382 protein-coding genes, 1 other RNA gene, 8 pseudogenes and 2 riboswitches (2 of these 393 only partly in view) are annotated in these 461,373 nt (G+C 43.2%); of the genes and pseudogenes, 193 read left to right on the forward strand and 198 right to left on the reverse strand.

What is annotated here, in order from left to right:
- Positions 1 to 13, forward strand: partial view of a TonB-dependent receptor plug domain-containing protein gene (locus HWQ47_RS03980; protein ID WP_269969896.1) — the 3' end only. 2,840 nt of this gene lie to the left of the window's left edge; the window shows 13 of its 2,853 coding nt (coding positions 2,841–2,853); its start codon lies beyond the left edge, outside the window; its stop codon occupies positions 11 to 13.
- Positions 14 to 106: 93 nt separating this feature from the next.
- Here HWQ47_RS03980 and HWQ47_RS03985 read toward each other — a convergent pair whose 3' ends face one another.
- Positions 107 to 1,579 carry a DEAD/DEAH box helicase gene (locus tag HWQ47_RS03985; protein WP_269969897.1) on the reverse strand — a complete coding sequence of 491 codons (1,473 nt, stop codon included), beginning with the start codon at positions 1,577 to 1,579 and terminating at the stop codon, positions 107 to 109.
- Positions 1,580 to 1,885: 306 nt separating this feature from the next.
- Here HWQ47_RS03985 and HWQ47_RS03990 point away from each other — a divergent pair, with 306 nt between their 5' ends.
- Together HWQ47_RS03990 and HWQ47_RS03995 are read left to right on the forward strand one after the other, a co-directional pair.
- Complete coding sequence (locus HWQ47_RS03990) at positions 1,886 to 2,089, forward strand: DUF3565 domain-containing protein (RefSeq protein WP_269969898.1); 204 nt, start codon at positions 1,886 to 1,888, stop codon at positions 2,087 to 2,089.
- 148 nt (positions 2,090 to 2,237) lie between these two features.
- Complete coding sequence (locus tag HWQ47_RS03995; RefSeq protein WP_269969899.1) at positions 2,238 to 2,585, forward strand: DUF3622 domain-containing protein; 348 nt, start codon at positions 2,238 to 2,240, stop codon at positions 2,583 to 2,585.
- 179 nt (positions 2,586 to 2,764) lie between these two features.
- Here the strand turns inward: HWQ47_RS03995 and HWQ47_RS04000 are convergent, their stop codons facing one another.
- The 3 genes from HWQ47_RS04000 to HWQ47_RS04010 form a co-directional block, all read right to left on the reverse strand.
- Positions 2,765 to 2,902: a hypothetical protein gene (locus HWQ47_RS04000; protein ID WP_269969900.1), complete on the reverse strand. Its 138-nt coding sequence runs from the start codon at positions 2,900 to 2,902 to the stop codon at positions 2,765 to 2,767.
- Between the two features lie 563 nt (positions 2,903 to 3,465).
- Positions 3,466 to 4,482, reverse strand: coding sequence for an IS110 family transposase (locus HWQ47_RS04005; protein WP_269967860.1), 1,017 nt, complete (start codon positions 4,480 to 4,482; stop codon positions 3,466 to 3,468).
- A 1,605-nt stretch (positions 4,483 to 6,087) separates the two neighbouring features.
- The gene (locus tag HWQ47_RS04010) at positions 6,088 to 7,839 is read right to left on the reverse strand and encodes a lipoxygenase family protein (protein ID WP_269969901.1); all 1,752 of its coding nucleotides are present in this window, start codon (positions 7,837 to 7,839) and stop codon (positions 6,088 to 6,090) included.
- An 830-nt stretch (positions 7,840 to 8,669) separates the two neighbouring features.
- Between HWQ47_RS04010 and HWQ47_RS04015 the strand changes: the two genes are divergently transcribed.
- The 3 genes from HWQ47_RS04015 (at position 8,670) to cydC (ending at position 14,530) form a co-directional block, all read left to right on the forward strand.
- Positions 8,670 to 10,604, forward strand: coding sequence for a radical SAM protein (locus HWQ47_RS04015; RefSeq protein ID WP_269969902.1), 1,935 nt, complete (start codon positions 8,670 to 8,672; stop codon positions 10,602 to 10,604).
- A 339-nt stretch (positions 10,605 to 10,943) separates the two neighbouring features.
- Entirely contained in the window at positions 10,944 to 12,758 is a 1,815-nt protein-coding gene (gene cydD / locus HWQ47_RS04020; protein WP_269969903.1) for a heme ABC transporter permease/ATP-binding protein CydD, read from the forward strand.
- Positions 12,755 to 14,530, forward strand: a complete 1,776-nt coding sequence (gene cydC, locus HWQ47_RS04025) for a heme ABC transporter ATP-binding protein/permease CydC (protein ID WP_269969904.1) — start codon at positions 12,755 to 12,757, stop codon at positions 14,528 to 14,530. The genes cydD and cydC overlap by 4 nt, the downstream gene beginning before the upstream one ends.
- A 118-nt stretch (positions 14,531 to 14,648) precedes the next feature.
- On the opposite strand, the gene HWQ47_RS04030 is transcribed toward cydC, so the two are convergent.
- The 5 genes from HWQ47_RS04030 to HWQ47_RS04050 form a co-directional block, all read right to left on the reverse strand.
- Positions 14,649 to 14,825: a helix-turn-helix domain-containing protein gene (locus tag HWQ47_RS04030; protein WP_269969905.1), complete on the reverse strand. Its 177-nt coding sequence runs from the start codon at positions 14,823 to 14,825 to the stop codon at positions 14,649 to 14,651.
- 149 nt (positions 14,826 to 14,974) lie between these two features.
- The gene (gene putA, locus HWQ47_RS04035) at positions 14,975 to 18,169 is read right to left on the reverse strand and encodes a bifunctional proline dehydrogenase/L-glutamate gamma-semialdehyde dehydrogenase PutA (protein WP_269971657.1); all 3,195 of its coding nucleotides are present in this window, start codon (positions 18,167 to 18,169) and stop codon (positions 14,975 to 14,977) included.
- Positions 18,170 to 18,477: 308 nt separating this feature from the next.
- Positions 18,478 to 19,053 carry a TIGR04211 family SH3 domain-containing protein gene (locus tag HWQ47_RS04040; RefSeq protein WP_269969906.1) on the reverse strand — a complete coding sequence of 192 codons (576 nt, stop codon included), beginning with the start codon at positions 19,051 to 19,053 and terminating at the stop codon, positions 18,478 to 18,480.
- Positions 19,054 to 19,311: 258 nt separating this feature from the next.
- A complete protein-coding gene (locus HWQ47_RS04045) occupies positions 19,312 to 20,580 on the reverse strand; it encodes an inorganic phosphate transporter (RefSeq protein WP_269969907.1) in 1,269 nt (422 codons plus the stop codon).
- Between the two features lie 24 nt (positions 20,581 to 20,604).
- On the reverse strand, positions 20,605 to 21,285 hold the full coding sequence (locus HWQ47_RS04050; protein WP_269969908.1) for a TIGR00153 family protein: 681 nt from the start codon (positions 21,283 to 21,285) through the stop codon (positions 20,605 to 20,607).
- A gap of 288 nt (positions 21,286 to 21,573) precedes the next feature.
- Here HWQ47_RS04050 and HWQ47_RS04055 point away from each other — a divergent pair, with 288 nt between their 5' ends.
- Positions 21,574 to 23,076 carry a CYTH domain-containing protein gene (locus tag HWQ47_RS04055; protein WP_269969909.1) on the forward strand — a complete coding sequence of 501 codons (1,503 nt, stop codon included), beginning with the start codon at positions 21,574 to 21,576 and terminating at the stop codon, positions 23,074 to 23,076.
- A 30-nt stretch (positions 23,077 to 23,106) separates the two neighbouring features.
- On the opposite strand, the gene HWQ47_RS04060 is transcribed toward HWQ47_RS04055, so the two are convergent.
- From HWQ47_RS04060 to HWQ47_RS04095, 8 genes are all read right to left on the reverse strand, one after another.
- Positions 23,107 to 23,910, reverse strand: a complete 804-nt coding sequence (locus HWQ47_RS04060; RefSeq protein WP_269969910.1) for an ion transporter — start codon at positions 23,908 to 23,910, stop codon at positions 23,107 to 23,109.
- 55 nt (positions 23,911 to 23,965) lie between these two features.
- Positions 23,966 to 24,298 (reverse strand): hypothetical protein, encoded by a 333-nt coding sequence (locus HWQ47_RS04065; RefSeq protein ID WP_269969911.1) that lies wholly within the window; start codon positions 24,296 to 24,298, stop codon positions 23,966 to 23,968.
- 79 nt (positions 24,299 to 24,377) lie between these two features.
- Positions 24,378 to 25,031, reverse strand: a complete 654-nt coding sequence (locus HWQ47_RS04070; RefSeq protein ID WP_269971658.1) for a hypothetical protein — start codon at positions 25,029 to 25,031, stop codon at positions 24,378 to 24,380.
- A gap of 128 nt (positions 25,032 to 25,159) precedes the next feature.
- A complete protein-coding gene (locus HWQ47_RS04075) occupies positions 25,160 to 25,846 on the reverse strand; it encodes a PspA/IM30 family protein (protein ID WP_269969912.1) in 687 nt (228 codons plus the stop codon).
- Positions 25,847 to 25,921: 75 nt separating this feature from the next.
- Positions 25,922 to 26,335: a YjfI family protein gene (locus HWQ47_RS04080; RefSeq protein ID WP_269969913.1), complete on the reverse strand. Its 414-nt coding sequence runs from the start codon at positions 26,333 to 26,335 to the stop codon at positions 25,922 to 25,924.
- Between the two features lie 121 nt (positions 26,336 to 26,456).
- Entirely contained in the window at positions 26,457 to 28,187 is a 1,731-nt protein-coding gene (locus HWQ47_RS04085) for a polyamine aminopropyltransferase (protein WP_269969914.1), read from the reverse strand.
- Positions 28,188 to 28,266: 79 nt separating this feature from the next.
- Entirely contained in the window at positions 28,267 to 29,166 is a 900-nt protein-coding gene (locus tag HWQ47_RS04090; RefSeq protein ID WP_269969915.1) for a DUF350 domain-containing protein, read from the reverse strand.
- 13 nt (positions 29,167 to 29,179) lie between these two features.
- Complete coding sequence (locus HWQ47_RS04095; RefSeq protein WP_269969916.1) at positions 29,180 to 30,139, reverse strand: hypothetical protein; 960 nt, start codon at positions 30,137 to 30,139, stop codon at positions 29,180 to 29,182.
- A gap of 237 nt (positions 30,140 to 30,376) precedes the next feature.
- Here HWQ47_RS04095 and glnE point away from each other — a divergent pair, with 237 nt between their 5' ends.
- The 3 genes from glnE to HWQ47_RS04110 all read left to right on the forward strand — a co-directional run bounded on the left by glnE (position 30,377) and on the right by HWQ47_RS04110 (position 34,670).
- Entirely contained in the window at positions 30,377 to 33,247 is a 2,871-nt protein-coding gene (gene glnE / locus HWQ47_RS04100) for a bifunctional [glutamate--ammonia ligase]-adenylyl-L-tyrosine phosphorylase/[glutamate--ammonia-ligase] adenylyltransferase (RefSeq protein ID WP_269971659.1), read from the forward strand.
- A gap of 189 nt (positions 33,248 to 33,436) precedes the next feature.
- Positions 33,437 to 34,180, forward strand: coding sequence for an outer membrane beta-barrel protein (locus HWQ47_RS04105; protein WP_269969917.1), 744 nt, complete (start codon positions 33,437 to 33,439; stop codon positions 34,178 to 34,180).
- 124 nt (positions 34,181 to 34,304) lie between these two features.
- Complete coding sequence (locus HWQ47_RS04110) at positions 34,305 to 34,670, forward strand: hypothetical protein (RefSeq protein ID WP_269969918.1); 366 nt, start codon at positions 34,305 to 34,307, stop codon at positions 34,668 to 34,670.
- Positions 34,671 to 34,743: 73 nt separating this feature from the next.
- Here the strand turns inward: HWQ47_RS04110 and HWQ47_RS04115 are convergent, their stop codons facing one another.
- The 3 genes from HWQ47_RS04115 to zapE all read right to left on the reverse strand — a co-directional run bounded on the left by HWQ47_RS04115 (position 34,744) and on the right by zapE (position 39,503).
- Complete coding sequence (locus HWQ47_RS04115) at positions 34,744 to 35,535, reverse strand: ABC transporter permease (RefSeq protein ID WP_269971660.1); 792 nt, start codon at positions 35,533 to 35,535, stop codon at positions 34,744 to 34,746.
- 380 nt (positions 35,536 to 35,915) lie between these two features.
- Complete coding sequence (locus tag HWQ47_RS04120; RefSeq protein WP_269969919.1) at positions 35,916 to 38,159, reverse strand: DUF6351 family protein; 2,244 nt, start codon at positions 38,157 to 38,159, stop codon at positions 35,916 to 35,918.
- A 201-nt stretch (positions 38,160 to 38,360) separates the two neighbouring features.
- Entirely contained in the window at positions 38,361 to 39,503 is a 1,143-nt protein-coding gene (zapE, locus tag HWQ47_RS04125; protein WP_269969920.1) for a cell division protein ZapE, read from the reverse strand.
- 153 nt (positions 39,504 to 39,656) lie between these two features.
- Here zapE and HWQ47_RS04130 point away from each other — a divergent pair, with 153 nt between their 5' ends.
- Positions 39,657 to 40,694, forward strand: coding sequence for a hypothetical protein (locus HWQ47_RS04130; RefSeq protein ID WP_269969921.1), 1,038 nt, complete (start codon positions 39,657 to 39,659; stop codon positions 40,692 to 40,694).
- A gap of 52 nt (positions 40,695 to 40,746) precedes the next feature.
- On the opposite strand, the gene HWQ47_RS04135 is transcribed toward HWQ47_RS04130, so the two are convergent.
- The 25 genes and pseudogenes from HWQ47_RS04135 to HWQ47_RS04255 form a co-directional block, all read right to left on the reverse strand.
- A complete protein-coding gene (locus tag HWQ47_RS04135) occupies positions 40,747 to 42,186 on the reverse strand; it encodes an OmpA family protein (protein WP_269969922.1) in 1,440 nt (479 codons plus the stop codon).
- A 62-nt stretch (positions 42,187 to 42,248) separates the two neighbouring features.
- Entirely contained in the window at positions 42,249 to 44,090 is a 1,842-nt protein-coding gene (locus HWQ47_RS04140; protein ID WP_269969923.1) for a hypothetical protein, read from the reverse strand.
- 141 nt (positions 44,091 to 44,231) lie between these two features.
- A complete protein-coding gene (locus tag HWQ47_RS04145) occupies positions 44,232 to 45,704 on the reverse strand; it encodes a hypothetical protein (RefSeq protein ID WP_269969924.1) in 1,473 nt (490 codons plus the stop codon).
- Between the two features lie 133 nt (positions 45,705 to 45,837).
- On the reverse strand, positions 45,838 to 46,299 hold the full coding sequence (locus HWQ47_RS04150; protein WP_269969925.1) for a hypothetical protein: 462 nt from the start codon (positions 46,297 to 46,299) through the stop codon (positions 45,838 to 45,840).
- 2 nt (positions 46,300 to 46,301) lie between these two features.
- Positions 46,302 to 46,997: a hypothetical protein gene (locus HWQ47_RS04155; RefSeq protein ID WP_269969926.1), complete on the reverse strand. Its 696-nt coding sequence runs from the start codon at positions 46,995 to 46,997 to the stop codon at positions 46,302 to 46,304.
- A 358-nt stretch (positions 46,998 to 47,355) separates the two neighbouring features.
- Positions 47,356 to 47,775, reverse strand: coding sequence for a hypothetical protein (locus tag HWQ47_RS04160; RefSeq protein WP_269969927.1), 420 nt, complete (start codon positions 47,773 to 47,775; stop codon positions 47,356 to 47,358).
- A 55-nt stretch (positions 47,776 to 47,830) separates the two neighbouring features.
- Positions 47,831 to 51,886 carry a hypothetical protein gene (locus HWQ47_RS04165; protein ID WP_269969928.1) on the reverse strand — a complete coding sequence of 1,352 codons (4,056 nt, stop codon included), beginning with the start codon at positions 51,884 to 51,886 and terminating at the stop codon, positions 47,831 to 47,833.
- Between the two features lie 80 nt (positions 51,887 to 51,966).
- A complete protein-coding gene (locus HWQ47_RS04170; protein WP_269969929.1) occupies positions 51,967 to 52,614 on the reverse strand; it encodes a pilus assembly protein in 648 nt (215 codons plus the stop codon).
- 38 nt (positions 52,615 to 52,652) lie between these two features.
- The gene (locus tag HWQ47_RS04175; protein ID WP_269969930.1) at positions 52,653 to 53,147 is read right to left on the reverse strand and encodes a tetratricopeptide repeat protein; all 495 of its coding nucleotides are present in this window, start codon (positions 53,145 to 53,147) and stop codon (positions 52,653 to 52,655) included.
- Positions 53,135 to 53,479, reverse strand: coding sequence for a DUF192 domain-containing protein (locus HWQ47_RS04180; protein ID WP_269969931.1), 345 nt, complete (start codon positions 53,477 to 53,479; stop codon positions 53,135 to 53,137). Before HWQ47_RS04180 ends, HWQ47_RS04175 begins: the two co-directional genes overlap by 13 nt.
- 1 nt (position 53,480) lies before the next feature.
- Positions 53,481 to 54,344, reverse strand: a complete 864-nt coding sequence (locus HWQ47_RS04185) for a type II secretion system F family protein (protein ID WP_269969932.1) — start codon at positions 54,342 to 54,344, stop codon at positions 53,481 to 53,483.
- Positions 54,345 to 54,353: 9 nt separating this feature from the next.
- Entirely contained in the window at positions 54,354 to 55,205 is an 852-nt protein-coding gene (locus tag HWQ47_RS04190) for a type II secretion system F family protein (RefSeq protein ID WP_269969933.1), read from the reverse strand.
- Entirely contained in the window at positions 55,198 to 56,937 is a 1,740-nt protein-coding gene (locus HWQ47_RS04195) for an ATPase, T2SS/T4P/T4SS family (protein WP_269969934.1), read from the reverse strand. Before HWQ47_RS04195 ends, HWQ47_RS04190 begins: the two co-directional genes overlap by 8 nt.
- Positions 56,938 to 56,946: 9 nt before the next feature.
- Entirely contained in the window at positions 56,947 to 58,257 is a 1,311-nt protein-coding gene (locus tag HWQ47_RS04200) for a type II and III secretion system protein family protein (protein ID WP_269969935.1), read from the reverse strand.
- Complete coding sequence (gene cpaB / locus HWQ47_RS04205) at positions 58,254 to 59,150, reverse strand: Flp pilus assembly protein CpaB (protein ID WP_269969936.1); 897 nt, start codon at positions 59,148 to 59,150, stop codon at positions 58,254 to 58,256. The genes HWQ47_RS04200 and cpaB overlap by 4 nt, the downstream gene beginning before the upstream one ends.
- Positions 59,151 to 59,363: 213 nt before the next feature.
- Complete coding sequence (locus tag HWQ47_RS04210; RefSeq protein WP_269969937.1) at positions 59,364 to 60,038, reverse strand: hypothetical protein; 675 nt, start codon at positions 60,036 to 60,038, stop codon at positions 59,364 to 59,366.
- A 3-nt stretch (positions 60,039 to 60,041) separates the two neighbouring features.
- Positions 60,042 to 60,914, reverse strand: a complete 873-nt coding sequence (locus HWQ47_RS04215; protein WP_269969938.1) for a hypothetical protein — start codon at positions 60,912 to 60,914, stop codon at positions 60,042 to 60,044.
- Positions 60,914 to 62,341, reverse strand: coding sequence for a Tad domain-containing protein (locus HWQ47_RS04220; protein ID WP_269969939.1), 1,428 nt, complete (start codon positions 62,339 to 62,341; stop codon positions 60,914 to 60,916). The genes HWQ47_RS04215 and HWQ47_RS04220 overlap by 1 nt, the downstream gene beginning before the upstream one ends.
- A gap of 105 nt (positions 62,342 to 62,446) precedes the next feature.
- On the reverse strand, positions 62,447 to 62,740 hold the full coding sequence (locus HWQ47_RS04225) for a Flp family type IVb pilin (RefSeq protein ID WP_269969940.1): 294 nt from the start codon (positions 62,738 to 62,740) through the stop codon (positions 62,447 to 62,449).
- 64 nt (positions 62,741 to 62,804) lie between these two features.
- On the reverse strand, positions 62,805 to 63,077 hold the full coding sequence (locus tag HWQ47_RS04230) for a Flp family type IVb pilin (RefSeq protein WP_269969941.1): 273 nt from the start codon (positions 63,075 to 63,077) through the stop codon (positions 62,805 to 62,807).
- 116 nt (positions 63,078 to 63,193) lie between these two features.
- The gene (locus tag HWQ47_RS04235) at positions 63,194 to 63,826 is read right to left on the reverse strand and encodes a response regulator transcription factor (protein ID WP_269969942.1); all 633 of its coding nucleotides are present in this window, start codon (positions 63,824 to 63,826) and stop codon (positions 63,194 to 63,196) included.
- Positions 63,827 to 64,152: 326 nt separating this feature from the next.
- Positions 64,153 to 65,661 (reverse strand): insulinase family protein, encoded by a 1,509-nt coding sequence (locus HWQ47_RS04240; protein ID WP_269969943.1) that lies wholly within the window; start codon positions 65,659 to 65,661, stop codon positions 64,153 to 64,155.
- Positions 65,658 to 67,082 carry a M16 family metallopeptidase gene (locus HWQ47_RS04245; RefSeq protein ID WP_442802095.1) on the reverse strand — a complete coding sequence of 475 codons (1,425 nt, stop codon included), beginning with the start codon at positions 67,080 to 67,082 and terminating at the stop codon, positions 65,658 to 65,660. Before HWQ47_RS04245 ends, HWQ47_RS04240 begins: the two co-directional genes overlap by 4 nt.
- Positions 67,083 to 67,186: 104 nt before the next feature.
- Positions 67,187 to 68,743 (reverse strand): nitric oxide reductase transcriptional regulator NorR, encoded by a 1,557-nt coding sequence (gene norR, locus HWQ47_RS04250; protein ID WP_269971661.1) that lies wholly within the window; start codon positions 68,741 to 68,743, stop codon positions 67,187 to 67,189.
- A gap of 152 nt (positions 68,744 to 68,895) precedes the next feature.
- Positions 68,896 to 69,453, reverse strand: a pseudogene (locus HWQ47_RS04255) (nitric-oxide reductase large subunit); the annotation flags it as partial.
- 506 nt (positions 69,454 to 69,959) lie between these two features.
- Between HWQ47_RS04255 and HWQ47_RS04260 the strand changes: the two are divergent.
- Positions 69,960 to 71,690 (forward strand): potassium/proton antiporter, encoded by a 1,731-nt coding sequence (locus tag HWQ47_RS04260; RefSeq protein WP_269969945.1) that lies wholly within the window; start codon positions 69,960 to 69,962, stop codon positions 71,688 to 71,690.
- Between the two features lie 174 nt (positions 71,691 to 71,864).
- Entirely contained in the window at positions 71,865 to 73,046 is a 1,182-nt protein-coding gene (gene fliB / locus HWQ47_RS04265) for a flagellin lysine-N-methylase (RefSeq protein WP_269969946.1), read from the forward strand.
- Positions 73,047 to 73,868: 822 nt separating this feature from the next.
- On the opposite strand, the gene HWQ47_RS04270 is transcribed toward fliB, so the two are convergent.
- The 4 genes from HWQ47_RS04270 to HWQ47_RS04285 form a co-directional block, all read right to left on the reverse strand.
- The gene (locus HWQ47_RS04270) at positions 73,869 to 74,474 is read right to left on the reverse strand and encodes a DUF5677 domain-containing protein (protein ID WP_269969947.1); all 606 of its coding nucleotides are present in this window, start codon (positions 74,472 to 74,474) and stop codon (positions 73,869 to 73,871) included.
- 38 nt (positions 74,475 to 74,512) lie between these two features.
- Complete coding sequence (locus HWQ47_RS04275; RefSeq protein ID WP_269969948.1) at positions 74,513 to 75,400, reverse strand: hypothetical protein; 888 nt, start codon at positions 75,398 to 75,400, stop codon at positions 74,513 to 74,515.
- A 933-nt stretch (positions 75,401 to 76,333) separates the two neighbouring features.
- Positions 76,334 to 77,506 (reverse strand): MerR family transcriptional regulator, encoded by a 1,173-nt coding sequence (locus tag HWQ47_RS04280; protein WP_269969949.1) that lies wholly within the window; start codon positions 77,504 to 77,506, stop codon positions 76,334 to 76,336.
- A gap of 234 nt (positions 77,507 to 77,740) precedes the next feature.
- Entirely contained in the window at positions 77,741 to 80,377 is a 2,637-nt protein-coding gene (locus HWQ47_RS04285) for a molybdopterin-dependent oxidoreductase (RefSeq protein WP_269969950.1), read from the reverse strand.
- A 301-nt stretch (positions 80,378 to 80,678) separates the two neighbouring features.
- Between HWQ47_RS04285 and HWQ47_RS04290 the strand changes: the two genes are divergently transcribed.
- Positions 80,679 to 81,854 (forward strand): NapC/NirT family cytochrome c, encoded by a 1,176-nt coding sequence (locus tag HWQ47_RS04290; protein ID WP_269969951.1) that lies wholly within the window; start codon positions 80,679 to 80,681, stop codon positions 81,852 to 81,854.
- An 833-nt stretch (positions 81,855 to 82,687) separates the two neighbouring features.
- Here HWQ47_RS04290 and HWQ47_RS04295 read toward each other — a convergent pair.
- Complete coding sequence (locus tag HWQ47_RS04295; RefSeq protein WP_269969952.1) at positions 82,688 to 83,611, reverse strand: LpxL/LpxP family Kdo(2)-lipid IV(A) lauroyl/palmitoleoyl acyltransferase; 924 nt, start codon at positions 83,609 to 83,611, stop codon at positions 82,688 to 82,690.
- A gap of 157 nt (positions 83,612 to 83,768) precedes the next feature.
- Here HWQ47_RS04295 and hldE point away from each other — a divergent pair, with 157 nt between their 5' ends.
- From hldE to HWQ47_RS04310, 3 genes are all read left to right on the forward strand, one after another.
- The gene (hldE, locus tag HWQ47_RS04300; RefSeq protein ID WP_269969953.1) at positions 83,769 to 85,199 is read left to right on the forward strand and encodes a bifunctional D-glycero-beta-D-manno-heptose-7-phosphate kinase/D-glycero-beta-D-manno-heptose 1-phosphate adenylyltransferase HldE; all 1,431 of its coding nucleotides are present in this window, start codon (positions 83,769 to 83,771) and stop codon (positions 85,197 to 85,199) included.
- Complete coding sequence (locus tag HWQ47_RS04305; RefSeq protein ID WP_269969954.1) at positions 85,196 to 86,050, forward strand: hypothetical protein; 855 nt, start codon at positions 85,196 to 85,198, stop codon at positions 86,048 to 86,050. Before hldE ends, HWQ47_RS04305 begins: the two co-directional genes overlap by 4 nt.
- A gap of 104 nt (positions 86,051 to 86,154) precedes the next feature.
- Positions 86,155 to 86,616: a TetR family transcriptional regulator gene (locus tag HWQ47_RS04310; protein ID WP_269969955.1), complete on the forward strand. Its 462-nt coding sequence runs from the start codon at positions 86,155 to 86,157 to the stop codon at positions 86,614 to 86,616.
- 45 nt (positions 86,617 to 86,661) lie between these two features.
- On the opposite strand, the gene HWQ47_RS04315 is transcribed toward HWQ47_RS04310, so the two are convergent.
- Both HWQ47_RS04315 and HWQ47_RS04320 read right to left on the reverse strand, forming a co-directional pair.
- Entirely contained in the window at positions 86,662 to 86,928 is a 267-nt protein-coding gene (locus tag HWQ47_RS04315) for a hypothetical protein (RefSeq protein ID WP_269969956.1), read from the reverse strand.
- Positions 86,929 to 87,117: 189 nt separating this feature from the next.
- Positions 87,118 to 88,527 (reverse strand): MipA/OmpV family protein, encoded by a 1,410-nt coding sequence (locus tag HWQ47_RS04320; protein WP_269969957.1) that lies wholly within the window; start codon positions 88,525 to 88,527, stop codon positions 87,118 to 87,120.
- A 365-nt stretch (positions 88,528 to 88,892) separates the two neighbouring features.
- Between HWQ47_RS04320 and HWQ47_RS04325 the strand changes: the two genes are divergently transcribed.
- From HWQ47_RS04325 to HWQ47_RS04350, 6 genes are all read left to right on the forward strand, one after another.
- Positions 88,893 to 90,680: an assimilatory sulfite reductase (NADPH) flavoprotein subunit gene (locus HWQ47_RS04325; protein ID WP_269969958.1), complete on the forward strand. Its 1,788-nt coding sequence runs from the start codon at positions 88,893 to 88,895 to the stop codon at positions 90,678 to 90,680.
- Between the two features lie 81 nt (positions 90,681 to 90,761).
- Entirely contained in the window at positions 90,762 to 92,495 is a 1,734-nt protein-coding gene (gene cysI / locus HWQ47_RS04330) for an assimilatory sulfite reductase (NADPH) hemoprotein subunit (RefSeq protein ID WP_269969959.1), read from the forward strand.
- The gene (locus tag HWQ47_RS04335) at positions 92,473 to 93,255 is read left to right on the forward strand and encodes a phosphoadenylyl-sulfate reductase (RefSeq protein ID WP_269969960.1); all 783 of its coding nucleotides are present in this window, start codon (positions 92,473 to 92,475) and stop codon (positions 93,253 to 93,255) included. Before cysI ends, HWQ47_RS04335 begins: the two co-directional genes overlap by 23 nt.
- Before the next feature lie 869 nt (positions 93,256 to 94,124).
- Positions 94,125 to 95,852: a hypothetical protein gene (locus HWQ47_RS04340; RefSeq protein WP_269969961.1), complete on the forward strand. Its 1,728-nt coding sequence runs from the start codon at positions 94,125 to 94,127 to the stop codon at positions 95,850 to 95,852.
- A gap of 63 nt (positions 95,853 to 95,915) precedes the next feature.
- On the forward strand, positions 95,916 to 96,329 hold the full coding sequence (locus HWQ47_RS04345) for a DUF3010 family protein (RefSeq protein WP_269969962.1): 414 nt from the start codon (positions 95,916 to 95,918) through the stop codon (positions 96,327 to 96,329).
- A 124-nt stretch (positions 96,330 to 96,453) separates the two neighbouring features.
- The gene (locus HWQ47_RS04350) at positions 96,454 to 97,308 is read left to right on the forward strand and encodes a PA4780 family RIO1-like protein kinase (protein ID WP_269969963.1); all 855 of its coding nucleotides are present in this window, start codon (positions 96,454 to 96,456) and stop codon (positions 97,306 to 97,308) included.
- 53 nt (positions 97,309 to 97,361) lie between these two features.
- Here HWQ47_RS04350 and HWQ47_RS04355 read toward each other — a convergent pair whose 3' ends face one another.
- The 5 genes from HWQ47_RS04355 to HWQ47_RS04375 all read right to left on the reverse strand — a co-directional run bounded on the left by HWQ47_RS04355 (position 97,362) and on the right by HWQ47_RS04375 (position 101,491).
- Positions 97,362 to 97,889, reverse strand: a complete 528-nt coding sequence (locus HWQ47_RS04355) for a peroxiredoxin family protein (RefSeq protein WP_269969964.1) — start codon at positions 97,887 to 97,889, stop codon at positions 97,362 to 97,364.
- A 64-nt stretch (positions 97,890 to 97,953) separates the two neighbouring features.
- On the reverse strand, positions 97,954 to 98,328 hold the full coding sequence (locus tag HWQ47_RS04360) for a hypothetical protein (RefSeq protein WP_269969965.1): 375 nt from the start codon (positions 98,326 to 98,328) through the stop codon (positions 97,954 to 97,956).
- Positions 98,329 to 98,405: 77 nt separating this feature from the next.
- A complete protein-coding gene (locus HWQ47_RS04365) occupies positions 98,406 to 98,753 on the reverse strand; it encodes a hypothetical protein (protein ID WP_269969966.1) in 348 nt (115 codons plus the stop codon).
- A gap of 45 nt (positions 98,754 to 98,798) precedes the next feature.
- Positions 98,799 to 100,274 (reverse strand): S41 family peptidase, encoded by a 1,476-nt coding sequence (locus HWQ47_RS04370; protein WP_269969967.1) that lies wholly within the window; start codon positions 100,272 to 100,274, stop codon positions 98,799 to 98,801.
- 209 nt (positions 100,275 to 100,483) lie between these two features.
- The gene (locus tag HWQ47_RS04375) at positions 100,484 to 101,491 is read right to left on the reverse strand and encodes a phospholipase A (protein WP_442802086.1); all 1,008 of its coding nucleotides are present in this window, start codon (positions 101,489 to 101,491) and stop codon (positions 100,484 to 100,486) included.
- A 301-nt stretch (positions 101,492 to 101,792) separates the two neighbouring features.
- Here HWQ47_RS04375 and cobA point away from each other — a divergent pair, with 301 nt between their 5' ends.
- Positions 101,793 to 102,614 carry a uroporphyrinogen-III C-methyltransferase gene (gene cobA, locus HWQ47_RS04380; RefSeq protein ID WP_269969968.1) on the forward strand — a complete coding sequence of 274 codons (822 nt, stop codon included), beginning with the start codon at positions 101,793 to 101,795 and terminating at the stop codon, positions 102,612 to 102,614.
- A 17-nt stretch (positions 102,615 to 102,631) separates the two neighbouring features.
- Here the strand turns inward: cobA and HWQ47_RS04385 are convergent, their stop codons facing one another.
- Both HWQ47_RS04385 and HWQ47_RS04390 read right to left on the reverse strand, forming a co-directional pair.
- The gene (locus tag HWQ47_RS04385) at positions 102,632 to 103,465 is read right to left on the reverse strand and encodes a TIGR03899 family protein (RefSeq protein WP_269969969.1); all 834 of its coding nucleotides are present in this window, start codon (positions 103,463 to 103,465) and stop codon (positions 102,632 to 102,634) included.
- A 42-nt stretch (positions 103,466 to 103,507) separates the two neighbouring features.
- On the reverse strand, positions 103,508 to 104,707 hold the full coding sequence (locus tag HWQ47_RS04390; RefSeq protein WP_269969970.1) for an MFS transporter: 1,200 nt from the start codon (positions 104,705 to 104,707) through the stop codon (positions 103,508 to 103,510).
- Positions 104,708 to 104,914: 207 nt separating this feature from the next.
- Here HWQ47_RS04390 and HWQ47_RS04395 point away from each other — a divergent pair, with 207 nt between their 5' ends.
- From HWQ47_RS04395 to HWQ47_RS04420, 6 genes are all read left to right on the forward strand, one after another.
- The gene (locus HWQ47_RS04395; RefSeq protein WP_269969971.1) at positions 104,915 to 106,300 is read left to right on the forward strand and encodes a hypothetical protein; all 1,386 of its coding nucleotides are present in this window, start codon (positions 104,915 to 104,917) and stop codon (positions 106,298 to 106,300) included.
- Between the two features lie 51 nt (positions 106,301 to 106,351).
- Complete coding sequence (locus HWQ47_RS04400) at positions 106,352 to 107,503, forward strand: imelysin family protein (protein ID WP_269969972.1); 1,152 nt, start codon at positions 106,352 to 106,354, stop codon at positions 107,501 to 107,503.
- A gap of 129 nt (positions 107,504 to 107,632) precedes the next feature.
- Entirely contained in the window at positions 107,633 to 109,252 is a 1,620-nt protein-coding gene (locus tag HWQ47_RS04405) for a di-heme oxidoredictase family protein (protein WP_269969973.1), read from the forward strand.
- A 187-nt stretch (positions 109,253 to 109,439) separates the two neighbouring features.
- Positions 109,440 to 109,961 (forward strand): menaquinone-dependent protoporphyrinogen IX dehydrogenase, encoded by a 522-nt coding sequence (hemG, locus tag HWQ47_RS04410; protein ID WP_269969974.1) that lies wholly within the window; start codon positions 109,440 to 109,442, stop codon positions 109,959 to 109,961.
- A gap of 24 nt (positions 109,962 to 109,985) precedes the next feature.
- A complete protein-coding gene (locus HWQ47_RS04415; protein WP_269969975.1) occupies positions 109,986 to 110,522 on the forward strand; it encodes a cytochrome b/b6 domain-containing protein in 537 nt (178 codons plus the stop codon).
- A 43-nt stretch (positions 110,523 to 110,565) separates the two neighbouring features.
- Entirely contained in the window at positions 110,566 to 111,648 is a 1,083-nt protein-coding gene (locus HWQ47_RS04420) for a glycosyltransferase (protein WP_269969976.1), read from the forward strand.
- A 40-nt stretch (positions 111,649 to 111,688) separates the two neighbouring features.
- Here HWQ47_RS04420 and HWQ47_RS04425 read toward each other — a convergent pair whose 3' ends face one another.
- Positions 111,689 to 112,351 carry a thiol:disulfide interchange protein DsbA/DsbL gene (locus HWQ47_RS04425; protein ID WP_269969977.1) on the reverse strand — a complete coding sequence of 221 codons (663 nt, stop codon included), beginning with the start codon at positions 112,349 to 112,351 and terminating at the stop codon, positions 111,689 to 111,691.
- Positions 112,352 to 112,545: 194 nt separating this feature from the next.
- The gene (locus HWQ47_RS04430) at positions 112,546 to 113,205 is read right to left on the reverse strand and encodes a DNA-J related domain-containing protein (protein WP_269969978.1); all 660 of its coding nucleotides are present in this window, start codon (positions 113,203 to 113,205) and stop codon (positions 112,546 to 112,548) included.
- 330 nt (positions 113,206 to 113,535) lie between these two features.
- Here HWQ47_RS04430 and HWQ47_RS04435 point away from each other — a divergent pair, with 330 nt between their 5' ends.
- The 3 genes from HWQ47_RS04435 to HWQ47_RS04445 all read left to right on the forward strand — a co-directional run bounded on the left by HWQ47_RS04435 (position 113,536) and on the right by HWQ47_RS04445 (position 117,816).
- Entirely contained in the window at positions 113,536 to 115,188 is a 1,653-nt protein-coding gene (locus tag HWQ47_RS04435; RefSeq protein WP_269969979.1) for a CHASE domain-containing protein, read from the forward strand.
- A gap of 134 nt (positions 115,189 to 115,322) precedes the next feature.
- Complete coding sequence (locus tag HWQ47_RS04440) at positions 115,323 to 116,153, forward strand: hypothetical protein (protein WP_269969980.1); 831 nt, start codon at positions 115,323 to 115,325, stop codon at positions 116,151 to 116,153.
- 52 nt (positions 116,154 to 116,205) lie between these two features.
- Positions 116,206 to 117,816 carry a diguanylate cyclase domain-containing protein gene (locus tag HWQ47_RS04445; protein ID WP_269969981.1) on the forward strand — a complete coding sequence of 537 codons (1,611 nt, stop codon included), beginning with the start codon at positions 116,206 to 116,208 and terminating at the stop codon, positions 117,814 to 117,816.
- Position 117,817: 1 nt separating this feature from the next.
- Here the strand turns inward: HWQ47_RS04445 and HWQ47_RS04450 are convergent, their stop codons facing one another.
- Positions 117,818 to 119,095, reverse strand: a complete 1,278-nt coding sequence (locus tag HWQ47_RS04450) for a lipopolysaccharide biosynthesis protein (protein WP_269969982.1) — start codon at positions 119,093 to 119,095, stop codon at positions 117,818 to 117,820.
- Between the two features lie 270 nt (positions 119,096 to 119,365).
- On the opposite strand from HWQ47_RS04450, the gene HWQ47_RS04455 reads away from it, so the two are divergent.
- The 5 genes from HWQ47_RS04455 (at position 119,366) to HWQ47_RS04475 (ending at position 125,876) form a co-directional block, all read left to right on the forward strand.
- On the forward strand, positions 119,366 to 120,433 hold the full coding sequence (locus HWQ47_RS04455; RefSeq protein ID WP_269969983.1) for an endonuclease/exonuclease/phosphatase family protein: 1,068 nt from the start codon (positions 119,366 to 119,368) through the stop codon (positions 120,431 to 120,433).
- A gap of 31 nt (positions 120,434 to 120,464) precedes the next feature.
- Entirely contained in the window at positions 120,465 to 121,346 is an 882-nt protein-coding gene (locus tag HWQ47_RS04460) for a hypothetical protein (protein ID WP_269969984.1), read from the forward strand.
- A gap of 288 nt (positions 121,347 to 121,634) precedes the next feature.
- Positions 121,635 to 122,648, forward strand: a complete 1,014-nt coding sequence (locus HWQ47_RS04465) for an ABC transporter substrate-binding protein (protein ID WP_269969985.1) — start codon at positions 121,635 to 121,637, stop codon at positions 122,646 to 122,648.
- A gap of 7 nt (positions 122,649 to 122,655) precedes the next feature.
- Positions 122,656 to 123,984, forward strand: a complete 1,329-nt coding sequence (locus HWQ47_RS04470; RefSeq protein WP_269969986.1) for a diguanylate cyclase domain-containing protein — start codon at positions 122,656 to 122,658, stop codon at positions 123,982 to 123,984.
- Positions 123,985 to 124,250: 266 nt separating this feature from the next.
- Positions 124,251 to 125,876 (forward strand): methyl-accepting chemotaxis protein, encoded by a 1,626-nt coding sequence (locus HWQ47_RS04475; RefSeq protein ID WP_269969987.1) that lies wholly within the window; start codon positions 124,251 to 124,253, stop codon positions 125,874 to 125,876.
- Between the two features lie 181 nt (positions 125,877 to 126,057).
- Here HWQ47_RS04475 and HWQ47_RS04480 read toward each other — a convergent pair whose 3' ends face one another.
- Positions 126,058 to 126,933, reverse strand: coding sequence for an SDR family NAD(P)-dependent oxidoreductase (locus HWQ47_RS04480; protein WP_269969988.1), 876 nt, complete (start codon positions 126,931 to 126,933; stop codon positions 126,058 to 126,060).
- 267 nt (positions 126,934 to 127,200) lie between these two features.
- On the opposite strand from HWQ47_RS04480, the gene HWQ47_RS04485 reads away from it, so the two are divergent.
- Complete coding sequence (locus HWQ47_RS04485; RefSeq protein WP_269969989.1) at positions 127,201 to 128,085, forward strand: glutathione S-transferase C-terminal domain-containing protein; 885 nt, start codon at positions 127,201 to 127,203, stop codon at positions 128,083 to 128,085.
- Here the strand turns inward: HWQ47_RS04485 and HWQ47_RS04490 are convergent.
- Positions 128,080 to 128,970, reverse strand: coding sequence for a LysR family transcriptional regulator (locus HWQ47_RS04490; protein WP_269969990.1), 891 nt, complete (start codon positions 128,968 to 128,970; stop codon positions 128,080 to 128,082). The genes HWQ47_RS04485 and HWQ47_RS04490 overlap by 6 nt on opposite strands.
- A 159-nt stretch (positions 128,971 to 129,129) precedes the next feature.
- Here HWQ47_RS04490 and HWQ47_RS04495 point away from each other — a divergent pair, with 159 nt between their 5' ends.
- The 7 genes from HWQ47_RS04495 to HWQ47_RS04525 all read left to right on the forward strand — a co-directional run bounded on the left by HWQ47_RS04495 (position 129,130) and on the right by HWQ47_RS04525 (position 137,540).
- Positions 129,130 to 129,519, forward strand: a complete 390-nt coding sequence (locus HWQ47_RS04495) for a RidA family protein (RefSeq protein WP_269969991.1) — start codon at positions 129,130 to 129,132, stop codon at positions 129,517 to 129,519.
- A 39-nt stretch (positions 129,520 to 129,558) separates the two neighbouring features.
- Positions 129,559 to 131,007 (forward strand): aldehyde dehydrogenase family protein, encoded by a 1,449-nt coding sequence (locus HWQ47_RS04500; RefSeq protein ID WP_269969992.1) that lies wholly within the window; start codon positions 129,559 to 129,561, stop codon positions 131,005 to 131,007.
- Between the two features lie 9 nt (positions 131,008 to 131,016).
- Positions 131,017 to 132,000 (forward strand): membrane dipeptidase, encoded by a 984-nt coding sequence (locus HWQ47_RS04505; RefSeq protein WP_269969993.1) that lies wholly within the window; start codon positions 131,017 to 131,019, stop codon positions 131,998 to 132,000.
- A 132-nt stretch (positions 132,001 to 132,132) separates the two neighbouring features.
- Positions 132,133 to 133,689: a BCCT family transporter gene (locus HWQ47_RS04510; protein WP_442802087.1), complete on the forward strand. Its 1,557-nt coding sequence runs from the start codon at positions 132,133 to 132,135 to the stop codon at positions 133,687 to 133,689.
- Between the two features lie 57 nt (positions 133,690 to 133,746).
- Positions 133,747 to 135,486, forward strand: coding sequence for a hypothetical protein (locus HWQ47_RS04515; RefSeq protein ID WP_269969994.1), 1,740 nt, complete (start codon positions 133,747 to 133,749; stop codon positions 135,484 to 135,486).
- Positions 135,483 to 136,196, forward strand: a complete 714-nt coding sequence (locus HWQ47_RS04520; RefSeq protein WP_269969995.1) for a DUF3726 domain-containing protein — start codon at positions 135,483 to 135,485, stop codon at positions 136,194 to 136,196. Before HWQ47_RS04515 ends, HWQ47_RS04520 begins: the two co-directional genes overlap by 4 nt.
- Positions 136,197 to 136,469: 273 nt before the next feature.
- Positions 136,470 to 137,540 carry a porin gene (locus tag HWQ47_RS04525; RefSeq protein WP_269969996.1) on the forward strand — a complete coding sequence of 357 codons (1,071 nt, stop codon included), beginning with the start codon at positions 136,470 to 136,472 and terminating at the stop codon, positions 137,538 to 137,540.
- Positions 137,541 to 137,699: 159 nt separating this feature from the next.
- On the opposite strand, the gene HWQ47_RS04530 is transcribed toward HWQ47_RS04525, so the two are convergent.
- Positions 137,700 to 138,914, reverse strand: coding sequence for an MFS transporter (locus tag HWQ47_RS04530; protein ID WP_269969997.1), 1,215 nt, complete (start codon positions 138,912 to 138,914; stop codon positions 137,700 to 137,702).
- Between the two features lie 106 nt (positions 138,915 to 139,020).
- On the opposite strand from HWQ47_RS04530, the gene HWQ47_RS04535 reads away from it, so the two are divergent.
- Entirely contained in the window at positions 139,021 to 139,806 is a 786-nt protein-coding gene (locus HWQ47_RS04535; protein WP_269969998.1) for an AraC family transcriptional regulator, read from the forward strand.
- 53 nt (positions 139,807 to 139,859) lie between these two features.
- Here HWQ47_RS04535 and HWQ47_RS04540 read toward each other — a convergent pair whose 3' ends face one another.
- Entirely contained in the window at positions 139,860 to 141,395 is a 1,536-nt protein-coding gene (locus tag HWQ47_RS04540) for an EAL domain-containing protein (RefSeq protein WP_269969999.1), read from the reverse strand.
- 409 nt (positions 141,396 to 141,804) lie between these two features.
- On the opposite strand from HWQ47_RS04540, the gene msrA reads away from it, so the two are divergent.
- From msrA to HWQ47_RS04580, 8 genes are all read left to right on the forward strand, one after another.
- Entirely contained in the window at positions 141,805 to 142,305 is a 501-nt protein-coding gene (gene msrA, locus HWQ47_RS04545) for a peptide-methionine (S)-S-oxide reductase MsrA (RefSeq protein ID WP_269970000.1), read from the forward strand.
- Positions 142,306 to 142,437: 132 nt separating this feature from the next.
- Positions 142,438 to 143,919, forward strand: coding sequence for a protein adenylyltransferase SelO (locus HWQ47_RS04550; RefSeq protein ID WP_269970001.1), 1,482 nt, complete (start codon positions 142,438 to 142,440; stop codon positions 143,917 to 143,919).
- Positions 143,920 to 144,366: 447 nt separating this feature from the next.
- Positions 144,367 to 144,714 carry a YciI family protein gene (locus tag HWQ47_RS04555; RefSeq protein WP_269970002.1) on the forward strand — a complete coding sequence of 116 codons (348 nt, stop codon included), beginning with the start codon at positions 144,367 to 144,369 and terminating at the stop codon, positions 144,712 to 144,714.
- A gap of 29 nt (positions 144,715 to 144,743) precedes the next feature.
- Positions 144,744 to 146,000 carry an RNA polymerase sigma factor gene (locus HWQ47_RS04560; protein ID WP_269970003.1) on the forward strand — a complete coding sequence of 419 codons (1,257 nt, stop codon included), beginning with the start codon at positions 144,744 to 144,746 and terminating at the stop codon, positions 145,998 to 146,000.
- Positions 146,001 to 146,039: 39 nt separating this feature from the next.
- The gene (locus HWQ47_RS04565) at positions 146,040 to 146,549 is read left to right on the forward strand and encodes a peptide-methionine (S)-S-oxide reductase (RefSeq protein ID WP_269970004.1); all 510 of its coding nucleotides are present in this window, start codon (positions 146,040 to 146,042) and stop codon (positions 146,547 to 146,549) included.
- Positions 146,550 to 146,699: 150 nt separating this feature from the next.
- Positions 146,700 to 147,194 carry a hypothetical protein gene (locus HWQ47_RS04570; RefSeq protein ID WP_269970005.1) on the forward strand — a complete coding sequence of 165 codons (495 nt, stop codon included), beginning with the start codon at positions 146,700 to 146,702 and terminating at the stop codon, positions 147,192 to 147,194.
- A gap of 15 nt (positions 147,195 to 147,209) precedes the next feature.
- Positions 147,210 to 147,881 (forward strand): hypothetical protein, encoded by a 672-nt coding sequence (locus tag HWQ47_RS04575; protein ID WP_269970006.1) that lies wholly within the window; start codon positions 147,210 to 147,212, stop codon positions 147,879 to 147,881.
- A gap of 84 nt (positions 147,882 to 147,965) precedes the next feature.
- Positions 147,966 to 148,493: a hypothetical protein gene (locus HWQ47_RS04580; RefSeq protein ID WP_326515466.1), complete on the forward strand. Its 528-nt coding sequence runs from the start codon at positions 147,966 to 147,968 to the stop codon at positions 148,491 to 148,493.
- Here HWQ47_RS04580 and HWQ47_RS04590 read toward each other — a convergent pair.
- From HWQ47_RS04590 to HWQ47_RS04610, 5 genes and pseudogenes are all read right to left on the reverse strand, one after another.
- Positions 148,490 to 149,517, reverse strand: a pseudogene (locus HWQ47_RS04590) (GGDEF domain-containing response regulator). The gene HWQ47_RS04580 and the pseudogene HWQ47_RS04590 overlap by 4 nt on opposite strands.
- A gap of 204 nt (positions 149,518 to 149,721) precedes the next feature.
- On the reverse strand, positions 149,722 to 151,194 hold the full coding sequence (locus tag HWQ47_RS04595; protein ID WP_326515470.1) for a response regulator: 1,473 nt from the start codon (positions 151,192 to 151,194) through the stop codon (positions 149,722 to 149,724).
- Positions 151,189 to 152,524, reverse strand: a pseudogene (locus tag HWQ47_RS27940) (histidine kinase dimerization/phospho-acceptor domain-containing protein); the annotation flags it as partial. The gene HWQ47_RS04595 and the pseudogene HWQ47_RS27940, both read right to left, overlap by 6 nt.
- A gap of 122 nt (positions 152,525 to 152,646) precedes the next feature.
- Positions 152,647 to 153,228 (reverse strand): hypothetical protein, encoded by a 582-nt coding sequence (locus HWQ47_RS04605; RefSeq protein WP_269970009.1) that lies wholly within the window; start codon positions 153,226 to 153,228, stop codon positions 152,647 to 152,649.
- 324 nt (positions 153,229 to 153,552) lie between these two features.
- Positions 153,553 to 153,939, reverse strand: a complete 387-nt coding sequence (locus HWQ47_RS04610; protein ID WP_269970010.1) for a DUF2541 family protein — start codon at positions 153,937 to 153,939, stop codon at positions 153,553 to 153,555.
- Positions 153,940 to 154,177: 238 nt separating this feature from the next.
- Here HWQ47_RS04610 and HWQ47_RS04615 point away from each other — a divergent pair, with 238 nt between their 5' ends.
- Entirely contained in the window at positions 154,178 to 154,552 is a 375-nt protein-coding gene (locus tag HWQ47_RS04615; protein WP_269970011.1) for a response regulator, read from the forward strand.
- Positions 154,553 to 154,812: 260 nt separating this feature from the next.
- Here HWQ47_RS04615 and HWQ47_RS04620 read toward each other — a convergent pair whose 3' ends face one another.
- A complete protein-coding gene (locus HWQ47_RS04620; protein ID WP_269970012.1) occupies positions 154,813 to 155,676 on the reverse strand; it encodes a delta-class carbonic anhydrase in 864 nt (287 codons plus the stop codon).
- 582 nt (positions 155,677 to 156,258) lie between these two features.
- Here HWQ47_RS04620 and HWQ47_RS04625 point away from each other — a divergent pair.
- Positions 156,259 to 158,721, forward strand: a complete 2,463-nt coding sequence (locus HWQ47_RS04625; RefSeq protein ID WP_269970013.1) for an Ig-like domain-containing protein — start codon at positions 156,259 to 156,261, stop codon at positions 158,719 to 158,721.
- 100 nt (positions 158,722 to 158,821) lie between these two features.
- Here the strand turns inward: HWQ47_RS04625 and kch are convergent, their stop codons facing one another.
- A complete protein-coding gene (kch, locus tag HWQ47_RS04630) occupies positions 158,822 to 160,033 on the reverse strand; it encodes a voltage-gated potassium channel protein (protein WP_269970014.1) in 1,212 nt (403 codons plus the stop codon).
- Between the two features lie 208 nt (positions 160,034 to 160,241).
- Positions 160,242 to 161,408, reverse strand: coding sequence for a membrane dipeptidase (locus tag HWQ47_RS04635; RefSeq protein WP_269970015.1), 1,167 nt, complete (start codon positions 161,406 to 161,408; stop codon positions 160,242 to 160,244).
- Positions 161,409 to 161,943: 535 nt separating this feature from the next.
- Here HWQ47_RS04635 and trxC point away from each other — a divergent pair.
- Complete coding sequence (gene trxC, locus HWQ47_RS04640; protein ID WP_269971666.1) at positions 161,944 to 162,366, forward strand: thioredoxin TrxC; 423 nt, start codon at positions 161,944 to 161,946, stop codon at positions 162,364 to 162,366.
- A gap of 217 nt (positions 162,367 to 162,583) precedes the next feature.
- Positions 162,584 to 164,827 (forward strand): peptidase U32 family protein, encoded by a 2,244-nt coding sequence (locus tag HWQ47_RS04645; RefSeq protein ID WP_269970016.1) that lies wholly within the window; start codon positions 162,584 to 162,586, stop codon positions 164,825 to 164,827.
- 230 nt (positions 164,828 to 165,057) lie between these two features.
- Here the strand turns inward: HWQ47_RS04645 and HWQ47_RS04650 are convergent, their stop codons facing one another.
- From HWQ47_RS04650 to HWQ47_RS04665, 4 genes are all read right to left on the reverse strand, one after another.
- Positions 165,058 to 165,453 carry a hypothetical protein gene (locus tag HWQ47_RS04650; RefSeq protein WP_269970017.1) on the reverse strand — a complete coding sequence of 132 codons (396 nt, stop codon included), beginning with the start codon at positions 165,451 to 165,453 and terminating at the stop codon, positions 165,058 to 165,060.
- Positions 165,454 to 165,532: 79 nt separating this feature from the next.
- Complete coding sequence (locus HWQ47_RS04655; RefSeq protein ID WP_269970018.1) at positions 165,533 to 166,684, reverse strand: iron-containing alcohol dehydrogenase; 1,152 nt, start codon at positions 166,682 to 166,684, stop codon at positions 165,533 to 165,535.
- 362 nt (positions 166,685 to 167,046) lie between these two features.
- The gene (locus HWQ47_RS04660; protein ID WP_269970019.1) at positions 167,047 to 167,223 is read right to left on the reverse strand and encodes a DUF6765 family protein; all 177 of its coding nucleotides are present in this window, start codon (positions 167,221 to 167,223) and stop codon (positions 167,047 to 167,049) included.
- 56 nt (positions 167,224 to 167,279) lie between these two features.
- A complete protein-coding gene (locus HWQ47_RS04665) occupies positions 167,280 to 167,780 on the reverse strand; it encodes an HPP family protein (RefSeq protein WP_269970020.1) in 501 nt (166 codons plus the stop codon).
- Between the two features lie 233 nt (positions 167,781 to 168,013).
- Between HWQ47_RS04665 and HWQ47_RS04670 the strand changes: the two genes are divergently transcribed.
- A complete protein-coding gene (locus HWQ47_RS04670) occupies positions 168,014 to 168,295 on the forward strand; it encodes a SemiSWEET transporter (protein ID WP_269970021.1) in 282 nt (93 codons plus the stop codon).
- 131 nt (positions 168,296 to 168,426) lie between these two features.
- Here the strand turns inward: HWQ47_RS04670 and HWQ47_RS27945 are convergent, their stop codons facing one another.
- A complete protein-coding gene (locus HWQ47_RS27945; protein WP_326515468.1) occupies positions 168,427 to 168,864 on the reverse strand; it encodes a hypothetical protein in 438 nt (145 codons plus the stop codon).
- 99 nt (positions 168,865 to 168,963) lie between these two features.
- Positions 168,964 to 169,227 (reverse strand): S41 family peptidase, encoded by a 264-nt coding sequence (locus HWQ47_RS27950; RefSeq protein WP_326515469.1) that lies wholly within the window; start codon positions 169,225 to 169,227, stop codon positions 168,964 to 168,966.
- A gap of 695 nt (positions 169,228 to 169,922) precedes the next feature.
- Between HWQ47_RS27950 and HWQ47_RS04680 the strand changes: the two genes are divergently transcribed.
- The 7 genes from HWQ47_RS04680 (at position 169,923) to HWQ47_RS04710 (ending at position 178,593) form a co-directional block, all read left to right on the forward strand.
- The gene (locus HWQ47_RS04680) at positions 169,923 to 172,292 is read left to right on the forward strand and encodes a hypothetical protein (RefSeq protein WP_269970022.1); all 2,370 of its coding nucleotides are present in this window, start codon (positions 169,923 to 169,925) and stop codon (positions 172,290 to 172,292) included.
- A gap of 373 nt (positions 172,293 to 172,665) precedes the next feature.
- A complete protein-coding gene (rbsD, locus tag HWQ47_RS04685) occupies positions 172,666 to 173,088 on the forward strand; it encodes a D-ribose pyranase (RefSeq protein WP_269970023.1) in 423 nt (140 codons plus the stop codon).
- On the forward strand, positions 173,085 to 174,569 hold the full coding sequence (gene rbsA, locus HWQ47_RS04690; RefSeq protein ID WP_269970024.1) for a ribose ABC transporter ATP-binding protein RbsA: 1,485 nt from the start codon (positions 173,085 to 173,087) through the stop codon (positions 174,567 to 174,569). Before rbsD ends, rbsA begins: the two co-directional genes overlap by 4 nt.
- A gap of 16 nt (positions 174,570 to 174,585) precedes the next feature.
- Positions 174,586 to 175,557, forward strand: a complete 972-nt coding sequence (gene rbsC, locus HWQ47_RS04695) for a ribose ABC transporter permease (RefSeq protein WP_269970025.1) — start codon at positions 174,586 to 174,588, stop codon at positions 175,555 to 175,557.
- A gap of 48 nt (positions 175,558 to 175,605) precedes the next feature.
- Positions 175,606 to 176,484: a ribose ABC transporter substrate-binding protein RbsB gene (rbsB, locus tag HWQ47_RS04700; RefSeq protein WP_269970026.1), complete on the forward strand. Its 879-nt coding sequence runs from the start codon at positions 175,606 to 175,608 to the stop codon at positions 176,482 to 176,484.
- Between the two features lie 142 nt (positions 176,485 to 176,626).
- A complete protein-coding gene (rbsK, locus tag HWQ47_RS04705) occupies positions 176,627 to 177,541 on the forward strand; it encodes a ribokinase (protein WP_269970027.1) in 915 nt (304 codons plus the stop codon).
- Between the two features lie 59 nt (positions 177,542 to 177,600).
- A complete protein-coding gene (locus tag HWQ47_RS04710; protein ID WP_269970028.1) occupies positions 177,601 to 178,593 on the forward strand; it encodes a LacI family DNA-binding transcriptional regulator in 993 nt (330 codons plus the stop codon).
- Positions 178,594 to 178,839: 246 nt separating this feature from the next.
- On the opposite strand, the gene HWQ47_RS04715 is transcribed toward HWQ47_RS04710, so the two are convergent.
- Positions 178,840 to 179,490 (reverse strand): ArsR/SmtB family transcription factor, encoded by a 651-nt coding sequence (locus HWQ47_RS04715; protein WP_269970029.1) that lies wholly within the window; start codon positions 179,488 to 179,490, stop codon positions 178,840 to 178,842.
- A 136-nt stretch (positions 179,491 to 179,626) separates the two neighbouring features.
- Positions 179,627 to 180,358, reverse strand: coding sequence for an MBL fold metallo-hydrolase (locus HWQ47_RS04720; protein ID WP_269970030.1), 732 nt, complete (start codon positions 180,356 to 180,358; stop codon positions 179,627 to 179,629).
- Between the two features lie 95 nt (positions 180,359 to 180,453).
- On the opposite strand from HWQ47_RS04720, the gene HWQ47_RS04725 reads away from it, so the two are divergent.
- A complete protein-coding gene (locus HWQ47_RS04725; RefSeq protein WP_269970031.1) occupies positions 180,454 to 181,743 on the forward strand; it encodes an MFS transporter in 1,290 nt (429 codons plus the stop codon).
- Positions 181,744 to 181,991: 248 nt separating this feature from the next.
- On the opposite strand, the gene HWQ47_RS04730 is transcribed toward HWQ47_RS04725, so the two are convergent.
- On the reverse strand, positions 181,992 to 183,635 hold the full coding sequence (locus HWQ47_RS04730) for a PepSY-associated TM helix domain-containing protein (RefSeq protein ID WP_269970032.1): 1,644 nt from the start codon (positions 183,633 to 183,635) through the stop codon (positions 181,992 to 181,994).
- 4 nt (positions 183,636 to 183,639) lie between these two features.
- On the reverse strand, positions 183,640 to 183,894 hold the full coding sequence (locus HWQ47_RS04735; protein ID WP_269970033.1) for a hypothetical protein: 255 nt from the start codon (positions 183,892 to 183,894) through the stop codon (positions 183,640 to 183,642).
- Between the two features lie 757 nt (positions 183,895 to 184,651).
- Between HWQ47_RS04735 and gfa the strand changes: the two genes are divergently transcribed.
- Positions 184,652 to 185,251: an S-(hydroxymethyl)glutathione synthase gene (gene gfa, locus HWQ47_RS04740; protein WP_269970034.1), complete on the forward strand. Its 600-nt coding sequence runs from the start codon at positions 184,652 to 184,654 to the stop codon at positions 185,249 to 185,251.
- A 112-nt stretch (positions 185,252 to 185,363) separates the two neighbouring features.
- Here gfa and HWQ47_RS04745 read toward each other — a convergent pair whose 3' ends face one another.
- Both HWQ47_RS04745 and HWQ47_RS04750 read right to left on the reverse strand, forming a co-directional pair.
- Complete coding sequence (locus tag HWQ47_RS04745; protein WP_269970035.1) at positions 185,364 to 185,648, reverse strand: hypothetical protein; 285 nt, start codon at positions 185,646 to 185,648, stop codon at positions 185,364 to 185,366.
- 637 nt (positions 185,649 to 186,285) lie between these two features.
- On the reverse strand, positions 186,286 to 187,170 hold the full coding sequence (locus HWQ47_RS04750; RefSeq protein ID WP_269970036.1) for a LysR family transcriptional regulator: 885 nt from the start codon (positions 187,168 to 187,170) through the stop codon (positions 186,286 to 186,288).
- Positions 187,171 to 187,270: 100 nt separating this feature from the next.
- Between HWQ47_RS04750 and HWQ47_RS04755 the strand changes: the two genes are divergently transcribed.
- The 3 genes from HWQ47_RS04755 (at position 187,271) to HWQ47_RS04765 (ending at position 191,217) form a co-directional block, all read left to right on the forward strand.
- The gene (locus tag HWQ47_RS04755) at positions 187,271 to 188,338 is read left to right on the forward strand and encodes an HlyD family secretion protein (RefSeq protein ID WP_269970037.1); all 1,068 of its coding nucleotides are present in this window, start codon (positions 187,271 to 187,273) and stop codon (positions 188,336 to 188,338) included.
- Positions 188,339 to 188,379: 41 nt separating this feature from the next.
- Positions 188,380 to 189,438, forward strand: a complete 1,059-nt coding sequence (locus HWQ47_RS04760; protein ID WP_269970038.1) for a DUF2955 domain-containing protein — start codon at positions 188,380 to 188,382, stop codon at positions 189,436 to 189,438.
- 723 nt (positions 189,439 to 190,161) lie between these two features.
- A complete protein-coding gene (locus HWQ47_RS04765; RefSeq protein WP_269970039.1) occupies positions 190,162 to 191,217 on the forward strand; it encodes a transposase in 1,056 nt (351 codons plus the stop codon).
- Between the two features lie 330 nt (positions 191,218 to 191,547).
- Here HWQ47_RS04765 and metH read toward each other — a convergent pair whose 3' ends face one another.
- Positions 191,548 to 195,315 carry a methionine synthase gene (gene metH, locus HWQ47_RS04770; protein WP_269970040.1) on the reverse strand — a complete coding sequence of 1,256 codons (3,768 nt, stop codon included), beginning with the start codon at positions 195,313 to 195,315 and terminating at the stop codon, positions 191,548 to 191,550.
- A 495-nt stretch (positions 195,316 to 195,810) separates the two neighbouring features.
- On the opposite strand from metH, the gene HWQ47_RS04775 reads away from it, so the two are divergent.
- The 11 genes from HWQ47_RS04775 to HWQ47_RS04825 all read left to right on the forward strand — a co-directional run bounded on the left by HWQ47_RS04775 (position 195,811) and on the right by HWQ47_RS04825 (position 206,419).
- Complete coding sequence (locus HWQ47_RS04775; protein ID WP_269970041.1) at positions 195,811 to 196,506, forward strand: histidine phosphatase family protein; 696 nt, start codon at positions 195,811 to 195,813, stop codon at positions 196,504 to 196,506.
- A gap of 186 nt (positions 196,507 to 196,692) precedes the next feature.
- Positions 196,693 to 196,901: riboswitch (cobalamin riboswitch) on the forward strand.
- A 33-nt stretch (positions 196,902 to 196,934) separates the two neighbouring features.
- A complete protein-coding gene (locus tag HWQ47_RS04780; protein WP_269970042.1) occupies positions 196,935 to 197,084 on the forward strand; it encodes a hypothetical protein in 150 nt (49 codons plus the stop codon).
- Positions 197,077 to 197,913, forward strand: a complete 837-nt coding sequence (locus tag HWQ47_RS04785; RefSeq protein WP_269970043.1) for an ABC transporter ATP-binding protein — start codon at positions 197,077 to 197,079, stop codon at positions 197,911 to 197,913. Before HWQ47_RS04780 ends, HWQ47_RS04785 begins: the two co-directional genes overlap by 8 nt.
- The gene (locus HWQ47_RS04790; protein ID WP_269970044.1) at positions 197,903 to 198,964 is read left to right on the forward strand and encodes a FecCD family ABC transporter permease; all 1,062 of its coding nucleotides are present in this window, start codon (positions 197,903 to 197,905) and stop codon (positions 198,962 to 198,964) included. The genes HWQ47_RS04785 and HWQ47_RS04790 overlap by 11 nt, the downstream gene beginning before the upstream one ends.
- A 446-nt stretch (positions 198,965 to 199,410) precedes the next feature.
- Positions 199,411 to 200,451, forward strand: a complete 1,041-nt coding sequence (gene cobT, locus HWQ47_RS04795; protein WP_269970045.1) for a nicotinate-nucleotide--dimethylbenzimidazole phosphoribosyltransferase — start codon at positions 199,411 to 199,413, stop codon at positions 200,449 to 200,451.
- A 365-nt stretch (positions 200,452 to 200,816) separates the two neighbouring features.
- Positions 200,817 to 201,590 carry an adenosylcobinamide-GDP ribazoletransferase gene (locus HWQ47_RS04800; protein ID WP_269970046.1) on the forward strand — a complete coding sequence of 258 codons (774 nt, stop codon included), beginning with the start codon at positions 200,817 to 200,819 and terminating at the stop codon, positions 201,588 to 201,590.
- Positions 201,587 to 202,129, forward strand: coding sequence for a bifunctional adenosylcobinamide kinase/adenosylcobinamide-phosphate guanylyltransferase (gene cobU, locus HWQ47_RS04805; RefSeq protein ID WP_269970047.1), 543 nt, complete (start codon positions 201,587 to 201,589; stop codon positions 202,127 to 202,129). The genes HWQ47_RS04800 and cobU overlap by 4 nt, the downstream gene beginning before the upstream one ends.
- Before the next feature lie 23 nt (positions 202,130 to 202,152).
- A complete protein-coding gene (locus HWQ47_RS04810; RefSeq protein ID WP_269970048.1) occupies positions 202,153 to 203,736 on the forward strand; it encodes a cobyric acid synthase in 1,584 nt (527 codons plus the stop codon).
- A gap of 169 nt (positions 203,737 to 203,905) precedes the next feature.
- The gene (cobO, locus tag HWQ47_RS04815; protein ID WP_442802049.1) at positions 203,906 to 204,556 is read left to right on the forward strand and encodes a cob(I)yrinic acid a,c-diamide adenosyltransferase; all 651 of its coding nucleotides are present in this window, start codon (positions 203,906 to 203,908) and stop codon (positions 204,554 to 204,556) included.
- Positions 204,557 to 205,098: 542 nt separating this feature from the next.
- Positions 205,099 to 205,872, forward strand: coding sequence for a cobalamin-binding protein (locus HWQ47_RS04820; protein ID WP_326515423.1), 774 nt, complete (start codon positions 205,099 to 205,101; stop codon positions 205,870 to 205,872).
- 163 nt (positions 205,873 to 206,035) lie between these two features.
- A complete protein-coding gene (locus HWQ47_RS04825) occupies positions 206,036 to 206,419 on the forward strand; it encodes an MAPEG family protein (protein ID WP_269970050.1) in 384 nt (127 codons plus the stop codon).
- Between the two features lie 195 nt (positions 206,420 to 206,614).
- On the opposite strand, the gene HWQ47_RS04830 is transcribed toward HWQ47_RS04825, so the two are convergent.
- The 4 genes from HWQ47_RS04830 to HWQ47_RS04845 all read right to left on the reverse strand — a co-directional run bounded on the left by HWQ47_RS04830 (position 206,615) and on the right by HWQ47_RS04845 (position 211,696).
- Positions 206,615 to 206,962 (reverse strand): rhodanese-like domain-containing protein, encoded by a 348-nt coding sequence (locus tag HWQ47_RS04830; protein ID WP_269970051.1) that lies wholly within the window; start codon positions 206,960 to 206,962, stop codon positions 206,615 to 206,617.
- Positions 206,963 to 207,006: 44 nt separating this feature from the next.
- On the reverse strand, positions 207,007 to 207,180 hold the full coding sequence (locus tag HWQ47_RS04835; protein WP_269970052.1) for a YgaP family membrane protein: 174 nt from the start codon (positions 207,178 to 207,180) through the stop codon (positions 207,007 to 207,009).
- A gap of 182 nt (positions 207,181 to 207,362) precedes the next feature.
- On the reverse strand, positions 207,363 to 210,623 hold the full coding sequence (locus HWQ47_RS04840) for an efflux RND transporter permease subunit (protein WP_269970053.1): 3,261 nt from the start codon (positions 210,621 to 210,623) through the stop codon (positions 207,363 to 207,365).
- A gap of 11 nt (positions 210,624 to 210,634) precedes the next feature.
- The gene (locus tag HWQ47_RS04845) at positions 210,635 to 211,696 is read right to left on the reverse strand and encodes an efflux RND transporter periplasmic adaptor subunit (RefSeq protein WP_269970054.1); all 1,062 of its coding nucleotides are present in this window, start codon (positions 211,694 to 211,696) and stop codon (positions 210,635 to 210,637) included.
- Positions 211,697 to 212,101: 405 nt separating this feature from the next.
- On the opposite strand from HWQ47_RS04845, the gene HWQ47_RS04850 reads away from it, so the two are divergent.
- The 12 genes from HWQ47_RS04850 (at position 212,102) to HWQ47_RS04905 (ending at position 223,195) form a co-directional block, all read left to right on the forward strand.
- A complete protein-coding gene (locus tag HWQ47_RS04850; RefSeq protein WP_269970055.1) occupies positions 212,102 to 213,364 on the forward strand; it encodes an efflux RND transporter periplasmic adaptor subunit in 1,263 nt (420 codons plus the stop codon).
- Between the two features lie 7 nt (positions 213,365 to 213,371).
- Positions 213,372 to 213,689, forward strand: coding sequence for a hypothetical protein (locus HWQ47_RS04855; protein WP_269970056.1), 318 nt, complete (start codon positions 213,372 to 213,374; stop codon positions 213,687 to 213,689).
- Positions 213,690 to 213,792: 103 nt separating this feature from the next.
- Positions 213,793 to 214,563 carry an ABC transporter ATP-binding protein gene (locus HWQ47_RS04860; protein ID WP_269970057.1) on the forward strand — a complete coding sequence of 257 codons (771 nt, stop codon included), beginning with the start codon at positions 213,793 to 213,795 and terminating at the stop codon, positions 214,561 to 214,563.
- Between the two features lie 11 nt (positions 214,564 to 214,574).
- A complete protein-coding gene (locus tag HWQ47_RS04865) occupies positions 214,575 to 215,876 on the forward strand; it encodes an ABC transporter permease (RefSeq protein WP_269970058.1) in 1,302 nt (433 codons plus the stop codon).
- A gap of 12 nt (positions 215,877 to 215,888) precedes the next feature.
- On the forward strand, positions 215,889 to 217,100 hold the full coding sequence (locus tag HWQ47_RS04870; protein ID WP_269970059.1) for an ABC transporter permease: 1,212 nt from the start codon (positions 215,889 to 215,891) through the stop codon (positions 217,098 to 217,100).
- Positions 217,101 to 217,234: 134 nt separating this feature from the next.
- A complete protein-coding gene (locus HWQ47_RS04875) occupies positions 217,235 to 218,683 on the forward strand; it encodes a sigma-54-dependent transcriptional regulator (RefSeq protein WP_269970060.1) in 1,449 nt (482 codons plus the stop codon).
- Positions 218,680 to 220,104 (forward strand): sensor histidine kinase, encoded by a 1,425-nt coding sequence (locus HWQ47_RS04880; protein ID WP_269970061.1) that lies wholly within the window; start codon positions 218,680 to 218,682, stop codon positions 220,102 to 220,104. The genes HWQ47_RS04875 and HWQ47_RS04880 overlap by 4 nt, the downstream gene beginning before the upstream one ends.
- Before the next feature lie 43 nt (positions 220,105 to 220,147).
- A complete protein-coding gene (locus HWQ47_RS04885) occupies positions 220,148 to 220,636 on the forward strand; it encodes a gamma-glutamylcyclotransferase family protein (protein ID WP_269970062.1) in 489 nt (162 codons plus the stop codon).
- A 50-nt stretch (positions 220,637 to 220,686) separates the two neighbouring features.
- On the forward strand, positions 220,687 to 221,094 hold the full coding sequence (locus HWQ47_RS04890; RefSeq protein WP_269970063.1) for a GFA family protein: 408 nt from the start codon (positions 220,687 to 220,689) through the stop codon (positions 221,092 to 221,094).
- A 48-nt stretch (positions 221,095 to 221,142) separates the two neighbouring features.
- Positions 221,143 to 221,574: a VOC family protein gene (locus HWQ47_RS04895; protein ID WP_269970064.1), complete on the forward strand. Its 432-nt coding sequence runs from the start codon at positions 221,143 to 221,145 to the stop codon at positions 221,572 to 221,574.
- A gap of 585 nt (positions 221,575 to 222,159) precedes the next feature.
- Positions 222,160 to 222,384: a helix-turn-helix domain-containing protein gene (locus tag HWQ47_RS04900; RefSeq protein ID WP_269970065.1), complete on the forward strand. Its 225-nt coding sequence runs from the start codon at positions 222,160 to 222,162 to the stop codon at positions 222,382 to 222,384.
- A 331-nt stretch (positions 222,385 to 222,715) separates the two neighbouring features.
- The gene (locus tag HWQ47_RS04905) at positions 222,716 to 223,195 is read left to right on the forward strand and encodes an AraC family transcriptional regulator (RefSeq protein WP_269970066.1); all 480 of its coding nucleotides are present in this window, start codon (positions 222,716 to 222,718) and stop codon (positions 223,193 to 223,195) included.
- 35 nt (positions 223,196 to 223,230) lie between these two features.
- Here the strand turns inward: HWQ47_RS04905 and HWQ47_RS04910 are convergent, their stop codons facing one another.
- Positions 223,231 to 223,683 carry a MarR family winged helix-turn-helix transcriptional regulator gene (locus tag HWQ47_RS04910; RefSeq protein WP_269970067.1) on the reverse strand — a complete coding sequence of 151 codons (453 nt, stop codon included), beginning with the start codon at positions 223,681 to 223,683 and terminating at the stop codon, positions 223,231 to 223,233.
- A gap of 192 nt (positions 223,684 to 223,875) precedes the next feature.
- Here HWQ47_RS04910 and HWQ47_RS04915 point away from each other — a divergent pair, with 192 nt between their 5' ends.
- Entirely contained in the window at positions 223,876 to 224,949 is a 1,074-nt protein-coding gene (locus HWQ47_RS04915; RefSeq protein WP_269970068.1) for a substrate-binding domain-containing protein, read from the forward strand.
- A gap of 109 nt (positions 224,950 to 225,058) precedes the next feature.
- Here HWQ47_RS04915 and HWQ47_RS04920 read toward each other — a convergent pair whose 3' ends face one another.
- Both HWQ47_RS04920 and HWQ47_RS04925 read right to left on the reverse strand, forming a co-directional pair.
- Positions 225,059 to 227,335 (reverse strand): TonB-dependent receptor, encoded by a 2,277-nt coding sequence (locus HWQ47_RS04920; protein ID WP_269970069.1) that lies wholly within the window; start codon positions 227,333 to 227,335, stop codon positions 225,059 to 225,061.
- A 78-nt stretch (positions 227,336 to 227,413) separates the two neighbouring features.
- Positions 227,414 to 228,928 (reverse strand): amidase, encoded by a 1,515-nt coding sequence (locus HWQ47_RS04925; protein WP_269970070.1) that lies wholly within the window; start codon positions 228,926 to 228,928, stop codon positions 227,414 to 227,416.
- A 167-nt stretch (positions 228,929 to 229,095) separates the two neighbouring features.
- Here HWQ47_RS04925 and HWQ47_RS04930 point away from each other — a divergent pair, with 167 nt between their 5' ends.
- On the forward strand, positions 229,096 to 230,772 hold the full coding sequence (locus tag HWQ47_RS04930; protein WP_269970071.1) for an AMP-binding protein: 1,677 nt from the start codon (positions 229,096 to 229,098) through the stop codon (positions 230,770 to 230,772).
- Between the two features lie 192 nt (positions 230,773 to 230,964).
- On the opposite strand, the gene HWQ47_RS04935 is transcribed toward HWQ47_RS04930, so the two are convergent.
- A complete protein-coding gene (locus tag HWQ47_RS04935) occupies positions 230,965 to 234,426 on the reverse strand; it encodes an Lcl domain-containing protein (RefSeq protein WP_269970072.1) in 3,462 nt (1,153 codons plus the stop codon).
- Between the two features lie 390 nt (positions 234,427 to 234,816).
- On the opposite strand from HWQ47_RS04935, the gene HWQ47_RS04940 reads away from it, so the two are divergent.
- The 4 genes from HWQ47_RS04940 (at position 234,817) to HWQ47_RS04955 (ending at position 237,003) form a co-directional block, all read left to right on the forward strand.
- The gene (locus tag HWQ47_RS04940) at positions 234,817 to 234,963 is read left to right on the forward strand and encodes a hypothetical protein (protein WP_269970073.1); all 147 of its coding nucleotides are present in this window, start codon (positions 234,817 to 234,819) and stop codon (positions 234,961 to 234,963) included.
- 241 nt (positions 234,964 to 235,204) lie between these two features.
- Positions 235,205 to 235,381, forward strand: coding sequence for a hypothetical protein (locus tag HWQ47_RS04945; protein ID WP_269970074.1), 177 nt, complete (start codon positions 235,205 to 235,207; stop codon positions 235,379 to 235,381).
- Positions 235,368 to 235,691, forward strand: coding sequence for a hypothetical protein (locus HWQ47_RS04950; RefSeq protein WP_269970075.1), 324 nt, complete (start codon positions 235,368 to 235,370; stop codon positions 235,689 to 235,691). Before HWQ47_RS04945 ends, HWQ47_RS04950 begins: the two co-directional genes overlap by 14 nt.
- Entirely contained in the window at positions 235,678 to 237,003 is a 1,326-nt protein-coding gene (locus tag HWQ47_RS04955; protein ID WP_269970076.1) for a diguanylate cyclase domain-containing protein, read from the forward strand. The genes HWQ47_RS04950 and HWQ47_RS04955 overlap by 14 nt, the downstream gene beginning before the upstream one ends.
- Before the next feature lie 233 nt (positions 237,004 to 237,236).
- On the opposite strand, the gene HWQ47_RS04960 is transcribed toward HWQ47_RS04955, so the two are convergent.
- The 4 genes from HWQ47_RS04960 to HWQ47_RS04975 form a co-directional block, all read right to left on the reverse strand.
- A complete protein-coding gene (locus HWQ47_RS04960) occupies positions 237,237 to 237,776 on the reverse strand; it encodes a DUF924 family protein (RefSeq protein WP_269971668.1) in 540 nt (179 codons plus the stop codon).
- A gap of 118 nt (positions 237,777 to 237,894) precedes the next feature.
- Positions 237,895 to 239,436 (reverse strand): PH domain-containing protein, encoded by a 1,542-nt coding sequence (locus HWQ47_RS04965; RefSeq protein WP_269970077.1) that lies wholly within the window; start codon positions 239,434 to 239,436, stop codon positions 237,895 to 237,897.
- The gene (locus tag HWQ47_RS04970; RefSeq protein WP_269970078.1) at positions 239,423 to 240,061 is read right to left on the reverse strand and encodes a PH domain-containing protein; all 639 of its coding nucleotides are present in this window, start codon (positions 240,059 to 240,061) and stop codon (positions 239,423 to 239,425) included. Before HWQ47_RS04970 ends, HWQ47_RS04965 begins: the two co-directional genes overlap by 14 nt.
- Positions 240,062 to 240,160: 99 nt before the next feature.
- Positions 240,161 to 242,851, reverse strand: coding sequence for a LuxR C-terminal-related transcriptional regulator (locus HWQ47_RS04975; RefSeq protein ID WP_269970079.1), 2,691 nt, complete (start codon positions 242,849 to 242,851; stop codon positions 240,161 to 240,163).
- Between the two features lie 208 nt (positions 242,852 to 243,059).
- Here HWQ47_RS04975 and HWQ47_RS04980 point away from each other — a divergent pair, with 208 nt between their 5' ends.
- From HWQ47_RS04980 to HWQ47_RS05010, 7 genes are all read left to right on the forward strand, one after another.
- Positions 243,060 to 245,303, forward strand: a complete 2,244-nt coding sequence (locus HWQ47_RS04980; RefSeq protein WP_269970080.1) for a TonB-dependent receptor — start codon at positions 243,060 to 243,062, stop codon at positions 245,301 to 245,303.
- A gap of 2 nt (positions 245,304 to 245,305) precedes the next feature.
- On the forward strand, positions 245,306 to 245,800 hold the full coding sequence (locus HWQ47_RS04985) for a hypothetical protein (protein WP_269970081.1): 495 nt from the start codon (positions 245,306 to 245,308) through the stop codon (positions 245,798 to 245,800).
- Positions 245,797 to 247,902, forward strand: a complete 2,106-nt coding sequence (locus HWQ47_RS04990; RefSeq protein ID WP_269970082.1) for a hydantoinase/oxoprolinase family protein — start codon at positions 245,797 to 245,799, stop codon at positions 247,900 to 247,902. Before HWQ47_RS04985 ends, HWQ47_RS04990 begins: the two co-directional genes overlap by 4 nt.
- Positions 247,895 to 249,571, forward strand: coding sequence for a hydantoinase B/oxoprolinase family protein (locus HWQ47_RS04995; protein WP_269970083.1), 1,677 nt, complete (start codon positions 247,895 to 247,897; stop codon positions 249,569 to 249,571). Before HWQ47_RS04990 ends, HWQ47_RS04995 begins: the two co-directional genes overlap by 8 nt.
- Entirely contained in the window at positions 249,564 to 250,367 is an 804-nt protein-coding gene (locus HWQ47_RS05000; protein WP_269970084.1) for an aspartate/glutamate racemase family protein, read from the forward strand. The genes HWQ47_RS04995 and HWQ47_RS05000 overlap by 8 nt, the downstream gene beginning before the upstream one ends.
- A gap of 175 nt (positions 250,368 to 250,542) precedes the next feature.
- Positions 250,543 to 250,836, forward strand: coding sequence for a winged helix-turn-helix domain-containing protein (locus tag HWQ47_RS05005; RefSeq protein WP_269970085.1), 294 nt, complete (start codon positions 250,543 to 250,545; stop codon positions 250,834 to 250,836).
- Between the two features lie 301 nt (positions 250,837 to 251,137).
- Positions 251,138 to 251,998, forward strand: a complete 861-nt coding sequence (locus HWQ47_RS05010; protein WP_269970086.1) for an ion transporter — start codon at positions 251,138 to 251,140, stop codon at positions 251,996 to 251,998.
- A 115-nt stretch (positions 251,999 to 252,113) separates the two neighbouring features.
- Here the strand turns inward: HWQ47_RS05010 and HWQ47_RS05015 are convergent, their stop codons facing one another.
- From HWQ47_RS05015 to HWQ47_RS05050, 8 genes are all read right to left on the reverse strand, one after another.
- Positions 252,114 to 252,446 (reverse strand): DUF2956 domain-containing protein, encoded by a 333-nt coding sequence (locus HWQ47_RS05015; RefSeq protein WP_269970087.1) that lies wholly within the window; start codon positions 252,444 to 252,446, stop codon positions 252,114 to 252,116.
- A gap of 64 nt (positions 252,447 to 252,510) precedes the next feature.
- Positions 252,511 to 253,917 (reverse strand): heme anaerobic degradation radical SAM methyltransferase ChuW/HutW, encoded by a 1,407-nt coding sequence (gene hutW / locus HWQ47_RS05020; protein ID WP_269970088.1) that lies wholly within the window; start codon positions 253,915 to 253,917, stop codon positions 252,511 to 252,513.
- A 190-nt stretch (positions 253,918 to 254,107) separates the two neighbouring features.
- On the reverse strand, positions 254,108 to 254,872 hold the full coding sequence (locus HWQ47_RS05025) for a heme ABC transporter ATP-binding protein (protein WP_269970089.1): 765 nt from the start codon (positions 254,870 to 254,872) through the stop codon (positions 254,108 to 254,110).
- 12 nt (positions 254,873 to 254,884) lie between these two features.
- On the reverse strand, positions 254,885 to 255,901 hold the full coding sequence (locus HWQ47_RS05030) for a FecCD family ABC transporter permease (protein WP_269970090.1): 1,017 nt from the start codon (positions 255,899 to 255,901) through the stop codon (positions 254,885 to 254,887).
- A 36-nt stretch (positions 255,902 to 255,937) separates the two neighbouring features.
- Positions 255,938 to 256,858, reverse strand: a complete 921-nt coding sequence (locus tag HWQ47_RS05035) for a heme/hemin ABC transporter substrate-binding protein (protein ID WP_269970091.1) — start codon at positions 256,856 to 256,858, stop codon at positions 255,938 to 255,940.
- 47 nt (positions 256,859 to 256,905) lie between these two features.
- Positions 256,906 to 257,319, reverse strand: coding sequence for an ExbD/TolR family protein (locus HWQ47_RS05040; RefSeq protein ID WP_269970092.1), 414 nt, complete (start codon positions 257,317 to 257,319; stop codon positions 256,906 to 256,908).
- Positions 257,316 to 258,050 (reverse strand): MotA/TolQ/ExbB proton channel family protein, encoded by a 735-nt coding sequence (locus HWQ47_RS05045; protein ID WP_269970093.1) that lies wholly within the window; start codon positions 258,048 to 258,050, stop codon positions 257,316 to 257,318. The genes HWQ47_RS05040 and HWQ47_RS05045 overlap by 4 nt, the downstream gene beginning before the upstream one ends.
- A 38-nt stretch (positions 258,051 to 258,088) precedes the next feature.
- A complete protein-coding gene (locus tag HWQ47_RS05050; protein ID WP_269970094.1) occupies positions 258,089 to 258,820 on the reverse strand; it encodes an energy transducer TonB in 732 nt (243 codons plus the stop codon).
- A 299-nt stretch (positions 258,821 to 259,119) separates the two neighbouring features.
- Here HWQ47_RS05050 and HWQ47_RS05055 point away from each other — a divergent pair, with 299 nt between their 5' ends.
- The 4 genes from HWQ47_RS05055 to HWQ47_RS05070 all read left to right on the forward strand — a co-directional run bounded on the left by HWQ47_RS05055 (position 259,120) and on the right by HWQ47_RS05070 (position 264,592).
- The gene (locus tag HWQ47_RS05055; protein WP_269970095.1) at positions 259,120 to 261,156 is read left to right on the forward strand and encodes a TonB-dependent hemoglobin/transferrin/lactoferrin family receptor; all 2,037 of its coding nucleotides are present in this window, start codon (positions 259,120 to 259,122) and stop codon (positions 261,154 to 261,156) included.
- Between the two features lie 32 nt (positions 261,157 to 261,188).
- A complete protein-coding gene (gene hutX / locus HWQ47_RS05060) occupies positions 261,189 to 261,695 on the forward strand; it encodes a heme utilization cystosolic carrier protein HutX (protein WP_269970096.1) in 507 nt (168 codons plus the stop codon).
- Positions 261,696 to 261,757: 62 nt separating this feature from the next.
- The gene (gene hutZ, locus HWQ47_RS05065; RefSeq protein WP_269970097.1) at positions 261,758 to 262,372 is read left to right on the forward strand and encodes a heme utilization protein HutZ; all 615 of its coding nucleotides are present in this window, start codon (positions 261,758 to 261,760) and stop codon (positions 262,370 to 262,372) included.
- A 402-nt stretch (positions 262,373 to 262,774) separates the two neighbouring features.
- Positions 262,775 to 264,592, forward strand: coding sequence for an ABC transporter transmembrane domain-containing protein (locus HWQ47_RS05070; RefSeq protein ID WP_269971669.1), 1,818 nt, complete (start codon positions 262,775 to 262,777; stop codon positions 264,590 to 264,592).
- A 429-nt stretch (positions 264,593 to 265,021) separates the two neighbouring features.
- Here HWQ47_RS05070 and HWQ47_RS05075 read toward each other — a convergent pair whose 3' ends face one another.
- The 6 genes from HWQ47_RS05075 to HWQ47_RS05100 form a co-directional block, all read right to left on the reverse strand.
- A complete protein-coding gene (locus tag HWQ47_RS05075) occupies positions 265,022 to 265,822 on the reverse strand; it encodes a hypothetical protein (RefSeq protein WP_269970098.1) in 801 nt (266 codons plus the stop codon).
- Between the two features lie 344 nt (positions 265,823 to 266,166).
- On the reverse strand, positions 266,167 to 266,940 hold the full coding sequence (locus tag HWQ47_RS05080; RefSeq protein WP_269970099.1) for a nuclease-related domain-containing protein: 774 nt from the start codon (positions 266,938 to 266,940) through the stop codon (positions 266,167 to 266,169).
- A 955-nt stretch (positions 266,941 to 267,895) separates the two neighbouring features.
- A complete protein-coding gene (locus HWQ47_RS05085) occupies positions 267,896 to 268,693 on the reverse strand; it encodes a phosphorylase (RefSeq protein WP_269970100.1) in 798 nt (265 codons plus the stop codon).
- 309 nt (positions 268,694 to 269,002) lie between these two features.
- Complete coding sequence (locus HWQ47_RS05090) at positions 269,003 to 269,347, reverse strand: DUF3703 domain-containing protein (RefSeq protein WP_269970101.1); 345 nt, start codon at positions 269,345 to 269,347, stop codon at positions 269,003 to 269,005.
- A 153-nt stretch (positions 269,348 to 269,500) separates the two neighbouring features.
- Positions 269,501 to 271,015 carry a DUF3360 family protein gene (locus HWQ47_RS05095; RefSeq protein ID WP_269970102.1) on the reverse strand — a complete coding sequence of 505 codons (1,515 nt, stop codon included), beginning with the start codon at positions 271,013 to 271,015 and terminating at the stop codon, positions 269,501 to 269,503.
- Between the two features lie 463 nt (positions 271,016 to 271,478).
- Positions 271,479 to 271,748 carry a hypothetical protein gene (locus HWQ47_RS05100; protein ID WP_269970103.1) on the reverse strand — a complete coding sequence of 90 codons (270 nt, stop codon included), beginning with the start codon at positions 271,746 to 271,748 and terminating at the stop codon, positions 271,479 to 271,481.
- Between the two features lie 149 nt (positions 271,749 to 271,897).
- Between HWQ47_RS05100 and HWQ47_RS05105 the strand changes: the two genes are divergently transcribed.
- Positions 271,898 to 272,944: an alpha/beta hydrolase gene (locus HWQ47_RS05105; RefSeq protein WP_269970104.1), complete on the forward strand. Its 1,047-nt coding sequence runs from the start codon at positions 271,898 to 271,900 to the stop codon at positions 272,942 to 272,944.
- 158 nt (positions 272,945 to 273,102) lie between these two features.
- Here HWQ47_RS05105 and HWQ47_RS05110 read toward each other — a convergent pair whose 3' ends face one another.
- From HWQ47_RS05110 to HWQ47_RS05120, 3 genes and pseudogenes are all read right to left on the reverse strand, one after another.
- Positions 273,103 to 274,716, reverse strand: coding sequence for an AMP-binding protein (locus HWQ47_RS05110; protein ID WP_269970105.1), 1,614 nt, complete (start codon positions 274,714 to 274,716; stop codon positions 273,103 to 273,105).
- A 271-nt stretch (positions 274,717 to 274,987) separates the two neighbouring features.
- A complete protein-coding gene (ccoG, locus tag HWQ47_RS05115; RefSeq protein ID WP_269970106.1) occupies positions 274,988 to 276,472 on the reverse strand; it encodes a cytochrome c oxidase accessory protein CcoG in 1,485 nt (494 codons plus the stop codon).
- 202 nt (positions 276,473 to 276,674) lie between these two features.
- Positions 276,675 to 277,574 (reverse strand): annotated as a pseudogene (locus HWQ47_RS05120) (sigma 54-interacting transcriptional regulator); the annotation flags it as partial.
- Positions 277,575 to 278,025: 451 nt separating this feature from the next.
- Between HWQ47_RS05120 and HWQ47_RS05125 the strand changes: the two are divergent.
- Positions 278,026 to 280,716 (forward strand): TonB-dependent receptor plug domain-containing protein, encoded by a 2,691-nt coding sequence (locus tag HWQ47_RS05125; RefSeq protein WP_269971670.1) that lies wholly within the window; start codon positions 278,026 to 278,028, stop codon positions 280,714 to 280,716.
- Between the two features lie 230 nt (positions 280,717 to 280,946).
- Positions 280,947 to 281,561, forward strand: a complete 615-nt coding sequence (locus tag HWQ47_RS05130; RefSeq protein WP_269970107.1) for a LysE family translocator — start codon at positions 280,947 to 280,949, stop codon at positions 281,559 to 281,561.
- A 150-nt stretch (positions 281,562 to 281,711) separates the two neighbouring features.
- On the opposite strand, the gene HWQ47_RS05135 is transcribed toward HWQ47_RS05130, so the two are convergent.
- The gene (locus HWQ47_RS05135; RefSeq protein WP_269970108.1) at positions 281,712 to 282,041 is read right to left on the reverse strand and encodes a DUF3144 domain-containing protein; all 330 of its coding nucleotides are present in this window, start codon (positions 282,039 to 282,041) and stop codon (positions 281,712 to 281,714) included.
- 72 nt (positions 282,042 to 282,113) lie between these two features.
- Complete coding sequence (locus tag HWQ47_RS05140; protein WP_269970109.1) at positions 282,114 to 282,665, reverse strand: type II secretion system protein; 552 nt, start codon at positions 282,663 to 282,665, stop codon at positions 282,114 to 282,116.
- A gap of 152 nt (positions 282,666 to 282,817) precedes the next feature.
- On the opposite strand from HWQ47_RS05140, the gene ung reads away from it, so the two are divergent.
- Entirely contained in the window at positions 282,818 to 283,486 is a 669-nt protein-coding gene (gene ung, locus HWQ47_RS05145) for a uracil-DNA glycosylase (protein WP_269970110.1), read from the forward strand.
- A gap of 72 nt (positions 283,487 to 283,558) precedes the next feature.
- On the opposite strand, the gene HWQ47_RS05150 is transcribed toward ung, so the two are convergent.
- A complete protein-coding gene (locus HWQ47_RS05150; RefSeq protein ID WP_269970111.1) occupies positions 283,559 to 284,047 on the reverse strand; it encodes a copper resistance protein NlpE in 489 nt (162 codons plus the stop codon).
- A 142-nt stretch (positions 284,048 to 284,189) separates the two neighbouring features.
- Here HWQ47_RS05150 and HWQ47_RS05155 point away from each other — a divergent pair, with 142 nt between their 5' ends.
- Complete coding sequence (locus HWQ47_RS05155; protein ID WP_269970112.1) at positions 284,190 to 284,984, forward strand: substrate-binding periplasmic protein; 795 nt, start codon at positions 284,190 to 284,192, stop codon at positions 284,982 to 284,984.
- On the opposite strand, the gene HWQ47_RS05160 is transcribed toward HWQ47_RS05155, so the two are convergent.
- Positions 284,981 to 285,610 carry a 5-formyltetrahydrofolate cyclo-ligase gene (locus tag HWQ47_RS05160; RefSeq protein ID WP_269970113.1) on the reverse strand — a complete coding sequence of 210 codons (630 nt, stop codon included), beginning with the start codon at positions 285,608 to 285,610 and terminating at the stop codon, positions 284,981 to 284,983. The two genes, HWQ47_RS05155 and HWQ47_RS05160, sit on opposite strands and share 4 nt — an antisense overlap.
- Before the next feature lie 177 nt (positions 285,611 to 285,787).
- Between HWQ47_RS05160 and HWQ47_RS05165 the strand changes: the two genes are divergently transcribed.
- The 3 genes from HWQ47_RS05165 to HWQ47_RS05175 all read left to right on the forward strand — a co-directional run bounded on the left by HWQ47_RS05165 (position 285,788) and on the right by HWQ47_RS05175 (position 287,692).
- Positions 285,788 to 286,384, forward strand: coding sequence for a YceI family protein (locus HWQ47_RS05165; protein WP_269970114.1), 597 nt, complete (start codon positions 285,788 to 285,790; stop codon positions 286,382 to 286,384).
- A 76-nt stretch (positions 286,385 to 286,460) separates the two neighbouring features.
- A complete protein-coding gene (locus tag HWQ47_RS05170) occupies positions 286,461 to 286,997 on the forward strand; it encodes an RNA polymerase sigma factor (protein ID WP_269970115.1) in 537 nt (178 codons plus the stop codon).
- On the forward strand, positions 286,982 to 287,692 hold the full coding sequence (locus HWQ47_RS05175) for a hypothetical protein (RefSeq protein WP_269970116.1): 711 nt from the start codon (positions 286,982 to 286,984) through the stop codon (positions 287,690 to 287,692). Before HWQ47_RS05170 ends, HWQ47_RS05175 begins: the two co-directional genes overlap by 16 nt.
- 203 nt (positions 287,693 to 287,895) lie before the next feature.
- Here the strand turns inward: HWQ47_RS05175 and HWQ47_RS05180 are convergent, their stop codons facing one another.
- The 7 genes from HWQ47_RS05180 to zapA form a co-directional block, all read right to left on the reverse strand.
- On the reverse strand, positions 287,896 to 289,506 hold the full coding sequence (locus HWQ47_RS05180; RefSeq protein ID WP_269970117.1) for a hypothetical protein: 1,611 nt from the start codon (positions 289,504 to 289,506) through the stop codon (positions 287,896 to 287,898).
- Positions 289,493 to 290,329 carry a tetratricopeptide repeat protein gene (locus tag HWQ47_RS05185; RefSeq protein WP_269970118.1) on the reverse strand — a complete coding sequence of 279 codons (837 nt, stop codon included), beginning with the start codon at positions 290,327 to 290,329 and terminating at the stop codon, positions 289,493 to 289,495. Before HWQ47_RS05185 ends, HWQ47_RS05180 begins: the two co-directional genes overlap by 14 nt.
- Positions 290,330 to 290,529: 200 nt before the next feature.
- Entirely contained in the window at positions 290,530 to 292,068 is a 1,539-nt protein-coding gene (locus HWQ47_RS05190) for a hypothetical protein (RefSeq protein WP_269970119.1), read from the reverse strand.
- A gap of 2 nt (positions 292,069 to 292,070) precedes the next feature.
- Positions 292,071 to 293,087, reverse strand: a complete 1,017-nt coding sequence (locus HWQ47_RS05195) for a penicillin-binding protein activator LpoB (protein WP_269970120.1) — start codon at positions 293,085 to 293,087, stop codon at positions 292,071 to 292,073.
- Positions 293,088 to 293,137: 50 nt separating this feature from the next.
- Complete coding sequence (locus HWQ47_RS05200; RefSeq protein ID WP_269970121.1) at positions 293,138 to 293,746, reverse strand: hypothetical protein; 609 nt, start codon at positions 293,744 to 293,746, stop codon at positions 293,138 to 293,140.
- 464 nt (positions 293,747 to 294,210) lie between these two features.
- Positions 294,211 to 294,391, reverse strand: a non-coding RNA gene (gene ssrS / locus HWQ47_RS05205) — 6S RNA.
- 106 nt (positions 294,392 to 294,497) lie between these two features.
- Positions 294,498 to 294,806 carry a cell division protein ZapA gene (gene zapA / locus HWQ47_RS05210; RefSeq protein WP_269970122.1) on the reverse strand — a complete coding sequence of 103 codons (309 nt, stop codon included), beginning with the start codon at positions 294,804 to 294,806 and terminating at the stop codon, positions 294,498 to 294,500.
- A gap of 389 nt (positions 294,807 to 295,195) precedes the next feature.
- Here zapA and HWQ47_RS05215 point away from each other — a divergent pair, with 389 nt between their 5' ends.
- From HWQ47_RS05215 to HWQ47_RS05255, 9 genes are all read left to right on the forward strand, one after another.
- Positions 295,196 to 295,762, forward strand: a complete 567-nt coding sequence (locus tag HWQ47_RS05215; protein ID WP_269970123.1) for a UPF0149 family protein — start codon at positions 295,196 to 295,198, stop codon at positions 295,760 to 295,762.
- Positions 295,763 to 295,852: 90 nt separating this feature from the next.
- Positions 295,853 to 297,118 carry a 2-octaprenyl-6-methoxyphenyl hydroxylase gene (ubiH, locus tag HWQ47_RS05220; protein ID WP_269970124.1) on the forward strand — a complete coding sequence of 422 codons (1,266 nt, stop codon included), beginning with the start codon at positions 295,853 to 295,855 and terminating at the stop codon, positions 297,116 to 297,118.
- A gap of 26 nt (positions 297,119 to 297,144) precedes the next feature.
- The gene (locus HWQ47_RS05225) at positions 297,145 to 298,359 is read left to right on the forward strand and encodes an FAD-dependent oxidoreductase (protein ID WP_269970125.1); all 1,215 of its coding nucleotides are present in this window, start codon (positions 297,145 to 297,147) and stop codon (positions 298,357 to 298,359) included.
- Positions 298,360 to 298,677: 318 nt separating this feature from the next.
- Complete coding sequence (gcvT, locus tag HWQ47_RS05230) at positions 298,678 to 299,772, forward strand: glycine cleavage system aminomethyltransferase GcvT (protein WP_269970126.1); 1,095 nt, start codon at positions 298,678 to 298,680, stop codon at positions 299,770 to 299,772.
- A gap of 224 nt (positions 299,773 to 299,996) precedes the next feature.
- Positions 299,997 to 300,386: a glycine cleavage system protein GcvH gene (gene gcvH, locus HWQ47_RS05235; protein WP_269970127.1), complete on the forward strand. Its 390-nt coding sequence runs from the start codon at positions 299,997 to 299,999 to the stop codon at positions 300,384 to 300,386.
- 522 nt (positions 300,387 to 300,908) lie between these two features.
- Entirely contained in the window at positions 300,909 to 303,809 is a 2,901-nt protein-coding gene (gcvP, locus tag HWQ47_RS05240) for an aminomethyl-transferring glycine dehydrogenase (RefSeq protein ID WP_269970128.1), read from the forward strand.
- 934 nt (positions 303,810 to 304,743) lie between these two features.
- A complete protein-coding gene (locus tag HWQ47_RS05245; protein WP_269970129.1) occupies positions 304,744 to 305,631 on the forward strand; it encodes a DnaJ C-terminal domain-containing protein in 888 nt (295 codons plus the stop codon).
- Positions 305,632 to 305,931: 300 nt separating this feature from the next.
- Positions 305,932 to 306,348, forward strand: a complete 417-nt coding sequence (locus HWQ47_RS05250; RefSeq protein ID WP_269970130.1) for a hypothetical protein — start codon at positions 305,932 to 305,934, stop codon at positions 306,346 to 306,348.
- Between the two features lie 142 nt (positions 306,349 to 306,490).
- Entirely contained in the window at positions 306,491 to 306,883 is a 393-nt protein-coding gene (locus HWQ47_RS05255) for a DoxX family protein (protein WP_269970131.1), read from the forward strand.
- 198 nt (positions 306,884 to 307,081) lie between these two features.
- Here HWQ47_RS05255 and HWQ47_RS05260 read toward each other — a convergent pair whose 3' ends face one another.
- The 12 genes from HWQ47_RS05260 to HWQ47_RS05315 form a co-directional block, all read right to left on the reverse strand.
- A complete protein-coding gene (locus tag HWQ47_RS05260) occupies positions 307,082 to 308,536 on the reverse strand; it encodes a methyl-accepting chemotaxis protein (protein WP_269970132.1) in 1,455 nt (484 codons plus the stop codon).
- A 386-nt stretch (positions 308,537 to 308,922) separates the two neighbouring features.
- The gene (locus HWQ47_RS05265; RefSeq protein ID WP_269970133.1) at positions 308,923 to 310,623 is read right to left on the reverse strand and encodes a Na(+)/H(+) antiporter subunit D; all 1,701 of its coding nucleotides are present in this window, start codon (positions 310,621 to 310,623) and stop codon (positions 308,923 to 308,925) included.
- The gene (locus HWQ47_RS05270) at positions 310,610 to 311,032 is read right to left on the reverse strand and encodes a hypothetical protein (RefSeq protein WP_269970134.1); all 423 of its coding nucleotides are present in this window, start codon (positions 311,030 to 311,032) and stop codon (positions 310,610 to 310,612) included. Before HWQ47_RS05270 ends, HWQ47_RS05265 begins: the two co-directional genes overlap by 14 nt.
- On the reverse strand, positions 311,022 to 312,512 hold the full coding sequence (locus HWQ47_RS05275) for a monovalent cation/H+ antiporter subunit D family protein (protein ID WP_269970135.1): 1,491 nt from the start codon (positions 312,510 to 312,512) through the stop codon (positions 311,022 to 311,024). Before HWQ47_RS05275 ends, HWQ47_RS05270 begins: the two co-directional genes overlap by 11 nt.
- Entirely contained in the window at positions 312,509 to 313,987 is a 1,479-nt protein-coding gene (locus HWQ47_RS05280; protein WP_269970136.1) for a monovalent cation/H+ antiporter subunit D family protein, read from the reverse strand. Before HWQ47_RS05280 ends, HWQ47_RS05275 begins: the two co-directional genes overlap by 4 nt.
- Positions 313,981 to 314,349, reverse strand: coding sequence for a cation:proton antiporter subunit C (locus HWQ47_RS05285; protein WP_269970137.1), 369 nt, complete (start codon positions 314,347 to 314,349; stop codon positions 313,981 to 313,983). Before HWQ47_RS05285 ends, HWQ47_RS05280 begins: the two co-directional genes overlap by 7 nt.
- Entirely contained in the window at positions 314,330 to 315,370 is a 1,041-nt protein-coding gene (locus tag HWQ47_RS05290) for a Na(+)/H(+) antiporter subunit B (RefSeq protein ID WP_269970138.1), read from the reverse strand. Before HWQ47_RS05290 ends, HWQ47_RS05285 begins: the two co-directional genes overlap by 20 nt.
- An 8-nt stretch (positions 315,371 to 315,378) precedes the next feature.
- A complete protein-coding gene (mnhG, locus tag HWQ47_RS05295; protein ID WP_269970139.1) occupies positions 315,379 to 315,720 on the reverse strand; it encodes a monovalent cation/H(+) antiporter subunit G in 342 nt (113 codons plus the stop codon).
- Positions 315,717 to 316,013 (reverse strand): monovalent cation/H+ antiporter complex subunit F, encoded by a 297-nt coding sequence (locus tag HWQ47_RS05300; protein ID WP_269970140.1) that lies wholly within the window; start codon positions 316,011 to 316,013, stop codon positions 315,717 to 315,719. The genes mnhG and HWQ47_RS05300 overlap by 4 nt, the downstream gene beginning before the upstream one ends.
- Complete coding sequence (locus HWQ47_RS05305) at positions 316,007 to 316,540, reverse strand: Na+/H+ antiporter subunit E (RefSeq protein WP_269970141.1); 534 nt, start codon at positions 316,538 to 316,540, stop codon at positions 316,007 to 316,009. Before HWQ47_RS05305 ends, HWQ47_RS05300 begins: the two co-directional genes overlap by 7 nt.
- Positions 316,541 to 316,632: 92 nt before the next feature.
- A complete protein-coding gene (locus HWQ47_RS05310) occupies positions 316,633 to 317,070 on the reverse strand; it encodes a hypothetical protein (RefSeq protein ID WP_269970142.1) in 438 nt (145 codons plus the stop codon).
- A gap of 723 nt (positions 317,071 to 317,793) precedes the next feature.
- Entirely contained in the window at positions 317,794 to 318,228 is a 435-nt protein-coding gene (locus HWQ47_RS05315) for a dCMP deaminase family protein (RefSeq protein ID WP_269970143.1), read from the reverse strand.
- A gap of 301 nt (positions 318,229 to 318,529) precedes the next feature.
- Between HWQ47_RS05315 and HWQ47_RS05320 the strand changes: the two genes are divergently transcribed.
- Together HWQ47_RS05320 and HWQ47_RS05325 are read left to right on the forward strand one after the other, a co-directional pair.
- On the forward strand, positions 318,530 to 319,549 hold the full coding sequence (locus HWQ47_RS05320) for a dihydroorotate oxidase (protein WP_269970144.1): 1,020 nt from the start codon (positions 318,530 to 318,532) through the stop codon (positions 319,547 to 319,549).
- A 119-nt stretch (positions 319,550 to 319,668) separates the two neighbouring features.
- Positions 319,669 to 319,917 carry a DUF3297 family protein gene (locus HWQ47_RS05325; RefSeq protein ID WP_269970145.1) on the forward strand — a complete coding sequence of 83 codons (249 nt, stop codon included), beginning with the start codon at positions 319,669 to 319,671 and terminating at the stop codon, positions 319,915 to 319,917.
- A gap of 136 nt (positions 319,918 to 320,053) precedes the next feature.
- Here the strand turns inward: HWQ47_RS05325 and HWQ47_RS05330 are convergent, their stop codons facing one another.
- A complete protein-coding gene (locus tag HWQ47_RS05330; RefSeq protein ID WP_269970146.1) occupies positions 320,054 to 321,454 on the reverse strand; it encodes an NCS2 family permease in 1,401 nt (466 codons plus the stop codon).
- Between the two features lie 463 nt (positions 321,455 to 321,917).
- Here HWQ47_RS05330 and HWQ47_RS05335 point away from each other — a divergent pair, with 463 nt between their 5' ends.
- The 7 genes and pseudogenes from HWQ47_RS05335 to HWQ47_RS05365 all read left to right on the forward strand — a co-directional run bounded on the left by HWQ47_RS05335 (position 321,918) and on the right by HWQ47_RS05365 (position 329,758).
- Positions 321,918 to 323,003: a DUF3083 family protein gene (locus tag HWQ47_RS05335; protein ID WP_269970147.1), complete on the forward strand. Its 1,086-nt coding sequence runs from the start codon at positions 321,918 to 321,920 to the stop codon at positions 323,001 to 323,003.
- 272 nt (positions 323,004 to 323,275) lie between these two features.
- Positions 323,276 to 325,882: a [protein-PII] uridylyltransferase gene (glnD, locus tag HWQ47_RS05340; protein ID WP_269970148.1), complete on the forward strand. Its 2,607-nt coding sequence runs from the start codon at positions 323,276 to 323,278 to the stop codon at positions 325,880 to 325,882.
- A 510-nt stretch (positions 325,883 to 326,392) separates the two neighbouring features.
- On the forward strand, positions 326,393 to 327,484 hold the full coding sequence (locus tag HWQ47_RS05345) for an anaerobic sulfatase maturase (protein WP_269970149.1): 1,092 nt from the start codon (positions 326,393 to 326,395) through the stop codon (positions 327,482 to 327,484).
- Between the two features lie 18 nt (positions 327,485 to 327,502).
- A complete protein-coding gene (locus HWQ47_RS05350) occupies positions 327,503 to 327,649 on the forward strand; it encodes a hypothetical protein (RefSeq protein ID WP_269970150.1) in 147 nt (48 codons plus the stop codon).
- A gap of 5 nt (positions 327,650 to 327,654) precedes the next feature.
- Entirely contained in the window at positions 327,655 to 327,915 is a 261-nt protein-coding gene (locus HWQ47_RS05355) for a hypothetical protein (RefSeq protein ID WP_269970151.1), read from the forward strand.
- Between the two features lie 21 nt (positions 327,916 to 327,936).
- Positions 327,937 to 328,272, forward strand: a pseudogene (locus HWQ47_RS05360) (outer membrane protein OmpK); the annotation flags it as partial.
- A 10-nt stretch (positions 328,273 to 328,282) separates the two neighbouring features.
- Positions 328,283 to 329,758 carry a sulfatase family protein gene (locus HWQ47_RS05365; protein WP_269970152.1) on the forward strand — a complete coding sequence of 492 codons (1,476 nt, stop codon included), beginning with the start codon at positions 328,283 to 328,285 and terminating at the stop codon, positions 329,756 to 329,758.
- A 186-nt stretch (positions 329,759 to 329,944) separates the two neighbouring features.
- Here the strand turns inward: HWQ47_RS05365 and HWQ47_RS05370 are convergent, their stop codons facing one another.
- From HWQ47_RS05370 to HWQ47_RS05400, 7 genes are all read right to left on the reverse strand, one after another.
- Entirely contained in the window at positions 329,945 to 331,750 is a 1,806-nt protein-coding gene (locus tag HWQ47_RS05370; RefSeq protein WP_269970153.1) for an aryl-sulfate sulfotransferase, read from the reverse strand.
- A gap of 236 nt (positions 331,751 to 331,986) precedes the next feature.
- Complete coding sequence (locus tag HWQ47_RS05375) at positions 331,987 to 332,193, reverse strand: hypothetical protein (RefSeq protein WP_269970154.1); 207 nt, start codon at positions 332,191 to 332,193, stop codon at positions 331,987 to 331,989.
- A gap of 239 nt (positions 332,194 to 332,432) precedes the next feature.
- Entirely contained in the window at positions 332,433 to 332,645 is a 213-nt protein-coding gene (cspE, locus tag HWQ47_RS05380) for a transcription antiterminator/RNA stability regulator CspE (RefSeq protein WP_269970155.1), read from the reverse strand.
- Positions 332,646 to 332,986: 341 nt separating this feature from the next.
- The gene (locus tag HWQ47_RS05385) at positions 332,987 to 333,664 is read right to left on the reverse strand and encodes a GNA1162 family protein (protein WP_269970156.1); all 678 of its coding nucleotides are present in this window, start codon (positions 333,662 to 333,664) and stop codon (positions 332,987 to 332,989) included.
- An 8-nt stretch (positions 333,665 to 333,672) separates the two neighbouring features.
- Positions 333,673 to 334,026, reverse strand: a complete 354-nt coding sequence (locus HWQ47_RS05390) for a DUF4810 domain-containing protein (protein WP_269970157.1) — start codon at positions 334,024 to 334,026, stop codon at positions 333,673 to 333,675.
- 15 nt (positions 334,027 to 334,041) lie between these two features.
- Positions 334,042 to 334,401, reverse strand: coding sequence for a hypothetical protein (locus HWQ47_RS05395; RefSeq protein ID WP_269970158.1), 360 nt, complete (start codon positions 334,399 to 334,401; stop codon positions 334,042 to 334,044).
- A gap of 12 nt (positions 334,402 to 334,413) precedes the next feature.
- The gene (locus HWQ47_RS05400; RefSeq protein WP_269970159.1) at positions 334,414 to 335,346 is read right to left on the reverse strand and encodes a CsgG/HfaB family protein; all 933 of its coding nucleotides are present in this window, start codon (positions 335,344 to 335,346) and stop codon (positions 334,414 to 334,416) included.
- 354 nt (positions 335,347 to 335,700) lie between these two features.
- Here HWQ47_RS05400 and HWQ47_RS05405 point away from each other — a divergent pair, with 354 nt between their 5' ends.
- Positions 335,701 to 336,090: a ribosome recycling factor family protein gene (locus HWQ47_RS05405; protein ID WP_269970160.1), complete on the forward strand. Its 390-nt coding sequence runs from the start codon at positions 335,701 to 335,703 to the stop codon at positions 336,088 to 336,090.
- Between the two features lie 19 nt (positions 336,091 to 336,109).
- Here HWQ47_RS05405 and HWQ47_RS05410 read toward each other — a convergent pair whose 3' ends face one another.
- The gene (locus tag HWQ47_RS05410; RefSeq protein ID WP_326515420.1) at positions 336,110 to 337,030 is read right to left on the reverse strand and encodes a LysR family transcriptional regulator; all 921 of its coding nucleotides are present in this window, start codon (positions 337,028 to 337,030) and stop codon (positions 336,110 to 336,112) included.
- 185 nt (positions 337,031 to 337,215) lie between these two features.
- Between HWQ47_RS05410 and HWQ47_RS05415 the strand changes: the two genes are divergently transcribed.
- From HWQ47_RS05415 to HWQ47_RS05425, 3 genes are all read left to right on the forward strand, one after another.
- Positions 337,216 to 337,665, forward strand: a complete 450-nt coding sequence (locus tag HWQ47_RS05415; RefSeq protein ID WP_269970161.1) for a carboxymuconolactone decarboxylase family protein — start codon at positions 337,216 to 337,218, stop codon at positions 337,663 to 337,665.
- 114 nt (positions 337,666 to 337,779) lie between these two features.
- On the forward strand, positions 337,780 to 338,280 hold the full coding sequence (locus HWQ47_RS05420; protein WP_269970162.1) for a NifB/NifX family molybdenum-iron cluster-binding protein: 501 nt from the start codon (positions 337,780 to 337,782) through the stop codon (positions 338,278 to 338,280).
- Between the two features lie 132 nt (positions 338,281 to 338,412).
- A complete protein-coding gene (locus HWQ47_RS05425; RefSeq protein WP_269970163.1) occupies positions 338,413 to 338,934 on the forward strand; it encodes a hypothetical protein in 522 nt (173 codons plus the stop codon).
- 63 nt (positions 338,935 to 338,997) lie between these two features.
- Here the strand turns inward: HWQ47_RS05425 and HWQ47_RS05430 are convergent, their stop codons facing one another.
- The 6 genes from HWQ47_RS05430 to bufA2 form a co-directional block, all read right to left on the reverse strand.
- On the reverse strand, positions 338,998 to 339,798 hold the full coding sequence (locus HWQ47_RS05430; RefSeq protein WP_269970164.1) for an SDR family NAD(P)-dependent oxidoreductase: 801 nt from the start codon (positions 339,796 to 339,798) through the stop codon (positions 338,998 to 339,000).
- Between the two features lie 68 nt (positions 339,799 to 339,866).
- On the reverse strand, positions 339,867 to 340,442 hold the full coding sequence (locus HWQ47_RS05435) for a TetR/AcrR family transcriptional regulator (RefSeq protein WP_269971672.1): 576 nt from the start codon (positions 340,440 to 340,442) through the stop codon (positions 339,867 to 339,869).
- Between the two features lie 213 nt (positions 340,443 to 340,655).
- Complete coding sequence (locus tag HWQ47_RS05440; protein WP_269970165.1) at positions 340,656 to 342,095, reverse strand: coniferyl aldehyde dehydrogenase; 1,440 nt, start codon at positions 342,093 to 342,095, stop codon at positions 340,656 to 340,658.
- Between the two features lie 186 nt (positions 342,096 to 342,281).
- Entirely contained in the window at positions 342,282 to 343,088 is an 807-nt protein-coding gene (locus HWQ47_RS05445) for an HvfC/BufC N-terminal domain-containing protein (protein ID WP_269970166.1), read from the reverse strand.
- Positions 343,075 to 343,980, reverse strand: a complete 906-nt coding sequence (gene bufB, locus HWQ47_RS05450) for an MNIO family bufferin maturase (protein ID WP_269970167.1) — start codon at positions 343,978 to 343,980, stop codon at positions 343,075 to 343,077. The genes HWQ47_RS05445 and bufB overlap by 14 nt, the downstream gene beginning before the upstream one ends.
- Positions 343,981 to 344,059: 79 nt before the next feature.
- A complete protein-coding gene (gene bufA2 / locus HWQ47_RS05455; RefSeq protein WP_269970168.1) occupies positions 344,060 to 344,527 on the reverse strand; it encodes a BufA2 family periplasmic bufferin-type metallophore in 468 nt (155 codons plus the stop codon).
- A gap of 550 nt (positions 344,528 to 345,077) precedes the next feature.
- Between bufA2 and HWQ47_RS05460 the strand changes: the two genes are divergently transcribed.
- Both HWQ47_RS05460 and HWQ47_RS05465 read left to right on the forward strand, forming a co-directional pair.
- Positions 345,078 to 345,509 (forward strand): universal stress protein, encoded by a 432-nt coding sequence (locus tag HWQ47_RS05460; RefSeq protein ID WP_269970169.1) that lies wholly within the window; start codon positions 345,078 to 345,080, stop codon positions 345,507 to 345,509.
- A 75-nt stretch (positions 345,510 to 345,584) separates the two neighbouring features.
- Positions 345,585 to 346,028 (forward strand): universal stress protein, encoded by a 444-nt coding sequence (locus HWQ47_RS05465; protein WP_269970170.1) that lies wholly within the window; start codon positions 345,585 to 345,587, stop codon positions 346,026 to 346,028.
- Between the two features lie 46 nt (positions 346,029 to 346,074).
- Here HWQ47_RS05465 and HWQ47_RS05470 read toward each other — a convergent pair whose 3' ends face one another.
- Both HWQ47_RS05470 and HWQ47_RS05475 read right to left on the reverse strand, forming a co-directional pair.
- Positions 346,075 to 346,911 carry a LysR family transcriptional regulator gene (locus tag HWQ47_RS05470; RefSeq protein ID WP_269970171.1) on the reverse strand — a complete coding sequence of 279 codons (837 nt, stop codon included), beginning with the start codon at positions 346,909 to 346,911 and terminating at the stop codon, positions 346,075 to 346,077.
- 155 nt (positions 346,912 to 347,066) lie between these two features.
- Complete coding sequence (locus HWQ47_RS05475; RefSeq protein ID WP_269971673.1) at positions 347,067 to 347,357, reverse strand: YkgJ family cysteine cluster protein; 291 nt, start codon at positions 347,355 to 347,357, stop codon at positions 347,067 to 347,069.
- Between the two features lie 178 nt (positions 347,358 to 347,535).
- On the opposite strand from HWQ47_RS05475, the gene HWQ47_RS05480 reads away from it, so the two are divergent.
- Entirely contained in the window at positions 347,536 to 348,261 is a 726-nt protein-coding gene (locus HWQ47_RS05480; protein WP_269970172.1) for a phosphatase PAP2 family protein, read from the forward strand.
- Positions 348,262 to 348,278: 17 nt separating this feature from the next.
- On the opposite strand, the gene HWQ47_RS05485 is transcribed toward HWQ47_RS05480, so the two are convergent.
- On the reverse strand, positions 348,279 to 348,860 hold the full coding sequence (locus HWQ47_RS05485; RefSeq protein WP_269971674.1) for a TetR/AcrR family transcriptional regulator: 582 nt from the start codon (positions 348,858 to 348,860) through the stop codon (positions 348,279 to 348,281).
- Positions 348,861 to 348,987: 127 nt separating this feature from the next.
- Between HWQ47_RS05485 and HWQ47_RS05490 the strand changes: the two genes are divergently transcribed.
- The 4 genes from HWQ47_RS05490 to HWQ47_RS05505 all read left to right on the forward strand — a co-directional run bounded on the left by HWQ47_RS05490 (position 348,988) and on the right by HWQ47_RS05505 (position 351,793).
- A complete protein-coding gene (locus HWQ47_RS05490) occupies positions 348,988 to 350,040 on the forward strand; it encodes an alkene reductase (RefSeq protein ID WP_269970173.1) in 1,053 nt (350 codons plus the stop codon).
- Positions 350,041 to 350,437: 397 nt separating this feature from the next.
- Entirely contained in the window at positions 350,438 to 350,752 is a 315-nt protein-coding gene (locus tag HWQ47_RS05495) for a Fis family transcriptional regulator (protein WP_269970174.1), read from the forward strand.
- A gap of 269 nt (positions 350,753 to 351,021) precedes the next feature.
- Positions 351,022 to 351,270 carry a hypothetical protein gene (locus HWQ47_RS05500; RefSeq protein ID WP_269970175.1) on the forward strand — a complete coding sequence of 83 codons (249 nt, stop codon included), beginning with the start codon at positions 351,022 to 351,024 and terminating at the stop codon, positions 351,268 to 351,270.
- A 34-nt stretch (positions 351,271 to 351,304) separates the two neighbouring features.
- Positions 351,305 to 351,793 (forward strand): cupin domain-containing protein, encoded by a 489-nt coding sequence (locus HWQ47_RS05505; protein ID WP_269971675.1) that lies wholly within the window; start codon positions 351,305 to 351,307, stop codon positions 351,791 to 351,793.
- 123 nt (positions 351,794 to 351,916) lie between these two features.
- Here the strand turns inward: HWQ47_RS05505 and HWQ47_RS05510 are convergent, their stop codons facing one another.
- The 5 genes from HWQ47_RS05510 to HWQ47_RS05535 form a co-directional block, all read right to left on the reverse strand.
- The gene (locus tag HWQ47_RS05510) at positions 351,917 to 353,917 is read right to left on the reverse strand and encodes a PKD domain-containing protein (RefSeq protein WP_269970176.1); all 2,001 of its coding nucleotides are present in this window, start codon (positions 353,915 to 353,917) and stop codon (positions 351,917 to 351,919) included.
- Between the two features lie 496 nt (positions 353,918 to 354,413).
- The gene (locus tag HWQ47_RS05520; RefSeq protein WP_269970177.1) at positions 354,414 to 356,564 is read right to left on the reverse strand and encodes a PKD domain-containing protein; all 2,151 of its coding nucleotides are present in this window, start codon (positions 356,562 to 356,564) and stop codon (positions 354,414 to 354,416) included.
- 390 nt (positions 356,565 to 356,954) lie between these two features.
- Positions 356,955 to 359,024, reverse strand: coding sequence for a M13 family metallopeptidase (locus HWQ47_RS05525; RefSeq protein WP_269970178.1), 2,070 nt, complete (start codon positions 359,022 to 359,024; stop codon positions 356,955 to 356,957).
- Between the two features lie 599 nt (positions 359,025 to 359,623).
- The gene (locus HWQ47_RS05530) at positions 359,624 to 359,899 is read right to left on the reverse strand and encodes a hypothetical protein (protein ID WP_269970179.1); all 276 of its coding nucleotides are present in this window, start codon (positions 359,897 to 359,899) and stop codon (positions 359,624 to 359,626) included.
- Positions 359,900 to 360,035: 136 nt separating this feature from the next.
- On the reverse strand, positions 360,036 to 360,308 hold the full coding sequence (locus tag HWQ47_RS05535; RefSeq protein ID WP_269970180.1) for a hypothetical protein: 273 nt from the start codon (positions 360,306 to 360,308) through the stop codon (positions 360,036 to 360,038).
- A 630-nt stretch (positions 360,309 to 360,938) separates the two neighbouring features.
- On the opposite strand from HWQ47_RS05535, the gene HWQ47_RS05540 reads away from it, so the two are divergent.
- Positions 360,939 to 362,279, forward strand: a complete 1,341-nt coding sequence (locus HWQ47_RS05540) for a tetratricopeptide repeat protein (RefSeq protein ID WP_269970181.1) — start codon at positions 360,939 to 360,941, stop codon at positions 362,277 to 362,279.
- Positions 362,280 to 362,569: 290 nt separating this feature from the next.
- On the opposite strand, the gene HWQ47_RS05545 is transcribed toward HWQ47_RS05540, so the two are convergent.
- The gene (locus HWQ47_RS05545) at positions 362,570 to 365,893 is read right to left on the reverse strand and encodes an Ig-like domain-containing protein (protein ID WP_269970182.1); all 3,324 of its coding nucleotides are present in this window, start codon (positions 365,891 to 365,893) and stop codon (positions 362,570 to 362,572) included.
- A gap of 995 nt (positions 365,894 to 366,888) precedes the next feature.
- Complete coding sequence (locus HWQ47_RS05550; RefSeq protein ID WP_269970183.1) at positions 366,889 to 367,542, reverse strand: GntR family transcriptional regulator; 654 nt, start codon at positions 367,540 to 367,542, stop codon at positions 366,889 to 366,891.
- 309 nt (positions 367,543 to 367,851) lie between these two features.
- On the opposite strand from HWQ47_RS05550, the gene HWQ47_RS05555 reads away from it, so the two are divergent.
- From HWQ47_RS05555 to HWQ47_RS05580, 6 genes are all read left to right on the forward strand, one after another.
- Positions 367,852 to 369,381, forward strand: a complete 1,530-nt coding sequence (locus HWQ47_RS05555; protein WP_269970184.1) for a BCCT family transporter — start codon at positions 367,852 to 367,854, stop codon at positions 369,379 to 369,381.
- A 4-nt stretch (positions 369,382 to 369,385) separates the two neighbouring features.
- Positions 369,386 to 370,585 (forward strand): mandelate racemase/muconate lactonizing enzyme family protein, encoded by a 1,200-nt coding sequence (locus HWQ47_RS05560; protein ID WP_269970185.1) that lies wholly within the window; start codon positions 369,386 to 369,388, stop codon positions 370,583 to 370,585.
- A gap of 530 nt (positions 370,586 to 371,115) precedes the next feature.
- Positions 371,116 to 372,471, forward strand: a complete 1,356-nt coding sequence (locus HWQ47_RS05565) for an FAD-dependent oxidoreductase (protein ID WP_269970186.1) — start codon at positions 371,116 to 371,118, stop codon at positions 372,469 to 372,471.
- A gap of 7 nt (positions 372,472 to 372,478) precedes the next feature.
- Positions 372,479 to 373,606: a mandelate racemase/muconate lactonizing enzyme family protein gene (locus tag HWQ47_RS05570; protein WP_269970187.1), complete on the forward strand. Its 1,128-nt coding sequence runs from the start codon at positions 372,479 to 372,481 to the stop codon at positions 373,604 to 373,606.
- Positions 373,607 to 373,824: 218 nt separating this feature from the next.
- Entirely contained in the window at positions 373,825 to 375,414 is a 1,590-nt protein-coding gene (locus tag HWQ47_RS05575; RefSeq protein ID WP_269970188.1) for a BCCT family transporter, read from the forward strand.
- A 156-nt stretch (positions 375,415 to 375,570) separates the two neighbouring features.
- Positions 375,571 to 376,317, forward strand: a complete 747-nt coding sequence (locus HWQ47_RS05580) for an arginine N-succinyltransferase (protein ID WP_269970189.1) — start codon at positions 375,571 to 375,573, stop codon at positions 376,315 to 376,317.
- 121 nt (positions 376,318 to 376,438) lie between these two features.
- On the opposite strand, the gene HWQ47_RS05585 is transcribed toward HWQ47_RS05580, so the two are convergent.
- From HWQ47_RS05585 to HWQ47_RS05600, 4 genes are all read right to left on the reverse strand, one after another.
- Positions 376,439 to 376,684 (reverse strand): YdcH family protein, encoded by a 246-nt coding sequence (locus HWQ47_RS05585; RefSeq protein WP_269970190.1) that lies wholly within the window; start codon positions 376,682 to 376,684, stop codon positions 376,439 to 376,441.
- Between the two features lie 213 nt (positions 376,685 to 376,897).
- Positions 376,898 to 377,236 (reverse strand): DUF4156 domain-containing protein, encoded by a 339-nt coding sequence (locus tag HWQ47_RS05590; protein WP_269970191.1) that lies wholly within the window; start codon positions 377,234 to 377,236, stop codon positions 376,898 to 376,900.
- A 205-nt stretch (positions 377,237 to 377,441) separates the two neighbouring features.
- Positions 377,442 to 377,843 (reverse strand): acyloxyacyl hydrolase, encoded by a 402-nt coding sequence (locus tag HWQ47_RS05595; RefSeq protein ID WP_269970192.1) that lies wholly within the window; start codon positions 377,841 to 377,843, stop codon positions 377,442 to 377,444.
- The gene (locus tag HWQ47_RS05600; RefSeq protein ID WP_269970193.1) at positions 377,840 to 378,535 is read right to left on the reverse strand and encodes a hypothetical protein; all 696 of its coding nucleotides are present in this window, start codon (positions 378,533 to 378,535) and stop codon (positions 377,840 to 377,842) included. The genes HWQ47_RS05595 and HWQ47_RS05600 overlap by 4 nt, the downstream gene beginning before the upstream one ends.
- Before the next feature lie 137 nt (positions 378,536 to 378,672).
- On the opposite strand from HWQ47_RS05600, the gene HWQ47_RS05605 reads away from it, so the two are divergent.
- Positions 378,673 to 379,587 carry a LysR family transcriptional regulator gene (locus HWQ47_RS05605; protein ID WP_269970194.1) on the forward strand — a complete coding sequence of 305 codons (915 nt, stop codon included), beginning with the start codon at positions 378,673 to 378,675 and terminating at the stop codon, positions 379,585 to 379,587.
- 207 nt (positions 379,588 to 379,794) lie between these two features.
- Here the strand turns inward: HWQ47_RS05605 and HWQ47_RS05610 are convergent, their stop codons facing one another.
- The gene (locus tag HWQ47_RS05610) at positions 379,795 to 381,732 is read right to left on the reverse strand and encodes a S9 family peptidase (protein WP_269970195.1); all 1,938 of its coding nucleotides are present in this window, start codon (positions 381,730 to 381,732) and stop codon (positions 379,795 to 379,797) included.
- A 190-nt stretch (positions 381,733 to 381,922) separates the two neighbouring features.
- The gene (locus tag HWQ47_RS05615; RefSeq protein ID WP_269970196.1) at positions 381,923 to 382,825 is read right to left on the reverse strand and encodes a LysR family transcriptional regulator; all 903 of its coding nucleotides are present in this window, start codon (positions 382,823 to 382,825) and stop codon (positions 381,923 to 381,925) included.
- Positions 382,826 to 383,023: 198 nt separating this feature from the next.
- On the opposite strand from HWQ47_RS05615, the gene HWQ47_RS05620 reads away from it, so the two are divergent.
- Genes HWQ47_RS05620 through HWQ47_RS05630 form a run of 3 tightly spaced genes read left to right on the forward strand, consistent with a single transcriptional unit; the run spans position 383,024 to position 385,939 of the window.
- Entirely contained in the window at positions 383,024 to 383,776 is a 753-nt protein-coding gene (locus HWQ47_RS05620; RefSeq protein ID WP_269970197.1) for a (Fe-S)-binding protein, read from the forward strand.
- 1 nt (position 383,777) lies between these two features.
- The gene (locus HWQ47_RS05625) at positions 383,778 to 385,220 is read left to right on the forward strand and encodes a LutB/LldF family L-lactate oxidation iron-sulfur protein (RefSeq protein WP_269970198.1); all 1,443 of its coding nucleotides are present in this window, start codon (positions 383,778 to 383,780) and stop codon (positions 385,218 to 385,220) included.
- The gene (locus HWQ47_RS05630; protein ID WP_269970199.1) at positions 385,220 to 385,939 is read left to right on the forward strand and encodes a LutC/YkgG family protein; all 720 of its coding nucleotides are present in this window, start codon (positions 385,220 to 385,222) and stop codon (positions 385,937 to 385,939) included. Before HWQ47_RS05625 ends, HWQ47_RS05630 begins: the two co-directional genes overlap by 1 nt.
- Positions 385,940 to 386,095: 156 nt before the next feature.
- Here HWQ47_RS05630 and HWQ47_RS05635 read toward each other — a convergent pair whose 3' ends face one another.
- On the reverse strand, positions 386,096 to 387,778 hold the full coding sequence (locus HWQ47_RS05635) for an RluA family pseudouridine synthase (RefSeq protein WP_269970200.1): 1,683 nt from the start codon (positions 387,776 to 387,778) through the stop codon (positions 386,096 to 386,098).
- Here HWQ47_RS05635 and HWQ47_RS05640 point away from each other — a divergent pair.
- The 3 genes from HWQ47_RS05640 to HWQ47_RS05650 all read left to right on the forward strand — a co-directional run bounded on the left by HWQ47_RS05640 (position 387,777) and on the right by HWQ47_RS05650 (position 391,272).
- Positions 387,777 to 387,935: a hypothetical protein gene (locus HWQ47_RS05640; RefSeq protein WP_269970201.1), complete on the forward strand. Its 159-nt coding sequence runs from the start codon at positions 387,777 to 387,779 to the stop codon at positions 387,933 to 387,935. The genes HWQ47_RS05635 and HWQ47_RS05640 overlap by 2 nt on opposite strands.
- Before the next feature lie 321 nt (positions 387,936 to 388,256).
- Entirely contained in the window at positions 388,257 to 389,294 is a 1,038-nt protein-coding gene (gene gshB, locus HWQ47_RS05645) for a glutathione synthase (RefSeq protein ID WP_269970202.1), read from the forward strand.
- Positions 389,278 to 391,272 carry a flavohemoglobin expression-modulating QEGLA motif protein gene (locus HWQ47_RS05650; RefSeq protein ID WP_269970203.1) on the forward strand — a complete coding sequence of 665 codons (1,995 nt, stop codon included), beginning with the start codon at positions 389,278 to 389,280 and terminating at the stop codon, positions 391,270 to 391,272. Before gshB ends, HWQ47_RS05650 begins: the two co-directional genes overlap by 17 nt.
- 91 nt (positions 391,273 to 391,363) lie before the next feature.
- Here the strand turns inward: HWQ47_RS05650 and HWQ47_RS05655 are convergent, their stop codons facing one another.
- Both HWQ47_RS05655 and pyrC read right to left on the reverse strand, forming a co-directional pair.
- Positions 391,364 to 392,236, reverse strand: coding sequence for a class II glutamine amidotransferase (locus HWQ47_RS05655; protein ID WP_269970204.1), 873 nt, complete (start codon positions 392,234 to 392,236; stop codon positions 391,364 to 391,366).
- A gap of 148 nt (positions 392,237 to 392,384) precedes the next feature.
- Complete coding sequence (gene pyrC / locus HWQ47_RS05660) at positions 392,385 to 393,422, reverse strand: dihydroorotase (RefSeq protein WP_269970205.1); 1,038 nt, start codon at positions 393,420 to 393,422, stop codon at positions 392,385 to 392,387.
- Between the two features lie 159 nt (positions 393,423 to 393,581).
- Here pyrC and HWQ47_RS05665 point away from each other — a divergent pair, with 159 nt between their 5' ends.
- The 3 genes from HWQ47_RS05665 (at position 393,582) to HWQ47_RS05675 (ending at position 395,420) form a co-directional block, all read left to right on the forward strand.
- Positions 393,582 to 394,127 (forward strand): dihydrofolate reductase family protein, encoded by a 546-nt coding sequence (locus tag HWQ47_RS05665; RefSeq protein WP_269970206.1) that lies wholly within the window; start codon positions 393,582 to 393,584, stop codon positions 394,125 to 394,127.
- Positions 394,128 to 394,166: 39 nt separating this feature from the next.
- On the forward strand, positions 394,167 to 394,949 hold the full coding sequence (locus HWQ47_RS05670; protein ID WP_269970207.1) for a CLCA_X family protein: 783 nt from the start codon (positions 394,167 to 394,169) through the stop codon (positions 394,947 to 394,949).
- 243 nt (positions 394,950 to 395,192) lie between these two features.
- On the forward strand, positions 395,193 to 395,420 hold the full coding sequence (locus HWQ47_RS05675; protein ID WP_269970208.1) for a cytochrome c3 family protein: 228 nt from the start codon (positions 395,193 to 395,195) through the stop codon (positions 395,418 to 395,420).
- Between the two features lie 153 nt (positions 395,421 to 395,573).
- Here the strand turns inward: HWQ47_RS05675 and HWQ47_RS05680 are convergent.
- Positions 395,574 to 396,476 (reverse strand): annotated as a pseudogene (locus HWQ47_RS05680) (LysR family transcriptional regulator).
- Positions 396,477 to 396,630: 154 nt separating this feature from the next.
- Here HWQ47_RS05680 and HWQ47_RS05685 point away from each other — a divergent pair.
- Positions 396,631 to 397,854 (forward strand): Bcr/CflA family efflux MFS transporter, encoded by a 1,224-nt coding sequence (locus tag HWQ47_RS05685; RefSeq protein ID WP_269970209.1) that lies wholly within the window; start codon positions 396,631 to 396,633, stop codon positions 397,852 to 397,854.
- Between the two features lie 190 nt (positions 397,855 to 398,044).
- Positions 398,045 to 398,566 (forward strand): NADPH-dependent FMN reductase, encoded by a 522-nt coding sequence (locus HWQ47_RS05690; protein WP_269970210.1) that lies wholly within the window; start codon positions 398,045 to 398,047, stop codon positions 398,564 to 398,566.
- A gap of 105 nt (positions 398,567 to 398,671) precedes the next feature.
- On the opposite strand, the gene HWQ47_RS05695 is transcribed toward HWQ47_RS05690, so the two are convergent.
- The 4 genes from HWQ47_RS05695 to HWQ47_RS05710 form a co-directional block, all read right to left on the reverse strand.
- Entirely contained in the window at positions 398,672 to 399,706 is a 1,035-nt protein-coding gene (locus HWQ47_RS05695; RefSeq protein WP_269970211.1) for a DcaP family trimeric outer membrane transporter, read from the reverse strand.
- Between the two features lie 35 nt (positions 399,707 to 399,741).
- A complete protein-coding gene (locus tag HWQ47_RS05700) occupies positions 399,742 to 401,037 on the reverse strand; it encodes a TRAP transporter large permease (RefSeq protein ID WP_269970212.1) in 1,296 nt (431 codons plus the stop codon).
- Positions 401,037 to 401,549, reverse strand: coding sequence for a TRAP transporter small permease subunit (locus HWQ47_RS05705; protein ID WP_269970213.1), 513 nt, complete (start codon positions 401,547 to 401,549; stop codon positions 401,037 to 401,039). The genes HWQ47_RS05700 and HWQ47_RS05705 overlap by 1 nt, the downstream gene beginning before the upstream one ends.
- Before the next feature lie 107 nt (positions 401,550 to 401,656).
- Complete coding sequence (locus HWQ47_RS05710) at positions 401,657 to 402,724, reverse strand: TRAP transporter substrate-binding protein (protein WP_269970214.1); 1,068 nt, start codon at positions 402,722 to 402,724, stop codon at positions 401,657 to 401,659.
- A 366-nt stretch (positions 402,725 to 403,090) separates the two neighbouring features.
- Between HWQ47_RS05710 and HWQ47_RS05715 the strand changes: the two genes are divergently transcribed.
- Positions 403,091 to 404,473: a cache domain-containing protein gene (locus tag HWQ47_RS05715; protein WP_269970215.1), complete on the forward strand. Its 1,383-nt coding sequence runs from the start codon at positions 403,091 to 403,093 to the stop codon at positions 404,471 to 404,473.
- Positions 404,474 to 405,097: a response regulator gene (locus HWQ47_RS05720; protein WP_269970216.1), complete on the forward strand. Its 624-nt coding sequence runs from the start codon at positions 404,474 to 404,476 to the stop codon at positions 405,095 to 405,097.
- Between the two features lie 7 nt (positions 405,098 to 405,104).
- Here the strand turns inward: HWQ47_RS05720 and HWQ47_RS05725 are convergent, their stop codons facing one another.
- The 3 genes from HWQ47_RS05725 to HWQ47_RS05735 form a co-directional block, all read right to left on the reverse strand.
- Positions 405,105 to 405,479 (reverse strand): cupin domain-containing protein, encoded by a 375-nt coding sequence (locus tag HWQ47_RS05725; protein WP_269970217.1) that lies wholly within the window; start codon positions 405,477 to 405,479, stop codon positions 405,105 to 405,107.
- Between the two features lie 90 nt (positions 405,480 to 405,569).
- Positions 405,570 to 407,147, reverse strand: coding sequence for an autoinducer-2 kinase (lsrK, locus tag HWQ47_RS05730; RefSeq protein WP_269970218.1), 1,578 nt, complete (start codon positions 407,145 to 407,147; stop codon positions 405,570 to 405,572).
- Positions 407,148 to 407,217: 70 nt separating this feature from the next.
- Positions 407,218 to 408,933: a bifunctional aldolase/short-chain dehydrogenase gene (locus HWQ47_RS05735; RefSeq protein ID WP_269970219.1), complete on the reverse strand. Its 1,716-nt coding sequence runs from the start codon at positions 408,931 to 408,933 to the stop codon at positions 407,218 to 407,220.
- Positions 408,934 to 409,315: 382 nt separating this feature from the next.
- Here HWQ47_RS05735 and HWQ47_RS05740 point away from each other — a divergent pair, with 382 nt between their 5' ends.
- The 3 genes from HWQ47_RS05740 (at position 409,316) to HWQ47_RS05750 (ending at position 413,715) form a co-directional block, all read left to right on the forward strand.
- Positions 409,316 to 410,746: a sulfatase-like hydrolase/transferase gene (locus tag HWQ47_RS05740; protein WP_269970220.1), complete on the forward strand. Its 1,431-nt coding sequence runs from the start codon at positions 409,316 to 409,318 to the stop codon at positions 410,744 to 410,746.
- Between the two features lie 193 nt (positions 410,747 to 410,939).
- Positions 410,940 to 412,232 (forward strand): sigma-54-dependent transcriptional regulator, encoded by a 1,293-nt coding sequence (locus tag HWQ47_RS05745; protein ID WP_269970221.1) that lies wholly within the window; start codon positions 410,940 to 410,942, stop codon positions 412,230 to 412,232.
- Between the two features lie 217 nt (positions 412,233 to 412,449).
- The gene (locus HWQ47_RS05750) at positions 412,450 to 413,715 is read left to right on the forward strand and encodes an amidohydrolase family protein (protein WP_442802050.1); all 1,266 of its coding nucleotides are present in this window, start codon (positions 412,450 to 412,452) and stop codon (positions 413,713 to 413,715) included.
- Positions 413,716 to 413,780: 65 nt separating this feature from the next.
- Here HWQ47_RS05750 and azu read toward each other — a convergent pair whose 3' ends face one another.
- Entirely contained in the window at positions 413,781 to 414,239 is a 459-nt protein-coding gene (gene azu / locus HWQ47_RS05755) for an azurin (RefSeq protein WP_269971676.1), read from the reverse strand.
- Positions 414,240 to 414,497: 258 nt separating this feature from the next.
- Here azu and HWQ47_RS05760 point away from each other — a divergent pair, with 258 nt between their 5' ends.
- The gene (locus HWQ47_RS05760; RefSeq protein WP_269970223.1) at positions 414,498 to 415,034 is read left to right on the forward strand and encodes a DUF2059 domain-containing protein; all 537 of its coding nucleotides are present in this window, start codon (positions 414,498 to 414,500) and stop codon (positions 415,032 to 415,034) included.
- Positions 415,035 to 415,196: 162 nt separating this feature from the next.
- Entirely contained in the window at positions 415,197 to 415,544 is a 348-nt protein-coding gene (locus HWQ47_RS05765) for a DUF805 domain-containing protein (RefSeq protein ID WP_269970224.1), read from the forward strand.
- A 155-nt stretch (positions 415,545 to 415,699) separates the two neighbouring features.
- Here the strand turns inward: HWQ47_RS05765 and HWQ47_RS05770 are convergent, their stop codons facing one another.
- Entirely contained in the window at positions 415,700 to 416,875 is a 1,176-nt protein-coding gene (locus HWQ47_RS05770; protein ID WP_269970225.1) for a M56 family metallopeptidase, read from the reverse strand.
- Positions 416,875 to 417,249: a BlaI/MecI/CopY family transcriptional regulator gene (locus HWQ47_RS05775; protein WP_269970226.1), complete on the reverse strand. Its 375-nt coding sequence runs from the start codon at positions 417,247 to 417,249 to the stop codon at positions 416,875 to 416,877. The genes HWQ47_RS05770 and HWQ47_RS05775 overlap by 1 nt, the downstream gene beginning before the upstream one ends.
- Positions 417,250 to 417,750: 501 nt before the next feature.
- Positions 417,751 to 417,961: riboswitch (cobalamin riboswitch) on the forward strand.
- A 110-nt stretch (positions 417,962 to 418,071) separates the two neighbouring features.
- Here HWQ47_RS05775 and HWQ47_RS05780 point away from each other — a divergent pair.
- The 3 genes from HWQ47_RS05780 to HWQ47_RS05790 all read left to right on the forward strand — a co-directional run bounded on the left by HWQ47_RS05780 (position 418,072) and on the right by HWQ47_RS05790 (position 421,845).
- Positions 418,072 to 420,084, forward strand: a complete 2,013-nt coding sequence (locus HWQ47_RS05780; protein ID WP_269970227.1) for a TonB-dependent receptor — start codon at positions 418,072 to 418,074, stop codon at positions 420,082 to 420,084.
- A gap of 172 nt (positions 420,085 to 420,256) precedes the next feature.
- Positions 420,257 to 420,862 carry a GDSL-type esterase/lipase family protein gene (locus HWQ47_RS05785; RefSeq protein ID WP_269970228.1) on the forward strand — a complete coding sequence of 202 codons (606 nt, stop codon included), beginning with the start codon at positions 420,257 to 420,259 and terminating at the stop codon, positions 420,860 to 420,862.
- Between the two features lie 254 nt (positions 420,863 to 421,116).
- On the forward strand, positions 421,117 to 421,845 hold the full coding sequence (locus HWQ47_RS05790; protein ID WP_269970229.1) for an HDOD domain-containing protein: 729 nt from the start codon (positions 421,117 to 421,119) through the stop codon (positions 421,843 to 421,845).
- A 359-nt stretch (positions 421,846 to 422,204) separates the two neighbouring features.
- Here HWQ47_RS05790 and HWQ47_RS05795 read toward each other — a convergent pair whose 3' ends face one another.
- Positions 422,205 to 423,110 carry a LysR family transcriptional regulator gene (locus tag HWQ47_RS05795; protein ID WP_269970230.1) on the reverse strand — a complete coding sequence of 302 codons (906 nt, stop codon included), beginning with the start codon at positions 423,108 to 423,110 and terminating at the stop codon, positions 422,205 to 422,207.
- 222 nt (positions 423,111 to 423,332) lie between these two features.
- Between HWQ47_RS05795 and metE the strand changes: the two genes are divergently transcribed.
- Entirely contained in the window at positions 423,333 to 425,618 is a 2,286-nt protein-coding gene (metE, locus tag HWQ47_RS05800) for a 5-methyltetrahydropteroyltriglutamate--homocysteine S-methyltransferase (protein ID WP_269971677.1), read from the forward strand.
- Between the two features lie 139 nt (positions 425,619 to 425,757).
- Here the strand turns inward: metE and HWQ47_RS05805 are convergent, their stop codons facing one another.
- Both HWQ47_RS05805 and HWQ47_RS05810 read right to left on the reverse strand, forming a co-directional pair.
- Positions 425,758 to 426,087 (reverse strand): DMT family transporter, encoded by a 330-nt coding sequence (locus HWQ47_RS05805; RefSeq protein ID WP_269970231.1) that lies wholly within the window; start codon positions 426,085 to 426,087, stop codon positions 425,758 to 425,760.
- A gap of 257 nt (positions 426,088 to 426,344) precedes the next feature.
- The gene (locus HWQ47_RS05810; RefSeq protein WP_269970232.1) at positions 426,345 to 427,892 is read right to left on the reverse strand and encodes a glutamate synthase-related protein; all 1,548 of its coding nucleotides are present in this window, start codon (positions 427,890 to 427,892) and stop codon (positions 426,345 to 426,347) included.
- Between the two features lie 315 nt (positions 427,893 to 428,207).
- On the opposite strand from HWQ47_RS05810, the gene HWQ47_RS05815 reads away from it, so the two are divergent.
- The 9 genes from HWQ47_RS05815 (at position 428,208) to HWQ47_RS05855 (ending at position 440,086) form a co-directional block, all read left to right on the forward strand.
- Positions 428,208 to 428,660, forward strand: coding sequence for a hypothetical protein (locus tag HWQ47_RS05815; protein ID WP_269970233.1), 453 nt, complete (start codon positions 428,208 to 428,210; stop codon positions 428,658 to 428,660).
- A gap of 315 nt (positions 428,661 to 428,975) precedes the next feature.
- Positions 428,976 to 430,133: an efflux RND transporter periplasmic adaptor subunit gene (locus HWQ47_RS05820; protein WP_269970234.1), complete on the forward strand. Its 1,158-nt coding sequence runs from the start codon at positions 428,976 to 428,978 to the stop codon at positions 430,131 to 430,133.
- On the forward strand, positions 430,130 to 433,258 hold the full coding sequence (locus tag HWQ47_RS05825) for an efflux RND transporter permease subunit (RefSeq protein ID WP_269970235.1): 3,129 nt from the start codon (positions 430,130 to 430,132) through the stop codon (positions 433,256 to 433,258). The genes HWQ47_RS05820 and HWQ47_RS05825 overlap by 4 nt, the downstream gene beginning before the upstream one ends.
- Positions 433,259 to 433,391: 133 nt before the next feature.
- Positions 433,392 to 435,461, forward strand: coding sequence for a protein-disulfide reductase DsbD family protein (locus HWQ47_RS05830; RefSeq protein WP_269971678.1), 2,070 nt, complete (start codon positions 433,392 to 433,394; stop codon positions 435,459 to 435,461).
- 144 nt (positions 435,462 to 435,605) lie between these two features.
- A complete protein-coding gene (locus HWQ47_RS05835; protein ID WP_269970236.1) occupies positions 435,606 to 436,460 on the forward strand; it encodes a DsbA family protein in 855 nt (284 codons plus the stop codon).
- Entirely contained in the window at positions 436,460 to 437,011 is a 552-nt protein-coding gene (locus HWQ47_RS05840) for a protein disulfide oxidoreductase (protein ID WP_269970237.1), read from the forward strand. Before HWQ47_RS05835 ends, HWQ47_RS05840 begins: the two co-directional genes overlap by 1 nt.
- Positions 437,012 to 437,202: 191 nt before the next feature.
- Positions 437,203 to 437,763, forward strand: coding sequence for a peroxiredoxin family protein (locus HWQ47_RS05845; RefSeq protein WP_269970238.1), 561 nt, complete (start codon positions 437,203 to 437,205; stop codon positions 437,761 to 437,763).
- Positions 437,757 to 438,404, forward strand: a complete 648-nt coding sequence (locus tag HWQ47_RS05850; protein ID WP_269970239.1) for a gluconate 2-dehydrogenase subunit 3 family protein — start codon at positions 437,757 to 437,759, stop codon at positions 438,402 to 438,404. Before HWQ47_RS05845 ends, HWQ47_RS05850 begins: the two co-directional genes overlap by 7 nt.
- On the forward strand, positions 438,404 to 440,086 hold the full coding sequence (locus HWQ47_RS05855) for a GMC family oxidoreductase (RefSeq protein ID WP_269970240.1): 1,683 nt from the start codon (positions 438,404 to 438,406) through the stop codon (positions 440,084 to 440,086). Before HWQ47_RS05850 ends, HWQ47_RS05855 begins: the two co-directional genes overlap by 1 nt.
- A gap of 84 nt (positions 440,087 to 440,170) precedes the next feature.
- On the opposite strand, the gene HWQ47_RS05860 is transcribed toward HWQ47_RS05855, so the two are convergent.
- Together HWQ47_RS05860 and HWQ47_RS05865 are read right to left on the reverse strand one after the other, a co-directional pair.
- On the reverse strand, positions 440,171 to 440,827 hold the full coding sequence (locus HWQ47_RS05860) for a 3-oxoacid CoA-transferase subunit B (RefSeq protein ID WP_269970241.1): 657 nt from the start codon (positions 440,825 to 440,827) through the stop codon (positions 440,171 to 440,173).
- A gap of 20 nt (positions 440,828 to 440,847) precedes the next feature.
- Positions 440,848 to 441,564: a CoA transferase subunit A gene (locus HWQ47_RS05865; RefSeq protein WP_269970242.1), complete on the reverse strand. Its 717-nt coding sequence runs from the start codon at positions 441,562 to 441,564 to the stop codon at positions 440,848 to 440,850.
- A 186-nt stretch (positions 441,565 to 441,750) separates the two neighbouring features.
- Between HWQ47_RS05865 and HWQ47_RS05870 the strand changes: the two genes are divergently transcribed.
- Positions 441,751 to 442,533 carry a 3-hydroxybutyrate dehydrogenase gene (locus HWQ47_RS05870; RefSeq protein WP_269970243.1) on the forward strand — a complete coding sequence of 261 codons (783 nt, stop codon included), beginning with the start codon at positions 441,751 to 441,753 and terminating at the stop codon, positions 442,531 to 442,533.
- Between the two features lie 104 nt (positions 442,534 to 442,637).
- Here the strand turns inward: HWQ47_RS05870 and HWQ47_RS05875 are convergent, their stop codons facing one another.
- Positions 442,638 to 444,185 carry a leucyl aminopeptidase gene (locus tag HWQ47_RS05875; RefSeq protein ID WP_269970244.1) on the reverse strand — a complete coding sequence of 516 codons (1,548 nt, stop codon included), beginning with the start codon at positions 444,183 to 444,185 and terminating at the stop codon, positions 442,638 to 442,640.
- Between the two features lie 304 nt (positions 444,186 to 444,489).
- On the opposite strand from HWQ47_RS05875, the gene HWQ47_RS05880 reads away from it, so the two are divergent.
- Together HWQ47_RS05880 and HWQ47_RS28045 are read left to right on the forward strand one after the other, a co-directional pair.
- The gene (locus tag HWQ47_RS05880; protein WP_269970245.1) at positions 444,490 to 446,547 is read left to right on the forward strand and encodes an extracellular catalytic domain type 1 short-chain-length polyhydroxyalkanoate depolymerase; all 2,058 of its coding nucleotides are present in this window, start codon (positions 444,490 to 444,492) and stop codon (positions 446,545 to 446,547) included.
- A 189-nt stretch (positions 446,548 to 446,736) separates the two neighbouring features.
- Positions 446,737 to 447,721 (forward strand): annotated as a pseudogene (locus tag HWQ47_RS28045) (transposase).
- A 271-nt stretch (positions 447,722 to 447,992) separates the two neighbouring features.
- Here HWQ47_RS28045 and HWQ47_RS05890 read toward each other — a convergent pair.
- Positions 447,993 to 448,997, reverse strand: coding sequence for an alpha/beta hydrolase (locus tag HWQ47_RS05890; RefSeq protein ID WP_269970246.1), 1,005 nt, complete (start codon positions 448,995 to 448,997; stop codon positions 447,993 to 447,995).
- Positions 448,985 to 450,169, reverse strand: a complete 1,185-nt coding sequence (locus tag HWQ47_RS05895) for an MFS transporter (protein ID WP_269970247.1) — start codon at positions 450,167 to 450,169, stop codon at positions 448,985 to 448,987. The genes HWQ47_RS05890 and HWQ47_RS05895 overlap by 13 nt, the downstream gene beginning before the upstream one ends.
- Positions 450,170 to 450,415: 246 nt before the next feature.
- On the opposite strand from HWQ47_RS05895, the gene HWQ47_RS05900 reads away from it, so the two are divergent.
- Positions 450,416 to 453,961, forward strand: coding sequence for a hybrid sensor histidine kinase/response regulator (locus tag HWQ47_RS05900; RefSeq protein WP_269970248.1), 3,546 nt, complete (start codon positions 450,416 to 450,418; stop codon positions 453,959 to 453,961).
- Positions 453,962 to 454,403: 442 nt separating this feature from the next.
- On the opposite strand, the gene HWQ47_RS05905 is transcribed toward HWQ47_RS05900, so the two are convergent.
- The 5 genes from HWQ47_RS05905 to HWQ47_RS05925 form a co-directional block, all read right to left on the reverse strand.
- Entirely contained in the window at positions 454,404 to 454,931 is a 528-nt protein-coding gene (locus HWQ47_RS05905) for a hypothetical protein (RefSeq protein ID WP_269970249.1), read from the reverse strand.
- On the reverse strand, positions 454,918 to 455,244 hold the full coding sequence (locus tag HWQ47_RS05910; protein WP_269970250.1) for a hypothetical protein: 327 nt from the start codon (positions 455,242 to 455,244) through the stop codon (positions 454,918 to 454,920). The genes HWQ47_RS05905 and HWQ47_RS05910 overlap by 14 nt, the downstream gene beginning before the upstream one ends.
- A 672-nt stretch (positions 455,245 to 455,916) precedes the next feature.
- Positions 455,917 to 456,408, reverse strand: coding sequence for a redoxin family protein (locus HWQ47_RS05915; protein ID WP_269970251.1), 492 nt, complete (start codon positions 456,406 to 456,408; stop codon positions 455,917 to 455,919).
- Positions 456,405 to 457,649 carry a sialidase family protein gene (locus HWQ47_RS05920; RefSeq protein WP_269970252.1) on the reverse strand — a complete coding sequence of 415 codons (1,245 nt, stop codon included), beginning with the start codon at positions 457,647 to 457,649 and terminating at the stop codon, positions 456,405 to 456,407. The genes HWQ47_RS05915 and HWQ47_RS05920 overlap by 4 nt, the downstream gene beginning before the upstream one ends.
- Positions 457,650 to 457,658: 9 nt before the next feature.
- Complete coding sequence (locus HWQ47_RS05925) at positions 457,659 to 459,788, reverse strand: TonB-dependent receptor (protein ID WP_269970253.1); 2,130 nt, start codon at positions 459,786 to 459,788, stop codon at positions 457,659 to 457,661.
- A gap of 727 nt (positions 459,789 to 460,515) precedes the next feature.
- Here HWQ47_RS05925 and HWQ47_RS28050 point away from each other — a divergent pair.
- Positions 460,516 to 460,698: pseudogene (locus HWQ47_RS28050) on the forward strand (GNAT family N-acetyltransferase); the annotation flags it as partial.
- A gap of 17 nt (positions 460,699 to 460,715) precedes the next feature.
- Here the strand turns inward: HWQ47_RS28050 and HWQ47_RS05935 are convergent.
- A protein-coding gene (locus HWQ47_RS05935) for a response regulator transcription factor (RefSeq protein ID WP_269970254.1) crosses the window boundary here: on the reverse strand, positions 460,716 to 461,373 show its 3' portion. The gene runs 14 nt beyond the window's last position; only the last 658 of its 672 coding nucleotides appear in the window; its start codon lies off the right edge, out of view; its stop codon occupies positions 460,716 to 460,718.

Here is a 461,373-nt window from a genome sequence, read left to right on the forward strand (position 1 = left end):
GTACAGTTTCTAGTCTAGTAATGTTGGTTTAATTATTTAGTACATCCAATAAAAAACCTAGCAATCGCTAGGTTTTTTTAATGGCTAAAACTAATACCAAGTGCGTTTACTTGCCCCAAATACTGCTATTTGATGTTGGTTTTGACGCCGGTGAGCTTGATGAGGCCTGGCTTGAAGGCCTGCGTGAGCGGCTATGACTAGAATTACTGTCATTAGGCTGATGACCTCGAGCGGTATCACCACTACGTTGACCATCTTTATGCTCTGTCTTGGTTTCAGTGTTTCTGCGTGGACGTCTGTCAGAGTTGCTGCCAGAGTCATTACGTGCACCACTATTGCCACGAGGCTGACTATTACCATTACGGCCATTGCCTCTGCCATTAGCATTTCGTGGACCACGGTTTTGACCATGTCTACTGCTATCGAGATCATTTTCAGGCAAGACTTTAGTTGGCACAAAACCCTCAATCTCTTTACGAGGAATATTTTGCTTAATTAAACGCTCGATATCTCTAAGCAGTTTAGTTTCATCACCGCTGACCAGAGAAACTGCCTGACCGTTAGCACCAGCACGACCGGTACGACCGATGCGATGAACATAATCCTCAGGCACGTTCGGTAGATCGAAGTTGACTACGTTTGGCAGTTGATCAATATCAATACCGCGAGCTGCGATATCAGTTGCAACTAACACGCGAACTTCACCACTTTTGAAGTTAGCGAGTGCTTTAGTACGCGCTCCTTGGCTCTTGTTACCGTGAATGGCTGCAGCGGTGAGTCCACTCGCTTCTAAGTTTTTAGCGATACGGTTGGCGCCATGTTTGGTACGGCTAAAGACTAATACTTGCTTCCACTCATTTTGCTTGATCAAGTGTATCAGTGCTGCGGTCTTCTGATTCTGATCAACCGGGTAGATATACTGCTCAACAGTTTTCGCTGTGGCATTACGCGGTGTAACCGATATCTCAACTGGGTTGTTGACTAAGCCTTTAGCTAACTTACGGATATCATCAGAGAAGGTTGCTGAGAACATTAAGTTCTGACGCTTAGCGGGTAATACCTTAAGAATTTTTTTAATGTCATGAATAAAGCCCATATCTAACATACGGTCGGCTTCATCGAGAATAAGGACTTCAAGTTGGCTGAAGTTGACGGCGCGTTGGTTATACAGGTCGAGTAAACGCCCTGGTGTTGCGACCAATATGTCGACACCTTTACCTAACTTGGATATTTGTGGACCGATACCTACACCGCCGAAGATCACAGCCGAGTTAAGGGGTAAAAACTTACCATAAGTTTCTACGCTCTCAGCAACTTGGGCTGCTAACTCACGAGTCGGTGTTAATACCAGAGCTCGAACTTGCTTAGCCTGTGCTCGTTGCCCTTTACTTAAAAGCTCTAAAAGAGGCAGGGTAAAGCCTGCTGTTTTACCTGTACCAGTTTGAGCTGCGGCCATCACATCCTTGCCTTCGAGCACGGCCGGAATAGCCTGAGCTTGAATTGGCGAAGGTGTATCGTAACCTTTTAAGGCAACAGCTTTTAATATTGGGGCAGATAACCCCAGGGAGGTAAAACTCATAGATTGGTCTCTCGGTGCATAAAACAGCAGAATTCAGGGTGCCAGTGACTCTGGCGGGCGTGTATCTTACAGGATGCTGGCAAAAAGAGCTAATTATTAAGCAAATGTAGGCTGCTTTACTTTGTAGGCGAGCTTTCATTTACTAAGGTCTTTATGCTTAGCTCTGCTTGAGTTGAGCATAATCACTAGTAGCTGAAATGACGTTAAATCATTTTGTTTAAACTCTGTACGTGTTACTCTCCCGCTTTGGCGTTCAGGATCTGGTTATCAACGCGGCGATATTTTCGTCATCGGTCTTTAAATGTTATGAAACAAGCCATTGCAAGCTACCTTAAAGATGATGGTTATCAATGGGTTGCTAAACTCACATGCGGGCATAACCAGCATGTTAGGCATACGCCTCCTTGGGTCGTCAGGCCATGGGTGATAACAGAAAAAGGCAGAGCGTCTATGCTTGGATATCTCCTTGATTGCAAAAAATGTGATCTTGGTGAGCCGAAAGACACTTAGTTATATCTGGTAATACGCCAAGCCAACATTATTTACTTTTATCCCTTAGAACGATTAAACGTTAGGGGATAAAGATAGCAACAACTGTTTACTTAACGCTTACCGATATAGGTTAGCGATGAGACTTTATCTGTAGGAAATATGTAACATGACACAAACTAAGAAATTCGACTTTCGCATCGTTCAGGACAAGGACGTATGGGCCGCTGAAATTACCCGTCGTATGACAGCGAGAAAGACGATCGTTTCGAAAAGAAAAACGGGCTTTGCAACAGAAGCTGAAGCTACTACTTGGGGCGAGAAAGAGCTTAAATCTTTCCTCGACAAGTTGGTAGAGCGCAATGAGCGTAAAGCTAAGCAACGTGAAGTTCGTACTGAAGCTACAGCAGCTAAAGATCTAGCAGCTGATGTATGGCGTGAAGCTCGCGATATCGCCGATGGCGATAGCAAAGATTACTCTAATGATGATGATTACGAGTCTGATGAAGCTAAGTAATTAGCCATTCTGTAACCTAGTTTATCGTTTAACATTAGTATAATAGAAGGCCGGTTGAGCAAACGCTTACCGGCCTTTTTTGTGTTTGGGAAACACAAAATCGTTATAAACTTGCCTGATAGCAAGTTTCAAATATCTTTTGTGTTGGTTTCATTGGGCTGTTTGTTGTTTGATTGATTTTAGGTAAGCATGGCTTTCTTGATATCTATAGTCTGCGGCTCGCTTAATGTGTAAACACTTCTGCGACACGCCGCAAGCACAATCCCTGTGGGCTCTGCCGTGACATCCATGTCACGGAAGGTCACAGCCGCATTCACACCTAATTGTTTATCTCTTCGATGTAAGGTTTGTGGTTGTAGAACGTTTCAGGACAAAAGCTTGCTGACTTGCTTGATAGCAAGTTTCAAATATCTTTGTGGTTGGTTTCATTGGGCGAGATTGGTATTTAGTTAGCTGACAGCAAGCCATTACTTTAATCCAGTTAATTGCTTGCAGCAGGCCGATGTGCAGATACTTCAGTGAGACGACGCAAGTACAATCCCTGTAGTCTCTACGATGACATCCATGTCATCGCATCTACACCTGAGTGTTTATCTCTTCGAATTAGGCTTTGTCGTTATTACTCATTTCTGGACAGAATGTATGGTACGCCCCGTTATTGCAAATAATAAAGCAAGATAACAGGAGTTGGTTTGCGCTAATGTATTCAGAGTCTATTGAGACCTTCATTAGTCCCAGCTCTACGATGAGATCCGCGCCAGATTGTCCTCAAAAACGAGAAAGCATATTAATTGCTGTTCTGTCCATCAGGTCTTCAATCTGGTGGTCTAACCGTTTTGTCATCTATTTTTATCATCTGCAAACTCGGTAGTAACTCGATTTAAACTCTTAACTCAAACGCTTTCTGGCTTGTCATTACTGACCAAGCTATACGCGCTAATTTATTTGCTAATGCGACAACCGCAACATTGAACGGTTTCCTCATTCTTAACTCTGTTAACCAATGACCAAAATACCGTTCAGATGTCTCAGGCCTTGACACAATGACTCGTGCGGCATCAACAAACAATTCTCGCAGTTCTTTATTACCCCGTTTAGAAATGCCAAGCATTCTTGTCTTTCCCCCTGTGGAGTATTGAAACGGAACCAGACCAATCCAAGCAGCAAAATTTCGGCCATTCTTAAAATCTGATGCGTTCCCTACATTTGATAAGCAACAAGCAGCTGTCATTGGCCCTACACCAGGTATTGACTGTAGTAACTGCATTAATGGGTTTTCATTAAGTAACAACTGCAATTTCTTATCTTGTTTTTTTATTAATTCGTTCAGATGTTTGTAGTATTCATGTAACTCCTGCAACTCGACCATCAATGTTAAAGGGATCGGTTCACCTTTATCTGCTAGCCATTGGAACAGCTTTTTCATATGGGCATGGCCTCTAGGAAAGCTCATACCAAACTCAAGCAACATAGAGCCAATTCTATTCATGCTGGCAGTTCTTTCTTTGATGTAGCCCGAACGTATACGACGAATGACAGTGGCGACTTGTGCGGTTTCACTTTTTGGTGATGTGAATCTCATGCTGGGCCTCATTGCCGCTTCAGCAATGGCATCTGCATCAATGAAGTCATTTTTGTGAGTTTTAACGTAAGGTTTTACATATTGAGCGGGGATCAATTTAACTTGATGACCATATGACTCACATTTTCTAGCAAGCCAATGGCAGCCACCACAGGCTTCCATTGCAATGATGGTTGGCTCTTGAATGGATAAAAATTGAATCAGCCTCGGTCTGGTTAATTTCTTACGAAGCACTTCCCTCCCGGCATAGTCATGAGCAATAAGATGAAATGTGCTTTTACCTAAATCAATCCCTATAACGCGAAAGTTAGACATGATGATCACCTCTTATTTGTTAACCAGACAAACTGGAGTTTAACACTAGGTTGGGGCGTACCATCTTATTAACGAGTCAGTAACTTAAATCTTAGGTCACTGACAAAGCCAAATCGAAGAGGCTTATGAACAGGTGTAAGTGAGCTCGAGAACTTCGATTTCAAGGATGAAATCGTAGAGCGCCCATGGATGGGTTTACAGCGTACCGAGAGATTACTTGCACGTAAGCACGCTGCAAGCGATAGATCACAATGAAGGGCAGACCTTCAAAAACTCACCCAATACCAAAAATTCAAATGAACCAAACCAGAAAATGTAATCAGTATTCATTCGAAGGCTAGCAAGTTTTGGGGCAAAAATCAGTTTCGAATCCTAACAAGTAAAGCCAAATCGAAGAGACTTATAAACAGGTGTAGATACGGCTGCGAGTTTCGGTTTCAGGGATGAAACCGTAAAGCGGCCAGGGATGGCTTCACAGCGTCTCGCAGAAGTGTCTGCACATACCTCGCTGGAGGCGATAATCAGCAATGTAGATACAAGATTCAACAACACACCCAACACCAAATTAAGCTAGAAGCTAAACAAGAGAATGTAACCACCTTCATTCGAAGACTAACAAGCTGGATCCTGAAACTAGTTCAGGATGACGGCAAAAAAGATTAACTCCAATACTAACTCAGTCAAAAGCTAAATCAAAAAATGTAACTCTGTTCAACGTAGATTTACCTCCATCTTTACCTCTGTGTACTCCGTGAAGCGCAGCACAATAACCTCCCTGTTTAACAGCCAGTTCTACAGTCCCTGTATCTCGTTCATAAGCTTATGGCTTCGCCATATTCACCGTGGTGAGAACAAGCTTTTGTCTTTTAGCTAAACAATCCAAACAAAGACTATTCACCACGGAGGACACAGATCTCACGGAGAAGTGCAAAACAAAGTACAACATCACAACCGAATATCAAATGAGCCAAAACAGAAAATGTAATCAGTCTTCATTTGAAGGCTAGCAAGTTTTGGGGCAGAAACGTTTTACAAAATGCTACCAAGTAAAACCAAATCGAAGAGATAGATAAACAGGTGTAGATGCAGCTGCGAGCTTCCAAAACAAGGATGTTTTGGTAGAGCCCACACGGATGTGCTTGCGGCGTTTCGCAGAAGTACCTACACGTAAGCCTGCGGCAGGCAATATATGATAATGAAGGTACAACCTTCAACAAGCTAGTCAATACCAAAAACTCAAATGAACCAAACCAGAAAATGTAATCAGTATTCATTCGAAGGCTAGCAAGTTTTGGGGTATTTCCGTGTTAGTGCTGCACGAAGTAATTGGGTCAGAGTAACATTTAGCGATGTTTATAATTCTTTGTTATTTCTAAACAATATTAATAGAAGAAACGACATACGGCTTAACCTTTAGGCGAAGGTTATTTATCAATAATGCGATGAGCTATATATCGTGATTAACAATGGCTGGCTCGATTCATTTCTAGTAATTATTCTGGCGGAAGGGTCTTTCTCAAGCTGCAAAGAAAGACAAGCTTAGCCGTCATGCTAACCTTGTCTTTATTCTACAGTCTTCTGCTATAACTCGCTTCTAGATCCCTGCTAAATACTGGCGCTATTTAAAATCTCACTAGGCAGTAGATACTTATATGGTACGACTCGCTGCCTGTTTCTTACTTCGATTTTTTGTTCAATCGCTGTGAGTACTTGAGTGAAGCGATATAGCGCATGTTTGGCTAAGGGATCCGTGAATTCATTAGTATAATCTCCTAGTGAATCAAAGTGATATGCAGAAAGTGCATTGGTAATATCGATCTGTCCAGAGGCTAGGCCTTTAGGTGGCAGGAAGTCCATCATAAACTTGTGCTGCTCTTGTGGTGTCGTCCCCTCTTTAGCCAAAAATTTACGATGATTACTGTAACCAGCAAGAGGCATATTGGGGCTAAAACCAATATAAGGATATTGAGGGAAGTTAATCGCACTATGCCCTGCGCTGTTTTGAAAAATAATGACAGAAAGTATCTGTGCTAATTGTGAAGTGCTGCTGATCTGTGTCGGCATATCTTTGATATGACCGCCATCAGGGCTTGTATCTGCCAATGTGGCTGCCCATGCCTGTAATTCATAATCATCTTGTACGTCCTGCTCTGATAAATAATATATCTTGATGTACTCATCGACATAATTAGCAATCGCATCCCAGATCAAGTTACCGTCATCTCGATATGGGTAATGAGGGAGGTACTTTTTGGAGTCGACCCGTCTGGCTTTAAGGGATTGAGGGAACGTCTGCATGACTGACCAAGCCTGCGCAGCTGTTTTACTTATCGATAATGATCCTTCAAGCGTTGCGGCTAAGAGCAAGTCTACCGGCCCTCCCTCGTTCACGAGCAAATCGACGCCCGCTTGATTGTTAACCGCCAGAAATCTCAAATGAGGTTTTAATAGCAAGTATATGGGATGTTGACTGGATAACTGTGCAGGTGTTATCGCACCAAACGCTTCCTGAGCGAAATGGGAACGGCCTAAGTGAGTCGACATTTCATGGACGTTGGCATCGGCAATGGAAAAGCAGATTTTAGCAATTGTCCATAATAGATCGGGACTCTGCGGCGTGAATATTTTTACCTGACTGTCATCAAGGTCTACTTGAATCGCCAGTGGTAACAGACGGCCAGATTTTCCCATGGAATTTTTTAATTTAGCCCCATCTTTCTCCCAGTAGAATAAGCCGATAGTTTTGGGAAGATATTTAGCAACACCTGGCAGAGGGGCTTTGGTGGGGACTTTTCCTTCTGCTATACCATCGAGGTAAGTCGTTAAGTCGACGACATATAATCTCTCGTCACTAATGAGTTTATCGAGATCTATGTGGCTATCCAACACCAGAGTCAGTTGGTCCAAATCTAGGTTGTTGGGAAGATCCTGCTTGCTTTCGACACTGGCAATGATCCCTGGGTTAACCCCTGACAGGCGTTGCTCGCCAAAGCTCTCATCTGTTAACCAATTCTTAGTGACTTCGGGTAGAGGTAGATCAATATACATACTTTTATAATCAGCTAAGCCTGCAAAATGCACGAAGGTTTCTAGTAGTGGGGGTTTAACTTTGGCACTATTTTTTATCATAGGAAGCGTCGCTACCGCCCGCATGACCTTGTATAAATCGCTGAAATGCTCCTCTTCGGGGAGAGGCGTTTTCAATAGTGGCAGCCCTAGGGAGTTGATATTGCTGGTAAGGTAACGCTCTTTAACCTCGCCGAGTTCGGCACGACGTTCGGCTTGCTCTTCTACGGTATCCTTTTGCGGCAATGAAGGAAGTGTGACGCTTTTAGGGATCTTAAATGATGTAAGCATGATGATATTGTCCTTAATAACAAACGATGAAATATCGACCTCAGCTGACTGCCGCTGATTAATCTGAAGTCGTGATGATGCTTTCGATTTAGCAACAAATACACTAGGACATAGAGTCTGATCCTGTTATTACCGCTTATTACACCTGACCCATAGATACGCACAATCTAAGCAAGTGTTGATGTGACCAAAGGTAAGTGTTAGCGCTATAGGAGGAGGTGTGGATATGCGGTTTCATTGGTGGTCAAGCATGGGAGATGAGTGGTAGAACATTTGATACCGAGCTTGAAAAAATACTTGTGTAGGAAGATCTCGTAATTCATTTAGACGTATTCAGATATGGAGAGCAAATCAAACCACAGCTCTCCTGTGACAGTGAATTGTGACTTGCTAGTACTTAGCACATTGCAAATGAGCGATTGGATTCACTGTCGCTGGAAGCAAAGTCTGACATTGGCAGCTTCAAGCTTTCAATGATTCAGCTGAAAATATGACCATATTTGCTTGCCTCGTATCTCCTGCTTAATAGTAACTCGTGAACTGAACAGCGTGATCTCTGCTATATATCACAAAAGCTCAATAATACTTTATAAACACTGGTTTCTGCTATTTCCAACTGATGAGATAAAGTTCGACCTCAATACACGTGATTTCAGTGTGCTCATCAGCACTTTGAAGTAGTACGGCTATCGTTCATTTGTTAGAATCCCATCTTATTTTATGGCAACAATCCCGAGGTAGGGGCTTGCTGCCACACTTTGTTTATATTGACTGTTTCGTACAGAGTATTTCTTACAAAGCACCTAGGTTTTACTATTTAAAGGCAGGCTATGACCGTTCTTCTAATGACTCCACCTATGACCCAGCTGAATACGCCGTATCCAGCAACAGCGTATTTAACGGGTTTTTTACGCTCTCGAGGCGTAGATGCGGTTCAGCGAGATCCTGCTATTGAGCTTTTCTTAGAGATGATGACAGCGCCTGCGCTGGAGATTATTCGTCAGCATGTGGAAGCAAATTTCGAGCACTTTGAAGACGATGAACTGCCTGATGTGATCTTTAATTTTCTGGCTGAGTTTGACCGTTACCACCTAACCGTTGAGAGCGCTATTCGCTTTTTGCAGGGCAAAGATCCAAGCCTTGCATTGCGTATTAATTCCCGTCGTTTTTTACCAGAAGGCCCAGCGTTTGATGCTATTGCTCAGATGGAAGCGGTATCCGGCGATGTGTTGCAAGCAGCCTTTGGTAATCTCGGTGTACAAGATAAAGCCAAATATCTAGCAACCCTGTTTATTAATGATCTGTCGAATGTCATTACTCAGGGGGTTGATCCTTACTTTGAAGTGAGCCGTTATGGCGAGAAATTAGCGGCCGCCAATCCAAGTTTTGACAATCTCTACGACACCTTGATGGGCGAACCCAGTTTCAGCTCAGAAATTTTAGAACAATTGGTCGAGCAGTATCTGGAAGAAACTCAGCCTAGCGTCGTCGCGTTAACCGTGCCTTTCCCTGGTAACATGCTCGGCGCCCTGCGTATTGCGCAAACCTGCAAAGCCATCAATCCTGAGATCCCCATCGTGATCGGTGGTGGTTTTATCAATACCGAGCTGCGTGCGTTGAAAGATCCACGAGTGTTCGAGTTTATTGATTTTATCTGTCTGGATGACGGTGAACGACCTTTTATAACACTGCTGGAATATTTTGAAGGGAAGCGTGAAATAGGCGAGCTGGTGCGAACCTATTTCCTCGCAGAGGATGAAAATGGCCAACCCTATGTACACTTCAATGAAAATACAGCGCTTCACGATATCCCGCAAGCCGATGTCGGCGCACCGGTATACGATGGTCTGCCATTAGGCGACTATCTGTCTTTGTGTGAAATGCTCAATCCAATGCATCGTATTTGGAGTGATGGCCGCTGGAATAAACTGACCATAGCTCATGGCTGTTATTGGCGTAAATGCAGCTTTTGCGATGTCAGTCTGGACTATATCGACCGCTTTGACGCCGCTGGCGCCGATGTTCTGGTGGATAGGATCGAGCAACTTATCGAAGAAACTGGAGAAACAGGTTTCCATTTCGTCGATGAGGCCCTGCCACCAAAGCTTTTGTTTACGCTAGCAAAACGACTCATTGAACGCGGCGTTGTGATCAGCTGGTGGGGCAATATTCGTTTTGAGAGGACGTTTAGCCAAGCGCGTTGCCAGTTGCTAGCCGATTCTGGCTGTATCGCTGTTAGCGGCGGTCTTGAGGTGGCGTCAGATCGTCTACTGAAACTGATGAAAAAAGGCGTGAGTGTTGAGCGAGTCGCTCTGGTCACTAAAGCCTTCAGTGAAGCCGGTATATTGGTTCATGCCTATTTGATGTATGGTTTTCCAACACAAACAGAACAAGAAACTATCGACTCTCTGGAGATGGTGCGTCAGATGATGGAGCAAGCTTGTTTCCAGTCCGCCTACTGGCACCGTTTTGTGGCCACAATTCACAGCCCGATTGGCTTGAACCCTGAGAAGTTTGGCATTACGCTTGCTGAACGGCCTGAGATCTTATTCGCTGAAAACGATGTGGACTTCACCGATCCAACTGGCACGGATCATGAAATGCTTGGGGTTGGGCTTCGTAAGGCGATCTACAACTATATGCACGGTATTGGCTTCGATCAGCCGATGAGCTTCTGGTTTGAACAGCCTGTTGTACGTACAGGAATGAAAAAGGATCTGATATCAAAAGCGATTAACAATTTCATCGCCAGTAATGAAGAATGATAAGAGTCAGAGTAAAATTTAGTTGTGAAAATAAGCCTGTGTCACTTTCGAAAACAGAAATAACATCTGAACCAAGCTTTGGCTCAAGCTTTTCATCGATAATATGATTGTATGTTTTGACTCCAGTGAATATAGCGAAGCTATGATTATAAAAATCATCCGAGGTTTACCTCGGGGATTTTTATTGATCTAGCTCAATTTTTGTGAATCTCTTAACATTTACAAGCATGCAAGTTTATTCCTGAAGCTATGCCTGCGATACTTGCTTTATTCACATTGTTTTAGAGCTGCTTCATCACTTATTGTGGAGAAATATCTCTTTATTCTTGCAGGAACTGCATGGAAAAATCCCTAGAGAAAGTACAGACGTCTTGGCTAAAGCAGCAGAAGGGCGCTTGTGGCTTCTACCTTAATTTGACCGTATTGTTTGGCCTATTGACGGGTCTAGCACTGGTTGTTCAAGCCTACTTTATCGCGACTATTTTAAATGGTGTGATTATGCTCGAGCTTCCAAGGTCGCAGTTTACCCAAGAGTTTTTTGCTCTTTTAGGTTTGATTGCTGTGCGCGCCTTACTCGCTTTTGCTAGAGAACGAGCTAGCTTCGAAGCGGGTAAGCGTCTGAGGTGCCATATTCGGTCGCTCGTGCTTGATAAGCTCAACGAGCTAGGACCTGCTTTTGTTAAAGGTAAGCCAGTTGGTAGCTGGGCGAGTATCGTTTTAGAGCAGGTGGAAGATCTGCATGACTTCTATGCTCGCTATCTGCCTCAGGTTTTACTGGCGGGCTTTATTCCGTTAACCATTTTAGTGGTGGTGTTTCCGATTAACTGGGCGGCAGGGGTCATCTTGCTTGCTACTGCACCTCTTATCCCTATGTTTATGGTACTGGTTGGCATGGGCGCTGCCGATGCCAATCGCAAAAATTTCAGTGCCTTGGCTAAACTCAGTGGTCACTTTATGGATAGGCTAAAAGGTCTAAGTACCCTGAAACTATTTAACCGAGGAAACGCTGAAGCTAAAGAGATCGAGTCGGCTTCAGAAGAGTTCAGAGAGCGAACCATGTCGGTGTTGCGGATGGCTTTTTTAAGTTCAGCCGTGCTTGAATTTTTCGCTGCTGTTTCGATTGCAGTATTGGCGGTCTATTTTGGTTTTAGTTATTTGGACCATCTGAATTTTGGCCACTATGGCGCAGAGTTGACTCTGTTTATCGGTTTGTTTGTGTTGATTTTGGCCCCTGAGTTTTATCAGCCTTTGCGTGATATGGGGACACATTATCATGCGAAAGCTCAAGCAATCGGTGCGGCTGAAGAGTTAATGGCATTACTCAATTATAAGCTCGATAACGGTGATATAACGCAAGAAGGAGCCAAGTTTGGTGAAGCAGCCCTTGGGGATGTGTCTTTAGGCTTGGCCATTGAGGCGAAAGAACTGAGTGTCACTAGCTTAGATGGTGTGTCATTACTCGGTCCGATAAGTTTTACCCTTAAAGCGGGAGAACACTTAGCGATTGTTGGCCCAAGTGGTGCGGGTAAAACCAGTTTACTTAATGCCTTGCTAGGCTTTTTACCCTATAAAGGTTCGTTGAAAGTTAACGGTATAGAGCTGGGTCAATTAGACAAGGTCATTTGGCGCAGACATTTAGCCTGGTTGGGTCAGGAACCTCAACTGTTTCATGGCACCATTCGTGACAATGTGGCGATGGCGGATCCATTGATGAGTGATGAGCTGGTGAGACAATATCTGGCACAGGCCAAAGTGCTGGATTTTGTTGAACAACAGCGCAAAGGATTAGATTATAAAGTGGGTGAGCAAGCCTCAACTCTTTCTGTCGGGCAGGCTCAGCGTATTGCTTTGGCACGTGCATTAGGTCAAAACGCTCAACTGTTTTTGCTCGATGAACCCACTGCGAGTCTAGATAGTCACAGTGAACAAGCTGTGCAGCAAGCGCTCAAAGAGGCGATGGCAAAGGCAAGCTGCTTGATGGTCACTCACAGGCTAGATCAGCTGCATCAAATGGATAATATCTTGGTGCTCGATAACGGTACTATTGCGGAACAAGGCAGTTTTGAGCAGTTAAATTGTGGGCAAGGCTTGTTTAAACAAATGCAGCAAGAGGCGGTTGATTATGTTACCTGTCTGGATGAGGTGATATCATGAAGGTGCTATTACCCTTTATAAGACTGTTTAAACACCAATGGCTGATGATGTTTACTGGCTTGCTGCTAAGCGTGGTGACCTTGATGGCTGGCATAGGCTTACTATCGCTCTCCGGTTGGTTTCTTTCTGCGGCGGCAGTAGCAGGATTATCTGTAACGACGGCACAGATGTTTAACTATTTCACTCCGGCTGGAGGGGTTCGCTTTCTCTCTATTGCCCGCACGGCTAGCCGATATGGTGAACGCTTAGCAACCCATGAGGCGACATTTAAGTTATTGACTCAACTTAGAACGTGGGCTTGGCGAAAGCTATTGCCATTGAGCGCCAAAAACTTACAAGGCTTAAGACAAGGTGATCTGCTAAACAGATTGGTTGCCGATATCGACACCTTAGATCACCTCTATCTTAGATTACTGACGCCGATGACAGCGTCGCTAATTATGCTTGGTGCTCTGTATTTCTTTGTGGCTTGGTTTGATGCAGACCTCGCGTTGTTACTCTGTGGTAGTTTGCTTGCTGTTTGGCTGTTATTGCCGCTGGTTTTCTATTATATGGGCAAAAGACCAGGTGTCGGGATACTCGAAAACAAGCGCCAACTACGGGTGCAGTTACTTGAGTTTGTACAAGGACAAGCCGAGATCAGTCTGTTCGGAGCAACGGCTAGGTTTAGAGCTCAACTGAAGACGACTGAGCAGGCTCTGTTTGCGAGTCAATCAACCATGGCCAATGTCACTGCCTTGAGTCAGGCAATGTTGGTCTTGTGTCATGGCGGCGCTGTGATACTGGTGTTTTACGTGGCGGCATCAGGAGTCGGTGAGCATGTTCCGCCAGGGCCTATACTCGCCACTATGGTGTTTATGACCATGGCTTGCATTGAGATGTTGATGCCGATTGCTGGGGCATTTCAGCACCTTTCGTCCTGTGTGATGGCAGCGACTCGAGTCAATGAACTCGTGGATCAGCAGCCGAGCATCGTCTTCACCGCAGACAGCACATTTAAGATTAATCACGGTGATCTTAGGGTCGATAACCTCTCTTTTAGTTATGACGGCGAGCACTCGGTATTGAACCGCTTGAATCTGTCCATAAAAGCGGGCGCAAAGGTGGCGTTACTTGGACAGACGGGGTGTGGTAAGTCGAGTTTGCTCTCTTTACTGACCCGTGAATGGGAGCCGCAAGTCGGTGAGATCTTTATCGATGGCAACCAATTAAATACCTATAACGAAACATCACTTAGGCAAGGGATCACTTTAGTGAGCCAACGTATTTATCTGTTTAGTGGCACTTTACGTAGCAATTTAATATTGGCACAACCCGAAATAGAGCCACAATCCACAAAAGCCTTGAGGCGAGAGGCACAAGCGGTGAATGACACGATCTTAATTGATGTGCTCAATAAGGTTGGTCTAACAACGTTAACTCAGGGAGAGGCCCCGTTGGATGTCTGGATTGGCGAGGGTGGAAGGCAGTTATCCGGTGGTGAGCAACGTCGAATTGGTGTGGCAAGGGCCTTGCTCCGTGATGCTCCAATCTTGTTACTTGATGAACCGACTGAAGGACTTGATAAGCGTACCGAGCGCGAAATTTTAACTCTGTTATTTGAGTTTGCAAAAAACAAAACGGTGTTAATGATTAGTCACAGATTAACGGCGATGGAACAGATGGACTGCATCCATCTTATGGAAGAGGGAAGCATTGTTGCGTCCGGTGATCACGCAAGTTTAATCAAGAGTAATCAATATTATGCAAGCTTATATAGGCAGCTGGTTTAATCGCTCGGGCTAATAGCTTAAAAGTGTTATCGATGAGAGTTGGATTGGATAGTTCTAGATATCGGTCGTGAGTTTAAGGGGGGAAGAGCTTTCCTCCCTCATAACAATTTCATCATGATCAACCAAGTCGTTTCGCGAAATCAAGATAGCGCATAACTTCCTCTTTATTAAAGCGAAAATTATTCTCATCACCTATGTTGGTCAACAGGCTTTCTCTTGCATAGCGTTTGATGGTGGCTTCAGGCTTACCCAAGATCTCACAAACCTCGTCTAGCCCCAAAATATCATCACTCATTTTTCTCTCCTTTAAAACTCACAGATTAGTCGCAGAACTTAAAGATAGTTCAAGTATAGTCATTGTGAGTTTTATGAAGACAAATAAAAACTAGGCGCAGAGGCCTAGTTTTTGATTCTGAATTGATCACTTATTTAATTGAATTGGTATTAGTCATCGCTGTCACCCAGTGAAAGAAGGGTCGCATTGCCACCGATAGCTGTGATGTTGTTAGTACGTGTCTTCTCTGTCACAAAGCGAGTCAGATAGTGTGGGCCACCGGCTTTAGGTCCAGTGCCTGATAAGCCTTGTCCGCCAAATGGTTGTACGCCAACCACTGCACCAATTTGGTTACGATTGATGTAGACATTGCCAACATTGACCTTGCTAGCAATTTGCAGAGCGTGACCTTCATTACGACTGTGTATGCCTAAGGTTAGGCCGAATCCTGTTGAGTTGATCTCATCGATCACCTTGTTTAGATTGGCTGCCTTATAACGAATAATGTGTAAGATTGGACCAAAATGCTCTTTCTCAAGTACCTTGATTGAATCAATCTCTATCGCTGTCGGTGCAACGAAGTAACCATTTTCAGTACCTGCAGGAAGCGAGAGCTGCTTAAGGAGTGTACCGACTTGCTTGATATGATCTATATGGGCATTAAGGTTAGCTTGAGCAGCTGCATCAATGACAGGTCCTACGTCTGTTTTGATAAAGCTAGGATCACCGATAATGAGTTCTTCCATTGCTCCTTGCAGTACATCGAGAACGCGCTCGGCAATATCTTCTTGAAGGAAAAGAACCCGTAGGGCCGAACAACGCTGACCTGCACTCGTGAAGGATGAGGAGATCACATCATTAACCACTTGCTCAGGTTGCGAAGTCGAATCTACCACCATGGCATTTTGACCACCAGTCTCGGCGATAAGTGGAATAATGGCGCCTTCACGATTTGCCAGTGTGCGGTTGATGAGCTTAGCTGTGCCAGTCGAACCGGTGAAACAGACGCCGCTGATACGTTCATCTGAGGTAATGGCTGCGCCAACCGTAGCACCTGTCCCCGGTAGGAATTGCAGCACCTCTTTGGGAATCCCTGCTTCGTGAGCAAGCTGAACTGCGCGGAAACCGACTATTGAGGTTTGCTCGGCAGGTTTTGCAACCACAGTATTACCTGCTGCTAGGGCTGCCGCGACTTGACCGATAAAGATAGCGAGTGGGAAGTTCCATGGACTGATACAGACAAAGATGCCGCGGCCTTGCAGAAACAGCTCGTTCAGCTCACCCGTCGGACCTGGAAGTAGTTCAGGCTGTGCCATCATCTTCTTAGCTTGAACAGCATAGTAGCGGCAGAAATCCACGGCTTCACGGACTTCATCAATCCCATCTTGAATGCTCTTACCCGCTTCGCGTGTACACAGTACGATAAGTTCTTCACAGTTCTCTTCAAGGAGATCGGCTAATTTCTGCAGTGCATTGGCACGGATTTCAACAGGTGTATTACACCAGCTGTTAAATGCGGACTGTGCGCTTGAAATTGCCTGCTCTATGGCTTGATTGTTAGCGAAAGCCAGCTGACCCACAACTTTGGTGGTGTCGAATGGACTAACGACCTCATTGGTTTCGCCACTTAACAGTTCGCCATTAACCAGTGGGCCTGCATTCCAAGTGGTGTCTTTAAACTTTTCTAGTGCGGCAAAAAATGGCGTAGATTCAGAGATGATATTCATGTTGAGGCCTTTGGAGTTTTTACGTTCGTCACCGAATATATCGACAGGCAGTACGATTTTACTGTTAGCCAGGCTCTTGTATTTCTTTATGGTCACCAGTGGATGGATCACAAGTGATTCAATTGGTGTCTTAGGATCCACGAGCTTATGAACAAATGAGGTGTTTGCCCCGTTCTCAAGTAGGCGACGTACCAAATAAGGCAGTAGATCTTTATGGGGACCAACAGGGGCATAGATACGCACGGTGTTAACGCCACCTTCAGCAAGTAAGGTGTCATATAACTCTTCTCCCATGCCATGTAAACGTTGAAACTCGTAGTTTCTATCGCCAGCTATATCAGTAATGAATGCAACGGTCTGTGCATTGTGACTAGCAAATTGCGGATAGATAGCACCGCGAGTCGCATCGCTTAGCAAGTAGTGAGCGCAGGCTAGGTATGAGATATCGGTACTTGCTTTACGGGTAAATAACGGATAACCGCCTTCACCGTTTTCTTGTGCCCATTTAAGTTCGCTATCCCAATAGGCTCCTTTAACCAGACGTACCGGGATCTCATCGCCCTGATCTTTCGCCAGACGAGTCAACCAACATAGAACTGGCAGAGCGCGTTTAGAGTATGCCTGAACGACAATACCCAGTAGGCCCCAACCTTTGGCTGCATCTGAGTTAAACAATGTCTGGAACAGTTTAAGTGATAGCTCAAGTCTGTCCATCTCTTCGGCGTCGATTGAAATCCCCACTTTAACGCTACGAGCCAGCTTAATAAGCTTGATAAGAGTATCGTGCAGCTCGGTGAGAATTCTGCCCTCGTTAGCCATTTCGTAACGTGGATGAAGTGCAGATAACTTAATAGAGATGGTTGGTCGGGGTGCCTGAGTCTCATCATAGGCCTGGTCGCCTAGAGCGGCGATAGCGCTGGAATAATCTTCGAAATATTTTTGTGCATCTTTCTTGGTCAGGGCTGCTTCACCTAGCATATCGTAGCTATGGGTGTAACCCAACTTGCGCTTATCGATACTGTTTTTCAGGGCTTCTTTAACTGTGCGTCCGAGTACGAACTGCTTACCCATAATCCTCATGGCAGCGAGCATAGCCTGACGAATAACAGGCTCGCCTGCGCGGTTGATCAGTTGATTGAGTAAACTGCTTGGCGTGCCATCGATATTTTTATCGAGTTTGACGATTTTACCTGTGAGCATTAAGCCCCAAGTCGACGCGTTAACTAAGAGTGAGTTACTTTTACTGATATGAGTGTCCCAATGGGCACCTGATAACTTATCTTCAATGAGGGCATCGGCGGTGGCCGCATCAGGAATTCGTAGCAGTGCTTCAGCAAGACACATAAGGATGATCCCCTCTTGTGTCTCTAAACTGTATTGTTGCAAGAAGGCATCAATACCGACCATTAGGCCCTTTTTATCGTATTGACGCACCTTATTAACCATGTCGTGAGCGCGGTTAGTCACGCGCTCAATCGACTCATCACTGACAGGAACAAGTTTGATGAGCTCAGACAGATATTGCTCTTCATCGACAATATAGTTATTGGTGATGGCTTTAAACAGCTCATCGAGGTTGGCTGAGTCATAGTGACCTGCCAGAACTTCACTCGCTTTGAACATAGTAATCACTTCCATCTGGCCGGTTAAAGGACAGTTTGCTTGAATAATTATATTAATCATCGCTCTTTTCAAAAAGAGTCATTTAATTAAGAGTAATAGAATGCTTGCTGTTTTTGTATACAATATTACATCCTTGAGCGGGATTATACGATCAAAATGTGATGAGCGACACTGTTGCGAGTGATAATGTGACTCTTGTTTGATTTGGCTTGAGTGGGATATGCGCAAGCTCGCGGTTTATCTAGGTTTTTTTGTTTGTAAATAAAAAGCCAGCATTTGAAATGCTGGCTTTTATCTCTGGAAAACTGAGGAGAACTTGCTGTTTACCAGCGGTTGTTTTGCTTACGTCTCGGTCTTGGCAGGTAAACTAAAATAACACCTATCAATAACCCAATAGCAGCGATGATACCGCCCTCTTGCCACATTTGGAAACGTTCATTCTTTTCAATGTTAGCGAGCTTGTGAGTGGCTCTGTCACGCTCTTGACTGGCTTGTGCAAGTGACTTTTCTGCCTGAGCTAATAGTGATTTAACCTGTTGGAGATCTTGTACATTAGTGTCACTTGATGTAACTACTTGCTCCAACTCTGCCTTGATTTTTGTTAATTCGGCTTGCACTTCTGGTAATAGCTTACGGAAGCTTTTCTGAGCGCTGATCATCTTAGTCTCAATCCAGCCTTCGCGACCCTTGTGATCAATTACTTTAGTATAATCGCCTTGAGTTTCACCTAATGCAGAGATCTCTTGGCCGGCTTCAATACTACCTAGAATACGAAATTGTGTACCAGGACCGCCATGAAGAAAGAGAAAAACGTCATCTGAGATATAACGGGTTTGGCCTGCAGCCAAAAGGCTTGGGGACAGCAATATCAGTCCCACTAGAGCAAGGATTCTTATCACTATAAATACTCATCAAAATAATATAGCCACATGCTAGGGATTTGCAGCGCTTTTTGCAAGACTTAGTAGCAAGAGTCGTAGCAATAGTTAGTCGCAAGAGTTCTGTTCGTTGATGGATGAAGCTTAAATCATGTTGAAAATTGTAAGTAGGGTTATGACACTGGGCATTTAGTTGCAGAAATATTGATGTGATTTAGGCATTAAAAAGGGAAGCCAATTGGCTTCCCTTTTTTCATTACACTTCATCTAAGGCTAAATTTAGCTAAAAATGCCTTTAATCATAAAGAAGAAGATAATTGAAAGTGCAGCTCCTGCAGGTAAAGTGACAACCCAAGACACAACAATATTCCTGACCACTCCCATGTTAATTGCTGCAATACCACGAGCCATTCCTACGCCTAATACAGCACCTACTAGTGTCTGTGTTGTGGAGATAGGTAACCCGGTTCCCGATGCAATAACAACAGTAGAAGCTGCTGCAAGTTCAGCGGCAAAACCACGACTTGGTGTCAAATGAGTAATATTCTTACCTATGGTTTGCATAACACGCTTACCAAAGAGAGCAAGACCCATCACGATACCAACGGCGCCGAGAGGTAGAATCCACCAAACTAATGGAGACTGACTCGCAATATTACCACCACTCTCAACCACGGATACTACCGCTGCTAGAGGGCCAATTGCGTTAGCTACATCGTTAGAACCATGAGCAAATGCCATACAACATGCAGTCAGTATCATTAAGATCGCAAAGACTTTCTCTACATTATCAAATTGATTTTGACGGCCAGCACCAGGATTCATCTTAAGACGCTTAATCGCGATCATACCGACAAAGCCAACAGCAATAGCAATTAATGCAGCTAAGCCATAGGCTTCAGCTGTGCTGAAGTGTATGCCCACATGCTTAAGACCTTTGGTTATGGTCACTAGTGACATCATAAAGCCTGCTAGCGCCATATAGAAAGGCACATAGCGCTTGGCGTTTGCCAGTGGATTATCGGTGTTGAATATGAGTTTTTGTACGCTCTGGAATATCAAAAAGGCGATAAAGCCAGATATTGCAGGTGTGACGACCCAAGAACCAACGATACCAGCAACCTTGCTCCATTCAACAGCTTCAGTACCCACACCTACCGCAGCGAAGCCAACAATGGCACCGATAATGGAGTGAGTGGTCGATACTGGCCAGCCGAGTGCTGATGCCACAATAAGCCAAATACCTGCTGCAAGTAGTGCAGATATCATGCCGTATACAAGTAGTTCTGGCGAATCAACAAAATATGCAGAATCTATGATGCCATTACGGATCGTACTGGTGACTTCCCCACCGGCTAAATAAGCGCCAGCAAATTCAAAAATCATCGCGATGATGATCGCTTGTTTAATCGTAATAGCGTTAGAACCGACTGAAGTTCCCATTGCATTGGCTACATCGTTTGCGCCAATACCCCATGCCATTAAAAAACCAAATGCGGCCGCAATTGCAATAAGCATTGGGCCGTTGGTGACTAATACATCAACCATGTTGTTACCTTGATAACTTTGTTGTTAGACGCGAGCTAGCATCAGCTCTAAGCGGGAACCTACACGTTCAGCAAGATCTGCTAAATCGCCAACCCACTCAATTATCTTATAGAGGAACATCACGTCTATAGGGTTCATATCGTTTTCGATAGCGAACAACTGGCGACGGATCTTGATTTGAAGAACATCCGTATCTTCCTCGATTTTATCGAGTTCAGCAATCATTTTAGCAACCAGGTCAACTTCACGACCGCGGAAACCAGTTTCTAAAAGATCATCGAGTTCATTAATAGCCTGTTTTGCAAGTGAAACTGCATCTAGGCAGCGTAGCAGGTAGGCGTTGAAAGGTTGTTGAATTGCTTCAGGGATCAGAAGCTGGCGACCGATGATACGGCCAGATATGTCTTTTGCCTTGTTAGCGATCTTATCTTGCTGGGTAAGAAGTTCCAGCAAGTCCGTTCGTTCGACAGGCATAAATAGACCGCCCGGAAGAGTGAGACGTATTTCACGTTTTAGTGAGTCAGCTTCTCTTTCCGTTGTACTTATTTGCTGTCGGAGCTCAATGGCACTGTCCCAGTTACCTGAGGTGGTAGCATTAAAAAATGGCACTAGAATCGATGCGCATTGGTGTACTTTATCTATATGCTCTTGTAGAGGCTTGATTGGCGATTTTGCAAACACGCCCAAAATAGAGTTTACTGGCATTGCCGTGTACCTATTTAGATTATTCCACTGTTGGAAAAAGCGGGCGCATATTAACTCAAGCGACCGCGTATTGAAACTGTGTTTTTGAAATAAAAACTAACTGTTTTTATTCTAAAGAGTTATATCTGAACTGCAAGTCGCAATCCTACGGTGAGTTTGTGACAGTAATATTACACTAAATTGATTCAATGAAGTTTTAATTAATTTTTAGTGAATCTTTAATGACGTCGCCCAAGTTCAACTCTGGTATTGTGTTTGATATCAGAAAATATAGTGAGCATTTGTCCGATGGACGCAGAGATAGAACTTAAGTTATTTATTCAACTAGAACAACAAGAAACCTTGATTCACTTACTCGATAATCTTCCCTTCTCTGAGCCGCAGTGGTGTCAGGATCTCTCTAATGCTTATTATGATACCGCTGACCTTCAACTCAGACGTTGGGAAATGGGATTAAGGGTTCGAGGTTGTAACGGGAAGTTAGAACAGACCATAAAAACAGCAGGTACCGTCGTTGGTGGCATACATTCTCGCCCAGAATTCAATGTGGATATAGATCAAACTATTCCAATTCTTTCGCTTTTTCCTGAAAAAATATGGCCAGAGCAGGCTGAAATTTCATCAGTGCAATCTGAATTAACCTGTTTATTTAATACCGACTTCTCTAGACGTACCTGGCATATTTATGTGGATAAAAGCCTGATCGAGGTTGCATTAGATATAGGTCAGGTAGCGGTAGAAATAGCCGGAGAGTTGCGAACTGAGCCTATTTGTGAGTTGGAGTTTGAATTAATAGCTGGTGAAGCTTTATCGCTGATTAAGTTGGGCATGCAAGTGGCAGAATCTTTGCCTGTTAGACTCGGTAAGGCGAGCAAAGCCCAGCGAGGTTACCGCTTAGCCGCACAAGCAAGCCCGCTCAGCTTAGAGGTTTTGGAGTTTATCTCCCTTAAGCCTGAGCAGGATTTGAAGCAAACCTTAATATCGCTGCTCAGTGTTGGCCTTGAGCGTTGGCAATTGTTGGAAGCGATGATCTTAGAGTCTGGCGCTGCACTCGATGTACAGACGCCCACTCTTTGTTATCGTTTAAGGGCCTGTATCCGCTTATTGCGATGTACCTTGGCTGAGTTTGATCTTCTTAATGCATCATTAGTGACAAAGTTCGATGGTATCGAAGCTCATCTTGATTTTGTTGAAGCCAGTTTAAGTTGTGTGGAGATACTTCAGGAAAATAGTATTTTGATCGCAAAACTTCCTCAACATACACAATTAAGTGAGTTAGTCGCAACTCAGTTAACCTTGCTAAACATCCCATTACGTATGGATAATATGCTGCAAGACCTTTGTTATGGCAGCTTACAATTGGCCTTGGTTGAGCTATTGTTTGAATTCAAATCAGGAAAGCAAACCATTATTAAAGACACTGTTTTGCAAGATTTTGCGGATAAGATGCAGGAGGTGTCCTGGTTAAGAATTGTTAACTTAATGCCGTTAACTATGGATCTAAGCAGCGCTGATTATCAAGCTTTTGCTCGTGCACTCGATGAGAGCGTGTTTGTTGGCGTGGCTTATGGTGAGCTTTATCCAGCTAAATCAAGAGATCAGTTTAGGTTGCCTTGGCAAGATTTGATACTCGGAATTAGAACGTTAGCCGCCTATCGGCAGTTGGGTGAATTAAGTCAGGAAAATGCTATCGATATCTCACAATGGCTGACCAATAAAGAAGATAGTTTGCTGTTTGCCATGGAACATTCGAGGCGCATTGCGCTAAAAAAGGAGCCCTATTGGCGTTAAGAATATTTTGGGAGGATTAATTTTCGGATTTTAACGGGAACGGTTTCGCTCCTGATTAAGATCATCTTTTAGTTCATCTATCTGTTTTAATAACATGCCTTGATTGGCTTCCATTCTCGTTAACGCTTCATGTAATTCACTGCGTATCTCTTTACTTTGGCTCTCAAATTTTTCTGCTTCATCGGGGGCGATAAAAATGGAAGCCATATAACCTGAGATGACGCCGAAGAAACTCACGCCACAAATTATCACTACACCACCGATAACATGACCTGAAGTTGTCACTGGATAATAATCACCATAACCAACCGTTGAAATAGTGACCAGAGCCCACCAGATTGCATTTTCTGCCGTTTGAATATTTGCATTGGGCTCCCCACTCTCTACGATTAAAATCAATACAGATGAGAAGGTTAATATGGTTACCATGGCGACCAATAAACTGGCTAACGTGGCCTGTTTTCGTTGCTTAACCATTGGAACAATAAAGGATTGTGCCGTTCTAATTAGACGTACTACGCGCAAAATCTGAAATAATCGAGCGAATCTTAAGGGCTCGATGGCCGGGATACTGGCGACAAAATCTATCCAATTATGCTTGATGTAATGGATTTTGTTATCGGATCTGAATAAGCCGATGAAGAAGTGGCTGAGAAATATGATGCAGATACCGAAGTCGACCGCAATGAGTAAGCGTTCTGTTTCGGGGGCGAGTGTTGAGAAGCTAAGTATTAACACCACAATGACAGAAAGGAGTGACAGGACCATCATAGCTAGCTGAAAAGGAGTCAATTCCTCTTCTGCATGGGGGAACCATTTTTTTCTTTCTGCCATGTTAACATCCGATTGTTTTATTCAGCTTATCGAGTCATATATCGTTAGATAGAGTCTACTCGTTTTTATCTCCGAAGTGGATTAAATCATCTAAAACATACTTCTTAATTTCGAGTTGATTTTCAGGAGATAAATTATATTTTTCGGCTAGTTGCAGATAATCATCAAGACTAAGTGAGACGGTAAGTCTGGGACGTTTAGGTCGCTTTGTGACAGAAAGCCCTAAAATAGTGCGGATCTGATCCGATGGGCTAAAGCCTGAATCTAGAGCAGCTTTACGGATAGAATACTGGAATTTTTCATCGAGATCGAAAGCCACTTGGGTTGCTTTTGCCGCCTTCTGATTCTGTAACCATTGTTCTGGTAGTGGGTGTTTCGGTTTAGTCATTCCGTTTACCTTTTAATTATTCTAATCTTGAAACTGAGGTTCCTAGGACCTAGGACCTAGGCCCTAGGAACTGAACTCGTTATTTCCCTGGCCAATAATCTCTAATATCGGATAAGGGGCGATATAAGGTTAACATGACATCGGTTTCCCCTCCGTCATAGACTTCAACATTAACGGCAAATTTTTCTTCATCATCAAGTAAAAGATATGATTCAAATGCGTCACCTCTGGCACCGTTTTCATCTTGAGGTGGTTTCTTATTTCGGTAGTCCTCTCGATGGAAATAGCCAAACTGAGCAAAATTAATTTGATGGTATTCTTTACCTAACCATTGCTCAAATTGTGTGGCTAGCTCATCGGGTAGGCTTTGAGTGGTAAGCGAGGCTTGCTCATCTTCTTCGAAAATAGCGCTAAACTGTTCGAGATCGAATATCTGTTCAACTTGACCACGATTGACCTTAATGGAGAATTCAAGATAGGTTTCATCATCTTCATCAAGTGAAAGAAAAATGGTGTCATTACCATGACCTTTAAGTACCCATTCAGCCTTTTGGTTGCGTTCATACTCATAAGTGTTGACGGATTCGACTCTTAGCTGTTGGCCTCGAAGTTGAGGCGGTAGAGCAAAGCTGTCATCGAGAGAGATCATATCGCCCTTCATGAGATGCGAAGGGTGATCGAGTTGACGTTTTGGCGCCTCTTTTTTACCGAAAAGGCCCTTTAAAAATCCCATCATCGGCTCCTGTTATTTTGAACTTCTAATACAAAAAGAGCGCTTTTCTTAAAAAAGAAAAGCGCTACTTATTAGCTACTGAATCTATTCGAGCGATTAACGCTGAATGTCTTCATTTGGCTCTATGGTTACTTACGCGCTTTAAGGCGGTCAAGTACAGCGTTGGCATTAGACTTTTGCTCGCCAATGCCTGCTTCTGCGAGTTTAGCGTGCAGCGACTTATCACTGTTTTCATCAGCAAGCTGCTCAGAGGCGATTAAACGGTCATCAAACTGCTGCTGACGAGCCTTGATACGCTCTAGTGAATCTTTAGCATTTAATAGCTTAGAGTTACTACCTGCGAAAGAGTCAGTGATGCTAGCCGTTGCCTTTTGAACACTTTCAGTGGTCTTAACCATGCTCAGTTGACGCTGGTAATCGGTTAGCTGACGTTCAGTTTTACGCACGAGGTCTTTAAGACGAGTAGCGTGGGCTGAGAAGCTAACGTTTGCACTTTCTTGCTCTGCAAGCTCTTGGTCTAGTTGAGATATCTTCTCAGCAACTTCCATTGCTAAGGTTTCATTCTCTTTCTCAAGTGCTTGAGTTGCATAACCTTCATGTTCGCTGATAGAACGTTTTAGACGATCAACTTCACGGCTAGCTTGCATCTCTTTAGCCATAACGTCAGTTAATTCACGTTTTGCTTTAGTCAGGTGATTCTCTGCATCACGGATCTCCTGTTCGAAGATACGGGTTGAGTTAGCATCAACGATGCTTTGACCAACTTCAGTAGCACCACCACGAAAAGCGGTTAAAATCTTGTTTAATATGCCCATTATGTGGCTCCTATTTGCGTTGTCCCAGCGATTTGATCCAAGACCAACAAATTAATAATTAAGTGGATAACAAATTTACTTTAAGAAGTTACTCATCTCATCGATGACTTCTAGGCAGTTATCGGAAAGAACTGAAAGCTCTTGTTCGATCTCCTGCATATTTGAGTGAACAGAAAGTGCACCATATACCACATATTTATCATCAATTTTTGCAAATGATGATAAGGGCATTGGGATGTTGAGCTCTAACATGGTCTCAAGCATCTCTACACGACATTCCTGATTAACTTCATCTTCGCCCCAAAGGTAACTGATGCAGAGAACTTGGTTATCTGTCACCGATACGAATACAGGGATCTCTTCGCGTCCAACGATATTGACCTGCAATACCTCGACTTCACCATTGATTGGATAGCAATCAAATTGCAAGCCTGTATGGCTCTTGTCACAAAGATCATTTAGATGGTTGGCAATAGTGTGAATATTCATATTTGTCCTTATGACATATTATGTCTGGAGTTAAAGATAGCATTGCGACATAATATGTCAAGTGCTATTTTTCAAAAAAGTAATTCGTCTTGGTTTTAGATATATCAGCTCAGTTGATAACTCAGAAGAGTGTCACTCCCTGATTTTCAGACCAAGCTTGTTGGTGATACTGGTACAGTTGCATCGAGCCTATTCGATTTGCTTCGATGTTGTCTATCTCTTGGTAGAAATTTCCTGGAAATTCGAAAGCCCCTTTAATAAGTCCTGGTGTTAACCAGTCATCCTCTATTGATAACTGCGCGATATTACTCAATCTTGCTTTAGCATTTTTACCAGATACCGTGGCTATACTCCAACCCCATTCACCAAAACTGGGTACGTTATGATGATATTGGCTGACATCGAAACCTGCCATAGATAAGGTTTTTCCTATGGATATAAAGGCCTTAGGAGCATGGTATGGCGAGGTTGATTGTATGGTTAGAGCACCGTCGGCACTTAAGAGTTCCTTTAACTTTTTATAAAAGAGATCTGAATAAAGTTTATTCAAGTCTGGATGACTCGGGTCGGGGAGGTCGACAATGATAGTATCGAACTTGTTACCTTCCCGCAGTAGGTCATCCACCCCGTTAAAGGCGTCATCAACGACAACCTTGACCCTAGGGTCATTGAGTGCATCACCATTTAGTTTGAGTAAGGTTTGGCTTAAACGTGTCGGCATATCCGCATCGTGAGAGGTGAAAAGCTCAAGCAGATCTTTATCGAGATCGATTAAGGTAACCGCCTTAGGATCCCATTTAAGGACTTGTTTTAGTCCTAAACCATCGCCGCCACCGATGATCAATACCTTGTCATGGCGAGCACTAGCCTCCATGGTTGGGTGAACCAGAAATGCATGATAAATGTGTTCATCTTCACTGGAAAACTGCAGTCGTCCATTAATATACAGGGAGTAAACAGGTGCTATACCAGTGCCTCTCAAACGTTCGGTAAAAGTCAGTTGTTGAAAGCGAGTAGATTTAGCGTAAATAACATTGTCTTTATAGAGTAAATTATTAAAGTTCTGTTCCCAACTCGGCCCATGCCACGCTAGCAAGAGCAATATTGCTGAGGCGAGAAAATGACCAATCAGTAGGGTTTTGACGAAACGAATACGATCCCAGAAGCGCCAGATAAAGATAAAGCCTGCCAGTAGATTAAAGCTGGCAGTTAATGCTGCTGCAAGCTGAATATCAATGGCGAGCATAAAACTGACCCAGATAGCAGCGCCTATGCCTGCACCGACATAATCAGCTCCATAAATGGTACCAGCATTATGCATTAAGTGCTCATCACACAGAGATTGGCGCACACGGGCAATAAGGGGGATCTCCATACCGATCATCAAGCCAAGTATCACGCCCCAAACATAAGGTAGATATTCACTTAGGTGCTGCATGAGGCCAATAAAGCCACCTTCAGGCAGTAGATCTGGCGGCAAGCCTAAAGTGCTGGCGATGATGAGGGGAAGTTGTTGACCGAAGCCGATAATGGCAGCGGTGATCAAGATTGCTAGCGAGCCACACAGGGCAACGCTGAGTTCAAGTACTGCGAAACCGGTAAAGGCGCAGCGTATTTTACGTGCAGCAAAGGCACCAACTCCCATCGACACGATCATGAGGCCAATCATGGTGTAGATTGCGGCTTCTAAAGCTCCGAGAATGCGTCCAGCATAGTGGGAAAGCAGGTATTCGTAGATTAGCCCACATCCCGCAAGTACGGCCATGATGCCGAGCAGTAGTGTGTCATCAAACCAGCTTAATTTTTTCTCTTTGGTGTTTCCAGCTAGGGCTGGCTCGGTTACTTCGCTCACTGAATTCTCACGTTTTGCAATTTGTAGATAGTAAAAAAGGCGACTAGATAGCCGCCCAAGATGTTAAATATTACGTTGGTTAAGCCATTAGGCTGGTGAGGATTAAGGCAATCGCAACACTTAACGCAAGCTCAACGGTGGCAACACCTATGTTATTTTGTTGCTCGACCTCTTCGGCCAAATTGATGTTAGCAAGTACGACTTTCTTGACTATCTTAATCAGTACGGTCAGTGCGATTAGCATGATAACTGAGAAGGTTAACCAACCAACTAAATTAGCAAGGTAAGCTTCAGGATTATAGATAATGAAGTGGCTAGCGGCATTAAAGCTCAGCGCCATCGCAAGCATGTAGCCGCTGTGACGAATGGCAACTGCTTTATGTCCCGCAACTAAAGCTTCTTGCATAGAGGCATTTTGATTACGTTTAGCGTAACGGAATTCGCGAAAACGCGTGAGTAATACCAACATCAGTTGAGAAATAGCAAAAGCGCTAAAGATGGCGATAAAGGTGTTCAGTGTCAGATCTTCAGCCCACAATAATACCGATCGAATGATTATCGCAGTGGCGATAGCAGCACTGGCGTCGACGATGGCCACTGAAATATTGCCTTTGAGGATAAGCTCATTCTTATTGAACTCGTTAAGGGCAATTTTATCGTGCAGGAATCGACCCAGTTTGATTAACATCAGACCGAATAAACCATAAGCCGTCATACCAATCGCTTCGACTAAATAGGAGTCAGCTGCTTCGCCTGTGATGGCGCCAGTGAGGACAATACCAAGCCCTGCAATAGCACCGGCCGTGCTGATCCCAAAAGCAAAGTTGTCTCTTTCTGAAAGCTCAACCCGGCTATCGACTTTAATACTCCACCCCTGAAGATAGCGCATAAAGGTCAGTAGAATAATCGCTATGGTTAAGTCTATGGCTAATATGATGACCAAGTCTTGCGTAATACCGAAGTTTTGAAATAATGTCATGTGCGTTCCTTATCTATTTTCCTCGGCGTACACCGCGAGTAGTGCGACTGTTTGAATTTCGGAAGTTACTGTTCTTAGAGTAATTAGAACGGAACTTACTGCCACTTTTACTACTGTTACCTACTGAACTAGCTTTAGGTGTGCTAGTACTTTGTCGGGATAAACTTGTCGAACCTGTACGCGTTTTAGCATAAGGGCTATCGAATTTCTTACCCTGAGAGTTAAACTGTTTTTTGGTCTTCTCATAGGTTTGTTTCTGAGAAGTAGCCTGCTTAGGTGAGGTATAGCGTGAACGACCGACGTCATTGTAATAGCTATAATTTCTTCGGCTAGACCAGCGATCGTAACCTATGGGGCCACGCATCACGTTGGAAAACATCGAATACATGCCATACCAAGCCCAAAAAGACATACCATTGGAACCCGTTTGCCAACTGCCATAACCCGGGTTACCGATAAGTTGGCTACCAGCACCGAGATCTTCGGAGCCATTGGCAAGTGCTGCAGCTTCTCGACTAATTGAGTTTACTCGACCTAAGGCGCCGTTAGACATGTCGGCAACCACGTTGAGTGGATCCGATAGCATATCGTTATACAGACTGGGATCTGCTGCTTGATAGATATTTTCAGCTTCGGCTAATTGTTGATCCAAATCTACATAATTTTGAGCATTGCTCAGCTCTTTATAGCGCCGAACCAAGGACATGTACATAGGCCCTTTAGTGGTCGCATCCTTTGCCAGCTCATTGAGTAATGGTGCCAGTTCCGTTTGCTGCTTAAGCAATACATTGGTGTACTGTTTAAGCAAGGTAGCGTTTCGGATCTGGCCGTTATCTAGCATTTGTCCTAGAGTGTCGATTCTCTTGCCAGCTAATTGCTCAAATTGAGCAATTCGTTCTGGCCTGTCATCACCACAACCGACTAAGGTTAGTAGCAATGTTAGTGTGAGAACACGTATAAGCATCGCTGCCATGTTTTCTCCATTTTTTAGGGTAGAGGCTAAATGAATTTTTTAGCTATCTATTTCATAACTTAATACATTTGGAATTAAGTTATAGTAACCTCTAGATTGAATGAAAAAGTAATCTTTTTTTATTTAACTTGTGTAAGGAGGCTCAAAAAGCCAAGACACTTACATTTTGGTTACCACCGAGACATATTATGTCTTAAATGATAATAAGTCGATTGCCATAAATTGTTAGGGATTATTATTACCATGGAAAATATCAGTAACAAGCCATTATCTGCCATTATTTCAGACGTTGCGGATCGTTACTGGCAGCGCATGAATGAAACATGGCCTGAGCTTGCTAATGAATTAACCACAGAACAAGCTCAAGAGCTTTATCGTATCATGGGGTTGAGTGATTTTATTGCAGAGCAGTTATGCCGCCACCCAGATTGGATTCTGCCTCTTTTTCATGGTGATCTTGAAAATCTTTCAAGGCAGGAGTTTGATAGCGATCTACATGCTCTATTGATTGATTTTTCCGGGGAAGATGACGTTAAGGCGATTTTAAGGCGTTATCGTAATAGACAGATGGTGCGTTTAGCTTGGCGGGATTTTTTCGGTTACGCTTCTTTACAAGATTCTCTGCTAGATCTTTCAGCCTTGGCCGAAGCCCTCATTATCTCAGCTCGCGACTGGCTTTATGTCCAAATGTGTAAACAATATGGAACCCCTTCTGACGAAGAGGGAAACCCTCAACCCCTTATAATCCTTGGTATGGGAAAATTGGGGGGGAGAGAGCTTAATTTTTCATCAGATATCGATCTTATTTTTACTTTTCCAGAACATGGGGAAACACAAGGCGCGCGCCGCGCCATTGCTAACCAAGAGTTTTTTATCCGAATGGGTCAACGCCTAATTAATTTGTTGCATCAAGTGACTGTGGATGGGTTTGTCTATCGGGTCGATATGCGCCTTCGCCCTTATGGTGAGAGCGGACCTTTAGTGGTGAGTTTTAGCGGCCTTGAAGATTATTATCAGGAGCAGGGAAGAGATTGGGAACGTTACGCCATGGTGAAAGCTAGGGCATTAGGACCTTGGACGTCACACTCTGATGAACTTCATTCTATGCTTCGGCCGTTTGTCTATCGTCGCTATATCGATTTTTCTGCGATTGAATCATTGCGTAAGATGAAGCAACTTATTACTCAAGAGGTGAGGCGTAGACAGCTGACCGACAATATTAAGCTAGGTGCTGGTGGAATTCGTGAGGTTGAGTTTGTTGTTCAAAGCTTTCAACTTATTCGTGGGGGGCGTGAGCCTGCATTACGTCAACAAAGCTTATTAGCTGCGATTGAAACGTTATACAATTTAGGTCAACTAGAGTATCTGGTTGTGGATGAACTCAAGCAGAGCTATCTCTTGTTAAGGCGAGTTGAAAACCTGCTTCAGGGGATTGGTGATCAACAAACACAGACCTTGCCAGATAATGGATTAAATTGGTATCGATTATGTCATTGCATGGGAATGGCATCGGAAGCTGAACTTCGTACTCACATTGAATCTTCGATGAGCAAGATCCATCGACATTTTCTCGATACCGTCGGCGGGAGAATAGAGGATGACACTGCTGAACTTTGGACTCAACAGTTGTGGCTTGCCTATGACGATGATGATGCGCAAAGCCTGATTAATGAGCAGATGATCGAAGATCCAAAGCTTTGGCCCCTGCTGAAGTCTTGGCGTGAGACTGTTGCAAATCGAAGCATTGGACCGAGGGGACGAGATACGTTAGACAAGTTGATGCCTTGGTTATTAAGAGAGATTACTCATCTAGATTCCCCTTCAAGCGCCCTAGCATCTGTTTCTAAAGTGATCGATCAGATCTTAACTCGTACGACCTATCTAGAGTTGCTTTATGAGAACCCCGGAGCGCGTCAGCAACTGGTGAGTCTGTGTTGTGCCAGCCCTTGGATTGCGAGCCAGCTTGCAAAGTTTCCTATGTTACTTGATGAGCTTATTGATCCTACTCAGCTCTATGATACCACCTCATTAGATGATTATGGCAGTGAGCTAAGGCAATATTTGCTTCGTGTTCCAGAGGAGGATATGGAGCAGCAGATGGAAGCATTACGCCAATTCAAGTTATCTCAACAACTTAAAATCGCCGCCGCCGATGTGACGGGAGTTTTGCCTGTGAGTGAGGTGAGTGACCACCTCACTTTCTTAGCTGAAGCTATTATTGAGCAGGTCGTGACGCAAGCGTGGCAACAGGTGAGTCGTCGTCATGGGAGGCCTGCGTATTTAGCGGAGGGAGTAACAGGTTTTGCGGTTATTGGTTATGGCAAAGCAGGTGGAATAGAGTTAGGTTATAGCTCAGATCTTGATCTGGTTTTTCTGCATAATTTTTCTCGTGAAAAATATCCGGAACAAGGTGAAACCGATGGCGATCGTCCTATTGAAGTCGGCTATTTTTACCTCAAGTTAGCCCAAAGAATTCTTCATCTCTTTTCTACTCGTACCACATCTGGAGAGCTCTATGAAGTGGACATGCGCTTACGACCATCGGGATCCTCCGGCCTGTTGGTGAGTGAAATGGAATATTTTGGAGAGTATCAAAGACAAGAGGCTTGGATCTGGGAACATCAAGCCTTAGTTCGTGCTCGCTTTATGTTTGGTAGTAATACTCTGTCTAGCCGTTTTAGTGAGTTAAGAGCGCAGGTCTTAGAATTACCACGAGATAAGTCTGAGCTGGCAAAAGAGGTGAGAGATATGCGCACTAAGATGCGATCTCACTTGTTAAAGGTAAAACCTGAGCTGTTTGATTTGAAACAGAGCCCGGGGGGGATTGCAGACATTGAATTTATTGCTCAATATCTAGTGTTAGCTAATACCCATGAATATAAGGAGTTATCGACCTGGTCTGACAATATTCGAATTTTTGCAAACCTAGGAGAGTTAACTTTATTATCAAATACTGATGCCGAAGCTTTGATACAAGCTTATCTGTTTTTACGTGATGAGAGCCACAGGCTGACACTTCAGCAGAAGCCGAGTGAAATTCCTGTTGAATTTGTTGAGGTTCACGCTAATCGTGTCATGGAAATTTATCAGAGGATATTAGTGAACTAAAGGTAATTCTGTTTGGGTTGTCATTATTGGCAATATTGCTTCGCATTATGCGGCAAGTTGTTTTCTCTTTGGAGTGAGAAATATTTAATGTGTTGAAAATACACTGAGTGTTTTGGTTGGCTCGACTATTGCTTTGTGTTTATAGCAATAATAGATGTTAGTAGGTCAACCATACGCTTGGAGTCGCCCATGAAATCAATGAAAAATCGTTCCTATTGCGGATCTATATCACCAGGACGTTTGGCCTTAAGTGTTATCTCTATTCCCAATAGACCAGCACAAACGCCCCATTGCCCAGCTAAACCAGCGAAAGAAAAAGCCACATTTCCTCTTATTTGGTTGTGCCTTTTAGGCTGTTTACTATTATGTAACAGTGTTATGGCTAACGATGTCAGCTGGAAGCTAAGAGGTTACTATCTTCAGCAATTGGCCGATATTGACGCTGAAGCGTTAGGTGAGAGTACAATAAATAGAGGCTTGGCGTTCAGAGTTAAGGGGGAGGCTAATCAATTCGAAATAGGTTATACAAGTCAGTCAAACTGGTTGGTGGCTTTTGAGCAACTCACACTGGGTGGGCAAAATGCTTTATTTACTGAGGTAGTAAGTTTAGATTCTGAGCTTCAGGATAGTTTTAATCAAGAGGTCGGGCAGTATTCTGGTTGGGGAGTTAAATTAGGGTACCGTTATGTTTTGAGCGATGTTCTGTTTGGTTCTCTCCATCTAGGAGGCTTTAACTGGGAGTTGGTCTCTTTAAACGCCAGTGATAAACAGAGACTTGAGCAGAGAGGTCAAAATGGAACCTCTCCTTATGTTGGATTCGGGATCGAGTATAGGATTAGTGAGCAGGCTAGTTGGGTCTTAAATTGGCAGCATGTTGAACTCAATAGTGATAGTTTCGATGACCTTGTTGTTAAACTTGCTTATTTATTTTAATTTGAAGCAGATAGCTTGATACTATTTGTTGCATATATTCATTAAGTTAAGATTTTACTGTATAGCATTTTAGATTATATTATTATCCATTATTGATACCTTGATGTTCTTTTAGGAAATGCAAATGGCGATTGGAAATGTTGGTACACTTGTTCCGATGAATGCTCCAAGTCATCTGATTTCGTCTCAGGCTCAAAGCGCTGTAGCTGTAGCGCCTAAAGCAGCAAATATGGCCGCAATCAAGGTTGAGTTATCTCCTGCTGCTATAAGTCTCAGTCAAAAAGAGGTTGCTGGGGACAAAGTTGAAAGCCAATTAACCTCAAAACAAGCTGAGACCGAGAAGTCTGATGGGGTCAAATCCTTTGCATATGGCGTTTTAGGCATGGATCATCCGGATCAGATAGATGCAAAAGAAGATGACTCCTATACCGCGGGCCAATTTTTGAAAGCGGCTGCTACGGTAGGTAGTGTTATTGCTCTTTTCATCTAGTCGATTTAGGCTATTTTCTCATCACTAGAGAGAGGATCTTTATCGGTAAAAACCAATACATTTCATTGATGAATTACTTTTTCCCTATCCCGATAGTGACCAAGCCAGTGTGAGTAATGCTCCTGTTAATGGACAATATTAATGAACTTGTTACTGAGACACTTAAAGTCACAAAAATAGCGACCAGAATGATGAGCTGATATTTCACGGCTAACATAGGGTCACTTCCCCCTAAAATTTGTCCTGTCATCATACCTGGTAACGTAACGAGACCCATGCTGGTCATCGAGGCCAATATAGGCGCTAAAGACTGAGATAATGCAGACTGCAGGAAGGGAAAAGCCGCTTGATAAGGTTGTCCACCCAGTGCTAATACTCCCTCATACTCCATCTTCTTCTCATCAAATGCCGTAAATAACCGCTGGAGAGCAACAATATTGCCGCTTAAAGAGTTTCCCAATAGCATGCCTGCAAGTGGAATTAGATATTGGGCATTGTAGACTGGCTGGGGTTTGAGTAGCAGTAGAAGTAAAATGAGCATCATAGGGACAACGCCTATGATGAGGCCTACAAGTACGGGGAAGTAAAGAACTCGTCTTGGGAGTTTCGCACTAGTTACAATGGCACTGGCACCGATGAGAATCATAATGCTTAACCATATAATATTGATCCATAAACTATCGAGAGAGAAAAGAAACTCCAGATAGAGACCAACCAAGATTAGCTGACAGATCATGCGGACGATCGAGACAAATATCTCTCGCCCCAAATGAAGCTTTAGCTTAACATTTATCGCGAAAGGGATGATCAGCACTGACATAAAAACAGCGAGTTGCCACCAGGTAATATCGATACTCGATCCCATCGTCATAGCGGCTCTAAATTGTCAGTAGAAGGAGAGAGTGATTTTAGGCGTAATTGATATACAGGTCAAAATGTTATCAAAAAGAGAGTCTGGATTCTCTGTGTTAGACTAGCTTTGAATTGGCTTACTTTAGATTGTAAGCGAAGACTAATTTCAGCCAGCTTTTGTTGTTTCAGTTGCACTCGTTGGCTGATAATTAACTTGAGTATTAGAAAGGTATAAACAAGCGTCACGGCTACCTAGTCTCTGTCTAGCCGATGTTATAGATAAATAATGCTTGATGTGGTTTATCTTTATGGAACAACTTATTGTTGTTAATCATGTAGTTAGTAGGGGTAGTGAAATAAATAGAGGGTTGGTGGCCCTCTATTTATTGTGTGTTACTGTTCAATCGTTAGGGGGGCAGATCTTGTTTGCTTCTGTAAAATGTCAAAGTTTTCTCTCGCTTGTAGACTGGGTCTTAAGCCAAGGTCTGGTCTGGCTATGTCGCCTTGAGAGTAGTCACAGACGCCATCAGGAAAAATGGCTTCCAGTTGCTTCTGATAGGGAGTGATTGAAACGGCGCCGTAAATACCTTGCTGTATCGCTTCGGCGACCGGCATTTGGCCACATTTAAAGATACTGCCTGCCCATGGGCCGCCGGCCTGAATCCGAATATTACTATAGATAGGGTAGATTTTGCTGCAAGGCCCTAAGGGGCGGTTATTCCACTCTCCATCCCATACATTGTCACCTTCGAATAATACTTCTCCATTACTATCTAAACAGATGTCATGCAGAGAGTCAGGTTTAGCGTTTACTGGATCCTTGTCATCAGATGTCCTTATGGCCATAAGCCAACGGTCTAAATAATTGACTCCCTTTGCTATTGGAGTGTGTTCTTTATGGGAAACCCAGATCACTTGATTATCGTTATGGCCTTGATATTCTTGGATTCTTAGGCGACTTTCAAATGAGGCGGCGGTATGGTGCATATTAAGATCATCTTCTAGATAGTGACGGATCTCCAAAATCGGGAGCTCAGCTTTACCAATGAAAATTTGCCCATATCGATAGCCATTATCGATAGCTTTTGAATCAGAAGATTTTCTTTTGGCGGTGTTAGGGGAGGGTTGGGTGATATTGTTTCGACTCCAAAGGCTAAGCCATAATGGAATCTTCATACCAAAAGGGGTAAAAGCACTCTCTTTTTTCATCTTTTCTTGGGGAAGCCAAGAGCCTATGTATTGGTTAAGCTTGATGAAATCTTTAATCGTTATATCCCCTTTTCGCAAGGCGAGTAACCCATATTGCACCCCTTCATTACCCCATGTAGTACGTGCAAAGCCATTTTTGTCGGTACCATAAATTTGAGCAAGATCTTGCCAGTAGGTCCAATTTACTCTCTCTTTGACCTCATCAGAAAAGTAGGGTTTCACAAAACCCTGTTTCGGGTTGTAGAAGAAGGTTGCCGCAAAAAACCAGGAGTAAACACATTCACTACTGCCATTAGGCATCGATGGCCAGGCACCTGCGACCATTTGATTGAGAGGGACTAAGAAGCTATAGGGATGCTCGAAATCATTGATCCCGTTCATTCCCTCAATATTCTCTCTTTGTTCCCAGTCGCGCCATTTTTTATTACCATTATCAGTCACATTAAAATAGTGCTGCAGTAGATCGCAATCGAGTACAAATATTGATTGAGACACCATGTCGGGGTAACTGTAGATAGGCATTAAACCATCGAGAACACCTGTGCTATTTTGTGCGATTAGGTATTGAGCAAGTGCTCCTCCCGAGCCACCTATACCTAATGTATAAAATGGTTGTCCATAAAGAGAGGTAAACTGCTTTTTTACCCGTCTAGCAATGTCTTCGGCGAGCAGCATGTTATAAGTGTAACTGGTGTTATTGCCACTGGAACCTATCACGGCATAGCCTTGCCTTAGCAGTGAATGTCGGCGGTTGATAAATCGATGGGCTCCCATACGTCCTTGACGAAACCCGATACTAGCACCGCCTTTAAATTGATAGATTAGCTTTTGATTCCAATAATCCTTAGTGTTTCTGTCTCCTACACTCTCTTGGGGGACTAACATTGTCATGTAGTAGATATAACGGTTGATGCTGCCTCTTTCTAAACGAAAGATCTCCGGAACCTCTTTGCTCTCTATGGTGGTTGTCGCAATCAGTTCTCTTGCTGGTGGGTTGTTAATATCATAATCCTTGATGATGTCGCTGCCAGCTTTTGCATAGAAATAATCGATCCGTGAAGTGATTAGGCAATCTTTACTGTAGCCAATAGGCTGGTTGTTATCGTCATAGATGGTGACGCCATCACCATCTTGATTATCGACAATAGGCTGCCCTAATCCTGCATCGACGGTCATGCAGTAAAAGGGATATTGACGCTCTCCTGCGTACAAAGCATCAACAGGACCAACCTCGCCTAGCGGAATTGGGAATGGAAACGTTTCATCGGGTCTTGGCGTTAAACTGATATGTTTTTCAACGGTTAAGATAGGTTTTTCTGTGCCCATTTGGGCAATGCCTTTGACCTGACGACGTATGAGAGGATCGGGTTCACAAGCGGTTAAAAGTGCACAAAATAACAGAATTGATGTGAGGTTTAGTTTAGCCATGACCTCCTCCTAAAAAGATGTTCCTTATCTATTAAGTCTTGTTCGATTCAGTGAAAATGCAAATGTTTTTGGTGGGGAGATTCACTGTCCATAGTCGTAATTGTTTGAAGTGTTAGATTATTTTATTCTGTTGATTATTAATAATATTTTTAAATCTTTTCTTATCAAAAATAAATAACGAAAAATCAAAAGGGTCAGAGATTATGACTCCTTTAATTGTAGAGCTTTAACACTCAAATATTCCAGAGATTGCATTTCAGTTAAGCGACTATAAGTTCGTTTAAACTCGAAGCTAAGTGCACCACCTATATAGAGTTGATCTAGTGTTACAGTCGCGCTCAGATAGAGCTTTACTCCTTGATCGTAAAGTTCATCAACCAGACTGATAAAACGTCTGGCGGGATCATCATTAGCGGCATAGTGCAGTTGCCGCTCACCTGTTTTGGTGGCTATTGAACCATCTTCAGTTCCTCGTGCACGGATCCAACCTCTGATCTCTCCACCTAGAGGAGGAATATCACTGAGTAAGATGGTGTCGAAGCGGCTAGCAAGTTCAATATAATCCAGTTGTGAACGTGGACCGCTGCAGAGGGCGTTAAAATCGATCCAAGCGGTATCTTGATTGGCTTTCACGACTTCAATAGGCCTTCCCAAGATCATTAAGGGCTGACTGTTACTAAAGGCGCCTGAACTCAACTGCTCGAATAAAGTGGAAAAATTGGCTTGAGGTTCAAGAAAGTAGGTTTGGTGATAGTTAAGGTGTCGAAGTCGATGATCTTGCTGCCCATCTAGATGTATCTGCTGAGTATGCTGTTGCAGCAGTGTCATCGCAGGTTCGAATCGCTGCCGCTGTAAGCCATTCTCATATAAGCGTTCAATTGCAATATTAGAGGTCGCAACGAGTACTATATCTAATTCAAATAGGGCACTAAATAGCGTACCTAAGATCATAGCATCCCCAATATCAGCGACAAAGAACTCATCGAAACAGATCACATCAGATTCTGCAGCTATGCGCTTAGCAATCCGTTTTAACGGATCTCTATTACCGGATTCCAGCATCATCTCTTTATGTATTCGCGCCATAAAACGATGAAAATGCAGTCTCAGAGGCGTGTGGCTAGTCAGCTCAGCAGTAGCATCGCAAAAAAGATCCATTAGCATGGTTTTCCCACGACCCACATCTCCCCATAGATAGAGACCTAATATCTGCTGTTTTGAGGGCTCTTTGAGTTGTTGATAGAGCGCATCGAGTTGAGTAATAACCCGTAACTGAACCGGATCATCTGCAAAGCCGGACTGCTCAAATTTGTGGTGGTAGCGCTCAAGTGGAGAAAAACTCATGACCGAAAAAATGACCTGGCTAGATGGATATAATGTATCAGTATACGCTATTTCTTATTAGAGTTTTCCCCGATAATTAGCTAGAAAAGCAGTATTTTATTCTGTAGTTTAATGTAGGTTTATTGATTCAATATACGACAAGGAAAGTTAATTTTGACTAGATTATTGCTTATACTATTACTCGTTACTTTTTCAACCATGAGTGTGGCTGACAAGTCTCGTGATGTTGTTTTTGGCCTGCTATTAATCAGTGATAATGCGTCTGATAATAAGCTGGCAGCGAAAGACCTATACCACCTTCCGCCTGAAAATTCAGAACTTTTAGATCTTGCGGCATGGGTATTGATGAACAGCGCCACAGATTATAATGATGAAGAGGAGGATACGTTAGCTTGGTTGGCAAAAGCCTTGGGGGCATCCAAGCAGGCAAGATACAGAGATGTGTTAATCGAGCTTAAAAGTAAAACCTCCTCTAAAAAGTTGAAGCGCTATATTAAAGGTGCACTTAAGGAGATTGGAGACACCCAAGGAGATGGGTTTGACCTTGAAAATTATGATGTTGATAAAGTGAGTAAAGAGCTCATGGCATTGGCCAGCAAAGCTCAAGTCTCAAAAATGGGATTCCTACAGATAAATGTGGGATCGAGCTTAGAGGATGTGCTGAATAAGTTAGGTGAGCCAAACAGTGTTGGTCAATATGTGCGGAGTAGTTATAGACCATTTCTGGGTAACCTTAGGCTGCAGAATTTACGTATTACCTACCTGAATGCCGGTTCAATGGAGTTCAGCTTAAACAGTAATGTATGGGTGCTTAAAAATGCATTTACTCAGTCGAAGGTCGACACCGCAAATCTAGCTCCCGCTGAACTTGCGCTGGTGTCTCAATTGCTCAGTAGTGATTATAATTTGGTTCGCAAAAGTGCTCGTGAAGCTATAGCAACCAAGTTGACTAATCCCGCAGCGTTAGATCAGGTGGCACAGAGGGTGTGGCAGCTTAGAGATATTGACGATAAAGGCATGGGAGATGCGATGGCTTGGCTATGCAAAGTCTTGGCTGCCAGTGGTAATGGTCGCTACCATGATGTGCTCAATAAATTGTATGAACAAGCCGGCAATAAGAAAATTGTCAAATATGCTAAATCTTCAAAAAAGAAGCTGACACCAACTGAACCCAGCTTTCAGGTGCAATAGAGTAAAATCAAGGGAGTGGTTAACTCTCAGTTAGCCACTTCTTTGATTTAGCTTATTTCTGATCAGACCTCAGTACTAATTCAACACGTCTGTTAAGTTTCTGTCCCGCTTCATTGCTGTTGTTGGCAACGGGTGAGTATTCACCCACTCCCTTACCCGTTAGCTGATCTTTAGGGATTTGGTGTTTAGATGTAAGCTGCTTCACAACAGCTTTTGCCCGTTTATCTGACAGTAGCTGATTGTAGCTCTGCTTACCTTTGTCATCGGTGTGACCGATAACATAGAAGCGCTGTTTAGGGTGAGATTTAAGGTAGGTAGCCACAATTTCAACAACATTCTTTGCCTCAGGTAATATCTGGTCACTGTCGAACTTAAACAGTAATCCATCAAGTGCCACATGGCCGGTTTCAGCCATCTTATCTGTTAATCCATCAAGATCGATACTGAGCCTATCATCGATGAGTTCTGTCTCTTCAACCAACTTTATTTCACCCCATAATCCCCCTTCAAAGCCGATAGTGTAGGTCATCGCATGCACATTACCTTGAGGACGTTCGAGTAGGTAAAGATGATAAAATTGGTGATTTTCATTACCAATATGGGCCAATGTTTTGGTGCGCTTTTCGATGTGGCGAGGTTTGCCACATGCGAGTCCCTGACAGCTAAATGTTTCGACAAACCCAAGTTTAAGCAATGCTGTTTTGTAGTTTGCATTGACCTCAAATTCAGAATAAGTGCGTGGTAACTTATAGTTGATGTCGGTGATCTTCCCCTCTAACTGTTTAATCTTGTGTTGGCCCTTTTTGACTGAGGTGAAAATGTTTGTTTGACCAAAATCTAACTGTTGATAATTTTGAATATACGCACCAGGAAGTCTGGCAATCAAAGGATGGTCGCTGGAATTACTGACATCCTTGTGACTCATATCCTCAAATTTTTTCTGCACTATCTCTGTCCCTAAATAGCTTGAGTTGACAGTTATGAGATCGAGTGGCTCGGGAATGACCTCGATAATATCAAGTTGTAATGACGTTTCTTTTTCCCAATTAACGGCAAAAATTGAAACATATATCAGCTTTTTATCTAATTGTATTTGGGCTGATAATAATGCAGGAGAGTTTTTAGCAATATTTTTAAGTGGCTTAAGCTGTTTTGTCAACGACTTTATTTTTCCACAATCAGCTTGATGGCATTCAAAAATTATACTGCCACCTAAAGCCGTTATTTGCTTTTTATAATTATTGATCAGATGACTGGGTTTATAACTGACTGGAATGTCATAACTGATCCTAGTGAGCTTACCGCTGACATTTTGGGTAGTGACTGCCGATTTATCCACTCCAGCAATAAGTGAAAATGGCGTGAAATGACGCTCAGTCTTTTTATAGGTCTTTGCTTCGGCCAATGGTTCGAAAATGAGCTCTTGGGCGGTGGCTTGAACGCTAAAGATGATACTTGTGGCCAATAGCAGGCCAAGTCCAACACGAAACATGACAGTATTCACTCCATGAAGAAGGGGGCTAAACTCCCCATTGTAAACAAGAACACTCTGACCTATTTACTTGGTAAAAGCGAGATTAGGTGCTGGTAATATCTTTGACTGAAGTTGTCTTGTTCACCATCATAGGTGAGCAGGAGAAAGTCATTTATATCATCGAAACTGATGGCCTTATTGATCTCTATTTCTATTATTCTATCATCGTTAATTAGATAGTTATCAGGTATGACTTGAGCTGCAACTTCTTGTGGGATATCAACCTCTATGATATGTATCACAGGTAGATCATTAGGACTGGTTTGTAGTGACCATTCGAACGTGCTTACTGTTCCAGAGGTTAGTTCAAGAGAGAGCTGTTTTTTCGCCTCATTAATGGTGATCTCATTAGGGGGGAATGTGGGCCAAAACAGAGCCGAAATATCCGCTGTTGTTAGTTTCTGAGGATCATTATGTGTCGGCATATTCCAGGTGAGATAGTCAGTTTCAATGCGGCACATTACATCTTGTGTTTGCTCGATATTGTAGCGATAGATATATTCAGGCCAGAGGGTTTTATCTAGCTTAAATGCACTTGGTGTTGCGCCGATAATCCCATGCCACTCAGCACTGTCTCTGTGATACTTGTCGACACTGAAATTAATTGGCACATCAGTACCGTCATAGCGTGTTGTGACGGTATTGTTATTATACTCTGCTGCTACAGGTTGATAGCCCTGATCTTCACGTTGGACATTAATCCACTTTTCAAGCTGGCTATTCCAACATTCAACGGGGATTGATTGCTCACTGCTTGAGTCAACTATGCTAGCCATAAGTTGATTATTGCTGTTGAGAAAACCAGCCAAACTAAGATTTGGATCACCATATTCCAATGTGAAGAAGCTCGTTAGGTGTGTTGGGGCCAGTGTAAATTGATGTGGGGTTAACCCCTTATCCATCATATTGGCGTCTACGATTTGCCAATCATTTTCAGACATGATTTTCACATCAAAGGGTGTATCAATATAGCCTTGTGCGATCAAGGTGTTATTGACCAGAAAACGCACATCGATGGGATCGGAATTAAGGTACTCATCAACTGAGTAGTCACTCTCCTCAATGAGTGCCTTCAGCGCCGCTTTGCTGCTTGAGAATATTTCATCAACGCCCAAAATCGCGGTGAGGTTGTCACCTATTAATGCTGTAAGGTGTGAGTGTAAGCGCTGTGTTGTAACGAATTCGTCGGCGTTGCTCTGCTCTGGAGAAAGTTGGTAAACATCGCTGCCTGAGTGGGGATAAAGGGAGTGAAGAATCACTGCGAGCTGTTGTGTTTTAAGTTGTATATCACTGCTAGATAATGCCTGTTCGAGCATTATTTCATAACGTTGAAACTCTATATGCGTTAATGGATTAATCGCGCCGTTATGAGAGCTTAATGACATAAGTTGAGCGATGCCATTATCGATAACGGCTCCGGTATTAGTCACTGTTTGAGACTGTGCATCATGGTTTGACTTTGTATTGAGTGAGACTTTAAGAGCACTTGATTTGAATTGGCTTGAAATAAGAGCTGGAGTCACCCGAGGCGTTAAATTGGTCTCTGTCCAATTAGCAATCAGGTAATACTCTGGGTTTTCAGTCGTGCTAGCCCAGTCAATCTGATAGTTGCCATCTGGCGTCGTTGTGGATTGTGGGTCACTGGGATCACAACTTTTGTTCTTATCTAAGTCAGCGCAAACATCAGCACCTGCAACAGCACCTAAATACGCGAGGGTTCCAGTCACCTTGTGGTCAAATTCGTCAGGTGTTGGTGGCTCAATGACTGGTGGGACAATATCTACAGGATCTGAATCTGAACCGCCACAGGCACTCAGTAATAATGACGAGAGTAGCAAAAGCCTAATTTTACCTTTGAACATACTTGTATCCTTACAAATATTGGAAATCAATCTAATCGCGTCATTATCCTGTTTTTCTACTGGTGAGCTATTACCCGAAGGAATGTATTTCAGACTAAAAAGTATTATCTGTTGATCTGGGAGTTTGCGGGTTCATGGGTTTTATTCTTTAAGGCAATTAGTTAATACCATGACCTTTTTGACGCCAGAATCTAGCTGTTCCATGACGTTGACTTGTTCACTCGAGTCCATTCCTTTATATAACACGGCAACGTTTGGCTGCGTAAAGAGTGGTGTTAGTCGAGTGCAATCTTTCGATTGATTGATAGAGAGAGTACTTGGGGTTGTTAGGGCTAAGCTAGCCCAGTCTTTAGTATCAATATCAGTGAGGTTCATTGAGCCAGAAAATGAGGATAAATCACCAAACTTATCTAGTGTAAGGCTGTTCAGGTATAGCGAGTTTAAAGATGTCAGCGCATCGAGCGGAGATAAAGAGACTAAAGTTCCTCCTTTGATGCTGATCATACTTAACTGCTCAAAATGGACAAGGTCGTCGAGTTGACTGTGGCTCCCTTTGGGTAAAGTACAAGTCAACAACGTCACTTGATGAGCCAGTGTAGCCTGAGAGTCTGCCGCAGATTGCTTGATACAAGATGCGATATGTTTATCGCTAAATTTCAGTTCGGATATGGTCAACACCGGATTACGTTTGATGGTGATATTAATCTCAGCAATATCATCACTGGTCTCGACTCTGCCGCTTATATTAGCTGTGTAAGCTTGTTTATTATTGTCAGACATAATGGCGGGCAGTCGTAAATTTAGATTGGCATCTACAGTTAATCCATTGGACAATTTCAGGTTGTCAAGTTGGGATAAGTCATCAATGTAGAGGTAACTCAATTGATTAAAATTAACGACTTCATCAGCCATGAATTGGTAGGTTGAACTGATCTCGGATGTCATTTTTATCAAGGGTTCAGAGGGATAATTATCGTCTGAAGACTCATCTACTAACATGTCGTAATGGGGTTGATTATCTAACTCATTGAATTTTTTGCTTAGTGGGCGAATAGCTTCCGTTATGTAGCAAAGTTTAAACACCTCAAATAGGTTCACCGTCATTGCGACTCTAGATTGATTAATATTAATCTCTATTAAGGCTGAAAATGCATCCTCTTCGCTTGGGGTTGCTGCGAGTAAATGAATGCTATTGACGTATTTCTGCAGTTCCGTAATGGTTTGTCTAAACTCTGCTATTTTCTGTGGCTGATAGCACGTTGAATCGCGGTTGATGGAGTAAACAAAAGTCTGGTAATGCCCGAGATAGGCTTCGGCAATTGATAACATCTCCACTGCGTCTAGTTCCATTTCGCCAATTAAACCGCTTCGCAGTACAGCCTTTGCACTTTCGGTTTGCGCTAATGTCTGATTCAAGCTCTTAAGATGACCGGTGTGTTGCTTATTGAGTTTACGTGCTTGTTTGAGGATATCATCAGTATTGAGCTGAAACGTATCGATAGCTTCTTTGGTGCTGAGTTGGGTTGAACTTTCATTACTTGCATGCGCTGAAAAGTGGATAACACACAGAAGGATTGAACTTGGTAATAACATTAAGCTTAACGACTTTCTCACTCTATATTCTCCGATCGTATGATGAACTATAGTGACAGCTAGCGTTTAAAAAGATGAGTCAACACCTCTAAATGGCGTTGCTGACTTAAAATAGAGACGTTTAGCTGACCACTTTTCTAGCTCTCTGTTTGTGTCATGTCAGGAAGGGTTTGCCGCAAAATTGTGCGATTTTTTGGCCGAGTCGATTCATCTCTGCCTGACTCCCGAAATTGAATCTAAATGGTTTATCTTCCACATTCGATATTATCAATAAGTTGTAGTTGTTAACCCTTGTAGGATCAGAATGGAGGCTGAATGCTTTGATATTTTCAATAGAAATCTCTTGTTTGGCTACAGGGTAGAGTGAATTAACCTCTGTACTGATTAGTTGTTTATTTAAATCGACTTCAATAGACATTTTTGCAAATAGTAAATGCCAGCTTAACAGAGCGCCAAATGCCCAATAGATAACTTGAATTTCATCATGACGTCTGAGACCTAAACTAATAACGATGGTTATTAATGCAATAATACCGCCTATTACTTTACGACTAATTGAATTGAATCTTTTATTAGTAATGACGGCTTTAGTTGAGGAGGTCTTGTTAAATAACATAATCAGCTTCCTAATTGTTTTAATAAAAAACCAAGTACAATAAAAATAGGCAGAGGGAGTAGTAGCTTTAACCAAGCCGCTGAAGTCCATAGAGGCTCAATGGTGTGAGTCGAGAGCCCCCCTGTGTGAGGGGACTTGGTAGTTTCGCTACTAAATACCTCAGAGATATCATGGTTGTGAAATGCTATTTCATTGGGGTACTGGCTAACTTGTTCAAAGGCCTGTAAGTGAAAACGCTCGACAATGAACAGTAATGCTTGCTCAGTTTCTTTGAACTTCCCTATAACGTAGTTCTGTTTTTGTATTGTGAGTTGATAGGTGTTCTCTTTATGTACAGAACGGGCTAGAACTATGACAGTTTTTGTTAATGCTTGCTCTTTTGAACATCTAAGCTTGATGCCGAATAGGCACTGCTCCAGATAGGTGGTCGCTGTAAGGTTATCTAATACTAAGTGTTGTTTAGCTCCGAGAAAGAAGGTAATTAACAGTATTAAAAACAAGGTGGCATATAAGTAAAACTCCTGCTGTACGCCTTTAAGAGTTACAAGCATAAGGAGGGCTGCGAGCAAGGGGAATATTAAAATATAAGCAAAGGCTCGAGTCAATAACAGGGCTTTGGTCGCCAGCATTAACTTATCGGGTAAGGTCTTGTCACTGATATGTACCTTGGCATTTTTCGAGAGTTCGGCGTAATTCAAAGGTATACCTCTTCTGTTAAACCTATCTGGTCATTTAGGCCTGTTTTAGAATGAAGGCAAATTAATATCATAGTAAAAAAATAAAATCCATTATCACTGGGAATAAGAAAGTGATGTTAATTTATGGAAATTGAGCGACTCATTTTATACTAAATGGGATTGCATATACTGTTTATCATTGCGTGTGGTTGATATGGTTTTTAGGTCATAGCGGATATTCATAGGTTGAATAATGAAACATTTCGTCAATTAATTATATATCAGGTATAACGGAGGGGAGATTACTCTTAGTCATAAAATGCCCCTCTGCTCTGTTAATGCTTAAAGCCCTATTATTGATAAGACGAGGAGACATGGATTAAGGTAAAGAAGATAAAAACCAACCTTTGGGCGTTTTAATGAATTTACAACTCATTGTAGAGCGATAGTTTTCACCTATAATTAATAAGCCTATTTTGGCTTGTTCTTGAGCTTGATATTTTTCCTGCTTAACTTTTGATGGTTCACTGAAGGTCACTCTCCCGGGTTCAATACTGATAATTTTTTCTTTAATAAACCAGCGTTCATGAGCTCGTTTTAGCACTTTCTCGGCGCGTTTCCTTTCAAAATCTGACGGTGTGACAGGCATTTGAGCTATAAAGGTTTCAATATCTTTTTTCTCAATAAAATCAAATGTATCTAAACATCGTTGAGTTAATATTTCCGTCTGAGTTCTTGTGACGTCAGCCATGCTGGTATTTAGCCAAAGTAGAGGTATTAAAACGAGGTAACGTAACATTATTATTCCTTATCATGGTGGAGAGCGACAAAGTGCTCTCCACCTTATTCATCATTTACTCATGTTGTAATGCGTTAAGTGGATTAACTTTATTGGTCATTTTTTGGTTTGTGGGGCCGACTTTAACCTGGAAGGTTTTCACACTATCCTTCAGTAGATCTCGTCCCTCTAATGCATCTCCGCCAACTGAAACAACATTACCTTCAAATAGGATGTAATAGGTTCCTATTTCATCCTCAGCACGGATACCAACGAGTTTAACTGTATGAGTGCCGGCATTGAGTGGAATAGATATTGGGCCGACCTTACGTTGAGGACTTGCACCATCAGTAATGACCTTATCATCTACCACTAACTTGAATATATCATCATTAAAGTTACCATTATCACCAAATGTTATCTCTAAAATGAAGGGAATCGTAAACACTAACCCATTACTGACTTCACTATCAACCTCTACTGTCACCTCACCAGTAACGACATTATTAGGTACTGTAACGGTAAGCTTTCCAGGTTCAGACTTGCTCACGTTAGCAATAACTCTTTGGCCATTTTCACCTGCAAAACTAACACGGTTTTTAGCTTTTAGTGTATGAAATCCTATACCTTCAATGATAATTGTATCGCCTGATTGCCCTGTATTTGCTTTAAGGCGAGCGATCTCTAATCCATCTCCAATTTGAATTTTGATTGGGGAGTTTGCTTCTTCGCCTCGATGTTCGACACGAACAGCAATAGGCCCGACTGCATTTGCAAGTAGAGTCCCTGGGACGGTGATCTGCAGTAAGGTCCCTTCAGCAGAGACGGTATCATGTTCTCTTTGTTCCTCTTGAGTCGATGCACCTTCATCTTTTAGGTAGGTAATAGGTTCTTCATCGAACCAATACCAGCGTTCATTAATCCCAAAGCCGGTACCAATAATGGACAAGGAATTATCGACTGCTTCCGCCTTCATGATGCTAGGCTCGATATCAACAATGGTTAATCCCCAAGTGACGGTAAAATCAGATTTTACCGGTACAAAAGCCATGTCTTTTATTGTTTTAACTTGATCAATTAAGATGTCCGCAACTTGTGCTCCAGTGATAATGGCGTCTATTTGTCCAACAAATGGCGTCCACTTTCTTAATGCTGCTCCTGCTGCCATTACTGCAATATCTTGAGGGCTAACACCGAGCTCTTGAAGTACAGCTTTAGTGATTGGCCCGAGTTTGCCTGCATTTGCGGGATCAGCCAGAAGTTCGACTTCATTCTTATAGAATTCTATTGCGATCTGTTTAACAAAGTTCTCAATGTCTTCATTGGTTATGTCGTTGTCATCATATAGCTTCTCAGCTTCCTCTATGAGCTTTGGCGAGAATTGAATGACTAATTTAGTGATCACAACAGGATCAAAACCTTTGGGCTCATAGCCAATTCCAGTTAAAATTAGGTCGAAAAACTTAAGTAAAATACCATCGACAATGGTTCTTATTGCTATGCTTTTACGGGCTTGAATGATTGCTCGGTCATAGTCGCTACTGGCTATATAGCTAAAGGGGGATGGCCCCAATGGTGTGCCAACACCTGGTGCTATAACTTGGTATAAACAGTTTTGGTAAGGGCATTCATTGTAGTATTGATCCTTTGACCAAAATTCTAATCCTAGAAAAGTACCGGATTGGGGGCCTAAAATATTGCCATCCCATCCGTTCTTTATATGTTTTCTTAATGGAGAGTCGAGTTGGTTAGGATCATATTCACCGTCTTCACCCAAAGGAATAATCATGGTGCTTAGGTATAGTTTTGTTCTATTTTTAAGTTCGACGCAGCCATCATAGCTAAGCTTACTTTTTTGGTCGTCATTAATGTCACTGTTATCTGGACAATTTGGATCAGATGGAAGCCAATTATCAAGAAAATTTGTTGCATCAAGTGAATAGTCAAAATGATCGGTACCGTAGCTTACGATGGTAGGTTTTATGTTGTTTGAACTTTTTTGTTGATTTTGAACGGACTCACTTAGGAGTTGTTTGGGTTTTTCTGAAGTGGCAGTTAACAATTTATTGTTACTGTATTTGCTAAAAATCGCGTTACTTTTATTGATCAGTAAACTCGTTGTCTCTGAGCTTAGCTTATCTAAGGCAACGGGAGATTGTTCCAGCAGGGATGTTAAATACGTATTTACGTCATCAAATTCAGAGTAGGTAACAATCGTTTCTTTAAACGTATTTAGTTGTTCTTTCGGGATTTTATTGACCCCGATAAAATCTAAAATGTACCTAAAGCTAGTACTGCTAGTATCGAGTGTAAAATTGGTTTCTTGAGGCAGAATATAACCACTCAGGTAAATTTTACCCTTGTGTGCATCTTGAGAATCAAAAAAACTTGTTACTGGTGTCAATTGATTTTTAAAGTGCTCTACTTGAGTGGTATTGGATGCATTGAGTGAATAGGTTGAACCAAGCAAGGTCTCTATATTCAGATCGTCGGCATCTATATCACCCACTTCTACCAACTGAACTTCAATTTGCTTAGTGACATAATAGGTAACGGCATTACTTTGACCGATAACATTATTAATTTGCAACTCTCCATCAGTGAGAGTGCTAGGGGTTTTGACGGTTAGGGTTGAGTCTGTGTGGTTAATGATCTCTAACGCCGTGCCATTGGCGGTGATGGTCATATCATCTGAAAAATCGGCACCCATTAGCTGGGTTTGACTCTCCTCTTGTAAAAGTAATGCGCCAGATGAACTTATTATTGGAGTGCTCTTTGGATGTAGAGTGATATTTCTGCTGTTGGTTTTGTTGATACCATCTGAAATAAATACACTACTTGTGTTAGCGGGAACATTGGCTTTGGCTATTCCTGTATAAACAGATATTGGTAGGTTAATGGGTTCGAGCCCATTACGTTTAAAGACTAAGTAATGCCGTTCAGCACTTAATGGCTCATCAATGGTTATCTGTAATAGATCGTCTTCACGGAGAAAGTTTGTGGGGATATTATTATGCGTGACGTATGGGGCGCCAGTCAGCACATCTTGATTCTCTGTTATGTCTACAAGCCTTTGTTGATCATAGATATCAAGTAGCCCATCATTATCATCATCCAGATCAAGATAGTCCGGCGTTGTGTCGAAATCAGTATCTGTTGGTTGACTGGCATCATTACCATACTCTTGAACATCTAGAATGGTATTGCCATCGGAATCATCGTCTAGAAAATTACCGATGCCATCGTTATCACGATCATCAGATCCTTCGATCCGATCAGATAACCCATCGCCGTCACTATCGGTATCTAGCCAATTGGGAAGCGCATCGTTGTCCGGGTTAAAACTGATCTGGTCAGAATATAACGGGTACAGAAACTCTTCGGTGTCCGCAATGGTGTCTGAATCCGTGTCGTGAGTTAAGTTGTTAATTTCTAATGCTATCTCTCTAACATCATCAATAGCGTCACCGTCTTGGTCTTCAAAAATCTCGGCATGGTAGGTGAAGCTCTCTTTGCCATCAAAATTAATATCGTTTATACCAATATGATGTAAACCGTCATCTAAAATTTCAACATTAATTGCAATGGCCTTTAGTGCTGGGTCGATATCAATCACCCCAAAGTTTAGTGCGTTACCATTTTTGTCTGAAAAATATATGTTTGGTTTAAAGTCAGGATCTTGGTACTTCAGAATAAGCGTATAAAATTGAGCTTCATCCGCGTTAAAAGAGAAGAGGTCGCCATTATCTGATTTTTGTGAAATCGCGCCACTAACTGCAAAGGGTGGTTTCAATTCCACCGCTGTGGCGATGGAGGGGTTATCGTTAGGCTCCACCTCAGTAATAAGATCTATCGATTGTTTTTCAAGGTCAAATGGGTAGCCGTCAAATTCATCTAAAACACCATCGCCATCTTCATCCCTGTTCGCCCACGTGCCGGCTAAGTCAGTGGGGTCGGTGGGATCTGGATCCGGATCGGGTGTAGGAGTCGGTGGTGTAGGATCTGTCGGTACTTCAGGATCAGTGCCTTCGCCCTCTTCAAGCTCACTATTACAGCCCGCGAGTCCAAGGGTTGCTGCGAGTAATGTGGCTAACCAAAGCTTCTGGGTTAGCTTGAGTGTGTTGTATTTCATTTTCTACTTCCCTATGTCAATTCTTGCAGTTTCCTACTGCTTTAAACTTGTTGAACTCACCGTTATCGAGTCATTCAGATTTACATTCTGAATGGGGTTTGCATTCGCATTAACCCTTGAGATGTGAGAGCTAAAAAAATATCTCCAGTGGCAGCACCAAGCACATTGCAAGCAATCTGATCTGAACTTGGTGCGTATAACACTGAGGTAACGATCTCTTTGATTACATAATTTGCGAAGGGAACGATGAGTTTTTGACACCAACGAACTTCGATCTGTAATAAGTTGGCGTCTTGGATATTCAGTTGGCGATTATTGCCGACACTTTTTAATACTGGATTTCGATACATTAAATTGTTGTTGGGAATTTCAGAGATATACCCGCTAGTGTATCTATTGCGTACTCTAAACCGACTAAATGTCTGGCTATCAGGGCTCAGAATACGAATTTCACTTTGCAGAACAGTAGCTAGTCTAGCTTTGACAACGGCTGATACCGTGTCACTTATGTCCGTCCCATGAGCGAAGAGTGGCATCATTCCTTGCGCTAACCCTTTGCGGATTTCAGTGCTGCTGCCATGGTGTAATGTGCCTGCTCTAACCGCTAGTGCTGTTGCAGCATCTAAGGTGCTTTTACTTGAATAGATAAACCCCCATTGGGCTATCATCATCATAGAAACGAGAATGACAGGCATTAAAAAAGGCAGTGCAAGATTAAACTCAAACATGCTTTGCCCTTTTTGGGTGCGGTTTAGCGTGGCGCTTTTCATCTGGCCGCTTGCTCACTCGGTATGCTGGGTTTATGAGTCTGACTCTGTATGGTATTGAGAGCATGAAGTAGTGCTTGAATTTGACGACCGACAGGGCTATTTCTGTCACCTTGTTTATTCGCCGATGTGAGTACTTGTGTTGATTGCTTTATTCTCACTAAGCTCATGTTGTACCAAGCTTTCTGATTCGCAGGTTCAAGCTCTAAACAGCGCATATAGGCTGACACTGCAGCATTATGACGACCAGTCCGGGTATATATATTCCCGAGTCTAAACCAGCCCGGTGAATAGTTGGGAACACTGGTTAATACCTGTAAATATAAGCTTTCAGCTTGATCGAGTCGTGCCATCTTATAGGCTTGTTCGGCTTCAGCTTGCAACGTCATTATCTGCTGATTTCCTTGTGGCTTTTCCTCTTGATAGGAGGAAACGCATCCGGATAGGTTTACTAGGCTGGCCATCAATAGGCTTATGATCATTAGTCTTGCCATGACAAGATATCTCCTTGTTTTATATTTTTATTTTCAGTATTTCCAGCAGCTAATTCCAACACCTGAGTAGCACCTCTACATGCACTACTACGCCAAGGTTTTAGGTCTTTTTTAATCTTGAGTACTTTGTTCTTTTTGTTGAGGTAAACAATATCGAGGGAATACTTCATGCCCATGGTATGCACTGAGTTACAAGGTGAGATTAACAGTCCTTGTTCATTGGTAAGGCGTTTTCGTCCAAGTAAACCTCTGAGTCGTAGCCAGGGAGTATTTGCAAGAAAAACCTCTTTAATTTGAGTGCCATTGTGGTTGTTTATACTGGTATTTTTCATGTTATAGCTCATACATAAATTTCATTGCGATAGGGAAGGCCAAAATCATAAAGGTGACTGGGAAGATGAAAATAATCAGTGGGAATACCAATTTTACTGGGGCTTCCAAGGCCTTTTTCTCTGCCCGTTGAAAACGCTCAACACGACGCTGATCTGATTGAACTCTTAAGGTTTGTCCTAAGCTCGCACCTGTTTTCTCAGCTTGTGCGAGGGCACTGACTAAGCTATTTACTTCTGTTATCTGAACCCGTTCAGCCATGTTTCTAAACGATTGAGCCCGTGACATGCCCGCTCTCATGTCGCGGATGACTTTTTCAAATTCGATCTTTAATGGTCCATTGGGGCCGCGTTCTACAGCTTGTCCTATTGCACCCGTCATATTGAGACCAGCCTCTATCGACATGGTCAAATAATCTAAATACACAGGTAAAGATTTGATGATAAGCCCTTGGCGTTTCTTACGTAGATCGTTGAGCGTCATGACTGGCAGGAAGTAGCCAATCAGAGCGGCAATGAATAAGTATTTTAGATTGATTTCACCCAGTAACAGGCTGCAGATGACTGTTAAGCTTAATGCGAAGAGCGTGCTGATAATCCTTATTGCAAAGTATTGCTCTGCCGTCATCATGTATGAGACTCCGGACACTTGCAGTTTCTTAGAGATCCTTTCTAGATAATCGACACTAAGATTTTCACTGATATAGAAAGCAAATAATCTGATCAATGGCCATAATATTTTGAGTCCCGGAGAGAGAGGATCCATAAACTCACGATTAGTTTTAGGCACTCTTCGATATATACGGATACAACTAACAGCAAGAAAGATGATTGCTATGGTAAAAAAAGCAACAATTAAATTGACCATGCGTATGACCTATACATCGATTGCGACAATTTTGCGGATGGACAGATAGCCACTAGTTAGCATGATGACTATCAATGCAATAAGCGCCCACCCCATAGGCTCTGTGAAAATTCTACCCATGGATCTTGGTTCCATTTGGTATAGAACAATGCCGATAAAAATAGGCAGCAGTGTCATGACGACTCCCTGCATTTTCCCTTGGGAGGTGAGGGCATCAATTTTCCCTTCCATCTCTATTTTTCTTCTCAAGGTCGAAGACAATCTGAGCAAGACTTCAGCTAAGTTTCCGCCTACTTCTCTTGATATTTGCATGCCAGCAGTAACAAGTTGGAATTCATCTTCAGGAATTCGTTTAAACATGTTGTCCAGTGCAGTATTGAACTCAACCCCCAGACGTTGCTCTCTTTGAAACAGCTGAAATTCCTGTTTCATAGGAGCCTCCATCTCTTCCGCCATAAATTCAATTGCACTGCTGATGTTGGCACCCGATTGCATCGAGGAAGCGATCATGTTGAGCGCATCTGGGAGTTGATGAACAAATTTTCGACGGCGGCGAGTGTGGAGATATTTATAAGCAAACCTCGGGATGATGGATAGAATGATGCTGATAATGATGCCGACGACCCAGGATCCGAGGAATATTCTTACCAGAAAAGGCACCGATAGTAGTGTTAGCATATTGAGCCAAAAAAGCTGACGAGGCTCAATGAATAGGAACATATCAGCGAGGTTAGTTCTTGCTGATGAGGTAAAGGTTTCCTGGTATTTAACAGCGAGTTGTGCTGATAGGTGTTTTAGTGCCCACACCAGTATAGCGACTGTCAGAAAGGCAAAAATAGTCGCAAAAATTGAACTAGCCATTTTTTGCATCCTTATCGAAAATATCGAGTTTAACTTTTACACCTTGTTTACGAAGCTGTTCGTAAAACTCTGGCATAGTGCCTGTTGCCGTGTAGTAGCCTTGTACCTTGCCTTCGCTGTTAAAGCCCGTTTGTTCAAATTTAAAAATCTCAGACAGTTGTACTATGCTGCCCTCTATGCCCGTGAGTTCACAGATGCTGGTGACACGCCTTGAGCCATCAGAAAAGCGGGATTGCTGAACGATGATATCTACCGCAGAGGTGATCTGCTCGCGAATAGCTTGTATCGGTAAATTCATTCCGGCCATCATAACCATGACTTCTAGACGTGAAATACAATCGCGTGGAGAGTTGGAATGAGCGGTGGTTAACGACCCATCGTGACCGGTATTCATTGCTTGAAGCATATCTAAGGCTTCACCGCCACGGCACTCTCCAATGACCACTCGATCTGGTCGCATTCTGAGGCAGTTTTTCACTAAGTCGCGGATCTCAATCGCCCCTTTGCCCTCCTGATTTGGTGGGCGCGCTTCGAGTGAGACTAAGTTAGGTTGGTATAGCTGAAGTTCCGCTGCATCTTCGACGGTGACAATACGTTCATTATCTGGAATGAAGTTAGACAGCACGTTCAGTAGGGTTGTCTTTCCTGAGCCTGTACCGCCGGAGATGACGATGTTGCGCTTTTGATTGACGGCGGTTTCAAGAAATTCAGCCATGGCATGATTCATTGAGCCAAAATTGACCAGATCGTTGCAGCTAAGCCTTTGCTGCATAAACTTTCGGATAGTGATGCAGGGGCCTTTAAGCGCTAAAGGGGGGATGACTGCATTGACGCGTGAACCATCTTTCAATCGAGCATCAACCATTGGAGAACTCTCATCGATACGTCGTCCTATTGGTGTGACGATTCGCTCTATTGCGCCTAAAACGGCCTGATCATCTGAAAAAACCACATCTGAAAGATAGAGCTTGCCCGCTTTCTCGTAGAAAATTTGGTCATGACTATTGACCATTATTTCGGTCACATCTTTATCTGCAATGAGCCCTTCTAGAGGGCCAAGACCTATGGTTTCGTCCAGTACCTCTTTGATTAAAGATATGGTCTCAATCTCTTCAGGGAGTTTAAAGTTCGAGATGATCTGATGTATCAGTGATTCACTCTGGCTTCTAAGTTCAACATCACTCATCTCATTGACGTTGACTCGGCGTAGATCCATCTGTTTAAGGAGCTCGGTATGGACCTTGCGCCGCCAATCATTTCGTATCTTTATGTTCTCAAGCTGTTTGTCGGTGAGAGTCGGGCTGGCGTTTTTCGATACCCTTTTTTCCGCTTGAGTTGGCTCAGGCTCACTCTTGTCAATTTGAGTATTTAAAACCGGCTTTTCGCTTAGCGGTTCATCATGACTCTGCTGAGTCTCTGATGTTGCAGAATATTTAGGATCTGTACTGTGTACGCGTATCTGGTAATCACCGACTTGAATTTTGTCAGTTATGATCAGCGGACCATATTGGCTTACTTTCTCATTATTAATTTTAACGCCTGTGCGACTTTGGTTATCTTCAATAAAGATACCTTGATCATTCTGGGTTAAAATTGCGTGATGTTTAGATACTTTAAATCCTCTTAATACAATGAGTTGGTCTGGATCTTTGCCTATTTTACAGTGAGAGTGAATACATTGAAACTCACCTACCTTTGTCCCTTTTGTAGTGCTAACGACGACGTTAAACATCTCACTCTCCTAATCCAGAATATAAAAAGCTTCAAGCTTGTTGGTTTCTTCAGCCATCTCTAAACCGCGTGCTAAGTGTTTGTCGTGGCTCTCCTCACCAGGGAAGACGATCGTGGGAGTGACAAAGATGACAAGCTCAGTTTTGTTATCCTTAAAATCTCTAGATTTGAATAACTCACCTAAAATAGGTATGTCGCCTAAGAAGGGAAACTTATTAACAACTTTTGACATTTCGCTGTTAACCAAGCCTGAGATGACGATGGTTTCATTATTTTTCACATTAATGACAGACTCGGTTCGGCGTGTCAGTGTGCCAGGGATGCCATCGATGGCTACAGAGGGGTCGATAGAGCTAACTTCTGCCATGACGCGACTGATGATATTGTTATTGCCATCAACAACGGGTTCAATATCGAGTTTTATGCCGTACTCTTTAAATTCGACATCCACAGAACCCAGCCCACTAATGCTACGGATTGGGAATTCACCACCGGATAAAAAGCTTGCTGACTCACCGCTACGAGTGGTGAGGTTAGGTTCGGCTAACATGCGGGCATCGCCCTTTTCTGAAAGCAGTTGGATTTGTGAGCCTATGCCGGTAACGATGCCAAAGTAACTCCAGCCTCGGGTGTCTAAAACACCAATGCCGTCGGTTATCGCGCCACCAATTGCTTCTGCATATTGCCCTGGAGAGGCCACATTAAAAAGAGGATTTGAAGTAAATGCTTTGGCCGCACCGTAAGCAGGCCCTGACATGGCTGTTTCCCATTTGATGCCTACGTTATTGAGCGTTGATTTATTAAATTCAACAATCTTGACCTGCATCTTGATCATGGGGGACATGGTTTTAGCAAATTTTAAATAATTAACTAATGAAACAACATTAGGGGCTTCGCCGATAATGCTCTCTAGCTGCTGTTTCAATGCGAGATCCGCTTCACCTTGCACTATGATTAGACCGTCGCTTTCTGTGACCGTTATAGAGGGAAATGCGGCTAGCATCTTCTTTACTTTGTCGCTGGTCCGTAAGCTATTGTCGTTGGTCACTGTGATACTGAGTTTGATTAACTTGCCATTTTTTTGCCATAGTTGTAGGTCGGTGTTTCCGTTTCCTTCTCCGATAAGAAGCACACCTTTATTATCAATTACCTTGGCGCTAATAACCTTGCTATTACCAACGACGATTCGTTCTACATCTTTTGCTTTATAAAGCTCAACAGCACCGACATATAACTTCATCGGTTTATTATTATGAGCAAAGCTTAGGAAGGGAATTAATAGTGCTATCCAGATGATTCTTATTATTTTATTATTTTTCATAATGCTGTTTTATTCTTAAGTTGGCTCAGTTGTTCTAACATTGCGATAGGAAGAGGATAGGCTTGAATGGACGTTTTTATGCCGTTGCCTCCGGTAATAACCTCTACTTCTCGAGTTAGCACATCGTCAGACTGGTTAAAGAGCTGACCCTCATGAAGAGAGATAAACTCAAGTGGCAAACTTTCGTTTTTATTACGTAATAAGGTGACAAACTTGCCTTTCTCTTTTGCTATTGTGACCCTTGCCGCATCGGTGACGCTCAGAGCGAGGGTGACGGTGCCATAGGCATTGGGGTTATCGTAAAGGGTATCGACGAGTTCTGGGTTGACGTCTATGCTGCGACGCCCTGTTGCAATTACGGTAATATTTTCCAGTAGCAGTTGTAGTCTATTAAGATCGTCTGTCCCATTTTTGTCTTCAAACGAGAGAAGCAGATCGATATGATCAGAGGGGACCAACATCCCAGCTGTAGAGTTAAGTTCATCTATGTCGATGGTGACGGCTCGTTGGCCCTCTCGCAACATATCGGAGAACTGCTCTATTTTATGTCCTGGTAGGTAGCTGCCCATTAATGGACGGCCGGGGGATAGGGGCTCAAGTAACATTTGTCCTACGATGAGGTCAAAGTCCTTGGGGTGAATAGCGTCAAGCGGTAAGGTATCGGCACGTATTTGTCTGACTGACATATTTTGTTGTGAAACTATGTCACCTTTTCTTAGCTCTTGAGTCGCCACAACGACATCTGCCATAACAATGTTATCTTTTGATAGCTCAGCTCTTAATTCCTGTTCTTTAGTAATAAAGTAATTATTTGTGGCCCAAGCAGCAATGCTACCAAGAACGATAGCAATGAGGAGTAGAACCCAGTTGAAGTCTATTGATTTTATTTGCATTTAAAGACCCAATTTAATTAGGTAGAACGGGCAGTGATTTGCTATATGCAAATGCGGTGTACCAGTCCCGGAGTGAATCCAGACACAGTTCCATGACGTTGTTATTGTTCTCCACTGGTGTCAATAATGCGGCAACCAGTGCAGAACATACGACCAAGTATTCGACACTTGCCTGTCCTCTTACATTCGATTTTTTTGAGGGATGATACATCTCTAGAGTCCTTCCGTGACTTGGTTAGCAACAATGTAAACTTTTGATTTTTTGATATTAAAACTAATATCGATTAGGTTTGTACCTTGACTTATCTGCAGTACAGCTTTACCTGCGTTGGTGTCCAAAATAGCCGCATTTTCTAACCAACCTCTTTGTTGAAAGTGCCGACGATAGTAGTGGTAACTGGCGGATAAACTCTGAGGGCTGCTTAACACTAAGGTGCGTCCATGCTTGAAAAGATCCTGAGATTGAATGTCCGAAATAACGGTTGCACCGTGTGGTTTTGGGAATTGATGTTGATTGACTTTGGCAAGTTCAGTTTCGCTAATCTCTTTCGTGATGCCGACATAAGTGACAACACCATCAAAATTCTGACTGATACGGGCTGTCAGTAGATAAGGGGGTTGCATGCTATTGATAACATAATCGCCATTGAACATTCTGGCATCAAAACGTTCGCTGTTATCTTGCCATTGTTGTTTAAAGAAGTTAGCCATCATCATCTGGTTTTGCTTATCTGTGACGACCCAGGTTTTCATCGGGTACCCCTGATAACGCATATTATCAGCCACGACTTCAACCTTTGCGCTTTCTGGAAATTCAATTTCAGGCCAATCGGAAGCATATGCTTGAGCTGAAAAGAGGGCGAGCAATATGAGTAAAAGAATTTTCATCCGTTAGCCTCCACAGTTAGTTGTGCCATAGGTACAGAGTCTATTGAGAGGAAGAACATCAGGATCGACATACCCGAGTTTTAATCTACTTGGGCGTAACTCTTTACCGAAAGGGAGGATGCCTAATAAACTTTGTGCGGTACGTATGACACCGTTATCCATATAGTTAGTCAGTACTAAGCGCTTAACCCTATTTTTTACGTGGTAGGGGCCTGCTGCATTCCAACCGGAAGCCAATAGGGCACTATTGCTCTGAAAATTGAGATTGATATTATCAAAAGGTGCTAAATACAGACTTTCGATATTGACGCTTATATTAGTACGGTAAAATTGATCTCTTTCTAATGAGAACCCTGTAAAAGAGAGCAGGCCTATTGCGCGACCGACAGCACTGCCTATCGTGCCCGGCAGCCTGCCACCAGAGTGTGTGCGAGTGAATCTATCGAGCTCGTTACTATCCGTTGGATTCTGTTGATTAGACTTGAGTATGGTTTCTGCGTTTTGATTTTGGCGAACTTGGTGTTTTAATGTTGGATGAACCTTACTGTTCCAATCCCATTGCGCCGTTGTGCGACTGGTCAGCTTATTACCATCATGTTGATAGAATCGCCAAGGGATCTGTTTCGCGGTATCAAGTTCACTTTTTTGTGCTAGGTATAAACCCGTTCTTCTAGGGAGTCGACTCGGGCGACGCTCCTTCCATACAGTTCTTTCCCATGCTGAGTAATGAGAGGCTTGCTGAGCCTTATGTTTTACGACTCCCATTTTTGCCATAAATGGCAAGAGAATGAGCAGCGGTATAACCGCATAGCTAATACCAATAACACTCTCAATCAGCGCTTGTCCCTGTTGTTTTTTAAATGGTTGCTGTTTCATTACAGGAACCTAGTTAATGCTAAGACGATATTTCGCTCAGAGTTAGTAGAGTCTGATAATCGTGTTTGCCAAAAGGGGTTGTAGAGGTTGCCATATTCATGGCGGCTATCGCTGCGACGCCATGCAGCTGAAGATATCATCAGATCATAAGGTCTTGAATAATATACTTGTGCAGTAGCAAGCGCAGTTAGTCTATCTCCTAGCATCTCTTCATTTATCGCTGGGTTAGTGTTGTCTTTTCCAACATCAACAGTGCTACTTGTCCGTATGTTGTTTTGTGATTTTGACACGACAACAGCAATATTTTCAGTAGTATTCTTTGACTGTGCCGCATTTGAAAGCCCGTAAAATGGCTGTACGCCGTTATAGTCTCCTCGTGTTTCCTGATCATATGCCGCATACCGAGATGCAGAATTATTGGTATCTCGACTTGAGCCCCAAGAATTGTTGTTACCTACTCTTCTTATATTGGCTCTATCATCTGAGCGTGTTGCTCCCCAACCTAATGGCGTTTCTCTGTAGCTTCTCCAGCGACAACCTGACCAGCTGCAACGGAACTTTGAAAGGTGAAAGCTGATTGTATCCATGGAGGTCCAAGTTTCAGCTTGGTAATTACCATTGGAAATAAGCTCACTTCCGCCTGTTTTATGGGTTTTCCAGCGAAGAGGAAATAAACTGAGAGACCAGGGGAAACCTAATTTGTAACTGCGGGATTTGCTGAAAGAATCTCGAGAATCTAAGGAGACAGTTAGAAAATCCTGAAATTGATTAGTGCCTCTTTGATTTGGTTTTTGGTTGCTTCTACTATGTCTCTTTTGAAAATCAATCCATAAATTTTTAATATCTCCCAACATTTGTGGGTTCTGTAATAGGTCTAATTTAGCTCTGGGATCATTGGCTTTAACAATATCGCCAGCAGTAATAACAGTAGAGACCAAGCCTGCATAATGCACAATCTGTTGTGATGCAGATAAGGCTTGTAAAATAATATCCTCAGCATAAATCAAGGCTTCAAAAACGGGTTGTGCCACACTATTAATGGCTCCAACCGCGGACTCTATACCAGATAAAACCTGCCCTAAATAGGGTACCCAGCATAAAAAATCACAGGCGTTTTTAGCAAATTTATCGGTCATATTAAACCAAGACGATAAACCGACCATTTGAGCTACAGCAACTTGGTTAGCGACAGAGGCTCGGTTGGTATAAGCTTTAAAATTAAAATCTCGGGCAGCAATGGTGGCAATACTATAGGCTGTATTGTCAGCAGTATTTTGCAATTTACTACTGTTTAAATTGAGTTGTGATACGTTAAAACTAAATATCACAACCATTAAAGAAAATGACATTAGAATTAATGACAAGACCATTGCTTGGCCTTTATTTTTTGTCAGAATTCGTCCATGTCTCATTGCTGTATTTTCCATATGCTTAATAGCTTTTTTATTGATTAGAAATCATCGCTATCTGTATTCAAATCTGGGAATCGTTTTATTGAGAGAACTAGGTGAGCACTGAACATTTAAAAGAGGTTAATCTATACCGCCTCCGCCACCTGTCCCATCACCAGCTTTATTTGCCCCTTCATTGTAATTACCTAGGTTATAGTCTTTGTTCGCAACGTTTGTTGCTGCTGTCGCAGAGCCTTTAGCAGCAGTGATTTGTGCAGCAGAGTCAACGCCTGATACTTCGGATGATATACCGGCAACTTGATTACGGACTGTTTGACCAAAGAAGCTATAAACACCAATTGCAGAAACGGCAATGAGTGCAACGATGATAATGTATTCGGTCATACCTTGACCTAGATGGTTAAACTTTCTCATCACTTAATTCCATTTTGATAAAAGCAAGAAAAGGGATTCTTTTCTTGCTTAGATAGAGGTGGAATTAGTTACCCGCAGCGCTTTTATTTGCTGCTTCGTTGTAATTGCCTAAGTTATAATCTTCTTTAGCCACATTAGATGCATCTACAGCGGATGTCTGTGCTGCAGTAATTTGTGCTGTAGAGTCAACACCTGACATTTCAGAAGAGAGCCCAGCAACTTGATTACGGATTGTTTGACCAAAAAAGCTGTACACACCAATTGCTGAAACAGCAATCAATGCGACAATAATAATATATTCAGTCATACCTTGACCGCGCTGTTTGTTTTTTAACATTCCATCTCTCCTTGAGAATATAATACAGTTAACGGTATATTATACGGAATGCGGTAAGTCTCAATTATTAGAAAGGATAATATTAACATCCTGAATACATTCTTTAGGGTAGGTTTTTAATTAATTTCTATGCCTTGGTTATAGGCAAGTAATAAGTGACTGCGATTTCTTATATTGGTTTTTTTGTAAATATTTTGCATGTGCATTTTTATTGTGTTAATGGATACATTTAATTTGTCTGCCACTTGATCATTGCTATACCCGTTGCAAACTAAAGATAGCACCTCTTTTTCTTTCTTAGTTGTCGATGTCATTAATAACACTTGACCTTTGGATAATGTTTGGTTTTGATAATTTAAAATGAATTTAGATAGGGCTCCATTACTAAAGTAGAGATTCCCATTTAAAATTTTTGATATTGTCTCTAAAAGAATGTGAGCTGGTGATTCAGAAAGAATGGCTGCTCTAAATCCAAGTTTTATAAGGAAAACTTCATCATCTAAAGATAGTTTGTTGCATATTGCAATATGGAACCCATTAGAGAAAAGTATCTCGTCTAAATATTTTACATCATCGATGACTGAGTTTATAAAATGTAATAATATTTTTTGCTTTTCTTTAGATTTATTCCATGCTGTTGCAACATTCTTATGTTGATTAACTTTAAGGTTTAATAATCCTGCAGTATTCTTCAGTATTAATAAATTATTATCTGTGTGGTTAAGGGTAAAAATTTCGCCATCATACATCCCATTTCCTTATGACATCCAACAGATGTAATGCTTTATTACTCGTTCCTTAGTATTACAAGTTTATCTTGTGACACTGTAGTAGCCGATCTTTTTTCGTTATTGTTGATTGTATCTGTTTACTCAACAATCGCAACAGTTGATTAACCTGATCTGGTTGGATTTTCTCGAGTTTACATCCCACCTGCATTTTCTTGCATCTATTTAGGGCGGGGCTAGCGCTATTTTCTAGTGTTTAATACTAAAGGTTGAGGTGAGGGTTATATTTTACGCATAACAAAGCTTCTGTTAAAGAGTATATTCTTTAATTTATATTATTATATGAATTAAGGTTCAATTTGAATTATCTGCCAATGTGGTAATTTCTGCTGCAGATCTTTTTTTATTTTATCAAGATCACCACGGATTAATATTGTCGGTGGAGTAAGAAATAGATCTTGAGCCATATGTTGCAGTGCTTGAATTGATAATTGGCTTATCTGCTTTTGCTGGGATGATTCAGACTCCACTCTTCCATGTGCTAGATGTTTAATGTAATAGGCAAAAGCCGAGTTTATTGACTGTGATCTTAAGCGGTATTTACTTTTTTCATGTACCTTAATGGCTAACAGCTCAGCCTCTTTTATCTTGGTCTCTTTGGCAAGCGCCAAATGATCTAAAATACCTGAGATAAAGGCACCAGAGTGTTGTAATTGGGTACTGCCATAAAACTTTAGAGTACGAGCTAACGGATTATCAAAACACCTCCCATATATGCCGTAAGTAAGACCACGTTGCTCCCTTAAATCATAATAGAGCCTGCCGGAAAAGCTTCGCCCCAACCAGCTGGCCAGTATTTGACAAGTCAGAGGCTCGCTTTTATTGAACTCATTATCCGCTTTTTTCTGAAACGTTGATGTTGTGATGGGTAAACGGTATCCGACTCTTACTTGAGTTTGCACTGCACCGGGGGCATCGATGATATAGAGGCGTTTCTGTGAGTGTTGATTCAGGTTCTGCTGGGAGTTGAGCTTTAGATTGGAGCTGGATTCATCTATATTACTGGAAAATGTTTGATCTGGTAACTTCAGCGCTAAATTCTTGACTAGATCAATGTGCTCTCCCCCTTTTGCTGAAGTTAGCAGATGCCATGTTGATCCGATTAACAGAGCAGCTTGTAGCTTAACCAATTCTTCATTAGTGAGCTCATCTTGAAGGGCTTGGTTGCGCAAACTCAGGTTATAGGGATGTCGTTCGCCTAATATTTTCTTTGCCCACACAGTTTCTATTTCGCCACCACTATAGGCATTGATATGTTTATTTAATTTTAACTGCCGACGCACTGTATCGAGATCTAAATCATCGAACGCATCCGCTTGCCAAGTCTTGGCTAACAAGGTTAAGGCTGGTGCAACCTCTTCGTTTGGGCAGGCCATCTGTAAGCCGATGCTGTGCATACTGGCATTAATGCGTAAGCTTTCAATGCAAGAGAGATTGGCTGTTGCAGCTAGTCTATAGGCTTTTTGGTAGAGAGTGGTATTAAGCACATCAATATTGTTAAATGGCCGATTGGGATTAATCAAACTGAGGTGTAGATAAACCAATTCTGATGGACTTGACGGATATTGATGTAAGGTGAGGTTTGCAGATATTTTTTTGACGTTCCATGCCCTATGTTGCCCCTCTTCTAAACTGACGTCAGGAGCACCTTTAAGTGCTGTAAACTTTGATATAACAGGGGGCTTAGTGTCAGTGAATACTAACTTCGTTTGCTGGCAGGCTGCAAGGCTCAGCAATAATATGAAGCTGCATGTTAACGCATTAGCTATTGATGCTTGTTTGGTGAAGGGCTTCATAACACGCTCTCCTCCAGAGTGTCACTTACTCCTTCTGGTAGGAACTCAAGCATGGCTTTTGTCCACCTTATGTACCATGGGGGTAACAGATCCAGTCGAACATACCCCTGATTGAAGTAAGTGCTTGCTACGGCTTGTATCTGAGTTGTGCTCACTGCGTGAATGCGCTCCCAAGGTGCGGTCAATGGCGTTAATCTGTCCTTATCCAGCGTTGCTGAAAGGATTATTGCTAGTCTAGAGGGTTGGTCGAGCCGTTGCAGTGCTTGATTCAGCCAGTTGGCTTTTAAGTGGTGTAGTGACGCTTCATTGATACCATTTTCGCTTATATCAGCAATCATCTTTTGTACGTTAATCACGAGTTGATTGAGGGAGGTTTTAGCTCTAGGAACCATCACTAAGTTACTCACGCCCATAAGATTCATCGAGAGGGGAATGGAGTAAGTGAGCAGTTGTTCTGGGTTTGTCAGTCCACTTTGCTTAATTAAACTGGCACGATTTTGAAATAGATAAGCTTCAAGCAGCTCGATTGCCGCAGCCTCTGTATGTTGCTGGCCTACGGTATGCCACGCGAGTAGAACGGCAGGCCAAGGGCCTCTGGTATCGATGATCTCACCATGAACATGGCTGTTTTTTGGTTCTATCTGGGTAACCTTGACTAAAGAGGGAGTACTCGACATGGGTATTGGTGGGTTCTGCCATTGGCCAAACTCAGAATCGACCCAAGTACTGGTTTTGTCGGAGTAACTACCCACTATGCTCAATTGGGTGATATCGGGTCGATAATGGCGTTGATGAAACTGATTTAGCTGCTCAACAGTGGCGTTACTGACATCCTCTTTACTGCCGATAACGGAGTGGCCATAAGGTGTGCTTTTTGCTTGTGCAAGCAGGAACTCCATAGCATCACGTACGTAAGGTTGATTATCGATAGTGGTTGCCATCTCCTCCAATACCGTCGCTTGTTGGTTCTTGACGGTATCTTCTGTGAGTTCAGGCCGAATAAAACGATCCGCCTCAAGCCAAAGAGCAAGCTCGAGTGCTTCAGATGGAAGGGTAAGGTAATAGTTGGTGAAGTCGAAGAAGGTGGAAGCATTAAACTGACCACTTAAGGCACTCATGGTTTGGGCGTAACTGTCGCCGGGTGCATTTTTACTGCCTTTAAATAGCATATGTTCGAACAGGTGAGCGTAGCCAGTCTCTCCTATCATTTCATCTTTTGAGCCGATACTAAATTGGGTGGCAATGGAAACACTGGTACTTGATGGAATCGGTAAAAGTCTGAGTTGCAAACCATTGTCGAGCTGTCGATAGGTGATATTTTGTTCCATCGAATAGAGAGGGGCCGCCATCTGCTGCAGTGTTTGTCCATTCGCCGGACTGGAAAGCAGGGATATCAGGCCAAACTGGAGATATTTATTCAGGGAACACTCCATCGCTAAGGTTATTGTGATGTATATTTATATCAGTTTAGGTAAATTAAGCACCAGATATTTATTGTAATTGGTTGTATTGCATCCTCTTGAATCTATTTTTTTATCGCTAATCTTTTCGCTAGTCGATGTAGATTGCCTGGATCCAGCTTTAGAGCTCGCGCCGTCGCGGCCCATTGTCCCTTATGCATATCTAAAGCATGTTGAATAAATTGCGCCTGAAATTCATCGGTGGCGATTTTAAGGCTGGTGGTTTGGCTAGTGGGTAATGCAAAGCTGCTATTCGTGCTCTGAGTTTGGTACAAGAGTTGCGGTGTGGCTTGTGATCCCTGAATATCAAAATGTTGGGGGTGTATTCGAGGAAGACCATTACTGGCTTGCGCCTTGGCTAATACGGCTGCACGGTGAAGTGCATGTTCCAGTTCGCGTATATTTCCCGGCCACTGATAATGCTTGAGTAGATGTAGACTTGAAGGGGTCAAACTTAAACTTTTTATGCCTAACTTTTGTCGACAGCGTTCGACAAAATAACCGCTCAATAGGGAGATATCTTCATCACGGTCACGTAGCGGCGGTACCATTAAGGGGAAAACACTGAGTCTGTGATAAAGATCGGCACGAAAGTGTCCGGCTAAAATTTCTTGTTTAAGATCTTTATTGGTTGCGGCTATGATCCTAACATCGACTTTACGGCTGCGATCATCTCCAATTTTTTGCAGATCGCCATACTGGAGTACCCGTAGCAGTTTAGCCTGTAAGGTCAGAGGTAGCTCACCAATTTCATCGAGAAACAGAGTGCCTTTATCTGCCAATTCAAATTTGCCACTTCGGTGACTAATAGCCCCAGTAAATGCGCCTTTGACATGACCGAAGAGCTCGCTTTCTGCGATAGACTCAGGCAAAGCGGCGCAGTTAAGGTAGATGAGTGGGGACTTTTTTCGATCAGAACCTAAGTGCACCGCCTTAGCCACCAGCTCTTTTCCCGTTCCAGTTTCGCCTAATATAAGTACATTAAGATCCGTAGAGGCGACAACATTTATCTCGTGATTGAGTGCCAACATATTGGGCGATTGACCTATCATCTCCACATCATCGGCCATACTCACATCCATCACTGAGTCCGAGTTCTGAGATTCTAGAGCCAGCTTTTCTAGCTTGTCTATCATTAGGGCGTTATTAAGCGAGACGGCTGCGATGGCGCTTAAGCTGCGCAATTCGCTATTGGTAAATCGATCAAATTGACTGGGATCGAATCCATCTATGGTAACGGCGCCAATCAGTCGCTGATTAGCAAACAGTGGCAGGCCGATACAGGCGTGAACTTTTAGCTCATCCCCTTGATTGGGGATCAAACCATCATAGGGATCGGGTAACTCACTGTCTGAGGGGAATCGGACAATATCTCCGGCTCTGGCTATGGCTTCTAATCTTGGGTGTGCTTCGATTAAGAAGCGTCTGCCTAGCACATCTTCATTGAGCCCATCGATGGCCAGAGGAGTAAATTGGTGTCCTTGAAAGACGAGTAGGGCCGCTGCATCACAGTTTAGGTTCTGTCTGATAATATCGAGTAAGCGAGAGAAGCGATCTCGATTAGGTAAACCAGAGGTGATATCCAAGGCTATGCGAGTTAATTCTGTTTGGCTTAGTGCCATCTTAGCTCCTTGGTTTTTCATTGTCTGCTCACTTGCATATTCGATGGAATAGAGTTTGATAGTATGTCATTTTGACAATATTTACTGACATATCATTGTCGTGAGTTTTGACAAGTATTTTAATATGAACAGGTTTGCTATGTGAGAACGACTAAAGAGGCCGTGGTTCCCTCTTTCATCATATACTGCTCTCGTAAATGTGACGGTTTAGTATCGCTACTAAACAAAGAGAGGTAATGCTGCGATACTTGTTTGATCGCTGCAATGCGGGTGTCAGACAGGCTGATAAAGCTGTTACCACCTGCGGTTTCAACGACACTGTTATGGCGCATATCCTCCCTAAGGAGTTGCTCAAGTCCTGCCTTTCTTTCAGTGGTTAGTGCTGAGAAGTTTTGCTGGTATCTATTATTCGCAGTGATATCCAACCAGACTTGTGCTTCTTTGTGTAGCCAGTCAGCGGTCCAGTCAGGTGCAACGTAGGCACCATGGCCCCAAATTGGTCCTAATTGATGTCCGCCCATAGAGCGCCAGATTAATTGACCCTGCTCGACGTCATTTTGGCTAAAGAGGACCTCGCCATTGGTTGAGGTAAAGGCACTCTGGATGGGAGGTTTTTCTCGGTAGATCTCGCTGGCAATACTTAGCAGTACTGTGAAGGATGCAATCAGCACTGTAATAAGTGCGAATGCGGTCAGTTTTTGTTTACTCATATTACCTCTTGGCAGAGTTATATCGTCTAGATGATATTGAGTAAAAGCATGTTGCGTGCCATTTTTTATTATACTGATTTTAATGAGTTATATATTTCAGGTATAAATTTAATTGTCATATAGACACTAATTAAGTTTGTATATATGACACTAAATGTATATATGACACTAATCGGTTTGGCATCAAAGTGACTGGATTGTAGACAAATGTATGCTTGGTAATAAAACTGCATTATATCTAGAGTATTATTGAGATTAGTCTGGATTTTCATTATTTTATTTTTCGTTATTATGTTTATTTATACTGTGCTTTAGATTGATTTTATTGAAGTTAAATTACTAAAGTTGATCTATTGAACCGATTTAATCATAATTGGGGTTAGATTGATAAAATTTAATCTTATCATCCCCTGAGAGAGAGCTTGTTAATGTATAATGACCACAGCTTTATGGAATTGAGCGTATTCTGTTAGCGTTAACATTGTATCAAGTTTAGGGAGTTCATCATGAATGCAGAAACCATTAACAATTTCTTTCTTATTGGGGCGTTCTTAGTCGCTATCAGTGTGCTGTTAAGTGCGGTTTCATCTCGTGTTGGTATTCCTATTCTATTAGTCTTTCTCGGTGTGGGGATTCTTGCCGGAGAAGATGGCCCCGGTGGCATTCATTTCAATGACTACTCTGTCGCTTATTTAGTCAGTAATTTAGCGCTGGCGATCATCTTACTCGATGGCGGTATGCGCACTCGAGTATCCAGTTTCCGTGTAGCCCTATGGCCAGCACTTTCCCTTGCCACTTTTGGTGTGGCGATAACAACAGGACTCACAGGTTTAATGGCTGCTTGGCTGTTCGACCTCAACTTGCTTCAAGGTCTCTTGATTGGGGCGATCGTTGGTTCGACCGACGCCGCTGCGGTTTTCTCCTTACTCAAAGGTAAGCGATTAAACGAGCGTGTAGGTGCCACACTTGAGATTGAGTCGGGCAGTAATGATCCGATGGCGGTCTTCTTAACAGTGACCCTCATTGCCATACTTGCCAGTGTTGGTGATGGCTTATCAATGAGTTTTATGGCCATTAGCTTTCTCAAGCAATTTGGCATAGGCGCGATGATGGGCGTTGGGGGAGGCTGGTTATTATGGCAGTTGATAAATCGCACTCAATTAGCCGATGGCTTGTATCCAATTCTGGCACTCAGTGGTGGCTTAATTGTGTTTGCTACCTCAAACTACCTAGGAGGCAGTGGCATACTGTCTGTTTATCTGGTCGGCCTACTGCTGGGGAACAAGGCCACACGTGGGCGTCATGCCATATTAAATGTGTTCGATGGCATGACTTGGTTAAGTCAGATAGGCATGTTCCTGGTTCTGGGCCTGCTTTTAACTCCTTCTGAGTTAACCGATGTAGCGATGCCTGCGTTGGCGCTGGCCTTTGGTATGATTTTAATCGCCAGACCAATTTCTGTCTGGGTAAGTCTGCTTCCTTTCAAGAGTTTTAGCGCCAAAGAACGCTGGTTTATCTCATGGGTAGGCTTACGGGGAGCTGTGCCGATCATTTTGGCAGTATTCCCCATGATGGCGGGTTTACCAAATGCTCAGCTCTATTTCAATGTCGCTTTCTTCGTTGTACTGGTTTCATTATTAGTGCAAGGCTGTTCTTTGGGAAGGGCATCACGGCTAGCAAAAGTGGATCTGCCTCCGGTGCCTAGTCCTATCTCGAGAGCGGGTGTCGAGATCTATCCTAAGAGTGAGTGGGAGCTGTTTGTTTACCATCTTAGTGAAAACAAGTGGTGTGTTGGTGAGCCGTTAAAAAAACTGAATATGCCACAGGGGACCCATATTGCAGCTCTGTATCGTGACAGTGAGATGTTACACCCCTCGGGCAGCACTATCCTGAACACTGGCGATATACTTTGCGTGTTAGGTCATGAAAAGGATCTCGATGGATTAGGACAGTTATTTAGTGAACCGCCTATGACAAAGGTGTTACCGCGTTTCTTTGGTGATTTCTTTTTGGCTGTCGATATTGAACTGTCTGCCCTTGCGCCTATGTACGGCTTAACGTTGGATGAGAAAACTGCCGCTATGTCGGTAGGGGAGTTACTCAATGAGTACTTGGCGGGTGAACATGTGCTAGGTGATCAGTTTGAATGGCAATCTTTGCACTGGATCATCTGTGAGCTAGAACAGGGTGTGGCGACTAAGGTGGGGATACGTTTACCTTCTGAGGTGACAGTATAAGGGGGAGAGTCATTATCATCTGTCTCTGCTGGTGCGAGCAAAAAGTAAATCGGAGGGCGATGAGGTAAATTGTTGAAGTAGCAGGAGTAACTCGCTCACTTTATCTCTTATATCCAATTGACTAACCCGCTGACCTTGTTATCTTAGGTGTATATCTCATGTGTTGGAAAAATAATGGCTAACGGAATTGTTATCCCTAAATATGTCAGTGACTTCAGCTGTATAGGCCCAGATTGCGAAGATAGCTGCTGTATCGGTTGGAATATCTATATCGATAAGCAAAGCTATAAAAAGACAATCGCCCATAGAGACTTAAAAACCTTGGCTAAAACAGCCATGAAAAAGATTAAGAAAAGTGACGATCAATGGGCGATAATTCGTGCCGATTCAGAGGGTGCATGTCCTTTCCTCGATGGTAACCGACTGTGTAAAATCCACTCCTTAGCCGGTGAAGACACTCTCAGTGAAACCTGTAAAACCTACCCTAGAACCAGTTTAATTAAAGAGGGAGACAAGTATCAATCTCTCTATTTATCTTGTCCAGAGGCGGCGAGGCTCATCCTGTTTAGCCCTGATGCCTTTATGTTTGAACGTAAAGAGAGTGGTTTAAAGGACTTGCTTAATACCAGCCCTCTTTGGGCCAGTAAAACCTACGATAACAGCATCGATCTGTTGTTAAATGAACACCTTAACTGGCAACAAGCTCTGCTTGCGATCGGCTTGTTAATTAATACTGCCGATAAAGTGTGGGCCAATGAGGTCGAAGCGGATCAGTTAGATACCCGTTTAGCGCAACTAACCCTCTTAGCTGACAAGGGGGTATTGCAGCAGCAATACCAAAGCTTGGCTTACGTTGGTGAACATCAAGTTCAAGCATTTGCCACCATTCATGGCATGTTTATCGACGAGCACCCAAGGCGTGATGGGGTCAGGTTTAAGACCATTAACGATGCTATCAGTACCTTGCTCAATGACGACAGAACCGTTGATATTGATAAGATAAACCATGCATGGAACACCATAGCCTCTCCCGCACTAGAGGAGCATGGTGATCTCTTTAAACGCTATATCCTCTACTATATTTATCATGAATATTTTCCGCTTACCTTAGGTGAAGCACCCCAATCAGCGTTTAGATTACTGGTACTGGATTGCTTTATGCTGCGCTGCTATTTAGCGGTGATAGCCCATAAAAACAATGGCCTCACAGAGAGTGATATTCACCTCTGCTTTCAAGTTTATCATGTGGTGCGTCAGCATAAATCGACCTTTATTAAAGGTGCCACAGCCATGATGGAACGGTTTAATTTCTCTAGCGTAGCAGGGATTATAAGCCTGTTAAAAACAGGCGGTTAGTACTTGTCAGATAACAAGTTTTAAGTATCTTTTTAGGTTGGTTTCATTGAGCGGTTTTGGTGTTTGGTTAGCTTATTGGGAGCCATAGCTTCACTGTTATCTATAGCCTGCGGCCGTGCTGTATATGGATATACGAATGTCGCGATCACACGGATATGAATGAACGCCCCTTATGTGCAAACACTACAGCAACTCGTTATAGGACTTGCCTGATAGCAAGTTTCAAATATCTTTGTGGTTGGTTCATTGGGCGAGATTGGTATTTAGTTAGCTGACTGCAACCCATTACCTCAATCCAGTTAATTGCTTGCAGCAGGCTGATGTGCAGATACTTCAGCGAGACGACGCAAGTACAATCCCTGTAGTCTCTACGATGACATCCATGTCATCGAAGCTCACTGCCGCATCTACACCTGAGTGTTTATCTCTTCGAATTAGGCTTTGTCGTTATTATTCATTTCTGGACAAAAGCTTGCTGACTTGCCTGATAGCAAATTTCAAATATCTTTGTGGTTGGTTTCATTGGGCGAGATTGGTATTTAGTTAGCTGACAGCAAGCCATTACTTTAATCCAGTTAATTGCTTGCAGCAGGCCGATGTGCAGATACTTCAGTGAGGCGACGCAAGTACAATCCCTGTAGTCTCTACGATGACATCCATGTCATCGAAGCTCACTGCCGCATCTACACCTGAGTGTTTATCTCTTCGAATTAGGCTTTGTCGTTATTATTCATTTCTGGACAAAAGTGCGTTAGGGCGATTGCTCAACAATTATAGATTCACATTAGATTAGGTATTGCAGATAAGTCGACGGATGCCTTGTTATGCAAATTCACCTGCACCTGATTGCTCTTGAATGACTTTTAACTGCCTAAGTTGAGTACCCTCGAATTTTACGAGTTCAAGTGCTTCAACTAAAGCAGTTGTTGCGATTCCTATTATTTGGTTTCTATACAAAGATACTATGGGTAAGTCTGGTCTATGCCCCAATGAGATCGCATTTCCTACTGTATGGTCTCTTATTAAAGTTTCAAGATTTCCATGTGCACTGCGGCAGAGGTCAGCATAAAATCCCGAATATAAATCCTCCTCACCCGCCAATTTGAATTTTTGCCAGATTTTCAGGCTATCATTCTTAACTGTTTCACCTGCCATTTTCGCTTTGTAAATTTCAAATGATTTGTTCATTTCTTCAACGTGAGAAGAGCTAAGCTTTGTACACATTAAGTCTATATATGACTCTAAAGCACTTCGCATTATTATTGGTACTGAAGCAACTCTACCCCTTGTACAAAGCTCATAAGCATCTGAACATAGCTCTGTCACACGAGTTGCTAGCCACAACACATATTTCTGCTGCAAGTCATAATGCTCAACCTCAGAAAATGCTTCAAATTGCAGGCGACTAATCCTTAACCATTTGTCCATTAACTTTTTACCCTATATCTCATAAGCGAGACTATTGTTTACGATTTAGCGCTTAAAGCTAGTGTAACTAACACAATAAGTCCGACTAGGAATATCCAAACTTGTGATGATTTAGCTTTTTGGGGTTTAGGTGGAGCTGCGTTAACAGCGCTTTCTATTGGTTTCAAACTTACTTCGATAACAGCGTCTTTATTTCTATCATTCTCAACCTGCCTCACGAGTGTAGCTTCTTCATTTAATTCAGCCATATATCGCTTAATAATTGTATCTAACGATACATCGAGCAAATGACAATAACTTTTGGCTGTGCGAGTATCCTTAATTAAATCGTAAACACTATCTGGCTCTGTTGTCAGTTGATCTATGAGCATAAATTGGGGTCTACTTATCCTGTGATCCATTGTATAACCGCCTACCTTCCAGTTTCGTCCGTAACCAGTGACCATAAACCCAGCAACTAACTCAGCTAACGGAGTTTTATTTTGGCTTTTTTCGCACTGCACTTGCCTTAACATAGACTCATAGGCTGAATAGATGCGATCCCAATCTTGTTTTTCGGTGGCCTCGGCTAAAACAGTATGCGACTCTCTCCATCTTGCATCCGCAATTGATACATTGACTTCATCTACATTCCATTCTTTCGCTAAATCTTTACGTGCATTCAATACACCTTTATTACCCTCATACCAGTCATTCCAACAACCATCTGCTAGCGCTTTTAGCTCTTCTAAGAGAAATAAATCACCCTCACAATACAGGCGTTGCTCGCCAGATAATGGCTCTTTTCTAGGATAAATGGATTTCTTACAAGATTTACACTTTACTTTACGTTTAGGTATTTTCTCCAGCTCAAAATCACAGTAAGGGCATTTAGACGTAGTACCGCAAAAAGCAGCAAGATCTTTTAATTGTTCTTTTCTTTTCATACAAACTTCGCACCTAATGAATGATTTCAACCTAAATTACGTCAGTGTTTTACATTAGAAAAAGTTAGTCAATCTGAACATGCTGGTTTAGTGAAGGTTATCTACTCTAAATGATAAAGGGGCATTTTCTTCTTAGCGACCATATTAAAACTCAAATCGAAGAGATAGATAATAGGGTGTAGATGCGGCAGCGAGCTTCCGAAACATGGTGAGGTATCGCGAAGTGATACTCTTCGAACGAGAGACTGGGATGTCAAACTGGCACTTTAACAGGGAAGTTATTGGTTTTGGCAGAGCCCACAGGGGTTGTGCTTGCGGCGACTCGCTGAAGTATCTGCGCATAAGCCTGCGGCAGGCAATTGATCACAATGAGGGACAGCCTTCATGTGAGCATTCCAACAACAAATCAACCATGAGCTTAGAAATTTAATCAGTCTTCACTTGAAGGCAAACAGGCCTTGGGGCATTTTCTTCTTAGCGAATTTAATCAAACTTAAATCGAAGAAACAGATAATCGGGTGTAGGTGCGGCTGGGAGCTTCCAAAACAAGGTGAGGTATCGCGAAGTGATACTCTTCGAACGAGAGACAGGGATGTCGAACTGGCACTTTAACAGGGAGGTTATTGGTTTTGGTAGAGCCACATGGCAGAAAATGTTCCAGACATTTCTCTGCATTTCCTCTATCCTTGGAGATCAGATGTGCTTGCAACGGTATCCCTACCTAAAAGCCAGTTCAGCATCCTGCTTCTCGTTCGTCAACTTGAAGCTACGCTTCACTCACCGTCTCGTAGAACCTTCTCTAAGAAATAGTACACATACCTAGCTGGAGGCGATAAGCAGCAATGAAGATACAAGATTCAACAACTCACCCAATACCAACTCAGCCCAAAGCCAAATCAAAAAATGTAACTTGCCTTCATTCGAAGGCAAAAATTAATCACATTTTCTTAAGATAAACATCTGGTAGCCGAACTGGCCAAGGTAGTTGCGATAGATGTCGCTCTCTCTACTGATATCTTGCAGCGCTTGAGAGCCTAGCATTTCACTCTTTAACGCTTCGGTGCGTGATATCAATGGTTCATAGTAGTTCTGCCACGCTTGGTGGCTGAGCGTAAAGTGGTGTAGCACTTCATAACCAGCCACTTCCATCTGTTTGATACGAGTCGCTACGGTTTGAATGTCGGGATATTCACACTTCCAAAACTCGACAGCTGTGTCGTCTGGTGTATCCGATAACCAAACTAGATCACTTAACATCAAAACGCCGTTCTCATCAAGTAGAGGTTTCCACTGTGCTAATGCTTGTGACACTCCCATAATGTAAGCGCTGCCTTCAGCCCATATAAGATCGAAACTCCCATGCTCAAAAGGCAGCTCAGTCATGCTGGCACACACTGTAGTTAGTCGAGATGCCAAGCCATCTTTTTCAAATCGATCGTTGACGCTTGTCAATGCGGACTGCTCATTGTCAACGGTTGTAATAGATGCTGGTGTGTTTTGTGCCAATAGCTTGGTGGCTAATCCTTTGCCGCAGCCAATTTCAAGGATCATTTTTGGTTGCTCTGGTAACAGTGAAATTGCTTTGAGAGTTTCACTTTCACTGCCTGGCGCCCATCGCTCAAGAGCTTCGAAAACTTTCATAAAATCAGTCATATATTGAGCGTGTTCATTCATATCTTTTGATAACCATTTTAATCGCAGGGCCTCTTTTTCACTGAAACCTTGCTTCATTAACCAATCTAAGTGTGCATCTGGCGCTAACTTGTCTACGCTCTCATGCCATGTTTTTAGCTTCCCCTCGCCAAGCATCGCGGCAAGAAGCTGTCGAGATTGCTGTTTTTGAGCTATCTCCTCATCCAGAATCTGTAGGCGGTTTTCCAGAAGCTTGCGATCGACTTTTGCTTCTAAACAGGCTTTACACTCTTTGAGGGTTAAACCTCCCGCCTGCAGTTTCTGAATTAAACGAATTCGCTGTAGATCATTATCATTGTAGATCCTATATCCATTACTCAGTCTACGACCATTTATAAGTTGTTGTTTCTCATAGTAGAGTAGAGCAGTGCGGGATAAGCCCACAGCGACGGCGAGTTCAGAAATTCGATACACGTTTTTACTCCACTCTATTATTTTGAATATGAGCACTTTAAACTATGAAGCGATAGACAGGTCAATCAGATTTTAGAAGTGATGGATTATTTTTACGATCATTGTCTCTCAGTGAGAGTTTATTTAGCTCAAATCTAAACTGACAGCTTCATTAGAAAAACGGAAAACTGTCAGTTCAGATATGAGTCACCTAAATGCCAAATGTCCATGGCATATTTGATTAGCTATGGACGTTTACTTCTTAGCGTGTTTATCTAGATATTCTAATACTAACGCTTGATCTGCCGCGTTTAAACCTGCACGGGGGAACATACTTTTAGTGATCCCTTTCCATTGAACACTGGTGTAATCGGCTGGGTGTGGCGAGGCGTGGCATAAACTACAACTGCCGTAGAACAGCTCCTCACCTTTAGATTGAGTTACCTTTTTACTACCGCCAACCGCCTTTAAACGTTTACCGAGTTGTAAGCTCCAAATATCGATTGGATTCTTTGCAACAATCGTTGCTGGTGGCTCATAGGCTTTATTTGCAGATTGTACGTTAGTACATTTCTTAAAATAGGCTAAACAAGTATTGGCACTGGTTGCCTGACTCAGGCCGCTACAGGGTTTGCTTGATGTAAGCATATTGATTGAACCTGAGTTACAGCGGCCTTTATCATCTAATTGCAACCAAGCACCTTCATGAATATAGATCACGCCAGGCATGCAATCGGCAGAAATCTTAGCGCCACATAAGGTTGTCCCACGTTCGTTATATACCTCAATAACGTCGCCGTCTTTAACGCCACGCTTTTTCGCATCATCCACGTTTATCATCACTATCTGACGACCATCTACTGATTCATGGGAGTTGATATCAGCATTGGCCATTTGAGAATGAAGCCGCATCCATGGATGTGGGCTCAATACTTGAACTTGGCCCTCTTTTGCATCTCCTAGCCACTCAAATGGAGGAAGCCACTTAGGTATTGGTGGACAATCAACAATATCGAATGAGGCTACGGTAGCGCTATATAATTCAATTTTACCTGATGGAGTGTGCAATGGGTGTTTCTTTGGATTAAGATAAAACTCAGCGTGTCGAACATAAGCATCGGCAGCTTTTGGGGTATTTAAGAAGCTAATGCCATTTTTCCAGAAGGTGTCGAAGTCATCGCTGCCGTCGGAGTTCTCATATGAACTACGTAAATGTTCCATCATGGTCTTGCCACCGGTGTACTCGTCATAGACATCGAATAGAAACGCTAAGCGAGAGAAGATCTCATAGTCGTCTAAACTCTCACCGACGGGCTCAATCACCTGTTTCATCGCATAAATCTTGTTATTACTGTAGGTGCCTCCCGAACTCATGTCGTTTCGCTCTAAGGTCGAAGTCGATGGGAAAACGATATCAGCATAACGAGAAGAGGCACACCACCAAGGATCTTGGCAAATAATGGTGTCGACTTTTTCTAATGCTTTAATTAACTCATTGGTATTTTGCTGATGGGACATCAAGTTATTACCTGAGTTATAAATTAACTTGGTATCAGGGAATGTTTTAGGTGTGCCATCGCGGCTAAATGCTTTGCCGGGGTTATTTAACATTTCTGAAATTAACACCACAGGTACGGTTTTTGTTACTGGGTTACGCCCTTGCGACAAGCCGATTGGCATACGTTTACCCGATTGTGGCATACCACCACAACCATAGTGCCAGCTAAAGCCACAACCGACCCCTGGTTTACCAATCTTACCGGCAATCGCAGCAAAGTTGATAATAGACCAATGGATCATTTCACCGTGGTCGGCACGTTGCAATGCCCAGCCAGCTGCAATCTGAGTTCGCTTAGTGACCATAGTCTCTGCGAGTTTAACGATTTCAGGCGCAGCAATCCCTGTGATAGTAGCAGCCCACTCTGGCGTCTTCTTAACCCCATCTTCGCTGCCATCTAAATAGGCTAAATATTTATCAAATCCGGTGGTGTATTTATCAATATAAGCTTGATCATGTTGCTTGGTAGAATACAGATGATAGGACATAGCAGTGAATAGCGCGGTATCAGTACCGGGACGGATGTTGACCATCTCACTGCCTAGCTGCTTATCAGAGTAGGTTTTTTGTGGGTTAATCGAAATAAACTTGATGCCTTTTTTAGCAAATGCTAACCAGTGCTGATGCATCTGATGGTCGGCAACGGTAAATTCAATTCGATTTGTCTTAAATGGATCGCAACCAACAAAAATAAAGACTTCAGTGTTTTGCTCAATCACTTCCCATGCTGTTTGTGGAGAGTAAACTTCTAAATCACCGATAATATGCGGCAAAATCACTTCCGATGCCCCTGCAGAGTAATCGCCACTACAACTGCTTTGGCCACCAATAAGATTAAAAAAACGACCTTGTAATGTTTGTGGACGCATTAAGCCAGCATGGGACCAACCACCATATGAAGAGCTAAAAATGGCATCATTACCATGTTCTTGTATGGTTTTTGCGATAGCGTAGGCTGCTAAGGCGATGGCTGTAGTCCAATCCACACGAACAAATGGCTCTTTACCTCGCAGATGGGGTTTATGATCGCCTAAGGGATCATCATAAAAAGACTTTCTCACCATCGGATACATCACACGAGTGTCGTCATAGGTTCGGCTCAGTACCCCTTTTGTTAGCATTTCAGTCGGAAAATCATCAACTTCACTAATAGGTTGAACGCCAATCAATGTACCGTTTTTAACAATTGCTTTAAATGGCCCATAGTGAGTTGCGTGATGAATCACTTGGGTATCGCTAGCAAATACTTTATCAGCTGGGAATAAAGTTAACCCTTGAGCTGTAATAGCAGAAGCTAATGAAGCTTTTAAGAAATTACGTCTTGAAATTGCCATGTTTTTTCCAAAATAAACGTTTAGTCTAAAATATCAAAAAATATTAATAGCTACTTATGCATTAACTTTAGCGTCTACAAAACACGCTAGCGCAACCATAAGTAAACTCACCCAACAAATACTTCACGTTTGAAACCAAGCGGTAACTGCAATCTATTAACAAACCGCCATGTTTGTGTGTATCTGTATCAATGATACAAATATATCTGTATCATCTATCAAATATCAATATTTAATTACGATAATAATTAGTAGTTAATCGAATGCCTTTGATATTTGTTTAACTCATTGGAATGCTAACATGAAAAGAATCTGGCAATTTTTTAGTCGCCCTAGCAGTAAATATTCAGTTTTTACCATCGCTTTAATTGCAATATTTATTAGTTTACTTGGAGTGTTCACATTCCATGAATCAATTGAATATAGTTCGACTACAGAGTTTTGTGTTTCATGTCATTCAATGCAAGAAAATTACAATGAATACAAGAATACTATCCATTTTAAAAATCCCGCAGGCGTCAGAGCAGAATGTAGAAACTGTCATATTCCTGAAAATACGCCCATTGATTTTCTAAAAGCAAAAATTGGCGGTATGGGAGATATATACAGTGAATTCATTGGTGGTGATATTGATACGCCATTAAAATTTGAACAACATCGCCAAGAAATGGCTGAAAATGTGTGGAAAATGATGAAAGACACAGATTCAGCGCCTTGTAAAAGTTGTCACTCATACACAGCAATGGATCACGCTAAGCAATCACCTGCGGCTGCGACAGCGATGACAGGTGCTGCAGCAAAGAATATGAATTGTATTGAATGCCACAAAGGTATCGCTCACCAATTACCTATGATGAACGAAGACTTTCATAAGGTGTTTGAACAACTAAAAGCAAACTCATCAATTGCCCCTCCTGTCGATGTGTTATACACATTAACCGAGAAGAAAATCTACAGCGAGGCCAATGATACGAGTCTAGATGAGGGCATATTATTACCCGCATCAGCCGTAACCGTATTGGCTAAAAAGAACGGTATGTTGCAGGTTAAGTTTGTTGGCTGGCATGAGAAGTCGGCTCAAAGTGGCGTCATTATGCAAGAGATGGGTAAGTTTATTTATGTGGCCAAATTAAAAGAAGCCGGTAAAGCAACTGAGGTGCTTACCAAGGAACAAACTGATACTAAGACAGGGATGGTGTGGCAACAAGTTGAAGTTACTGGTTGGATTAGCGAACAGTACTTACAGCCTAATATCGATATGGTATGGCAGTATGCTGAAGGAATGTATAACAATACTTGTAATGCATGTCATTCCATTACATCACCCAGCTTCTTAACGGCAAATAAGTGGATTGATACAATGAGATCGATGAAGGCTTATTACTCGTTAACACCAACTGAAGAACAGACGTTATTGAAATATCTACAAGTTCACGCTAAAGATATGCAGAATGTAAAAACTACATCAATTAAATAATTAGCACTATTATTAATAATAAACGCTGAAGATGATTAGTCTCAGCGTTTCTACTTTTAATATATTTGTCACACTAAAATACATGAATGTTAGATTAAATATTATTAATCCGTATCTAAATTCTATTCAGTTAATTATCTATGAAATTAATATAAACTTACTTCGTTATTGGTAATCTTAATGATTCTCATCTTTATTTCGTTTGTTTCGTTCAGTTGATTTATGGTTAATACCTTTCTATTTTATTTAAAGCTGTAGTAAGTTGATGATGTTTACGGCTAATTAATTAGTAATAAAACAATAAAGTGATCATGTAAAAAATACGCAACACAATTAATTCTGTCATTCTAAAATCTATCTAACGTTAGTCATAGTTTAACAATTCATTCCTAATCATGGGCGGTATCATAAAATACTGGAGCTTAGTTTCACTCTCCGTCTTGTAAACTTTTTTAAGGAACAGAGTGCTAATAAGCTCACTTTAGTGGTGAAGAGAGTCAACTGTGACGACCTACCAGTTATACCAATCGGTATAAGAAAGTGATCTACTCAGAGTTTTTTTGGCAAGCTAATTCAAGGCGAATGAATGACATAATGGTTATTCCCTTGTGAGTTCATTCAACGCAGAAGTAGGCAGCCAAAAACACTCCTTACAGGCGAGTTTTAGCGCATCCGATACGGCGTTAACGAGCTTAAACGTAGAACAACTATGTTCCTCACTCGTTGCAAACCACATGGATGTGGTGAATGTAATTAATGCAGGAGTAATTAATGACCTTGCCTCAGAAGCGCTAAACTCTCGCTGAGCGATCACATCTTTATACCGATTGGTATTAATAAACTGATGGGTCATCCTTATTAGGCCGTGTCTTAAATCGTCTATGTAGCCACATATATTGGGCACGATTTTTATTGATGATCTGCTCAATAATGCCGTTACCTCGTTTGGCGTCCTCGATTTCATCTTTAGTGGGGAAGTTATCTAGCGGCGGCGATATCTCTATGGTATAGCCCTTGTCATCGGCATTACGCACCACGCTAAATGGCAGTACTTTGGCTTTTCCAAGGCGGGCTAAAGTCGTGGCGCCTGTGATTGTGGCAGCGTCGGGCATGGCGAAGAAGGGGATAAAAGTCGCACTTGAACGGCCAAAATCTTGATCGGCGGTATACCAGATCACATCTGGATTACGGAGGCAGCGAACCATCTGACGCAGGTCGCGCTTAGACACTAGTGCCTTGTTAGATCTAAGTCGTCCCTTTACCTGCAGGTATTCCATGACCGGATTATTATGGGGGCGATAGACGCCGACACCTGGTTGAAACTGTCCAAATATTCTGGCGCCCATCTCTAGGGGTAAACAATGTACGGCGAATAGGATAACGCCATGGCCGTCGTCGAGAGTCTGCTGCACATGTTCCTGACCTGTTATGGTCATATGGCGCTGCACTTTTTCGTCTGACCACCACCAAGCATTGATAGTATCGAAGATAGCTTTGCCGGTTTCCTCAAAATTTCTTGCCAGCAACTCATCTTGTTCCGCTTGGGGCATATCAGGGAAACAGAGTGTTAAATTACGTTTTGCTGTTTTAACGCGACTGGCGATAAACTTCTTCGCTAATCGGCCGATTGCCGCCCCTATTTTCATCTGCATGGCTAAGGGAAGTAGCTGGGTTAAGCGCATTAAGCCGACACCAAGCCAGAGTAACCAGTATTTTGGGTGAAACAGATGATTTGAAAATTGCGCTTTTTCTACCACGGTGAACTCGAAAAATTATGGACATGAATGGGTATTCTAACGCAATTTCATACTGAATTGCTGGAAATAAGCCGGAAAATTACTGCTGAACTTTGCTCCTATTAATCACAAAATTAGGTACAATCAATGATTAATTTCGAAAACAGATATGAGCGTTATGAAGGTTTCTCTACCAGCATTTGAAAAAGCTAAGGTTTTAGTTGTCGGTGATGTGATGCTAGACCGATACTGGACCGGACCGACGGGGCGTATTTCCCCAGAAGCGCCAGTACCTGTTGTGCAGATCAAACAGATCGAAGACAGACCTGGTGGGGCAGCAAACGTAGCCTTAAATGTGGCAACCTTAGGTGGCCAGGTATGGCTTGCTGGCATTGTTGGTAACGATGAAACTGCGATAGCCCTAACGAAAGGGGTTCAGGCTTTAGACGTTGAAGCCAATTGGCACTGTGTTGAAGGTAAACCCACCATCACTAAACTTAGGGTCATGTCGAGGAACCAGCAGCTTATTCGTTTGGATTTTGAAGAAGCTTACGCTGTTGAGGAGAGTGTTGCTCTGTTTAAAAAATCTGAAACCCTACTAGATGGGGTCGGAGTGGTCATTCTTTCAGATTATGCCAAAGGCGCGATCACCGATCCTCAAGACTTTATCAAACTAGCGAAGTCGAAAGGCGTAAAAGTGTTAGTGGATCCTAAAGGCAGTGACTTTTCTCGTTACCGAGGAGCCTCTTTGCTAACGCCAAATATGAGTGAGTTTGAGGGGGTTGTTGGTGCAGTCAGCTCCGAAGCCGATTTAGTGACTAAGGCTCAAGCCTTGTTAGCTGATTTTGAGATCGAAGCTATCTTAGTTACTCGTTCTGAAAAGGGAATGACGCTAATCACTGCTAATGGCCCTGAACTGCATATTCCAACGGTTGCTCGTGAAGTGTATGACGTGACCGGTGCTGGTGACACGGTGATTTCAGCACTTGCAACAGCATTAGCTGCGGGCAGTGAACTTCCTCAAGCGTGTGCTATTGCAAATACGGCCGCAGGTATTGTGGTGGCTAAACTTGGGACTTCAACGGTAAGTCGCATTGAGTTGATTAAAGCGCTTTCTCTAAATCAAGGCGAATCAGGTTTTGGTTCGGTGAGCGAAGATCAATTGGTGTATGCGTTAGAACAGGCAAGGCTTAGAGGCGAGCGTGTTGTGATGACTAATGGCTGCTTCGATATTTTACATGCGGGACATGTGAGCTACCTAAAACAGGCTAAAGACTTAGGTGATCGTTTGATTGTTGCTGTAAACGATGATCCTTCGGTAAAGCGCTTGAAGGGCGAGGGACGTCCAGTTAATCAAGTTGATCGCCGCATGGCTGTGTTAGCTGGACTCGCCTCGGTTGATTGGGTGGTTCCCTTCAGTGAAGACACACCACAGCGGATAATATCAAGACTGCTGCCGGATCTGCTTGTCAAAGGCGGAGACTATAAGATTGAAGAGATAGCCGGTGGTGAAGAGGTCATGGCATCGGGAGGCAGCGTTATGGTGTTAGGCTTTGAAGATGGTATTTCGACAACGAAGATCATTGAAAACATCATGGCCAACCAGTGATCTGGACGGTGTTTGCGCTAACGACTAGCTTATTGTTGACTGAGGTCGATGCTAAGCAAGTGGTACTGTGTGAAACGTCGTTACTCAATCACTGTCTACAAACTCTCTCTCTAAGTGTTCGTGGCCAGTTGCCTGATAGTGACGCTGAACTTAAACAGTTATTAGGTCAGCGTGGCGCTATGGTACTGCCTCTTCGAGATGAAAACGTAGCAGGAGTGATCCTACTTGCCCGAAAACAGATCCCTGACTCACTTTCAATTGATCTTTCTGGCTCACTCTATTCATTCACTTTATCAGAGCAGTTAGCCGTGACTCTGTGGCATGAAATTGGGCATCTTGAGGCGATAAACTTACTGGAGTTAGGTGTGTTTGACACGCTATCCCCCTATCGTCATGAATGGATCGCGGATTGCTACCTCACTTGGCGTTCAGCTAAAGAGGGCAAGGGGCTGGATCTGGCTTGGCAACAGTATCATCGACGAAATCTTAATATGATGCAAAGCGCCGAGAATATCAGTCACTGGACCGTGCCAGTCATGGCGCAAGTGCTTGAACAGTATGACGCTGAACAGTTAGCTCACTTCAATAGTTTTAGTGATTTCATACAAGATGCGTTACCTCGGTTATTTGAAGAGGAACAAGATACGTTAGCTGAATTTGCTAGCTTGTTTCATCGAACATTCGATACGCAGGTGATGCAGCTATTGCCGGATTATATGTTTTGGCGAAAACCTGTTTTAGCACAGCTGCTAGAACCGACACTCGTAAAGTTATTGGGTGAACCCGCTGCCAGAGAGTGGATGCAGAAACAGAACTTTTCTTCACCTCTAGCGTTTAAAGCTGAACCTTAGCTGAACTCTTGCTCATTAGTCGTGTTATTGGGCAAGTTACTAAAGAATTCCCTAATTTGGTTTGATAGCATCATAACTATGATATCGAATAGGGAGATGGTCTGGTGGCTAAACGTTCAAGAGCCGAAACAGAACGAACGATTAATCAAATTATGGATGAGGCGCTTAAGCAGTTACTCACCCTTGGTTATGATTCAATGTCTTATACTACCTTGTCACAAGCAACTGGGATAAGTCGCACTGGGATAAGCCATCATTTTCCTCACAAAGCTAATTTTCTTGTGCGTTTGGATCCGCAAATTAGTCATCTCTTCCAAGATGAGCTGGACTTTACCAGTTTAACTACCCTTGAAGGTTCATGGATTAGAGCGTTACAACAGCCTAAGTGTTGCATGGTACTTAGGTTGTTTTTCAGCTTATGCGGTGATTTAAGCAAGAGTGAGACTCAATTTAAGGCGATTGATTTAGTGAAAGATAAAGCCTACAAAGCATTTGGATTCGAAGGGGAGAGAATGATCAGCGAGCTTCTCGGACGAAGCGCTGTTTTACTTTTACCTCAAACGTAAGTTCGAGCTGCTTAACATGTAAAGAAGACAGCGTTCAAAAATACGTTAACGATTTTCTCTAAGCACCAAGTCAGGGTTGAAGTTGATGTCTCCTTCACTATCAATAGTCACTAGCCTATCGTCTTGCCTCGCTACAGCGGTTTTTTCATGGCTGGATTGTCTAACAAAAAGAAGCTGATACCCAAGCTTTGCAAGAGTATAGAATGCAAATCTCTGAGTTGTAGAAAGCCGATGCCAGTGTTGATCTATATGAGGCTGTTCTAGCCTTCTATCGTCAACACTTGGGCTAGCATTAATAGCGGCAACTTTCATAGATAAGCCTCTGTTAAAGATTCGTCAATTCTAAAGTCGTAGGCTTATATAAGCAGATGTTTATCTATCATGCAAGGATGTATTTTCTCTATGTGATTGGTGATAACTTAGAAGATGCATTGGGACGGATGAAGTTTCTTGGTATATGTGGTGTAGCGGCCGCAAATCGCTGTAGAACCAGGCTCGGGTTTACATTGGTGGTTTTGTTGCCTTTTTTATATTGTTTTTATGGGGTAAAAAATGCCATTGAAGATAAACGCTTTGATAGTTACTGCCTCCGCCTATTCTGCCGAACGCTGAGCTCTTCTCATAAATCCCAGAACGGTGATGAATACTGTAGCCAAGCCATAGGTTACGCATATCATGACGGTTAAAAATGTCGCCTAAATTGACGTCCAGTGAGAAGTCTAAATAGTTGAGTAGCTTAGAGGGAGCGTATCCTTTCTCTTCTAGCTCAGTCCCTTCGATGTGGCTCACTGTGCTGATGTAAGATAATCCTTCTGCCACACCCAAACGCCATCTAGGTCCAAACTCGAAGGTATAGAAGGCTTTTATTGCTATGACGGCCTCAGCTAAGTTGTTTTGAACTTTAGAATCATGATGCCAAATAGCACCAGGGGTAAAGTAAAGTTCGATAGGCAGTGTAAATAGCGTGTCGGTTAAACGGATACCGTAAAACAGTGAGGTTAGCTGGTTATTGTAAGGGTCTGTTCTTGCATGGCCTGTCATTATCTCGTTGAGGTTAGAAGGTGTGGCCCAACCGTGAGCTATTCGTAGATATTCACTGTCGTCATCACTTTCAGGTGAAGCTGACTTAAGTGCCATTGTCTTTCTGCTTTTGCTATCGGGATAGAAGGCGAAGCCGAAATAGGATTCATACTGATATTGAGTATCAATGGTGGGCAGCTGAGTAATATCATCTTCGAGACGCCCTAGGCCAAATTGCCCTAGCAGGTACAGATTGCTAACCAGATGATAACGTGTCTTGATGCCCGCTTTAAATTCGATTCCAGCACCGACATCATATTGCTCTAAGCCATAGTAGTACTCATTGAAATCAGCACTCTTCCAGTGAAACTCGGCATAAGGATTGATGTAAAAATCTCCCTTTTCCCAGTGATACTGAGTTCGGGTAAAGGCGTAGCTGCGTTTATTTGAGTCTGACATAATCGCGGTATCGGCTTCCCAAGGGCCTTTTAAGAAGCGGTACTGCAGGCCAAAATCGAAGGCTTGTGATTGTGACTCATTTTGCAGACTTTGAGGAATATCGACAAATCTGAAACGGGTGTAGGCGTTAACCTGATGGAGGTCGTTTTTCCAAAGATGAATACCGGCTTCCATTCCATCGATGAAGAAATAGTCATTCCGGTATTTGATCATCGGTAAAATATCATACACTTCGTCATCCTCAGTCGCATAGGGAATGTCACCGCGTCTCATTCCTATTCCTAGGCCCCAGATATCGGTTTGGTATTGAGTTTCATAGAGGGTTTCGTATTGTGATTCAGAGATCTTGATGTCACTGTTTGCTGCGGCGGTAGCAACCTGAGGTAAGGTTAAGGCAATAATGGCCAATATGATGGGGGCGTGATATGTCATCGTCTCAGTGTGTTAAGTCAAACTTGGCTGCAGTATAGAAGGAATTAACGCAGTTAAATATAGTTTATTAACCTAAGAAACATTTTTATGATGAATGACTAACTTAAATTAATCCATATGCTTACATCTAATTCTTGACTGTATTCCTGCATATACAATTTCACACTTCACTTCAGGCTATTAATAGCCAGTTAGTCTGTGCTCCAATTATCTTTCAGTGTTATGAACTAAGACTCTTGTTCTGTCCATGGGAGACTTTTCTCTTTCCTATATTCCAAAAAAGCATTAAAAATCAGATTTTATTCTTTTTTGGTTTTGCTTATAGGGGCTAAGCTAACAACATTACACTGAATAGGGCTGTTCCCATGTTGTTAAAAGAGCTTTCATCATTCGCTTCTCCTTTGTCTCAAGGGCAGGTAGAAAAGTTAAAACAGCTTACTTCTGAGCTGAGTGCCGTTCAACTAGCTTGGGTTAGTGGTTACTTATCTGCTACGGCAGAGCAGGGAACTGGTCAAGTTGGCGTTGAAGCCGCTGCTCCTGCACAAACGATCACTATCTTATACGGTAGTCAGACCGGCAATGGCAGAGGAGTTGCCAATGAGTTGGCTGCTAAAGCTAAGGCACAAGGTTATGCAGTTAACTTAGCCTCTATGGGTGAGTACAAGGTGCGCCAACTTAAGCAGGAAACCTTATTATTAGCCGTGGTCAGTACACATGGCGAAGGTGAGGCGCCGGATGATGCACTTGAACTGCATAAGTTTTTGGCTTCTAAGCGAGCCCCTAACTTAGAAAACTTACATTATTCAGTGTTGGCATTAGGTGATTCAAGTTATGAATTCTTCTGCCAAACAGGTAAAGATTTTGATGAAAGATTAAGTGGTCTTGGTGCCAAAGCCATTCAACCGCTGGTGGAGTGTGATGTCGATTATGAAGAGGCTGCTGAGCAGTGGCAGTTAGATGTGTTGGAAGGTGTTAAACCGCTGATACAAACATCAAGTGCAAGCGTTGTCTCTATCGGCTCCTCAGCAAGCGTTGGCGAGAGCCAGTTTACCAAGCAAAAGCCTTATACAGCTGAATTATTGGTTAGCCAGAAGTTAACCGGTCGTGATTCTGATCGTGATGTACGTCATGTAGAGATTGATCTAGGTGAATCTGAGCTTAGTTATCAAGCCGGTGATGCACTCGGCGTTTGGTTTAGTAACAGTGCCGAGTTGGTTGAAGAGATCCTCACTAAACTATCTTTGGATGGTAATACAGAAGTGACGGTGGCTAAAGGTTCACTGTCGTTGAAGCAGGCATTAATTGAAAAGAAAGAACTCACTCAACTTTATCCTGGGTTAGTTAAAGGCTGGGCTGAATTAAGTGGAGATGCTGAGCTGCTTAAGATTGTTGAGGATAAGGAGCTGACACGCCAGTTTGTACTTAATCATCAACTGGCAGATTTGGTTGCTCAATATCAGGTCAATATTACTCCGGTGCAGTTAGTTGAACTGCTTCGTCCTATTACTCCACGCTTGTATTCAATTGCATCTAGTCAGTCAGAAGTTGAGTCAGAAGTGCATTTGACTGTGGCGCTGGTTGAAGACGAACGTGACGGTGCAGCCCGATTTGGCGGTGCCTCGCAGTTCTTGGCACAAGCAGCTGAGGGCGCTGAAGTGAAGGTGTATGTTGAGCCAAACAATCACTTTAGATTGCCTGAAAATCCCGATACGCCAGTGATCATGGTTGGCCCTGGTACTGGTGTTGCACCATTTCGTGCCTTTATGCAGGAGAGAGCGGCTCAAGGAGTTGAGGGTGATAGCTGGTTATTTTTCGGTAATCCTCATTTCGAACAAGATTTTCTCTATCAAACAGAGTGGCAGCAATACATCAAAGATGGCTCTTTGACACGCATCGATCTGGCTTTCTCTCGTGATCAAGCCCATAAAATTTATGTTCAAGACCGCATTGCAGAGCAAGGACAAGAGTTGTGGAAATGGTTAGAGGCTGGCGCTCATCTCTATATTTGTGGTGACGCCGAACGTATGGCCAAAGATGTTCACCAGGCACTGCTTGATGTCGCAGTTAAATTTGGTGGTAAAACCAGCGATGAGGCCGATGCCTTTTTAGAACAGCTTCGCACTGATAAGCGCTACCAGAAAGATGTGTACTAAGAAAAACTCTTAGCTACAAACCCTATAAAGAGGCAGCGCCATGATGCGTTGCACGAGTGAAGAATGAGTGAGGCTGTGGTCATGTCAGATGATAAAAGTGTAGAGAAAGTTGAAGAATTATCGGTAAATGAATACCTGAAAACAGACAGTGATTTTTTGCGTGGAACGATTAAGGAAGGATTAGATACGGCGGTTACCGGATCTTTTAGTGAAGGGGATCAGCAGTTAATTAAGTTTCATGGTTTTTACCAACAAGATGATCGTGATCTGCGTAATGAGCGTAAAGAGCAGAAGCTTGAACCTCTCTATAGCTTTATGTTGCGTGCACGTGTTGCTGGTGGTGTCTGTACTCCTGAGCAGTGGTTGGGTGTTGATGAGATTTCATCGACCTTGACCAGCTCTAACAGTATCCGTTTAACCACGCGCCAAACATTTCAATACCATGGGATCTCTAAACGTAATTTAAGAACCCTGATCCAAAGTTTAGATAGAAAGGCGCTGGATTCGATTGCCGCTTGTGGTGACGTAAACCGTAATGTGATGTGTAACCCAAACCCCGTTGAGTCTCGTCTTCATGAACAGGCATATTACTGGGCTAAGCAATTATCGGATACTTATCTTCCCCATACCAAAGCTTATGCTGAGATCTGGTTAGGTGACGATAAAGTGATCACCCATGAAGGTGACACCGTTGAGCCGGTATACGGTAAAACCTATTTGCCGCGTAAGTTTAAGATGGCCGTTGCTGTACCGCCAGACAATGACGTTGACGTTTATACCAACGACTTAGGTCTGATTGCCGTTGCTGAAGAGGGCGAGTTGGTTGGTTTTAACTTAGTCGCTGGTGGCGGCATGGGATCAACCCATGGTGAAGTGCAGACTTTCCCACGTCTTGCTGACGATTTTGGTTTCATCAAATCTGAAGATGTATTGAAGTTTGCTGAAGCTGTACTCACGGTGCAACGTGACTGGGGTAATCGCTCTAACCGTAAACTTTCAAGGCTTAAATACACCATAGTCAAATATGGTTATGAGGTGTTTAAAGCGGAAGTTGAGAAGCGTGCAGGGGTGAGGTTTGAACCTAAGCGTGATGTTGTGATCGGTGATCGTGGTGATCGTTATGGTTGGATCAAAGGCGTTGATAGTAAGTGGCATTTAACGCTATTTATCGAAGGTGGCCGCATTAAAGATCTGCCTGATCAGCCACTGCAAACAGGGTTAAGAGAGATCGCTAAAATACATAAAGGCGATTTCCGCATGACCTCTAATCAAAACTTTATCATCGCCAGTGTGGCCGAAGAGGATAAAGCAGAGATTGAAGCATTAGCAAGAAGTCACGGTTTGATGGGGAAGTTGATCACTGAAACCCGTGGCCGCTCTATTGCGTGTGTAGCCTTGCCTACGTGTGCACTTGCCATGGCAGAAGCTGAGCGCTACTTTCCTGATTTTTTGACTAAGGTTGAATCCTTGCAGGAGAAGCACGGCTTTCTTGATCAGGGCATTGTGATCCGCATGACGGGCTGTCCAAATGGGTGTGCGCGTCCCTTTGCCGCCGAAATTGGTTTGGTGGGTAAGGCGCCGGGTCGCTACAACTTGTATTTAGGTGCGAGTTTTGAAGGAACACGTTTAAATAAATTATACCGTGAAAATATTCAAGAAGCTGAAATTCTATCTGAACTCGATGGCTTGTTTGCCCGTTATGCAGCTGAGCGAGAGGAGGCAGAAACCTTTGGTAACTTCACGGTACGCATTGGTGCAGTGACAGCGGTAATAGATGCCGCTAAGGATTTCCATGAGCAGAGCAATCATGCCTGAATCAAGCAGTATTGATTCAATCGTCTCGAGTGATGAACTGCTGGCGCTACTCAGTGCTCCAGCAGTTGAGCAGAAGAGTGAGCTTGAGCGAATAAATGTATTTTTAGCTGAGTTAACTCCAGCACAGCGTGTGGCATGGGCGCTTGAGTTCCTGCCTGGGAATCATGCGCTATCATCGAGTTTTGGTATTCAGGGGGCAGTTATGTTGCATCTCGTTAGCAGTCAAAAAGCCGATATTCCAGTGATACTGACTGATACCGGTTATCTTTTTGCTGAAACCTATCGCTTTATCGACAAGTTAACCGAGCGTCTTAAGCTGAATGTTAAAATCTATTCATCTGAGCTGACTCCTGCTTGGCAGGAGGCAAGGTTTGGCCTGTTATGGGAAAAAGGCTTGGACGGGTTAGATCAATATAATCGCATGAACAAGGTTGAGCCGATGCAGCGAGCTCTGCAGGAAAACGAAGTCGGCACTTGGTTTGCTGGTTTACGTCGTTCACAGTCAAGCACGCGTGAAGCTTTACCTATTCTGGCGATTCACGGTACTCGTTTTAAAATATTACCTATTTTAGATTGGAGTAATAAAGAGATCCATGAGTACCTGACTAAGCATGACTTGCCTTACCACCCTCTGTGGGAACAAGGCTATGTTTCTGTAGGCGATACACATTCTAGTAAGCCTTTAGAACTAGGAATGACTGAAGAGGAGACTCGCTTCAACGGCTTGAAGCGTGAGTGTGGTCTGCACTTTGAAATCTAATTTCTAGTGAACAAAATCAAACCACTTTTCTGCTGCAGATCAGTGGTTTTTTTATGTGGTAAGTATGATGATAATCGTTAAAGTTGTGGGTAACTGGTATGTTCTAATAAGGTTGTTATACCCTTGTTAAATAAAGTATTGGCGATTGAAATGTAAACTTTTGACTTAAATTTGCTAATATTTATACATTTTTACCCACAGCGTTATGCACACGTTGTATTTATGGTCTATAGTCATCAGTTCCCGTAGATGGTTTTAGTATGTTGTTCTGTTTAGAGTCTATGTGTAACTCAGTGATAACAAGGTCTTCCCTATATCATTTGGCTTATTTTCTGACCTTTAAGTCTATAGAAATGGTCGATAGATATGACTTGTTATCACATGCAGAGCTGTCAGCAGATATAAGCCTTGCTTGTCCTTTGGATAAGCGGCATTTTGATTGACTTGTTAGCGCTTGTATAATCAAAATCTTAAGCGCCTGAATAGTCCGCTGTGGCTATTCAGGCAATAATCCGCAATGCCCTCCAAATCTCTTTTTAAAGCTTCGCTGATGAAGACTCTTATGTCGTTAAGGTATCCGATTTAAGGCCGCGTTAGTCATTGGCAGGAAGTTTGTTAAATCAGATTTTATTCATCTTGGTCTAGCTTAGCTATTTCCTTCACTTGATCCCCTGATTACTTGATAATGCTCGTTTTAGAGGCTTTGCGTTAGTTCAATTCTAGGCATATGAGTATTGGGATCCTACATTTCCAAGTAGCTTGGGTATAAGAGCCTGATAGAGTATATTGATCCGTTCATGCCAGTAAGAATGATCTAAGTCTAAGTACGTCTTAGCTATAAGAACGTTAATTTAAATGGAGTTAGTTGGATGAAAAAAATATTAATCGCAGCAGCAGTGATAGCAGCAAGCGCTGCTGGGTACTGGGTGAGTCAAGATATGGAAGCAAATGGTGAGTCAAATGCCATTTTAGCTTTTGTTCCGGCCGATACACCTGTTTTTTCTGGTCAGCTAACCCCATTTCCTATTAAAGCCTATATCAACTCCGTTTCTCCAGGTTATCAAAGCTACTCAGATGATATGTTCGCTGAGCTTGAAGAGTCCGACGATGCTAGGGCTAAGTTCATGTTAAGTTTGATCCAAACTTACATGGCTAGCTTAGTCAGTGGTGATACATTTATCTCGACTTTCGGTCTTCCTGAACAGATGCGTAGTTACTTTTATACCTTAGGTCTTCTGCCCGTGATTAAACTGGAAGTTGAAAAGCCTGAGGCGATTTGGACTGTGCTGGATAAAGCTGAAAAAGAGAGTGGCTTTACTCATGAGAAAAAAAGCATAAAAGGTCAAGAGTACCGTGCTTACGCGCTTACTGATGCGGATGAATCTGAAACCATATTTCTACTGTTTTCTATCAGTAATGGCATTCTGACGGTGACACTGGATAGCGCTTTTAGTCAGCCTAGTACACTCGAAACGGCACTTGGATTGACTCCTGTCACTAACTCTCTAGCCGATTCAGACATATTGCAAGATATCATGAAGACTCATGGCTTTAATGGCGATGGTATTGGGTATATTAACCATCAAGAGTTGGTCAAGGCGGTAACGACTAAAGATGGTAATCAATTAGCGAGACAGCTTATGGCATTTGCTGAGCTGGAGGGGGAGGATCCTTTCGCTATGCTACGTTCAAACGAGTGCCATACTGAGTTATCAGCTATTGTCGCCAACTGGCCTCGTACTGTATTTGGTGTCAGTAATGTCTCTATTAGTGACATACTGAGTCATATTGAATTTGCCACCATCGTTGAGAGTAAAAATCAGGTGATGCTTGATGCATTGTCATCTATGCAAGGATTTATTCCTGATTACATACGTCAGGCTGATTCAGTGTTCTCTATGGGACTCGGTTTAGATATGAATCAACTAGCGCCTTCATTGACAGCCATATGGGATGATATGTTAACGCCACAATATCAGTGCCAAGTGTTGCAAGAGGCACAAGAGGAGGTGTCTGGTCAGAGCCCGGCAATGTTGGGTATGTTTACCGGTATGGCCAATGGTGTTAAGGGGCTTGCGGCTTCGGTCATTGATTATCAGTTTAATGATGACCAAGATAATCCGGGCCTCAAAAGTTTGGATGCGATAATAAGTTTATCAGCAGAGAATCCAAGCATGTTGTTTAATATGGTAAAATCTTTTGCTCCAGAGCTAGCGAGTATTCAATTAACGAATAATAATGAAGCCGTTGATCTTTCCCCTTTATTGCCAATCTTACCTGAGTTGGGAATTAAACCTATGATGGCGATTAGAGGTGAGCACTTAGTGATTTTCAGTGGAGAAGCGGGAGAAGTGAAAGCCAATGAGCTTGTGGGAGAGACCTTGAACAATCAGAGCCTTTACTCTTTTGGGGTGGATTACGGCAAGGTGATCCCATTTCTTATCACACTTTCGGAAATGGCTGGAGAGCCGATCTCTGAAGAGTTATCCATGATGAAAGGTTATAATATGCAGGTGAGAATGGGAATAGATGTGAATCAAACCGGTATTGTTTTCGATTCAGTTATGGATAGTAAAGTTGCACCAGCAAATGAGTAAGTTAGTATAATCAGTTGAGCCAGCTAAGCTGGCTCTTTTTTTGACATTAGGAATCTTTAAGCTATGCCGATAGCGGGTATGTTTTTAAAAGCAAATGAAGTGCGTGTTGTGACATTATCAGGTTCACGTACGAGTCATGAGTTAGTGTCACCTAAAGTAAATAAACTGGCATTGATAAAGAATCCAAATCAAAGCGAAGTTATCCAGTTTGGTGAAATGATTCATGCTTATTGTGTAGAGTATAAGATTGAACAGATTGTCTTGAACCGTAGAGCGACGTCGGGGCAAGGCGCTGGTGGTGCCGGTACCTTCTTAATGGAGGGGGTTATTTTGGCGATGGCACCAGTAAAAGTGAACTTGGTACACCCCGCGACAGTAAGGGCGACAGACAAAAAAACTGCTGAGATTAAAGGGTTAAAGCCTAAAACAGTCGATCTTGGTAAAGCTTACGACTTAGCATTTGAATTTCTTACTTAAATTTTTTATTTTATTGCATTTTAAACTCAAGAAATCTTTAAATTTACTGAGTTTAAGTTCATTTTCTTTAATGATTTCTGGGTTTGATATTCCATCGAAGCCTTAAGTAAGGTATAAGGGCGCTATGAAAATTCCGAAACGTATCCAGCCTCTCGTCGATGAAGGCTTAGTAGATGAAGTCCTTCGTCCATTGATGAGTGGCAAAGAAGCCGATGTCTTCGTTGTCCGTAGTGGTGGCGATGTACGTTGTGCAAAAATTTATAAAGAAGCTGAGAAGCGCAGCTTTAAGCAAGCGGTTCAATATCGTGAAGGGCGTAAGAGCCGTAATAGCCGTCGCTCAAGAGCAATGGAAAAAGGATCTAAATTTGGCCGTAGCGAGCAGGAGTCTGCTTGGCAAAATGCCGAAGTTGATGCCTTGTATCGTCTTGCTAATGCCGGGGTTCGTGTTCCACAACCTTATGGATGTTTTGACGGTGTACTCTTAATGGAGCTTATCACCGACGATGATGGTTTTGTTGCACCGCGTCTTAATGATGTTACTTTGACATCAGAGCAAGCGCTTGAGCAGCATGAGACTGTGATGAAAGACGTACAGCGTATGTTGTGTGCTGGATTAATTCATGGTGATCTTTCTGAGTTTAATGTGCTATTGGATAGCTCAGGTCCGGTGATTATTGATCTGCCTCAAGCGGTTGACGCGGCTGCCAATAACAACGCAAAACGTATGTTAGAGCGTGACGTGAATAACATGACTCAATACTATGGTCAGTTTGCGCCTGAATTGCTAGAAACTAAATATGCCAAAGAGATGTGGGCCCTGTTTGAGTCTGGCAAATTGAAACCGGATACCGTGCTAACTGGTGTATTTGTAGAGAGCACTAAAGCGGCTGATGTCGATTCTATTCTTGCTGAAATTGAAGCGGCTTTCGATGAAGAGCAAGATCGTAAAGAGCGTATTCGAGAAGCGGCAGAAGGTTAATATTGAGATCTCCCTAAAGCTGATGGTTAGCCTTAGGGAGAGATGTTAAGTCATCACTTTTGTTTATCAATTCCGAGTTCAGCTAAGTTTGCCGCAATATCTTCGGCCGCAGTTTCTGCATTAATATCCTCATCTATCTTCAAGATTTTACCGTCTTTATCGATGTAAAATGTCACTCGGCTAGCCACGCGAACAAAGTTAAGCACATCGTATGCCTTAGCTGTCTTTTTCGTCGGATCGCTTAACATGGGAAAATCAGCTTTCTGCTCTTTAGCAAACTCTTGGTTATCTTCTAAGTCATCGACACTGGCCATCATATAGACTGCATTGTATTCACGGATCAAATGTCCTTTTTGAACCAAAGAGCGACACTCTAATGTGCAACCATGGGTGTTTGCCATGGGGTACCAGGCGAGCACTAATGTCTGTTTGCCTAAATAATCACTGAGTTGATAGAAGTGACCATCGGTTGATTGGAGTTTAAAGTCTGGGGCGGTATCGCCAACGTTAAGGTCGGTAGCCATCACTGTTAAGGGGCTGGAAAATAGGATGACGAATAGTATTTTTAGAAAAGCTTTCATGTTAGCGATGCCTGTGGATTCTGATATTATCTCACTAGATTAGCATACTTGTTTATGCTGATGCTTAGGAGAGTTTAGCGCAGAGGGTTAATTGTATTTTGCTATCTCCTTCGACAAGTGTAGTAAGTTGCTCGCCAAATTCAATCGTTATAATTTGTTGAGCTGTGTGAGTTGAATGCAGATGATTTATGGTGATTAAGCTATGAATTTGAATGAGATTTTCAGAGATAAGACTTGGCGTAAGTATTATTGAACACCTCTCATTTTCGATAAGAAGCGCTTTGTTTACTATGGCAGGCTTAGTGGTATCGATTAAAAGCGTCTCTTCGTATAAAAGCTGAAGAGACAACTCCAGTTTGGTTTCAGTTTCTATCTCGAACTTATCTGCTTGTCTCTTGTATTGTGCATTGAGATAAAACCCACCAATCGGACTGCTCATCTTGAAATTCCATGTACTTTATTTGCCATTCAAAAACGTAACTGACAATACTGTTAGTGACTGATTAATATACTCTACTATGCATTTTTTCCGTTTTCTAGTTCGATAAGCATATTTGCATAATTCATCCAGTCGACGATTAATGCTTTGATTAGCACCTGAGTCCCAGTATCCACATTAGCACTCCGTTCTTTTACTGCAAGGTGCTCTACTACAGCTCTAACATCCAAAGAAAGTAAGTTCACCCTAAAGTTATCTTTGGGACTAGGGTTGTTGTCGGCTTGGGGATTTAGAGCTCCAACCATCTGATTTTGTACAAGTAGTGCCAGTTTTGGGTTTTCACTTCTTAGCATGGCGACAGTCATGCGCAGTGCGCCTCGATTGAAATTATCCGCTTTCTGTATAAATGTGCGTTTATTTGACATGGTGAATTCCGATCTTGAAGATACGTCCTTTATGAATAGTTTAACTCAATTAATTATGGCTGTGGCATAAGACTGAGATCGTTTATCTGGGCAGTTAGGCATTGGCTGACATTTGAGTTGAGTGACTAAGGTTGACCAATGAATGGGTCTTCTGGCTGTCAGAATAATGTCTGGTTGAGTTCCTACACCTGATATTAAGTTTCCTTGATTGCTATAATTAAGACTTGTGGTGAGCTCTATACTGAGCTTGCTGTTAGGTAAACGGAAACGATAGTGTTTGCCTATGTCTCCTTGAGTTTTTTCACCAACTAAAGTGACTCTGGGCCAGTTTTTTGCTAGATAAGCAATCCATTCACATTCTTGTTTACATTGTGGGCCAATAAGCAGAACTAGCCTGTTTGAGTGTGGATATCTATCAGGCACTTTTTTGTTTTTTCTACCATAGAGCTGACTGAAGTGACCTGTTTGCTTACTTTCAATCTCTTTTTTTATTTCAGATATCTGTATCTGTTCGAAGAACGTCAGTTCATCTAAAGAACGAAAGTGATCTGTCCTTAAATAGTCATTTTTAACATCAATAGAGCGTCGATATTGGGCAAAGGTGAAAACGGGATTAATCGTGCTTCTGTCTACGTTGCTTAGGGGGGCTCGATCTGCAAAGTTATTCATTATTATGTTTAATAGCTTATCACTGGCTCCACTAGCCTCTCTTAGGTCTAGAATGGTTAGTGGGTTCTTGAATGCTAGCTGAAGTTTGGATAACAGATAACTATCTGTGGCGAGCTGATCTAAGTCAGAGATCTTAATCGGGTTGGGGGTTTTATCTGAGCTTATGAGTGCGGGTTCATGATAAACGGGCTTGACTTTGAGAGGAATAACTAACTCAATCTGGGAGTTTGAGCCCTCACCATTACTAAGAGAAAGGGTGACTATTTTACCTAACGCTATGCCCATTTCAGCTCTTAATATATCTATCTGTAACAGCCATTGATGTTGAAGTGTTAAGCTCCCTTGTTGTGACTTTGGCATAAAGTGTTTAGCTGTTTTTAGCCAATGAGATATCGGTATGCCATCGATATGAGTAATAAATGGGTGGTCAATAGACAGTGGGTTATTGAATGAGTCAAGTGCGAGCCATAAGTCTCCCATGGGTCTTAATGTGCAAGGGAGTTGTCCTGTTGAAGCCGTATCCGCAGAGAGGTGGATGCCTGGGTCATCTAATTGAGCGGTTAACTTAGTTATCTCAGCGTGAAACCTAGTGGAATCTATCTCAATGGGATAAAGATATCGAATATGTTCGATATCTTGTTTAATTTTTTCTAGGCGTGAAGGGACAAGAATTGAAAATGCTGATTTTCGCTCAATCTCTGTGACTAAGACATTGAGATCTTGCTGCATTTGGCTGAAGCTTAGGCTCGTTTTGAAGGTGTTATCTACCAGCATAAAACGGGAGAGCTGCAGAATACAAAGCAGCAAACAGATACCAAATATATTAACGATATCTTTAAATTTGAAGGTCATATCACTCCTTGATATATCCGTCACCAGAGAGGTCTAACGGCTTAGGTATGTTCAGCTGGTTTACCTTTATCTAGCTCAATACACTATAGCTTATTTAGACGGTCTAATTTATTTCCTTAATGCGCGACTTAAGTCTGTTTTTCTGATGAGTAAGGGCTTAAACAACGCTTAGATAAGCCCTCATATTTTCTCATGATTAATGTACTATTTTAAAGAATATCGTTTATCGACACGCCAATACCTATACGTTGAGTGTGAGCATTGTAATCAATTAAGCTTTCTCCGTAACCATTGAAATATTGGGTGTAAACTCTCAATTGACCAATGATTGGATAACTCCAAGTGGCTTCAATGGCGCCATAGTTCGGGCTAGTTAAGTTGTTTCTTACCATCATAGTAAATCTATGCTCGTCGATACCATAAATGCCTGTTAGTTCAAAATTACCCATGTAATCTTCGATATCTGGATTATCATCACCTTCTGGAGAAGAGGGGGTTTCTTTTTCATCTTCAGGTATACGCCACCATACTTTTGCTCCTAAGGCGAACGGGCCACTATCAAATACCATAGTAGCGTAGAGTCGATTCCAGCTGCGGGAAAGATTGCCTGACTTACCATTTGATTGGTGGGCAGCGCCCACTCCCCAGAAGGAGTTACGTAATGGACCTAGTTGCCAATCATTGTTAAACATCATAAATATCTCTGGTTCATGATTAGTTTCACGAAAGGGTGAGGAGATATCTTTGTTATAGACTTGCCAATATGACTGATTAGTGTAGGCAACAAATAGATGACCATTGTCACCGAAGACGTTGTACATCAAGGGGAATTTAAAACTAACCTGAAATTTAGCTTCTACGTTATCTAGACCTAATGTGTGCTCTGTCCCCTCTTTATTAAAGGGCGTCATATTCGGGCTAGTGTTATAGGTTACGGGCAAAATATAGTTGACGTTATGGGGCGTCATAACAAAGGGGAGTTCAGATGTTGCCAACTCATCATGTACCCGCTCATCGACTAATGAGGTTTTATGCTCTCTCTCAAGTGAACGGTCATCCTTGTTAGCGGTAACAGACTCTTGTGCTTGGATGCTTTCAGTTTTTGGCGTGTGCTCTTTAACATCATGGGCATAAACAGATGATGACAAAGCAAGGCTAGAGAGTAGAGTCAATAAATGGCTTAATGGCCTATTCGGTTTGTTTTTCAGCATCTTCATAAGTCATCCATGAAAGATTATAATTATTTTTATTAAGGCGAATATTACCTCTCAATTGCTCATTTTAATAGGCTTCGATATCCAAACGACTTGTAAATATATACAAAAGCTTAATGTTGTAACAACGTTCTCCTTACAAGGCGGCACAAGTAAAGAGGCTTAACCTATTGTTACCTAATTGAATTTAGTTGAGTTTTTATTTTAAATAACTAAAAGGAATAAAGAGTAAGAAATAACTATTTATTAAGTTATAAGTAGACAGGTATATTTTACGCTATAGAGTCATGTGTGGAGCAATGAGATGGAGATCGTAACGTTACCCGGTCAACGAGCTAGTGGAAAGGTATGGTTAGTCGGAGCCGGCCCTGGAGATGTTGAACTGTTAACGCTTAAAGCATACCGGGTTCTAAAAAGTGCCGATGTGGTACTTTATGATGCCCTCGTCAGTGATGATATTATGGCACTTGTCCCTCAAAATGCAGAAAAAATTGCTGTCGGTAAACGTGCTGGTAAACACAGTGCGGCACAAGATGAGATTAATCAATTATTGGTGACGAAAGGTTTCACTCGTAAGAACGTTGTTCGCTTAAAAGGGGGAGATCCTTTTATTTTTGGACGTGGTGGAGAAGAGTTACAAAGCTTAGTTGAAGCTGGGCTCGAGTTTGAAGTCGTCCCAGGTATTACTGCTGCCAGTGGTACTTCGGCTTATGCAGGGATCCCGCTGACACATCGAGATTATGCCCAAGGGGTGTCCTTTATCACTGGTCACTGCCAGTTAGAGAGTCGTCCAATGGATTGGAACGGCTATGCTAGCCCCAATAATACTCTGGTTATCTATATGGGAATCCTTAATGCTGGTTTGATCAAATCGGGTTTAATGGATGCGGGCCGAGGAGCTGATACGCCAGTAGCTATTGTCTCAAGAGCCACAACAGCTGATCAGCGACGCTTTATCGGAACTTTAGGTGAGTTGGATGCGCTAGCGTTGGATCCTGAGCTTAAAATGCCTGCTTTGATGATTATCGGTGAAGTGGTGGAGCTTGCCGATACACTGCATTGGTTCAAGCCAAAAGTTGATGGTGAACTTATGGGGATGAGCACAGAGCTAAAAGATAGCCATTAAGCGCTATTTTTCCGGTGCTACTCAATTTTAAAGTCTTGAGCAAAAAGGGTTCGGAACGCTTTTGCATATTCCGCATCGGGTTTAGGCTGAATTAGTTGGGTTAACTCATCACCACTCGGTGTTAATCGATAATAGATAAACAATAGGTGCCCACTCTTAGGTGTGAGTTTCATTGTTTGTGATAATAATGTGAAGTTGATGGTTTTTTTGCTATTGAGCAAGCCTGTTTCAAACTCTCCGCGGTGCAGTATTCCCGCATCGATTAAGGTCAGAATACTTGAGTAGGGCATACCAAAGTTAGAAAAGCCGATACTAATAGGGGCTGATTTACGAAATAGCTGTCCAATGCCTCCCGTATAACGATAACCATTAATCAGCTTTAATCGATTCTCCTCGTTCACTTTTACGGCCATTCCTAAGGCTTTTTCAAGGATTTGGGCTTCCTTATGGGTTAGCTGTTTCAGAATTGAGAGAGTGCGCAGGCTAAAGTTACCTGGCTTGGTGATCTCGTTCGCTAAAATACGTCCCCATAATTCTTGCATCTTACGGTTATGGATCTGTTCAGCAAGTTGGAAAAATTGATGAGCCCAATCGGGATCGAGATCGACGCCAGTGACATCCGACGGGGTATGAGTTAAGGCGATGGCATAGATGGTTTCAAGATTACTTTGGTAACGGCTAAGCAATTTATGTTGTCTGTGTTGAGCGCGTTCGACAATTGATGCACTGCTTGGCCGATATTCATCTTCGCTGCTCAATCCGAGTTGCTGGCCTAATAACAGGGCTTTTTTACGAGCTGATACATCGGACTGAGTCGATTTTTTTTCGTTTACTTTTACCAATTCCGCCATCGTTGTCTCTGCACTATTTTTAATACTGTATTAAATATTAACTTAATCTGTTTGATTGATGGATGTTTTGTCTCGATTTTTTGAAGTTAAACTCCAAATGACTTCATTTCCTTGGGCTGGCGCACTAGGTATGTTCCTTGCCAGAATCAATGAGCAGATAGCAAATCCTGCACCGATATAAAATACTGTGCTTGGGGAAGCAAGCCACACCAAACCTAAAGCAGCAGGGATAACTACTGCAGCTATGTGGTTGATAGTAAAACTGACGGACATCGTGGCGGCAATATCTTTACTGTCGGCTATTTTCTGGAAGTAAGTCTTAATCGCGATGGCCATAGCAAACAACAAGTGATCAATGATATAAAGCGCAGCAGCTATTTCAGGTTCTTCTACTAAGGCGTAACTGATGAAAATGAAAATTAAGCCTACATATTCGATTGTCAGTGCTTTCTGCTCGCCAATACGGCCGATAAAACGACCGATAGCGGGAGCAAACAGTAAATTAACCACATAATTTATCAGAAAAAGAGCGGTGGTTTCACTGACACTATAGCCAAACTTTTCCACCATCATAAACCCGGCGAAGACCATGAAGATCTGCCGTCTGGCCCCAGAAAAGAAAGTCAGTAGGTAGTAGAGCCAATACTTTTTTCTTAAAATTATCTTTTTATGTTGGACTTCACCCACATCGAATTTGGGAAAATAAAGCGTGACGGTGATCACCATCATGAGTCCTAAGCAGCCAATAAGCGCATACATCCAGACATAATCGAGCTTAAGCCAACTCATTACCACCCAGATACTGGCATAACCTGAAAGGGCAGCGGCTGAACGCCAAGCTAATGCCTTGCCCAGAAAACCAGCAGTTTCTTTTTTATCGACCCACTGTAAGGTCAGTGATTGGTTGATTGTTTCGAAATAGTGGAAACCGATAGACATGAGTACGGTGGTTAAATAGAGCCCAAGTACACCAGGGTAAAAGCCGGTGATGGCAACGCCGACACACAATATAGCCAGTGATAGCAGGGCGAATGATTGCTCTCGGATTAGAATAAGAATAAAGATGGCTGTAAAAGCGAGAAAGCCGGGAACCTCACGCAAACTTTGTAAAATACCTATTTCGGCACCAGTAAACTGAGCTTTTTCAATAACAAAGTTATTCAGTAGCACCTGCCATACAGAGAAAACCAATGACATGATAAATGTCATCCACAGAAGTAGTTTTTGCGGGTTTTTACTCATTAAGCATCCATCTAACTATTAATGATTACTATTTCAGCAATTGTATCACTAGTTTACCCTCATTATTCTCTTGTTTTCATACATCTGTGACGGATTTGTGGGATTACCGTAAAAAGTAATGTAAATTTTAATGAAAATGATTCGCATTTGATGTAATTTGTTTCGCAAATTCAGGGGAAGCTGTTAATTCAGTGCGGATAATAATTGATGAAGACCAAGTTAAGTGTACTGGCTATATGCATTGCCAGTCTGAGCAGTAGCTACGCATCTGCTATGCCAGATCCAGTTAAGTTACAACAGGCTATAGCAAAACAAGAGCAAGAACTTAAACAGCTTAAGAAAGATGTCGCTGAACTGACTGCTCAACAGAATATGCTTGCTCAGCAGCAAGAAAAACAAGCTGAAGTGATCGCGGTAGCTAAACAGGAAGCTGTTAACAATAAATTTAGTAATTTCAGTTTTTCATCCTACGGAAGCGTTAATTACACCAGTGATGAGTATTATGAGAATGTACAAGATACCTCTCCTGAACGCCGTGGACGTTTCGATCTTGAACGCATAGTCACAGAATTTGGCTACCAGTTCAATGATGAATGGGACATGGAAGTTGAAATTGAATATGAACATGGTGGAACCGGTGCATCTCTTGAATACGACGGCTTCGATGAGTTTGGTGAGTTCGAGTCAGAGATTGAGGCTGGCGGTGAGGTGATGATTGAAAAGGCTCAACTTCGCTATCGCCCAAGTGATGCCTTTGGAGTTAAGTTCGGTAATATTCACCTGCCCATCGGTCTTTCAAGCATTCTGCATAAACCGGATCAGTACCTGACGGTACTACGTCATCGCAGTGAAGCTGCCGTACTGCCCGCCGTGTGGAATGAGATGGGGTTAGGTATCTTTGGTGAAGTGGCTAACTTTCACTATCAGGCACAGGTTGTCAGTGGATTAAACTCAGAATACTTCAGAACCTATGATTGGGTGGCTTCTGGTCATCAGAAGCGATTTGAGCATGTTAATGCCGATGATCTTGCTTATGCTATGCGTCTAGATTATGGCTCTTTTAAAGAGGGAAGTGCCTTAGGTGTTGCTTACTACTACGGTAATACCTCAGGCAATCGCCATAAAACGAACAAAGTGACTGGCGATGGCACTGTGAGTATTCTTGCCCTTTCAGGTGCATTTGTACAAGGCCCCTGGATCATTCGTGGTCAATACCTAAATGGCACTTTAAGTGATTCTGAGGCGATCACTCAGGCAAATAAAACAACGCCGGGCTTGAAACCGGGTAACTTCGCTCAACTTGGTTCTAAGTCGGAAGCTTTCTTTGTTGAAGCCGGTTTCGATTTATCGGGCTTCACTTCAATCCCTTTGACTATCTTTGCCAATATCGATTACTCAAACCCCCTTGCCGAAATTGAAACAGGTACAGCCACTAAACGCTATGAAAATACCTGGACTAGCGTGGGTGTTAACTATTCCCCTATTGCGGAAATCGTGATTAAGGCTGAAGCAGGCAGACAGCAAGTTGCAGTTGCTTCAATACCCGACACGAACTTTTTCGCTCTAGGTGTTGGCTATCAATTCTCGTTGTGATCTCACGGCAACCCAGAAATTATAATAAATTAAGTTATTTTGGAGTTTTACATGAAACAGGTTAAATATTCAGCCATTGCAATTGCACTTATCACAACATTAGCTGCCTGTGGTGGCTCAGGAAGTAACGATTCCACTCCTGTTGTGCCTGATAATACTTTTAGTTTTGCCGCTACTGAGATGATCACCAACTTGACCGATGATGTTATCACCAGTGGCTATAACAACTTAGCGGCTAAAGGCGAAACCATGCTACTTGCCACTCAAACCTTGGTTGCAACGCCAACTCAGGCGAATCTTTTGGCTGCGCAAGAAGCGTGGAAGGCAGCACGTCAGCCATGGGAACAAGGCGAGTCTCATATCTTTGGTCCGGTTGATTCACTGGGTATCGATCCTCATTTAGATAGTTGGCCGCTAAATACAACGGATTTAACTGCCGTTTTATCAGTTAACTCAGGTTTTGATCCCGAAACAATTAAAGGCTGGAATGATGACGTGCAGGGTTTTCATGCGATGGAGTTTCTATTGTTTGGTGATGGTGTTAACGATAATCAGAAAGATATTGCTGAATTAACAGCAACTGAACGTGATTATTTGATGGGTCTTGCTGGCGTGTTTCGTGACTACACCAAGGTATTGGATGATGCGTGGCAGATAAGCCACGATGGCCAAGTTGGGAGTAAGCCCTATGGTGAATTAGTTAAAACACCAGGGAGCGATGGCAACACTTTTTACAGCTCTCAGGTTGGTGTGATCCAAGAGCTTATCAACGGCATGATTGGCATTGTCGATGAAGTGGGTAACGGCAAGATTGCAGATCCTTTTGGTACATCAGTTGCAACAACTGATACCTCTAAGGTCGAATCTCAGTATTCATGGAATTCACTGACTGACTTTAGCGACAACATTATAGGGGTACGTAATGTTTACCAAGGTGAGTTTACTGGCGCTGCTGACAAGCAAGGGATCATAGATTTTGTGACTGCCGCCGATGAGGTCTTAGCCTTGCGTGTGGGCAGTGAGATTGATGATGCCATTATCAAGATTAAGGCCATTTCAGGTTCTAACAATATGCCTTTCCGTCAGGCTATCTCTGATGTAGATGGACGTGTAAGAGTACAGACCGCGGTAGATGCGTTGACTAAGTTACAGGCAAGTCTTGAGTCTGATGTGCTTCCTTTATTGAATAAATGGAAAGTGTAGTTTTTGATAAAACTCACTAGTCACTAGACAAATAAGGGAGGCACCGGAACGGCCTCCTTTTTCATATATAAAATTCAAGCAAGGGAAGTTCAAGATAAGGGCTAATTTGTTTGAATGTGTGGGATAACAATGATGAAAATGTACCAATATACAAATTTAACCTTTGCCATATGTTTGGGGTTGAGCGCATGTGGTGGTTCAGGAGATGAGGCTGTGGAGCCTAAGCCTAATGAGAAGATATATCCGGCTTATACCAATATCAAAGCCAGTGGCGGTGAAACAACCACTTTTGATGCATCAGAATCGGGACATGGTTTCTCAACCCCTGCACCTAATTTATCTGCTCCAAGTTTAGCGCATCATCTGGAAGGGGATCTTGGTTTTGAGACTGCGTTCACCACAGCCCCCAATATTGAACATCCGGATCTCGATGGTTTAGGACCGGTATTTAATAATGCTGATTGTAACTCTTGTCATCAGCGCGATGGGCGTAACTCAACGCCAATCGTACCTGCTGATAAAGAGCGTATTAAACTGGGCTCTGAAGTTGGGCTGTTTTTGCGAATAAGTAAAGCCGCCGACGAAGCATGTACTACCGGCAGTGCGGCTAATGATTATTGCGCCCCTATTCCTGTGCCTAATTTTGGTGGTCAGCTATTCCATCGTGGCGTACTCAAGGCGCGCCCTGATTGGGAAGATAATCTGTTTGGTGGCCAAGCGGATGTTTATCTGTCCTATGAAAGCAAACAGGTTCCCTATCCAGATGGTCATATCGTCACGTTAAAGAAGCCTGTATTTGCCGTTGAGAACCCTTATGATGCGCCCGGTGAAACCTTAAATAGTGCGAACTTGACTTCAGATATTCTTCAAGATGACGTGCTTATGGGTTGGCGTAATGGCATGCCTGTATTTGGTTTAGGACTACTAGAAGCGATACCCGAAGCGGATATTCTTGCCTTAGTTGATGCCTTAGATTCCAATGGAGATAGCATCTCAGGTAAAGCTAACTTTGTGTTTGATGCGGTAAAAGCACAAGCGGGAGATAGCTATCCAGTGTCCCTTGGACGATTTGGTTGGAAGGCGAATACGCCTAGTGTGCGTGTGCAGTCTTTAGGTGCGCTTCGTGGTGACATCGGGATAACTAATCCACTGTTCCCTGATGAGAGCATTACAGGAACAGCGCTTCATGATAGTTACCTAACCCGAACCGGGTTTATCGACACTGGAGAAGATGAAAATGGTGCCCCTGAAGCTAGCGCTGAATTTAGTGACTCGGTGGTTTTTTATGCCGAGACCTTAGCGGTACCGGCAAGGCGAAATATCGATGCGCCTGATGTTCGTGAGGGTGCCCGTTTGTTTGATCAAGTTAATTGCACTGGTTGTCACAAGGCGAGTTTCGTGACTCAATCATCCGGTGATATTGGTGGCGTGGCTATGATTGATGCCCTTAAAGGGCAAACTATCTACCCGTTTACCGATATGTTGCTACATGATATGGGTGAGGGGCTTGCCGATGGTCGTCCTGACTTTCTTGCCGATGGTAATGAGTGGCGAACGCGTCCTCTATGGGGTATAGGCTTGACTCAAACAGTCAACCCACAAGCCGGTTTTTTACATGACGGACGAGCGGCGACAGTCGAAGAAGCCATTCTTTGGCACGGTGGGGAAGCTTTGATGAGTCGAGATGGCTTTATGGCGTTAAACATGGATGAACGTAAACAAGTTATCGCATTTTTAATGTCCCTTTAGTGTTATTCAAAATGGTTAAGCATGGCGATTCAATGTAAGTTGAATCGCCATGCTTTTTTTATTCAAAAAATATGTGATGGAAGTCAAACTAACAGTGATTTTGAAAATGATGGCCGTGATCTGTTCCAAGTAAATCCAATGGTATATACCTTATTATGGGTCAGTATTTATTTACTTTGAGGTGCTGGTGAGTAAGATCCTAATTATATATTCGAGTGTGCATGGCCAAACTCGTAAGATTTGTGAGTGTCTACAGAAGAAGTTTACCGCCTTAGGCGATGAAGTGGTTATCAGCAATTTAGCTGAGTCCCCAGATCTTGTTGGCTTTGACAAGATTCTTCTTGGGGCCAGTATTCGTCACGGTAAACATAACCCTAGTGTTTATGATTTTATCACTCAACATCGCGCTATTTTAGACGCTAAAATCACGGGATTTTTCTCGGTGAGTTTAGTTGCACGTAAGCCAGCAAAAAACAGACCAGAAACCAATCCTTACATGTTAGCTTTTATTGAAAAAAGTGAGTGGCAACCTAATGTACTTCAAGTGTTTGCAGGTAATCTAAATTATCAAGGTTATAGCGCGGTTGACAGGAATATAATTAGATTTATCATGTGGTTAACTAAAGGTCCGACGGATGCTTACACTAATGTAGAGTATACCGATTGGGATAAAGTTGATGGGTTTTCCCGTGAGTTTAGTGGGCTCTAAATTCAATTTTAAAGAGGGTTAGCCATGATAAGTATGACAGCACGGATAGGAAGAATTTATGCTAGGTATAGTGAGTATCAGCATCTATTGATCATACTTCTCTCACTTTACCTTATTCTGACCAGTAGCTGGCTTTTGATGGGGCGTAGCATAAGAGAGAACGCTTCATTGTGGGATATCACTCATGTCTATTTGGGGTTATTTACAACACTGTTGGCTTGTCTATTTTTATTAGCTAACAGCATTCGGGGCAAATGGCATCAATATTTCCCTTGGTTGTTGGGCAACACCACTCAATTAGTGAATGACTGCAAAGGTGTGTTTAAGGGGAAAATTCCTGTCAGTGGTGGTCGTGGTCTCTTTAGTTGTGTCGAAGGTATTGGCATGTTGCTTTTGGTGGGAGTTGGATTAACTGGCACCTTGTGGTTTGTATCGCAGGGCAGTACTGATGCGCTGCTTTGGCGTAATTACCATATAATATTGGCGAAAGGTTTTATTGGCTTTATTGTTATACATATCATCTTCGCTTGTTTGCATCTATTAGATTTCATTAGAAATTGATCTACACTCTGCTATAAGGTTTTTATATTAAGTTGAGGTGGCTTTGCGGCCCAGAGTGATTCATCTTGTCGATGATAATAAACTTGGTGGAGTCAACCTAGCTCTAAAGAGTCTGTGCGAGTCAAAGTTAGCACGAGATTTTGATTTCTCTGTCCTTAATATCAATTTTAAATTCTGGCTTCCCAAACGATTTGATGCCGATATTCTGATTATCCATGCCGCGGCTTCCTGGCGAAAATTACCAGGGTTTATTCTGCTTAAGCTTTGTAATATTGGTATACCTATCTTTTATCAAGAACACCATTATTGTGAAGGGTTTATGACCCATGAAAGTCGCAACCATTGGCGTTTTTTTTTAATGCTTAAACTCAGCTATTTTTTGATGAAGAGAGTGTTGGCAGTCTCGGCTGCCCAAGGTCGTTGGCTACTCGATAATGAGCTAATCAAGGTGAACAAGTTAGCCGTGTTAATGCAGGCGAGACCTGTTGATGATCTACTGTCACTGCCTGATAAACCTTTTGCTTTTCCTCTTCAGTTAGGAGCCTACGGTCGTCTTCATAAACAAAAGGGGTTCGATCTGTTAATGCAGGCTATGTCAGAAATTCCACCTGATAAGGTGGAATTAAGACTAGCCGGAAGTGGTGAGATGTCAGCAGGTTTGGCATTGATGGCTGCAGGGCTTAATAATGTAACTTTGGTCGGTGAGATAGAAGATGTTCCACTGTTTCTATCTTCTTGTGATGCTGTTGTTATCCCTTCACGCTGGGAGCCTTTTGGATTGATATGCCAAGAGTCTATCGTGGCGGGTAAGGTAATAGTCACGACCTCAGTTGATGGCTTGCTTGAGCAACTTTTAGCCTTGCCACTAGAAAGAAGAGAGGGAGAGGACTCATCGGTTTTCTTTACCGAGCAGACTAAAGCTAGCTTGGTTCAAGCTCTGGAGAATATGATCGCCAAAGCTGAACGAAAATCAGTCAAAGGGGATGGCGTAACGAGTTTGTCAGGCTTGATTTATGAGGAGCGAGCAGTAGCGGCCCAGCGCTGGCCGCAGCTTGTGAAGGCGTGGGGGAATCTGCTTACCTCTGAACTTGAAAAAGAAAAAAGCGCCAATAGGCGCTTTTCGTGATGAGATAATAGACTGACTATTATAAATCTAAGCGTATAAATTACTTATGTTCTAAGGCTAAGTAATTGATAAGATCGATCAGCTGACCTAATGAGCGAACTTCACCCATGTTGACGGCGTATTTATCGTTGACGATAAAGGCTGGAACACTTTGAATGCGGAACTCTCTTTGTTGAGTACGCCATAGTGCTATCTTATTGTCGACCACTTTACTGTCAGCAATGTTGTCATATTGCTTGCTATCGATACCGTTAGCTGCGAAGACTTTCTTGATATCATCACGGTTATTGAGTTCAGGCTTCTTATGAGGCGTGGTCTCGTTAGCATGGTCATGTCCATGGGCACCTTCTTCGCCTTGAATAGCTGCAAACATGGCATGAGTTAACTTATCCCCAGCGTCAAGCTCTTGAATCACGGCTAGAGAGCGCATGACTTCCGTTCCAATCTCACTGTTCATGAAATCAACGTGCTTACTGTCAAACTTAACGTTTTTATTTAGATTCGCTTTAATGTCGCTTAGGTACTGAGTTTCCATATTGAAACAGTTATGACAGTAAAAAGAGTAGAACTCAGTTAGTTTAGGTTGAGTGCTCGCAGCTTTGTCAGATACTTGGGTAAAATGTTTACCTTCAATAAATTGTGCGGCAAAGCTACTCAGTGGTGCTACGGCTAATGTTAATGCTAATGCAATATGTTTAATCAATCTATTGTCCTCAAAAGTGGCAGGCTGAAGATGGTTTTTGTCTTTAGCAGTGTCTGTTAAACAGACAACACAAGCCGGCAATACGCCATATGCTGCCTAATAAATTAGCATAAAAGCTAAAGCTTAATTATGACTGAATTTCACTATGGATACTGGATATGGAATGTGATTTAGATCTGAGTTTCAGGGAGATTTTATAATTTCTCGCGTAAAGTTTGCCAAGCTTCACAAACTTGGCGAAATTGAGCGGCATTGCCATCAGGACGGTCAGGGTGCCATTTTAGCGCGAGTTTTCGCCAACGCCGACGTACTTCTCTATTTGTGGCGTCTAAATTGAGTTCAAATACCTTCAAAGCTTGCTCTTTATGCATCAGGTTTGAGTTCGTTCCAATATAGTTTTCATATCGGCTCCAGAATGACTCTAACATCTCTTTGATGGTATTGGGGCAAGTATCATAGTTTATCCAATTCAAGTAATACTCACGTAAAGCATCATCTTCCCTTAAGCTGGAATCAAGATTGGTTGGAATGATCTTAAAAATCTGGATCTCCATGGCTTTAACTTGTAACCAATGCTCTGGCAGAAGGAGTTCTTGCAGTTGAAAGAGAGCATTCATCAATAGGAAGTTACGCTTAAATAGTGCCTTTTGCTGATCTTCATCAAGATCTTGCATTAAACCTTGCTGTTGGAGTGCGGTGGCCAGTAGGTGGACTTTCCAACTGTGGTCTGAATTTTGAAGCAGACTAAACAATGGCCAAATTAGGGGGTTATCTCCATGAATGTCTGAAATGTTGGTCTGGGATTCCAGATGAGTAAGTCGGGATGGTTGGGCGTTTTTTTTGGCAAGTAGCATGGGCTAATCCATCCTGAATTGGCAATCAATCTTAAATTACAGAGCAATGATAAAACGGTGTACTTCATTGAGACTATGGCACAAGCGATCCAGAATGCAAGGTGATAAATATTGATGGTAAGCCTGCTCTTTTATTCTGGGATAATCACTTTCTATAGAGTTTATATTTGATTTATATTTAATTGGAACTAGTCTCAATAAGGTCTGTGATTCACTTTTTGTAAGTAAACATGTCAATAGATTTAGGTTTACCCGATCCAAAACTAAACCCTAATCATTTTATCATTTCATCTTCATTCAATATATCTAAAGTAGTCAGAGTGCTTATCTATGATGCCTGTCAATAAAGATTTTTCACATAAATTTCTTTTGCTTTCAGTGCTGGTAGGCTTGCTTGTCGCCGGACTCAGTGGTGTGATGCTCTATTATAAAGAACTCGATGCGATCGGGATTGATTTTAGACGGAGCGTTGAAGATAAAACTAAGGCCTTGGAACGAGAGTTATTCGTTAATCTTGAGGTTCTCTTTGCACTTGAGAGCTTATTTACCAGTTCAGAGGAGGTCACTGCCAGTGAGTTTACAAATCTAGCCAGTGGTTTTTTGGCTAGGCATCATGATATTCAGGCATTGGAATGGGCACCAAGAGTGCGGCACGCTCAAAGAGAGGTGTATGAGAAAGCGCGTCGATTGGAACTCCCCGATTTTGAATTTACCGAACGAGAATCTCAAGGAAGTATGATTAAGGCTGAAAAACGTGATGTTTATTATCCTGTCTATTATGTCGCCCCCTTTAAAGGAAATGAAGCCGCTTCTGGATTCGATCTAGCTTCAAGCGTAAATCGATTAAGCATGATAGAAAAATCACGAGACTTGGATCTGACGCTTGCAACTCAAAGTATTACGTTAGTTCAGGAGGTTTTCGACCAAAAAGGTTTTTTGATCTTAATGCCAGTGTATAACGGTGAACCTAGTACTGTCATTAAGCGTCAGGAAAATCTATTAGGGATAGTGCTAGGCGTGTATCGAATCACTGATATTGTGGAATCAGCGCTAAAGCAAACGGTAGCATTGGGGATCAATTTAAGACTTATAGATAATACTGGTATAGACGCAGAACTTCTCTATACCAATCATCCTAGTGTTCAAACTTTAAATAGTTTGCAGCTGTCTTTTACTTACACCAGTCCACTTAGACGAGTTGGTGGTAGGCAATGGACAATAATAGCCACTCCTAGCCAAGGTTATATAGCCGAACGCCAAAGCTTGCTTCCCATTTTAATCAGTGTGTTTGGGTGTATTTTTGTGCTGGTAGGCGGGGGCTATATTTTTATTGCTATTGAACATTCAAGGCTTATTCAAGAGGAGTCCATGGAGCGTAGTCGTGAATTAGAAGAGGCAAAATTAATGCTTGAGGAGCTATCTTTTGCAGATAATCTGACGAGAATTGCTAATCGGCAATGTTTCGATCTTCGGTTTGAGGAGGAGTGGTTAAGGGCGGTAAGAGATGGCAGTGCACTGTCATTAATCATGATCGATATTGATGATTTTAGGCTGTTTAATGACACTTATGGTTATATCTGTGGCGATCAGTGTTTACTGGATATAGCGAATAAACTTTCAAAGACGACTAATCGAACGATGGATCTAGTGGCGCGTTATGGGGGGGATAAATTTGCTATTTTGTTACCTAATACCAATGAACCCATTTTGCTGGCGGATAAGTGTCGTATCAATATAGAGAAGCTACATATTGCGCATGAAGCGTCATTAATTTCTGATTATGTGACCATTAGTTTAGGAGTCATTAGTATGGCGCCTACTCAGACAAGCTTTCCTGCAGACTTTATATTCCAAGTAAAAGGATTATTGCAAAAATCTAAGAAGCTTGGGAAAAATAGAGTGAGCATAGGCAGTGACGTTATTTCAGCTAAAAAAGGTGATATTCTTAAGTTCCAACAATCCCCTAATAATTCAGTAGAGTAACTAAGTCACTATTAGAGGTGTTCTTGCTTTATAACCGAAAACTATTTATAGGCTGATCACATCTTCACTTCAATTGGTATAGGATGGTGCATGGATGTTTATATGCTTCTTTAGTAGCAATGGTTAGGTATTAAATGGAATTCAGTAGAATCTTAACGTTTCCAACTACAATTTTGATATCAGTGGTGAGTTTTAATGTTAGCGCACTGGATTGGCGTATTGCATTTGGTGGGCACGATTTTATCGTAGAGCAGGAGAGCTCTCATACTTTTGGTGTAGATGTTAACTTTTCTTTTGCACATCTTACAGAGTCTAATATTTTGTTAACTGGTTACATCGATGTTCTGGTTGACCACGATAAGGATAAGCTCGATCCTGATCATATTCCGATCTGGTTTATGTCAAATTATATGGCTAAGGGAGAACTTTTTACTCTATCGTTAAACAGTACTCTTATGTGGGAAGTGGAACTCGACGGTAAAAGAAATACTGTGAGTTCAGTAGAGAAGCAGGTGAAACTGTTTCCTGCTATAAGTTATGAATATAGCACTGAGGCTTTTTTTGTGGCAGTTAAGGGGGCGGCTGGTTATTATTTTCTTGAAATTGATGATGATGTACCGCGTTTACGAGGGTATGATCGCGAAGACTTTCAGAATAAAACTGGGGCTTACTCTTTTGCTGCCAATACTCGAGTCGCTTTGGGTGAAGTAATAGACCTGTCTTTATCTGCTCAACACTGGAATGATGGTGATGAGTGGTTAGAAAATCAATATGGCATTACTCTCATTTATGATTCACATTCTTGGGTTAAAGATAGTTATTTAATACTGAGTGTTGAGTACACTGAATATAATCTGGAACCCTATGCCAAGATGAGTGTAGACGACCCAGGTTACCTTGCTATTCTACCTTGGAATAACGACACCTTAGTTAGACTCTATATTGATATGCCTTGGGATTTTTAATTATCTAGAGGTCTATTAAGCAGACCTTTGGTTCGCACTTTGAGTGTTATCTATGAACCTCTTTTCGAAATATATCTTATTTATTGCAATCCTTGTCGGGGTTGGTTTTTCTGTTTACATCGGCAGAAGTTTATATAATAAAGAGAGCACGGCAATTGAGCTGGACTTTAAAAAAGATGTCGATGATAAAGCGGCAGCATTAGAAAGAGAGATCTTGCTGAATATTGAGGTTCTGCACGCAATTAAAGGCCTTTTTGATAGTTCAAGTGATGTAACGTCTAAAGAGTTTAACCGTATAGCCCGTAGCTTCTTGGCTCGCCATCAGGATATTCAAGTATTAGAATGGGTGCCTAAGGTGCTTTCTAGCCAGAGGGTGACCTTTGAAAATAGCCTGCACAATGAGCTGCCAGAGTTTGAAATTATTGAGCAAAAACGAGATATTATGATCTCAGCTATTGAGCGTGAGGTCCATTTCCCCATTTTTTATGTGGCACCCCATGTGGGTAATGAAAGGGTGCTTGGTTATGATTTTGCCTCGACAGAGGAGACGTTATTAGTTATGGAAAGGGCGCGAGATCTCGATAAACCCCTAGCAACATCCAGTATCAATTTGCTTTCCTATCGCTCTGATCAACAAGGTATTATTATATTTCTGCCAATTTTTTCAGGTGATCCCAGTACCTTATATAAGCGTCAGGAGCAGTTAAGAGGATTCGTAGCGGGTGTTTATCGCATCGATGATATGTTTGGTAGCGCAATTAAACGAACCTCAGTCGAAGGGATCTTTTTTTCGCTAGAGGATAAGACTCATGATGTTGTCGATAATCTCTATACCAACTTCCCTATAGACCATGCATTAGCCCCATCTCAAACTGCATTCACCTATGAAAAGAAATTGAGTAAATTTAGTGGCCGACAATGGTCGATCGTTGCGACGCCAAGTGCTGGCTATATTGCAGAGCGACGAGGTCGATTACCCTATATAATTGTCATTTTTGGTAGCTTATTAGCCTTGTTTGCTACTCTTTATATTTATGCGCTAATGAGACGTTCTGATTGGATAGAAAGTGTGGTTAAACAAAGGACACATGATCTGAATGAAGCGAAACAAAAGCTGGAAGCTTTATCGCAAACCGATAGTTTAACGAAAATAGCTAATCGACGATGTTTTGATGAGAGTCTACAAGCATGTTGGCAATATGCTATTCGTGAGAAGTCGAGCATAGGCTTAATGATGATAGATATTGACCATTTTAAACTGTATAACGATACCTATGGTCATCTTGCCGGCGATCAATGTTTGCGCGAGGTTGCTAGTGCATTAAATCAGACCATGAACCGAAAAACTGATCTAGTGGCCCGCTATGGTGGTGAAGAGTTTGTGGTATTGATGTCGCACACTCGTGATTGCTTCTCGCCTGCTATACGTTGCCAAACAAATATCGAACTGCTTGCCTTACCCCATGAAAGCTCCCCAACCAGCGAGTTTGTTACTGTGAGTGTAGGAGTAACCAGTATCTTCCCGGATAAAGACTCAGATATGCTTGAGTTTACTGTCCAAGCTGATAAAGCCTTATATCAGGCTAAAAACTCAGGCCGTAATCGCGTCTGTATTTTTAATGATGCGGCAGATAAAGCTGCTGGTTCAGTTAACGAAAACTAATCTAGATAACGGCCTGATGTAATGGTTTTTTAGGTTGATTTAATATCCGTTTCTCAACCAAACTTGAGAGGATAAACATCAGTAGATAACCTGTCCCTAAGGCTAAGATCACCGCGACCACATTGTCTGTCATTCGACTGTAGATGTAGTAGCTTATGATTAAAGCCAAGATACCACTTCCCCTAATTATTAAGCTTTGTGTAAATAGACCATGGGCCTTAATAAATGCGAGCTGATAAGCATTGAGCATCATAAACATAAAAAACATTGAGAAATGCATCAGTACCGGTGCTGATTTTGCGTATTGCAGCGGAAATATAAAAGTAACCATTTCATGGCTAAAGAGCAGCATTAAGATAAAGAAACTACTGCCGACGATAAGCGCCATCTTGTATACCCAGTGCTTGATCTGTTTTATCTGTTGTTCATCACCGTTGCGAACACAGACGGCTAACTCAGGGAGTACAAATCGATAGATGGGAAACACAAAGAGTAAGGTTAAATAGGCGATGATAGGCCTAACCACGACTTGGAAGTCACCAAGTTCATCTATGCTGAAATGACCAATAGTCAACAATACTGTGATATAGATCATCAAAATACTTGCCCCTGCCTCAAGGGAGGCAGTAAAGCTTTTTTTCATAAAATCACGAAGACTGGGATTCATATTCACTGGTCCGATAGGCGGTGTTGCAACCTGTTTGCGTCGGTTTATAAACATATAGGCCGCGATAGCAGTAGAGGAGAGCATTAGACTGAAAAAGAGTGATGAAATCGCGGTCTGTTTTAGCCAATAGAAACAGACGATGAAGGTAAACACTTGCCCCAAAGGTTCTAGCCAAGTAACTTTATTTGAGATTTTATACATGCGGTACATGGCAATTTGATTAGTAAAATAGACCTTAAATCCCATACCTAGGATGATGCCGACTAAATGGAAGTATTCAACATCTATGTGCAGTTGATGTTTTATGTAAGGTAGCACTACACCCCAAGTGAGCAGTACCATAGCAATGAGGCTATACCGGAAAAGATTGGTGATATCTTTGTCATTTTGGGTTTGTGAGTAACTGACTACCATTGAGGAGCGAAAGCCCGTCATGAGTATGAGTGACAGTGAAATGATATCAACAACCGTGTGGTAAAGTGCGAGATCGTCTTTAGCCATCCACTGTGCTAACCAAATTTTGAAACCAAAACCAAGTGTGATACTCACAAGCGTAGCCCAGATCCCAGCAATAAAGGCTTGTTTTACACGTTCAATCGAAGTGGCTTGCATAATGTTCCAATGGCTGTATAAGAGGGCGGAGACTCTGATGGGGATAGTATCTTGTAATAGTGAGATTCTATAGGCTTGGCTCATAAAGATGTGACTGATGTTTCTTCTTGGCAATTTAACCGTTAAGTCCGGGAACTTTTATAGGCAGGATGCTATAAATACTGGTGATTTATCACTAATTTTATCCTAGGTATTCAATCCTATTTTGAGGTGCTCTATACTTTCAGTTAGTTACTTTCTAACCCTAACACCAATATAAGGCCTTCTAGCTTGCATAATCATTCGGCACAAGACACAGAAGCCTCGGAGTTGATTAAAATAGCGACGTTTAACCTGTTCAATTTTATTGAACCGCCTGGGGCTTATTACGATTTTGAGAATATTTATAGTCAGGAGCAGTGGCAAAAGAAGCTGCAATGGATAGCTAAATATCTCAATGAGCATCAGCCGGACGTGATAGGTTTCCAGGAGGTATTTAGCCCCGACGCCTTAGCAACATTGACTCAGTCCTGTGGGCTGGAATATTTTGCAGTTCTCGATAAATCCGATGTGGTCGATGACTTTATCTACAGTAAGCCCGTAGTTGCGATTGCCTCTCGTTATCCTATCAAAGAGGTTTACGGTGTTGAAGCGGATAAACGATTAGCTGATATGATGGGGATGCAGACTGGATTTAACTTCAGTCGAATGCCATTGAGGGCAACCATTGTTCTGCCTAAGCTTGGTCCTTGTGACTGCTACGTGGTGCACTTTAAATCTAAACGTCCCTTATTTGATGCTCAAACGGAGTATTGTTCATCTCAATCCGAGGTTGAGGTGAAAACGGGCCAGCTACTGGCTGTGGAAGCATTAGCTCAGTGGGGAGCGAGTATTCAACGAGGCTCTGAAGCGGCTCTACTTCGATGGGCGATGGTAGAGCGTCGGACACAGACTCAGTACCCTATGCTATTGATGGGTGATTTTAACGATAGTTTAAGTGATGGTGTGTTAACTGCATTAACATCGGTCGACACTCGAATAAAGCCTGATCCTATTTTGGGTGATATCAAACAGCAACTGCAAGAGTATCAACTTCAAGATGCCTATGGTTTATATCAAAACAGTCAATATAGCCTCTGTTCACAAGTGCGGCCGGCGACCTATTATTACTTCGCTGAAGGCTCTGTGCTCGATTATATTTTGCTCTCTAGTGAGTTCGATGCTAAAAACAGCCGAAGTCTTGCTGAGGTAGGACGATATGAAACCTATGACCGTCATCTTATCAATCCAAGTTTTGATCTCGACAGTCAGAGCACAGATCATGCACCAGTGATGATCACCCTCTCCATTCGTCATTAGGGTATGCCTAAGCCAACTAAGAGTCGATATTATGCTTGATGCGATCTGTACTTTAGATAGATCTGAAGGTATGACCTATTCAGTATTTAAGTTTCAGAAACTGAGTGATGATGAGATTGAGCACTATCGACAATTTTTGAACTGTCCTGTTTGCAACGGTAAGGCCTATTACCGTAAAGCATCAAAAGATGGCAAAGTAGCCTGTTTTGGTTCCCGTTATCATAAAGCTGATTGTCGAGAGTTTAAGCCATCTCTCGCTAAGGTGAAAGAGGAACAAGATGCCATCGAAGTCAATCAAGTCCTAGTTGATAGCGATGCCTTGGTTATCGATTTTTCTATCTTGCCCACAGTGGCTGGTGGTGTTAAGTCTAACGCTAGAAAGGTTAACCAAAAGTCTAAGACTAGAGAGCCTGAACCTGAGCACTTTAATCAGCAAGGAACTGATGACGTTGCAACGACAGCCTCAGGTACAGCCCAGGATAAGCGTGTTTCGACTCAAGGGTTAGAAAAGTTACTCAATAGCCTGTTAAGAGGCAGTGAACTTGCTCAGTCAGATCTTTGGGTTTATACCGACGAGAAGTATCGATGGCGAGCCAAGAACCTGTTTGTTAATTTCGCCGATGCTGAACCTACTGACAATGGTGCGCCAAGAATGTATTGGGGCACGGTGTCTCACAGTGATAAAGAGATGCAATGGCTTAACCCTACAGACTGTCAAGATGTAGGTATTCCGATAGACGAATTTCAACAGGCGATTTTTAAGAAGTTTACTATTGAGGATCGCCGGGATATTGAGGGGGCTGGGGTTATCATGTTTGGAAAGTGTTTTTGGAATAAGGGCAAGACGCATAAAATTATTCAGCTTTGGGGAAAAGATGTCAGCCGTATCTTTATCTCTAAAGCGGAAGATTAGCAATCTGGATTTTGCGAGGGAAAAGTAACGAATATTGAGCATGTGGAGATCTTACTGATTTTATGATGGTTTAAATATGACCAGAAGTTACAACAAAAACTGCAAGTTATGAAGGAGGTTCCAGCTATCAATCGTATTTAGTTTTTATCTATTGAATAAAATGGGTATTACAAGGAAGAGAGAGCATTCTGTGCTAAAGGGGCTTCTTCCATAAATTAAAGTTCTGCAGGAGGGATATCGAGAATAAGTGCTTTCCTCGACTACACTTGATAGTGAATAGTGTTTTATATGGATAATAAGATGATAAAGAAGATGTTGATATCATTCTTAGCCTTTTGCTTGATATTTATTGGAGTATTAACCCGTATTTTTATTGAGCCTGAATCAGGTTCTACCCAGCATATTGAACCGATAAACATTGCCGTTTCAACGACTCCTTTAAGCTCCCCTTTTTTTGTTGCCGAAAGGTTAGCACTATTTGATAAATATAATGTTCGAGTCAAATTATACTCAACTAGAGGCGGTCACCAATGTTTCCAATTGATGATGGACGGTGAAGTTGAGTTAGCTACTAGTTCGGAGTCTGTGGTGATGTTTAATAGCTTTTTGCGAAATGATTTTTCTGTGTTGGCCAGTTTTGCTGAATCTGATAATGATCTTAAGATACTTTCCTTAAAAAGTTCGTCTATATCAGAGCCTCACCTGTTGGTAGGGAAAACTGTCGGCATGGTTAAATCCAGTGCTAGTGAGTACTTCATGTATGCTTATATGATTATAACGGGTAATAACAAGGTAGACTTCGACCATGTGTATATGGAGCCTATGGATTTAGGAGGTGCATTATTATCTGGCGAGGTAGATGCCATTTCTGTTTGGGAACCATTAGGTTATCAACTGAGTAAAGAGTACGGTGATGAGATTGATCAATTTAAGACTAAAGGCACTCACAATCTCTCGTTTAATTTGATAGCCAAAAAAACCTTTATTGAAATTAATTTAAAAAAGTATGTAAAGATTTTGGCTGCTATTGCTGAAGCTGAAACCTTTATATCGACCTATCCTAATGAAGCCAAGGAGATGGTTAGCGATTACCTTAACTTATCTATGTCTGAGCTCGAATGGGGCTGGAATGATTATATATTCCGCCTTTCGTTAAGTAATGCTCTACTCTCAAATTTGCAGACACAGGCTCGATGGGCTATTGCTACCGGAGCGGTTAGTGAGCAGAGAATGCCTGATTTTAGATTACTAATCGATAATCAAGCATTGGATATTCTTGAGCGCACAGAGAAGAAGTTGTAGGACGTAGATGAAAGTCACTGAGCGTCTTAAGGTCTTATTTGCTCTTGGTTTAATGCTAACTGGAGGGGTTCTTTTTTCGTTAGTCACTCTGAATCATAATCAGGTAGAGACCAATAAAGAATTACATCAGGTTATTGAAATTGAAATTAAAATAAACGAGCTAGGAATTCGGCTGTGGCGTTTGTTTCAGTATCATGATCAAGATGCTTTGATTCAGACTCGGTATGCTCATCAAGAGTTAAAAAATTTACTTAATAAAGAATATTTTAACCATGAGCACAAAAATAGCATTATAGCTAACCTTATTAGAATGAATATTAATATAGAATCTTTAATCGATTTGTCTCAAAAAGATTTTGAATCTAAAGGGCTGCACGGTATTACGTCGCCTGCAGGTATGTTGTCAGCTAGATACAATATGACACTTCAATCGATGAATGAAGATCTGACTAAGTTGCAGAAGTTATCGATGAAGGATGCTGAGCGATCACAACGTAAAATTCTGTACTCAGTGGTTATTTTTCTTACCATAGGGTCTGCAATTGTATTGGTTTTAACCATAATGACACTGAGAACCCTTAAGGCTCACCTTAATGTACTCACTTTAGGTATAAAGGATCTGGCAAAAGGTAATTTAGATAGCCGTCTTTTGGTAAGTGATACGGATGAACTATCAGAGCTCGCAGAGCAATTTAATTTGATGAAACATTCTTTAGAGACAACAACGATTAAGAAAGAACGACTACAGGAGGAAGTCGATAGACAGACAAAAGAACTACAAAAACAGCGTACAGATTTTCAACTGCTCGCAAATTATGACAGTTTAACTCAACTTTATAGCCGTAGCGCGTTTGAATCGCAGATGAAAACAGCGATTGCTCGTTGCGGACGTACGGAGCTTAATGGTGCTCTTTTGTTTATCGATCTGGATCGATTTAAACCTATAAATGACAGCTATGGGCATGCAGTAGGAGATATCGTCTTGATGCATGTATCAAAGATGCTTTCCCAAGCGGTTAGAACATCAGATATCATCGCTAGAATCGGAGGAGATGAGTTTGTTATCTGGTTAGAACCGATAGAGAATGCATTGCAAGTCACCACTGTAATAGACAAGTTACTTTTAGGTATATCCTCTCCCTTCAAATATGGAAATGTTGAACTGAAAGTGAGTGCTAGTGTTGGCGTGAGTTTCTTTCCGCTGGATGCCAGTAACTTGAGTGAGTTATTGAATGTTGCTGATGAAAATATGTATAAAGCTAAGGCCGATCTTGATACCTGCTTTTACTTTACTCTTAAGGCTAGTAAACGTTTTTTAATTACTAAGCAGGCATAGTGTCAATCCCGTGAATGCTGCAGTTCTATTTTTAATCATGACTAAAACTCGTCTCTTGCCCATTGCTTGTTTTGGACTTCTTTTCATCGCTATTAGTTGTTTTAACTGCCATTCACTCCTTTTACTTAAGTTAAGCTTGTCAAAACACATGTTAATCAGTTGTTTATTTTTTTGTGATTCTGTTATATATAGAATCGACCCCATTGAAGGATTACCGGTGTCGATATCAGGGAAGCTAGTTTCTATATAGTGCAAAGGCTTACTTAATGCTCAACTTTAAAATAAAACAAAAAATGACTTTAGGCTTACTTGTTCCACTAATTATTATGAGCTGTATCTGTTTTCTTGCTGTCAATATGATGGGAAAGATTGAGTCAGGAGTGGTAAGAATCTATAACGATAGAGTTGTTCCATTGGAAGAGCTGAAATTCATCGGTGATGATTATGCCGTGTACGTTATTGATGCCATAAATAAAGCTAATGCGGGTGCCTTTACCGCCGAAGAAGCGAGCAAAGCATTACGGGATGCGAGCTTGAGGATCAGTAAAAAGTGGCAAGCTTTTCTCACCACCGAACTGACAGAAGAAGAGGTTCAGTTAAGTCAGGAAGCTAATAGATTATTTTCTGCAGCTGATTTGTCTATTTCGCAAATGATTCAAAAACTTGATGGGTTTCAAGGACAAATTAATGGCCAGTTAGGCGATGATATTCTGCCTCTTTATGATGTGATAGATCCTATAAGTGACAAGATTTCTGAGCTAGTGGCTCTGCAGTTAAGAGGGGCTGGTGAGGAAAAAAATAGAGTCAGTGAGCTATATTCTTCATCTGTTACTGTGTTTATGGCTCTGACCTTAGTTGCGATTGTTGTAAGTATCTTCATTGGTTTATGGGTTAAAAGAGCCGTTATGTTACCCATTGATGATATCGTCGTTAAGTTGGCTACTATTCAAAAAGAGTCCGATCTTACTGTTACATTCAAGATCTTTAATGATGATGAGCTTGGTCAAATCTCCTCTAATTTAACGTTAGTCATTAACCACCTGCGGGAGATTTTAGAATCTATCTTCCACGCCTCGAATACCGTAGGGGATTCGACGGCTAAGTTACGTGAATTTACTCAAAAAAACAGTGAGCGCATGTATGAGCAACAATCGGAGACTGAACAAACTGCTACAGCGATGAATCAGATGGTCGCAACTGTGGCTGAAGTTGCTCAAAATACAACTGTTGCTGCTGATTCAGCAAAAGATGCAGATACTAGTGCGGCAGATGGAGATAAGATAGTTCAACAGTCGATAACGAGTATGTCGTTTCTTTCGGATCAGATTGAACAAGCTGCTGAGGTGATAGGTCAATTGTCAGAAGAGAGTAGAAACATTGGCAGTGTGCTGGATGTGATTAAGGGAATAGCTGAGCAAACAAACCTGCTAGCATTAAATGCAGCTATTGAAGCTGCCAGAGCTGGGGAGCAGGGAAGAGGTTTTGCTGTTGTGGCCGATGAAGTAAGAACGTTAGCTCAACGTACTCAGAAGTCGACTCAAGAAATTGAATCTATGATTGAGCGTCTTCAAAAAGGGGTGCAACAAGCTGTTACCTCTATGGAGATGGGAATTAAGCTAGTGCACGATGCAAATGATAAGGCGAATTTGGCTGGTCAGGCGCTCAATAAAATTGTGGATTCAGTTGATAATATCAGTCATATGAATGTTCAAATTGCGACAGCGGCCGAAGAGCAAAGTTCTGTTGCTGAGAGTATTAATCGCAGCATTATAACCATCAGTGATATCGCTTTAGCATCGACTGATGCTTCTCATGAGCTATCGAGTTCAGTTGAGGAACTGAGTTCCCTGTCGGAGAATATGCGTTCCCAAGTAGGCAAGTTTAAGTTGTAAATTCATAGCGTTAACTTAGTGGTGTAATATTGTGGCTAATAGTAAGTTATTACCAATAATTCTGAGTAAGTGTATGACGATTATGCAAAATTTTTTTGGAATATTGAGATTAGTTTATGGCGATATAACTATGACTGAGTCGTTTAAAGTGCATTATTTCCTGATGAGTAAATATTATTAATCAGGATTCGCGTTGGCGGTACTCTTTTTTGTTTTTCTTACCTATTTTATAGAGTAAGCCTCGCGTGGCTCGTCGAAATTTGGGGAACAGGTAGCCTAGAGTGGTGAGTTTACCGCTGAGCCAGGGCATGGCTATTTCGGTAGCTTGACCTTGTGAGAGCTTGATAACTGCATTGGCGACCTGTTCTGGGCTACTCATAGGTTGCGAATAGACGATATCTTCTACTTCATCGATATCATCCATGATAAAGCTAGTATCGATTGGACCAGGCGATACAACAGCAACATTAATCGCCTTGTCTTTAAGTTCATCATGCAGGGCATAAGTGAAGGTTCGTAATCCAGCTTTGGTGCAGCTATAGGTTGCTGCGCCCTGCAGCGGAGCTCGACCTGCTAAGGAACCTACCATGACAATCGCATTTCTGCTGCCAGCTCTAGGATCTGGCATATGAGGTAAGACAAGAGCGCTAAGGTAGAGGGGAGACTTAAGGTTCAAATCTACCATGGCAGCGATTTGTGCGGGTGTTCGTTCGCTAAAACTCCCTCTATGATGCAGGCCCACATTATTGATTAAGACGTTAATGTAACCAAATTGTTCGATAGCCTTATCTACCAGGGTTTGACATGCTTGCAGATCGGCAATATCGGCGGTTAGCGCTAATACCTTAGCTTTAGGATATTGCATTAACGTATTTTCTAGCTCCTGTAACCCTGCTAAACCTCGTGCGGCTAATATTAAGTTCACTCCCTGCGGAAAAGCTTTTGCAAACCCAAGAGCACAAGCTGCACCAACTCCTTTCGATGCACCTGTAATTAATATTGTTGGTACAGAGCTTTGGTTTTGTTGATTTATTTTATGACGAGATTCATTGCTCATCTAGCAGCCTTATATTTTTGATTTAGTGTTTGATTACTATAAAGGCTAAATGAGATGGTTCAACTATATAACTTAACTTAAATATATTTATAGTTAAGTTAAGCGCTGTATCTATTGAAAGGTCGCATTTAATAACGTTAAATAGTGACAACATTCGCGAGCAAGTTACTGAATTATTTTTTAGAGCCATCTTATGTGAGTGTTAATTTTTTATCTACAAGATTAAGGTATTAATATCGTTGAGTTAATAGATAATAAGGTTGGTCTATGTCTTTGTTAAATAAAGGTAAGTGGCAGTTATTGCAAGATGAGTCATCATTGACGCACATTGATGTTTTTAATAAAGGCTTTACCCCTGAAGCGAATCGGTTTCATCTTTATATCAGTAAAGCGTGTCCATTTGCCCATCGCCCCTATCTGGTGTTGAGCTTACTCGGGTTGGATAAACAAGTATCGATATCTACGCTAGCAGCTAAACGCTTTGATTTAGGCTGGCAATTTGATAATGACTACCCGGATAACCTTAATAAAGCAGCAACCCTATCCGAGCTTTATGTCAAATCCAAAGCTGACTTTTCTGGCAAAGTGACGGTACCTGTTCTCTGGGATAAAGAACAACAAAGCATTATTAATGATGATTCTGCCTATTTAGCAAAATGTTTTGCGACTGACTGGCTTTCAATGGCTACCACACCAATAGACCTGTATCCGATTGAGTTGAATCAAGAAATAGATGAGCTATGCAAATGGCTTCATTACAACATCAATACAGGTGTTTATAGGGTTGGCTTCGCATCTATGCAAGCAACGTATGATATGCAGGTAGAGTCACTATTTGAGAGTTTAGCAATATTAGACAAAAAGTTGGCAGATAAAACTTACTTACTGGGTGAACAGTTAACATTAGCAGATGTTTATCTATGGCCGACACTCATTAGGTTTGAAGCTGTTTATCAACTTCTTTTTAAAGTAAATAAATATAGATTAGATTCATACAAGAATCTATATCGATACATGTTGAACTTGCTAGAAAATCCACAATTTTATTCAACACTTGATGTTGGTTACATAAAACAACATTATTTCTTTAGTTTTAAAGCACAAAATCCCACTGGCATTGTCCCTGTTGGCCCTGTTCTTCCTTGGTTATAGTTGAGTATTGCAGGTTTCAAATTGAGTCTGACAGAGCTGTAAAAATGCTTCAGCTTGCGGTGATAAATGCCTTTCTATAGAGCGAAAAATGCCTATTTCTCGCTCTATAAAAGGTGCTTTGAGTGGTATCCAAACTAAGTTTTTATTTTCTAATGGGAAAGCTAACTTAGGTAGTGTGGTTACGCCTATGTCTAATTCAAGCACTGAAAATAATGAGGTGATATTCTCAACATCATAGTTTGCTTGTTCAGCTAAGACTGCTGCAGGTGTAGTGGCGAGTAGTCTACACGTACCATTTTTGACGAAAGGGAATGGACTTATATCGGTCCAATCAACCCCTAGTGTATTGCTGGCAAGGGGATGCTCTTTTTGACAAACAAGGCCAAGAGGGTCGGTGAAAAGCGGGAAAAATTCTATTCTGTGGTCATTAATATGCAAACAGTTTCCTAACGCTAAATCAACCTCTCCGGCGAGTAACCTTTTCTCTATTCCCACCGCATTATCATCGATTAACGACACATGAACTTCAGGATGGTCATTGCAAAAAAAAGCTAATACTTTCGGTAACAGTTTTGCAGCGACGGAAGGAACTGAAGCAATTTTTAAACAACCTAACTGGCCTTTGGCCGCCGCTCTTAGATCATTATTCAATGATTGGTATAGATGTAAAAACTGATTGACCATAGGTAAACACACTTCGCCATAAGGGGTAAGTTTCGCTTTATGGCCAGTATCGAATAAGGCTTGCCCTAATATTTTCTCTAATTCTTTAACTGAGGTTGATAACGCTGCTTGAGAGCGGTTTGCCGTATGAGATGCTGCCCTAAAACCGCCTTTCTCCGCGACGAGAGAGAAATACCTTAACTGTTGAAGTTTAATGTCCATAACGACTTATCTGCCTCTATTTTAGTGATTCTGATAGAACCATGGGTATGAATGATAAAAAAAACTTATCAATCGTAAGAAATAAAGCGTTCGATTGATTACTTATTCTTGCGCATAATTTAGACATTACGCAATAACAATTGTTAATAAAGGTAAAGAATGACTGCAAGTTTAATAAAACAACCCGTGAAAACAGAACTTTACGCATCTAAGGCACCATTAGAGTGGGCAGTTATTAATAATGGCACTTTATATACGGCTCAGATCCCTATCTCTTCAACGGGTGAAGTAGTCGCTGGTGGTATTAGCGCGCAATCAAAACAGGTTATGGATAACTTAATGCATACTTTAAATGCGGCTGGTGTTGATTCAGATGCAGTACTGCAAGTGCTTATTTATGTTACTGATCGTCGCTATTTAGCCGAATTTAATCAGATATACAGTCAATATTTTACTGTGCCATATCCAAATCGAGCAGCGATGATTATTGCCGGACTTGCGCGAGAGGAGATGTTAGTCGAGTTGGTTGTTTATGCGGCAGTCAATTAATCAATAACCAATAAAATCAAATAAAAAATGGGATTCAATATGACATTTTCTGCAGAAAAATCACTTTATATTAATGGTGAATGGCATACGGGAATTACGACCAAAGTCAATATTAACCCGTCTGATATTACCTCAAGCTTAGGTGAGTTCTCACAAGCCAGTAAGCAGCAAGTTGTTGATGCTATTGAAGCTGCAAGACATGCTCAATCTCAATGGGAACATTCCCCATTAGAGCAAAAGCAGCGTGTTTTACAGGGGATTGGTGACGAGTTAATCGCACGTTGTGATGAGTTGGGTAAATTGCTTTCATCTGAAGAGGGTAAGCCCTTTGCGGAAGGACGGGGTGAGATTTACCGAGCTGGACAGTTTTTCCAATACTTTGCTGCAGAAGTATTAAGGCAGATGGGGGATATCGCTCAGTCGGTTCGCCCTGGTGTATCGGTTGAGGTGACGCGAGAAGCATTAGGCGTTGTTGCTGTTATTTCACCCTGGAATTTCCCGACGGCTACCGCGGCTTGGAAGATCGCGCCTGCGTTGGCTTTTGGTAATAGCGTTATCTGGAAACCCGCAAACTTAACCCCTGCAAGCGCCGTTGCATTAACAGACATTATTCATCGACAGGGTTTGCCCGCGGGTACTTTCAACTTAGTACTAGGTAGTGGTGCCGAGGTGGGGAATACCTTAATTAATTCTGCTGATATTGATGGTGTTAGCTTTACGGGCTCAGTGGACACCGGCCGAAAAGTCGCCACCGCGACCGCAGCTAATTTTGTGCGCTGCCAACTGGAAATGGGCAGTAAAAACGCGTTGGTGATTGCCGATGACGCTGATATCAACATCGCTGTCGAAGCGACCATCATGGGCTCATTCTCAGGCGCAGGCCAAAAATGTACCGCCTCTTCCAGACTCGTCGTATTCGATAGCATTCATGATGAATATGTTGATGCTCTGATTAAACGTATGGCTAGTTTGAAAGTTGGCCACGCACTTACAGAAGGTGTCTTCATGGGGCCGATTGTCGATAAGACTCAGTTAGACGCTAACTTTGACTGGCTTGATAAAGCTAAAGGCCAAGGCGCATCAGTGGGTTTTGGTGGTGAAAGACTGACGTTAGAGCATGACGGTTACTACATGTCACCGACATTATTGTTAGAGACTCAAAATAGTTGGTCGGTGAACCAGGAGGAAGTGTTTGCTCCCATGGCTAGCATTATCAGGGTAAACAATCTTGAGGAGGCAATAACAACAGTTAACGATACGCGCTTTGGCTTAACCGGCGGGATCATCACTCAAAGTCTACGCAGTAGTGCCATGTTTAAGCAACAGGCACAAACAGGTTGTGTCATGGTGAACTTACCGACAGCAGGTACCGATTATCACGTTCCTTTTGGAGGTCGTAAAGAGTCAAGCTTTGGCCCTAGAGAGCAAGGTCAGTATGCCAAAGAGTTTTATACCGTCATTAAAACCACTTACCTGCGTCCATATTAAGGAGATTCTATGTACCAGGATCAAATTATTATTGACGGTTTACAGTACTGCAATTGGACTCGAGATTACTTTATCACTTTGAGGGACAGCGGCATTACCGCAGTGCATGTGACGCTGGCCTACCATGAAGATGCTCGTCAAACCTTGAGCCTTTTTGGTCAATGGAATCGATTATTTGAGCAGAACAGTGATGTGATCATTCCAGTTGATTACGTGAGTGATATCGCGCTGGCGAAAGCGTCGGGTCGAGTTGGGATCATATTTGGTGCTCAAAATTGTTCACCCATTGATGATGAGATCGATCTGGTTGAAGTGATGCGTAAGCAGGGCTTATTGATTATGCAGCTCACTTATAACAACCAAAGCTTACTGGCTACAGGTTGCTATGAAAGTGTTGATTCTGGCGTGACCCGCTTTGGTAAGCAGGTTATTAGAGAGATGAACCGTGTTGGCATGATTATCGATATGTCCCACAGTGCAGAACGTTCAACCTTAGAAGCAATCGAAATCTCAACCCGTCCAATTTGTATCAGTCATGCCAATCCGACCTTTGCTCATGATGCGTTAAGAAATAAATCCAATGATGTGTTGAAGGCTTTGGGTGACTCAGGAGGATTATTGGGATTTAGCTTGTACCCATTTCATCTACCCAATGGCAGTGAATGTCAATTAAATGATTTCTGCGAGATGGTTGCTAAAACAGCCGATTTGATTGGAGTCGAACATTTAGCGATTGGCAGTGATTTATGTTTAAACCAGCCTCAATCAGTCTTGGAATGGATGCGTAATGGCCGCTGGTCAAAGTCGATGGATTATGGCGAAGGATCGTCGTCAAACTCCGGTTGGCCGGAGGCTTTACTCTGGTTCGATGCTCAAAATGGCATGAAAAATATCTATCAAGGTTTACTTGAACAGGGTTTTTCTCAAGAAGAAGTTAATCAAATTATTGGTGGTAATTGGTTTAACTTCTTGGAATTAAGTTTAAAAAAATAAAAAAAACCGAATGATGTAATCATCACTCATATTATTTAAGAGCGTGTTGTTATCAGTATTTCATCATGAGTAGAACAAAATAATGAAGCTGATATGTGCAAAAGAAAGCAGTTTAATGCTTGGAGACACTCAATGTCTAATACAACCAATAGCACAATTATGACGGATAAACCTGAATCCGTTATGGCAAAATTAGGAGTCGATAATCCAGCGTTGTGGATGAGCGGTGGCTTTATATGCCTGTTCGTTATCTTAGCGCTTTTTGATAATCAGCTCCTGTCTGAAATAGTCAATGTTGGTTTTGCTTGGTCAGTGAATTACTTTGGACCTTTTTGGCAAATATTAATGTTATTGACCTTCTTTATCGCCATTGCTTTGGCTTCAGCCAAGACGGGTAATGTCCGTTTAGGCAATCTAGATAAACCGGAATTAGACGGTTTTAAATGGATGGCGATTATCCTATGTACTTTACTGGCTGGTGGTGGCGTATTTTGGGCTGCAGCTGAACCCATTGCTCACTTTGTTACTCCTCCACCGCTTTATGGTGCTCAAGAAGATCAGATGCAAGGTGCATTTAATGCTCTGTCTCAATCCTTTATGCACTGGGGATTCTTAGCTTGGGCAATTTTAGGCAGTCTAACCTCAATTGTACTGATGCACCTTCACTACGACAAAGGCCTACCGCTTCAACCAAGAACCTTACTCTATCCCATTTTAGGTGAGCGAGCGTTGAAAGGGATGACTGGTGCCACGATTGATGCATGCTGCATTATTGCTGTTGCTGCCGGCACAATTGGTCCTATTGGTTTTCTTGGTTTACAGCTGAGTTTTGCATTAAATGCAATGTTCGGTATTCCTGATGGCTTTACGACTCAATTGATAATTGTAATGTTAGCTATTGTTATTTATACGGTTTCAGCGCTAAGCGGGGTTAATCGAGGCATTCAGATCCTCAGTCGATATAACGTCATCTTAGCGGTAGGTTTGATCATCTATATCTTAGTCTTTGGTCCAACCAACTTTATCGTTAATAGCTACCTTCAAGGAGTTGGTACTATGATCGATAACTTCATCCCGATGGCCACTTATCGAGGTGATGAGGGCTGGTTAAGCTGGTGGACTGTGTTTTTTTGGGGCTGGTTTATTGGTTATGGGCCGATGATGGCTATCTTCCTGGCTAAGATCTCCAGAGGCTACACGATTAGAAAAATTGTTTTCTCTATCTGTATTATCGCTCCACTGATCACCTGTTTCTGGTTCACTGTCGTTGGTGGTTCAGGACTGGCATTCGAAATCGCTAATCCAGGTTCAATCAGTAAAGCATTTGAAGGATTTAATTTGCCAGGTGCTTTATTAGCTATCACTAATCAATTACCTTTCCCTATGGTTATCTCGATCCTATTCTTAATTTTAACCACTATATTCATTGTCACCACGGGTGATTCAATGACTTACACCATTAGTGTGGTGGTTAGTGGTAAGGCTGAGCCTAATGCCGTTATTCGAGTCTTTTGGGGAATCATGATGGGCGTAACAGCTATTATATTGATCTCATTAGGCTCTGGAGGAGTGAGTGCATTGCAATCATTTATCGTTATTACAGCTGTCCCAGTGTCATTGATCCTATTGCCATCCCTTTGGAATGCACCACAAATCGCCATGAAGATGGCTAAAGAGCAAGGTCTATAAATCGATAAGGTGCAGCTAGCTAGACTAGTTGCCCTGCTTAAATTTTATGGTGGGATTATGCGTCGTGAGAATGTACAGGGTATGGGGTTTAGCATGACAGATTTATATGAGCATCAATCTGGAGCGTCAATGCGAGATCCAGCGATAGTGATGGAGCCTAGAAGGTTAGGGGCAATGCATCAAACTCGCCTTAGCTTTGCCAGAAGCCTAATAAGACGTATGTATCATAATGAATGGCAGCTTAATGTTGCGGGGTGGGAGATCAGTCCTCAAGGATTTGGTGTCGTTATATATAAGCTGACAACACCAAGCCAAGATTACCATTTGGTGATATTTTCCAATGAAATGGATGATGAAGACCGCATTGATAGAGTCATTGCTGAAAAGTGGGATATCACCTTTGCCTTAGTGATAGGGGAGATAGATAAAAAACTGTTTAAACAGTTACAAAACAATGTGCCTTTACAGGAGGCGGGACGAAACTCAACTCAAGTTATCGTACTTGCTCGAGCCAATAAAAGTGTGCGCGTATTTGACCATTTAGTCAGTACATTAGCAGCTGGGGATCAGCCAGATACCGCAGTGCTTGCACAAGTTGGTTATATATTGAGAACGACTGCTGTTTACGGTAATGGAAAATTTGGTATCGCAGATTTTGAAATATTACAGAATAGTTCAGATTTTGATTTGTCTTTTAGTGCTCAGATGTGTGCTGTGTATATTTTAAGGCAGTTTAGCCTCGATTGGGTTAATGATTTAGCGAAGCAACGTGGAGGCGACAAAGCCGTTGAGCTAGACATAGACCTGCAGCGTTATCTTGGGGTTGGTAATGCCACTGGGTTGGGTATGGCTCCATATTTGATTAATCATCCACGAGTCGTCGATCAATGGTTATCTCAGCGCGAAATGGTGATTGGTTTAATTAGTCAACAAGAGGCACAGCAAGCTGATAGCCGTTTGCTGCTGAATTTACTTCAGCGAGCCCGCATACATCTAGAACAAGTCGTCACGATTGATGAACATCAGCAGAAGTTGAATTCTCAGGCCGTTTTGGATCTGTTCAATATGATTAAGTTTATTGATTATACCAAAACTCAGCATCTTAAATGGGAAAGACAGATTCAATATAATCAAAGGTATAACCTTGAGGCACAAGAGATATTTCTAGCCTGTTTAATTGAGTGTTATCCTGAGATTGTCGATCCGTTTGAGCAATCAATGAATGCAGATGAGAGCTTATCTATTCCAAGAGGGACATGCATTTATCAGATGCTTGAAGTGCTTAATAACCGTTATTTATGGGCGATAGAAATTGATTTCAGCCAAGATGAACATAAATATTGGTTCTGGTATCGATCTGAAGATAAAGAGGAGCCTCGTTTAGGCATAAGAGGTATTGAGCCAGGCGAAGATAAAGAGTTACCACTTGATATAGCTAGGCAAGTAAATCAGCTATATCAGGTATTAATCACTGAGCCTAATACCAATACCGTGGCAGAATTTTTATTAGCATCGCCTCAGTATGCCAGTACCGCTCGAAGAGTTTGGACCTTAGGGCATTGTGATATGGGTGATATCCAGATGAACGTACTGGCTAAACAAGCATTGCCGATGAATTTGCTGCGTTGTAAATTGTCCATGTTTGGGGCCACCAAATTTGATCCCAGATCCGATCGCTGGGTTAGGGTAACGCTGTTTCAAGGTGCGCCATTAATGAATGAAATTCATCCAAATGAATGGTTATTTCCAATATTGCCCGATTTGTCATCAAGAAGTGGCTCGGAGAAACATGCATGATTGTCGTATCGCATAATGAATTGGTGGCAATGACCAATAAAGCATTTGTAGGATTGAGATTACCTTACGGTGAGGCAGATCTTATTGCCAATATGGTTGCAGATCTCGAGATGGTTGGCTTACATGGCATTAAACATTTTGTTGATGGACTTGACTACCTTCATAAAACAAAAGTGCAGCCTTGCAATATTACTTATGAATCAGATTCAGAAATAAATATTGATTTAAATAATGAGAGTATATTATGTCACCTGCCTACAATTCTGGGGTATATATCGGACAAGTTACTCAGGAATAATAATGTAAAACTCAACATTGAAAATTGTTGTAATCGTTGGTTGGCATTTGGAGAATTATGTAAACTTTCTAAAGAAGGAATTTCAATCAATGCGTGTTGGAATGATTTCCTTGAACCAATAAGGATAAAGTACTTACTTAACGCTGGTAATGAACTTCCCGAAATATATATTAATAAGTTGATTAATAATGAGGAGGGTGGAGTATCAATAACCAGCCGTAAGCTGACCATTGAGTTTAGTAATGGCATTTTTCTATTGCCTATTTCAAGCGAGTATCAGCAACACTTCTCTTCTTCCCAGTTGAAAAAGTATCAGGAAGAATCATGGTCTAATGGTATTTCAGTTCAGTTGGTTGATTGGGAAAGGCTAAAAGAGTCTTCACAGGCTATATTGGTTCCTTGTAAAAAATAAACTTGGTTTATTTTAAATGTACTGTCTATTGCTTGAATAGTGAGTGATAAGTTTTATTTATTGATTAATAATAATTAACCGTTAGGTTGTAAAATGGTTAAATGCGAGAATAAACTTTCTCAACTCGAATGATTTTCTTTGAATCTTAATTATATGTTATCAAACTGATGATTGATAACTATCTGGTTAGTTGTGACTTCGAATATTTAGAACATTCATAATGTTGGAATTTAAATCTATCAAAATATATTAATTTAAGGTTTAGAAACTACTATGAAATATAAAAAGACTATAAGTGTAATCGCGACTTCAATTGTTATTTTGTCACCCATTAGTCATGCCGGAGACTTGTTTGATTGGTATGGCAGTATTAGAGCTCAAGTGCAGAAAGCAAACACTGGTGAACTTGAATATAAGGATAACTATTCTCGATTGGGGGCTGCTGGAAGTGCAGAGATTTTGGATGGCATTAAAGCCAGTTATAACGTGGAATTTAGACTGTTTACCAGTGATGGATCTTTTGCCGGGAGTGATTCTCGTGCACGATTAGCCAATATTGGTTTAGAGAGTGAATATGGTTCACTGTTAATTGGTAAGCAGTATTCGCCACAATGGAATTATACCAATAATGCCATTGATATCTTTGCTGATGTTGATCAATCAGCTGGCTGTACCAATGAGTCATCTGGGGTTATTTGTCATACCAGTCGTTATGGAATGTATGGCTATGATGAGGCTGGTAATGGTCATTATGTTGAGGTGTTAAGACCTGATAGGGCTGTGACCTATACCACGCCAGATTTCAATGGATTTCAGGCGTCGGCAATGGCTATTTTAAACAATGGCGATGTTAAATCGAATGCCGCGGGAACCGACAGTGAGAGCCTAGTCGGCTACAATATCGCTGCAAAGTATACGTGGCAAGATTTAACCTTCTCAGCAGCCCGCTTTGCCGTTAGTTCATTCATTGAAGAAGCCAGTATCGATTCGGCTCAAGTGGTGTATAACCACGAGAACTTAAGTGTAGCTGCACATTACCAAATATCTGAAGATTTAAGATTTTATCAAGGTTTACCTTCCGCTGGTGAGATGGTTGATGAGAAAGTCTATGAAGTCTACATTGGGTATAAGTTTACTGATGTGCAGTTACAAGCCGCATATTCAATCATTGATATGAGCTCAAAGAGCAATGTTAATGTCGACACCGATCATTTCTTAATTGATGTTATCTATCCCCATAAATATGGCCGATTCTATGCAGAATATAGCATGTGGGGTGATGAGGCTGAGGCGTTATTTATTGCTGCAGATACGGTTCTGGTTGGCGTGCAATTTGATTTCTAATCTAGCTGTGCACTTATCTAAAACAGTGCTTTAGATAAGTGCTAAATTTAGTGCCTTGATTTTAGATAACTGATTTTAGAACTCTGAATTTAGATAACTTATTTTAGAACACTACCCTGATAGTTCAAAGGCGTCCTATGATTTTCAGGGCGCCTTTTCTTATTTATGGGGCGTTATTATCTCACTTTTGGATGCGAGTAGGGCGAAGATGCTCCAGAACACATTACTCAATGCACAGATTATTAAGGGCAGGGTCCAGCTTTGCATCTGTTCATGCACAGCTCCCATCATTATGGGGCCTGTTGCTGCAAGCAAGTAACCCAGAAATTGAGCCATACCTGAGAGCGTTGCTGCTTGATGTGCATCTGATGTACGTAGACTGATTAGGGCTAGGGCAACAATAAAACCTCCGCCAGCGCCAAAGCCAAATAACATGGCCCACACTATGGCGAGAGAGGGAGCGATGATTAGCCCGATAATACCGATAAATGCCAGCAAGGTTAAACTTAAACTGAGCAGTCGCTTATCGTTAATTCTGGACATAAGTGGGATAAGTACAATAGCGGGAACCGCAGTGAAAAGTTGCAACAATCCATGAATAACGCCTGCTTGTTCATGGCTGTAACCTTTATCCACCAAGATGGTGGGCAGCCAACTGATAAAGATGTACATCAAAAATGAATTAAAAGCTAAGAACAGGGTGATGTGCCATGCTTGAGCCGAATGCCAAAGGTAACTGTGGCTATCAAACTCAGTGGTGTCCGCTGTTGGAGGGGTATGGTTTTTCATCTGAGGTAACCAGACCAAGATCGCAATAATGGGGAAGAAGATTATCCCACCTAAAGCGAAGGCCCAGTTGGGAATAAAAGTGATTGCCAAAGTATCGGCCAAATGTGTCATCGGGATCGCCAAACTGGCACTCAGTGCAGAGCCAACGCCCATCATTAACACGTAAATAGAGGTGATGGTTGTGATCTTGTTTGGAAAATCTCGTTTCATTAAACTAGGCAAGAGCACGTTGGCAATCGCTATTCCCGCCCCTATGGTCACTGTGCCGATAAACAAGGTTGTCGTTGAGCCTATTGAGCGCATGGTGATACCAGCAAGGACCAATATTAATGAAGTCATCAATGCGTGTTCAAGCCCATTTTTTCTCGCTAGCTTTGAGGCAACAGGTGAGAAAAGAGCAAAAGCCAGTAAAGGCAGGGTAGTTAACATGCCGGCTTGAGTGGCTGATAGCTTAAGCTGCTCTCTGATAAGATCGAGTAAAGGTCCGACACCTGTGATTGGGCTGCGCAAACTAATGGAAATTAATAAGATCCCGAAGAGTAAGAAAGCCATATTATTGATTCGAGAAGGTTGAACTTGTGTCACAGAATTTTCCTCATTATTCGTGCTGGTGATTAAGAGGTATTTTACTCCTCATATCCCTTACTGAATTAAGGTATAGTGACTTTTTATATCTAAAAACCGTCAAAGCATGTCCTCTAAACAGCCAATATTTCCAGATTTTGATTCTGATAGTTACCCGCAAAAAGTGGTGTCATTGAGAGCGACAAGTGGTGACTATGCCGCGGAAACATCATTTCATCAACATCATAAATGCCAACTGGTTATGGCCTTGAGTGGATTTGTGAAGTGTAAAATTGCCGATGCTATCTGGGTGGTACCGCCCAACTGTGCTGTGTGGATCCCAAGTCAGGTTCCACACTGTAATAAGATCTCCAGTAATGCTGAGGTGTGCATGCTATTTATCGACCCTGATGTCGATGGTATGCCGGATAAGAGCTGCACTCTGTCGATATCGCCCTTGGTGAAAGAGTTAATCATCTATTTAAGTGGGCAAGAGCAATGCTATCTTACCGATAGTTCTACCGCTAAACTTGTCGAGGTGTTAATCGATCAATTGCAAGTAATGCCAACTGAGCATTTTGATTTTCCGACTCCGGCTGAGCCGAGATTAAATGCTATAGCATTACAACTTATAGCGACTCCGGCAGATAGACGATGCGTGGGGGAGTGGGCTAGGCAGCACGCCATGAGTGAGCGGACCTTAGCTAGGCTGGTAAAATTGGAAACCGGACTGACCTTCGGTCGCTGGCGAGGTCAACTGCATCTGGTGTTGGCTCTGCAAAAACTCACCACAGGGGATTCAGTTCAACGTATTGCTGATGAGTTAGGCTATGAGTCCGTGAGTGCATTTATTACCTTTTTTAAGAAGACGTTAGGTCGACCACCAAAACAATATATGAAGCTCAGAGATTGATGAATGTATTTCTGTAGCGTAAGTTTAGATGTGAAATTGTTAGCACATTTAGCTTAGTTTTCATGTTTAGCATAGCGGGCATAGATATCCTGCAGTTTATCTAAGGGAGTTGGCTGGGCATAGAGATAACCTTGGTGCAAGTAGACACCTCGTTTATTGAGATAGTCAGCTTGGGCTTGAGTTTCAATTCCCTCTGCAATCATCTCCATTTTAGATTCGTGCCCAAACGCGATTATTGAGTTAAGCACATCAGCTTTAAAATCGTCAGTGCCTATCGTATCAATAAACATCTTATCGATTTTAATACTGTTAACTCCCAGTCTTTGCAGGTAACTAAACCCCCCAAATCCAGTGCCAAAATCATCCAATTTAAAACCATGGCATTGAGAGGCTAGTTGGTTGATCTCAATAATTGCTTTCTCAAAATTTGCTATAGGTTTGCGTTCTGTTAATTCAAAACATAGTCGCTGTGTGTCATGGTTAGCGTGTTCTTCAAACCATTGGCTTAGCTGCCCATTCTCAAGGTGTTCAGCGACAATGTTTACGCTGACCCAACCAAGAAGCTTAGGCATATCTTGTTTGACCTGTGCCAATGTTGATTCTGTGATGGGAATGACAAGCCCTGAATCCTCTGCATAGGGGATAAACTGGTTTGGTGCTCCCAATTCACCATCACTTCTTTGCCAACGAACCAGCATCTCTTGCCCCACAATCTCATTGCTGCGGGTATTAATGATGATCTGATAGTAGGGAATAAACTCATTTTTCTTTAAACTGTTCATTAACATTGTTTCTAATGAGACCTGATTATGTTGCCAGTGCCAGAAATAGATGGTGAATAAAGAGGAAAAAATTAAGCTTAGGCACAGTAAGGTGAGCCAACTTTTTTCTTTAAAATCTTGATACATAGCATCACTACTGATCAGGGTTTGGGTCAAATCCAAACTGGGAATATAGCGAGTAATACGCTTACTATTTTTAGTATTAGAGAGGGTTTGGTTACCTCGAGAAACTAAAGGTAATCCATGATATTGAATATCGACTTGGTAGCAGTTAGGGCAAAGTTCCGTGAGAAAGCTATTAAATACAGTATTATTAGTGACACCAACTAACTTATGTTCTTTGGCAGGGATCTCAAAGATAAAGTTGCGGAAAAATGGGTTTTTATCTATTGAAGTGCTTATTTTAATGTTGGTATTTGGTAATACCTTAGTGTCATCAGCTTCATAGTGATATGGCACGGATAAATTAGAACATTTCTTGCCATTAGCTAACTCTAGTTGAATAAGTCGTACTATATTTGGACTAAATTCCGGGCTTTTTAAGAGGGCAATATCGTCCTCACTGCAGGTCCAAGATAGTTTATCTATAACAGCTTTTTCTTTTGGGCTTGATGAAGTGAGCATTCGTTCTACCATGAGGTTTTCGAGTAGATCGAAATCCTGCTGAAGCTTAGAGACTAACTCATACTTTGCCACTTGCGGATGAATTAATGCCACCAGCAGTAAAGGGATAATGAAGATAAGCAGGGTGATAAACCAAGGTGCTTTATAGTAGTTAGTTAAGCGTGATGATAGCTTAGTTAGCAAAGTTGTAGTCTCTAAGAGGGCGTTGGTGAAAATATAGTATTAGCTGATCGAGCTATTAAGCTAGCTGTACATAGTATGTACGGTTTAAGGTGGCGCATTATCTACCAAATAGAGTTCACTTCCGTGAACTAAGTCGCAGTTATTAAAAGATTAATCTAAATAGCGATAAAATATGATGTGGTTGCTGTTTGATCCGTCTTTGGTTTTATCTTGATTTTTACGGCATGTTATCTACTGTTTTTAACAGATTTTTTCAAATGATTAAGACGGTGTATATTAGGTAGTGTCCTAGCTTCGAATTGAGATAAGTGAGCAAAGAGGGATGATTAGGTCCACATTTTCCATCTTGAAATTTTTATGGATTAAAAATGGTCTTATACCCGTTCTGCTAAATTAAGGAGATAGTATCATGACAGTTGAAAAAGCCGTCTTAGCGGGTGGATGTTTTTGGGGAATGCAAGATCTCATACGTAAGCGTGTTGGTGTAATATCAACGCGAGTGGGTTATACCGGTGGGGATGTGGCTAATGCAACCTATAGAGATCATGGCAACCATGCTGAAGGAATTGAGATCGTATTCGATAATACTCAGACGAGTTTCGATGACATTCTAGCTTTTTTCTTTCAAATACATGATCCATCGACACCGAATCGGCAAGGAAATGACAAAGGAGAATCGTATCGTTCCGCTATCTTTTATGAGTCCAATAAACAGAAAGAGTTGGCCGAGAAGATGATATCTCGTATTAATGCTTCTGGGATCTGGCCTGGTCCTGTGGTGACTGAGCTCTCCCCTTCAGGAGATTTTTGGCAAGCAGAACCTGAGCATCAAGATTACCTAGAACTCAGACCTAATGGCTATACTTGTCACTTTCCTCGTCCGGATTGGGTATTGCCAGCAGAAGACTAGTAGTTTTCCGGTTAGTTATATTAATCAAGTGACCGCCTCAGAGTTATTATTGGCCCTGAGGATGGTTGAAAGCGTTTTTAAGTGAGTTAATCTAATAGGTATGTATCTATTTTCAATTACATGGACAATAACATGAGTGATAAAGCGATCGATCTAGGATTAACATTTGATAATAGTTACTTCGATAAGCTAGATGGTTTTTATGTTGTTTGCTCAGGCGCTAAAGCGCCCAATCCAGATCTTATTAAGTTAAATGAAACCTTGGCTGAAAACATCGGCTTGACTAACACTGATACTGAATCACTAGCGCAGATTTTTTCTGGTAGCGAAGTTAGCCTTGGCTCATCACCGTTAGCTCAAGTCTACGCCGGACATCAGTTTGGTGGCTTTAGTCCACAACTGGGAGATGGCCGAGCCCTGTTGCTGGGCGAGGTACTGGATAAAAATGGCCTGCGTGTGGATATACAACTTAAAGGCTCGGGTCGCACCCCCTTTTCACGAGGTGGGGATGGTAAAGCGGTACTTGGTGCAGTATTGCGGGAATACATTCTTAGTGAGGCCATGTATGCCCTTAATATTCCAACCACGAGAGCGTTAGCAGTGGTTATCACAGGCGAGCCCATCTACCGTACTCAATATCTGCCAGGGGCTGTGTTAACCCGTGTGGCATCGAGTCATCTGCGTGTCGGAACGTTTCAATACTTTGCATCCCGTGGTGAGCAAGATAAAGTCAAACAGTTAGCTGACTATGCGATAGCCCGTCATTACTCAGAGCTTCAGCAGAGTAAACTGGTTTATTTGGACTTCCTTTGTGCGGTGAGAGATAAGCAAGCCGAGCTGGTGGCAAAATGGCTATTAGTCGGTTTTATTCATGGCGTAATGAATACCGATAATATGGCCATTAGTGGTGAAACCATTGATTATGGTCCTTGCGCCTTTATGGACAATTATGGAGCAGACATTGTGTTCAGTTTAATCGATAGCGATGGACGTTACTCCTATAATAATCAGCCAGTTATGGCACAGTGGAACCTGGCTAGATTAGCCGAAACCTTACTGCCATTGATCCATGAAGATCAAGATGAAGCAATTGAACTTGCCACTACTGCGGTGACTGAATTTTGGGACATTTTCCAGCATCATTGGGCTACGGGTATGCGGGCTAAGCTGGGACTATCCTCTGAGGAGGAGGGCGACTTCGTCTTGGGAGAGCAACTGCTTGAGTCGATGTCAGGCGAAGAGGTGGATTTTACTCATCTGTTTCGTCAACTTGCCGATGATTTGGCTAACGGCACAGATGAGAGCCAAAGGTTATTTAATCATGCCGATAAGTTTCTGTTGTGGCGAGAGAGCTGGATAGCACGTTTGGCAAGAGATACGCTTTCAATGTCAGATCGTATCAGTATGATGAACTCGGCTAATCCTATTTATATTCCTAGAAATTATCAAGTTGAACGAGCAATCGAAGCCGCTGAGCAAAGAGGGGACTATCAACCTTTTGAACAGCTAATTGTAGTATTGGCTAGCCCATATACGCTACAAACAGGGGCACAAGAATATGCTGAACCAGCGCCTTTGGAGTTCGGACCTTACACAACCTTTTGCGGAACATAATGGCATTGCAGTGAAACAGTCATTTTATTTTTGACTCAATGTAGAAATGTCACTCCTCGGTTCGTCTTTAATGTATCTAAGCTAATTAACATGTTTATTCAGATTAGCTTAGATACGCCTATTGTTTAAATAAAACAATGCAATACGATTAATACTATACCCAAACCACTTCAAGATGCAGGATTCAGCATGTTGTGAAGTGACAGAGTTCAAGGCATGAAATAGCAGTACTAGTTAATCTAATTCAATATTTCATAACATAGAAACATGTTGCTTCACGGCTTGCCCTTCGGGAGTTCCCGTAGAATATCTGCACTGCGTTAGCGATATCGACAAGGGAATAACCATTCTCTCAATCGCTGCCTTGTTCAGTTATCCTACGGGAGCTCTGAAACGAGCATCTTGAGGTAGCTTGGGTATCTATCTATTGATATCACGGAGAGACAAATGAAATTTTTAGCATTGCTCTATGGCCAGCCTCAGAACGAGCCGCAATACAATACACCTGAGTGGGATGAGATGATCCAAGAGTTTATGGCGCTCACTGAGCTGTATAAAAATGATGGCGTGTTTATCGCGGGTGAAGGACTGCAGGACGTGAGTACGGCGACTTCAATTAAAGTACGGGCTAACCAGTCAGAGTTACATGACGGGCCTTTTGCTGAAACCAAAGAGCAATTGGGGGGCTTCTATTTACTTGATTGCAAGGATTTAGAAGAAGCCTTGATGTATGCCGCTAAGATCCCATCGGCGAAATGGGGCACGGTTGAAGTTCGTCCGGTAGCGGAATACTAATATCAGCTCCCTTTCGAAAGGTGATGCCAGTGGTTAAGCAGATCTCTGAGCAATTAGAGAAGTTGGTTCGCCAAGACAAAGGCCGGATCATGGCGACGTTAATGGCTCAGTTTGGGGATTTAGCGCGCTGTGAGGAAGCGTTTCAGGATGCTCAAGCTTTGGCACTGCGAGCTTGGTATAAGGGCATCCCGGATAATGCCAGAGCTTGGATATTAACAACGGCTCGCCATCGTGCAATTGATAGCATACGTCGTGAACATTGCTTTCAAGGCGTGGTGTCAGATCTCAGCGCTCAAATAGACCTCGATGCCTCAGTGGATAATATCGCAGACATTGAAGAGATTGAGCTGCCTGATGAACGGCTAAAGTTGATGTTGATCTGTTGTCATCCCGCTCTGGAGGAGAAAACTTGTGTGGTGATGTCTCTGAGGTTTATTGCGGGGTTAACGACAACGGAAATTGCACGTGGCTTTCTTGATAAGCCTGCAACGATAGGCCAGAGGTTAAGCAGAGCTAAAAATAAGATCCGCTTGAGTGGCATTCGCTATGGTTTACCTACCCATGATCAATTGGCTGGACGTATAAAAATTGTACTTAAGGTTATCTATCTTATCTTCAATGAGGGCTATGCCTGTCAAAAAGGCGATGTACAGTTACGAATAGACTTGTGTGAAGAAGCGCTCTATCTTGCTGAGTTAATGTCACAACTCCAACCTAAACATGCTGAGGTGCAAGGGCTATTGGCGCTAATGCAGTTGTGCCATGCAAGAAGTGCAGCGAGGCAAACCGGAGATGGGATGTTTATTCCATTAGAGCATCAGGTTCGTGATTTGTGGGATAGGAAGGCCATCAATGAGGCGAGTCGGCGTTTAGAGCTAGCACTGAAACTAAGTGAAATGGGGTCATATCAATTACAAGCGGCCATTGCAGCGATTCATTGCCAAGCACCCAACTACGCATCTACAGATTGGCCGCAAATAGTGATGATGTATCGCTTATTGTTTAAGTGCCAAGCAAATGATGTGGTGCTATTGAACTTGTCTGTGGCAGAGTCTTATATCTACGGTATGGAGTATGCGTTACAAAAGATTGAACCATTAGCCCAATCCTTGTCTGCATATCAGCCTTTTCATGCAGCTCGTGCAGATTTTTTATCAAAGTTAAACCGTTTTGATGAGGCAATAAAGGCCTATGAGCATGCTCTAGCACTCACCTCTGTGGTGAGCGAGAGGCGATATCTGCAACAGCAAAAAAAGGGTGTGCAGGAGAGAAAACCAGAACAGTGATCATATTCAGAATGCCGATTGATATCAGAGGAGGTTGAGATGACAAGTACGCTTCAGCGGCTTGGTTTAAGCGGGACTTGTTACTGGTGTACCGAGGCGATCTTCTTATCATTAAAGGGGGTAACGGCTGTTGAACAGGGCTGGATATCCTCCTTTGATGAGCATGACTGGTTTTCTGAGGGGGTTATTGTCAGCTTCGAGCCTAAATTCATTAGTCTAAAAGATTTGATTATGATACACCTGCACACTCATAGCAGCACGAAAACGCACTCTATGCGTGATCGGTACCGAAGTGCAGTTTACGCCATTAAGCATGATCAGCTAACTGAGATAACACTAGCATTAGTTGAACTGCAATCTGAGTTTGAAGAGGTCTTAGTTACGCAAGCTTATCTGTTTAACCAGTTCAAGCTATCGGCACAAGAGATGCAAAATTATTATTATACAGATATTGAACGTCCTTTTTGTAAAAACATCATCACTCCCAAATTAAAGAAACTGCTCAAAAGTCATGCAGAGTTTATCGATAAAGATAAGTTTCGTTTCTAATATAAATATAATTACATGTTTTTTGTCTTCAGTTGCTAAATTAAACTTCGTTTACTACTATTTTTAAGTGGTTTAAGCCGTTAAAGAATTAGGCTTAGTAAACAAATGATTAGCTAGAAGGGAATATGATTAAAAAAGGAATATTTAAACATGTTTATCGACAAGAGAACAAAGTTAACAATCCCATTTGGAATGAATGCAGAACCTTGGATAAGCCAAATACCTGATATGGCTTTCTCATTGAAAGGGGAGTTGATGATCACGCCTCCCTCTGCAGATCCAGCCCTTGTGTATCAGATGCAGAATAAAGAGTTTACGGGGCAACAAGATCAGATTAAAGATTGCTATGTACAACTTCCGCCACGTGGTCAGCAAGAAAATCAACTATCGAACCAAAAGATTTTACAAGACTATTTATGCCAGCAAAAAGAGAACTTTCTAGGTTATCAGCTAGTGGTTAATACGGAATATAGCGATCTATTTCCAGCGATGAACACCATGATTAACAACTTAGGAGATCCATTTACCAATGGTTACTACACCGTTAATAGTAAGCCTGCAGAACGTGCTGTATTAGACTTTTATGCATCGGTATGGCGTGCTAATTGGCCTTCACAAAGTACTGGTAATCCAGATAGTTATTAGGGGTATGTACTGAGTATGGGGAGCACTGAAGGTAATTTGTATGCCATGCTAAATGCGCGTGATTACCTCTCTGGCCGTCGATTAGTTGTCGATCAAAATAGTCATCATTTAGTGAAACCTAAGCGACGAAATAGTAATAAAAACTATTATAAACCCATCGCATTTTTCTCAGAAGATACTCATTACTCATTAACTAAAGCCATTCATGCAATGAGTATCCCTTCATTTTATGACATTGGCAGTGAGTTTTACCCACATGAATGTCCATTGGGGGGAGAATGGCCTAAACAGGTTCCATCAGAGCGGCCAAGTGAAGAGGATGCAAAACTAGGGAAAATTGGTTCCGGCTGTATTGATATTGGTAAGTTACGCTTGTTGGTTGAGTTTTTTGCAAAGAAAGGGCATCCGATTTTAATCGTGTTAAATTATGGGACTACATTTAAGGGCGCTTATGATGATATTCCGGGGGTTTATCGAGCACTAAAAGATATCTTTATTAAGTACGATCTTATTAACCGAGAGGTGAGTTTTCGCGACAGTCATGATGATGTCGATATTAGGCAAGGGTATTGGTTTCATATTGATGGCGCGTTAGGTGCTTCATTTATGCCATTTATTAATATGGCAATGAAAACAGGCCTGTTAAATACTGAAAATTGTAGTGAGTGTGCACTTAAATTTCCGTAATTTGATTTTAGTTTGCCTTACGTTAATTCTATTGTGACCAGTGGACATAAATTTCTCGGGGCTCCTACACCCTGTGGGATCTATATGAGTAAACATAAGTATTTGGCTACAACGAGTAATCCAAGTTACGTAGGTGCGGTTGATTCGACTCTGGCAGGTTCTAGAAATGGTTTGGCTTCGTTAACGTTATGGTCTTTGCTTGGAAAAACAGGCTATGAGGAGTTACAAAATAGAGCGATCAAGTCTCTATCGATGACGCTAGCATTGCACGTTAGGTTAACATCGCTAGCTGAAATGATAATGCAACGCGATGGTATCGATATTTGGTTACATAGGTCTCATTTTTCTTTAAGCATATTGTTACGAAAAACCAATAAAGAGATAATGTTTAAATATTCCTTGTGTGAGGCCATGGAAGTTATCAACAAAGAAGGGAAAAGGTATAACCGAGAATATATACATCTGTATTGTTTATGGGATAGACAACAATCAACACTGAATAATTTAATTGATGACTTGTCACAGCCAGGCGCTTTTGATATCAAAGCTGAAACTATAGTTGATGACGTGCCTGACTTCCCTAAGCTATCTCAAGTGTCTAATTTCGGTTAATGAAATAAGTGGTGGGTGGAATAATTTAGAGATAAAATCCACCCACAAAAATTAAGGGTAGTATCTCTCCAGCATACCTTGTTCCTTCCTTGTGCTTTAGCTTGATATAGATGCTCATCTACAACTTTTAAAAATGATTCATGATCCATATCACGAGTAGGTATCGTGGATGCACCTCCTACGCTGATGGTAAGGTAATGGGATATAGATGATGAGTCATGCTCTATCTGTAAGTTTTCAACAGAGGTGCAAACCTCAGATAGAAGGCGTTGCGCGCTTTCGGCATCGGTATTTGGTAAAATAACCGCAAACTCTTCCCCCCGTAACGGGCAATAATATCGTGTGGACGTTTTAACTGCTTTTTGATGTAATTTGCGACAGTACGTAGAGCATTATCACCTTTTAAATGACCATATTCATCATTGTAACTTTTGAAAAAATCTATATCTATCATTGCTATAGATAATTTCGAGTTGTTTCTGTTACATGCGCTCCATACTTTTTTTATATCCAACTCATAGAATCGACGGTTATATATTTCAGTTAAACAGTCGATTAATGCTAACTGTTCAAGCAAGTTTTTATGCCGTTGACCTCGTAAGTAATTACGGACTCTTGCTTGTACTATGGGTGAGTGGAATAGTTTGGTTATGTAATCAACGGCACCGAGATCTAATCCAATTTTTTCATCTTCAGGTGATATTTTGGAAGAGATGAATATGACAGGGATATTCATAGTAGACTCATCACTTTTAAGGGATTTGATGACTTGGTGGCCATTCATACCAGGCATGATCACGTCTAAGAGTATCAAATCTGGACTGTGTTTACAGGCAAGGCTAAGACCTTGTGCACCATCTTTAGCTAAAAAAACCTTATGATTAGACATCAGTAATTCAGATAGTACAGTGCGGTTGTCTATTGCATCATCAATAATCAATATTTTATCGACATTGGTATTAACAAGAAAATATGGATCATTTATATCCTCAATAATTAATCCTGTGTTTAGGTATTCATCCATGATATAGATTCCTTTATTCGCCTATTTGTTGTGATAATATTTTTAATTTTTTACTGGCATTAAAATAATTTACATCTTGAATTTCCATTAAGATTGATTCAAGGGCATCATTGTGTTGGTCCATAGCACTGGTCGTTTTAAGTTTGTTGATTAAACTTTCAGCTGCCGCGTTGTCATCGTCTAACAACTGATTTAGTTGAGAGATTAGTTTTTAATTAGCAGGCTATCATTGTCTTTAGTCTCTGAGAGTATTTGTCTCTGTTCTTTTTTTAGCATTTTTAGTGATGTTAAAGATTTATTCAAACAGGATATAAATATAGGAAGTTGTTGCTCGAAAGTCAGACTGTTATCTTTATCAATATGATTGATTAATTCATTAGTTAACTTTTCGAGTCGTCCCGCTAATTTAGATAACTCTACCTCGCCCAAACTTGCTGTCGCAGATTTGATGGTGTGGAACAACCTGTGCAAATGGTGAAAATCTCCTTGAAGTTTACTCTGAATTATTTCATGCTCAATGTTTTGATACTCATCATGAAATAAATTTAGCATTCTAATATATAAATCTGCTTTTTGATTATGTCGTTTTAAGCCTATTGAAGTATCAAATCTAGTCAGTTTAAACGGGAAGTTATCTGTTTTTTCCACCTGCTCAGAGTCATTGATGTTATTTTGTTCATCGCCACTTATGTACTCATGTGACTTATCTATATCAAATGAGTTAATGGCTGCACTTGCATCGATCCAGCGTGTAATTGTGCGGTATAAGAGTTGATGATCAATTGGTTTATTGAGGTGATCATTCATACCGGAATCTAAACTTCTTTTATAGTCATCTGGCGAAGCATGAGCTGTCATGGCGATAATAGGAAGCTGTTTATATTGAATATCTTTTCTAATTATCTGTGTGGCTGTTAGCCCATCCATTATAGGCATCTGCACACCCATAAGCACAAGATCGTAACTATTTTGCTTTATCATGCTGACGGCTTGCTCACCATTGTATGCTGTTGATACTTTCATACCGACATCCATCAGAAACTCTTTAGCTACCTCTCGATTTAATGCGCTATCATCTACAATGAGCACGCGGCTTCCCCGCAATACATTGAGATCTAAGTTGCCTAGCAGATTGAGTTCTCTGTTAGCTGTAATTGGGCGTGATATTTTTTCCTGAAAGAATATTTCAGCTAGACAGTCATGAATTCCCGATGCGTCGACAGGTTTTGAGATGATTTTTTTAATGTTGGCTTGATGAGCGTCAGATTCAACTTTGTCAACATCATAGGCCGTCACCATTAGCATAGCAACAGGGGCCTTTATTCTAGTATTACTCTCTATTTTTTTAGCTGTTTCAACACCATTGATGGCCGGAATATTCCAATCAAGGAAAACAACATCGTATGGGTTATCTTTACTTGTGGCGGATTCAAGTTCATCAATTGCAACGTAGCCATCTGCGACTGTAGTGACTTCGATGCCTAAAGATGTGAGGATATCTGCCAGCACTTCTCTAGCCATTGCATTGTCATCAACAACCAAGGCTCGCATGCCTTTTAACTTATTGTACGAAGGCCAACGTTGAGTTTTATTTCCGTTGTTTGGTTTTATTTTGCAGGTGAAATGAAGCTGGCTGCCCTCGTTGATCTCGCTATCAACCCAAATACGACCACTCATCAACTCTGTCAGTTGACGACAAATTGCTAATCCTAGCCCTGTGCCGCCATATTTTCGGGTAATACTGGAGTCAATTTGAGTAAAGTTGATTGAGTCTTTGATGCTCTATACCAATCCCAGTGTCAATAATGCTAAAGCGTAAAGTATAGAGTTGATCTTGCTGTTCCAAGAGTTTTACTTTAATTATCACCTCTCCTTTTTCGGTGAATTTTACGGCGTTACTGGCTAGATTAATAAGAATTTGACCAAGACGTGTCGGGTTACCAATCCAGTGAAAGGGAACATTTTTATCCACATCTAATAGTAGTTCAACACCTTTACTCTGAGCTTTATAGGCACTGATGTTTGTGACCCGTCGTAATACATCTCTTAAGTCAAACTGAAATTCATCGAGTGTGAGTTTATTCGCTTCAATTTTTGAATAATCCAAGACATCATTGATAGTATTGAGTAATACATCTGAAGAGGACAGAACCTTCTCCATAAAATCTCGTTGGCGCTTATCTAAGTTGGTTTTGAGCATCAATTGGCTTAGACCAATGATTGCGTTCATGGGGGTTCTGACTTCATGGCTCATATGAGCTAAAAAGTTTGATTTAGCTTTACTGGCTATTTCAGCTCTTTTATGTGATGCCACTAATTCTGAAGTTCGCTCGGAAACCTTCTGTTCAAGTGTGGTGCTGTATTCGAAAATTCTAGCAGCCATCGATTTAAATACATTAGCTAAAATACCCATTTCATCTTTTCTATTGCTTGGTAATTCTAAGTCACCACGAGCCACCAGTTGGTAGTTGGCTTGTCCAATTTCTGCGGATGCGCGACCAAACATTTTTAACGGAAGTACGACTTTTTTTAAGGTCACCGCATAGAGCATTAACATTTCGATTATGAGTGACAGTAAACCAATAATGAGAACAAAATGTGCAGTTGAACGAGCTGCCGCTATCACTAGCTTTTTTGGATAAACAGTGACTAACAGCCAGTCAGGCCCCTTAATTCGTGCAATGGCCATCCAAGCTTGTTCTGCTTCGTCAAAGTTAATGATTACGTTTTCATTTGCTCCTTGATTCGCGGCGATAATCTTGTTGACCATGGCTTTTAGCTTGGGATCATTTTGAGTACTGGTGGGTAACTCATCTATGCCACTCTTCATGATTTTCTCGTCATTGGGATGCACAATTATTTGCCCATCTAAACTGACTAAAAAGTTGTATGTTCCTTCTAGCTTGTCATGAATGATCCGGTCAATCACATCAACTAATAGAATGTCGTGACCTATGGTTATTAAATGTTTTGATTCAAGATCAACTGGCGTTTCTAAGGAGACCATCCAATCTTTGGCAGTTTTGTCAAAGTATAAACCAGTCCAAACTGGGGTACGTTGAGGATTATTGGCTTTGGTTGCTATGGTATACCACTGCTCTTGGGTGATATCTAGATCCGGATCTGCGTCTAACCCCCAAGGTAAGTCAGGCCAGTAAAGTAAAGTAGGGCGACATTCTCAGGCATAGAAACATAGAGGCTCTCAAAGCGATTTGTCCATGCTGGCCCATACTGTGCTAAAAGATGGTAGGAGATATTAACTTTATTGCGAAATGTTTGATCTCTTACAGGTGCTCGACGACCAATATAACCCGTTAGGTTTTTCAGTTGATCACCTTGAGCAGTGCTTAATCCGTAATATGTTTCTGCTTGTAACCTTGTTGTACCATCTTTTTGAGTAATAAAGCGTTGAGTGAACTCGCTCTCAGAAACATCGACATTGCTGTTAAAGGCTTCTACAAAATGATTTTTAAAAATTTGATGGTTTTCTGCTGCAAGTTCAAATATTAAACTCTCTTTGTCACTGCGCTCCTTTATATATTTTTTCAGTGTCTCAACTACTTGAGATTCGTATATGGTTGTTATATGCCAATAGGTTGCTCCTGCAACTAATATCACGATAAAAGTGAGGCGAATCGCCATTTGTAATAGCATTGATGTGGTAAGTCGATCTTTTAATTTTATAGCATCAAAATCTGAAATTAACTCCATCGGTTTCATGCGTCCCTACATACTCAATCCTTAATAAGCTAAGCAACCCTAAAATAGTGAAAAATAATTTATTATTCATTTTTATGTAAGGCAAGCTTAGTATAAAAAGTTGATATTTCAAGTGCATATACCCAACGTAGTGTTTGTTGGTGGTTGCTTCGATGAGAAACGTCGTCAATAAGGCAGTATTTTGTGGGTATGCATTTTGGGATCGTTTGATGATCGGTGGCTACACCTAAATGTAGTAGGAGAGAGCCGTTACTATAGGTAGCGGCTTTGAACATGAAGCAGAATGAGAACTTCATCCATTATGACTTGAGCTGATTAATCTTTACGGCCAAATACTTTCACGCCAGCTCTTGAGCCTACAGAGCTACCGAAGACTTCTAATTTCTTAACGCAGCGTTTGTAACCGAAACTACGCCATTTAGTTTCTTCATTTTTCTTAAGATCTCTGTAGAAACGAACAGTTTTAGTATTGCCATTATTAAAAGTGACGATGACCTTTTCAAGATTCAGCTTACGCTCTGCTTTTATCTTCAATGCATCGGTTTTACGGCAGATTAACAGTGGAATTATAGCGCCTTCACCACTGGCTTCCAGTACGATGGTCCGACCAAGTGTGATCTGCTCATCGGCTTTTGCGACAGATGTGACCGTAAGTACGCAGCTAGCAAATAGGATATGAGCCATCAGTTTTTTCATGTTCATGTATTTCGAATGTAAGAATCAAAAGGGCGATTACACTAGCTATTTGTATTGATTGACACCATTAGATTATGTACAAAACATGATTCAGATATCATTTCCTCCCATGGGGGAATCTAGCTCAAGTGCGTGACGTAGAAAATACCAAGGTGTTAGCTGCTTAGGAACACCCGAAGATATTGGAAAGCTGTTAGCTTTTTCGATACAATAAAATAAGTAATACTGGATTTAAGAGGGCTATATGGAACGAGCAAAAATTCTGGTTATTGATGATGATCCTATTTGTAGTGGGTTGTTACTTGCTATTTTGGGGGATGATTACCAAGTCATTAGTGTTAACACTGGTGGTGGCGGTATAGATGCCATTGATTCCTTAAACCCCGATCTTATCTTACTCGATATCACTATGCCCCAAGTTAATGGTTACCAAGTGATAAAGCATCTTAAAGCCGATTCATCCAAGTCAGCGATTCCTATTATAGTGATCAGTTCGTTAGTTGAACCTTCAGATAAAGAGTTTGCGCTAGAGCTTGGTGCCGATGACTATATAACTAAGCCAGTCATGCCTACGACAGTTCAGAGTAAAATTGAAAAATATTTTAAATCAAATGGTTAGAATAAAGTTAAAGCCTTAATGGTAAGAGGAAGGCTAGCCTTTATTCCTCGGTACATCATTGCGAGTTTTAGCACATCCGGTGCAGCGCTAACGAGCTTAAACATAAAATAACTATGTTTTTCACTCGTTGCAATCAACAGGGTCTTGTATGTTCCCTATATACTTAAGACATTTCCTCCGCTGACCCATAGGGATATGGGACATGTCTTTAAAGCGTATGGAATGCTTAAGACCATCTTGATGTTTGCTCTTACACTAAGTTAGCGAGTACTGGATAAGAGATCTGGATTGACTACCAGGTTTCTTACTCCGTGGGCATGATCTTCATCAAAGGCATTCGCTTCTAACCACTTACCAACACTGTAAATCTCAACTTTTATTACTTGTGGGCGTACGCTCCAACTTACCTGTAGTGGCGAAGCTATTTGGTTATAACCGGGGCCAGTAGTTGAACCAATATACTGTATAGGTGTTCCTGAGTTACTAGGAATATTCATTGCTTGATGCAGACCGTTTACCATACCTAGTTTAGTCAAATCGTCAAAACTCTCAGCTTCAGCATCATTCACTAACACGAACACTTGGGTCTCTACACGTAGCTGTGGGTTTTTATTGGCCTCACTGAGACATGCCCCTAACGTCGGACCAGGTGTTACTTTGGCCGTTGAATGCACATAATGAACCTCAATCGTGTCACCTGGATACAAACTACCGTGCTTACTGGCACCAACATCATGTGTTAGTGGAGTCAGTTCAGCCTCGGACAATTTTCCCGAATATTGATAACCGCCCTGATAACCAAAACCATCCCCATTACCGGCATGCTGGGTAAACTCACCGCCTTTGTGTTCTGCATTTTTATGGAAGTGGATATTACAAAGATTCATATCTGTATACACAGGAGCATGTGCAAATGTTCGTTTGTTATTACCTTGGATGTTGTCGATGTCTCTTGGTGACTGAGGACCGTAACCTTTACCTAAGGTATTATCAGCCAATGCAGCTCTTTGCTCTTCTATCACCTGATCAGAAACAGTGTAGCCTGCATCTTGTGTCGGAGTAGCATTAGCCAAAAATGGCAAAAACAGTGCAGTTGCACATAATACTCGAGTCTTATTACTCATCTTTTCGTCCTTTTTAGTAAGCAGCGCAAGTCTGCAAGGTATGGGGTTGAGTGAGAGGGAATTACAGGCTAGGCATAAGTTATTGATAATTTGTTTGGTTTGCAACCAGCAAGGAGTAAAAAGTAAAATATTTACGATTAAACCTCATTAACTTTACTACTGTAAACTGGTTAAGAGAATATATTGTACAACTTGAGTTTAGATGAAAATTAGAGCTTCACACTATTGTTTAAGTCGATGTTAAAACTCATCAATAATACGACCAGTAGACTTAGGCATGTCACAGTAACCAGTAGAGCTGCTTCATTATTCAATTATCGTTATTACATGTTGAGATCTGCACACTCGATAACATTACTGGAGTCTATTTTATTATCTTCATCGGTCATCTTTGGGAAAATCTTGATTTAAATTAACTTTGGGTTTGCTGTGTATTGACGTTCTCTAATGTTCAATTACTACCAAGATGTTATTGAATCGTGCCCGACTTGTTGTTATCTTGCGATCTGTATTTGTGGTGCGTAAATAATCAGATTTAGAGTGCTGATATTTTTGTTAAAAGGATATTTTAAAAGGGATTTTATGAATAATAAATTGTTATACATACTGGTTGCTGCTTCTATTCTTACTGCTTGTGGAGGGAGTGACAATAGTACATCAGACGTTACTCCAGAAGAGAATATTGCACCAGTCGCTGTTGATGATCTTGGCATAGCACAAGATAACCAATCCGTGATATTTGATGTACTTGAAAATGATATCGATGGCAATAATGATAACTTAACTGTTGAGGCTATTACTATAGCCCCTCAAAATGGCACCGCTTTAATCAATGATAATAAGATTATGTATACTGCTAACACGGATTTTGTTGGTAAAGATACCATGATTTACCGTGTATCTGATGGGGGTTTAACATCAGAAGCAAGCATCGACATAATAGTCAATCATACTATGACAATATCTGGGATTGTTACAGATAGCCCTATCGCGAATGCTACTGTGTATATCTCCTTGGGAGAACATGATTTTGTTGCCATTGCTGACACCGAGGGGAGGTATGAGTTGCCAATAGTCATCAATGACTTTGATGATATAGTAACCTTAAAAGCGCTTGGTCATCCTGATAATAATCAAGCTAATGTGGAGTTACTTTCTACTCTTGGCGGTGCAAAATCTTTGCTAGATAGTATAGATGCAGAAAGAAAGCTTACTAATGAAATAAGTAATTTAACCAATATCACCCACGTCTCTACAGCTTCATATTTACTTGTAAAAGACAGAAATAATAATCAAGATGTGACTTCAGTAGAGCAACTTAATAAATTGAGAAGCGAAGTCTCTCCTGAGGAGCTACTCGAGACTGCAGGTTTTATCAAATTACTCGTCGATAATTCAAGCTTTCAGATCCCTGATGGGACAACTTTGTTGTCCGTTTTAGAGTCGACAACTGGCAATACTTCAGAAGCAATTCAGGTTTACCTAACAGATAATAATTTTATAGATGAAAGTGGAGAGACCACTGAAGCCTTTGATCTTGCATTGGAAGTGGCAATTGCCGAGACCGTTGCAGATCCTGACGTGGTTGAGCAATTTTCGCAAGATATGTTTGCTGGTAAGAGAATTATCGAGCTTTTTGGAGCCAGAGAAGGCTGGAATGAGTTTAGAGCTAGTGGTTGGAGTTTTAACCCTGACGGTACAGCAATGAAATTTCAGAACAACTATGGAGGTCCAATTGAAAAGTTGAGCGCAAACTGGTCAATAAATGGAGGTAAGTTAGAGCTAGAATATCATGATTTAACGCCAAGCTTTCCTTTCATTAGTTATCCTTTTAATTCTTTAGTTTCTACTTATGGATTTGATTATTCAGTACAAGTTGCTTTAATGCAGGCTACTGAAGCAGGTCTGATTGACTATGATTTCCAAGTTGAGTTACAACAAGGGCTTACAAAGCAAACAGCAACCTTGTTAACAAGTAATGAAGCTAATTACCAGGTGAGTTTAAGTGGCGAATATGTCTATAAACTAATCATGCCTATTGGGATGAATTGGCAAGGTAATATGCCAGTATCAACGATGGATATCTATTCTACAGCAAGCTATTCCTACAACAGAGAGAACCTCTTTAACGATAAGACTATTGATGAGGTGGTTGGAAGTTGGGTGATGAATTTTGATTATTTAGCTCAAATTTATGTATCAGAGGATCACGTAAATGTTTTTTGGGCTGATAAAGTTGAAATCACAACTTTATCAGCTATTGCTGATAGAAGTGGATATGAGTTCTCATCAACGTTAGATGAGGGAACATTCTTAATGACGGAAGGTGATACTAGCTACAGAGTGACTCCATTTAAACAGGAAGGGAATAACTTCCTTGCTACGACAGAGAAGTGGGTTGATGGAAAGTTAGCGTTTATCGTGGCTGGGCAAATTGCAAAATTTGATACAAGCTTTAAAAATTTCACTGATAACCTAGTCACTGAACTGCCGGTAGCTCAGTTAGCCTTTATCAACGGGGCTATAAAAAACCAATGGGATGGGGATAAGTTAAAGATTGAGAATGTTTGGGGATATCACTTTAAAGTTGATGGGAGTTTAACTCGTGGCATATCGGGGCATTCAAAAGGATATGACTATAGGGATGATATTGAAGGAGACCATTTTCACTTAGGCGATGACCGATGGACTTGGGATAAAGATGCGAACCTCGTGAATTTACGTATGGAAAGTGATAAAGAGAGAAGACATCGTACCTGGGAAGTGCTTTCTATGGATGAACAGGGCAGGACCTTAGTGTTTGAGTATTCGACAAGAGGATACGATTATAACGGCAGTGGTGATATTACCGGCAGTGAGCAAGGAGTATTTATCTTTCCAAGAATTAATATCGTGACGAAAGAGGATTTGAGTCAATGGGAAGATGCTTGGAACAATACCGTTAATGCTGGAAATCTATCTCCTTACACGAATAAACCAACTAAAGAAGCTGTTGTTGGAAAAATAAACTTTAAAACACCGGCAAGAAGTATTGGGTTGAACTAGATATTTTCAATTTAGTATAAGATGCAGTTTAAAGCCGACAATTGATATTGTCGGCTTTTTATTGGAGGCTGTATTCTCCTCACTATTATCAAAGATAAGGTTAACTAGGTTTATCGAATAGCCCGTGGCCAGAGGTCAATAGCATAGAGATGAGCTTATCATTATCCAGTGGCTCACCACTGAGTACACTGGCGAGAATCTCACTACCAAAGAGTTGTGGTGATAACACTATGTCAGCCTTTACTTGCTTAACTCTATTCATGTTCTTGCTGTCGTTGACAGCAAGAACAGTCTTGACTTCAGGGCTCAGTTCTTTAGCCGACAGTACAATAAAGGCATTAGCCGCATCATCATCTGTCAGAGCCAGCAGTGCGCGACAGTTTTCCAGTCCCGCTTTGCTTAGTACGGCATCGTCTGTACTGTCGCCGGAGATGATGTCGCACTTGCTGCCAATACGTTGTTCTATTTGCGGAAATTCCTCTTCCGATCTACCGACAATCATAGTGACGTCTAGCCCTCGCTGCTTCAGCTGGGTTATCGTGCTGACTGCAAGAATCGACATTCCACAAACAATAAAGTGATCGTTTCTTTTCATATGCTGTTGATTACCTTTGACTAGTTTATTCAGTCCTCCGCGAATAATAGGGCCGAAAACGGTGGTGAGCGACGTGGCAAAAACGGTGATGCCAGCGATGATAATAGAGACGGTAAAGAGTCGTGCAGGTTCCGTCATGGGGATAATATCGCCATAACCCACTGTGGTCATGGTGACGATAGAAAAATAAAGCGCATCCATCAAGTTCTTTATGGTTGGGTGGAAACCATCTCCAAAATAGAGTGCGCCATAGGTAGAGTAAAACAGCAGCATGGTAAAACTGATGAAGGCAAAAATACCACCAGCAGTGGCACTAGAGTGATTGAAGTCTTTACCCAGTGCTAATAGCCCGATTAAGGTGATAACACAGAAGCTGATACTAAAGCTGAGGTGTGGGTAAAAATGCATGGTGAACACTAAGGTGATCAATAGCAAAATAATGCTGACAGCCCAGGCAATTCTGGCTCTAAAAAGCAGCCCAAAGGCATTGAGCATCAAAAACATTCCCAGCATAAACCATGGACCATTAGCGATACTGGCCCAATCTATGCCAGAAAAACTTTGAATATGAAACAGTTCAATGAGGTTAATAGACATGCCCCAGATAGTGTTAAATATCAGTAGGCCGTTAAGAAAAACTGCGAAGGCAATGAGGGAGTGGCGCAGTTCGAGCCAGAGGTTGATACTCTTTTGCCACAGGTGGGAATAACGATTCACGACAATAGCCCACATGATGAAAACAGATCAACATTCTAGCGCAATCTACATAGAGCAGCCAAATATTTTATATTTACAGGGATATCAAGACGAATATTTTGCTAGCAGAACAGAGTGCTGCGTTTACTAATCATTAGAGTATTTCACACATGAGTGAACTGTAAAATACAGTTCAAAAGAGATGAAGATAACTATGATTGCTTGGTCGTTAAACCAATACGTTGTTAAGTACTCGTTGCCAGTTCCCACCGAGGAAACGGTCTCTGTCAGTGGATTTGTAACGCGCTTTGGCTAGTGCGTCGTCGATGCGGCTCATGCGATCGATATTGTTAAGCTCTGGGATAACGACATGGGTAGGTTCATGTTTAAATCCTAAAACATTCTTAGCGGCTAAGCTGTGCCACCAAGGTAAGTATTCTTTGATCCCTTCGACATTATTATTGTCCAAGGCTAATAAGTTTTCTTGACCGCGCAGTGGGTAGTCGTTGGCGATGGCTGCACAATCTACGCCGCCGATACGAGCGACGCGATCAAGTTGCTTTACGTAATCTTCAATGCTTGGTACCGAATTATTGGTCAGCCAAAAACTCATCATAAAGACACCAAATACACCGCCGCTATCGCCAATGGCGCGGATCACTTCATCGGGTGAGCAACGGGCATTGTTGACGATGGAGCGAACCGCACCATGGCTTTGTACTATCGGGCTCTTACTGGCTTTGACGGTATTCAGTGCAGTTTGGGGGCTGGAATGGCTAACATCGATGAGCATGTTGCGCTGGTTAAGCGCAGCGATTAATTGATGCCCGTCTGCAGTTAACGGCTTATCGAGTCCTTGAAGACCGTCATTATCTAATGCGCCGCCGGCAAAGCGATTACCAAAGTGATGTGTCAGTTGTAATACCCGCAAACCTTGCTGATGAAATTGATCTAGATGTTGCCATGAATTGGTATCGCTATCGGCCTCAACGCAATCAGCCCCTTGAATTTGAAAAAAGACAGCGGTGCGATCTTGTTCAACGGCCAGTGCAATGTCTCGGCCTGTCAGGCCTGGCATTAATATGCTTGGGTTAGCGCTAACGATTTGGTTAGCTTGTTTAATGCTGGTCATACAAGCGTCAAAGGTACGCTTATAGTTAATCGTTCCGTCGGCCTGCTCAATGGTCTCAATGGCCGAAATATCACAAAGATAAGCATTGAGCTTGGAGGCTTTAATATCTGCTAGGTTGTCAGGAAGAAAGGATAGACCATCGATATAAAGGCGTTTTTTGGTCGCAGCAAATACAGATGACATTCCCAGTGGGCTTAATAGCGAGGCGGCAGCTAACCCTTTCAGCATATTGCGGCGAGTTTGATTGCAAGCGTTGTTGGTCATGGTGTTTCCCTTAAATACTTGCAATCAATGTTTGAGATTGATTAGCGAGCGGTAAATGCATTTAAGCATTAGCCTGTGTGGTCGTGCCAATAATATTGTAATAAGAACATTCACAATAAATGCATCGCAACCAGCAAAAAAAATAGTGTTTATCATCAATTAGTTCATGGTACAGGCATGTTCGGCTTTGGCAACCCTTTTACTTGATTGTAGGCCTGTTTAAATGACTTATCTAATAACAGAAATGAGACTAACCTTTTTTTGAGTAAAGGGTTAATGCTGTTAACTATTTCCTAGTCTCTGTGATATTGATCACAGCCTTGTTTTGGTCAGGTGTCTAGCTTCCTGCCTACAGTGTACTCTACTTGTGATATTTGACTAACGTTAAGCGACGGTGATTTTGGGTTTATTAACAAAGTCAGTGATTTTTAGTTAGTTCTATAAAACTCAAAATGGCTTGAATGCTTTCTTGAACTATGATCTGGTTAAATAGGCGACATATTGTCGCTGATTAGAGAGCTATACCCAAATGACCATTATCATAGCCTGCCCACATTGCAGTACCTTAAATCGCGTGCCTAATGAACGTCTGGATCAACAACCCACTTGCGGTAAGTGTAAGCAGTCCGTTTTTGTTGGCGCCCCGATTGAATTGACCTCAGCTAATTTCAGTCATCATGCTAACAAGTCTGAATTGCCGTTAGTTGTCGATTTTTGGGCTAGTTGGTGTGGACCTTGTAAAAACTTCGCACCTGTTTTTAATCAAGCGGCCAAAACATGGGAACCCAAATACCGTTTCGGGAAAATAAATACCGAAGAGCAGCAGGCTTTAGCTGCTCAGTTTAGTATTCGCTCTATCCCAACGCTTATGGTATTTAAGCATGGAAAAGTTATCGGCCAGCAAGCAGGAGCCATGACCGCTTCATCATTCAATCAATGGCTTGAGTCGCTGAAGTAATACTGTGAACATCCATAACAATGAGAACATGTATTGCGTTCTTATGGACACACATTATCGGCTTTGATTGAACTAAATAGAGCTTAATATCCCCCATAATACTAAGGTTAAGCATGAGCCTTTTTTGCTCTTTATTGACCATTACAACAGTAAACCCTGAAGCTTGTGGTAGGATCCACGCCGAAATTTAACTAAGCAATGAAATGGGTATGTCGCGATGAGTAGAAAAATTGAATTATTGGCACCGGGTGGGGATGTCGATGCGATCAAAGCTGCGATTGTTGCGGGTGCAAACGCCGTCTACTGTGGCCTAGATACATTCAATGCTCGTAATCGGGCAACTAATCTCTCATTCGATGATTTAATGGGGGTCATTGGGCTAGCACATCAATACCAGTGTGAAGTATTCTTGACCATGAATATTGTGATCCTAGAGCAAGAGATCCCGAGCTTAGTTAAGCTACTCAATCAAATCGTGAATATTGGCATCGATGGCATTATCGTGCAGGATCTGGGGATATTTAATCTGGTCAAGACGCATTTTCCTAGTTTGGCGGTACACGCATCGACCCAGCTTACTACCCACAACTCAGGTCAAATACGTTTTTTGGCCAAGATTGGTGCTACTCGAGCCAACTTGTCCCGTGAATTGAATCTCGGTGAGATAAAGAGTCTTACTGCACTTGCCCATGAGCATGGTGTGCTCACCGAGGTCTTTGTCCATGGCGCGCTTTGTATCGCCTTCTCGGGCCAGTGTTATTCGAGTTCGGTCAGTGTAGGCAACTCAGGCAACCGCGGCCGATGCAGCCAAGCTTGTCGCGATGAATATGAGATCACCAATGTCGGTAACCGATTCCCATTGAACCTAAAAGATAACTCCGCTTATTTCGACCTGCCAGAATTGGTTGACGCTGGCGTCGATTCGCTAAAGATCGAGGGACGTATAAAAGGCGCACAATATGTCCATACTGTGGTGGAGAGCTGGCGCAAACAGATAGATAAGTTTGTCGAAACCGGCAAGTTGTTATCCGATAATACCAACCTTTATAAGGTGTTTAACCGTGATTTCACTAACTCTTTTTTAAAGGGGGAACTCACCAAAAATATGTTTATCGATAATCCTCGAGATAATAGCTTTCAGCATGCCAACGATAAACATAACGCTATCTCTGTGGTGCAAATTCAAGCTGTGCAAAAAGACCTTTCTGCAGAGAAAAATGCTATTGGTGCTCAAGTCGCCGAAAAAATTAAGCACTTAAGTATTGCCAAATCGCCATTACACATCAGTTTTAGTGGACAAGCAGGCAAGCCGCTAACGGTTGATGTCAGCACCGATAAGCATGAATTTTGCGTACAATCTGAGATGACGCTCATTGCATCGGAGCAAGCGTCGGTGGATAAAAGTGCTATCGAAAAGCGCTTCAAGAGTCTGCAACATGGCAAATACGCGCTGCAAGGATTCGATTTCAGCGGCCTCGAAACGGGTCTTAATATGCCGTTTAAAGAGTTGACCCGAATTAAAAATCAGATAGCTTTTCTATTGAATGACTCGGTTGAGGTTATTGCTGCAGTGACTCTGCCTAAGTTGATAAAACATAGCAAGCTGACAGAAACGCCCACGCTATCAATATTGATAAGCGATGAGAAAGATCTGCATCTTTGCGATGTCACTGATGCTGATATCTATTTCAAGTTGCCGGAAAGTTTTAAGAAAAATTGCACTAAGTACATCGATATCTTGTTAAGAAACCCAAGACTGATCCCCTGGTTTCCAGCTGTGCTGATCGGCAAAGACTACCTCGAAGCGGTTAAGATTCTTGAGCAAGTCAAGCCTGCACGAATTGTCACCAATAATACTGGCGTGGCATACAAGGCATTTGAGATGAACATCGAGTGGATCGCCGGTCCTTTCATGAATACGACCAACTCCTATGCGTTATTAACGCTGCAACAAGAGTTAAATTGTGCTGGTGCGTTTATCTCTAATGAGATCAATCAGAACCAGATCAAAAATATTTCACGGCCAGCAAATTTTAAGTTGTTGTACAGCATCTACCACCCCATCCTAATGATGACCAGCAGGCAGTGCTTTTTCCAGCAAACAGTCGGCTGCAATAAGTCCAGTATTGAAGATGGCTGTATGCTCAAGTGTGAAAAAGCCACTACCATCACTAATATGAAAGGGATCTCTTTTGCAGTAGACAAGCAAAAAGGGGGTTATCCCAGCATCTATAACCATGAACAATTTTTGAATATGGATGTTATCGATGATTTCTCACACTTGTTCGATGAGTTCTTTATCGATTTGACCAATATAGGCTCTGGATCCAAGGCTGAGCTGGATAAAGTTCAGTTAATCCATCATTTTGAAAATCTAATCAAGGGCGGTCGTGATGCTAAGGCACAACTTGATGCCATGGTGACAGTGTCGACCCATGCCCAATACAGCCAAGGATTATAATGTTGGAAGGAGTGATCTTGTTTAAAGTAAAAGTGGGAGAGAGAGAGCGAATTGCTTTGGTAATGATTGAAATTGAATGAATAAAAAGGGGGAAGTAAACTGATAACTTAACCCCTCCTTTTATTTGTATCTTTAATTTCTAGATCTTGGTCGTTCAGATTAACTGTATGTACTAACGGTGTTAGACATTGTCAAAAAGACCTATTTAGTCGTCGAAGTCGTCGATATTGTTAAGCTTGTGGTGCAAAATCAGCTGCAGCAGCACGGTGAGCGGTATAGATCGCTTCGCCATCACTTTCAGCATCAAAAATAACGGTAACATCTGGTGAGAATAATAAGACATCACCTACTTCTGCCACATATTTAACATTATCAGTATCGCGTACCACGATTTTACCTTTAGTGATGACTTTGTATTCTACAGAATCATAGAAATACTCAAATTCAGTACCTGGAGACATAGTAAAGTGACCTATCGTCAATGCATTACTATTATTAGTCACTGCTACTTCTGCCATATCACTTTTTAAGTTGGCTACGTTAAGTAGCTTGCTTAGGTCATTTAGTTTAAAGCTACCTGATTTTATTAAAGTAATTTTGTTTTTTTGGATAGTTAAGCTAGTCATTTTTTTACCTTGAAAAAAGAATAAAAGGGAAAAGCAGATGCCTTTCCCGTGTTGTTGGTTTTGGATGGTTAATTTGGGGTTAGAGACGAGCTTTAAAGATAGCGACGATCTCTTCAAGACTTGCTTTACGTGGGTTGGTTAACGAACAAGCATCGTTTAGGGCGTTCTGTGCCATAAATGCAAGTTTGTCTTCTTTCACACCAAGATCTGCTAAACCTTGGTTAGTACCCACTAGAGTGGACAAGGTTTCAATTGCTACAATCCCTGCTTCAACTGCTTGTTCTTGAGTCATGCCTGTAACGTCTACGCCCATCGCTTTAGCAATATCAACGAAACGCTCAGGCGTTACCTTGGCATTGAAACGTGATACTTCAGGTAGCAAGATGGCATTACATAGGCCATGTATTAAGTCGTAAACACCGCCTAATTGGTGCGCCATAGAGTGAACATAACCAAGAGAAGCGTTAGAGAACGCCATACCAGCTAGGTATTCACCATATTGCATCGCATCACGAGCAGGGCGGTCTTCACCATTTTCAACTGCGGTGGCTAAGTTTTGTGAGATTAACTCAATCGCTTTAATGGCAGTGGCATCGGTAATTGGTGTTGCTGCCGTAGATACGTAAGCTTCAACGGCGTGCGTTAAAGCATCCATACCAGTCGCAGCTGTTAAGAACTTAGGCATAGCGACCATTAATTCAGAATCGTTAACGGCAATAATCGGAGTAAAGTGCTTATCAACGACAGGGTACTTAGTTTGATCTTCTTCGTTAGCGATAATGGCAAATACTGTCATCTCAGACGCAGTACCTGCTGTTGTGTTAACAGTCACAAGTGGTAATTGTGGTTTTTTAGATAGATGCACGCCTTTAGAGTAATCACGAATATGACCGCCATTTGCTGCTACTAGTGCAATACCTTTAGCGGCGTCGTGAGAAGAGCCACCACCAAATGAGATCACAAAATCACATTTCTCTTTAGCCAATACAGCTAAACCATCTTCAATGTTCTTTTCTGTTGGGTTAGGTTTAACCCCATCAAAAATAGCAAAGTCGATATTATATTTAGCGAGCTCTGCAGTTAGATTATTAACTAGGCCAATTTCAACTAATACGCTGTCAGTGACAATCAGCGCCTTGCTAAGTTCTTTAGTCGCAAGTTCAGCGCCTAGACTTTGAATTGCGTTTTGACCCATTAAGGTCACAGGAGGCATATAAAATACACTGCTCATGGTATTCTCCAAAAAATTAAAAATAGAATTAAAAATAAAAACGAATATTAAAAATAAAAAGAGTTTAATCAGATCAAGCCATTAAGTTTTATTGCTTGCTCTCAATCGATGGGGCTAGTCTACTCTCGCTTTTAAAAGGAACAATATAGTGTTTTGGAAAATGATTATTACCATTGAGGAATAATCTAAGTGGTGAAGTGAAGTGAACTGCTCTGGGTGTTTTGGCAAACCTAAGCCAGGCGAGTCGATGTTGACGGTTTTGTTGATATAACAGAACTCACCTATTCAAGTCTTCTGCTTACCTGTGTATGAATGGGTTTGCAGGCCGACAATAATGATGAGTGGTTATAGTTAGGGCTAGATCATGCTACGCAAATACCATATTTAGGCAGTACATCATGCAATATATCGAATCGGTGGGCTTGCAATGCATCATCTACGTATTGTGCGCTGTAAGCCACTTTAGCTGCTTCTTTAGAATTAAAACCTGCAAATCTAGCTGCGATATAAGTCAATCCATGATGACCATCTATCTGCATGTTATTCCTCGCATTACTGGTAGCTTAAGTGCCATAAAAGACGGAGCGAACCTTTCTTATTTAGCGCTCCGTGTCGGGTATTGATGCCCTGGAATAAATCGGTGAAAAATGATAGCCAAAATGACAATTGAAACTGTTCCGAGCAATATGGGGTGTAACAAAAAGCTCCATGTCGTATGGCCACCAATCATTATCATGAGTGGATTTCCTCCTGCGGGAGGATGGGTTACGTCGAACAATAACATGAGGAATAGGCCAGATCCCACGGCTAAACCAAGGGTCAATGGCGTAACGGCAAGATAATTGCTAAACAGTAGACCAACACTAGCGGTGAGTAAGTGACCAACAATGACATTTTTTGGTTGTGCTAATGGACTTTGATGTACACCAAAGATAAGTACCATGGTGGCACCAAAGGGAGCAATCAACAACCAGTCAAACTTAAGTGAATTATCGAATGCCGCAAGGGCCCAGATACAAAGCGCAGCACCAATAGCTGATACCGCTGCAGTCAGTAATCTATTATCTTTAAATAGTTGGACTGTGTGCTCTTCCATAGTGAATTACAACGTTTAAACAACGCCCATAAATTATGAAGGGGTTGAATTTTAATCAGCCACACTCACTCTGTCAAGGTAACCGCTTAGGAATAGAGCACCATCAAAAGAGAGTGGAAATAATTCGTATATGGTGACTGGGTAGAGTATAAAATATGGACGAAGTTTATTTATGGGTATGAATAAGCTGTTTTTTGTATATATTTAAGTATTAATCATATAGGGCAAGCTGTATGTCACTCCTAGCGCGTGTTGGTAAAAAACTAGAACCTCTTATGCTCGTAATGGGCTTGATTAGCCCTATTGCCACGCTCCCACAACTGTACAAACTTTATTTTTCTCACAGTGAGCATGCCGCAGGTTTATCGCTGGTGACATGGGGGCTTTACGCTTTTATTGCTTTGTTGTGGAGCACATATGGTTTATACCATAAAAATCCAACCATCTGGGTAGGTAATAGCCTAGGTTTTATTATGTATGTGTTAATGGTCGTAGGCATTTCTATTATGACTTGAGACCCACTGCTTCTTAAGTATCATACTGAATAAATTAAGTATTATTCAGTATGATACTGGCAAAATGGCATGAGCTATCGCCAGTTATTCCCATTGGCGGACTGATTTAATAAATATTAACAGATACTCGCCTATTCCGTTTTCTGCGTAGTCTCTAGCGTGAAGCTTCCACTCTCAAGCCAGTTTTTCACTCTTATTACGTCAAGTCTTTCACCATCTTCATCTTCTATCGAAGGTAGGTATATGTCTGGGATCACACCGGCTATGTCCACAGGGAGATGAGGTAAGCGTAAGCTCTTTGAAGTCGCGTAGGAGAGTTCAAAGTTGCCGGATGGCAGCAGATGAGGTCTTAAGTTGGAGTAGTCTAAGGAGCCATAGGTTCTACTACCTAACAGTTTAACGTTGAAGCTTTGTCTTGCTGTAAGTAAAAATTGTTCGCAGGAACTCCCACAAGAGCGAGCAATTAAAATCGCAACTCGGCTTGGCCTTTTGGGTTCTAAGTTCTCTTCAGATTTAAAAGTGATCGTTTCACCCTTCTGGATAAACTGACCATTAACGCCAGTTTGCATAACCTTAACAATACTGTCGGCCCATTCGAAACACTCCTTATTATCAGGGTCGTAACGTTGACATATTTGTTGTGCTGCGGTGTTTTCCGGTGTGACTAGCTACTCCATACCGACTTCCACTCTCTGGCTTCCTATCAGCCAAGGTAGTAAAGGTGTGTAACTTGAGTCAAAACCGCCACCATTTTTTCGTACATCAATAATCCAGTTGGGCGTTGCAGCAAGCTGTTGGTGGTTATCTTTGAGTAACTGGATTAAAGGTGATCTGTTGGCGGGAGCAAAGCTGGGCAAAGTAATAAGTACACTTTTTCCGGATAAAAACTCTATTTGAGGAAATCCGGCAAATAATTTAAGTCTTGAATGCACTCTTTACTTGCAGAAGTACTATGAGCTGCAAAGCTAAATAGAGCCGTTAATATCCCTAACAGTGTGATTGAAGATAATTTCACAGATATTCCTTTATGTTTGTTGTTAACAACAGGTTAAATGAAACGGGACTGACTGTGAAGTGATTAATTATCAAGTTGTTAGTGAGGTTACTTGCTAAGAACAGTAAAGGTAAGATGCCCGAGCCAGCGAGTTACATAAGTACATCCTACGAAGCAATATCGCCGCTTGTTGCTGTTATCAATAAGATGTTTACCGACCTGGGCAGTAATGCCTCACAAGTGACACTTAACATTGATACCGACTTCGATACCATTTGTCTAAGGTCGGTGTTAGCTATAACTGGTCAGAGGATTTGGTCAGGCTAAGACAGAATTCACTGACTTTGTCATATGTACTCCCACAGACCCTACCATTGCTATCAGTTTCTTTATCTTAATTTTCCATTAGTTATTGTTTAATCATTACTTTCACAGACCTCTCGCGGCGTTGGGTCATTTTTACTATATCCATCAATTCTGCTGCGGAGTATAAATCCATCCTGTTAGTATTTTTCAAGGTAGTTAACACGCTTAGTTTCATATTTTTGATGCTAAAACTCACCACTTTTATATTGGTGAAGTGTGTCGGTTATTTGAAAGGATTTTAAGTTTTTATATTAAGGATGGTATGTTTTGAAAAAATTAACCTTAGCGAGTTTACTTGGCATTAGCTTGTGTTCCATTTCTGGAATGGTGGTGTCTGCTACGTTGCCCGTAAAATCAAATATGGGGAGTGCAGAAGAGATTTTCATTAAGCGTGAACTATTAAGTCATCTATCTGCAGCGGCCAGTCAATCTAATTTATATTTGTTACCCTTAGAAAATGCCGTTGATGGCAGTTGGGCTGGTGACTTTTTTATCAATGATATAAAAGGCTTCTCTGTATTAGAAACCCTGAAGGGAAAACGATTCAGTGAGGTTGAGCTGCTGAGTCCTGCGGGAAATCGATATGTCATTCAGGGGGCAGAGATAGTTTGTGAAGGGCCTGCATGCGTTGAACTCAGCAGTAACGTGGTGGTGAGTGAGGCGTCGGCTGTGCGTACTATCTCAATTAATCGTAATGTCGATATTCAGGGACGATGGGAAATTAGACTAAACGGTTTAAGTGCGGATACATCTAACGGCAATGTGCTGATCACCTATGAGGACGGTGCAAACTTGGCGATATGGGACGCTGATCAAATGTTGCTATCTAGCCAGCCTAATACGTTTTTATTTGAGTTGAGAGTGCCTGACTCCGAACAAGAAACGAGCCAAAAAACTGCCCCATATTCGGTGATCAATAGCACTGAAATTGAGTATTTGAATGCAAGCGCACTCTTGTTTAGTCATGCTGAGTCAGCAGAATTTACATCTCGAAATTCAGTTGATACTAAGGCTCTGATGGCAAATAAGCATAAGGATAAAGAGTTTCAAGAGTACGAGGTGAGCATTTCTCCAGAAGGCGAAATCAGCACCACAATACCTAAATTATCTGCGGGTGATTACAGATTGGAAGTGGTATTTAGTGCCACTATGAGCAATGGCGATGTGATTCAACGAACTGGTTATTATGGCTTCCCAGTGCTGAGCTCTGAGGCTCAGTTAACCTCAGTCAGCCGAGCCAAAGTGCTTGATGAAAATCGACTGAGTGTGGATATCGGCATTGAAGGGGTCGCTGAGAAAGAGTTGTTGGTGTTTTATGCCGAGATCTGGCGCGATGAAAAACCAGTATCGTCTATCAATACTATCACGTCAGTCCATGAAACCAGTATCGGCAACAGTATATCCGTAGCACTAGACTCCCGTTGGTTTGCACTGGCAGACACCCATGGACAGCAAGGGTTTGAGTTCAGAAATATCCGTTTGCTCGATCCTAATACTTACTTATTGCTGAATAGCAAAACAACCCTTTTTGTACCCGTCGTAGCGTTTCCTGAGCAAGAGAGTATCAAAGCGTCGGCGGTTGAAATAAACGATGAAATGCTGTTGGGTAAAAACGATATTTCTGTTCCAGTTACCAGAGCTCAGAAAGCTCAGAGAGTTCAAGAAAGCACTAATTTCGATGCCAATGGTATTATGTTGGTGCACGGATGGTGCGCCAATATAGCGACTTGGCAGGAGTGGCGCTTCAATGACGGGCCGACCGAGGAATACAACAGCCCAATCACCAGTATGGGGCGTAATGATTTTGCCGTCGAATTAGCCCTGCAATCCAATGCTGCATTTCGAGATTGGTTCTCTGTCGTCGCCCATTCCCAAGGGGGTCAGGCTGCAGTACACATGCAAAGTTATTACTTCACAGGTTTGGATAATTCGCCCGCTCCAAGGCCAATTCAAACTGTAGGTACGCCATATCAAGGTTCGTTATTGATGGATCTGTACGTGGGGAGTGGAGCTGGCATAATTAACGACATCTTTAATATTGATGATTGTCAGGCGCAATGGTCGTTAACAACTGCCAGCAGCATTCCTTGGGCGATTATGCTTCCCTTCAATAGTCAGCAACGAACCTTTTACTACCGCACAACTCATGACATGCCAAGCAACTGGTGGGAGTCACTGCAGTTTTGGCGCTGGAAATGTAACGCTGCCTCATGGATTATTCCTGGAGCTGACGATGGTGTCGTGAGTGTGGTGGAAGGTTGGCTTGGACTTGGTAACGACATGGGCATCATGACCCGAGAATGCCATACCGGAGGCATGAATTTTATGGATCAAAGGCGCGACAATAACCGCAATGACATCATGGATGAAATGGGCCGAGTACCTGCGTCTTGGACACAGTGGCTTGATAGGGATGACCCCAGTGGTTCGGGTGATTGGGAAAGTCGTGCTGCGCATCCAGCTGTTTGTGCCAATCCATGGAATTTCCAAGCCCGTCGTCTAGGCACCACGATTCCGGCCAGTCAAACAGGGGAGATCTTCTCGACTTTATCGGCTAACGGTGGATTAGTATGCCGAAATGCAGATCAGCCAGATGGTGTTTGTTTTGACTATGAGGTGCGCTTTTTCTGTCCTTAAGGCTTAGGGCATCGTCGAGGATGAGGTAATCCTCTGCGGGTGAACGTATCACGCTTAATTTAAAGGTATTAATATAAAAACGCCGAGCTTATGTTCGGTGTTTTTTGCTTGAATAAAGAACGGATTTACCTGCAAGTTACGATGGATGAGTAACGTTTGGTTAACGGCTGCAGCAGGAGCATGGCCAGTTAATAACATTGAGTCAATGGTGAGCTGGTGTGGCTAAATAGGTTATTTACTGTTAACTCTGCTGGATCTGTGATCTTGATCGAGTTTTCCCTCTAGAAATAGTTCTAATGACGAATTAATATGACGCAATCGTTTGCGCAAACGTTTGCGCGTATTGATTCATTATTCTAGTAAGGTCAGTGATATGAGAAAAGGCGCATTGCTTAACAGTGATTTGGCTCGAGTTATCGCTCTGTCTGCTCATACCGATGAGATCACCTTAGGGGATGCGGGGTTACCGATACCTGTGTCTTGTGAGCGTATCGATCTCGCCTTGACCCATGGTGTTCCTGCTTTTATCGATACCCTTAAAATCGTGGCCACTGAGCTACAAATTGAATCAGTGGTTATCGCGCAAGAGATGTTGGTTCATAGCGCCGATATGCACACTCAGCTGATGCAGGTGCTTGAACAGATAGGTAAAGAGCAATCCCAGTCGATTAAGATCACCGCAGTTAGCCATGAAGCTTTTAAGGCACAAACGGCAAATAGCCGCGCTGTGGTCCGCACCGGAGAGTGCACGCCATACGCTAATATTATTCTGCAGGCGGGTGTGGTGTTCAAATGAAAGCACTGCTGAGTCTGACAGGTATTGAAAAATCCTTCCCTGGTGTCAAGGCGCTAGACGGTGCCCTATTGAACGTTTTCCCCGGTCAGGTAATGGCATTGATGGGAGAGAATGGCGCGGGTAAATCGACCATGATGAAGGTGATGACGGGGATATACCAGGCTGATGCTGGTCAAATTACTTTAAATGGTGAACAGGTAACATTTAACGGACCTCGTCAATCCCAAGCGGCGGGGATCAGCATCATACATCAGGAGTTAAACCTGATTGATAACCTCTCCATTGCCGAAAATATCTTCTTAGGACGTGAGCCGCAAAAAGCGCTGGGTTTTATTGACTGGACCAAGATGTTCGCTGATGCCGATGCTTTGCTTGCTCGCTTAAATGTGCAACGCAGTAGCCGTGAAAAAATGGGTAACTTACCGCTCGGTGAACAACAAATGGTCGAAATTGCCAAGGCGTTGTCATTTGACTCCAATATCATCGTGATGGACGAACCAACCGATGCGCTAACCGAGCGCGAGACACAAAGCCTGTTTAAGGTGATCCGTGAGCTACGTCAAGAGGGCGTTGGTATCGTTTACATCTCCCATCGTCTGCAGGAGATCTTTACCATCTGCGATCGCGTTACGGTTATGCGAGATGGCCAGTTTGTGGCTGAATCTGCTACCTCAGATCTGAGTGAAGAGAGCCTCATTGAGCTGATGGTTGGTCGTAAGTTGCAAGATCTCTATCCCCGTGTTGAACACCAATCTGGCCGAGTATCGATGAAGGTGCGTAACCTTTCAGGTAAGGGGGTTAATGATATTAGCTTCGACCTGCATGAAGGTGAAATTTTGGGCTTTAATGGCTTAATGGGCGCGGGACGTTCAGAGCTGATGCGGGTGTTGTTCGGCGATGTGAAGCGCACCAGTGGCAGCGTAGAATTGTATGGTGAACCGATAAACCCAACACACCCTAGTGAAGGCATCAAAGCCGGCATTGCGTATATCTCCGAAGATCGTAAAGGTGACGGCTTAGTGCTGGGAATGTCGGTAAAGCAGAACATGAGCCTGAGCTCTCTCACTGCGCTCTCCTATATGGGCGCCATAAATGCAGAGGCTGAGCACGCACAAGCGACCTATTTCAAAGATGCATTCAATGTAAAAACGCCTTCGCTGGATCAACCAATAGGCAAGCTTTCCGGCGGCAATCAACAGAAAGCGGCGATAGCTAAAGGGCTGATGGCAAAACCTAAGGTATTGATCTTAGATGAGCCGACTCGCGGCGTTGATGTGGGTGCAAAGAAAGAGATTTACGAATTGATTAACCAGTTTAAGCAAGCAGGGATGAGCATCATTCTCGTCTCTTCTGATATGCCAGAGGTGATGGGGATGAGTGACCGAATTATGGTGATGAAGGGAGGTTGTATTAGTGGTGAATTCGACGCGACTAACGTGACTCAGGAACAACTCTTGGCTGCGGCTATTGGCAAACACTGATTAGAGAATAATAACAATGAATCAAACGGTAACGAATAACCTCACTGGCCTTAAAATGTTTGAATGGCTCAAACAACAAAAAGCCCTGATCGCACTTTTAGTCTTGATAGTTGTGGCCTCTATGTTGAACGACCAGTTCTTCACCATGGGCAACCTGATGAACATCCTGCGTCAGACCTCGGTTAACGCCATTATCGCAGTGGGCATGACCTTAGTGATTTTGACCGCCGGTATCGATCTCTCGGTCGGTGCCATACTGGCGCTAACGGGGGCACTTGGTGCGTCCATGGTAGGCGCTGAGTTGCCGTTAATCGTGGCTTTACCGCTGACCTTGTTGCTCGGTGGCGCACTGGGTGCCATGAATGGCCTGTTAATATCCAAAGGAAAAGTGCAGGCGTTTATCGCCACACTGGTCACCATGACCGCAATACGTGGCTTGACCATGGTGTATACCGAAGGTCGCCCTATCTCCACGGGCTTTACCGATACCGCTGACAGCTTTGCGTATATCGGCACGGGTTGGATGGCTGGCGTACCTGTGCCGGTTTGGTTAATGCTGATCACCTTTGTACTTATCTGGGCATTGCTGACTCATACTCGTCTAGGCCGTTATATCTATGCCATCGGTGGTAATGAATCTGCGGCGCGTTTGTCTGGCATCAATGTTGACCGAGTTAAAATAGCGGTCTACGCCCTCTCTGGCACCATGGCGGCGCTGGCGGGTTTGATTGTGACTTCACGCCTCTCTTCGGCTCAACCTACTGCTGGTACCTCTTACGAGCTTGATGCGATTGCGGCCGTGGTTGTCGGCGGCGCTTCTTTAGCGGGTGGACGTGGTTTTATTTGGGGCACTTTAGTGGGCGCCTTGATCATTGGTTTTCTTAATAATGCATTGAACCTGCTGGATGTGTCTTCTTATTACCAGATGATCGCTAAGGCTGGGGTTATCTTGCTGGCGGTACTGGCTGATCGCAAGACTAATTCATAAAAAACAAATAATTGACTCACATATAAATAATCCATGAAGGTGACTAAAATGAACAAGCTTCTCACTTGCACGACCGCATTGGTTTTAACCTTAGGCATTGCTGCTCCAGTTATGGCAAAAGATACCTTGGCTTTAGTGGTGTCGACGTTGAACAACCCCTTCTTTGTTTCGATGAAAGAGGGCGCCGAACAGAAAGCCGATGAACTGGGTTATAAACTCATCGTCCTCGATTCTCAGAACGATCCCTCTAAAGAGCTGAGTAATATTGAAGATTTGACCACACGTCAGGTGAAAGCCATCTTGTTGAACCCCACCGATTCCGATGCGGCCTCTAATGCAGCTCGCATGGTCAATCGAGCAGGTATTCCGTTGGTGACATTGGATCGTGGTGTGACTCGTGGAAAAGTGGTGTCGCATATTGCGTCTGATAATGTCGCTGGTGGACAACTTGCCGGTGATTTCATCGCCGAAAAGCTCGGTAAAGGTGCTAAAGTTGTTCAGCTTGAAGGTGTCGCAGGTGCGTCAGCTTCCCGTGACCGTGGGCAAGGCTTTGCGCTCGCCGTGGCAGCCCATGGTTTTGATCTTCAAGCATCACAGCCTGCAGATTTCGACCGCACCAAAGGTTTGAACGTTACCGAAAACTTACTGGCTTCAAAGCCTAATGTACAGGCCATATTCGCTCAAAACGATGAGATGGCACTGGGTGCATTACGAGCCGTTCGTGGGGCGGGTAAAGAGATTGTTATTGTTGGCTTTGATGGCACAGATGAAGGGATTGCAGCGGTTAAACGTGGTCTGTTAAATGCCACTGTTGCCCAACAACCAGAGCTCATCGGCGCCATGGGAGTTGAAGCTGCGGTTAAGCTGCTCAACGGCGAAGTGGTTGCGGAGTTTCAGCCAGTACCGCTGCAAATTATTGTGAACTGATGTCGTTACGCATTCATAATATTGAAATATAGTGAATGCTCGAGTTTACCCCTTGCTGCGCAGCTTTGGGCTGGCCAGTTTTCAACACTTATAACCAAGCTTCATATCAAGCTGTTTATCACATTAGAAAAGAGAGACTCAGATGGCCAAATTATCCGTATTGGGCAGCATTAATGTAGATCATGTTATGCAAGTCAGCGCAGCGCCATGTGGCGGGCAGACTATCGAAGCCAAGCATTATCAAATTGTCGCTGGTGGCAAGGGAGCCAATCAAGCGGTGGCAGCGGCTAAACTCGGTGCGGATGTGGCGATGATAGGCTGTGTCGGCAGTGATGCCATCGGTGAGCAGATGAAGTCTGGTCTGGCGGATGTGGGCATCAATATCGACGGCATCACCACCATCATGGATGAAAATACCGGGCTGGCGATGATCTACGTCGAAGATTCGGGTGAAAACCGTATCGGCATCTGGCCAGGGGCAAATGGCGCACTGACTGAAGCTGTGTTGGCGGAACATCAAGGGACGATAGTAACTTCTGAACTGCTTTTACTCCAGCTTGAAACGCCGCTTCAAACGCTGGTTACAGCGGCAAAAGTGGCCAAGTCTGCAGGGGTGAAAGTGGTATTAAACCCTGCTCCTGCCAAGCTGTTACCGGAGGAGTTACTGCGTAATGTTGATATCATTACGCCCAACGAAACTGAGGCTGAGCTGTTAACAGGTATAAGAATCAATGAGTTGTCTGATGCTGGGCTTGCGGCGAATAAATTTCATAGCCAATTCGGTATTGAAATGGTGCTGATCACCTTAGGTAAACGCGGCGTTTGGTTGTCTCACAAGGGGGAAGGCATGCACGTTGCTGGTTTTACTGTCGATGCTGTCGATACGACTGCGGCGGGCGATACCTTTAACGGCGGTTTCGTCACGGGCTTACTCGAAGGTAAATCAGCACTTGAGGCGGTGCGTTTTGGCCAAGCAGCAGCGGCTTTATCTGTTACTAGAGTGGGGGCTCAAAGCTCTATTCCTACTCGCAATGAAACATTAACCCTATTACTTTAGGTATACTTCTCTATTAAGCTGTCATCCGTAATATTAATTTTCGATAGGAGTCTCATTGCATGGCCACCATTCGTGACGTCGCCAAACTGGCTGGTGTCTCTACCACCACAGTATCTCACGTGCTCAACAAGACACGTTTTGTCTCAGCAGAGGGCAAAGCTAAGGTCGAGAACGCTGTGATGCAGCTTAACTATGTGCCCAATATAGTGGCGCGTAGCCTGAAAGGGGGGAGCAGCCGAGTCTTGGGCATGCTGGTGACCGATTCCAATAACCCATTCTATGCCGACCTGATCCAATGGGTCGACCAAGTAGCCTATCGCCACGGCTATAACCTTATCTTGTGTAATACCCAAGGTAATAGGGAGCGTGCTAAAGATTATATGAGCATGTTAAGTCAGCGGCGGGTCGACGGCATGTTGATGATGAGCTCAGATGCGCGTCAGTTGCCGGTTTCTTCCTACGGCACTATGCCGATGGTTATGATGGATTCAGGGCCAGAACGCGCGGGTTATGATCGCATTCTCGATGATTCTGAACAGGGCGGATATATGGCGACCAAGCATCTATTAGCGGCGGGTCACCGCAGCATAGGCTTATTGGCCGGGCCGCTCGAAAAGTCCAATAGCCAAAACCGTATTGCCGGATATCGTCGCGCAATGGCTGAAGCCAACGCAGACGTGGATGAAGGTTGGATCCAATCGGGTGAGTTCACTTACGAAGGTGGCGTAACGGCCATGACTGAGTTGCTTAAGCAGCAAAAAACCGTGACAGCGGTATTTGCCTCCAATGATTTAATGGCCATGGGGGCGATACGCGTTGCGGGTGAGCATGGGCTGACGATCCCACAAGATCTGTCGATGATAGGTTATGACGATATTCCAGGGGCCAAGTATTTTAACCCGCCACTGACCACGATGCGCCAGCCATTAGAACTGATGGCAGAGCAAGCTATCGCCATGTTACTTGCTCGGATGGAAACCCCTGAGCGTGAAGGGCAGCGCACCTTGTTAACGCCGACCTTAATTATTCGAGATTCAGTCGCCAACTGTTAGGGCGCTGTGCTTCGAGTGAGAATAGAGAAGGGCGGGCTTCGCCCTGCTAGGACGTTCGCAAGCTCACTGCTAGGGCGACTCACTTGAGTACGGAACGCGCTGCTCACGGAATACCTATGGCTACAGGAACGCTTCGCTAACAGTAAAAGCCAAGCTGAGCATTTGTCATTGCCGTCATCCCGGGCTTGTTCCGGGATCCATTATCTCTTTTTCTCTTCTTCGTGGTGAATAGCTTTTATAAGCGTGTTATTCATAGGGAAAACCAGCCGCTTTCCATTCTGGAAAACCATCTTCTAACCTGAGCGCCTCTATTCCTTTTTCTCGCAATGAATCAATCATTTCATATGAATATAGGCAGTAAGGGCCACGACAGTAAGCGACCACTATCTTATTGGCGGGGAGATCTTGAATTTTTTCGTGGATCTCTTCCGGTTGAACATTAATAGCGCCTCGAATATGACCTTGTAAGAACTCTCTTTTGGGTCGAACATCAAGAATTAATAATTCCTGTTCGTCAAATTTGCTAACTAGCTCTTTGCTGGATATGGTCTGTTTTTCAAGGCTGTTAGGTGTGATCTGCAGCATTAGGCGATCCACTTCTGCTAAGTGAGTTTCGGCGGTTTTACGCAAGCAGCTGATCAAGAGTACGACATCATTACCTGCTATTTTATATAAACGTCTCTTGCCATCTTTCCTCACTAAAACCAGGCCATTTTGTTTTAAAATATGCAGATGCCGAGAGGTATTGGCCACTGTCAGATCAACTAACCGGCTTAATTCATCAACACTGCATTCGGCTTGTGCCAGATAATCAAGCATCTCAACCCGTTGAGGTGAACCTAAACTATGGGCTATAAGAGCGAGTTGCTCAAAAAGTTGTTTTTTAATGATGCTCATAACTCACTCACGACTTAATTCAATTTAGTGATTGAATGTTAAGTAATTACCCTCACAGATACAAATCAATTTTCAAATATGAACACAAAGTCCAATTGTGCAGACAATCTAAATATCGCTGTTATACCGCTTGGTATTATCCGGCGATATTAGCCTTCACGATTTCAGTCATATTTTCAGGGTGAGGCGGTAAAGTTGCGATGATCTCGGCAATAAAATCTGATTTTGATAGTTTGAATATCGGGTTGTTAAGTTTCTCATACCCTATCGTCGACATTGGTTTACCTGAGATCCCTGCACCACATGCACTGCCTGCTTTGGCTCCCGGTAAAACTTCAATGTGGCTATCAAGAATCAATAACTTGTTATGAAGAGTGTCATATAGACGAGCTGCCATTTCGACTTCTTGACCACGTAAATCTGGACGACCAACACTGCCAACAAAAAGCGTATGTTGTGACAGTAAAAACCATGGGTTCGGGCCTCGCGAATGATCTGTCACTAATAGGCATATAGAATCTAATGTGTGTCCCGGAGTGTGCATCACTTTCACTTCAAGATTCCCAGCATTGATGATTTGTTGGTCTTTTAGTCCAACAAAATCAAAATTGGTTTCGGATAACTCATTTAACATGTATTGAGCCCCAGTGCGTTCAGCAAGGATTTTTCCTCCTGAATAATGATCGGCATGGACATGAGTATCTATTACATAATTAATCTCTACACCTTTTTGTCTGGTTTGGCTCATAAACCACTCAATATCATCAAGGTGTACGTCAACTGCAATGGCTTTTCCTCGGCTGACACACCCCATAAAGTAACAGATGGAAGAGGGATCGTTGGGGACTTCTCTTTGGACCATAAACATAATTAGATACCCATATTAACATTCAATTGATTAATTGAATGTTAATATATTGTTTGATATCATGCAAGTGTTTTGTTACTTGTCAGGAGACGTTTATGCCACCGAGTTTAGCCCAAATAGACACCAAGGAGCCTGCCGATATTTCGAGGGATTTAACGATTGAGCATGGCATACAGCGCAATATTAAGCAGTTCAGCCTGCATTTGGTGCAGATATTCTTAGTAGGCTTAACCATTGGTATGACGCGCATCGTCATTCCAGGCTTAGCAGAGTCGGAGTTTGGTTTAGCCAATGACGCGTTTTTTTTGCTTGCTTCATTTGTAGTGGTATTTGGGCTGGTGAAAGCGGTGATGAATTTATTTGCCGGAAAGCTCAGTGAAGCATATGGCCGTAAAAACATACTGTTACTCGGCTGGCTAGTCGCATTGCCAATTCCTTTTATTTTATTATTAGCTCCGAGTTGGAACTGGATTATTTTCACTACCGTTTTATTGGGTTTTAATCAGGGACTCTGCTGGTCCATGGCATTAAATAGTAAATTGGATCTCGCCAAAAGCACCCAAAAAGGTCTAGTGAATGGTGTGAATGAGTTCGCAGGCTATGCCGCTGTGGGCATTGCTGGATTAATTACCGCCTATATTGTGACTTGGTTTGGCGCGCGGGAAGGTTTGTTTTATTTCAGTTTGAGCGTCATTTTATTGGGATTAATTTTGGCCAAATTAACCATTGTTGAAACTTTACCTTGGGCTGAACTGCATTATCGAAAAGCACAGAGCAATGATGAAACCGTGGAAACAAAGTCATTAAGCCAATTATTCAAGTTAGCATCGATGGAAAATAGACCATTATTTGCACTGAATCAGGCTGGCTTGGTTGAGAAGTTTACCGATACCATTGTTTGGATATTCCTGCCCATTTACTTTATTTCTCAGGGAGTATCACTGATTAACTCGGGTGCAATCATTGCTATTTATGGTGTCGTGTGGGGCGCGACTCAATTGATCACCGGCCCTTTGTCAGACAAAATTGGTCGTAAAGCCCTAATTGTCTGGGGAATGTGGTTTTGCGGGCTCGGGATTATCGCTATTCCATTCACACAAAGTATTATTCTGTGGAGTTTCGAAGCTGGGTTTATCGGGATTGGTATGGCGATGCTCTATCCGAATTTAGGTGCATCGGTTGGCGATTTTTCTCCTGCTCAATATCGAGCCAGTTTAATTGGCGTTTATCGTTTTTGGAGAGATTTAGGTTACGCAATTGGCGCACTCGTGATGGGCATGATGGCACAGTGGTCACAGGATCTATTAATGCCATTTTGGCTTGTTGGCACCGCGATGTTTTTATCAGGATTAATCGTCCAGTTGTGGTTACCCAGTAAAAGTTAATAAAGTTTGTTTAGACTTGCTGATTTTATTGCGGGTTTATAATGACGGCACAAATTTCCTGATTTTCTTGTTTTATTATTGTGGTCCAGATTGTCATTAATATACGAACTTAGCAGTAACGACACAAATCAATATCTCGCCATTCCAGTCGATATCAATAACAGTGGCAGTATCAAGGCCGCTTTCGAGCAATACGCCGACTTAATTGCTCCAAGGTGCAATTTCGCTCTTCGATAGAGCGAGATTGCTTATCTTTTTAGCGACAACGGCTCACTATCGGCCAACACGCTGGCAGTGGCTGATTCAGTGTCAGGCTGCTTAAACACATCAAGTTTGCTAATTACCCAAACCCCCAAAGTGATAAACAGAGCCATTGCTATTTCAACACCAACTACAGCTCTGAAACCATCGTGCCATAACTGTATGATCTGCGAACTGAACATTAACCAGTCTGCAAGTAGGGTGAGTATTAGCACCACCACAGTGGCAAAAATCACCTGCGCGATATAGCGCCTTACACTCTCGATTCTATAGGCCAGCAACATGGTCGCGACTAAGCTGATGATAAAGGCGTACACCATTAAATCTGCACGGGCGGATAGAGAGGCAGGTATGATCCGCTCACACAAGAAAGCCACCGCAGTGGCTAAGATTACCCCACCACAACCGCCCACGGATAAGCCTCTTACAAAACGGATACTGCGAGCCGATACATTCTGCTGCAAGCTGCGTTTATCAAGCCACAGCATGTTACCCACCAAGATCATCACACAAATCGCGAGTGATAATATGAAGTAAAGAATGCGGACATCAACCCCTGCAAAATTACCAAAATGTAGGGTGGCAATAATCTCACGTCCCTTACGAAATACGTTGTAGTTATTGATGTCTGTTTTGCTTAGTAGCTCACTGGTTTTGACTCGATAAAAGAACTCATCATTTTGTGAAAAGTAGGCTAAGTTGTTGCCTCTAATTTGGATGATGGCAGCATCATCACCGTAGTTATAAAAAATGACATCGCTGACTGCAAAATCATCTCTTGTTCTCGCTTCTTCAATGATTTGGTAAGCTGGCGTCATATCAAGCGGCTGCTCAATTCTGGCTTCATCAAACAGGGTAAATCCAGCATCATTAAACAGGGCATCTTGGTCACCTTGATAGATAAAAACCACAAAGGCTATTTGGTAGACAATGGCTAAATTAAATACCAAGCCACTTAAGGCATACATTAAGGTAAATGGCAGCGTCATCACCCCAACCACATTATGCAGATCAAGCAGTTTATCTCGGCGATTCCTATCGGTTCGATACTGGAAAAAGTGACGGAACAGTTTTTTGGCATGTATGAAAACACCTGATACCAGCGCGAAGAAGAAGAACAGACTGATAATGCCAACAATATAAGTACCAGCGGGTAAATTCAGGTTGTAGTGCAACTGATACAGAAAATCAGCTAAGAAGAAATCCTCTTTATTGGCTAGGGTTTTACCCGACTTGCTGTCAACCAGCAGCGAAATAACTTCACCATGTTCATCCTCTTTACCCTCTTCGCGAACAAGGTCAAGATACACTTTGTAATAGGGGTCATTGTGTGATGGCATCTGCACCATCATATGCTCTTGGTAGTCAAAGGGATGCTGCGCTAGCTTAGCTTCGACTATCTGCTGCAGTGGCATCGCTTGCTGTTGTATTGCAACTGGAAATTGCGGGGCCAGCGCCCATTGCTTCACTTCTTCATAAAACAGGGTGACCGCACCCGCCCAAAAAATGACAAACAACAGGGGTGATATAATCACCCCTATCCAACTATGTGACTCGGTTAAATTCTTAATCACTTTATTAGGCTGGGGGAAGGGATTGGATGTTTGAGCATTTGCAATTTGAGTCTTCATTTGGTTACTTCGTCAGAAATAGAAAAGTGTTAACCGCAACAGAGATCAGCAGTAACTTAATACAAGCTATGCCACTGGTTTTTGCGCTGTTAAAGCTAAAATAATAAAGCATTGCTCCAACCCAGATAATGAAGCCAGCAATTAATCCGATTAATAGCTTTACATCAATAGCGAGTGGGATTAACAGATACAGACTCAGCATCATGCTGACAGACAGTCCAAGCCCACCGAAAAATGCAGTTATTGATTTAGGCCACATAACTAGCTCATTCCCAATAACATCACGCTTGAAAAAAAGCTAATTCCTAGGACCCCAGTTAGTGTTAGTTTGTGATTAATATGGGACGCGAAAATGACCAACAGTAACCACATCACCATAACGAGCAATACACTATTCAGTACCGCAACCACCAATCCGTAGCGATAGGTAAAGCAATAGGTAGCCAGTAATAGACATACTGAAAACAGTAACCAAGCAGATGTTTTCGTGATGCTTATGTGTGTAAGCTTTTGCTTATTGGAAGATAGGTAGCTAAGCAAGCAAGCTATCCATAAAAGCGATACGCCGAGGAAGACCATTCAACTGACTCGCTATAAATGCAAATGATAATTATTTGTATTTATTATCATGAATGTGTTATCGAATTACAAGTGTGTTGTGATGGTATTTTGTAAATACGTTTGAAGCGGCTGCTTTTCCATAGCCCTGTGTGGTGAACTACAGTTGTTTGATAGTGGTTATATCAGGGCTTTTTCATATTTTAATTGGTAATGTTTAGATGGAATAAGTGCCTAATCAATGTGATTATTGCTGCTCAGTAATAATCTTTTACCTTAAAGCAGTCTTATCATTTCACCGCAGTTGCATATACTTGCATCCTAAACCAAGCCCGTTGACGATAATCATGTTTAATGAGTGACTCACTTAATTAAGCAATCATTAGGGTCTCTAAATTAAAATTTTGAGACTAATAGCTCAACGATTTAAGTTGTTAATTACTCTATTTGTATTGATTATGATTTCTAAAATATTAAATCTTTTTCTGAGAAAAAGTAATACCAAGGTGTTAATTCACCCATCTGTTGATAATAATATTATCCCTGCATTATCAGGCTTTACAGGTGGTGCACTGGTTTGCCACTGTAAAAAAGAGCCTGTTATGGTGAGATTGAGCAGTCAAACTGCACATAACCATGTATGCGGTTGCTCAAAGTGCTGGAAGCCTCAAGGCGCAGTATTCTCTCAAGTTGCTGTTATTGGACGTGATAACGTTAAGATAACCGCAAATGAAGACAAGTTAGTTGTGGTTGATGCAGAAGCTGCCATTAATCGTTATGCCTGTAAAGATTGTGGCGTACACATGTATGGTCGCATCCATAATGAAGCCCATCCATTCTTTGGTTTAGATTTTGTTCATACTGAGCTAAGTAAGCAATCAGGTTGGGCGCCAGCAGAATTTGCTGCATTTGTTTCATCAATTATTGAAACGGGCACTAGTCCTGAAAATATGCCCGCTATCCGTGAACGTTTACTGGAGCTAGGTTTAGAGCCATATGATTGCTTATCACCCGATCTAATGGATGCGATTGCAGCACATCTTGCTAAAAAAGCTTAACTAGCAATCAAAAGTCATTTATAGACTTTCGATTCAAAAAGCCCCAATCACGATAATTCTCATGATTGGGGCTTTTTGTTGAGCTTTCATAAGTCACTGTCTTGTATCAGCTTTAGCTTTCTTGTACTGGCTTGAGGGTATGTTTTCTATAAGACTCTTCAGCTGAAATTAATACAGCAAGTAGACAAGCCGTCACGATTAACGCAAAACAATATGGAATGAATTGTATGTAAACCGCTCCTAGGCTAAGACTACTCATAAAGCCTAAGCTAGCCATTGTTGATCCCAACATTACTGTTATCAGTATTGCTCCGACCGCTCCTAATATGAAAAATAAACGTGAAATAGTGAGCACTAATCCGAGGTTTTCAGTTTCTATTTTTTTAAATGGTTTCATTGGTATTGCTCCTGTTGAATACATCTTCAGCATGAAATATTGCTGAAACTTCATCCCAGTAGAATCATGAATAGCTTGCTGTGTGAGATAAATTATCACTCTTAACTTATTGTTGTAAATAAATTTAAATGCAATAAAGAAAAGGCTGCTGTTGCTGAACGTATTCGTGGTTCTCTGTGGTGGATAGCTTTGTCTTGGTGATTAAAGCTGAGAAGGATGGCACCTTGTGCCTGCGAGGGCGACTCACTTGAGTACGGAACGCGCTGCTCACGGAATAGCCTGCAGCTACAGGAACACTACGCTTACAGTTAAAGCAACACTGAGCATTTGCCATTGCTGTCATCCCGGGCTTAAGCAATGAAGGACGGGCTTCGCCCTGCTAGGACGCTTTGCTTCGAGGTCGTTCGCAAGCTCACTGCTAGGGCAGCTTCGCTGCGATAAGATCATGAGATAGGCTTTGGTTGTTGCTCTTCTCCGTGGCCCTCCGTGTTCTCTGTGGTGAATAGCTTGCAGCATAAGAGAAGAAGCAAAGATTATTCCCATCACTGAGCGCTACGCTTTGGCTGATTTAACTGAGGAAAGAACACTGGGATGGCTATCAACAGTTACTCGTTACTCATGATTAACCTAAAGCCAGTTAAACCGAAAGCTTGATATTCGATTCAGTAAATCTTGAGCGTAATAGCTGTATTAAGGCTCGGGTTTTCTCAGGTAAAAACTCACGTGATGGATAGATTAAGGTCAATTTGATATCCGTAAATCTTTCCTTAGGCAGAACCGCGGCCAATTCACCGGATTCAAATGCACCTTGGAGTAAAGATACGGGTAACAAGGCCACGCCTTTACCTGAGACTGCCATGTGCCGTATTAATCCTAAATCATCAGAGCAGAGCCTGATCTTCAAATCGTCTGGTAGCGCAGTCATGTTGTATCGGCTCACCATAATAGGATGCTCATGGAGGTGAGATAGCTCAGTGATCTGAGTGTGACTATTTAGGTAATCGGCAGAGGCAACTAAGCAGCTGGGAAACCGCAATAAGGTCTGTTGGACATAATCCTCATTGGTCACTTTTACCCCTTTAGGTAAAAGCTGCATATCGATATTTTCACGTCTTAAATCCAGACTCTCCTGACTGTTAACTACATCGAGTAATACATCGGGAAAGCGCTCTAGATAATCTTCCAACAGCGAGGTAAACAGATTGGATGTGATAAGAGCAGCAGGAACGGCGATGCGTAATGTGCCTTGCAATGAGTGATGTTGATTTGTCAGTAAGTTCGCCGCCTGAGAAACGCTACTGAGGGGCTGATTAATTTGCTCATAGAGCAAACGACCATTTTCGGTTAATTCAATTTTGCGTGTTGTGCGTATTAATAGCTGACAACCTAAGGCTTTTTCAAGCTCTTGTAAGCGCCGACTCACCTTAGAACGCTGTAGGGAGTAGTGTTTCGCCGCAGCGCTGATCCCACCATGTCGAACTGTGAGTACAAACAGGTATAGATCATCCATACTTTGCTTCATTGTCCTACCTATAGGTTGTAAAGGTGTTATTTTATATTCTATATAATCTAATCAACTGTTTCTATAATAACGTCCCTTTCAGATCTCCGTGGACCGTTTAATGCAAACCGCTGAACATGCTTTTCGCCGTTGGATGCAAAGTCTCATTCTTCTTTTTATCCTTCTTATTGGCTACATTGTGGTAGCCGATCGTCATGCTCCGCTAACGACTGAGAGCCGAGTACAAGGGTATGTGATTCAGATAGCCCCTGAAATCAGTGGTACGGTCACCGAGGTGTTGATTGACAATAATCAGCAGGTGAAGAAAGGGAATAGCTTTTTTACGATCGATAAGCGCAAATACCAACTGGCAGTCAATAAGGCTAACGTGGCGCTAGAGCAAGCCCACGAGCAAGAAACCGCTTTATATGCCAAAGCTGAAGCGGGTGAAGCTAAGGTGGCGACAAGTCAGGCAGCATACGATAATGCCAGCAGCGAATATCAACGCATTAGGCAACTCGCCGGTAAAAAACTGGTTTCAGCCTCGCAGCTTGATAGCTCACTGGCTAATAACAATGTATCGCTATCTAACCTGCATGCCGTAGAGCAAGAGCTACGAGCACTTCGCGTGCAGTTAGGCACTACACCGGGGCAGAGCAGCATGGTACGCGCCGCTGAAAACAGCTTACAGCAAGCGGAACTCAACCTGTCACACACGCAAATAATCGCACCAAGTGATGGGGTGATCACTAACCTGCAATTAGAAGTCGGCAGCACGGCCAGTGTTAACCAGCCCTTGATGACTTTCATTCCAACAGGTTCACTATGGATAGTGGCCGATTTTCGTGAAAAAGCGGTGGCACTACTAGATGAGGAAACCACGGCATTGGTGGCTTTCGATGCTTTTCCTGGCCAGGTTTATGGCTTGGAAATACAGAGCCGTGATTTTGGTGTGGCGGCAGCGCAGCAAAGCCCAAACGGTAAATTGACCAACATAGAAACGAACAACCGCTGGGTGCGTGATGCGCAGCGAGTGCGGGTTAATTTAGTCAGTGATACTGCGTTACCTCAGCAGCTGTTTATCGGTTCGCGCGCGACAGTTGTGCTCTATCCCAGAGATAATTGGCTATGGGCATGGTTAGGTAAAGCTCAAATTAACTTGGTGAGTTTACTGCACTATATCTATTAGCTATATCTATTAACCTTATCTAACGCCAAGGAATCTCTCTTTTGAATGTAGCGACGTTAAGAAAAACCCAGCGTATATGGTTTGGCTGTGTGGCTGGCTTAGCCGTGACGCTGGTTTTTGGCTGGTGGTACGGGCTCTTTGCCGCATTGTTACCAATGTTCGTACTGACTCAAATTGATCGCTGGAATAGCGGCATTATCATGCAACTGATCATTGCTGTGGCGTGGGTGTGTATTCAAGTAACGCTAATCGTGGGATTTTTACAGCCTTACCCTCTGCTTATGACCTTAGCAGTGGGCTTAATGCTGATGTTTAAATGTGTCGCGATGACCCATAAAAGCACTTATTTGTTCGGTTATATCGGACTCTTAATTGGCTCTATTTTACTTAATTTCGCCAGTTTCAATGGCTTCGATATTGAAGAGTTTGTGATGGGGCTGATTGCATCAACATTGGTCACCGCGCCCATTGTTGCCTTAGCACTTTATCTATTTCCGGAACCCAAAATAAGCTCGCCATCGGCTCTCACAGCAGAACCCGCTGCAACAAAAAGCCGCTCACATGTCGATAATCAGCGCAAAGATCACCTCGGCATGGTGCGTCAGGCATTATTAGGCTGGTTGATTGCAATGGCGGCATTCATTCTGTTTCAAGTTGCAGATTTAAATGACTCGTTGTCAGCGCAAGCATCGATATTTATCGTACTAACGCCGATGACGTTGATTGGATCATTAGCGGTAGCAAAAATCCGCATCATCGGCACATTTCTCGGGTGCTTTGCGGGCATGTTGATCCAACTGACCCTATATACTTGGTCTAATAATGCGTTACTGTTCTTGCTCGCTTACGCAATTGCCGCGTGGATTTTTTGCCGCTGGTTAGCGTTAGGAAATATCAAAGCAGGTATAGGCTTCTCAGCCATGTCAGCGTTAACGGTACCACTGACCACATCGTTTATTCCCGAACAGCAAGATGCATTCTTTTCTATCTGTTATCGCTTCAGCTCCATTGTCGTCGCAGTCATCTGCACCTCGTTAGCGATTTGGATCATCCACCATTTCCTTGTACGAATTATCAAAGCAAAGCCTTTAACCTGCTAGGACGCTTTGCTTCGAGTTACGAGAGAAGGGCGTTGCCCTGCTAGGGCGGCACTTCGTGCCTGCGAGGTCGTTCGCAAGCTCACTGCTAGAAAAAGCTGAGACTAACGTCGCGGGCGACTTACTTGAGTACGGAACGCTGCGCTCACGGTTAACGGAACGCTTCGCTTACAGTAAAAGCCAAGCAGAGCAGAGCATTTGCCATCGCCGTCATCCCGGGCTTGTTCCGGGATCCATTTTTTTGATTTTAAGCAATGCAGGGCGGGCTGCTATAAATTCAAGAGTAAAGGCTTTAGGTAGTTGCACTTCTCCGTGGCCCTCCGAGTTCTCCGTGGTGAATCGCTTTTATCTTGATGTTTGTAGCTGAGAAGGGCGGGCTTCGCCCTGATAGAGGCTGTGTTGCGAGTTACGAGTGAAAAGGTGGAGGGTTAAACTCTGGTTTCTGGCTTGATACTGCGATTAATGACTTTGCTTAAACCCGTTTCAAAGAACCTAATACCATTTATGGCTTCAAACCCAAAGCAACGAACTGATTCAAGCTTACTTTAAGCGTTTAATATGTAAGGTAAAAGTTAAAATAGTGTTCGACATCTTGTATACAGAACGCTATATTTTTTTCCCGAAAACATGTACAAAAAAGACAGGACAGCCATATCTTTTGTCTTTTGAGCTATCTCTTACTAGGCTTTAAGTTATTTTGACTTAGCTTTATATGAGATAGCTTCTATGACTTCAGCTCGCCGGATCTTAATTGATGCAGAAACAACTCCGTTTTATCATTTGATTAATCGTTGTGTGAGAAGGGCTTATCTCTGCGGTGAAGATAAACTGACGGGAAAGAGTTTCGAGCACAGACGTGGTTGGATTGTCGATAAAATCAAAGCGCTTTCTACCATATTTTGTATTGATATATGTGCTTATGCGGTGATGAGCAATCACTATCATTTAGTGCTCAAGATTGACTTGAATGAAGCTAATGCCTTAAGTCATCGAGATGTGATTAGTCGCTGGCAGCAGTTATTCCACGGTAATGAAGTGGCTACTAAATACATGAAAGGTGAAGGGCTTATTGAGGGGGAGCAGATACTACTGGATGGACTTATTGCCGAATGGCAGGAGCGTTTATCTAGTATTAGTTGGTTTATGCGCTGTCTCAATGAGGAGGTTGCACGAAAAGCTAATCGTGAAGATGAGTGTAAAGGTGCTTTCTGGGAGGGACGTTTCAAGTCACAAGCTCTGCTCGATGAACAAGCAGTCCTTGCATGTATGATGTATGTGGATTTAAACCCTATCAGAGCGGGTATTGCCGACTCGCTGCAAACTTCTGATTTCACTTCGATTCAAGAGCGTATTGGCGAGCTAAATATAGAGTTCAGCGTGGTGCGAGCTACTCAAGCAAAATCTATAACAACAGCAGATGATAAAGCAGAATCCATCACTGTAATGCCATTAAAACCCCTTGCTGAATTTGATGGTGCAACTCACCAGACAACACAATCTGGTATTCCGTTTCACTTTTCTGATTACCTACAACTCATTGATTGGACAGGCAGAGCGATTAGGCATGATAAGAAAGGCTTTATTGATTCAAGTCGTCCTAAACTACTTTGTGAACTTGGTATTTCATCTGATGCTTGGTTAACTTCAACTCAAGAGTTCCGTCGTCAATACAGTGGGATTAGCGGTCGTTGGGATGCAATGTGTAAATTTAAAGAGAAACATCAAAACGGGAAATGGTGCAAAGGTAAAGCATCTAGCCAAGCAATTCATCCATCCCCCTAAACTTACTAGAAGCAGAAAAGATAGGCTTGCCATAGCTCTCTACAAAAGATAGGACAGCCATAACTTTAATTGATTCCAAACGCCGCCTAAAGCGACAATAACTCCCCGTTGGAAATCCATTGCTTTTCAGAAGGATTTCGCCGGGGCGTCATGGTACTTTGGTTTACAGAGAGTCAAGGCGGATAGGCAGCTATTTAACATCCATGTTATCGCTGCATTCGGTGAATCCATTCACATCAGACAGCAGTCCTCCTTGCCCAGTGCAGGATGGAATCCTGCGACCTTAATCCAAACGAAGTTTGGAAAAACTACAAAGAGTACCCCCTATGATTACTCTGGATCATAGTCCAAAACTGGTGTAAGCCAACGTTCTGTATCCTCAATACTCATTCCTTTCCTCATCGCATAATCCTCGACCTGATCGCGGCCAATATTGGTCACGCCAAAGTAACGTGATTTAGGATGGGCAAAATACCAGCCTGAAACGGCTGCGGTTGGGTACATGGCGTAGCTTTCAGTGATATTAAGGCCAATAGTCTCATCGGGTTTTAGTAGATCCCACAACAGTCCTTTTTCGGTGTGATCAGGACAGGCCGGGTAACCCGGTGCTGGACGTATGCCTTTATATTTTTCACGGATCAGAGACTCGTTATCGAGTACCTCATCAGACGCATACCCCCAGAACTCTTTACGGACCCGTTCATGCATACGCTCGGCGAAGGCTTCGGCCAATCGGTCGGCGAGGCACTTGAGCATGATGGTGCTGTAGTCATCGTGATCGGCCTCAAAACGTGCCACATGTTCGTCGATGCCATGGCCTGTGGTGACCGCAAAGCCGCCCATGTAATCGGCGACGCCAGAGTCTTTTGGCGCAACAAAATCGGCTAGGCAGAAGTTGTCGTTACCGACACGCTCTATCTGCATGCGCAGGTGATGGAGAGTCATTATCGGCTTGTCGCGGGTCTCATCCGTCCCATCGCAAGAGTAGAGTTCGATGTCGTCATGTCCCACAGTGTTAGCTGGGAACAGGCCGATAACCGCTTTGGCGGTGAGCCATTTTTCATCGATGATCTTCTTCAGCATGGCTTTGCCATCGGCAAACAGCTTAGTGGCCTCTTCACCGACGACTTCATCGGTTAAGATTTGTGGGAAGTGCCCGTGTAGCTCCCAGCTGCGGAAAAACGGTGTCCAATCGATCCGTTCAACTAAGTCTTCTAGCGGGTAGTCATCAAACACCTGACGGCCCAGCACGTTTGGCACAAACGGGGTGTAATTTTCCCAATCGTGCTGACAGCGATTTTCACGCGCCGCTTCAATGGAGGTGATCACTTTGCGTTTTGCCTGTGACAAACGCTTTTCACGCATCACATCATACTCTTGATAGGCGGCATCAATCGTCGCCTGACGCGTCTCGTTGTTAATCAACTTAGACACCATAGGCACGGCGCGTGAGGCGTCGGCAATGTAGATGGCGCCGGTTGGTGCATGGGGCGCTATCTTCACTGCGGTATGGATTTTTGAACAGGTCGCGCCGCCGATAATGGATGGAATGGTCAGGCCTGCTTTATGGAAGGCCTTGACGTTATGCACCATCTCATCGAGACTTGGGGTGATAAGCCCTGACATGCCGATGATGTCGACGTTCTCTGCCACGGCGACTTCGATAATCTTCTCAACCGGCACCATCACGCCTAAATCAATCACTTCATAGCCGTTACAGGCCAGTACCACGCCGACAATGTTCTTGCCGATATCGTGGACATCCCCTTTTACCGTGACCATTAAGATCTTACCGTTCGACTGACCAGGGGTCTTTTCGAGTTCGATATAAGGGTTGAGATACGCCACGGCTTTTTTCATTACGCGGGCAGATTTAACCACCTGTGGCAGGAACATTTTACCGGAGCCAAATAGATCGCCGACCACGTTCATGCCGTCCATCAAGGCACCTTCAATCACATCCAGTGGTCGTGTCGCGGCTGCGCGGGCTTCTTCAGTATCTTGGTCAATAAAGTCGGTAATGCCTTTAACCAAGGCGTGGGACAAGCGTTGACTGACTGGCCAGCTGCGCCACTCTAAATCTTCTTTTTTCACTGTTTGACTGCCGTCACCGCGAAACTTCTCTGCGACCTCTAATAGCAGTTCTGTGTTATTCGTTGGCTCACCGTTTTTATCAACAGCGGTACAGGGCAAGTTCTGCACTATGGCTTCGACTCGCTCCTTTAACTCAGGGTCGATATCATCATAAATCGCCAGCTGTCCGGCGTTGACGATACCCATGTCCATGCCCGCTTGAATCGCGTGGTAGAGGAACACGGCGTGGATCGCTTCTCGTACTGGGTTGTTACCACGGAACGAGAACGACACATTCGATACGCCGCCGGAGATCATGGCGTGGGGCAGGGTGCGTTTAATCTCGGCAGTCGCTTCGATAAAGTCGACGGCGTAGTTGTCGTGCTCTTCGATACCGGTGGCGATGGCAAAAATATTGGGATCGAAAATAATGTCTTCTGGCGGGAAGCCCACTTTGTCGACCAACACGCGATAAGCGCGGGTACAAATTTCAATTTTACGTGCTTTAGTGTCGGCTTGGCCTTGCTCATCGAACGCCATGATAATCGCCGCAGCGCCATAGCGTTTAACGAGTTTGGCTTGCTGGATAAACTTCTCTTCGCCCTCTTTAAGGGAGATGGAGTTAACGATACCTTTGCCTTGAATACACTTAAGTCCCGCTTCGATCACTTCCCATTTCGAGGAGTCGATCATAATCGGTACCCGGGAGATATCAGGCTCTGATGCGATAAGGTTGAGGAATTTATGCATCATCTCTGCGCCATCGAGCATGCCTTCATCCATGTTGATGTCGATGACTTGGGCACCACTCTCAACTTGCTCACGGGCGACACTCAGTGCTTCTTCATAGGCGCCGGTTTTGATTAGCCTAAGGAACTTTGCTGAGCCGGTGACGTTGGTGCGTTCACCCACGTTTAAAAATAGCGAATTCTTATCTATGGTAAGCGGCTCAAGACCTGACAAGCGACAAGCCACCGGAATATCGGGTAGCACACGGGCTTGGTGCTGGATCACGGCTTTGCGGATAGCGCGGATATGCGCTGGCGTGGTACCACAACAGCCACCGATAATATTGAGGAAGCCTTCCTGAGCCCACTCACCAATAATATCGGCCATCTGCTTCGGTGTTTCATCATAGCCACCAAACTCGTTTGGCAGTCCCGCATTGGGATGGGCAGAGACAAAACATTCAGAAATTTTCGACAGCTCTTCGATATATGGGCGAAGTTCTTTTGGACCCAGAGCACAGTTAAGACCGATAGACAGGGGTTTAACGTGGCGCAGCGAGTTGTAAAACGCTTCGGTGGTTTGACCGGTCAGGGTGCGACCTGAGGCGTCGGTGATGGTGCCTGAGATCATGATTGGCAAGCGGCCATCAAGTTGCTCATAGACGGTTTCGATAGCAAATAACGCAGCCTTGGCATTCAAGGTATCGAAGATGGTTTCCACCATGAGAAGATCGGCGCCGCCTTCGATAAGGGCATTAATCGACTCGATATAGGCTTCGACCAGTTCATCGAAGCTAACGTTACGGTAACCTGGGTCATTAACATCTGGGCTGATTGAACAAGTACGGTTGGTCGGGCCGAGTACACCAGCGACATAACAAACTCGGCCAGTTTCAGCTTCGACTTCATCACAGGCAGTGCGTGCTAAACGTGCGCCTTCGAAGTTTATTTCGGCCGACAAGGCTTGCATGTCGTAATCGGCCATGGCGATACGCGTGGCGTTGAAGGTGTTGGTCTCGATAATATCGGCACCAGCAAGCAGGTAGTCTTTATGAATGCGTTTGATGGCGTCAGGCTGTGTGAGCACTAATAGGTCGTTGTTACCTTTGACATCGCTTGGCCAGTCTTTAAAACGCTCGCCGCGAAAGTCTTCCTCTTCAAACTTACGATCTTGGATCATGGTGCCCATGGCACCGTCAAGAATAAGGATCCCTTCGCTCAGTTGCTTGGTCAGCTGGAGTTCGAGCTGTTGACCTTTTAGGTTAAATGCTTTGCTGTTTAGGATGCCAGTGGTCATAAATTCTACCTGTTTTAACGACTTAATTGCTCAGGCTCAAGCATGTGTCTATTATTATAGTTACGTAGTTTCAACTGTTTATCTGATGATTTTAACTATTTTCATCAACACTTGGTTAAAAAAATATTTTGGATGTTTATACGTATAGACGTCCATAGTAAACTAGACGTCCGTGAGTGTCGAGTGCCCTTGTTTATACCTTATAAATAAGCTGAGTTGACCTTAAAGAGTGATATCGTTAAAGGCGATGTGAAGCAAGTACTATGAGTTAGATAAGCGATATTTGATGCGTCACGGTGAATGTCATTGATGACGGTCAGATACTCGCTGGTTAGTGAAAATTGAAGCAATAAGGGGTTAACATGCTAAACAGTGAGACTCAGGATTGGAGCAATGGTAAAACCACAACTTTGTATTTGATGCGTCACGGTGAATGTCATTGATGACGGTCAGATACTCGCTGGTTAGTGAAAATTGAAGCAATAAGGGGTTAACATGATAAACAGTGAGACTCAGGATTGGAGCAATGGTAAAACCACAACTTTGTATTTGATGCGTCACGGTGAATGTGAAGGCGGTCAAATACTGCGAGGTCAAACCGATGTGGCCTTAAGTGACACCGGCAAAGTACAGATGAAGCGTGCTATTGGGCAGCTCAACTCTGACCTCAACTCTGAGCTTAATTCTGATCTTAACTCTGGTCTCGATCTTGAGATCGAGATAGTGTTTGAACAGGTGATCTGTTCACCATTGCGCCGTTGCAGTGAGTTTGCCCTGTCACTTTATCTTGAGAAAGGGATCCCGTTAAAGATGGAGGATGGTCTCAAAGAGATTGATTTTGGCGACTGGGATGGCGAAACCTTAGATAGCTTATATCAAACCAGTGCAGATATGATTGAGATGTATTGGAAGAACCCATGGGCTTTCACTCCACCCAATGGTGAGTCGATGCAAGCATTTGAGGCCAGAGTGAACCAGAGTTGGGATAGTATTTTGAGTCAATATAGTGGCCAAACGCTGTTACTTGTTACCCATGGTGGCGTGATCCGTCATCTGATGTCCAGAGCATTAGGTGTTACTGGCGTTGTGGGATTTTATACTCAGCTTGCACTCGCTTATGCATCGATTGTTAAAATTACTGTTTACACCTCAGCCCAAGGGGAGCATTTCACTAAGCTGCATTGGGACTAGAAATATTTTGTCCTTGGTATTTTTTTAGATAAAAGCTGATAATTCAACTGCTACAGTTTGCCTAGAGTATTAAAAACGGCATAATAGTGCCACTTAGGATCGGTTATTACTCTGCTATCTATATTTGGTCGTACAGAGCAACAGATCCGCAAAGTTAGGTGTTGAGAGCTAGCAAGTGCTGAATAATATAAAGCAGCGTTTTATGGCGAACTCAATCTTAAAAGGGAATTGGGGATCTTTAATGCTAACCATTAAAGGAGAGTAGCCCAAACTGTACCCGCAACTGTGAGTGTTTTAAAGAAGCAGTGAGGACCGAGGTTCTAGGTTCTAAGAGCTAAGTTCTGCGACCTTCTTTAATCATGAGTCAGGATACCTGCCTAATTTTGTCGCTAATGAACTCAAGCGGGTAACTTGAGGAGGCGTTTCAGATGACATTTTTTCACTGTGCGAAAGCTCAGGGTTACCTTATCCCCATTAATGTGAAAGCTTGCGGGATACTTACTGTCTTGATTTTCATGCTGTCCCAAATAAATACTGCCATCGATGTGATCCATGGCGGGACAGAGCAACATGCCTGAATTTCCTCCCTCTAAAACCAAGGTTCTACAGGTTGAAGGCTTAACTTGGCAGGCAGAACAGCGTGAGATTTTATCTGATATCCACTTCTGTTTAACTAAGGGAGAGATGCTAGGTATTATTGGCCCCAATGGCGCTGGGAAGTCTAGCTTGCTGCGTTGTTTGTATCGATACATTAAGCCAAGTTCAGGGTGTATTACTCTGTTTGGTGAAGATATTTCAATTTTGTCGGCTAAGGAGTTTGCTAAGCAAGTTGCCGTGGTGCTGCAAGATACTCCGCACCATTTTGACCTGACCACTGCACAGCTTGTGGCCATTGGGTTAACACCGCACAAGGGACCTTTTGGGGTAACAAGTGCGAGTGACACAGAGATTATCAGTGACGCGTTGGCCAAGGTTGGTTTGAGCCATAAGGCGAAGCAGGCCTATGAGCATCTCTCTGGCGGTGAGAAGCAACGTGCGCTGATCGCCAGAGCTATAGTGCAGCGACCTCAGCTGCTTATTCTTGATGAACCGACTAATCATCTTGATATCCGCTACCAGATCCAGATCTTAGAGTTGCTTCGCAGCCTTAAAATTTCGGTTATCACCTCGATTCATGATCTCAATCTTGCCAGCGCCTTGTGCGATCAACTATTGCTACTGGACAGCGGAAAAGCCATCTCCCATGGCACACCAATTGAGGTATTAACTGAGCAACGAATTGGAGAGGTGTTTGGCGTGTGTTGCAAGATTGAGTCGCACCCTCAACATGGGAACCCACAGATCAGTTATTTCTATGGCTATAACAGTGGCGTTGATAAACAAGCAGAGCATGATAATGAACATTAAGCCTAATGTAAGTCATGCTTGGGTGATTAGTTCTCTGCTTGTGCTCAGTGTTATCTCTTTGATATCTGCCGCCAGCTTTGGTGCCGCTAGTTTGTCATTTTCCGATGTGGTGGATGTGTTACTGCATAGTACATTAGATGTTGGTGAGGTTTCAGCGATTGCCGAGCGGATCATTATCGAACTTAGGTTCCCGAGAGTATTGTTGGCTTTTATTGCTGGAGCGGGTCTGTCTATTGCCGGCAGCGTGTTGCAAACCGTCACCCGAAATCCTTTGGCTGATCCTTATCTGTTTGGGATCTCATCTGGGGCTTCGTTTGGCGCCGTGATGGTACTGACCTTGTTTGGTGGCTCAGGGCTTCTCTCTGGTTTAAGCCTGTTTGCAGGTACTGAGCAGTTTGAAACACTTGAGTGGTTGAGTCTGCCACTGGGCGCCTTTATTGGGGCTGGGTTATCAGTCCTTATGGTGTTGAGCTTATGCGGTCGAACCATGAGCAGTCAGATTGAGCGCATGCTGCTATCTGGCGTGGCTATCTCATTCATGTTTGGCGCATTAACCAGTTTGATGCTCTATTTTTCGAGTCCACAAGCCGCCGCTTCTGTGCTGTTTTGGAGTCTAGGCAGTTTTGCTAAAGCCAGTTGGCAAGGCTTGATTTTACCTGCCATCGTGGTCAGTGGTGCAACTGTCATCATACTGTTATTTAAGCGTCAGATAATGGCCATGCGAGCCGGAGATGAAACGGCGCATACCTTAGGGGTAAATGTTGGGCGTCTGCGTTTGCAGATGTTACTGCTTTGCTCGTTAATCACCGCCATCTTGGTGGCTAACTGTGGCGGGATAGGCTTCGTTGGTTTAATGATCCCCCATATCGTCAGGATGTTGTTTCCGGGGTCTTTTTCGTTACTGACCACGGCGCTATTTGGTGGATTATTTATGGTCTGGATCGATGTGCTGGCTCGCAGTCTTTTGAGTCATCAGGAGTTGCCGGTTGGGATAATTACAGCCGTTATAGGTAGCATCTTTTTCTTAGCCATTTTAGGACGAAAAAAATAGAACTCTGGCAATAATTTGTCACGATTTTTAAGGTAAATATAGGGGAGAAGGCTTGCGACCTCAGCACTTTCATGCTTTCTTGGTTCAGTCTATGGCTACAACTTATGACTTACTGGTTGTAAGCTAGGTACAAATGAAATTAACAGTATACCCAAGCTACCTCAAGATGCTCGTTTCAGAGACCCCGTAGGATAGCTGAACAAGGCAGTGATTGAGAATAATGGTCATTCCCTTGTCGATATCACTAACGCAGTGCAGGGATTCTACGGGAACTCCCGAAGGGCATGGCGAGAAGCAACATTTTTCTGTGTTATGAAATATTGAATTAGAATAACTAGTCCTACTATTTTCATGCCTTGAACTCTGTCACTTCTCGACATGCTGAGTCCTGCATCTTGAAGTGGTTTGGGTATAGAACTAAAACCATTCAATTTAAGGTATTAACTATGTTCGCTGTTGGGTTTGATATTGCGCAAGTCAGTCGTGAGTTTGACGATGAGATCCAGAATAAAATAGATAATAAAACTAAACCGTTGGGCGCACTTGGTGAACTTGAAAATTTAGCTAAACAGATAGCTCGTGTATTAGGAAAAGATAAGCCTCAAATAGTAAACCCTAAGTTGCTGATTTTTGCTGCTGATCATGGTATTGCTGCTTTTGGGGTATCAATAGCACCGAGTGAAGTCACCGCTCAGATGGTGATGAACTTTATTAATGGCGGCGCTGCCATCAATGTGTTTTGTCGTCAGGTAGGCTTTGAACTTGAAGTGATTGATTGTGGGATTTTGCAGCCACTCGAAGGCGTCGAGGGTATTATCAAGCAGCGATTAGGTGCAGGTACTGCGGCTATTCATCTGCAAGCTGCAATGAGCTTAGAAGAGGTGAAGCAAGGTTTTGAGATGGTTAGAGCGCGTGTTGAACATCACCATCAGCAAGGTTGTAACCTGATTGCATTGGGAGAGATGGGCATAGGCAATACCTCCTCAGCTGCTGCCATCATGGCCACCATCATGGAGATGGAGAGTATCGATTGTGTCGGACGGGGTACGGGAGTCGACACGGAGACGTTACAGCGTAAACAGATGTTGGTGGAACAAGCGCTGCGTCGTCATGAGCCTGAATTGACCGACCCTTATAACATTTTGGCTTGCCTTGGTGGCTTTGAAATTGTGCAGATGACGGGGGCCATGTTAGCCGCCGCTGAAAGAAAGATGTTAGTGGTCATCGACGGCTTTATTGCGACAGCTGCAGCCCTTGTTGCGGTTAAGATAAATCCCAATGTGCGCGACTATATGATTTTTGGCCATCAATCCGATGAACGTGGGCACTGTCTGATGATGGAGCACCTGCATGCTCGTCCACTGCTAAAGCTCGATATGAGACTCGGTGAAGGTACTGGAGCTGCACTCTCGCTGCCGCTGATCCAAGCCGCCGCGGCATTTTATAATGAGATGGCCAGCTTTAATGATGCGGGAATAGAGATTTAACAGCCGCAACAAGCTAAGACGAACGGCCTGCGGCCTAGCGAACGTGACAGCGTCACTACAGAACGCTTCGCTTACGGTCAAAGCCAAGACGGTTCAAACTAAGACAGTAAAAGCTGAGCTGGAACAGCCTATTTGTTCTTCTGTAGGTTGGGCTTTAGCCCATCAACCTAGGTTTTACATAAAGGATTTGTCGGCATAAATACCGACCTACAGGGAAAGACGATACAGGCTAGGACGAAAGAGTTGAAAAAGATTGGAAGGCTAAAGCTTTTTCGACAGGTTGAAGAGCGTTCGTCTTTACTTTATCCGGCTTTTATCGGCTCTCCCCGTCTTAGCCTTATTCGATTTTTTTTAAGGATTTTTACATGCAGCTTTGGCAAAAGCAGCTCAATCTGTTTTTAATCGCAATGGGGTTCTTTACTCGTATCCCCATGCCGACTTGGGTCAAGGTTGACGCAGATAACCTCAACCAAGCGAATCGTTATTTTGGTTTGATTGGACTCTTAGTTGGGGGGATAAGTGCACTGGTTTTTTGGACTTGTCATCAGTTTCTGCCGGCCTCGGTCAGTATTATTTTTGCCATGATCACCAGCATTCTAGTGACAGGAGGCTTTCATGAAGATGGCCTAGCCGATACGGCTGATGGGTTAGGTGGTGGCTGGAGCGTAGCCGATAAACTTAAGATCATGAAAGATTCAACCATTGGCACCTATGGGGCGTTAGCCCTAGTGACATCTCTACTGCTTAAGTTTGTCTTACTGAGTGAGTTGGCGCTTTATAATCCTGACATGGTCGTGATAGCGCTCATCGTCGGTCATTGTCTTAGTCGAGTGCTCGCAGCGAGTATTATCTTCTCGCAAACCTATGTTCGCGATGATGACACCAGCAAGAGTAAACCTTTGGCTCAGAATCAAACGTTGAATGAGTTGTTGATCTCGCTGGTAACCGGTGTCGCAGTGCTTTGGTTTAGTGGTTTGAGTACAGCGCTTCCTATTGCTGTGGGACTTGTGCTGCTACGTTGGTTGATTATCCATTTCTTCCACCGTCAGATTGGCGGGTATACAGGGGATACACTGGGGGCTTCCCAGCAGGTCTCAGAGTTAAGCTGTTATCTTATTTTATTAGGTTGTTTACTTTGATCCATTTGATATTAGGGGGGGCGAGAAGCGGTAAGACCCGTTTTGCGACCCAAGCTGCCCTCGAGCTGTCAGCTCAAGGTTATGAATGTGTTTATCTGGCGACAGCCCAAGCACTTGATGATGAGATGGGTGACAGGATCGCTAGGCATCAAGTTGATAGAGCGCAAGACTCCATCCAATGGCTGACCTTTGAGACCCCGTTTACCTTAGTCGATACACTCAGAGATATTGCCAGAGATGATAGGGTGATAGTGATCGATTGTTTAACACTGTGGTTGACCAATCATCTGCTACTTGAACCCCAAAGTGAGGCTGATGAGCGTTGGAAAGCCGCGAAACATAGCTTATTGCAAGCACTGCCGACCTTGCCTGGGGAGATCTATCTAGTGAGTAACGAGGTGGGCTGTGGCATCGTGCCTCTGGGTGAGCTGAGCCGTCGTTTTGTCGATGAGGCGGGTTGGCTTCATCAGGATATCGCTGGTGTTGCCGATGCTGTTGTCTTGGTTACGGCGGGGATCCCCATGAGGATTAAAGGCTAAGAAGAGTGCAAAACGAGACAAGAATGAAACAGAACAATCAGTCTAACCTAAAGGGACAAGTTAACAAGCCTGCTCAAGTGCTTATGGTGCAAGGCACCACATCCGATGCAGGTAAGAGCACCTTAGTGGCGGGCCTATGTCGGCTGTTTGCTCGTCGTGGCGTCAAGGTTGCTCCCTTTAAACCGCAGAATATGGCGCTCAACTCCGCCGTGACCGCAGACGGTGGTGAGATTGGTCGGGCGCAAGCGCTGCAGGCGGTTGCTTGTGGCTTGCCTCTACACACAGATTTTAACCCTATCTTGCTTAAACCCAGTTCAGATACTGGCGCGCAAGTGATTGTGCAGGGTAAAGCATTAGATCAAATGGAAGCTAAGACCTTTTTTGGTCTGTATGGCGAGCGGGTTAAAGATAAACAGGGCTATAGAGTCAAGGCTATGTCGGCGGTGCTCGACTCCTTTAACCGTTTATCGGCTCAATATGAAACCCTCTTTGTGGAAGGCGCGGGCAGCCCAGCAGAGATAAATCTACGTGAAGGTGATATTGCCAATATGGGTTTTGCTGAAACGGTGGATTGTCCTGTGATTATCATAGCTGATATCGATAAAGGCGGCGTTTTTGCCCATCTAGTCGGCACGTTAGCTTTGCTTTCTGAATCTGAGCAAGCGAGAGTGAAAGGTTTTGTGATCAACCGCTTTCGTGGTGATATCGCATTGTTGCAATCGGGCTTAGATTGGCTTGAAGCCTACACAAATAAGCCAGTGCTTGGGGTGTTACCCTACCTGCACGATCTGCATCTTGATGCCGAAGACGCCTTGATCGCTTCTCCTATTAAGGCGCAAGCCAGCAAGCTTAACGTGTTGGTGTTGGTTTTTCCACGCATCAGTAACCATACGGATTTCGATCCGTTGCGATTACATCCTCAGATAGAGTTTAACTATGTCTCGATGCAGACCTTATCGCAATCGAACAACGCTGAGCTTCCACAAGCGGATCTTATTATCCTCCCCGGCAGTAAAAACGTACGTGCTGATTTGGCATTTATGCGAGAGCAAGGCTGGGATATTGGCTTAGCTAGGCATCTTAGATATGGTGGTAAGGTGGTAGGGGTTTGTGGCGGTTTTCAGATGTTGGGTTTACTTATCGACGATCCCTACGGCGTAGAAGGTCAAGCGGGTGATAGCGAGGGGTTAGGCTATTTGCCATTAATGACTGAATTTAAGCCTGACAAGGTATTAAGACAGGTTAGTGGTCAACTCTCTCTACTCGGTGAGCTAGCAGAGGTCAAAGGGTATGAGATTCATTGTGGGGAGTCACGCATCCTAAATGCGCAGTTAAATAGTCAAAATCAACCCATGAGACTGATGGCTGAAGATGAAGCGTTCAGCGACGGCATGCTCTCAGATGATGGTCAGATATTTGGTACTTATCTGCACGGGTTATTTGACGCTCCTCAGGCTTGCACGCTTATCCTCAAATGGGCAGGATTGAACCATGCTGAAGTGGTGGATATCGATGCCATCCGAGAGGAGCAACTAAACCGATTTGCCGATCAATTAGCGCAAGATTTAGATATAGAGAAGATTGAAGAAATTTTAAGAGGATCTTAGTCTCGAGTCTCGAGTTACGGGCTGCGAGTTACGGGTTGCGAATTGTAAATAGAACTGAAGATTTTCTATTGTGGCCGTCATCCTGGGTTTATCTCAGGATCCAGCTTTGACTCGCTACTTTCTTCGCTTTGATTTAACTCGACACTATTAATTAATTTACGGAAATACCATGGCTGATAATAATGACAACTTGGGTGCTAAGGATAAAGCAGAGATGACACTGGAAGCGCGCAAGGCTGAGCGTCATAAAGAGAGGCAGCAGAGAGTCAAAGAGACGGTCGATGCAAAAATTGCTGCCGCCCAAGAGGAGAAAGGAATTCTGCTGGTGTTGACTGGTAATGGCAAAGGCAAGTCAACCTCAGGTTTCGGCACCATAGCCCGCGCCGTTGGTCATGGTCAAAAGACTGCAGTAGTGCAATTTATTAAAGGGAATTGGGATTGTGGTGAGCGTACCTTGCTTGAGGGCGCAGGCGTAGATTTTCATGTGATGGGCACAGGTTTTACTTGGGAAACCCAAGACAGAGACAAAGATACTCAAGCTGCGGAAAGTGCCTGGCAAGTGGCTGAAACTTTACTCAAAGATGAGAGCATAGATTGTGTCATGCTCGACGAATTGACCTACATGGTGAGTTACCACTACCTAGATGTTGAACGAGTCATAGCAGCACTTAAGAATAGGCCGAAAATGCAGCATGTCATAGTGACGGGAAGAGCGTGTCACAGGGCAATTATAGATCTCGCGGATACGGTGAGTGAAGTGCAGTCGATCAAGCATGCCTTCGATGCAGGCATAAAAGCCCAACCCGGCTTCGACTACTGAAAAATGGCTATTGCAGAAGCGAATGACTGCGTTGCGTCCTCGCTCACAACTCGCCTACCTAAAGGTATGTCGTCGTTGTTCGCTGCGGGGCGCCTTGGACTTCGCTTCTTCATGACGCCATTTGCTTTCTTCGTGCTCACCACCGTGGCGGTATTGTCTGACCGGCTTGCTGTGATAAAGAGTTCACCCCATCACATGAGCCTTCAGCGGCTTTTGGGTGAAAAGTGCATATGCTCATGGGCTGGCTCTTTATTTAAGGCTTGGGTCGACGGCTTAGCCCTCATCCCGATCAGCTTGAAATTACATTTTTTCTCGCTCATGACAGTGGCGTTATTGTCTGCAGAACCTAGAACCTAGAACCTGCTGCTTTTGGGCTTTTGATTGTATAGCAGGACGAAGTCCGCTCTAGCCGCGAAGCGTCCTAGCAGTGAGCTTGCGAACACTCTAGTAGAACAAGATAGTTAAAATAAGAAGGGTTATTGATGCAACATAGTGTGAAAGGGCTGCTGGCCATTATTTGTTCTCTATCAGTCTGTGTGACGATGACGGCGGTTGCTGCGCCAGCAAAACGGGTTATTGCCTTATCGCCTCATGCGGTGGAGATGCTATATGCCATCGGGGCGGGTGAGACAATTTTGGCGACCACAGATCATGCTGATTTTCCTGCTGCGGCGTTGGATATTCCCCGAATTGGTGGTTATCACGGCGTTCAAATAGAACGCATCATTGAGCTCAATCCCGACCTTGTATTGGTGTGGGGCAGCGGCAATAAAGCGGAAGATATAGAAAGGATCAAAGAGTTAGGTTTTAAGGTGTTTAACAGCGATCCGAAGAGCTTAGAGGCGGTAGCGTCTGAGCTAAGGGTATTGGGTGAGCTAACGGGCCATGAAGATAAGGCCAACAAGATTGCCGATAGATACCTTGCTGATCTGACTGAACTGCGTAAGCGTAATCTAGCTAAACCTGAAGTGAAGGTGTTCTATCAGCTTTGGTCTACGCCCTTGATGACAGTCTCTAAGAATAGTTGGATCCAACAGATCATCCAAGTCTGTCATGGGGATAATGTCTATTTCGACGCTGCCAGTGATTATCCCCAAGTGAGTTTGGAAGCAGTGCTTTTGAAGATGCCGGAGGTGATATTGCAGAGTCAAGATAAGGGTAATGTGTTAGGCATTGATTGGAGTGAGTGGCAGGAGATCCCCGCGGTAAAGAACCAACATATCTATCAGTTAGATGCCGATCTTTTACATAGAGCTGCGCCTAGGGCACTATTAGGGGTTAATGCGCTTTGCGAAGCACTGGATAAGGCTAGGTAAGCGTTAGCTGAGGAGCTAAGGGTTTCGAGTTACGAGCTAAAAGATAAGAGCTGGGATACAACTTTGACTCGCCACTCGCTACTTTCTTCGCTGTGTCTTTAGCTCGAAACTTGCTATGTTCTTTAACTTGCAACTGTTTTTAACTAAAAGGATCTTTTACCCTATGACCACGTTACTTATTTGTTTGTTTATCGCCATGTTACTGCCCTATCTTGCCAAAGGCCCAGTTGCGGTAGCAATGGCTAAAGCTGGTGGATACGATAATGCGCATCCTAGAGAGCAACAAGCAAAGTTAACGGGCTTCGGTGCCCGGGCTGTTGCTGGTCATCAAAATGCGTTTGAATCACTTATTCTTTTTGGACTCGCGGTAGTGACTGTGATTGCAACCGACAGTGTTAACGACACCGCTGTGACCTTTGCGATAGTGCATGTTATTGCTCGTATCGCTTATCAAGTTCTATATCTTATCGATAAAGGAACGCTACGCTCCCTGAGCTGGTTTGTGGCTATCATCTCCTCTTTTGTCATCTTCTGTCAGGCGTTTTAGGCTCGAGTTACGAGTTATAAGCGCCGAGTTTCGAGCTCGCTACTTTCTTTGCTCTGTCTTGAGCTCGCAACTCGTCGCTTCTATTTCCGTTAGATTTTCCTAAAAAAGTTATTCTCATTGAATTAGCTTTAGCCTACATATTCGACATCCATTGGAGTGTGTATGAAGACGTTACTTAATACCATGGCTTTCAGGTTAACTATTTGCCGCACAAACGGCATCTAATTTACAGGTGATGGCCCAGACATTGTTATAACCCAATCTAACCAGTTGCTCAGCGGCCAAACAGGCTCTGACGCCCGATGCACAATGGGTGAAGATTGCCTGTTCTGCATCGGGATACTGTGTCATCATCTTCATCTCTACTATTCCCCGTGGAATGAGCAAGGCTCCCTTAACGGCTTGCTGGGCAGATTCTGCAGGCTCACGCACATCGATCAATACTCCCTGCATCTCAGTGCACTTTACCGCGGCATCTTTAGCATTGATGCAATTGATTGAGCCTCGTGTTTCGGCGACTAGCTCTGCGATTGTTTTTAGCATCTGGTCATTCCCTTTAAGTTAAGCTATTGAATTTATATTTGAATTTAAAGTGCTTTAGCGACAGCACATTGAGCTTCTGTTTTTATGCCCAACTTTTTCATCAAGATAGCAATTGGGCAGAAGCCAGTAAAGGCACTCTGAAACAGATTGGCACCCACAAAAGCGGTGAACCAGATAAAGTGGGGGCTGATCAAGGTCGTCAGCGCCAGTGAAATCACTTCAGTGTTGCATTGATTTAAAAGGGAGTAACCATTTCGGCATCAACGTGTCTTGAATTGAAAAGTCTGAGAGGCTCTGAATTGAACTCTTATTGAATAGGAATGGTATAACCATCATGCCAGCGAAGGCCATAATCGAACGTTCAATTGTCATCATTTTTCCTTTAGAGAGACATAAGTAATTAACTGTGCTTGTTTTTCATCACGGCATAGTACAAAACAGGGATCACCACTAAGGTGAGCAGTGTCGAGATTAAGATGCCGAAGATTAAGCTGATGGCTAGGCCGTTAAAGATAGGATCATCGATAATAAATAGCGCGCCAATCATGGCGGCGAGTGCCGTCAATATAATGGGTTTTGCCCGCACGGCGCCCGAGTGGATCACCGCTTGTTCAAAAGGTACACCGGCGGCGGTCTCTTTATTGATGAAGTCCACCAAGAGTATTGAGTTTCGCACTATGATCCCGGCAAGGGCAATCATGCCAATCATCGAGGGTGCGGTGAAGTTAGCTCCGAGTAGGGCATGACCCGGCATAATACCGATAACCGTCAGTGGAATCGGTGCCATGATGATCAGCGGCACAGTGTAAGATCTAAATTGTCCAACCACCAAGAGATAGATGGCTATCATTCCGATGGCGTAGGCGATGCCCATATCTCTAAAGGTTTCATAGGTGATCTTCCATTCCCCATCCCACAGAACAGCCACGGTATCGAGTCCGTTTGGTTGATTGATATAATGCTGCTCGAAGCCGAGTCCCCCCGCTTTATCTATATTGGCTGCCATATCAAACATGCCGTACAACGGACTGTCGATTTCCCCTGTCATATCTGCAACCACCATGATCATTGGGATCATATTTTTGTGGATGATAGGGGCATCGATAACCCCCTTATTGATCGTGACCAGCTCAGAAATTGGTACGCGACTGCCATCCTTAGCGGTGAGCTTTAGGTTGAGTACCTGATCGAGATCGACCTTGGCTGATTCTTTCAGCTGCAAGCGGATCGGGATCGGATTTTTTTGGTTTTTATCATGCAGGTAGCTTAGGTCTTTACCACCTACCGAAGTGGCAATAAGATCGACAATATTTTGATAGGGTACGCCCAACAGGCTCGCTCGACTTCTGTCTATGATCACCTGCCATTTCTGTTGTGCGGCAGGGAGGAAAATATCGACATCGACGACACCATGAGTCTGCTTGAACAAGGTTTGTAGCTCATTGGCTGCGCGCTCACGAATCGCTTCGTTGGGGCCATAAACCTCAGCAACAATGGGCGACCAGACCGGTGGCCCTGGTGGTACTTCAACAATCTTAATATTGGCGTTGTAACGCTTACCTATCTCTTGCAGTGGCCCGCGAACCGATTGAGCGATGGTATTGCTGTCGCGTTCACGATCGCCTTTATCCCGTAGATTGACTTGAATATCGCCAAGCTCCTGGCTTTCCCTAAGGAAGTAGTGCCTGACTAAGCCGTTGAAGTTCATCGGCGCATTGGTGCCAGCATAGAGTTGGTAGTTTTCAACTTCATCGACAGTGGCAAGATAGCGGCCAAGATCTTGCAATACTCTCTGTGTCTGCTCAACTGGGGTACCTTCTGGCATGTCGACCATCACCTGAAACTCAGATTTATTATCCAGAGGCAACATTTTGAGAATAACCAGCTGACCGATTGGCAGTGCAACGGCGATGCCGATTAACACAAAGATACCAGCTGCGAGTCCGACTCTGGCTTTTCTGGCTTGTTCTCCGAGCACAAATGGGCCGATGAGGTGGGTAAATAACCTGAACATCACGCCTTTTTTCTCTATGGTGTTTTCAGGATCGAGTTCAGTATCTGCTTTATCTAGGTTTGAGGCCGTCGGTTTGTGTTTGAGCAACTTACGGCTAAGCCATGGGGTGATGGTGAAGGCGATAGCCAAGGATATCAACATGCCCATGCTGGCATTGATTGGAATTGGCGCCATGTAGGGACCCATGAGTCCAGACACAAAAGCCATGGGTAGCAGGGCGGCGATAACGGTAAAAGTCGCCAGAATGGTAGGGCTTCCCACTTCATCAACGGCGGCAGGGATAAGCTCAGTCAGGCTCTTTTCCCCCATGGCCATATGTCGATGAATGTTCTCTACCACCACGATGGCGTCATCGACCAAAATACCGATAGAGAAGATAAGTGCAAACAGTGATATTCGGTTTAGGGTGAAACCCCACGCCCATGAGGCAAATAGGGTGATGGCCAAGGTGATAATGATGGCGGCACCAACGACCATCGCTTCTCTCGCTCCCATTGTTAGCAGGACTAAAATCACCACAGCAACAGTCGCAAACATGAGTTTAAAGATGAGGGTATTGGCTTTGTCACCAGCGGTTTCACCATAATTTCTTGATATGCTGACCTCCACATTGTCGGGGATAAGGAGGTTTTTAACCCTGTCGACTCGGGTTAAGATCTGCTCTGCCACTGCCACCGCATTTTCGCCAGCTTGTTTACCTATCGCCAAGGTGACCGCAGGGTACATTCCCTGTTTGTCGCCATGCCAGGCGCTTTTTACCGGAATATCGGCTTTGAGTGATAGCTCGGCGATATCATTGAGATAAACCGGAACACTCTGGCCATCGCTGTCACTGTAAACAGAGAGTACTAGCTGCTTAACGTCATCTATATTCTGTAGAAATTGACCCGCCTGAACCTTTATCTCCTGATTGCCTTGAATCAATGAGCTGGGTATTGAGATCTGGTTATTTGCTGACAAAGATTGGCTGATCGCATCGAAACTTAAGCCGTAATAGTTCATTTTAACGGGGTCTATACGAACATTCAGTACCAGCTCATGAGCGCCAACAGCGTAGATTTCACGGGTGCCGGGAATGCGCTTGAGCTCAGTCTCTAAACCATGGGCGACATGGGTCAGATCCTCTGCCGATACATGGGGATCTTTAGACCACAAAGTCAGGCTGACAATCGGCACATCATCTATGACTCTTGGCTTGATAAGGGGCTCGCCAACACCTGAACCCGTAGGAAGCCTGTCCATATTGGAATAGATCTGGTTGTAGAGTTTCACGATGGCTTCGCTGCGTGGAATACCCACTTCGAATATGGCGATAATCAGCGCGCCATCGGGTTGAGAGAAGGAGTATAAGGTATCAATTCCTTTAATCTCAGAGATGATCTGCTCTGCAGGCAAGGTGACTAGGCTTTCAACCTCGGCAGGACTAGCGCCAGGAAAAGGAATGAAGACATCGGCAAAGGTTACATCGATCTGCGGCTCCTCCTCTTTTGGGGTGACTAGCACAGCAAATAGACCGAGTAACAGTCCGAGAATCGCTAGCAAAGGGGTGATAGCACTGAGCTGAAATGCAGCGGCTATCTTGCCAGAGATGCCTAGCTTGCTCCTATTCGAAGCATCGCCAGATTTAGATGGTTCTTGACTGCTCATACTTTATTCCTTTACCTACTTGGCTGACTGACAACTTGCTTATCGAGAAGCACTTGGTATGCGTCAAGCGCCACAATGTCGCCTTCATCTAGGCCGGACAATATCTCGACAGTGTCATGTTCAGTTCTGCCGATCCGCACTTGATTAAGCACGAAGCGATCACCGAGTTGTCGATACACCGCTGTGAGTTCGCCGCGTTCAATCAGGGTTGACTTAGGCAGGGTGATATTGCGGGTAACACCAGCACTGAATTTGGCCTTAGCCCACATACCCGGCATAAGGTTTGCTTCATCTTCGGGCAGCAAAATCCGCACTTTATAGCTGTGACTTTGGGGATCGGCGAAAGAGAAGATAGTTAACTTATCCGATTGAAAGCGGCGTCCATCGTTGAGGGATATTTCAAATTTAGGTTGTTGTTTCAAGGCGTCAATGTAACGTTGAGGCACTTGAGTTACGGCGCGCATCTGGTCTAACGAAAAGCCTGATAGCAGCGCTTGGCCTGGGCTGACGGTTTCGCCCTCTTCAACATATCTGTGGGTGACAATCCCTGAAAATGGTGCTGCAACTGAGGTGTAGGTGAGTGATTCGTTGGCGCGGATAAGGTTTGCGTTAGCCGCGGATACTGCTTGCTCAGCTGACTTTGCCTGAGCTGTGGCTTCATCCATATTCCCCTGAGATATTGCCCCTTGTGGGAATAAGGCTGAATAACGTTGTCTGGTGAGTTGAGCTTGAGTGTTATGGGCTACTGATCTGGCAAGTTCAGCCTCGGCAGCGGCCAGTGTCGCCCCTTGTTCCTTACTGGTGATCTCCAGCAGAGGTGCTCCCTGAGGCACGATATCATTGACATCATAGTTAAGTGATAACACGCGCCCTGAAGTTTGTGCTGATACCGTAGCTGCCTTAACGGCTTCGAGTTTGGCATCGAGTTCAATCCAACGAATGTGATCACTTAACGACACCTTAATCGTTTCTGTCTTTGTATCTGCAGCATGTAAAGAGAAACTCGTTAGCAGCATTAAGCTGATGAATGCTAAATAGCAATGGCGACGATAACAACTCGTTGAGCTAGTCATGGTGAAATCCAATAAATAATCCATAAGGAAATTCTAATGGACTTAGTGCCAACTTGTAAAGCATTCATTAGAAAAATACGATGAACTGTATGAAATAGTCATTTTAGTCGTGTTTTATGCTCCTGCTAGTGATGTTTTATGTTTCATCTTCAACATGTTCTCTTTAAGAGTGAGCGGCTGTCTTATTGAGGAATAGAGCGGACACTTTTTGTTATTTCAGTCATTAACCGGACACTTTACCTGTGTGTCCGCGGACACTTTTATCTGTCCGCTATTATCGGGTTTCAATTAAGGTATTGAATTTTAGCAGTTTAATTTTATGGCATGCAACTTGTAATACTCACTGTAATTAGATGTGCTGGACACTTATCGGCGCTCATAAAGATGATAGCTAGGAACAGAATTATGATTATGGATACGAGCGGACAGGACACTGTGGTGCAGCCAAGTATGGGCAAGAAGTTTAAGTGGCCTTTGGTAGCTGGTGCTGCTGTGCTGCTCATCTCGGGTTTGGTTTGGTCAAGTGTCGGTGGCAGTCAAGTGAGTGAGTCTATCAAACGTAGTGAATTGAGATTTGCTACTTTAGCGCAAGGTACCCTCACTCGAGATATCGCCACCATAGGTAAAATTGTCGCGGCCAATGCGCCAATCCTTTATAGCACCGACCAAGGCACTGTGACGTTACTGGCAAAGCCTGGCGACCGAGTTGAACTGGGTGATGTGGTGGCCACCATCGAAAGTCACAAACTCACTAACAGCCTTAAGCAGCAAGAAGCCTTGTTAGAGGGGATGCAAAGTTCACTGGAACGTGCCCGTCTCGATGCCCGCCGCGAACAACTAAAAGCGCAACAAACACTGGATATGGCCAAGGTTGATCTGGCTGCTGCCGACAGAGAGAGTCGCCGTGGTGATGAGCTAATTCAAAATAAACTGATCTCAAAAATTGATTTCGAGAAGGGTAAGGATGATCTGTATAAAGCTAAATTATTGTCCGCCCATGCATTGCAAGAAGCTGACTTGATGCGCGATACCTTAACGTTTGAGGTCAAGAACAAAGTCTCTGAGGTTAATCGTCAGAAGCTGGTGGTCAGTGAGCTTGAGCGTCAGGTGGCAGCGTTAAACATTAAAGCGCCAGTGGGCGGCATTATCGGTAACTGGTTAACAGAGCAAAAAGCCCGTATCGGCCAGAGCCAACCTATATTAACCGTGGTCGATTTAAGCGCCTTTGAAGCTGAACTCGCTGTGCCAGAGTCTTATGCCGATGAGTTGGGACTGGGCATGGATGTTGAGTTGAGCTTCGGTTCTTTGACCCTGATAGGGCAACTGTCATCAATTTCACCTGAGGTGAGAAACCGCGAAGTGACTGCTCGTGTCAGATTTGATCAAGACCAAGGTTTACACCTTAGGCAGAACCAGCGTCTATCGGCACGGGTATTATTGGAAAACAGATCTAACGTCTTGATGGTTAAACGTGGTGCATTTGTTTCCACCGGTGGTGGTCAAGAGGTGTATGCCATGAATGGTGACATTGCCGAGCAGACGAACATTCAATTAGGTGCCCGCAGCATGAGCCATATCGAAGTGCTCCAAGGAGGTAAGGTTGGTGATGTGTGGGTGATATCAAGTATTCAGGACTTCAACAAAGCGCAGCAAGTACTGGTTCGCTAAGGAGAACATGATGAATAGAGTAGAGCAAAATATGAGTGAGGAAATTAGTGGCCAGAAAGTCTTTAACGCAATGAAAGCCCTTAGCCTACAAAAGGCCATCACGGTTACAGCCCTTTTGCTATTGATCATAGCGGTGCAGGTGTCGACTCAAAGTGCCGCTGACTGGTTTGTATTTGGTTTAAATGTATTAGAAGTCACGGCTCCGTTCCATGTGTCTGTCAACGAAACATCTAATGTCAGTGCGGGCTTTGTTAGCGGTTTACATCACTTAAGCGAAATGGTTTGGACATCGGCGACAGCACTAATTGAGTTCATCTTTCGCTAAACCTGTGGTTGCCTAACCAAAATTTAAGATTGCAGGTAATGAATTAGAACCTAGAACCTAGCTTCTGGAAATGAATTAAACGATACAAACAGGGAATAATAAAATGTTATCGATGAAGAATATCAGCAAAGTATTTAAAACCGATCTAGTCGAGACCCATGCGCTGCGTGATTTTAATTTAGAGGTTAATGAAGGTGAATTTGTGGCGGTAACAGGGCCTTCAGGCTCAGGCAAAACTACCTTCCTCAATATCGCAGGCTTGTTAGAAGGCTTTACTCATGGTGATTACTTTCTCGATGGAGTGAATATCTCTAACTTGAGCGATAACAAAAGCGCGACCATTCGAAATGAAAAGATAGGATTTATCTTTCAGGGGTTTAACTTAATTCCCGATCTTAATTTGGCCGAGAATGTTGAAGTGCCACTGCGTTACCGTGGCTTTAATGCGGCGGAGCGTAAACGTCGTGTGCAACATGCTTTAGAGCAGGTAGGGCTGGCTGCACGAATGAAGCATCTGCCATCACAACTTTCTGGTGGTCAGCAGCAGAGAGTGGCGATTGCTCGTGCTTTGGCTGGTGAGCCAAGATTTCTACTGGCCGATGAGCCAACCGGTAATTTAGACAGCATGATGGCGCGTCAGGTGATGGAGCTGCTTGAAGAGATCAACAGGGCGGGAACCACCATTATTATGGTGACTCATGATGCGGAGCTGGCCCGTCGCGCTCAACGTAATATTCAGATTGTCGATGGCCAAGTATGTGATTTCACCATGTATCAAGACGGCGCTAAAGCGGACAAACCGCACTTAGTTGCCGATGACGATAACAATCGTGAAGCGTCATCACAGATTGAAACTGAACAAGCGGCAAGCTAAGGGGATAATCTATGTTTTTCTATTATCTAGATCTGGCTTGGCGCAGCATCAAAAAAACGCCATTTTTGTCACTCTTGATGGTGTTAGCTATCTCAATCGGCATAGGTATTACCATTACTACCTTGAATGTGTATCAGCTAATGTCAGAAAACCCAGCGGGTGATCGCTCCGATAAACTCATGGCAGTGCAGCTTTGGAGCCAAGGTAAAGATGCGTGGAAAGAGTTTAATGCTCAAGTGACTTACCAAGATGCTTATAATCTGCGTAAAAGTGATGTTCCAGTGCGTCAAACTGCGATGTTTGTTACTGGGCTAGCACTGCAGACCGAGGACCCTGACTTTGTGCCTTTGTTAGAGTCTGTTCGAGTGACCGATAGTGACTTCTTCGATATGTTTTCGGTGCCATTTCTTTATGGTAAAGCCTGGGATAAGGGCGTCGATACTGAAGCCGCGTATCAAGTGGTGATCAATGAAGCGCTGAATAAGCAGTTATTCTCGGGCGAAGACAGTATAGGGAAAACGCTTTATTTGGATAGCAAACCCTATCAAATTGTCGGTGTCACTAAGATCTGGAATCCAAGCCCTATCTACTATGATTTGACCACCGGAGGATTTAAGGATTCTACGCAACTTTTTGTGCCCTTTTCGCTAGCGCCTTTAGAGGAGTATCAGAGCTGGGGTAATAATCAAAGCTGGAAAAGAGAGTCGATGAATAACTACAGCCAACGCTTAAGTTCAGAGATGCATTGGGTACAGTTTTGGGCTGAAGTTAAAGATGATAAACAGCGTGATGAATATGCTCAATGGTTACAACGCTATGTGGAGCAACAACAGCTTTTAGGGCGCTTTGAGAGCCCCGAAGCCGCAGCGCAGCTTTCAAATGTAGAGCAGTGGCTGGCGCTCAATGAAGTGGTGCCTGAAGACAATAAGATCTTGGTTGGTCTCAGTGTGCTTTTTCTTGTCGTTTGTTTGGTTAACATGTTAGGACTGCTACTGGCTAAGTTCCTTAAGCGCGCACCTGAAGTGGGCGTACGCCGCGCAATTGGTGCCAGCCGTTCTCAGATATTTTCGCAACATATGGTTGAGGTAGGCTTGATTGGTTTCGGTGGTGGTTTACTGGGACTGTTATGGGCTTGGGGATCACTGTCTATGTTGTCTGCTCACTTTGATTTGGAAGACTCACTAACCCAACTGGATCTGATGATGTGGGTATTAGCACCGAGTATCGCTATTTTAGCGGCGTTAATTGCAGGGGTGTATCCAGCGTGGCGGATATGTTCTACCAATCCTAGCGTTCATCTGAAGAGTCAGTAGAAGGAGTTCATTATGTTACAGATTAAACCTATTTTGAGTACGTTAATGCGTAATAAGAGTGGTCCGATCCTGCTGCTTATTCAGATCATTCTCTCGGTCGCGATAGTGGCCAATGCCAGTTTCATCATCAGTGAACGTATCGCCTTGATGGACCGAGATTCTGGCACAGCCGAAGAGCAGGTATTTGATTTTCGTCTTTACAGCTTCGATACCAATATCGATCTAGAGTCTCAAATTCAGCGCGATATCCGAGCCGTTCGCGACCTGCCAGGTGTTATTGATGCTTCAACAACCAGTATGGTGCCCTTGAGTGGCGGTGGTTGGTCATCGGGTTATACGGTAGGCAGCAGCAAGGAAACCGCCAAAGATACTGAGAATGCTGCCATCTACTATGGCGACGAACATATGCTCAATAGCCTAGGAGTGGAGCTGATAGAGGGGCGCAACTTTTATGAAGAGGAGATCCTGACTGGCAGTCCAGACTTGGCGACCCATGGCATCGTATCAAAAGCGTTTGCTAAAGCGAGTTGGGGCGATGAGCCTGCGATTGGACAGATCATGTATGCCGGGGATTTTGGTGACATGCCAATCAAGATCATCGGTGTGGTTGATAAGCTACAAGGTGCGTGGGTTAACAGTTCATATCTCGATAACAGTGTCATCTTAAACATAAGACTGGTTAATGTGTTTACTAAGGTATTGGTGCGCGCTGAGGTCGGTACCTTAGCTCAACTAAAGGAGGCTATTCCAGCGGCGCTGCATAAAGATAACCGTAATCGAGTTATTGAAGGTTTTACGCTGATCAGTGAACATAGGAAGCGTGTTTATCGTAACCACGAATTGATGGCAACGGTACTGTCGATGATGGTGGTTTTACTCTTACTTATCACTTCATTAGGTTTGGCTGGTATGGTGATGTTCAATATCGAACGTCGGACTAAACAAATAGGTACTCGCCGTGCATTGGGCGCTAAAAAACGTGACATTATCAGCTTCTTCTTAGTTGAGAACTATATCATTTGTCTGGCGGGCGGTGTGATTGGTGGTCTAGTGGCAATCCAATTAGGTCAACAGTTGATGACGGTTTATAGCCTACCTAAACTTGAGCTTATCTATCCGATAGCGACGATTATTGGCTTGTTATTACTCACAACTGTTGCCGTGATCTTACCTGCCCGTAAAGCGGCAAAGATCTCTCCGGCTATCGCAACAAGAAGTGTTTAATCATAAGGAACAGACCTAAATGTAACATGTTGGGTTATAAGCCTAAGCGGATTAATCTTTAATTCTCTTAGGTTTTCAGTTAGTTTTAACACTATTTCCGCACACTTTTTACAGTATAAGAATAATAAATAAGTATGGATACAATCCTCATTGTCGACGATAACCAAGCTGTGTGTAACGCATTGGCGCTGATGTTAGAGCTTAACGGCTTTAATACGCTCACGTGTCTATCCCCTGAAGTTGCGTTGGAGCTAATCTCACTACATGAGGTATCTCTGGTGGTGCAGGATATGAATTTTACTCAAGACACGACATCGGGCGAGGAGGGCAAGACCCTGTTTTATGCACTCAGAGAGATTCAACCTCTGTTGCCGATTGTACTGTTAACCGCGTGGACCCAGCTTGAGATAGCCGTTGAGTTAGTCAAAGAGGGCGCGGCAGATTACATGGGTAAGCCATGGGATGATACTAAGTTAATCACCAGCATTAACAATTTGATCTCCATCTACACGTTATCGAAAGCCAATACCCAACTAGCAAGAGTGGATAATGATCGCATGTCGGTCATCAAAGGGGCGGATTTGTGTGGCATCGTCTTTGGTAGTGGTGCTATGCAGCGCTGTGTGGACTTGGCTTTGCAGATCGCCCGTTCCGATGTGTCCGTGTTGATAACCGGCCCCAACGGCGCCGGCAAAGATAAACTGGCGGACATTATCCATGCTAACTCCTCACTCAAGAATAAACCTTTTATTAAGGTGAATGTGGGCGCATTGCCTATGGATTTGTTGGAAGCTGAGCTGTTTGGCGCCGAAGCGGGGGCGTTTACCGGGGCAAATAAAACCCGTATAGGTCGATTTGAGGCGGCCGATGGCGGCTCCCTGTTTTTGGATGAGATAGGTAATCTCCCTTTGTCTGGCCAAGTAAAGCTGTTGCGTGTACTGCAAACCGGTGAGTTTGAACGACTGGGCAGCCACCAAACCCGCAAGGTCAATGTTCGGGTATTAAGTGCCACCAATGCCGACCTTGCCGAAGCTATCCGGGAGGGGCGTTTTAGGGAAGATCTCTTCTATCGCCTTAATGTTATCGAGCTTGAGCTGGTACCGCTTAATCAAAGACAAGATGATATCTTTCCTTTGATAGATCTCTTTATCGGCAAAGACTTTACCCTTAACAAGCAAGCTCAGCAGGCTTTGATGGCTCATGGTTGGCCGGGTAATGTCAGGGAGTTAGAAAATGCCTGTAAACGTGCGGTTATCTTAGCCACAACAAGTGTATTAACCCCTGCAGATTTTGGGTTGAGTTTAGCCATCTCTGTTGATTTACCTCAAGTTGCTGGTGGTAGAACCCGCAGTGTGGATGAACAAGTCGCTTGCGCTCAACCCTATGTTGATCAGCCTAAACCTGTTGATGCAAGCCATACCGATAGACAACACCTTGCATCAAACAGGGTTGAGTTAGATAAAGGGAATATAGAAGCGGCGATAGCAGAACATGGTGGTGTGATTGCCAGAGTGGCCAAGTCTTTAGGCTTAAGTCGGCAAGCCCTGTATCGCCGTATGGAAAAATTTGGTATCGATAAATGATGACGCCGTTTATGAGGTTCTTTATTACTTTAGCATCCCACTTTTCCCTACGCGCTAAGCTGATCATGGGCGCCGTTTTAGCCTCTCAAATTGGCACCGGATTGTCTCTGTTATTCGTGATGGAGCTTATTCAGCCACAAACCTTTATTGCCACATCGACGTTTGTTTTTGTCATAATTTTTATGCTTGCAGCTCTCTGTGCTGCCGTTATCACACACTTTATCACCCGCACTCTTGCGAATAGTCTCAATGCACTTGAGGTGGGTTTGCTTAACTTTAAAGACCACGATTTTAGTGTCACGATCCCTGTCTGTGGCGATCGCCAGTTACGGTCGCTAACGACGCTGTTTAATGAATCCGCCGAAACCTTAAGGCGGGAGCGTCAGTATATCTATCAACGCGAGTTGCTGCTCGATAAGGTCATACAAAGCTCGTCTAATGTGATGTTGTTGCTCGATGATAAACAGAGAGTCATTTACGCTAACGATGCCGCCCGACATCTGTTTAATCAAGGCCATCATATTGAGGGTTTTGCACTGCCAGACTTAATAAAGCAAGTCAGTGCTGAACTGTCTGCTGCCCTTAATAAACCTAAAGATGGCCTGTTTACTCTCTCTGTGGAGGGACAAGATGAGGATGATACTTGGCACCTGTCTCGTGGCCAATTTATGTTAAATGGTCAGTATCATCATCTGTTACTGCTTAAACAGATGACCCATGAACTTAACCGTCAAGAGGTCGCGGTGTGGAAAAAAGTGATACGTATTATTAGCCATGAGCTGAATAACTCAGTGGCCCCCATCGCCTCTATGGTGAACTCTGGGCGCATGCTTACTCAAGATTTAAATGATCCTAAGCTTAAGATGATCTTTGATACTATTGAAGATAGAAGCCGTCATTTAAGTCTGTTTATCTCCAACTACGCTCGCTTTGCTAAACTGCCTCAACCTAAAAAAGACCAAGTAAACTGGCGTAAACTTGTGGACCAACTCGGTCAGCATTATCAGTTTACGCTTGTTGGAGAACTGCCCGATGAAGATGGAGAATTTGATCTGATCCAGATGGAGCAAGTGCTATTGAACTTGCTTAAAAATGCTCATGAGTCGGGTTCTGAATCTAATGGGGTGACATTAACCATCGAGCCCTCGAGTTTATTCGATGGGAGAAACACAGGTAAGGTTAGATCGTTAGATAACGAAGGAAAAGTGTACCAAGGCACCGTTATCGAAGTGAAAGATAGAGGGGCTGGTATGTCGGTCGATGTGCTTAAGCAAGCTTTACTGCCTTTTTACTCCACCAAGCAATCTGGCACAGGCCTTGGCTTACCCCTATGTAGAGAGATTATCGAGGCCCACGATGGCAGAATTAGTCTACATAATCGCGATAGCGGCGGGCTGTGTGTCAGGGTCTTTTTACCTTAATGTTTATGGGTAGATAATTTTTTAGAATAAAGGGTATTAAACGATGAAATATTTTGCCTATGGCTCAAATATGTCGATTGCCAGATTGAGACAGCGAACCCCCAGTGCCAAACGCATTGGTACTTTCATGCTCACAGGGCATGAGCTTAGGTTTCATCAACTTAGCAAAGATGGTTCAGGCAAATGCGATGCATATCAAACTGATAATCCACAATCCCAAGTATTTGGTGCCCTTTTCGACATAGATGAAAAGGAGAAGCCTGCCCTAGATCTCGCCGAGAGTCTGGGAGTAGGTTATGGTGAGAAAGTCGTTAAGATCGTGAGTGCGTCAGGTGAAGTGCATGAAGCGATAACCTACTACGGCCTCAATACAGCACCATCACTCAAGCCTTTCTCATGGTATCTCAATCACGTCGTTATTGGCGCACATGAGAGCCAAGTGCCAGCGCCATACCTTAAGCTTATTGAGGCAACTGAGAGCATCGAAGATGAAGATACTCTTCGGGACAAACTCGAGCGGGCAATGTATTAAGCAGGGCGGTCTTGTCATCGAAATTGTATGAGATGGAGTGATATTAAATTATGTATGTTGGTAAATGTCTTTGTGGTGAGATATCCATAAGAATAAAAGGATCCATAAGCGATATTATTCATTGTCATTGTTCTTTGTGTCGAAAAAATAGTGGAACGGCATATGCGACAAACGGTTTCATTAATAGTGCAGACTTTGAGATTCTAACTGGTGCTAAAAACTTAACTTCTTTTTCGTTTAAACCTGGTCGTAATAGACATTTTTGTAGTGAATGTGGTTCACCCGTTTTTAGCTCAAATGAGGAAGACCCAAACAGGCTTAGAATACGTTTAGGGATATTGGACTCAGATATAACAGAGAGACCTATATCTCATAATTTTGTTACATCTAAAGCTAACTGGGAAGAGCTAGATGCTAACTTACCCAAGTATGAAAATTTTGAGCCTAACCGAAAATAATTTATGTCATGCTTTAAAGTTAATCCTTCTTTTGATAGAGAGATTGAGATGAGTAAACCTATCCAACAAAACATCGGAAGTGTCGCTTTAGTTGTTGAAAATTATGATGATGAAATTGAGTTTTACACTAATAAATTACAATTTGAGCTTATCGAAGACTTAGACTTAGACTTAGACTTAGACTTAGATTTAGGTGAAGGTAAACGTTGGGTTTTAATCGCTCCGCCAAATTCTACCGGGACTGATCTACTGTTGGCCCAAGCGAGTAACGAAGAGCAGAAACTCTCTATAGGTAATCAAGCCGGTGGCCGTGTTTTTCTTTTCTTGCACACTAACGATTTTTGGCGCGATTACGAAAACATGAAAAGTAAAGGCGTTGAGTTCACTGAAGAGCCTAGCACTGAAGGGTATGGCATGGTTGTCGTTTTTAAAGACTTGTATGGCACTAAATGGGATCTGCTGCAGTTAACGAGATCATAATATGAACATGAGGGCATTTTCGCATTTAAAGAAGTGCTGCAAGAGAACAAAGCGAATCAGTCTTAAAAGCTTTTTAATACTTGTGGTGCAGCAAGTGAATAGAGCCTTGTTAGCTGTAGAACTAGTGACTGCTTATCTTGAGTAAATCCAAATCGAAGAGGTAAACATCCAAGTGTGAATGCGGCTGTGGCCTTCCAAAACAGGGATGTTTTGGTAGAGGCTATAGGGACTACTTGTGCCGTGTCACAGCAGTATTTACATATTCGGCGAGCCGCAGGCTATAGATAAAAATGAAGTCATGGCTACGAACAATCGATCATATGAGATAAACGTTAGATAAGAATACTTAAAACTTGTTATTCGACAAGTCAGCAACTTTGGTTAGGAAAGAGCCTTAAATCCCCTAGATACTAAACATTCAGTAGGGGATATGGTAAACAGGTGTATCCCATTTAGATTATTAAATGAAAGCGGACAAGGAAGTATATGAAAACCAATGCTCAACTAGACAACTACATCAGGGTGATGGACTGCGTTTGTGATTATATCTATGCAAATTTAGATAAATAACTCACAGTCGAGCATTTGAGCCAGTTTGCGGGATTTTCTAAATTTCACTTCCATCGTCAGTTTTCAGATTATCTTGGTATTGGTATCGCTAAATACATTCAGCTTTTGCGATTAAAAAGAGCCTCTTACCGGCTCTGTTTTGATCATGATGCTAAGATTATCGATATTGCGTTAGACGCTAAATTTGATTATCCAGAGTCTTTCGCTCGGGCATTAATACCAATCGGTATAAGACAGTGATCTACTCAGAGTTTTTTTGGCAAACTAATTCAAGGCGAATGAATGACAGAATGGTTATTTCCTTGTGAGTTAATTCAACGCAGAAGTAGGCAGCCAAAAACACTCCTTACAGGCGAGTTTTAGCGCATCCGATGCGGTGTTAACGAGCTTAAACGTAGAACAACTATGTTCCTCACTCGTTGCCTTGCCTCAGAAGCGCTAAACTCTCGCTGAGCGATCACATCTTTATACCGATTGGTATAAGAAAGCGTTCGATCAATCTCCTACTGAATTTCGTCGCCAACCAAAATGGTTGGAATGGAATGAGAAATATCAATTTGGAGTGAATAAAATGGGTAAAGAACAAACCGTCGAGCTGGTGAATTTTGCAGAAACAAAAATAGCGGCTTTTGAGCACAGAGGGCCACCGGAATTAGCCAATGAGTCTGCGGCTAAGTTTATCGCTTGGCGTAAACAAACTGGGTTATCACCAGTGACTAAGAGTCAGACTTTTGGGGTGATCTATGAAGATCCTAAATCGGTATCAGGTGATGATTTCAGGTTTGATATTTGTGGTTCAGTGTTCGATGAAGTGCCAGAAAATACTCATGGCGTGATCAATCGAACTATCCCCCAAGGGCGCTGTGCTGTGATCCGTCATCATGGCTCCCACGATGATCTCGATGCCAAAGTGCACTATCTCTACGGTCAGTGGCTGCCACAAAGTGAGGAGTTACTAAGAGATTCCCCCTGTTTTTTCCATTATCAAAACTTCTTCCCAGAAGTGGCTGAGCATGAACTTATCACTGATATCTATCTGCCTCTGATTTGAGGTGTAATGGTCGATACCATTAACTTTACCTAATGCTACAAAGTCAGTGAACTTTCACTGTTGAGTGTCTGCAATATATTTTGCAGGGACTCCATTTGCTGTGTTGATAATGGCTCGAACATTTGCTCATAACATTGGTTTACATCACTTTCCAACTTGGCATGTAGTGCTTTACCTTTGCTACTGCTGATGATGAGTATTTTTCTTCTGTCTTTTGGGTGGGGTCGACGATACACCAAACTGTCATTAACAAGTTTATCAACCACTTTAGTCAGGGTTGAATCGTTAGTGTGGGTGAGCTGCGACAGATCTTTCATGCTCAGACCTTCGTTAGCTTCAATAAGGTTGGTGAGTATTCGCCACTGCACGTTACCAAGCGATTTTTTTCTTTGTTGTAAAGCCAACTCCAGTTTTTTATCTAGAAGACGTTCATTTTGAACTAAAAGTTTCGCTAGTTCTGACTTTAAATTATTTGCAGTAGGACTCATCTATTGACCCTTACACTCTGAGGTTAACTTCATAATAAGATATTCTACATCTGGAATAAATTATAAAGGATTATAATTTATTGAACAATAGTAAATAATCCCATAGAGTATGTAAAATGAACAGTTTTGGTATGGGTGAGCAGCACTATTTACTGGGCAATTGATATTCTCTTTTAGCTATGGCGGTATACTTTGAATGAAAAAGTGAGTGATAGAACCGTCAAGATTGGTGTGTTGTTGCCATTTAGTGGGCCAATCGGTCTTTGGGGCAACTCGTGTGAAGCTTGCTCTATACTGGCCGCAGCGGAACTCAATAGCTATCGAGGTATACTCGATTGTAAAGTTGAGCTTGAGTTTATTGATGCCAGTGTAGCGCCTAGTGCAGTAGCCAAAGAGATCTCTGCCAAGGTTAATTCCGGTCAATTATCTGCATTGGTCGGAACCCACACCAGTGATATACGTAAAGAGGTTGCTCATGCCATTAAAGGTCGAGTCCCCTACATTTACACCCCTATGTATGAAGGCGGTGATCAATGCACGGGTATGTTTCTTACCGGACTGACCACTGAGCAAAGTGTGTTGCCTACGTTAGAGTGGCTGTGCACTAATGTAAAATCTCAACGTTGGTTTTTTGTAGGCAGTGACTATATTTGGCCTGCAAAAACTCACGCTTCAGCTATCGACTTTCTTCATTCTAGACATCGAAAAGTCGTTGCTAATGAGCTTCTACCACTCAATTGTAAAGATTTTTCCAGCACGCTTGATCATATTGAACAGCAAAAGCCAGATGTTGTTTTTATTAATTTGCTTGGTGAAGGTTCGATTGATTTTAATCGACAATTTGCCCAACGGGGGTTAGATAGCCAAATTATCCGATATTGTGGTGCGATTGAAGAAAACATGCTTTATGGGATTGGTAATGAAAATAGTCACAATCTCTTTTCTTCAATGGGGTATTTCGAAGGCTTAGATACCAATGAAGCCAAAAATTTTAATAAGCTTTACTATAATAATTTTGGCGAGCTGGCACCTGGACTGAATCAGATAAGCGTCTCAAGTTATGAAGGTATTATGTTACTTGCCGATCTAGCACAGAGAAGCCAATCCTTATTGACTAACGATATTGAAAAAACGTCTATGTCAGCGGTTAATTTTCATAGTCCCAGAGGTGAAATAACCTTGTTAAATAAAAATGTACAGGCAGATGTGTTTATTGTTCAAGCAAAAGACAATGGCTTTATTCCTCTGCATCGTGTCGGTTATTAGCCACGCTTCTGTTCTTTCTCTTTAGCTATGCTTTTCCAATTGAAATAACTGAAAAAATACCGTTAATTACTGCTTAACGGTATTTAATATTGCTTGGTATAACGAGTTTTTAAAATTGCATTTCAAATGTTGCACCATAAGTAGAGGGAGCGCCGTAACCACGAAGTAACCAACCAAATGCTGGAAGATCATTGAGGTAAGTAACGTATTGAGTATCTGTTATATTTTTCCCCCATAACGATATACGCCAATCATTTTCGGTCGATTCAAGCGTAATGCGTGCATTGACGATCCAATAATCATCAATTAAATTACTTGGTTGATTATTTACTTCGAGATACTGCTCATCTCTCCAACTCCAATCACTGGCAAAAATCAGATCATAACCATCGTTTAGCTCCCATACATACCGTGCTTGTCCGTTGTAAGTGTATTTGGGGTTAAAAGCTGGGCGGTTTCCTTGTAGTTGAACTTCACCAACTCCTGTTTGTAATGTGAGCTCGCTTTTCAATTCAGCATCGACCCAACCCACACCAGAGCTTAGTTTTAAACCATCAATTGGCACCCATTGCAGATCGAGTTCAGCTCCGATAGTCGCAATTTCAGCGGCGTTAATCGTAATGGGGACCGGGGAGTTAGGTGCATCAACATCAATGTGGCCATTTTGAAAATCATAGCGGAAAACAGCACCGTTGAATTGTAAGCTTCTATTGGCTAAGGTTGTTTTAAATCCAATTTCATAAGCGGTTATCTCTTCGGGCTCTAAACTGGTCAGTTCATCTTGAGTCGCTGCAAACGCAACACTGTAGCCCCCACTTCTGAATCCTGTAGAGATAGAACCGTAATAAAGTACATCTTCTTGAGGTGTCCACTCTAATCCGGCTTTAAAGGTGACGTTTTCATCAGTTCGTAGGCCACCATCGCTAAGGTCTGCTGCGGTAGAGGCAATACCTGTGATGATGACAGGTTGCTCTTCACCCTTGATTGATTGCAGTCCTTCTCCTTTATAAGTTCCGCCTGTCAGATTGGTTTGTTCCCAACTGTAGCGAACACCACTAATTAATCTTAAGTCCTCTGTTAATTTATTCTCTATGTGTGCAAAAAGGGCTAGGGCATCCACTTTTTGATTGTATTTTGAGTAATTATTGAGCCCGTTAAAAGGTAAGTATGCTGTTAAATAATCAGCGTTATCAAAGTCGTCATGTTCATAGAATAATCCGACAATGTAGTTCCAGTCGTTATGATCAAAGTCTGATGACAACCTGAATTCTTGAGTAAACTGCTTAAATTCGGTAAACCAATAAACTTCAACAGAGGTCACTGGACTGCCATCAGAATCCTCGTGTTGATCTTGACTGAATTGCTCGTAAGCCGTTATGGATGAAAAAATTGAATCATCAAGCTGATGCTCTACTCTAACTAGCCCCCCTAGACTTTCATTATCGACAGTGAAACTAAGGTTATTTTGAGTGATATAAGGGTCATCTTCTCCTGGGTAGTATTGGCTGACATCTTGGCCTGGATTGAATATAAGATCTAACCCACGTAAGCAATTAGCATTGTCACCTTGCACTGTTCCATTGAGGTATTCTGGGCAAAACCCACTGCCATCGGGTAGGGTATTTCCGACCCCTTCATAGGGATGAAGTTCAGATTTGTCCTTACCGTAGTGCATTGACAGTAACGCTGATGTCCCTTCATCGTTTTCCCACAAAAGTTGGCCGCGAATGGCTTTCTCTTTTACTGCACCTTCATCGTCTTGGCGAGTCGTATTGTAGTAATAGCCCTCTCCTTGCTCTGTCATATACATGGAGAGTCTTCCGGAGAGGTTTTCAGACAAGGGTCCGGAGATAAAGTTTTCTGTGGTGAAGGTATCATAGTTATCATATCCAACACTGACTCCGGCCTCAAAATAGGATGTCGGTTTATTGGTGAAAAAGTTAACGGCGCCTCCTGTGGTGTTACGGCCAAAAAGATCCCCTTGTGGGCCTTTAAGTACTTCCACATGTTCAATATCAAATAGCGTCATTCCAGTCATAAACCCCTTGCTCATGTAAACTTCATCTACATGAACGGCAACGGGAGCGTCAAGATTAGAGGTGAACTCATTTAAGCCTAATCCTCGAATATTGAAAAAGTTATTGCCTAGACCATAATTGACCTGAACATTTGATACATTGGCTGCAACGTTAACCACGTCGGTTACCCCTAACTCTTTTAGCTGATCTTCACCAAATGCAGCCATGGTGATACCGACTTTTTGTAAAGGCTGAACTCTTTTTTGAGCTCTGACTTCAATGACTTCAATTTCCGCGTCATTACTTAAGACAGGAAATATTGCGAAAGACATTGAGATTATTAGGGTTATATTTATTAATCGATTCATAATATTCATCATTCCTTTTAATTGTTTATTGTTAGAATAACTAGCGAGTAAAAATTGAACTTTTAGGCTGTAGATAGATTAAACGGCTTTCCAATCAGTGCTTTGTTCATAAGCTTGTGCAGCTCGATACAAGGTAGCTTCGTCAAAATGGTTGCCGACCAACATCATCCCAACGGGTAAACCATTTCGCATTCCGCAAGGGATAGATAAAGCTGGGTGGCCGGTGGTATCAAATGGACAGGTGTTACCGATCATTTCAAAGGCACGCTGCACATGCAGAGACTCATCATCGTCAGTGGTAGGAATAAGCGTTGCTTGCATCGGGGTGGTTGGCATCACTAAAATGTCAAAATGCGACAGCAGCTTGTTATATTCATCGGTTAAGCGACGGCTGAGATTCTGTGCTTTTGCATAAAAATGGCCGTTATATTTCTCGAGCATATATTGGCCAGTTAACAGACAAGACTTTAGATTATTTGGCAGCTCATTAGCATGCATGCGCCAACTTGAGTGACGGTCAATTAAACTGGTGCTGTACAACCCTTTCCAGCCTAGCCCCATGCCATTGCGGAGCATCATCTGATCGGTTAAGCCTTCTAATGCTATTGCCAGCCAAATGGATTGGCCTATGTTGTGCCAAGGCGTCGATACTTCTTCGACACTCGCGCCAAGTTTAGAAAATACATTAACGGCATCGAGTACAGCTTTATCTACCTGTTCTTCTGATTCAGGGCGGTTAAACCCATCGGTTAATATGCCTATTTTCAAATCATTAATATTGGAGTTCAAACCAACAAGGTAGTTATCAACTTCCTGTCTATATTGCCGAGGATCTAGCCCGTCAGGGCCAGCTATGGCTTGTAACAGTTTGGCGTTGTTTTTCACATTATTGGTAATTGGCCCAGCATTATCGATAGTATTTTCAATGGGCATAATGCCACTGTAGGGCACGAGTCCCCAAGTTGGTTTCATGCCAACGCAACCAGACCAAGAGGCGGGAATTCTAATTGAGCCGCCTTGATCACAGCCAATTGCCATATCAACTTCCCCTGAACCGACTAAGGCGCCACAACCTGAGGATGAACCGCCACTGGAATAAAGCGGGTTGTAGGGATTTTTGACTGGGTGCTTACTGTTGGTATGGCTGCCACCCGATAAGCAGAAGTATTCACAGTGGGCTTTACCCACAATTTCCCCGCCAGCGTTGAGGATTCTACTCACTACCGTCGCGTCATACTCAGGAACATATCCCTGTAATGTTGACGCACCGTTCATCATCGGTACCCCAGCAAGGAAAATATTATCTTTTAAAACAAGCTTACACCCTGCTAATGAACCAGATTTAGCCCCTTTGATCGAAGTCTTTCGATGCCATGCATTAAGTTCATTTTGTTCTGGTTCTGGCGCATAACCACTGGTACGTGGGTAGGTAACCTCAGGAACATAATCAGCAAGCGAATCAATCAGTTCATAAGCTGTCAGGTTGGGTTGTAATAAGGATAAATGTAATTCCAAATCGGAGTCTGATAAGTCCATATAGAGACTTTTAGCGATCAAATTTAATTCATTTAAAGTAGGGCCTGTAATTGCCATCGTTATTATCCTTGGGCTAGTTTCAAAGTACTAACGTATAGCTATGGAGTTGATCGTGTCAAGTGGGATATTATTGTTTGATATATTCTACTTTGAGAATAAAATGTTGCATTTTGCCTGTAATGTTTATAAGTTATAAACTTGTTAGATAGCCGAAGGGGATAGCAATGAAGCAAGGTTTAGCCAAACAAAGTTACGCTGAGGGAGAGAGTCATGTCGGCTTTATTGATAGTACGATTGGACAGGCTTTTGATCGCATAGCTTTACAACACCCTAAGAGGCAAGCCCTTGTTGTTAAACATCAAAATATCTCTTGGTGTTACCAAACATACCATCAAAAAGTGACACAATTTGCCGCTGGACTAATACAGCTTAATGTCAAACCCGGAGATAGGGTGGCTATCTGGGCGCCTAACTGTGTTCAATGGTGTATCGCTCAATTTGCCACGGCCAAAATTGGTGCTCTATTGGTGTGTATTAATCCTGCATACCGGATGGCGGAGCTTTCCTATGCACTACAGAAAGTGGGCTGCAAGGTGTTGATTACTGCGACCAACTTTAAGTCAAATGATTATCTGGAAATGATTGAAACCATAGTGCCTGAGCTTAAATTGTGCGCGCCAGGAGAGATCGTTGCTGAAAATTACCCACTGTTGAAAAGTGTCATTCAAATGGGCTGTAAAAGCCGACCGGGTATGTTTAGTTTTGATGAGGTTGGTGAGTACTACACTGATGCTTTAATTGAGAAAGTAGTCAGTCTCGGTCAGCGTCTGTCACCTGATGATGCGATTAATATTCAATTTACAAGTGGTACCACAGGCGAACCCAAAGGGGCAACCTTGACCCACCGAAGTATCTTAAATAATGGCTTTCAAGTTGGGGAGAAAATGCACTTAACTGCGGAGGACAAGTTATGTATTCCAGTGCCTCTATATCACTGTTTTGGTATGGTTATGGGGAATTTAGCGTGTATTACTCATGGCTGTTGCGCTGTATTTCCCAGTGATTCATTTGACTCTGCTGCATGCTTAGAAGTGATCAATGATGAGCAATGTACGGCCCTTCATGGTGTGCCGACTATGTTTATCGCCATGTTAAATGAGCCAAGGTTTAAAACATATAATCTGACGAGTTTGCGCACTGGTATCATGGCGGGAGCATTGTGCCCAATAGAAGTGATCAAGAAAGTGATCGATGACATGAACATGAAACATGTACTTATCGCTTATGGTCAAACAGAAACGAGCCCAGTGAGTCATATGACAGATATCAATGACGCTATTGAAAAACGCGTGTCGACGGTGGGAAGAGTTGGCCCTGGTTTAGAGGTAAAACTGATTAATCAATGCGGTGATATCGTTCCTATAGGGGAGCAGGGAGAGATATGCATTCGCGGCTATGCTGTCATGAAAGGTTATTGGGAAGATGAACAAAATACCAAAGAAACCATTACCCAAGATGCTTGGTTACACTCTGGCGATTTGGGGGAAATGGACAGTGATCATTACTTAAGAATCACCGGGCGCATGAAAGATATGATTATTCGTGGTGGTGAGAATGTTTATCCAAGAGAAATTGAAAACTTTTTATACACACACCAGAGCATTTTAGATGTGCAGGTTTTTGGGATCAAAGATGCCAAGTATGGGGAAAGTGTTTGTGCATGGATTATATGTAAAAAAGATAGATCATTGACTGAAAAGGAGGTGCAGGATTACTGTAAAAATAATATTAGTCATTTCAAAATTCCTGAACATATCTCCTTTGTCTCTAAATTTCCTATGACGGTGACAGGAAAAATCCAAAAGTTTGTGATGAGAGACATGATGGAAAAAGGGCATTAGCGGACTTTTTATCTTATTAAATATCCTATTTATCGTTTACGTGCTCAATAAGTTTGATCGTGAAATCAAGTATTGATAGTGGCTGCTTGTATCGTATTTAAATCAATTAATCTTGCAAAGAAAAGGTCAGATTAGCGTTGGTATTGACGTTAATCTGACCCTGTTATTCGACATGAAACATACTACTTAGGACTATTGGTCTCGAACCAATCGAACAGACGCAGAAGTATATGTTTTCGAAGTATTATTATAACTCTGTCCATTATAGAAAAAGAGATGCTCTGCCTTATTTGAATCATTAGGATTGGTGGTACTTGACCAATAACCTGATTGCAAAGGGGTATTAGGGAAGTAGGCACCATTGATCATTGGGATACCATAATTGGTGTCTACCAGGCTTTCTAGCTCCTCTATTGTTGGTAGTCGCCACCCAGTAGCTGAGCCACAAAAATCAGTGGTGTTTACGCTATCTTCAAAGCGTTGGGAATTACAGAAAGTGTTACTGTCATTTGCATCATAACCAAAGCAAAAATTACCTGAGGTGTTTGCGCCTGAGAAGCCACCATTGGTTGTCGGGTCGGGATCAAACCAAGCATAAGCATCATCGGCGTCATGTAAGCTCTCTTTTCTTATCCCATTACTATTACGTTTCACTTCCCAGATAAGATTAGTCGCAACATCTTTAACGCACGACCACTGGTTACCCTCACTTTCACTGCCTGTGTCGCTCCATGGCAGAGTTTGGTTAGTAAGTGGGTTGCCGATATCATCGAGCTTGATAAACGGCGCCGTCGTTTCTTGGATCACGGGCATATTTGACAATAGTTCATGGGTTGCTTCTATTGCCCCCACATTGATTGCGGGTCCAACACCGCCAACAGTACCTGTTCCACCAGAATTGTCGATCACATCTTGTGTAGTACAAGCGCCTAAATGACCAATAAACTCCAATCTACCTTTAGTGCCACCACCGCTAGGGCCTGAGACATTTTGAACGCCAAATTCAAGGTTAAAGTCAACGCCATTACCGGTACCTGAAAACGTGTTACTGCCACTTTCACTAGGGCCCCAAGATGCCATTGTCGATTGGCTGTACTGGGTACGCGAAACGATTCGGTTACCAGTTTGATTAGTTAGATTGTTTAAATCAATGTAACCCATATTGTCTGACTTAAACTCATCGATAATGACCTTGCCGCCGCCACATGAGCAAAAATCTTGCTTTAATTTGTGAGTGACGTTGGATGCACTACCGAAATCAAACCATGACAAGGCGCCATCCCAAACAATACCTTGGTATTGCGTACCGTCAAACACGTTATTTACCACTGGGTGGCTACCCGCACTGTTTACCCACGAATTAGCAAGACTGAGATCAACCGTGACATATTCATTACAGCTTTCAGGTAATACGTCAGTGTAAATCACCTCATGACATTGGTCGGTTACCGTGGGGTCATTAGGATCACAATCATCATCGTTCAATGCACCGTCACCGTCTAAGTCGATAGGTGTAGAGTCTGGATTGGCTGGATCGCTACCCGTATCTTTCTCCTCTTCGTCACAATAACCATCGCCGTCGGTATCAACACAAGGTTGATCGCCGGTATTGATACATAACTGCAGCAGTGTAGTATCCACTTCTGTGTTTTCAGATACGAGAACATCAAGCCCTGCACCACTGGTATTACTCGCGTTGAGCACCGTGATGAGGTTAGGTGTGCTTGGCAAACTCGGAATGTTAAATAAACCATCAATGATGTATGCCACTCCGCCATTTAACGTGCCGTTAGGCCATTGATTGACGAGCGCGCCCGGCGCAGTTGTAGTAAAACCTGTGACCATGTTGCTCATTGCGGTGTTGGCTAAAAATACCTTATCGTTGCTTGCATTTGGACCACTGGCACGGGCATTGATCATGAACTGGGCTTTAGTGATACTGCTGCCATTGGGTAGGGCTAAGGTATCAATAAAGGTACTGTCCTTTTCACTAATTTGATCATAAGTGATTAGGTTACCCGCTAGCGATAACAGAGCTGCACTGGGGCTGTTTTGATCCGAACCTGGCGTGAAATCATCGGGCTCACCACCAAGGATTTCGTAGTAAATGTCGCCTTGATCAGCATCACAGGTAAATTTCTCTTTTAGAACCGAAATCACCTCTTTAACTGGCAGACCTGTGGGTTTTTGCGGCGTTTTAATGCGACAAGCTGCAACGGCAACAAAATCGACATTGGTGGTCGGCATTATCACCAGATCCAGATTAGTTTGCCCAACTTGCAGTTTGTCGAGCAGAGACTGAGAACCAGATTGATTGTGTATATTTTGTAAATTTTTAAAATACACATGGGGCGATACACTTTGCCAAGTGGTGCGAATGTCGCTAACAGTACCGCTGACATTGGCGCTTGAGCTTAGATTTGTAGCGTCGCCTATGGCAAATATGTCGAAGTAATTTGGCGTATCAGCAAGGGTAAAACCTCGCTCTTTCAATCCCATGACCAATAGACCATTGGATAGATCACTTGGTAAGTTGGTTAAGGTATCTGTAAACACATTGGGGTTAGCTGGCGATATGCTGGCATCGAAATCATAAGGGTGAACTAAGTTATTCGGTACCGTGCCTAACCAAGTGGTTAATGCAGCAGATGGAGCCGTACTCTCTATGTTAGTAGTGGCGAAATTATCCGCCATGCCGTACATAAAGATCTGTTTTTCCTCGTCATCTTTACATGTTAATTGCTCAAATGCGGCTTCATAAGCAAGAGGCTCTTTTTTACTGGCCCTGATGTTGTAAGCGATGTTAGTGGCTTCTTTGTTGCTAAGCCTAAACATTTCATCGGTTACTGGTGATTCAACTTGGAGTTTAGGGATTTCTGCAACACAAGCTCCCCCATCATAGGCAGTAATACAGGGCACTATGCTTGATAAATCGATGGGTGGGTATGGATCATCAGGGTTTCCTTCACAATATTCAGGTAGTCGGTCACAAATACTTTGAGAGTGAAGAGTGAGATCCACCAATGATTCAGCCATCGCTTTTATGTCAGCATCATAGGCTTGTTTTAACGATAATCCGTTGCCACCTAAGAGCTCAAGATTCGAGTTGAATGCTTGAAATATGGCTTCATTTTGCTGACCGTTGCCATCGAGTTTAAAGTTTTGTACTAAATAACTTTTGGCTTGCTTTAGATTGAGTGGGATAGCATGACCACAGCACCAATCGTCTCCTAGTTCTTGTGCATATTGAACCACACCTAAGGCTAATAGGTTGAATGGCGATGCTTGCTCTTCTCCCACGGGGAACGACATGAATCGTTTACCCTCGAAAGCGATGAAACTTCCAATTCCTGTTGCTTCAGGTGGGGCTAGCTCAATTAATATTCGTGCGTCTGGCGCGAGCTTATCAATGTCGATCCCTTGGTAAACTTCGGTGATCGCGACGGGCGTAGCATCACAGATAAAATCTGCATCTTCGTCTATACAGGCTTTCACCTGAAATGAAGTGGGTATTCCTGTTAATTCTGTTTTGGGTTCAACCACGGGAACGGGTTTCTCTTCTGGTTTTGGCGGGGTGGCTTTCTCTTCACCTCCACATGCCCCCAGCCCCGTTATCATGATAATTAAGATACTTAATCTGGTTAAAACGTTCATCTTCAACTCCTCATAGAGCGCTAATTTGATATTTATCTCGTTAGTCACCTAACCTTGTTCTTCCTTGACTCTTTATATATTCGCCTCGATTTTTCCGGCAAAATTACAATATCAGCGATGGGAATTTACTCATTAAAATACAAGGGATAAAAGAGGGGATGTTTGAAATTTACCTAATTTTACCCAAGGGTCTTTCTGTTCTAAAACAATTAGTTACTATGAAATCACCTTGGCGTTTCTGAGAGTAAACGGATTCGTTCGATTTCCCCACTACGTTTATATCGGCCCATAGACGCTGTCTATAGCACAACCAAGCTTTAGTCTTGGTGTGGTAACCCCATGCTTGCTAATCTGAACCTAAGTTGAAGTGAGGAATACAAGAGGGGCAACATGGAACAGCAAATACCACGACCTAATGCAGATAAGGCTGAGTCACGACAAAGTTGGGTTGATGTAGAGGGATTTTTACAACCCACTGTGGAGTGGATCAGTGAATATTTGGTCGATGAATCTTGTTACGTACTTGGTTATAACTAACCCAAATGGGTTGTGTAGTGATCAATGGTAATCGCTGATTTGATATTTCGCGCGATACTTCAGCCTGTTGTGGAAGCTCAGAGCCGCATCTACACCAGTTCATCTATCTCTTCGGTTTTGACTTGTCTGAGTAAGTCGCTAACACGAAAGCACGCCCCAAAATGAGTACAGTGTTTAATTCCCAACCTTCCCAGCCATCTGGTCCCGTCTACATTTTCCCGTCAAACTTATTGAGCTGAATATGGATGCCTATTGGGCAAGGTTACTTTTTTCGGGACGAAGTGCGCCTCCCGAAGAGGTTAACTCCCCAGAGAAATTAGTGATGGGGATCAAAGGCACTATGCAGGGGATCGGTTATATTTCCAGTCGAGATTTGACGAATTCTTTAAAAGTGGTTTATCGATTTGAAAAGTTTTAGTCGAAAGCTGTATTTTAAAGTTGCATTGGCAATCGCCGTTGGGGCAGCAATTATTGCGGCTTTAAGTTCTATTGTGTTCTATTTTGGTGAGATAACTCGAATTCAACAACGCTCTATAGCAGAGATCAATCAACTTTCAGTGACTGTTGAGAAGACGGCTTCTATTGCCATATACGTTCAGGATATCGAGTTAGCCAATGAGATTATTTCGGGTCTGACGATGAATGATCTTGTTTCTCAAGTGGAGTTGGTGAGCGAGTCCGGTTTTAAGTTAAATTCTGGGTTAACTATCGTTGATGGGGTTAGATAATGTCGAAAAGATTCAGCTCTTTCATCCTTTTAGTGAGAAGGAGTTAATTGGGGAGTTATGGCTGTTAGCCGATGAGGAATTTATTAATAGTAACGCCAAAAACTCAGCATTGAATCAAGCCTGGATGTTAGCCTTACTGACCGTTACTATCGCTTTACTTGTCTCCTTGATTGTACACCAAGTGTTGACCTCACCACTTAATGAAATAACCAAACAGTTTGAAGAAGTTGAATCAGGTAAAGAGATTGAAATTCAGGTACCTAGATTTCACCACCAAGATGAAATTGGCAGTCTTGCTAAAGGAATAAACCAACTTATCTCTCTTCTTAACAGTTCCATCGAATCAGAGCGGAAAATGAGGGAAAAAACTGAGGCTCTGGAGAAAGAGTTTAGGTTAATCTTTGAACAGACAAGCGCTGGGATCTGTTTAATTGATAATGATAACCGCTTAGTAACGGCTAACTCTGCATTTCAGAATATTCTTTTAAAAACTCATTCAATACCCGATGCCATTGGGTTAAAGCTTACTGATTGGTTTCATAATAAAGATGAGGTGGATAAGTTTATTACTAGGATTAAGCAGAGTAATAAGCTCGATACCGTAGCTTTGGATCTTAAATTGAAAACCACCGTTGAGCAAGCTGATTGCTGGGTTCACTGCCTATTTTCTAAAGTGGTGGATACTGATACTGATAACTCCCTCATTATAGAGGTTTTGATGTACGACGTAACAGAGAGAACTGAGCGGGAGGTTAATACACGTTTCGAAGCTGATCATGATGCTCTGACTCATTTGAAAAATAGACGTGCTGGAGAACGTTTATTAGATTCTCTATTTGAACAAGCTCAAAAAAATAATGAGATAGTGGTTATTATGAACATAGATTTGGACAAGTTTAAAATTGTAAATGATGTTTATGGCCATGAAGCAGGAGACTCTGTGCTCATCGAAGTGGGTAGGCGTTTAATGTTGGTATTTAGAAATGATGATATCTGTATTCGCTGGGGAAGTGACGAGTTTGTTGTCGGCTGCTATTTTGATGCAAATAGATTAGAGGGTAGAGGAGAAACAGCAATTGCAGCTTTAGGTGAAAGATTAGTCGTTGCACTGAGTCAAGATCTCACATTATCGGATGAGGTGGTCATAGAGATGGGGGCCAGTGTTGGTATCTCTATCTTTCCACAACATGCTAATGATTTAGAAAGCCTGTTAAGTGTTTCAGATCTGGCTATGTATCAATCTAAACAAGCTGGGCGAAATCAGTTTAGTATCTTTCAGCCTGAGTTGTCTGCCAGTGATTTTAACTCGTAGATGAATATAGAGTCTGTAAATAATTGTGGATAACTACCTTTCTGTCAGTACCCTATGTGGGTCATTGGAATCTGTTACGTGAATCCATGCTCTCCAGTAAAACTATCAAATAGCAAACCATCCAAATACCAATTCAGTTCAATGAAACCAATCCACCCACCAATCCCAAAGGATACTATTGGTTATCAGATCGGTTAGGCTTATTTGTTATCTGACAAGATTCCTTATTACTTTTAAAAGCTAGATCCTGGTTGAGACAAAAACTCTAACTCATCAGCTGTTGAGGATCGTCCTAAGATCACATTTCTATGAGGGTAACGACCAAAACGGTCGATAATCGCTTTATGCCTCTGCTCAAAGTTGAGGCTGACCAGTGCAGCTTCACGGCTGAAAAGGATTATAGCTACCTCGTGAATGCGTTTAGATTCACTGTGCATATAGGGCATAAATAAAAAGGGAACTTGCTTGGCTTTAAGTTCCAAATCGACGCCACTCGCGACGGCTTCTTGGGCTAAGGTGAGCGCCATCGGATCGGCTGTAAAGGCTTGAGGGGTGTCGCGGAATATGTTTCGAGAGAATTGATCCAGTACGATGATCTCGGCCAATCGTCCCAGAGGTGTGACGCGCCAGTGATACAACTCGCCCGCTTTAGCTTGTTTGAGTAATGATCCAAAACGGAGACGAAGTTGCTCATCAAAGTCATGGTCTTTAACCCAATGACATTTAGGCGCTATCTCTTCAAACCAAAAGTTTATAATGGTGTCTGGCGTCATATGACAGGTTTGCACTAATACTTTTTCCTCTACCTGTTCCTTGCTATTCAAGGTGACTCTCCTCTTCTTTGAAGCCTAGATTTTAGAGTTTCGATCCTAGGTCCTAGGTTTTATGAATCTATATCCAGTTATTGGGATCATTGGCTGTGATAGCAAGGGCTCGTTCGGCGATAGCTCGAGCATCTTCAACTGGCATATAGGGGATGGTTTGGGTGCCACTGGCTAGGCCTAACTCAAGATTGGCAACGCCACGCTTGCGCTGACCTTTTGTTTGGGTGATCGTCACATGTTGCACTTTTATAAGGGAGATCAAGTGCCAAGATTGGCCTAATACGCCAGTGTGTATCCAACAAGTATTGCCGTTAAATATGTAACCCCACTGGCGATATCTTAAGTACAGGCCTGCGGTGAAAACAAAACCTATGACCCACATTAGTTCTGTCATTGGATTAAAGCCCATTCCAATGGTGTTCACAGCTGGGACAATAAGCGGGAGCAGGGCTCGACGCCAAAACCAACCAAAATGTATTGGATTATAGTGGGTGGGCAGTTCTCTGCTTGCACTCCCAGCTTCACTTATCGCCGGCATTAGAGCCATAATTTCCTGTCGGCTCATGCTGGGAACCAACATATGCTTTTTTGCTTTCTGTTCAACTTCAGTCCCTTTAACTTGTTGAAAGTTGAGGGTCCAGAGTGTTAATAATCGACCTACAATCGGTTGTGAAAAACGAATGACCTGAACTCTGTACAGCGCTAGGGCATCATTTTGTTTGGCGATAATACCGCCAGTTCTGTGCAAAGTTGTGCCACTTAAACTTAGGCAGTATGGATAATATTTAAGTACCGCGGCGGCTATAGAAATTAAAGACAGCAGCAGGTAAAAACCGATAATAAGAGTGGTGATTAATAGGATTTGATAGAACAAGTTATCGTTTACAGCTAGGTAATACCAATCCAGTGCGCTTTTGGCAACTTGAGTTTGGACTATATCACTCCAGTCAAATTGGCTTAAAATTGGGCCCGCGATAATGGAAAACCAAAATAGATTATTTTGGTATAAACCAAAAAGAAGCAGATCCTTAAATCCTTTGCTGACTAAGATTTTCTCCTGGGGATGAACACTATCGTCAGTGGTTGGCAGTGAGCTAGCGTCTGCTGGTTTTGTCTCTGTTGAAGAGGCGCAGTGTTTAGACTGAATGCCGGCGAGCAGATGCTGCTTTATCGCCATCGCTCTTTGATAGCTCACCGCCGCGAGTACGGCTTCATCTTCTTTCGAACCTGCCGTTTCGACCACTAAACTGTAGAGCCCCATAGGTCTGAAGTAGAGGGGCTGCTCAAGACGCACATTTTGTATCCTACTTAAGGGGATCTCATTGGCTTTCTTGAAAATTAATCCGTGTCGAACCCCGAGCTTGTCATCGAATAAACGATAACGAAACATAGCCCATTGCACGATGGCATAGGTGATAATGGCAAGCATTACACAAACTGCTCCTATGATAAACCATGGGGAGTCAAAGCCCTTTTGCCAGCCGGTATACACAAACGGGATAATGGCATAGCCGTTACTCAATACCTGTCGAATCGTATTGAAGATGTAACTGACGATCGACCAAGGGGAGAGGCCTGACCATGAGGCCTGTGAGTTAGTGCTTGTCATTATCAGCGGTCTTTTCTGGTTGACTGTCAGTGTGAGTCTTAATGTGGTTGTCAGCTGATAAAGGCTCACTCTTTTGAGACGACTTGCCAGCCATACTAAGCAGATGCTGTCTTAATTTTTCAGCTGTTTTACTCTCTAAACCGGGTAGCTCAATCTCAGCACTGCCACTGCCAGCACTAAAACATTTCAGGGTTTTAAGGCCAAACTTTCGTTCCAGCGGACCTTGAGAAAGACTGATGTGCTGTAAGCGTGTATAGGGGAGTGAGATACGCTTGAACCAGATGATCCCTTTTTGCATTAAAAGTTCATGCTCACACACACCATAGGCAATGGATCTTGCGTAGCTGACTCTGATCCAGATGATAAAAGTGGCGATAAAAAACAGACCCGGAATAATAATGGCCATGATAAGCAGCGGGAGCTCAGCACCGATGAACAAAAAACTCGACATCGCAGTGATAAAGAAGAGGGCTACAGCGGCAGTTTCGATTAATACTTGGGTGTAATAGCGGCTCTCAATCGGGGTCAATGGTATTTGATCAAAGCCTTGCCAATCACTCTCAGTGAGTGGCTTATGTTCAATTTCAGGTTGCGCTGCTGCAGAGTTTACTGGTTCAGACATCATCAGTTTCCATCTTTTATTATATGAACGACTATATCAGTAACCTGTACTCTAGCTCTAGAGGGAGAAATATTTCCCTACAATTAAGTAAAAAATTGGAGTTTACTTGAGGTTAGCCAGTGTGAGAACCGCTTGTTGTCGGTTGATGACTCCCAGTTTCTGAAACAGGTTTTTCAGGTGAAATTTCACCGTATTCTCTGAAATTCCCATAGAGAGACTGATCTGTTTGTTGGTGAACCCTTGAGAAAGTAAAGGGCAGATCTGCTGCTCCCGTGATGAGAGATCCCAAGGGTTTTTCTGAGTACTATGGGACTTTTTGAGTTCCGATATCAACCAAATGAGTAAGGTTTTGCTCATTTGGTTGATGTCACTCTCATCAATATTCAGATTGAGCTTAAGCAATAACGCCTCTATTTGGTGAGGTAGTTCAAAGAAGACCTGTTTACAGCCAATTTCGGCAGCTAAGTGGAGCATTTCAGTCACTAAGCAGAGGGCTTTTTTTTCATGGCCAGTAGCATTGTGGACTAAACATTGGATCCCGAGGGCTTTGACCTGATCTATTTTTTGTTTGTTTTGTTGGGCAATCCCATTGAGTTTTTGGCTGTAGGTGAGCGCTTGATGACTCATGTTGCGTGATAAATAGTGCTTGGCGATGACATAATAATATTCACTGATAACAAACCACATAGGTTGAGGATCTTGCCAATAAGGCTCGCGAATGATTTGGCTGTTCAATTGGTTAAACGTATCGAGGTGACAAAATTTATCGGTGACTTTTAAACGCAGCACATCCAGTAGTTTTTCCAGTCTAACCAGGTGTCTCGACTGAGCCACTTGATAACCTCTTTGCAGGTAACGTTGGCATTCATCGTGATCATCGTGGACGAGTGCAAGATTGATGGCCAGTCTAAAGCTCACCGCATAAATGTCATGCCAGCAATCTTTACTTTCGAGTACCTTAATGCCACTTGCGAGCAACTCTTGGGCTTTATCTATCTGGTAAACTTGGTAATGGATATCGGCTTTAAGGCAACTTGCCATGGATTGTAATCCGCTATCTAAACCAAGGTGTTCTGTGGCCATTTGGCTCGCTTGTGTAAATAAACTCAGTGCTTCATTCAGTTGTCCCCGATAAGCCAAACTTTGCCCTTGATGGAAAATATTATAGTTAATGCCCACCCAGCAATTAGCCAGTTGCATCTGTTGATGGCTGGCTAACGCGGCTGACTCAGCATCATCAAACATCCCCAACTGGTTATGAATAAGCCCGAGGCCGGCTAGCACAATGCCTCGGCCCAAATGATCATTATCCTTAAGGGACTTAAGTAAACCCGTTAATGATTCAATGAGTTCACTGTTGGTGCCTCGGTCTAGATACAGGTCAATTAGCATTTTAATAATGGTAAAGTCGCGAGATTGACTTGAGCTGGGCGTGTTGTGTAATTGGTATTCGTTGAACAGGGTAAAAGCGAGCTCATAGGCGGTGGAGGCTTGATTGACTTCACCCAGCTTTAAGTATAAATAACACTGTATTAGCCCTAAAGTAGGAGAGTTTGTTATCTGCTCACGGTTAAATTGGCTTAAGAGTGATTCTACATAGCCAATACCATGGGTTAAGATCAGCTCCCAGCCTCCAGATGACGCTATCTGTGAGATAGCTAATTCAATGTGATTTGCACGAATATACTGGTTAACGGCTTCTTCAAAGTAGTCATTGTTGGCATAGTATTTGGCCGCTTTACACCTTAAGTCTCGACAGGTTTGCTCTCCCACCTCCTGCAGTAGCCGTTTTTTCAGGAAGTCTGCAAACAGGTGATGATAGCGGAAAAAACCTTGCTGGCTATCAATGGGGATAACCAAAGAGCTAAAGGGGATGATCTGTGACATTAACTGGGCTGAATTTTCTATCTCGCACACATCATTGGCGATTAACGGATCAAATCTGTCTAAGAGTGAGGTGTGTAGCAAGAAGCGCTGAACCTCGGGTGTTTGTTTGTGGTAGATCTGCTCAGACATATAGAGATCGAGAATATCGATGGACTGATTGAGCAGACGGGTAAGCGCGATCTCAGGGTGTTGCTGATGAAAGATGGCGATCAACTGCATCGCGACGACCCAGCCCTCTGTTTTTTGATGAAATGCGGTGATTTCACTTTGGCTGAACTGCTCTTGATAGAGCTGAATCGCTTCGTCAATACTGAGTTTAAAATGCTCTGGTTGCAGCATTAACATCTGCCCACTGGCGAGTAGATTGCCTATCTCTAATCTCGGTTGTATTCTGCTGGCAATAATCAGTTGTAGCTGCGGCGGACCATACTGCAAAATTTGATTGAAAAAATGTAAAATTACCTTGTCTGAGAGAAAATGAAAGTCATCAATAAACAGATAAACAGGCTGATTAATCCCATGTAATATAGCCATAATATCGATAAAAAAGGATTCATAATCTGTGTTGGCCGAGATACTGCTTGCCCGATTAATTAATTGTTTATCGGCGATATCATGATGAACCAATGCATGGCAAAAGAGATTAAAAAAACGGTTGGGCTCATTATCTGAAGGGTCAATCGCAATCCAGATAACTTGGGTATTATCTTGCTTTGTTAGTATCTCAAAATATTGTGAGAGCAGGGTGGATTTACCATAACCAGCAGGACTTACAGCGGTGATCAAAGCCTTGACACTTGCTTGAGTAAATTGTTCAAGCAAAGCGGTTCTCAACGACAGTTTTATCTGTTGCTGAGGCGGTTTAAACTTCTGTATTAGAAAGCTAGGTGTTGGTCTTTTTGGCAAACCCTTGTTCCTTTTTCTTGTTATTATTTGACCTATTAAATACTAAAAACCCTTCGAAACACACTTACCCACTCGCAACTACCCGATAGGGTAGTTTTTATCAGAATCTCTGACCGGCTACCCTTTCTCTTTATTGAACAAACCTTAGCGGATTGCAACACTTTAGTCACATTTGAACGTAAGCGAAGCAGATCGATAAGGGGGAGAGATGACCATATATTCAAGAGTCCTGACCGTAACATCACTATTAACAGCGTCATTAGTGAGCACGGTGTTAGTGAGTTTTTCACTGCAAGCCGCTGAGGGTGAGTCCCAAGGCTTACCTTTAAAAAACGAGGCGTTACAAGATAGTTCTTCGCAAGATAATGTCATGGAGGTGATTGAGGTTACCTCTAGGCAACGTAAAGAAAATATACAAGAAGTCCCCATGGCAATTACTGTCTTTGGTGAGCAAGATATTGAAGATTTAGGCATTGAACGCGCAGCCGATTTTATCTCGCTTACGCCAAACATGACCATGGTTGAGGCGCAGAACGCAGGGACTAGCTTTATCACTATCAGGGGATTAACCCAAGTTAGAAATGGTGAGTCACCTGTTGCGATTTCGGTTGATGGGGTACTGCAGATTAGCCCTAATCAATTTAACCAAGACCTTTACGATATTGCGCAGATAGAGATCCTAAAAGGGCCGCAAGGAGCGCTTTATGGGCGTAACGCGATTGGTGGAGCGATCAATATCACCACCAAGGCCCCCACGGATGAGTTAACGGGATACGCCGAGTTAGATATTGGTAACGGCGGATTAAAAGCCTTGTCTGGTGCGGTAAGTGGGCTAATGACGGACACGATAAATTACCGTATTACCGCCTCATATAAAGACTTTGATGGCTTGATTGATAATGTTTATTTGAACAGGAAAGTCGATTTTCAACGTGATAAAAACATAAGAGGTCGCTTTATATGGGAGCCCAGTGATGATTTCTCTGCTGATTTACGTATCGCGCGAGGAGAAACAGAAGGTGGCGCAGTTAACTACATTTATCAGCCGCTGCATGGCATTAATGATGCGAACGATACCAGCTCAGAGATAGAAGCCAATAATATCGGCGAGAATGATCGCCAAATCACCTCTGCATCGCTAAAGCTAGATTGGAATATCTCAGATGTAACGTCGGGTTTAATCCTCGCAGCTGATGAACTAACGGAATATTTATCAGGCGATCAGTTTCCCTATAGCCGCAATACCTCAGCCACATCACCTTTTGGTCCCAATGTATTCGACGGGGTGCAAACTCAATATTTAGATACCAGTTCCCAGAGCGCAGAACTGAGATTTACCTCCGATGATGATAAAGATTTTCGTTGGATAGCAGGTCTTTATTATCTACAGACCGAGCGTTTTATCTCATCATTTAATGGCTTAGATCTTGGCAAGGGTATTCCACGAGTCGAGAGAACACCACCGATTAATGATGACATTAGCCCTGCAACGGTTTTCTTAGCAGATAACAACAATAATCAAGCCTATGCGCTATTTGCTCAGTTTAATTATGATGTAACGGACACCCAAGAGTTGAGTGTGTCTGGGCGTTATGATTCAGATACTCGAGAGCAAACCAATCGTGCTCCAGTGAGCTTTGATCCTAACTCAGGCGAAGTGCGCGAAAAAACCTTCAGCAAGTTTCAGCCTAAGGTGTCCTATGTGTACACCGGGTTACCCAATATAAATCTCTATGCCAATTTTTCTGAAGGCTTTCGAAGCGGCGGTTTTAACCAAAGTGGTGTGGGCGCACTTGCGGCAACCGCGGGGTTAGAGGGGGTGAGTGATCTCTATAAAGCGGAAGAGTCGAGTAACTTTGAGGTGGGAATAAAAGGTCTCTACCCAGATATATCAACGCGTTTTAACGCCTCACTTTTCAATACCAGTATCGATAACCAACATTACTTTGTGTTTGTCGGTTCTCTGGGCGCACAAGTGTTGACCAATATTGATGAGGTTTCATTGATTGGTGGTGAGTTTGATTTCAAAACCTCAGTGCATGACAACATCGATCTGTTTGGTTCATTTGGCATGACAAAGAGTGAGATTAAAGCCTACAGCTTAAACCCTAGTGATGTGGGTAATAAGGCGCCTTATGTGCCTGAATATACCATCAACTTAGGCACTCAGATTCACGCAGAGCTATTCAGTGGCTGGCTTTCAACCCTGACACTAGATTGGGAGCAAAGAGGCAAGCAATATTGGGATCCCTCTAATAGCAGTCCCCGTGATGCCATTAACTTGGTTAATGCAAGATTAGGCTTTAACCGTGATGAAGGTGATTGGAGCGTTAACCTTTGGGCTAAAAACTTAGGTAATGAAGAGTATTTGGCTGAGTGGGTGCTAGGTGGGTTTGCTCATCCAGCTCAAGAGCGTACATTTGGTATCGAGCTGCGTTGGAACATGGAGTAAACATGATGGATTTTTCACCCTGTGAACTGGTTCACTCTGTTAAAGATAAATCAGCCTGTGACCTGTTTAGCACGCTCTATAGTGAGCTGGCTAAAAACTACTCCATCAGGTTGTTTACCTTAACCTTGATCGATCATCAAGGTCAGTTAGCCAAACGAATATATAGCTCAGCACCGGCTCAATATCCTATCGGTGGCTATAAGCAGATTGAAGACAATAGCTGGAGTGCACAGGTGCTTGGAGACGGGGAGCCCTTTATTGGCAATACCGAGAAAGCGCTGGCAGAAGTCTTTTTTGATCATCAGCTTATCGCATCAATGGGCTTAGGGGCTGTGATTAACTGGCCAGTCATTGTTGAGGGGAAAGTCATCGGCACGGTGAATGTTCTCTCCAGTGAAAATGCATACCTTGATTGCGACTTTACCCAGTTTGAGGCGTTGTATAGCTGGTTCGTTATCGCTTTTTTATTGCCAGTTTTAGAGGAGGGCTCTTCATGAAAGAAGCGGCTATGAAAGATAAAGTCTTTGTTACCACTGATGTGGGGGGAACCTTTACGGATCTGGTGTATTTAAGTGAAGATCCTAAAACCGGGAGACAACAGTTAAAAACCGCCAAGGTCGATACTACTCCGCCTAACTTTGAGCAGGGGGTATTGAATGTTATGGAAAAAGCCAACGTCGATGTTAACCAAATTGACGTGATGGCCCATGGTACAACCGTTGTGATTAATGCCTTAACAGAAAGAAAAGGCGCAAAAACGGCGCTGATAACAACCCAAGGATTTAGGGATGTATTGGAGATTGGTCGAGGAAACAGACCTGATTTCTTTAATCTTAATTATCAAAAGCCAGCCGCTTACGTGCCTCGTCACTTGAGATTTGAAGTTAAAGAGCGCATCAACTATCAGGGTGAGGTGACTCAAGCTTTAGGCTTACTTTCTTTAGCGAGCATCATTAAGGAGTTGGAGGATAATCATGTTGAAGCGGTGGCAATCTGTTTACTAAATGCTTATAAAAATCCACAACATGAAATAGCCCTGTCGAATGCGCTCACGGCATTAACGGATAAGTTTGATGTTATCTGTTCCCATCAAATATCCCGTGAGTGGCGGGAATATGAACGTACAAGCACTACTGTGTTGTCAGCGTACGTGCAACCCATAGCATCACGATATTTAAGCCGGTTACATCACGGACTACTTGAAAAAGACTTCGTTGGGCAGCTCTATGTGATGCAGTCAAATTGTGGTGTTGATACCTTAAAATCTGCCCAACAGATCCCGATCACTATGGTGGAATCTGGCCCCGCCAGCGGTATTTGGGGGGCAGCAGAGCTGGGTAAAATCATCAATGAGCCCAATCTTATCGCCTTAGATATCGGTGGTACGACGGCAAAGTGTGCCTTGATCAATAATGGTGAAGTTAAGATCACTTCAGATTATTACATCGAGAGAAGTCATGTTTCAGCTGGGTATCCGATCATGGTGCCAGTGGTTGATTTGGTCGAGATCGGTAATGGTGGTGGATCGATTGCTTGGGTCGATGATTTTAATAAACTCCATGTAGGCCCCAAAAGTGCAGGGGCTTCCCCTGGACCTGTTGCCTATGGCAAAGGGGGCAAAGCCGCCACAACCACAGACGCCAACCTTGCTTTGGGTCGTATTAACCCTGAGTTCTTCTGTGGTGGCGAGTTAAAAGCTGACATGGCGAGTGTGCAAACCTCACTCGAGGAGATCGCTAAACCATTAGGGATCTCCAGCCAAGATGTGGCGCGGGGCATCGTGCGCATTGCCAATAACAATATGGTCAACGCCCTTAAGTTGGTATCGGTGAATCGAGGCCATGATCCACGGGATTTCACCATGGTGGCCTTTGGTGGTGGTGGGGCGATGCATGCGGCGGCACTCGCGGCTGAATTGGGTATTAAAAAGTTGATCATACCTGCAACTGCGGCGGTGTTTTCTGCTTGGGGGATGATGATGTCTGACATACGTCGAGACAGATTATTAACCTACTTAAGTGCTTGGAATCACCAAACGTTACCTTTTATCAATGAACAGATGGCGCAGCTGTACCAAGAGTTAGAGAGTGAGTTTATCAGTGAAGAGCTCACTTCAGATAAAACCACATTTCAATTTTTTGGCCGGTTTAGGTATGAGAACCAAGAGCACTCCATTGAGGTTCCTCTGCCTCGGATACTTGATGACAGCTCAATTGATCAAGTAAGAGAGTCTTTCCAGCAGCTTTATCAGCAGGAATACACCTACAACTTAGAAAATGAGATTGAACTTGTCGGCTTACACCTAGTGGGTAAGGCTGATGTGGGCAAGGTGAAGCTCGCCAAGCAGCAGCAAAGTGGTCGCTTAATTGCTGAAACCATTAAAGGTGAGCGTGAAGTGGATTACGCCGAAGATGGTGTGCATACCTCTGTCATCTACGACGGTGATCTGTTGGAGCCAATGATGGCTTTTTCAGGCCCTGCGATTATCGAGCAGACAGGTACCACCATTGTTATTCACCCGAATCAAACCGTGTTTCTCGATGAATACAGCAATGTCATCGTTGAGCTGTTGAAAAATAAGGGAGGCGAGCATGCATAATAATGACCCCATCACACTTGAAATTATTCAAAATTCATTACGCTCCATTAGTGATGAGATGTTTTACACCATAGCTAAAACGGCCATGAGCCCGATTATTTATGAAGTGCTCGATATGGCAACTGCTATTACTGATCCTAAAGGAGAGTTGGCCAGTGCCGGTGCGGGTATCCCCGCCTTCGTGGGTGCTTTGGATAAATCTGTTAAAGCGATCATTGCTAAATTTGAGCTAGAGCAGATTAACGATGGTGACATCTTTATCACCAATGACCCCTATTATGGTGGTGTGACTCACCTTAATGATGTGGTGCTGATAAAGCCTGTCTTTATGGCGCAGGAGATCATTGCTTGGGCGGTGAATATTGCCCATTGGAATGATGTTTCAGGTAAATCACCTGGGTCGATGTCGGTGGATGCGACTGAGATTTACCAAGAGGGGATCCGCATTCCGGCGGTGAAGCTGTTCGTGAATGATGAACCAATACAGTCAGTCATTGACATGTTAACGGTTAACTCTAGGATGCCTGATTTTCTCAAAGGTGATCTTTGGGCACAGATATCAGCACTTAGACTAGGTAGTAAACGCATTATTAGCTTGATTAATAAATACGGTAAATCGACCTATATTCAAGCCGTTGATAGCTATCTTGAATTAGGACAAGCGATGGCTGAGAAGGCCATCAAGGCGCTACCCGATGGCAAGTATGAGATCAATGAAGCCCAAGATGATGGTAGCCACCTATTTGTGTCTATTGAGGTTGCAGATACAAGCTTGATCATTGATTTAACTCAGGCACCAGAACAGAGTGCTTTGCCGATAAACCTCTCAAAAGATGGCACTATGCTGGCTTGCCAAATGGCATTGATGGGCTTAATCGGTGACAGACAATTGGCCAATGGTGGTTGCTTTAGGGTACTGGACGTTAAAACCCGAGTGGGTTCAATTTATGATGTTAGCGAGCCTGGGCCTTGTGGGATCTATTTTGAAACCATGATCCGTCTTAATGATCTTATCTGGCGTTGTTTGGCTGAAAAAATCACCGACAGCTTGCCGAGCGGTAACTTCTCCTCCATTTGTGCCACCATCATGGGCGGCAAGCACCCTGATACAGGCAAACATTATTCTATTATCGAACCGGAAATCGGTGGTTGGGGGGCGGGAGATGGTTTTGATGGTGCTAATGCCATGTTCTGCGCCATGCATGGCGATACCTTTAACTGTCCAGCAGAGATCGCAGAGACTCGTTACGGCGTGACTGTCGGTCAAGTTGCGCTTAACGATGAAGATGCGGGTGCAGGCGAGTACCGTGGCGGCAAAGGGGTGGTGATTGATTACGTTATTCGCTCCGATAATAGCTTTTTAACCTGCGCTTATACTCGCAATAAGATTGCGCCTTGGGGATTAAATAAAGGCCAAGATGGCAGTGTTAATCGTGTCGAAGTGATTAGAACTAATGGCACGGTGGAGGAGTATGCCATGGCGTCAGAAGTGACGCTTGACAGTGATGACATAGTACGAATCATTACCGCAAATGGTGCTGGTTTTGGCGATCCTAAGCAGCGAAAAACAGCCGCCTTAATGGATGATATTCGTAACGGTTATGTGAGCCTTGAGTATGCCAAAGAGCATTATGGATTTAGCGCGAGCCGTGGAGGAAGTCATGAATAGTCAGAATAGTAAAATACGTATTCGCTGGGTGAATCCCATCGCGCAGCCCCATTATGATGAACCTATGGGGATGGCATTGAAGCAGGTTGCTGAAGTGGGAACCGAGGTGGAGGTTATCTCGCTGCAATCTGAAGCCAAGATGGATAATCTTGAATACCGGTTCTATGAATCTTTGGTGATAGGGGATGTGGTGAAAGTGGCGATGGAGGGGGATAGCCATGGTGTTGATGCCATGGTGATTGGCTGTTTCTATGATCTAGGCTTGGAAGATTGCCGTGAGATCTGCCAAAACACCATAGTGGTAGCGCCGTGTCAGGCGAGTATGCAAATCGCCGCTAATATTGCCAATAAATTTTCAGTGATTGTGGGACAAGTAAAGTGGATTGAACAGATGACAGAGCGGGCACACCGTTATGGCTTTGGTGGTTATTTAGCCTCAATGCGCTCAATCGATATGAGTGCTAACTCCCTGCAATGTGATACCGAAGTGACCACTAAACGCATTATCGAAGCGGGCAGGTTGGCGATAGAGGAAGATCATGCCGAGGCGTTGATCTTAGGTTGCACCTGTAATTTTGGTTTGTATGAAAAGGTGCAACAAATACTCGGTGTGCCTGTGATTGATCCACTTATTGCCGCTTTTAAACAAGCGGAGATGTTGGCATCAATGAAGCGAGACTTTAACTTGGCCCCCAGTAATAAATGGAGTTGCGAGCCTCCTTGTGAGAGTGAAATGCTTAAATTTGGTTTACACAACCTATCGGATCCAATCGGTAATCGTTTTTTGATAAGTTAGTTGGTTAACAGCAGGGAAGTGTTAACTATTTATCCTTGAGTTGCGCTTGTGAATTTACTAACTCACGCTCCAAGGATATGATTTTCTTGGGGCCTTTTTAGCTAGAGATGGCCTTTGGGATTGTATCTCTGTTAGCATGGCAGAACCAAAATAATGAATAACAATTAGGTATGCATTGGATATTGACGTCTCTAAACAGAAGAAGGCTTTTTTACGTAAGCTCTATCTCGCCCATCATATTGACAGTGAACAGCACAATTTACTCTCTTTAAATAAATTAACGGGCATGCCCAGACGTACGTTGCAAGATGCCATCGCCGTATTGGGTGATATTGGCATTGAATGCAAATTTATTCAGGATGGTGAGCGTAACAACTCTGGCTATTATCGAATTGAGACTTGGGGGCCCATCAGTAGTGCTTGGGTCGGTAGCCATTTAAATGCGATCACTGAGATCTTAGCTTCTTAAACCTGAGCGCTTACTGTTGCCAAGCAGTAAGCGTTAGCTTGGAGTCGTGAAGTTCTCCTTATATTCTCGCCATTTTGAACTTGTTTCAGATTTCAACCTTGCCTTATTTTTTCTGCTTGACCTTGCTATTTCAACTCGTTTATTAAGATAGACTTAAGTAATATCTGCTAGATTCGCGCGGCTGTGGTATTGGTTGACAAAATGCTCTCTTTTCTTAACAGGCCTTGAATTTTTACTTCAGCGTCCTTATATTTCCAAGTCGTTTGGATATAAAAATCTTTATACATTCTAGGAGAATGACGTGCTGGCAAATGTTTCTGGCCTTCAGAGCAAGCTTAAGCTCATTGATAACAGCAAAGCCTTTCAGGGTTTTGTGATTTTTGTGATTATTGTTTCTGCTCTTTCAATAGGTGCCCATACTTATCATCTTCCCTATTGGTTAGAGAAAACGCTGGTAGTGATGGATGTGGCTATTACGGTGTTTTTTGCTGCGGAAATTGTGATCCGTTTTCTGGCCAGTGACGGACCGAAGAAATTTTTTAGTAACGGTTGGAATGTCTTCGACACGCTTATCGTTATCGGTAGCCTTATTCCGGCAGGTGGTTCGGGGATCTTGATTGCTCGACTGTTACGTATTTTTAGAGTGTTACGTCTGGTGTCTATGATCCCAGAGCTGCGAATGCTAGTGAATGCCCTGCTTAAAGCGATCCCGCGCATGGGCTATATTGCACTGCTTATGTTTGTGATCTTCTACATTTATGGCGCGATAGGCAGCATGTTATTTGCTCATATTAATGACTTCCTCTGGGGCGATGTGTCAGTGGCCATGCTAACCCTGTTTAGGGTGGCGACATTTGAATCATGGACTTCGGTGATGTATGAAACGATGGCGGTTTATCCGCTTAGCTGGATCTTTTACCTAAGCTTTATCTTCCTGACAGCATTTGTTTTTTTGAATATGATGGTGGGTGCAGTGCTTGATGTTATGACTCAGGAAACTCAAGCTATGCGCCAAGAAGAGGCGGATGAACTGGCTTTAGCTTCAGTATTGGATGGCAGCAGTGTTGAAGCTGACAAACCTGCCAGTGTCGCCGATGTGGCCGAGCTTAAGTCTCAGATAGCTGAATTGAAAGAGATGTTAGTGCAGCAGGGTAAACTCTAGTATCGAGTTTTGAGCTATGAGTCACGAGCGACAAGAGACGAGCATCTTTGCTTTGTTTCTAGCTCGCGACTCGACACTTTCTTGGCTGTATCTTTAACTTGTTACTTATCCCTGTTTAACCTACAAGATAGAAAGCGACAAACCCAATCCAGCTGATGACAAGTAAACCCCAAGGTAACAGTTGAACTTTTGGTTTGTCTTCAACTTCAGTTACCTCAGTATCTGATGTTGCACTCGCCCGTATTTTGCTTTTGATATCTTGCTTACGAGCCTTGTCTCGGTCACGGGCTTTACTCTTGTTTTGTTTCTTATACTCGGCGATCCCTTTTTCAATACCTGCGGCAATGAGCTTAGTTTGCTCCTTGTTTTGTCCCGGTTTTTGAGTGGCTTTAGCCACTTTCATCGCTTCATTTTTGGTTTCGTCGGAGATATTCTTCGCCGTTGCCATTACTTATCCGTTTCTCTTCTGTTAATTGCAGCGACTATAGCATGAGTTAATACTTATCCCGAGTTCAGCTTACTTGGCACCTAGCTGCAACAAAAGGGTTCTCAGTTAAATAAGCAAACAGACCTGCTTGTAGGTTTACATTCCAGAATCGACCCGCCAAGGTTTGTGTCATGGTGTGATGATTGAGTTTAACAAGCCCATTGCGCTGCCAGGCGTTAAACAGAGGCATTAGATGCTCGACCCGTTCAATTTCAAACTGAGTAAACTCAAGCTCTCCCTTGTCGAGTCCTGCTTTAAGTTGAGCATCCAGAGATGCCGATAGATTTGGCGACATCACCATAGCTGGGACTTGAAAGGGAATAGAAGCTTGGTTGAGATCTGAGCCTGCCTCAAAGCTGTGCGACTGGTGCCATTTCGAGAGATCTCTGGCGTTCATGATGCCATGGCCATGCATATTCCCTCCGGCGCCAGCACCAAATGGGAGGATCTCTATGCCGCTCTTGGCGAGTGAGTTATAGAGGCTACGTTCTCGAGCATCACGGCGCCAGTGACAACTTGAAAGACGTTGCCAGTCTGATGACTCTAATCGGCCTGCACCTGATGCATACATGTCGGCCCTAGTTTGACTGTCGGCAGCGGGGGCGAGTGTTTGCTGTTTATCGTTATTCACATCGGTCTGCTTTTCTTTCTCTGCCTGTTTACTCAGCCTTGTGCCTTGCAAGCCAATTAACTGATAAAGATCCACGCCATGGACACCCGACGTCATTACATCTTCTATATCCTGCTGCCAAGTCTTTCTGGTTTGTCCCGGCAAACCAAAAATAAGATCGGCCACAATCGTGGCGCTTGGATGGCTACTGAGTTGCTGTAATCGTTCGAGCAATACCTGCCTGTTATCGAATCGACCAGCCGCTTGTCTGACTTGTGTGTTAAAGCTTTGTACCCCAAAGGAGAAACGGTTAAATCCTGTCGCTAATGCCGCTTCGAACTTGGCATCACTGAAGCCATTGATACGTCCCTCGAGGGTAATTTCAGCCGTCTTGGATAGCGGAAACGCGTGAATTGCATCGCCGATGATTGCTATTTCATTGGCTTGCATATCCGTTGGAGTGCCACCGCCCACATAGACCACATCGAAGTTACCGCTTTGAGCGAACTCTGTTTGTGAGGCAATATAGAGTTGCTGTGAAAGTTGATCTACATAGCGACTTATCCTTGCCGGATTTGAGCCATTTTCGAAGAAGTTACAAAAACTGCAGCGTTTTCTACAGAAAGGGATATGTATATACAAGGCTCTTTGTATCGCCGAGGTGGGAGTATTCCACCAATGGTGCCATTGCTGATTATTCAGTTCTATGGGATGACTCCCCCCTCGACCAGCATGGGCAGCGCCTTTAACGGCAAAGGCAAACTTGAGGGGATCTGGACTGGCTATGCCGGTCATTATTGGTGTAAGTCGAATATTGTTCACGGCAATTACCTACCAAAACGAATGAAAAAATAGTTTTGAGAATGATAATCAATACCGGTTGGTTTTTTGTTGTTGTCGATCAAAAAAATCGGTTGTGGAATGTAAAGATTGCCCGACTCATACCGATAGGTATCATTGCTGTTGGGTGAGAGAGCCTAGACCCTAGGTTCTAGGCGAGATTCTAGCTCGTTTAAAATAGCAGTGGAACATGGCTATCTGGAGAGATAACTACCAGTGGATCATATTGCCAAACCTGACGAATGGTCTCGGGGGAGAGTGCCACTCCAGGAACTCCCTGACTGACGATTTGACCGTGCTCAAGTATGACTAGTTCATCGGCGTAACGTGAGGCTTGGTTCAGATCATGAAGTACAACCACGACGGCATAGTCTTGCTGGTGGGCTAAGCTTCTCGCCAGAGATAATACTCGGTGTTGTTGGGCTAGATCTAAAGCTGAGGTCGGCTCATCTAAGAGTAATACCGGAGGCTGAGTCGCTTGTTGGAGCTGTGTTAGCACCCGAGCCAGTTGTACTCGTTGCTTCTCACCGCCAGAAAGCGTTGGATAGCTTCGGTGTTTTAGCGCGCTTAGGGCCAATAGATCCAGTTGTTCATCAATAAGGGCCATACCTTGCTTGCTACTTAAGGTGAGGGGATAGAGTCCCATCGCGACGACTTCATGAACTTCAAAAGGAAAAGTGAGACTGGCATGTTGTGGTAGCACGGCGAGGTTTCTCGCCAGTGACAATCTATCCCAATCTTGAATGGGACGGTTAGCGAGAGCGATTTGGCCAGCATCGAGTTGGTTGTCCTGACATATGCACTTGAGTAAAGTAGATTTACCTGCACCATTGGGGCCCAGCAGTGCGGTGACTTTACCGGGTTTGATCTGCAGATTTATATTGGTCAGCACTGGCTTGTGGTTAATTCTGACTGAAACATGTTTGATGTCTATCATGGTCATATACGCCTAAATTAGCCTGTTTTTTTGCTTTAACAGCATAAAGATAAAGAAGGGAGCCCCGAGCATGGCGGTGACTAGGCCCACGGGAAGTTCAGCCGGAGCAACCAAGGAGCGGGCACCTATATCAGCTAATGCCAAAGTAATAGCCCCTAATACGGCACTGATAGGCAATAACCTTTTATGATCTGGGCCGATAACCATGCGCACTAAGTGAGGGATAACCAGTCCGATAAAACCGATAATGCCAGTGGCGGCAACTGAGATCCCAACTCCAATAGCGCATAGCACTATCAACTTAAGTTTAAGTTTATCGACCTCAATCCCTAAATGACGAGCCTCAGCTTCACCTAATAACATGGCATTTAAGGCTGTCGATGAACGGGAGAATTGCCAGCTTATTAAGACCAGAGCGAGCAAACTTAAACTGACATATTGCCATTGCGCTCCAGCAATGGATCCCATCTGCCACAGCGTTAGATCCCTCAATGCCATATCGTCAGCAAGGTAGGTTAGTAGGCCTATTCCAGCGCCAGCTAAGGCGGCAATCGCTACGCCGGAAAGCAGCAGGAGTACCACTGAAGTGCCAGAGGGACTACTCGCTAGACGGTAAACGACTAAGGTGGTGATAAGCCCAGCCAGAAACGCACTAAACGCCACGGTATATTCGCCACTGCCAGGCAAGAGTACGATGCAGATAGCCGCGCCAAGTGCGGCACCTGAGGATACGCCAATGATCCCTGGATCGGCCAAAGGATTACGAAATAACCCCTGCATGACTGCACCACATTGAGCTAGAATAGCGCCAACCGTCATAGCCAGTATGGTTCTGGGCAAACGGACATTATTGATCACTAGCTGTTCGTGGGGAGCGACGGTGGCGAAATCTACATGCGTCGCCCAGTTAAGCACGGCATTAAAGCTGGCCAAGGGAGTGATCTGCAGCGGTCCTGTGATAATAGATAACAGGCCAGTGATCACTAATAAGCTCAAGACACCAGGCCAGAGCCAAGGCTGATTTTCCATAGTGAGTTTCTTTCTCTTTAGTTCATTCAGTTTTGATTAATAGCGTTTTTGTATCTCAATCAGATCCGTTGCTAGTTTGTCTGCGGCGTCAATCGAACTCAATCCCAGTCCACCTAGCAGCGCTTGCGCGGGTATAGTTTGGATCATCTTATGTTCACCTGCGGGGGTATGAAGTAGCAAGGGCATCTGTTTAAGGACTTTATTGGCACCGTTAGCCTGCTCCTCTTCAGAGCGACTAGAGATTAAGATAAGGTCCGGCTGCAGTGACAAAATCCCTTCTTGGGAGAGACTCTTATAGCCCTCAAAGTCAGCGATATTTTTGCCCCCTGCTAACTTGATGATAATATCTGCCGCCGTGCCTTCACCCCCTACACGTACAGGTCTGCCATCTTGCAGTAACATAAATAGAATGGAGGGAAGTTTGCCTGAATTAGCTAAGTCTGCTCTTTTTTGTTTAATTGAATCAAAGGATTGAGCTACGCGAAATTTAAGTGATTCAGCCTGAGTTTTTTTATCCAGCAGTTTTCCCAGAGTATCAATATTACTCAATAGCTGCTCTGCGGTTTCAGCTCCGGTAAGTTTGACCACCTTGATATCAGCGCCTCTTAATACCTCTAGGGTGGTTTCTGGTCCCATGGCATCAGTGCCCAACACCAAGTCAGGATCCAGCGCTAAAATCCCCTCAGCCGATAACATTCTGTGGTAGCCCAACTTCTCTACACTCGCTAGCTCTTCAGGAATCAAGCTAGTGGAGTCTACCGCGACCAAATCAACTCCAGCATCGAGAGCAAGCACCAGTTCAGTCATGCCTGCCCCTGCACTGATAAGCCGATTAGTCTCGATATGTTGTGCTTCATGGGCCGATGCACTGGCCGTTAGTCCAGCCCAAAGTAAAGTACTTGTTAGAATACTCGGTGGCATAAGGGTGCTAAATTTCGAATTTTTCAGTACGGACATTTTTCTCTCCAAATGGATAAAAGTGCTGATGGTGATTTAGTTCGGGACTAATGTTCCATCAAAATTTGAGTGTTAGTTATCGCTTGCCTCTGCAGCAGTGCCAGCAGTGTCATTAAAGGTTGCACTGGGGCCGTTTTGTCTGCAGCAATAATTACTTTAGCCTCGCTTTGTGACTGGTACTGTTTGATAAACGCGGATTCGAATTCAGCAAAATTATCAAACATCACACCATCGAGTGCCCAATGGGGCTTAGAGGCAAGCACATTAACTGTGATGTTTTCAACTTGGCTTATGGGAGTCAGTTGTGACGTCGATTCAGTCGGTACTTCCACTGGCAAGCTAAGCAGTTGAGTGTTGGCGGTGAGCAACAGGAACACTAAGATAATAAAGATAATGTCGATAAGAGCAGTTAAATCTAAGCCTAAAACCGGGCTACTCTCTGCATCATTGAGGCCTATCATAGGGCTAAGCTCTCAGCGCTGTTCTTGCTGTTCTTATCGATACTTTTTAGTGCCATTTTTTGTTGGTTACTGTCTGAGTCTTGGCCGATATTCATGGCTTGATCGCATCCATCTAGCCAGAGGTTTAACTGGTTTAACGCGTGGGCAATATTGCTACAGCGTTGGTCGGCCCACAGGCTAAATAGGTGAGCTAAGGTGATGGCGGGCACTGCAATGATTAACCCTGCCGCCGTGGTGTTCATGGCTAAACCAAGACCAGAAGCCAGTTGAGAGGGGGTCACTGGACCTTGTGATACGCCAAGTTGGTTAAACATTTCAATGAGTCCGAGTACTGTGCCGAGCAGTCCGAGTAGAGGGGTAATGAGCCCCATAACCTGCAATACTTTGAGACCAGATCGCAGCTTCTCTTTCTGTTTTATCAGCCAAAGGTTAATGATCTCTTCACGCATGTGGCGGTTCTGTTCTCTATGGGTGAGCAACAGATAGCTACCTTTTGCCAGCATGCTATTACCAGTACTCACCTTAACAAGTAAGCGTTGGCATTGTTCAGGTGTTGCAGTGGCTGCATCTTGTCTTAATTTTGTTAACCAGCTATCACGCTTAGGGAGTTCAAACAGGATTAAGGCGAGTCGCTCTAGTGTGATCATCAAGGTAATGAAGGCACAGATTAATAGCGGCCAAGTCAGGTAGCCTAATTGTTCATTCAATGTTTGATATAGCGGGTGAGACATGGAGTAGTCCTAGGTGATGTAGCTGATATTTATGCAAATTAGTTAAGTGCAAACTTAACCGGCACTCTCACCGTGTAGGCGTAAGCTGTTTGTGGTGAAGGGGCTGAGAATTGCCACTTCTCGACGGCATTTAAGGCCGCTTTATCGAGCAAGGAGAAACCTGAACTATCAATTAAGGTGAGGGAGAGTTGCTCACCAATCTGATTGAACATCACCTCGACAGTCACCGTGCCTTCAAATCCCCGTTTTCTGGCTAATTTGGGGTATATAGGCTGGGATGGTGGCGATGAAAAAGTGGGACGATTAAGCATAATATTAGTTTGCGCAACGCCTTGCTTAGTCTGAATTTCACGCTGTTGTTGCTGGTCAGTCGTTGGTTGAAGTGCAATTTTGGCCTCAGGCACTTTGTTGATAACAGTTTTGTCCGTCACCCGTTGAACATCAGGTATAGATCGTGGATCTGGGCTGGCTTGAATTGTTGCTTGAAGTTGAGTCTTGGTCATTAATAAGGGGGGCGTTTTAGGCTCAGCTGTTGGCAACTTATCTTTCGCTTTCGTCAGCGGTCTATCTACAGGTTTGTTCTCTACCGGCAATGCTGCTGGAGTGACCGATTGGGCTGTTGGTGTCGAGATCGTCAGGTTAATACTTTGAACCGAGCCCATTGCCATACCAGCAGTGCGCAGTTCTGACGGCTTACTTTGAGATGCAATAACACCGCCTTGAATTAAGGCTGTTAAACAAGCAAAGGTTAAATATCGTTTAGGTGTCATGTTCGGTTAACTTCTTAATGTTACAACTGAACCAAAGTAAGTAGCACTGTTTCATCGTGCTGGATTTTATTTAAAGCATTGTTATTAAATTAATATTTCACGAATAGCAAACAAGGTTAACGCCAAGATACAAATTGCTTCTTCCAGCAGTTTCATCTATCGCCTACTTAAGATATACGAATCGTAATAAGATCGCAAATGATAATCATTTTCATTTGATCTGTTTTTAAGTCTCAGGTAAAGTGCTGAGACTAGACCTACCAATCCGCACTTAAAAAATGAACTCGAGGATGAACATCATGACCAAGAAGCCTGTAATGGTTGCACTAGCCATGGCTTTTAGCTCAACAGCCTATGCCCAACAAGTAGAGCAAGTTACTGAATTTGATGAGGTGCTGGTAACGGCAACCCGAATAAGCGAAAAGGCATCAGATACCGGCCGCAGTGTGGTCGTTGTCGATGAAGAGGAGTTACAAGAAGCGCAGTCGACATCGGTGGCGGATATATTGAGAAATGAGGCCAATGTGAATGTGGGTAATGGCCCTCGTGCTTCTTCACAAGGGGTTGAAATTCGTGGTTTAGGTGGCCAGCGAGTATTGCAGACCATAGATGGTGCTAGGCAGAATACCAATTCGGGCCATAGGGGGACTTACTTTATGGATCCTGAACTGTTGAGTTCTGTTGAGGTGGTGCGCGGCCCTGCGAGTAGCTTATGGGGCAGTGGTGCGATTGGTGGCGTGGTGGCGCAAAATACCAAGTCGGCCAAAGAGATGCTTGATGAAGGTGACACCTTTGGTGGCTATCTTAAGCAAGGTTTTGAAAGTAATGGTGACAATGTTAAGACCAGCGGCGCTGTTTATGGGGTTGCAGATACATTTGATTGGTTGATTAACGGCAGTTATAACGACAGCAATAATATCAAAAGTGGCAATGATCAAACATTGGCTAACAGTGGCTCACAAAGAAGCAGTGGCTTGATGAAGTTTGGCTGGGAGCCAAGTGATGACCAACGACTACAATTTTCTGGACGCTTCTCTGATACCGATGAATTGGTACCGAGTAATCCGGCGGCTGAGGTTGGTAACTCAGTACCGCTTATTCGGCGTAAGAGTAAAGATAGGAATTTCACATTAGAGTATGACTTAAGTCCTAGCACCAATCCCTATCTGGATCTTAACAGCACATTATATTGGAATCATACCGATTATGACGAAGACAGGGTAACGAAAAATCAGCTTGATAGCACCGAATATGAGACGGTTGGTTTTAGCATTAATAACAGCTCTATCTTTGGTGGGACAACCCTCACTTATGGTGTCGATGGCTATCAAGATAAGATAAAAACAGTGCGGGATGACTTTGGTCAAACGGGACAAAGACCGAGTGATATCGATGGTAAAGCGACGGTGTGGGGAGCCTTTGCTCAGGCAAGAGTAAGCATTACAGAATCGCTTTATGTAGAGCCAGCCCTAAGGTATGACACCTTTGAAAATGAAAGTATTAATCTGTCTAAATCTGCTGATGACAGTGCATTTTCACCCTCTTTAGGCCTAGTTTGGAATACCCGTTCTTGGTTAACTCTGAGTGCGCGTTACGATGGTGCTTTCCGTGCTCCGAGTGTCGAAGAGATGTATTCAACAGGCACTCATTTCTGCATTCCGCCTATTCCTGGTTTTTTGCCAGGTGGATTATGTAACACGTTCGAGATCAATCCGAACTTAAAGGCTGAAAAAGCGAAGAACAAAGAGCTAAAAGCAGATATGCGCTTCACCGAATTAGCCGGTGATGATGAACTGGCTATCACGCTTAATATCTTTAGAAATGACGTGGACGATTTTATCGAGCAGTCAGTGTCTAACCCGCTTATGGGGATCCCTGGCCTTGAACAAACGACCTCTTGGGATAACGTTGATGATGCCCGTTTGACGGGATTTGAGTTTACGACACGTTATCGCTTTCAGCAGACTCGTTTGATACTCAATTACGGTCAAACAGAGGGCAAAGATAAAGAGTCTAATGAGTATTTAAGTAACATTCCAGCGCACAAGCTTGGGGTGGATCTTTCCCAAGGCATGATGGAAGGTGACATGAAGTTGGGCACTCGAGTGACATACGTGGCTCAGCAAGATCAACTGCCAGAAGGCAACCTTAATGACTATGACTCTTATACTTTATGGGATGTGTATGTAGCGTGGGAACCGGCCATGGGCAGCTTTGAAGGATTACGGGTGGATTTTTCCATCGAGAATATCGGCGATGACGAGTACCGTCAGGCGTGGGATACCTTATATGGGCAGGGACGTAACATGAAATTGTCTGCTCGTTACCGTTTCTAATGTTTTTAGCTTCAAGAATGAGGAATGAATTGATGCAGTCCAGTAATGAAGTGATATGTCAGTATCTTGATGATAACCCTAATGCAATGCCGAGTCAGGCAGCAGCTGAGCTTGGTGTTTCTGAGTTAGCAGTGGTATTAGCTCTGCCTGAAGAGCAGATGAGTCAATTTCCATTAACAAACAAAGATGAGTTGTTGTCGTGTTTGCCGCATTGGGGGCCCATGACCACCATCGTTGTAGTGTCCGGCAGTATTTTCGAATTTAAAGGTGAATTCCCCCAAGGGAAATATGCCTATGGATACTACAACCTAATCACAGAAGGTGACGGCTTACATGGTCATCTACAACTCGACAGTTTAACTGCAATTGTCTTGGTGAGTCGACCATTTCGAGGTAAGGAGAGTCATTCAATCAACTTCTTTGGCAGTGAAGGCGAGATGATATTCAAAGTGTATCTGGGGCGTGATAGCAAACGAGTGCTACTCCCAGATCAAGTGACTCGTTTCAAAGCATTAAAAGAACGTTCCCTAGCAGCATAGGGTGCCATCTTGGTTGGATGTTTTGTGGCAATTTTTGCAGGATGGAAGTAAGAGAGAAGATTATGTCAGACAAACAGATAGAGAGTCAGAAAGGCGAAAGCGCAGAAGCGAGTACAGAGGCATTGCAAGATAAAGCTCACCGACTCAGAGAAAAGTTACTCCCTGAAATTGAGCGTTTTAAAACAGAGCGCTCAACCTTGCAACTGGCCACTCAAGATGCCGCAGGAGTGCCGAACGCCAGCTATGCGCCATTCGCTTTGGCCGATGATGGCTTCTATATTTTAGTCAGCGAACTTGCTCGTCATGGCACCAACTTAAAAGAATCACCTTCAGTTTCAGTGATGTTACTGGAAGATGAAAGTGAAGCTAAAACGGTGTTTGCTCGTAAGCGATTAACCTTCGATGCGGTGGCTGAACTGGTGGCTAGAGACAGCGAACTGTTTACTAAAGGGGTTGCTGCCCTGTCTGAGCGATTTGGGGAGATGATAGATAACTTGTCGCAATTGAAAGACTTTAATCTGTTTAAACTTAGTCCTCAACAGGGCCTGTATGTGAAGGGATTTGGACAGGCATTTAGTTTGACAGGTAATGAGTTGCTCGACGTTAATTGGAAACGTGATGGTCATCATGGGGCATCACCTCAGTCTGAGTTTTCAACTCAAGCCGCGCCAATGTAAAGTGAAGTAATCACTTGCTGATAATAACAAAACCCACGTTTATACGTGGGTTTTGTTATTATATACCCAAACAACCTGGAAATGCTCGTTTCAGAGGCTTTGCGCGAGTTCAATTTTAGACGCATTGGCGTATAAATGGTGACTCCCTTTTAAGCTAATGCAACAACGAAGTGAGCTTGCGCAAAGCCTTCTACGATGGGTTTTAATACACTTTATTCTGTGTTATTGATTTTGCTAAGGGAACAACCATTAGCTACAAACAATGCCTTGCCTAAAGTGCATTAAATTCCCACTGAATCCTGCATTTTCAAGTAGCTTGGGTATAGGCTTATACCGTTATGCGAATTTTTTATTATTGCTCCTAAGGATATTGCTTTGAGTCAAGATATCTCCACTGCGCCGATTGCTGCCACGCCAACTCCTGAATCCGCTCAGTCAGTTTCTCCTAAGTCGGCTAAGCATGCTGTACTTCCATGGATTATCTCTTTTCTTCGGCCCTATAAAGCCCGAGTTATTGCGGCAATTGTGTTTTTGTTTATCGGCTCGCTTGCCTGGCTCTCTTTAGGTCAAGGGGTACGCTTGATGGTGGATGAGGGCTTCTTGCACAATAATGGTGACAGGCTGAATGAGATCATCTTTCTGCTTATCGGTATCACTGCCATTAGTAGTGCGGCTGTGTTTTGTCGTTTTTATCTGATGACCTGGCTTGGTGAACGGGTGAGTGCGGATATTCGTCTGAAAGTGTATGACCATCTATTAAAACTCTCACCGGGATTTTATGCAAAATTACGCACCGGTGAAGTGATTTCTCGCTTTACAGCTGATTCAACTCTGTTGCAGTCTGTGGTGGGCTCGAGTCTGTCGATGGCGCTGCGCGCGAGTGTCACTGTGATCGGCGGCATCGCGATGATGGCAGTCACTAGCCTTAAAATGACCGGACTTGTGTTACTGGCCGTGCCATTAGTGCTGGGGCCAATCTTCTTTTTTGGACGTAAGGTGCGAGATCTTTCCCGCAAGAGCCAAGATAGGGTTGGCGATTTAGGCGCTTATGTTGATGAATCTTTGCATGAAATACACACAGTGCAGGCTTACACCCATGAAGCGCGAGACCGAGCCCTGTTTGGCGATCGTGTCGAAGCGGTAATGGATGCAGCCAAGGGGCGGATAAAATATCGTTCAATCTTAATTTCCACCGTGATGTTTCTCAGTATTCTGGCTATTTCGTTGGTTACTTGGGTCGGTGCGCAAGATGTGATGGCTGGTACGATTACAGGCGGCGAGCTGTCGGCCTTTATGTTTTATGCCGTGATGGTGGCAGGCTCAGTGGCGACCATCAGTGAAGTGATTGGTGAGATCCAACGCGCGGCGGGTGCCACCGAACGCTTGATTGAGCTGGTTGAGGCGCCTATTGATGTTCCTAGCGTGACCAGTCCACAGTTTTTATCTGCAAAGGTGACAGGTGAGATTAAGCTTAATCAGGTTCGTTTTTCCTATCAAAATATCCAAGAAGGTGGGGTAAACGACGAGCTTGGTGAAGAGGTGATTTGTGGTCTGGATATCCACATTCAACCCGGTGAACGCGTTGCTTTGGTTGGGGAGAGTGGAGCCGGTAAGAGTACCCTGTTTGAGCTACTCCAACGATTTTACAACTTAAACTCAGGGGTGATTGAACTGGATGGGATCGATATTGCCCAGTTAACCCCACAAGATCTACGTCAGCAATATGCCTTAGTCCCGCAAGATTCAGTGATCTTTGCCATGAGCGTGTTGGAGAATGTGCGTTATGGCAGACTCGATGCCACCGAAAATGAGGTGATTGAAGCGTGCAAGGCTGCTAAGGCCCACGAGTTTATCAGTGATTTTAAAGATGGCTATCAAACTTATTTAGGTGAACGAGGTGTCAGGTTATCCGGTGGCCAAAAACAGCGCATCGCCATTGCCAGAGCTATACTAGCTGACAGACCCATACTGCTACTTGATGAGGCTACCAGTGCGTTAGATGCCATCAGCGAACAAAAAGTCAAGCAAGCACTCGACACGCTAATGAAGGGCAAAACGACCCTTATCATCGCTCATCGTCTGGCGACGGTACTCAATGCTGACCGTATTTTGGTATTGGATAAAGGACAACTTGTGGCCAGCGGTACTCATCAACATCTAATGCAATCGAGCGAACTCTATCGCGAGTTTGCCAGTTTGCAGTTGATTACTGAAACTTAGGAGTTTGTGGGATAACAAGCCCTTTAAATATCTTTTGATTGGTTTCATTGGGCTGGTTTGTTGTTTGGAGGTTTATAGGGAACCATGACCTCAATTTTAATCAATTGCTTGCAGCAGGCCGATGTGTAAATACTTCTGCGGGACGCTATAAATATGTCCCTATACGCTCGACGGTGGCATCCGTGCCACCAACGCCCACAGCCGCATTCACACCTGAGTGTTTATCTCTTCGAATTAGATTTTATAGTGATGACTCATTTCTGGACAAAAGTTTGTTAGAGTTAACGCCTCTAAAGGCAACGGTTGCCATTAGGAAACATATGGCAATTGTTTGGTAACGCCCTAATAATGGGCAAAAAATTGTTGGATAAAATGTTGAGGACCGAAAACAGTCAACTGTTTTTTGTCCTTATTAGCTTGTTATACGCTTTAGCTACGTTCTTTCAGTAGCCGACCCTTTACAACTGATTCATTTTTTAGAAAATTAACCATAAAATGGTAATCAGGGTGGGTCTTCAAGCTACGGCTAACAAAATAAACGTTAGTTGCATTAATAGAGAATGTTTCTCGAATCCCCGCACCTAGATTGTTGCCTGCTAATAGGCTTAATTTTATACCAGGAATGTTAAACACTATATGTTGGTAGCCATCATGATTTTTAACCGTTGGAAAGTCCATTGAAGGTGTATCAACTATTTGATTATCAACATATACAGCTAGATAAGTATTTACAGGAAGGTCGGTATTTCCCAATAGAAAATCTGAAAAGGCAGTCATGCTCTCTTCACGAATTGAATTCTTTGTTTCAAGGAGACCGAAAACACTCCAATCTGTTGCGGATAATCTCCAAGCAATACTGATAGCAAAATACATGAAATTTAAAGCTAGTTCTTCATTTGACGGGAAATACCAAGTTTCATCTTTTACATGAGACAACTTTTTAAATTTCTTTATTTTTGTAGCTAGTTTAAATCCGTTAGGACGAGCCATCAAAGGGAGTACTTTATCCTCTCCATTTTTGGAGAATTTCAACTCACAACTTTCACAAAGTAAGTATTTTTTAGCTTGCTTGTCTGTATAGGCGGCCGATTTATCGGAACCAGTAATCCAAACAATATTTTGTCCATGTTCAGGAAAACCTTTACTAATTGATCGGTAAACACCTTTAGGCATAAAGTGACTGTCTTTAAGCTTTGCCGATTTAGTACACAATGCACAGATTCCGTTCACCAAACCTCCCTAAACGTATAACATTTTAATATGAGGCATGCGCGTATATTTGGCAAAACGCGCATGCACATTTAATAAACCTATTATCTAAGCTTAACCTTGGAAAAGCTATTGATTCATAAGAACTCTATCAGGGTGGAACAGAAAAAATGAGCTCTGAAAATTGAAAAGTTAGCATTGATATTGATGTCTTATAGAAAGCAATCAGTAACTGTCATTTATCGATTAGTAAAAGTAGGTCAACTGGCTTGCTACTTATCATTACTGCTTATCGCCAGTAACGCACAAAGGGGCAGGGATGAGCCAGGTCAGATTCGGCTTGCTCGTGAAACCTTAACAACTCTTTAGTTGAATTCTTCCACAGACCTACATTTGGGGAATGCAGAACAACCCCAAAACTGGTTACCTTTATTTTCACCACGCTTTGTTTCACGCATAACCATTGCGGATCCACAGCGTGAGCACTGCTTTACGCTGTCTTTTGATGCGACCAACTCTGTAACATGCTGTCGATGCCTAAGGTCAGTAACAACGCCTCTCTTTAGTTTGACGTCATTGATGACTTCAATAATTTGAGTGTACTCTGTCTCTGAGAATACAGGCTGTACGAACTGCTTTATGTAGTTCAAGCACCCTCGTGCATAAGTAACATTTTCAGGCATATCCGTTTTGAACGTACTATCACCGATAAAAACAATTACTGAGTGTAAATTTGATGAATCTATGCCTAACAACGATTCTAGGGTTTTGACGTGTTTATAATTTTGATGGAGAGGATTCTGGAATTTTGAAGAGTGACGATAGATTTTCTGTGTCCACTGCTTTTGATTTTTTGAACCAAAAATCCAGCCTTTCATGTTTTTAGTTTCAACGATGAAAAGACCAAACTTAGATACAACAACATGGTCAATTTGAGTTGTACCATCATCTGTGGGTAATGTTACATCTTTTACCAACGTGTAATCTGATTCTGGCAACCGTGACAATATCTGATTTACTAAAAACTCGCCGAACACACCTTTAAACCAACGACTCCTAAAGATCGATATGATGAGTAGTAAAGGTATGATGTACCACACCTGAGCTAAAGCATCTGAAAATAGACCTAATATATCCACGAAATTTCCTTATTCAACTAACTCTACTTTGACGGCTAACAGCCGCTTTTAATCCTCACAGAATGCCGTCTTTTATTCATCACTTCAATTTATAATTAATGGGTTAGTGACAGCGCTAGGAGATTCGACTGCTCAGTGAAACATAATCTCTAGATGAGTTGAATTCGGATAACTTTTTGTACGGTAAAGGCATATGAACAAGATATGAATGAGCTTTTACTTTAAATGATAAAGGGGCAAAAATGAGTTACTAGACTCCAGCAATAAAGCCAAATCGAAGAGACTTATGAACAGGTGTAAGTGAGCTCGAGGACTTCGATTTCAGGGATGAAATCGTAGAGCGCCCATGGATGGGTTTACAGCGTACCGAGAGATTACTTGCACGTAAGCACGCTGCAAGCGATAGATAACAATTAAGGTGCAACCTTCAACAGTCCAGCTCAATATCAGTTCAACTAAAAGCCAAACCAGAAAATGTAATCAGACTTCATTCAAAGATAATCCACCACGGGGGACACTGAGGGCCACGGAGAAGTGCAAAAACAAAGTACAACATCGCAAGCCGAAGCGATAGCTAACGAAGAAGTAAAAATATAACCCTCTTCAAAGTAGATTTACCTCCGTGTACTCCGTGAAGCGCAGCACAATAACGTCCCTGTTTAACAGCCAGTTCTACAGTCCCAGTATCTCGTTCATAAGCTTATGGCTTCGCCATATTCACCGTGGCGAGAACAAGCTTTTGTCTTTTAGCTAACCAATCCAAACAAAGACTATTCACCACGGAGGACACAGAGACCACGGAGAAGTGCAAAAACAAAGTACAACATCGCAAGTCAAAACGAAGCGATAGATTACAGTGAAGGTGTGACCCTCAAACATGACACCCAATACCAAACCAACCAAAAGTTAACACATGAAAATGTAATCAGCCTTCATTCCAAGGCTGGATAGAAAACTATGCGTCTAGTGGATAACCACAATCAGTCAGGAACTGCAAAAAACCATACTCAGTTAACCAACAAAGCTGCTCCTGGGAGCTAACCAAGAATCGACCGCTGTAACACAGGCCGTGACCAGACACTGGGCCCACTTGATTGGTAGTGCGTGGCACAATTAACATCCATCGCTGAGTCAATAGAATATTATAGGGTAAACACTCGCTATAACCTTGGTTCAATGTCGTTGTGTAGCGCCCAAACTGGAGCATGGTAGCGCTATAGTGCTGCATCAACAATTCAGCCTCTAATTGTTCAAATTGAAGCAGATAATGTTTAAAGGGTAATTGGCCAGAGAGTATCAAGTCTTCTAACAAGATAGGTGTTTTAACTAACTGCATATGAAGATGCATTTGGCTAGAACCTGCATCATGGCCAGCATTAAAAAAACCCAGCGTATCAGCCGAAGAAAAGCCCTTTATCCATGCCTCAAAATCGACTAATCTCAAAGCTGATGTCTGCGGAATATAGTCCTTAGCGCAGATCAATATATGCGGAGTGATAATAGGGAATTTATTGAGCAAACAGATATGCTCAGCCCCGACTTGGTCAATGTAGAGTGCGGGATCATAAGGAGCAACAAAAGGATCGTGTAGCGACATCTGTGGCTGGTGTTTTTTGGCCATATTCTTTGTCACTATATTGCCAAAATAGTTCACGCCAGAACGCTTAACTAATGTATCGGCATCCGTTAACGGCAGTAATGCACCAGTTTGCACCCCACTCTTTGTAAGCTTCTCCGCCTTAGTCCAAAGCATTAAACGATACCCAGTCTCAAACATAATTAACTGATAATAATTTTTTTATTGTCATAAAGGTAGCTGTTTCGGCTGCTTTATTTAAGGCTGGCAGTCTTAAATCCCTTCTGAATTGTTATGTCAAACCCTTGAGTATATCGCTCAAAGGTGAAAACTCCCTTTCAAGCCTGTTCTGTTAACTTATGAGGACGAAGCTTTGATCTCATTAGCTAAAACTCGACTCAATGAACCCTTGCTTGGTGCTCTAAAAGAGTGGGGCAACTTATCTGCACATTAGTCCACATCAGGTGCTAAGTTGGTGATAAATAGTCATGAATGTTTATCTAATAACTTCTTCAAATCATCGGGTATTGGCATCGGCTGCACTGGATTCACATTCGATCCTCCGGTGTTACCTAAAGGAACCCAGATCTTAGAGAAAAGTATGGAGGCAATAATTCTGCTCATTTGACCGAAAACCTCTCTAAAATGACCTCGCTTAAAACCAACTTTTAGCATCCACCAGTGTGATCTCGTATGAGGGAAGATATATGACTGCCCGAGAATATGGGCTCGTTCAAGGTGATAAAATGCAGAGTCCAGCTCATCGTTCGCGTATAAATGAATAGCTTGATCCATTTCTGAACCGAAGGCTTGCCTTAATTTTTGTTGCATTATCACTCCGTATAAATCAAATATCAGGCTTTATGAACTTCTAGAACGGCCCATGCTACTCGCATGAGCAAGACAATTTATCCAATATCAGCATGATAATGTTTCTGGCCACGCACTCAAACTATCACTTATTTTAAGGAATAATCAGAGCCATTAATTCAAATCTGAAATTAATGCAGGGATGCCAGGTAATAAACCAACCGTTGCCATAACGCCAGTCAATACCACAAACATAATACTGGGGACAATCCAGCGATTCATCTTCGTTAATTTTGCACTGCGATCTTTACAACCAATCAAGCCTAGATTATCAAGTAGCATGGTGAGCGACCAACCAAAAGCGGGGTTGACCAGTACCGACGAGAACACAACTATGGCCGCCGATTGGGTTGTTTTGCCTTCTCTGGTCATCTCCATGCCTGCTTCAAGTAACGGTATAAACACCCCGACTACTAATGCAACACACAGCACAGGTTCCCATATCGCTAAATCCATTGGATAACCCCATAACGCGGCGATAATGCAAAATAGAGCAGTGAGTAGCGCGCCTGCTGGGATCGGGCGTTTAGCGATAGCAGCGGGGATGATGTAGGTTCCCCAAGATGAGGTGAAGTTGGCCCCCCCTAACAGTGATCCAAATGTTTGACGAATAGAGGCACTTGTCATGGTGTCGTCAATGTTCATTTGTACTTTTTCAGTGCGCTCTGGATAATTTATTTTTTGAAATACTTGATGGCCTAAGAAGTCTGGCGACCACATTGCTACAGCTAAAACCGCGAAGGGTAGCACGACCACAAAACTTTCTAAGGTGGGTAAACCTAGCATCCAGCCAGTCTTGTCACCCCACCAATACATAGGATCCATGTTAGGCAAGCCTGGACCTGTCTGAAACTCAAATGGTGCGCCCATAGCAAAGGCTAATGTGCCACCGAGTAAGCAGCTTAACGGGACTGCTAGCCAACGTTTACGCCAATGTTCAAGCAATGCATATAAAATTATCGTACAAAAAATAACAACAAAGGCGATGTGTGCCATGCCGATATCATTTGCCCACGAGTACAACTTTTCAACCTGCGAAACCGTACCGACAAAGCCAAGGTATAAGAGTAATCCGCCGCACACGCCTTTGCTGGTCAAGTTTGCCAGCATACTCCCGCCTTTGCTAATCGCTAATATTAATCCCAGCGCACCAATGAGTAGCCCAAACGCCATTGGATGACCACCTGCTGCAACTACAATAGGAATAATGGGAATAAGAGGGCCGTGGGTACCCGCTAAGTTTGCTGTAGGTAATAAAAAGCCTGAAAAAATAACAATAAAGAAGGCTGCAATGATTAACTCATAGCGCACATTTTCTAATATAAAGCTCTCTTCTAGTCCTAACGATGTGGCAAAAGTCGTTGCTATTGCGCCTACCATCACGACTTTACCAATCGTCGCTGCCATGGCTGGAATAGAATCTTCTAGTTCAAATCGATAGTCTTTAAAAGGCCAGTTAGGACGCCAGCGTTTGGGATCCATTATTTGCAATTCGTGTTCTAAATATTCTTCACGGGAATTAAACGCAGAACTGGGTTTATGTTGTTGCTGGTAACTCAACTCATCTACCGTTTTGGGAGGTTCATTTTTTTGTTCATGCTCATGCACAGATCCAGAATTACTGCTCATATCATTCCTTTGTTCACTCTCTAAAAAGTGCTATGCCATATAAATTAGAAGCACTTTATCTGAAGCCAGAAAGCATAGCGAACAATAGAAAGCATTTTAGACTGAGACATTAGTCGTAGGTAAATATATATTTACAGGCTTTAAATCAACAGCTTGCAAAAGTCCTAATGTTGTAGTCAAAGGAGGCCAAAGTGTTTTGGACGGCATTTCACGCTTTGTTTAGCGAGTTACTCACTAAACAAAGTAGCAGGCAGAATAAACGGGTATCGAAGCGACTGTGAACTTCTAAAATATGGCCGAAAAATAAATTGTGCACATATCCAGCGGGAGACAATAAAAAATAATTAAGGTATGTCCTTCAATAATCAAACCCAATACCAATTCAGCCAAAAGCTCAAATATAAACTAACAAAATGTAATCAGCCTTCGTTTGAAGGCTAGCTAGCTTTGGTCGACCACTAGATTAATCGTCTAACCAGTCCATATTGGGTAGTGCATCCAAATGCTGGTCATAACGCTTTGCGTTAAAAGTGGCTCCATGCTTCATGATATCAAATACTTCGACAGCCAACGCACATGCCATCCATTGAATAGCTTCTTCACGAGGCGTGCCAGTCATGACTAAACGCATCAAGGTTGCTTTTACCTTTTTTGGTTCACCGTCGGCGATTTGATTTTCGACTGTTTCAATTAAAGTTTCTTCAGTCATGTAGCTATCTTGTTCATTGTCCATTATTACGACTCTGTTATGTACTTAGCGCCATTATGCCACATGCATAAGAAAAGATAGGACCGTCATTCGAAGCACATCAAATTTGTTGAACTTGTTTGAAGATGGTTACATGATGAGCATGTAACCATTAGTTAACTCAAAGATAAATTATGTCACGGATCGTAAAACGGATTTTTATTTCGCTGAGTATCTCTCTTCTCATCTACTTAGGGATTGCTTTTGGTCTTGTCTATTTTAGTGAGCCGAATGTCGTTGATGCTCAAAAGGAGAGTGTTGCCAGTGACATCGCCTCTGTAAACATAGCTTCTGTAAAAGAGGGGGAAGTGATGGATAAAAGTATCGATTTTTCACAGATGATGATTGACTATAGCGATATGCCTGCGCTTCAAAGTTACAGTGCCCGTGATGGTGCATCATTGGATTATCGTTACTATCCCAGTGATTCCAATAAGCTGTTAATTCTGCTACATGGTTCAGGCTGGCATAGTCAGCAATTTTATCTTTTGGCTAAATACATCAGTGAACAAGGTCTTGCTCAGGTAGTGACACCAGATTTGAGAGGCCATGGCGTACATCCCCAAAGGCGCGGAGATATCGATTATATCGGTCAATTTGAAGATGACTTGGCTGACTTGATTGATAAGATAAGACCTAAACCTCGCAGTGGTCCTATCATTATGGGGGGTCACTCCTCCGGTGGCGGCTTGGCGATACGCTTTGCGGGCGGCCAGTATGGTCAATTGATAGATGCTTATCTGCTGTTGGCGCCCTTTATTTTTTATAATGCACCGACAACAAGACCCAATGCGGGAGGGTGGGCTAAACCTTATACGGCGAGAATTATCGGGTTAACCATGCTCAATAATCTGGGGATACATCAGCTTGATTACTTAACGTGTATCACCTTTAATATCCCGAAAGAGATCCGTAATGGCATGGAGACATTAGCTTACTCATTTAGGTTGAATACTTCATTCTCTCCCCGAGATTATAAACGAGATCTCAGCAGTATCACTCAACCTCTATTGTTGATTGCCGGAACGGCGGACGAGACCATGTTTGCAGATCAGTATTCGCCTCTGCTCTCCTTGTATACACAAGGTGAAGTCGAGCTTTTACCTGGAGTTAATCATATGGGCGTGGTGGTTGGTGAAGAGGTTAGACCTGTGGTTAATAATTGGTTGGAAGAGCTGTAGTTGAGAGCTACGAGTTTCGAGCTAAAAGATGAGAGCTTGATACTACTCTTTAGCAACAGAAAAGTTCAGCATGACGGCTCAGTTGTTGATTCCGTCATCCTGAGTTTATCTTTGGCTCGCTACTTTCTTTGCTATGTTTTTAACTCGCTCCCTTTATCTTAGCCTTCCCTTAATTCTCGCCTTAGGATCTTACCCACGGTTGATTTTGGTAGTGCTGCGACAAACTCGATAATGCGAGGAACCTTATAGGCGGTTAGCTGCTCTCGACAGTAAGCATCAATCTGAACTCTGGCCTCATTATGGTCGGCGTCTTGCTCATTAAGCACGATAACCACTTTCACTTTCTCACCTGCGCGCTCATCTTTTACGCCGATGACGGCGCACTCTAATATAATGTCGAGGTTTGAGAGCACATCTTCAATCTCGTTAGGGTAAACATTAAAGCCTGAGACGATGATCATATCTTTGATACGATCGACAATCTTATGAAATCCATCACTGGTGGCGACACCAATGTCACCGGTTTTAAAGAAACCATCTTGGGTCATCACAGCCGCAGTCTCTTCTGCTTGGTTCCAATATCCTTGCATCACTTGAGGGCCACGAACTGCCACTTCCCCACTTTCACCTAACGCGACTTCTTGGTCGTTGGTATCGATAATTTTAATTTCAGTGCCTAAAACGGGCTTGCCGATGGTGCCAATTTGCTCTAGGCCTGGTGAGTTTAGCGAGACCACGGGGGAGGTTTCTGATAATCCATAGCCTTCAGATATGGTGCAGCCAGTGGTTTGTTGCCATACGTTGGCGGCAGCATGAGTCAGAGCGGTGCCACCTGAGATCGTCACTTTCAGATGACTAAAGTCTAAGGCTTTAAATTCAGGTTGATGACACAGGCCGACAAACAGGGTGTTGAGTCCGGCAAATCCGCTAAATTTGTATTGAGATATGGTTTGGATGAGCGAAGAAATATCTCTCGGATTCGGGATCAGTACTGAGCATGCACCTCGTTCAAAGTAGAGCACCAAATTCACCATAAAAGCGTAAATATGATAGATGGGCAGAGGTGCAACGAAAATCTCTTCTCCTTTAATGAGCTTGTCGCCGACCCGAGACTTAATCTGCATGGCATTGGCGATAAGATTTCCGTGACTTAGCATGGCCCCTTTAGAGAGTCCGGTCGTGCCACCTGTGTATTGCAAGGCGGCCAATTGCTCAAGCTGAGAGGTTATAGTTTGATATTCAAGTTCAGCACCTTGGCTTAATACATCAGTAAATCTCAGGGTTGGAAAGGGCACTGTAGGCTGAGTTTGAGGTTGATCTTTGGGGGTGATTAAATCTAAAGCATGGGTTGAGATAACGGTATCTATTTGGGTTTTAGCCACCACGTTAACCAGTGTTGGTAGCAGATCGGAAAGCACAACTAAGGCTTTGGCACCGGAATCGTTGAATTGGTGAATAAGTTCTCGCTCTGTATAGAGAGGGTTAGTGTTCACTATCACCATGCCGGCTCGTATTGCACCATAGGCGGCGATAACAAATTGGGTAATGTTAGGCAGTTGTATTGCAATACGGTCGCCGACATTTAAGCCCTGAATATTCTGCAGGTAAGCGGCAAAATAGCGAGAGTCACGCTCAATTTCGTTAAATGATGTGTGGTGTCCAAGGCAAGCATAGGCGGTTTTATCATCATATCGTTCACTGGTTTTTTCAATCAAATCAATAAGTGAGGTGTATTGGGTTCGGTCAAGTTCCAGATCTGAATCGTATGCCATGCTTAAATGCCCTTGTTCAAAATATTGAAGACTGAGTTGTCTGCTTTGAGCTTACTTTATGTTATGAAAAATGTGTTTGGTTTGGAAGTCAAACAGGCGTTTAGATTAGAGCTAAAAATAGGCTTAGGTCAACAATAATCATTAAATTGATCACAATTGAAACGTTTGTTAGTGGCTGGTCGAAAGTAGAGTGAATACTCAATATTGATGCAAGTTTGGCTGAAATTTATGCTGTAAAAGTATGGGGTTAATAGCCCCATACTTTTACGAGTTAGCCGGGGCCAAAGAAGTTGGTTTGTTGGAATACACTGTTATCGGGCTTGTCTACTTCAGTGATTAAAATGTTGATGGCGGTTCGGTTAGTTGTCAATGCACCACTGCGAGCTATTAGCGTAACAGGATGAGTGAGCTGTTCACCCGGATTGATAACCAATTGAGGATTGTTTTCTAATTGAAATGCTGAGTTATCGACCGACAACAGGTAGTGTCTGATTTGTTGGGTTTTATTACGTATCTTAAGCGTATAGCTATTTTCAATTAAATTGTCTGAAGTTTCTCGATAAAGATGTTGTCTGTCACGTAGCACGTTGAGTTGTATGTCACTTTTATTGGCCATATCTATGCCTATCACGACCAACATGACAAGTACTGAGACACCATAGCCGATAAACTTAAGTGAACGATATACAGGCTTATTTTGTCCTTTTAGCGCATATTCGCTGACATAAGAAATTAAGTTTTTTGGGTAGCCAAATTTATCCATAGTCTGGTTGCAGGCATCGACGCAGGCGCCACAATTGATGCACTCGTATTGCAGGCCATTACGTATGTCTATGCCGGTAGGGCACACATCGACACATAAGTGACAGTCAACGCAATCACCCAATTCAGTGTGTTGTTTACGTTTTCTCGGTCCCCGACTTTCACCTCGATTGGCATCATAGGTGACCGTTTTGGTATTGGCATCAAACATCACAGATTGAAATTTGGAATAAGGACAGCAATGCAGGCACATCTGTTCACGCATCCAGCCGGCATTAAGATAAGTACAAATAGCAAAGAACCACACCCAAACAGCGACCCAAAAACTGGCTTGAAAACTCAATATATCAATATAGAGTTCGCGCGCAGGGACAAAATACGCGATAAAAGCACAGCCGGTAAGCAGGGCGGTGATTCCCCAAGTTGTATGCTTGATAAGCCTTTTAATGAGTTTGCTGCTGGACCAAGGGGCCTTGTCTAAGGCAATGCGCTTATTTTGGTTACCTTCTATCCGAGTCTCTATCCAGACATACATAAAAGTCCAAGCCGTTTGAGGGCAGAGGTAACCACACCAGATCCTTCCCCAAAATACCGTAATGAAAAAGAGTAGAAAGGCGGCGGTAATAAACACCCAAGCTAATACGGTAAAGTCTTGTGGCCAAAGTGTGGTGCTGAAAAAGATAAACTGCTGCTGGCTTAAATCAAACAATATCGCTTGGTGATCTTGGTAGGAGATAAATGGCAGCATAAAAAACAAACAGACCAATAAGCTGTTAGTCGAGGTTCGTATTCGTTGAAAGATACCTTTTTGTTCGCGAATATGAATGTGTCCCGGCTCGGGTGGTGCTTTTTTGCTAGCTTTGGATAATTGAGTTGTGGTTGTGATCTCTCTGAACTCAATAGCCTGCTCATTATTCAAATATCTGGCCGTTTCGGTTGGCGGGGTAAATATCTCGGTGACATCGTTTAATTGATTCGTTTTGCTATTGTTCATCTGCTCTCTCTAAAAGGTGGGGAAACATACTCAACACTTCTCCCTCCTAATTAGCAATCATCAGGCCAATAACGTAATTATTTAACTTACTGAAATATAGTAGTTTTATATCTATCTATTTAACTCAAGTCACGATATAGCGCGTTTTTATGTTATACCGTGAATCGGTTAATGGCGAAATCATCGTTCAAGCCTAAATTGGACGCTCAAATTCCTGCTCTTGTATCACTCTGAGCAACTTAGATTGGGCTTCAAGGCTCAATTCTGCCACCTCATCCAGAAACAGAGTGCCATTATTAGCTAACTCAAAACGCCCTTTACGACGGCTAGTTGCGCCGGTATAAGCACCTTTTTCATGGCCGAAAAGCTCACTCTCAAGCAAGCCTGCTGAGAACGCAGCGCAGTTAACGCAAACCAAAGGTTTGTCAGCACGTTTGCTTAACTTATGTAGATTGCGGGCGACCAGCTCTTTGCCTGTGCCATTTTCACCACTGATCAGTACGGTACTGTCTGTATTGGCCACTAGTTTAATTTGTTGAGTTAACTGTTTAATTTTAGGACTGTTACCTGAGATCCCAACATCTCCAGTTTTGTCAGCTAGCGCTAATTGTAGGTATTGATTCTCTGAAGAAAGGGTCTCTGATAAAGCTTGAACTTGCTCTAGGGCTTCTCTTAGGGACTGCTCTGTTTGTTTCTGAATACTAATATCACGAAATATCGCGACTACTCCTATCATTCGACCCTCTTTGTAAACTGGTGTTGAGGTGTAATGTACCGGAAAGCTTGAGCCATCTTTACGCCAGAATACTTCATGGCTAATTTCGCGTGCTATGCCGTCATTAAGCGTGTTGTAAATCGGGCAGTCGCTTTTAGGATAGTGACTGCCGTCATTGTGACTATGATGATGACAATCATGAATATTCTTACCCAATAAATCTTCAGATTTCCAGCCTGTCATTCGTTCTGCAGCGGGGTTGATAAATACTGCGTTACCTTCCAGATTAAAGCCATATATGCCCTCACTGACTGCGTTAAGGATCAGTTGGTTTTCCGGAAGGAACTCAGAATGAAGTGGGTGTGCATCCAGATTGATATTGACCATAAAAGTCCGTCGCGTAAGTGATAAATAAGTCAGCAGTATAACTTTTTTATTTAGATCACGAAATATCGTGGATATGGATGGGCCCTACATAGGATGGGAAGACGAAGTTAGTTTTTGCATCAGCTAGGTCAATTCTCATATGGCTTTCTTTACTCATTGAAATTGTAACAATAAATTGAACAGAATATAGACTAAGGCAGTTCTGTTAATGCAACTTATGGAACATAAATCTCAAATTCTTGTTAAATAATTGTTAATTCAAGTTGTTGAATAATATAAATAATCTATTTACCTATCATGATGGCCAAATTTAGCAATAGCAATTATGAAACTTTTGTTATAAAAATGTGTCAGGAATGATTTACATTTCCGTGGGGGAACTCGAACTGAAGGCCTATTAAAATGGTTAGGTTTGGGTAGACATAAGATAAAAACAATAAAGAGAAAAATGATGATAACAACAAACAGGAAGAAGCATGGCTTGAGCTCATTGAGTTTAGCTGTATCAGTGGCACTCGCAAGCTCGCTAGCGACTTCATTTGCATTTGCCGCAGATGAGGAAGGTGAGAAGCTAGATAATGTCGAGAAGATTGCGGTGGTCGGTTCACGTGCTGCACCGAGATCCATTGGTGACTCGACAGTCCCTATCGACATTATCAGTGGTGATGATATTCGAAAATCTGGTAATTCAGATATGCTTGAAATTTTAAAAGGGGCAGTGCCTTCATTAAATGTTCACTCTAATCCCATCAGTGATGCCGCAAGTTTGGTTCGACCTGCAAACCTGCGTGGCCTATCTGCTGATAGCACACTTATTTTATTAAACGGTAAGCGCCGTCATCGTTCATCAGTGATCGCTTTCTTAGGCGGTGGTATTAACGATGGCGCTCATGGCCCTGATATCTCCGTTATCCCCAGTATTGCCCTTAAACAGGTAGAGGTTTTGCGTGATGGTGCTGCTGCGCAGTATGGTTCAGATGCGATAGCGGGTGTGATTAACTTTGTACTAAAAGACAGTGCTGATGGCGGATCGTTAGAGGTCAAAACTGGCGAGTACTACGAAGGTGATGGCGCGACGACGGAAATATCAGGCAACATAGGTATGCCATTAACAAAAGATGGTTTCGTTAATTTAAGTTTTCAGTACAAAAATGCTGATGCTACTAGCCGAAGTGTACAACGCCCAGATGCGGCTGCATTTGCTAATGCCGGACTTGATGTGGCCAATCCTGCTCAGATCTGGGGCTCACCAGAGATCAACGATGACATTAGCTTATTTGCGAACCTTGGTTTAGATCTTGATGATGACTCACAAGCTTATATGTTTGGTAACTACTCTGAACGAGACGTAAAAGGCGGTTTCTATTATCGTAATCCAAACAATCGTGGTGGTGTGTATGGCGGTATAGTACGTAATGTCGATGGCACAAATAGCTATCGGCCAGTACCGGTGGATCCAGATAATATGACTGACGCTGAAGCGTTAGCAATTGGTGCCTGGGATGGAGCAACGCCTACTGTATTGGTTGGTTCTTTAGATGGCCAAGCTCAGCAACTTAACTGTCCACTGGTAGAGATTCAAGCTAATGGTTTGCCAGATCAAGCTGCATTAGGGGCTTTAGCCGCTGCAAATTGTTTTGCATTTAATAACTCTATACCAGGCGGCTTCACGCCTAACTTTGGCGGAAATATTGTAGATACCTCCATTGTCGCTGGAACTAAAGGTGAGTTTCAGATGGAATACCTAGAAGGTATTACTTATGACTTCAGCGGTTCATACGGTAGCAATGAATCAAGCTACAAAATTGTCAATACTGTTAATGCTTCAATGGGGCCTGATTCTCCACGTGATTTTAATCCTGGTAAATATATACAAACTGAATGGAATTTTAATGCTGACTTTGTAAAGTATGTCGATTGGGGTTTAGATGATGATGTGAGTATTGCTACAGGTTTAGAGTGGCATGATGAAACCTTTGAAGTGGTTGCCGGTGATGAGGCTTCATTTAAAGTAGGACCTTTGTTCTCTCAAGGTTTTGGTATTGGCTCAAATGGTTTTCCGGGTTTTCAACCTGCTGCTGCTGGTGAATATACACGTAAAAATAAAGCTATATACCTAGACACTAGCTTTCCTATTCTTGATAGCCTAGTGGCTGAGTTTGCTGTGCGTTATGAAGATTATGACTCCTTTGGTTCTACGACCAATTTTAAAGTCGCTGCTAACTGGAATATTATTGATGATTTAGCCGTTCGTGGCTCATTCAATACGGGCTTTAGAGCACCGACGGTGGGTCAAGCGAACGTCAGTAACGTGCAAACTAATCTATCTGGTGGGGTATTGGTTGATTCAGCTCTTCTACCACCAACAAACCCTATTTCAATTCAACTCGGCGGTACAGAGTTAACGCCTGAAAAGTCTACAAGTTTCACATTTGGTACTATTTATACCCAAGGGGATTTTTTCTTAACCGTTGATTACTATAATATTCAGGTAGAAGACCGTATCAGTCAATCTGAAAAAATTGAATTAAGTGATGCAGATAAAGTGATACTTAAGGCGGCTGGTGTCCCTAATGTTGATGGACTTTCTCAAGTTAGCTTCTTTACTAATGATTTCGACACTACCACTCAAGGTCTTGATGTCGTCGCTAACTATAGCGCTGAGTTGTTTGCTGGTGATTCTACATTTGCACTCGCTTATAACTGGAATGAAACCAAAGTTGACAGTTTCTCCGATATTACTGGTGCGTTTAAAGTTTCACGCCTTGAGAACGATCTGCCGAACCACCGTGCAACATTTACGTGGGGCCAGAGCTGGGATAAGTTTAACCTGTTTACTCGTTTGAACTACTTCGGTGAATACCAAGGTGTGCACGTCGATTATGATGCCACTATCAATACTGGTAAAGCTGCTGTCACAGTAGATATGGAACTGAGCTACTTTATCAATGACTCGTTTAGCATTGCGGTAGGTGCTCAAAACTTACTTGACCAAGATGCGACAGAAATTAACTTCACGCCCGAAGGTGCCGCTGAGTGTGGTGGATGTGTTAATAATCAATGGGGCGGTCAATATTACGAGACCTCGCCATTTGGATTTAACGGTGGCTACTACTACCTTAAAGGTATTTATAGCTTCTAATACCAATTTGTTAGTTTAAGCTAGATGTTAACAGTAAGACCCAGTCACTAGACTGGGTTTTTTATTGATGGCAAAAATTGTCAAAGAGGTTATCTTAGCTCTGCTTGCAAAAACGATTGGCAACTTTTACCATTCCTAACGTTAGTAATCTGTACTCAAACAAGAAGTGCTAGGTTAATCATTAATATGTGAATAAAAACTCGCAGAGCTCTTTTATTCGGGAGAGCACCATGAGTTTTACCGCTTGGCTGGGATTACTGGCTATCTGTTGTTTAGGGGCTATGTCACCCGGGCCGAGTCTGGCGATGGTGGTCAGACACACTCTAGGTGGCGGCAGAGGTAAGGGGATAATCTGCGCTTGGGCTCACTCTATTGGGATCGGTATCTATGCGTTAGTGACACTCTTAGGTCTGGCCGTAGTACTTAAAAAAGCCCCAATGGTGTTTAATGGTATTGCCATTATCGGTGCGCTCTATTTGGCTTGGATGGGCGTGCAGGCGCTTCGTTCTAAAGGCGGCATGTCTGATAAGTTAGCGGCTGGTGAGTCAACGAGTGGATTTATTGCCGCGCGCGATGGTATTGCTATTTCACTGTTTAACCCCAAAATAATGCTCTTCTTTCTTGCCTTGTTCAGCCAGTTTGTCATGGTTGCCGATAACCTAGTTGGGCAATCATTAATCGTGTTGACCCCTTTGGTTGTCGACGGACTCTGGTACACCCTTATTGCTTTGGTATTATCACATCCTTCAGTGTTGCCTAAGTTAAGAGCAAAAGCGGCATTGATAGATAAGCTATCTGGAGTGGTGTTGATTTTACTGGCCATAAGAGTGCTAGTGACAATCTAATGATTTAGCGTCGAGGTTGGAGTTATGGATTATGAGATTAGAGTTTCGAAATTAGAGCCACGAGCGTCGAGATTGGAGTTTTGGGCTTCGAGTTTACACTCGCAACCCGATACCTTCTTTGCTCTGTCTTGAACTCGCGGCCCAAAAGGTTTACCCCTTGAAAATCTGAACCACTTCATCTTTAGCTGGTTCTGTTGCTTGTTCGTTGTTGGATGCTGGTGGATTCTTAATATGGTCATCAAGATTGTCGCTTAGCATCCCTTTGTATTCATTTACAAACCATTCTAGTGCGTTGTCTTTTTCTGCAGCAAGATCAGCCGATTTAAGTGCGGCTTCAAAGGCATTAAAACGTGATGCAGCGAAACGCAGGGCGGTACCTACTTTGCTGACATCTTGCTCTGTAGCGCTAAGTTCATTTGCAAGGGCAATAAATTGATCAGCTAACTGAAAAATGGTGGTCTCTTTATCGGCTTCTGACATGGTGCCTCTTTGTTTAATATTATAATACTGCTTGGATTCTAACTTAAATGAGTGATGAATGAATCATTGGAATTAACTATTGGGATCTTTGTCGATTATGACACTGCCATTTTGAGAATTATAACTGATGCTTAAGTTGGTATTCGCACTGTAGTTAAAGAGACATTGGTTGGGGGAAACATAGTTCGCTTTATACTTTGTTTCATCGGTACTAGTGCTTGATGAGACACTAATATCATCACCAGCAAAAACAGTCACCCACACGGAGATACAGTCTTCTACATTATCTAGTTGTGGCGATGTTTCATTACCCGGAAGGTAGTGTTGAGCTGGCCAACCCGTGTCATTGAAATCCATCTCTTCACCGTCACCAAAGGTGGGAAGATTCTCAGCAGGTCCTGAGCCTACCCGTACAGCCCAAACACTGTGGGCTAAATTGATCCCAGATTTAAAGGCTCCACCAGTTCCTGCTACGGTTGCAACGTGAGCATCCTCAGAGAGGTTGATAAATTTTGGCAAGGCGACCACAGCGAGGATCCCGAGTATAATGATCACCACAACGAGTTCTATCAGGGTAAAGCCTGAATGTTTTCTTGAAGATTTGGAATGGGAGTGACGATGCATCTAAGTCATGGCTCTTTTAATCATCTTGTGTCGGGAAGTATCGATTGTATCATTTTCATCCTTAAAATGATGATTTAAGACTGGTTATGTCAAAATCACACTATTTTTCGTTGATAATGGTGAGAATGGTAGCGAATAATAATGAGGAAGGTATGACTGTAACGCCAAATTGGGAGTGTTTTCTTGCCGCAGAGGAGCAGCAAGATTATTTCAAAGAATTACAAGATTTTGTTGCGGGGGAGCGTGCCAGTGGTAAGGCGATATTTCCACCAGAAGATCAGGTGTTCACTGCATTTAATTTGACACCGTTAGACAAGGTGCGAGTCGTCATCATCGGGCAAGATCCCTACCATGGTCCAGATCAAGCGCACGGGCTCTGCTTTTCAGTAAAACATGGCATTAAGACGCCTCCTTCATTAGTGAATATGTATAAAGAGCTAGTGACCGATATTACAGGTTTTACTACGCCAGATCATGGTCACCTTTCAAGCTGGGCGGAACAGGGTGTATTGATGCTCAATACGGTATTAACGGTTGAACAGGGTAAGGCACATTCCCATGCTAAGTCCGGTTGGGAAACGTTTACCAACCATGTGATGCAGCACCTGAATCAACAAGCGTCGCCTATCGTCTTTATTCTGTGGGGAGCTCACGCGATTAAAAAGGGCAAGGTTATTACAGGCAAGCAGCATCATATTTTATCAGGGCCTCATCCTTCACCGTTATCCGCTTATCGCGGTTTCTTTGGCTGTCAGCACTTTTCAAAAGCTAATGGGTTGTTGGAGAGTATGGGGAGCACACCAATTAATTGGCAGGTTTAGAGGACTGAAGTAAGCAGATAATACTTGAAAGGAGCCCCATAGCCCCTTTCAAATCTGTATTCGGTTCATCTATCACTCTTTTGTTAATCGGTAGTTATTGGCTAGTGTGCCTGTGATCCTTTGCCCTTGTCTGTCTAGCATAAACAGCCGATTTTCACCAACCAAATACTGGGTATCAACTCCTTTTTGATTGACTGGTTTGAGGCTGATCTTTGCGCCAGTTTTATCCCACTGTAATTTACCTGTTTCGGTAAAGAGATGTTCGTCTTCACCTAGGTATTGAGTGTCGAGTTTGTAGGTGTTGTCCTTATAAAGAATTAATATCGTCTTAATTCCCTCACAACTTGCACAGGGTAAGATCCCTGAATAACGTCCAGGCCAATCTAGTGCATTTTGACTGTTATCGCCTATCACGGTTTGAGGTGTCAGCTCTTCACTCTTTACGTCGTTTTGAATAACCTGAGAAGCTGGTTGCCCATTGGTTGAATCTGGCGTTTGCTTTGAGCATGCCAAAATACCTATCGCCAGTAGAGGTAGTACAATTAGTTGTAGTTTCATCATTATCCTTATGTAATGTAGAGGATTGTATCGGCAGTCCTCCGTTACTCAGCTTAATCATGTTAAGCCTATTTTTTAGACTCTAATTTTTATATATGTCATATAATTTATTAAACAGGGTACAGCAAAATAGAGAGGAACTGGAATGAGTTTAAAGGGGGCTTGTATATTCGTTTTGATGCTAGCTTGGCTTGCTCCAGGTGCGCTTGCTGGCGATGAAGAATCAACCCTGAATATCGTATCGACGAACTACCCGCCATTTTATAGCGATAGTTACAGTAATAGTGGGGCTGTGGCCTATATCGTTGCGACGGCGTTTAAACGTCGTGGTTATAACGTCTCTCATAAATTTTATCCTTTTATTCGTGCCACTCTACTGGTTAAAACCGGCAAGGCTGATGGCATTGTGGGGCTCTGGTACCGTAAAGAGCGTGAACAGTGGGCGGCGTATTCACAGCCTATTGTTCCATTGAACATCGTCCTTTATAAGCGTAAAGACAGCGATATCAGCTATCAAACACTCTCAGATCTACAAGGTTTGCGGATTGGTGTCGGCAGGGGATATGCAAACCCTGTTGCATTCACTCAAGCTAAGCTAGTGACCGAAGAATCCAGTTCAGATGAATTGAATATGAAGAAACTGTTTCTTAAGCGTATTGATCTGGTATTGATAGGGCGAGAGTTGGCTCAATACATTATTCGCACTGGACCGGACGAGTATGCCAATGTCTTTGAAGAGGTGGGAGAGCCATTAAGTGTTGAGGTCTTTCATTTTGGCGCCTCTAAAAGTATTCCTGGATTTCAAAACCTCATAAAAGAGTTTAATTTGGGATTAGAGAGCATGCGGCGAGACGGAAGCTTGGAAAAAATACTCCGTGATTACGAACTTACACAGGGGCTAAAGCCGTCGTTAATAGTCACTAACGAAACGGCAGGTTAAAAGTCCCAAATCTTTGTCGGTGTTACGATTATAGGCAAAGGAATATCCCAATGCTCACATGGCAATACTTCTACTTGCTGGCAGTCATGGGCATAACCGATAGGTAAAGGTGTGCTGGTTTCCTGCCAATTAACCAATGTCCTGTCGTAATATCCTCCTCCCATTCCCATACGATTACCGCTATCGTCAAAGGCGACTAACGGGGTGATGATCACATCGAGACGTTCAGGGATTATGAGACCGCGAATATCGAGCACAGGCTCATCGATCCCCAGCTTATTGCGTTGCATTGGGGTATCGGGCGTATAAGCTAAAAAGATCAAGTTACCTTTACTAAACGGATGCAGCCTTGGCAGGTAGACCTTAACACCGCGCGCCCATAGAGATTGGATTAAGGGGGCTGTATCTAACTCACCATCATTAGTGAGGTAAACTGCTAGATGCTTAATCGTCAAAGATTCAAGCTTGGAGAGTATCCGTGTACAAGCTTGCTGACCTAATGTTGCTTGTTGTTCAGGGAAGATACTGCGCCTTGCAGCACGTATATTCGCTCTGATCTCATTGCGATTTAGCTTTTCTTGAGATAAGCCTGATGGAGTCTGGGAGTTAGTAGGAGATTGCGCCAAAGTGGTGACCTTTAATTTCTAACGATATAAATATCTTACCATCATGAGTGAGATTGGATAAGCTTGAGTCCTATTTTGTTTTGCTGATTAGCTGCTTAATAAAATATTTATATTTTGCTGCATCCACCTACCCCTCCTAGCCGTATAAGTAGTCGTTATTAATTAAAAGAGCTAGTTATGAAATCTACTTTTGCAGTGTTAATGTTATCTATCGCATCATGTATTCCCATGAATGCTACGGCCCAGTGGTCATTAGCCCCATCGTCAGCTGAGTTAAATTTTTTATCAACGAAAGTGTTGATGAATATGAACAGTATTACCGAAATATCACGCTTTCAAACGTTATCAGGTACTGTTTCAGATGATGGAGAGCTAACACTAAAGGTTAAGCTTGGGAGTGTTGATACCCAAGTTCCTATTCGTGATCAACGCCTGCGAGATTGGGTATTTGAGGTATCTAAATATCAAGAAGCAGTGATCTCAGCCAAGATAGCTAAAGCCAGTTTGAGCGAGTTAGTCGTTGGTAAGCCTTTACGTATTAAGCAAGGTTTAATACTAAAAACACATAGTAAGACAATTCCTTTAGAGGCTGATTTACAGTTAGTTAAAAGCCCTGATGGTTCGATTTACGTTTCCACTACCACTCCTATTTTGCTCGATGTTAAGCAACTGGAGTTGAATAAAGGGGTTGAGAAGTTGATTGAGGTGATGAGTCTCGCGTCGATTAACCAGCAAATACCAATTACCTTCTATGGAAGGTTTATTGAAAGTTAATGAGCAGGATGAAATCGATAAAAGGTTTCATCCAAACATTTTAAAAGTATGTGGCATCAATTAGAGAGTTATTTCATTGAGTGAGACAGATGAGATCCTATTAGCACGAACAGCGATGGGGGATAGGGCAGCATTTAAACGCTTGTACCTCCGCCTTTCGCCACGGCTTTTTCCGGTATTGATGCAGCTAATGCACGACCATCAGCTAGCAGAGGATCTTCTTCAGGAGACCTTTGTGCGGATCTGGAATCAAGCATCTCGATATGACTTAAATAAAAGTGGAGCCTATACATGGAGCTATACAATCGCGCGTCATCTAGCTCTGGATCATCTACGTCGTTTATCCCTACGCCGCACTCAAAAGCTGACGGAGCTAGAGATTGAATTCGAGATCGAAGAGGCTGGTGAATCCCTATTGAGTCAACACACCCTGAGTAAAGTTGATCATTGCTTGTCTCAGTTGCAAAACAGTCAACGTCAGGTTCTGATATTAAGCTATCGCTACGGCTATGAACAAGGCGAGTTAGTGAGTCTTTTAGATCACCCGCTAGGTACCATTAAGTCTTGGTTAAGGCGCGGAATGGAGTTTATGCAAAAATGCGTGTCCCATTAAGGTATTACAATCCGGAACTGCAAAGATTGCTTATCAATAGTTATGTCAGTGGCTTTATGAGTTATCGGGCACGCAGGCGAATGTCAAGTTTACTGAAACAGATCCCACAATTAGAGGATCAACTGTTAATGGTTGAAGCCCAGCTTCAATCGCTAAACATAAATCAAGTGCAGGGCCTCCCTAAGGCTCAGGTCTGGAATAAAATCGAAGCTCAATTAGGCTGGCAAGTGGTTCGCTGGTGGCAAAAGATTAACTATTGGCGCGCAAGCTCTGGTGCGTTAGCCCTCTCATTATTATTGGTGATCACTTTACAATTTCAAAGTCCAAGGGACGTCAGCTCTGAATATGTGCCTATCAGCTATGTCGGGATTTTAAATGGCCATGATTCGACGGCAAGTCTAGCGGCAGCTGTTCATCGGGAAACTGATGCCCCTAATGCTCCATGGATGATGACCTTGCACCTAACTCAACCTTGGTCAGAATCAGATGAGGTGGCCAGCTTATGGATCACCGATAATAAAGGCCGAAAATTGTCCATGGGTCCCATTCAAGTTAAAGATACTCAACAGTTTCTACTTACCGCACCCCAATGGCAGTTTATTCAAGGTGCAGTCTGGATGGAGTTGATCGCCGATAACAGCGGTAAGGTAATTTTACAAGGCCAATGTCTCTCTTTGAAGCAGTGGGATAGTTAATAGAACGGCCTAGTAGAACTTAGTTCAATAGGCTTGAAGGCAGTAGAGATGGAGTTGAGAGCCTTCATTAAGGCGCAAAGTTTAGAGTGCATGTTATTTGAATGGTTTTCAAGAACAGTTTTTATTTGAGCTTTCCCGCTAGTATTCAATAGATAAAAAACCATCACTTTGCAGTGATGGTTACGGACTGATGATAACTTTATTTAAAAATCTTCTTCATCGATAGGCGCTCGAAAACTGGCTTTAGCATCTTTAGCTTTAGCCTCTGGAACTTTTAATACCGGCTTATTGGTTGCTGTGTTTGCAGAAGCATTATTTGCCGATGAGCTAACAGCTTTGACTGGAGTGCTCTCAGTTTGTTTACTCTCACTGACTAATTTCTGTTTGTGTGCTTTTGCATCTTTTTGAGCTTCAATATCAAGTTTGTTGACTTTATAATTTACTGCTTCAATTTGTTTAGCTGCTTCAGATGAGGCTGCAGATACTGCATAAATGGAGATGAAAGTAGGTTTACCCGTTATTGGATGTATTATTTCACGAGAATATATTTCGCCATTACCTTTAACTTGTTTATTTTGAAATGATTGCTGCATGCTAGATGCAAAGCTTTCAACTGCTTGAGATTCGGTAATGTTGTTCGCTGCGTCTTTATATGTTTCGCGAACAATTTGTTCAAGCTCTTGAGAGGTGCTGACATTGGCATAAAGAGCGATAACAGCTTCTTTTGAGGCTTGTAATCGTGCAGCACCATGTGCAGCGGAGGAGTTACTACCTCTAATTTCTCGGCCGCTAACGCCAATAATCCAAGCATTACCTGTTGAATCTTTAAACGTTGAAGAACCAATCATACTTGCGAGATTTTGACGGTTATTATGAATGTGTTTCTGCACTTCTTTACTGCTAGTATTTAGTTCACCCTTGTAGTTTCCTGTTAAAATAGAGCGGGTGCGTAACTCGTTTTTTTGGCTCCAAGCTAACAAGACTCCGACCTCATACCTGTTGTTTGCACTATCGAAACGCTCTTCTGTTGCTAAGCTAATGACGCCATAAAGTGGCATTTCGGCTATAGCCTTAATAGTGCTACTATTTTCACTAGCAATATTTCCTTTTAATGCTTCAGCTCGCTCTACTAGCGCACTTCTTTGTGATTTTACGGTATTCGCATCCGTTAGTAGTTTATCGTAATTCGCTTTTTTTTCTGCCGAAATAGCACCAGAATCATAGTCAGTGTCAATTTTCTTTATTACAGCATCGGCTAATGCTGCAGCGCGGTCATCCCAGTTTAAACTACCAATGCGATCTAATTCATTATCGTCAATTAGGTTCTCTAATTCAGATATCTCCATTTCAAGTGAGTCTATTTGGTCATTAAGGGCGTTAACCTCTGAATCTAGTTCTGCTTTTATATTGGAACCAGGCATGACAGCAAGGTCCGAAGCACTCATCTCTGTTCTAATTGACTTAATGATTTCAGCTTTGCCATTTAGCATTGCAATTGAAGCAGCAAGACTACGCTTGATTAAGAATTTACGGTCAGTTTTTGGGTTTTTGGTTTCAAATGTCGTTAAACCAATTTTAATGATGCGGAACTTACCTTGCTCATAAGTATCTCCCCAACCTTTATCCATTTTGTAGTCCGTAAGCACGTTAACTACAGGTTCTGAATAAGAGGGAGCATAAGGTTGTTCAACGACCGCTTCAATAATTTGATCTACAGTGGCTTTGTGTTCAACCTTAGCCACAAATTCATTTGCAATAGCATTGGATACCGAAAGCGCTAGAATGCTGCTGATTAGAATATTATTTATCTTCATTAATGATCATCTCATAGTTGGATTTAACCCATTTAGTGTTGTTATCGAGAAAGTAACTAAATGAGGCTAATGATAGTGCGGTGTCATGGTCACCGAGCTGGAAGTAAGTTAGTGCTAGGGACATCAATTCATATGCATTAATGCCCTCTATAGCCATCGCGTAGTAGTAGCAGGTTTTAGCGAGTTGGTACTTGTGGGTTGATCTAAATACGGCACCTAGATTTTTCCAAAGATCGACTACATTTGGATCCCGTGACAAGACTATTGTTGCATATTTTATAAAGCTATCAGCATCACCATTTAGGTAGGCATGATTAGCTTTAGCTAGGTAGTCAGCAACAATCTTGCTATCACCTTTATCGGCGGTAAACCAAGAGTTAACCATGTTGTTAAATAATCCTGCTAAGCGACCGTTGCTATCAGCATTGATATCTACCCAGTCAGTATCTATATAAACGTTAGTTAACTCACCTTTGTTTTCTTGACTATGGATAGCCTCGGAAAGAGTGAAGATATTGGCTATATCAGTCATGTTTTGTTGCTTAAAAAGTGCACTTTTGTTCACTTTAGTTAGCGTTTTATTTGTTAAGGTCGATGCATAGAACTGATAAATAAAGTGCTGTTTTTGTTGTGCTGAAATATCGAGTTTAAGTTCACTATCAAGGTAGTAATGTGCAAGCTTACAATTTAGCTGGTTATTTTCAACTGACTGCTCTCGAGCAACAATAATGGGTGTTATGGTTCTAGATATATTGGAGGGTAGGGTTGCAGAAGTTGGTAATCCAATGTTTTGCAAGAGCTGTTTGGATAGTTTTTTAAGCATAAGGTAATCAGCATACTGCCCCTCACATCTCCCCTTTACAATAATATAGCGGCCATTATTCCAAATGAAAGTGCCGCTATTATGTTGATTTAGCTTGTTAATATAATATGATTTAATTTCTTCTATTGAAGATGACGCATAGGCAGTGTTACAACTTAAGAGAACCGTGACCGTGATTAATAACCGTATGAGTATCTTCATTAGCGTTTGATTAAGTCAAAATGAGCTGATTTCTGTTCAACGCTTGTCATATGTGGTCTACGGCCTTTACCTTCTTTTTTAAAGGTTGCGTATATTTCATTTAGGCTTTGGTCAATCGCTTCACTTAGTGGACCAGAAAATCTAAAGTTTAAGGTCATCTGTTTGCCATCTTTGTCCCACTCCCATGTTTCAACTTGTCCTGAAGTTCCGTTGTTTAATACATGCTTAAAAATGTCTACATCGGTACGTTTCGCATTATTTAGTACAATCTGATATACAACCCCTTTTTCTGCATGGCGTGCAAGCGCTTGAATAATTTCAATCCCCATCTTTTTCTTCATCTGTTTGTATGCACTGTGTTCAGATACTTGGGCTGCACGGCTTTCAGGCTGAACATATATTCTGCTTTTAAGGGGAGAGTTATTAACCGTGAAAAGAATATCGCCAGTAGCGCTATCTTTGAGGTTTATAGACAGCGAAGTTTCAACACCTTTTAGCCCTTTATGATTTTCAACTTGTCGTTGAGATTGACTTAATGAGAAGTGATGAGTTGCCGTTGTAGTGCCATCATTAATCGCAAAACCTAGGCGTTCCAGCTCATCAATCAACCATGATGTTTTAGTGTTGTTTTCAGACGTTAAAGAGAATATTGGTTGACCTAAGACCTGAGTATAAAAGTTGACATCATTAAGTAACTTACTGGCATTAACCGTGGCATTTATGATGACATAGTATTGTCCACGTTCTATATCTTCATCGATTAAGTCATAGTTACTGACATAACCTTCAGTTTTGGTCGATATTGCTAGGGATATGGCATCATTGAATTTTCCTGATTTCCCTTGCATCATGACGCCCTGAGCCTGTTGTACAGCATTACGAATCGCATCGATAAGTGCTTGTTTACGGGCTTGTGCTTCACCATGTTTCATCGAAGCTAAGCCTTTAGACTCAACCGTTTTTTCTTGTGAGTTGGTTTGAGCAACAGAGCTGTTATGGTCAGTTGTGATAATAATTGTTTGTGAAGACGATGGAGAACTCGCTGATGATGACCTCAGTGAACTTATTTGAGCTGAATCAGTCTGGGTGATAATGATAGCGACAAAATAATCACCATCATATTGTCCAGATTTTAGTTGTTTAGCTGCTGAAAGCTGGCCTTTAAAATGAGTATTAACCACATCAGTAAAGGTTTCACTTGAGAACTCACTGGTGTGATCATTATCTGAAACACTTGCAAATTCGATTGATGAATGGCTACTACCGCTCATAGTGACGCCATTTATCATATCTGATAACTGACGAAGTGCCTTTATTCTAGCGTCTTCTAATGCTTTATTCTCATTTGAACGAGAAGAGAAGCTAATGGCAACGACGTAATATCCATCTCTGCTATTGATACCTGTTCGGGTTCCCCCTTTTGTATCGAGAAGCTCAAAAACATCATCCATAGGCTCAGATGCCAGTGAAACGAAGCTAATGCTAATTCCCAGAATGAACACAGACAGAGGTATAAGGTTTTGTAGTAGCCTAGTCATTGTTATAAGGCCCAATCTTCGGGAGTACCGACTGAAACCGCATAGATTTTATTGCGCTTTAAGTAATCCTTGCCCATTGCTTCAAGTTTCTTTTTTACATCATCGGCATCGGGTTCATTCTCTTTCCAGATAAACATAACACCAGAACCACCATCAGATTTTGGCGTCACTTCACCAGAGGCGATGGGGATATCTAAACCATCATCACTAAGAAATAATACAACAGGTTGTTTTGTCGCAAAACCTTGATTAATACCTGCATTGATGGCGAAACGACCATTACGGAAATTAATGACTCGCCCACCGACGGGGTAATAGTCCATTGTTCTATTAACTAATACTTGAATTGCTTTTTGGGCCGCTTCTTTGTAGGCTTCTTGCAGTTCATTGTGCTTACGGTAATCGAAACCACCAATGAACTTTCCTTCAATGGCAAAGAAACGTTTTGCGGGCATGTTATGACGTATGGGTTCGAATGAGTGAATGATCTCGCCAGATGTAGGGTTAACTATTTTTGTTGTAACTAAGCTTCTGAAGATTATTTCGTTATGGTCATTTTTTCTTTTTATTGCAGTGCCTAATGCAATAGATGATTCAAGCACATAGTCTGGATTGAGTTGCTCGCCTATTTGTATTGCCCCCTCCTCAACAGTATTTTCAGCTTGAAAAGCAACTTCATAATCACAAGCATTGCAGTTGCGTGTTAGCACTTGAAAGCGCTTGGTACGGGCCAGTTCATTTTCTAGTAGCTTAGCAATAATGCCAGTATCTATTTGCGTTGACATCGCATCTTTTTCAAAGCCTATTTTGTCCACATAAGTCGCGATACTGAGTTTTGAAAAAGCACGTACATCATAATTACCTGGAAGCTCAATATTACGGCTATCAAATAGAGCCTCACGGCTAACCTTGTTAATTTGAGTATTAGATTCTATATCGGCTTCAGAATTGATTTTTAGCGAGGTAGATTGACAGCCTACTAGTACAGAAAGTAAAAGTAGTGAAGATATTTTTTTCATATTTTATAGCCTAATAAGGCCGAGGTTAGTATCTCGACCCATCACAGATGTTATTGTGCGTTGCGGAACGCAGAGATGATTTGGTAGTTATCATAAGCAGAGATAACGGAATCATTTAGGTAAGTGATTTGGTCTAATGTCAGCCCAAGATTACTTTTCTCGCTCATCATGTCAGTAAAGTCTACTGAAGAGATCAGAGATGTTGTATCTATAGTTTTAAATTGAACAAGACTTTTAGTCGCGATAACCACAGCTTCGCCAAGTCCAACCATGACCTTCTTAGTCATTTCAGAATTATTAAAGTCGTCAATAATTGTCTGATTGTCACCTAAAGCGTCATAAATCGCTTGCTTCTCTTCTTCGCTCTTAGCTGCTTCAACTGCTCCAAAGTAGTTATTAACAACTGGTTCACTTTGAATTTGTAGAATATATTCTTCATAAAGAGGTTTTGCAGTTAGAAATGCAGTATTAACGATGGTTCTGCCTACTTCTAACTCTTGTATTTTAGAAGGTTTATAAGCTTCTTTTTTTGAATCAGCATATAAAGAGTTGCCTTGAGCTTTTAGATCATTATATGAAACAGTTGATGAACCTGATGTTGAAGCACAACCAGTTGTAAGACCTGCGATAACAATCATTGTTGCTAAGCTTTTTTTCACGGATAACACCTTAAAATTCAAATTGAAAAAGTTGTGGTGACTATACATGTGTGTATCGCGAAGTGTAAAGCGATCTGCTTCACGTTTTTTCATTAATCTAGTTAAGATTTACTTGTCTTATACAGGAGGTATTCATAAGGATGACCATTTTTGAAGGGACCCATTTGAGTCGATATATGGTACCGAAGCTGGTAAGGATGAGCTGATTCAAGGCGAATAAGTGGTAGAAATAAATTGTATTCTTGATACAAAAAAGCCATCAGGGTTAGGTGATGGCTAATCTGTTGTTCGAAGTTCGAACCTAGCTCCTAGAACCTTCTTTATTTAAATTGCTCTCCAGGCTACCGTTACCAGCGTAGCCCTTGAACCATAGATGTTTCATGGCGGATAACTTGTGTCTCATCTGTAAATTTTAGACATAAAAAAACCACCGTTATTGCTAACAATGGCTTCTCTAATTTAAATTGCTCTCCAGACTACCGTTACCAGCGTAGCCCTTGAACCGTAGGTTCAAGGCGGGTAAATGAATAACTCCTAAGGCTTCTCGATACGAGCCGAGCTTGCACAATGTCATTAAAACATTCATCCTGGGTTTGTAATTATCGGCACAGGGACATTGCCGGCTCACATGTAGCCCAGAGAACAAAACTGGTGCATCTAATTCGTTGTAATTTCTTTTATTTATTTTTCTCTATAGCATTTACTATAGCTTTTATTTTGTATTTACGAATGAATTAAATAACTAAAACTTTTAATCCTCTTTAATCGAACGCTCAACTAAGGCGTTCTCTAAAGTTGATTGTAACAGACCGATTTTTTCATCCATCTGCTTATTGTAATCTTGATTTTTTTGCTGCTCTTCTAAAAGCTCATAACCAATGTTTAAAGCCGCCATAATCGCAATTTCTTCACGACTTAAGCTATTGGTTCTTACCTTAAGTGAAGTCAACTGCTTCTCGAGTTTCTCTGCCACGTGCTGCAATGCCTTCTCTTGCCCCGGAGGGCAAGCGATGGAGTAAGTGCGGCCTAGCAAGCTAATTTCAATAGCGTGGCTACTCATGAAACGGGTGGTCCTTAATTTGGTCTCTTGAGCGGACTATAAAGGTCTGTCTTTCAAAGTGCAACATGAGTAATGCTTTAGATGGCCAACTTTAGATTAAATGTTGTTTAGATAGGCAAGCTTGGGTGTTTTCTAGTCATTTCGTTGGATATTTGAGGAACCCTTGACTGACAGCCAGTCGCTAGGGTCTATTTAAGTAAGGTTGTTTAGGCTCTTTGCTTACTAGTTTTCTAGCTCGCGACCCGTAACTTATTTAGCTTGTAGCTCACAGCTCTACATTTTCTTAGCTAATTAATAGATCTGGGATCAGACTGGTGTCGGGTTTTCTTGGCCGAACGTCTTACTTCTGCTAGCATGAACTTAGAAACTTGTGTCATTGGAATCTTGTTATGGCTACCCCTCCTTCTTTACGTATTGATAACTTAATGGCGGCACTCACAGTGGCTGAAATCGCTCAGCATCCTGTCGAGGTTCACGGTGCACTTGTTGGTCTTATCTGCGGTGGTATAGAGCAGTCTAGAAGGCAGTGGAATACCTCGCTGCTTGAGCTGATGAATGATGGACAAGTGCTTCCTGATTCTCTTCAACACCTTATCGATGAACTGTATCAAGATACTTTGGCCAGAATCTCAGATGTGGACTTTGGTTTTTCTCCTATGTTGCCGGAAGAGGAGGAGCCAGTGTCTAAGCGCGTAGAAGCGTTGTCACTTTGGGTACAAAGCTTCCTAACGGGCTTGGCCATGGTGCAACCTAAGCTCAATAATGCGTCTGCGGATGTGCGAGAAGTGATCAAAGATTTAGCTGAAATAGCCTTGGTTGAGTTTGATGTTGCCGATGACGATGAGTCTGAAGCGGCCTATATGGAATTGACCGAATTTGCCAAAATGGCGGCACTACTTTGTTACTCAGAATTTGGCCCTGAACCGTCGGATCAACAAGCCGGTGTTATTCACTAGTCTCAGGCGCCAATGTTAAACCTTGCCCTGAGTCCATGTTAATTGTCTATCGTCACAGCTTAATATGCGGTGACGAGATAGAGAAGGTTAATGAAAGCGCAAACTGAACAAGATGCTAATCTGATAAGCGTCGATGTCGCCATCGTAGGTGGTGCAATGGCTGGGGCTACATTAGCCCTTGGCCTTAAAGGTCTCTCTGATTCACTTAAACGTCCCTTGAAAATTGCGTTAATCGAAGCGCACCATCCTAATCAAGACCATCCTGGTTTCGACGCCCGCTCTATCGCTATCGCCCATGGTTCTATCTTCGAGTTAACCCGACTTGGTCTGTGGCCTAAATTGGCGCACTTAGGCACGCCTATCGACAATATTCATATCTCAGACCGCGGTCATATGGGGATGACGGAGCTCAATGCCGAGGCGTTTAACCTTCATCACTTAGGTCAGGTTGTTGAGTTGGAGCGGGTGGGGCAGGTGCTGTTTAAGTTGCTTAGTGAAGCCGATATTTCTCTTTATTGCCCCAATAAGTTAGCCTCGGTGGAGGCAAAAGTTGATGCGCAACTATTAACCCTTGATGATGGTACTCGCTTAAGGACTTCATTATTGGTGGCGGCAGATGGTGTTAACTCTCAGGTTAGGGCGGCATTTAAACAGCCGTTAAAGCAGGTAGATTTCGACCAAGTGGCTCTCGTTGCTAATATTGAGCTTGCCCAGGTTGAAATCGATAAAACCAATGAGAGTTGGGCCTATGAGCGTTTTACCCAACATGGACCATTGGCACTATTACCCATGTCACCGGTTAAGGGGATCCAGAGGAAGTCATTAGTCTGGGCTTTAAGTCCTGATGAAGCTCTGCGTTTACTTTGTGTAACTAAAGATCAGTTTCTGGATGAGCTGCAGCAAGCCTTTGGCTCCCGGGCAGGTCAGTTTACAGCGGTCGGTGAGCGTTATTCATATCCGTTAATGCTCTCTTATATGCCCAAACCCATTTATCACAGAACCGTATTTATCGGTAATGCAGCCCAAACCTTGCACCCGATTGCGGGTCAGGGTTTTAATTTAGGCCTGAGGGATCTGGTGAGTTTGATTCAGGTGATCGAACAGACTCTGCTCGATGAAACTGACACGGAACCTGCTGATTTTGGTAGCACTCAAGTGACCTATGGGTATCTGCACAGCCGTGAGAGTGATAGAAATAACACCATACGAAATATCGAATTTTTAGTGCGTGGCTTCTCTAATGATTATTGGCCTTTAGTGGTAGGGCGTAACTTAGGCTTGAGAATGCTGTCATGGCTACCGCCCCTTAAAACCCCTGTAGCACGTATTGCTATGGGCTGGAAGGCGATAAGTTAGTAACCATCAAATTGAAAGGAAAACACATGTTGAGCACTAAAACCTATGACGTTGCTATTGTTGGTGGAGGCATGGTTGGCCTCACGACTGCAATCGGCTTGGCCATGGAAAATATACGCGTTGTGGTTATCGATGCAGGAGAGACTCCGGCCGTCACTGGTGAGCCTAAACTTAGGGTCAGTGCAATCAATAAGGCGAGCCAGCGGTTGCTGCAAAACATTGGCGCTTGGTCCTATCTCGATGATGACCGTCTCAGTCCTTACCAAAAGATGGAAGTGTGGGACAAGGATAGCTTAGGTAAAATCAGTTTTGATGCCCACAGTCTCAGTGAGCAGTATCTTGGTTGCATCATTGAAAATGACAACATCGCTCATGCCCTGACGATGCGGGCTGCTGAGTTCGATGAGATCACCCATATCGAGAATCACAAATTAGCCAAAATAGCCTTCGGTGAGCGGGAAGCCTGGTTAACCTTAGACAATGGTGACAACTTAAGTGCTGCATTAGTGATTGGGGCAGACGGTGCCAACTCTTGGGTACGTGAACAGTGTAAAATTCCAATGACGTTTTGGGATTATGGCCATCATGCTATTGTCGCCACTGTGCGCACAGAGATCCCACATAAAGACACTGCCCGTCAGGTATTCCTCAAAGATGGGCCATTAGCTTTTCTGCCCCTTTATGAGCAAAACCTCTGCTCAATCGTCTGGTCTGTTCCCCCTGCAAAGGCTAAGCAACTGCTGGAAAGTGACCCACAACTATTTGAACGTACCTTAACGGCAGCATTTGATGGCCGCATGGGGATGTGCAAACTCGAATGTGAACCACAAGCGTTCCCATTGCGCATGCGTTACGCCCGTCACTTCGCTCGCCATCGTCTGCTATTGGCGGGAGATGCAGCGCATACGATTCATCCGTTGGCAGGTCAAGGGGTCAACTTAGGCTTGCTTGACGCTGCCGCCATCATACAAACCTTAGGCGAGCTTAAGCTTGAGGGGAAAGATCTTGGTGACTATCCTAACCTTCGCGCATTAGAGCGTTGGCGCAAGGCCGATGCGCTGGAGATGATTGCCGCCATGGAAAGTTTTAAGCGGTTATTCGAAGGTAGCAACCCGGTTAAGAAGGCGTTACGTGATCTCGGTCTCAATCTGGTCGATAATATTGCTCCGGTGAAAACACTGTTCATGCAACAAGCCATGGGCAACAAAAATAGTCTGCCTAAGCTGTGTAAAGCGCAATAGGCATAGGTCAGGCTTAATGATAATTAGTCTGGTTTTTCAGTAGGTTGATTTGGATTTTTCTGTAAACATTTTTTGAACACTAAAATAACGAATGTTTCACATGAGAAAAAGTAATGATAAATTGGCTCAAGTCACAAAATTTTTTTGTATACAAAATAGAGATGCAAGGTATAATTTCGGCGCATTTTAAGACCCTTGATGGGTTTGATAGATCTTTATTTGTCGCATTTGATTAACATGTCGAATGCGAAAAACGCGCTGGCCTAAGTAACCCTACGCCAGGTAAGACCCGAAAAGGGCATAAAAGAAGAGATTATAATGGCTAATAAAACAGTACTCTTTAACAAGCACTTAGAATCAGACGCTAAAATGGTAGATTTCCACGGTTGGGATATGCCACTAAACTATGGTTCTCAAATCGAAGAGCATCACGCGGTTCGTCAAGACGCGGGCATGTTCGACGTGTCACATATGACCGTTGTCGATGTGACAGGCACCGATGCTTGTGCTTTCCTACGTAAATTATTAGCGAACGATGTGGCTAAACTTAAGGTGCCGGGCAAGGCACTTTATGGCGGTATGTTAGATCATAACGCTGGCGTGATTGATGACCTTATCACCTACTACCTCACCGACACTCATTACCGTATCGTGGTTAACTCAGCGACCCGTGAAAAAGATCTAGCTTGGATTGCCGAGCAAGTTAACGGATTCGACGTCGTGATCACAGAGCGTCCTGAACTGGCGATGATTGCTGTTCAAGGTCCTAACGCAAAAGCCAAAGCCGCGACCGTATTCAACCCTGAGCAAAATGCCGCAGTGGAAGGCATGAAGCCTTTCTTTGGCGTGCAAGCAGGCTCACTCTTTATCGCGACAACCGGTTACACTGGCGAAACGGGTTATGAGATCATCGTCCCAGAAGATGAAGCGCAGGCCCTATGGCAAGCATTACTCGAAGCCGGTGTTAAGCCCTGTGGACTCGGCGCACGTGATACATTACGGTTAGAAGCAGGCATGAATCTTTACGGTCTGGATATGGATGAAACCGTTAATCCACTCGCGGCTAACATGGGGTGGACTATCGCATGGGAACCTGCTGATCGTGATTTCAACGGTCGTGAAGCACTCGCTGCAATAAAAGCGGCGGGTACACAGAAGATGGTTGGCCTGATCATGGAAGCCAAGGGCGTTATTCGCCCTGGTATGTCAGTCTTCTTCACCGATAGTGACGGCGCAGAGCAACAAGGCATCATCACCAGTGGTACATTCTCACCAACATTAGGCTACTCTATTGCCATGGCTCGTGTGCCAAGAAGTATCGGTGAGACCGCTGAAGTCGAAATGCGTAAGAAGCGTGTAGCGGTTAAAGTTATCGCACCATCATTTGTACGTAACGGTAAACAAGCATTCTAGTTATTTAACGGGTTTATCGCTATTTGATTCGATTTCGTTGTCGATAGTGCTCATTGATACATATCAACTGCGCGCTATCTCCTATAACTCAAATCAAATTTCAGCTAACCTCGTCAAATAATAGAGACATGATTAAGCGCTTTATCGTCTGTACCTATAAATACAAAAATCGATAAATTGGCTAAACATCCAGAATTAGAATATTCGAATAAGGACTAAGAACAATGAGCAACATTCCTGCTGAACTAAAATATGCTTCATCTCATGAGTGGATCCGTAAAGAAGAAGATGGTTCATACACTATTGGTATCAGTGATCACGCTCAAGAGCTTTTGGGTGACATGGTATTTATTGAACTTCCAGAAGTTGGCGATTCGGTTAGTGCTGGTGAAGATTGTGCCGTTGCTGAATCAGTGAAAGCCGCTTCAGACATCTACGCACCAATATCAGGTGAAGTGATTGCAGTGAACGAAGCACTTGAAGACTCTCCAGAGCTTGTTAACGGCGATGCATTTGGTGACGGTTGGTTCTTCCGCGTTATGCCAACTGACACAGCTGAAATTGATAACCTGCTAGATGCTGATGGTTATCAATCAGTGATTGACGAAGCGTAATTATTGACTGAACACAAAGCCTCGTTTCTTCGAAAATGAGGCTTTGTTCGTTATAGGGTAACCTGATCACCTAAGACTATTTATACCTAAATTACTTCAAGATGCTCGACTCTGCATCTCTAGAGGTTGCTTAGGTATAATACCAATCAGTATAAAGATTTGATCGCTCAGCGAGAGTTTAGCGGTCCTGAGGCAAGGCAACGAGTGAAGAGCATAGTTATTCTACGGTCAAGTTCGTTAACACAGCATCAGAACCGCTAAAACTCGCCTGTAAGGAGTGTTTTTGGCTGCCTACTTCTGCGTTGAATGAACTCATAAGGGAACAACCGTTATGTCATCCATTCGCCTTGAATTAGTTTGCCAAAAAACACTCTGAGTAGATCAACTGCTTATACTGATTGGTATAAAGCCAATTAGTATAAGAAAGCGAATACATCTGTATTGATTGGTATAACTACACCACAACGAGACCGGTACCTTAGCCCCCTACAGGCGGATACTGGCAAATATGGAATTAGGTTCATGACCACTGAAACGCTTACTCAACTTGAGCAACACGATCTCTTTCTCAGTCGCCATATCGGCCCTGATAGCGTACAACGTCAAGAGATGTTGAATTATGTTGGTGCAGAATCTTTAGAAGATTTGACCGCACAGATCGTCCCTGAGTCGATTCTCCTTAACCGAGACTTAGCCGTTGGCGATCACATGAGTGAAGCCGAAGGTCTCGCTTATATCCGTAAGATTGCTGATAAGAACAAGATATACAAAAGCTATATCGGCATGGGGTACCACAGTACATTCGTCCCAAGCGTTATCCAGCGCAATGTACTGGAAAATCCAGGTTGGTACACGGCCTACACGCCTTACCAGCCAGAGATTGCCCAGGGCCGTTTAGAAGCCATTCTTAACTTTCAACAGCTGTCGATGGACTTAACTGGCCTTGACCTTGCTTCAGCATCACTGCTCGACGAAGCCACTGCTGCTGCCGAGGCGATGGCACTAGCTAAGCGCGTCTCTAAAGCCAAAAAAGCCAATATCTTTTTCGTTGCTGATGACGTGTTCCCGCAAACGATTGACGTGGTCAAGACCCGCGCAGAGTGTTTCGGTTTTGAAGTAATTGTTGGTCCTGCTGAAGATGCCGTTAATTACGAAATTTTTGGTGCGTTATTTCAGTACACCAACTGCTTAGGCGAAATCACCGATTTCACTGAGCTATTTGTCAAGCTGCATGAAAAGAAGGCTGTAGTTTCTGTTGCCGCCGACATCATGTCATTGGTACTGCTTAAGTCTCCAGGTGCTATGGGCGCCGATGTTGTGTTCGGTAACTCCCAGCGTTTTGGCGTGCCAATGGGCTTTGGTGGCCCACATGCAGCGTTCTTCGTCACCCGTGATGAGCATAAACGCTCGTTGCCTGGCCGCATTATCGGCGTATCACAAGATACTCGTGGTAACCGTGCCCTACGTATGGCGATGCAGACTCGTGAGCAACATATTCGCCGCGAAAAAGCCAACTCTAACATCTGTACCGCTCAGGTATTACTGGCAAACATGGCGTCTTTCTACGCCGTATTCCATGGCCCACAAGGGCTTAAGATCATCGCTGAACGTATTCACCGTTTAACGGACATTCTTGCGGCTGGTCTAACGGCTAAAGGCGTAGAACTGGTCAACAGCACTTGGTTCGATACACTAACGATTAAAGGCTTAGATGTAGCAGAAATGGTTAAGCGCTCAGATGCTGCAGGTATTAACCTACGCGTCGATAGCGATACTGGCTCAAGTCAATTGATGGGTGTCAGCTTAGGTGAAACGACTACGCGTGAAGATGTGGCACAGTTGTTCGATGTGATTTTAGGCTCAGGCCATGGTCTTGATGTCGCTCAACTAGATAGCGAAGTGATCGCCGCTGGCAGCAGCTCAATACCAAGCGAACTTTTACGTCAAGATGCTATCCTGACTCACCCAACGTTCAATCGCTACCACAGCGAAACCGAGATGATGCGTTATATCAAACGTCTCGAGAACAAAGATTTAGCCCTTAACCATTCAATGATCTCATTGGGTTCATGCACCATGAAGCTCAACGCGGCCACTGAGATGATGCCGATTAGCTGGCCTGAGTTTGGTAGCTTGCACCCATTCTGCCCACAAGATCAGAGCCAAGGTTATGCTCAGCTTATCGAAGAGTTATCGACTTGGTTGGCGGACATCACAGGTTATGATGCCATGTGTATGCAAGCCAACTCTGGTGCTTCAGGCGAGTATGCAGGCCTACTTGCTATCAGAAATTATCATATTTCACGTGGTGATGCTCACAGAAATGTTTGTCTTATTCCACAGTCTGCCCACGGCACTAACCCAGCATCAGCTCAGCTTGCTGGCATGAAGATCGTGGTGACGGCTTGTGATAAAGCCGGCAACATCGACATGGAAGATCTTAAGGCTAAAGCCGCTGAAGTGGCCGAAAACCTCTCTTGCATCATGGTCACTTACCCATCGACTCACGGTGTGTATGAAGAGTCTATTGCTGAGGTTTGTGAAGTGATTCACAGCCACGGTGGTCAGGTTTACCTTGATGGTGCCAACATGAACGCTCAAGTGGGTCTTACCACTCCTGGCTTTATCGGCGCCGACGTATCGCATCTTAACCTGCATAAAACCTTCGCTATTCCACATGGCGGCGGTGGACCAGGTATGGGCCCTATCGGTGTTAAAAAGCACCTAGCCCCATTTGTTGCTGGTCACGTAGTTGTGAAAGCAGGCCTAGAGTCTGACAATAATGGCGCCGTTTCTGCTGCACCCTATGGCAGCGCCAGTATCTTGCCAATTACTTGGATGTACATCAAGTTACTCGGTAAGCAAGGACTGAGACAATCAACACAGATGGCACTGTTAAACGCCAACTACGTGATGAAGAAGCTATCTGAGCACTACCCAGTGCTTTACACTGGCCGTAATGACCGCGTGGCCCACGAATGTATTATCGACCTACGTCCGCTGAAAGAAGCGTCAGGCGTCACTGAGATGGATATTGCTAAGCGTCTTAATGATTACGGTTTCCACGCACCCACCATGAGCTTCCCAGTGGCGGGCACCTTAATGATTGAGCCAACGGAATCTGAGTCTAAGGTTGAACTGGATCGCTTTATCGAAGCGATGATCTCTATTCGCGGCGAAGTCGCCCGCGTCGAGTCTGGCGAGTGGCCAGTAGACAATAACCCGCTGCACAATGCCCCGCATACACTGGCTGACATCATGGATCCTGAGTTTGACTCACGTCCATACAGCCGTGAAATTGCCGTGTTCCCAACGGCAGCGGTTAAGAAAAACAAGTTCTGGCCAACGGTTAATCGAATTGATGATGTGTTTGGCGACAGAAATCTTTTCTGTGCTTGTGTCCCAATCTCTGACTACGAATAATAATTGCTGCTTAGTCTCGCTACTGCGGCGTTGAACCTCGGCTCCAGTCCTCATTGACAACAGTCAACTCCGGGCTAGAGCCTTCGGTTCGCCTTGCGTTAGCGTCGCCAGCAACGCAATTATGGAATAGTCAGCTTAATTTGATGTAGAAGCGGCTTTAGCCGCGAAGTGATTAGAACGCACCCGTAGTGGTGCGTTTTTTATTAGGTGAGAATAAGGCTCAGGTCTGTTTTCGTAGGTCTCGAAATAAAGAGTTTGATTGGAGTCAACTCCGTGGCGAAAACGTCAAACTTCATTGTCTTATCATCGCCAACAACGCAATTATGGCTGTATCGTCATTCCGTTAGGGCTTTTGGGCCGGAATCTAGCTTTTGAAAGCGAACCGATGGGTTCGCTTTTTTGTGGGTGGATGTAAACCTTACTCTGACCAACTATCTATGATGTGACATGGGTCAATAGCTTGTCTTCATCCCTGAATGGCTGCTCTAACTCTTTCTTAAGAGCTTCGAGTTGCCTGCATTCCCTAACTGCACACACAATAACCTACTAAATGTATGGGATTCAATGTGTGTTGAGCTAGTTTGTTGAAATATAAGGGGTTGTACTGACTTCTGTTGATAATCGGAGAGAAATACTAACTCAATGGCTTTAGCCTGCTTTTTGCTCTGGCGGTTTTATATCTTCTCCGGTTTTTGCTCCTCTCCGTGGCCCTCTGTGTTCTCCGTGGTAAATCGCTTTTATCTGACAGTTCTGTCTTTCTCTAATTTTGCAACTGATGATTGATGGGTGACAATGGCTTTTTGCATTATAATGGCGCGACTAAACAAGGTTGGACTATGAGTTACTTATGCTCATAGATACATAAGCTTGTTAATTTTTAGGGCATAGATAAATTCATGGCCTTTTTTTTCGATATATATTATGAGGGTTTAGTATGTCTAAACAAGATTATTACAGCGTGCTAGGTGTTTCAAAGGCCTCCTCAAATCAAGAGATTAAAAAAGCCTATAAAAAGATGGCGATGAAATACCATCCGGATAAAAATCCTGGTGATGCAGTGTCAGAAACAAAATTTAAAGATGTTAAAGAAGCGTATGAAATACTGACTGATGCTGAAAAGCGCCATAAATATGATCAGTTTGGTCATGCAGGGCTTGAAAACAATGGCCAAGGCGGATTTAATCAGCGTGAACGTGGATTTGGTGGTCAAGGCTTTGGTGGTCAAGGCTTTGGTGGTTTTGATTTTGAAGATATGTTCTCTCAATCAAGAGGCGGACAAAGTCGAGCTCAAAAAGGGTTAGATAAAGAGTTTGTGTTCACTGTAGATTTTGTTGATGCAGTGCAAGGTGTTGAGAAAATAGTTGAACTACCAGTTAATGGTGAAACTAAAAAGATAAAGGTTAAGATCCCAGCAGGTATTAAAGACGGTGAAAAAATACGTTTCACTGGCAAAGGTAGTGCAGGAGTGTATGGTGGAGCCCCTGGTGATCTATTGCTGATCATTGCAACCCGCGCACATGCGTTTCTTGAACGTGAAAACAACGATCTAATTTATACTACTAGCGTCGATATGGTGATGGCGGCACTGGGTGGAGAGATTGACGTTAACGTATTGGATAAGCGTTTTAAGCTTAAAGTGCCTTCAGGGACTCAACCAGGACGTAAGTTCAAGATAAAGGGCAAAGGTGTTACGGGTCGTAAGGGAGGGACTGGTGATTTGTTTGTGAAAATTAAAGTGGAAATTCCGCAGGATCTAACGGAACAGCAGCGTTCATTGCTAGAACAATTCAAAGAGTTAACGGAAGTAAATACACTTCTTTAATTTATCATTTCCGATAGCCGTACCTTTGTTAGTGGTGTTGCGTATTTGGGGCATGAGCTGGGTATCTATATGATGTTTGAATAGTGCCTTTCGCTCCTCTCCATAGCCCTCCGTGTACTCTGTGGTGAATCGCTTCTCTTTTTGTTTAGCTCAGTCATGTTTGTTTGTAATTGTTTGATATCACAGTTGTAGTTGCATCTGTGCTTGTTAGATCGCAAACTCTAACGTTATCATTAGAATGTCCCATGAATCACGACTCTCGATTGACTATTTACGACAAAAACAAAGGCGAAGACGAATATGAATCAAGGATTTCCTATTACGATAGTGGCCGATGGCCAATTTTCAGATTCGCTTAAGCCGTTGTTGATCCAGCTGGAGATGTGGATTAATTTTCAGGCGCTAAAAGCGGAATGGTACTGTAATGAAGATTTTATCTTGTCTTTTGATTTTACTCTGGTTAAGAATTTAGAAGAAAAACAACTGACGGCTGCAAGGGAAGGGAGTGCAGAGGGTACTGAGAGTTGGGTTGTAGAGTCGGGTTACGCTTATCATTATGAAAGCAGCCGCCTGACGACGATTGCTTTTATTGCGGTTGATGATTTGCTTCAGGATAGTGTTGGTATTGAACAGGCGATAAAAGCCAGATTGATAGCTGTGACTAATGCTGTGGCCACCTCGGTGGGAAGTGCGCATGACTTATTGCCTTTGTCTTAGAAGGTCACGTAGATCCCACTTATCCGTGATCGCCATGGATGGTGGAGGAGGGGGTTTGTATATGGATATATTTATCCGTGATCGCCATGGATGGTGAAGGAGGGGGGTTGTATATGGATATATTTATCCGTGATCGCCATGGATGGTGAAGGAGGGGATTTGGTGTCGTCATCCCAGCGATGCTTTTAGCTATCATTTTTTTATGTCGGGGCTGACTAAAATATCGCAATATGCAAACACACTGGGTTACATGGAGAATATGATCGTCTCAGGTTTCTTATTACCTTTAGTGATAATTACCGAAGTGTTTGGTGGGTTAGCCATTATTTTAGGTTGGAAAACGCGATACGCCGCTCTAGCGCTGGCCGGATTTAGTGTTATGTCAGCGATATTATTTCATGCCGATTTCAGTAACCAAGCTGAAATGACTAATTTTATGAAAAACATCGCTATTGCAGGTGGCTTTTTAACACTATTTGTTCATGGTGCTGGTGCTTACTCGTTAGATAATCGAGCTAACAACAAGCCTGCTTAATAATAAACTGGGTCAGAGTGAGATTAGGTTTTGGTCACTCTTTTGGTCTTCCTCTTTCTCATTTCCAATAGCCATGCCTTTGTTGGTGGCGTCTTATATGTGGCTGATGAGCTTGGTATCTACATAAATAGGAACGCCTAAGCCATCCTTGGCTTATTTTGCTTACTGCTTACTGCTTACAACTTGCAGATTCTTTCTCTAGTTATAGCGCTCTAATGCGGTGGTGAGTTCGATGGCTGTGGTGGTCAGCTGTTCGTTGCCAGTTAGAGTGGCTTGAATCATCTTGATGCTGTCGGTTGAGATATCGCGGATTGAGCAGACACTATCATTGATGGCACTCGTGGCTTCGCTTTGCTCTTTTAGGGCATTTGATATCAACTGAATTTGATGGGTTAATTCAGTGACATTACCGGCTATCTCCTCTATCGATCCGGCAAAGCCATCAACCTGCTGTACAGCTTCCTCTGCATACTCAACACTGGTATCCATATATTTAGATAGTTTGCTAGAGCCGGATTGAAGCTCCTCAATCATCCCCTGAATTTCTACGGTAGCATTTTGTGTTCGCTGAGCAAGTTCTCTTACTTCATCGGCAACAACTGCAAAGCCTCGGCCCTGCTCACCGGCCCGTGCCGCTTCAATAGCGGCATTAAGTGCCAGTAGATTAGTTTGCTCAGAGATCCCTTGAATAACAGATATCACAGAGCCAATTTTTTCTGAGTTTGTGGCTAAATTCTTAACCGCACCTGAGGCACTATGGACACTTTCAGACAGTGCATTGATTGAGTTAATAGTGCGATCTATCTTCACTTTTGCTTGATCTGCATGGGCCTGAGACTCAGATGTTAACTCATCGGCATTGCTAGAGTTTTGGGATAGCTCATGAATCGTGCTGGTTAACTGCTCGATGGCTGCTGCAACTGTATCTATCTGTTTATGTTGCTCCTTAACTGAACTTAGTGCTGTCTCTGACTGTTCCTCAATGCTATGGGTCGACTGGTCGAGTGCGACAACTGATTTAGAGATAACTTCAATTAAGTTATGGATATTGCCGATAGTGTCATCGATGGCGCCACCGAGTTGACCGAACTCATCTTCACCAGAGAAGCCTACTTTTCTATCTAGTCGGCCAGAGGCAATAATCTTCATTACATCAATGATATAGCCGATAAGCGGCAGCAGATTAGCACTCACACTACTGGCCAGAAAGAAGATAACCATGGAGGAGATTAACGAAATGATGGCTAAATTTTCTAGTAAGCTTTGAAATATTAAGCTGGCTGATTCAGTAGGGCTAGCGGTCACGGTTATATCTAGAGCTGGAATATACTGGCTGACACTGCCTGCACTTGCTGATCTTTGGCCTTGGTTTACCTGATAGCTACTAACATCTGAGGATTGTGAGTCGAGTACAGGTTGTAGATCCACTAACTCAAGCTTAGCTTTACTGTCTAAAACCTGTAGCAGTTGTACTGCTTGCGTTAAGTTAGTCTCAAGGCTAAGTTGTTGATGCTGATGGCCAGTGATCCACACGGAGTAGAGAAGCATGGTTAACGCGATAAGAGTGCCATAAAAAGGCAGTAACATCTTCTGTTTAAGGGGGACGTTCATTAGAATGCGATCTCTTAAACCAATTTTTACTTCATCATCCATAGTAATTAAACCCTGTATTGTTATATGAGTTATGTTGTTTTTAAATAACTGATGGTCACTTAACTGTTGCTCATATGAGCAACAGTGATTAAAAACTAGCTAGTTATCAAAGTGAAGTGTGTGGAATTAAAATGCAATAGCCGTAGTCTACTTATCAGTGGCAAATGACTGATCGGTCACACTTTTTATTATATGAACTGTTGTATTTTGTTAGAAAATAGGAATTTTTAGTCAATATAAAAAAGCAACTTGCACACCTCTATGCAAGTCGCTTGAATTCACTGGCGTAAGTTAAATGGACAACTAAATGGCTAACTAAGCGAATAACCAAATAGATAGCGGCTCAGGTAGCTAAACGTTATCGCTACCTGAGTAGATGAGCGTATTTAACCAACAAAACCGATAAATAGATAGGATGCCAGCAGCACTGCTACCCACAGCACCATATTGCCAGAAGGGTATGAGCCTGAGAGTAAGCCTCCTAAGCCTTTATGCTTGCTGGCAATATAGGACTGGCATTGGTTTAATCTGCCACGAACCGCTTGGCGCAGCGCCCCGTCTGCCTTCCATATGACCGCAAACAATTTCTGCAGCACATTGGGAATGGCGCGCCTATAGATCCAATCCACATCCAAGTTGGTCGAGCGCAGCTCTGGCGGATACATCCCTCTGATATTTAACCAAACGAACGCTAAGGCTGAGAACAGCAGTAACTGAGTTTGGGCTAACACGTGGGTCGCATCATATGGGTTGTAACCCGTATCGTATGGCAGCAGCGAGTATAGCGCTTGCGGATAGATACCGATGGCAACACACAAGCTCGCAGCGATAAACATCGCGAACAACATATTGCGCGGTGGATCGCTGGCTCTAAGGCCTGAGTCGTGGGCGAAGAAGGCAAAGTAGGGGATCTTAATTCCAGCATGGTGGAATACGCCCGCAGAGGCGAACAGTAACATCAACCAGATCCAGTCATAACCGTTTTCAAGGGCTGCTGACATCACCATAGATTTACTGACAAAGCCGCTAAATAGTGGGAAGGCTGAAATTGAGGCAGCGCCGATAATACATAACACTGTGGTCTTGGGCATGGTTTTATACAGGCCGCCCAGATCTGAGCCGTTTATCCTGCCGGTCATATGCAGCACGGCGCCCATACTCATAAACAGTAAGCCTTTAAAGATAACATCGTTGAAGGCATGTGCAATCGCGCCGTTTATGGCCAGTGCAGTACCAATCCCGATCCCGACCACCATAAAGCCCACTTGGTTTATTAGGCTGTAGGCCAGTACTCTGCGGAGATCATTTTCAATTACTGCAAAGAAGATTGGGAAGCAGGTCATGGCCGCGCCAATGTACACTAGCAGCTCAGTGCCTGGGTAGGCGCGCGCTAGTGCATAAACAGCCACTTTAGTGGTAAATGCACTGAGGAGAACAGTACCTGTAGGGGTCGCTTCTGGGTAGGCATCGGTGAGCCAATTATGGGCAAAGGGAAACGCACATTTAATGCCGAAGGCGATCAATATTAGCCAGCTAGCAATACTATCTAGGCCAATATAGCCAAAGGCCAGTGAGCCTGTTTCAGCTGCATGAAATAGCGTGCCGACAAGCAAGATGACGCCTGAAAGCACTTGAATGATCAGGTAGCGCATACCGGCATGATAAGCGCGGGAGGTTCTGCGCGCCCAGATCAAAAATACCGAGGTAAAGGCCAGTAACTCCCAGAATATAAAGAGTGTCAGCAGATCGCCAGCAAATACTGCGCCCAGCGCACTACCTGCATAGAGCATGGCTGCAACTTGCTGTACGGTATCTTTAACATGAAGCGAGTAGATAATGCAGATGAATGCGGCTATATGAAATACATAGCCAAACATCAAGCTCAGTTTGTCTGCGCGATATGGCACCAATTCATAATCTAAAAATGTCAGCTGCAGATGAATGCCCTCAGGCACAGTCCACAGGTGCATTGCGCTAATGACAGGAATGGCCACCATTATCGCACCACGTAGTTTGCCCCGGGTCATTGCTGCAATAAGCCCACCTATAAAGAACAGGGTAAAGGGCGGTATCTCAAGCATCCACATCGTGATCACCTATATTGTTATTTTTTGCCTGAACGGTTCTACCCTTGTGGGTGTTTTCATCTGCAGCATTTTCTAAAACGTTTTCACTATTATTGTTACTAGGAATATCATCATTACTGTCACGATAGTCGTCATACTGCTTATCGTAATAGTCTTCTGGGCGCATAAGAAAAGTTCGCATCCAGCGTGCTATCAGTACCAAGATGACACAGCCGACAAAGCCATAGATGGGGTAAAATAGGGGAAAGTTTTCCCAACTATGATAGACATGGCGATTGATAACAAAATCAAGCACCACGACGAGAACACAACAGGCATAGAAAATATTCATAACCCATTTGATATTTTTGGGGTTATCAAAGAAGTACTGCTTGTTATCTTTCTTGTTACTGCTCTTGTTAATGTCCATGGCTGACTCCAGGTACCGTTAAGATGGTTTTGGCCAACTCATAGAGGGGCTGTGGATAGATGAACAAGATAAGGCAACCTAAGGTGGTGACAGCTATCGCGACTAATGAGATTAGTGGTGCCTCCTTGACCCCAGCCTTTTCTGCAGGGTGTCCCTTGCCTGGGAAAAATGCATGGTAGGGGATAGGCAGTAGGTAGGCGATATTGAGCAGTGAGCTCACCATCAGCACCATCATAATTACCCAGTAACCTGTCTCCATAGTGCCCATCAACAGGAACCACTTACTCCAAGTACCGCCTGCGGGAGGCACGCCAATAATACTCAGGCTGGCGATAAAAAAGGCTGCCATGGTGACTGGCATCGTAAAGCCCAGACCGCGCATCTCACTGACTTTAGATTTATGGGTTGCCACCAAAATTGCCCCAGCACAGAAGAACAGAGTGATCTTGCCAAAAGCATGGGTAGCGATGTGCATCGAGCTACCGATAACCCCTGATGAGGTGGCTAGCAGTGCGCCTATGGTGATATAGCCCAGCTGGCTTATCGTAGAGTAAGCAAGCCGCGCTTTCAGGTTGTCTTGACGCATCGCAACTATCGAGGCAAGTAGCACTGATGCGCCCGCTAAGTAGAGCAGGAACTCGGTTGTCGGCAGAGTGGGCAGTAACTCGATACCAAAGATAAACACACAGACCTTTAATATGGTAAATACCCCCGCCTTAACAACAGCAACGGCATGTAGCAGGGCGCTCACTGGTGTTGGCGCGACCATCGCGGCGGGTAGCCAGCGATGGAACGGCATGATCGCCGCTTTACCGATACCAAATACAAATAGAACCAGTATTGCGCCCGCCAAGCTAGTATCGACACTGTCGCCAAATACACCGCCAGGGGTGAAGTCCAGAGTGCCGGCCACAAACCAGGTTAAGATAATCGCCAGTAGGAAAAAGGCGATAGAGGTGCCGAGCAAGATACCTAAATAAACTCGTCCCCCTTGTTTAGCTTTTTCAGTACCTGCGTGGGTCACTAAAGGATAAGTGGACAGGGTTAATACTTCATAGAAGATAAACAGGGTGAATAGGTTGGCCGAAAAGGCCAACCCCATTACCGCGCTTATGGCTAATGCGAAGCAGAGATAGAAGCGAGTTTGGTTATCCTCCCTGTGGCCACGCATATAGCCGATGGCGTAAAGGGTGGTGATGAGCCAGAGAAAGCTGGCAATGAGGGCGAATAGCATCCCTAATGGCTCAACAACAAAGCTGACCTCTAGGCCTGGCAGCAGTTGCCACCAAAACACCTCGATAGATGCGCCTGCGCTCAGGCCTTGATATAGATTTATCACACAAAAGAGAACCGCAAGACTGAAACTTATAGTGATAGCCTCACGAAGGTTGGGATGTTCTCCCGTTGCCAAGATCGCCAAAGTGGCAAGTAGAGGCAAGATAATGGTTAGCTGTAGCAACAGCTCCAAAGAGTGATTCATGGGTTAATTCCAAACAAGCTTTGAGAAGCCGCCTGTGCCACCTGCACACTAAGGCGGGTATCGATGCCAAAATAGATATTGGCCAGTACCAATACCCAAATAGGGGCGAGGAAGGTCCAAGGTGCTTCCTGTACGGTTTCACGACCCGGTAGAGGGGGCTTAAAATAGGCAATCTCAACGATCCGCCAGATGTAAAGCACTGCCAACAGTGAACCCAGTAGCACCAGCACCGCTACTGGCCACATCCCCACCTCAACGGCGGCAACAAGCAGGTACCACTTGCTGACAAACCCGACAGTTAAAGGCACGCCAATCAAACTCAAGCCACCTACAACGATAGCTGCCATGGTGAGGGGCATCTGTCGCCCTAATCCTTGGAACTGGCTAAGTTGTACACTGCCGATGCGGTACATCACCGCTCCCAAGGCCAAAAACAGGGCGCTTTTCATTAAGGCGTGGTTAAACAGGTGCAGCAGGGTGGCCATAAGCCCAGTACTGGTGTGGATGGCATAGCCAATAATCATGTAGCCAACCTGAGCGATGCTCGAGTAGGCGAAGATATGTTTGACATCGGTTTTATATATCGCCGCCGTTGAGGCTGCGAATATTCCGACCAGCCCGAGGACCATAAACATGCTCTGTAGGGGGAGAGTGGAGAAGGAGAACTCGATGCCAAATATCGTATAGGTGAAGCGTATCAGTAGGTAAACCGCCACTTTAGTCGCTGTAGCTGCGAGGAATGCGGTCACTATTGAGGGGGCATAGGCGTAGGCATTAGGTAACCACAGATGCAGTGGGAATAGTGCCAGTTTTAGGCAGACGCCGACGATTAAAAAGGCGAATGCGGCAAATACGGTGCGTGTTTGGTTAACTTCAGGCAGCCGATTGGCGAGATCATCCATATTCAGCGTACCTGTCATCTGGTACAGCAGGCCGATCCCAATAAGAATAAAGGTGGCGCCTATGGTTCCCATGATCAGATATTGGTAAGCGGCCCAAAGGGCACGTCTATCCTTGCCCAAAGCTATTAGGGCGTAAGCTGAGAGTGAGGAGATCTCCAGAAATACGAATACATTGAACAGATCGCCAGTAGAGACGATGCCAAACATACCCGTTATTGATAGTAGATACAGGCTATAAAAGAGCGTGTGGCGATCTGCTGGTAGCTCTTTTTGAATACTGGTATGGGCTGCAAACAGCACGACCGTACCGACAGCAGAGATGATCAACAGTAGAAGAGCGTTGAGCTCATCGATGCGATATTCGATCCCCCATGGGGCATCCCAACCGCCGAGTTGATAGATAATGGTGCCAGAGTTCATCACCTGTTGCAGTAGAAATATGCTATTGAGGCAGGTCAAAGCGCAAACCAATAGGGCAAATAGCCACACTAGCTTAGAGCGGTTTAGGAACCAGCATAAAGGCGCTGCCATCAGCGGCACAATAACGTGTAAAATAGGCAGATGGGCTAACACGATGTTTTATCCTCAGTGAGCTGATCTTGAATTTGAATCTCATCCTCCTCGATAGAGCCGTATGACTCTTTGAGTCTTACGGCCAGTGCGAGACCGAGAGCCGTCGTTGCAATACCAACCACAATTGCGGTGAGGATCAGTACATGGGGAAGGGGGTTAGAATAGCGAGCCACACCTTCAGCCAAGATGGGCGCGCTACCGCTATCGACATTGCCCATACTGATGTAAAAGATAAAAACCGAGGTCTGAAAAATCGTTAAGCCAACCAATTTTTTGATCAGGTTGCCATGGGCGATAACGATATAAAAACCGATCATCATCAGCAATACCACGATCCAGTAGTTATAGAGTCCTAGTAGCATTACTCTCCCCTTTTTGTTCAGTGCTGTTGAGTTCAGTAGCGTGCTGTTGTGCTTCTCTGCGGCCTGCAAAGTTGAAAAAGATAATGATCATCACTGCGGCGACAGTGCAGCCCACTCCAAGCTCGATTAGCAGAATACCTAAGTGCTGGCCTGCAATTAGGTCATCAGCTAGTACGTTGTAATCTAAGAAGTTACCGCCATTAAATAGCGAGACCACACCTACACAGGCATAGAGCAACAAGCCGATAGCTGCGATCAGTTGGATTATCGATTGATTAAAGACACGCCTTGCGGTGTCTAGCCCAAATAACATGGCATAGAGGATTATCGCAGCAGCAAAAATCACCCCCGCCTGAAAACCACCACCAGGGCCAAAGTCGCCGTGGAACTGCACATAGAGTGCAAATAACAGAATAAAGGGGATCAATATTTTGCTAACGATCCGCAGCACCATATGCTGCTCATGCATCTGATCTTTGCTGCTCTTTTCGATGCTCTCATTTGAGGAAGATGACCTGCGGCGTAAAGGTAGCGATAGCAGTGACAGCACACCAATACCAGCAGTAAAGATAACGGCAACCTCACCTAATGTGTCAAAAGCACGGTAGCTAGCCAGCACCGAGGTGACAATATTAGGTACACCAACCTCCTGCATAGAATCATTAATATAGCGAGGGGCGACATGTTGATGAACTGGAGCGTCGAAACTGCCAAAGTAGGGCATATCTAAGGTGCCGTAGATCAGCATTCCACCTGTGATAAATACCACCAGCAGAGCCAACAGAGGCTTATGACGCTTAGGCGCTTCGGTGCGCCCAGTCATAGTGATGGCTGCCAGCATGAGTAAGCCTGATATCCCCGCACCTACAGAGGCTTCAGTAAAGGCCACGTCTACTGCATCGAGTACCACGAAAAAGCTCGCGGAGAGTAGGCCATAGATCCCGGTCAACATCACTACGGCCAGCAGATCTTTTGTTCGAACAATGGCGATAGCAATAACGACGAGAAAGCTTAATAGCACGACATTAACTAAAGTTTCGATGGCTTGTCCCCTCCCTTGTTTGTTGACTCATCAAGTACAGGGTGCAAGTTATTACGCAGTGCAGCCTTAGCCAGTGCATGGCTTGCTGTAGGGTTGATAAATAGAGTGAATAGTAGAATCATCATTAACTTAAGCAGTACTAGCCCTTCAGGGGCTTGTAGCATCAGGCCAACGAGTATCATCCCCGCACCTAAGGTGTCGGTGACGCCTACCGCGTGCATGCGGGTAAAGAAATCTGGGAAGCGCAAGATACCAACACCGCCAGATAGACATAAAAAGCAGCCGAGCAGCAAACATAAGCCACTGGCGATCTCGAGTAAGAGATTCATTGTTTACTCTCCTTGGTCGACGTTTGCTCATTAACTTGGTGCTTGAACTCAGCAGAGTCAGAAAAGCGCAGTACGCCGATAACACTGATAAAGTTGATCAGGGCGTATACCAGGGCGATATCCAGGAATTCGGGTCGTCCCATTAAAAAGCCCAGTATCGAGATCAACAAAACTGTTTTAGTGCCAAACATATTAAATGCGAGGATTCGATCGTATAGCGTTGGCCCCACGATACAGCGAATGATCGCGAGGAGCATGACAACAAGAATTGCGATAGTGGCTGCAGTTAACATCTGTTTTCCAATTCAGTGACTCGGCGATCCATCTCGCCAGCTTTTAGGGTATCGATATTTTCTTTGAGCAGTGAGTGGATAGTCATGCGATCGCCGACTATGTCGACTGTCACCGTACCCGGCGTCAAGGTGATGGAGTTGGCGTAGATAACCTTGCCGAGATCTGTGCGTTGACTGGTATCTATCGTGACAAGCGTGGGGGAGATGCTGCTATTGCCAAGCCAGATATGTTTGACCACAGAGATATTAGACACAATGATCTCTTTGGTTAGCCATAACACGTAGCCAGGCATTTTCAGTGAAAGGTGAACTGGCTGAGACTCATGGTCGATCACATCCATCCTGTGCGCAATAAAGAGCACCAGCAGGATAGAAGCGGCCCCCAATGACAGCAACAGTGCGTTGCTGTAGTTTGAGTTAATCCACCAAAAGAGAGACAGGCTCAAGCAAAGGCTGAGTGTGTGACTCGGCAAAGACCTAGCTGTTTCATCTAGTGTCATTTTGTCTAAAATTTTGCTGTTATTCATGGTTACTTTTACCGTTACCAATAAGTTCATTGGGTTGGCTAAGGGGAAATACATAGTTTTGCTATTACATATCATCTATGGTTTACAGTGATTTATGAACATGAAGATTCCACTGCGAGTGCATCGAAAATTTGAGTGTGTAGTAACTGCATCGATTCGATTGGATATGTCAAATGTCCAACGAGGCGCTCTGCTAAGTGCTTAACATTTTCATCCCTAGGCAGGCACAATTGGATCGGTTGCTCCTTTGATGTTCGTTTCCCAACTCGTGTTTGATAGGCTCTATCAAGAAATGCTCCCGATGTTTCATGCAACATATAATTTGATTTTGTGGTTAGGGAACCCGCCAGAAATCCCTGAATATAGTAAACACAGGAGTTTGTAGAGCGCTTTTCAGGGGCACTCTTAAGTGACATACAAGATTCAAGTACCGCTCGCTCCTCATTTGTAGGAACCGTTGAACCTGCAAATACCGAAAAGGGTAAAGTTAATGTCAATGTCAATGATATTAATAATTGGCTGCTCTTCATTTAAACTCCTTGTTTATATGTTGACTTATTCGAGTGTCATAAATGCATCGCAAGCAGAATTAGTTATATTATTGACAAGTTAATGTCTTAATCGCTAACGTCGACACTGATGTGCTTTAGAGTATTCAAGTGTTTACTCTGTCAGCTTTTTATCTGTCTATATGGCTGGTTATTGCCTGCTTATAGAAGATGCATGCTATTCGGTTAATTATTTATCCCTACATATAACTCATCTTTTATTGTTAGGAATAGTCATTCTTTGACCTTGACAGTTAAGAGTAAATGACTAGTTAGTGTAAATTCGGATATAGTTTCTTTATACATCGTAAATAACGAGGTGTGGTCGTAACTTTATGTTTTTAAAGGTTAACTGTTTTATGTAAGTGCTTATTTGATGCTAAGGTTAAAATGGTTAAGTTTTGATTTATGTTAAGTTAAGCTTGTTTGAGGTTGTTTTTAAGTTTTGATGTTAGTTTAATGTATAGATTGGTTAGTATTTGGTTGAGTAGTGATATGTCTACAATTCTTGCCTTTAATAAATTAGAGCTAATTAATTAATTAATCAATTAAATAAAGAATTTTTTAGATGTTGTTAATATATTTCTAAGTGAAGTGTACAGTGCTTTTATTATGCTTAAGTCTATGGGGATGGAAGTGAGCGCAGAGTAAGCTAATGTTAGCTAACTTACTCTGTCTCAACAACTAGTTCTTAGCTCGACTTCGCTATTCGAGCTGCATCCAGTCGACTTTGACGCCGGATTGGTCGAACATATCTTGGCTGATTTTAATCTTATCTCCCCAGCGTGACAGGAAGTCTTCGCTTGGTTGTGGGCTATGAACAGTGCTCAAGCCTGTTTGGATAATCTTGGCTGCACAGTTAGGGCAGGGGAAGTGGGTAACCCAGATCTCGCAGCCGCTAAGATCGCGCTTAGCATAAAGGATGGCGTTCTCCTCTGCATGGAGGGTTTTGAGAAGTTTCATCTCACGGTTATCGGTTTCGGCACTATCGGAGATCCCGTGAGGGTAGCCGTTGTAACCTAAAGATACTATACGGTTGTCTTCGGTGATCACCGCCCCCACTTGTGTGGAGGGATCTTTACTCCAAGATGCTACGAGTTCTGCCATCTGTAGAAAACGTGTCGCCCATTTTGTCATCATTTTATCGCAGCTCCTATGCTATGTTACTGAATAATATATTCTCACTAGGTACTATTTTCTATTGAGAATAGTGATAAATCAACCTCAAGCCAACTTACTTTAATTAGAATCAAATTAATGGTGTCACTTATTGCGAGCTTAGGCTGTTACCTATGGTTACATGATGCGTTACACGACATAAAATGAATTTATCTTGCTGTGATAAGTTGAAGGTGAATATTCTTGTTTAAGATCAATGTAATTAATAGTCTACAAGACTAAATTCCCTTTCCGTTTGTACCTCAATTAACGGAGCCTTTTCATGTTTGAACACGCTAACATTCTTGATGACATTAATAATAAATTTGATAATGAAATCAATGATAATCCTGGTAAAATAACAACGCAAAAAACCGTAGATCTCGGCACTAGCATTGCGAAAATCCCCCTGAAGAGTTACCTGTTTAATGCATCTGGTCCCCGCTGTACAAGTGAAATTGAACTAAATGAGCTTGCTCAATGTGACTCAGCTGCCATCATGACCAAGTCTTGTACCTTGCTGGCTCGTGAAGGCAACGCTGAGCCAAGATATCAAGCTCTGCCATTGGGAGCAGTGCAATCGATGGGGCTGCCTAACCTTGGGTATCAGGCATATCTTGATATGTTGCCTAGGCTAAAAAGTGCCAACAAACCCATTGTCGTCAGTATTTCAGGTTTTAGCATCGCAGAGAACCAGATTATGGTTAGCGCTTTTCAGCAAAGTGATGCTGACTTGATTGAAGTGAACTTCTCCTGTCCTAACATAGCGGGTAAGGCGCAGCTTGGTTACGATTTTGAGCAAACAGAGCAGGCGTTGCGTGTCCTGTGTCAGTTAGGCGATAAGCCTTTGGGTCTCAAGTTACCGCCCTATTTTGACTTCTCACACTTTACAGCCATGGCCAATATCATTAAGCAGTTCCCGGTTAAATTTATCACCTGTATCAACTCTGTCGGCAACACATTAGTTATCGATCCCGAAACAGAATGTGCCATCATCAAGCCGAAAGGCGGGTTTGGTGGACTCTGTGGTGATTACATTAAGCCCATAGGCTTGGCGAACGTCAGAGCATTCAGACAGTTACTGCCTGACAATATTGATGTGATAGGCGTTGGCGGGATAAAAACCGGCACAGATGCATTTGAGTACTTACTAGCAGGTGCTTCAGCTGTGCAAATTGCCACCTGTTTTGAAAAAGAGGGCGTTGGCTGTTTCAGCCGCATCAACGATGAACTAATAGAGATCATGGCGAGAAAGGGTTACCACAATATTGCCGACGTTAAAGGCAAGCTTAAAATGCTTTAATGTTTCGCTATTGTCTAGAGACTGTGGAGTGTACTCACATTTATTACGGCTTCTCTTGAGCAGGTGGCTTGTATTGACTACAATAGCGCACTATTTTTTCATTACCATTTGGCCAGACCATGAACGACACTACATTGCTACCAGCCTTACCGGATCGCCTTTCCGTCAATCCACGTAGCCCACATCATGTGGCAGAAATTTTCGAGCACGAGATAGGTATTTTGCTTAACGGCAAAGAGCGTTTTGATGTTGAAGAATATTGCATCAGTGAAGGTTGGGTAAAAGCCCCGTCGCATAAGGCCTTAGACCGTCGTGGGCAACCGCTTATGATGACGGTAAAAGGAACTGTTGAAGTATTTTATCGTTAAGATGAATTAACACTATTGCTCTGTTATTGGCGGCCATATAGAGGCCGTGGATCCACAGGATCAATAGGTAAAAAAAGGCTCAGAGCGGTTACGCTCTGAGCCTTTTTTTCTACTATACAGCTCATTAGTTCACGGATTAATGAGTATCAACAAAGACAAATTTAAAGATAAATAGCAGTGCCACAATCGCAACACCAGGGTGAATTTCACGCCAACGATTGGTGCCCGCTTTCAAGACGCAGTAAGTGATAAAACCCGCTGCGACCCCTTCGGTGATAGAAAAGGTAAACGGCATCATTATGGCGGTAATAAAGGCGGGCGCTGATTCAGTTAGATCGTCCCAATCAATTTTAGCCAACTCTGATGACATTAAAATACCGACGTATATCAAGGCGCCTGCAACCGCATAACCTGGAACCATCGCAGCTAATGGTGAGAAGAACATCACTAGAATGAACAGCAGGCCTACAACGATAGCTGTTAGTCCTGTGCGTCCACCGGCAGCCACACCTGCCGAACTTTCAATATATGCGGTCACGGTTGAGGTGCCCATATACGCACCCGCAACAGATGTCACTGAGTCGGTCATTAAGGCTTGTTTCATTCGAGGAAAGCGGCCACGTTTATCGGTAAAACCACATTTTTCGGTGACGCCTATCATGGTGCCTGAGCTGTCAAACAAACTGACCAAAGCAAAGGAGAAGATGATCCCCATCAGTGCCACGTCTAATGAACTCACCAGATCGAGTTGGCCAAAAGTATTGGCGATGCTTGGTGGCATAGAAACCACACCTGTGTACTCGATATCCCCCATCAAAGCCGCAATGGTGGTTATGATGGCAATCGATATAAGCACGGCAGCATGAATGCCTCGTGAGGCGAGGATCACTATTATAAAGAAGCCCAATGCGCCTAAAACACATTGCAGTGAGCTTAAATCACCCACGGTAACCATGGTTGCAGGACTCGCAACCACAAATCCAGCATTGCTAAAACCGACGAAAGCAATGAGCAGACCGATACCACTGGGAATACCCACACGCAGACACTTAGGGATATTGGTTAAGATCCACGATCGTATGCCTAATACAGAAACGATAGTGAAACAGACAGCCCCCCAGAAAATGGTGCCCATGCCCGTTTGCCAACTGATCCCCATTCCGACCACCACAGAGAAAGCAAAAAAGGCATTGAGTCCCATCGCAGGCGCGAGGGCGATAGGTAAGTTAGCGATTAAGCCCATACCAATACAGCCGATAGCACTGATCATACAGGTCACCACAAAGACCGCACTGGGATCCATTCCCGCAGCGGAGAGGATTTGTGGATTAACAAATACGATATACACCATGGTCATGAAGGTTGTAATACCTGCGATGATTTCCGTTGAGAAAGTGGTGTTATGGGCTGATAGTTTAAAAAATCGTTCATAAAATCCATGCTGATTCGACGTCTGTGCTTCTTTATTTTTGGCTGTAATATTTTCGTCGACATTTTCGCTGACATGAAGGTGCGATTTATTGCTTGGGGTACTCATTAATAGCTTGTTTCCATATGTATTGAGCGGTTTTGCATCCTAACCAATAGGCGCAAAGTTATCCCTAAGCCACTTCTCGATATGTTGAATTTCACACTTCGAGCTTGTTTTAGGTATGGGTATAAATGGCGCACTCTTACATCGCCCAAAAAGGATATTTTCGGCAATAACGATATTCTGATATTAATTTACTAGAGGGTAATATTGTATGGTACGAACCCCCAGAAGCTTAAGTGATTAAGTTCACATTTCTCAGAGTTATTTATTACGACTTTGATTTTTTTCAGATTGATTTTAAGAAATAAATCATATTTGAGCTGTATTATGTTACGCAAATCTAAGATAAGTAATTGTGTATAAAGCTGCGTAGATGAAAGTGTGTTCTACCGCAGCATTTCTGTCACAATTTATCGTTATAATCCACGCTAAGATACACATGGTTAACTTATTACAAGGAGTATTTATGTCCCTTAGCCATCAGCAAAAAGTGTACATACCCAAAGGTGTTCGAAGTAATCAATACATAACTGCAGAGATCAAAGTAACCGATGCTTTGTTGGCTCATTATCCCGATCACAACACGTGTTATCAGACGCTTAGCCGAATCATCTTTAATCTTGCGGATCAAGCAGAGTTATATAACTTACATGTGATCACTAACGATAAACTCCCGGTAGTACGTTTCCATACCGAGGCATATTGCTTCCCAACTGCAGAACAGATCATCTTTTTTTATAATCCTGAGTATCATGAAGCGCAAACCCTTCATAGCCGAGATGATTACCGAGCCCGCAAAATACGAATTGTATTTTTAGCAACGGGTGAAGACATTCGCAGTAACTCAGCGAGTTTTCATATAAAAGTGCAGTCTTTCCTTGCGAAGTTAATGCCGCAATTGCCAGAAACAAATCTCATCATCAAAATCCGCGATCATCAACATCTTTCCTATGACCTGTTTGCCAAAGCTAAAGGCAATAAAGAGAGTTATGGATATAAGCTACGTTCAATCAGTGACAGATATGAAGCTAGACTCTGTCCACTCCCTACAGAGCACGGCTCATTATGCTATGTCACGGTAAAACTCCCGTTAAGCCGTAAGCTTAAACAGGCTTTTTTGCCAGAAGGTGCAAGTGACTATACGCCACTGTATCAAAAGCTAGAGGATGCATTTATTCAAGCCACATCAGCCAAACAACTTAAGCAGATTGCCATGGTTGCTAATGGGCTAACGCCACTTGTACGCAACAGTAAGTACGATCAAGTTGATGGCACCAATGAAGTACAAATGCTCGGTTTCGATCCCAATATAGAAGAACAACAGTTTATTGGTCATTGGGATGGTAAGCACCTAGTTGAAATGGTGAGTTTTACTATCGCGGCTGGAGTCGAAGATTGTAGAGGGGCTGGTCTGGGTCGTTATTTGAATCGAGTTGAAGATGCCCTAAGGAGCTTGGCGTCAGAACTCGCGTTAGATAGATCACGTGACGATCTCATTTTGCGTTTCCATCAACATATTAGTTATCAAGTGCCTGAAGAGTTAATGACCTAATATTAATCGGTAAATAACATGGTTAGCTACAATCATTGACAGGCTTTAAAGCGTTATCATAGTTGGATTGCGGCGGTGATGCTGAGGTGAATAAGTTTAACGGTGCCACATGAATAGCAGGCTGGCACCGTTAAAAATATGATGAGAGTGTTGTGGGTTTGTAATTTTTTATTAGATGATTTACCCTATTTACTATACAAAGCCCATTGCATAACGGTTTGATTCATTAATAAACTTTAGTTATACCTAATGCAAATAACCACAGGAGAAACATGTCAGGATTTGATATATCACCTCAATTTAATTCAAAAATGGGTATTACTGATTATAAAAAAGTAATCCAAGATGCTGACAACTACCTTAATGAAAACTTTACCCACGTTGCCATAGACGAGATAGTCAAACTACGCGCCGATTTTTTTGATGCTTTACTTGTCCACCTCTGGAAATGCGCTGATCTCGCTACTGAAAACATCTCTCTCAATGCCGTAGGTGGTTATGGTCGTCAAACATTACACCTGCATTCTGATATTGATATTTGTGTTTTATTCTCCCAAGAACTGACTCCTCATCAAGCCTCTCAAATTGGTCTGTTCTTCACCCAGTTATGGGATTTAGGTCTAGAACTCGGTCACAGTGTTTTAGGACTGCATGAAATTGATAAAGCGTGTAAAGAAGACATCACTATTGCGACAACTCTCTTTGAAATTCGTCATTTAACCGGGCCTGACTCCCACGCAAAAGAGGTCTTAGACCGGCTCTATGGGGATACTCTATGGAGCAGTGAAGCCTTCTTTAAAGCGAAAGTAAGTGAGCAAGATGAGCGTCACCAAAAGGCGCAAGGCAGTGCTTTTAGCTTAGAGCCCAACCTCAAAAATAGTCCTGGTGGTATGCGGGATATTCAAACCTTGATTTGGGTAACCCGTAAATATTTTGCTGCAGAGGATATGGCCGCCTTAAGGCGATTTGGCTTCTTTACCGCTGACGAGTATGCAGAGCTGTTAGAGTCACAGCATTTTATTTGGCGTGTGCGCTGGGCATTACACCTAGCAGCAGATCGCTCTGAAAACCGACTACTTATTGCTTTGCAAAGTGACGTTGCACGATTGATGGGCTTTGGAGATAACAGTCACCTTGCTATTGAAAAGATGATGCGTCAGTTATACCGTGCAATGCGGCGGATTAGTGAACTAAATCAAATGCTATTGCAGTATTTCAAAGATGAAATCCTCGAACAAACAGACAATAAATCGACGCCGTTAAATCAACATTTCGAAATAAATGGTCGACTTATCAATGCGCGTCACGATGATGTCTTTATTGATCGCAAGCAGCTTATTGCGCTTTTTATCCATATTGCAGAAAACGCGAATGATATCGATGGTATTACGCCGCAAACGATTCGGTTAATCCGTCAAGTTAGACGAAGACTGCTTGGTGATCTGCAAGATTTTCATCGCTGCCGTAAAGAGTTCATCTCCCTATTTCGTCACCCTCAAGGCATGGGACTCGCGTTAACACTGATGCATCGACATGGGATATTAGCGTCGTATCTCCCCCAATGGCGCGAAATTGTGGGTCAGATGCAGTTCGATTTATATCATGTTTACCCCGTTGATGAGCATACTCATAAGTTACTCAAATATTTATTTTCCCTCAATGATAAAACTGATACGCCATCTCTTACACACCCTTGCGCTGTTTACAAAGCAATAGAGAATAAAGAGGTCTTATTGCTTGCTGGCTTGTTCCATGATCTAGGTAAGGGACGAGGTGGTGACCACAGTGAATTGGGCGCCGTTGATGCACTGCAATTTGCTAAGTTTCATGAGCTAAAACCGTCGCAAGCTAAGGTGATAGCCTGGTTAGTTAAAAACCATCTATTGTTATCTTTGTCTACTCAGCGATTAGATATCTATGATCCATCGGAAGTGAATAATCTCGCTAAAACCATCGGGACTAAAGCCAGGCTTGACGCTCTGTACTGTTTGACGGTTGCCGACATTAGGGCAACAAATGATGATTTATGGACCAACTGGAAGGCAACGTTACTCCGAGACCTCTATATGTCGATAAGTTTCGCATTGCGTAATGGTCTAGAAAACGTCCTAGAGCAGAGAGCGATTGTCCGCGAACATAAAAATGAAGCGTTAGAGTTGATGGGAGAAAATGCTACTCCTGAGGTCACTAAACAGCTTTGGAAACGCTTACCTTTATCATTTTTTAGTAATGCTCAACCCAGTGAAATAGCGCGTTATTCAACAGCGATGACACAATATCCCACTGAACAAGCACTTATTTTGCTAGATGAAAGCAGTACCAAGGGCTTCAGTGATCTATTCGTCTATATAAAGGATAAACCTGGTCTGTTTGTGACGCTATTTAATACTCTAGCTTCACTGCAAATCTCAGTTCAGCAAGCTAATATTTCCAAGACGAAAGATGGTTATGTGGTGGAGTCTTTAAAAATACTGGATTATGATAATCATCCAATAAGAACTTCTGGTCGTCGTGACCGTATCAAGCAAAAGCTTAAAGAAGTATTGTTTGAAAATAAAAAACTGCCTAAACAACGTCTTAATAACAACATTAGCTCATTCGCCAGCGAGCCAAAAGTCGAGTTTCTGCATTCTCGTAAAAAAGATAGAACGCTTATTAGTGTAACGGCACTTGATAACCCACAATTTATGAGTCACTTTTGTAACGGGTTTAGACTGCTTGAACTTAATATTCACTCTGCAAAGATAACCACAGTGGGTGAGCAGGTTGATAATGTATTTCTGGTCTCTGATAAAGGTGGTCAGTCATTGGACGATGAGAGTAAGCAAGCGCTAAAATCCTTTTTTGTCGATTTCATTAAAGAGCAGCCCTCTATTTGATTTCGATAAGAGGGAGGACGAGGTTATCAGGCAACCGATAACTTCGTCATCAATGCCTCGCTCTTCTGGTTAAGCAATGTCTGCATCGGTCATCAGCTCGGATGGATGCGTTATTTATGGTTCGTTGCCCAGAGGTGAATGCTCACAGTCATATCTATTTGCTCTAATTAATATAAACAGTGTTTTATTTTCAAGACAAACCACTCCGCAACAAACAAGCACAATCGTTCAACTAAAACAGAGTCAATAACTCACTGGAAATATCATACTCAACAGGGAAAAAAAACAAGCAAGCGTTTGCTGATACTTGCCATCACTTGGCTTGTGAGTAGTATGTCGAGAAATCGCTGTTGAAAAGTTAACGAGCTTAGTTTGACGTTAAAGCTTCAGTGATAAAGACGACTTCTTACTATATTACGTGCACATTTAAATTACATATCAACTCAAAGACATTGTTATATACCTCAGGTAGTATCCGCCCGAAATTTGGTTGATTAAGATCAGTCTTAAATGAAAAGCGATATATTTACCGTAATGGCTAAGCCTGTAAGTGATAAGTGCAATTTAAAATGTTCTTATTGTTTCTATTTAGGTACTGCAGAGCAATTAAATCACCTGCCAACAAATTTGATGACGGATGACGTTCTGCGTGATTTCACTCAGAAGTACATCGAACAATCAAATACGCCAACGGTCAGCTTTGTATGGCAGGGTGGTGAGCCGACATTAGCTGGGCTGGACTTTTTTCAAAAAGCAGTAAAATTCCAACAAGAGTTTGCTGACGGTAAAACGATCACCAACTCACTTCAAACGAATGGTATTGCACTAAACCGACAGTGGATGACATTTTTAAAAGAACATCACTTCCTCGTCGGTATCTCCATTGATGGCACGCAGACGGCTCACGATAAATATCGAATATCAATTAATGGTGCACCAACTTATGAGCGCGTAAAACAAGCCATCGGTTTGTTAAACGAGTTTGAAATTGAATATAACGCACTGTGCACTATTAATAGTAGTAATTGGAATAAAGGTAAAACGGTTTACAGTAATTTAAAACAGATGGGCGTTCGGTTTATGCAGTTTATTCCGATTGTCGTATTCGATAAGAAAAAGAAAATGGCACCGTTTACTGTGCCACAAAAAGGATTTGGTACTTTCTTAGTTGATGTTTTTAATGAGTGGGCCAAAGCAGATATTAATTATACCTTTATTATGAACTTTGAGAGCATTCTTTCAAGTTATGTGAATAAGCACCCACTTATCTGTTTTCATAGTCAGCAATGTGGATCACCACTGGTTATTGAATCTAATGGCGATGTTTACTCTTGTGATCATTTTGTCACTGACCAATTTCGCATCGGCAATATTGAATCCCAAGGTTTCACCGACATGATCGAGTCAGACAAGCATCAACAATTTCAAGCATTGCGCAGTATCACCAAAGAGTGCCAACGCTGTGAATATCTGTCTTTGTGCCATGGTGGCTGTCCAAAGCATTCCATGTTAGGTGGGAGTAATTATTTATGCCCCTCTTACAAGATGCTCTTTAAGCACACCAAAGAGCCCGTGAAAATAATTATTAACAACCTACTGTAATCAAGGCCTTCACTTAACATGCGCAATAATAATATTAAAAAGTTAGTGCTTGCACTATCGCTATCTCTGGCAGGTTCTGGCTCAGCCATTGCTGGTCAAGACAATAACTTTATCTTTGACTATGGCTCTATAAAAGTAGGTTATGCCAACTGGGATATGGGCTAGAAGATGTGGGCCGCGGGGATCTACTTAAAGTGTTCGCTGATTATGGTGCGATCTATAAGGGATATGAATACTACGGTTTTATGGAATACAACCGTTTCGATCATCCAGATGACACTCGCAATCAGGTGTTCACCGCCAATACTCATATCCGTTTGTTAGATAGCAATTTTACCGCTTTTGGTAAGTTTTACGCTCAGTATGAGAATAATCCTCAGTTCGCAGATGATGTCAGCACCATTTTAGGTATGGGTTACCTAGGATATTAATCAAAAGCTGGCTTCTTTAAGCCATTTGTTGGTGCTCATATTATGTCTGGCGATGCTAAGTCGACCATTACTGGCGAAACCTCTAATGGTATGAACGGTGTCATGGTGGGATGGGTTGGTGCTTACCATCTTAGCCCTCAGTTCACTCTCTCCAACTGGAACGAATTCGAAATTGCCCGTAACGATGCTTATGCAGAACAGCAGCACGGTGATTTCGGCATCAATGGCGGAGTGACGTTATCGTACAAACCTAGCCAGTATTTTGTCGTCGATGTGACTTATCGTTACTTCTATAACAAGCTTGCTGTAGAAGGTTATGGTGACCAAATAATCTTTATGGCTGGCTACAAATTCTAAGGAAAAAACAGTGAAAAAATCTCTACTTGCTAGTGCCATTGTTCTAGCTTCTCTAAGTACCAATGTTATGGCAGCTCAAACTGCAGCGACAGAAAAGCCTAACGTGGTTATTTTCTACGTTGATGACTTAGGCTATGGTGACTTAGCAACTTATGGTCACAATATTGTTAAGACCCCCAACATCGACAAGTTGGCTTCTGAAGGTATTAAGTTTACTCAGTACTATTCCCCCGCACCACTGTGCTCGCCATCCCGTGCAGGTATGCTGACGGGTCGTACTCCATACCGTACAGGCATTCGTTCATGGATCCCCGATGGACAAAACGTTCATATTGGTAAAGAAGAGATCACTATCGCGCACATGCTTAAAGATGAAGGCTACGATACTGCCATCACTGGTAAGTTGCACCTAAACGGTGGCGCGCACATGAAAGATCATCCACAGGCAAGCGATCTAGGCTTCGATCACACCTTTATCATTCCTGGTGGTTGGGCTAAAAATGCCAAGACTGAAACTAAAAATGCCGATGGCAGTCTGCGTCACGGTAAGATCCACGTTGATAACTTCTGGCGTAATGGTGTGCCTGTGGGTGAAACGGATCAATTCAGCGCCGACTTAGTCGCCAATGAAGCCATTGGCTGGTTAGACGATCAAGGCGGTGATAAACCTTTTTTCCTCTACGTGCCATTTTCAGAGGTTCACACGCCTATTGCTTCTCCACAGAAGTACTTGGATATGTACGGTGACTACCTGACTGATTTTGCAAAACAAAACCCAGATTTATACCATTGGGATTGGATAAACCAACCTTACCGTGGTCAAGGTGAGTACTTTGCCAACATCACTTATATGGATGCTCAGCTGGGTCGCGTTATCGACAAGCTAAAAGCCATGGGTGAGTATGAAAATACCATTATTTTGTTCTCATCTGACAATGGTCCTGTTACTCGTGAAGCGAGAAAGCCATACGAGCTGAACATGGCTGGCGAAACTGGCGGGCTACGTGGCCGTAAAGATAACTTGTTTGAAGGCGGTATCCGCGTTCCGATGATCATGAAGTACCATGGCCACGTTAAAGCTGACACTGTTTCTGATGAGCCAATTTATGGTCTAGATATCGTGCCAACACTATCAGAGCTAGTTGGTTTTACTATGCCAACTGACCGTACAATCGATGGTGTATCATTTGTAAGCACATTTAACGGCCAAAGCGTTGAACGGTCTAAGCCGATGATCTGGACCATTGATATGCCATATCAAGATGATGCCATCAATGAATATGCTATTCGTATCGGTGATTTCAAATTGATTATTGATCGTCAAGGCAATAACAAGTACATGTTCAATATCGCTCAAGACAGATATGAAGTGTTTAACCTACTCAATAAGCCTGAATACAAGGCTAAAATTGAGCAGTTAACCACGGCGTACAAAGCTTACCGTAAGGATATCGAGAACGATAATATCCTTAATAAAGGCAAGTAATAATCAAGGCTTAACATGAGTTAAGCTAGGTCTGAAATATTGTTGTTATTACCGTCTTTTGGGTAACCAGCGCATGATATTGTAGAGATCAATAATGCCAGTAAGCTTTGCTTACTGGCATTATTGTTGAATGGAGCAAATTTTATTTAGGTATAAACAGACTAAAGCATATACCCATCAGCATGATTATTTCAGCATCTCATTGATGCGGATCACTTGTGCACGATAGCCTGTTGCAAACATATCATGGCTATTGATGTTAATTCTGACCGCTGGTTTAGTTTCACCGTAACGGTGTTCCACCAAGATAGACTGTACCTTGCCTGTAGTGTCATCCACTTTCATGTTGCCGTAACCTCCGCCTAAACCAAATAAGCCCGCAGAAGCGAAGTAACTCATCATGCTGTCTTTATCGGCTTGGTATTTAACGATAGAGGTGACCGGCGAGTAACCTGCGTAGCCCAGTTCATCTTTACCGTACTGCCAAATCTGCTGCACTGTCATGTTTAGCTCATCGATTTTATATTCGACCGCACGGGAGTATTTTTCGGTAGCAAACATAGGTTGGCTTAAATGACGTCCATCACCATTATCGAATACGGTTAATGTGCCTTTTTCTGGCACTAAGTAAGCGGTGTGTGACGTCCAGCTAAAGTCAAAATCTCTATCCTGGCAAGCGCCTTTTTCATCACACCAAATAGGTTTACCTTGGTCATTAATCGGCTTTAACAGTTTATCTTGGAATCGCTCACTCCAGCCTTTGCTGGCACTTAAAATCCACTTAACCTGTTTATCTCGACCAATTTTAATCACCGCCGATTGATGACGCGAGCTGATAATAATACTGTCATCAAGGGGATCGTACTCAATCGAGTTCACATGCACCCAGTTGCGTCCCGTTGCCACACCATGAATGTCACCATAGGGGGCCTTGGCTAAATCCTCGGCGGTGGTTTGGTGGCCAGCATCGTTAATGTTGATATTGAGGCACACAGCTCCCGCATCAAGAGACAGTAACGCTGCGTCGCGCATCGGATCTAAAATGGTATTTAAATCCCAGTAATCGACGAGTTTGCCGGTGTTGTCCACTTCAATAATTTGGTCGCGAATGGTATTGACCAAACGGTCATCAGCAGTGCGATAATCTTTGGCTGCCGCACGAATAAACACATTACCGTTGGCCGCCTCAATTCCCTCATGGGAGGCATCGATAAAATTACCGGGGAGATTATGCTCTGAGATCATTCGTCCCATAATGGACATCTTTTTCCAGCCTTGACCTTGTACCCACACCATGTTGCCATCTTGAGTTACATTCATGCCCATGGCATAACCCGCGGTATCAAAACTTTTTGAGTCATGGGTGGTGTAAGGGTTCATATACCAGCGAATATCCCCAGCAGTATCAATAATGATAAAGCCGGGTTTACCATCCCAAGAAAAGGCGCCGGGAGCCTGAACATTATTGTGCATTAACGGCGATGTTTTCCCATCTGGGTTGGTCCAGTTCACAAAATACAATCTGTCTTTAAAGTCAGCATCTATATGCTCAACCTCGACCAATGGTGCTTTAGCCCACTGGCTTTGTGAAAAGCCTAGGTCAATATCTGGCGTGAGCATCTTGTAATCGAAAGATTTTTGCTCACCACTTTCCGTCCATTTAATGGTAAAACGATTCATCAAAGCTGGATATAGACCGAAAATGGGGACTCCACCTTCATCCATAATGCGCATATCATCGACGTGATAAGTTAGGCTAACGCTGTCTTCATCTTTGGCATGAACTGTCACTTCAACCGCAGAGATGGTATGACCCGCCAAGGTGACCAGTGCGGTGAGCGGAGCATTTTCATAGGGGTTATGAATGATATAACCCAGTGGTTCGCCAGCAACAGGAGTAGGTTTCATTCCCTCAACAGAGGCTAGAAGGTGTGTGCTGAACAAGCTCAGTGACAGGGCTAAAGCCGATAACATTAAAGAGGGTTTAGACATTGAACACCCATTCTCGGGAAATAGAAATAAAGACAAAGTATAATCTTAAAAGAACAATAAAAATGTCCGTTAATTAACACTGTGGTGAGTATATTTCGAGTTTGACAGAGAGGTCACGATTTAGGTATTTAGTGTGTTGTGGATGAAACTTTTAACACGAGATAAGGTCTTCGCTGCTACGAGCAAAAAACTTATACAATTATTTGATATAAACAGTGGCAACCATGATTAAATCATCAGGAGACAAAGAAGTTACCGATAAGCTGATTTTCATTGTTCAAGATTTTACCTTGGCAAGTTTCGTCACAATAGGAAAAATCGATATTCCTGCTATCTAGATTACCTTTCATTGATACATGACGTAATAGCACATCACCATTTAGCTGGTGGATTAACGCATTCCAAGAGATGTTGCCTTCAAAAATATTAAAATTTATTTTCATTTATTACCTTTCAGTGTTGAGAGTTTACGCAGTTTGATTATTGAATCCTGCATATTGTAGTGGTTTGGGTGTATTGAGTATTAATGTTTATTTATAGGGATATAACGAAGTGAATGAGAAACGTAACGACATATACAAAAAGCAGATGATTGAAATGTTAATATTTTCGCAGATACGGTATAAATGACGATTAAAAATGACGTAAATGGTCATTAAACCATTTACGTCAACTTACAAAGTTAGATAGCAACTACGTTAGCTGCTTGAGGGCCTTTTTGACCCTGCTCTACTTCGAAAGATACTTTTTGGCCTTCTGCTAAAGTCTTGAAACCTTCAGAAGCAATTGAACGGAAGTGAACGAACACGTCAGCGCCGCCATTGTCTTGAGTAATGAAACCAAAACCTTTATCTTCGTTAAACCATTTTACGATACCAGTTGTTGAATTAGACATGATGTGTCCCTTATAATTAAATTCATAAAATTATCGCAGTATGCGATGTGCTGAAATTGAATTATTTAATGTAACGATGAAGATAAGGGAAAACTGAGGATAACAACAATAACGAAGAAATTCTGAGATTTTACTTTTTACTTTATGTTCACTAATAACTCTAAACAGCAGAGCGAGACGGATATTACCTGATAATGAGAGATTGTACAGAGTTATTTTTATTTTTTTAATGTGAGAGCCTTAAATTTTGAACCCACACATCGCGTTTGGATTTGAAACACAAAAAAGCGAACCTGTCGGGCTCGCTTTTTTGTGGGTGATATCCTGTCTTCCCTTGCTGTTTAGAACTTCTCTACTGGAGCGCTAGCGAGTTCAGGAATGACATTTTTAACTTTTCCATCTTGTAGGTACTTAGGATGATACTTGCCAACCGGCAGTGTCGTTACAGCGTTAACGTGCACACGTCTTGCTACAGGGACGTAATCTGTTGCAGCGGTTGATATTGCCGTTACGATCAAATCGGCAAGTAAGTTGCCAGATGAACCAGAAGTATCTAGCACGAATGTATTTTTGTAAGACCACAAAACGTTATTCGTCTCAGCTGAAACTAATATGTATTCCATTCCCACAGTCACGTTACCCGAAATGACCATATAGTTGGTTTCCCAAGTTGTTAGCTTGATAAAGAGTACCGATTCAGCTCCAAATTTATCTTTGTAGGTGGAGAAGGGAATTCCTTTTAGTTGTGTGCCATCAATAATCCCAGCCTCTTTGAAAATATTGCTCACAATTGGAACTGGAAGCACGTAATAGCCTTTGTCTGCTAAAGGTTGAGCTACTGTCGCATTGAGAAAATCAGGCGCTTCAGCGGCTGTTGTTTCATTGATAACAGGAACGATGAGCATGGTTTGACGGTTAACGTCTGAATACATGTCGGGAAATGCTGCTTCTTTCGTTGTTGTCGTGGTTTGACAGCCTGACATGAGTAAAGCGATTGTTATTGCAATGAGTAAGCGCATGTTCATTCCTATTTTTGATCTGATATTAAGCGTTCAATAAAGCCTGCTGACTCAGGGTACAGTTCAGCTTCTTGACGGTAATAAGCAACACTGATGTCGCTGTCTCCACGTTTCGCAGTAATGTAACCAATTTCAGCGTAAATCCCTGGAGGAACTTTCAAGCCTTTTTTCTTTGATGTATCAACAATGCTGTTTAATTCATTGAGGTGGTTTGTGACACTTTGCTCTGAGGGGGCTTTTATATATTCGTAGTACGTCTCTGAGTAGTTTCCCCAGTAATATCCACTTTCGGTTACCGAAGCACAGCCTGCGAACATAAATGTAGTAGCAAGTAAAAAAAGGTATTTTGTTTTAGTTAGCATTGGTTACTTTTCCTTTTAGAGTCGTATTGTTCTTATTTGACCGTCAGCTAAGTAAATCTCTTTAGCGTAAAGAACTGTGCCTGTTGGGCTTTTGATAGAAAGTTTGTGGGAGCCTTTGTCCAATTTAATGATCAGAATTTGGCGACTTTCGTCTGCAGCATCAGCTGCACCAGCAACACCGGTTGCATAGGGAGTTAAGTCCTTGCTTTTAATCGTATGGTTATTGATTGCAGCAACAGTAATTGAATTTCCAACTAACGTGTCGGCAATGATGACGACTTTTTGTTCATGTTGTAAACCGGTTTCATTTTGCTGAACATTTGAACCGCATGCCATTAAAAGTACACTTAAAAATAGGAATGTTATTGTTCTCATGAAGCTCTCTTTTTATTTATCTGAAAGGTAATATTTTGATAGGTCATCATTAATTGATCCCTCAACAATATTCACGAAAGAGATCTGCTCAAATTCGTCATCTCCGTATGTCGATAGCACTTGGATTTTACCTACCTTCTTACCTGGTAAAGAGATTAAGCCGCCAGTTTGTGGGTTTTTCACTTGCTTTCCATTCTGGTAAACGACTAATTCCATACCTTGAGAAAGGCCCTGTGCTTCTCCTCCTGAAATAATGAAAGTGCCATCCTCATTTGATAGAAAATATGATTTCCAAGGCTTGGCTGTCATGTTTTCGACTAGATTACTGATCATTTGAGAAATCGCTTGTGATAACGCTTTATCCGTTAGGCTTTGATCAAATGCAGCTGAGGTTCCTGCTCCAAGAGTTTTCTTTGTTTCAGTGGTTGCCTCGCCAGCTCCTTCAACAGAACTTATTATTCTTCCTGTGGTGACATCAACCAAGCGAACGTTAACCTTTGTATAGGCCTTCTGGATTTTTGATTGAGAGAATATACCTGTAGTGCTCTCTGCCGAGCGACCAAATTCACTTACGGAACCGACGATTAAGTAATCTACAGCAACGCCACTATCACTTATGCCTTGCAAGACGTTCTCAGAATTGACTTCATCATTATCAAGGCGCTCAAACATAATAAATTTATTAGTATCAGCTAGGCGTGCACTAAGAATATCTGCTGCTTGCTTGCCAATTCGATTGTTAGAACTGTCAACGAGAAAGCTATTTGCTGCTTGTGTTTCATTTGAAAACCTTGCTATTGCTACTTTACGCTTTAGAAAAGTTTGAGATGAATCTTGCTGTAGGATCGTGTTGGACGACGTTGCATCCAAGCCTGATGCAAATGTTGGGGCCTGAAGGCAAAAAATAGCCATCCATGCCAATGTGAAAATGTTCCGTTTTTTCATTTTTCTCTCTTCTAATTTTTAAATGTTAACACTTAATGTTGGTTAACAAACAAGCACATAGTTGTAAGTCTATTGCTTGTTTCACTCCTAAATAACGCACCAGAATGCGCTTCCCTAACCGAACAAACAATACGCGTTATTACAATTGAATACTTGTTATTTATTGATATATTGCATTGAAAAGTATAGGTTTTAAGTGGAGTCGGTTAATAGTGGTGTTATTGACTGGTTAGTTGCGCTATCGCAGCATACTTAGCTATGTTTTTATAAATCAGATTAACTTGATATTAATACTGTAGATTAAGTTGAATCAGAGTTAACCTTCGCACATATACCCATGAATGAAATGCTGTAATGAATGAAAAGATCACTATCTCACTCCCTTCTCTTATTCATCGAATAGGCAGAGCTGAGGTCAATAAAGCTAAGGGCATAGCATTGCAGTATCATTGTGAACTTAAGCGTGTGCGCCGCTCTAGAAATTGGGCGCTCTCGGGGGGAGCCATCAGCATTCAATTCTACTGTGCACAACTGAAAATGGTGGGGGGCGATGAGTTTCGTTATCTTATTCAAAAAATTGAAACGGCTTTGCTTGATCATGCCGACAAGTTAGAACCTCTAGAAACTAAGCTGGCTCGGTTGATTACTGATACTCCTAACATTACCTTGGCCGAATTGATGCTTATTACCGATTGCACCTTGGCAGAAGCGAGGACGGCACGTTTTTATACCGACGCTTGGTAATTCGAAAGTTAAGACGGATTTATATCGCGACTATTTTTTTAGATTCTAGTAGTAATTGTTTGACTAAGAAATCAAGAAAAGCACGAATATGGGGCCTTGGGTATTGAGCGGCCTTATAAATAGCAAAAATCTCACCACTGCCCTGTGCTCCATGGGTTGCTGTCCAGCCGGGTAGGAGTTCGATAAGCTGCTTATTGGCTATGTAGGGCTTAACCATCCAGTCAGATAACAAGAGTACACCACTTCCTTGGAGGGCTGCACTTAATAGCGGTGAACCTCCCTTTGAAATTAAGTTTCCCATAACAGACACTTTTTTCTCTGCTTTTCCTTTACTAAAATACCAATGGTTTCTCTGTCTCTCATGGCTTATCAGTAAACAGTTGTGTTGTTGCAGATCTTCAGGCCTAGTTATTTTTGAGTTACGCTGAATATAATCTGGTGAGGCAACAAGAGAGGTATGGTTAGTGAGCAGTTTTCGCGCCTTCAAACAACTATCTTGTGGTGTACCAATCCGAATTGCCAAATCGATATTCTCACTATTAAGATCGATAATCTTATTGTCTAACTCTATCTCTATCTGCACGTTTGGATAGAGTTTAAGAAATTTAGGAATGAGCGGAGCCAGATAAATATTACCGAAGCTTTCAAATACTGATATTCGTAGTGCCCCCTCCGGTTCAGGATTACTGCTTTTCATCTCACTCAGTAATTTATCCGCATCTTGCACTAATTTGGTTGATTGCAGGTGAAAGTATTGGCCCTCTTCAGTAAGTGTTAACTGACGGGTGCTTCTTTTAAAGAGTGTGGTTTGTATTAGGGCTTCCAGATTATCGATATTACGGGCTACAGAAGAGGGAGCCATGTTGGGTACGTGTGCTGCCTGGGAGAAGCTTCCTGATTCGACAACCTGATCGAACACTTTGATCAAATCTAACATCATTTTTCCTTAGCGTAAGCCTTATCAGCAGTGCTCGTTGTTAATATTAGCTATAACTAATAATACTAACCTTTGCGTTTAACGCAAAGCTGTCTCAGTTTTCATGTGTATTCCACCGTTTAATCGAATAGATCATAATTTCGTTATTGCAATAAAGCGACTCAATTTATCAAAATAGAGAGAATGATATGACTACACGTATTGATTTGGCTAAAATCGACCCTGCAGCACTCACCGCCATGCTTAGTGTTGAAAATTACCTTTCACAAACGGAGCTTCCTGTTACGTTAAAGGAATTGATTAAGATACGAGCATCAATGATTAACCAATGTGCTTACTGTATTGAGATGCACACCACTGAAGCACTTAAGGCAGGTATCGAGCAGCAAAAGTTGTTTGCCATATCAGCTTGGAGAGAATCTCCGTTATTTGATGAGCAGGAGCGTGCGGTATTAGCACTGACCGATGAGATGACCCTAATTGCTAACTCTGGTTTATCGGATGCAAGTTATCAGACGTGTTTGGAACAATTGGGAGAGGAGCTGCTTGCACAAGCTATGATGCAGGTGATAATGATCAATGCTTGGAATCGTTTAGCCTTAGCAACCAAGATGAAACATTCAGTGACTAGCGCTTAGCTACCTGTGGTGACATTAATTCTATAAACCTTTTTTAGTTTGGCTTAACTCACAGTAAGCCGCTTTGGGTAAGCGTAATATCAATTTATTTTCAAGCCACAACAGGTAGATAGAATGATTATTGCAGTACCACTAAGTAGAGATAGACTGGCGGGCCATTTTACTAAAGCCAAAGAAATTGCGTTCTATAATGAACAGCTGGAATTGGTAGCACGCTTTGACAACCCAGCATTAGCTGGCGGCTGTAGTGCGAAAAAAGCCATGTTAACCCTGATTAAAGATCAAGGTACATCCATAGTGCTAGTGGAAGAAATAGGTCAACGCATATTAGGTAAGTTGCTTGCTGCGGGCATTAGCGTTAGCCAATGCAGTCGTAAAATGGAGTTAGCAGAGCTGTTTGATGCCGCAATTGATCTTTCCCGTCGCTTGGTTGATGCGAAGCAAGGTCGTGAATGTTTAAATCATGAGAAGAAAGGCGGTTGTGGCAGTCGCAGTGGTGATTCAACTGGTGGCTGTGGTTGCTCAGGCAGCGAGAGTGAGCCGAGTGTATTGTCCCAGTTAGCGCCACAATTAAGTGATAAGCCTATTACTTTTGCTGGCTTTAGACCTATTTAGTTTTGAGCATTAATCCAAACATTCCGGCTTCGTTTACTTATGGTCAAGATTAACAATGATTAAAAGTCAGCATCTCATTAAATGGGTATAATTGGCCATTTGGCATCTCATTGCCTGTTTTGGAGAGAAATCATGGGGTTTAAAAATCTTGCTGTTCCTGCGATATGTATGCTTAGTTTAAGTGGTTGTGGCTATTTCGAACTTGATGAAAAGCAGCAACTTGAGCAAGCTTGGTTAGCACAAAATGAACAGCTTCAATCGGTCATTGAGCAGATCCGTAGCCAAGGTATCGATGCTGTAGCCACTGGCGCGCAGGCTGGCAGTATTGCCGCCTGTGTGGCTGGTAAGCTTGATAGTGATCCATTAGGTGAATTTATCAATGTTGAAGGCTCTCTGGTTGAGTCGGCGCAAGTTGCCGAACTATTAGGCGAATTACAAGGCTTGATAGAGCAAGATATCAGTTTAGAGATGGTATCTAACCTATTACAGAAGGGCGCGGATGCCGCTGTGTATGCCAAGCAGATAGTGGCAGAACAAGGGGTAGAGCAAGGGTTAGAGAGTTTACAGCAGATGGTCACATCGAGTCGTGAGTTTGCCAGCCAAGATTTGGGTGCGCATTTTCAACAACTTTTAGCCCAATGTCAGCAGCCATAGAATGAGCACCAGTGACTCAATCAGATTGATTGAGTCCGGCGCTCTGATTTTTCGTGAGAGTTATCACCTACTGGAGATACGGATCAGTAATTGAATAAATGCAGCAAAGGTTCTTGGAAATACGCGAGCCTGCCAGTAAGACAATTTAGCCATTACTCCCGGTACAATAATGAATCTATTGTTAGCAATGCCCTTTAGTGTTGCTTTTGTTACCGTGTGAGGCTGTAGCGTCCCACCGACATCTTTAATAAATCTTGTTTGAGGCAAGATGTGTTTTGATTCTTTGCTGGTCATCGGCGTGTTAACTTCCGGCGGGCATACCACACTGACGCCGACTTTATATTCAGCCAACTCTTGTCGCATACATCCAGCCATGCCAATTATTGCAAATTTGGATGCGCTGTAGGCGCTATACCCATAGGTGGAAATCATCCCTCCTAAAGAGCCGATAAAGCAGATTTGACCGGTTTTACGTTCAATCATGTTGGGTAAAAAAGCACGAGCGACGGCACGAGCACCGATGACGTTGGTTTGCATAATAGCGTCAAAATCTTCATCGCTTTGCTCAATAAAGCGTTTACTTGCTACGATACCCGCGCTAATGATTAGAATATCAGCAGCGCCTATCTGTGACCTTATCTCTTCTATCGTGTTAGCTAATAATATGTGGTCAGTAACATCGACAGAAAATGACAGAATTTTCTGTCGATCAGTGTTAACCAAAGCCCTACATTCGCTAACGGCATTGTCTAGACGGATTTGGTTACGTGCTAATAAAATAATGTTAGCGCCCTCTTTGGTATAGGCTCGAGCAATGTCGAGTCCAATACCACTTGAACCACCTGTAATTACAACGGTTGTCACTTGTCAGATCCTTATACAAAGTTGAGGGAAATATGAGGGAATATAATTCAGGTCTTCATTGGTAATGTTTAGTTTTGAAGCATTGCATTCCAAAACATTGAAAAGCTGGCTTGTTTATGGGTTTCGACTTGCCACTTTTCAGGATTATCGAGAAAATAGCGGGTGGCTGCTAGGTATTGACCGTGGCAATTATCTTGCATCAGAGTGGGCGGATAAGAGGCAAACAGTCCTTGAGCTTGTCCTTGTTGCATTAAGTTGCCCATAAAGCTTAATATGGAATTCATAGCCTGCTCTCTAACCTCAATGGCGATAGAGGGCGACATGGAGTATTGCTGGAAAAACTCCTGTTTAAGTGGGTAATCCATGGCCCACTGAATGGCGCTGTACCAAAGGTGTTGTGCATCTTGCTTTAGATCGCCGCTATTGTTAATCGAAGCTAAAATTGCATCGGCAAACTCTTGCTTGATTGAGAGAAACAGGTGTTTCATCAGTTCATCTTTGGAGGGGAAATGGTGAAAAAGTGTACCTGTCGCAACTCCTGCTTGCTTTGCTATTGAAGCGGTAGAGGTTGCATAAAACCCTTGGCTGACAAATAGTGTCAGCGCGGTATCTAAAATAGCCTGCTTTTTATCTGATTTGCTCATTGATTGCTTATATTCATCGCTGGTTTTTGTCTTCACTTGGTTTCGCTTGGGCATGTTGCTCTAACTCGAAACTCGAAAACTGGACCCTGAGATCAACTCAGGAAGACGACTATCACGTCATGCTGAATTCGTTTCAGTATCCAGTGCTTAACTCTCACATTGTTTTCTAGCGCTTACCAGTTCAAGGCTGTTACCCCTTATAGCTCAAGGTTGTTAGCGTAAAAATAGCTTATATAACATGGCTTGGATACCTGTGCCATAAGGTGGGTGAACAAACTTACCTGTGTTAAATTTGCCTCTGCTTAATACTGTTTTAGCGTGGCTTAAAGTGAGGAATCCCTCCTTACCATGGTAGTGGCCCATACCTGAAGGACCTATGCCACCAAAAGGCGCATCATCGGCAGCGACGTGGAAGACTGTTTCATTAATACATACACCACCAGAATGTGTGTGGTTGAGTACCAACTCTTGAGTTTGTTGATTAAAGCTCATTAAGTAGAGAGCAAGTGGACGTGGTCTGTCATTGATATAGGCAATCGCCTCATCTAATGAGTCATACCCTATGATAGGCAGAAGAGGTCCGAAGATCTCATCCTGCATTAAAGTCATCTCATCGCTGACATTGGTGATGAGTTGAGTGGGAATTTTTCGCTTGGCAATATTGATAGCCTCACCATTGGCACTGACCACTGCAGCGCCCTTGGCTTGTGCGTCTTCAAGCACTGAGGTTAAGCGGTCGAATTGGCGCTTATTGATAATAGAACCATAGTCATTGTTATCGCTAACTTTGCCATACATGGCGTTGAACTTTTTCTGGTAGGCCGTGATAAATTCAGCTTGTTTAGCTTTTGGCACTAATACGTAATCCGGTGCGACACAGATCTGTCCTGAATTGAGACATTTACCATAGATCATACGCTCAACAGCAATATCAATTGGCATATCAGGGGCAACAAGTACGGGAGATTTTCCACCGAGCTCGAGTGTGACTGGGGTTAAGTTGGCCGCCGCCGCTCGCATTACGTGACGCCCAACGGTGGTTGAGCCGGTAAAGAGCAAGTGATCGAAGGGCAGTGAAGAGAACTCTGCGGCGACATCAGCCTCTCCCTCAACGACGGCGACCGTGGTTTTATCAAAAATGCTAGTTAACATCTCTGTGATCACTTTATTGGTTTCAGGGGTGAATTCTGAAAGCTTTAACATGGCACGATTACCAGCAGAGAGTGCTGTGATCAAAGGGCCGACGGAGAGCATTACAGGGAAGTTCCAAGGCACGATAATACCCACTACACCGAGAGGCTGGTATTGGACATTAATCTTAGCGGGAGCAAGTAAGAGTCCCGCATGACGATGGCTCGGCTTCATCCACTTTTTCAGATTTTTAAGGCTGTAATTGACGTTGTTGATACAGGGCATGATATCTGAGATTAAGGTGTCATCGGTTGAGCGACTGCCATAATCCCGATTGAGTGCGTCGGCTAACGGCTGTTTAAACTTGAGCAATGCTGTTTTTAGATTATTGAGTTGTGTAACTCTATGTTCATAGGTCGGGGCGGGTTGAGAGCGATAACTTTGCTGCTGAGATTGAAGTAGCTCGGTTAAATTAATGCCTTGGTCTGCTTCATTGTCAGTTTGTTGAAGTGGCATGTTCATGTGCGCTCTCTCCTAGTTTTCTGTGATTGTTTTATAGCTTAAATTACAACTCTTGCGACCGACTGATTGGTCGGTCTATTGTTGATATACTAATCTAGTGAGTAAAAAACGTCCAGCGTTTATATGTACTGTTGTTCAGGAAGAGAGGGAGATGTTGTTTATTGGTTTTTGTCTTACGGCTTAGGATTACGCGATAGCGCGGATAATCCCCATGTTGAACCAGGCTCGTATCGCTTGCAATACTTTTGCTGGAGCCTGCTCTTCATCGAAATAGTTAAGCATCAACTCGCATTGTTGCGCCAAAGTCTGCCCTTTCAGAAACCCTTCCAATAGCAGCAGCTGGTATTCGGTGAGGGAGATAAATTCAGTGAGTCGCTCTTCACCTCGCCAGAGTAACCAGGCACTGGCAATACTGTAGTCAGGTTGTGGGGGTGTTTGCTGATTTTTTAATGCTTGCCAACTTTCTACGGCATTGCTCTGGCACTTAAAAATTTGCACACTTGAATGAAACCTAAAACGGCTCTCGGGCCAATGCTCTGGGGCAAGTTGCTCTAGTTCAGAGAAGCTAGCTCTCGATTGCTCTTCTGCATCGAAGGCGTTGAGTAGACGTCGCTCGAAAGCTGCGATATGGGACAAAATAGGGTGTTGGCTGAAAAAGGTATCGTCATGTAAAAAGAGGGGCAAGGCATCACAAAAATGTCGCAAGGAGCGATAAGATGAAGGATGAGCCTTGATGTACTCTTGCGCCATCTTGTCAAAAAGTTCATCACCGAGGTAGATGCCTAACATTTCGTGATCTGTCTCTATCGTCTCAATTAGTCTTAGCCGATAAGCGCTGGCATAGATACCCAGTCGAGTTTGACTATCTTCATCACTCTTCGCCGAGATTAAGGAGGAGAAGGCTAAAAGCTCATTGCTTTGGGCGTTATCACAGCGCTTATCCGATAGGATGTAAGCCATAAAAAGTTCTTGGGTTTGCTTAAGACTTGCCATCAAAGACATTCCTGTTGTGGCCGATTTTATCAAGAGCATCTAGATGAGACTGTAACCCCGGCAAGGTCTTAATCGCAATACCTCTGGCTATGTCTAGCTCCTGTTCAAGGCCTGAAAACTCGGGAATGTTTCCGTCTCTTTCGATCATTGTACTGACAGCTCCAAAACGTGCTAAGGCAGTACGGTAGAGCTCCCAAACACTGTCTGGCACGTCGTGGTCATGGGTGTCGATGACATAATTCCCATAATCTGAATGGCCTGCTAGATGAAATTGTTGTACTCGCTTTGGATCGATCTTATTAAGGTATGTCACGGGATCGAAATGATGGTTTCTGGCGCTCACATAGATGTTGTTGATATCGAGCAACACCAGGCAGTCGGCTTGTTCTGCGACTGCGTTCAAAAAGGTCCACTCATCCATGGTTGAGTCTTTATAGGACAGGTAGCTTGAGACGTTTTCTAAAAGAATTCGTCTGCCGAGAAAGTCCTGCACGGTACGTACGCGCTTAGCTACGTGATTAATTGTCTCCTCTGTGTAGGGCAGAGGGAGGAGATCATGACTATTAACCCCGTGAATGGAGGTCCAGCAAATATGATCTGAGATCCATTTAGGTTGCACGTCGTTGGCCAATTTTTTTAGGGCCGTTAAATACTCCATATCTAACGGATCGGTACTGCCAATGGACATGGACACGCCGTGCATAACAATAGGGTATTGTTCGGCGATGGCGTCAAGGTAATACCTGGGTTTACCACCGGCAACCATGTAGTTTTCTGATAAGACCTCGAACCAATCTATGTCGGGACGAGTGTTTAGGACATGATCAAAATGATGGGTTCTTAAGCCCAATCCAAATCCAAGAAAATCTTGTGTCAGTGCCGTTTCTGTCACTCAGTGGCTACCTCAATGAATGATAAATGAAGGCACCTACAACCGAAATGGCTAATCGGTGCCAGTGTCTCTAATGGTATTAAGCGCCTACCTTGCCGCCAATATCAGCACAAGCTTTTGCTGGAGTAGCGACAAAACCAGTGCCTTTACAGCTAGCATGTCCGCCGCAAGCGTTATTGGCTGTTTTACAATCATTGTGGCCTTTACAAACGTTAACGCTGTAGCAATGTACTAGATCTGTTTTAGCGATACTGCCGACCCAATCATCCTGCACCTTTCCGCCTACATCCCCGCAACTTTTAGCTGACATGGCGACAAAGCCAGTGCCTTTACAGCTGGCATGACCGCCACAGGCATTGGTTGCTGTTTTACAATCGTTATGACCCTTACAGGCATTGACACCATAACAGTGAACGAGATCACTGCTACCTTTTGCCATAGCAGCTTGAGTCGTCTCTGATTTTTCAGTACTAGCACAACCAGTGAGTCCGGCCATAGCGAGTGCAAGTGCTGCACCTGTCAGAGTGGCTTGAGCTTTAGTATTCATGATATTCCCCTTTTTGATTGATTATTAAACTCAGGTATAAGATTAGTGACTATTTTCAGGTAACCACATAAAAAATCTGTATAGACAATAAACAGTTTATTTATCTGCTCTAAAATGGTCATCACATCTACCTAGATTCAAGACCGAGCATAGATAGGTAAAATTTCATCAGTGTGTAAGTCATAAATATCAAATATTGGTTTATTGCTTTGTAATTACTGCTCTTGGTAGTGATTTTGGTTGGTGTTTGTCTTAATATTAGTTTATGTATTTGTTACGCGAAGAGGGCGGTTGTAGGTCGATAAATAAGCTGTTGATATCGAATATTGTGATAGAGGAATGTTTATTGCTCGATAGATAGTGTGATCTTAGTCAAGATTTTTATCTGAATATCAAACTAGAATTAATTTAGAGGTTAACTGATAAAGGGTCTGCTGTGCCGTTGTTATTGAACATATAAATTCAATGGGGCAGTGCTTGCTATATTTTAGGTGACTATCAAAACTGGAATCTGTGGTTAGTGGTAGTTTGGGTATTATAGGAGATTGATATGAGAACTCGACAAATACTTTGTCCAACTGATTTTTCTGATACTGCGTCTCATGCATTAAGGTATGCTATTGAAATGGCAAACTTTTATCATGTGGGTTTGAGATTGATTAATGTTGTCGATCAGCCTATTGGTGCGGAAAATTATCAAATATTAGCTATTACACCAGAGGAGCTGGCTAAGAATATGGAAGTGGCTGCCGCAGATAAGATGCGACATCTTCTCTCTGGCCTTAAGAGTGAGCTTCCCATGGAGACTGTGATTAGGCGTGGCTTACCTATCGAGGAGATTTTAGCGGATGCCATCGAGTCTGATGCTGGTATGATAGTGATGGCCAGCCATGGTCGAAGTGGCTTATCTCACTTCTTGCACACGAATGTCGCCGAAGGCGTCGCTAATGGGGCCAAATGCCCTGTTTTGGTTGTAAAGTAGTACTTTATTAAGGATTAGACCGTAAACATGACGGTTTAAATTTTCATTTAAGTAATGGATTAGATAGGAGGTTCTGTGCGTACTCGTCAAATACTATGTCCAACCGATTTTTCTGAAACGGCATCTCATGCGCTAAAATACGCCATCGAAATGGCAAATTTGTATCATGTGAATATTAGGTTGCTGCATGTAATGAGCGACATGTTCGGTCAGCATGACTATGGCATTGTTGTCGAAGCTCCAGTGGAATTGGACCATCAAGTGGAGAATTTTTCACGTGAAAAACTCACAGCGTTAGCCGCTGAGATCGACACTTTCTTAGATGGAGAACTAAGGGTTATTCCAGTGCTCAGAAGTGGAGATGTGATGTCACAAGTCATTGAGGAGAGTATAGAGCAAGATGTCGGGATGATAGTGGTCGCAAGCCATGGTCATACTGGTTTGTCTCATCTGCTTAACCCCAACGTGGCTGAAGCCATTACCAATAAGGCTAAATGTCCGGTGTTAGTGGTAAAGTGAGTTAGGTAAATTAATGGCATTATTAAATGAGCCAGTTGCTGATTTATTACATTTTGCCTCGGCAAACTGAGATCACCGCGGCAATCACTGGCTCACTTATTCTACTGGCATTATAAGCCAGCCCAATCTGCTTTATCAGTTTCTCTCCTGCTATCGGTCGCAATACCAAGGCATTATTGTGTTTTATTTCCTGCCAGTCAGGTAGAAGTGCTGCGCCTACACCGGCGCAGACTAAGGGCCAAGTGTATTCAATCGTGCGTATATTAGCCCTCGTTTGAACCTGGATACCCGACTTTGCCATGGTTTGCTTTAACCTATCGAGTGCATCGCAAGGTGTTCGATTGATAAAGGGAAGTGCGTCGAGATCCTCAACCTTGATGAGAAGTTTCGAGGCTAAAGACCAGTTCGCTGGGATGGCAAGTTGGTATTTGTCTTCCCAAATAGGGATAAAATCTTCACTACTCGATACAGACTGAGATAGCACCACTCTGGCGTCAGAGGGTTCATCTGGATCCACAAGGGTTAGCTCTACATTGTCGATTCTTTGGGTAAGCTCAGTAAGCAGCTCACTCATCCTTTGTGCACCTAGAGAGCGCATTAAACCCAGACGAAGTGGAACTGGGGTTGGGCTATCTTTGAACAGATGAAGAATAGCTTGTTCGTTTTCACTCATCTCTCTTGCCAGAGGATAGAGTTTATCGGCGGCGGATGTGGGGCGTACGCCGCCGGGATGGCGCACAAAAAGCTCGACGTTAAGCTGTTGTTCCAGCTGAGAAATAGCAGCTGTGATTGAGGGTTGAGAGACGAAACACTGGCGTGAAGCTGCCGTGATACTGCCCTGCTCATAAACAGATTGAAAATAGTGTATTGCTCTTAACTTCACTGAATATCCTTAATAAGCTCAAAAGCTACGAGCTGAGGTATAAGCGTTAGCTTACTCAGGATAGACTATGTTAACAAGGTTGAGCTATAGGCCGTTGTTATACCAAGCGGTTTCACTCTCCGAAAATAGGCTAGTGAGTTTAATTTCAGATTAGCTCACATATTATCGTTACGTTCTGTTTCGCACTCGTAGGATCCCATCTCAAACTCGCGGCATACCCAGGGGCGATTTTCGTAGATAGTGCACATCTTGGTTTCACGATCTAAAGCTGAACACCAGCCATCGCTTAAGCGACGCATGACTTCACCTCCCCATTCGGCAACGTCAATATGTTCTTCTGGTACACCTGTTTCTGAGATTAGCAGTACCTGAAGACGGCAGCAGCAGGCCTGACAGTTTGCGCAGGTTATTTCTGGGTTTGGGGGATTAATGACTTCTATGATCATGGTGAACTTTAATAATATCAGAAGGCGACAGAATACCGCAAAAACGGGGCTTTTGTCTGTGTTTGTGATCATAGGAGGATACAGCCCTTATCATCTCGGTTTTTCAACAACATAGACGTTCACATTTTTTTTCACATTATAGGGGTAAAATTCTTAGCTGAATTCTTTGGGGAAAATAATGAGCAAGTTAATTAAACATAGAATCAGCAAAGAGACCTTTGTGCGTCAGCACTTTATCTTTCCGGGAGTGCTATTTGTTACGTTGGCGATTATTTTTGAATATTTTCAGTTCGATATTCCAATCGCTAAATTTTGGTTTGAGCTAGAGGGAGGAGAGACTCAATGGTCACTGAGGCGCGCGTGGTTTTTGGAAAATATCATGCATATTGGAGGACGAAATTTAGTCATCCTCCTTGCCGTTATCGTGCTCACTTTCTTGATGCTAAGTTTGTGGAAACCGAGAATTAAACCTTTTAGAAAGAGCTTAGCACTGTTATTTATTAGCGTACTTAGCACTGTTTTACTTGTTCGAGTTGGCAAAGATCTTAGCCATGTGAGCTGTCCCTGGGATCAGTCCATGTTTGGTGGTAGCCACTATTATCTCCCTATTTTTGCCAAACTCCCCACTGATAGTGAGTTTGGCGTTTGTTTTCCAGGCGGTCATTCCAGTGGTGGCTTTGCGTGGGTTGCTCTCTACTACTTTGCCTATCAGAATTGTCCAAAACAGAGGTGGAAAGGCTTGGTGTTCGGTCTGGTTTTAGGCGGGATATTTAGTTTAAGTCAACAACTTCGTGGAGCTCATTTCTTTTCACATGGAATATGGAGCTTAGGTATCGCTTGGCTGGTGTCGACGAGCTTTTACTATCTGTTTTATGTTAGAACCTGGCATTCGTCGACCCCTTAAATCAATAAAAGCCAGCACTATGCGCAGAGATCTTGATAAAGCTGATCCGAGAGCTGCTGAAGCGTTTCGGCCTCAGGGTGGGTATGTGCAAAGGTTCTTAAACCATAAATCCCCATCGCTAAAAAACGAGCAAGATGTTGGCTATCTCGCTTAGGGCTGAGCTCTCCTTTAGCTTGGGCTAATGCAAATACCTCGGCGAGTCCTTGCTGCCAGTTTGCCAAGTTATCGGTAATGATATTTTGCACCTCTTCATCTTGCTGTGCCATCTCGTTCAGTGCTTTGGTGAGTAGACAGGCCTTAGCCGCTTCGCAACTAATACATTCCTGAACTGTGTTATCCAGATAGGCTTTTAGCTCGACTAATACTGGTCTGCTTCCAGTAAAGAAACCTTGAAACTCGGTACTTCTATCGGTTTTATACTGTTCTAAAGCTGCGAGTAATAAGCCTCGTTTATTGTCGAATGCACAGTAGATGGATCCTGGGTGTAAACCTGTGGCTTTTGTCAGATCTTGCATGCTTGTCTTGCCGTAACCTTTGTCCATAAAAGCGGTCATGGCTGATCTCAATACTTTTTCTCTATCAAACTCAGCATTACGCATCGGGCTTGTGCTCATTAATCGTCTATAAACTGATTGTACTTAATTTTGAATGTTTGTTCAAAATAATACTTGAATGATCATTCAAATAAGAATATCTTGAACGAACATTCAAGAAACAGAGTTGGCTATGACTGATAACTTATTTCAACCTTTCGCACTTAATGAGACCATCACCCTTAAAAATCGGATTCTGATGGCACCACTGACTCGTTGTATGGCTGATGAAGAGTTAGTGCCGACTCAGGCCATGGCCAACTATTATGCTCGTCGGGCCGAAGCGGGTTTGATTATCTCTGAAGCCGTGATCATTCGTCCCGATGCTCAGGGTTACCCTAACACCCCAGGTTTGTTCAACTCAGCTCAGATAGATGGTTGGAGAGTGGTGACTGATGCCGTACATCAAGCTGGTGGTAAGATATTTGCTCAGTTGTGGCATACAGGACGCGTTGCACATCCTCACTTTTTTACAAAATCGGGGTCAACTCAAGTATTAGCCCCTTCAGCCGTTGGCGTAGAGGGAAGCGTACCCAGAATGCGTGAACTTACTTATCAAATACCTAAAGCGGTCACACATGATGAGATAGCTCAGTTAATAACTGATTACAGTCAAGCTGCAGCTAATGCGATAGACGCCGGTTTTGATGGTGTCGAGATCCATGGAGCTAACGGCTATCTAATCGATCAGTTTCTGCATCATGACAGTAATCGTCGCACTGATGAATATGGGCAAACACCTGAAAACATGGCTCGTTTCCCATTAGCGGTTGTTGATGGAGTCTCAGCCAGAATAGGCGGTGACAGAACGGCATTACGAGTCTCACCTGGCGCCTATTTCAATATGGCTGGCGATAATAGAGATCGTGCTGTCTTTGACTACTTGCTAACCGAGCTTGAACTGCGTGATTTGGCTTTTGTGCATATCGGCATTTTTGATGATGCCATGGAGTTCGAGTATCTAGGGGGGCATGCATCAAGTTATGTTCGTAGCGTTTACAGTAAGACGCTCGTTGGTGTAGGCAGCTATAGCGCTGAGACAGGCAGCGCAGCTATCAGTGATGATAAGTTTGATCTGTTAGCGATTGGGAGACCCTTTATTGCTAATCCTGATTATGTTGCCCGGGTCCGTGAAGGTGAGGAGTTAGTGGCATATTCTGATGAGATGTTGGCCAGTTTAGTATAAGAAATAGTATACAAATTTTACTTTATAATCATCACCCTTGTGTCTTATTGGACATAACTAAATGAGTTAAGCATGTATTTTTTAATAGTTTGACTATGTTCATTTTAGACAAAAGAGGTTAGCCGTCAGGTTAACCTCTTTTTTTACGATAAAGCTTAAGCAAATACCTTGTTTGTCGATAAACAGATCGAACGTATTAAAAAACGGATAGAGGAACTGCTGCTGGTTTATAGGGAGATAAATCGGAGGTGGCTGAGAAGAAAAGAGAAATGACCAACGCTGAAATCTTGCAACTATCAGGTATGCTTATAGAATTATATGTAGAGAAAGCCAAAAAGGAGGGATTTGAGTAACACTGATGAAAAGGAATCTTCGAAGGTTACTTGATTAAAATGAAATGAAAAAATCAGACAAGAAGATTGAGCAAAACATTAGAGAAAGCCTGACTCAAGTGTGTGAAATTGCACAGGAAAATGTCGAGGGTTTTGAGTGGATTAGCCATCGAGTACATTATGGCAATGTAGCTGGTTCAATCCACATCACCTGTATGTTTACTGAATTTAGCAATGCTAAAATGGCTAAGCGTGATGAGTATCTCTACCAGTTAATTCAGCAATCCCTCTCCTTAATTGATATCGATATTAAAGATATTCGGCGTCACGTTGACTTCGACAACGGTAATCCATATGAAAAGTCGAAGCGCACAGCCTGACAATATTGTGAATATAGAAGGCTAAGCTATTTTGTTTAGGTCATGCTCATGTAGACCATTCCCACGGCAACTTCGAGTCATCTTCTGCTATTAAGCTATCAATGGATAATGCCGTTATGAAATTATCAAAGATAGATTAACCTGCTGCAAAATATCCTAACTCCTGAGATTATACCGATTGGTCACTCTGTTTAGCCAGTGTAAAAATACGTTGATTATGAGAAACTCTGCTCCTGAGTAGATCAATAGAAATTAAGAGTATTAATCAAATGAATGATGAGCTGAATGTGATCGATAACCTAGATGAACTCGCACGCTTTTTGTTGTCGGTTGAAAAAGGAGGCTTGGGTTTGGACGGTGTAGAGGGAGTAGGCATGGCGACCAATAATGCCGACGGTCGTCACTTTATTGCCGTTTTCGATAGTCACCACAAGGTGTTGCACGCTCGCTGGATAACCGATGATGTGTTTGAAACGGGTAAAGAAATGGTGCGTGACGGTGTTAAAACTAAACACTAAATAGAGTGATGTTATGACTGACAAGGTATTAGTGATGCAAAGCGCTGAAGGGTATATTCAACATCTAGAATTAGAGCAACATGTTGAAGGGGGTTACTACCGTTCATCTTACCGTTCTGATGAACCGTTCGATGACAAACGGGCACTTTGGAGCAGTATCTATTTTCTCCTGCGAACAGATGAGGTTTCAAACTTTCATCGCTTGACCGCCGATGAGATGTGGTATTTCCATGCTGGACAATCACTCACAATATATATGATTGATGAAGAGGGTAAGTTAACCACAGCTCAGTTAGGCTTAGATCTGGCTGCCGGTGAGCGGCCACAATTTCTGGTGCCTAAAGGTTCTGTTTTTGGTTCGGCTATGAACCAGCCGGGTTTCTCGTTAGTCGGTTGCATGGTCTCGCCGGGATTTACCTTTGAGGATTTTGAATTGTTTAGCCAAGAGTCATTGTTGGAAGAGTACCCTGAACACAAAGAGGTGATCCAGCGCCTTAGTCGTAAGAGTGAAGCGGCGAGCTAGCCGGATAAGATATTTTATCGAAAAGAAAGCCAGTACCAACTTATGTTGATACTGGCTTTTATACTTATTTAAGGACTGCTATCTAGATTTGAGCTTCGCCTTTTAAGTTATCCTTATCTTTGGTCACAAGCTGTACCTTCTCCGCTTTGTCCATCTAAGTAGCGGCAGTAACATGAGAATCCACCAACTAAGAGCACCACCATCGTCGTCATCTTCTGTTGCTACTGACACTGTTTGTGAACTGCTGTGAGACAGGCCACCATTATCGGTAACGGTTAAGCTTACAGTATACTCACCATCTTGAGCATAGAGGTGATTAACGGTTTGTGTGTTTGCAGCTTCTCCATCACCAAAATCCCATAAATAGCTAACCAGTTCACCATCTTCGTCAACGGAGGTGCTGGTGAAACTAATCATATTATCTTGAGCATTAAAGGTGAAGTTGGCAACTGGCGCAACATTCGGTGCTTCATTCTCTTTAATCGTGACGACTAAAGGTGGGTTATCGAGGGGAATATTACCGCCTGACAGTATAATGTTGAACTGAGTGTCGCCTTCCAGATTATCGTTATCTAAGATATTAATGGTTAGCGTTTTAGTGGCTTCGTCAGCGGCAAAAGTAACATGAGAGTTAATGGCTTCATAATGGGTGCCTGCAATGGCCGTTAGATTCCCTGTCGTGACCTGTATGGAAGTTTCGCCAGCGACGGTTCCCTCTCTTTGTAGAGTGAAGCTAAAGGTTTGAGCATTTTCAGCAACCTCATTCGATGTTGTAACTATACTGATCTTATCCTGAGATTCAGCATTGAGCTGAATACTATCGAAAGAAGCATCACCTTTCTCCCCTTTTACTTGATAATCCAGTTTAAATTGAACCTTCTGTCCAGCGTACTCTACTAGATCAACACTGGCTTGTTCCCATTCACCATCAGTGTGCTTTTGACCTATCATCTGCCAAACTGGGATCCAGTTTTGACCATTATCGAGTGTGGCTTCAATTGACAGGGTTCCCATATCCTCACCATACATGGAGAAGTAAAAATCCAGTGTAGGGACCTTTTTAATGGTGAGATCAAAACAGGGGCTTAGCATGACAACATGGTCGCCATCATTGATAAAGTCATCCATTTTACTGGTGTCAACATGAATAAAGCTGTGACCCTCTACGGGTTCATCGGCGCCGGTGCGTGATGAGGAGGTATCGCTGTCGAACCGCCAGTTATAGTGGTTGTTCTTTACATCCTGAACCCAAGGCGTTGGAGCCACCGCCTCATTGACGTTAAAACCTTCATGATGTGGATAGTCAATCACTTGGAATGAGTTTTCACAGGTTGGCACGGTTCGGCCTTCGCCATACTTATCGTGCAGGTGGTACTTGTCTGTTGAGATAAGACTTAACATGCGGGTTTGTTGCTGAGGTGAGAAGCGGCTTCTACATCTGTTGCTACCGCCACTCATAAAATTCATGGCATCGGGGGAATAAAGCACTCCCTCGCTATCTACCACATCTCCGTTGTAGACACAGTTTTCTATTAGATCATCTCTGTCTGGATCCGGTGGGGTGTCGATAATGTGATCGCCATATTTCCAACCCGTTTCACCTGCAAGCAGTGAGATTGGGCCATTACTGTTACTTTGATAAGTGTGTCTTATGCTGAGGTTATGACCAATCTCATGGGCTGGAGTGGTGCGAACTAGATCGACAGGATCGACTTCGACGGCATCGGTTGCTTCGTAGGGCCACCAAGCGTGACCATTAACACGTTTAAGTTCAGTCACCAGTATGTTGTAACTATCGAGGGCGAAGAAGGGCCTGACAGACTCCTCTCCATTGTAGTCCCAACCATCGTCGGGGTCATGAAAACCTGGGACATCTTCATTTGTAATATAAACAGTATCTTTATGGTTAAACTGCACGCCCATAGGTTGGTAGTTTTCGTTTAACTTCTCTATCCCTTTCCGTAATGCCTCCTCGTCTGCCTGAGCATCTGTTCCCTGTTTATCTTGTGCGGCAACGAGAAAGCGAACGTCTAATGTAATTGTTTCACTTTCCTGTGCCATGGGTTGAGAGGAAAACAACGATAAGGCCATAATGCCAAAAAAGCTGTGACATGAATATTTCACTTTAATACCTCCATCTCTAATTTATTATCTTTAATTCTTGTTATTAGCTTTTCAGCTCTGTTTGTTAACGGCTAAAGCACCACATCGGTACTTGCTAACCTATCAAATAGGTTGATAAAGGATTGTTAAACCTTTTTAAGTTCGTTTTTATCTCTATTTATTATCTATTTCGTAAGTGATTGATCTGGTGCTAGCGGAGTTGGTAGTTTGTAATGCTAGGTCTTGCGGTTTTGATGGTATTAGTCGTGTCGGTGGCTTTGGCAGTAATGTGTTGATGATTGTGTTTTTATTGCAGGCAGGTTGAGTCTCTAATTTTCACCATTTGACGGCTGATGAGATGCAGTCTTTTCATGCTGGAAAGTCATTAACTGGATAACGGTTTAAACGATAAAAAGCCAGTACCAACTTATGTTGATACTGGCTTTTGGTTGTTACTCTTTAATTTTACCTTTATCCTATATTTCTAAATTTTCTAAGGTCAATTAACTTGGTTTAATTATCTAAATTTAAGCTTAGCGCTACCTTTGAGGTTATCGTTATCCTTAACGATAAGTTTCACTTTAGAGGCCCGTGTGCCAAATTTTATGGCGACTGGACCAGATATTCTGCTACCATCGTTAAATTTCCATCTATGTCGGGTGATATAGCCATCTTCATCATAGCTAAGTGACACAAAAACATGGATAAACCAAAGGTCTATATGTTTAATGACTGCCACAGGTTTTATTTTTTCTGGCTCTGTTGATACCGAAATAGTTAGTGTACTTGTGTGGGACAGACCGCCATTATCGGTAACGGTTAAGCTCACCGTATACTCGCCGTCCTGAGCATAAGGATGGTTAACCGTTTCGGTGTCAGCACTGTTTCCATCACCAAGATCCCACAAGTAACTCACCAGTTCTCCATCTTCATCAACGGAAGTGCTCGTAAAGCTCACCATGTTACTTTGAGCATTGAAGGTGAAGCTTGATACTGGTGCAACATTCGGTGCTTCATCCTCTTTAATCGTGATCACTAAAGGTGGATTATCGAGGGGCGCATTACCGCCAGACAGTACAATGTTGAACTGAGTATCACCCTCTAGATTATTGTTATCCAAAATAGTGACGGTTAAGGTTTTAGTGGTTTCATCTGCGGCAAAAATAACATTAGAGTCAATGGCTTCATAATGGGTGCCAGCAATGGCCGTTAGATTCCCTGTCGTAACCTGTATGGAAGTTTCGCCAGCGACGGCCCCCTCTCTTTGTAGAGTGAAGCTAAAGGTTTGTGCGTTTTCATCAACTTCATCAGAATGAGTTGTGAGCTTGACCTTATCCTGAGATTGAGCACTTAGCACCATGTTGTCTACTGATGCATCACCTTTCTCGCCCTTTACTTGATAATCAAGACGTAGTTGAACTTTCTGTCCTGCGTACTCCTCTAAGTCAACACTGGCCAGTTCCCACTCACCATCAGTGTGTTTTTGACCTATCATCTGCCAAACAGGAACCCAGTTTTGACCATTATCGAGTGTGGCTTCAATTGACAGGGTTCCCATATCCTCACCATACATGGAGAAGGAAAAATCCAGTATTGGGGCGTTTTTGGTTGTTAGATCAAAGCAGGGGCTTAACATGGCAACATGGTCACCATCGCTAATAAAATCATCCATCTTGCTGGTGTCGACATGGATGAAGCTATGACCCTCTACTGGCTCATCGGCACCGGTACGTGATGAGGAGGTATCGCTGTCGAACCGCCAGTTATAGTGGTTGTTCTTTACATCCTGAACCCAAGGGGTTGGAGCCACCGCCTCATTGACGTTAAAACCTTCGTGATGGGGATACTCAATCACTTGGGTTGAATTATCACAGGTTGGTACAGTTCGGCCATCGCCGTATTTGTCATACAGGTGGTACTTGTCGGTGGAGATCATACTTAACATGCGAATCTGCTGCTGAGGTGAAAAGCGGCTTCTGCATCGGTTACTGCCTCCACTCATAAAATTCATGGCATCGGGTGCATAGAGTGCCCCCTCTTCGTCGACAACATCGCCATTATAAACACAGTTCTCAATCAGACCGTCTCTGTCCGGATCCGGCGGGGTATCGATAATATGATCGCCATATTTCCAGCCCATTTCACCTGCAAGTAGTGAGATTGGGCCATCACTGTTACTTGAGTAAGTGTGTCTAATGCTGAGGTTATGCCCTATCTCGTGGGCAGGGGTTGAACGAACAAGATCTTCAGGATCAACTTCAACGGCATCTGTCGCCTCATAGGGCCACCAAGCATGTCCATTGAGCCTAGTGAGCTCAGTCACCAAGATGTTGTAGCTGTCGAGCGCGAAGAAAGGTCTGACTAACTCTTCATCATCAGTGTCCCAACCATTCTCTGGATCGTGAAAACCAGGAACATCTTCATTGGTGATGTAAACAGTGTCTTTGTGATTAAACTGCACTCCCATTGGTAAGTAACTGACATTCAATTTATCTATTCCCTCCCTGAGTGCAGCATCATTTGCCTGTGTATCTGTTCCCTGTTTATCTTGTGCGGCTACAAGAAAGCGAACATCGAGTGTGATAACTTCGTTATCTGCCGCAGTAGATTGAGCAGAAAAGAGTAGTAAGGCTATAAGGCTATATAGGTTGCAACATGTATATTTCACTTTAATACCTCCATCAATTTATCTATTTTTGTTTTCAGTTCATTGGCTAAGGTCCTGGTTTTGACAGCACTCACTTCTCGTGTTGTTCAATAAATCATCAAATAGGTTATTGCTGGTTTATCAAACCTTCTAAAGCTCGTTTTTATCTCTATTTATTATCTTTATATGTAAGCTTTTGATTTTGATATTTTTAACTTGGGCGGTTTATTGATCTATACTCTGTTGCTTTTGCGGGATTGTGATTTGAATTGTCTGTGTTTTGTGGTTGTTTTGTCTGGTGATTTGTCTGGGGTTTTAGCTCTGTAGCATCGTTGGTAATAAAAATGCCAGTCAACTGATTGGCATTTTTATGATTAACTTAGTACTTAATCATTAACGGTTTAATCGTGATCACCAGATACGGACACGCTTATCTTCAGGTAGGTACAGTTCATCACCTGGCTTAACATCAAAAGCCTTGTACCAAGCATCGTGGTTACGCGGTGCTTGTGCACGGTATTGGCCAGGCGCGTGGGTGCCAGCACGAAGTTGGTTGAGCATGCTTTGTTCGGTGCGTTTTTCTTTCCATACCTGAGCCCAGGCAAGGAAGAAGCGTTGATCGCCAGTGACGCCATCGATCACAGGGGCTTCTTTGCCATTTAGGCTAAGTTGATAAGCATGGTACGCCATGGATAGACCGCCAACATCACCAATGTTCTCTCCTAAGCTGTTGCGACCATTGACGAAGTTATCCGGAATAGGTTCGTACTTGCTGTACTGTGCCGCTAGACTATCTGCTTTTGCATCAAAGGCGGCGCGGTCTGCATCTGTCCACCAGTTGCGCTGAATGCCATTGGCATCTGATTTTGAGCCCTGATCATCGAATCCATGTCCCATCTCGTGACCGATCACAGCGCCAATACCACCATAGTTAACCGCTGGATCGGCATTAGGGTCAAAAAACGGTGGTTGTAAGATAGCAGCAGGGAATACAATCTCATTAAATGAACTGTTGTAATAAGCGTTCACCCGCTGTGGCGTCATGCCCCAGCGATTGCGATCGGTTTTTTCAAGCTCTTTAGCTATGCTGTCGGCTTTAAAGAACTGACGAAGATTGTGAACATTACCAATTAGATCCTTGTTGGTTAGGGTCACACCATCAAACTCTTGCCACACATCTGGGTAACCGATCTTAGGGGTAAAAGCGGCAAGTTTAGCGTGAGCATTGACTTTGGTCTCAGCCCCCATCCAATCAAGATCATCGATACGCTGACCCATGGCAGTACGCAAATTCTCAACCAAGTCAGCCATCTGCTGCTTAGATGATTCAGGGAAGTAGCGCGCCACATAGACCTTACCTATGGCAAAGCCCAGTGATTGAGTCTCGGACATCTCAGAAATTGCTCTTTTCCAGCGTGGGCGAGGTTCTTGCTGACCTTTTAACGTTTTACCTTGAAAAGCAAAGTTAGCGGCGTAGATATCTTCGGACAGTAAACTGGCATTGTTGCTAATAGTGTGGAAAGTGAGGTAATCCTGCCAAACGTTAAGAGGCTGTTGATTAACTAAGGCTATCATGGCCTTGATTGGATCAGGTTGAGAGACATTTAACTGTGGTACTTGATAACCTGTTTCATCGAAATAAAGATCCCAGTTAAATTCAGGGTATTGCTTAGCTAAGTCAGCACGCTTTACCTGATTGAGTGTCAGATCGCGGTTGCGGCGTTTCTCTCTTGGCCATTGACCTTCAGCCATCTTGGTCTCAAGTGCTAAAATGGCTTTTGCACGAGTCTTAGGCTCTTTCACGCCAGCAAAAGTCAGCATCTGGGCAATATGATCAACATAGGCGCTGCGGATGTTAACAAAGCGTTCACTGTCTTCAAGGTAGTAAGAGCGATCGGGTAAGCCTAATCCACTGGCCCCTATAGACATCTCGTACTGATTTGGGTCTAAGCGATTAAACCACATGCCGCCTGCGATAGGGGAGCTTGCGCCGCTAAGCCATGAACCGCCGAATACCTTAGTTAAATCATCGGTCGATTTAATGGCTGCAATTTGATCTAAACTGGTTTGAATTGGGGTGATACCGAGTTTGTTGACGGTCTCCGTGTCCATATAGGCCTGATAAAAGTCGGCGATCAATTGCTCTTCAGCGTTGAGGTCGCTACGACTGGCTATGTCATCGATGATCGCTTTAACTTGCTCTTCACTGCGTTCGGCTAGGGCATTAAAGGCACCAAAACGAGTTTTATCGGCTGGCATTACATAGTTGTCATACCAAGTGCCGCTGGCATACATAAAAAAGTCATCACCGGGCTTAACCGCTTGATTACGTGCGGTTAGATCAACACCAAAGCTACCGAGTTCTGCTTTGTTTGAACTGGCTACAGCTACTTTCTTTTCTACTTCGCTCTTAGTGTCTGATGTACCACAGCCTGCTAAAAAAGTGCTGGCTAAGGCGATAGCGATTAAGGATTTTTTCATTTTTATATTCTTCCTTGCTAAAGTGGGTCGCTGTTAAATAACGAGCCTTATATTCTAAGATTGCCAAAAAATGTCAACATCTGATTTGTTAGCAAATTTAAGTGAAGAAGGGCGGGCGACTCACTTGAATACAGAACGCGTTGCTCACGGAATAGCCTGCGGCTACAGGAACGCTTGACTTACAGTAAAAGCAAAACTGAGCATTTGTCATTGCCGTCATCCCGGGCTTCGCCCTACTAGGGCGCTTTGCTGCGAGTTAAAAGATCAAGGCAACGGAAACGGTTTACAGAACGCGTTGCTTACGGAATAGCCTGTGGCTACAGGAACGCTTCGCTTACAGTAAAAGCAAAACTGAGCATTTGCCATTACTGTCATCCCGGGCTTGTTCCGGGATCCATTACCTCTTGTAAAAAAACAAAGCTATTCTCACCACGGTGAATATGGCGAAGCCATAAGCTTATGAGCGAGAGTCAAGGATTGGCGGCAAGAAGAGCATTGATAATCGGTAGTAGAATCGATATGTTATTGATTGATAATGGCTGGCTTGATTTTTATTAGAGGCTAGATACCTCAGGCCCCCAGATTCCAAATTAGAATATTTAGCGTGACCACTGCTGACATTTGCTGCTTTGATCAAACATATCAGGACTTCGGCTATCTTGACCAACGTAGCCAAGTTGCTCGCAAACGGGTTTAATACGACGACCTAATGCAGAATGAAGCTGTTGAAATGGTGTGTCGCTATCTAATTCGGATAATGCCAACACATATTTACGTTGATTAAGGTGAGCAACTTTTTTAATAATATCATGTGAGTCGAATGACTCCCCTAACTCATCCACAGCTTCTTTGATTGCAATGTCCCACTCTTCCATTTCTCTCTCCTAATTAACTATGTTCTTGGTTTTTAACATATGAGTATTTATGCGCTGTTTGCAGCGTAAAAATTGCTTGTTGGGCTAGTTCTGTCGTGTGGAGCTGGAGGCTAATACCTCCTGTTACGTGATTAGCTTATTGCGCTGTCTGGCAGTGCTTACAAATCTTAGCTTCTTGCTTGATTAACTCTGCACAAGCCTCACATTTTTTAAGGTTTTCAGCTTTTATTCGAGCTTTCTCTGCCTTTTCTAAATTTGGCTTAGATAAGACAGTCGCTAAAAAACCAACCAATGGGCTTAATAATAGCGAGCCGAAAAAATGAGTAATAAAGCTAAAACCTTTATTTCTTGCATATGCACCAACACAGGCCGATAAAAGTACCCAAGCAACAACAATCGTAAAAATCATATCTAACCCTATATATTTCAATCACATTATACAGAGCAGAAATTTTGCCTGTAAATTGAAGAGTAGGTCTAGCGTCTGCTGTACCATTACCATACAATATTTTCACATGATTATACATGTGACTACTGTCGAGTAAAGTTATGTGAGTTTTTTTTCTATTTACTATGACTCACATCACAAGTAATTGGCTTGTAACTTATAAAAATATAGGGAGTTGGTAGGGGATTAGTGTAACTAAATCAAAGGATATGGCTGTCCTGTCTTTCTTTGCGAGTTACGAGAGAAGGGCGGGCTTCGCCCTACGAGGACGGCACTGCGTGCCTGCGAGGTCGTTCGCAAGCTCACTGCTAGGGCGCTACGCTTCGAGTAAAAAATAGAGAGGCACGTCTACAGAACGCGCTGCTCACGGAATAGCCTGCGGCTACGGGTTAACGGAGAAAAAATGGAGGTAAAACTAAGGCTATTCATGGTGAAAAAGATATGGGTGTCCTGTCTTTTTACTCTTTATTTTGTTAAACGCTATGAATTTCATTGTGTTTTTTGATATAACAGCATCACCGTTTTCTTATCATTCTAATTATGATTTTTGCTCTTTTGAAACATAGATTCATTTTAAAAATAGTGCTTATTATGCTAACTAGCTCTGTACACGCTAGTTCAAAGTCACCATTTACAGCAGAACAACAATTGGTGCTAGAAAATCATAGAAATACAGTAGATAGTAAAGTTATTGATATTAGTTATAAGCTAATACTGCTCCAGAAAAAACTAGATTCAGACAAAGAAATTGAAGTTATCGAAGAACGCGGAAAAAAGCTGGCTATAGATAGTCAACTAGCTTTATTTGAGAATGAGATACAAACTAAGAATGTCTCACTAACTTTAGCGAAAGAGAATGTAGATCTAAATAGGAAGTCTGTTGATTTGTGGTTAGGTTTTTTGAGTTTAGTATTGGCCGCAGCAACTTTTTTTGTCTGGAGAATGAGAGCAACTATTCAGGGCGAATGGGACAAACAAAAAGAACAGATTTCCTCTGAGCATGATATAGCAATAGCAGATATTAGTGCTTCGAAGGAAAAGCTTACTAATGAAGTTAGAGAATGCTTAATTGAGGCAAAAGATCGTATAAGAGAGTTACGTGATGAGTTGCATCATGCACGTGCAATAAAAGGAGCGATTGATAAGCTCCATGATGAAGCAGCAGAGGTTATGCAAAGTGACAAAAGTAACACGCCAGAGCAAATCGATGAAGTTATACGTAAGAATAAAGAAAAAGCAGACGAATCAGCTCAATCAAGCTTAGTTGTAAAAGCTATGGAGCTAGAAAAAGAAGGTGAATGGGAGCTTGCAAGTCATAGGTGGTTGGCATTAACAGATCTTTCGCCTGATAACCCTAGTTACTGGTTTAACTATGCTTACTCATTGAGAACTGGGTTTGAAAGTGGCGTTGATGTTTTAAATAAAGCATGTAAAGCTTACCTTAAAGTAATCAATCTTAACCCAAATAATGCTAGTGCACTTTCTAATTTGGGGAATATATATGGAGAGTTAGCTAATTTAGCTAAAGAGGTTGAATGTGAAAGCCTTTTTGAAAAAGCTGCTGAGCTATATGAGAAAGCAATAAATTTAAAGCCTAGTGTTCCGAGTTATCTTAGCAATTATATAGCCACTATTCTTGATTGGACTAAAAAGTTAAGCGAGGAGAAAAGAGAAAGTAAGCTTTTGCAAGCTGAGATTTTAGCTAATAAACTCAGTGATTTACCTGGAGGTGTAACATATAACCTTGCTTGCGTTAAGTCTCTTTTAAATAAGCCAGATGAGGCTAGGAAATATCTTGTTCAGGCAAAAGATCATGGAGCCTTACCCCCCTTTGAGCATGTTGGGCAGGATTTGGATTTAAGTAATCTGCACTCACTGCCGTGGTTTAAAGATTTTTTATCTGAAATTTGCGAACCAATTGTCATAGACTAAGAACCAAGATTAGATGCCCAAAATAGAAACCAATCATAGAGCCCTATGATAAATGGAATGTTTGTAGGCTTCTTACTAAACTTTAGTTATTGCTGAAGTAGGAGGTTGTTACTTCTCCTTAAAAGCCACGTCCTAGCAGTACATTAATAAGCTTGGAACCCTCTATTTAACGAGAAGATCGTATTACCACTGCTGTCGTCGCGTACTTCAGAGTTGAACTCAGAAAAAAGCCAGTCAGTTTGCACTGACTGGTTTTATTTTTTAACTCGAAAAGTTATCGCTTTAAGCGCTTATAGCGGATTAAGACCTAACTGTTCAAGTACTAACTTAAAGTTCTCTCGGCGCTCTTTCACGTTGTGAACGTCACCGGTAGAACAGGTCAAATCAGGACAGCCACGGTTAACGATACCAGACACATCATCGATAAAGTCGGTGCCTTTCATGCCACTATCAACATACTTTTTCAGTTCGTTATGATAGTTCCAGTTACCGTATTGACCATTTTCGTCAGGGTAGGCTTGTACTGAGGTTACCCAGTAGAACAGACCCGCAATCCATTTGATCTCTCTATTCTCTTCAGAGCTACAAATTAAGCCTGGGTTCGAACAGAAATCTAATCCTGCATATAACGGGTTCGATGGTGGTGCTTCAACCGTTACACCATCAATGGTTTTACCAACTGTCTCTGGGTCAATGTGTGAACGACCTAAGTAGTGGTTAAGCGTACCGAAGTTTTGACGACCCGTGGTTTGAATTACCCCACGGCCCCACCAGCCACAACCTTCAACACTCTCTTGGCTACTGCCATCCCAAATAAACTGACCTGCTTTTTGCTCAACGTAAATTTTACATTCATCACGTTCCCACACTTGTTTAGAGGTATCTACTGATGTTGGTACGTCATTACAGTGGCCGTTGTTGGTCCAACGACCCACGCTACCATTAACAAGCAGACCGCGCTCTTCAAGTACGGCATTTGGCGTCGCAAATACTGGCGCTGGAGCGCCGTACCATTTCGCATGGGTTAATGCACTCACTTCCATTTTGTTATCACGAGGGCAAGAGTAGGCGTGATCTAAACCAGACTCTGGGTTCACACCGTAATCTGCGTATTTCTGACCAAGCTGACCGCAACTTGCAGACATTGGGTAATCTGTTGGCGCGCCATATTTTATTTCAGACCAGTTGTTCTCGTCACAGGCATTGTAGCGAATCGTCTCTTGCATACTTTGTGCTAAGAAGGCGGCAATCGCCACTTTTGCATATTTGATGTTGGTGGCATCATCGACATTTTCATAGAGTAACCAGAACTTATTGCCTGCCACACCAATGTTATGCATGGCATTTAGGCCATCCATGAAGTCTGCCCACTTATAAACCGTAGACGGAACCCATTGTGATTGAGGCGTTTCGTACAAAAATGCAGTATTGTTCATTGCATCTTCAGCATCTGCTAATTGACGGTTTAATGCTTCAATAACCGTTAGGTTGCCGCTTTCTGTTGTTTTACCAACATAGTAGAGTGGCATTTTAGCCGCTTGGTAATGCTCAATTTTACTGGTTAATTCTTCAGAATCTTTGTCAAATAAAATAGCAAATACGTTACTGAATGCCGCTTTACGAATTTGCGGTTTGCTTGTCTTGTCACCCATGAAGTAACTAGCTGCTTGCTCTGTTGGGAGCTTGTCCAGCATTGCGGGTGTGCTAACAAAGTCAGTCACTTGCTTCACGTACTCTAGTGCATTGTGCCATTGCTCATTTGACAAGGCTGCTGTTGAGCTTGATTTAGTGAAGGCAACAAAGTCAGCTTTGTTTGCAGTATCAGCTTGGTATAGTTCAAGCTTGTCCAGTAGATCGGCTGTGAATACCGATGCTTCATCCCAAACAGACTGTCGACCAGAATGCGTATCGAAAGCAAAGTCACCAATGCTTAAAGACCAACCGTAGCTTGCTTGTGGCGCTAGGGTAGCAATGATGAGGTGGTGAGCTTGAGCCCAACCTTTCAAGTCATTGCTAAGCGCGTTGATGTCATCAATATCAATGCTATTGCCTGTGATATCCATCGCTTTGGTTAGTGCTGCTTTAACAGCAATGCTATTTGTCGATAACGCTTTATCTTGGGTGGCTTTATCAAGCAGATCACTGTTGATGATAATGGATGAAGATTCTGCTTGTGCAACCATTTCCATGATTGACACGAAAGTCGCTGTTAGCTTATCGAAATCAGCCAATTGTTCGCTGTTACTGGTTTCGACTGTCAATGTAGCAGGTGCTAGCGACGATGGGCTAGCAACTACCAAGGTATTTGGCCAACCAGCCACTTCTAGACGGACAGGATCCATCGGGTTTGGCAGTGAAAGTAGCGGTGCGGTACCTGGCTCTGTGCCGTCACAATTGAGGTGAAGAGACCATGAAGCGTCACTACCTGGAAGGGTTTGAGTCCAGTAAATCGCAGAGTAAGCGATGTTGCTATGCACCATAATGTCACCACCAGTTGCATGATCACCACGCGTCCAGTCTGGGTAGACATTGAAATCAGTACATAATCCACCTGGTGGCGTTACAGGCGGCTCAACGGCTTCTTCAACAGTGATGTTGACACTCACAGTTGAAGCAAGGCCTTCAGCATCCGTGGCGATAGCTTTTAGTGTTACGTTACCCACTTGAGTCGGCAGCCAGTCACAGGCAAATATGGCACCTGTGGTTGCATCAAATGTACAAATTTGCTTGTTATTGGCTTTAACAATCAGTTTGGTTAAATCATCATCTGCATCTGAGGCATTAATAGAGATAGAAACGGTATCTATTTCGTTAAAGGCAGCCCCATTGGTTGGGGTAATGAATTTCACCACAGGTGCGGTAAAGTCTTGCTCAGCATCGGCTTCTACCGTGACAGAAACAGATTTTTGTTCGATTTTTTGGTTTTCTTTATCGAATACAAATACGTTAACCGTTACGCTGCCTTCCTCATTTGGAGTCCAGCTTTGCGAGTAAATCGTCTGACTTTGATCAATCACTTTTTGAGACAACTTCTGGTCGTTAACCCAAAACTCAACTCTTGCTGCTAATTCACCATTAACACTCACTTGGATTGCAGTTGCTGCGTCAACTGTTAGCACCTGACCTGTTACTGGAGACAGAATCGATAATTCGGTCGCTTCTGGCTCACCAGGCTCGCCTGAACATTCAGTTAGATCCCAAAACCATGAGTCTGCACTTGGCGATTCCCATACACCAGGATTGTTTTTAGCAATAAAGCATTGGCCTTCAAATGAAACAACTACGCCATTTGCAACCTGAGTTTTACCTGGAACAAAAGCAATAATATCGCCTAAATCAGGTTCTGGCTCAGGTTCTGGTTCTGGCTCAGGTTCACCCGAACATACTGCAGTATCCCAAAACCATGATCCTGCATTTGGGGATTCCCATACACCAGGGTTGTTTTTGGCAATAAAGCATTCGCCATTATAAGAAACAATATCTCCGTTCTGAGCTTTTGTTTCTCCCGGAACAAAAGTGACAACACCAGACGCTAGCGTTGCGTCAGCGGCATATAGATAGCCACTGAACATAACGCTGGTAAGTGCGATAGTGATTTTATTTATTTTTATCAAGGTTTAGCTCTTCTTTTATTCAATTTATCCTTGCAGATAAATTCATTAATTATTAACGGGGTGTAATTGATGGCGAAGATAGCAGGTAGATTGCTGTAACACACTCAGTTTTAAGCCCGTTAAAGTGCAACAGAGCAAAGATAAACCAGTCAGTTAAATTAAGTTTAAATATGGAGTTAAAAGCGGAAAGAATGCTTCCGCTTTAACAGGAAATTGTTGCGTATTCCGGCAAAGCTAAACCAATCAAGACATATATGGTCGTTGCCAGTTAGTCTAGATAGCACTTCTCTAATAGAGGCTTTTTTGCTTTAGTTTCTTAATTTAGCGATGAAGAGTGTGAAATGTTCTCATACCAATCAGTATAAAGATTTGATCGCTCAGCGAGAGTTTAGCGCTTCTGAGGCAAGGCAACGAGTGAAGAGCATAGTTATTCTACGGTTAAACTCGTTAACACAGCATCAGGACCGCTAAAACTCGCCTGTCAAGGAGTGTTTTTGGCTGCCTACTTCTGCGTTGAATGAACTCATAAGGGAACAATCATTATGTCGTCCATTCGCCTTGAATTAGCTTGCCAAAAAACACTCTGAATAGATCAACTTCTTATACTGATTGGTATAACTTTCTGTTCATTTCGACGTTTTGCAGATGCTGATGCGTGATTAGAATTGAAACGAGGTAAACTAGCTAATCAGTTTACCTCGCCAGCAAATTGAACACTATATATACCCAAGCTACCTCAAGATGCTCGTTTCAGAGCCCCCGTAGGATAGCTGAATAAGGCAGTGATTGAGAATAATGGTTATTCCCTTGTCAATATCACTAACGCAGTGCAGGGATTCTACGGGCACTCCCGAAGGGCATGGCGAGAAGCAACATTTTTCTGTGTTATGAAATATTGAAATAGAATAACTAGTTCTTCTATTTCATGCCTTGAACTCTGTCACTTCTCGACATGCTGAATCCTGCATCTTGAAGTTGTTTGGGTATACAAGGCACTAGGCATTAATCGTGCGGCGAGCCATGGCTGTGAGGTAATCATTGAGGGCATGGGATGCTTCGATGGCAGCACTTGGATCGCCTGCGACTATTTTTCGTAGTATGGCGGCGTGTAGGTGCGCAGCATCAGCTAAGTCTGTCTGCTCATTTTTATAGGCAAACCAGAAACGGCGTGATAGCCCCTGCAATGGTGCCATTGCCAACTCCAAATATTCATTATGGGCAACTTGAACCAGCAGTATATGGATCTGTTTGAGTAATTTGGCGTATAAGAAGTCATCATGCTTATTGGCACATTCCTCTAATTGTCCTGCCAATTTAGTCATACGCGATTGCTCTGAGCCCGTGGCTCTACTGGCTGCAAATCGCGCGCACAGGGCTTCGACGTCACGTCGCACTTCAAGGATTTTTAGTTGGCTCTCTAAAGATATTTGCGGAATTTGAATGCCTCGACGAGGATGGATCTCTACCATTCGCTCGTACGATAAACGCTGTAATGCTTCGCGAACAGGAGTTCGTCCTACATCGAGTAATTCAGACAGTTGCTTCTCACTGACCATAGATCCTGGTTTCAGTTCTCTGAAGGTAATCATTTTTTCGAGTTGGTCGTAGGCAAACTCCGACTTGTTCACTATGTCATTAGTGATCATCATCACATTCCTTTTTAAAATTCGTAACCTAGATCACGCTTTTGTATTTTTCATTTGTTCACAACATGATACCGGAATATATTACACGCCTACAACTGATATATCAGATGAATATTACTGTTATGTTAAGTGTGTATCAGTGCGTGGCGGATATCAATAACCTTTATGTTGCAGATATTCGCGCTCCATGATTGCCAATGACAGCGCACTGTAACTCTATATAAATTGCTGCACCGATAGTGCTAACAGTTAAAATGCTACATTAACCTTGTTCCCTTCACGCGAGTCGTAGGGGCTGTATGGAATTTAAGTATGGATTTCAAGAATCTCGATCATAAGCTATTTTGGCCCGCCATCAGCTTCACTTTTTTAAGTTTGGCCATGGCGGTATTTTTTCCGGAAAGCTCTAAAGAATTTGCCCATGCAGGTATGAAGTGGGTCACTAATGATATTGGTTGGTTTATTCAATTGGCTGGTTTTAGTGCGCTTGTCTTCTTAATGTGGATGGCGTTTAGCCGTTTTGGCCACATTAAACTGGGGGATGATAATGATGTCCCTGAATTCACATATGCAACCTATGCGTTCATGATTTTTACCGCAGGTGTCGGCGCTGCACTCATTTTCTGGGCTGTGGGTGAGCCTATGTATTATATGCAGAACCCACCTATGTTCACGGAAGCGGGCAGTCCCGAGGCATCTCAATGGCTGATCACTTATACTTTATTCCATTGGGGTCCTATTGGTTGGGCTATTTTCTGTTTACCAGCAGTACCTTATGCTTACTATTTACACAAGAAGAAGAAACGTAACTTACGTTTGTCTAATCTGCTGGAAGATGTGATTGGTGAGAAAAATGCGAATGGACCTTTGGGTTATGTTATCAACATTATCGCTATTTTTGGTACCTTGGGCGCCTTCTCTACTTCTATGGGGCTAGCTGTTGATCTCATTGGCTCAGGTATTGAGAAAGTCACAGGTTTACCAAATGATATTTGGCTTCAAGTTGGTTTGATTGTGTTATTTATTGTCTTCTATGCCATCGTCATGTTGGCGGGGATGAAAAAGGGCGTGGCTAAACTGGCTAACTGGTGTGTGTACGCCGCGTTTGCCTTAGGTCTTTTTATCTTATTGTCAGGTCCAACAGCCTTCATCATGTCTTATTTCTTCGACAGTATGAGTGTGATGGTGGATAATTTTGTCCGCATGAGTTTCTGGAGCGATCCGGTAGAAAAGTCTGGTTTCCCACAAGCATGGACTATGTATTACTGGGCTTGGTACTTTGCCTATTTGGTGATGATGGGAATCTTCTTAGCCCGTATTTCTAAGGGGCGTACAATTAAAGAGTTGGTGCTGACGACTATTGGCTTTGGTTCTGCAGGTTGTGCATTCTTTATCGCTATCTTCGGCAGTTATTCAGTGTTCAGTGAACTGACGGGTGCACTTCCGGTACTTGAGTGGATGAATGAGGCTGGGGTGTCCATGGCGGTAATTGAAGTCATCAATGCCCTACCCTTTGGCGGGGCTATCTTGATTGTGTTCTTGGTTGTTCAATTCTTCCTTATGTCTACGACGATGACATCGGCGGCTGTGTCTATCTCTATGATGACCACGAAAGAGTTGGATGCAGATGCAGATCCCGATGTGTCGGTAAGATTGATTTGGGCGTTAGGTATTGGTGCGGTTTCCATGGCTGCTTTCTTTATGGGCGGCAGTATCGATACGATTAAGTCCATGTGTATTATTGTTGGTTTACCAATGATTTTCTTGAATATATTGATGGTGGTTTGCTTAATGAAGTGGATCAAGAAAGATCACCCTGAATTGATGAGAGTGAAGGTATAGAACGATGGGCGCAAATATTGTTTCAGTTGAATTTATTCCGGTTAATGTGGCTGCCACCAACTGGAGTGAAAATACAGTTATTGTTAAGGTAACTGATGAAAATGGTGTTTATGGACTGGGTGAGGCCGATGGGCCGCCGGAGTGCATGAAAGCGTTCTCTGAGATAGAGAATGAGCATAAATGGTTAAATAACATTAAAGAAGCGGTTATCGGTCAAGATCCGTTAGAGTTTCGTGCTAACTACAAGCGTATGTATGACACCACCAGTTGGATTGGTATGCGAGGTTTGGGCATATTTGCCATTTCCGGCATCGATATGGCCTTATATGATCTTGCTGGCAAGCAGTTAGGCGTTCCGGCTTATAAGCTTATGGGTGGCACTCAGAAAGCTGAGTTGACGCCTTACTTTACTCTGTATCCTTCGGTAGCTGCCGATGCCACACTTGCCGATATTATTGAGGCCTATAAGCCGCTTATCGCTAAAGCGAAAGCGCGTGGTGTCAAAGCGGTTAAAGTGTGCATTATTCCCAATGAAAAAGTAACTGACAAAGAGGTTGTCGCCTACCTGCGTGAGTTACGTGAGGTCATTGGCTGGGATATGGACATGATGGTGGATTGTTTGTATCGCTGGACTGATTGGCAAAAAGCCCGCTGGACTTTCCGTCAGCTGGAAGATATTGACCTGTACTTTATCGAAGCTTGTTTGCAACATGACGACTTGATAGGCCATCAGAAATTGGCAGCTGCCATCAATACCCGTTTATGTGGGGCTGAGATGTCAACGACTCGTTTTGAAGCATTAGAGTGGTTGGAGAAAACCGGTATCTCTGTGGTGCAGTCCGATTATAACCGTTGCGGCGGTATCACTGAGCTACTGCGTATTATGGACATCTGTGAACATCATAATGCGCAACTGATGCCCCATAACTGGAAAACAGGTATTACTGCGGCCGCGGCACGCCACTTCGGTAGTGTGTGTCATATCTCCGAATATATTGAGTATCTACACCCAGATTTTTGGAATGGCACTTTGACGCAACAACTCACGCTTAATGAGCCAGAGATCATTAATGGTGTGATTGCGGTGAGCGACAAGCCAGGGTTAGGGATCGAACTGAATATCGAATTTGTGGAGCAGGTTACTGGCCATAAGTTCTATACCCAAACAACTTCAAGATGCAGGATTCAGCATGTCGAGAAGTGACAGAGTTCAAGGCATGAAATAGAAGGACTAGTTATTCTATTTCAATATTTCATAACACAGAAAAATGTTGCTTCTCGCCATGCCCTTCGGGAGTTCCCGTAGAATCCCTGCACTGCGTTAGTGATATCGACAAGGGAATAACCATTATTCTCAATCACTGCCTTGTTCAGCTATCCTACGGGGGCTCTGAAACGAGCATCTTGAGGTAGCTTGGGTATAAATAACTTACCATTATTTATCCCTTTCTCGTCAACGCCGATAAGTTATGCTTATCGGCGTTTTTTAACTCCCCACAAAACTTGTCATATTAGGCATTAACAATTATCCGTATTCCCAGGTGTTAGTGATCACGGTCACGTTAACGTTTGAAGTTCGCAATCTAGATCACGTTTTGGTGTTTTTCATTTGTTCACAGCATGATACCGGAATATATTACGCATCAATAACTGATATATCAGATGAATATTACTGTCATGTTAGATGTGTATCAGTAGGCAAGCAGATAAATGTCAGGGTCTTTTGGAGTGAACATGAAAAATTGGAAAATCATTCGCCGTTATGAGCAGTTGCCGGATCTGCCGATACTCGCTCAGGTTGATGTATTGGTTGCTGGTGGAGGCCCTGCTGGGGTCGCCGCGGCTAAAACAGCTGCCATTGCTGGTAAGAGTACCTATTTGATCGAGAAATATGGCTTTTGTGGCGGCGCTGCCGTGGCGGGATTGTCTGGTACTATTTGCGGCATGTATATGGCCACCGATGATGCAACCGCGGCTCCAGAGCAGGTTGTATTTGGTTTTACAGAGCGTTTTCGTCAGGCACTAGCCGACAATAATGGCGTTACAGCCCCACAGCGTTATGGCAAAACCTTCACTGTTACTCATGACCCTTTGGTGTGGCGTGATGTGGCCGATGAAATGCTTATCAAAGCAGGGGTCAATATTCTCTATCACACTGCGGTGTCTGGCGTGATCATGGATGGCGATCGCTTTAAAGGCGTTGTCATTGAGTCAAATGCTGGTCAAAGCATTATATTAGCCAACATCATTATCGACGCTTCTGGCGACGCTGCCGTTATCGCCCGTGCTGGTTTAGAGACCTATTTTGGTGACGAAGGTCGCATTCAAAATCCCACCATGTTCTTTCGTGTTGCTGGTGTGGATATGGAGCAGTATTTGGAATACTACGGTATGGACACCATCTGTCCGCCGAAAGTGACCGAGAACATACTCAAGGCCAATAAAGAGTTGGGCTGGGAGTTGCCACGCCACAAGATCTGGATCTTCCCGACCACTCGCCCTGGCGAACTGATGGTGAACGCGACGCGTCTCGCTGGCCAAGATGGTCGTATGTTGAACGTGATTGACCCGGTTGATTTCACCGAGGCTGAAGTGCTGGGTCGTCGTCAAGTACGTGCCTATGCCAAGTTCCTCAATGAGTTTGTGCCTGGTTGTGAAAGTGCCTATGTGGTTGATACCGGCGTTGAAGTCGGTATACGTCAGACTCGCTCTATCAAAGGGGTTAAGACACTGACCAATGATGATGTAGTCAATTGCCGTAAGCAAGACGATGGCATTTGCCGCACGCCATGGCCTATCGAACTGCATTCAGGTAATAAGCCGAAGCTGCACTGGTTGTTGAATGATTATTACGACATTCCTTTTGGCACCTTAGTACCGCAAGTGGGCGAGAACATTATCGTCGCTGGCCGTTGTCTTAGTGCTGAACATGAAGCGTTAGCATCGGCTCGAGTCACAGCCCAGTGTTTTGAACTTGGCCATGCTGCCGGTGTTGCTGCAGTGCAGGCTATCGATACTCAAACTCCGATCCGTGACCTTAATGTTGCTGATATCCGCGCCACCATGATTGCCAATGGCAGCGCTTTATAAGGTAAGAATGATGAAAGATCTTAAAATTGCACGTGTAGAGCTTTATGCCGTTGCCGACCGTAATGCAGCGCCTGTACCTTGGGCTGATAACCAAGAGCCACTGCTTTACACCAATAACATTGTGCGTCTGATCTGTAACGACGGTACCGAAGGTGCTGGTGCAACGATTAGCTATACCGAAAATGATTTCGACCGTTGTATCATCGAATCTCAACGTACTATTGTGCCCGGCTTGTTGGGGAAAAACCCGCTGGCGACCCAAGAGTTGTACAACTGGTTGATGTCTCGCTGCACGTGGGGTGGATTACCAGCTAAGTCGCCTATCGATATCGCTGCTTGGGATATTAAAGCCAAGAAAGCGGGAATGCCGTTATATATGTTACTAGGCGGAGCTCGGGAGAAGATACTCTCTTATGCCTCGACACCTATGTTCGATACCGTTGAAGAGTACTTTCCCTATATCGATGGCTGCATTGAACACGGCTTTACTGCCATCAAACTTCACTGTTATTGCGTGTACCAGAAAGACGTGGCATTGGTTGATGCTGTTCAGGCTCGCTACGGTAAAACGGCTATCCGTTTTATGTTGGATACGGCCACTTTCTATACCCCAGAGCAGGCGATGAAAATGGCTAAGCGTTTGGAGAGTTATGATTGGGAGTGGTTCGAAGCACCCGTTTCAGACTATGACTACAACACCTACAAGCGTCTGACTGCCAAGACAGATCTGGAGATCTCTAGTCATGGTAACTGTCTATTGACTCTGCAGGAAGTGACCTACGCCTTATCTCAAGGGATGTGGTCAGATGTTCGCCAAGATGCAACCGTGTGTGGTGGCATTACACCGTTAAACAAGTGTTTCCATATCGCCGAAGGTTTCTCTAAGAATTTAGAGATCCAGTCGATGGGATACACCTTGACCCAAGCGGCTAACCTGCATGTAGCACTGGCTCATAACAACTGTAAATACTTCGAACAGTTCTACCCATACGATGATTTTGAGCTAGCAGCTAAGAACACCATTCGCACCGACAAGCAGGGCTTTGTCCATGCACCAGAAGGTAATGGTTTGGGTATCGAAATGGATTGGGACAAGGTTAAAGAGATGTCGGTAGCGTCTTACGTATTTGAATAATCGACGTAAGCTTACCGTTTTTCTCTGAGATATATAGCTGTCTGACTAAGTTCTGCCGATTAAAATATGTTGTTAGCGTCGTAATTTAAAGGGGGGACGCGAAGAACATTACGGCAGCGACTCGGTCATTTCAGCTGTTCCATATAAAAAATCAAAGCTGTTGTGAAACTACAAAATAATAACTTGTTTTTCAGTGGCTTTTAAAAGAAGAAATAACAATGAAATTGAACACCTCAGGAATAGATCTCAAACTTACCTTCGGCAGCTTTGGCTTTGTGTTGCTGCTCGGAATTTTAGCTGTACTGTACCCCGAAGCGGTTAAAAGTACTATGGGTAGCATGCTGGACTTTGTTGTCATCAATTTTGGTTCTGGCTTCCTCTGGTACACATTGTTCGCCACAGGCGCACTCTTGTATCTGGCTTTCTCTAAGTTCGGTAATATTCGCATGGGTGATTCTAAGCCCAAATTCACTAAGTTCCAGTTGTTTGCTATGGCATTATCTGCTGGCATGGGAGCCAGCACCATGTATTGGGGCTTTATTGAAGCGGTGTACTATTTCATGGACCCACAATTCGGCATAGAAGATAAACATATGGCCATGGAGTACGCGACTGCTTATAACATGTTCCATTGGGGAGCTGCAGGCTGGTTTATTTATCTCATCGTAGCCATTCCATTTGCTGTGGTTTTTTATCTGAAAAAGAGCCAAAGCCTAAGCTTAAGTGGTGTGATTAACAGTCTGTTTAATGATGCTCTACCTGTTTGGGCTCAGAAATTGATTGATCTGTTATTTATTATCACCACATTGGCAGCGACTGCGCTCACACTGGGGCTTGGGATCCCCATGATCTCCTCCAACTTAGCAAGTCTGACTGGTATTCCTGATAACCTGATGTTAGGCATCGGCGTAATTCTGGGACTGTCTGTTATCTTCTCTCTTAGCTCCTATATAGGTATCGAGAAAGGGATGGCACGTCTGTCTACTGCGACAGTTTACATCTGTGCCGCTTTTGTGGGTATTATCTTCATCATAGGCCCATCTGCGCTGATCATGAATAACATGACCAATGGCGTTGGGGTCATGTTAAGTGATTATCTGCGAATGAGCACCAATACAGATCCCTATGGCAGTACACTATTTCCTCAATACTGGACCGTATTCTTCTTGGCTAATTGGATCTCTTACTCTCCTGGCGTGGGCGTATTTATTACCAAAATTATTCAGGGTCAGAAGCTACGTGATGTGATACTCATTTTAGTGATCGGTGGAACGTTAGGCTCTGCAGTGATCTTTGGTGTGTGCGGAACCTTTACCATGAACCTAGTCAACACAGGGGTGGTGGATGGTGTCGGTCTAATTGAAGCCGGACAACCTACGTCTCTGGTGAAGGATGTATTTGGTTCAACGCCCATTCCTATGGTACTCACAGCCATCTACTTGGTCACTATGATCCTGTTTACCGTGACGACATTAGATGGTACTTCATATTCCTTAGCTAGTATTGCCACCAAGAAACTCGATGCTGAAGCAAACGTATCACCGATGTTCCGTCTATTTTGGTGTATGTTGTTGACGGCATTGCCTATTATTTTCTTGTTGATCAATGCGGATTTGAATATTTTAAAGTCATTCCCAGTGCTAATTATCGTACTGATTGTGCCAATATTCTTTATCGCTGCGGTGAAAACCCTACAATACTTGAGCTGTAACTATGACAGCATCATGGAGCACCAGTATCAGCAGGATAAAATCCTAGGAATAGACACAGCAGTAGCGACTAAGTATAACGCTCAGAAGACTAATTAATTATTACTCAAATTAGTTAGCCGCTTTATTTAATGCCGATAAGTTATGCTTATCGGCATTTTTAGTTTTAACCATGTGTGTAGTGCTTGAACTGTTCTTTCTTCCATGACGAGGTTAACATAGTGTTAATTGTTCAGTGTGGTAGCAGGGAGTCAGATGGGTGCTTTAGTATTGATAAATGGTGTGGGGATGGCTTATCAGCGAGGTCTCTCCGGTGTGAAGGTTCTGCTGATTGTGTTGCTGACGATGCTGTTCTCTGTTGGGATCACCATTTTTGTTATTCGCACTTATATCTTCCCTGCAGAATTAACGCCGGTGACCTTAAATGACAAGGAGGAACTAAAGCTAGATAATAAGTTGCGTCAACTAGGGTGGCTGCCTGATACTAATGTGAGTTCGAAAACATCGGCTCAAAGCGAACTCAAAAATGAGTCGAGAACAGCTTCTATACCAGCCTCTAAATCTAAAGTTGGCGAATTAACGCCTGAGGCATATAGAGAGTTCGATGGTGATCGGCAGGTGATCTTTAGTGAGAAAGAGGTCAATTCGATGATAGGAAATAATCCTGATTTTGCTCGTCGTGTTGCCATCGATTTTTCTGATAATCTTGCCAGCGCTAAAATATTAGTCCCGATCCCCGAAGACTTTCCGTTCATGGCAGGTGAAATTCTGCGAGTTAATGCCGGTATCGACATTCATCTAGACCAGTCTCGTCGTCCAGTAGTGGCTTTGGTTGGGGTTAGTTTGATGGGCGTTCCTATTCCGAATGCTTGGTTGGGGAATATGAAAAGAGTTAATTTAGTCGGAGAGTTTGGTGATTCCGGATTCTGGAATACGTTTGCCGATGGGGTTGAAGAGTTGCAAGTACGTGATGGTGAGCTTTTTATAAAACTGAGAAAATAACCTGTGATACAGCCAGTTTATGTGGCGTTAACGTTTGGGGGCAAACATTGAAATCAATGAGTCAGAATATTCTGACTCATTTTTGTTAAACAGCTTTGTGAGATTGAGATAGCGTGCAGTGTTACTGTTTTTCAGTGACTAAACATTGATATAACGCATCTTTTAATACCGCTCTATCATGCTTTAACTGATGCATAGCCTCATCATCAATGGGTGCGCCATTTAATTCGAGTTTTCGAATCTCAGCATCGAGCAAATTGTACTTTTTGGCTTGTTTGGCAAAGGCCTCATTGCTTTTGGAAAGCATTGCAATGACATCTTTGTACTCGGGAAACTCGTGAATAAGAGAGTGGTTTTCACCTAACATAAAATCCCCTTGCTATAGGTCAAAAGGTTAACAGTACAGACTATGCTAACCGCAAACCTACCAAGCTTCAAATATATCATTTCGCCAGTTAGGTAACTAAAAGCCTCTCTTACAATGGGTTTTGATGCATTTTATTCTGTATTTTCAAGTGACTTAAAGATAGAGAATAGGAGTTTAATTCCTTTATTAAATTTCTGACTTTTCAGTTGTCGCTTATATAGCATTGATACATTTATAAGCATTGGCCATCATGGTGACAGAGCCTGTGAAACCTAAAGGGCGATATAGATAAATTGTATCAGCCTCAAGCAATGCGGCTTTAATACGCATCTCATTGAGTGTGCCCCATACCATGTCTTTATCAGCATGGAGCCAATAATCATAAAAGTGACCTTGAGAGCCTATTACTGTTCCCTTGTGCTCACATTGACTTATAGACTCTGACACATCCCAGAGGACTTTGACTTGATTCGAGTCATCGGTTGGGAAGGTGATACATCCACTTAATCCTAACGTTAATAACAAAACAGCGATGCTGGAAACGGCTTTCATACAGCTTTTGACCTGAAATTTAAAAAGTAGCAGATAGTAATGGAATAGGGGGGCACTGGACATCTTTTACGTTGAGCATTGGGAGATAGGCAACATAATGATTCGGGTTTTATAGAGGCTGAGTATGATCGTTCCTCAATATTTGACGGTTGTGAGTCGCTTTATTCGGTGTTACTAAAAATAGCCGTAGCTAAAACCGATGCGTTCAACCATCATTGTTATCCGCGAGATTGGCATTTGAGTAGTGAATATATGAGAACCCTAATTGGTGATGATCAAACAAGACAATTCCCACTCCTAACTTGTCTTCAAATTGCCAATTAGAGCCCATGTTTCTGTCACCATAATATTGATTTTCCAGATAAGTGGCGCCAATACCGATCTCTAAGTAGAGAGACAGATATTGAAAATGAAGCTGGTACTTAAGTGAGGGGGTGATGGAACCACCATTCTTATCATCATAGAGAAAATCTTGCCAATGGTGGTAGGCGCTCTCATCAAAGTGAAGAACTGATAGTTGTTGGTAAGAGGGGAGTTTTGCTACTGATATAGGAGTGTTATGTGGGGGATATGAAGGGATAGTGTCTATCCCCTCATATAAAGTCAACCAAGGTTTAGTCGATATAACTCGAAGCGATTAACGCCGCTTTTAATTAGGTGAGAGTGTTGCACGAAGGCTGAGGAGTTCTGAAATTTGGCTAATCCATCCTTAGTATCCCACTCGACAAACGTCAGCTGACCCGGCGCGATTAGGGGAGAGGCATGTGCTTCAAAGCGCGGATTATGCATCTTGTAGATGAAGCGGCCACCTAGCGCGTTAACCGTCTCCTTTATGTTGTCCATATAACGATAGTAGTCGTTAGGATTACTTGGGTTTAACCAAGCGACAGCTAAGGTGTAATATTTCGCTGATTTGAAGGTTAAGCGTAAATCTTGCTCTAACTCGTTAGTGTAAATCTTAATTTCATCCCAGCCTTTAGGGCGAATTTGTTTCATCAATGGCCAATCCGGATGGGAGAAGAGTTTGTTTTCAGCGGCTTCATTTGGCCAAGAGTAAAAGATTAATGCGCCGGGGGTAAAGTTGCCTACTAAGGTGTCGCTAATCTTGAGTTGTGCTTCGCGTTTGAGACCATAACTTTCACCCAGGAGCAGAACCTGCCGATAGTAGATTTGGCGTGCTTCCTCCCCCTCTTTTTTTCCTACCGGCATAACAAGGGAGAACATCTGACCTTTTGAAAGAACAATGCTTGTTTGTTCAGCTACCATGTTTACTTGAGGCTTGTTTGTTTGTTGGGACACATCATGTGCGCATGCACAAAGCCCAAGGGATAAAGTTAGGAGTATTGTGTGGGGGAGTCGCTTTCTACTGTCGGTTCTCATAAATCATTAAGCCTTGTTAGCTGTTGACGTTATATACACCCTAACAGGGATTGTTGGTGCAGGATTGGATTTACTTTATGGTGTGGTGGTGCGAATATGCACCAATGAAAGATTGGGATAATTACCGACTTATACTGGCTCTTCATCGCTCAACAACTTTGCGTGGTGCCGCTGAGCGACTTAATGTTAACCACTCTACAATATCCAGACGCTTAGCTTTGATGAATAAGGAGGCTGGCGGGGAGCTGTTTGAACGCACTGCAATGGGCTATCGTTCAACCTCTTTAGGAGATGAGTTTATTCGTGCTGCTCATCATATTGAACAGATTACTATCTCGAGCGAGAGGCGAAAACGCGCCTGCGTAGAGGAGATGTCCGGTGAGATTAATCTATCTGTTCCCCCACCGATAATGCAATACCTGCTTCTTGATGAGTTTAAACAGTTTCAACTGCAGTATCCAAATATTCGTTTGAATATCAATGCTTCTTTCGATCTTCTGAGTCTGGATAATTCAGACGCTGATATTGTGATACGTGGTACTGATCATCCTCCTGACTATTTGATTGGTCGTCGCATTGGAACAATTCGATTGGGTTATTATGCTCAAAAAGAGTATCTCGCCAACACAACGTTGAATGCGCGTCGTTGGATTGGTCGAAATGCCGAGGAGGAGTCGCCTCAGTGGATAAAAGCGTCTCCTTTTCCAGAAGTCAAAATTGGCATACGTTCAGATGATATTATGACGCGCCACCATCTAGCTGTTGCTGGTTATGGTCTTACCCGAGGGGCATGTTTTATGGCTGAACAGGAGCGGGAGTTAGTACGTATCTCAGAACAATATACGGATTATTCAGCCCTCTGGCTGCTGACGCATCCAGATTTAAAAGAGACTCCGCGGATCAGAGTATTAGTCAAGTTTCTTACTGCTTGCTTGCTCGAAAAAAAAAGGATGATTGAGGGGAGTGGTTGAAGCCTGAGCCAACGTTTTGCTATTGAGAGCCATTAACGTTTTTCAAATGGGCTTTCCTCTCTTGGGTGTATGCCCGCCACTTTTGTGCTGGTTCGCCCTCTATAAACCTTATACCAATCGGTAGTAGCAGATCAAGTTCACCCCATTAAGGGGAGAACTTGATCTGTGGACAGGAGCTGATTGGTATAAGGCTTATGGTCCTAGTGTTTATTGTGACGTGGAGAGCTGCATATGTTTACGGGCAAAGACCAGACTCTTTTGGTAGAGCTCAACTCGATTCTCGGTATTAACGAACCCGTGTCCTTCTTTGGGTTTATAGAGCCATTCATAACTGATATTACGTTTATCGAGCGCCTCTTGCAGGTGCAAGGCATTCTCTGGTGGAACGCGTTTATCTCTACCTCCTGTGACTATCATTAACGGCGTTTTTAGCTTGTCGATATAAGTCAGCGGCGACTCTTTTCGCCAGTGTTCTTCATTATCGCCATATTTCTTCATGGCGCCGATTGAGACTGAGCTGCCATCCATATAGTCAGCATTTTTCATCTGGTAAAGCAGATCATAGGCACCGTACATGGGGATGGCACACTGGTAGAGTTCTGGTTCAATAAGGGGGGACATTAAAGAGGCGTAACCACCAAAACTGCCACCTGTTATGCAGACATTGTCCTCACTGATATTATCTAAACCTAATGCCCATTTAGTACCATCTATAATGTCTTCTTGAATCAAAGTGCTGCGCTTTAAGTAAGCTATCTCTTCGAAATCTTTGCCGTATCCACCTGAGCCTCTGAAGTTAATCTGCAGTACGGCAAACCCATTATTAGCCCACATTTGGGCACTGGTATTGTAATGCCATTTATCCTGTGGCCCGTAGGGACCGCCGTGAACATCGACGATGAGTGGATGGGGTTTATCATTGGCTTTAGGTAGGGTTAAATAACCATAGATTTTTTGACCGTCACGGGCGTTAAAATGGATTAGTTTTCTTGACTTCATCTGCTCAGGATAGATCCAAGGTTTGGAACTTATCAGATAATCTATGGTATTTTTTTTCTGGTTGTAAATATAAAAATCCCCAGGATTTCTGTCTGTGACGACTTTTACTATCATCTCTTCATCATGGATACTGTTAGCTCTGATACTTATGTCTGCAGTGGGAAAGCTTGCTGCAATCTGTTGATGGATTTTGCTAAAAGGTGAGTCATCTAAATAATGGTATTTCATGCCATCCATCATGGTCTCAATCGCAACAATATTTTTGCTGTCCGGTGAGCGAACATAGGCGTTGATATCTACGTCCGGATGATTAAATAGTAAGGTTATTTCTTTACTGTCAAAGTTATATTGATATAGCCCAGATGTACCGCCTTCAACGGCTTTGCTCATGTAAAGTAGTTTGCCGTCATTGCTTAATGACTTGTATGAGTAATCCGAAAGAGGATCCTCTTTGCTGATCTCCAGCCAGTCCCCATTTTTGTAAAAGAAGCGTTTAGTTTCGCCCTTTCGGTCTTTGCCTTTTGCAATAACAGGTATGCCATCAATATTGGTGACTACACTGATATTTCCCATTGGGGTCGATGCAATTCGGGTTCTTTTCTGGTTATAAATATTCACCTTATAGAGCTTGTCGGAGGCATCTCTGTCGGTGTTCCATTTTGAGGAGAGGATAAGAATATGTTTGTCGTCATTGGTGAGCATCTGAGCGATATACCCCCAAGCTTTCTCACCTCGCTTAGAAGCTATTTTTCCTTGTTTGCTATAACCATACAGTTGGGTGCGCTTGCTACCATCTATATTGGCAGCAAATATCTCACCTCTGCTGACTTTCCTTTCTCTTCCTTGAACCTCATATTTTTTGGTGTAGATCAGTCGTTCGTCATTGCCCCAATAAAAGTTACCAATATACTCTTTATGGCCAAAACCATAGGCTATCAAACGTTTATTGGTTTTACGTTCAACAACAATTAATACATTGGTGTTCTCTTTGGGGACTGTTGCAGCAAAATACTCACCGTTAGGGGAGAGTTTGATGCTAGAAAATTGAGCGGGTTTGGCAAAATATTCTAAAGGCAGGATGTCTGCAACGCCTTGAAGGGAGAAAAAGCAAAGCAAAAAGGTCATTAGGGTTATTAATTTCTTCATTGTATCTCAAGGCTACGTGTTGATAACATCAGAGTAACAAGCTGAGCTGAAACTAAAACAGTAAAAATGAAAAAACGACAATGAATCGAGATAAAATAGATAAATAGATAAATAGATAAATAGATAAATAGATAAATAGATAAATATTAACTGAGGTGGTCCATGTTAATGCTGTTATCTGAATTCAGCTTTAAAAGTACTCACTCATGGATAAATAACGCTGCCGTATATGCTCTATCAATAGACGTATCTTCTTCGGTGGTTGACGAGTGAAGGGGTAAACAGCGTAAACACCAAGTCTTTTTGCGACTCGGTTAGGCATGACATCGATTAAGTCCCCTTGCATCAGATCGTGATACACCAAACAACGAGGAACGTAGGCGATACCATATCCGCCTAATGCGGCTTTTCTCAACGCGGCAGCATTGTCAGTGGTAAAGTTGCCCTTAATTTTTAGAATATAGTTGCCTTGGTCTCCTTTAAACTCCCATTCGCTTGCCCCGGTTGTCTGATAGGCATATTGCAAGCAGTTATGCTCAAGCAACGCTTCTGGCTCTGTCGGTTGGCTGTGACGTTTGATGTAATCGGGAGTGGCACAGATGATCCATTGTGATTCGAGGATATGACGGGCGATTAAACTTGAGTCCTCTAAGTAACCGGTGCGGATGACAAGATCGTAATTATCTTCGATAAGATCGACAAACAGATTTTCCAGCGACATATCGACGGTCATACCTGGATAGAGATCGCAAAATTCGGCGACGGCATCGGCTAAAAGCAGATCGCCGGAGATTGTTGGCACCGACATTTTAATATGACCTGTGATGCTTTCTCCAAATCCTGAGACGGTATTGATCGCTTCGGTGGCAACTTGTTGGACATTAGTTGCTCCTTTGTACAGTTTTTTCCCTGCTTCACTTAGGGTGAGCTTTCGAGTCGTTCGATAGAGGAGTTGAATACCCAGATCTTTTTCAAGTCGAGCAATTCTTTTGCTAACTACTGAATTTGTTATCGAATTTTGTTCTGCAGCTCGGCTGAACGACCCCAGATCAACCACTTGGGCGAACAGAATCAGGTCATCAATTTTCGTCATATTAATGCACTTTTGGAAATAATATTTTTCATTATTTCTCTATATCATGAAAAAAGAAAGAGGTACGGTTACATTGTTTTAACAAAAAGGCTCGTGTGAGGGTGTATAAGAAGCTAATCAGGCTTGGTTATGATCTAGGTTTTTTATATTAGTGAGGCATTAATGGTTAGCCCGCAAAGTCATTAAGGAGAGTTATCTGTGCGTATTTACCCAGCAAAACCGAATAGTGTCTATCTCTATGGCACCTGTCTTGTGGATATGTTCGATCCCGAGGCGGGGCTAGATGCAATAAGCTTACTTGAACAGCAAGGACTGAAGGTTATATTTATTGAAAAACAAACCTGCTGTGGTCAGCCCGCTTATAGTTCGGGTTACACCAAGGAAGCAAAATGTGTGGCTCAACATCAGATGGACCTATTTATCGAGCCTTGGCCTGTGGTTGTGTTGTCGGGTTCCTGTGGTGGCATGATGCATCACCACTATCGTCGTATGTTTCAAGGTGATGGCACACAAGCGCAAGTGGAGCAGTTTTGTGATCGTGTTTTTGAGTTAACTGAATTTCTCGTTAATGTGTGTCGTATTAAGCTTGAAGATAAAGGTGATATGACCTCTGTGGTGATGCACACTTCATGTGCCGCTCGCCGTGAAATGAATGTCCATGTGACAGCAACTCAGTTGTTAAACCAGCTGGATAATGTTGAGCTAAAAGAGCAAGACTATGAGAGTGAGTGTTGCGGTTTTGGCGGTACGTTTGCTGTACGTCATCCTAATATTAGTCAGGCGATGGTTGAAGATAAAACACGTCATCTGGCGAAAACTAATGCGGCTGTGTTGGTGAGTGCTGATTGGGGCTGTCTATTGAATATTAACGGTGCTTTTGAGTATCAGGGTCAATCAATGCAAGGACGTCATCTTGCTAGCTTTTTACTCGAACGTACGGGAGGTAAGTGATATGGGTCATGTACCAGCGGGTCCTGAACTGTTTCATGCTCAAGCTAACGCGGCACTTAAGGATCCTCAGTTGCGACAGAACTTTCGCGGGGCAATGGATTACCTGCAAGACAAGCGCAAAAATGCCTTTGTTGATCCTGTTGAAGAGGACAAGATCCGAACGCTCTGTGAATCTATCCGTAAACGTTGTTTAAGCAAGTTACCAGAGTTGCTTGAGCAACTCGATGCAAATTGTACTCGTAATGGTATTCAGGTGCACTGGGCACAAAATGACAAAGAAGCTAACAATATTATTGCCAATATCGCTCAGAGTCATAAAGCCAGAACCATGATTAAAGGCAAATCAATGGTGAGTGAAGAGATTGAACTTAATCATGAGATGGCCAAGTTGGGGATTGAATGTCTGGAGAGTGATATGGGGGAGTATATCGTCCAGCTCGATGGTGACAAACCCTCTCATATCATCATGCCCGCTATCCATAAAAATAAGCAGGAGGTGAGCGATACCTTTGAGAAGCATTTAGATGACTTTACGCCCACAGTGGATGTTGATGAGCTGATTCAAACCGGGCGGACTCGCCTCAGACAGAAGTTCCACGATGCTGACATAGGTCTCTCTGGGGTTAATTTTGCTGTCGCCGAAACAGGCACCTTATGCCTAGTGGAAAATGAGGGCAATGGCCGCATGTGTACCACAGTCCCTAAAGTGCATATCGCCATTACGGGCATAGAGAAAGTGGTTGAGTTCTTATCTGATGTGCCGCCGTTGTATAGCGCCTTGACTCGTTCAGCCACAGGGCAAGCGATCACAACTTACTTTAATATGATCAGTTCACCACGTAAAAGAGGGGAGTTAGATGGACCTGTAGAGGTGCATCTTGTTTTGTTAGATAACGGCCGTACTCAGGCTTATCAAGATGAGGAGATGCGCAAAACCTTGCAGTGTATTCGCTGCGGTGCCTGCATGAATCATTGCCCTGTCTATACCCGTATTGGCGGACATGCATATGGAACTGTGTATCCAGGGCCGATAGGCAAGATTATCTCGCCACATCTTATGGGGTTGGATAACACCAAGGAATTAGTGACAGCTTCTAGCTTGTGTGGTGCTTGCGGTGAGGTCTGCCCGGTACGTATTCCTATTCCTGAGATGTTACAGCGACTACGCACAGAAGCTAAAAATCCCCCTAAGCCTGATGCGATGCCGATGAAAGGACAAGCTTCTGCTGCCAGTACTTTAGAGTCGTTAGCGATGAAAGGTTTTGCGTTTGCTGCAACGAACCCTAACCTTTATCACAGGGGAGCTTGGTCTGCGACTAAACTCAGAGGCTTGGTGCCGAATAATATGGGTCCATGGACCCAATGTCGAACTTCTCCTAAACTCGCCAATAAAACGCTACATCAGCTGATTAAAGCGCGTAATAAGCAAGCGGGAGATAAGTGATGAAGCTAACTAGCCCTAGTCAGTCTGCTAAAAGTGCCATCTTATCTAAGCTTCGAGGTGCCAAGGCGACAGTGATAGAGAAAGAAATCTTAGATTATCCTGTGTGGCAAAGCCATGATTCTGAGTTACTGAAACAACGATTTATAGCAGGTTTATCGGCGAGTCACGCTGAGGTGATCTGTGTGAGGTCATCACAGATAGCGAACGCTGTAGAGCAAGTGTTAACGAGTAAGGCGTGTAAGAGTGTGATAGTCGGTGGGGCTTGTGATGAGACTGCTGGCGTTAGTGAGTACGAGGGAGGTGAATTTCTTACCGAGATACTCAAAGGGGCTAGCCACCTCGATATCGTTCAGTTTGGTCGTGAGTTTGAAGTGTTAAAATCAAGCCTGTTTAATGAGATTGATGCGGGGATCACTCACTGCTTAGGCGGTATCGCTGATACTGGTACCTTAGTGCTCTGGCCGGACAAGGCCGAGCCTAGAAGCTTATCCTTAATTCCTCCCTGTCATATCGCATTAATTAAGCGCTCAACGATTGTCAGCAACTTTGCCGGGATGATGATTGAGCAATCATGGCAGGAGAAGATGCCAACCCATATTGTCTTGATATCGGGCCCCTCAAAAACCGCCGATATACAGCAGACGTTAGCTTATGGGGCTCATGGCCCGAGTCAGTTAGTCGTTATCTTGATTGATGACGTTGGCGTTGCGCAACCTTAAGTACCGTTAATCACTGTGCTTTTGTTACGACTATATTGAGCGCAATAAGTTCGATTAACTTATTGCGCTCTTTTATATGGATTTTTGATTTAATCTATTGGCTAGGCGCCGTTTACTGGGAACAAGTTCCTATCTTATAGTTATTAGAGATAAGCATTAGAACTCAGCTTCGACGCAGAAACTCATAAACTGTTTGCTACTGGGGTGATTGAGCTCCAAAAGTTCGGCGTGTAGGTGCAATCTGTCAGCTTTTGTTCCGTAAAGATCGTCACCCACTATGGACATATTTAATCCCTGAGCGTGAGCACTATGAACCCTAAGCTGGTGAGTACGCCCTGTTTTAGGAGATAAGTGAACCTTAGTTTTACCATGTTTACGCTCAATCACCTGCCACGTAGTTTCGGCTGTTTTGCCATGTTCGAAACAGACTAATTGTCTGGGTCTGTCGTCGAAATCGCCGCGCATGGGTAAGTTGATTATTCCTTCATTCTCTTCGAGTAAACCCGTTAATAGTGCGACATAACGTTTCTTCACTGTACGGGCGATAAACTGTGCCTGCAGACTTTTATTGGCTTCTTTGGTTAGCGCTATCACCATCAAACCCGATGTCGACATATCGAGTCGATGAACAATAAGCGGGCCAGTAGCGTCAGGGAAGTGTTGCTTCATGCGCGAGTAGACTGAGTCTTGAATGTTTTTACCCGGTACCGACAGAAACTCAGGAGGTTTGTTGATTATCGCCATTGCATCGTCTTGGTAGATGATGTCGATGGTTTTGCCTATGGCTGGGTTGGTGAGTAGTGGGTTTTCATCCAGCGTCATGCCGTCCAGCATATGACCTAAAATCGGCTTGCACTTTCCCTGACAGGCAGCATAAAAATTCTTATGCTGCCTAATCTCTGATTTAGGTGAACTTCCCCACCAAAATTCGGCCAGAGCCAGAGGTTTCATGTCCCACTTGAAGGCGTAATGTAATAACTTAGGTGCGGCGCATTCACCTGAACCAGCTGGTGGAGTTTGGTGTACGGTTTCTTTGAAAATACTGCCTAGGTCTCTGTGTTCGCCTTTTATATTTAGGAACTGATAATTTTCAAATAATTTTTTCTGTAGCGCTGCAGATGATGCCTTACGTTTTTGTTGAAGTTTTTCAATTACATCGGTTAACAGGTTTACTTGTTGTTCTCCCGATTGTATTCGTTCATTCCAATAAAGAGTCAATGCTTTCAACTGGTTTTTATCACGCACACTCTCTTTACTCAGATCAGACTGTAGCTCAATCAATTGAGCTTGATTAAGTTCAGTTATCGCTGATGTTCTGCGTGCTTTCCGAGTCTTTCTTGCCTCTATAATGCTCTGCCTTTGAGCCTCGATTTGAATCTCTGCTGTATGGCGTTCCTTGGACAACCTTGTTTGAAAATCGGCAATTTGTGGGTTTGCTTTTAGCTGATTAATTTGTTCTGTTATGCCGTTTATCTTTTTCTGCCCAGCGAGGAAAAAACTGTCTTGAGTGAGCATATCAAATACTGGCGGCACGAAATTAGGCAACACGTTCTTGTCGGCAACTTTTCCTGAAAAGGCAGCTAAATAGCCAATCTCCCCTTGACTATTTTGGACAACTAACACCCCGAACATCTTACCGATAGCGGACTCTTCATTGCCTGCATGACCGAAATTATGCTGCCATTGAGTTTGAGTTTGCAGGTGTGCTTGTAGCTCTTTTACCGCAGCTAAACATAGCGGATGAGGCTCATAATAAAAAGGAAAGGTAAAATGTTTAGGTAAAGCCAGATCGTCGATAGAAGCTTTAAAATGGGTAAAACAAGTTTCAGGGGAATGCATGGTATTATCTATCGTGTTTAGCCTAAACAGCGTTAAGCTATATGGCAGTAAGTGGGATGAATATCGTGGGATTTTACCCTTTCATCCAACAGAGTTCAATTTCAATGAACTCTGTTGGATGAAAGGGGGGTTGACAGAGTCAGGTGCTGCTATTTAGTTGTGTTTTATTTTAGTTATCCAAAAATTAATGTTTGTTGTACATTTGTTTAATGTTTTTTTGTTTAAAATACAGTTGGTTACTAAAATAAACTTGTTATCTATTTGTGCATTAATTTATAAGTATTCTAAGTTTATGTTTTGGTGTAAATTACGCGACCTTATCTAGCTCTGTGCTAGCTAAACCGAATGTAAACTTGGTTGTTTTAGTCTCTTACTGTGAGATATCAATCATTGTGTTATGTACTTCGAATCCTCTATTACTCACTAAGCCTTTATGTGGCAAAGATCGTTAGAGCATTCTTTATCTAAGGAATTTTGAATGAATATTTTATTTTTGATGTACCCATGGAGCGATGTTGAGCCTGAAACAGACTCAACCTTAAGAATGATCCATGAGTGTGTAGCTCGAGGCCACACGGTCGCCCTTACGACGCCACATAACTTAACCATGAGAGATTCTGAGGCGAGTGCTTTTTGTCAAATATTTAGCAAAGATGACGTAGTGCCGAATAACATCGTCTCTTTCTATAAGAAGGCTATATTTAAAAAGGCACGTTTACCGTTAGCAGGTTTCGATACCATTATCATGCGTGCGAATCCGCCTTTGAATCCAATCGCGCTTAACTTTTTAGATTCAGTTCGTGATGAAGTGTTCATCATGAACGATATTGACGGTTTACGTATTGCCAATAATAAGCTGTATACCGCATCATTTGACGATCCGACTAACGCATTTATTCCAGTGACTCATGTGTCTAAAACACCAGAGTATTTAGAAGAAGTATTGAGAGAGTCTAAAACTGACAAGATGATCATGAAGCCACTCGATGGTTATGGTGGTCAGGGTGTTATCTTAGTTGAAAAGCACGCTCAAAAGAGTTTCCACTCTTTACTTGAGTTCTACATCAATAGCGGTAAGGGCGGCAACTACGTTATTTTACAAGAATATGTAGAGGGCGCTGATGCTGGTGATGTGCGTATTCTAATGCTAAATGGCGAGCCTATTGGTGCAATGAAGCGTATTCCAGCACAAAATGAAGTGCGCTCAAACATTCATGCTGGCGGCACTGTGGTTAAGCACGTATTAACTAAAAAAGAGAAAGAGCTGTGTAAACATATCGGTCCTAAGCTGGTTCGAGATGGACTGTTTTTTGTTGGTATTGATGTTATCAGTGAAAAGTTGATTGAAGTTAACGTGCAGAGCCCTGGTGGGATTATGCGTATCAACAAGTTGAATAACGTCAAATTGCAGAAGAAGGTTATCGACTTCGTTGAAAGTGTTGTTAACGCCAAAGAAGTACTAAGCCAGCGTAAGACTGAATTCAGAAAGGCGATTGAAGATGCTCACGTTATCTGAGAATGAATGTATTGAGCTCATTAAGAAGGGCGAGTGCTTTCAAGCTGAAATCGATGGCGGTGCATTTATCGTTAAGATCGACGAGTATTCTCCCATGGTCTGTACCGCGATTCATAACGGCCACAGATTAAGAGATGATCTCAAAAAAGCGTTCTTGCTGACCAAAGATGAACGATTTTATGAAGAAGATCCTTACACTGATGAGTTGATCTCTTCATTTCCAATCGTGTTGATCGGTAATGACTCACGCTTTGAATATGACCTCAATCGAGCAAAAACCTTGTCGACGTATTATAAAACGGCATGGAATAAGCAAGTTTGGCATAAGCCTTTATCGCCTAAGCAAAGGGCGTTTAGCCATGCTAAGCATGAGTCATTTTATAATGTGTTAGAGGCCATTATTACGCGATTAGAGATGATGTTTAATAACAGCATCATTTTCGATCTGCACTCATACAATCATCAAAGGATTGAAAAGGACACGCCGACGTTTAATATCGGTTCTGGTCAGATCGATGTTGAGCGTTGGGGCTCAATTTGCCAGCATTTCGAATGTGAGTTGAATAAGATAACGCTACCTAATTTAGCGGTTAGGGCGGCCACGGATGAGGTTTTTCAGGGACGTGGTTATCTGATTGCTCACATCAACGCTCACTTTGACAATACGTTAGTGTTACCCGTTGAAGTTAAGAAAGTGTTCATGGATGAGAGCAAAGGTGAGGTGTATCCACTTGTTCTTGAAGAACTAAAGGCGGGCGTTAAGCACGCCATTTCAGAAACCGCTGCTCACTTTATGCGCCGCTTTGGTAAGCGTAAAAAAGTGAGAAACGTGGATCTGCTCTCCTCTTCATTGGCGCCTGAAATACTCAGCTTGGATAAGCAGTTGTACACACTTTGTCGGAGTGTTGAGACCCTTAAATTTATTAACCCAATAAATATTGGTAGTGAGCGTAAGAAGTTCTTGAGTAAAAAAGGACTTGTCGCGCCTGAGTTTAATTATAAACAGTTAAATATTAACCCTTATCAATTTAGGGAGCAGCTGTATAAACTGCCTGTTGGACGTGTGATGGATGCCGATATTCAGCAACTATATCGCCACGTCATCGATAATTTGGCTACTAAAATAGAGCTTATCTCTTCGATTGGTAGTGATAATTTTGTTTACAATTCATTGAAATATTATGGTGAGCCCGATAAGAACGACTTGGCTAATGCTGAGTTTATTCTTCGCGCCCCTATGATTGAAGGTGAAGAGGAAACTGAGCGACATTCTGCTGACTATGCGGTTGATTATTTCCGTATAAAAGCCAGCGAATGGGGGTTTGATTGTAAGATCGAACAGTCATCTAAAATTGTTGCTAAGGCCATGGTCGACAATGATAAAGGCTGCTTACTGATCAATAAGGATGCGGTGTTTACATCCAAGGAATTAGTGGCTTTTGCATATCATGAGCTAGGTGTGCATATGCTGACGACTGTGAATGCTAAGGGTCAAGATCTGAAAGTGTTCTCCTTAGGCTTAATGGGTAATACTCAAGCCCAAGAAGGCTTAGCCATTTACAGTGAATACTGTTCGGGTAATCTGACGCTAAGTCGTTTGAAAACCTTAGCACTTAGGGTCATTGCGGTTAATTTGATGCTGCAGCAAAGAGAGTTTATCAATACCTATCAGACACTAGTTCAGCAATACGGTGTCAGCAACGATGAGGCGTTTACCTTAACGACTCGAGTGTATCGTGGCGGTGGGTTTACTAAAGACTACTTATATTTAAAAGGCTTTAGAGATATCGTTAACTTAAGCAAAGCCATGCCACTTGATAATTTACTTGTGGGTAAAACAGGGTTATTAGATCTACCGACGATCAATGAGATGGTTGAACGAAATCTATTGAATAAACCTGTATCTCTATTTGATTTACAGCTTAAACAGCAGCAACCTCAATCGATTATCGATTACCTAGTGTCGGCAATTCGTTAATATTATGGGTGTAAATTGAGTTAATAAAAAGCCTTTTAGTGTTTAACTAAAAGGCTTTTTTATGAGAAAAATCTAGGTTTCACAGACAAGATTAAATAGTTTGATAAGGAAGTGGAATTGGTTTTTGAGTGATTTTGTGGTCATGGGTCACAGAGACTAAATGATTACGCTCTACCTTCTTCCATATATTAATATCGTCAGTTAACGGCTCTGAACACACAATCATGCACATTTTACTTTTGTCATCAGTTGGGGTGATTCTGACCACACCTTCAATACATGATAGAGAGCCAGTACCGTAGAATAATGAGGCGGGTTGAGCACTTTCTAACGTAGCGAATCGAGTCACAATGGTATTCACACCATCGGTCACTGCAAAGTTGATAAAGGCATTGGTATTCGCGCCACACAGTTTACGTATTTGCATTATTTTTTCTATGGTTGCGACCATCGCCACCTCTAACTGGATTAAACTTGCCTTTGGATTAAATTTGAGTTGATCCATAAACAGAGCAAAAGCATATTCAGAATCGGTATTCCCCTTAATTAAGCTAAAGGCGCGATCTGATAAGCTGTTGAGCAGAGTACGTCTAAAAGAATCAAATAGGTCTAAACGTCCGTTATGCATCCATAAATAATGCATGCACTGAAAGGGGTGGCAGTTAGCTTGGCTTACTGGCATGCCTACGGAGGCATCTCGGACATGGGCAAAGTAGTGATGGGTTTGCACCTTATCGCCGATCATTTTAAGATTTCGATTACTCCATGCTGGATCGACGTTAACAAAGGTTGCGGGTATTGGATCGTCTTGAATTGGATACCAACCTAGGCCAAAACCATCGGCATTAATGGGGATTTTTCTTTTTTGAGAAAACTTGCTTTGACTTACGAGTGAATTTTCAGCTTGAAAAATCAGCGGTGACATGACCGTTGCCGGGCCACGGTAGGTTAAAAAACGACACATTTAAACTTATCTCGAACATTTTAGTATGATCTTTATTAAAGGCTTAATATCTACATTAATAAAGTTAATAATGATAAAGTTTGGTCGTAGATACTTAAAAACCTGCAATTTGCAGGTTTTTAAGCGATTAGGACAAGTTGAGTTGTTATCAGTTCGATTTCACTTTCCAGTTAACCTCTTCGCCAGCGAAGAAAGGTACGATTGGGTTGCCGTTTGGCAAGATGATCTCGCTTGGTACTGTCCAGCTCTCTTTTACCAAGGTCACAGTGCTAGTGTTTCTCGGTAGGCCATAAAAGTCAGGACCATGAGTACTGGCAAAACCTTCGAGCTTGTCAATCACGCCTAAATCATCAAAAACCTGAGCGTAAAGTTCTAGCGCACTCCAGGCGCTGTAACAACCCGCACAGCCACAAGCAGATTCTTTGCGATGTTTCTCGTGAGGTGCTGAATCTGTTCCTAAGAAGAACTTGCTCGATCCCGTTGCGACAGCTGCGCGTAGTGCTTCTTGGTGAGTGCTGCGTTTTAGTACAGGTAGACAGAAGTTGTGGGGGCGAACACCACCGACTAACAGATCGTTACGGTTAAGCAATAGATGTTGAGGTGTGATCGTCGCTGCAACATTATTTGACGCTGACATAACGAAATCAGCCGCTTCTTTAGTGGTGATATGTTCAAACACTATTTTTAGGGTTGGGAAGGCATCGACGAGGCGTGCCAAGTTTCGCTCGATAAACAGGGCTTCACGGTCGAAAATATCGATGTGTGACTCGGTTACTTCACCGTGTACCAGCAATAACATGCCCAGTTCTGCCATCGTCTCAAATACAGGGAAAAGCGCATCAAGGGCTTTTACCGCAGCATCTGAGTTGGTGGTTGCACCTGCAGGGTAGAGTTTTGCAGCAACAACACCAGCAGCTTTAGCATCAATGATGTCTTGCTTGCTGGTGTCATTGGTTAAAAAAATCGTCATCAAAGGCTCGAAGTTAGAACCTTGTGGACGTGCAGCCAGAATGCGCTCACGGTAAGCCATTGCCAACTTTGCATCGGTGACTGGAGGGAGCAGGTTTGGCATTACAATGGCGCGTTGAAATAATCGGGCTGTTGCCGGAACGGTCTCTTGTAACATGGCACCATCACGAAAGTGAAGGTGCCAATCATCGGGAGTAAGTAGGGTGATCTGCGTCATCTATAGTTCCTATGCGTTCGGGACAAGCCATAACTAGTTATTTTCTGCGCGATATTATGCCAGAAATAGACTTTTCTTGATAGCTGAGTTTGCGCATTTGCTATAATCGCGGGGGAACTAATGAGTTGCTAGTTTTTTGAATATGTTAAGGTCAATCTTATGAGCAATATCGTTTATATCGCAACAAGTTTAGATGGATACATTGCCGATAGAAATGGCGGTGTGGATTGGTTACATGAAATTCCAAATCCCGAGGGTTCTGATATGGGCTTTGGTGATTTAATGAATCGAATTGATGCCCTAGTCATGGGACGAAACACCTTTGATATGGTACTTAGTTTTGGATGCGACTGGCCCTATAGTAAACCAGTTTTTGTGCTGAGTAATAGCTTAACTCAAGTCCCAGCAGGTTATGAAGATAGGGTGTTTTTAGTCAAAGGTTCTATTGAAGAGGTCGTTGCAAGTATTCATAAGTTGGGATACCGGCATCTGTACATTGATGGCGGAAAAACAATTCAGAACTTCCTTAACGCGGACCTGATTGATGAAATGATTATTACGACTATTCCAGTGTTATTAGGTGGTGGAACGCCACTATTTGGGGCGTTAGTTGAGCCTTTAAGGTTTACATACGTGAAGAGTGAAAAACTGTTAGATTGCCTAGTTAAGATTTATTACCTTAGAACACGTGTTGAGAGCAACTAATCTTGCAGAATAAACTGTAAATAAAGTAAGAAGAACCCTGTGTTAAAACATAAAGAATATCCAAGAGTCGGCCCTGATTATCGCTTCGGTGAACAGATTAGCTTTAGCGATATAAAAAAAACCTTTGGTTTAAACCATATTCGACTTGGTCGTTGGGTTGAAAAGGATGAGAGAGATAAGGCTGCTAACCTCATCTTTGATTCGTTGGCCGATCTTGCTTTTATCCTTAAGCTTCCTCCCCATGCTTTAGGGCTAAGGCAGACCTTAAATCTGGCCTTTGGTACTGGCGGTCAAAAAGGCGTCCAAGCGCACTATACACCAGCACATCGAGAGTTGGCCTTGGCTAAAAATGCAGGAGCCGGTGCCTTGGCCCATGAGTTTTGGCATGCCTTTGATCATTATATCTCCTCAAAAGCATATTACACTTCACCTGTTGGGATCTCCTTTGCCAGCAGTTGTTGGTTGGCTGATACTGCGCCAATAAAGCATCCCTTAAATCAACGCTTGGAGCAACTGCTTGCTACGGCCTTGCTTACCAATGATGGCACCGATGCTAATGAGTTTGTTAGCCGAGCTGTGGCGTTAGATAAAAAGTATGGTGGGCAGTATTTTGCTAAACCTACCGAGTTAATGGCGAGAGCTTTTGAAGCTTGCATCGAATTCTATCTAGACATCAATAATCCCTATTTAGTCAATGAGACCTTGAGCTCTTCGTTAGCTAAAGCGGGAGGGTATCCAACACTTGAACATCGTCAACGTATTTTTACTGCGCTTATCGCTTATTTTGAACCTTTAGGGGTAGCACTAGGGCACGAAAAATAGCGGGTTATATTGATGAGGATCACAGCTTTGAACTATGATAGATGATCTGCTTGGCAAGTATTAATATCTCTGGTTTTTATTAATATTCAATTAAGTATTATAGCTAAAACTAATATTAATACGGGGAGCAGAGTAATGATAATACTTTTCTATGCTGCCATAACGCTAGGGGGAACTACCTTTAATTAGGTACCAAAATTTCACCTAGCCTGGGTTTTCGACCCTTATCTTTGAGGAATAACGATGAAATACCTAACTCTGCTTGCTGCTCTTATCTTTTCTGGTTCAGTTGCTGCAGTAGATTGTACAGAATGTCATGAAACGATTGACCAGACAGTACACGTTGAAGCTGAAGCGACATTGGGCACGTGTAACGATTGTCACGGTTTTGCAGATGCACACGAAGTTGATATGGATCTACATGAAGAGTCATTGAAGATGTCTGAGTGTGTAGACTGTCACGGAATGTAATTTATTCGTCAGTGACAAAAAAGCGAGCCAAATGGCTCGCTTTTTTGTGTCTGGCCATAAATGTTCCAGACATTTATCGGCATTTCCTCCGTCCTTGGAGGTCAGAACACTTATGCCGCGAGCCATGGATGGAGTATTTCAGATTACTGCACCTCATCTGTTGGCAAGGTAGTCAACGGTCAGATCGATGAACGTTCTCACTTTAGGCGATAGGTGTTTACGACTGGGGTAGACCACGAATACATCAATTTCTGGGGCTGGAAGGTCCTTAAACAAGATCTCTAATTTGCCTGACTTTATCTCCTCTTCCATGTAAAACATGGGTAATCTGCAAATTCCCAAATCATCTAAGACTAATGCCAGTTCCATTTCGGCGCTATTACAGGTTAGTTTCTGTCTCACATCTACGCTATAAGGTTTGCCTTCTTTATCAGTAAATTGCCACTTATTTGGTGATTTATGGTTGCTGTAGCAAAAGCAATTGTGGCGGCTTAGCTCTTGTGGGTGATGAGGACGACCGTACTTAGAGAGGTAATCTGGGGTGGCAACAATATAGCCTTTGCAGCTAAAGATTTTGTGGCAAATAAGACTCGATTCTTCAAGTTGCAGTGAAGCGCGTATGGCAAGATCGTAACCTTCAGCGACCACATCAACTTTACGGTCATTGAGATCCAGATCTAAGGACACATTGGGATAACGTCGCATATATTCAGATAAGATGGGCTGTAAGTAGTTATTACCAAAGCCGACAGGTGTGCTCAGTCTGAGGGTGCCTTTAGGCGCAATTTCGTGCTCGGTTAACATGTTCATCGCTTGCTCTGCATCGGCAACTAATTGTTGGCACTCTTGATAGTAGACCTTGCCTTCAGGTGTCAGGCCTATTGAGCGAGTGGTGCGATTGAGCAAACGGACACCAAGTCTCTCTTCAAGTTTATTTACCTCTTTACTGACATAGGACGTTGAATGTCACATCAATTCAGCTGCTGCCGAGAAGCCACCTGTCTTCACCACTTGAGTGAATACCATGACACCATCAAAAAGCTTATTCATAGTCATATGGAAATAGTCTTTATCAATTAAGGTTATTAATTAAAAATAACCATTAATATACACTTATCGCCAATCTGTGTAACAAGTAAGTGTGATTCGTGTCTGAGGCTATGTTGGAACTTTCGGGTTCTACTAAGCAAAATGGCATTAAGGAGATGCCATGCAACACAATATAAAACTCTACATCTTAGTCACTGCGATGCTATTTGGCCTATCCCCCTTAGCCATTGATATGTATCTGCCAGCTTTGCCATCCATGGCAAAAGCGATGTCTGTTTCTATCAATGATATGGAGATGTCAGTGGCGGTTTTTTTACTTGCCTTTGCATTAGCCCAACCTGTGTTTGGTATGCTGGCAGACAGGTTTCATAAGTTAAATTTACTCCTGTCAGGCTTGGTTATTTTTACCTTATCGAGTATGGCTGTACCGCTTGTTGAAACAATAGAGGGGCTCTATCTTGCTCGCATTTTTCAAGCTATTGGTGGTGCAAGCTCTGTGGTGTGTTTTGCTATGATCCAACAGAAGTTCGATGTCCAAAAAGGTTCGCATGTGATCACTTATGTGATGGCTTCAGTGGTGATCGCACCACTTATTGCACCTATGATCGGTGGTCAAATACTTAAGAATGGTCGTTGGGAGGAGATCTTTTATGTACTCGCTGGTATTGGTATCCTTGCCTTTGTGTTGAGTTTGTTTACCCACAGTGAAAAGCTTGAGGTTGTGAATCATCCGATTGATAACCATGATGTTGATAGTCACAACATGGTCAATGAAGCTGTAGATAAAGTGGATAGAGGTGCTTCACTTGCTGACTTTATTGCAATATTTAAACAGCCATTGCCCATTGGTTTTATCTTTCTTGGCGGTTTTGGTTTTGCGGCACTGTTTTCTTTCGTGGCAGGATCTGCCTTTGTCTATATTGATTTCTTTAGGATTAGTCCTGAAAACTACAGTTATTTGTTAGGGCTAAATGCGCTGGCTATGATATTTGGTAGTCTGTTAAGTGCTAAGGTGTTGGCTAACATAAGTCCAAATAAAAAAGCGATTATCGCTGGTTTACTTTTAGGGCCATTAAGTTTCTTGTTCTTTGTGCTGGCAAATATGCAGGCTCCGCTAACCGCGATTGTTATCAGTGTTTTTATGTTTAATATCTTGCTTGGGATGATATCGGCGAATGCGATTGCTGCAGCTATGTCATTTTTCCCGACCCAAGGTGGTGCAATTTCAGGGGTGTTTGGTCTATGCCAATTCGCCTTAGGGGCTGCATTTAGTGGGGCGATTAGCTTGTCACATGCACAGTCTCCTGCGGTATTGCTGTCCTTTATGGGATTAGCTTGTGCAAGTGCAGCCATGTGTAGCACTTACCTGTATACCCGCTCATAGCGAGGAATTTGAATTTTCGACACTAACGTGAGCCTCTCGTAACTCAATGCAGTAAACAAATGCAGTTAGTCACGGAAATGAGTAACAAACAGCCCTAGTGGCTTAGTGTAAAATCCACTCTGGACGCTTGTTAAAAATCGGCTTATAGCGGTTCCTAAAAATAGATATTAAAATTGAAGAGATAAGTATTATGAAAGTATTAGCCTTTGCAGCAACCAACAGTTCTAAATCGATCAATAAGCAACTTGTTACTTATGCCGCATCTTTAGTCAACGGTGCCGATGTTGAAATTCTAGACATTCATGATTATGAGATGCCTCTTTTTAGTCAAGACAGAGAAGATGAGTTAGGCCAACCTGAACTTGCACAAAAGTTCTTTGCAAAATTGGGTGAAGCTGATGGCATCATTATCTCGTTTGCTGAGCATAATGGTTCATACACTGCCGCTTACAAGAATCTGTTTGATTGGACCTCACGTATCGACCAGAAAGTGTTTCAAGGTAAACCTGTGGTATTGCTTGCTACCTCTCCAGGTCCTGGTGGCGCCAATACGGTGTTAATGGCCGCGACTGGTTCTGCCCCCTATTTTGCTGCTGATGTGAAAGCGAGTTTGTCGATCCCAAGCTTCTTCGATAATTTCGATATGGAGTCGGGCGCATTGCGCAATGAAGAGTTAAAGCAGGCTTTGACTGAGGCAGTTAACAAGCTTTAACACTGACTTATTAACATGAAAAAACCGCTTAGGATCTTACTAAGCGGTAACATAGAATCTCATGTTAAAAGCAAGGTTGGGGGGCCTTGGATGGATTTTTAATGTTTACAGTGCGTATTTGACTGAGAATTGCAGGTAAGTTGAATCGGCATCTGCATCGGTGACCTCATAGTTGCCTACTTCGACTCCAGCCCAAAGTTGTGGGGTGATCTGTTTGATCAGATTGATGCCCCACATCTGTCTCTCTTTATTTTGGATATCAGTTTCAGCATGGCCATAAAAGAGTGTGCTGCGGTAATTCTCACTCCAGAAATGACGGTAGGCGGCATAATAGGCCGTGGTCTCCTCTGCTGCGGAAGTATCTCCATCGGGGGTGATGTCAGTGGTGAGCCCCGGCGCGACATATCGCCCAGATGTTCCAAGGTTAACTTGAAAGCGGAAATCATCTTTGTCACCGATTAAAAACTTACCGTAAAGGTTAAAAGCAGCGGTGGTTTTATCTATGCCGTCACTGTCTAGTTGACGAACTAACGCTGCAGCGCCTATCTCTCCCCAATTGGCTTTATGTATGTATCGACCCACAATATCGGGTATTGAATCGTTCTTGTTGTCAGCCCCAGTTGTTTCTGGATTTTCCAATGCAAATTGAAATCCCCCATAGGTGTAACGGATCTGGGTTTGACGGATAAACGCCTCACCAATATGAGGACCACCAAAATCCAAGGTTTCAGGGATCGCGGTGAGGGGCATAAACGTTGACCATGTTTGACCTATTAGCCAATTTTCATATTTGATAAAGGCGTGGCGTAATCGAGGATCGTAATTATTGACGACGGCTTCGCTGCCATCTGAGCCATAGAAATCCATTTCTACAAATCCGCTGACTTTGCCATGGGTGTATGTAGCATTGAATCTGGATTCACGCATGTTGAAGTTGGTTTGCGATGCATCTTCGCCAGTGCTTCCTGTCGCGATCCAAAAAGGACGATAGGGCACGTCACCAGAAACATGACGTACATCAGCTTTAATGTAACCGCCAAATTTAAGCTTGTTACCATCGCCGAGATCAAACTCGAACGCGCCATAACTGGAGGTACTAAACAGGCCTAATGTGATGAGGGTGAGTATCGAAATTTTCATATCTTTCTCCTTATTTTAGTTTTTGTTGCATGTTTTTAATTCAATCGACTCAGGCCAAATAGTGCTGGGAAGCAAACCAGCAGCCCCAAAATAAGCATCTGAATGGCGATAAATGGCAGTACACCTTTGTAAATATCTAAGGTTTTAATTTGTGGTGGTGCGACGCCTTTGAGATAAAACAGACTGAAGCCAAAGGGCGGGGTTAAGAATGAGGTTTGCAGATTCATGGCGATGAGAATCGCCAGCCAGTTCATATTGAGCCCTAATGACAGCGCAATTGGCGTCAAAATGGGCACGATAATGAAAGCGATTTCGATGAAATCGATGAAAAAGCCTAAGATGAAAATGGTCAGCATCGCGATAAGTACAAACGTCCACTGAGCATTAGGCAAAGAGACAAAGAACTCCTCTACAATCGTCTCCCCTCCGCTGTAACTAAACACCATTGAAAATGCGGTCGCACCGATGAGAACGGCAAACACCATAGAGGAGACTTTGACGGTTTCAAGTGCACTGTCGAAAAGTAATTTGAACTTGAATTTGCCGTAAATAATAGCCAACAGCAGGGAGCCCATTCCGCCTAGGGCTGAAGACTCTGTCGGGGTTGCGAGTCCTGTGTAGATAGAGCCTAAAACAGCAACGATTAAAAATAGTGGTGGGATGATGAGTTTAAGTGAGCTCAATACCATGGTTAAGCGAGGTTCATCTATCTCAGTTTTAATTGGTGGTGCAATATTGGGCCTTAGGTTAACGATGACTATGATGTAAATCAGGTAGGCGACAACCAGTATAAATGAGGGCAGAAGTGCGGCGGTAAACAGATCGCCAACGGGCAATCCCATCACATCACCTAGAATAATTAGAATAATGGAAGGCGGGACTATTTGGCCCAAGGTGCCAGCAGCGCAAATAATGCCAGTGGCTAATTTAGGATCATATTTGTGCTTGAGCATCACCGGCAGGGATATCACGCCCATAGCTACAACGCTTGCACCAACTACACCTGTTGATGCTGCCAAAAAGAGCCCGACAATGATGGTTGAGATGGCCAATCCGCCCTTGAGCCCACCAAAGAGTTTGCCCATGGATTCAAGCAAGTCTTCGGCTAAATCAGTTTTCTGTAACACGATCCCCATAAAGATAAACAGAGGGACGGCCATCAGAATGGTATTTTGCATTGTGCTCATGATTCGATATGGCATAAATGCGAATAAATCGACGCCGAGCACCATGATGCCCACTGCTACAGACACGCCAGCGAAGGTAAAGGCGATAGGGAAACCAAAGAATATGGCGATCATCGCGATAAGAAAGAGGGCTAAACCTGTCATTATTTCGCCTCCAATGGTGAGCCGAGCAGCACAGATATCTCACCCATAAGGCGATATATTCCAGCGGTGATCACAAAGAAAAAAGAGAGGGGGATGACAGACTTAATTATCCAGAAATAACGGAGTCCTCCTGGATCGGGACTTTTTTCTCCTAATAGGTAGGCATCATTCGCAAATGCTAAGCCAAAATAGATGATCAACAGACTAAAGGGGAAGACGGTGATAAGTATGCCGACCGTGTTAATGATTGCCTGAGTTTTGCGGCTCAAGGCATCGTAAAAGACGTCAACTCTTACATGTGCATCCTCTTTGAGCGTATAGCCGATACCGAACATGAACATGGCTGAAAATAGGTGCCATTCAAGTTCTTGCATCGCAATTGAGACGTTGTTGAACAGGTAACGCATCACGACATCGTAGAAGACATTAAATAACATCAAGATCATCAATATCGCGCAGAGATAGCCAAGATAGTCGAGTAGCTTACCGAGTAGGGTGTGTAGTTTTTTCATGCAACTTTTCTTCTATTTTTTGACGTTAGAGTCGACCTTGATACCGAATTTACTTGAGCATATTCAGTGCATAAAAAGGGCTTGAACTTGCTCAAGCCCTGAGGTTGTTACTGACCAATTTCTAGGTAGGTTTGATCTGAGATACGTGTCCAAGGACGTGCAATGCCTTGATAATGCTCTTGTGACTCGATGATCTCTTTGGTGAGCGGATCTGACTTTTTGAATTGTTTTATCAATTCATCATTTGCCTGTTGGAGCTTGATCATGACGTTGTTAGGGAAGGTTTTGATCTGAATCTCCGGGTGTTCCTTATGTATTTTCTCTAGATTAATCGCGTTCTCATGCATTGATTGTGCGTACATGTCATAGGCTGAAGCCCGCATGGCGACAACTAAGATTTCTTGCAGATCTTTGGGCAGGGTATTAAACGCCTTTTCATTGACTAAGAATTGCAACTCAGTGGCTGGCTCATGCCAACCGGTGTAGTAGAAAGGGGCGACTTTTTGAAAACCCATACGTAGATCCAGCGAGGGCCCAACCCACTCCAATGCGTCAATGGTATTGCGTTCAAGTGCGGTATATAGCTCACCTGCTGGGATGTTTACCGGGCTAGCGCCCAATTTAGATATCACTTCGCCAGCAAATCCCGGGATCCGAATCTTAAGACCCTTTAGATCTTCGACAGAATTGATCTCTTTACGGAACCAGCCACCCATTTGATTACCTGTATTGCCACCAGGAAAAGAGAGTAATCCATAGGGGTGATAGGTCTTCTGCATGAGTTCCATGCCCCCACCGTAGTAAAACCAGGCATATTGCTCTGTTGCCGTCATGCCAAATGGTCTTGTGGTAAAGAACATGGTGTTGAGGTCTTTACCTTTCCAATAATAGGAAGCGGAATGTCCCATCTGATATTGCCCTGCACGTACCATGTCGAAAATACCTAAGGGGGCTTTATGTTTATTCTTGGAGTCAATGGTGATAATGAGCCGACCGTTAGACATTATTTTTACACGTCGAGCCATACTTTTAACGGTATCGCCAAATACCGGAAAGTCTTTCGGCCAGGTTTCAGCTAATCGCCAGCGATAGCTTTTCTCTGTTTCAGCCATAGTATTTGTAGAGGAAAACAATAGCGTGGAGACGATGAGTGTCTTGAATGCATGTTTGAACATCTTGGTGTCCCATATTTTTATTAGTGGACTGCCAAGTTAGTGATTTTTCGAAAGGCTAGATATTCGTTTTACTACTGAGTTGTCTACGGGTTATCACGTAGATGGGGAAAAGGGTGATGGTTGATTTTTATTTTTCTTGGCCTTTCTACGCCTGTTTGCCAGCGGTAGTTCAAACTTTTTATAAGTATAATGTGATTGACTTATCATTTATAAAAAACAGTTCGTTACCTTTTGTTAACATTGTTTACTTGCTTAATAATCGTTAGAACCTAGCTTGCTGAAGGGCGTTAGAGTTGTAATTTACTGAGTCTAGTGCACTAATATAAAGACAATAATAAAATATAAATACAGTGATGGGATCTGATTTTGGACTTCAAACAGAAGATTATTGCACTCAGTATTCTTCCGCTAGTGCTCTCTATGTTAATTATCGTTTTGGCGCTAAATTACCAATCCGAACTCTTGTCGGAGCAAAGTGGCTCTTCCTACAGAGAGAAGATTCTCGAACTGAGAAAACAGCAGTTACAATCCAACATTGAGCTGGCATTGGGTGCCATCAGCCATATTTATCAAGCCGCAGATGAACATGATCCGCTTGCCAAAAAACAGGTTGCCGAGATACTGAACATGCTACAACACGGTGATGATGGCTATTTTTTTGTTTACAGCGAAGAGGGCACCAATATTGTTCATCCTCGACAGTCTTACCGAGTCGGGAAAAATTGGTGGGAGTGGGTTGATGCGTCTGGAAACCCGTTAATTCAGATTTTGATCTCAAATGCCGAGCAAGGCGGCGGTTTTCATGAATACCTTTGGGAGAAGCCATCAACGGGGTTAGTCGCAAAGAAACTTGCTTACTCGGTCATGTTGGATAAATGGCGTTGGATGATTGGCACAGGGATCTACATCGATGATATTGACCGTGATGTTATTACTTTGCAAAAAGAGATTAACGGCTATATAAATCAAACGTTTATTGTGATTTTTGTGCTTACGGTAGCAGGGGTTGTCGTGGTGTTCTTTTCCGGTCTGTTTCTGCAAGCAAGTGAGCGAAAATTGGCGGACGGACAGCTTAAAGTCCTGACTAATCGAATAGTTGATAGCCAAGAAGTGGAGCGTCAACGGGTCTCCCGAGAACTTCATGACGGCATTATTCAGATGCTAGTGTCGACTAAGTATGTGGTAGAGAATGTTATTTTCAGGCTTGCTAAAGGCGATTCTGCCACCGCAGAGCTGGCTCAATGTGAGCAGTATTTAGATGCAACCATTAATGATGTTCGACGAATATCAAGGGATTTGCACCCTAATCTATTGGCCGACCACGGCTTATCTGCTGCCCTTTCTGCTTTGATTGAGGATTATCGAAATCGATTGAACATCGATATCTCTTTTGAACCCTTGGCCATTAAAAAGTTATTGCCCAGTGATGCTAGAACCACGCTATACCGTATTGCGCAAGAGGCGTTAACCAATATAGAGCGGCATGCCAATGCGACGGCTGTGACGGTTAAAATTAACGTGAATGAGTCTTGGTTTATTCTGTCTATCACTGACAATGGCTGTGGTTTTGATACTCAGAAATTGAGTCGAAATAAGTCTCCTTTTGTGGGTATTGGATTGAGAAATATGTCTGAACGTATTAGTTATTTTAATGGACGGCTTGATATTTACAGCTCTTCATCTGGCACCAAAGTAGTCAGTAAACTGCCCAAAAAACTACTCAACTATAGCAATTCAAGCAAGAGGTAGATGATGCGAATTTTTATTGTGGATGATCACTCTATTTTTAGAGAGGGATTAATAGCACGCTTATCCATGGATGATGATTTTGTCGTTGTTGGGCAGGCGGCAAATGGCAAAGAAGCCCTAGAGAAAGTGCCTAAACTTATGCCAGATATTGTACTGATGGACATCAGCATGCCAGAAATGAATGGCATGGATACTGCTGAGATATTTAAAGATAAGTTTCCTGACATCAAGATCCTCGTTTTGAGCATGCATGATGATAAAGAGTACGTTCTGAGTGTGCTTAACCATGGCGTGAATGGTTATGCCCTGAAGGATATCAGTGCAGCAGAGATGTTTTATGCCTTAAGAGTGATCTACAACGGTGGGATATATTACAGTCGAGCTATATCAGATCTACTGATTAAAAGCAGCCTAGAGCCAAGTAAGAACACGGTATTAACCACAAGAGAGCAGACGGTTTTGCGTTTATTAGCGTCAGGGTTGAATAATAAAGAGCTGGCAAGAGAGCTTGATATTAGTGTGCGTACCATTGAAACTCATCGACGGAATATAAAAGATAAATTAGCCATCAAAACCAGTGCTGGTTTAGTTCGGTATGCCATTGACCATGGGCTTGATGACTAATGTTATCCTACACCTCTTTAATAAACGCTTGTCCAGGCTGCCAGTCGATATAGACGCTGTCTTTCTCTTCCATATAGGGCGCTTTGACGAAAACAGATTTAAAATTCTTGTCGCTCTCATTACGAAAAAGATGAGACTCACCGGGTTCACATCTCAGATAATCGCCCTCTTTTATCAGCACTCTTACCCCATCTACATAGACGGCGCATTCTCCCTCTAATACCAGGAATGACTCTTCCTGCTTGACATGTTTGTGGCAAGGATGAGCTTCACCGGGTGTGATGACCACTATGCCAAAGTCGACTCTTGGGCCATTAGTGACATATTTAGGACCATACTCACCGAAGCGATAGTCATGCTCTGATTCATTCGTTAAATACATAATGGTTCCTGTCTGTTTTTTTGTATTGTTGATTACGATATTAATTTAATGGCTCGACACCTTGTTAGTTTTATCTTGAGTTCGTAAATATTACAACCCCGGCGCCTGCCACATTGAGGTGGTTAAGCCCTGATCGACTAAATTTAACTCTTGTTTGTAGACCTTAAGCCAACGTTGTTTTAGTGCTTGGTAAGTCTGATAATTATCCATATTTGGCAGGTAGGTCTTTTCCCAGACAACCAGCTCTTTGGCGGCGGATTTCATGTTGGTATAGATACCTATCCCGACACCAGCAGCCATGGCTGCTCCCAGTGCGGTGGCTTCTTTTACTTTAGGGATTTTGACTTTCTTGCCTGTCACATCGGCTAATATCTGCGGCCAAAGCACTCCCTTACTGGCTCCACCAGCAAATACTAAAGTATCATTTTCGATGTTATGTTCGTTAGCGATGAATGCGTGGATCTTTTCTAAATTAATGGCCGAGACGATACATGCATTCTCCTCTAGGCTGCGAAAGAGGCAAGCTCGACTGCTCTTTTCTGGATCAAGTGACAGATTGATAAAAGAGGGCGCGGCGTGATACCAGTGGCCGTAGTTCATTGCATCGGAAAATATCGGCAGAATATCGTGGGAACCGACGGGGACTTTGTTGGCCATCTCCTCGAGTAGCGCATACACATCAATACCCCGCCGCAGTGCTTCTTGTTGCTCTAGTTGGCAAAAAGTATCCCTAAACCAGCGCATGACTAAACCACTAAAAAAAGTGATCCCTTCAGCTTGTGAGATCCCAGGGATCACGTGGGGATTGATGCGAATAGACATATCTTCTGGTGGTGGCGTCGATGCTGGGATATTAACAACTTGCTGCCAAAAACTGCCTCCTAATACCGCCATATCACCCAGTTCCACCACCCCAAGACCTGCAGCGCCTAACTGTACATCACCACCGCCCATGACAACGGCTGTGCCGACAGTTAACCCTGATTGGCTGGCCGCTAGCGCAGTGACTTCGCCAATCCTCGTGCCCGTTTCATGCACGGGGGGAAAGAGGGTTTCATTGACACCGACCTCAAGAGCCATCTGAGGAAGCCAGTGCCGCTGAGCCAGAGAAAATATACCTGTGGTGCCGGCATTAGAAGGTTCAGTTGCTATCACGCCGCTAAGTTTCGCCAATATCCAATCACTGATCATAGTGACAGATGCCGCCTTAGCGTATATTTCTGGGTGATGTTCCTTAAGCCAGAGAATTCTTGGCAAGGCGCCTAGGGCGAAGGTTTGGCCTGATTGCAGGTAATACTCATGTTCAATATCTGTCGCTGCATCTTTTAAGGCGTGGACCTGTTCGGCGGCTCTCGCATCGACATTGGCTACAGCCCAAATTTCTTGCCCCTCTTTGTCGAACAGTACGATTCCCTCTCGCATGCTGGTGGCGGAAATTGAGACTATCTGCTCGGGGGCGATGTTGGCATCCTTGAGCACATACTGAATACAGCGACAAAGCAGTATCCAGTTCTTCTGGCAGTCAAACCCCATGGAGTTTTTAACGCCCTCTTCAGCGAGATGTGACCATTCCTCCTGACTCACTGAGATTTGATGACCTTTAAGATCAAACAACACCGCTCTTCCACTACCCGTTCCTGCATCTATCGCTAACAGATAGTTTTCCATACGCATCTCCTAATCTCTACATAAAGTGTCGGGGCTAGAGGAAACTGCTTCTAGCTTGCTTAGCTTGTTCTTAAACCTTAACTTCATCATCATTGGGAGCATAGTCAGGTGACAGCATCATGGTGATGGCACTGGTTAGATTGAATAGGCCTGCATGCCGATCTTCAGTAGAACCAATATTCGTATCCACAGCAGAGTTAAGCGCGAACACATTAATGTTCTCACTACTCATCACAGGTAGCGTGACATGATTGACACAAAGCACCGTGGGGGAGAGGCCGTGCTTTAAAAATGCTTCGCAGGTGTTGATCAGTATTAGATTGGCTGAATCATCGTTTAAACAGACAAGGATATCTAGGCCACCAAAATCAATGACTGCGGTTTCAGCTGCTTGTTGACATTTATCTAAGGTATCAAAATCATGATATTCATTCAGCTCAAGGACATTAGCACCCAGCTTGGTGAGTTGAGCAACAACAGCTTGCCTGACTTCAGTGGCTGCTGGGGTGACCATCACGACCTTGCCTAATAAGGGTTGATTATTGCTGGAAACTTTTTTAAGTTTGGCTTGTTCAAGTTCCCAATATTCAACCTCAAATATCTCCTGAGGACTTAATGCCTGATATTGACTTAATTGTTCGGCTGTCAAAATAGCATCAAAAGTATGGCTGGTGATGTCTTCAATGATGAGTGCTTCTTTTACGGTTTTCCCAAATGAAATCGCGGCCTTCCCCTGCCAAATAGCAAAGTTTGGCGCGTAGTTGAGCATGGTTTGATCATGCTGATACGTTTCAAAGTACTCGATGTAATTGCTGGCATATTCACTCAGTTCAGCTTCAATATTCTCGCCAAAAATAATCGGGATCCGTTTAGTGCGAATAACATGATCGGGTGTTAATGGGCCACGCGTCACAATCTCTTTGAGTTTGGGGTGGCTGGCAATATGGCATGAAGGAACTGAGCTATTGAGCAGTGCTACCTGTGCCGCGCCTTTTTGCGCCGAAACCAGCTTACGTATTCGAGCCAGCTCCACTAAATCAATGCTAATATCTTGTTCAGGGTAACCGTTTGGTGCCTGTCCATTTGCCTCTTCAATGGCTTCTGATTTCAGGCACAGTTGAGCTTCGATGAATTGCTCCGCTTCTGTGACGAGCTCAATGGTTTTCTCATAGGCTGTTTTGGCATCATCGCTGAAGGTAAACAGGCCGTGATTCATCAGGACTATGCCCTCTATTGATTGCCATTTCAGATAGCGCGTCATCTCATACACCAATTTTGCCAACGCAAATCCTGGCATTACATAAGGAATAACGAACACACGTTTGCCATACAATTCTTGGATCTTTACCTTGCCGTCTGGTGTATTTGTTAACGTGACGATGGCATCAGCGTGAGTATGATCGACATAGGCAAAGGGGATGATGGCGTGCAGAATCGCTTCTACAGAGGGGTTGGGTGCACTAGGATCTATCATGGCTGCACGTTGATATTTGACCATGTCGCTGTCGCTGAGATCCGACAGTTGAGCCATCTTAAGTAGCACGTCCATCTTTACCGGTGCAAATCCTGCGGCTTCAATGGTCTCTAGATCCCAACCGCTGCCTTTAACATAGAGTATCTCTTCTACTTCACCGAATAGGTTAGTAACTTGAGTTTTTACTGACGTATTACCGCCCCCATGGAGCACTAGTGCTGGTTCTTGACCTAGTAGCCTAGAGGTATAGACCCTGAATGCTAACGGAGTATTAAGTTGATCTGCAATCTCATTTTGCCACAAGCTTTGCATGGTAAGCCCTTCTGGATAAAAGTGATTTAGGCAAATTGCCTTGCCTTTCATGTTGGTTAATAACATAGCACAGTAATCTAAAAATTTAAGACTATTAATGGTTTAGCTTTTATTAAATTGACTTGTAAATGATTTTTTGTAACAAAAATGAATGCTTACCATATTTAATAGTGCAGTACATCTCTCATTTTTGGTTATGATTTTTATTGTGCATAAGGAGATTGTGAACAAAGTTAATGTGAGGATAACTTGCGTAAAGTTGTTTTGTTGGTGGAGTGGTGTTTATAATATAAAACAAGGTGTGATGATGTTATTGTGTTTTGTTATCAAAATAGTTCAGTTTATCAAAATTGATTTTAGCCACATATAGTAGGTTTATAATATGATTAAGGAAAAATTTAGTTTGAAGATGATAAATATTATTTTGTTTTCAAGTCTGTTCTTTGGGTTAACCATTCAAGCCGAAGAGAAGCATCATGAAAAACAACCGAATATATTATTTATTTTTGCTGATGATCTTGGATGGGGAGATTTAAGCTTGCATGGGAGTAAAACGATTGAGACTCCGAATTTGGATAAACTCGCATCAGAAGGCAGTGAGTTTTACCAATTCTCAGTCGCAAATCCTGTTTGCTCACCGAGTCGAGCCGCGGTTATTACTGGCCAAAGTTCAGCTCGAAATAATATTCATCATCATTTCGCGAGTACTGAACATCATCAAAAGTTCGCCATGCCAGATTGGCTTGATACTTCAGTCGTTACTATTCCTAAAGTACTTAAAAATGCTGGCTATAAAACAGCACATTTTGGTAAGTGGCATTTAACCAACAGTCATATACCGGATGCGCCAACTCTTGATCAATATGGTTATGATGAGAGTGCTGTTTTTAATGGTCCAGGTAAGCAAACTGATGCTGTTGCAGTATATAATGATACGATTAAGTTTATAAATAAAAATAAGGATAATCCATTTTTCATTAATTTGTGGATCCACGAACCCCATACTCCCCATTATCCTGATCCTAAGTTTTTAAAAAAATATGCTCATTTGGAAGAGCAGGAGCAAATATATGCAGCAGTTGTTTCTGGGGCTGATGCGCAGATAGGGAGAGTGCTAAAAGCACTTGAAGATAATGGAATAGATGACAACACCTTAGTTATATTTTCAAGTGACAATGGGCCAGAGAAAGCGGGTGATGTAAATCATAGGTATTTATATGGTGATCCTGATGCGAAAGTTGCTGGTAGAGAACCACTAGGAAGATATTTTAGTGTTGGCTCAGCCGCGGGTTTACGAGGAGGTAAACGTGATACATATGAAGGCGGTGTCAGAGTCCCCCTCATTGCTCGATGGCCAGAAAATATACCAGTAGGCGTGGTTAATACTAGTTCGGTTGTTTCAGCTGTTGACTTTCTACCAACATTTGCAGAAATAGCGGGTGCAAAATTACCTGAAAATTATACTTCAGATGGTGAAAGCATAGTGCCATTATTAAAGGGAGAATTTGTAACGCGTAAAAAACCTGTTTTTTGGGAATGGTATTTTAATGGGATTGAAACAGATGCAGATTATGATAAATCTATGTTGGTGGTCAGAAAAGATGAATGGAAACTGTTTTTAGATCGGACACATAATAAAGTTGAACTATATAATCTTAAATATGATAGAAACGAAGTTAATAACACCGCCCAGAAGTACCCAGATAAAGTTAATCAGCTAAAGAAACTTGTTTTAGATTGGAAACAAACATTGCCACGTGCACCAGTTGAAAATGCATTCTCATCTTTACGTAATAATCCCTCTGAAAGATAAGTGTATTCAGTACAATGGAAGTCGTGAAAGAGGTTCTATGACGGAGTTCTACACCTACAACATACAGAACTGCTTACGTTATTAGTTATGCTTCTTGTTTAATTGCTTGGTGACATGAGTATCGAATCACTTTGTCAATCAGAGTAAGACTGTCTCATAACTGCTACACTATCAATAAAAATAGGTAGCAGTTATGACGAGTTCTCGAGTTAATCGTTCCGTGATGCTGTGGCCTGAGTCGTTACAGACCGATGTTGATAGACACTTGCTTGAATGTCTAGAGCGTATAGGTTGGCAGTTTCAGACCCACAGTTTAAAGAAAGGCAGCGCGACTTCGGTCGGACTGGCTTTTATTGATCTTGATTCTCTAGCAGAGTCGAGGGTCGTACTGGAAAAGGAGAAGCACTGTCAATGGATAGTGATCACAGCTCAATCACATCTCAAAGCGGTCGCTAAAGGGCTCTCCTTAAGCAATGTTTATGATTATCATCATAAACCTGTCGATCTTGATGTTCTTTCAGCCATGATAGGTCATTGTATAGGTATGCAATTGCTCAATACGTCAGAGCCGGAAGTGCATACAGAAGGGCCGACGAAGTCCCTCAGTCTTCTCTATGAGCTGGCTTGTAAAGTGGCTAAAACTGATGTTACTTTGCTGCTTCAGGGGCCATCTGGTAGTGGTAAAGAGTATCTGGCCCGTTATATTCACAAAAACTCCGCCCGTCATACGGGGCCTTTTGTCAGTCTAAATTGCGCAGGTATTCAAGCTTCGTTGGCTCAAGATGAACTCTTCGGCCATGAAAAGGGGGCTTTTACTGGGGCCGAACAGCAGCATATTGGTGCCTTTGAACAAGCTAATGGCGGCACCTTGTTGCTCGATGAGATCGGTGATCTTCCCATGGAACTACAGGGGAACTTTTTACAGGTACTCGAAAGTCGACATATCAAACGGGTGGGCAGTAGCGTACAGCGGCCGATAGATACCCGTATACTAGCGGCCAGTCATCGTAATCTATTTGAGTTAGTTCAAGAGGGGCACTTTCGCTTAGATCTATATTATCGACTCAATGTTATTACCTTAGAGGTGCCTCCCTTGGCTGCTCGTCAAGATGATATATTACCCTTGGCTCGACGTTTCTTATTGGAGTTTGAATCTAACCATCATGTCTCAAAGCAACTATCGTCTGATGCTGAACAGCAGTTACGTCTGCATTTTTGGCCGGGGAATGTACGTGAGTTGCATAATGTGATCACTCAGGCAGCCATCTTAGTAGACGGAGATATTATCTACGCAAAAGATATACAGTTCAGTACGCCAAGTGTCAGCGGTTCATCACTTAAAGAGCATTTAGAGCGGGCAGAGGCTGAACATATTCGCTCGGTGTTATTGTCTTATCAAGGCAATCGTAATAAAGCTGCCTTACAACTAGGGATCTCACGCCATACTTTATATCGACGTATTAAACAGTTAGAAATTAAAGCTTAACCTTCCTTCTATTTAATTCTTTATAAAAAAAGTTAATCAGTTAACACTTGTAACTTAGTCCTAGCTTTGGCAGTTTAAATCAAATCGTTTCGATATCAGTAACCCCCCTAGCTAAATCAGCTAGGGGTTTATCACCTTGGGATAGCTCATGAGAAAGAATAAGAATAGAGAGAGCAAGTCTAAAGCATTGGGTTTATCTGCCATAGCGTTAGCAGGTATGGCAACGTTGGTGTTAAGCGCACCTGCAATGGCATCAAGTATCACCATTATTCATGCGGGAGAGTTACTTGTTATCCCGGGCATGAAGCCACGTAAACAGCAAACATTAGTGATTGAATCTGGAACAATTAAAGAGATACGGCCTGGCTATCTTGCCGCCGAAAAATTTGGTGGTGGCGTTAAACTTATCGATCTTAAAGAGCGTTTTGTGATGCCCGGTTTGATGGATATGCATGTGCATCTTCAGGGTGAGCTAGGGCCTAAGAATGACAGTGAAAAACTGCGTATGTCAGATGCCGATATAGCGATCCGTAGCGCCTATTTTGCTAAGAAAACCTTGATGGCTGGTTTTACGACAGTACGTGATTTAGGTGCTAAACCGGAACAGATTTATGCTTTGCGAGATGGGATAAATAAGGGTTGGGTTGAGGGACCTCGTATTATCGCTTCAGGAGGCGTTTCTGTTACTGGTGGTCACGGTGACGTGGATGGCATGAGCCCAGATTTGCTAGATAAATATACCTCTAAAACGATTTGTGATGGCCCCTATGATTGTCGTAGTGCTACTCGACGTGCAATTAAGTTCGGCGCGGATGTGATTAAAATAACATCCACTGGTGGTGTTCTGTCGGATACCAATACAGGCACAGGTCAGCAGATGGCTGATGATGAACTTAAAGAGATCGTTGATACTGCCCATGGGCTTGGTCGTAAAGTCGCCAGCCATGCCCATGCTACCCAAGGGATTAATGCCGCCTTGCGTGCTGGGGTCGATAGTATCGAGCACGGTAGCTATGCGGACAAAGAGAGTATCAAGTTATTGAAGAAAAATGGGGCCTATCTGGTGCCGACATTACTTGCAGGCGACACAGTGGTCAACATGGCTAAAACCTCTGATTTTATGTCAGAGGCGATTAAAGCTAAAGCTAAGCGAGTCGGTGCTGATATGACGGAGAACTTTATCGCCGTACATCAGGCGGGTGTAAAGATTGCTTTTGGTACTGACAGTGGCGTATCCCAACATGGCACTAATGCGCGTGAGGCGGTGTTGATGCATCAGGCTGGAATGTCGAATTCAGACATACTTATATCCGCGACAATTAATGGCGCCGATTTAATCAGTATGTCAGACAGGCTTGGTACGCTTGAAGTCGGAAAGTACGCTGATATTATCGCAACGGATATCAGTCCTCTGCAAGAGATTGAAGCCTTGTTAGATGTGGGCTTTGTCATGAAAGGTGGCAAGGTTTATAAGCATAAATGATCATGTGAAGCTTAATGATTGCTAATTTAGAGCGCTTGTTAGCGCTCTATGCTTTTGGCCTGATCTTAAGCCTCAATCACAAAGTCACCCTGCATAATTGCCCAGTGACCAGGAAAAGAGCAGAAAAACTTATACGCTTCAGATGGAGACATTCCTTCGGTGCTAAAAGTGATGCTGGTTGAATCCCCACCGCCTACTATTTCAGTATGAGCGATAACACGTTTATCGTCCTGTTTCACATAGCTTTGTACAGCACCAGCTCCCATGCCCTCATTTGCTACGGCTGACATATCTGTACTTTTGGTTAATACCCAATTGTGACCCATGGCTGCTTTAGGCAGTTGACCTGCGTGGGTTAAGGTCAGCGTTACCTCTTTGCAGCTGGCTGGAATGCTAAGTGCTTTAACATCAAACTGCATCATGTCATTAGCACTGATAGCGAGCTCACACTCATTAGCATTGGCTATAGCACTAAATGACAAGCTAAATAGTGCACTGAAACCAAGTATACCCACTGTACACATAGACTTTAGATGATTCATTGAAATCTTCACTTTGAAATCCTTTTTGATTTACACCGATTGGTATAGATTAAACACGGCGCTATCATAGTAAAATTAAATCTTAATGAGAATTGTTATTACTTAAGTTGTGAGGGGATAATATACTTATATTCTTTATGGCAAGCAGATAAATATAGGAAATTTCATCAAGGTTAATAACTTACGGATAGTTTTATGTGAGGCTAAGTCATCAATAATTTACAATTGCAAGGAGGCTATATGAAACAGAATCATCTGCAATCACTGCTACTCGTTAGTGGTTTCCTCGTTAGTTTTAACCTGTTTGCCGATGAACATTCTCGTCGTGCAGATGTTGAGCGGTTGCTTATTGAAATGAAAACAGAGTCCATGATGGACACCATGTATGATCAGGTTGAGTTGATGATGAAAAACATGAAGTCCCAACTAAAGGTGAAAGAGTCTAAACAGGAGCGTGAGATGTTTGCGGCTTTCTTAGCTAGAAGCACGGAGATCATGCGTCAAGAGATGGGGTGGGAAACATTAAAAAAACCTATGATAGATATTTACGTCAAGCACTACTCAGATAAAGAGATAACCGATATGCTGGCGTTTTATCGAAGTGAATCTGGCCGAACTATGGTAGCAAAAATGCCAGTGGTGATGCAGGAATCTATGATGGTGACTCAAAGTTTAGCTCAGCCTATGCTACAAAAAATGCAACAACTCTCTTTCGAATTTAATCAAGAATTACAGGTTTACAGAGATGCGAATACCAGTGAAAACGTCGCTGATTAAGTGTAAACAATTTAAATGATGTAGTATCGGCGCTTGTACTTTAGCATTGTGTGATGTAAGTATTTACTTTAAGGGAGTGATAGCTCCTCTAGAGTCCTGATAACAATTGGGTCATAGCTTCAAAACAATGATTAACATAGGGTGTAAATAACAAGGAATAATATGGAATATTTTATTGGTGGTTTAAAAAAGTATGCAGATTTTACCGGCCGTGCTCGTCGTAAAGAATTTTGGATGTATACCCTGTTTTATCTGATTTTTTATGTTCTGGCAGCGGTGATTGATGTTGCCTTAGGTACCATGATATTTGCAGGTATATATGCTTTAGTTTTGCTTATCCCGACTATTGCCATTTCAGCTCGTCGGTTGCATGATACTGGTCGTTCTGGTTGGTGGCAGTTGATTGGTTTGATTCCGCTTATAGGTGCAATCGTACTGTTGATCTTTTATGTGCAGGATAGCCTTGGTGAGAACGAATATGGTCCAAACCCTAAGGTTGTAGAAGCTTAATTATTTGATTAAGGGGGACCTTGGTCTCCTTGTTTTTTTATTTATGATTGGCTTAGCGCTTAGGGTGTCAAATTTAGCACTGATTCTCCAGATACAGAAAAAGAGCAGCGCGGCTCCTTTCCAACTTTCTATTTTAGCCTAGTCTGGCTGTAATATTAGACGCTCTTATTCGCTGTCACCTTGATGCGTTCAACATCTGCTGCGGGTTCATCAATGATGAAATCTAATTGTACCTGTACACTTTTTTCACCTTGCTTGGATTTTTTATAGGTCCACTGTTTTAGCGCTTTAACAGCTTGTTTGTCGAATACGCCTTTGGGAGAGGATTTGATCACTAACACATTGGATACAACGCCAGACTTTTTGATATCAAATTCAAGTTGCACAAAACCATTTTGATTGGCGTTAACCGCAGCTTTTGGGTATTTAGGCTCGACACGTGTCAACGGGTAAATAGGTTGTTTTTTTGCAGCATGGGCTGAGTCATTATGATCTCCTGCTTGAACTTGCTGGTTCAACATTAAACTGGCAAAGCCCAAACCGAGTGTAAGGCCAACAATTGCGAGTGTACTTTTTCCATGTTGCTTTTTCATCTGTAAAATCCTCTCTTTTAGTATGTGTTTGTTTCCGTAGTGGGTGTGAAGCATGCCGATATGGGCTTGCTGTGAGTAGGTCAGCAGTGCACGACTGTAGGCAATCTTTTCATTGGTACTCATCGATGCGGTGATTTGAGCATCGCAAGCCAGTTCCTGATCGTCGCGAAAACGGCGGTAAGCGATAATGTTAAGTGCAATATCCCCTCTATGATGGTGATACTGCTCATGTTCAATAACCGCAGCTTGTTGGTTGACTGTGAGTAGTTCAAAGCCAAGGGGCACGATAATGTTAGGACGACGCAGACCCACTAACATAGGTGAATGGATCTCGCGATGCTGAATGATGGGGAGTCGGGCTTCTGGCATCACAAACGGAGAACTATGGGCGATTAAGTGTTTCAATTTTATTGCCTGTAAGCCAATAACAAGCAGCATCACAATGAGCCCAATAGACCAGATTGCCAGTAGAGTAGATGCAGATAAAAATAGCTCACTATCTGCTAAGGTTTTGTCTGCCAGTACCCGATAATGCTCAAGTTGTATTATGCGCGAGTTTGACAGAAGGTTTGGCACTAAGTGGATGATAGCGGAGCTTATTAGTAACATGGGCACCACGAGCCAGAGTGCGTAGGTGTGGTGTGCGCCAAGATGTTTTAAAATCTGTTTGTGGCTGATAAGTAAGATGACAGCTATTAAGCTGATGAGTATGGTTTGTTCCATTAACCAGTTAAGCATTAGCGCTTCTCCTCTTCCCAGTTATCGATAAGTTGCTTTAGCTCGGCAATGTCATCTGAACTCAACTTATTCTCTTTGGCAAAACCTGCGACCAAGGGCGTGAGCTTGCCTGAAAAGACTCTCTCGATGAAAGATTGACTCTCTTTTAGTTGATATTCACTTTGGTCGATAAGTGGATAGTAACGATAAGAACGTCCTTGCTTCTCAAATCCAATCGCCTCTTTTTTAACTAAACGATTGAGTAAAGTTTTGACCGTTTTCTTATGCCATTGGTTGCTCATCGCTAATTGCTCAACAACTTCAGACGAGCCCAAAGGGGATGAACGCCAGAGCAGGTTAAGCACTGCTAGTTCAGAGTTACTGATCTCTTTCATGTCACTTCCTTAAACACGTTTACACCAGTTTAAGATTACGAGTGTAATCCTGAGTTATAAGATTACATGTGTAATCCTATAACTCAAGTGTTTTATTTAACACATAGCTAAAAATTGTAACCAATGACTTTGTCTCGGCTTTATACCAATTCAACTAATTGGGAAGTAGCGTTTTATAAGAATGAAAATGACATGTATTTGCTGCATCAATCAATCCGTGGTGAAGCCCTTAACCTTGATTCGCCACCGCTAGGATCTGAACGTTGCCGTGAGTTCATGGCGACCATGAGCCCTCACGGATTGAGTCATTAGTCTTGAATTTGTTTATTAAAAATAGTTCTGGTCGATCTTTTTCTTATATCGATTGATTTTAGGTTAATATCTTGTCAATCAAAAGTTAGACTTTTATCTGTGTAGACGTCTATAATGCCGCGCTCACTTTTCTGTATTAGCAGTAGGTGGGCGAGTCAATCTTTTGTGGTGCCTGAATTTACCCCTTAGACTTAATGTTAAAGTTCAGATTTTTATAGGGGAGAGTAAGGATAATCGGGAAGCCTGTGAAAATCTGGCACTGCCCCCGCAACGGTGAAAGGTGAAAGTTAGCCGCGTTTATCTGTGAAAGAAGCGCAATAACCCCTAACTTGCACAGAGAGTCTTAATGGATACTCTGTATAGCCTAAGTCCGGAGACCGGCCCATTAGATGATTTTGAGATTTCGGCGGGCAGATCTCGAGATGCGATAGAGCGCCTAATATACTTGGGCTGAACTCATACTAGTCGTGACGTTTTTGCCCCGTTTTCCTTTCAGGAGTTAAAGGTAAAATGGGTACATTATTAAATAGAAAGTTAAGTAAAGAGTCGAATAAAGATCCAATCAAATTATCAAGAGTTGCAGTGCTTGTCGGCAGTGCTCTGACCTTACCGTTTGCATCCACGGTCTCAGCTACTGAAGTCGAAGAGTCAAAACAACTAAACCGTATCGATGAAGTGATCACTGTGATTGGCCGCAGTGAAAATACCCCACTGAACATCGCTGCAAATGTGAATATTATTGATGCTGCACAAATCGAAATGAGTGGCGCAGTCACTTTAACTGAAGTTTTACGCGGTCAGAGTGGCATTCAGATCTCAGATTCAAATTCAGGCGCTGTGTTTTCTTTGCGCGGGTTTAGTTCAGATCAAGCGGCTAATAACACGCTGATTTTGATCGATGGACGTCGTTTGAATAATATGGACATTGCTGCGCCTAGTATCAATGCCATTCCACTTAATCAAATCGAACGTGTGGAGATCATGTCTGGCAGTGCGGGTGTGCTTTATGGCGATCAAGCGGTGGGTGGTGTGATTAACATTATTACTAAAGCCCCTGATGCGAGCGGTGGCAGTATTCAACTTTCTGGTGGTAGTTTCGATACCTATGAAGGAAGGGGAGACGTCTCTGGTGCCATTAATGACACTTGGCGTTACTATGGGGCAGCGAGTTATAACCGAAGTGACAACTACCGTGCGCATAATGCCAATGAAACCAGCTCTGTATTGGGTCGACTAGAATATCAAACAAGTAAAAATAACTTTTTTGTTGAAACAAGTTATTACGATAACGAGAGAGAGCTTGCTGGATCACTCACAAAAGAGGAATTTGAAAACAACCCTCGTCAAGCAAGCAAGTTATACCCAGATGATAAGCAACATGAAATGACTACAGCTGTCAGAATGGGCTACCGCAGTCAGCTAAATTCACAATGGCTAATATCGGCGGATATGAATTATTCCGATACCGACGTTAATTCTGTCAGCTATGGAAGTGCAGGTAAAATTAACCGTTCCTTGTTTGAATTTAGTCCAAAAGCTATCGCTAAATTTACAACAAATAATGGTGACATTAATATCATTTTCGGCGCAGATATTAGTAAAGGCGACGCAGATTATGCGCTTAGTTATATCAACCGAGATAACACTCAGACTTTAGCCAGTGTGTATCTGCAGGCAGATGTCCCTCTCACTTCGACATTGAGCTATGTTGTTGGTGGTCGTTATAGTGATATTAAAGACGATCTTACTGACGCAGATAAATACCCCGCTGGCGTTGAGTTAAATAACGATGCTACCGCCTTTGAGCTTGGTTTCAATTATCGTCCAAGCCGAGCGCATCGAATGTATATTCGTGCCGATGATAACTTTCGCTTTGCTAAGGTCGATGAGCAGGCATTTACACCTTATGATGTGATTGGCTTGAAACCACAAACGGGTCGTTCCTATGAAGCCGGTTGGGATTGGACACCAAATTCTCACTCATTACGCATAAGTGCCTATCGTTTAGATCTTGAAGATGAAATTTTTTACGATTCTAATGCCAATCCTCCGGTTGAAGGTAGCTGGCCTGGCGCTAACGTAAATGCCGATTCTTCACGTCGTTATGGTGCGAGTTTAGATTGGGACTGGCAACTGACTCAATCTGCTCAATTAGGCCTTGAGTATAATTACATTGATGCGAAATATACCGAAGGTGTCAATGATGGTAAATATCTGTCTTGGGTAGCCCAAAATACAGGTAGTGGTTATGTCAGTGTCGACTTTAGTCAAGATTGGCAAGTATATGCCGAGGTTGTTTATACCGGTTCTCGTTATGAAGGTGGCGATTCTAGTAACGTTAATCCAAAGATAGAAGCTTATTGGCTATCAAATCTAGCTGTTAATTATACCCGTGATAATTGGCTAGCCAGTATTCGTGTCGATAACCTGCTTGATGAACAATATGCCAGTGCGGTTTACTACGGTGGGTACTATTCTGGAACTGGTCGCGCGGTACGTTTGACTGCAAGTTATCGTTTCTAAGCTTATTTTTTGTTGCGTGTACTCGGCTTTTTAGGCGAATGAGAATCCCCTTCTTGATGAAGGTCGTAATAGTACGATAAAAGCCAGACTTTAGAGTCTGGCTTTTTTATGTGTTAAATTCAGTTTTCTTTGCTCAAACTAGAGTTTACGAGAATACGGGGAAAGAGTCAGAATGGCAAAAATATGGTTTGGATTATGGTGTGTCGCCTGCTTGTCTTTGCAAGCTTGCTCAGGTCCGAAGCTTGAGCCGCTTTCAGCTAATGCGGACATTTTGGCTTTTGGTGACAGTCTGACTTATGGAAAGGGAGCCAATAACGGCGGTGATTATCCTGCTGTGTTGTCAAAACTGACGGGATTGAATGTCATTAATGCTGGAGTATCGGGTGAAACTACCACCCAAGGTTTAACAAGATTGACAGGCTTGATTGAGCAGTCATCGCCGCAGTTGCTCATTTTACTCGAAGGCGGCAATGATTTTTTACATAATACAGATCCTGATATTACTAAAACCAATTTAGCTAAGATGATAGAACTGGCACAAGCTCATTCTATTTCTGTAGTATTAATTGCCGTGCCTCAAAAGAGTCTTTTTTTGACAGATGCAAGCTTGTACTCCGTGCTAGCTGAAATCTATGATGTGGTACTGATTGAAGATACATTGGCTGATCTATTAAAAAGCCCAGCGATGAAGTCTGATACAGTTCATTTGAATAATGCGGGTTATCGAACGTTAGCCGAAGCCATTCATTTAACTTTGCTTGAGAGTGGTGCGTTATAATAGCAAATGGTATAACTATTACGGTTAAGGATTCGCTAGCCGTCAGTCTAAATTCATATTATGGTGTTATATGTTTATATACTTTAGCTGATTGAAATTAAACTCAGAGAGTTGTATTTCAATAAAATTAGAGTAGAAAAAGAGGTTTAGTCGTTAATTACGTGAAATGAACTTGACCCAGATAGGCGTTTTATGGGTAAATTCCAAGATAAGAATTAGCATCTTGAACAATAATAAATTAGGTTATATTTCCCATGACAGATCTTGAGCATCAAGTATTCACTCAAGTACGTGCGATCATCAGCAATGAAGAGCAAGTGATTGGTCGTCGAGGGATTTTGATCCCTCTTAAAAAAGCCATCATTGCAGATGGTGATATTCGAAATGTTATCGACATCGTATCTTCGGATCCAGCCTTAGCTGCACACATGTTATGGCGCAGTAATTGTGCGATGAGTGCTGATGCAAACCGTGCTAAAAACCGTTCGTTGAAAGATGCTTTGATTCGATTAGGTCAAATTAATATCTACCGCTATGCGTTCACTTTTTACCTCAAGGAACGTCTCGACGAACTGCCTCAACCCTATAAGAAATTAGTACAGGGGTATTGGGCCTTGACTGAGAGTATTGCGAGTAATTCTGTCGATAGCCTACATCAAATGCATGGGGTTGATATCAACCCAGATGAAGTGCAAACCTTAGCTTTGTTTAGTGTATTTGGTGAGATTATTGCCCTAACAGCCTTTGCTTATCTGAATGCTGAGTCTGAAGAGTCGTTCCCCTTGAGCATTATCAAGTCGCTTATTGATAATCAGAAACAGACCTTAACCATAGAAGCATTTGATTCGCTAGGGCTTGATGAAGAGCTACAGGAGGAGTTTATGATTGCGCATAACCTGCGTCAAACCATTAATCCTAACTCCCCAGGTTTAGTACTGAGACGTGTATTGTCGATGAGAAATCAGTTGCTTAATCCGTTATAATACCAATCAGTATAAAGATTTGATCGCTCAGCGAGAGTTTAGCGGTCCTGAGGCAAGCCAACGAGTGAAGAGCATAGTTATTCTACGGTTAAGCTCGTTAACGCAGAATCAGAACCGCTAAAACTCGCCTGTAAGGAGTGTTTTTGGCTGTCTACTTCTGCGTTGAATGAACTCACAAGGGAACAACCATTCTATCATCCATTCGCCTTGAATTAGTTTGCCAAAAAACACTCTGAGTAGATCAACTTCTTATACTGATTGGTATAATAGATTCAAGCAGCGAGTCACAAGCAACAAGCTTTTACTCGTGACTTGTCATCTTGTTAGCCCTATCTAGGGCTTCTAATTATTCTTCTTATTTAATTCAACTTATGCTGCTTTGCCAATCCCTCCTTTGCCACTAAGGTTAACCATTGTTGTGCCACTCGTGCACTTGAGCTGTCTTTACGATATGCGCCGAAAAGCGGGCGCTTAAGCCCTTCAGGGCCTAGCTTTACCGACGTTAAATTTAATCCATAGGATTCGCTGATTGACCAAGTTGGCAGTGCGGCGACGCCATCTTTACAGGCGATACGTTGTAGTAGCATCATGGTGAGATCACAACTTAATTGCTCACCTGCTTTAACGCCGGCAGGTTCCATAAAATGTCGATATAGATCTAAGCGTTCTAGGTGGACCGGATAGCTTATGATGGTCATGTTTTCGAGCTGTTGTGGGGTGACATAGCTAAGATTGGCTAATGGGTGATCATTGGCGATGACGAGTTTAACTTCAAAATCAAAAAGGTGTTGGTAAGCAATGGCTTGCCCTGGGACAGGATCTGAAGTTAGCACCACATCAAGTTCCCCCATCTCAAGTGCGTTGAGTGAGTCGAAAAGGTGACGACTGGAAAGATCTAGATTTACCTGTGGCGATGACGTTCTGAACTGTTCCATTACAGGCATTAGCCACCGAAAACAACTATGGCACTCAATGCCCACTCTAAGTTGATTCTCTTCCAGATTTAATCCCTGTTTAAGGTCATTTTCGGTTTCCATCACCTTAGGTAAAATTTCTTCAGCCAAGGTTAATAACCTGACACCCTCTTGAGTAAAAGAGAGAGGTTTGCTCTTTCTGATAAAAATAGAAGAGTTGATTCTGGTTTCCAGCTCTTTGATCTGATGAGATAGGGCGGATTGAGTCACGAAACGTTTTTTAGCCGCACCGGCCAAGCTTCCACTCTCCTTTAGAGCAATCAATGTTCGTAAGTGTCTAATCTCAATCATAATATAATATACCCATAGTGACATGAATCCTATTCATGTTGTGCTTGAAATCAATTCCCTTGTCTCAGGACAGACTATCACAATAAACTTCTAGACGTCCAGACGCCTAGTTGTTTGATTGATGATATCTGAACTTAAGATCCGTAAGCATTCAATCGATACCTTGGCGCGTTAATTCAGAATTCTAATTATGATAAATTAAAGGTATACAATATGCAAAACATCGAGATAGCAAGTCTGGGGTTTCCTCGTATTGGTCGTCAGCGAGAGTTGAAGTTTGCCCAAGAGAAATATTGGCGAGGTGAGCTAACTCAAGCGGAGTTAACTCAAGTTGCTAGAACGCTACGTAGCACCCATTGGAAGTGGCAGGCTGAAGCGGGTGTCAATTTGCTGCCTGTCGGAGATTTTGCCTATTATGATCAGGTTCTTACTCTCAGCGCCACGCTAAATGCAATTCCTGAGCGTCATCGGGATGCAAGTGAGACTGAGTCGGGAAAGATTGGCTTAGACACCTTATTCAGAGTTGCACGTGGCCGTGCGCCAACGGGTAAAGATGCTCCGGCTGGTGAGATGACTAAATACTTCAATACCAATTACCACTACATAGTGCCTGAATTGACAGCAGATCAAGAGTTTACCATAGCCTATGAGCAGATATTTGATGAGGTTAGCGAAGCGCAAGCTTTAGGGTATCAGGCTAAGCCCGTGTTATTAGGGCCTGTGACCTATCTATATCTTGCCAAATTAGTGGGCGAGAATTTCAATAAATTGTCGCTACTACCACAACTTTTAATCGCTTATGAGCAAATTTTAAATCGGTTTAGCGAGCAAGGTGTTGAGTGGGTGCAGCTAGATGAGCCGGCCTTAGCATTAGAGCTAGATAGTGAATGGCAAGAGGCGATGAGCTCGGCATATGAAGTTTTGCAAAGCGTAAAAGTGAAGATATTACTTGCGAGCTATTATGGCACCATTGCACATCATCAAGCATTAGTCTCATCATTGCCCGTTGCTGGTTTGCATTTAGATTTAGTGACTGCGCCTGAACAACTCGCGGTATTTGCGGCAAACCTACAAGCTGAGCAGGTGCTCTCTTTAGGGGTGATTAATGGCCGTAACGTCTGGGCTGCAGATATTGATTTTATTGCCGAGCGTATCCGCCCCTTAGTCAATGAGCTTCCTGAACGTGTTTGGATTGCTCCCTCTTGTTCACTGCTGCACACCCCGGTGGATCTTGATGTAGAAACAGAGCTTGCACCGGCGCTTAAACAGCAGTTAGCGTTTGCTAAACAGAAATTAACAGAACTAGCACAGCTTAAGCTCCTACTTAGTTTACCTGAGGATGCAGAGTCTCAAGCTATTGTGGACTGTAATCTTGTCCGTCGACATGCCCGTGATGCTGCCGCTGACAAGCAGGTTATTGATAGAGTTGCCGGGCTAAATGATGGGGACTATGAGCGTGAGTCTGCCTTCGTTAATCGCCAATTAATTCAGCAGCAAAAGTATCAATTACCTCTGTTACCGACAACGACTATAGGTTCATTTCCTCAAACCCCCGCGATCCGCGGCCTGCGTAGTCGTTGGCGTAAAGGTGAGATCACTGCAGATTTTTATAATGACCAGTTAAGACAAGTGACTAAAGATACGATCGATCGTCAGCTTAAATTAGGTTTAGATGTGCTGGTTCATGGCGAAGCTGAGCGTAATGACATGGTTGAATATTTCGGTGAGCAATTGCAAGGTGTGGGCTTTACCCAGTTTGGTTGGGTACAGAGTTATGGTTCACGTTGTGTAAAACCGCCACTCATTTTTGGTGATGTATCTCGGCCTAAAGCCATGACCGTCGAGTGGGCAACATATGCCCAAAGTCTGACAGATAAGCCGGTAAAAGGGATGTTAACAGGCCCAGTAACTATCTTGCATTGGTCATTTGCCCGTGAAGATATCAGCCGTGAGCAGATTGCTACACAAATAGGGTTAGCGATTCGAGATGAGGTGATCGATCTTCAAAATGCGGGTATTGGGATAATTCAGATCGATGAGCCTGCTTTTCGTGAAGGCCTGCCGTTGAAGAGATCTGATTGGGATCATTACCTAAACTGGGCTGTTGATGCTTTCAGGCTCAGCGCGGCAGGAGTTACCGATGAGACCCAAGTTCACACGCATATGTGCTATAGCGAGTTTAATGAAACCATAGCCGCCATTGCTGCCATGGATGCGGATGTGATCACCATTGAAACGTCGCGCTCAAGAATGGAGTTATTAACGGCATTCGAAGATTTCGAATATCCCAATGAGATAGGTCCCGGTGTATATGACATTCACACGCCTAACATACCGTCAGTGGATGAGATGGTGACATTAATCGAAAAGGCAGCCTGTAAAATTCCGCTACGCCAGCTTTGGGTGAATCCAGATTGTGGACTTAAAACCCGTACTTGGGATGAAGTTGAACCCGCTCTGCAAAACCTAGTTCAAGCGAGCAAAGTACTTAGAAGAAGGTTGGGCTAAAAGCTAAAGAAGTGACGAGTTAAAGATAGAGCTGATAAGTGTCGAGTCTTGAGTTCAAGAAAAAGCTAAGTAGCGGTAAGCCACTCGGATCTAGGAGCTTACCGCTATAAAGTTGGCTACATTAATTAATGTCCTATTCTTAATGACTTACTGTTTTTGAAAACACATTAATGACGATGACACCAGCCAAGATTAAAGTCATCCCTATAATCGCTGGAATATCAGGCAATTGTTTGTATAGTACAGCGCTTATCGCTGCGACTAATATTATCCCCATGCCAGCCCAAATAGCGTATGCGATACCAACTGGTATCGTTTTTAGCACTAGGGATAAGAAATAAAATGCGGTGACATAACCCAGAACACAAACGATGCTCGAGGTTGTTTGAGAAAAACCATCAGATGCCTTAAGTGCTAATGTTGCTATGACTTCAGCACCTATCGCTAATGCTAAATACCAGTATCCCATGCTCACTCCCTAGATAGACAACTAACAGTGCTAGCCAGTGTTTATTAACTGCGAATACAATACCTTGATTATCGTATGTAAAATAGTGAGTTACATCAACATTTAGCGCTGGTGGAACAAGAGCCAATAATCGAAAGTTTAGATGAACCTGCAAGCTTTCAAATAATAAAATGACCTGCACCTTCATTCGAAAGTGGAGGTCAAGTATTCACATTCCAATCTGTTGTGCTTATTTGTATTACTCCTGTACTACATTTCTAGGGCAAACCCACTCCGGCATAGTTAACTCCAGAAAGATGGGCCATTTCTCTGTGCCAGGTGGCTAAGTCATCTCTGTTAAAGTCGCTTAAATTATGATGGCCACAGGCGCGCGCCATCACTTGCATCAACTCGATGGAAGCATTGAAGAAATTGGCAAGTTGTTGGGATGACTTCTCAACATTGAGCCGTTGACGTAGATCCGCTTTTTGGGTGGCAATACCAGCGGGGCAGTTGTTGGTGTTACACATACGAGCTGCAACACAGCCAATCGACTGCATAGCGCTGTTGGAGATAGCTACGCCATCGGCGCCTAGCGCCATCGCTTTGACAAAATCCATGGGGACGCGCAGTCCACCAGTTACGATTAAGGTCACTCGTCCGCTTGCTCCTTGCTCGTCTAAATAGCGTCGCGCTCGTGCTAATGCAGGAATGGTTGGGACGCTGATATGGTCACGGAACATCTCTGGGGCTGCACCTGTGCCGCCGCCTCGACCATCGAGAATGATGTAATCGGCTGTCGCATCTAAGGCAAATTGAATATCTTGCTCGATATGGTTGGCACTGAGTTTAAAACCGATAGGCACACCGCCACTGACTTCACGTACGCGATCGGCGAAACGTTTAAAATCAGCACTGGATCTTAAATTGGTGAAGGTAGGGGGTGATATTGCAGATTGACCTTCTGGTATGCCACGAACTAGAGATATTTTCCCTTGATTTTTGATGCCTGGAAGGTGACCTCCAGTGCCAGTTTTCGCCCCTTGTCCACCTTTGAAATGGAAAGCTTGTATGGTGTTCATCAACGCCTCTTTATAGCCAAACTGAGCGCTGGCAAGTTCATAAAAATAGCGGGAGTTAGCGGCTTGTTCTTCCGGTAACATGCCACCTTCCCCTGAACAGATACCGGTTCCAGCAAGTTGAGCACCGATGGCAAGGGCCGTTTTAGCCTCTTCTGAAAGAGCACCGAAACTCATGTCTGAGACAAACAGAGGGATTTTTAATTTAAGGGGCTTACGAGCTTGTGGCCCAATGATGAGTTCGGTTGAAACAGCCTGATCTTCAAGCAGAGGCTTAGTCGCCATCTGAGCGGTCATGATCTGCAGATCATCCCAATGAGGTAGCAAGTGTCTAGGAACACCCATGGAGGTCATCGGGCCGTGATGGCCGAGTTTAGACAGTCCATCTCGTGCTAGCTGATGGATAAACTCAACGGTGGGCTCCTCTATCGTTGCCTTTGCCTCTGGGGAAGCATTGATGTTTGCAGCATTGATAACCCTGGATCTCTCACTGCCTATTTGACTCGCTGTAAACTGCTTATGGCTGCCATCACAAAAGGGTGCATTGGCAGTGTGTTTACAGGCACACAGAAAGGCGTCACCATCTTGCTCTGCAGTAAAGGCCTTAGGTTTAAATGATGTGCCAGCATGAGACCCATCGCAAAATGGCTGAGTTTGAGATTTTCCGCAGGTACAGAAGTAATACTCCTCCCCCTTGGTGAGTTCGACTTTTTTAGGTTTATTGTCTGCAATGATCGGGTTGCTCATACCTTCTACCTCGTTGAATTCGGTTTGTTATTGGAATGATTTGAGTCTTGATTGAGCTTTTGTCGTGACTGGTTTATCAATGGCAACAATATCTATTAGTTTTAGTTCAGTTCGCTATTCTTTATGGTTTTGCTTAAATGAATATGGTGGTTAAATCGTCTTTTAAAGATAACCTAAAGTATGCTTAGGTTCGATGCAATAGATTGTTTTTTATTCGGTTATTGAGAATGGAAATCGTTTGAGAAAATATTTAATTTTTCTCTGAACTATTTTGAAGATTGTCCGGTCTTATTCAGCATGTATGTTTGAGCTCCATTGCCATACCTAAGTTTAAAGAGGATATTATTTATCAATAAGTTTTTTGCTAATCAAACAGGGAATCGTTGGACAGTATTGGTTTTTGCCATACTGACGCTATTCTGTTTGACCCAAAATAGCGGAATACTTAACTTGCTACTCAATCAACAGAGTACGCAGGCAGTGATGAGTACCTCACTCAGTGCGTATACAAGTGATACGTCAAACATCGGTGCAAAAGAGCTGACTCAAAGTGCAGAGCTTAAGGCTTTCGAGTTTAAAACCTGCGAGTTATCAGAAAAATCTATGCGTGCTTGTATGGACGCCCCGAGCAGCTTACCGTTTTTAGTGTTGCTCTTTTTATTGCCTCTACTTCCCCTCGCTTACCGTGTTGTTACACGGTCCCCTTCGCCTAGCTATCACGCTAAACCTAGGCGAATACATCTCTCACTTTGTCGTTTTCAAGAATAAAAACACTTCAATTCTACTAAGAGAATAGTGACTTAAATTACGTTGTTTCGCGTTAATTAAGTCAACTTTATTCATCTCAAGGCATGACAGCATCTGATATTTAGGCTTATCAATTGGCCATCAGTGTTGAATGTTATATGGCAGAAGTCTGTGCAGGATACTCTGAATATAACCTTGTAGCTTGAAGTGATTGTTCTCTGCATGCGTTGCACCCGCAACGTGGTTTTTCATGCTGTAGAAATTAACTGCTAATAGTGCTCGTTTTTAGTGAGGCTTTAGCAGACTAGCTCGTCATTGACGGGAATTGGGGTTGTTGTGAAATTAAATAAAGTTTTGTTAGGTAGCACATCTATATTGGCGCCTTTGGTTGTTATTAGTTTGGCTTTTTCAGACAGGGTTTATGCTGTCGTAAACAAAGAGGGCGATGCTGTGGCTGTGAAGGCTGCAAGAGTCATAGAACATGCGCATCATCATTACTTTCAAATTAAAGGTAGAGTCGCAGCAAAAGAAGATGTTGCTTTACAGGCTCAAGCCACAGGTTACTTAGTGTCTAAGCATTTTAAAGAGGGAGATATGGTTGCCCGAGGCGAACTTTTGTTTCAACTCGATAATCGTCGCTATCAGGCTAAACTATCCCAAGCCAAATCACTGCTAGCCAGTGCTGAAGCTAATTTAAATGTGGCTAGGCTTGATTATAAGCGTGGGCTATCTTTACTGCCGACCTCCTCAATAAGTGCAGCAGAAGTCGATCGTTTGCAGGCAGAAGAGCAATTAGCTCAAGCTAAGATTAAGTCAGCTAAAGCGCAAATCCAGTTGGCTAAAACCGAACTGGATTATACCCAGGTAAGAGCACCGTTTTCAGGACGGATCAGTAACAGTAAAGTGGCACTTGGGGAACTTGTCTCACCAACGAGTGAGACGCTTGCTGACTTAGTGACAGTATCGCCCATCGATGTCAGTTTTCAGGTGAGCGAAACGGTTTTCCATCAAGCCAAAAATAAAATGAAAGCTAGTGGTGCTGAATTGCCTTCAGTCTCGCTGTTTTTTAATTCAGGTGAAGCATTTTCTGAAATTGGTGAGATCACTTATTTAGGCAATCGTGTCGATAAAGCCACTGGTACTGTTGCTGTTCGCGCCGAATTTGATAATCAACAGGAGCTGTTATTACCCGGGCAGTATGTTGAGCTCACCGTTACCGAGAGCATGCCGGATCCTGTTCTATTACTGCCACAACGTGCTTTGTCTCAAGACTTAATGGGCTTTTATGTTTTTGTCGTTGATGGCAATGACATGGTTGAGCGCAGAGATATTCAAATCGGCGAACAAGTGGGCAGTCAAGTTATTGTCAATGCTGGCGTGACGGTAGATGAGGTGGTGATAACTCATGGTTTACAGCAGGTGAAAATCGGTTCACGGGTTAACGCCAAGCTAGTCGATACTGCTCATTTACTAGTGAAGGTGGCAGGCGCATGATTAGTCAGTTTTTCCTCGACAGGCCAAAATTTGCCATCGTTTTGTCTTTGATTATCACCTTAGCAGGCATCATTGCGATCCCCAATTTAGCGGTATCGCAATTCCCCGTTATTACTCCACCTCAAGTACAAGTGACAGCATCGATGCGCGGGGCGAGCGCTGCGGTTGTTGAAGAGACGATAGCTAGACCTATTGAAGATGCCATTAATGGTGTTGAAGATATGATCTATATGAGCTCAAAAAGTAGTAACGATGGCACCTATCGTTTATCGGTCACTTTTGAGGTGGGCACAGATCCTAACATTGCTCAGGTCAATCTACAGAACCGCCTTGCTCTCGCTGAACCCATGCTGCCCTCTGAGGTGTTGGCCAACGGATTAAGTGTAAAAAAATACTCACCTGATATCCTTATCATGATTGATTTCACCTCAACAGAAGGTCAGATCAGTGAGCAGGTCTTGTCGAGTTTTGTGGCGTTGCAGGTCACGGATAAATTGACGCGTATTAAGGGAATTTCTGAATCAGTACTGTACGGTAATCGCTTTGTCAGTATGCGAATGTGGTTAAACCCAGATAGGATGGCACACCTAAAGATTACTGCTTCAGATGTGCAGCAGGCGTTGCTTGAACAAAATATTCAAGTCCCATTAGGCAGTGTCGGCGCAAGGCCTAATGATAAGCCGCTTGAATTGCAGTATTCGTTACTCACTAAAGGTCGTCTATCGACCGTTGAGGAGTTTGAAAGCGTCATTCTGCGAGCGGATAAATCGGGTAACACGGTTTACCTGAAAGATGTTGCATCTGTGGCGCTCGGTCAGCAAGAGTATATTGGTGCCGGGATAAGTGATGGTAAGCCATCGGCACAAATTCAGATCACCACCTTGCCAGGTGCCAATGCCATTGAAGTGGCCGATAGGGTAAAAGAGGCGCTAAAAGAGATGCAAGCCTTGATGCCGGAGGGGATGATTTACAACACCCAAGTCGATACCACACTGTTTGTTAAAGAATCGATTAAGGGCATGCTGTGGACATTAGTCATTGCCGTGATGCTTGTGGTGTTAGTCACCTACCTGTTTCTTGGTTCTGTTAGGGCCACCTTAGTGCCGTTAATTGCGATACCTATCTCGATAATTGGCAGTTTTGCTTTAATGCTAGCGGCAGGGTTTGGTATCAATACTGTGACCCTGTTTGGACTGATTTTGGCTATCGGTATCGTGGTGGATAATGCCATTTTGGTGATTGAAAATGTTGAAGCCAATTTAGCCTTAGATAGCTCACTGAGTGCTAAAGCGGCCACTGAACAGGCGATGAAACAGGTTACCGGGCCTATAATCACCTCTACCTTAGTCTTGTTGGCTGTGTTTATTCCGGTGACGTTACTGCCTGGTGTCACTGGGATCATGTATCAGCAATTTGCCATGACGTTGATATTTTCGCTGATCTTGTCGGCTGTTGTTGCGTTAAGTCTGAGTCCAGTCTTGTGTTCTTTGTTACTCAAGCCCGGTATACGAAGCTATCCGCAGTGGTATCTGCGCTTTAATCGATTCTTTGACGGTGTCACGGCTAAATACAGCCAAGTGACCGCGGTATTGATCCGAAAAAGCTTAGTGTTAGTTGTATTGTCGGTTGGGACGTTGATTGCATTGACCTATCTAACTCAATCAACGTCCACCAGCTTTGTTCCTAAAGAAGATAAGGGAATATTTTTCGTCAATGTAATTCTGCCTGATGGGGCGAGTTTAAGTCGTACTGAGCAAGTGATAACCAAGGTCGAAACCTTTCTAAAGTCTGAAACTGGAGTATTGAACATTGCTTCATCATCGGGTTATTCAGGTTTATCAGGGGCAATGCAGTCAAATGCTGCAAGCATGTTTGTCAGCTTGGCCCATTGGGATGAGCGTGCCGCGATGGAAGGTCTACATGGTGTTGAAGATATCATTGCTCGGGTAGGACAGTGGGCTAAAGCTGAGTTGCCGGAAGCGCAAGTCATCAGCTATGGACCGGCAACGATTCCGGGAATTGGCTCAGGTACAGGCTTTGAATTTGCACTGCAAGATACCTTAGGACGAGATAAAGCTGAGCTTGGTATTGTGATGCAAGATATTATCAATAGGGCCAACCAAGAACCTGAACTGCAAGGGGTATTTAGTGCGTTCAGGGCGAATGTGCCACATTATTATTTGAACATCAATAGGTTAAAAGCCAAGCAGCTTGGTGTGCCACTGTCTGAAGTGTTCTTAACCTTACAAGTTAATCTGGGTTCATTATATATTAATGATTTCTCTCAGTTCGGTAAGTCTTTTAAGGTGACTTTGCAAGCTGAGGGCGCATTTAGAGAGTCTGTAAATGATATTGGCAGATACCAAGTCAGAAGCCTAAGCGGCGAGATGGTTCCCTTGAGTACGTTGGTGTCTATTGAGCCGACATTAGCCCCTGATATTATATGGCGATATAACAAGTACGGCGCGACGATCATTCAAGGCCAAGCCGCAGCTGGATTTTCTACTGGTGATGCCATGGCGGCGATGGAGCGAGTCGCAGCAGATGTGCTACCCCAAGGATATACCTATGAGTGGAGTGGTTTGTCTTATCAAGAAAAATTAGCGGGCAACATGGCCATCTATGCGTTTGGCTTAGCACTGATATTTATTTACCTATTGCTAGTGGCTCAGTATGAAAGCTGGAGCCTTCCTTTCGCGATTATCTTGGTGGTGCCGACTGCAATATTAGGCGGCATGTTAGCACTCAAACTGGGGGGATTCTCCCTCAGCTTATATGCCCAGATAGGTCTGGTTTTGCTTATTGCGATGGCGGCGAAAAATGCCATTCTGATTGTTGAGTTTGCCAAATTAAAACGTGAGGCGGGCTTATCAATTGCAGAGGCTGCGAGACTCGGTGGTGCATTGCGATTTAGGGCGGTGAATATGACCTCATGGTCGTTCATCTTAGGGATTGCTCCGCTGCTTTTTGCATCCGGTGCTGGGGCGGTGGGATTACAGAATATTGGGTTTACATTGGTGGGAGGTTTATTGAGTGTATTGCTTATTGGCTCCCTCTTCGTTCCTGGATATTACGCTCTTATTCAGGCATCAAAGGAACGTATAATGGAGCGATTTTCAAGGTGAAAATGATGATGATTATTAGGTCGAATAATTGGTTAAGTCATAAGTTGAATATGAGATTGAAAATGAAATTGAATAAGGTATTTACATCTAACTATCAGTCATTAATGCTAAACAGGAGAGTCAATTGAAGTCTATAAAATCTATATTCTTGGCTTTGTGTGTCTTAATCTCTTTAAGTGCCAGTCAGATAGCTGTTGCAGCCTCCACTGGGTGGCTGACCAATGATAATCACCCGCCGGTAAAGACTAGGCTTATGCTGACAGGAGAGCTGGATCTTGTCTCGAAAACCTTGCCTGCAGTGTTGGAAGTGAAGCTTGATGGTGATTGGAAAACTTACTGGCGCAGCCCTGGTGAGGGCGGTATTGCACCGAGTATTAAGTGGGATGACTCGACTAACTTAAATCATGTTGAATGGTCTTGGCCTACACCAGATAAGTTTTCACTATTAGGCATGCAAACCTTTGGTTATCAAGGTGAGGTGGTGTTTCCCTTACTGCTGACCTTAGACGATATGTCAGCGAATACACAGTTACATGGCAAGTTCACCTTGTCCTCTTGTACCACCATCTGTGTGCTTACCGACTATGAGATTAACTTAGATTTTAATCCAAGTGATCTCAGAGCGGATAGTGATGCGATGTTTGCCTATAACAAGGCTGCATCGAAAGTGCCACAGAAGGTAACCGCTGAGGATTCTGCTAGTGCAATAAAACTCGGTTGGGATAGTGCAAAGTCGCAACTTGAAGTGATTTTGGATGCCAAGCAATGGCAAAGGCCGGAAATTATTATCGATGGTGAGCCAGATACCCTCTTTAAATTAGTCGGCACGAATAAGGTTGAGAAGAAGGATGGTACACAGCAGCTGGTGGCTATTTTTGACGGTGAAAGCTGGTTGGGAGAACCTGAGTTACTGGATAAAAGCTTAAACATTACTGTGGTCGATAACAATCATGCCATAGAGTACTTATCACCCGTAAATGCGACTCAGATTATTGAGTCAGGCAGTTCACTGCTGACTATTTTGTTGTTTGCGTTACTTGGTGGTCTCATTCTGAACGTGATGCCCTGTGTATTACCTGTGTTAGGGATGAAATTGAGTTCAGTGGTAGCGGCGCCTGATCTGCAGAAAAATCAGATCCGTCAGCAATTTCTAGCCTCAGCACTGGGCATCTTAGTCTCTTTCTGGTTGCTTGCAGGCTTTATCTTAGTGTTAAAGTTGACGGGGCAGGCCATCGGTTGGGGCGTGCAGTTCCAAAACCCTTGGTTTATTGGATTTATGGCGTTAGTGACCTCGGTATTTGCACTGAATATGCTTGGGGCATTTGAGATTAATCTACCGTCAAGTTTTCAGACTAAGTTGGCGACTACTGGAGGCAATAATAATCGTGGTCACTTCTTGCAGGGGATGTTTGCGACCTTACTCGCCACCCCTTGCAGTGCGCCATTTTTAGGCACTGCAGTGGCATTTGCACTTGGTGCAGATACCTTGAGTTTGTTGGTGATATTTACCGCATTGGCAGTTGGCATGGCACTGCCTTGGTTAGTGGTGGCTGCATTCCCTCAGGTGGCAAGCTATTTCCCTAAACCTGGACGCTGGATGAGCGTGATCAAAGTTGTCTTCTCAGTCCTGCTGTTGATCACCAGTCTGTGGCTCATTAGCTTGTTGAGTAGCTTTATCGCGGTGAGTTATCTCTTTGGGGCTGCAGCTGTTCTGTTGATTACCTTCTTTATTTTTATGGCCAAAACAGTGGGTGTTGCTGCTGTCGTTGCCACCTTCAGCATCACGTTGATGTTGGCTGCTGTGAGTGCGTTTATGACCTCTGAACAGTGGGCGAAAGCGCTACCCACAGATCTTCAGTGGACGCCATTGAGTGAAACCTTAATTGCGGAGCAAGTGACACAGGGGAAAACCGTGTTTGTCGATGTGACGGCAGATTGGTGCATTACCTGTAAGGCTAACAAGGTTGGGGTGATATTGCAGGACCCTGTTTATAGCGCGCTGAAGCAGGACAATATGTTGTTAATGATTGGAGATTGGACCACTCCATCTGAGCATATTACTAATTACTTACAGAGCCATAACCGTTTTGGGGTGCCATTTAACGTGGTTTACGGTCCCAATGCGCCACACGGTATCGAGCTGCCAGTGATCTTATCGACAAAAGATGTGCTAGCAGCCATTGAGCGTGCGTCAGCGAGATAGCTGAACAATGGGTTCTAATCGATATTCAACATGTCTGCTGTAGGTCAGTGCTTATTAGAGTGTAAATAAGCATTGAGCAGGCAAAAAAGAACAAGGCTGTGATTAACTATTGAGCTTAATCACAGCCACAAATTTGGAGTTATTATGACGTTATTTTCAAATACCAAAACGGAATCAAAGACGAAGCCGTCGTGCAAAACCATCTCTTGGGTAAATCGTGTTTTTCAATCCCGTAAACTGCAGATGTTTGCTGTTTCAGGAATAACGGCATCGGTATTATTAATCTCATCTCAGTTACCTTTTATCTCATCGGCACAGGCTGGGGTGACGAGTTTGAATGCTGAGCAACAACAGGATGTTCGCACCATCATTAAAGATGCCTTGATTAATGATCCTGATTTACTTAAAGAAGCCATTATTGCTCTGCAAACCCGTGAGCAGCAAGGTGCAAATTCTGCAAAACAAAACGCCTTAGAAGTTAACCATACTGCCATGTATGACACTAAGAGTGACCCGTGGAAAGGGGCTGAAAAGCCTGAGATTACTATGGTGTACTTCACTGACTTTAATTGTCCATATTGCAAGAAGATAGAGCCGTCTCTCAATCAGCTTATTGAGGAGTTCCCTCAGCTTAAAATCATCGTCAAGATGGTACCACTGCAAGGGGCGGGATCTAAGATGGCCGTTGAACTAGCACAAATGGTCTGGCTCAATGAGCCTGAGAAATTCATTAAATTGAAAGATATGTTGATGTCGAGTCCGCGTCGATTAGACGCTGAGTCGATTACTAAAGTGGCTAAGTTGACTGGTACAGAGCAGTGGCTAGGTAAGGCTGATACAGGGGTTGATGAAATGGTGCATAACAATATCCAATTGATGAGGAATTTAGGCATTGGTGGCACACCAAGTATGATTTTTGGTGACAAAATTATTGCAGGTTTAGTGTCATATGATGTACTAAAAGAACAACTTGAAGAGATGATTGAGGCGAAAGGCTGATGGGTAATGAGGATAAGGAAAAGCTGACTCAACAAGGTAAAGCGGCTATTACTCCCTTAAAACGGGCTCTTGGCTGGCTTAAGCAAATAGCCTTGTTTATGTTGTTTGCCATTGTCGTGACTGGTGCCATGGATATCTGGCGCGGTAAAGATATTCCTAGGGATAACTTGCCGGATCTCAAAGGCGTTACATTATCAGGAACCGATATTGATATCGACAAGCTTAGCCAAGATCAGGCGGTATTAGTCTACTTTTGGGGGAGTTGGTGCCCAGTGTGTAACTTCGTCAGTCCGGCGGTGGATACCATGGCAAGCATGTACCCTGTGGTCACAGTGGCAATGAATTCTGGCCCCGATGATAAGATGACAAAGTACCTTGCCCATAAAGGTTATGAGTTTGAAACCATCAACGATAGCAATAATGACATTGCCCGTGACTGGTCAGTTCAACTCACCCCCACCTTGATGGTGTTTAAAGACGGTGAGTTGAAACATTACACCACAGGCTTTACTAGCTTGCCAGGCATGTGGTGGCGCATGTTATTCGCTTAGCCGTCGCTTCGATGGAGATAAACTAATGAGAAGGCCGATACGATAGTGTATCGGCTTTTTTGTGTCTATGAGCCTGTTGTAAAATTGTTCTAAATCAATGAAAGATGTAAAACTGATTTATCTTGAACTGTTTTACTCCAGCTTACGGTCTGCTAATACATGTTCTTATTGACAAATATCGAGGTAGTAGGGTGAACACAAAGTTTCTTAGAGGAAAAACCAGCTTGCTTTTTGCATTATGGATTCTCTGTACCCAAGTGATTGCAGCACCTTTATCTGTGGGGGAGAAAGCGCCTGATTTTGCTCTCAAACTGCTCGATGGTAGCGAATTCAACTTGAGCGATTATCATGAAGACAAGTCGGTCTACCTTATTTTTTGGAATACTTGGTGTGGTCCATGTATGAAGAAGGCCCCTAAATTGGTTGAGATACAAGGCCTGTATGGTGAGCAGGTTAAGCTGCTAGCGATAAATACCAGTTGGAGTGACTCTTTGTCTGACATTACTCAGTTTCAATTTCATTTCTCGACTAACTATCCGATAGCTTTTGATCATGATGCTGAGGTGACACATCGCTATGGTGTGCTCGGCACGCCAACGGGTTTTTTGATTGATATCAATGGTGTCATCAGGCAGGTTGATGGCATCACGGATACTTTGAGTGCCAATATAGCCCAATGGAATCAAATAGCTCATCAGGGAGGAGATGAATTAATAGCAAGTGAAGGGTGCAGCAAGGAGAACGTATGTTAACAGACAAAGGATTGCAGTCTGAGTCTAATAAACCAGAGCGAGTCAGTGCCTATTGTTGCGGACTCAATCGAAGGGCGTTTTTAAGACAGACTGGTGCAGCAGTGCTGTTATTAGGTTTGATTGGCGCAAAACCTTGTGTGGTGATCGCAGCTGATAAGCTTGAAGATGAAACCGTTATTAATGAGGAAGGTTTTAGTGTCCACACTCAAGCAGTCGTTGAAGCGGTGCAGATGCAGCTATTTCCCGATGATGGTGATGGACCTTCGGCACTGGATCTCAACGCGTTTCGTTACCTTACTTGGGCGCTAGAAGATCCAGACAACAAAGCTGATGGTGATAAAGCCTTTATTTTGCAGGGAGTCGGTTGGTTAGAAGAGCTAGCCAAGTCTACCCAAGGCGAGAGTTTCATCAAGCTAGGGGCTCGTGAGCAAGATCTGGTGCTTAAGCAGATATCGACAAGCCGCGCCGGTGAAAATTGGCTCTCTTTACTGCTCTATTACTTGTTAGAATCCCTGACGTTAGATCCTGTTTACGGTGGTAACACTGATGGCATCGGCTGGCAATGGCTAGAACATCAGCCAGGATTCCCTCGGCCAGTGGAAGGCAAAACCTATTTAGATTTCAGTTCGGTGAATCCTTGATGAAAAGTAGCAAACAGTTTGATATCTGCATCGTCGGTAGCGGTGCAGGGGCAGGGCCTATCGCTTATGAACTCGCCAGAGCCGGATTTAAGGTTGGAGTGTTGGAAAAGGGCAAGTGGTTTAAAGAGGAAGATTTTTTTAAAGATGAGCAGTTAGGTCGTCACAGTGTATTTCGTTCTCAGTTTAAGGATGAACGCCACACGCTTGAAGAGCCCAATGGTGATGGCAGTTGGTCATCGGATACCACATCGCAGTTTTGGGGCGGCAATATTGTTGGTGGTGCCACTAACTTTATGAGTGCCTATTTTCATCGTCTCAAGCCACAAGATTTTAGGCTGGTGTCAGAATATGGCGCCATTGAGGGAGCAAACAATGTCGACTGGCCAATTAGTTACGATGAGTTAGAGCCCTATTACGCTAAGGTTGAGCAAGTGATTGGTGTTTCTGGCAGGGTAGTCAATCATCCACAGCTAGAGCCTCGTTCGACTAAGCACTTTCCGTTTCCGCCGACAGCTGAACATCCGGTCGCTCAGCGTTTTGATATCGCTTGTAGGAGTTTGAAGCTTCATCCATTGCCGATGGCCCGCGGTATTCTCTCCATTCCATTTAATGGTCGACTCAGTTGTGAGTATTCAGGTTATTGCGGCAGTTACGGCTGTCACTCCGGTGCGAAGGCTAGTTCACGGGCAGCTTTATTAGGCAGTGCAGTGAAAACAGGCAACTGTGAGATTGTCACTCAGGCTAAGGTTTATCGACTCAATACTGATGAATCCGGCAAGGTTGTGTCAGCGGATTATTTTGACCTAGCCGATGGCGATAGCGAGAAACGTGTCACCGCCAAGTTGTTTGTGGTGGCCTGTTACGCCATCGAGAGTGCGCGTCTGCTATTGATGAGCACTGGAATCAAACATCCAAATGGCATTGGTAATCGTCATCAGCAGGTGGGAAAAAATCTGCATTGCTGCGCAGGAGGAACTGGCCATGGTGTGTTTGAGATGGATAAGTTGAAAGCGTTTGAAGCCGAGCAACTTAAGGTTCGCGGTCCTTTCTTTAATCGTGCTTTGCAAGACTGGTATGAGATAGATGATAAAACGGTCTCAGATAGACCAATAAAAGGCGGTACTCTGGACTTTGTGTTTGATCCGCCATCGCCTACTGGAGCAACGTCGAATCTGAAGTGGCAGGGAGATAATCTGCTGTGGGGGACTGAGCTGAAACAGAAAATCAAATCTCACTTTACCCAGTCGAAAGATTTCAAATTTGAGGTCTTCTGCGATTGGCTAACCAATGATGAATGTTATGTCAGTTTGGATACGCAGGAGAAAGATCGCTGGGGCCAGAGTGTTGCTAAAGTTAGGGCGGGTTTTCATTCCCATGATGAAAAGGTGGCGCAATACTTAGTGGATCGCGGCGTAGAAGTGATGAAAGCCATGGGGGCCCATGAAGCTTGGGGCAATGTATTTACTCAGCCCACCTCTAACTTAGTGGCGGGTGGTTGTCGTTTTGGTGATGATCCTAAAACCTCAGTATTAGACAAAAACTGCCGAGTACATGACTGTGACAACCTTTATGTCACAGATGGAAGTTTTATGCCCAATGGAGGCTCAGTCACCCCTACCTTTACCATCTATGCCAATGCGTTTCGTGTAGCTGATAAAATATTAGAGCAACTTAAAACCTAGCTAGCATTCTGAACTGATTTCAGAATCTATTTTGTTGGTTTTATAGAAATCCCTAGGACCTAGGTTCTAGGTCCTATCATCTCTTTAAAATACCATTTCTGGTACGTTATCAGGTACTACCATCTCACCATCGGTCAGCTTGATGATGGTTTCGACGCTGACGCCGGGTGCCCGTTCAAGGAGATGAAACTTGCCTTCTTTTATCTCGATAAGCGCCAGATCTGTCAATACCCGTTTGATGCAGGCTTTACCCGTTAACGGTAGGGTGCACTTAGTTAGAAGCTTAGAGACGCCATGTTTTGAAGCGTGAGTCATGGTGACGATAATATTGTCAGCCCCGGCGACTAAATCCATTGCGCCGCCCATGCCCTTGATGAGCTTCCCTGGGATCATATAGGAGGCGATATTACCTTGAGTATCGACCTCAAATGCACCTAAAACGGTGAGATCTACATGGCCACCACGGATCATGGCAAAAGATTCGGCCGAATCAAACACTGCTGCGCCTGTTGCCATCGTGACTGTTTGTTTACCTGCGTTAATCAAATCAGCGTCTATCTCCTCCTCTGTGGGAAACTCCCCCATGCCCAGCAGACCATTTTCTGATTGCAACATTACCTCAATGTCCTGTGGAATATAGTTGGCCACTAAGGTGGGAATGCCGATGCCTAAGTTGACGTAATAGCCATCTTGCAGTTCTTGAGCGACACGTTGGGCGAGTTGTTCTCTTGTGAGTGTCATATCTAGTACCTAACTCCTTATTATTCAGTTGGCGAGGGCGTGGGACGCGTGGTGCGCTGCTCTATGACTTTGGTAAACTGTCCTTGAATTAGACGGTTAACGTAGATCCCTGGTGTGTGGATCTCATCGGGATTTAATGCACCGGGTTCAACGATCTCCTCGACTTCCACGACGGTGATCTTGCCTGCTGTGGCGGCGAGAGGATTGAAATTACGGGCCGTTTTTCGATAAACAAGATTGCCAAAAGTGTCGGCTTTCCAGGCTTTTATGATGGCGAAGTCCCCTTTAATGGACTCTTCCAGTATGTACTCTCTGCCATTGAATTCTCGCAGGTCTTTGCCTTCAGCGACGAGAGTACCTACACCAGTTGCCGTATAAAATGCAGGAATGCCTGCACCAGCAGCACGCATCTTTTCGGCGAGTGTTCCTTGAGGCGTTAGCTCGACATCGAGTTCGCCTGACATCATCTGAGCTTCAAAATTAGCATTCTCACCTACGTAGGAGGCGATCATTTTTTTGATCTGTTTTCCCTGCAGTAATACGCCAAGACCATGCTCAGTGGTGCCGCAGTTATTAGAAACCACTGTCAGCGCCTTAGTCCCTTTGTTCTTGATCTCTTGGATCAGGTTTTCCGGGATACCGCATAAGCCAAAACCGCCGGCGATGACGGTCATGCCATCTTCAAGTCCCGCCATCGCTTCTTCGTAACTCGTCACTAGCTTATTAAATCCTGACATGATCGAATCTCCTATTGGTTATATGAGCCACCTATTCTTCTGTTCTTTTTAACTATTACTCAAAAACGAGCGCGCTCCTATGGTACTAAGGTCCCAATTAAATTAGGTGGGGATTGCAGTAATCTCAATGGGTGAACATGTTAATTTTGAACTTGTTTGCCTACGTGACAAACATAAGGAGTCTGGATGTTAAGTGGAAAGGTTGCCCTAATTACGGGATCAACAAGTGGAATAGGATTAGCGACCGCTCATGTGCTAGCCGAGCAGGGGATCAATTTAGTGTTGCACGGTTTGATGACCGATGTTGAAGGTCAAGCCTTGGCGGCGGACTTTGCTGAACGCTATAAAATACAGACGCTATTTGATAATGCGGATCTGCGTGACGGTGACAAAATTGCCGCATTTATGGATAGCGCCATCGCTAAAATCGGGACCATAGATATCTTAGTGAACAATGCCGGTATTCAGCATACACAAGGGGTAGATAGCTTTCCTGTGAATAAGTGGAACGATATCATTGCCATTAATCTCTCTTCGGCTTTTCACACGATTCAAAAAACTCTGCCGGGTATGCGTGAAAATCGCTGGGGCAGGATCATCAATATTGCTTCAGTCCATGGCTTAGTCGCATCGGTTAATAAGTCGGCTTACTGCGCCGCTAAACACGGTATTATTGGCCTGACCAAGGTGGTGGCACTGGAGTGTGCTGAACAGGCAATAACGGTCAATGCTATCTGCCCAGGCTGGGTAGATACACCACTGATTAATCATCAAATCTCTGAGATCGCCTCGCAAAAACAGATGAGTTTCGATGATGCTAAATATCAACTAGTGACTGCTAAACAGCCTCTGCCGGAGATGTTAGCCCCGAGACAAATTGGTGAATTTGTGCTGTTCCTGTGCAGTGATAGTGCTGGTGGGATCACGGGCTCCTCGCTGCCGATGGACGGCGCTTGGACAGCTCAATAATTGCTAGTCATTGAGTCGAGGGTGCTCAGAATCTTTTATTGTTAAAGCCCAGAAACTACTGGGCTTTGCTCATTTAGGCTTAAATTAATGTGCAACCGTTGGGCTTACTTGTCTAGGTTCATAATCCAGTGACTCAGCAGACGCACGCCGTGACCAGTACCACCCGCGGGTGTAATGCCCACATCTTTTGACGTAAGAGCGCTACCTGCTATATCTAAGTGAGCCCATTTAGTCTCACCAGTGAACTGTTTTAAGAAAACAGCTGCTGTCGTTGCCCCCGGTCCGCCGTAACCGGCATTTTTAAGATCGGCAATAGGACTCTTTAGCAGATCTTCATAGGCCAGAGGCAGACGCCAGACTTTCTCATCGACTGCCAGACCCGATACCGTGAGTTCATTGACGAGTGTATCGTTGTCACTGAATAAACCCGTGTAACGTTTACCTAAAGCGCGCACTTTTGAACCAGTTAAAGTAGCGACATCGATCATCACTTGAGGCTGATAGAACTCACGGGCATACCAGAGACCATCGGCCAGTACCAAGCGCCCTTCGGCATCAGTATTTAGCACTTCGACACTTAATCCTTCAGCGGTCATGACTACATCACCTGGGGCAAAAGCGGTTTCAGACACCATGTTCGCCGCCATCGCCATCACGGCAACGACATTAACATCGGCCTTTTGAATGGCCATCGCTTTAACGGTACCAAGCACTGCAGCTGCGCCTGCCATGTCAGATTTCATGCGTGAGATAGAATCACCCGTTGCCTTGATGTTATAGCCGCCAGAATCGAAGGTGATCCCTTTACCTACGAGCGCAATCGGTGCGTCGTCATTGCCTTGCCAGTGAGCGATAACCAGACGAGCCCCCTCTTGTGAGCCTCGTCCGACGGCGTGCAGTGCGCCCATGCCGAGCTGTTTAATCTTTTTAGGCTCTAAAATAGTGATTTTTACCCCAAGCTTGTTAAGTTCTTTTGCCGCTGCGGCAAAGTGAACTGGAGTCATCTCGGTTGGCACTTCAGAGATGAGATCCCGGGCTAGAAATACGCCTTGCTCAATGGCTGATAGCTGCTGGTAACTCGCTGTAGCCTTGGCTGGTTCTGCGACCTTAATGGTGTAACTCTTCTCTGCAGGTTTTTTCTCAGATAGATACTTATCAAACTGATAAGCGCGTAAATTGATGCCGTGAGCAAGTTCAGATGCAAAGCTGGCGTTACTGTTTGAGTCGCTGATCCCGTTCGTGAGTATGTCGATATTTCGCGACGTACTCTTACTGAAATGTGCTGTTACTGAGGCGCCTAGCTTATTGACTTGGCCAGCATTCAATTTAGTTACGTCACCTAAGCCAATCACCACAAGACGTTTAGCCTCTATGCCATTGGGCATTAAGATTTCAACCACTTGTTTGCTTTCACCGTTAAAGACTTTAAGGGCTAAGGCTTTTGATATCTGCTGATTAGATAATTTATCGAGACGTGCTAGGTCGCTAGAAATCTGTTTGCCAGCTTGAAAAACCACAAGTGTTTCTGCTGCTTTGGCGTTGTGATGTTCGACGAAGTTAAATGTTTCTGCTTGTGCGGAAAAACCGCTAAATAGTGCAATGCTGATTGAAGTAGTGAGGGCTGTAGTAAGAAGATTTTTTTTAGTTAGCATAATGTCCTCTAGTGGTTAGTTGAGTCTGTTGACGAGTTCGTATTGAGTAATTTTTTTGACATTTTATGTCGAAAAGGCAACATCATACTAAAGTATTCACTATTGAAGCAACTAGATAGCAAATACGTTACAAATCAATAATGGATATAAGCTTTTCTTGTCCTTGTCTTTGCCATCGTTACTTGTCCATTACATGGAAATTAGCCGATACTGAACTACCCCTAAAGGCCCATACCCAATCAGATGTTATTTCCTTAGCTTGTTTGCACAGTCTGTTTTTTACGCAATCAGTGAAGGTGATAACATGAAATGGATAAAGGCAAAGAAACCTCTTATTAGCTTGTGGCTTTTGGTCATATTAGGTCTGTGCGTCGGCTCTGCTAGTGCTGGCTCCTGGCAACAAGATGTCACCATAGGTGGCTTTAATAATGTGCATATCTATACACCAGATGGTGTATCAACCATAGGACAGGGAAAGTCGCTACTGATTGTGCTCCACGGTTGCGTGCAACCCATCAACAACTACCTCACTGCCAATTTAGAGCAAGCGGCTGAGGCCCATGGGATGGTGATCGCCGTTCCTGATGCGATGAATAAGGCAGGTTATAGTTGTTGGTCCTACTGGCAAGGCAGTATCAATCGAAATTCAGGGGGTTATAAGAACTTGATAAGCCTAGCCAATACCATGAGTGGCGATGTCAGCCGCAACATAGATCCTAAGCAGATTTATATTGCTGGGCTTTCATCGGGTGGGGCGATGGCAGCGCAAACTGCTTGCGTCGCACCGGAGGTTTTTGCCGGAGTCGCATCTAGTGCTGGACCAACAATAGGCACGAGTTCAAATGGTGCTATCACCACCTGTGAGTCGGTTACTGCACCCACGTTTAAGTCTCGCTGTGAAGGTTATGCTGGCAGTTATAAAAACCATTTTGCCACGCAACTGGCGGTGATAGGCCATGGCGCTGCTGATACTACCGTTAATAGCTGTTATAACCAGCAAAATGCCGATGGTTTTGCTCTTGTGTATGGAGTGTCACAGGTATCAGGCAGTAATAATTTGAGTGATGGCAGTGGTCATACGGCGCAAGAAACTCTGTGGAGTGATAAGCGCGTTAGTATGCTTTGGTTCGATGGACTGGATCATTCTTGGTCTGGTGGCGCTGGAGCATCTGGGGATTATGTTGCCGCTAACAGTATTAATTTTGCCACTTATCTCGGTCAGTTTTTTAGTGATAATAATAGGAGAGTCGACAGGAATACAGGCCCGCTATTAACGAATTTAACCGTGGTAAACAATGCTTCATCGCTGCTAATTACGGGCACAGCTATCGACAGTGAAGGCAGTGTCAGCAGGGTGGATCTAAAGATTTATCGATTAGGTTCAGGAACACCTGAGTTGGTTGAGAGTATTAACACTCAGATTTCAACTGTTGATGACAGTTTTAGCGCATCAACAGCGACATTGATTGACGGCCTTTACTCGGTATCAGCAATCGCAATAGACAATGAGTCCAAAGCGGGGGATGAGGCATTGATTTCTGTGCGTGTCGGCCCAGAACCCGAGGCTACGCCTCCCCAGTTAAGTGGGATCAGCGCTGCTATCTCTGGTCAGTGTGCGACCATCACAGGTCTAGTACTTGATATCAATCAAAATCTAGTATTGGTGACAGTCGGTTTTGCTAATGGCGTTAATGTCGACGCCAGTGTTGTAAACACCAGTAATGGCCAGCAATATTCGGCAGAGGGATGCAATCTGGCTGGTGGCAGTCAAATTGCCACTGTAGTCGCAACCGACTTAAGTGGCCTATCGAGTAGTGATTTGGTTGTGTTCACTATCGATGCCGGAATTACAGGTGATTACAACTTGCATATTAATCAGGGCCATATCGCTTGGGGTGTTGGCTACTCTGCATGTTATCTAGCATTTGGCACTGCAGATTTCACTATGCGAGAGTATCCAGCCGGTACCAACCTGTGTCAATGGGTCGCTGATGGTGCTGCAACCTGTGCCGGGCCTATACAGGCATGTATTGGCGGAGGAGCTGGAACACCAGACAGCGATAATGATGGTATTGCTGATAGTAGTGATAACTGTGTTAATACAGCCAATGGGGATCAAGCCGATAATGATGGTGATGGTATAGGCAATGTGTGTGATTCAACACCTGATGGTGAAGTGTTCCAGTGCACTGAATCAACAACCAGTAATTATGCTCACGTTCAAGCGGGACGAGCCATCACGAATGGTTACTACGTATTTGCCCTCGGTTCTGGCGCAAACATGGGTCTTTATAATGTGTTTTACTCAACAACACTGGCCGAAACCAATAATAGCTACTTCGTCATAGGCAGTTGCCCGTAACAAGGCAAACTAAGCCAATGTATCATCTCTAATCCACAAGCCAGTAATTCTAATACTGGCTTCATCTTCCTTTATCACACCTCTTTTATCAGGCCATCTCTTTTATCAGGCCACCCATTAAAGCTAATGCAGTTCAATCATTCTTAACTAGACTTAAATGATTAAGTAATGGGTAGAAAGGTGGTTGTAATGCCAAAACCAAGAGAACATCAAATAAGTTTGTTAGATACTGAATACTATAATATTTCTAGTCGAGTCGTTCGTAAGGCATTTCTTTGCGGAGTAGATGAGAGTACTGGAAAGAGCTATGAACATAGACGAAAATGGGTAGAAGATAGAATTCTGCAACTTTCGCAAGTTTATGCCATTGATATTTGTGCTTATGCTGTCATGCATAATCACCTTCATATCGTTCTTCATGTCGATGTGACTAAGGCTAAATCATGGAATATGCAGGAAGTGCTTTCACGCTGGCATCAGATTTTTAAAGGTACTTACTCAGCAATATATAAATCATGAACAACTAAGTAAGTTTCAATTAGATACAGTAGAGAAAACATCGGAGAAGTATAAACAGAGGCTTATGGATATAAGTTGGTTTATGCGCTCTTTAAATGAGCCTATAGCGAGGAAAGCTAACAAAGAAGATAGGTGTACAGGTCGTTTCTGGGAGGGGAGATTCAAATCTCAAGCCTTACTTGATGAAGCAGCTCTATTAACTTGTATGGCCTATGTTGATCTCAATCCTATTCGAGCACAAATAGCTAAAACTCCAGAAGAATCTGAATATACGAGTATTAGGCGAAGAGTTAAATCTGCCATGGTAGGGAGTCAGCCAAGTGAGTTGATGAAGTTCAAGGAAGGGGAGGTTTCTATAGAGGTCGTTCATAGTACTTTGTTGCAATACCAACTTGAAGACTACCTCGAACTTGTTGACTGTACTGGTAGAATTATTCGAGCAGATAAAGCGGGCTCAATTGATTCACATACTATAGCTATTTTGAATCGTCTGCATCTTCCTTGTGAGAATTGGATATATCTCACCCGCGAATTTGGAAGAGTGTTTAAAGGAGCGGTCGGAACTCCTGAGCATTTAACCGAATTTACAGAACATGTTGGCTTGAAAAGACGATATGGCATATCCAGTTGTCAAAAGTGGTTAAACTCAGCTTAAGACAGGTACGTTACTGTTATCTGGTTAGATAAATTGCAGTTATCTATCGATTAATTTTAGGTAAAACTCCCATCAAGAAAGTGGCGAATTCTTGTATCTGACATTCTTATAAATTCAACTAATTTGGCCAAACTGGATAAGATTTGTCTATTTCCAGTCTGCTTCTATCGGTTTCTCTACCCTTCGTTATAAAAATCAAGTTTAAATGATCGTTCGCAGTACATGGGGGAGGTAACCCATTGGTTTATAATGGGTGGCTTGTTAGAGGGGGTTATTTCATAAACTCGCTGATGTGAGCGTAGGTTTGCTGGCATTCATCTTTGACGAGGTCGTGGAGGAGCATATAGGCGTGGATTAAACCGTCGAATTGGTGGTGTTCCACTTTGACGCCAGCTTCGTGTAGCGCGTGGGCGTAGGCTAGACCCTCATCTCTAAGGGGATCACAACCAGCGGTGAAAATTAGGGTTTCAGGCATCTTGTTAGAGAAGGGGCCGAATAACGGTGAAGCTTGTTTGATGATTTGTTCGTGGCTAACGCCTTGTTCTGAATTTGCGTTAGTGATTGAGTTTGTACTGGGGATTGATTTTGCATCAGATCTCAAACTGTCGATAAAATACTGTTGAAAGTACCAACGTATTTTGTCCTGTTCCAGCAAAAAGCCCGTGCCGTTACTCTGCATTGAAGGACTACTCATGGTGTAGTCAACGCTGGGATAGATAAGGATCTGCTTGTCGATTTTTATGGCGCTGTTTTTCAAACTGTTCATGGTGAGCGTGGTGCAAATTGCACCGCCGGCGCTATCACCGACAATGGCGACCGTATCGTTATGACCAATATTTTCCAGTACTTGCTTGTAGTGGATCAACGCGTGCTGACAATCATGAATGCCAGCGGGATAAGGATGCTCGGGTGCTAAACGATACTCAACACAGATCACCACACAATGGGCCGTTTTGGCCAAGTGTCTGCTGATAGGATCGTAAAGCTCAACACTGCCACACATGTGGCCGCCACCATGAAAGTGCAATATTACCGGCAGTTTCTCATCGGGGGCGGGACTATAAACTCGAGCTTGTAGTTGGCGACCTTCATATTCAAAGGCTCTATTTTCGATAAATTCGACTGCTACTGACTCGCTCATTAAGGCGGCCAGTTTATCTAGATTGCCGCGTATCAATGTAGGGGTCCATTCAACCTTGTTGCGTTTCGACTCGGCTAGAGCGGTATTGGCTTGTTCAAGGAAGCCTTCAAGCTTAGGGGAAATTATGCCTCGCATGGTGTTATCTCCTTAACTTTGCCAGTTTCCGGCAGGAGATAACTGCCAATGAAGAAGGTGGTACTGATAAGTGTTATTAAGATAAATGATGCGGAATAGTCACCGCCATTGATGTCGACTAACTTGCCGAATAGCCATAAAACCAAGGTGGAGAACAGATAACTAATAGAGTAGAACAAGCTAAATACCACAGTGATCTTCTGTCCCGTCATTTTTGGCAATTCGTGGGGAATCGTCACCAATGCAGTCACGGGGAAGAAGATAAAGAAGCCTAACGTAATGGCTGACAGTGTTTGTATCCACATATCATGACTAAACGACAGGCCAAAGATGGTCAAGGTGATGATGGCTCCAGAGAAGCGGATAACCGGCAGTCGCAGTGGCTTACGCTTGCTGTAGAATATACCTGCAATCGTCCCCACAATGCCGAAGCCAATGACCCATTTGCTTTGACTGATCCCTGCATTTGGGTAGAAAGTAAATAGGCAGATATAGAAAGAGAGTAGCCCTGAATAGGTAAAGCCGTAGGCCCAGTTGAACTTATCTTTTAAGCCATCCATGTAGCTGTAATGGATTTCACTATTCGCAGCTTGCGCGTCAGCGGCGCTGCAGGTCTCGAATTTGACCAATAACCAGGCAATGGCTAATACCAGACTCGACAGAGAAAATAGCATTAAGCTGCTTTGCCAACTGCCAGTTAATGCGTTGATGTCGGCCATAAACCACAGGATGATGGCGGTGCCGACGTTAAAGGCGACCGCGTTGATGCCATTGATCACAGGGCGCTCTTCAGGAGTAAACCACTGCATTACTATGGGATTGAAGTAGACAATCATAAATGCACCACCGAGTCCCATTAAAAAGCGGCTGATCAGCAGGAATTCATAGTTAGGTGCAAACGGAGTCATTAAGCCTGAGACAATCAATAAACTGGCAATTAAAAAGGCATACTTAACCCCGAATTTAATGGTTATCCAGGCCGCACCAAAGGTGCCGACTATCTTGGCAATCGTTACCGCGCCACTGATAAAGCTAGCGGAGGCCAGACTGTCAATATGCATGGAGGCCATGATCTGATCCATGCTGGCGGTGCCACCGACCCAAGCCATAGCAAACAAGACATAGCTAAAGAAAACAAGGGATTCTACTAGGTATTTATTGGTTATCTTCATAGAGTTAAGCTTCAAATCATATGTGAATACTGAAACTTAGGTTATCTGATGGATATGAATAAAGAAGTACTACCTTAGTGCACTACATAGGCAGACTCATCATGTTATGCTGGCTTTATCAAATGGTTAAGTAAGTGTGTGTTGGCGATGATGTATGTCATCGACCACCCTTCTTATAGATAAAGAGTTATAGATAATAATGTGGTGGGTTAACCGCAGTGGTGGAGACTTGATGAAGGAGAGAGCGTGTTAGCTTGGCTGTCGTTAGATACGTGGTTGATCACCTTTATCTCTATCGCTTATCTGGTGATCTTGTTTGTGGTGGCTCAGTGGGGACAGGGACAAGCTCAGAGTCAGTGGGTTAGTCGGCCATGGGTATACAGTCTGTCGCTGGGAGTCAGTTGTACCTCTTGGGCGTTTTACGGCACAGTGGGTCAAGCGGCAACAACTGGGGCTTGGCTTGCCCCTATCTACATAGGATCTATCTGTTGCCTCGTGTTGGCCTGGCCCATGTTGCTGCGTATGCTTAAGATCATCAAGGCGCAGAATCTCACTTCCATCGCCGATTTTATTGCTTGTCGTTATGATCGCTCGCCAAAAATTGCAGCGACTATTGCCATTGTTTCTTTACTCGGAACCATTCCCTATATTGCCTTGCAGTTGAGAGCTATCAGCACCAGTTTCGATCTGCTTACCGGCACTTTTCAGTCAGGAATAAGTACCGCCTTTGTGGTGACCTTAGTATTAATTGTATTTAGTATCTGGTTCGGTACACAGCAAATTGCTGCCAGTAAACAAAATCAGGGGTTAGTGCTCGCTATCGCCTTTAGTTCAGTGGTGAAACTGTTTGCCCTGACGGCGGTGGGGATCTTCGCCACCTTCTTTATCTTCGATGGTTTTGGTGATCTCCTCCTGCAAAAAGAGAGTTTAAAACCTGTTACCGACAGTAGTTCAATTTACTTTGTGCTGATCCAAATTATTCTCGGTGCGATAACCATCTTTATCTTGCCCCAAGAGTTTCACATGATGATGATTGAAAACCATCATGAAAAAGAGCTTAAGGCTGCACGTTGGCTCTTTCCCCTGTATTTAATCTTAATCAATGTTTTTGTATTACCCATCGCCATCGCAGGTCAGTTGACTTTCCCCGGTGGCAGTGTCGATGCCGATACCTATGTGCTGACCATTCCGCTATTTTACCAGCAAGCTTGGTTGGGGATCGTGGTTTATGTCGGTGGTCTAGCCGCCGCAACCGCCATGGTGATAGTGGCGGCGATTGTGCTTAGTACCATGATCTCCACCGAGATATTAACGCCGCTACTATTGCGCCACCCTAAGTTTAATGCCCAGCAGACACCGCAACTTGCGGGGGTACTGCTTAATCTTAGACGGGTATCCATCGCTGCAATCTTGCTGTTCGCCTTTGCTTTTGATCGTTTTATCGATGAACAGAGTCACCTAGCGGGGATAGGTCTGCTTTCTTTTGTGTTGTTATCACAATTTGCCCCCGCGGCCATCGGTGCCCTGTTTTGGCGACAAGCCACCTCCAATGGTGCCTTTATTGGCTTGATTGTCGGTACGGGCTTGTGGCTCTATACCTTGCTCTTACCGACTATTTTCTCCGATGCAAACTGGGTGTTACATGGCCCCTTTACGATTAGTTGGTTAACGCCCACTAACCTGTTTGGCCTTGACTGGCTCGATCCTATTACCCATGGGGTTTTTTATAGTTTGTCGGCCAATCTTGCTTGTTACTTGTTAATTTCACTGCTCACGCGGCGCAGTGTCGGTGAGTCGATTCAAGCTGAGCTGTTTTTAAATCGCACTCAGAGTCAGTTTGAACGTCACTTGACGCTGGATGATCTCTATAGTCTGTTGCATCGCTTTATCGATAAAGAGGAAGCCGATGGCTTGTTGGCGTTTGCTAAGTTGGAAGAGGGGCGTGAACTAGAGAGTCATCTTATCAATGACAGCAAAATCAGTGGTAAAGGCCAGAGTAAAAATGACAAGCTGGTGGAATATACCCGTTTAAAGCTGTCCGGCGTGTTGGGATCTGCATCGACTCGCATGGTGATGAAAGCCGCCTCATTTTCACAAGAAGTTCCCCTTGAAGATGTGGTGAGCATTGTCGATGAAGCCAGTCAGATCTTCGAATTTAACCGTGAACTGTTGCAATCTGGGGTCGAGAATATCGAGCAGGGGATCAGTGTGGTCGATGCCGATATGCGTTTGGTGGCCTGGAATCAAAGATATATAGAACTGCTTGAGTATCCTGAACACTTCGTTAAAGCAGGGCTCCCCATCGAAGCATTAATCCGTTTTAATATCGAGCGTGGGGTGATAACAGGGGATGAGGCCAATAATCTGGTTGCACGACGAATCGCACATATGCGCTCGGGTAATGGCCATCACTTCCAACGCACCTTGCCCAACGGCATTGTATTGGAGATCCGTGGTCAAGCTATGCCTAGAGGAGGTTTTGTCAGCACTTTTTCTGATATTACCGCGCATATTCAAGCCGAGAAAGCACTGCAGCAAGCCAACGAAACCTTAGAAAAACGGGTTGAGAGTCGCACCCATGAATTGGCCAAAGCTAAGGCAGAAGCTGAAGCGGCTAACAGTTCTAAAACCCGCTTTTTAGCTGCAGCTAGTCACGACTTGATGCAACCCTTTAATGCATTGACTCTGTTTACCGATATGTTGAAACAGCGAGTGAAATCCACTGAACTTAAGGATCTTGCCGCGCATATTGAAGACTCCCTCAATGTGGTGGAGAATCTGTTATCTGATCTGGTGGAGATATCTAGGCTTGATGGCAGTCCACAGAAAGTGGAGCAAAGCCATTTTGCTATTGATGATCTATTAGCGACGTTAACAAACGAATTCAGTGCGCTCTCTAAGCAAGCGGATATCGATTTTAACTATCAGTTTTCTAGCTGTTTTGTCGACACAGATCAGCGTATGTTAAGGCGCATTATTCAAAACTTTCTCTCTAACGCCTTTCATTATTCACCAGCTGGGATGTTAACTCAGTGCGCTAATGACTTAGAAAATATGTCCAATAAAGCAAATTTTAAACCTAAGGTGATACTGGGTGTGAGACGTTTTAAAGGGCACCTTTCGATTCAGATCTGGGACAATGGCCCAGGTATTCCTGTTGATAAACAGCAAGCCATCTTCGGTGAGTTTGAGCGGTTAGAGCAGACACGAGAAGTGCCAGGTTTAGGGCTAGGTTTGGCTATTTCAGATCGTATCGCCAAGCTGCTCAATCTTAACATATCCCTACACTCGGTGGTTGGTAAAGGTACCTGTTTTGCCATCGAGGTGCCTAGAGTTGCCAAGCAAAAACGTCGCAGCAATATCGTCAGTTTTCCATTTGATGAGAGTCAATCGAGCAAGACTCAATTTAATATCACAGTGCTGGTGATAGACAACGACGAGTTGATGCTCAAAGCCATCTCATCACAACTGACAGAGTGGGGATGCAAGGTCCTCGCCGCCAAAGATGAAGTAAGCGCAATAAGCCTACTTGAACAGGGAACACCTGATGCACAATCCCCTAAACTTATCATCGCAGATTATCATCTAGACGATGACCACAATGGTGTCGATTTAACCCAAGGCATACTGTCTAGCCATAGTGCGTTTGTTACCAAGCCACCAAGCTGCGTCATCTGCTCCGCCGACCCGTCAGAGCAAGTGCGCCAACACACCAGCTCGGCAGGCTTTGGATTTGTGCGCAAACCGGTGAAGGCTATTGCGCTAAAGCGCATGATCAAGAAGTTGTCTTAAGCTGTAGCGAGAGCGGCACCTAATGCCTTCGAGAACGTTCGCAGGCTCACTGCTAGTCAAGCTGAGAAGGGCGGGCTTCGCGCCCTACTAGGGTGGCACTTTGTGCCTTCGAGGACGTTCGTAAGCTCATAGCTAGAGCGCTTCGCTGCGATAAAATCAAGAGATAAAGGCTTAATGGCTATTGCTTTTCTCCGTGGCCCTCTGTGGTGAATAGCTTTGTCTTTGGTTAGTGCCGATAGGACGGGCTTTGCCTGCTAGTTACGGCACTTCGTGCCTCGCTGCTATAAATTCAAAAGATAAAGGCTTAATGGTTGTTGCTTCTCTCCGTGGTGAATAGCTTTTGGCTTAATTCACTACGACTTATTTATTAGCACGTTAAGAGATGGCGTCATGTGGGATGAGAATACAGGTGAAAATAAGTTATTGACGGCATAGTCGTTTGTTATGGTTCTCGTTTCCACGGTAGATCTTTTGCTACTTTTATACCCTGATAATTACAGTTTATAAAAAATTCAAAGTCCACTTCTTTGCCATTAATTTGTACGCTACCAACAGCCTCGTTGCAATCGTTGGTATATTTAACGTACCTAAGAACATTGTTAATTTGTACTTTCGTGCCTTTAGGTAAAAGGGCTAATTGTTTTCCATTTGTACAACAATCTGATTGGAGCGCAAGCGCATTTTTAACAAAACTGTAGTTGTGTTCGCTACTTTCAAATAAAGCCATATCTTCAGTAAGATAAAAACTACCGACAACATGTTCAGGATAATATTGAGACATGTTTTCAGTTTTTGCTGTACACGCTGAAGTTAGCATGATTGATAACAAAACGAGAATTCTACGCATACTTTCCTTGAGAGCTATAACGCCACCATCAACTGCGTAGAAGCCTGGCGCGTCTTTGTGCGGCACGCACAAAGCGTGACAGGTTGCGGAGTCAGATTGCATGGTCTTGTTAAGCGCTGACACGAGAGAAAGCCTTACTCGCTGCAGTGCCAACCCATCCAGAAATATAAGGTGCTAGTTTAATATGATGATTAATCATTTCAACTGTTTCCTCCTTTGTACTCCAAGGTTCTTCATTCTTTAAATCACGTAATCTATTTAAAATTCGGTGATTCAGTTCATTCACTTGTTTAAGAGCGTAAGTAATATCGTTTTCTTTGTATTCTATGCTGATTGCACGATATGAAATTGTTAGTTCAAATAAAAGCTCTATTAAGAACTTTTCTTCCTGATTCGACAAAGCCAGATATTGTTCTTCAAATTTGCTAATTTTCATATCCTTCATGCCACTTAACATTTGTATATACGACTTGCGCGTTTTGCCAAGTCCTCTGGGGAAAGTGTGCACAGGAATTATTAATAAAAACCTCATTAATACAACGCATTGAGACATATAAAGTTAAATTGTGTTCAATACACATTCGGACAAAACTCAGTTGCATACTTTCATCTTACTGAATTTACACAACTTGTTTGCAGCCCGCAATGGCAAACGTGAAGTGTAAAACAAAGAGATCGCAGTGAATGAGCTAATGGTTAAATCGAAGAGATAGCCTTCTTGTGAATTATCTAGTGTGGATGCGGCTCCGAACGTTGATGGCAGGGATGCCATCGTCGAGCCTACAGGGAGCGTACTTGCGGCGTTTCGTAGAAGCGTCTACACATAAGCACGCTGTAAGCGATAGATCACGATGAATCTCAGACTTTCAACAACCCACCTAATACGAGCTCAGCCAGAAGCTAAACCAGAAAATGCAATAAGGCTTCATTTGAAGGCTAGCTAACTTTGGGTAAATAAGTAGGTCATTAACCCGACCAATTAAAGCTAAATCAGAGTTAAGTGCACAGGAATGAAAATTTAAAAGTACTCACTCAAATACGAGCAAAAATAATGGTAGATATCAATGAACCTCAATCTAGCATTAACCGTTATTATGCACTAATAACCCTACTCTATTAACCAGCGGACTAAAATGGATTGGCTGATAACGCCACTTTTACCGTGGAACTCGCCATCCCTGGTCACAAAATAACTTCGAGGTAGCTCGCCATACCAGTGGGGATCGATAAGGAAGCGATTTTGATCCCCTTGATCTTCTGCAAAATGAAAGTTTGGAAAATCATCGAGTTGAAACTCTTGTATGATCTTAAACTGCTCTGCCAGTGCCTCTTCATTGGCATCGGTATTGACCAGCACCACGTTGAGCTGGAGATGTTTCTGTTTTAATCTCTGTTTTAGTTTTTGAATGCTTGCCAACTCCTTAAAACAGGGCGGGCAGTCGACAGACCACAACAACATTAGCCATCTTTTCCCCATGTTTTGCGCTTTAATCGTTGTAAGTTGTGTCTTATTGAATACCGATGAAGTCCCATGGGCATAGTGTGTGCTGAACACTGTGCAGATGAATAAAGTGAGCAGGCGTTGTTGTAGGCTATTCATAATGCTTGTATCCAGTGACTTTGCTTCAATCGATGCCAAGAGACAAAGCTCATCTTGTTATTGGTGATAATAAATGGCCGATCGGCGCCTGCAGTTGCTGTGGTTAATAACTTAGGTTGGCTAAATGATTGACCATTGTCATCGGAGTATTGGTGCCAGAGTTGATGCTCAATGCCATTGAATTGGGTCCAGACTATGTTGACCTTGTTACCAAGCGTGTCGATATGGGGATGTGCAGCTTGCGCCGATTGTTCACCAATGCTCACAGGCTTGGTTAAGGTTTTGCCCTGATCTAGGCTTGATGCATAAAAAATTCCCTTACCTAAGTCTCCTTGGTTAAACCACACCATATGATATCGGTTATGTTTATCAATACTGAGCCCGCCACCTTGATGTGGGCAACCATCAATTTGCCAGTGGTCATGGCTTATTTGGTAGGGAGTAAGCGGTGTGTTTTCATCTTGAGCAAGGGTCAGTAATGCAAACTCTCGAATATTATCGCCATAAATATGTCGCCATAAAATCGCGAGTTCACCCTGACTACTAGTATCGAGGGCTATGCGGCAACACACGCAGGTACTGTTGGCTAATGCTTGATTAGTAAAAGTCGGTTGCTGCTTGCGGTAGTTTGCCTTGCCAAGGTATAGGGCTGAACCATTGGTTTGCTTTCCCTGTGATCTCGCTTGATGGGCTAAACGAGCGTCAAGCCACACTAGCGAGATTTCACCTTCATCTGAGACCTGCATTTCATTAAAGCTATGGCCGGTTTCAAGCTTGTCGTTATTGACGGTTATCGGCTTGGTAAAGCTGGTTCCATAATCCTTGGAATAGGCAAAACGTATATCAGCGGTGTATTTTTTGGCTTTTGGCATCGCCCACGACAGGTACACGCCCTGATACTGGTCAAAGGCTATCTTGGGACGGTTTTCATTACGTGCCGATATGCTCTCTTTAGCGATAGGCACTCGTCTAACGGTGGAAAAAGTGACGCCCTTATCCCGTGATATTTGAAAATAGAGGCTGTCGTTGTGCGACCATAAACGCCATAAATCACCATTGGGGGCAAATGATGCGGTCACTGTTTTGGCGCAGGTTATCTCTTCTTGCGTACATGTGGTGGTGCTGTCAGTTTGAGATTGCAACTTGTGGTGAGCATGGGCGGCTTGGGCGGCTTGGGCGCTGGTAAACGTTAACGGTATGCAGCTAAAAAATAAAAATATCAAACAATTATATTTAATCATGGACTTGGCCTACCATTGATAATTTACACCGACATAAGCGGTTCTAGGGGCTCCTGGGGAGTAGAATGTTTTGCCGTATCGATATGAGGCTTCCTGTGCATACTCCTCATTAGTGACATTTAACACTCTGGCATTGAAAGATAGCTGCTTAGAGAATTGATAAAGGGCTTTGATATTGGCGATGGTGTAGCCATTTTCAATACGATCCATTTCATTATCATCTTGGCTGTTCGCATCGTCTAACCAGTATTCCCCTATGGATTGTATCTCTAGCATGCTGGTTAAGCCTTGTGCAAATGTCGGCATATAGCGTAAACGCACGTTAGCGATATAGTCCGGTGCAGCCGCCATTTCATTACCTGAGTAAGCTTCATGTTGATCAAATTCATGGTGAGATCTGCTGTATGCCGTACTAAGGTTTAGCTGTTCATTGATCTTCCACGCAACAGATACTTCAACCCCTTGATGAATAACCCTAGCTGCATTGGTTAAATAGCGCTGGCCTGCATCGTTATAAGCACGCACAATACCATCATCTACATCCATATAATAAACGGCAGTATCAAGTGATATGGATTGCCAGTTGGCTTTAAATCCAAGTTCATAGGTATCAGATATCTCTGGATCGACCGCTTCGGCATTGCCATCATCTTTAATTGTTAAATGGTACAAACTACTTGCGGTTGGTAAGCGAAAACTGTTGGCATAACGTAGATAAAGGCTAGTATCTTGAGTCAGGTGATAGTTTAGACTTGCTTTAGGGCTTATATGGCTAAAGTTATCTTTTCTGTCTTTAATACTGCGTTTTCCATGGCCTATGTCACCAAAAACACCTAAGTGGTTGTTAAAATCATATTGACCATAATCATATCTGGCACCAAGAGTTAAATCGAGATTATCTGTTAATTCCCGCTTGTGCTGAATATAGGGAGAGAGACTGAGGTATTGAGTGGTGTCATCATAAAATACTTCCCCCTTAGTGAAGGTGTCGGCCCTAAAACCTGTGCTGGTATAGTCAAGGGGTTGATAGGAAAGTTGGTCGCCTTCGGTAAGCTCAATATCTAAGCCAACAGTGGTATCACTGTCACTTTCATGCTCAAAATTTGCTAATGCCAGTAAGCCCAAGGTGTGTACTTCAGACTCTACCTTAGGCATGTTTTTATTCCAGGTTGCGGTGTAATCGTTAGTACGGTAGCGATAATATGGGATGAGTGAAAAATAATTATTGTCGGTGGTTTTGTCCCACTGACTAGACAGTCGTAAGTATCTGGTTTTGCGTAGTGGATCATTTGCTAATACGTCAGCAGATAACCCCGAATTTGTTTTGTCATTGTCATATAAGGCTTGGGTTAAATTTCCTGCCATCTCCTGTTCAAGGTCTGAAACCACTAAAGAGGTGACGAGGCGTTCATTATCTGCTAACTCGAATTCATGTCTGAAGGTTAATTCAGCCCGTTCAGATCCGGTATGGTCACGCCACCCTTCATTGGTTAGGTATGACGCTGACACTCGAATGCCTTGAGTATCGGAGAGTATATTGCTGTGACTAAATTGCGCCTTAGCATAATCATCTTGCCCGAGTGTCAATCCCACATCCGTTTGAGGAGACTTCGCCACCTCTTTAGATAAAATATTAATCGTTGCAGCTACGGCTCCAGATCCATATAAGGCAGTACCAGCGCCCTTTAAGACCTCCATTCGGGCAATGTTAGAGTTAAAACTGGACCACCAAAGGGCATTATGGTTAAAAAAGGCCGGAGATTGCAGGGGGATATTATCCTGTAAATAGAGATAGTAACCACTGGTGTTCATGGGCATTCTGATTGCTGCCTTATGGCCTTGGCCGCCAGAAAGTTGGTCAATTAACACCCCTGAAATGCTGTTAAGTGATTCGGCGATATGTTGACCACTATCAATGGCTAGCTCTTCTGTGCTGACCCCCTGTAGTGACATGGCAAGATCAGTATCTAAAGATTGCTGACGTGTTGCTGTGACAGTAATACGTTCAAGATTATTGTTGGTGTTGGTTAATGCATTCAGGGTAGGCGTTTCTTCACGGTAGTCCTCGCTACCTAAAACAGTGAAAGATGCAATCAACCCTGTAATAAGTGCGAATGCGGATATTCTTTGTTTACTCATATTACCTCTTAGTAGGGTTATGTCGTTTTGGTGATACTAAGTAAGGCATTTTGTATGCCACAATCTAACTTGTTGATTACTTATTGTTATAACCATCTTTAAATAAATTAATTGTCATTAAGACACTTATTTATCAGTGTTAAAATAACAGTGATTGTCTTAATCACATGACCAAAGCAAGGGTCTAAATGACCGGTTACTTGATAAATATGTGCTGGGTCATAACCAGAGATGCATTTTTAGTCTTGATCTTGTCACCATCCTAAAATGCTTTGTCGAATTCGTCCTGCGACAAAGTGTCGCAGATGTTGAATTGTGGTTGCTGAGTTGTTTTATTTAAAGGGTGGACTTTGCCCTGCTAGAACGGCACTTTGTGCCTTCGAGAACGTTCGCAGGCTCACTGCTAGCTACGGCACCTTGTACCTTCAAGCTGTTGCTCTTCTCCGTGACCTTCCGTGTTCTCTGTGGTGAAAAGCTTTTAGGTTAATTCGCTACGACCCCTTTATGATGCAAAGTCGTTCACTTTCATCTTATTGAATTTAAACAACTTGCTTACACCCCAGAATAGTAAACCGTGAATTGTAAAACAAAGGGTAGTAGCGAATTAGTTAATGATTAAATCGAAGAGATAGCTTTTTTGTTAATTACCGAGCGTAGATGCGGCCGTGGAGGGATTCGCAACGCTTATCCATCATTTGTAGTTTCGCGTGCCAAAGTGACACAAGGGTTACTTATTGATGCACTTGGTAAACTATTGGCTGCTAGTGATTGCGTAGCATTCCCAATCGTCATTGTAGATGCCAAAGATGGTGGAAAACATTTCTATGAACGCTATGGATTCCAAGCTTTTCAAGATGCGGAAAACAAACTGTTTATCACTATTTCTGATGTACGAGCAAGTTTAGGCTAGTTAACTCTAGCTCGTTATTACGCGCTAATAACCTGATTCTCTGGTTGGGTGATCATCAACTGCTGATACACCAGTCCCGCTTGGGTGCGATTATACACCTCTAGTTTGAGCAGTATTGCCGAGACATGCTTCTTCACGGTAGTTTCTTTAATGTCCAAGTCATAGGCTATCTGCTTGTTGAGTTGTCCGCCTGCAATACGGGCAAGTACGGTATATTGTTGTGGGGTGAGTTGTGCCAGTTGTGCAGCTAAACGTTGATGCTCAGCGGCGCTCTGTTGATCTGTGTTGATTGAGGTGTGTTCTGGCAGCCAAATCTCACCGTCGAGTACTTGTTCGATCGCTGCGCCAATCTGGGTCAAGTTGGCCGATTTGGGGATAAAAGCGCTGGCACCAAAGTTGATGGCTTTGCGCATGATGTCACTCTGGTCGTCCGATGACACCATGATCACCACGAGATCTGGGAAGTGATTTTGTAGGAGTGTCAGGCCTGTAAAACCATCGTTACCGGGCATATGTAGATCGAGAAAGACGATTTCAAGTGAGGGGGTTTGCTCGACTATGGCGAGGAGTTCTTGAAAATTTTCAGCTTCTAGTATGTCGGCCTTATCGAAGCTCTCTACTACGGCCTGCTTGAGTGCAGCGCGAAACAGTGGGTGGTCGTCTGCAATAGCCACT

Source organism: Shewanella sp. MTB7 (genome assembly GCF_027571385.1).
Lineage (GTDB): Bacteria > Pseudomonadota > Gammaproteobacteria > Enterobacterales > Shewanellaceae > Shewanella.

Excerpts from the sequence above, each read along its gene's own strand:
- HWQ47_RS03985 (WP_269969897.1), bottom strand. The coding sequence starts at position 1,579 with ATGAGTTTTACCTCCCTGGGGTTATCTGCCCCAATATTAAAAGCTGTT.
- HWQ47_RS03990 (WP_269969898.1), top strand. The coding sequence starts at position 1,886 with ATGAAACAAGCCATTGCAAGCTACCTTAAAGATGATGGTTATCAATGG.
- HWQ47_RS03995 (WP_269969899.1), top strand. The coding sequence starts at position 2,238 with ATGACACAAACTAAGAAATTCGACTTTCGCATCGTTCAGGACAAGGAC.
- HWQ47_RS04005 (WP_269967860.1), bottom strand. The coding sequence starts at position 4,482 with ATGTCTAACTTTCGCGTTATAGGGATTGATTTAGGTAAAAGCACATTT.
- HWQ47_RS04010 (WP_269969901.1), bottom strand. The coding sequence starts at position 7,839 with ATGCTTACATCATTTAAGATCCCTAAAAGCGTCACACTTCCTTCATTG.
- HWQ47_RS04015 (WP_269969902.1), top strand. The coding sequence starts at position 8,670 with ATGACCGTTCTTCTAATGACTCCACCTATGACCCAGCTGAATACGCCG.
- cydD (WP_269969903.1), top strand. The coding sequence starts at position 10,944 with ATGGAAAAATCCCTAGAGAAAGTACAGACGTCTTGGCTAAAGCAGCAG.
- cydC (WP_269969904.1), top strand. The coding sequence starts at position 12,755 with ATGAAGGTGCTATTACCCTTTATAAGACTGTTTAAACACCAATGGCTG.
- HWQ47_RS04030 (WP_269969905.1), bottom strand. The coding sequence starts at position 14,825 with ATGAGTGATGATATTTTGGGGCTAGACGAGGTTTGTGAGATCTTGGGT.
- putA (WP_269971657.1), bottom strand. The coding sequence starts at position 18,169 with ATGGAAGTGATTACTATGTTCAAAGCGAGTGAAGTTCTGGCAGGTCAC.
- HWQ47_RS04045 (WP_269969907.1), bottom strand. The coding sequence starts at position 20,580 with ATGGTTGATGTATTAGTCACCAACGGCCCAATGCTTATTGCAATTGCG.
- HWQ47_RS04050 (WP_269969908.1), bottom strand. The coding sequence starts at position 21,285 with ATGCCAGTAAACTCTATTTTGGGCGTGTTTGCAAAATCGCCAATCAAG.
- HWQ47_RS04055 (WP_269969909.1), top strand. The coding sequence starts at position 21,574 with ATGGACGCAGAGATAGAACTTAAGTTATTTATTCAACTAGAACAACAA.
- HWQ47_RS04060 (WP_269969910.1), bottom strand. The coding sequence starts at position 23,910 with ATGGCAGAAAGAAAAAAATGGTTCCCCCATGCAGAAGAGGAATTGACT.
- HWQ47_RS04065 (WP_269969911.1), bottom strand. The coding sequence starts at position 24,298 with ATGACTAAACCGAAACACCCACTACCAGAACAATGGTTACAGAATCAG.
- HWQ47_RS04070 (WP_269971658.1), bottom strand. The coding sequence starts at position 25,031 with ATGGGATTTTTAAAGGGCCTTTTCGGTAAAAAAGAGGCGCCAAAACGT.
- HWQ47_RS04075 (WP_269969912.1), bottom strand. The coding sequence starts at position 25,846 with ATGGGCATATTAAACAAGATTTTAACCGCTTTTCGTGGTGGTGCTACT.
- HWQ47_RS04080 (WP_269969913.1), bottom strand. The coding sequence starts at position 26,335 with ATGAATATTCACACTATTGCCAACCATCTAAATGATCTTTGTGACAAG.
- HWQ47_RS04090 (WP_269969915.1), bottom strand. The coding sequence starts at position 29,166 with ATGACATTATTTCAAAACTTCGGTATTACGCAAGACTTGGTCATCATA.
- HWQ47_RS04095 (WP_269969916.1), bottom strand. The coding sequence starts at position 30,139 with ATGGCAGCGATGCTTATACGTGTTCTCACACTAACATTGCTACTAACC.
- HWQ47_RS04105 (WP_269969917.1), top strand. The coding sequence starts at position 33,437 with ATGAAATCAATGAAAAATCGTTCCTATTGCGGATCTATATCACCAGGA.
- HWQ47_RS04110 (WP_269969918.1), top strand. The coding sequence starts at position 34,305 with ATGGCGATTGGAAATGTTGGTACACTTGTTCCGATGAATGCTCCAAGT.
- HWQ47_RS04115 (WP_269971660.1), bottom strand. The coding sequence starts at position 35,535 with ATGGGATCGAGTATCGATATTACCTGGTGGCAACTCGCTGTTTTTATG.
- HWQ47_RS04120 (WP_269969919.1), bottom strand. The coding sequence starts at position 38,159 with ATGGCTAAACTAAACCTCACATCAATTCTGTTATTTTGTGCACTTTTA.
- zapE (WP_269969920.1), bottom strand. The coding sequence starts at position 39,503 with ATGAGTTTTTCTCCACTTGAGCGCTACCACCACAAATTTGAGCAGTCC.
- HWQ47_RS04135 (WP_269969922.1), bottom strand. The coding sequence starts at position 42,186 with ATGTTTCGTGTTGGACTTGGCCTGCTATTGGCCACAAGTATCATCTTT.
- HWQ47_RS04140 (WP_269969923.1), bottom strand. The coding sequence starts at position 44,090 with ATGTTCAAAGGTAAAATTAGGCTTTTGCTACTCTCGTCATTATTACTG.
- HWQ47_RS04150 (WP_269969925.1), bottom strand. The coding sequence starts at position 46,299 with ATGTTATTTAACAAGACCTCCTCAACTAAAGCCGTCATTACTAATAAA.
- HWQ47_RS04160 (WP_269969927.1), bottom strand. The coding sequence starts at position 47,775 with ATGTTACGTTACCTCGTTTTAATACCTCTACTTTGGCTAAATACCAGC.
- HWQ47_RS04165 (WP_269969928.1), bottom strand. The coding sequence starts at position 51,886 with ATGAAATACAACACACTCAAGCTAACCCAGAAGCTTTGGTTAGCCACA.
- HWQ47_RS04170 (WP_269969929.1), bottom strand. The coding sequence starts at position 52,614 with ATGTTTGAGTTTAATCTTGCACTGCCTTTTTTAATGCCTGTCATTCTC.
- HWQ47_RS04175 (WP_269969930.1), bottom strand. The coding sequence starts at position 53,147 with ATGGCAAGACTAATGATCATAAGCCTATTGATGGCCAGCCTAGTAAAC.
- HWQ47_RS04180 (WP_269969931.1), bottom strand. The coding sequence starts at position 53,479 with ATGAAAAATACCAGTATAAACAACCACAATGGCACTCAAATTAAAGAG.
- HWQ47_RS04185 (WP_269969932.1), bottom strand. The coding sequence starts at position 54,344 with ATGGTCAATTTAATTGTTGCTTTTTTTACCATAGCAATCATCTTTCTT.
- HWQ47_RS04190 (WP_269969933.1), bottom strand. The coding sequence starts at position 55,205 with ATGGCTAGTTCAATTTTTGCGACTATTTTTGCCTTTCTGACAGTCGCT.
- HWQ47_RS04195 (WP_269969934.1), bottom strand. The coding sequence starts at position 56,937 with ATGTTTAACGTCGTCGTTAGCACTACAAAAGGGACAAAGGTAGGTGAG.
- HWQ47_RS04200 (WP_269969935.1), bottom strand. The coding sequence starts at position 58,257 with ATGAAAAATAATAAAATAATAAGAATCATCTGGATAGCACTATTAATT.
- cpaB (WP_269969936.1), bottom strand. The coding sequence starts at position 59,150 with ATGCAAATAAAATCAATAGACTTCAACTGGGTTCTACTCCTCATTGCT.
- HWQ47_RS04210 (WP_269969937.1), bottom strand. The coding sequence starts at position 60,038 with ATGAAAATTCTTTTACTCATATTGCTCGCCCTCTTTTCAGCTCAAGCA.
- HWQ47_RS04215 (WP_269969938.1), bottom strand. The coding sequence starts at position 60,914 with ATGAAACAGCAACCATTTAAAAAACAACAGGGACAAGCGCTGATTGAG.
- HWQ47_RS04220 (WP_269969939.1), bottom strand. The coding sequence starts at position 62,341 with ATGGAAAATACAGCAATGAGACATGGACGAATTCTGACAAAAAATAAA.
- HWQ47_RS04225 (WP_269969940.1), bottom strand. The coding sequence starts at position 62,740 with ATGAGAAAGTTTAACCATCTAGGTCAAGGTATGACCGAATACATTATC.
- HWQ47_RS04230 (WP_269969941.1), bottom strand. The coding sequence starts at position 63,077 with ATGTTAAAAAACAAACAGCGCGGTCAAGGTATGACTGAATATATTATT.
- HWQ47_RS04235 (WP_269969942.1), bottom strand. The coding sequence starts at position 63,826 with ATGTATGATGGCGAAATTTTTACCCTTAACCACACAGATAATAATTTA.
- HWQ47_RS04240 (WP_269969943.1), bottom strand. The coding sequence starts at position 65,661 with ATGAAGCCCTTCACCAAACAAGCATCAATAGCTAATGCGTTAACATGC.
- norR (WP_269971661.1), bottom strand. The coding sequence starts at position 68,743 with ATGGCACTAAGCCAAACAGAATTAACTCGCATAGCCTTGGATATCACC.
- HWQ47_RS04260 (WP_269969945.1), top strand. The coding sequence starts at position 69,960 with ATGAATGCAGAAACCATTAACAATTTCTTTCTTATTGGGGCGTTCTTA.
- fliB (WP_269969946.1), top strand. The coding sequence starts at position 71,865 with ATGGCTAACGGAATTGTTATCCCTAAATATGTCAGTGACTTCAGCTGT.
- HWQ47_RS04270 (WP_269969947.1), bottom strand. The coding sequence starts at position 74,474 with ATGGACAAATGGTTAAGGATTAGTCGCCTGCAATTTGAAGCATTTTCT.
- HWQ47_RS04275 (WP_269969948.1), bottom strand. The coding sequence starts at position 75,400 with ATGAAAAGAAAAGAACAATTAAAAGATCTTGCTGCTTTTTGCGGTACT.
- HWQ47_RS04285 (WP_269969950.1), bottom strand. The coding sequence starts at position 80,377 with ATGGCAATTTCAAGACGTAATTTCTTAAAAGCTTCATTAGCTTCTGCT.
- HWQ47_RS04290 (WP_269969951.1), top strand. The coding sequence starts at position 80,679 with ATGAAAAGAATCTGGCAATTTTTTAGTCGCCCTAGCAGTAAATATTCA.
- hldE (WP_269969953.1), top strand. The coding sequence starts at position 83,769 with ATGAAGGTTTCTCTACCAGCATTTGAAAAAGCTAAGGTTTTAGTTGTC.
- HWQ47_RS04315 (WP_269969956.1), bottom strand. The coding sequence starts at position 86,928 with ATGAAAGTTGCCGCTATTAATGCTAGCCCAAGTGTTGACGATAGAAGG.
- HWQ47_RS04320 (WP_269969957.1), bottom strand. The coding sequence starts at position 88,527 with ATGACATATCACGCCCCCATCATATTGGCCATTATTGCCTTAACCTTA.
- HWQ47_RS04325 (WP_269969958.1), top strand. The coding sequence starts at position 88,893 with ATGTTGTTAAAAGAGCTTTCATCATTCGCTTCTCCTTTGTCTCAAGGG.
- cysI (WP_269969959.1), top strand. The coding sequence starts at position 90,762 with ATGTCAGATGATAAAAGTGTAGAGAAAGTTGAAGAATTATCGGTAAAT.
- HWQ47_RS04335 (WP_269969960.1), top strand. The coding sequence starts at position 92,473 with ATGAGCAGAGCAATCATGCCTGAATCAAGCAGTATTGATTCAATCGTC.
- HWQ47_RS04340 (WP_269969961.1), top strand. The coding sequence starts at position 94,125 with ATGAAAAAAATATTAATCGCAGCAGCAGTGATAGCAGCAAGCGCTGCT.
- HWQ47_RS04345 (WP_269969962.1), top strand. The coding sequence starts at position 95,916 with ATGCCGATAGCGGGTATGTTTTTAAAAGCAAATGAAGTGCGTGTTGTG.
- HWQ47_RS04350 (WP_269969963.1), top strand. The coding sequence starts at position 96,454 with ATGAAAATTCCGAAACGTATCCAGCCTCTCGTCGATGAAGGCTTAGTA.
- HWQ47_RS04355 (WP_269969964.1), bottom strand. The coding sequence starts at position 97,889 with ATGAAAGCTTTTCTAAAAATACTATTCGTCATCCTATTTTCCAGCCCC.
- HWQ47_RS04360 (WP_269969965.1), bottom strand. The coding sequence starts at position 98,328 with ATGAGCAGTCCGATTGGTGGGTTTTATCTCAATGCACAATACAAGAGA.
- HWQ47_RS04365 (WP_269969966.1), bottom strand. The coding sequence starts at position 98,753 with ATGTCAAATAAACGCACATTTATACAGAAAGCGGATAATTTCAATCGA.
- HWQ47_RS04370 (WP_269969967.1), bottom strand. The coding sequence starts at position 100,274 with ATGACCTTCAAATTTAAAGATATCGTTAATATATTTGGTATCTGTTTG.
- HWQ47_RS04375 (WP_442802086.1), bottom strand. The coding sequence starts at position 101,491 with ATGAAGATGCTGAAAAACAAACCGAATAGGCCATTAAGCCATTTATTG.
- cobA (WP_269969968.1), top strand. The coding sequence starts at position 101,793 with ATGGAGATCGTAACGTTACCCGGTCAACGAGCTAGTGGAAAGGTATGG.
- HWQ47_RS04385 (WP_269969969.1), bottom strand. The coding sequence starts at position 103,465 with ATGGCGGAATTGGTAAAAGTAAACGAAAAAAAATCGACTCAGTCCGAT.
- HWQ47_RS04390 (WP_269969970.1), bottom strand. The coding sequence starts at position 104,707 with ATGAGTAAAAACCCGCAAAAACTACTTCTGTGGATGACATTTATCATG.
- HWQ47_RS04395 (WP_269969971.1), top strand. The coding sequence starts at position 104,915 with ATGAAGACCAAGTTAAGTGTACTGGCTATATGCATTGCCAGTCTGAGC.
- HWQ47_RS04400 (WP_269969972.1), top strand. The coding sequence starts at position 106,352 with ATGAAACAGGTTAAATATTCAGCCATTGCAATTGCACTTATCACAACA.
- HWQ47_RS04405 (WP_269969973.1), top strand. The coding sequence starts at position 107,633 with ATGATGAAAATGTACCAATATACAAATTTAACCTTTGCCATATGTTTG.
- HWQ47_RS04415 (WP_269969975.1), top strand. The coding sequence starts at position 109,986 with ATGATAAGTATGACAGCACGGATAGGAAGAATTTATGCTAGGTATAGT.
- HWQ47_RS04430 (WP_269969978.1), bottom strand. The coding sequence starts at position 113,205 with ATGCTACTTGCCAAAAAAAACGCCCAACCATCCCGACTTACTCATCTG.
- HWQ47_RS04435 (WP_269969979.1), top strand. The coding sequence starts at position 113,536 with ATGATGCCTGTCAATAAAGATTTTTCACATAAATTTCTTTTGCTTTCA.
- HWQ47_RS04440 (WP_269969980.1), top strand. The coding sequence starts at position 115,323 with ATGGAATTCAGTAGAATCTTAACGTTTCCAACTACAATTTTGATATCA.
- HWQ47_RS04445 (WP_269969981.1), top strand. The coding sequence starts at position 116,206 with ATGAACCTCTTTTCGAAATATATCTTATTTATTGCAATCCTTGTCGGG.
- HWQ47_RS04450 (WP_269969982.1), bottom strand. The coding sequence starts at position 119,095 with ATGCAAGCCACTTCGATTGAACGTGTAAAACAAGCCTTTATTGCTGGG.
- HWQ47_RS04460 (WP_269969984.1), top strand. The coding sequence starts at position 120,465 with ATGCTTGATGCGATCTGTACTTTAGATAGATCTGAAGGTATGACCTAT.
- HWQ47_RS04465 (WP_269969985.1), top strand. The coding sequence starts at position 121,635 with ATGGATAATAAGATGATAAAGAAGATGTTGATATCATTCTTAGCCTTT.
- HWQ47_RS04470 (WP_269969986.1), top strand. The coding sequence starts at position 122,656 with ATGAAAGTCACTGAGCGTCTTAAGGTCTTATTTGCTCTTGGTTTAATG.
- HWQ47_RS04475 (WP_269969987.1), top strand. The coding sequence starts at position 124,251 with ATGCTCAACTTTAAAATAAAACAAAAAATGACTTTAGGCTTACTTGTT.
- HWQ47_RS04480 (WP_269969988.1), bottom strand. The coding sequence starts at position 126,933 with ATGAGCAATGAATCTCGTCATAAAATAAATCAACAAAACCAAAGCTCT.
- HWQ47_RS04485 (WP_269969989.1), top strand. The coding sequence starts at position 127,201 with ATGTCTTTGTTAAATAAAGGTAAGTGGCAGTTATTGCAAGATGAGTCA.
- HWQ47_RS04490 (WP_269969990.1), bottom strand. The coding sequence starts at position 128,970 with ATGGACATTAAACTTCAACAGTTAAGGTATTTCTCTCTCGTCGCGGAG.
- HWQ47_RS04495 (WP_269969991.1), top strand. The coding sequence starts at position 129,130 with ATGACTGCAAGTTTAATAAAACAACCCGTGAAAACAGAACTTTACGCA.
- HWQ47_RS04500 (WP_269969992.1), top strand. The coding sequence starts at position 129,559 with ATGACATTTTCTGCAGAAAAATCACTTTATATTAATGGTGAATGGCAT.
- HWQ47_RS04505 (WP_269969993.1), top strand. The coding sequence starts at position 131,017 with ATGTACCAGGATCAAATTATTATTGACGGTTTACAGTACTGCAATTGG.
- HWQ47_RS04510 (WP_442802087.1), top strand. The coding sequence starts at position 132,133 with ATGTCTAATACAACCAATAGCACAATTATGACGGATAAACCTGAATCC.
- HWQ47_RS04515 (WP_269969994.1), top strand. The coding sequence starts at position 133,747 with ATGCGTCGTGAGAATGTACAGGGTATGGGGTTTAGCATGACAGATTTA.
- HWQ47_RS04520 (WP_269969995.1), top strand. The coding sequence starts at position 135,483 with ATGATTGTCGTATCGCATAATGAATTGGTGGCAATGACCAATAAAGCA.
- HWQ47_RS04525 (WP_269969996.1), top strand. The coding sequence starts at position 136,470 with ATGAAATATAAAAAGACTATAAGTGTAATCGCGACTTCAATTGTTATT.
- HWQ47_RS04535 (WP_269969998.1), top strand. The coding sequence starts at position 139,021 with ATGTCCTCTAAACAGCCAATATTTCCAGATTTTGATTCTGATAGTTAC.
- msrA (WP_269970000.1), top strand. The coding sequence starts at position 141,805 with ATGACAGTTGAAAAAGCCGTCTTAGCGGGTGGATGTTTTTGGGGAATG.
- HWQ47_RS04550 (WP_269970001.1), top strand. The coding sequence starts at position 142,438 with ATGAGTGATAAAGCGATCGATCTAGGATTAACATTTGATAATAGTTAC.
- HWQ47_RS04555 (WP_269970002.1), top strand. The coding sequence starts at position 144,367 with ATGAAATTTTTAGCATTGCTCTATGGCCAGCCTCAGAACGAGCCGCAA.
- HWQ47_RS04565 (WP_269970004.1), top strand. The coding sequence starts at position 146,040 with ATGACAAGTACGCTTCAGCGGCTTGGTTTAAGCGGGACTTGTTACTGG.
- HWQ47_RS04570 (WP_269970005.1), top strand. The coding sequence starts at position 146,700 with ATGTTTATCGACAAGAGAACAAAGTTAACAATCCCATTTGGAATGAAT.
- HWQ47_RS04575 (WP_269970006.1), top strand. The coding sequence starts at position 147,210 with ATGGGGAGCACTGAAGGTAATTTGTATGCCATGCTAAATGCGCGTGAT.
- HWQ47_RS04580 (WP_326515466.1), top strand. The coding sequence starts at position 147,966 with ATGAGTAAACATAAGTATTTGGCTACAACGAGTAATCCAAGTTACGTA.
- HWQ47_RS04595 (WP_326515470.1), bottom strand. The coding sequence starts at position 151,194 with ATGAGTGGTCGTATTTGGGTTGATAGCGAGATCAACGAGGGCAGCCAG.
- HWQ47_RS04605 (WP_269970009.1), bottom strand. The coding sequence starts at position 153,228 with ATGGAGTTAATTTCAGATTTTGATGCTATAAAATTAAAAGATCGACTT.
- HWQ47_RS04610 (WP_269970010.1), bottom strand. The coding sequence starts at position 153,939 with ATGAACATGAAAAAACTGATGGCTCATATCCTATTTGCTAGCTGCGTA.
- HWQ47_RS04615 (WP_269970011.1), top strand. The coding sequence starts at position 154,178 with ATGGAACGAGCAAAAATTCTGGTTATTGATGATGATCCTATTTGTAGT.
- HWQ47_RS04620 (WP_269970012.1), bottom strand. The coding sequence starts at position 155,676 with ATGAGTAATAAGACTCGAGTATTATGTGCAACTGCACTGTTTTTGCCA.
- HWQ47_RS04625 (WP_269970013.1), top strand. The coding sequence starts at position 156,259 with ATGAATAATAAATTGTTATACATACTGGTTGCTGCTTCTATTCTTACT.
- HWQ47_RS04635 (WP_269970015.1), bottom strand. The coding sequence starts at position 161,408 with ATGACCAACAACGCTTGCAATCAAACTCGCCGCAATATGCTGAAAGGG.
- HWQ47_RS04645 (WP_269970016.1), top strand. The coding sequence starts at position 162,584 with ATGAGTAGAAAAATTGAATTATTGGCACCGGGTGGGGATGTCGATGCG.
- HWQ47_RS04650 (WP_269970017.1), bottom strand. The coding sequence starts at position 165,453 with ATGACTAGCTTAACTATCCAAAAAAACAAAATTACTTTAATAAAATCA.
- HWQ47_RS04655 (WP_269970018.1), bottom strand. The coding sequence starts at position 166,684 with ATGAGCAGTGTATTTTATATGCCTCCTGTGACCTTAATGGGTCAAAAC.
- HWQ47_RS04660 (WP_269970019.1), bottom strand. The coding sequence starts at position 167,223 with ATGCAGATAGATGGTCATCATGGATTGACTTATATCGCAGCTAGATTT.
- HWQ47_RS04665 (WP_269970020.1), bottom strand. The coding sequence starts at position 167,780 with ATGGAAGAGCACACAGTCCAACTATTTAAAGATAATAGATTACTGACT.
- HWQ47_RS04670 (WP_269970021.1), top strand. The coding sequence starts at position 168,014 with ATGTCACTCCTAGCGCGTGTTGGTAAAAAACTAGAACCTCTTATGCTC.
- HWQ47_RS27945 (WP_326515468.1), bottom strand. The coding sequence starts at position 168,864 with ATGCAAACTGGCGTTAATGGTCAGTTTATCCAGAAGGGTGAAACGATC.
- rbsD (WP_269970023.1), top strand. The coding sequence starts at position 172,666 with ATGAGAAAAGGCGCATTGCTTAACAGTGATTTGGCTCGAGTTATCGCT.
- rbsA (WP_269970024.1), top strand. The coding sequence starts at position 173,085 with ATGAAAGCACTGCTGAGTCTGACAGGTATTGAAAAATCCTTCCCTGGT.
- rbsC (WP_269970025.1), top strand. The coding sequence starts at position 174,586 with ATGAATCAAACGGTAACGAATAACCTCACTGGCCTTAAAATGTTTGAA.
- rbsB (WP_269970026.1), top strand. The coding sequence starts at position 175,606 with ATGAACAAGCTTCTCACTTGCACGACCGCATTGGTTTTAACCTTAGGC.
- rbsK (WP_269970027.1), top strand. The coding sequence starts at position 176,627 with ATGGCCAAATTATCCGTATTGGGCAGCATTAATGTAGATCATGTTATG.
- HWQ47_RS04710 (WP_269970028.1), top strand. The coding sequence starts at position 177,601 with ATGGCCACCATTCGTGACGTCGCCAAACTGGCTGGTGTCTCTACCACC.
- HWQ47_RS04715 (WP_269970029.1), bottom strand. The coding sequence starts at position 179,490 with ATGAGCATCATTAAAAAACAACTTTTTGAGCAACTCGCTCTTATAGCC.
- HWQ47_RS04720 (WP_269970030.1), bottom strand. The coding sequence starts at position 180,358 with ATGTTTATGGTCCAAAGAGAAGTCCCCAACGATCCCTCTTCCATCTGT.
- HWQ47_RS04725 (WP_269970031.1), top strand. The coding sequence starts at position 180,454 with ATGCCACCGAGTTTAGCCCAAATAGACACCAAGGAGCCTGCCGATATT.
- HWQ47_RS04730 (WP_269970032.1), bottom strand. The coding sequence starts at position 183,635 with ATGAAGACTCAAATTGCAAATGCTCAAACATCCAATCCCTTCCCCCAG.
- HWQ47_RS04735 (WP_269970033.1), bottom strand. The coding sequence starts at position 183,894 with ATGTGGCCTAAATCAATAACTGCATTTTTCGGTGGGCTTGGACTGTCT.
- gfa (WP_269970034.1), top strand. The coding sequence starts at position 184,652 with ATGATTTCTAAAATATTAAATCTTTTTCTGAGAAAAAGTAATACCAAG.
- HWQ47_RS04745 (WP_269970035.1), bottom strand. The coding sequence starts at position 185,648 with ATGAAACCATTTAAAAAAATAGAAACTGAAAACCTCGGATTAGTGCTC.
- HWQ47_RS04750 (WP_269970036.1), bottom strand. The coding sequence starts at position 187,170 with ATGAAGCAAAGTATGGATGATCTATACCTGTTTGTACTCACAGTTCGA.
- HWQ47_RS04755 (WP_269970037.1), top strand. The coding sequence starts at position 187,271 with ATGCAAACCGCTGAACATGCTTTTCGCCGTTGGATGCAAAGTCTCATT.
- HWQ47_RS04765 (WP_269970039.1), top strand. The coding sequence starts at position 190,162 with ATGACTTCAGCTCGCCGGATCTTAATTGATGCAGAAACAACTCCGTTT.
- metH (WP_269970040.1), bottom strand. The coding sequence starts at position 195,315 with ATGACCACTGGCATCCTAAACAGCAAAGCATTTAACCTAAAAGGTCAA.
- HWQ47_RS04775 (WP_269970041.1), top strand. The coding sequence starts at position 195,811 with ATGATAAACAGTGAGACTCAGGATTGGAGCAATGGTAAAACCACAACT.
- HWQ47_RS04780 (WP_269970042.1), top strand. The coding sequence starts at position 196,935 with ATGACATTTTTTCACTGTGCGAAAGCTCAGGGTTACCTTATCCCCATT.
- HWQ47_RS04785 (WP_269970043.1), top strand. The coding sequence starts at position 197,077 with ATGCCTGAATTTCCTCCCTCTAAAACCAAGGTTCTACAGGTTGAAGGC.
- HWQ47_RS04790 (WP_269970044.1), top strand. The coding sequence starts at position 197,903 with ATGAACATTAAGCCTAATGTAAGTCATGCTTGGGTGATTAGTTCTCTG.
- cobT (WP_269970045.1), top strand. The coding sequence starts at position 199,411 with ATGTTCGCTGTTGGGTTTGATATTGCGCAAGTCAGTCGTGAGTTTGAC.
- HWQ47_RS04800 (WP_269970046.1), top strand. The coding sequence starts at position 200,817 with ATGCAGCTTTGGCAAAAGCAGCTCAATCTGTTTTTAATCGCAATGGGG.
- HWQ47_RS04810 (WP_269970048.1), top strand. The coding sequence starts at position 202,153 with ATGAAACAGAACAATCAGTCTAACCTAAAGGGACAAGTTAACAAGCCT.
- cobO (WP_442802049.1), top strand. The coding sequence starts at position 203,906 with ATGGCTGATAATAATGACAACTTGGGTGCTAAGGATAAAGCAGAGATG.
- HWQ47_RS04820 (WP_326515423.1), top strand. The coding sequence starts at position 205,099 with ATGACGGCGGTTGCTGCGCCAGCAAAACGGGTTATTGCCTTATCGCCT.
- HWQ47_RS04825 (WP_269970050.1), top strand. The coding sequence starts at position 206,036 with ATGACCACGTTACTTATTTGTTTGTTTATCGCCATGTTACTGCCCTAT.
- HWQ47_RS04830 (WP_269970051.1), bottom strand. The coding sequence starts at position 206,962 with ATGCTAAAAACAATCGCAGAGCTAGTCGCCGAAACACGAGGCTCAATC.
- HWQ47_RS04840 (WP_269970053.1), bottom strand. The coding sequence starts at position 210,623 with ATGAGCAGTCAAGAACCATCTAAATCTGGCGATGCTTCGAATAGGAGC.
- HWQ47_RS04845 (WP_269970054.1), bottom strand. The coding sequence starts at position 211,696 with ATGACTAGCTCAACGAGTTGTTATCGTCGCCATTGCTATTTAGCATTC.
- HWQ47_RS04850 (WP_269970055.1), top strand. The coding sequence starts at position 212,102 with ATGATTATGGATACGAGCGGACAGGACACTGTGGTGCAGCCAAGTATG.
- HWQ47_RS04855 (WP_269970056.1), top strand. The coding sequence starts at position 213,372 with ATGATGAATAGAGTAGAGCAAAATATGAGTGAGGAAATTAGTGGCCAG.
- HWQ47_RS04860 (WP_269970057.1), top strand. The coding sequence starts at position 213,793 with ATGTTATCGATGAAGAATATCAGCAAAGTATTTAAAACCGATCTAGTC.
- HWQ47_RS04865 (WP_269970058.1), top strand. The coding sequence starts at position 214,575 with ATGTTTTTCTATTATCTAGATCTGGCTTGGCGCAGCATCAAAAAAACG.
- HWQ47_RS04870 (WP_269970059.1), top strand. The coding sequence starts at position 215,889 with ATGTTACAGATTAAACCTATTTTGAGTACGTTAATGCGTAATAAGAGT.
- HWQ47_RS04875 (WP_269970060.1), top strand. The coding sequence starts at position 217,235 with ATGGATACAATCCTCATTGTCGACGATAACCAAGCTGTGTGTAACGCA.
- HWQ47_RS04880 (WP_269970061.1), top strand. The coding sequence starts at position 218,680 with ATGATGACGCCGTTTATGAGGTTCTTTATTACTTTAGCATCCCACTTT.
- HWQ47_RS04885 (WP_269970062.1), top strand. The coding sequence starts at position 220,148 with ATGAAATATTTTGCCTATGGCTCAAATATGTCGATTGCCAGATTGAGA.
- HWQ47_RS04890 (WP_269970063.1), top strand. The coding sequence starts at position 220,687 with ATGTATGTTGGTAAATGTCTTTGTGGTGAGATATCCATAAGAATAAAA.
- HWQ47_RS04895 (WP_269970064.1), top strand. The coding sequence starts at position 221,143 with ATGAGTAAACCTATCCAACAAAACATCGGAAGTGTCGCTTTAGTTGTT.
- HWQ47_RS04905 (WP_269970066.1), top strand. The coding sequence starts at position 222,716 with ATGGGTAAAGAACAAACCGTCGAGCTGGTGAATTTTGCAGAAACAAAA.
- HWQ47_RS04910 (WP_269970067.1), bottom strand. The coding sequence starts at position 223,683 with ATGAGTCCTACTGCAAATAATTTAAAGTCAGAACTAGCGAAACTTTTA.
- HWQ47_RS04920 (WP_269970069.1), bottom strand. The coding sequence starts at position 227,335 with ATGAATCGATTAATAAATATAACCCTAATAATCTCAATGTCTTTCGCA.
- HWQ47_RS04925 (WP_269970070.1), bottom strand. The coding sequence starts at position 228,928 with ATGGCAATTACAGGCCCTACTTTAAATGAATTAAATTTGATCGCTAAA.
- HWQ47_RS04930 (WP_269970071.1), top strand. The coding sequence starts at position 229,096 with ATGAAGCAAGGTTTAGCCAAACAAAGTTACGCTGAGGGAGAGAGTCAT.
- HWQ47_RS04935 (WP_269970072.1), bottom strand. The coding sequence starts at position 234,426 with ATGAACGTTTTAACCAGATTAAGTATCTTAATTATCATGATAACGGGG.
- HWQ47_RS04940 (WP_269970073.1), top strand. The coding sequence starts at position 234,817 with ATGGAACAGCAAATACCACGACCTAATGCAGATAAGGCTGAGTCACGA.
- HWQ47_RS04945 (WP_269970074.1), top strand. The coding sequence starts at position 235,205 with ATGGATGCCTATTGGGCAAGGTTACTTTTTTCGGGACGAAGTGCGCCT.
- HWQ47_RS04955 (WP_269970076.1), top strand. The coding sequence starts at position 235,678 with ATGGGGTTAGATAATGTCGAAAAGATTCAGCTCTTTCATCCTTTTAGT.
- HWQ47_RS04960 (WP_269971668.1), bottom strand. The coding sequence starts at position 237,776 with ATGACGCCAGACACCATTATAAACTTTTGGTTTGAAGAGATAGCGCCT.
- HWQ47_RS04965 (WP_269970077.1), bottom strand. The coding sequence starts at position 239,436 with ATGACAAGCACTAACTCACAGGCCTCATGGTCAGGCCTCTCCCCTTGG.
- HWQ47_RS04970 (WP_269970078.1), bottom strand. The coding sequence starts at position 240,061 with ATGATGTCTGAACCAGTAAACTCTGCAGCAGCGCAACCTGAAATTGAA.
- HWQ47_RS04980 (WP_269970080.1), top strand. The coding sequence starts at position 243,060 with ATGACCATATATTCAAGAGTCCTGACCGTAACATCACTATTAACAGCG.
- HWQ47_RS04985 (WP_269970081.1), top strand. The coding sequence starts at position 245,306 with ATGATGGATTTTTCACCCTGTGAACTGGTTCACTCTGTTAAAGATAAA.
- HWQ47_RS04990 (WP_269970082.1), top strand. The coding sequence starts at position 245,797 with ATGAAAGAAGCGGCTATGAAAGATAAAGTCTTTGTTACCACTGATGTG.
- HWQ47_RS04995 (WP_269970083.1), top strand. The coding sequence starts at position 247,895 with ATGCATAATAATGACCCCATCACACTTGAAATTATTCAAAATTCATTA.
- HWQ47_RS05000 (WP_269970084.1), top strand. The coding sequence starts at position 249,564 with ATGAATAGTCAGAATAGTAAAATACGTATTCGCTGGGTGAATCCCATC.
- HWQ47_RS05015 (WP_269970087.1), bottom strand. The coding sequence starts at position 252,446 with ATGGCAACGGCGAAGAATATCTCCGACGAAACCAAAAATGAAGCGATG.
- HWQ47_RS05025 (WP_269970089.1), bottom strand. The coding sequence starts at position 254,872 with ATGATAGACATCAAACATGTTTCAGTCAGAATTAACCACAAGCCAGTG.
- HWQ47_RS05030 (WP_269970090.1), bottom strand. The coding sequence starts at position 255,901 with ATGGAAAATCAGCCTTGGCTCTGGCCTGGTGTCTTGAGCTTATTAGTG.
- HWQ47_RS05035 (WP_269970091.1), bottom strand. The coding sequence starts at position 256,858 with ATGTCCGTACTGAAAAATTCGAAATTTAGCACCCTTATGCCACCGAGT.
- HWQ47_RS05040 (WP_269970092.1), bottom strand. The coding sequence starts at position 257,319 with ATGATAGGCCTCAATGATGCAGAGAGTAGCCCGGTTTTAGGCTTAGAT.
- HWQ47_RS05045 (WP_269970093.1), bottom strand. The coding sequence starts at position 258,050 with ATGTCTCACCCGCTATATCAAACATTGAATGAACAATTAGGCTACCTG.
- HWQ47_RS05050 (WP_269970094.1), bottom strand. The coding sequence starts at position 258,820 with ATGACACCTAAACGATATTTAACCTTTGCTTGTTTAACAGCCTTAATT.
- HWQ47_RS05055 (WP_269970095.1), top strand. The coding sequence starts at position 259,120 with ATGACCAAGAAGCCTGTAATGGTTGCACTAGCCATGGCTTTTAGCTCA.
- hutX (WP_269970096.1), top strand. The coding sequence starts at position 261,189 with ATGCAGTCCAGTAATGAAGTGATATGTCAGTATCTTGATGATAACCCT.
- hutZ (WP_269970097.1), top strand. The coding sequence starts at position 261,758 with ATGTCAGACAAACAGATAGAGAGTCAGAAAGGCGAAAGCGCAGAAGCG.
- HWQ47_RS05085 (WP_269970100.1), bottom strand. The coding sequence starts at position 268,693 with ATGCTTTGGACTAAGGCGGAGAAGCTTACAAAGAGTGGGGTGCAAACT.
- HWQ47_RS05090 (WP_269970101.1), bottom strand. The coding sequence starts at position 269,347 with ATGCAACAAAAATTAAGGCAAGCCTTCGGTTCAGAAATGGATCAAGCT.
- HWQ47_RS05095 (WP_269970102.1), bottom strand. The coding sequence starts at position 271,015 with ATGAGCAGTAATTCTGGATCTGTGCATGAGCATGAACAAAAAAATGAA.
- HWQ47_RS05100 (WP_269970103.1), bottom strand. The coding sequence starts at position 271,748 with ATGGACAATGAACAAGATAGCTACATGACTGAAGAAACTTTAATTGAA.
- HWQ47_RS05105 (WP_269970104.1), top strand. The coding sequence starts at position 271,898 with ATGTCACGGATCGTAAAACGGATTTTTATTTCGCTGAGTATCTCTCTT.
- HWQ47_RS05110 (WP_269970105.1), bottom strand. The coding sequence starts at position 274,716 with ATGGCATACGATTCAGATCTGGAACTTGACCGAACCCAATACACCTCA.
- ccoG (WP_269970106.1), bottom strand. The coding sequence starts at position 276,472 with ATGAACAATAGCAAAACGAATCAATTAAACGATGTCACCGAGATATTT.
- HWQ47_RS05125 (WP_269971670.1), top strand. The coding sequence starts at position 278,026 with ATGATAACAACAAACAGGAAGAAGCATGGCTTGAGCTCATTGAGTTTA.
- HWQ47_RS05130 (WP_269970107.1), top strand. The coding sequence starts at position 280,947 with ATGAGTTTTACCGCTTGGCTGGGATTACTGGCTATCTGTTGTTTAGGG.
- HWQ47_RS05135 (WP_269970108.1), bottom strand. The coding sequence starts at position 282,041 with ATGTCAGAAGCCGATAAAGAGACCACCATTTTTCAGTTAGCTGATCAA.
- HWQ47_RS05140 (WP_269970109.1), bottom strand. The coding sequence starts at position 282,665 with ATGCATCGTCACTCCCATTCCAAATCTTCAAGAAAACATTCAGGCTTT.
- ung (WP_269970110.1), top strand. The coding sequence starts at position 282,818 with ATGACTGTAACGCCAAATTGGGAGTGTTTTCTTGCCGCAGAGGAGCAG.
- HWQ47_RS05150 (WP_269970111.1), bottom strand. The coding sequence starts at position 284,047 with ATGATGAAACTACAACTAATTGTACTACCTCTACTGGCGATAGGTATT.
- HWQ47_RS05155 (WP_269970112.1), top strand. The coding sequence starts at position 284,190 with ATGAGTTTAAAGGGGGCTTGTATATTCGTTTTGATGCTAGCTTGGCTT.
- HWQ47_RS05165 (WP_269970114.1), top strand. The coding sequence starts at position 285,788 with ATGAAATCTACTTTTGCAGTGTTAATGTTATCTATCGCATCATGTATT.
- HWQ47_RS05175 (WP_269970116.1), top strand. The coding sequence starts at position 286,982 with ATGCGTGTCCCATTAAGGTATTACAATCCGGAACTGCAAAGATTGCTT.
- HWQ47_RS05180 (WP_269970117.1), bottom strand. The coding sequence starts at position 289,506 with ATGAAGATAAATAATATTCTAATCAGCAGCATTCTAGCGCTTTCGGTA.
- HWQ47_RS05185 (WP_269970118.1), bottom strand. The coding sequence starts at position 290,329 with ATGCTTAAAAAACTATCCAAACAGCTCTTGCAAAACATTGGATTACCA.
- HWQ47_RS05190 (WP_269970119.1), bottom strand. The coding sequence starts at position 292,068 with ATGACTAGGCTACTACAAAACCTTATACCTCTGTCTGTGTTCATTCTG.
- HWQ47_RS05195 (WP_269970120.1), bottom strand. The coding sequence starts at position 293,087 with ATGAAAAAAATATCTTCACTACTTTTACTTTCTGTACTAGTAGGCTGT.
- zapA (WP_269970122.1), bottom strand. The coding sequence starts at position 294,806 with ATGAGTAGCCACGCTATTGAAATTAGCTTGCTAGGCCGCACTTACTCC.
- HWQ47_RS05215 (WP_269970123.1), top strand. The coding sequence starts at position 295,196 with ATGGCTACCCCTCCTTCTTTACGTATTGATAACTTAATGGCGGCACTC.
- ubiH (WP_269970124.1), top strand. The coding sequence starts at position 295,853 with ATGAAAGCGCAAACTGAACAAGATGCTAATCTGATAAGCGTCGATGTC.
- HWQ47_RS05225 (WP_269970125.1), top strand. The coding sequence starts at position 297,145 with ATGTTGAGCACTAAAACCTATGACGTTGCTATTGTTGGTGGAGGCATG.
- gcvT (WP_269970126.1), top strand. The coding sequence starts at position 298,678 with ATGGCTAATAAAACAGTACTCTTTAACAAGCACTTAGAATCAGACGCT.
- gcvH (WP_269970127.1), top strand. The coding sequence starts at position 299,997 with ATGAGCAACATTCCTGCTGAACTAAAATATGCTTCATCTCATGAGTGG.
- gcvP (WP_269970128.1), top strand. The coding sequence starts at position 300,909 with ATGACCACTGAAACGCTTACTCAACTTGAGCAACACGATCTCTTTCTC.
- HWQ47_RS05245 (WP_269970129.1), top strand. The coding sequence starts at position 304,744 with ATGTCTAAACAAGATTATTACAGCGTGCTAGGTGTTTCAAAGGCCTCC.
- HWQ47_RS05250 (WP_269970130.1), top strand. The coding sequence starts at position 305,932 with ATGAATCAAGGATTTCCTATTACGATAGTGGCCGATGGCCAATTTTCA.
- HWQ47_RS05255 (WP_269970131.1), top strand. The coding sequence starts at position 306,491 with ATGGTGAAGGAGGGGATTTGGTGTCGTCATCCCAGCGATGCTTTTAGC.
- HWQ47_RS05260 (WP_269970132.1), bottom strand. The coding sequence starts at position 308,536 with ATGGATGATGAAGTAAAAATTGGTTTAAGAGATCGCATTCTAATGAAC.
- HWQ47_RS05265 (WP_269970133.1), bottom strand. The coding sequence starts at position 310,623 with ATGTGGATGCTTGAGATACCGCCCTTTACCCTGTTCTTTATAGGTGGG.
- HWQ47_RS05270 (WP_269970134.1), bottom strand. The coding sequence starts at position 311,032 with ATGGACATTAACAAGAGCAGTAACAAGAAAGATAACAAGCAGTACTTC.
- HWQ47_RS05275 (WP_269970135.1), bottom strand. The coding sequence starts at position 312,512 with ATGAATCACTCTTTGGAGCTGTTGCTACAGCTAACCATTATCTTGCCT.
- HWQ47_RS05285 (WP_269970137.1), bottom strand. The coding sequence starts at position 314,349 with ATGCTACTAGGACTCTATAACTACTGGATCGTGGTATTGCTGATGATG.
- mnhG (WP_269970139.1), bottom strand. The coding sequence starts at position 315,720 with ATGAATCTCTTACTCGAGATCGCCAGTGGCTTATGTTTGCTGCTCGGC.
- HWQ47_RS05300 (WP_269970140.1), bottom strand. The coding sequence starts at position 316,013 with ATGTTAACTGCAGCCACTATCGCAATTCTTGTTGTCATGCTCCTCGCG.
- HWQ47_RS05305 (WP_269970141.1), bottom strand. The coding sequence starts at position 316,540 with ATGAATAACAGCAAAATTTTAGACAAAATGACACTAGATGAAACAGCT.
- HWQ47_RS05310 (WP_269970142.1), bottom strand. The coding sequence starts at position 317,070 with ATGAAGAGCAGCCAATTATTAATATCATTGACATTGACATTAACTTTA.
- HWQ47_RS05315 (WP_269970143.1), bottom strand. The coding sequence starts at position 318,228 with ATGATGACAAAATGGGCGACACGTTTTCTACAGATGGCAGAACTCGTA.
- HWQ47_RS05320 (WP_269970144.1), top strand. The coding sequence starts at position 318,530 with ATGTTTGAACACGCTAACATTCTTGATGACATTAATAATAAATTTGAT.
- HWQ47_RS05325 (WP_269970145.1), top strand. The coding sequence starts at position 319,669 with ATGAACGACACTACATTGCTACCAGCCTTACCGGATCGCCTTTCCGTC.
- HWQ47_RS05330 (WP_269970146.1), bottom strand. The coding sequence starts at position 321,454 with ATGAGTACCCCAAGCAATAAATCGCACCTTCATGTCAGCGAAAATGTC.
- HWQ47_RS05335 (WP_269970147.1), top strand. The coding sequence starts at position 321,918 with ATGTCCCTTAGCCATCAGCAAAAAGTGTACATACCCAAAGGTGTTCGA.
- glnD (WP_269970148.1), top strand. The coding sequence starts at position 323,276 with ATGTCAGGATTTGATATATCACCTCAATTTAATTCAAAAATGGGTATT.
- HWQ47_RS05345 (WP_269970149.1), top strand. The coding sequence starts at position 326,393 with ATGAAAAGCGATATATTTACCGTAATGGCTAAGCCTGTAAGTGATAAG.
- HWQ47_RS05350 (WP_269970150.1), top strand. The coding sequence starts at position 327,503 with ATGCGCAATAATAATATTAAAAAGTTAGTGCTTGCACTATCGCTATCT.
- HWQ47_RS05370 (WP_269970153.1), bottom strand. The coding sequence starts at position 331,750 with ATGTCTAAACCCTCTTTAATGTTATCGGCTTTAGCCCTGTCACTGAGC.
- HWQ47_RS05375 (WP_269970154.1), bottom strand. The coding sequence starts at position 332,193 with ATGAAAATAAATTTTAATATTTTTGAAGGCAACATCTCTTGGAATGCG.
- cspE (WP_269970155.1), bottom strand. The coding sequence starts at position 332,645 with ATGTCTAATTCAACAACTGGTATCGTAAAATGGTTTAACGAAGATAAA.
- HWQ47_RS05385 (WP_269970156.1), bottom strand. The coding sequence starts at position 333,664 with ATGCGCTTACTCATTGCAATAACAATCGCTTTACTCATGTCAGGCTGT.
- HWQ47_RS05390 (WP_269970157.1), bottom strand. The coding sequence starts at position 334,026 with ATGCTAACTAAAACAAAATACCTTTTTTTACTTGCTACTACATTTATG.
- HWQ47_RS05395 (WP_269970158.1), bottom strand. The coding sequence starts at position 334,401 with ATGAGAACAATAACATTCCTATTTTTAAGTGTACTTTTAATGGCATGC.
- HWQ47_RS05400 (WP_269970159.1), bottom strand. The coding sequence starts at position 335,346 with ATGAAAAAACGGAACATTTTCACATTGGCATGGATGGCTATTTTTTGC.
- HWQ47_RS05405 (WP_269970160.1), top strand. The coding sequence starts at position 335,701 with ATGAATGAAAAGATCACTATCTCACTCCCTTCTCTTATTCATCGAATA.
- HWQ47_RS05410 (WP_326515420.1), bottom strand. The coding sequence starts at position 337,030 with ATGATGTTAGATTTGATCAAAGTGTTCGATCAGGTTGTCGAATCAGGA.
- HWQ47_RS05415 (WP_269970161.1), top strand. The coding sequence starts at position 337,216 with ATGACTACACGTATTGATTTGGCTAAAATCGACCCTGCAGCACTCACC.
- HWQ47_RS05420 (WP_269970162.1), top strand. The coding sequence starts at position 337,780 with ATGATTATTGCAGTACCACTAAGTAGAGATAGACTGGCGGGCCATTTT.
- HWQ47_RS05425 (WP_269970163.1), top strand. The coding sequence starts at position 338,413 with ATGGGGTTTAAAAATCTTGCTGTTCCTGCGATATGTATGCTTAGTTTA.
- HWQ47_RS05435 (WP_269971672.1), bottom strand. The coding sequence starts at position 340,442 with ATGAGCAAATCAGATAAAAAGCAGGCTATTTTAGATACCGCGCTGACA.
- HWQ47_RS05440 (WP_269970165.1), bottom strand. The coding sequence starts at position 342,095 with ATGAACATGCCACTTCAACAAACTGACAATGAAGCAGACCAAGGCATT.
- HWQ47_RS05445 (WP_269970166.1), bottom strand. The coding sequence starts at position 343,088 with ATGGCAAGTCTTAAGCAAACCCAAGAACTTTTTATGGCTTACATCCTA.
- bufA2 (WP_269970168.1), bottom strand. The coding sequence starts at position 344,527 with ATGAATACTAAAGCTCAAGCCACTCTGACAGGTGCAGCACTTGCACTC.
- HWQ47_RS05460 (WP_269970169.1), top strand. The coding sequence starts at position 345,078 with ATGAGAACTCGACAAATACTTTGTCCAACTGATTTTTCTGATACTGCG.
- HWQ47_RS05475 (WP_269971673.1), bottom strand. The coding sequence starts at position 347,357 with ATGATCATAGAAGTCATTAATCCCCCAAACCCAGAAATAACCTGCGCA.
- HWQ47_RS05480 (WP_269970172.1), top strand. The coding sequence starts at position 347,536 with ATGAGCAAGTTAATTAAACATAGAATCAGCAAAGAGACCTTTGTGCGT.
- HWQ47_RS05485 (WP_269971674.1), bottom strand. The coding sequence starts at position 348,860 with ATGCGTAATGCTGAGTTTGATAGAGAAAAAGTATTGAGATCAGCCATG.
- HWQ47_RS05490 (WP_269970173.1), top strand. The coding sequence starts at position 348,988 with ATGACTGATAACTTATTTCAACCTTTCGCACTTAATGAGACCATCACC.
- HWQ47_RS05495 (WP_269970174.1), top strand. The coding sequence starts at position 350,438 with ATGAAAAAATCAGACAAGAAGATTGAGCAAAACATTAGAGAAAGCCTG.
- HWQ47_RS05500 (WP_269970175.1), top strand. The coding sequence starts at position 351,022 with ATGAATGATGAGCTGAATGTGATCGATAACCTAGATGAACTCGCACGC.
- HWQ47_RS05505 (WP_269971675.1), top strand. The coding sequence starts at position 351,305 with ATGCAAAGCGCTGAAGGGTATATTCAACATCTAGAATTAGAGCAACAT.
- HWQ47_RS05525 (WP_269970178.1), bottom strand. The coding sequence starts at position 359,024 with ATGAAAAAATCCTTAATCGCTATCGCCTTAGCCAGCACTTTTTTAGCA.
- HWQ47_RS05530 (WP_269970179.1), bottom strand. The coding sequence starts at position 359,899 with ATGGAAGAGTGGGACATTGCAATCAAAGAAGCTGTGGATGAGTTAGGG.
- HWQ47_RS05535 (WP_269970180.1), bottom strand. The coding sequence starts at position 360,308 with ATGATTTTTACGATTGTTGTTGCTTGGGTACTTTTATCGGCCTGTGTT.
- HWQ47_RS05540 (WP_269970181.1), top strand. The coding sequence starts at position 360,939 with ATGCTAACTAGCTCTGTACACGCTAGTTCAAAGTCACCATTTACAGCA.
- HWQ47_RS05550 (WP_269970183.1), bottom strand. The coding sequence starts at position 367,542 with ATGATGATCACTAATGACATAGTGAACAAGTCGGAGTTTGCCTACGAC.
- HWQ47_RS05555 (WP_269970184.1), top strand. The coding sequence starts at position 367,852 with ATGGATTTCAAGAATCTCGATCATAAGCTATTTTGGCCCGCCATCAGC.
- HWQ47_RS05560 (WP_269970185.1), top strand. The coding sequence starts at position 369,386 with ATGGGCGCAAATATTGTTTCAGTTGAATTTATTCCGGTTAATGTGGCT.
- HWQ47_RS05565 (WP_269970186.1), top strand. The coding sequence starts at position 371,116 with ATGAAAAATTGGAAAATCATTCGCCGTTATGAGCAGTTGCCGGATCTG.
- HWQ47_RS05570 (WP_269970187.1), top strand. The coding sequence starts at position 372,479 with ATGATGAAAGATCTTAAAATTGCACGTGTAGAGCTTTATGCCGTTGCC.
- HWQ47_RS05575 (WP_269970188.1), top strand. The coding sequence starts at position 373,825 with ATGAAATTGAACACCTCAGGAATAGATCTCAAACTTACCTTCGGCAGC.
- HWQ47_RS05580 (WP_269970189.1), top strand. The coding sequence starts at position 375,571 with ATGGGTGCTTTAGTATTGATAAATGGTGTGGGGATGGCTTATCAGCGA.
- HWQ47_RS05585 (WP_269970190.1), bottom strand. The coding sequence starts at position 376,684 with ATGTTAGGTGAAAACCACTCTCTTATTCACGAGTTTCCCGAGTACAAA.
- HWQ47_RS05590 (WP_269970191.1), bottom strand. The coding sequence starts at position 377,236 with ATGAAAGCCGTTTCCAGCATCGCTGTTTTGTTATTAACGTTAGGATTA.
- HWQ47_RS05610 (WP_269970195.1), bottom strand. The coding sequence starts at position 381,732 with ATGAAGAAATTAATAACCCTAATGACCTTTTTGCTTTGCTTTTTCTCC.
- HWQ47_RS05615 (WP_269970196.1), bottom strand. The coding sequence starts at position 382,825 with ATGACGAAAATTGATGACCTGATTCTGTTCGCCCAAGTGGTTGATCTG.
- HWQ47_RS05625 (WP_269970198.1), top strand. The coding sequence starts at position 383,778 with ATGGGTCATGTACCAGCGGGTCCTGAACTGTTTCATGCTCAAGCTAAC.
- HWQ47_RS05630 (WP_269970199.1), top strand. The coding sequence starts at position 385,220 with ATGAAGCTAACTAGCCCTAGTCAGTCTGCTAAAAGTGCCATCTTATCT.
- HWQ47_RS05640 (WP_269970201.1), top strand. The coding sequence starts at position 387,777 with ATGGTATTATCTATCGTGTTTAGCCTAAACAGCGTTAAGCTATATGGC.
- HWQ47_RS05635 (WP_269970200.1), bottom strand. The coding sequence starts at position 387,778 with ATGCATTCCCCTGAAACTTGTTTTACCCATTTTAAAGCTTCTATCGAC.
- gshB (WP_269970202.1), top strand. The coding sequence starts at position 388,257 with ATGAATATTTTATTTTTGATGTACCCATGGAGCGATGTTGAGCCTGAA.
- HWQ47_RS05650 (WP_269970203.1), top strand. The coding sequence starts at position 389,278 with ATGCTCACGTTATCTGAGAATGAATGTATTGAGCTCATTAAGAAGGGC.
- HWQ47_RS05655 (WP_269970204.1), bottom strand. The coding sequence starts at position 392,236 with ATGTGTCGTTTTTTAACCTACCGTGGCCCGGCAACGGTCATGTCACCG.
- pyrC (WP_269970205.1), bottom strand. The coding sequence starts at position 393,422 with ATGACGCAGATCACCCTACTTACTCCCGATGATTGGCACCTTCACTTT.
- HWQ47_RS05665 (WP_269970206.1), top strand. The coding sequence starts at position 393,582 with ATGAGCAATATCGTTTATATCGCAACAAGTTTAGATGGATACATTGCC.
- HWQ47_RS05675 (WP_269970208.1), top strand. The coding sequence starts at position 395,193 with ATGAAATACCTAACTCTGCTTGCTGCTCTTATCTTTTCTGGTTCAGTT.
- HWQ47_RS05685 (WP_269970209.1), top strand. The coding sequence starts at position 396,631 with ATGCAACACAATATAAAACTCTACATCTTAGTCACTGCGATGCTATTT.
- HWQ47_RS05690 (WP_269970210.1), top strand. The coding sequence starts at position 398,045 with ATGAAAGTATTAGCCTTTGCAGCAACCAACAGTTCTAAATCGATCAAT.
- HWQ47_RS05695 (WP_269970211.1), bottom strand. The coding sequence starts at position 399,706 with ATGAAAATTTCGATACTCACCCTCATCACATTAGGCCTGTTTAGTACC.
- HWQ47_RS05700 (WP_269970212.1), bottom strand. The coding sequence starts at position 401,037 with ATGACAGGTTTAGCCCTCTTTCTTATCGCGATGATCGCCATATTCTTT.
- HWQ47_RS05705 (WP_269970213.1), bottom strand. The coding sequence starts at position 401,549 with ATGAAAAAACTACACACCCTACTCGGTAAGCTACTCGACTATCTTGGC.
- HWQ47_RS05710 (WP_269970214.1), bottom strand. The coding sequence starts at position 402,724 with ATGTTCAAACATGCATTCAAGACACTCATCGTCTCCACGCTATTGTTT.
- HWQ47_RS05720 (WP_269970216.1), top strand. The coding sequence starts at position 404,474 with ATGATGCGAATTTTTATTGTGGATGATCACTCTATTTTTAGAGAGGGA.
- HWQ47_RS05725 (WP_269970217.1), bottom strand. The coding sequence starts at position 405,479 with ATGTATTTAACGAATGAATCAGAGCATGACTATCGCTTCGGTGAGTAT.
- lsrK (WP_269970218.1), bottom strand. The coding sequence starts at position 407,147 with ATGGAAAACTATCTGTTAGCGATAGATGCAGGAACGGGTAGTGGAAGA.
- HWQ47_RS05735 (WP_269970219.1), bottom strand. The coding sequence starts at position 408,933 with ATGCAAAGCTTGTGGCAAAATGAGATTGCAGATCAACTTAATACTCCG.
- HWQ47_RS05740 (WP_269970220.1), top strand. The coding sequence starts at position 409,316 with ATGATTAAGGAAAAATTTAGTTTGAAGATGATAAATATTATTTTGTTT.
- HWQ47_RS05745 (WP_269970221.1), top strand. The coding sequence starts at position 410,940 with ATGACGAGTTCTCGAGTTAATCGTTCCGTGATGCTGTGGCCTGAGTCG.
- HWQ47_RS05750 (WP_442802050.1), top strand. The coding sequence starts at position 412,450 with ATGGCAACGTTGGTGTTAAGCGCACCTGCAATGGCATCAAGTATCACC.
- azu (WP_269971676.1), bottom strand. The coding sequence starts at position 414,239 with ATGTGTACAGTGGGTATACTTGGTTTCAGTGCACTATTTAGCTTGTCA.
- HWQ47_RS05760 (WP_269970223.1), top strand. The coding sequence starts at position 414,498 with ATGAAACAGAATCATCTGCAATCACTGCTACTCGTTAGTGGTTTCCTC.
- HWQ47_RS05765 (WP_269970224.1), top strand. The coding sequence starts at position 415,197 with ATGGAATATTTTATTGGTGGTTTAAAAAAGTATGCAGATTTTACCGGC.
- HWQ47_RS05770 (WP_269970225.1), bottom strand. The coding sequence starts at position 416,875 with ATGCTTAACTGGTTAATGGAACAAACCATACTCATCAGCTTAATAGCT.
- HWQ47_RS05775 (WP_269970226.1), bottom strand. The coding sequence starts at position 417,249 with ATGAAAGAGATCAGTAACTCTGAACTAGCAGTGCTTAACCTGCTCTGG.
- HWQ47_RS05780 (WP_269970227.1), top strand. The coding sequence starts at position 418,072 with ATGGGTACATTATTAAATAGAAAGTTAAGTAAAGAGTCGAATAAAGAT.
- HWQ47_RS05785 (WP_269970228.1), top strand. The coding sequence starts at position 420,257 with ATGGCAAAAATATGGTTTGGATTATGGTGTGTCGCCTGCTTGTCTTTG.
- HWQ47_RS05790 (WP_269970229.1), top strand. The coding sequence starts at position 421,117 with ATGACAGATCTTGAGCATCAAGTATTCACTCAAGTACGTGCGATCATC.
- HWQ47_RS05795 (WP_269970230.1), bottom strand. The coding sequence starts at position 423,110 with ATGATTGAGATTAGACACTTACGAACATTGATTGCTCTAAAGGAGAGT.
- HWQ47_RS05805 (WP_269970231.1), bottom strand. The coding sequence starts at position 426,087 with ATGGGATACTGGTATTTAGCATTAGCGATAGGTGCTGAAGTCATAGCA.
- HWQ47_RS05810 (WP_269970232.1), bottom strand. The coding sequence starts at position 427,892 with ATGAGCAACCCGATCATTGCAGACAATAAACCTAAAAAAGTCGAACTC.
- HWQ47_RS05825 (WP_269970235.1), top strand. The coding sequence starts at position 430,130 with ATGATTAGTCAGTTTTTCCTCGACAGGCCAAAATTTGCCATCGTTTTG.
- HWQ47_RS05835 (WP_269970236.1), top strand. The coding sequence starts at position 435,606 with ATGACGTTATTTTCAAATACCAAAACGGAATCAAAGACGAAGCCGTCG.
- HWQ47_RS05840 (WP_269970237.1), top strand. The coding sequence starts at position 436,460 with ATGGGTAATGAGGATAAGGAAAAGCTGACTCAACAAGGTAAAGCGGCT.
- HWQ47_RS05850 (WP_269970239.1), top strand. The coding sequence starts at position 437,757 with ATGTTAACAGACAAAGGATTGCAGTCTGAGTCTAATAAACCAGAGCGA.
- HWQ47_RS05855 (WP_269970240.1), top strand. The coding sequence starts at position 438,404 with ATGAAAAGTAGCAAACAGTTTGATATCTGCATCGTCGGTAGCGGTGCA.
- HWQ47_RS05860 (WP_269970241.1), bottom strand. The coding sequence starts at position 440,827 with ATGACACTCACAAGAGAACAACTCGCCCAACGTGTCGCTCAAGAACTG.
- HWQ47_RS05865 (WP_269970242.1), bottom strand. The coding sequence starts at position 441,564 with ATGTCAGGATTTAATAAGCTAGTGACGAGTTACGAAGAAGCGATGGCG.
- HWQ47_RS05870 (WP_269970243.1), top strand. The coding sequence starts at position 441,751 with ATGTTAAGTGGAAAGGTTGCCCTAATTACGGGATCAACAAGTGGAATA.
- HWQ47_RS05875 (WP_269970244.1), bottom strand. The coding sequence starts at position 444,185 with ATGCTAACTAAAAAAAATCTTCTTACTACAGCCCTCACTACTTCAATC.
- HWQ47_RS05880 (WP_269970245.1), top strand. The coding sequence starts at position 444,490 with ATGAAATGGATAAAGGCAAAGAAACCTCTTATTAGCTTGTGGCTTTTG.
- HWQ47_RS05890 (WP_269970246.1), bottom strand. The coding sequence starts at position 448,997 with ATGCGAGGCATAATTTCCCCTAAGCTTGAAGGCTTCCTTGAACAAGCC.
- HWQ47_RS05895 (WP_269970247.1), bottom strand. The coding sequence starts at position 450,169 with ATGAAGATAACCAATAAATACCTAGTAGAATCCCTTGTTTTCTTTAGC.
- HWQ47_RS05910 (WP_269970250.1), bottom strand. The coding sequence starts at position 455,244 with ATGAAAATTAGCAAATTTGAAGAACAATATCTGGCTTTGTCGAATCAG.
- HWQ47_RS05915 (WP_269970251.1), bottom strand. The coding sequence starts at position 456,408 with ATGAATAGCCTACAACAACGCCTGCTCACTTTATTCATCTGCACAGTG.
- HWQ47_RS05920 (WP_269970252.1), bottom strand. The coding sequence starts at position 457,649 with ATGATTAAATATAATTGTTTGATATTTTTATTTTTTAGCTGCATACCG.
- HWQ47_RS05925 (WP_269970253.1), bottom strand. The coding sequence starts at position 459,788 with ATGAGTAAACAAAGAATATCCGCATTCGCACTTATTACAGGGTTGATT.